Origin of the sequence: Microbacterium hatanonis (assembly GCF_008017415.1) — a bacterium.
GTDB lineage: Bacteria > Actinomycetota > Actinomycetes > Actinomycetales > Microbacteriaceae > Microbacterium > Microbacterium hatanonis.
Map to the genome: position 1 here is coordinate 395369 of NZ_VRSV01000002.1, position 454122 is coordinate 849490.

412 protein-coding genes, 1 tRNA gene and 1 riboswitch (2 of these 414 only partly in view) are annotated in these 454122 nt (G+C 69.6%); of the genes, 260 read left to right on the forward strand and 153 right to left on the reverse strand.

The window, feature by feature from the left end:
* Nucleotides 1-289, forward strand: the 3' portion of a protein-coding gene (locus FVP77_RS12055; RefSeq protein ID WP_147894841.1) for a hypothetical protein. 5 nt of this gene lie to the left of the window's left edge; 289 of the gene's 294 nt are visible here — the last part of the coding sequence; its start codon lies off the left edge, out of view; it ends in the stop codon at nt 287-289.
* On the forward strand, nt 286-1602 hold the full coding sequence (locus FVP77_RS12060) for a hypothetical protein (RefSeq protein WP_147894842.1): 1317 nt from the start codon (nt 286-288) through the stop codon (nt 1600-1602). The genes FVP77_RS12055 and FVP77_RS12060 overlap by 4 nt, the downstream gene beginning before the upstream one ends.
* On the opposite strand, the gene FVP77_RS12065 is transcribed toward FVP77_RS12060, so the two are convergent.
* The 3 genes from FVP77_RS12065 to FVP77_RS12075 are packed head-to-tail and all read right to left on the reverse strand — an operon-like array spanning nt 1565 to nt 2577.
* Nucleotides 1565-1966 carry a phage holin family protein gene (locus tag FVP77_RS12065; RefSeq protein ID WP_147894843.1) on the reverse strand — a complete coding sequence of 134 codons (402 nt, stop codon included), beginning with the start codon at nt 1964-1966 and terminating at the stop codon, nt 1565-1567. The genes FVP77_RS12060 and FVP77_RS12065 overlap by 38 nt on opposite strands.
* 39 nt (nt 1967-2005) lie before the next feature.
* A complete protein-coding gene (locus FVP77_RS12070; RefSeq protein WP_147894844.1) occupies nt 2006-2374 on the reverse strand; it encodes a type II toxin-antitoxin system death-on-curing family toxin in 369 nt (122 codons plus the stop codon).
* A complete protein-coding gene (locus tag FVP77_RS12075; RefSeq protein ID WP_147894845.1) occupies nt 2371-2577 on the reverse strand; it encodes a ribbon-helix-helix protein, CopG family in 207 nt (68 codons plus the stop codon). Before FVP77_RS12075 ends, FVP77_RS12070 begins: the two co-directional genes overlap by 4 nt.
* 51 nt (nt 2578-2628) lie before the next feature.
* On the opposite strand from FVP77_RS12075, the gene FVP77_RS12080 reads away from it, so the two are divergent.
* The 5 genes from FVP77_RS12080 (at nt 2629) to FVP77_RS12100 (ending at nt 7684) form a co-directional block, all read left to right on the forward strand.
* Nucleotides 2629-3744, forward strand: a complete 1116-nt coding sequence (locus FVP77_RS12080) for a histidinol-phosphate transaminase (protein WP_147894846.1) — start codon at nt 2629-2631, stop codon at nt 3742-3744.
* A gap of 41 nt (nt 3745-3785) precedes the next feature.
* Nucleotides 3786-4913, forward strand: a complete 1128-nt coding sequence (locus tag FVP77_RS12085; protein ID WP_425463147.1) for a thiamine pyrophosphate-dependent dehydrogenase E1 component subunit alpha — start codon at nt 3786-3788, stop codon at nt 4911-4913.
* Nucleotides 4914-4924: 11 nt separating this feature from the next.
* Complete coding sequence (locus tag FVP77_RS12090; protein ID WP_147895653.1) at nt 4925-5890, forward strand: alpha-ketoacid dehydrogenase subunit beta; 966 nt, start codon at nt 4925-4927, stop codon at nt 5888-5890.
* 19 nt (nt 5891-5909) lie between these two features.
* Complete coding sequence (locus tag FVP77_RS12095) at nt 5910-7280, forward strand: dihydrolipoamide acetyltransferase family protein (protein WP_147894847.1); 1371 nt, start codon at nt 5910-5912, stop codon at nt 7278-7280.
* A 131-nt stretch (nt 7281-7411) separates the two neighbouring features.
* On the forward strand, nt 7412-7684 hold the full coding sequence (locus tag FVP77_RS12100; RefSeq protein ID WP_147894848.1) for a hypothetical protein: 273 nt from the start codon (nt 7412-7414) through the stop codon (nt 7682-7684).
* A gap of 194 nt (nt 7685-7878) precedes the next feature.
* Here FVP77_RS12100 and FVP77_RS12105 read toward each other — a convergent pair whose 3' ends face one another.
* The 4 genes from FVP77_RS12105 to FVP77_RS12120 are packed head-to-tail and all read right to left on the reverse strand — an operon-like array spanning nt 7879 to nt 12990.
* Nucleotides 7879-9813: a glycoside hydrolase family 127 protein gene (locus tag FVP77_RS12105; protein WP_147894849.1), complete on the reverse strand. Its 1935-nt coding sequence runs from the start codon at nt 9811-9813 to the stop codon at nt 7879-7881.
* Nucleotides 9810-10703 carry a carbohydrate ABC transporter permease gene (locus FVP77_RS12110; protein WP_425463140.1) on the reverse strand — a complete coding sequence of 298 codons (894 nt, stop codon included), beginning with the start codon at nt 10701-10703 and terminating at the stop codon, nt 9810-9812. Before FVP77_RS12110 ends, FVP77_RS12105 begins: the two co-directional genes overlap by 4 nt.
* A 7-nt stretch (nt 10704-10710) precedes the next feature.
* Nucleotides 10711-11631 carry a carbohydrate ABC transporter permease gene (locus FVP77_RS12115; RefSeq protein ID WP_147894851.1) on the reverse strand — a complete coding sequence of 307 codons (921 nt, stop codon included), beginning with the start codon at nt 11629-11631 and terminating at the stop codon, nt 10711-10713.
* A gap of 60 nt (nt 11632-11691) precedes the next feature.
* On the reverse strand, nt 11692-12990 hold the full coding sequence (locus tag FVP77_RS12120; RefSeq protein WP_147894852.1) for an ABC transporter substrate-binding protein: 1299 nt from the start codon (nt 12988-12990) through the stop codon (nt 11692-11694).
* A gap of 177 nt (nt 12991-13167) precedes the next feature.
* Here FVP77_RS12120 and FVP77_RS12125 point away from each other — a divergent pair, with 177 nt between their 5' ends.
* The 4 genes from FVP77_RS12125 (at nt 13168) to FVP77_RS12140 (ending at nt 22813) form a co-directional block, all read left to right on the forward strand.
* Nucleotides 13168-14193, forward strand: coding sequence for a LacI family DNA-binding transcriptional regulator (locus tag FVP77_RS12125; protein ID WP_147894853.1), 1026 nt, complete (start codon nt 13168-13170; stop codon nt 14191-14193).
* Nucleotides 14194-14370: 177 nt separating this feature from the next.
* Nucleotides 14371-20499, forward strand: coding sequence for an OmpL47-type beta-barrel domain-containing protein (locus tag FVP77_RS12130; RefSeq protein WP_147894854.1), 6129 nt, complete (start codon nt 14371-14373; stop codon nt 20497-20499).
* A gap of 122 nt (nt 20500-20621) precedes the next feature.
* Nucleotides 20622-20963 (forward strand): glycoside hydrolase family protein, encoded by a 342-nt coding sequence (locus FVP77_RS12135; protein WP_147894855.1) that lies wholly within the window; start codon nt 20622-20624, stop codon nt 20961-20963.
* A 389-nt stretch (nt 20964-21352) separates the two neighbouring features.
* Nucleotides 21353-22813, forward strand: a complete 1461-nt coding sequence (locus FVP77_RS12140; protein WP_187266925.1) for an MFS transporter — start codon at nt 21353-21355, stop codon at nt 22811-22813.
* 342 nt (nt 22814-23155) lie between these two features.
* Here the strand turns inward: FVP77_RS12140 and FVP77_RS12145 are convergent, their stop codons facing one another.
* The gene (locus FVP77_RS12145; RefSeq protein ID WP_147894857.1) at nt 23156-24763 is read right to left on the reverse strand and encodes a GH35 family beta-galactosidase; all 1608 of its coding nucleotides are present in this window, start codon (nt 24761-24763) and stop codon (nt 23156-23158) included.
* A 141-nt stretch (nt 24764-24904) separates the two neighbouring features.
* Between FVP77_RS12145 and FVP77_RS12150 the strand changes: the two genes are divergently transcribed.
* A complete protein-coding gene (locus FVP77_RS12150; RefSeq protein ID WP_147894858.1) occupies nt 24905-26680 on the forward strand; it encodes a family 43 glycosylhydrolase in 1776 nt (591 codons plus the stop codon).
* Between the two features lie 5 nt (nt 26681-26685).
* On the opposite strand, the gene FVP77_RS12155 is transcribed toward FVP77_RS12150, so the two are convergent.
* Nucleotides 26686-27279 (reverse strand): TetR/AcrR family transcriptional regulator, encoded by a 594-nt coding sequence (locus tag FVP77_RS12155; RefSeq protein ID WP_147894859.1) that lies wholly within the window; start codon nt 27277-27279, stop codon nt 26686-26688.
* A 112-nt stretch (nt 27280-27391) separates the two neighbouring features.
* On the opposite strand from FVP77_RS12155, the gene FVP77_RS12160 reads away from it, so the two are divergent.
* Together FVP77_RS12160 and FVP77_RS12165 are read left to right on the forward strand one after the other, a co-directional pair.
* A complete protein-coding gene (locus tag FVP77_RS12160; protein WP_222707727.1) occupies nt 27392-28750 on the forward strand; it encodes an MFS transporter in 1359 nt (452 codons plus the stop codon).
* A 52-nt stretch (nt 28751-28802) separates the two neighbouring features.
* Entirely contained in the window at nt 28803-31448 is a 2646-nt protein-coding gene (locus FVP77_RS12165; protein WP_147894860.1) for a family 78 glycoside hydrolase catalytic domain, read from the forward strand.
* 21 nt (nt 31449-31469) lie between these two features.
* Here the strand turns inward: FVP77_RS12165 and FVP77_RS12170 are convergent, their stop codons facing one another.
* Nucleotides 31470-32036 (reverse strand): TetR family transcriptional regulator, encoded by a 567-nt coding sequence (locus tag FVP77_RS12170; RefSeq protein ID WP_147894861.1) that lies wholly within the window; start codon nt 32034-32036, stop codon nt 31470-31472.
* 103 nt (nt 32037-32139) lie between these two features.
* On the opposite strand from FVP77_RS12170, the gene FVP77_RS12175 reads away from it, so the two are divergent.
* Together FVP77_RS12175 and FVP77_RS12180 are read left to right on the forward strand one after the other, a co-directional pair.
* Nucleotides 32140-33576, forward strand: coding sequence for an MFS transporter (locus FVP77_RS12175; protein WP_222707728.1), 1437 nt, complete (start codon nt 32140-32142; stop codon nt 33574-33576).
* Nucleotides 33577-33737: 161 nt separating this feature from the next.
* Complete coding sequence (locus FVP77_RS12180; protein WP_147894862.1) at nt 33738-34943, forward strand: family 1 glycosylhydrolase; 1206 nt, start codon at nt 33738-33740, stop codon at nt 34941-34943.
* A gap of 15 nt (nt 34944-34958) precedes the next feature.
* Here the strand turns inward: FVP77_RS12180 and FVP77_RS12185 are convergent, their stop codons facing one another.
* Nucleotides 34959-35495, reverse strand: coding sequence for a TetR/AcrR family transcriptional regulator (locus FVP77_RS12185; protein ID WP_187266926.1), 537 nt, complete (start codon nt 35493-35495; stop codon nt 34959-34961).
* Nucleotides 35496-35720: 225 nt separating this feature from the next.
* Here FVP77_RS12185 and FVP77_RS12190 point away from each other — a divergent pair, with 225 nt between their 5' ends.
* From FVP77_RS12190 to FVP77_RS12205, 4 genes are all read left to right on the forward strand, one after another.
* A complete protein-coding gene (locus FVP77_RS12190; protein ID WP_147894864.1) occupies nt 35721-37808 on the forward strand; it encodes a hypothetical protein in 2088 nt (695 codons plus the stop codon).
* Nucleotides 37809-38064: 256 nt separating this feature from the next.
* On the forward strand, nt 38065-39216 hold the full coding sequence (locus tag FVP77_RS12195) for an ABC transporter substrate-binding protein (RefSeq protein WP_187266927.1): 1152 nt from the start codon (nt 38065-38067) through the stop codon (nt 39214-39216).
* Nucleotides 39213-40148, forward strand: a complete 936-nt coding sequence (locus tag FVP77_RS12200; RefSeq protein ID WP_147894866.1) for a carbohydrate ABC transporter permease — start codon at nt 39213-39215, stop codon at nt 40146-40148. The genes FVP77_RS12195 and FVP77_RS12200 overlap by 4 nt, the downstream gene beginning before the upstream one ends.
* Nucleotides 40145-41032 carry a carbohydrate ABC transporter permease gene (locus FVP77_RS12205; RefSeq protein ID WP_147894867.1) on the forward strand — a complete coding sequence of 296 codons (888 nt, stop codon included), beginning with the start codon at nt 40145-40147 and terminating at the stop codon, nt 41030-41032. Before FVP77_RS12200 ends, FVP77_RS12205 begins: the two co-directional genes overlap by 4 nt.
* Nucleotides 41033-41160: 128 nt before the next feature.
* Here FVP77_RS12205 and FVP77_RS12210 read toward each other — a convergent pair whose 3' ends face one another.
* Together FVP77_RS12210 and manD are read right to left on the reverse strand one after the other, a co-directional pair.
* Nucleotides 41161-42177 carry an SDR family NAD(P)-dependent oxidoreductase gene (locus FVP77_RS12210; RefSeq protein WP_147894868.1) on the reverse strand — a complete coding sequence of 339 codons (1017 nt, stop codon included), beginning with the start codon at nt 42175-42177 and terminating at the stop codon, nt 41161-41163.
* A gap of 36 nt (nt 42178-42213) precedes the next feature.
* The gene (manD, locus tag FVP77_RS12215; RefSeq protein WP_147894869.1) at nt 42214-43452 is read right to left on the reverse strand and encodes a D-mannonate dehydratase ManD; all 1239 of its coding nucleotides are present in this window, start codon (nt 43450-43452) and stop codon (nt 42214-42216) included.
* 195 nt (nt 43453-43647) lie between these two features.
* Between manD and uxaC the strand changes: the two genes are divergently transcribed.
* The 7 genes from uxaC to FVP77_RS12250 all read left to right on the forward strand — a co-directional run bounded on the left by uxaC (nt 43648) and on the right by FVP77_RS12250 (nt 53232).
* Nucleotides 43648-45042: a glucuronate isomerase gene (gene uxaC, locus FVP77_RS12220; protein WP_147894870.1), complete on the forward strand. Its 1395-nt coding sequence runs from the start codon at nt 43648-43650 to the stop codon at nt 45040-45042.
* The gene (locus FVP77_RS12225) at nt 45039-46406 is read left to right on the forward strand and encodes a mannitol dehydrogenase family protein (protein WP_147894871.1); all 1368 of its coding nucleotides are present in this window, start codon (nt 45039-45041) and stop codon (nt 46404-46406) included. The genes uxaC and FVP77_RS12225 overlap by 4 nt, the downstream gene beginning before the upstream one ends.
* A 139-nt stretch (nt 46407-46545) precedes the next feature.
* Nucleotides 46546-48078, forward strand: coding sequence for an ABC transporter substrate-binding protein (locus FVP77_RS12230; protein ID WP_187266928.1), 1533 nt, complete (start codon nt 46546-46548; stop codon nt 48076-48078).
* A 54-nt stretch (nt 48079-48132) separates the two neighbouring features.
* Nucleotides 48133-49074: an ABC transporter permease gene (locus FVP77_RS12235; RefSeq protein WP_147894873.1), complete on the forward strand. Its 942-nt coding sequence runs from the start codon at nt 48133-48135 to the stop codon at nt 49072-49074.
* Nucleotides 49071-50954, forward strand: coding sequence for a dipeptide/oligopeptide/nickel ABC transporter permease/ATP-binding protein (locus tag FVP77_RS12240; RefSeq protein ID WP_222707729.1), 1884 nt, complete (start codon nt 49071-49073; stop codon nt 50952-50954). The genes FVP77_RS12235 and FVP77_RS12240 overlap by 4 nt, the downstream gene beginning before the upstream one ends.
* On the forward strand, nt 50951-51781 hold the full coding sequence (locus FVP77_RS12245; RefSeq protein WP_147894874.1) for an ATP-binding cassette domain-containing protein: 831 nt from the start codon (nt 50951-50953) through the stop codon (nt 51779-51781). Before FVP77_RS12240 ends, FVP77_RS12245 begins: the two co-directional genes overlap by 4 nt.
* Complete coding sequence (locus FVP77_RS12250; RefSeq protein WP_147894875.1) at nt 51778-53232, forward strand: glycoside hydrolase family 43 protein; 1455 nt, start codon at nt 51778-51780, stop codon at nt 53230-53232. The genes FVP77_RS12245 and FVP77_RS12250 overlap by 4 nt, the downstream gene beginning before the upstream one ends.
* On the opposite strand, the gene FVP77_RS12255 is transcribed toward FVP77_RS12250, so the two are convergent.
* The gene (locus FVP77_RS12255; RefSeq protein ID WP_187266929.1) at nt 53217-53837 is read right to left on the reverse strand and encodes a TetR/AcrR family transcriptional regulator; all 621 of its coding nucleotides are present in this window, start codon (nt 53835-53837) and stop codon (nt 53217-53219) included. The two genes, FVP77_RS12250 and FVP77_RS12255, sit on opposite strands and share 16 nt — an antisense overlap.
* 98 nt (nt 53838-53935) lie before the next feature.
* Here FVP77_RS12255 and FVP77_RS12260 point away from each other — a divergent pair, with 98 nt between their 5' ends.
* The 7 genes from FVP77_RS12260 (at nt 53936) to FVP77_RS12290 (ending at nt 61869) form a co-directional block, all read left to right on the forward strand.
* The gene (locus FVP77_RS12260; protein ID WP_147894877.1) at nt 53936-55165 is read left to right on the forward strand and encodes a glycoside hydrolase family 1 protein; all 1230 of its coding nucleotides are present in this window, start codon (nt 53936-53938) and stop codon (nt 55163-55165) included.
* 28 nt (nt 55166-55193) lie between these two features.
* Entirely contained in the window at nt 55194-56552 is a 1359-nt protein-coding gene (locus tag FVP77_RS12265) for an MFS transporter (RefSeq protein WP_147894878.1), read from the forward strand.
* Between the two features lie 104 nt (nt 56553-56656).
* Nucleotides 56657-57415, forward strand: coding sequence for an SDR family NAD(P)-dependent oxidoreductase (locus FVP77_RS12270; protein ID WP_246134094.1), 759 nt, complete (start codon nt 56657-56659; stop codon nt 57413-57415).
* Nucleotides 57416-57509: 94 nt separating this feature from the next.
* Nucleotides 57510-59303 carry a beta-glucuronidase gene (uidA, locus tag FVP77_RS12275; RefSeq protein WP_147894879.1) on the forward strand — a complete coding sequence of 598 codons (1794 nt, stop codon included), beginning with the start codon at nt 57510-57512 and terminating at the stop codon, nt 59301-59303.
* A gap of 10 nt (nt 59304-59313) precedes the next feature.
* Nucleotides 59314-60306, forward strand: coding sequence for a Gfo/Idh/MocA family protein (locus tag FVP77_RS12280; RefSeq protein WP_187266930.1), 993 nt, complete (start codon nt 59314-59316; stop codon nt 60304-60306).
* Nucleotides 60303-60794: a gluconokinase gene (locus tag FVP77_RS12285; RefSeq protein ID WP_147894881.1), complete on the forward strand. Its 492-nt coding sequence runs from the start codon at nt 60303-60305 to the stop codon at nt 60792-60794. The genes FVP77_RS12280 and FVP77_RS12285 overlap by 4 nt, the downstream gene beginning before the upstream one ends.
* A complete protein-coding gene (locus FVP77_RS12290) occupies nt 60787-61869 on the forward strand; it encodes a LacI family DNA-binding transcriptional regulator (RefSeq protein WP_147894882.1) in 1083 nt (360 codons plus the stop codon). Before FVP77_RS12285 ends, FVP77_RS12290 begins: the two co-directional genes overlap by 8 nt.
* A 183-nt stretch (nt 61870-62052) precedes the next feature.
* Here the strand turns inward: FVP77_RS12290 and FVP77_RS12295 are convergent, their stop codons facing one another.
* Entirely contained in the window at nt 62053-62940 is an 888-nt protein-coding gene (locus FVP77_RS12295; protein ID WP_222707730.1) for an SMP-30/gluconolactonase/LRE family protein, read from the reverse strand.
* 125 nt (nt 62941-63065) lie between these two features.
* Nucleotides 63066-64898 carry a flavin-containing monooxygenase gene (locus FVP77_RS12300; protein ID WP_147894884.1) on the reverse strand — a complete coding sequence of 611 codons (1833 nt, stop codon included), beginning with the start codon at nt 64896-64898 and terminating at the stop codon, nt 63066-63068.
* A 189-nt stretch (nt 64899-65087) separates the two neighbouring features.
* On the opposite strand from FVP77_RS12300, the gene FVP77_RS12305 reads away from it, so the two are divergent.
* Nucleotides 65088-65546 carry a MarR family winged helix-turn-helix transcriptional regulator gene (locus FVP77_RS12305; RefSeq protein WP_147894885.1) on the forward strand — a complete coding sequence of 153 codons (459 nt, stop codon included), beginning with the start codon at nt 65088-65090 and terminating at the stop codon, nt 65544-65546.
* A 354-nt stretch (nt 65547-65900) separates the two neighbouring features.
* Here FVP77_RS12305 and FVP77_RS12310 read toward each other — a convergent pair whose 3' ends face one another.
* The 4 genes from FVP77_RS12310 to FVP77_RS12325 form a co-directional block, all read right to left on the reverse strand.
* A complete protein-coding gene (locus FVP77_RS12310) occupies nt 65901-66392 on the reverse strand; it encodes a hypothetical protein (protein ID WP_147894886.1) in 492 nt (163 codons plus the stop codon).
* A gap of 66 nt (nt 66393-66458) precedes the next feature.
* Nucleotides 66459-67244 (reverse strand): glucosamine-6-phosphate deaminase, encoded by a 786-nt coding sequence (locus FVP77_RS12315; RefSeq protein ID WP_147894887.1) that lies wholly within the window; start codon nt 67242-67244, stop codon nt 66459-66461.
* Nucleotides 67237-68394, reverse strand: coding sequence for an MFS transporter (locus tag FVP77_RS12320; protein WP_147894888.1), 1158 nt, complete (start codon nt 68392-68394; stop codon nt 67237-67239). Before FVP77_RS12320 ends, FVP77_RS12315 begins: the two co-directional genes overlap by 8 nt.
* Nucleotides 68391-69263 (reverse strand): MurR/RpiR family transcriptional regulator, encoded by an 873-nt coding sequence (locus FVP77_RS12325; RefSeq protein ID WP_246134095.1) that lies wholly within the window; start codon nt 69261-69263, stop codon nt 68391-68393. Before FVP77_RS12325 ends, FVP77_RS12320 begins: the two co-directional genes overlap by 4 nt.
* Nucleotides 69264-69459: 196 nt before the next feature.
* Here FVP77_RS12325 and FVP77_RS12330 point away from each other — a divergent pair, with 196 nt between their 5' ends.
* From FVP77_RS12330 to FVP77_RS12455, 26 genes are all read left to right on the forward strand, one after another.
* On the forward strand, nt 69460-71019 hold the full coding sequence (locus FVP77_RS12330) for an ABC transporter substrate-binding protein (protein WP_147894889.1): 1560 nt from the start codon (nt 69460-69462) through the stop codon (nt 71017-71019).
* A 62-nt stretch (nt 71020-71081) separates the two neighbouring features.
* Nucleotides 71082-72053: an ABC transporter permease gene (locus tag FVP77_RS12335; protein ID WP_147894890.1), complete on the forward strand. Its 972-nt coding sequence runs from the start codon at nt 71082-71084 to the stop codon at nt 72051-72053.
* Nucleotides 72050-72937, forward strand: a complete 888-nt coding sequence (locus FVP77_RS12340; protein WP_147894891.1) for an ABC transporter permease — start codon at nt 72050-72052, stop codon at nt 72935-72937. The genes FVP77_RS12335 and FVP77_RS12340 overlap by 4 nt, the downstream gene beginning before the upstream one ends.
* On the forward strand, nt 72938-73846 hold the full coding sequence (gene murQ, locus FVP77_RS12345) for an N-acetylmuramic acid 6-phosphate etherase (RefSeq protein WP_147894892.1): 909 nt from the start codon (nt 72938-72940) through the stop codon (nt 73844-73846). It begins immediately after the preceding gene.
* Nucleotides 73846-75015: an anhydro-N-acetylmuramic acid kinase gene (locus FVP77_RS12350; protein ID WP_147894893.1), complete on the forward strand. Its 1170-nt coding sequence runs from the start codon at nt 73846-73848 to the stop codon at nt 75013-75015. The genes murQ and FVP77_RS12350 overlap by 1 nt, the downstream gene beginning before the upstream one ends.
* Nucleotides 75016-75017: 2 nt before the next feature.
* Entirely contained in the window at nt 75018-76103 is a 1086-nt protein-coding gene (locus tag FVP77_RS12355; RefSeq protein WP_187266931.1) for an enolase C-terminal domain-like protein, read from the forward strand.
* Nucleotides 76100-77182, forward strand: a complete 1083-nt coding sequence (locus FVP77_RS12360; protein ID WP_147894895.1) for a serine hydrolase domain-containing protein — start codon at nt 76100-76102, stop codon at nt 77180-77182. Before FVP77_RS12355 ends, FVP77_RS12360 begins: the two co-directional genes overlap by 4 nt.
* On the forward strand, nt 77179-78822 hold the full coding sequence (locus FVP77_RS12365; protein ID WP_147894896.1) for an ABC transporter ATP-binding protein: 1644 nt from the start codon (nt 77179-77181) through the stop codon (nt 78820-78822). The genes FVP77_RS12360 and FVP77_RS12365 overlap by 4 nt, the downstream gene beginning before the upstream one ends.
* Before the next feature lie 5 nt (nt 78823-78827).
* Nucleotides 78828-81650, forward strand: a complete 2823-nt coding sequence (locus FVP77_RS12370; protein ID WP_246134096.1) for an FAD-binding and (Fe-S)-binding domain-containing protein — start codon at nt 78828-78830, stop codon at nt 81648-81650.
* The gene (locus FVP77_RS12375) at nt 81647-82786 is read left to right on the forward strand and encodes an N-acetylglucosamine-6-phosphate deacetylase (RefSeq protein ID WP_246134097.1); all 1140 of its coding nucleotides are present in this window, start codon (nt 81647-81649) and stop codon (nt 82784-82786) included. The genes FVP77_RS12370 and FVP77_RS12375 overlap by 4 nt, the downstream gene beginning before the upstream one ends.
* 214 nt (nt 82787-83000) lie before the next feature.
* Nucleotides 83001-83987, forward strand: coding sequence for an aldo/keto reductase (locus FVP77_RS12380; protein ID WP_147894897.1), 987 nt, complete (start codon nt 83001-83003; stop codon nt 83985-83987).
* Between the two features lie 144 nt (nt 83988-84131).
* A complete protein-coding gene (locus tag FVP77_RS12385) occupies nt 84132-85148 on the forward strand; it encodes a metal ABC transporter solute-binding protein, Zn/Mn family (protein ID WP_147894898.1) in 1017 nt (338 codons plus the stop codon).
* A complete protein-coding gene (locus FVP77_RS12390) occupies nt 85145-85960 on the forward strand; it encodes a metal ABC transporter ATP-binding protein (protein ID WP_147894899.1) in 816 nt (271 codons plus the stop codon). Before FVP77_RS12385 ends, FVP77_RS12390 begins: the two co-directional genes overlap by 4 nt.
* Nucleotides 85957-86817, forward strand: coding sequence for a metal ABC transporter permease (locus FVP77_RS12395; protein WP_147894900.1), 861 nt, complete (start codon nt 85957-85959; stop codon nt 86815-86817). The genes FVP77_RS12390 and FVP77_RS12395 overlap by 4 nt, the downstream gene beginning before the upstream one ends.
* A complete protein-coding gene (locus tag FVP77_RS12400; protein ID WP_147894901.1) occupies nt 86814-87434 on the forward strand; it encodes a DUF2087 domain-containing protein in 621 nt (206 codons plus the stop codon). The genes FVP77_RS12395 and FVP77_RS12400 overlap by 4 nt, the downstream gene beginning before the upstream one ends.
* Before the next feature lie 10 nt (nt 87435-87444).
* A complete protein-coding gene (locus FVP77_RS12405) occupies nt 87445-87858 on the forward strand; it encodes a Fur family transcriptional regulator (protein WP_147894902.1) in 414 nt (137 codons plus the stop codon).
* Nucleotides 87859-87892: 34 nt separating this feature from the next.
* Nucleotides 87893-88864 carry a permease gene (locus tag FVP77_RS12410; protein WP_246134098.1) on the forward strand — a complete coding sequence of 324 codons (972 nt, stop codon included), beginning with the start codon at nt 87893-87895 and terminating at the stop codon, nt 88862-88864.
* Nucleotides 88857-89642, forward strand: coding sequence for a TIGR03943 family putative permease subunit (locus tag FVP77_RS12415; RefSeq protein ID WP_147894904.1), 786 nt, complete (start codon nt 88857-88859; stop codon nt 89640-89642). Before FVP77_RS12410 ends, FVP77_RS12415 begins: the two co-directional genes overlap by 8 nt.
* Complete coding sequence (locus tag FVP77_RS12420; RefSeq protein WP_147894905.1) at nt 89632-91050, forward strand: hypothetical protein; 1419 nt, start codon at nt 89632-89634, stop codon at nt 91048-91050. Before FVP77_RS12415 ends, FVP77_RS12420 begins: the two co-directional genes overlap by 11 nt.
* Entirely contained in the window at nt 91047-91718 is a 672-nt protein-coding gene (locus FVP77_RS12425) for a DNA-3-methyladenine glycosylase (protein ID WP_147894906.1), read from the forward strand. Before FVP77_RS12420 ends, FVP77_RS12425 begins: the two co-directional genes overlap by 4 nt.
* A gap of 182 nt (nt 91719-91900) precedes the next feature.
* Nucleotides 91901-93157: a hypothetical protein gene (locus FVP77_RS12430; RefSeq protein ID WP_246134099.1), complete on the forward strand. Its 1257-nt coding sequence runs from the start codon at nt 91901-91903 to the stop codon at nt 93155-93157.
* A 138-nt stretch (nt 93158-93295) separates the two neighbouring features.
* Nucleotides 93296-93532 carry a 50S ribosomal protein L28 gene (rpmB, locus tag FVP77_RS12435; protein WP_116646896.1) on the forward strand — a complete coding sequence of 79 codons (237 nt, stop codon included), beginning with the start codon at nt 93296-93298 and terminating at the stop codon, nt 93530-93532.
* Nucleotides 93532-93702 carry a 50S ribosomal protein L33 gene (gene rpmG / locus FVP77_RS12440; RefSeq protein WP_013584775.1) on the forward strand — a complete coding sequence of 57 codons (171 nt, stop codon included), beginning with the start codon at nt 93532-93534 and terminating at the stop codon, nt 93700-93702. The genes rpmB and rpmG overlap by 1 nt, the downstream gene beginning before the upstream one ends.
* Before the next feature lie 2 nt (nt 93703-93704).
* On the forward strand, nt 93705-94010 hold the full coding sequence (gene rpsN, locus FVP77_RS12445) for a 30S ribosomal protein S14 (protein WP_147894907.1): 306 nt from the start codon (nt 93705-93707) through the stop codon (nt 94008-94010).
* A gap of 302 nt (nt 94011-94312) precedes the next feature.
* Nucleotides 94313-94600 carry an HU family DNA-binding protein gene (locus FVP77_RS12450; protein ID WP_116646894.1) on the forward strand — a complete coding sequence of 96 codons (288 nt, stop codon included), beginning with the start codon at nt 94313-94315 and terminating at the stop codon, nt 94598-94600.
* A 129-nt stretch (nt 94601-94729) separates the two neighbouring features.
* Nucleotides 94730-96763, forward strand: a complete 2034-nt coding sequence (locus FVP77_RS12455) for a bifunctional copper resistance protein CopD/cytochrome c oxidase assembly protein (RefSeq protein ID WP_147894908.1) — start codon at nt 94730-94732, stop codon at nt 96761-96763.
* A 13-nt stretch (nt 96764-96776) separates the two neighbouring features.
* Here FVP77_RS12455 and FVP77_RS12460 read toward each other — a convergent pair whose 3' ends face one another.
* Nucleotides 96777-97898 (reverse strand): hypothetical protein, encoded by a 1122-nt coding sequence (locus tag FVP77_RS12460; RefSeq protein ID WP_246134100.1) that lies wholly within the window; start codon nt 97896-97898, stop codon nt 96777-96779.
* 119 nt (nt 97899-98017) lie between these two features.
* Here FVP77_RS12460 and FVP77_RS12465 point away from each other — a divergent pair, with 119 nt between their 5' ends.
* A complete protein-coding gene (locus FVP77_RS12465) occupies nt 98018-99385 on the forward strand; it encodes an ATP-dependent DNA helicase (protein ID WP_147894909.1) in 1368 nt (455 codons plus the stop codon).
* Here FVP77_RS12465 and FVP77_RS12470 read toward each other — a convergent pair.
* Together FVP77_RS12470 and FVP77_RS12475 are read right to left on the reverse strand one after the other, a co-directional pair.
* Nucleotides 99373-100026: a biliverdin-producing heme oxygenase gene (locus FVP77_RS12470; RefSeq protein WP_147894910.1), complete on the reverse strand. Its 654-nt coding sequence runs from the start codon at nt 100024-100026 to the stop codon at nt 99373-99375. The genes FVP77_RS12465 and FVP77_RS12470 overlap by 13 nt on opposite strands.
* A gap of 71 nt (nt 100027-100097) precedes the next feature.
* Nucleotides 100098-100409 (reverse strand): DUF2470 domain-containing protein, encoded by a 312-nt coding sequence (locus FVP77_RS12475; protein ID WP_147894911.1) that lies wholly within the window; start codon nt 100407-100409, stop codon nt 100098-100100.
* A gap of 132 nt (nt 100410-100541) precedes the next feature.
* Here FVP77_RS12475 and FVP77_RS12480 point away from each other — a divergent pair, with 132 nt between their 5' ends.
* The 7 genes from FVP77_RS12480 (at nt 100542) to FVP77_RS12510 (ending at nt 108186) form a co-directional block, all read left to right on the forward strand.
* Nucleotides 100542-101822 carry a serine hydrolase domain-containing protein gene (locus FVP77_RS12480; protein ID WP_147894912.1) on the forward strand — a complete coding sequence of 427 codons (1281 nt, stop codon included), beginning with the start codon at nt 100542-100544 and terminating at the stop codon, nt 101820-101822.
* Nucleotides 101823-101841: 19 nt separating this feature from the next.
* Entirely contained in the window at nt 101842-102741 is a 900-nt protein-coding gene (locus tag FVP77_RS12485; RefSeq protein WP_147894913.1) for an EamA family transporter, read from the forward strand.
* Nucleotides 102742-102854: 113 nt separating this feature from the next.
* Nucleotides 102855-103709, forward strand: a complete 855-nt coding sequence (locus FVP77_RS12490) for a sulfurtransferase (RefSeq protein ID WP_147894914.1) — start codon at nt 102855-102857, stop codon at nt 103707-103709.
* 10 nt (nt 103710-103719) lie between these two features.
* Complete coding sequence (locus tag FVP77_RS12495; RefSeq protein ID WP_147894915.1) at nt 103720-104400, forward strand: nucleoside/nucleotide kinase family protein; 681 nt, start codon at nt 103720-103722, stop codon at nt 104398-104400.
* Nucleotides 104401-104451: 51 nt separating this feature from the next.
* Nucleotides 104452-106899, forward strand: coding sequence for a glycoside hydrolase family 3 C-terminal domain-containing protein (locus FVP77_RS12500; RefSeq protein WP_147894916.1), 2448 nt, complete (start codon nt 104452-104454; stop codon nt 106897-106899).
* A gap of 431 nt (nt 106900-107330) precedes the next feature.
* Nucleotides 107331-107657 (forward strand): TraR/DksA family transcriptional regulator, encoded by a 327-nt coding sequence (locus FVP77_RS12505; RefSeq protein ID WP_147894917.1) that lies wholly within the window; start codon nt 107331-107333, stop codon nt 107655-107657.
* A complete protein-coding gene (locus FVP77_RS12510) occupies nt 107641-108186 on the forward strand; it encodes a hypothetical protein (protein WP_147894918.1) in 546 nt (181 codons plus the stop codon). The genes FVP77_RS12505 and FVP77_RS12510 overlap by 17 nt, the downstream gene beginning before the upstream one ends.
* Nucleotides 108187-108225: 39 nt before the next feature.
* Here the strand turns inward: FVP77_RS12510 and FVP77_RS12515 are convergent, their stop codons facing one another.
* The 11 genes from FVP77_RS12515 to FVP77_RS12565 all read right to left on the reverse strand — a co-directional run bounded on the left by FVP77_RS12515 (nt 108226) and on the right by FVP77_RS12565 (nt 120854).
* Nucleotides 108226-109287 (reverse strand): sulfate/molybdate ABC transporter ATP-binding protein, encoded by a 1062-nt coding sequence (locus FVP77_RS12515; protein WP_147894919.1) that lies wholly within the window; start codon nt 109285-109287, stop codon nt 108226-108228.
* Nucleotides 109284-110108: an ABC transporter permease gene (locus FVP77_RS12520; RefSeq protein WP_147894920.1), complete on the reverse strand. Its 825-nt coding sequence runs from the start codon at nt 110106-110108 to the stop codon at nt 109284-109286. Before FVP77_RS12520 ends, FVP77_RS12515 begins: the two co-directional genes overlap by 4 nt.
* 9 nt (nt 110109-110117) lie before the next feature.
* Entirely contained in the window at nt 110118-110927 is an 810-nt protein-coding gene (gene modA / locus FVP77_RS12525) for a molybdate ABC transporter substrate-binding protein (protein ID WP_147894921.1), read from the reverse strand.
* Nucleotides 110927-111334: a TOBE domain-containing protein gene (locus FVP77_RS12530; protein WP_147894922.1), complete on the reverse strand. Its 408-nt coding sequence runs from the start codon at nt 111332-111334 to the stop codon at nt 110927-110929. Before FVP77_RS12530 ends, modA begins: the two co-directional genes overlap by 1 nt.
* 683 nt (nt 111335-112017) lie before the next feature.
* Nucleotides 112018-112773 carry an SDR family NAD(P)-dependent oxidoreductase gene (locus FVP77_RS12535; protein WP_147894923.1) on the reverse strand — a complete coding sequence of 252 codons (756 nt, stop codon included), beginning with the start codon at nt 112771-112773 and terminating at the stop codon, nt 112018-112020.
* A 31-nt stretch (nt 112774-112804) separates the two neighbouring features.
* Complete coding sequence (locus FVP77_RS12540) at nt 112805-113653, reverse strand: fumarylacetoacetate hydrolase family protein (RefSeq protein ID WP_147894924.1); 849 nt, start codon at nt 113651-113653, stop codon at nt 112805-112807.
* Nucleotides 113650-114606, reverse strand: a complete 957-nt coding sequence (locus tag FVP77_RS12545) for an amidohydrolase family protein (protein ID WP_222707732.1) — start codon at nt 114604-114606, stop codon at nt 113650-113652. The genes FVP77_RS12540 and FVP77_RS12545 overlap by 4 nt, the downstream gene beginning before the upstream one ends.
* Nucleotides 114603-115958 (reverse strand): L-fuconate dehydratase, encoded by a 1356-nt coding sequence (locus FVP77_RS12550; RefSeq protein WP_147894926.1) that lies wholly within the window; start codon nt 115956-115958, stop codon nt 114603-114605. Before FVP77_RS12550 ends, FVP77_RS12545 begins: the two co-directional genes overlap by 4 nt.
* On the reverse strand, nt 115958-116956 hold the full coding sequence (locus FVP77_RS12555) for an aldo/keto reductase (RefSeq protein WP_147894927.1): 999 nt from the start codon (nt 116954-116956) through the stop codon (nt 115958-115960). The genes FVP77_RS12550 and FVP77_RS12555 overlap by 1 nt, the downstream gene beginning before the upstream one ends.
* Nucleotides 116953-119754, reverse strand: a complete 2802-nt coding sequence (locus tag FVP77_RS12560; RefSeq protein WP_147894928.1) for a BNR-4 repeat-containing protein — start codon at nt 119752-119754, stop codon at nt 116953-116955. Before FVP77_RS12560 ends, FVP77_RS12555 begins: the two co-directional genes overlap by 4 nt.
* A 59-nt stretch (nt 119755-119813) precedes the next feature.
* Nucleotides 119814-120854 (reverse strand): zinc-dependent alcohol dehydrogenase family protein, encoded by a 1041-nt coding sequence (locus FVP77_RS12565; protein ID WP_246134101.1) that lies wholly within the window; start codon nt 120852-120854, stop codon nt 119814-119816.
* A 188-nt stretch (nt 120855-121042) separates the two neighbouring features.
* Between FVP77_RS12565 and FVP77_RS12570 the strand changes: the two genes are divergently transcribed.
* Together FVP77_RS12570 and FVP77_RS12575 are read left to right on the forward strand one after the other, a co-directional pair.
* Nucleotides 121043-122104, forward strand: coding sequence for an aldo/keto reductase (locus FVP77_RS12570; RefSeq protein WP_147894929.1), 1062 nt, complete (start codon nt 121043-121045; stop codon nt 122102-122104).
* A gap of 1 nt (nt 122105) precedes the next feature.
* Entirely contained in the window at nt 122106-122513 is a 408-nt protein-coding gene (locus tag FVP77_RS12575; protein ID WP_147894930.1) for an RbsD/FucU family protein, read from the forward strand.
* Between the two features lie 55 nt (nt 122514-122568).
* Here the strand turns inward: FVP77_RS12575 and FVP77_RS12580 are convergent, their stop codons facing one another.
* Entirely contained in the window at nt 122569-123600 is a 1032-nt protein-coding gene (locus FVP77_RS12580) for a LacI family DNA-binding transcriptional regulator (protein WP_147894931.1), read from the reverse strand.
* Between the two features lie 178 nt (nt 123601-123778).
* On the opposite strand from FVP77_RS12580, the gene FVP77_RS12585 reads away from it, so the two are divergent.
* The 5 genes from FVP77_RS12585 (at nt 123779) to FVP77_RS12605 (ending at nt 128772) form a co-directional block, all read left to right on the forward strand.
* Nucleotides 123779-124978, forward strand: a complete 1200-nt coding sequence (locus FVP77_RS12585) for an alpha-L-fucosidase (protein ID WP_187266932.1) — start codon at nt 123779-123781, stop codon at nt 124976-124978.
* 173 nt (nt 124979-125151) lie between these two features.
* Nucleotides 125152-126489: an ABC transporter substrate-binding protein gene (locus FVP77_RS12590; protein ID WP_147894933.1), complete on the forward strand. Its 1338-nt coding sequence runs from the start codon at nt 125152-125154 to the stop codon at nt 126487-126489.
* 178 nt (nt 126490-126667) lie between these two features.
* Nucleotides 126668-127507 (forward strand): carbohydrate ABC transporter permease, encoded by an 840-nt coding sequence (locus tag FVP77_RS12595; RefSeq protein WP_147894934.1) that lies wholly within the window; start codon nt 126668-126670, stop codon nt 127505-127507.
* Nucleotides 127504-128355, forward strand: a complete 852-nt coding sequence (locus tag FVP77_RS12600) for a carbohydrate ABC transporter permease (protein WP_147894935.1) — start codon at nt 127504-127506, stop codon at nt 128353-128355. The genes FVP77_RS12595 and FVP77_RS12600 overlap by 4 nt, the downstream gene beginning before the upstream one ends.
* A 45-nt stretch (nt 128356-128400) precedes the next feature.
* Nucleotides 128401-128772 carry an L-rhamnose mutarotase gene (locus FVP77_RS12605; RefSeq protein WP_147894936.1) on the forward strand — a complete coding sequence of 124 codons (372 nt, stop codon included), beginning with the start codon at nt 128401-128403 and terminating at the stop codon, nt 128770-128772.
* A gap of 21 nt (nt 128773-128793) precedes the next feature.
* Here FVP77_RS12605 and FVP77_RS12610 read toward each other — a convergent pair whose 3' ends face one another.
* Nucleotides 128794-129906: a substrate-binding domain-containing protein gene (locus tag FVP77_RS12610; RefSeq protein WP_147894937.1), complete on the reverse strand. Its 1113-nt coding sequence runs from the start codon at nt 129904-129906 to the stop codon at nt 128794-128796.
* The gene (locus FVP77_RS12615; RefSeq protein WP_246134102.1) at nt 129903-131696 is read right to left on the reverse strand and encodes a heparinase II/III domain-containing protein; all 1794 of its coding nucleotides are present in this window, start codon (nt 131694-131696) and stop codon (nt 129903-129905) included. Before FVP77_RS12615 ends, FVP77_RS12610 begins: the two co-directional genes overlap by 4 nt.
* A 344-nt stretch (nt 131697-132040) precedes the next feature.
* On the opposite strand from FVP77_RS12615, the gene FVP77_RS12620 reads away from it, so the two are divergent.
* The 13 genes from FVP77_RS12620 to FVP77_RS12680 all read left to right on the forward strand — a co-directional run bounded on the left by FVP77_RS12620 (nt 132041) and on the right by FVP77_RS12680 (nt 144840).
* The gene (locus FVP77_RS12620; protein WP_147894939.1) at nt 132041-134050 is read left to right on the forward strand and encodes a DUF2264 domain-containing protein; all 2010 of its coding nucleotides are present in this window, start codon (nt 132041-132043) and stop codon (nt 134048-134050) included.
* Nucleotides 134047-135339: an ABC transporter substrate-binding protein gene (locus tag FVP77_RS12625; RefSeq protein WP_147894940.1), complete on the forward strand. Its 1293-nt coding sequence runs from the start codon at nt 134047-134049 to the stop codon at nt 135337-135339. Before FVP77_RS12620 ends, FVP77_RS12625 begins: the two co-directional genes overlap by 4 nt.
* A gap of 94 nt (nt 135340-135433) precedes the next feature.
* Nucleotides 135434-136366, forward strand: a complete 933-nt coding sequence (locus FVP77_RS12630; protein WP_147894941.1) for a carbohydrate ABC transporter permease — start codon at nt 135434-135436, stop codon at nt 136364-136366.
* Entirely contained in the window at nt 136366-137286 is a 921-nt protein-coding gene (locus FVP77_RS12635) for a carbohydrate ABC transporter permease (protein ID WP_147894942.1), read from the forward strand. The genes FVP77_RS12630 and FVP77_RS12635 overlap by 1 nt, the downstream gene beginning before the upstream one ends.
* Before the next feature lie 2 nt (nt 137287-137288).
* Complete coding sequence (locus FVP77_RS12640; protein WP_246134103.1) at nt 137289-137957, forward strand: DUF624 domain-containing protein; 669 nt, start codon at nt 137289-137291, stop codon at nt 137955-137957.
* 26 nt (nt 137958-137983) lie between these two features.
* Entirely contained in the window at nt 137984-139198 is a 1215-nt protein-coding gene (locus FVP77_RS12645) for a glycoside hydrolase family 88 protein (protein WP_147894943.1), read from the forward strand.
* Nucleotides 139199-139239: 41 nt separating this feature from the next.
* Nucleotides 139240-140067, forward strand: a complete 828-nt coding sequence (locus FVP77_RS12650) for a fumarylacetoacetate hydrolase family protein (protein ID WP_246134104.1) — start codon at nt 139240-139242, stop codon at nt 140065-140067.
* Entirely contained in the window at nt 140064-140828 is a 765-nt protein-coding gene (gene kduD / locus FVP77_RS12655; RefSeq protein ID WP_147894944.1) for a 2-dehydro-3-deoxy-D-gluconate 5-dehydrogenase KduD, read from the forward strand. The genes FVP77_RS12650 and kduD overlap by 4 nt, the downstream gene beginning before the upstream one ends.
* A gap of 34 nt (nt 140829-140862) precedes the next feature.
* On the forward strand, nt 140863-141693 hold the full coding sequence (gene kduI, locus FVP77_RS12660) for a 5-dehydro-4-deoxy-D-glucuronate isomerase (protein WP_147894945.1): 831 nt from the start codon (nt 140863-140865) through the stop codon (nt 141691-141693).
* 2 nt (nt 141694-141695) lie between these two features.
* The gene (locus tag FVP77_RS12665; protein ID WP_246134105.1) at nt 141696-142607 is read left to right on the forward strand and encodes a sugar kinase; all 912 of its coding nucleotides are present in this window, start codon (nt 141696-141698) and stop codon (nt 142605-142607) included.
* The gene (locus tag FVP77_RS12670; RefSeq protein ID WP_147894946.1) at nt 142604-143245 is read left to right on the forward strand and encodes a bifunctional 4-hydroxy-2-oxoglutarate aldolase/2-dehydro-3-deoxy-phosphogluconate aldolase; all 642 of its coding nucleotides are present in this window, start codon (nt 142604-142606) and stop codon (nt 143243-143245) included. Before FVP77_RS12665 ends, FVP77_RS12670 begins: the two co-directional genes overlap by 4 nt.
* Nucleotides 143246-143342: 97 nt before the next feature.
* The gene (locus FVP77_RS12675; protein WP_147894947.1) at nt 143343-144269 is read left to right on the forward strand and encodes a LacI family DNA-binding transcriptional regulator; all 927 of its coding nucleotides are present in this window, start codon (nt 143343-143345) and stop codon (nt 144267-144269) included.
* Nucleotides 144270-144576: 307 nt separating this feature from the next.
* Nucleotides 144577-144840: an S-4TM family putative pore-forming effector gene (locus FVP77_RS12680; RefSeq protein WP_147894948.1), complete on the forward strand. Its 264-nt coding sequence runs from the start codon at nt 144577-144579 to the stop codon at nt 144838-144840.
* Between the two features lie 466 nt (nt 144841-145306).
* On the opposite strand, the gene FVP77_RS12685 is transcribed toward FVP77_RS12680, so the two are convergent.
* Nucleotides 145307-145380, reverse strand: a tRNA-Gly gene (locus FVP77_RS12685).
* A gap of 200 nt (nt 145381-145580) precedes the next feature.
* Between FVP77_RS12685 and dcd the strand changes: the two genes are divergently transcribed.
* Nucleotides 145581-146186 carry a dCTP deaminase gene (dcd, locus tag FVP77_RS12690; protein ID WP_147894949.1) on the forward strand — a complete coding sequence of 202 codons (606 nt, stop codon included), beginning with the start codon at nt 145581-145583 and terminating at the stop codon, nt 146184-146186.
* A 23-nt stretch (nt 146187-146209) separates the two neighbouring features.
* On the opposite strand, the gene FVP77_RS12695 is transcribed toward dcd, so the two are convergent.
* Entirely contained in the window at nt 146210-146914 is a 705-nt protein-coding gene (locus FVP77_RS12695) for a MarR family winged helix-turn-helix transcriptional regulator (RefSeq protein WP_147894950.1), read from the reverse strand.
* A gap of 117 nt (nt 146915-147031) precedes the next feature.
* Between FVP77_RS12695 and FVP77_RS12700 the strand changes: the two genes are divergently transcribed.
* Together FVP77_RS12700 and FVP77_RS12705 are read left to right on the forward strand one after the other, a co-directional pair.
* Complete coding sequence (locus FVP77_RS12700) at nt 147032-147547, forward strand: MarR family winged helix-turn-helix transcriptional regulator (RefSeq protein ID WP_246134106.1); 516 nt, start codon at nt 147032-147034, stop codon at nt 147545-147547.
* 51 nt (nt 147548-147598) lie between these two features.
* Nucleotides 147599-149359 carry a BCCT family transporter gene (locus tag FVP77_RS12705; protein WP_147894952.1) on the forward strand — a complete coding sequence of 587 codons (1761 nt, stop codon included), beginning with the start codon at nt 147599-147601 and terminating at the stop codon, nt 149357-149359.
* 25 nt (nt 149360-149384) lie between these two features.
* On the opposite strand, the gene FVP77_RS12710 is transcribed toward FVP77_RS12705, so the two are convergent.
* Nucleotides 149385-150764 carry an MFS transporter gene (locus FVP77_RS12710; RefSeq protein ID WP_187266933.1) on the reverse strand — a complete coding sequence of 460 codons (1380 nt, stop codon included), beginning with the start codon at nt 150762-150764 and terminating at the stop codon, nt 149385-149387.
* Between the two features lie 109 nt (nt 150765-150873).
* Here FVP77_RS12710 and FVP77_RS12715 point away from each other — a divergent pair, with 109 nt between their 5' ends.
* The 16 genes from FVP77_RS12715 (at nt 150874) to FVP77_RS12790 (ending at nt 167341) form a co-directional block, all read left to right on the forward strand.
* Nucleotides 150874-151392, forward strand: coding sequence for a hypothetical protein (locus FVP77_RS12715; protein WP_147894954.1), 519 nt, complete (start codon nt 150874-150876; stop codon nt 151390-151392).
* A gap of 174 nt (nt 151393-151566) precedes the next feature.
* Nucleotides 151567-153423 (forward strand): molecular chaperone DnaK, encoded by a 1857-nt coding sequence (dnaK, locus tag FVP77_RS12720; protein WP_147894955.1) that lies wholly within the window; start codon nt 151567-151569, stop codon nt 153421-153423.
* Nucleotides 153424-153425: 2 nt separating this feature from the next.
* On the forward strand, nt 153426-154040 hold the full coding sequence (locus FVP77_RS12725; RefSeq protein ID WP_147894956.1) for a nucleotide exchange factor GrpE: 615 nt from the start codon (nt 153426-153428) through the stop codon (nt 154038-154040).
* Nucleotides 154041-154049: 9 nt separating this feature from the next.
* Nucleotides 154050-155045 carry a DnaJ C-terminal domain-containing protein gene (locus FVP77_RS12730; RefSeq protein WP_147894957.1) on the forward strand — a complete coding sequence of 332 codons (996 nt, stop codon included), beginning with the start codon at nt 154050-154052 and terminating at the stop codon, nt 155043-155045.
* Nucleotides 155046-155153: 108 nt separating this feature from the next.
* The gene (locus FVP77_RS12735) at nt 155154-155594 is read left to right on the forward strand and encodes a heat shock protein transcriptional repressor HspR (protein WP_147894958.1); all 441 of its coding nucleotides are present in this window, start codon (nt 155154-155156) and stop codon (nt 155592-155594) included.
* A gap of 120 nt (nt 155595-155714) precedes the next feature.
* On the forward strand, nt 155715-156491 hold the full coding sequence (locus FVP77_RS12740; protein WP_147894959.1) for a potassium channel family protein: 777 nt from the start codon (nt 155715-155717) through the stop codon (nt 156489-156491).
* Nucleotides 156492-156583: 92 nt separating this feature from the next.
* Complete coding sequence (locus FVP77_RS12745) at nt 156584-157213, forward strand: GntR family transcriptional regulator (RefSeq protein WP_147894960.1); 630 nt, start codon at nt 156584-156586, stop codon at nt 157211-157213.
* A gap of 173 nt (nt 157214-157386) precedes the next feature.
* Entirely contained in the window at nt 157387-158379 is a 993-nt protein-coding gene (locus FVP77_RS12750) for a phosphoglycerate dehydrogenase (RefSeq protein WP_147894961.1), read from the forward strand.
* Between the two features lie 38 nt (nt 158380-158417).
* On the forward strand, nt 158418-159722 hold the full coding sequence (locus tag FVP77_RS12755; RefSeq protein ID WP_147894962.1) for an ABC transporter substrate-binding protein: 1305 nt from the start codon (nt 158418-158420) through the stop codon (nt 159720-159722).
* 58 nt (nt 159723-159780) lie between these two features.
* The gene (locus tag FVP77_RS12760) at nt 159781-160710 is read left to right on the forward strand and encodes a carbohydrate ABC transporter permease (protein WP_246134108.1); all 930 of its coding nucleotides are present in this window, start codon (nt 159781-159783) and stop codon (nt 160708-160710) included.
* Nucleotides 160707-161609, forward strand: a complete 903-nt coding sequence (locus FVP77_RS12765; RefSeq protein WP_147894963.1) for a carbohydrate ABC transporter permease — start codon at nt 160707-160709, stop codon at nt 161607-161609. Before FVP77_RS12760 ends, FVP77_RS12765 begins: the two co-directional genes overlap by 4 nt.
* 1 nt (nt 161610) lies before the next feature.
* Entirely contained in the window at nt 161611-162345 is a 735-nt protein-coding gene (locus tag FVP77_RS12770; RefSeq protein ID WP_147894964.1) for an SDR family oxidoreductase, read from the forward strand.
* A gap of 38 nt (nt 162346-162383) precedes the next feature.
* Nucleotides 162384-163253: a dihydrodipicolinate synthase family protein gene (locus FVP77_RS12775; protein ID WP_147894965.1), complete on the forward strand. Its 870-nt coding sequence runs from the start codon at nt 162384-162386 to the stop codon at nt 163251-163253.
* 28 nt (nt 163254-163281) lie between these two features.
* The gene (locus tag FVP77_RS12780; RefSeq protein ID WP_147894966.1) at nt 163282-164805 is read left to right on the forward strand and encodes an FGGY-family carbohydrate kinase; all 1524 of its coding nucleotides are present in this window, start codon (nt 163282-163284) and stop codon (nt 164803-164805) included.
* A complete protein-coding gene (locus FVP77_RS12785; protein ID WP_147894967.1) occupies nt 164802-166433 on the forward strand; it encodes a fucose isomerase in 1632 nt (543 codons plus the stop codon). Before FVP77_RS12780 ends, FVP77_RS12785 begins: the two co-directional genes overlap by 4 nt.
* A complete protein-coding gene (locus FVP77_RS12790) occupies nt 166430-167341 on the forward strand; it encodes a ribokinase (protein ID WP_222707733.1) in 912 nt (303 codons plus the stop codon). The genes FVP77_RS12785 and FVP77_RS12790 overlap by 4 nt, the downstream gene beginning before the upstream one ends.
* Before the next feature lie 6 nt (nt 167342-167347).
* Here the strand turns inward: FVP77_RS12790 and FVP77_RS12795 are convergent, their stop codons facing one another.
* On the reverse strand, nt 167348-167956 hold the full coding sequence (locus FVP77_RS12795; RefSeq protein WP_147894968.1) for a hypothetical protein: 609 nt from the start codon (nt 167954-167956) through the stop codon (nt 167348-167350).
* A 113-nt stretch (nt 167957-168069) separates the two neighbouring features.
* On the opposite strand from FVP77_RS12795, the gene FVP77_RS12800 reads away from it, so the two are divergent.
* The 4 genes from FVP77_RS12800 (at nt 168070) to FVP77_RS12815 (ending at nt 174436) form a co-directional block, all read left to right on the forward strand.
* Complete coding sequence (locus FVP77_RS12800; protein ID WP_147894969.1) at nt 168070-169797, forward strand: ABC transporter ATP-binding protein; 1728 nt, start codon at nt 168070-168072, stop codon at nt 169795-169797.
* Nucleotides 169794-171824, forward strand: a complete 2031-nt coding sequence (locus tag FVP77_RS12805) for an ABC transporter ATP-binding protein (RefSeq protein ID WP_147894970.1) — start codon at nt 169794-169796, stop codon at nt 171822-171824. The genes FVP77_RS12800 and FVP77_RS12805 overlap by 4 nt, the downstream gene beginning before the upstream one ends.
* A 103-nt stretch (nt 171825-171927) precedes the next feature.
* Nucleotides 171928-173139, forward strand: a complete 1212-nt coding sequence (locus FVP77_RS12810; protein WP_246134109.1) for a glycosyltransferase — start codon at nt 171928-171930, stop codon at nt 173137-173139.
* 4 nt (nt 173140-173143) lie between these two features.
* The gene (locus FVP77_RS12815) at nt 173144-174436 is read left to right on the forward strand and encodes a glycosyltransferase (RefSeq protein WP_147894972.1); all 1293 of its coding nucleotides are present in this window, start codon (nt 173144-173146) and stop codon (nt 174434-174436) included.
* Here FVP77_RS12815 and FVP77_RS12820 read toward each other — a convergent pair.
* Nucleotides 174402-174773 carry a hypothetical protein gene (locus FVP77_RS12820; protein ID WP_147894973.1) on the reverse strand — a complete coding sequence of 124 codons (372 nt, stop codon included), beginning with the start codon at nt 174771-174773 and terminating at the stop codon, nt 174402-174404. The two genes, FVP77_RS12815 and FVP77_RS12820, sit on opposite strands and share 35 nt — an antisense overlap.
* Nucleotides 174774-175029: 256 nt before the next feature.
* Here FVP77_RS12820 and FVP77_RS12825 point away from each other — a divergent pair, with 256 nt between their 5' ends.
* The gene (locus tag FVP77_RS12825; protein ID WP_147894974.1) at nt 175030-176043 is read left to right on the forward strand and encodes a helix-turn-helix domain-containing protein; all 1014 of its coding nucleotides are present in this window, start codon (nt 175030-175032) and stop codon (nt 176041-176043) included.
* Nucleotides 176044-176061: 18 nt separating this feature from the next.
* Here the strand turns inward: FVP77_RS12825 and FVP77_RS12830 are convergent, their stop codons facing one another.
* A complete protein-coding gene (locus FVP77_RS12830; protein WP_147894975.1) occupies nt 176062-177417 on the reverse strand; it encodes a DUF2252 domain-containing protein in 1356 nt (451 codons plus the stop codon).
* Nucleotides 177418-177530: 113 nt separating this feature from the next.
* Here FVP77_RS12830 and FVP77_RS12835 point away from each other — a divergent pair, with 113 nt between their 5' ends.
* Genes FVP77_RS12835 through FVP77_RS12845 form a run of 3 tightly spaced genes read left to right on the forward strand, consistent with a single transcriptional unit; the run spans nt 177531 to nt 181436 of the window.
* Nucleotides 177531-179699, forward strand: coding sequence for an ATP-dependent Clp protease ATP-binding subunit (locus FVP77_RS12835; protein WP_147894976.1), 2169 nt, complete (start codon nt 177531-177533; stop codon nt 179697-179699).
* Nucleotides 179700-179758: 59 nt separating this feature from the next.
* A complete protein-coding gene (gene ppk2, locus FVP77_RS12840; protein WP_222707734.1) occupies nt 179759-180574 on the forward strand; it encodes a polyphosphate kinase 2 in 816 nt (271 codons plus the stop codon).
* Nucleotides 180575-180593: 19 nt separating this feature from the next.
* Nucleotides 180594-181436, forward strand: a complete 843-nt coding sequence (locus FVP77_RS12845) for a UbiA family prenyltransferase (protein ID WP_147894978.1) — start codon at nt 180594-180596, stop codon at nt 181434-181436.
* 95 nt (nt 181437-181531) lie between these two features.
* On the opposite strand, the gene FVP77_RS12850 is transcribed toward FVP77_RS12845, so the two are convergent.
* Genes FVP77_RS12850 through FVP77_RS12860 form a run of 3 tightly spaced genes read right to left on the reverse strand, consistent with a single transcriptional unit; the run spans nt 181532 to nt 184491 of the window.
* Entirely contained in the window at nt 181532-182653 is a 1122-nt protein-coding gene (locus FVP77_RS12850; protein ID WP_147894979.1) for an FAD-dependent oxidoreductase, read from the reverse strand.
* Entirely contained in the window at nt 182646-183338 is a 693-nt protein-coding gene (locus FVP77_RS12855) for a methyltransferase domain-containing protein (RefSeq protein ID WP_147894980.1), read from the reverse strand. Before FVP77_RS12855 ends, FVP77_RS12850 begins: the two co-directional genes overlap by 8 nt.
* Nucleotides 183339-183345: 7 nt before the next feature.
* The gene (locus FVP77_RS12860) at nt 183346-184491 is read right to left on the reverse strand and encodes a type III polyketide synthase (protein WP_147894981.1); all 1146 of its coding nucleotides are present in this window, start codon (nt 184489-184491) and stop codon (nt 183346-183348) included.
* A 114-nt stretch (nt 184492-184605) separates the two neighbouring features.
* On the opposite strand from FVP77_RS12860, the gene FVP77_RS12865 reads away from it, so the two are divergent.
* On the forward strand, nt 184606-185343 hold the full coding sequence (locus FVP77_RS12865; protein WP_187266934.1) for a DUF1345 domain-containing protein: 738 nt from the start codon (nt 184606-184608) through the stop codon (nt 185341-185343).
* 16 nt (nt 185344-185359) lie between these two features.
* On the opposite strand, the gene FVP77_RS12870 is transcribed toward FVP77_RS12865, so the two are convergent.
* Complete coding sequence (locus tag FVP77_RS12870; protein ID WP_147894983.1) at nt 185360-186043, reverse strand: hypothetical protein; 684 nt, start codon at nt 186041-186043, stop codon at nt 185360-185362.
* Between the two features lie 99 nt (nt 186044-186142).
* Here FVP77_RS12870 and FVP77_RS12875 point away from each other — a divergent pair, with 99 nt between their 5' ends.
* Nucleotides 186143-186922 (forward strand): alpha/beta fold hydrolase, encoded by a 780-nt coding sequence (locus FVP77_RS12875; protein ID WP_147894984.1) that lies wholly within the window; start codon nt 186143-186145, stop codon nt 186920-186922.
* Between the two features lie 49 nt (nt 186923-186971).
* Nucleotides 186972-187349 (forward strand): VOC family protein, encoded by a 378-nt coding sequence (locus FVP77_RS12880; RefSeq protein WP_147894985.1) that lies wholly within the window; start codon nt 186972-186974, stop codon nt 187347-187349.
* A gap of 11 nt (nt 187350-187360) precedes the next feature.
* Here FVP77_RS12880 and FVP77_RS12885 read toward each other — a convergent pair whose 3' ends face one another.
* On the reverse strand, nt 187361-188725 hold the full coding sequence (locus FVP77_RS12885) for a glucose-6-phosphate dehydrogenase (protein WP_147894986.1): 1365 nt from the start codon (nt 188723-188725) through the stop codon (nt 187361-187363).
* 67 nt (nt 188726-188792) lie between these two features.
* On the opposite strand from FVP77_RS12885, the gene FVP77_RS12890 reads away from it, so the two are divergent.
* Nucleotides 188793-190556: a glycoside hydrolase family 15 protein gene (locus FVP77_RS12890; RefSeq protein ID WP_147894987.1), complete on the forward strand. Its 1764-nt coding sequence runs from the start codon at nt 188793-188795 to the stop codon at nt 190554-190556.
* Between the two features lies 1 nt (nt 190557).
* Here FVP77_RS12890 and FVP77_RS16945 read toward each other — a convergent pair whose 3' ends face one another.
* From FVP77_RS16945 to FVP77_RS12910, 5 genes are all read right to left on the reverse strand, one after another.
* The gene (locus FVP77_RS16945) at nt 190558-191682 is read right to left on the reverse strand and encodes an ABC transporter permease (protein WP_222707735.1); all 1125 of its coding nucleotides are present in this window, start codon (nt 191680-191682) and stop codon (nt 190558-190560) included.
* Nucleotides 191679-192560, reverse strand: a complete 882-nt coding sequence (locus tag FVP77_RS16950; RefSeq protein WP_222707736.1) for an ABC transporter ATP-binding protein — start codon at nt 192558-192560, stop codon at nt 191679-191681. The genes FVP77_RS16945 and FVP77_RS16950 overlap by 4 nt, the downstream gene beginning before the upstream one ends.
* Before the next feature lie 123 nt (nt 192561-192683).
* Entirely contained in the window at nt 192684-193154 is a 471-nt protein-coding gene (locus FVP77_RS12900; RefSeq protein WP_147894988.1) for a DUF3237 domain-containing protein, read from the reverse strand.
* A 20-nt stretch (nt 193155-193174) separates the two neighbouring features.
* Nucleotides 193175-193843 carry a response regulator gene (locus FVP77_RS12905; protein WP_147894989.1) on the reverse strand — a complete coding sequence of 223 codons (669 nt, stop codon included), beginning with the start codon at nt 193841-193843 and terminating at the stop codon, nt 193175-193177.
* Nucleotides 193836-195092 carry a sensor histidine kinase gene (locus FVP77_RS12910; RefSeq protein WP_147894990.1) on the reverse strand — a complete coding sequence of 419 codons (1257 nt, stop codon included), beginning with the start codon at nt 195090-195092 and terminating at the stop codon, nt 193836-193838. Before FVP77_RS12910 ends, FVP77_RS12905 begins: the two co-directional genes overlap by 8 nt.
* 143 nt (nt 195093-195235) lie before the next feature.
* Here FVP77_RS12910 and FVP77_RS12915 point away from each other — a divergent pair, with 143 nt between their 5' ends.
* The 3 genes from FVP77_RS12915 (at nt 195236) to FVP77_RS12925 (ending at nt 197021) form a co-directional block, all read left to right on the forward strand.
* Nucleotides 195236-195820, forward strand: a complete 585-nt coding sequence (locus FVP77_RS12915) for an NADPH-dependent FMN reductase (RefSeq protein ID WP_147894991.1) — start codon at nt 195236-195238, stop codon at nt 195818-195820.
* 143 nt (nt 195821-195963) lie between these two features.
* Complete coding sequence (locus FVP77_RS12920) at nt 195964-196389, forward strand: VOC family protein (RefSeq protein WP_147894992.1); 426 nt, start codon at nt 195964-195966, stop codon at nt 196387-196389.
* On the forward strand, nt 196389-197021 hold the full coding sequence (locus tag FVP77_RS12925) for a dihydrofolate reductase family protein (protein WP_147894993.1): 633 nt from the start codon (nt 196389-196391) through the stop codon (nt 197019-197021). The genes FVP77_RS12920 and FVP77_RS12925 overlap by 1 nt, the downstream gene beginning before the upstream one ends.
* Before the next feature lie 98 nt (nt 197022-197119).
* Here FVP77_RS12925 and FVP77_RS12930 read toward each other — a convergent pair whose 3' ends face one another.
* Nucleotides 197120-198454 carry an HNH endonuclease signature motif containing protein gene (locus FVP77_RS12930; protein ID WP_147894994.1) on the reverse strand — a complete coding sequence of 445 codons (1335 nt, stop codon included), beginning with the start codon at nt 198452-198454 and terminating at the stop codon, nt 197120-197122.
* Nucleotides 198455-198536: 82 nt separating this feature from the next.
* Nucleotides 198537-199382: an exodeoxyribonuclease III gene (locus tag FVP77_RS12935; RefSeq protein ID WP_147894995.1), complete on the reverse strand. Its 846-nt coding sequence runs from the start codon at nt 199380-199382 to the stop codon at nt 198537-198539.
* A 134-nt stretch (nt 199383-199516) separates the two neighbouring features.
* Here FVP77_RS12935 and pyrE point away from each other — a divergent pair, with 134 nt between their 5' ends.
* The gene (pyrE, locus tag FVP77_RS12940) at nt 199517-200110 is read left to right on the forward strand and encodes an orotate phosphoribosyltransferase (RefSeq protein WP_147894996.1); all 594 of its coding nucleotides are present in this window, start codon (nt 199517-199519) and stop codon (nt 200108-200110) included.
* A gap of 131 nt (nt 200111-200241) precedes the next feature.
* Here the strand turns inward: pyrE and FVP77_RS12945 are convergent, their stop codons facing one another.
* Nucleotides 200242-200814 (reverse strand): YdeI/OmpD-associated family protein, encoded by a 573-nt coding sequence (locus tag FVP77_RS12945; RefSeq protein ID WP_147894997.1) that lies wholly within the window; start codon nt 200812-200814, stop codon nt 200242-200244.
* A complete protein-coding gene (locus FVP77_RS12950; RefSeq protein WP_147894998.1) occupies nt 200814-201638 on the reverse strand; it encodes an HAD-IIA family hydrolase in 825 nt (274 codons plus the stop codon). Before FVP77_RS12950 ends, FVP77_RS12945 begins: the two co-directional genes overlap by 1 nt.
* A gap of 111 nt (nt 201639-201749) precedes the next feature.
* On the opposite strand from FVP77_RS12950, the gene FVP77_RS12955 reads away from it, so the two are divergent.
* The gene (locus FVP77_RS12955; protein ID WP_147894999.1) at nt 201750-202697 is read left to right on the forward strand and encodes an SDR family NAD(P)-dependent oxidoreductase; all 948 of its coding nucleotides are present in this window, start codon (nt 201750-201752) and stop codon (nt 202695-202697) included.
* Between the two features lie 3 nt (nt 202698-202700).
* Here the strand turns inward: FVP77_RS12955 and FVP77_RS12960 are convergent, their stop codons facing one another.
* Together FVP77_RS12960 and FVP77_RS12965 are read right to left on the reverse strand one after the other, a co-directional pair.
* Entirely contained in the window at nt 202701-203351 is a 651-nt protein-coding gene (locus tag FVP77_RS12960; protein ID WP_147895000.1) for a metal-dependent transcriptional regulator, read from the reverse strand.
* Nucleotides 203352-203360: 9 nt separating this feature from the next.
* Complete coding sequence (locus FVP77_RS12965) at nt 203361-204692, reverse strand: Nramp family divalent metal transporter (protein ID WP_246134110.1); 1332 nt, start codon at nt 204690-204692, stop codon at nt 203361-203363.
* 201 nt (nt 204693-204893) lie between these two features.
* Here FVP77_RS12965 and FVP77_RS12970 point away from each other — a divergent pair, with 201 nt between their 5' ends.
* Entirely contained in the window at nt 204894-205535 is a 642-nt protein-coding gene (locus tag FVP77_RS12970) for a TrmH family RNA methyltransferase (RefSeq protein ID WP_147895002.1), read from the forward strand.
* Here the strand turns inward: FVP77_RS12970 and FVP77_RS12975 are convergent.
* Nucleotides 205526-206854, reverse strand: coding sequence for an MATE family efflux transporter (locus FVP77_RS12975; RefSeq protein WP_147895003.1), 1329 nt, complete (start codon nt 206852-206854; stop codon nt 205526-205528). The genes FVP77_RS12970 and FVP77_RS12975 overlap by 10 nt on opposite strands.
* Nucleotides 206855-206919: 65 nt before the next feature.
* Between FVP77_RS12975 and FVP77_RS12980 the strand changes: the two genes are divergently transcribed.
* The 5 genes from FVP77_RS12980 to FVP77_RS13000 all read left to right on the forward strand — a co-directional run bounded on the left by FVP77_RS12980 (nt 206920) and on the right by FVP77_RS13000 (nt 214698).
* Nucleotides 206920-208914, forward strand: coding sequence for a M13 family metallopeptidase (locus tag FVP77_RS12980; protein WP_147895004.1), 1995 nt, complete (start codon nt 206920-206922; stop codon nt 208912-208914).
* A gap of 134 nt (nt 208915-209048) precedes the next feature.
* Nucleotides 209049-209909, forward strand: coding sequence for a serine hydrolase (locus tag FVP77_RS12985; RefSeq protein ID WP_147895671.1), 861 nt, complete (start codon nt 209049-209051; stop codon nt 209907-209909).
* 43 nt (nt 209910-209952) lie between these two features.
* A complete protein-coding gene (locus FVP77_RS12990; RefSeq protein WP_147895005.1) occupies nt 209953-210822 on the forward strand; it encodes a PaaX family transcriptional regulator in 870 nt (289 codons plus the stop codon).
* A 116-nt stretch (nt 210823-210938) separates the two neighbouring features.
* On the forward strand, nt 210939-213506 hold the full coding sequence (locus FVP77_RS16860) for a DUF6351 family protein (protein ID WP_187266935.1): 2568 nt from the start codon (nt 210939-210941) through the stop codon (nt 213504-213506).
* A gap of 82 nt (nt 213507-213588) precedes the next feature.
* On the forward strand, nt 213589-214698 hold the full coding sequence (locus FVP77_RS13000; protein ID WP_147895006.1) for a 5-methyltetrahydropteroyltriglutamate--homocysteine S-methyltransferase: 1110 nt from the start codon (nt 213589-213591) through the stop codon (nt 214696-214698).
* A 124-nt stretch (nt 214699-214822) separates the two neighbouring features.
* Here FVP77_RS13000 and FVP77_RS13005 read toward each other — a convergent pair whose 3' ends face one another.
* Genes FVP77_RS13005 through FVP77_RS13020 form a run of 4 tightly spaced genes read right to left on the reverse strand, consistent with a single transcriptional unit; the run spans nt 214823 to nt 218333 of the window.
* Nucleotides 214823-215770, reverse strand: a complete 948-nt coding sequence (locus FVP77_RS13005) for a VOC family protein (protein WP_147895007.1) — start codon at nt 215768-215770, stop codon at nt 214823-214825.
* A gap of 32 nt (nt 215771-215802) precedes the next feature.
* Nucleotides 215803-216873 (reverse strand): PrpF domain-containing protein, encoded by a 1071-nt coding sequence (locus tag FVP77_RS13010; RefSeq protein WP_246134111.1) that lies wholly within the window; start codon nt 216871-216873, stop codon nt 215803-215805.
* Complete coding sequence (locus tag FVP77_RS13015; RefSeq protein ID WP_121147635.1) at nt 216863-217564, reverse strand: 4-carboxy-4-hydroxy-2-oxoadipate aldolase/oxaloacetate decarboxylase; 702 nt, start codon at nt 217562-217564, stop codon at nt 216863-216865. Before FVP77_RS13015 ends, FVP77_RS13010 begins: the two co-directional genes overlap by 11 nt.
* A 13-nt stretch (nt 217565-217577) precedes the next feature.
* Nucleotides 217578-218333 (reverse strand): PIG-L deacetylase family protein, encoded by a 756-nt coding sequence (locus FVP77_RS13020; protein WP_147895008.1) that lies wholly within the window; start codon nt 218331-218333, stop codon nt 217578-217580.
* A gap of 244 nt (nt 218334-218577) precedes the next feature.
* On the opposite strand from FVP77_RS13020, the gene ligM (FVP77_RS13025) reads away from it, so the two are divergent.
* On the forward strand, nt 218578-219981 hold the full coding sequence (gene ligM / locus FVP77_RS13025) for a vanillate/3-O-methylgallate O-demethylase (RefSeq protein WP_147895009.1): 1404 nt from the start codon (nt 218578-218580) through the stop codon (nt 219979-219981).
* Between the two features lie 182 nt (nt 219982-220163).
* Here ligM (FVP77_RS13025) and FVP77_RS13030 read toward each other — a convergent pair whose 3' ends face one another.
* Entirely contained in the window at nt 220164-221087 is a 924-nt protein-coding gene (locus FVP77_RS13030) for a LysR family transcriptional regulator (protein ID WP_147895010.1), read from the reverse strand.
* Nucleotides 221088-221214: 127 nt separating this feature from the next.
* On the opposite strand from FVP77_RS13030, the gene FVP77_RS13035 reads away from it, so the two are divergent.
* Both FVP77_RS13035 and FVP77_RS13040 read left to right on the forward strand, forming a co-directional pair.
* Nucleotides 221215-222573 carry an aminomethyltransferase family protein gene (locus FVP77_RS13035; protein ID WP_147895011.1) on the forward strand — a complete coding sequence of 453 codons (1359 nt, stop codon included), beginning with the start codon at nt 221215-221217 and terminating at the stop codon, nt 222571-222573.
* Between the two features lie 52 nt (nt 222574-222625).
* On the forward strand, nt 222626-223894 hold the full coding sequence (locus FVP77_RS13040) for an FAD-dependent oxidoreductase (protein WP_246134112.1): 1269 nt from the start codon (nt 222626-222628) through the stop codon (nt 223892-223894).
* A 98-nt stretch (nt 223895-223992) separates the two neighbouring features.
* Here FVP77_RS13040 and FVP77_RS13045 read toward each other — a convergent pair whose 3' ends face one another.
* From FVP77_RS13045 to FVP77_RS13060, 4 genes are all read right to left on the reverse strand, one after another.
* Entirely contained in the window at nt 223993-224184 is a 192-nt protein-coding gene (locus FVP77_RS13045; RefSeq protein ID WP_147895012.1) for a hypothetical protein, read from the reverse strand.
* Nucleotides 224185-224294: 110 nt separating this feature from the next.
* On the reverse strand, nt 224295-225065 hold the full coding sequence (locus FVP77_RS13050; RefSeq protein WP_147895013.1) for a DUF1932 domain-containing protein: 771 nt from the start codon (nt 225063-225065) through the stop codon (nt 224295-224297).
* The gene (locus FVP77_RS13055; protein WP_147895014.1) at nt 225062-225964 is read right to left on the reverse strand and encodes an IclR family transcriptional regulator; all 903 of its coding nucleotides are present in this window, start codon (nt 225962-225964) and stop codon (nt 225062-225064) included. The genes FVP77_RS13050 and FVP77_RS13055 overlap by 4 nt, the downstream gene beginning before the upstream one ends.
* A 55-nt stretch (nt 225965-226019) precedes the next feature.
* Complete coding sequence (locus FVP77_RS13060; RefSeq protein WP_147895015.1) at nt 226020-227384, reverse strand: aminomethyltransferase family protein; 1365 nt, start codon at nt 227382-227384, stop codon at nt 226020-226022.
* Nucleotides 227385-227670: 286 nt separating this feature from the next.
* On the opposite strand from FVP77_RS13060, the gene FVP77_RS13065 reads away from it, so the two are divergent.
* The 5 genes from FVP77_RS13065 to FVP77_RS13085 are packed head-to-tail and all read left to right on the forward strand — an operon-like array spanning nt 227671 to nt 232397.
* A complete protein-coding gene (locus tag FVP77_RS13065; protein WP_147895016.1) occupies nt 227671-228450 on the forward strand; it encodes an ABC transporter ATP-binding protein in 780 nt (259 codons plus the stop codon).
* Nucleotides 228437-229147, forward strand: coding sequence for an ABC transporter ATP-binding protein (locus FVP77_RS13070; RefSeq protein WP_147895017.1), 711 nt, complete (start codon nt 228437-228439; stop codon nt 229145-229147). Before FVP77_RS13065 ends, FVP77_RS13070 begins: the two co-directional genes overlap by 14 nt.
* A gap of 3 nt (nt 229148-229150) precedes the next feature.
* Nucleotides 229151-230032, forward strand: coding sequence for a branched-chain amino acid ABC transporter permease (locus FVP77_RS13075; RefSeq protein ID WP_147895018.1), 882 nt, complete (start codon nt 229151-229153; stop codon nt 230030-230032).
* Nucleotides 230032-231135 (forward strand): branched-chain amino acid ABC transporter permease, encoded by a 1104-nt coding sequence (locus tag FVP77_RS13080; RefSeq protein ID WP_147895019.1) that lies wholly within the window; start codon nt 230032-230034, stop codon nt 231133-231135. Before FVP77_RS13075 ends, FVP77_RS13080 begins: the two co-directional genes overlap by 1 nt.
* On the forward strand, nt 231132-232397 hold the full coding sequence (locus FVP77_RS13085; protein ID WP_246134113.1) for an ABC transporter substrate-binding protein: 1266 nt from the start codon (nt 231132-231134) through the stop codon (nt 232395-232397). The genes FVP77_RS13080 and FVP77_RS13085 overlap by 4 nt, the downstream gene beginning before the upstream one ends.
* Before the next feature lie 154 nt (nt 232398-232551).
* Here the strand turns inward: FVP77_RS13085 and FVP77_RS13090 are convergent, their stop codons facing one another.
* Nucleotides 232552-233490, reverse strand: a complete 939-nt coding sequence (locus FVP77_RS13090) for an NADP-dependent oxidoreductase (RefSeq protein ID WP_147895675.1) — start codon at nt 233488-233490, stop codon at nt 232552-232554.
* 112 nt (nt 233491-233602) lie between these two features.
* Between FVP77_RS13090 and FVP77_RS13095 the strand changes: the two genes are divergently transcribed.
* Entirely contained in the window at nt 233603-234112 is a 510-nt protein-coding gene (locus FVP77_RS13095) for a MarR family winged helix-turn-helix transcriptional regulator (protein ID WP_187266936.1), read from the forward strand.
* 291 nt (nt 234113-234403) lie between these two features.
* On the opposite strand, the gene FVP77_RS13100 is transcribed toward FVP77_RS13095, so the two are convergent.
* The 6 genes from FVP77_RS13100 to FVP77_RS13125 form a co-directional block, all read right to left on the reverse strand.
* Nucleotides 234404-235063: a GntR family transcriptional regulator gene (locus tag FVP77_RS13100; protein ID WP_342779753.1), complete on the reverse strand. Its 660-nt coding sequence runs from the start codon at nt 235061-235063 to the stop codon at nt 234404-234406.
* Nucleotides 235064-235175: 112 nt separating this feature from the next.
* Complete coding sequence (folE, locus tag FVP77_RS13105; RefSeq protein ID WP_147895021.1) at nt 235176-235763, reverse strand: GTP cyclohydrolase I; 588 nt, start codon at nt 235761-235763, stop codon at nt 235176-235178.
* Nucleotides 235760-236356 (reverse strand): PadR family transcriptional regulator, encoded by a 597-nt coding sequence (locus tag FVP77_RS13110; RefSeq protein WP_147895022.1) that lies wholly within the window; start codon nt 236354-236356, stop codon nt 235760-235762. Before FVP77_RS13110 ends, folE begins: the two co-directional genes overlap by 4 nt.
* A 111-nt stretch (nt 236357-236467) precedes the next feature.
* Nucleotides 236468-237871, reverse strand: coding sequence for a vanillate/3-O-methylgallate O-demethylase (gene ligM, locus FVP77_RS13115; protein ID WP_147895023.1), 1404 nt, complete (start codon nt 237869-237871; stop codon nt 236468-236470).
* 54 nt (nt 237872-237925) lie between these two features.
* Nucleotides 237926-238801: a formyltetrahydrofolate deformylase gene (purU, locus tag FVP77_RS13120; protein WP_147895024.1), complete on the reverse strand. Its 876-nt coding sequence runs from the start codon at nt 238799-238801 to the stop codon at nt 237926-237928.
* A 36-nt stretch (nt 238802-238837) separates the two neighbouring features.
* Complete coding sequence (locus FVP77_RS13125; protein ID WP_425463141.1) at nt 238838-239713, reverse strand: methylenetetrahydrofolate reductase; 876 nt, start codon at nt 239711-239713, stop codon at nt 238838-238840.
* Between the two features lie 309 nt (nt 239714-240022).
* Here FVP77_RS13125 and FVP77_RS13130 point away from each other — a divergent pair, with 309 nt between their 5' ends.
* Genes FVP77_RS13130 through FVP77_RS13150 form a run of 5 tightly spaced genes read left to right on the forward strand, consistent with a single transcriptional unit; the run spans nt 240023 to nt 244374 of the window.
* Complete coding sequence (locus FVP77_RS13130; protein ID WP_147895025.1) at nt 240023-241015, forward strand: ABC transporter substrate-binding protein; 993 nt, start codon at nt 240023-240025, stop codon at nt 241013-241015.
* A gap of 58 nt (nt 241016-241073) precedes the next feature.
* The gene (locus FVP77_RS13135) at nt 241074-241916 is read left to right on the forward strand and encodes an ABC transporter permease (protein ID WP_147895026.1); all 843 of its coding nucleotides are present in this window, start codon (nt 241074-241076) and stop codon (nt 241914-241916) included.
* Nucleotides 241913-242737, forward strand: coding sequence for an ABC transporter permease (locus FVP77_RS13140; protein ID WP_147895027.1), 825 nt, complete (start codon nt 241913-241915; stop codon nt 242735-242737). The genes FVP77_RS13135 and FVP77_RS13140 overlap by 4 nt, the downstream gene beginning before the upstream one ends.
* Nucleotides 242730-243530, forward strand: coding sequence for an ABC transporter ATP-binding protein (locus FVP77_RS13145; protein WP_147895028.1), 801 nt, complete (start codon nt 242730-242732; stop codon nt 243528-243530). Before FVP77_RS13140 ends, FVP77_RS13145 begins: the two co-directional genes overlap by 8 nt.
* 1 nt (nt 243531) lies before the next feature.
* The gene (locus FVP77_RS13150) at nt 243532-244374 is read left to right on the forward strand and encodes a PaaX family transcriptional regulator (protein ID WP_147895029.1); all 843 of its coding nucleotides are present in this window, start codon (nt 243532-243534) and stop codon (nt 244372-244374) included.
* A gap of 90 nt (nt 244375-244464) precedes the next feature.
* On the opposite strand, the gene menE is transcribed toward FVP77_RS13150, so the two are convergent.
* The 4 genes from menE to FVP77_RS13170 are packed head-to-tail and all read right to left on the reverse strand — an operon-like array spanning nt 244465 to nt 248366.
* Nucleotides 244465-245997 (reverse strand): o-succinylbenzoate--CoA ligase, encoded by a 1533-nt coding sequence (menE, locus tag FVP77_RS13155; RefSeq protein ID WP_147895030.1) that lies wholly within the window; start codon nt 245995-245997, stop codon nt 244465-244467.
* A gap of 44 nt (nt 245998-246041) precedes the next feature.
* Nucleotides 246042-246494 (reverse strand): MaoC family dehydratase, encoded by a 453-nt coding sequence (locus FVP77_RS13160; RefSeq protein WP_147895031.1) that lies wholly within the window; start codon nt 246492-246494, stop codon nt 246042-246044.
* 24 nt (nt 246495-246518) lie between these two features.
* Entirely contained in the window at nt 246519-247403 is an 885-nt protein-coding gene (locus FVP77_RS13165) for an amidohydrolase family protein (RefSeq protein ID WP_147895032.1), read from the reverse strand.
* Between the two features lie 36 nt (nt 247404-247439).
* On the reverse strand, nt 247440-248366 hold the full coding sequence (locus tag FVP77_RS13170) for an SDR family oxidoreductase (RefSeq protein WP_147895033.1): 927 nt from the start codon (nt 248364-248366) through the stop codon (nt 247440-247442).
* An 89-nt stretch (nt 248367-248455) separates the two neighbouring features.
* Here FVP77_RS13170 and FVP77_RS13175 point away from each other — a divergent pair, with 89 nt between their 5' ends.
* Nucleotides 248456-248914, forward strand: coding sequence for a MarR family winged helix-turn-helix transcriptional regulator (locus FVP77_RS13175; protein ID WP_147895034.1), 459 nt, complete (start codon nt 248456-248458; stop codon nt 248912-248914).
* Nucleotides 248915-248935: 21 nt separating this feature from the next.
* On the opposite strand, the gene FVP77_RS13180 is transcribed toward FVP77_RS13175, so the two are convergent.
* Nucleotides 248936-249478, reverse strand: a complete 543-nt coding sequence (locus FVP77_RS13180; protein ID WP_187266937.1) for a MarR family winged helix-turn-helix transcriptional regulator — start codon at nt 249476-249478, stop codon at nt 248936-248938.
* 78 nt (nt 249479-249556) lie between these two features.
* On the reverse strand, nt 249557-251056 hold the full coding sequence (locus FVP77_RS13185) for an aldehyde dehydrogenase family protein (protein WP_147895036.1): 1500 nt from the start codon (nt 251054-251056) through the stop codon (nt 249557-249559).
* 252 nt (nt 251057-251308) lie between these two features.
* Here FVP77_RS13185 and FVP77_RS13190 point away from each other — a divergent pair, with 252 nt between their 5' ends.
* The 9 genes from FVP77_RS13190 (at nt 251309) to FVP77_RS13230 (ending at nt 261164) form a co-directional block, all read left to right on the forward strand.
* Nucleotides 251309-252184, forward strand: coding sequence for a transketolase (locus FVP77_RS13190; RefSeq protein WP_147895037.1), 876 nt, complete (start codon nt 251309-251311; stop codon nt 252182-252184).
* Complete coding sequence (locus FVP77_RS13195) at nt 252184-253149, forward strand: transketolase family protein (RefSeq protein WP_147895038.1); 966 nt, start codon at nt 252184-252186, stop codon at nt 253147-253149. The genes FVP77_RS13190 and FVP77_RS13195 overlap by 1 nt, the downstream gene beginning before the upstream one ends.
* 31 nt (nt 253150-253180) lie before the next feature.
* The gene (locus tag FVP77_RS13200) at nt 253181-254251 is read left to right on the forward strand and encodes a zinc-dependent alcohol dehydrogenase (protein WP_147895039.1); all 1071 of its coding nucleotides are present in this window, start codon (nt 253181-253183) and stop codon (nt 254249-254251) included.
* On the forward strand, nt 254248-255777 hold the full coding sequence (locus FVP77_RS13205; protein ID WP_147895040.1) for a sugar ABC transporter ATP-binding protein: 1530 nt from the start codon (nt 254248-254250) through the stop codon (nt 255775-255777). Before FVP77_RS13200 ends, FVP77_RS13205 begins: the two co-directional genes overlap by 4 nt.
* Nucleotides 255774-256769, forward strand: a complete 996-nt coding sequence (locus FVP77_RS13210; protein ID WP_147895041.1) for an ABC transporter permease — start codon at nt 255774-255776, stop codon at nt 256767-256769. Before FVP77_RS13205 ends, FVP77_RS13210 begins: the two co-directional genes overlap by 4 nt.
* 86 nt (nt 256770-256855) lie before the next feature.
* The gene (locus FVP77_RS13215; protein ID WP_187266938.1) at nt 256856-257836 is read left to right on the forward strand and encodes a sugar ABC transporter substrate-binding protein; all 981 of its coding nucleotides are present in this window, start codon (nt 256856-256858) and stop codon (nt 257834-257836) included.
* 100 nt (nt 257837-257936) lie between these two features.
* A complete protein-coding gene (locus FVP77_RS13220; RefSeq protein ID WP_147895043.1) occupies nt 257937-258719 on the forward strand; it encodes an SDR family NAD(P)-dependent oxidoreductase in 783 nt (260 codons plus the stop codon).
* A 2-nt stretch (nt 258720-258721) separates the two neighbouring features.
* Complete coding sequence (locus tag FVP77_RS13225; protein WP_147895044.1) at nt 258722-259642, forward strand: sugar phosphate isomerase/epimerase family protein; 921 nt, start codon at nt 258722-258724, stop codon at nt 259640-259642.
* Between the two features lie 34 nt (nt 259643-259676).
* On the forward strand, nt 259677-261164 hold the full coding sequence (locus FVP77_RS13230; protein ID WP_147895045.1) for a benzaldehyde dehydrogenase: 1488 nt from the start codon (nt 259677-259679) through the stop codon (nt 261162-261164).
* A gap of 109 nt (nt 261165-261273) precedes the next feature.
* On the opposite strand, the gene FVP77_RS13235 is transcribed toward FVP77_RS13230, so the two are convergent.
* On the reverse strand, nt 261274-262506 hold the full coding sequence (locus FVP77_RS13235; protein WP_246134114.1) for an MFS transporter: 1233 nt from the start codon (nt 262504-262506) through the stop codon (nt 261274-261276).
* A gap of 55 nt (nt 262507-262561) precedes the next feature.
* A complete protein-coding gene (locus FVP77_RS13240; protein ID WP_147895046.1) occupies nt 262562-263752 on the reverse strand; it encodes a 4-hydroxybenzoate 3-monooxygenase in 1191 nt (396 codons plus the stop codon).
* 226 nt (nt 263753-263978) lie between these two features.
* Here FVP77_RS13240 and FVP77_RS13245 point away from each other — a divergent pair, with 226 nt between their 5' ends.
* The 10 genes from FVP77_RS13245 to FVP77_RS13290 all read left to right on the forward strand — a co-directional run bounded on the left by FVP77_RS13245 (nt 263979) and on the right by FVP77_RS13290 (nt 272778).
* Nucleotides 263979-264743, forward strand: a complete 765-nt coding sequence (locus FVP77_RS13245) for an IclR family transcriptional regulator (protein WP_246134115.1) — start codon at nt 263979-263981, stop codon at nt 264741-264743.
* An 82-nt stretch (nt 264744-264825) separates the two neighbouring features.
* Entirely contained in the window at nt 264826-265704 is an 879-nt protein-coding gene (gene pcaH, locus FVP77_RS13250; RefSeq protein ID WP_147895047.1) for a protocatechuate 3,4-dioxygenase subunit beta, read from the forward strand.
* Between the two features lies 1 nt (nt 265705).
* Complete coding sequence (gene pcaG / locus FVP77_RS13255) at nt 265706-266302, forward strand: protocatechuate 3,4-dioxygenase subunit alpha (RefSeq protein ID WP_147895048.1); 597 nt, start codon at nt 265706-265708, stop codon at nt 266300-266302.
* Nucleotides 266292-267644 (forward strand): lyase family protein, encoded by a 1353-nt coding sequence (locus FVP77_RS13260; protein WP_147895049.1) that lies wholly within the window; start codon nt 266292-266294, stop codon nt 267642-267644. The genes pcaG and FVP77_RS13260 overlap by 11 nt, the downstream gene beginning before the upstream one ends.
* Nucleotides 267641-268429 carry an alpha/beta fold hydrolase gene (locus tag FVP77_RS13265; protein ID WP_147895050.1) on the forward strand — a complete coding sequence of 263 codons (789 nt, stop codon included), beginning with the start codon at nt 267641-267643 and terminating at the stop codon, nt 268427-268429. Before FVP77_RS13260 ends, FVP77_RS13265 begins: the two co-directional genes overlap by 4 nt.
* Nucleotides 268426-268827 carry a 4-carboxymuconolactone decarboxylase gene (gene pcaC / locus FVP77_RS13270; RefSeq protein ID WP_147895051.1) on the forward strand — a complete coding sequence of 134 codons (402 nt, stop codon included), beginning with the start codon at nt 268426-268428 and terminating at the stop codon, nt 268825-268827. The genes FVP77_RS13265 and pcaC overlap by 4 nt, the downstream gene beginning before the upstream one ends.
* Nucleotides 268824-269573, forward strand: coding sequence for a 3-oxoacid CoA-transferase subunit A (locus FVP77_RS13275; protein ID WP_147895052.1), 750 nt, complete (start codon nt 268824-268826; stop codon nt 269571-269573). The genes pcaC and FVP77_RS13275 overlap by 4 nt, the downstream gene beginning before the upstream one ends.
* Nucleotides 269570-270229 carry a 3-oxoacid CoA-transferase subunit B gene (locus tag FVP77_RS13280; RefSeq protein WP_147895053.1) on the forward strand — a complete coding sequence of 220 codons (660 nt, stop codon included), beginning with the start codon at nt 269570-269572 and terminating at the stop codon, nt 270227-270229. Before FVP77_RS13275 ends, FVP77_RS13280 begins: the two co-directional genes overlap by 4 nt.
* Before the next feature lies 1 nt (nt 270230).
* Entirely contained in the window at nt 270231-271400 is a 1170-nt protein-coding gene (locus FVP77_RS13285) for a thiolase family protein (protein ID WP_147895054.1), read from the forward strand.
* A gap of 55 nt (nt 271401-271455) precedes the next feature.
* On the forward strand, nt 271456-272778 hold the full coding sequence (locus FVP77_RS13290) for an MFS transporter (protein ID WP_425463142.1): 1323 nt from the start codon (nt 271456-271458) through the stop codon (nt 272776-272778).
* A gap of 21 nt (nt 272779-272799) precedes the next feature.
* Here the strand turns inward: FVP77_RS13290 and FVP77_RS13295 are convergent, their stop codons facing one another.
* The 5 genes from FVP77_RS13295 to mmuM all read right to left on the reverse strand — a co-directional run bounded on the left by FVP77_RS13295 (nt 272800) and on the right by mmuM (nt 276949).
* Nucleotides 272800-273078, reverse strand: a complete 279-nt coding sequence (locus FVP77_RS13295) for a hypothetical protein (protein ID WP_147895055.1) — start codon at nt 273076-273078, stop codon at nt 272800-272802.
* Between the two features lie 116 nt (nt 273079-273194).
* Nucleotides 273195-274268, reverse strand: a complete 1074-nt coding sequence (locus FVP77_RS13300) for an alkene reductase (RefSeq protein WP_147895056.1) — start codon at nt 274266-274268, stop codon at nt 273195-273197.
* A 90-nt stretch (nt 274269-274358) separates the two neighbouring features.
* Nucleotides 274359-274988 carry a manganese efflux pump MntP gene (locus FVP77_RS13305; protein WP_342779754.1) on the reverse strand — a complete coding sequence of 210 codons (630 nt, stop codon included), beginning with the start codon at nt 274986-274988 and terminating at the stop codon, nt 274359-274361.
* 422 nt (nt 274989-275410) lie between these two features.
* Nucleotides 275411-276040: a hypothetical protein gene (locus FVP77_RS13310; RefSeq protein ID WP_147895058.1), complete on the reverse strand. Its 630-nt coding sequence runs from the start codon at nt 276038-276040 to the stop codon at nt 275411-275413.
* Between the two features lie 9 nt (nt 276041-276049).
* Complete coding sequence (gene mmuM / locus FVP77_RS13315; protein ID WP_147895059.1) at nt 276050-276949, reverse strand: homocysteine S-methyltransferase; 900 nt, start codon at nt 276947-276949, stop codon at nt 276050-276052.
* 111 nt (nt 276950-277060) lie between these two features.
* On the opposite strand from mmuM, the gene FVP77_RS13320 reads away from it, so the two are divergent.
* The gene (locus tag FVP77_RS13320) at nt 277061-279067 is read left to right on the forward strand and encodes an ABC1 kinase family protein (RefSeq protein WP_147895060.1); all 2007 of its coding nucleotides are present in this window, start codon (nt 277061-277063) and stop codon (nt 279065-279067) included.
* Between the two features lie 7 nt (nt 279068-279074).
* Here the strand turns inward: FVP77_RS13320 and FVP77_RS13325 are convergent, their stop codons facing one another.
* Entirely contained in the window at nt 279075-279755 is a 681-nt protein-coding gene (locus tag FVP77_RS13325; protein WP_147895061.1) for a response regulator transcription factor, read from the reverse strand.
* Complete coding sequence (locus FVP77_RS13330; protein ID WP_147895062.1) at nt 279752-280939, reverse strand: sensor histidine kinase; 1188 nt, start codon at nt 280937-280939, stop codon at nt 279752-279754. The genes FVP77_RS13325 and FVP77_RS13330 overlap by 4 nt, the downstream gene beginning before the upstream one ends.
* Before the next feature lie 168 nt (nt 280940-281107).
* Here FVP77_RS13330 and FVP77_RS13335 point away from each other — a divergent pair, with 168 nt between their 5' ends.
* Together FVP77_RS13335 and FVP77_RS13340 are read left to right on the forward strand one after the other, a co-directional pair.
* Nucleotides 281108-281803 (forward strand): ABC transporter ATP-binding protein, encoded by a 696-nt coding sequence (locus FVP77_RS13335; RefSeq protein WP_147895063.1) that lies wholly within the window; start codon nt 281108-281110, stop codon nt 281801-281803.
* Nucleotides 281800-283110 (forward strand): ABC transporter permease, encoded by a 1311-nt coding sequence (locus tag FVP77_RS13340; RefSeq protein WP_147895064.1) that lies wholly within the window; start codon nt 281800-281802, stop codon nt 283108-283110. Before FVP77_RS13335 ends, FVP77_RS13340 begins: the two co-directional genes overlap by 4 nt.
* 89 nt (nt 283111-283199) lie before the next feature.
* Here FVP77_RS13340 and FVP77_RS13345 read toward each other — a convergent pair whose 3' ends face one another.
* Nucleotides 283200-284462, reverse strand: coding sequence for a condensation domain-containing protein (locus tag FVP77_RS13345; RefSeq protein ID WP_187266939.1), 1263 nt, complete (start codon nt 284460-284462; stop codon nt 283200-283202).
* Between the two features lie 75 nt (nt 284463-284537).
* On the opposite strand from FVP77_RS13345, the gene FVP77_RS13350 reads away from it, so the two are divergent.
* Nucleotides 284538-285329, forward strand: coding sequence for an alpha/beta fold hydrolase (locus FVP77_RS13350; RefSeq protein ID WP_246134116.1), 792 nt, complete (start codon nt 284538-284540; stop codon nt 285327-285329).
* A gap of 94 nt (nt 285330-285423) precedes the next feature.
* Here the strand turns inward: FVP77_RS13350 and FVP77_RS13355 are convergent, their stop codons facing one another.
* A complete protein-coding gene (locus FVP77_RS13355; RefSeq protein ID WP_281290331.1) occupies nt 285424-286857 on the reverse strand; it encodes an MFS transporter in 1434 nt (477 codons plus the stop codon).
* 64 nt (nt 286858-286921) lie between these two features.
* On the opposite strand from FVP77_RS13355, the gene FVP77_RS13360 reads away from it, so the two are divergent.
* Nucleotides 286922-287617, forward strand: coding sequence for a GNAT family N-acetyltransferase (locus FVP77_RS13360; protein WP_147895068.1), 696 nt, complete (start codon nt 286922-286924; stop codon nt 287615-287617).
* A gap of 87 nt (nt 287618-287704) precedes the next feature.
* Here FVP77_RS13360 and FVP77_RS13365 read toward each other — a convergent pair whose 3' ends face one another.
* Nucleotides 287705-287908 carry a multidrug transporter gene (locus FVP77_RS13365; protein WP_147895069.1) on the reverse strand — a complete coding sequence of 68 codons (204 nt, stop codon included), beginning with the start codon at nt 287906-287908 and terminating at the stop codon, nt 287705-287707.
* Nucleotides 287909-287918: 10 nt separating this feature from the next.
* Nucleotides 287919-288728: an SDR family oxidoreductase gene (locus FVP77_RS13370; RefSeq protein ID WP_147895070.1), complete on the reverse strand. Its 810-nt coding sequence runs from the start codon at nt 288726-288728 to the stop codon at nt 287919-287921.
* A gap of 134 nt (nt 288729-288862) precedes the next feature.
* Here FVP77_RS13370 and FVP77_RS13375 point away from each other — a divergent pair, with 134 nt between their 5' ends.
* From FVP77_RS13375 to FVP77_RS13390, 4 genes are all read left to right on the forward strand, one after another.
* Complete coding sequence (locus FVP77_RS13375) at nt 288863-289078, forward strand: hypothetical protein (RefSeq protein WP_147895071.1); 216 nt, start codon at nt 288863-288865, stop codon at nt 289076-289078.
* A 66-nt stretch (nt 289079-289144) separates the two neighbouring features.
* A complete protein-coding gene (menC, locus tag FVP77_RS13380; RefSeq protein ID WP_147895072.1) occupies nt 289145-290278 on the forward strand; it encodes an o-succinylbenzoate synthase in 1134 nt (377 codons plus the stop codon).
* Complete coding sequence (locus FVP77_RS13385; RefSeq protein ID WP_147895073.1) at nt 290275-291174, forward strand: hypothetical protein; 900 nt, start codon at nt 290275-290277, stop codon at nt 291172-291174. The genes menC and FVP77_RS13385 overlap by 4 nt, the downstream gene beginning before the upstream one ends.
* Nucleotides 291175-291259: 85 nt before the next feature.
* Complete coding sequence (locus FVP77_RS13390) at nt 291260-292645, forward strand: glycine--tRNA ligase (protein ID WP_147895074.1); 1386 nt, start codon at nt 291260-291262, stop codon at nt 292643-292645.
* Between the two features lie 85 nt (nt 292646-292730).
* Here the strand turns inward: FVP77_RS13390 and FVP77_RS13395 are convergent, their stop codons facing one another.
* From FVP77_RS13395 to FVP77_RS13405, 3 genes are all read right to left on the reverse strand, one after another.
* Nucleotides 292731-293306, reverse strand: coding sequence for an HhH-GPD-type base excision DNA repair protein (locus FVP77_RS13395; protein ID WP_147895075.1), 576 nt, complete (start codon nt 293304-293306; stop codon nt 292731-292733).
* 118 nt (nt 293307-293424) lie between these two features.
* Nucleotides 293425-294300: a MerR family transcriptional regulator gene (locus FVP77_RS13400; protein WP_147895076.1), complete on the reverse strand. Its 876-nt coding sequence runs from the start codon at nt 294298-294300 to the stop codon at nt 293425-293427.
* A 158-nt stretch (nt 294301-294458) separates the two neighbouring features.
* Nucleotides 294459-296258 carry a carboxylesterase/lipase family protein gene (locus tag FVP77_RS13405; RefSeq protein ID WP_147895077.1) on the reverse strand — a complete coding sequence of 600 codons (1800 nt, stop codon included), beginning with the start codon at nt 296256-296258 and terminating at the stop codon, nt 294459-294461.
* Between the two features lie 84 nt (nt 296259-296342).
* On the opposite strand from FVP77_RS13405, the gene FVP77_RS13410 reads away from it, so the two are divergent.
* The 3 genes from FVP77_RS13410 (at nt 296343) to FVP77_RS13420 (ending at nt 299027) form a co-directional block, all read left to right on the forward strand.
* A complete protein-coding gene (locus FVP77_RS13410; protein WP_147895078.1) occupies nt 296343-296978 on the forward strand; it encodes a TetR family transcriptional regulator in 636 nt (211 codons plus the stop codon).
* 214 nt (nt 296979-297192) lie between these two features.
* Complete coding sequence (locus tag FVP77_RS13415; RefSeq protein ID WP_147895079.1) at nt 297193-298209, forward strand: ATP-binding cassette domain-containing protein; 1017 nt, start codon at nt 297193-297195, stop codon at nt 298207-298209.
* The gene (locus tag FVP77_RS13420) at nt 298206-299027 is read left to right on the forward strand and encodes an ABC transporter permease (protein WP_222707737.1); all 822 of its coding nucleotides are present in this window, start codon (nt 298206-298208) and stop codon (nt 299025-299027) included. Before FVP77_RS13415 ends, FVP77_RS13420 begins: the two co-directional genes overlap by 4 nt.
* Here the strand turns inward: FVP77_RS13420 and FVP77_RS13425 are convergent.
* Entirely contained in the window at nt 299024-301888 is a 2865-nt protein-coding gene (locus FVP77_RS13425) for an ATP-binding protein (RefSeq protein ID WP_147895080.1), read from the reverse strand. The genes FVP77_RS13420 and FVP77_RS13425 overlap by 4 nt on opposite strands.
* A 169-nt stretch (nt 301889-302057) precedes the next feature.
* Nucleotides 302058-303395, reverse strand: a complete 1338-nt coding sequence (locus FVP77_RS13430; RefSeq protein ID WP_147895081.1) for a glutamyl-tRNA reductase — start codon at nt 303393-303395, stop codon at nt 302058-302060.
* A 123-nt stretch (nt 303396-303518) separates the two neighbouring features.
* On the opposite strand from FVP77_RS13430, the gene hemE reads away from it, so the two are divergent.
* From hemE to cofD, 11 genes are all read left to right on the forward strand, one after another.
* Entirely contained in the window at nt 303519-304553 is a 1035-nt protein-coding gene (gene hemE / locus FVP77_RS13435) for a uroporphyrinogen decarboxylase (protein WP_147895082.1), read from the forward strand.
* Nucleotides 304550-306022, forward strand: coding sequence for a protoporphyrinogen/coproporphyrinogen oxidase (locus tag FVP77_RS13440; RefSeq protein ID WP_147895083.1), 1473 nt, complete (start codon nt 304550-304552; stop codon nt 306020-306022). The genes hemE and FVP77_RS13440 overlap by 4 nt, the downstream gene beginning before the upstream one ends.
* 109 nt (nt 306023-306131) lie before the next feature.
* Nucleotides 306132-306536, forward strand: a complete 405-nt coding sequence (locus FVP77_RS13445) for a hypothetical protein (RefSeq protein ID WP_147895084.1) — start codon at nt 306132-306134, stop codon at nt 306534-306536.
* Between the two features lies 1 nt (nt 306537).
* The gene (locus FVP77_RS13450) at nt 306538-306948 is read left to right on the forward strand and encodes a phage holin family protein (protein WP_121147790.1); all 411 of its coding nucleotides are present in this window, start codon (nt 306538-306540) and stop codon (nt 306946-306948) included.
* Complete coding sequence (locus FVP77_RS13455) at nt 306938-307222, forward strand: hypothetical protein (RefSeq protein WP_147895085.1); 285 nt, start codon at nt 306938-306940, stop codon at nt 307220-307222. The genes FVP77_RS13450 and FVP77_RS13455 overlap by 11 nt, the downstream gene beginning before the upstream one ends.
* Before the next feature lie 116 nt (nt 307223-307338).
* Nucleotides 307339-308013 (forward strand): hydrogen peroxide-dependent heme synthase, encoded by a 675-nt coding sequence (gene hemQ, locus FVP77_RS13460; RefSeq protein WP_187266940.1) that lies wholly within the window; start codon nt 307339-307341, stop codon nt 308011-308013.
* 10 nt (nt 308014-308023) lie between these two features.
* Nucleotides 308024-309022, forward strand: a complete 999-nt coding sequence (gene hemC / locus FVP77_RS13465; protein WP_147895087.1) for a hydroxymethylbilane synthase — start codon at nt 308024-308026, stop codon at nt 309020-309022.
* Nucleotides 309019-309825 carry a uroporphyrinogen-III synthase gene (locus FVP77_RS13470; RefSeq protein WP_147895088.1) on the forward strand — a complete coding sequence of 269 codons (807 nt, stop codon included), beginning with the start codon at nt 309019-309021 and terminating at the stop codon, nt 309823-309825. Before hemC ends, FVP77_RS13470 begins: the two co-directional genes overlap by 4 nt.
* A complete protein-coding gene (hemB, locus tag FVP77_RS13475; RefSeq protein WP_147895089.1) occupies nt 309822-310805 on the forward strand; it encodes a porphobilinogen synthase in 984 nt (327 codons plus the stop codon). The genes FVP77_RS13470 and hemB overlap by 4 nt, the downstream gene beginning before the upstream one ends.
* Before the next feature lie 116 nt (nt 310806-310921).
* Nucleotides 310922-312262 (forward strand): glutamate-1-semialdehyde 2,1-aminomutase, encoded by a 1341-nt coding sequence (hemL, locus tag FVP77_RS13480; RefSeq protein WP_147895090.1) that lies wholly within the window; start codon nt 310922-310924, stop codon nt 312260-312262.
* Nucleotides 312263-312275: 13 nt separating this feature from the next.
* Nucleotides 312276-313238: a 2-phospho-L-lactate transferase gene (gene cofD, locus FVP77_RS13485; RefSeq protein ID WP_147895091.1), complete on the forward strand. Its 963-nt coding sequence runs from the start codon at nt 312276-312278 to the stop codon at nt 313236-313238.
* A gap of 97 nt (nt 313239-313335) precedes the next feature.
* Here cofD and cofC read toward each other — a convergent pair whose 3' ends face one another.
* Genes cofC through cofG form a run of 4 tightly spaced genes read right to left on the reverse strand, consistent with a single transcriptional unit; the run spans nt 313336 to nt 319109 of the window.
* Complete coding sequence (cofC, locus tag FVP77_RS13490; protein WP_147895092.1) at nt 313336-314013, reverse strand: 2-phospho-L-lactate guanylyltransferase; 678 nt, start codon at nt 314011-314013, stop codon at nt 313336-313338.
* Between the two features lie 55 nt (nt 314014-314068).
* Nucleotides 314069-315088, reverse strand: coding sequence for a glucose-6-phosphate dehydrogenase (coenzyme-F420) (gene fgd, locus FVP77_RS13495; protein WP_147895093.1), 1020 nt, complete (start codon nt 315086-315088; stop codon nt 314069-314071).
* Nucleotides 315085-316578, reverse strand: a complete 1494-nt coding sequence (locus FVP77_RS13500) for a flavin-containing monooxygenase (protein ID WP_147895094.1) — start codon at nt 316576-316578, stop codon at nt 315085-315087. The genes fgd and FVP77_RS13500 overlap by 4 nt, the downstream gene beginning before the upstream one ends.
* Complete coding sequence (cofG, locus tag FVP77_RS13505; protein ID WP_147895095.1) at nt 316575-319109, reverse strand: 7,8-didemethyl-8-hydroxy-5-deazariboflavin synthase CofG; 2535 nt, start codon at nt 319107-319109, stop codon at nt 316575-316577. Before cofG ends, FVP77_RS13500 begins: the two co-directional genes overlap by 4 nt.
* 115 nt (nt 319110-319224) lie before the next feature.
* Between cofG and FVP77_RS13510 the strand changes: the two genes are divergently transcribed.
* Nucleotides 319225-319635, forward strand: coding sequence for a hypothetical protein (locus tag FVP77_RS13510; protein WP_147895096.1), 411 nt, complete (start codon nt 319225-319227; stop codon nt 319633-319635).
* 6 nt (nt 319636-319641) lie between these two features.
* Here the strand turns inward: FVP77_RS13510 and FVP77_RS13515 are convergent, their stop codons facing one another.
* Both FVP77_RS13515 and FVP77_RS13520 read right to left on the reverse strand, forming a co-directional pair.
* On the reverse strand, nt 319642-320460 hold the full coding sequence (locus tag FVP77_RS13515; protein WP_147895097.1) for an ABC-2 transporter permease: 819 nt from the start codon (nt 320458-320460) through the stop codon (nt 319642-319644).
* The gene (locus tag FVP77_RS13520) at nt 320457-321686 is read right to left on the reverse strand and encodes an ABC transporter ATP-binding protein (RefSeq protein WP_147895098.1); all 1230 of its coding nucleotides are present in this window, start codon (nt 321684-321686) and stop codon (nt 320457-320459) included. Before FVP77_RS13520 ends, FVP77_RS13515 begins: the two co-directional genes overlap by 4 nt.
* A gap of 113 nt (nt 321687-321799) precedes the next feature.
* Here FVP77_RS13520 and FVP77_RS13525 point away from each other — a divergent pair, with 113 nt between their 5' ends.
* The 4 genes from FVP77_RS13525 (at nt 321800) to FVP77_RS13540 (ending at nt 325192) form a co-directional block, all read left to right on the forward strand.
* On the forward strand, nt 321800-322861 hold the full coding sequence (locus FVP77_RS13525; RefSeq protein WP_246134117.1) for an enoyl-CoA hydratase/isomerase family protein: 1062 nt from the start codon (nt 321800-321802) through the stop codon (nt 322859-322861).
* A 1-nt stretch (nt 322862) separates the two neighbouring features.
* Entirely contained in the window at nt 322863-323693 is an 831-nt protein-coding gene (locus tag FVP77_RS13530) for an LssY C-terminal domain-containing protein (protein ID WP_147895100.1), read from the forward strand.
* Nucleotides 323690-324208, forward strand: coding sequence for a hypothetical protein (locus FVP77_RS13535; RefSeq protein WP_147895101.1), 519 nt, complete (start codon nt 323690-323692; stop codon nt 324206-324208). Before FVP77_RS13530 ends, FVP77_RS13535 begins: the two co-directional genes overlap by 4 nt.
* Before the next feature lie 69 nt (nt 324209-324277).
* Nucleotides 324278-325192, forward strand: a complete 915-nt coding sequence (locus FVP77_RS13540) for a nuclease-related domain-containing protein (RefSeq protein WP_147895682.1) — start codon at nt 324278-324280, stop codon at nt 325190-325192.
* Between the two features lie 23 nt (nt 325193-325215).
* On the opposite strand, the gene FVP77_RS13545 is transcribed toward FVP77_RS13540, so the two are convergent.
* Complete coding sequence (locus FVP77_RS13545) at nt 325216-326736, reverse strand: D-alanyl-D-alanine carboxypeptidase family protein (RefSeq protein WP_187266941.1); 1521 nt, start codon at nt 326734-326736, stop codon at nt 325216-325218.
* 34 nt (nt 326737-326770) lie between these two features.
* Nucleotides 326771-326880: riboswitch (TPP riboswitch) on the forward strand.
* On the opposite strand from FVP77_RS13545, the gene FVP77_RS13550 reads away from it, so the two are divergent.
* The 3 genes from FVP77_RS13550 to FVP77_RS13560 all read left to right on the forward strand — a co-directional run bounded on the left by FVP77_RS13550 (nt 326873) and on the right by FVP77_RS13560 (nt 329756).
* Nucleotides 326873-327508 (forward strand): ECF transporter S component, encoded by a 636-nt coding sequence (locus FVP77_RS13550; protein ID WP_147895102.1) that lies wholly within the window; start codon nt 326873-326875, stop codon nt 327506-327508. It overlaps the preceding riboswitch by 8 nt.
* A gap of 68 nt (nt 327509-327576) precedes the next feature.
* A complete protein-coding gene (locus FVP77_RS13555) occupies nt 327577-328974 on the forward strand; it encodes an ABC transporter ATP-binding protein (RefSeq protein ID WP_147895103.1) in 1398 nt (465 codons plus the stop codon).
* Nucleotides 328971-329756 carry an energy-coupling factor transporter transmembrane component T family protein gene (locus tag FVP77_RS13560; RefSeq protein ID WP_147895104.1) on the forward strand — a complete coding sequence of 262 codons (786 nt, stop codon included), beginning with the start codon at nt 328971-328973 and terminating at the stop codon, nt 329754-329756. Before FVP77_RS13555 ends, FVP77_RS13560 begins: the two co-directional genes overlap by 4 nt.
* Before the next feature lie 77 nt (nt 329757-329833).
* Here the strand turns inward: FVP77_RS13560 and FVP77_RS13565 are convergent, their stop codons facing one another.
* On the reverse strand, nt 329834-330601 hold the full coding sequence (locus tag FVP77_RS13565; protein WP_147895105.1) for an aminoglycoside 3'-phosphotransferase: 768 nt from the start codon (nt 330599-330601) through the stop codon (nt 329834-329836).
* A gap of 103 nt (nt 330602-330704) precedes the next feature.
* On the opposite strand from FVP77_RS13565, the gene FVP77_RS13570 reads away from it, so the two are divergent.
* From FVP77_RS13570 to FVP77_RS13585, 4 genes are all read left to right on the forward strand, one after another.
* Entirely contained in the window at nt 330705-331466 is a 762-nt protein-coding gene (locus tag FVP77_RS13570; RefSeq protein WP_147895106.1) for an SDR family NAD(P)-dependent oxidoreductase, read from the forward strand.
* A 132-nt stretch (nt 331467-331598) separates the two neighbouring features.
* Nucleotides 331599-332375: an enoyl-CoA hydratase/isomerase family protein gene (locus tag FVP77_RS13575; RefSeq protein WP_147895107.1), complete on the forward strand. Its 777-nt coding sequence runs from the start codon at nt 331599-331601 to the stop codon at nt 332373-332375.
* Nucleotides 332376-332389: 14 nt separating this feature from the next.
* Nucleotides 332390-333223 carry an SDR family oxidoreductase gene (locus tag FVP77_RS13580; RefSeq protein WP_147895108.1) on the forward strand — a complete coding sequence of 278 codons (834 nt, stop codon included), beginning with the start codon at nt 332390-332392 and terminating at the stop codon, nt 333221-333223.
* 160 nt (nt 333224-333383) lie between these two features.
* Nucleotides 333384-334832: a DUF4407 domain-containing protein gene (locus FVP77_RS13585; protein WP_147895109.1), complete on the forward strand. Its 1449-nt coding sequence runs from the start codon at nt 333384-333386 to the stop codon at nt 334830-334832.
* Between the two features lie 59 nt (nt 334833-334891).
* Here the strand turns inward: FVP77_RS13585 and FVP77_RS13590 are convergent, their stop codons facing one another.
* From FVP77_RS13590 to FVP77_RS13605, 4 genes are all read right to left on the reverse strand, one after another.
* A complete protein-coding gene (locus tag FVP77_RS13590) occupies nt 334892-335800 on the reverse strand; it encodes an HAD-IIB family hydrolase (RefSeq protein WP_147895110.1) in 909 nt (302 codons plus the stop codon).
* Between the two features lie 13 nt (nt 335801-335813).
* Nucleotides 335814-337232 carry a glycoside hydrolase family 1 protein gene (locus FVP77_RS13595; RefSeq protein ID WP_147895111.1) on the reverse strand — a complete coding sequence of 473 codons (1419 nt, stop codon included), beginning with the start codon at nt 337230-337232 and terminating at the stop codon, nt 335814-335816.
* A gap of 68 nt (nt 337233-337300) precedes the next feature.
* Nucleotides 337301-339157 carry a beta-glucoside-specific PTS transporter subunit IIABC gene (locus tag FVP77_RS13600; protein WP_147895112.1) on the reverse strand — a complete coding sequence of 619 codons (1857 nt, stop codon included), beginning with the start codon at nt 339155-339157 and terminating at the stop codon, nt 337301-337303.
* Nucleotides 339158-339341: 184 nt separating this feature from the next.
* Nucleotides 339342-340241 carry a PRD domain-containing protein gene (locus FVP77_RS13605; RefSeq protein ID WP_147895113.1) on the reverse strand — a complete coding sequence of 300 codons (900 nt, stop codon included), beginning with the start codon at nt 340239-340241 and terminating at the stop codon, nt 339342-339344.
* Between the two features lie 61 nt (nt 340242-340302).
* Between FVP77_RS13605 and rlmN the strand changes: the two genes are divergently transcribed.
* The 4 genes from rlmN to FVP77_RS13625 all read left to right on the forward strand — a co-directional run bounded on the left by rlmN (nt 340303) and on the right by FVP77_RS13625 (nt 344185).
* Entirely contained in the window at nt 340303-341544 is a 1242-nt protein-coding gene (rlmN, locus tag FVP77_RS13610) for a dual-specificity RNA methyltransferase RlmN (protein ID WP_147895114.1), read from the forward strand.
* Nucleotides 341545-341555: 11 nt separating this feature from the next.
* Nucleotides 341556-342302 (forward strand): DUF429 domain-containing protein, encoded by a 747-nt coding sequence (locus FVP77_RS13615; protein ID WP_147895115.1) that lies wholly within the window; start codon nt 341556-341558, stop codon nt 342300-342302.
* Nucleotides 342303-342461: 159 nt separating this feature from the next.
* Nucleotides 342462-343334: an ABC transporter ATP-binding protein gene (locus FVP77_RS13620; RefSeq protein ID WP_147895116.1), complete on the forward strand. Its 873-nt coding sequence runs from the start codon at nt 342462-342464 to the stop codon at nt 343332-343334.
* 8 nt (nt 343335-343342) lie between these two features.
* Nucleotides 343343-344185, forward strand: a complete 843-nt coding sequence (locus FVP77_RS13625; protein ID WP_425463148.1) for an ABC transporter permease — start codon at nt 343343-343345, stop codon at nt 344183-344185.
* A 34-nt stretch (nt 344186-344219) separates the two neighbouring features.
* On the opposite strand, the gene FVP77_RS13630 is transcribed toward FVP77_RS13625, so the two are convergent.
* Complete coding sequence (locus tag FVP77_RS13630; protein WP_147895117.1) at nt 344220-345305, reverse strand: FUSC family protein; 1086 nt, start codon at nt 345303-345305, stop codon at nt 344220-344222.
* Between the two features lie 109 nt (nt 345306-345414).
* Here FVP77_RS13630 and FVP77_RS13635 point away from each other — a divergent pair, with 109 nt between their 5' ends.
* Both FVP77_RS13635 and FVP77_RS13640 read left to right on the forward strand, forming a co-directional pair.
* Nucleotides 345415-346428, forward strand: a complete 1014-nt coding sequence (locus FVP77_RS13635) for an aldo/keto reductase family protein (RefSeq protein WP_147895118.1) — start codon at nt 345415-345417, stop codon at nt 346426-346428.
* A 9-nt stretch (nt 346429-346437) separates the two neighbouring features.
* On the forward strand, nt 346438-346917 hold the full coding sequence (locus FVP77_RS13640) for an NUDIX hydrolase (protein WP_147895119.1): 480 nt from the start codon (nt 346438-346440) through the stop codon (nt 346915-346917).
* Between the two features lie 42 nt (nt 346918-346959).
* Here FVP77_RS13640 and FVP77_RS13645 read toward each other — a convergent pair whose 3' ends face one another.
* The gene (locus FVP77_RS13645) at nt 346960-347937 is read right to left on the reverse strand and encodes a zinc-binding dehydrogenase (RefSeq protein WP_147895120.1); all 978 of its coding nucleotides are present in this window, start codon (nt 347935-347937) and stop codon (nt 346960-346962) included.
* A gap of 63 nt (nt 347938-348000) precedes the next feature.
* On the opposite strand from FVP77_RS13645, the gene FVP77_RS13650 reads away from it, so the two are divergent.
* Together FVP77_RS13650 and FVP77_RS13655 are read left to right on the forward strand one after the other, a co-directional pair.
* Nucleotides 348001-348621, forward strand: coding sequence for a TetR/AcrR family transcriptional regulator (locus tag FVP77_RS13650; RefSeq protein ID WP_147895121.1), 621 nt, complete (start codon nt 348001-348003; stop codon nt 348619-348621).
* Between the two features lie 152 nt (nt 348622-348773).
* Nucleotides 348774-349235 (forward strand): SRPBCC family protein, encoded by a 462-nt coding sequence (locus FVP77_RS13655; RefSeq protein WP_147895122.1) that lies wholly within the window; start codon nt 348774-348776, stop codon nt 349233-349235.
* A gap of 17 nt (nt 349236-349252) precedes the next feature.
* On the opposite strand, the gene FVP77_RS13660 is transcribed toward FVP77_RS13655, so the two are convergent.
* Nucleotides 349253-350875, reverse strand: a complete 1623-nt coding sequence (locus FVP77_RS13660) for an ABC transporter permease (RefSeq protein WP_147895123.1) — start codon at nt 350873-350875, stop codon at nt 349253-349255.
* A complete protein-coding gene (locus FVP77_RS13665; RefSeq protein ID WP_147895124.1) occupies nt 350872-351789 on the reverse strand; it encodes an ABC transporter ATP-binding protein in 918 nt (305 codons plus the stop codon). The genes FVP77_RS13660 and FVP77_RS13665 overlap by 4 nt, the downstream gene beginning before the upstream one ends.
* 93 nt (nt 351790-351882) lie before the next feature.
* Between FVP77_RS13665 and FVP77_RS13670 the strand changes: the two genes are divergently transcribed.
* Genes FVP77_RS13670 through FVP77_RS13685 form a run of 4 tightly spaced genes read left to right on the forward strand, consistent with a single transcriptional unit; the run spans nt 351883 to nt 356703 of the window.
* Nucleotides 351883-353409: an MmgE/PrpD family protein gene (locus FVP77_RS13670; protein WP_147895125.1), complete on the forward strand. Its 1527-nt coding sequence runs from the start codon at nt 351883-351885 to the stop codon at nt 353407-353409.
* On the forward strand, nt 353409-354308 hold the full coding sequence (gene prpB / locus FVP77_RS13675; RefSeq protein WP_147895126.1) for a methylisocitrate lyase: 900 nt from the start codon (nt 353409-353411) through the stop codon (nt 354306-354308). Before FVP77_RS13670 ends, prpB begins: the two co-directional genes overlap by 1 nt.
* Before the next feature lie 32 nt (nt 354309-354340).
* Nucleotides 354341-355516: a bifunctional 2-methylcitrate synthase/citrate synthase gene (locus FVP77_RS13680; RefSeq protein WP_147895127.1), complete on the forward strand. Its 1176-nt coding sequence runs from the start codon at nt 354341-354343 to the stop codon at nt 355514-355516.
* Entirely contained in the window at nt 355516-356703 is a 1188-nt protein-coding gene (locus FVP77_RS13685) for a thiolase family protein (protein ID WP_147895128.1), read from the forward strand. The genes FVP77_RS13680 and FVP77_RS13685 overlap by 1 nt, the downstream gene beginning before the upstream one ends.
* A gap of 169 nt (nt 356704-356872) precedes the next feature.
* Here the strand turns inward: FVP77_RS13685 and FVP77_RS13690 are convergent, their stop codons facing one another.
* On the reverse strand, nt 356873-360655 hold the full coding sequence (locus FVP77_RS13690) for a choice-of-anchor I family protein (RefSeq protein WP_222707738.1): 3783 nt from the start codon (nt 360653-360655) through the stop codon (nt 356873-356875).
* A 194-nt stretch (nt 360656-360849) separates the two neighbouring features.
* On the opposite strand from FVP77_RS13690, the gene FVP77_RS13695 reads away from it, so the two are divergent.
* The 3 genes from FVP77_RS13695 (at nt 360850) to FVP77_RS13705 (ending at nt 364430) form a co-directional block, all read left to right on the forward strand.
* Nucleotides 360850-361623 (forward strand): enoyl-CoA hydratase, encoded by a 774-nt coding sequence (locus tag FVP77_RS13695; RefSeq protein ID WP_147895129.1) that lies wholly within the window; start codon nt 360850-360852, stop codon nt 361621-361623.
* A gap of 90 nt (nt 361624-361713) precedes the next feature.
* Entirely contained in the window at nt 361714-362664 is a 951-nt protein-coding gene (locus FVP77_RS13700) for a cytochrome b/b6 domain-containing protein (protein WP_246134119.1), read from the forward strand.
* Complete coding sequence (locus tag FVP77_RS13705) at nt 362661-364430, forward strand: gamma-glutamyltransferase family protein (RefSeq protein ID WP_147895131.1); 1770 nt, start codon at nt 362661-362663, stop codon at nt 364428-364430. Before FVP77_RS13700 ends, FVP77_RS13705 begins: the two co-directional genes overlap by 4 nt.
* Before the next feature lie 78 nt (nt 364431-364508).
* Here FVP77_RS13705 and cofE read toward each other — a convergent pair whose 3' ends face one another.
* Complete coding sequence (gene cofE, locus FVP77_RS13710; protein WP_147895132.1) at nt 364509-365273, reverse strand: coenzyme F420-0:L-glutamate ligase; 765 nt, start codon at nt 365271-365273, stop codon at nt 364509-364511.
* Between the two features lies 1 nt (nt 365274).
* A complete protein-coding gene (locus FVP77_RS13715) occupies nt 365275-365793 on the reverse strand; it encodes a GNAT family N-acetyltransferase (RefSeq protein ID WP_147895133.1) in 519 nt (172 codons plus the stop codon).
* 189 nt (nt 365794-365982) lie between these two features.
* Between FVP77_RS13715 and FVP77_RS13720 the strand changes: the two genes are divergently transcribed.
* Nucleotides 365983-366540, forward strand: a complete 558-nt coding sequence (locus tag FVP77_RS13720) for an acyl-CoA thioesterase (protein WP_147895134.1) — start codon at nt 365983-365985, stop codon at nt 366538-366540.
* Between the two features lie 27 nt (nt 366541-366567).
* Nucleotides 366568-367950, forward strand: a complete 1383-nt coding sequence (locus tag FVP77_RS13725; protein ID WP_187266942.1) for a prolyl 4-hydroxylase family protein — start codon at nt 366568-366570, stop codon at nt 367948-367950.
* 377 nt (nt 367951-368327) lie between these two features.
* Here FVP77_RS13725 and FVP77_RS13730 read toward each other — a convergent pair whose 3' ends face one another.
* Together FVP77_RS13730 and FVP77_RS13735 are read right to left on the reverse strand one after the other, a co-directional pair.
* Nucleotides 368328-368888, reverse strand: coding sequence for a hypothetical protein (locus FVP77_RS13730; protein ID WP_147895135.1), 561 nt, complete (start codon nt 368886-368888; stop codon nt 368328-368330).
* Nucleotides 368885-369586: a hypothetical protein gene (locus tag FVP77_RS13735; protein ID WP_246134120.1), complete on the reverse strand. Its 702-nt coding sequence runs from the start codon at nt 369584-369586 to the stop codon at nt 368885-368887. The genes FVP77_RS13730 and FVP77_RS13735 overlap by 4 nt, the downstream gene beginning before the upstream one ends.
* 105 nt (nt 369587-369691) lie before the next feature.
* On the opposite strand from FVP77_RS13735, the gene FVP77_RS13740 reads away from it, so the two are divergent.
* Complete coding sequence (locus FVP77_RS13740) at nt 369692-373387, forward strand: proline dehydrogenase family protein (protein WP_147895136.1); 3696 nt, start codon at nt 369692-369694, stop codon at nt 373385-373387.
* Nucleotides 373388-373500: 113 nt separating this feature from the next.
* Here the strand turns inward: FVP77_RS13740 and FVP77_RS13745 are convergent, their stop codons facing one another.
* Entirely contained in the window at nt 373501-374088 is a 588-nt protein-coding gene (locus tag FVP77_RS13745) for a 1,2-dihydroxy-3-keto-5-methylthiopentene dioxygenase (protein WP_147895137.1), read from the reverse strand.
* Between the two features lie 212 nt (nt 374089-374300).
* Here FVP77_RS13745 and FVP77_RS13750 point away from each other — a divergent pair, with 212 nt between their 5' ends.
* From FVP77_RS13750 to mtnK, 4 genes are read left to right on the forward strand one after another with little or no spacing between them, the layout of a single operon-like run.
* A complete protein-coding gene (locus FVP77_RS13750; protein ID WP_147895138.1) occupies nt 374301-375404 on the forward strand; it encodes a substrate-binding domain-containing protein in 1104 nt (367 codons plus the stop codon).
* Nucleotides 375401-376978, forward strand: a complete 1578-nt coding sequence (locus FVP77_RS13755) for a sugar ABC transporter ATP-binding protein (protein WP_147895139.1) — start codon at nt 375401-375403, stop codon at nt 376976-376978. The genes FVP77_RS13750 and FVP77_RS13755 overlap by 4 nt, the downstream gene beginning before the upstream one ends.
* The gene (locus tag FVP77_RS13760; protein WP_116648053.1) at nt 376975-378015 is read left to right on the forward strand and encodes an ABC transporter permease; all 1041 of its coding nucleotides are present in this window, start codon (nt 376975-376977) and stop codon (nt 378013-378015) included. The genes FVP77_RS13755 and FVP77_RS13760 overlap by 4 nt, the downstream gene beginning before the upstream one ends.
* Nucleotides 378012-379214, forward strand: coding sequence for an S-methyl-5-thioribose kinase (gene mtnK, locus FVP77_RS13765; protein WP_147895140.1), 1203 nt, complete (start codon nt 378012-378014; stop codon nt 379212-379214). The genes FVP77_RS13760 and mtnK overlap by 4 nt, the downstream gene beginning before the upstream one ends.
* A gap of 133 nt (nt 379215-379347) precedes the next feature.
* Here mtnK and mtnB read toward each other — a convergent pair whose 3' ends face one another.
* Genes mtnB through FVP77_RS13785 form a run of 4 tightly spaced genes read right to left on the reverse strand, consistent with a single transcriptional unit; the run spans nt 379348 to nt 383168 of the window.
* Nucleotides 379348-379980: a methylthioribulose 1-phosphate dehydratase gene (gene mtnB, locus FVP77_RS13770; RefSeq protein ID WP_147895141.1), complete on the reverse strand. Its 633-nt coding sequence runs from the start codon at nt 379978-379980 to the stop codon at nt 379348-379350.
* Nucleotides 379977-380675 carry an acireductone synthase gene (gene mtnC, locus FVP77_RS13775; RefSeq protein WP_147895142.1) on the reverse strand — a complete coding sequence of 233 codons (699 nt, stop codon included), beginning with the start codon at nt 380673-380675 and terminating at the stop codon, nt 379977-379979. Before mtnC ends, mtnB begins: the two co-directional genes overlap by 4 nt.
* On the reverse strand, nt 380672-381850 hold the full coding sequence (locus tag FVP77_RS13780) for a translation initiation factor eIF-2B alpha/beta/delta subunit family protein (RefSeq protein WP_222707739.1): 1179 nt from the start codon (nt 381848-381850) through the stop codon (nt 380672-380674). Before FVP77_RS13780 ends, mtnC begins: the two co-directional genes overlap by 4 nt.
* Nucleotides 381851-381884: 34 nt before the next feature.
* Entirely contained in the window at nt 381885-383168 is a 1284-nt protein-coding gene (locus FVP77_RS13785; RefSeq protein ID WP_187266943.1) for a glycosyltransferase, read from the reverse strand.
* Between the two features lie 88 nt (nt 383169-383256).
* Between FVP77_RS13785 and FVP77_RS13790 the strand changes: the two genes are divergently transcribed.
* Both FVP77_RS13790 and FVP77_RS13795 read left to right on the forward strand, forming a co-directional pair.
* Nucleotides 383257-383877 carry a TetR/AcrR family transcriptional regulator gene (locus FVP77_RS13790; protein ID WP_147895145.1) on the forward strand — a complete coding sequence of 207 codons (621 nt, stop codon included), beginning with the start codon at nt 383257-383259 and terminating at the stop codon, nt 383875-383877.
* Nucleotides 383878-383915: 38 nt separating this feature from the next.
* Nucleotides 383916-384380, forward strand: coding sequence for a BphX family protein (locus FVP77_RS13795; protein ID WP_147895146.1), 465 nt, complete (start codon nt 383916-383918; stop codon nt 384378-384380).
* A 134-nt stretch (nt 384381-384514) separates the two neighbouring features.
* Here FVP77_RS13795 and FVP77_RS13800 read toward each other — a convergent pair whose 3' ends face one another.
* Nucleotides 384515-387997, reverse strand: a complete 3483-nt coding sequence (locus FVP77_RS13800; RefSeq protein ID WP_147895147.1) for an Ig-like domain-containing protein — start codon at nt 387995-387997, stop codon at nt 384515-384517.
* Nucleotides 387998-388367: 370 nt separating this feature from the next.
* On the opposite strand from FVP77_RS13800, the gene ddaH reads away from it, so the two are divergent.
* The gene (gene ddaH / locus FVP77_RS13805; protein WP_147895148.1) at nt 388368-389264 is read left to right on the forward strand and encodes a dimethylargininase; all 897 of its coding nucleotides are present in this window, start codon (nt 388368-388370) and stop codon (nt 389262-389264) included.
* Nucleotides 389261-390478 carry an ornithine--oxo-acid transaminase gene (rocD, locus tag FVP77_RS13810; RefSeq protein ID WP_147895149.1) on the forward strand — a complete coding sequence of 406 codons (1218 nt, stop codon included), beginning with the start codon at nt 389261-389263 and terminating at the stop codon, nt 390476-390478. Before ddaH ends, rocD begins: the two co-directional genes overlap by 4 nt.
* A gap of 44 nt (nt 390479-390522) precedes the next feature.
* On the opposite strand, the gene FVP77_RS13815 is transcribed toward rocD, so the two are convergent.
* From FVP77_RS13815 to FVP77_RS13825, 3 genes are all read right to left on the reverse strand, one after another.
* Nucleotides 390523-392073, reverse strand: coding sequence for a molybdopterin-dependent oxidoreductase (locus tag FVP77_RS13815; protein ID WP_147895150.1), 1551 nt, complete (start codon nt 392071-392073; stop codon nt 390523-390525).
* 73 nt (nt 392074-392146) lie between these two features.
* Nucleotides 392147-392824, reverse strand: coding sequence for a response regulator (locus tag FVP77_RS13820; RefSeq protein ID WP_147895151.1), 678 nt, complete (start codon nt 392822-392824; stop codon nt 392147-392149).
* Nucleotides 392821-394401, reverse strand: a complete 1581-nt coding sequence (locus tag FVP77_RS13825; RefSeq protein WP_187266944.1) for a sensor histidine kinase — start codon at nt 394399-394401, stop codon at nt 392821-392823. Before FVP77_RS13825 ends, FVP77_RS13820 begins: the two co-directional genes overlap by 4 nt.
* A gap of 138 nt (nt 394402-394539) precedes the next feature.
* On the opposite strand from FVP77_RS13825, the gene FVP77_RS13830 reads away from it, so the two are divergent.
* From FVP77_RS13830 to FVP77_RS13850, 5 genes are all read left to right on the forward strand, one after another.
* Nucleotides 394540-395973 (forward strand): cation:dicarboxylate symporter family transporter, encoded by a 1434-nt coding sequence (locus tag FVP77_RS13830; RefSeq protein ID WP_147895153.1) that lies wholly within the window; start codon nt 394540-394542, stop codon nt 395971-395973.
* Nucleotides 395970-396827, forward strand: a complete 858-nt coding sequence (locus FVP77_RS13835) for an HpcH/HpaI aldolase/citrate lyase family protein (RefSeq protein WP_147895154.1) — start codon at nt 395970-395972, stop codon at nt 396825-396827. The genes FVP77_RS13830 and FVP77_RS13835 overlap by 4 nt, the downstream gene beginning before the upstream one ends.
* A gap of 171 nt (nt 396828-396998) precedes the next feature.
* Nucleotides 396999-398720 carry a circularly permuted type 2 ATP-grasp protein gene (locus FVP77_RS13840; protein ID WP_147895155.1) on the forward strand — a complete coding sequence of 574 codons (1722 nt, stop codon included), beginning with the start codon at nt 396999-397001 and terminating at the stop codon, nt 398718-398720.
* Entirely contained in the window at nt 398714-399646 is a 933-nt protein-coding gene (locus tag FVP77_RS13845; protein WP_147895156.1) for an alpha-E domain-containing protein, read from the forward strand. Before FVP77_RS13840 ends, FVP77_RS13845 begins: the two co-directional genes overlap by 7 nt.
* Nucleotides 399647-399698: 52 nt before the next feature.
* The gene (locus FVP77_RS13850) at nt 399699-400544 is read left to right on the forward strand and encodes a transglutaminase family protein (RefSeq protein WP_147895157.1); all 846 of its coding nucleotides are present in this window, start codon (nt 399699-399701) and stop codon (nt 400542-400544) included.
* Here FVP77_RS13850 and FVP77_RS13855 read toward each other — a convergent pair.
* Both FVP77_RS13855 and FVP77_RS13860 read right to left on the reverse strand, forming a co-directional pair.
* Nucleotides 400528-400887 (reverse strand): hypothetical protein, encoded by a 360-nt coding sequence (locus tag FVP77_RS13855; protein ID WP_147895158.1) that lies wholly within the window; start codon nt 400885-400887, stop codon nt 400528-400530. The two genes, FVP77_RS13850 and FVP77_RS13855, sit on opposite strands and share 17 nt — an antisense overlap.
* 3 nt (nt 400888-400890) lie before the next feature.
* Nucleotides 400891-401199 (reverse strand): hypothetical protein, encoded by a 309-nt coding sequence (locus FVP77_RS13860; RefSeq protein ID WP_147895159.1) that lies wholly within the window; start codon nt 401197-401199, stop codon nt 400891-400893.
* A 266-nt stretch (nt 401200-401465) separates the two neighbouring features.
* Here FVP77_RS13860 and FVP77_RS13865 point away from each other — a divergent pair, with 266 nt between their 5' ends.
* The 3 genes from FVP77_RS13865 (at nt 401466) to FVP77_RS13875 (ending at nt 404840) form a co-directional block, all read left to right on the forward strand.
* Entirely contained in the window at nt 401466-403064 is a 1599-nt protein-coding gene (locus tag FVP77_RS13865; RefSeq protein WP_147895160.1) for an AMP-binding protein, read from the forward strand.
* Between the two features lie 77 nt (nt 403065-403141).
* Complete coding sequence (locus FVP77_RS13870; RefSeq protein ID WP_147895161.1) at nt 403142-403819, forward strand: SDR family NAD(P)-dependent oxidoreductase; 678 nt, start codon at nt 403142-403144, stop codon at nt 403817-403819.
* 97 nt (nt 403820-403916) lie between these two features.
* Nucleotides 403917-404840, forward strand: a complete 924-nt coding sequence (locus FVP77_RS13875) for a spermidine synthase (RefSeq protein WP_342779757.1) — start codon at nt 403917-403919, stop codon at nt 404838-404840.
* Nucleotides 404841-404845: 5 nt separating this feature from the next.
* Here the strand turns inward: FVP77_RS13875 and FVP77_RS16865 are convergent, their stop codons facing one another.
* The 3 genes from FVP77_RS16865 to FVP77_RS13885 all read right to left on the reverse strand — a co-directional run bounded on the left by FVP77_RS16865 (nt 404846) and on the right by FVP77_RS13885 (nt 407751).
* Nucleotides 404846-405007 carry a hypothetical protein gene (locus tag FVP77_RS16865; RefSeq protein WP_183042298.1) on the reverse strand — a complete coding sequence of 54 codons (162 nt, stop codon included), beginning with the start codon at nt 405005-405007 and terminating at the stop codon, nt 404846-404848.
* Between the two features lie 121 nt (nt 405008-405128).
* Complete coding sequence (locus FVP77_RS13880) at nt 405129-406043, reverse strand: DUF368 domain-containing protein (RefSeq protein WP_147895162.1); 915 nt, start codon at nt 406041-406043, stop codon at nt 405129-405131.
* 94 nt (nt 406044-406137) lie between these two features.
* Nucleotides 406138-407751: a DHA2 family efflux MFS transporter permease subunit gene (locus FVP77_RS13885; RefSeq protein ID WP_147895163.1), complete on the reverse strand. Its 1614-nt coding sequence runs from the start codon at nt 407749-407751 to the stop codon at nt 406138-406140.
* Between the two features lie 106 nt (nt 407752-407857).
* Here FVP77_RS13885 and FVP77_RS13890 point away from each other — a divergent pair, with 106 nt between their 5' ends.
* Together FVP77_RS13890 and FVP77_RS13895 are read left to right on the forward strand one after the other, a co-directional pair.
* Nucleotides 407858-409138, forward strand: coding sequence for an FAD-binding protein (locus tag FVP77_RS13890; RefSeq protein ID WP_147895164.1), 1281 nt, complete (start codon nt 407858-407860; stop codon nt 409136-409138).
* Between the two features lie 111 nt (nt 409139-409249).
* A complete protein-coding gene (locus tag FVP77_RS13895) occupies nt 409250-410038 on the forward strand; it encodes an IclR family transcriptional regulator (protein ID WP_147895165.1) in 789 nt (262 codons plus the stop codon).
* Between the two features lie 79 nt (nt 410039-410117).
* On the opposite strand, the gene FVP77_RS13900 is transcribed toward FVP77_RS13895, so the two are convergent.
* Genes FVP77_RS13900 through FVP77_RS13920 form a run of 5 tightly spaced genes read right to left on the reverse strand, consistent with a single transcriptional unit; the run spans nt 410118 to nt 415155 of the window.
* Nucleotides 410118-411293, reverse strand: a complete 1176-nt coding sequence (locus FVP77_RS13900) for an acyl-CoA dehydrogenase family protein (RefSeq protein WP_147895166.1) — start codon at nt 411291-411293, stop codon at nt 410118-410120.
* A complete protein-coding gene (locus tag FVP77_RS13905; protein WP_147895167.1) occupies nt 411286-412176 on the reverse strand; it encodes an amidohydrolase family protein in 891 nt (296 codons plus the stop codon). Before FVP77_RS13905 ends, FVP77_RS13900 begins: the two co-directional genes overlap by 8 nt.
* Nucleotides 412173-413777: an AMP-binding protein gene (locus tag FVP77_RS13910; RefSeq protein WP_147895168.1), complete on the reverse strand. Its 1605-nt coding sequence runs from the start codon at nt 413775-413777 to the stop codon at nt 412173-412175. Before FVP77_RS13910 ends, FVP77_RS13905 begins: the two co-directional genes overlap by 4 nt.
* Entirely contained in the window at nt 413774-414691 is a 918-nt protein-coding gene (locus FVP77_RS13915) for an SDR family NAD(P)-dependent oxidoreductase (RefSeq protein ID WP_222707740.1), read from the reverse strand. Before FVP77_RS13915 ends, FVP77_RS13910 begins: the two co-directional genes overlap by 4 nt.
* Nucleotides 414688-415155 carry a MaoC family dehydratase gene (locus tag FVP77_RS13920; protein WP_147895169.1) on the reverse strand — a complete coding sequence of 156 codons (468 nt, stop codon included), beginning with the start codon at nt 415153-415155 and terminating at the stop codon, nt 414688-414690. The genes FVP77_RS13915 and FVP77_RS13920 overlap by 4 nt, the downstream gene beginning before the upstream one ends.
* Nucleotides 415156-415343: 188 nt before the next feature.
* On the opposite strand from FVP77_RS13920, the gene FVP77_RS13925 reads away from it, so the two are divergent.
* The 9 genes from FVP77_RS13925 (at nt 415344) to FVP77_RS13965 (ending at nt 422403) form a co-directional block, all read left to right on the forward strand.
* Entirely contained in the window at nt 415344-415874 is a 531-nt protein-coding gene (locus tag FVP77_RS13925) for a UGSC family (seleno)protein (protein WP_147895170.1), read from the forward strand.
* 1 nt (nt 415875) lies between these two features.
* Nucleotides 415876-416982, forward strand: a complete 1107-nt coding sequence (locus tag FVP77_RS13930; RefSeq protein WP_147895171.1) for a hypothetical protein — start codon at nt 415876-415878, stop codon at nt 416980-416982.
* 1 nt (nt 416983) lies between these two features.
* Nucleotides 416984-417238 carry a hypothetical protein gene (locus FVP77_RS13935; protein WP_121148065.1) on the forward strand — a complete coding sequence of 85 codons (255 nt, stop codon included), beginning with the start codon at nt 416984-416986 and terminating at the stop codon, nt 417236-417238.
* Nucleotides 417239-417421: 183 nt separating this feature from the next.
* Nucleotides 417422-418510, forward strand: coding sequence for an ABC transporter substrate-binding protein (locus tag FVP77_RS13940; protein ID WP_147895172.1), 1089 nt, complete (start codon nt 417422-417424; stop codon nt 418508-418510).
* A gap of 55 nt (nt 418511-418565) precedes the next feature.
* The gene (locus tag FVP77_RS13945; protein ID WP_147895173.1) at nt 418566-419399 is read left to right on the forward strand and encodes an ABC transporter ATP-binding protein; all 834 of its coding nucleotides are present in this window, start codon (nt 418566-418568) and stop codon (nt 419397-419399) included.
* A gap of 1 nt (nt 419400) precedes the next feature.
* Nucleotides 419401-420198 carry an ABC transporter permease gene (locus FVP77_RS13950; protein WP_147895174.1) on the forward strand — a complete coding sequence of 266 codons (798 nt, stop codon included), beginning with the start codon at nt 419401-419403 and terminating at the stop codon, nt 420196-420198.
* A gap of 5 nt (nt 420199-420203) precedes the next feature.
* Complete coding sequence (locus tag FVP77_RS13955; protein WP_147895175.1) at nt 420204-421487, forward strand: aconitase X; 1284 nt, start codon at nt 420204-420206, stop codon at nt 421485-421487.
* The gene (locus tag FVP77_RS13960; RefSeq protein ID WP_147895176.1) at nt 421484-421909 is read left to right on the forward strand and encodes an aconitase X swivel domain-containing protein; all 426 of its coding nucleotides are present in this window, start codon (nt 421484-421486) and stop codon (nt 421907-421909) included. The genes FVP77_RS13955 and FVP77_RS13960 overlap by 4 nt, the downstream gene beginning before the upstream one ends.
* A gap of 98 nt (nt 421910-422007) precedes the next feature.
* Entirely contained in the window at nt 422008-422403 is a 396-nt protein-coding gene (locus FVP77_RS13965; protein WP_147895177.1) for an SRPBCC family protein, read from the forward strand.
* A gap of 86 nt (nt 422404-422489) precedes the next feature.
* Here the strand turns inward: FVP77_RS13965 and FVP77_RS13970 are convergent, their stop codons facing one another.
* Both FVP77_RS13970 and FVP77_RS13975 read right to left on the reverse strand, forming a co-directional pair.
* Complete coding sequence (locus FVP77_RS13970; RefSeq protein WP_147895178.1) at nt 422490-423842, reverse strand: FAD-dependent oxidoreductase; 1353 nt, start codon at nt 423840-423842, stop codon at nt 422490-422492.
* Entirely contained in the window at nt 423839-425569 is a 1731-nt protein-coding gene (locus FVP77_RS13975) for a dihydroxy-acid dehydratase (protein WP_147895179.1), read from the reverse strand. Before FVP77_RS13975 ends, FVP77_RS13970 begins: the two co-directional genes overlap by 4 nt.
* A gap of 271 nt (nt 425570-425840) precedes the next feature.
* Here FVP77_RS13975 and FVP77_RS13980 point away from each other — a divergent pair, with 271 nt between their 5' ends.
* From FVP77_RS13980 to FVP77_RS14010, 7 genes are all read left to right on the forward strand, one after another.
* The gene (locus tag FVP77_RS13980) at nt 425841-426824 is read left to right on the forward strand and encodes an amidohydrolase family protein (protein WP_187266945.1); all 984 of its coding nucleotides are present in this window, start codon (nt 425841-425843) and stop codon (nt 426822-426824) included.
* Nucleotides 426825-426879: 55 nt separating this feature from the next.
* Nucleotides 426880-427707 (forward strand): IclR family transcriptional regulator, encoded by an 828-nt coding sequence (locus FVP77_RS13985; protein ID WP_147895181.1) that lies wholly within the window; start codon nt 426880-426882, stop codon nt 427705-427707.
* A gap of 184 nt (nt 427708-427891) precedes the next feature.
* Nucleotides 427892-428929 (forward strand): ABC transporter permease, encoded by a 1038-nt coding sequence (locus tag FVP77_RS13990; protein ID WP_147895182.1) that lies wholly within the window; start codon nt 427892-427894, stop codon nt 428927-428929.
* Nucleotides 428926-429843 (forward strand): ABC transporter permease, encoded by a 918-nt coding sequence (locus FVP77_RS13995; protein WP_147895183.1) that lies wholly within the window; start codon nt 428926-428928, stop codon nt 429841-429843. The genes FVP77_RS13990 and FVP77_RS13995 overlap by 4 nt, the downstream gene beginning before the upstream one ends.
* Nucleotides 429843-430766, forward strand: coding sequence for an ABC transporter ATP-binding protein (locus FVP77_RS14000; protein ID WP_147895184.1), 924 nt, complete (start codon nt 429843-429845; stop codon nt 430764-430766). The genes FVP77_RS13995 and FVP77_RS14000 overlap by 1 nt, the downstream gene beginning before the upstream one ends.
* A complete protein-coding gene (locus FVP77_RS14005) occupies nt 430756-431541 on the forward strand; it encodes an ATP-binding cassette domain-containing protein (protein ID WP_147895185.1) in 786 nt (261 codons plus the stop codon). Before FVP77_RS14000 ends, FVP77_RS14005 begins: the two co-directional genes overlap by 11 nt.
* A 56-nt stretch (nt 431542-431597) precedes the next feature.
* Nucleotides 431598-433196 (forward strand): ABC transporter substrate-binding protein, encoded by a 1599-nt coding sequence (locus FVP77_RS14010; protein ID WP_187266946.1) that lies wholly within the window; start codon nt 431598-431600, stop codon nt 433194-433196.
* Between the two features lie 63 nt (nt 433197-433259).
* Here FVP77_RS14010 and FVP77_RS14015 read toward each other — a convergent pair whose 3' ends face one another.
* The gene (locus FVP77_RS14015; RefSeq protein ID WP_147895187.1) at nt 433260-434336 is read right to left on the reverse strand and encodes a zinc-dependent alcohol dehydrogenase; all 1077 of its coding nucleotides are present in this window, start codon (nt 434334-434336) and stop codon (nt 433260-433262) included.
* Between the two features lie 148 nt (nt 434337-434484).
* On the opposite strand from FVP77_RS14015, the gene FVP77_RS14020 reads away from it, so the two are divergent.
* The 4 genes from FVP77_RS14020 to FVP77_RS14035 are packed head-to-tail and all read left to right on the forward strand — an operon-like array spanning nt 434485 to nt 438292.
* A complete protein-coding gene (locus tag FVP77_RS14020) occupies nt 434485-435039 on the forward strand; it encodes a UGSC family (seleno)protein (RefSeq protein WP_147895188.1) in 555 nt (184 codons plus the stop codon).
* Nucleotides 435036-436100 carry a hypothetical protein gene (locus tag FVP77_RS14025; RefSeq protein ID WP_147895189.1) on the forward strand — a complete coding sequence of 355 codons (1065 nt, stop codon included), beginning with the start codon at nt 435036-435038 and terminating at the stop codon, nt 436098-436100. The genes FVP77_RS14020 and FVP77_RS14025 overlap by 4 nt, the downstream gene beginning before the upstream one ends.
* 39 nt (nt 436101-436139) lie before the next feature.
* The gene (locus FVP77_RS14030) at nt 436140-436982 is read left to right on the forward strand and encodes an SDR family NAD(P)-dependent oxidoreductase (RefSeq protein ID WP_147895190.1); all 843 of its coding nucleotides are present in this window, start codon (nt 436140-436142) and stop codon (nt 436980-436982) included.
* Nucleotides 436979-438292: a phenylacetate--CoA ligase family protein gene (locus FVP77_RS14035; protein WP_147895191.1), complete on the forward strand. Its 1314-nt coding sequence runs from the start codon at nt 436979-436981 to the stop codon at nt 438290-438292. Before FVP77_RS14030 ends, FVP77_RS14035 begins: the two co-directional genes overlap by 4 nt.
* Nucleotides 438293-438373: 81 nt before the next feature.
* Here the strand turns inward: FVP77_RS14035 and FVP77_RS14040 are convergent, their stop codons facing one another.
* Nucleotides 438374-439729, reverse strand: a complete 1356-nt coding sequence (locus FVP77_RS14040) for an MFS transporter (protein WP_147895192.1) — start codon at nt 439727-439729, stop codon at nt 438374-438376.
* On the reverse strand, nt 439726-440178 hold the full coding sequence (locus tag FVP77_RS14045) for a MarR family winged helix-turn-helix transcriptional regulator (RefSeq protein WP_246134121.1): 453 nt from the start codon (nt 440176-440178) through the stop codon (nt 439726-439728). Before FVP77_RS14045 ends, FVP77_RS14040 begins: the two co-directional genes overlap by 4 nt.
* 82 nt (nt 440179-440260) lie before the next feature.
* Here FVP77_RS14045 and FVP77_RS14050 point away from each other — a divergent pair, with 82 nt between their 5' ends.
* Complete coding sequence (locus tag FVP77_RS14050) at nt 440261-441106, forward strand: alpha/beta fold hydrolase (protein WP_147895193.1); 846 nt, start codon at nt 440261-440263, stop codon at nt 441104-441106.
* Between the two features lie 85 nt (nt 441107-441191).
* On the opposite strand, the gene FVP77_RS14055 is transcribed toward FVP77_RS14050, so the two are convergent.
* The 3 genes from FVP77_RS14055 to FVP77_RS14065 all read right to left on the reverse strand — a co-directional run bounded on the left by FVP77_RS14055 (nt 441192) and on the right by FVP77_RS14065 (nt 444545).
* Nucleotides 441192-442196 carry a sugar phosphate isomerase/epimerase family protein gene (locus tag FVP77_RS14055; RefSeq protein WP_147895194.1) on the reverse strand — a complete coding sequence of 335 codons (1005 nt, stop codon included), beginning with the start codon at nt 442194-442196 and terminating at the stop codon, nt 441192-441194.
* Between the two features lie 59 nt (nt 442197-442255).
* Entirely contained in the window at nt 442256-443398 is a 1143-nt protein-coding gene (locus tag FVP77_RS14060) for a Gfo/Idh/MocA family protein (protein WP_147895689.1), read from the reverse strand.
* A gap of 97 nt (nt 443399-443495) precedes the next feature.
* Nucleotides 443496-444545 (reverse strand): substrate-binding domain-containing protein, encoded by a 1050-nt coding sequence (locus FVP77_RS14065; protein WP_147895195.1) that lies wholly within the window; start codon nt 444543-444545, stop codon nt 443496-443498.
* A 203-nt stretch (nt 444546-444748) separates the two neighbouring features.
* On the opposite strand from FVP77_RS14065, the gene FVP77_RS14070 reads away from it, so the two are divergent.
* From FVP77_RS14070 to FVP77_RS14080, 3 genes are all read left to right on the forward strand, one after another.
* Nucleotides 444749-446335 carry a sugar ABC transporter ATP-binding protein gene (locus FVP77_RS14070; RefSeq protein ID WP_147895196.1) on the forward strand — a complete coding sequence of 529 codons (1587 nt, stop codon included), beginning with the start codon at nt 444749-444751 and terminating at the stop codon, nt 446333-446335.
* The gene (locus FVP77_RS14075) at nt 446332-447384 is read left to right on the forward strand and encodes an ABC transporter permease (RefSeq protein ID WP_425463143.1); all 1053 of its coding nucleotides are present in this window, start codon (nt 446332-446334) and stop codon (nt 447382-447384) included. Before FVP77_RS14070 ends, FVP77_RS14075 begins: the two co-directional genes overlap by 4 nt.
* Before the next feature lie 98 nt (nt 447385-447482).
* Nucleotides 447483-448670: an ROK family transcriptional regulator gene (locus FVP77_RS14080; RefSeq protein ID WP_147895691.1), complete on the forward strand. Its 1188-nt coding sequence runs from the start codon at nt 447483-447485 to the stop codon at nt 448668-448670.
* A 219-nt stretch (nt 448671-448889) separates the two neighbouring features.
* Here the strand turns inward: FVP77_RS14080 and FVP77_RS14085 are convergent, their stop codons facing one another.
* The 5 genes from FVP77_RS14085 to FVP77_RS14105 form a co-directional block, all read right to left on the reverse strand.
* The gene (locus tag FVP77_RS14085) at nt 448890-450032 is read right to left on the reverse strand and encodes a COG1361 family protein (protein ID WP_147895197.1); all 1143 of its coding nucleotides are present in this window, start codon (nt 450030-450032) and stop codon (nt 448890-448892) included.
* 78 nt (nt 450033-450110) lie between these two features.
* Entirely contained in the window at nt 450111-451379 is a 1269-nt protein-coding gene (locus tag FVP77_RS14090) for an autotransporter outer membrane beta-barrel domain-containing protein (RefSeq protein ID WP_147895198.1), read from the reverse strand.
* A gap of 18 nt (nt 451380-451397) precedes the next feature.
* Nucleotides 451398-452405: a sugar phosphate isomerase/epimerase family protein gene (locus FVP77_RS14095; RefSeq protein WP_246134123.1), complete on the reverse strand. Its 1008-nt coding sequence runs from the start codon at nt 452403-452405 to the stop codon at nt 451398-451400.
* A gap of 86 nt (nt 452406-452491) precedes the next feature.
* Nucleotides 452492-453511 carry a sugar phosphate isomerase/epimerase family protein gene (locus FVP77_RS14100; protein WP_246134124.1) on the reverse strand — a complete coding sequence of 340 codons (1020 nt, stop codon included), beginning with the start codon at nt 453509-453511 and terminating at the stop codon, nt 452492-452494.
* 90 nt (nt 453512-453601) lie between these two features.
* Nucleotides 453602-454122: the end of a PQQ-dependent sugar dehydrogenase gene (locus FVP77_RS14105; protein WP_147895199.1), read on the reverse strand. The gene runs 2992 nt beyond the window's last position; only the last 521 of its 3513 coding nucleotides appear in the window; the start codon falls outside the window, past its right edge; the stop codon is at nt 453602-453604.

Sequence of the window (454122 nt, forward strand, 5' to 3'; positions counted from 1 at the left end):
CATCGATGTCACGCTCTCCGCCGGCACCGTTCGATCCCTCGAGGCGCTGGAGGAGGCGGCGGGTCTCCTGCGCGACCTGCACGGGCGGCTCGGCGATCTGAGAGTACGCGTGGCCCCGGTCGTCGCCGAGGCGGATTGGCGTGCTCCCTCGGCACGCGCGTGCCACGAACGCCTCGAGCGGTGGCGGGAGTCGTTGGCCACCGCCCAGGGGCGCGTCGACGACCTCGCCGACTCTGTCGCGCGTGCGCGTGCCGATCTCCAGGCCCGTGCGGCGGCTGCGCTCCCGTGACCGAGATCACGATACGAAGCGGCGCGCTCGTCGAGGTCGACTCCGAGTCGCTGCACCGGCTGGCGACGCGGCTGCGGGCGCTCGTCGGCGACCTGGATGAGACCATCGCCCAGATGGACGCGGCGGTGCGCCTCGTCGCGCAGGGCCAGCCGTCGACGTTCGCCGCCGTGCTCGATGCGACTGTCCTGCGCGCCGTGCTCGAGCGTGCGCGGCAGGAGGGTGACGAGATCCTCGACGCGGTCACGTCGGCGGCGGCCCTCTACGAGGCGGTGGAGTTGCACATCGAACGCGTCGCCGCCCTGGCGGCCGGCGACACCGCGCGCGTCGACCTGATCGATGCTCGGCGCAGCCGGCTGTGGCTCGACGAGCCCACCGCGATGGGCGCTGCCGACCTCGTGCTCGAGAACCGTCCACCCGTGCACGGCGAGCTCTCCGCCCAGGCGCTCAGGGCGATGCAGGGCCTCGGGCCGATGAACCCGTGGCTGGCCGTTCCCGCCGCCTACGGCGTGGTCGACGCCGTAGGTCTTGGCGCGATCCCGAGGAACTCGCGCCTGGCGCCGGGGTCGGCGGTGCCCGTGCACGTCATGCCGACCGTGCCGGCAGCGGCGACATCTCCGTCATCACTCGCCGACGCCGCATCCCGTATCCCCTCGGGAAGCGCGGCGCAGGTGAGGGTCGAGCGCTACACGATGGCCGACGGCACCCGGCAGTTCGCGGTGTACGTCGCGGGCACCCGCTCGGGAGGGGTGAGCGAGCCCTTCGACAACCGTTCGAATCTCGAGCTCTACACGGGTCGGCGGAGCGCCTCGTACGACTCCGTCACGGCTGCACTCGACGATGCGGGGGTGCGCGACGGCGACGTCGTGCACGCGTTCGGACACTCGCAGGGGGCGGTGGTGCTAGAACGGCTCGCGCTCGAGGGCGACTACGACACCCGCACGCTGGTGTCGTTCGGCTCGCCGGTGCAGGCCGACCTCGGCGCCGACATCCTCGGCGTCAGCGTGCGCCACACCGACGACCCGGTCTCGGCCCTGCAGTCCGGAGGTCACGTGACCGGGGTCGGTGCACCCGGGAGCTTCGTGGTCGAACGTCTCGCCGACCCCGCGGCGGGACTCCACGACCTGCGACTGCCCGCGCACGGTCTGACCGCGTACACCGAGACGGCGGCGCTGATCGACGCATCGGCCGATCCGCGCACGACGGCGATCCGCGACGTGTTCGCGTCGCTGGGCGAGGCCCGATGGGGCGAGGCGGCCGAATACGTCGCCGAGCGGGTCAGTCCCGGCGCTCCCGCGGGCGCGGGCGCAGGATGAGGCCGGCGATCCAGTTGATGATGCCGATGACGAGCGCTGCCAGCACGGTCAGCCAGAACCCGTCGACCCGCAGACCCCAGTTCCAGAAGCCGGTGATCCACGCGGTGAGCCACAGCAGGAACCCGTTGATGACGAAAGAGATGAGGCCGAGAGTCAGGATGTAGAGAGGGATCGCCAACACCTTGACGATGGTGCCGATCACCGAGTTGACGATCGCGAAGATCGCACCGACCACGAGCAGCGTGAGGGCCACCTGGAACCACTCGCCGGGGGCGAACGGCACGAGCACCACCCCCAGGGCGGGCAGCAATGTCACGATCCAGATCGCGAACGCGTTGACGAGGACGCGGACGAAGAATCCCATGGGATCGAGTGTGGCACGCGAACGCTCCGGCGCGAAGGATCAGAGATCGGTCGTGTGGAGTCGTATCCGTTCCGCGAGGTCGTCGAGATCGATCCGGCTCTGGGCGACATCGAGCACGAGGTCGAAGGCCTCATCGTTGGTGAACGTGACTCGGCGCCCGTTGATCCTCAGGAAGGCGAAAGTGAGGAATAACGACAGCCTCTTGTTGCCGTCGAACAGAGGATGGTTCTGCGCCAGCGAGCTGAAGAGAGCGGCGGCCTTCGCCTCGAGAGTGGGATACGCATCCACGCCGAGCATGCTCGCGCCGGGTCGCGCGATCGCCGAGAACAGCAGACCTCTGTCGCGAACGTGGAGGCCGAGGTGCTCGACGACGGCGATGGCCTGCTCCGGCTCGAGATAGTCGGTCACGCGTCTTCGAGGCGACGGATGGCCTCGGCGTAGTCGATTCCGATGTCGTCGACGGCCGCGAGAACCCGCTCGGTCTTGCGCGACTCTGCAACGAACCTGCTGGTCGCATCGATGAGCAGCGCGTGCTTGGAGGTGTGGCGTGCCGCGGCGAGCTTCTCCAGGGCGGCATCGAGCTCGGGAGGAAGGCGAACGGTCATGGCCATACCAGAATGGTACTACCGCCCTCGCGGAGGGCGCCGACCTAGACTCGGTGCGTGACAGACGACATCCCCGTCCGCATCCGCCCCGAGATCGCCGCTCTTCCGCCGTATCGCCAGGGCAAGCCCGCGGGCGACGACGGATTCAAGCTCTCGAGCAACGAGAACCCCTTCGATCCGCTCCCCGGCGTGATCGAGGCGATGAGCGACGCCGCCGACGTCAATCGGTATCCGGATGCGTCGGCCCGACGCCTGCGCGAGAGACTCGCCGCGCGCTTCGGCGTCGACGCCGACGAGGTGCACATCGGTGCGGGGAGCGTGTCGGTGCTCGCGCAGCTGATCCTCGCCGCCGCCGGCCCGGGCGACGAGGTCGTCTACGCGTGGCGGTCGTTCGAGGCCTACCCGACCCTCGTGCGGGTGGCGGGTGCCACCGCCGTGGAGGTGCCGCTCACGGCGGACTTCCGGCATGACCTTCCGGCGATGGCGGCGAGCGTGGGCGAGCGCACGCGGGTCGTCATCGTCTGCAGCCCCAACAACCCCACGGGCACGGTCGTCACGCACGACGAGTTCGCCGCCTTCCTCGACGCCGTTCCGAGCGACGTGCTCGTCATCCTCGACGAGGCCTATGCCGAGTTCGTCACGGCCCCCGACGCCGTCGACGGGATGCGGGTGCTCGGTCTTCTCGACCGGCCGAACGTCGTCGCGCTCCGCACCTTCTCGAAGGCCTTCGGACTCGCCGGCCTCCGCATCGGCTACGCCGTCGGTCATCGCCGCGTGCTCGATGCCGCGCGCTCGACGGCCATCCCGCTCGCTGTCACCGGCCAGGCGGAGTCCGCGGCTCTGGCGAGCCTGCGGGCGGAGTCGGAGCTCCTCGAGCGGGTGCGCGTGATCTCCGCGCGCCGCGACCGCCTCGTCGCCGGCCTGCGCGACGGCGGGTGGAACGTGCCCGACGCGCAGGGCAACTTCGTCTGGCTCCCCGCCGGCGAGCACACGGCGGCCTTCGCGGAGGCGTTCGAGGAGGAGGGTCTCATCGTCCGCCCGTTCGTCGGCGATGGCATCCGCATCTCCGTCGGCGAGGAGGAGTCTGTCGAGAAGGTCCTACGGATCGCAGCATCCGTTGTTCAGACCCTCCCAGAGGGCCATTCCGGCCGAGGGCTAGCGTGGAGAGCGTGACAGTGCCCGATCCGACCGTGCCCGACGCGCTCGACGCGTCCCTGCCCGTCGACGACACAGAGCTCGTCCGCATCCTCTCCGCCGACGGGTCGGTCGCGCCGACGCCCGCCGCGGAGCGGTACCTGCCGCTCATCGATGCGCTGCCCGACGCCGAGCTCGAGCAGTTCTACCGCGACATGGTGTCGATCCGCGCGTTCGACCGGCAGGCGACGCTGCTGCAGCGACAGGGGCAGCTCGCCCTGTGGCCGCCGAGCTGGGGCCAGGAGGCCGCGCAGGTCGGCTCGGCCCGCGCCGCTCGCGCGCAGGACCACGTCTTCCCCTCCTACCGCGAACATGTCGTCGCCCGCATCCGCGGGGTCGACCCGGTCGACATCATCCGCCTGATGCGCGGACTCACGCACGGCGGCTGGAATCCGTACGACCCCAAGAACGGGAACACCCACATCTACACGCTCGTCCTCGGGGCGCAGACCCTGCACGCGACGGGCCTCGCGATGGGCCTCGCGTTCGACGGCAAGAGCGGCAGCGGCGACCCCGACCGCGACGAAGCCGTCATCGTCTACTACGGCGACGGCGCCTCCAGCCAGGGCGACGTGCACGAGTCGATGGTCTACGCGGCGAGCTTCCAGGCGCCGGAGGTCTTCTTCCTCCAGAACAACCAGTGGGCGATCTCGGTGCCCGTCGCCACGCAATCGCGGTCGCCGCTGTTCCGCCGCAGCGCGGGCTACGGCATCCCGAGCGTGCAGGTCGACGGCAACGACGTGCTGGCGAGCTACGCGGTCACCCGCGCGGCCCTCGACGAGGCGCGGGCCGGCGGCGGGCCGCAGGCCGTCGAGGCGATGACCTACCGCATGGGCGCGCACACCACGAGTGACGACCCCACGAAGTACCGCACCACTGCCGAGGAGCAGGCCTGGGGTCGGCGCGACCCGATCGAACGCATGCGGGTCTACCTCGAAGGCCGTGGCGCGGGCGAGTCGTTCTTCGCCGACACCGAAGCCGAGGCCCAGGCGCTCGCCGACGACACCCGCGTGCGCACGAACGCCCTCGGCGGTCTCGAGGCCGACCAGATCTTCACGAACGTCTACTCGGAGCAGCATCCGCTCGTCGAAGAGGAGCGCCGGTGGTTCCACGCCTACGAGGCGTCTTTCGAGGGGGGCGCATCGTGAGCACGACCGAGATGTCGTTGGGCAAGGCGCTGAACGCGGGCCTGCGACGCGCGATGGAGCAGAGCGACCGCGTGCTGCTCATGGGCGAGGACATCGGGCCCCTAGGCGGCGTCTTCCGCGTCACCGAGGGGCTGCAGGCCGACTTCGGTCCTCGCCGGGTCATCGACACGCCGCTGGCGGAATCGGGCATCATCGGGACGGCGATCGGGCTCGCGATGGGCGGGTTCCGGCCGGTCTGCGAGATCCAGTTCGACGGCTTCGTCTATCCGGGGTTCGACCAGATCACCAGCCAGCTGGCGAAGCTCACCTACCGGCACGAGGGCGCCCTGCAGATGCCGGTCGTCATCCGCATCCCGTACGGCGGGCACATCGGCGCGATCGAGCACCACCAGGAGAGCCCCGAAGCCTACTTCGCGCACACGCCGGGGCTTCGCGTGGTGAGCCCGTCGACCCCGAACGACGCGTACTGGATGATCCAGGAGGCGATCGCCTCGCCCGACCCGGTCATCTTCTTCGAGCCGAAGAGCCGCTACTGGCCCAAGGGCGAGGTCGACCTCGACGCCTCGGCGGTGCCGCTGCACGCCAGCCGCATCGTTCGCCGCGGCACCGACGTCACCCTCGTCGGGCACGGCGCGATGGTGTCGACCCTCATCCAGGCCGCCGCGCTCGCCGAGAGCGAGGGCACGAGCTGCGAGGTCATCGACCTGCGTTCGCTGTCGCCGGTCGACTACGGTCCCATCCTCGAGTCGGTCGGCCGCACCGGCCGCATGGTCTACGCGCAGGAGGCCCCGGGCTTCGTCAGCGTCGGCAGCGAGATCGCCGCCACCGTCGCCGAGCGGGCGTTCTACTCGCTCGAGGCGCCGGTGCTGCGCGTGTCGGGCTTCGACACACCGTTCCCCGCGGCGAACCTGGAGGGCAAGTACCTCCCCGACGCCGACCGCATCCTCGAGGCCGTCGACCGCACGATGGCGTACTGAGCACCCCGAAGGACCGATCATGAGCACGCAGAAGTTCCTCCTCCCCGATGTCGGCGAGGGTCTGACCGAAGCCGAGATCGTCTCCTGGCGCGTGGCCCCCGGCGACACCGTCGAGGTCGACGACGTGCTCGTCGAGATCGAGACGGCCAAGTCGCTCGTCGAGCTGCCGTCGCCGTTCTCGGGCACGGTCGGCGAGTTGCTCGCCGGCGAGGGCGACACCGTCGAGGTCGGCAGCGCGATCATCACGATCGCCGACGGTGCCGCTTCGGCCCCGGCCGCGACGGCCGCACCCGCGACGGTGCCCGAGCCCGAGGCGCCGGGTGGGGCGGTGCTCGTCGGCTACGGCAGCGCCGGCCATGTCGCCTCGCGACGGCGCCCCGTCAAGGCCGAGGCGCGCCCTGCCGGCACGTCGGCGGGCGTCGTCGCGAAACCCCCGATCCGCAAGCTCGCCCGCGACCTCGGCGTCGATCTCGCCTCCGTCACGCCCAGTGGTGCATCGGGGGAGGTGACCCGCGACGACGTCGTGAAGCACGCGTCGCAGGCGAGTGTCTTCCGCAACATCGAGACCCCCGCCTGGGGAGAGGTGCGCGAGGAGACGATCCCCGTCGCCGCCGAGGAATCAGATGCGGCGCGCCCCGCAGCATCCGCCCCTCCCGTCGAGCGCGCCCAGCCCACCGAGAGCAGCGACGGCCGCGAGGAGTCGATCCCGGTGCGTGGCGTGCGCAAGGCCGTGGCCTCGGGCATGGTGCGCACCGCCTACTCGGCGCCCCACGTCACGGTGTGGACCGACGTCGACGCCTCGCGCACGATGGAGCTCGTCAAGCGGCTCAAGTCATCGCCCGACTTCGCCGACGTCAAGGTCTCGCCACTGCTGATCATGGCGCGCGCGGTCATCTGGGCCGCGCGCCGCACCCCGATGGTGAACGCCGCCTGGGTCGACGGCGACGACGGCGCGCAGATCCGTCTGCACCACTACGTGAACCTGGGTATCGCTGCCGCCACACCGCGCGGGCTCCTCGTGCCGAACATCAAGGACGCGCAGGACATGAGCATGCGCGAGCTCGCCCGGGCCCTGCAGAACCTCACGACCACCGCGCGCGAGGGCAAGTCGACGCCCGCCGACCAGAAGGGCGGCACGATCACCATCACGAACATCGGCGTCTTCGGCATGGATGCGGGCACCCCGATCCTCAACGGCGGCGAGGCCGGCATCATCGCGCTCGGCACGATCCGCCAGAAGCCGTGGGTCGTCGACGGCGAAGTGCGCCCCCGCTGGGTCACCACCGTCGCCGGTTCTTTCGATCACCGCGTCGTCGACGGCGACGGCATGAGCCGCTTCGTCGCCGACGTGGCGTCGATCCTCGAGGAGCCCGCGCTGCTGTTGGACTGATATGAGACAGCACTGAAAGTGAGCAACCCGCCAATCGAAGTTGATCCAGCGTCACGCACCTGATCCACAGCTACCGAAGTGATCCAATCATTTAGAGGGTTTGCCCGTGACGTTCGCTGAGAAGGCCTGAGATGGCACGCCAGAGCCGTCCCTCGCCCGCCGAGCTCGCCCCGGGGTGGCCGGATCATCCGTCCCCGGATCTTGCCGCCGAAGCCGCGCGCCAGTTCGTCGTCCGGCTCAAAAGCGCGATGGGTACTCAAAGCGTCCGCTCAGTGGCGGCGCTCGCTGAGCTCGATGAGAAAACCGTGCGCGAAGTTGTTGCCGGCGCCTCATTTCCGGATCTTCGTACCGTCGCGCGTCTGGAGAGCGCACTCGGCACCCCGCTGCATGTGTCAGATATCTGAGGCGATTGCACCGCCAAAGTCGGGGCCAGGACCGCTTCGAGCTCAGACCTCTCGACGCGATCGCGCTGACCCCCGAACCAACCGATGGCCCGCGATAGGCGCGAGCCTCGCGGGCCGATCCCGAGCGCCGGGCCGCGGGCGGGCGAGGCCGACGCGCTGATCCGGTGCCCCTCCAGGATCAGCGCGTCGGAGTCTCAGACGACGGGTAGCCAGACCCGCATGGTGGAGGGGCCGCGGTTCCCCCACTCGTGGTAGGGCACCAGCGCGACGTCGGTTGCGGATGTTGCGACGCACTCCGCGCGGCCGTATGGCCACGCGCGCGGCTCGTCGGAGCGCCCACCCGCTTTCACCCAGATGCGGCCGTCCTTCTCATACGGCGCGGTATCGAGGTCGATGACGATGTCGTCGACGTGACCGTGGTCGGGCAGGTCGCTGGATTCCAGGGCGAACACCTCTGGTCCGCGCTCCACGACGACACACCCCCGTACCGCGTCGAGCCTGCCGTCGGGGTGGCTGACCCGCGGGCGGAGCGGGAGGTCGAGCTCGACAACGTCTCCGGCACGGAACGAGCGGCGCTCGGTCACGTACCCGACAGGCACCGCGCGCGCCTCGGCGGGGCCATCGGTGGGCTGAACGCGCAGAACCGCGCCGTCGGCCCATTCGGGGATGCGCAGCGAGAGGGTCCACGGCTCGGGTTCGGTCTCGCGAACGACGACGCGGACGAGCCCTTCCATGGGGAAGGCGGTCTCCACGTCGACGGATACTCGGCGTCCGTCGGACAGCAGAGTGCGGATCTCGGCGGGCGCGTACTGGTGCACCTGCATGCCGTCGTCGTCTGCGGTGGCGATGTAGGCGTCGAGACTCGCCAGCGTGCGCGCGACGTTCGGGGGACAGCACGAGACCTCGAACCAGGGTGCGCGCAACGAAGACGACGCCCGCACGGAAGTCTTGTTGGGGTCGGCCGGCGTGCCTGGCACGCGCTGGTGCAGGGTGTTCGCGTAGAAGAACGCCCTGCCGTCGGCGCTGGGGGATGTGGCGAGCACGTTGAAGAGCGTGCGCTCGATCAAGTCGGCGTAGCGTGCGTCGCCGTCGGCGAGGAGGAGCCGCCACGAGAACATGACCGATCCGATGCCCGCGCAGGTCTCGGAGTATGCGCGGTCCGGCGGGAGCTCCCAGTCCTCGCCGAAGGCTTCGTCCTGGTGGTGCGACCCCTGTCCGCCCGTGACGTAGGTGCGCCGAGCGCGCGTTCGACTCCACTGCGAACGTAGGGCGTCGAGCAGCGCGCCGTCGGCGTTCTCGACGGCGACGTCAACTGCGCCCGCTGCCAGGTAGTTCGCGCGTACGGCGTGGCCGCGCAGCGACGCCGCTCCTCGCAACGGCTGGTCGTCCTGGTAGTACGACCGCCCCCACTCGATGTCGCTGAGGGTCCCGTGCCCGCGCCGGTCGACGAACAACGACGACTGCGCGATGTAGCGGGGCTCGTCGACGCTGCGCCCGAGTTCCGCGAGACCGACTTCGACCTCGGGGTGGCCGCACACCGCCTCGATGCCTCCGACGCCGAACACGTCGCAGACGAGGTCGGCAGCGCGTCGCGCGACGCCGATGAGTCCGTCGTCCGCTAGCGGCCGGGTCCGGTGGCGCGCCACGGCCGCTTGGAAGAGGTGGCCGAGGTTGTAGAGCTCGTGGCCCCACTCCAGGTCCGACCACCGTGCTCCCTGGCCGTCACGGCCGAAGTTGGTGTTGAGGTAGCCGTCGGCCTCCTGCGCCGCGGTGACCCGGGCGACGACCGATCGGAACGTCTCCTCCAACTCGACGTCGTCGGATCGCCCGATCTCCCACGCGAGAGCCTCGAGGTACTTATAGATCTCGGAGTCGGCGAACTCCCGTCCGCGCCGGCCGGCGGGCAGGGTGCCCGCGGCGGCGAGGTCGAAGTTGGGCAGCCATCCCTCCGACTCGAGTCGATCGCCGATGTGGCTGAGCGTGTGGGTGGCGTTGACGCGTTGCCGGTCGCCCCAGAATCCTCCCGTGATGCGCACCTCGCCGAGGCCGAGGGGGCGAAGAGTGCCCGCGGTTGGCGAGACGGGAGAGACCGGCGCGGTGCAGGGCGGTGTGGTGATGGTCATGGTCATCCTTTGAATGCGCCGGACATGAAGCCGCGGACATAGTGACGCTGAAGAATCAGGAAGAGCACGATGCAGGGCAGCGCCAGCACGACGACGCCCGCTTCGGTGGCTCCGTAGTCCACGACTCCCATCACCTGACCTCGGAGGTTGGCGACCGCGAGTGGCAGGGTCATGCGGTTGGTGTCGTTGATCAGAATGAGCGGGGCGATGAAGTCGTTCCACGCCGTGAGGAAGGCGAACAGCCCCACCGTGATGAGTCCCGGCTTCACCGCGGGCAGGAGCACCCGCCACAGCGCCGAGAAGCTATTGCATCCGTCGACGAGCGCGGCCTCGTCCATCTCGCGGGGGATCGACTCGAACGAGATCCTCATCATGAACATCGAGAACGGCAGCTGGAACATCGTGAGCACTAGGGCCACTCCCACGAGGGAGTTCTGCAGACCGATGGCGTTGAGAATCACGTAGAGCGGGATCAGCAGGGTCGCGTAGGGGACCATGAGGATCGCCAGTACGAGGAGGAACAGCAGGTTCTTCCCGACGAACTGGAACCGTGCGAACGCGTAGCCGCCGAGGAACGACGTGAGGAGGGTCAGGACCACGGTGAGGATCGAGACGAACAGGGAGTTCCCGAGGTACACCCAGATGCCCGCCTGGAAGTTCGCGAGGGATGCGTAGTTCCCGAACCCCCACCCGTCGGTCTGGCTCGTTCCGGGCTGTGGGCTGAAGGAGGCGATCCCGGTCCACACGAGCGGGTAGAGGAAGATGATCGCTAGGGCGCCGGAGAAGACGACCGACGGGATGCCGTAGAGAAGACGTCCGCGCTGACGACGAGTCTGCGGCCGTCTGGCGTGCAGCTTCGGGGCGACGATGGTGCGGGTCGAAGGGGAATCTGTCATGACCATCTCAGGCCTCCTCTGGGCGACGGAACGCGCGCAGTTGCACGGCGTTGATGACGACGAGTGCGGCGAGCACGATCACCGATAGGGCGGCGGCGACGCCGAGGCTGTTCTGTCCCTGGAAGGCGATGTTGTAAATGAGCTGGACGATGGTCATGGTGCTGTTGTCCGGGCCGCCCTTGGTGAGGATGTAGAACTGGTCGAACGCAAGGAGTGATCCGGTGACGCACATCACGGTGGTGAGGGCGAAGGTGGGGCGCAGCAGCGGCACGGTGATGTACCGGAACGTCTGCCAGCGCGAGGCCCCGTCGATCCGGGCCGCCTCGAAGACGTCGTCCGGGATGCCCTGCAGACCCACCAGCATCAGCAGCATGTAGAAGCCGGCGTAACGCCACACGACGAGGAACACCGTCGACCAGAGGGCACCCTCGGGGGTTCCGAGGAAGGTGATCCCCCACGAGGACATCAGGTCGGCGAACGGTCCCGCGAACGGCGAGTAAAGCACGTAGAACAGCAGCGATGCAGAGGCGAGGCCCAGCGCGCTCGGGAGAAGGAAGGCCGTGCGCAGGAACCCCTTCCATGCGCTGGACTCCTGCACCAGCAGTGCGAGGCCGAGGCCGAGGCCGAGGAGGAGAACGGTCGTGATCGCCGTGTAAAGGAGCGTGAAGCGAATCGACTCGCCGAACAGCCGGTTGTCGACGGCGTCGCCGAAGTTGGTGGGGAAGTTCAGCCCCATGTTCCCGCGCAGCAGCGGCCACTCCGATGCGGACATCTGCAGGACCAGGAGCAGCGGGATGAGGAAGAGGGCGACCACGAACAGAGCGGTGGGCGCCGCGTAGAGCCAGCCCTGAACAGGGCCGCCGAGAGCAGTGCGCCCGTGCGTCGCGCGAGGGCGAGCCGGGCGTCGGAGAAGTGGAGTAATGGCCACATCGATCCTTACGAGGAAGGACGGCGGGGTGCGCGATGTGTGCACCCCGCCGTCGTCGAACTACTGGTTGAGGATCGCGGTGATCTCGTCGTTGTCCGCTTCGATGGACGAACCGTCGCCCATCACGGCGTTACGGACCAACGTGAGCCAGGGGCTACCGGGCGCGTTAAAGGCCTGCTGGAAGTTGGCCGACACGGGGGTGTCGCCCTGCGAAGCGACCTCGTTGATCGTGACGAGGCGCGGGTCGGCGGCGGAGTACTCGTTGTCCGCCAGATCCGAGCGCGAAACGGCGTTGCCGTCCTTCGCGAGAACCTCGACCTGAGCGTCCTCCGACATCAGCCACGACAGGAAGTTCCACGCCTGCGCGGCCTGCTTGGAGTCCTTCGACAGGCCGATGCCGTCGCCGCCGACGAACGTCGAGACGCCGTCGTCGACACCCGGGATGCCTGCGACGCCCGCGTCGAAATCGAGGCTCGACAGCAGCGTGGCGGGGTACGGCATGATCCCGACGTTGCCCTCCTGGAACTCGGCGACCCACGTCGCACCCGTCTCCTCGGCCGAGCCGGGCGCGATGGCGCCGGAGTCGTAGAGGTCCTTCCAGGTGGCGTAGACCTCCTGTGCGGTGTCGCTCGCGAGCAGCGACTCGGTGCCCTCGGCGCCGAGGACGTCCTCGCCGGAAGCCCAGATGGTCGGGAACCAGGTAAACAGCAGGCAGCCGCCGCAGTTGAGGCCGGTCGAGGTGCCGGAGACGCCGTCCTTGCCGAGCGCCTGCACAGCCTTGGCCGCGTCGGCGAACTCGCCGAGGGTCGACGGCGCGACCTCCGGGTCGAGACCGGCTTCGGTGAAGAGATCTTTATTCCACATCAGCATCGAGAGGTCGAGGACGAAGGGCAGTACATACTCCGCGCCGTCGTATGTGCCCGCGGTGAGGTGGCCCTGGTTGATCGAGTCCTTGTAGTCGAGGCCGTCGATCTGCTCGGTGATGTCCTGGAACAGGCCCTGCTCGGTCCAGTTCGGAACGTAAACGATGTCGGCGGCGAACAGGTCGGGGAGCCCGTCCGATCCGGCTGCCGCGCCGACCTTCGCGACATAGTCGTCGTTCGGAACGACCGTGAGCTCGACCTGGTTCTCGTGCGAGTCGTTGTAGGCCTCGACGAGGAGCTTCGCCTGGCGCTCGAGCGGTGCTCGCGTCCAGAGGGTCAGCGTTGAGCCGTCGTCGACTCCCTCCGCCGGGATGTCCGTGACGGGGGCCGCGGTGTCGCCGCCTCCGGCACACGCGGTCAGGCCGCCGACGAGGGCGCCGGTGGCGAGGACTGCCGCCATCATTCGTAACGCGGAACGGCGTCGGATGTGAGTCATCTGCTTTTCTCCTCTTGCTCATCGTTGAGTGGATGCTTCGGCAAGGCCGCAGTAATAGCACCGCTGTTCGGGTCGGGCATTCTCGAAATTACCGAAATCCCTTTCGGGACGGTACCGTGTGACAAGGACGCGGTCAAGATGCCAGTTCGGTAACGTTTGAGTAACGCGGGAGATTGCATGCCATCCTCAGCTGGAGCAGGCCGGGCGGCGACGCTGAGCGATGTCGCGCGTCGCGCGAGCGTCTCGATCGCGACCGCATCGAAGGCGCTGAACGGTCGTGGAGACGTCGCCCCCTCCACGCGCCAACGCGTCCTGGACGCGGCTGAAGAACTCACCTTCACGCCCAACGCCATGGCTCGGGGGCTGCTCGCGGGGCGCACGGGCACGGTGGGTCTGCTCACCGGCGATCTCGAGGGCCGGTTCATGATCCCGATCCTCATGGGGGCGGAAGACGCCTTCGGCGCCGGCCAGATTGACGTCTTCCTGTGCGACGCACGCGGCGACGCGATCCGCGAGCAGCACCATCTGCGGGCGCTGCTGAGCCGCCGCGTCGACGGGATCATCGTGGTGGGTCGACAGACGGATCCCCGACCCTCGCTCGGGCAGGATCTACCCGTCCCGGTCGTCTACGCCTACTCGCCGTCGGAGGATCCCCGCGATCTCTCGCTGACACCGGACAACTACGCGGGTGGGCGGCTCGCGATCGAGCACCTGATCGCGTGCGGACGCACGCGCATCGCCCACATCTCGGGCGATCCTTCGTACGCGGCGGCGCAGGACCGCCTGGCCGGAGCGCGCTCGGCGATCGCCGCCGCCGGCCTCGAGTTCGCGGCCGAACCCATGTTCGCGGCTTGGTCGGAACACTGGGGGCGTGATGCGGCCGCGCTGCTGCTCGAGCGACACCCCGAGGTGGACGCGATCTTCTGCGGCTCCGACCAGATTGCGCGCGGTGTGCTCGACAGCGCGCGCGATGCCGGACGCCGCGTACCCGAGGATCTGGCCGTCATTGGGTACGACAACTGGGAGCTTCTCGCCGCGAACGCCCGCCCCCAGCTCACCAGCATCGACGCGAATCTGCAGCAGCTCGGACGCCAGGCGGCGCAACGCGTCTTCGACGCCATCGACGGGATCGACACCGGCGCCGGAAAGCACCATCTCCCGGTCAAGCTGGTCATCCGCGGCTCCACCATTGCTCACAGGTAACGGGGTTTCTGTGCGGTTTTCGTGATTTTACGAAAACACCGAAACCCATTGCGGCTAGATTTGCCCCTGATCTAACGTTCCACTCGTATGTCATCGCTCACCGCTGTGCGATGGCCGAGAGGAACAGACAAAGTGGACTGGAATCCGTCAAGGCACAAGCGCGCCGCGCGATGCACGATGACGACGCTCGCGGCAGCAGCCGTGCTGGGCTCGACCCTGATCGCGCCGGCCGCCTTCGCCGCGAACTCCGACATCGGCTACCCGACCTTCACTGGCAGCGACACGCCGATCCCCGTTCGCGCTGTCGGTTACACCCCCGGCAACCAGCTCGGAGCGATCTTCGCTGCCGACGTCGCCGCTGGTGCCGGCGCCAGCACGGCGAAGGATTTCTGGTTCGACGAGATGCTCGCGCGCACGGGTACTGAGGGCAGCTTCGGCGACGACAACCAGTGGTTGTTCACGCGTGGCCGCGCCGCGTTCATGAAGGAGCACACCCCTGGCACCCTTGGTTTTGCCGGCCAGCTCGCCTACTGGGAGGCCATCGACGGTCGTTCCGCGTACACCGTCACCGCTCGGATCGGCGGCGCCGATGTCGCTCTCACCGAAGACACCGCGCAGCGCAGGCAGACCCCGAGCTATTGGCGGAGCGTGCACCGCAACGCCGGCGCGGGCCTGGAGATCACCCAGACGAAGTTCATCACCGACGCCAACGTCCTCGTCACGCAGTTCGACTTGCGCTCGACTGCCGGAGCGCAGAACGTCGAGCTCCGCGCCGCCTCGCCTTACACCGGAACCGTCGAGGGCGACGAGCTGACCGGTCACGTTACCGCCCTGAACGACCTGACCGTGATCCACCCCCGACTCTCGGGCGACGGCTTCGCGCCCGCCGACGGCGGCGTGATCTCCGCCACGGTGGCGGTGCCCGCAGGCGGTACGACCACCACGAAGGTGCAGCTCGGCCTGGTCACCGACGAGATCGCCGAGTCGCGCCTGGAGTACGACACGATCAAGGCCGAGTCGGCAGGATCCGCGTACTCCACCCACGTCACCGCCTACAACCAATGGTGGGCAGACAACGTGCCCTTCCTCGACACCCCGGAAGACAGCATCGACAAGACGCTGTACTACCGCTGGTGGCTGATGCGCTACAACTTCCTCGACGCCGACATACCGGGCAACACCTATCAGTTCCCCACCGCGATGGAGGGCGTGCTCGGCTACAACAACTCGATCGTGCTCACCACGGGAATGTTCATCGACGACCTGAAGTACTTCCGCGACCCGATCTACTCGTACGGCCCGTGGGTGTCGGCGGGAGAGACGAGCAAGAGCTACAAGTTCGTTGACAACCCGGGTGACCCGGCGAACTGGTCGAACAGCTACACCCAGTACATCTCCGAGGCGGCGTGGCGCTCGTATCAGTTGCACGGCGGTCCCACCTCGATCGCGGAGAACCTGGCCGAGTACGCCGAGTACGACGTCGAGGGGCTCATCGATGCCTACGACTTCAACGACAACGGGCTCATCGAGTACAACTGGGGCGCCATGACGGGCAACGACGCCGACGCGGTGTCGTTCCACTGGAAGCCCGGCAACATGGACCGCACCGAGAACGCCTACCTCTACTCCAACTCCCTCGCGGCCGCCGAGGCCTACCGCCTCGCCGGCAACACCGTGAAGGCCGATGAGATGGACGCCTTCGCCCAGCGGATCAAGACGCAGGTCATGGACCTCCTGTGGAACCCGGAGACGAAGCTGCTCGAGCACCTCCACGAGAGCGGCGAGCACGTTCCGTGGAAGGAGACCAATAACTACTACCCCTTCTCGGTCGGACTCGTTCCGAAGCCCGGTGACGCCGACTACGACGACGATTACGTCGAGGCGCTGCGTCTGTTCGCCGACGACAAGGAGTACCCGATCTTCCCGTTCTACACCGCGAACCAGGCCGACCAGGCCGAGTACGGCGGGCCGGGGAGCAACAACTTCTCCGTCATCAATTCCACGGTGACCTTCAGGATGCTGTCGAAGGTGCTCCGTGACTACCCCACCGACGCGATCGACGAGGAGTGGTACAAGAAGCTCCTCTACTGGAATGCCTGGGCGCACTACCAGAACGACGGAGACAACCGCCTTCCCGACCAGAACGAGTTCTGGTCGAACGGTTCGGCGGATCCCGCATCCATCGACTACCGGTCGTGGATCCACCACACGATCCTCGGCGCGACCAACTTCACGATGATCGAGGACGCGATGGGCCTCCGCCCCCGCAGCGACGCCAAGGTCGAGCTCGACCCGATCGCGATCGGCTGGGACCACTTCACCGCGAACAACATCCGCTACCGCGACCGCGACCTCACCGTGACGTGGGACCAGCCCGGTGGCGAGCGTCACTACGGCTCCGACGTTCCCGAGGGGTACTCCGTCTTCCTCGACGGTGAGCTCGCCTTCACCGTCGATGACCTGGCGCACGTGCTCTACGACCCTGCCACCGGCGAGGTCGAGGTGCTCGAAGGCGACGCAGAGGTGACCGCCGCCACCGCGTCTTCCCTGCAGGCACCGGCCGACGTGCGCTTCACCGGCGGCGCTCGGGTCATCGACCTCTTCGCGAAGGCGGGCGCGGACGTGGCCACTTCCAGCGAGGGCACGCAGAACCTCGCTGCGACCGCGACCGCTTCGTACTCGGCGGCCGGACGCGCTCCCGCGGGGGCAGTCAACGGCACGACGATCAACGAGCCCTTCTGGGGCACGGCGGGATCCCCGAACTCCGAGGACACCCTCACCGTGGAGCTCGACGGTACGCAGACGTTCGACGACGTGCGCGTGTACTTCTACGACAGCTCGTCCACGGCGACGGTAAGCGGATACCAGGAGCCCTCGCTGTACACCGTCGAGGTGCGCCGAGACGGCCAGTGGATGACCATCCCGTCGCAGGCACGCACTCCCGCCTACCCGAGAGCGAACTACAACCACGTGCAGTTTCCCGAGGTCACCGGCGACGCCGTGCGCCTGACGGTGATGCACTCGGCTGAGGCCAAGACCGGCGTGAAAGAGGTGCAGGTCTTCAGCACCGGAGTCGACGCTCCCGCCTCCACCAACCAAGCTCCGTTCGTGTCCGCGTGGCGTGACTCCGATGCGGGAACGGCGGGCGAGGCGGTGCTGTTCGGCACGACGAAGGACGACGGGCTGCCTGCGGGCAACCTCACGTCGTCGTGGTCGGTCGTCAGCGCGCCGGAGGGTGCGACGGTGCTCTTTGAAGACCCGGCTGCCGCCTCCACGACGGCGCGGTTGTCCGGCGAGGGCGAGTACGTGCTGCGTCTGACCGCAACCGACGGCGAGGCTACCAGCACCGCCGACGTGACGGTGCAGGGCGAAGCGCCCTCCACCGGCATGAACGTCGCCCCGATAGCAACCCCCACCGCCGACTTCACGTCGGGGTGGACCAACATCAACGCCGTCAACGACGGGAAGATCGTGCACTCCGGCGGTGCCAACACTGATTTCTGGGGCACCTGGTCGGGTAGCCGGCCCGCGCAGCGCTGGCTGCAGTACGACTGGGATGAGCCCGTGCGCATCTCCGGTGCGGAGATCAGCTTTTGGCGCGACCAGAACGACGTCGCCGCGAACGACGGCGTCAACGTCCCCCAGTCGTGGAAGGCGCAGTACTGGGACGGCGCGGCCTGGGTCGACGTTCCCGGAGCGGATGCCTACGGCATAGCGCGCGACGAACCGAACGCCGTGAGCTTCGACGCGGTCACTACGACGCGTCTGCGCGTCGTGCTCAACGCGGCCGGCTCGGGATCGACGTACGCCGGTGTCGGGGTCAGCGAGCTCAAGGTGTTCGCCGACGCACCCGTCGCCATCGAGCCGATCGATGTGCGCACGAGCATCGGTGCGATGCCCGCGCTCCCCGGTACGGTCGACGCAACCTTCTCCGACGGCAGCCACGCCGACATGGCCGTCTCGTGGGCGCCGGTATCCGAGTCGCAGGTTGCCGGTGAAGGAAGTTTCGCCGTGCCGGGCATCGTCTCGGGATCGCCGGTCGCCGCCCGCGCCACCGTATGGGTCCGTGCCACGGCACCGGGGCAGATCAACGTCGTCGACCCGGTCGAGGTGCGCACCACGGCCGGAAACGCGCCGGACCTGCCCGCTCGGGTGGGGGTGCTCTACAACGACGGATCACGCGAAGACCTCCCGGTCGAGTGGGATGCAATCGACGAAGCAGCGTACGCGGAGGACGGCGAGTTCGTCGTCGCCGGTGAGGTGCAGAGCACTCTTTCGGGTACGAAGGCGGCGACCGCGACGGTCAGCGTCGGCGGCGGATCGGGGGCCGACACGCAGGCGCCGACGGTGACCTCGGCGATTTCTCCGGCCGTCCCCGCTTCGGGGTGGCACACGGGTGTCGTATCGGTGACGGTGACCGCGAGCGACAACTTCGACACCGAACCCGTTGTCGAGACGAGCGTCGACGGTGGCCCCTGGACCGCATACGCCGGGCCCGTCGCGGTGACGCAGGACGGCAGCCACGTGGTCCGTGCCCGGGCGACGGACGACGCCGACAACGTGTCGACGTTCGCTCAGTCGGAGTTCCGCATCGACTCGATGGCGCCCGAGGCTGTCGTCGTCGCCGACGCGGTGGCTCGGACGCTGAAGGCGACCGCGACGGATGCCGGCTCCGGTCTCGCATCCATCGAGTACCGCCTCGGCGGCACGGGCGAGTGGGCCGCACTGACCGGCGCCGTGCAGCTCAGCCTCGAGGAGACGATTGTCGAAGTTCGGGCGACCGACCGCGCCGGCAACGTCTCGGCGACGGTGCAGAGCACCGTTCCCGCCAGCGACGGCAACCACCGTCGCAACATCGCGCTGCTGGCGACGCCCTCGGCGTCGGCGACTGCCGGATGGAACCGCGTGACCGGCCTCAACGACGACGTGCAGCCCACGTCGTCGGGCGATGTGACCCCGAACGACAACGAGAACGTGTGGGCCGCGTGGCCGGAGATCGGTGACCAGTGGGTGCAGTACGACTGGGCGGAGCCGGTCACGATCGGCGAGCTCGGAGCGTACTTTATCTCCAACATCGACGAGCAGGGGGTGGGCATCGACACGCCCGCCGACTGGTCCGCCGAGTACTGGAACGAAGAGACCGGCGCCTGGGCCCCCGTCGTACCCGACGGAGAGTACGGCACCGAGGTCGACACATACAACGTGGTGACGTTCGCGAAGGTCACGACTACGAAGCTGCGCCTATTGCTGGATCCGGTCGGAACCGAGTCGGGCAGTGGCAGCATCGGTATCAAGGAGTGGCAGGTCCGCGAGGCACCAGCCGTCGAGATTCCCGACACCGAGGCACCGCTCGTCACCCCGACGGTGAGCCCCGCCGCCCCGAGCAGCGGCTGGCACACCTCGACTGTGAGCGTCTCGGGGACCGCGATCGACAATCGGGACGACGCCCCGCAGCTCGAGGCTCGCGTCGGTGACGGCGCATGGGCCGCCTTCACCGGGCCGGTGTCGGTGTCGAGCGACGGCACGACTGTCGTGGCCTTCCGTTCGACGGATGCTGCGGGCAATGTCTCCACCGTCGCCGAGGTCACGGTCAAGCGCGACGCAGCGGCTCCGAACGCCGCGGTCTCGTTCGACGCGGACCGCCGCGCGGTGTCGGCGACCGGGTCGGACGCGCACTCCGGTGTCGCCCTGATCGAGTTGCAGCTCGGCGACGGCGTGTGGACTTCGGTCACCGCGGACGTCGTGGTTGGAGACGCAGCCAGCGTCGCCCGAGTGCGGGTGACCGATGTCGCGGGTAACGTCTCGACAGTCGCCGAGACCGCCATCCCGGCGAAGTCGACCGGCACCAATCCGGGCACCGGCCCGGGCACCGCCCCGGAGCCTTCCGGTGGCCTCACCGGCAACGAGGTCGTGCGCATCGGTGTCAGCCAGGTCGCCCCCGGTGGCCAGCTGCCTGTGTCGGTCACGGGCGCCGCGCCCGGAACCGTCTTCGCGGTCGAGTTCCGGTCGGCACCCGCGCTCATCGGGTCGCTCGCCGTCGGCAGTGACGGCACGGCGAGCGGGGTGTTCACGGTCCCGTTGTTCGCGGAGGCCGGATCGCACATCGTGGCGCTGGTCTCGGCGGACGGCGAGGTCACGGCTCAGGTGACGGTCGTCACCCCCGGTGCCTCGGCACCGGCGGGCGCGCCGCTGGCCGCGACCGGTATGCCGGAGAGCGCGCAGTCGACTGCCTGGGTCGGCGCGAGCCTGCTCGCGGCAGGCTTGACGCTCGCACTGATCGTGTGGCGTCGACGCCGCACGGCCTGATCCCCCCTGGCCCGGGGCGCCGTCAGGCGCCCCGGCCCCCTCAGCTGAACCAGGTCGAAGGAGACCGCCATGCCGATATCCCGCGCTCTGCGCGCAGCGACCACCTCGGCGATCGTCGCGGCGTGATCGGTGTATCCCTGGTAGCGATAGGTTCGGCGACGCTGGCCACCGCCGTCGTCGTCGGCCCCCTCATCGGTGACGGGTCGGTGTACTCCGCCGCTCCCGTCACCCTCGTCGTTGCCCACACGGTGTACATCTTCGCCGGTCGCGATGAGGCGGGTCCGACGGTGAACGACTTCATCATGAACGAATGGCGGGCCTTCTCCGTCACCGACGTCGAGTCGGGTTCGTGGAGGCGCCACCGTTCGCTCATGAGGCCGGAAGATGTGTTCAGCTGGGCAACGCCCGGGCGCGCCTACGCCGGTCAGGTGGCCGAGCGCGGCGACGGCCGCTTCCACTGGTAGGTCCAGGCCCCGTCTCCACATGGGCCGTTTGGCTGTGCGAGGCTCCGGGAGCTGGGGGAGGTGGATCAACCTCTCGGCAATCTCGGCTCGCCGTGGCTGACAGCTTCGCCCTTTTGCGTTAAGCCCTCGCCGGCCCTCCCTTGGATGCTGGCGGGGAGGGTTCATGGGCAGCCAACACGAGCCTGGCAAACGCGTGACAACCGATTGCCAAAACTTGGCAACCCTGATTGAATTGCTCCCAAGTCCGTCAGTTGGTGCGGGCGAATGCTCTACAGCGACGTACTGGAGACGCCCCGGATTTCTCCGCGTTGTCGCACACTGGTCAGCGCGCCATGCCCGGGCGCGTAGCTGAGCGACCAGACCCGCACGGCATCCCAGAAAGGCCTGTGATGGCAGACGAACCGTCGATGACGAGGTTGTCCGAAGAACCGCAAAGGTGGACGACGTCCATCGCCGTGCACTACGAGGGCAAGAAACCCATGAGCCGGTACATCCGGTGGTACCTCATCGTGTCCATCGCGACGTCGATGGTCTGGGCAGCGGTAAACGGCATCCTCATGCCGAACCAGATTCAGCTGATTGAGTTTGGCCAGTTCTTTCTGGGCCCCGACGCCGGGGTCGATCTCCCAGCACTTACCGAGCTCGGGCGAGCTGTCGCTGCTGGTCAGGTGACCCCGACAGCAGAGCAGGCGAGGCAACTCGGATTGCTGTCGGACTTCGAGACGGCACGAGCAGCAAGCCTTGGCCTGGTGACCACGGTGAGCGCGATCCTCGTCATGCTCTTGCAGCCAGTCATCGGGGTGCTCTCCGACCGCACGCGTTCCAAGCTTGGTCGCCGCGCCCCTTGGATCCTGTACGCGGGACTCTTCGGTGCCGTCCTGCTGGCGGGTGTCCGATTCGCGCCGTCGATTGCCATCCTTGTCGTGTTGTGGAGCTTGACCGAACTCACTCTCAACGTCGCGGGGAACCCCCTCCAGGCCACAGTTGCCGACCGAGTCCCGCGAGAGCGACGAGGTCGGGTGACGTCCTGGACGAGCTTGGGCGCAATCATCGGCGGACTCCTCGGCGGAATCGGTGCTGGCGCCCTGTTCGGGATGATTGGCCTGGACTTCTACTTCATCCTCGCCCTCTTCGTCGCCCTCACCGTCGTCCTGTTCGTGATCCGCAACCGCGACGAATCGTCCGTCGACATGGTGCGTGAGCCGTTCAAGTGGGGCGCGTTCTTCCGCGGGTACGCAAGCGCCCTCAAGGCTCGTGACTACCGGTGGCTGTGGATCTCTCGGGTCCTGTTCTTCTTCGGCTACAGCACGTCAACCGTTCTTTCGCTGTACATGCTGCAGAGCTACATCACGCCCGCCATGAGCGCGGCGGAAGCGTCCGCTACAGCGCCGCTGATCTCTATCGCCAGCCTGCCCGCGACGCTCATCGCAGTATCCATCTCAGGGCGCCTCTCGGATCGCCTCGGAGTCCGCAAACCCTTCATCATCGTGGCCTCCGTCCTGATGGCGGCCTCCCTGGCGGTGCCTCTCATCTCCCCGACCCTTCCCGGTCTGTTCATCCAAAGCATCGTGACGGGCCTCGCGTTCGGGATCTACCTGCCCGTCGACAACGCAATGTTCATCGACGTGCTGCCCGACCCGGAGACCGCGGGGCGCGACCTCGGTCTCTCCATCGTCGCGACCAACCTCGGGCAGTCTCTGGCGCCGGCGCTAGCAGCGGTGATGGTGGCGGTCACCGGCGGATACGCGGGCGTTTGGGTTGCAGCAGTAGTCCTTGTGGCGGGTGCCACGTTCACGGTGGCGCCTATCCGTGAACGTCGAGCCCGGAACGCAGCCCAGGTCCAGGTGTGATGGCCTGGTGCGCCTACGAGCGTTGCCCAAGCCGACGGGCACTGCCTTCCAGCGACGCGGCGCCACAGCTTGTAAACCGCGGCCGCTGAACAAGCTCAGTTACCCGTGCGATGGCTCCCCGCTCAGGGGCGGGCCATGGGCGAGGACTAGGTCTGGTGAACGGGTGGACGTAGTCGGGTCACTCTGATCCGCAGCTACCGGTCGTCGAGGTGTGGGCGGGTCCTTGTCTCGTTGCCGCCAGCGGCGTGCCGAAGGACCCCGCGGAGGAGTGGGTGCCGGGGATAAACGGGAGCGGGCCCCCACCGTTTCACGACGTGAGAGGCCCCGCTCGGTGGTGCGGAATTATCGTGGTCGGCGCAGTAGGTCGACCCGTACAGTCCGCAAACCGTTCTTGGGGAACATGAAATAGCGCTCGTCCCCGTTGAGTGTGCGACGAGGCGCCCAACGACCCTGAGCGAAGGTTCCCTCGACAAGGGTGTCGAGCTCGACGACGGCGTCCTTCTGAGCGAACTTCAGCGAGATGCCTCGAGCAAGCACGACGAACTGGTCGTCTGACGTGCGAACGATGAGACCGTAGCCGGTGAGCATGGCGGCCTCCTCGCCCGTGCCGGCTCCGAACATGCCCCGTGTATCGAGCGGGCCGGAGATGGTCACGCTGTACCCGCCGAGCTCAACGGTTTCCATTTCCCCTGTGACGAGACGGAATCCGTGGATGTCGCCAGAGGCTTGTGCCGCGGTGATTACGTCACTCATGTCTTGCATCGCGGCGAAGGCGAGGAAGAGCTCGTCATTGTCGAGTACTTCCTCGATCCCGAAAGGGTGGAAACCCATTGCGTTGTGAGCGCCCACCGCGACGAACGCGAGACCGGGATCTGGACGTGCTTCCGGCACGAAGATCCCGTTGCCGTTCACGCCGTAGGCGCTGAGCGTTTCATCGAACGCGTCGATGTAGATGTCGGGGGACAGGAAGTCGAGGGTGGGGGCGCCGATCTGCCAGATGTCGAGCATTCGCGATACGGGACCGCCGCTGGGATACCGGCCGGGGATGTCCGCGTTCGGCTGGGGGCCGAGCCACGCATTCGTGTACACGGGCAGGGGATGCTCGGCGACGCCCGCGCTTGCGACGCGGTCGACGAAGGTGCTGAATCCCCAACTCATGAAGATCTCTTCGGCGTCGCGGTCTTCGCCGAACACCTCGGCCCACGTTCCGGAGGTCAGTGATCCACGCCGCTCCCATATTTCGCTCACCCAGGGTTCGAGGTCGTCCCCGCGACGTGCGAGACCCTGCAGGAGCTCGAGCGGCACTTGCCCTTCCCATGCCTGCTCGGCGAGAGCGCTTCTGTCCCGGCTGTCTCCGAGAAGCCCGACCTCGTTCTGCACCTGGACCGCGATAACCGTGTGATCCGGGTCGATTCGCTTCAGGTGGCGCATCAGCGCAGCGAACGCTCGCGCATCAGCCTCCACCAACTCCTCGCTGAAAACGCTGAGGATGGGCCCGTCGAGGCTGAACCGACCGGTGAGGAGCCGCTCCTCGTCGCGTTCCGCACGCGGGAACCGAGCCTCGTCTCGGCGCACCCAGCTCGGCGCGTACGAGGACTCAGCGTTCTTATAGGAGCCGAACCAGATGAGCACAAGTCGGATGCCCTGCGCCCTAGCCTGCGCAACCTGGTCGTCCACCGCGGTGAAATCGAATACCCCTTCTTGAGGCTCGACGAGCTGCCAACTCGCCGCGCCGATGACGGAGCTGACGCCCTTCTCGCCAAGGGCTTTCCAGATCGGGGCCATGTAGGCGGGACTTGACGGGCTCGAGTTGTGCAGTTCCCCGCCCAGCGAGAGGAATGGCCGGCCGTCGACGATGAGCTGTGCGCCGCTGGCAGTTTGCGCCACACGCGGCAGGCCGTCTTCGAAACCGTGACGAGGTAGCAGGGGAGTGTCGTGTGAGTGCGTCATTGCAAGCCATTCAGAATGGGGACAGGTGCTCTCAGCTTCAAGAGACGGCAATCGGTTGTCAATATCGATGATAACTGGTTGGATGGCCGAGCCTGGCTTGTAAACGTGCCTGGCCGCCGCCGCAACGAAGGGCCGACGAGAGTGACGCGCATCCTGTGCAACCCCATGGACCTCGAGTACCGGTACCAGGACATCCGCTTCAGCGGAGTAGTCGGTGGCGTCACGCTCGGTGAAGCCACGCGCAATGTCCACCGAGAAGCAGCCGACCCGTCTCTCGTGCTCTACCAGGACCGCTACTTCTTGTTCGCCTCAATGTCGCGAGGATTTTGGCACTCTGCCGACCTTCACGCCTGGACATACCAGGCCACCGAAAAGCTTCCCCCCTTCGATTACGCGCCCGACGTTCGAGTGGTGAACGGCGCGCTGCTCATCAGCGCCTCGCGCAAGCAGGGCAGCTCCCCGTTCTTCCGCAGCGTCGACCCGCTCACCGACGACTTCGAGGAAGTCTCGCCGGGGCCCTTCTCTTTCTGGGACCCCAGCCTCTTCCAGGATGATGACGGGCGCATCTATCTCTACTGGGGCTGCGACAACAAGCAGCCCATCACCGGGGTCGAGCTCGATGACAGGCTCGAGCCCATCGGCGAACCTGTGGAGCTTCTCTCGTCGGATGTCTCCTCGCACGGGTGGGAGCGGACGGGCGAGAACTACCTTCTCCCCGAACCGAAAACCCCTCGCGAGCGGCAGGTCGCCGCTTTCCAAAGCAGCGCCCCATACATGGAGGGCGCCTGGATGACCAGGCACGCCGGGCGCTACTACTTGCAGTACGCGGCTCCAGGCACCCAGTTCAATACCTACGCCGACGGTTACTACACGGCAGACCGCCCCCTCGGTCCGTTCACGTATTCGACGGCCAGCCCGTTCTCCTCGAAACCCGGCGGGTTCGCACCAGGTGCGGGACACGGCAGCACCATCCAGGACCGGCATGGCAACTGGTGGCATGCCGCAACGATGCGCATCAGCGTGAACGGCGTGTTCGAGCGCCGTCTTGGCCTGTTCCCGGCTGGATTCGATGCCGATGGAACCCTTACGTGCAACCAGAATTTCGGCGACTACCCTTTCGCGGTGCCAGATGAATCATTCGATCCATGGGAGAAGACCGCCCCCGAGTGGATGCTTCTGTCCTACCGTTCGGCTGCGACCGCATCGTCCTCGGCAGCGGGGCAAGACGCCTCGCTAGCGGTGAACGAAGATATCCAAACTTGGTGGGCAGCCGCCCACCCGGGGGCGGGGGAGTGGGTCGCGGTCGACCTGGGCGCCGTCTGCACCGTAGCCTCCGTCCAAGTGAACCTCGCAGACCACATCGTCGCCCCTCACGCCGCGAAGCTCGACGAGGGTTCCGACGGCGGGCACACCTGGCGCGGTATCTACCGGGAGCACACGCCTGCCGTCGTGATGGTGGAGGGGTCGCGCGATGGTGAGGTTTGGGAGACCGTGCATGATGGTCGCCTCGATGGGCGGGACAGACCGCACGCGCTCGTTACTCTCGACGAGCCTCGCGAGTTGAGGCATCTGCGCGTGACCGCGGCGAGCGTGCCTTTCGACGGGGTATTCGCGGTCAGCGGCTTGCGCGTGTTTGGCCGCTCCGCGCAGGCGCTACCTGCGCAGGCTGCCCCGACCGCGGTACGCGTCGACCCGTTGATGGCACGCGTCAGTTGGCCGGCGGTCCCCGGTGCGATGGGTTACAACGTCCGTTATGGAGGCTCCGCGGATCGGCTGTACCGCAGTTGGCTCGTCTACGACCAGTGCGACCTGGACATTCGGTCCCTGAATGCGGACGAGGACACATGGTTCGCAGTCGATGCGTTCAACGGGGCGGGCGTGACGACCGGCGCCCCCGTACCGGCCCTGGCGTCGTAGAGCGGTTATGCCGCGCTCGGTGCGTCGCCCGCTCCAATCAAGCCCATGAAGGCGTCGAGCAGTCCGATGGATGCTCGTTCAGGGTCAAGAAGTGTTTGGATCCGCAGGCCGTCAATCATCGCGAGGACGAGGGTCACTCGCTCATCAGCGGTGAGGGCAGTCCCGTCGCCGTCGCCCGCGAGGAGGGTCGTCGTGAATCGCGTTCGTAACCTCTCGCGGCGTCCCACGAAGTAGGTGTGAGCGGGGTGGTCCGGGTCCGTGGCCGCGACAGTCAACAGGAGGAGGCTCCGCTGATAGTCAGGACGCGCGAACTCCTCCTCGAGTACCGCACCCAAGATCTGGCGCGGAGGTAGATCTGACGCTGCGATACGCGCTGCCATCTGCTCATCGTCCGCGTCGCTCAGCGCCAGGGCAGCGAGGAGCAACTCGTCCTTTCCAGAAAAGTGACGGAGGAGCGCGGCATGAGTCATGTCCGCCCGACCCGCGATGTCGCGCAGTGACGCCCGCTCGAAACCGTGCTGAGCGAAGCTCGCCAGCGCGGCGCGGACGATCTGCTCACGTCGGGCGGGTGTCGTGGCGTGAGTGCCGGGGCGGGACATCTGGCCATTCTTGCATTTTGTAACCATCGTGGTTACTGTCTGGGAGGCGTCGCAACCGATTGCCATCACCCCGTCCCACCCTGAGGACGGCGCACTTCAATGGAGGAGTCCGGTGTCCAATAACCAATCAGAGCGCGACGCAACTATCGAGAACGTGGTGGCTTCGCAGCCAGTGGCGGGGGCAAGCCCCGACGCGCTGCCCCTGGAGAGTGAGCGGCCGGCGGCCCCGAGCGAGCCCCAGGTCCCGATGAGTCGCAGCTACATCTTCTGGTTGATGCTCGCCAGCTTCGGTGGCTCAATCGCCATGATGGTGCCTTTGTCTTACGGCATCGCGCTGCGACTGTCCGAGCTGGCACCCGGTCGCGAAGAGGTGCTGGGGTACATCACCGGGTCAGCGCAGCTCGTATTCCTCGTCCTCAGCCCCATGATTGGTATCTGGAGCGACCGGTTCCGTTCCCGGCTCGGACGGCGCGCGCCGTTCCTCTTCCTCGGAGCCGCCGTCGGTCTCGTAGGCCTGGTCATCATCGGCTTGGCGCCTTCGATTCCGCTCATCGCGGTGGGATGGATCATCGGCATGCTGGGGTGGTCGACCACCGGCGCCGCAGTACAGAACATTCAGGCCGACAAGCTCCCGGAGAACCAGCGCGGCAAGGTCTCAGCGCTCACGGGTCTTATGACGCAGATCGCACCGGTGCTCGGCATCGGCATCGCCTACGCGGTCTCCTCGAGCACCTTCCTCGTTTTCCTCGTTCCCGGTCTCATCGGCGCGGTTCTGCTCGTGCTCTTCCCGCTCATCAAGCCGGAAGGCAGTTCGAAGAACATCACCGTCGATTCGAGCGTCACCCTCCGCAAGGTCGTCGCCGGCTACGGGTTCAACCCCCGTAAGTACCCGGACTTCGCGTGGAACTGGCTCGGCCGTTTCTTCTTCTTCTTCGGCTTGTACTTCAACACCACCTTTGGCACCTTCTTCTACGCGCAGAGACTGGACCTGCCGGTGCGAGAGGTTGCCGGCGTTGTAGCGACCGTCGGAATGCTGGGCGTCGTCGCCGCAGCAGGCGGTGCACTTCTCGGCGGCTTCCTCTCGGACAAGCTGAAGAGGCGCCGCCTCTTCGTCATCATCGCAGCCATTCTGTTCGTCGCTGGAGCCATCTTCGAGGCCTTTGCGTACTCGCTCCCGCAGCTCATTGTCGGTGCCGTGCTCATGCAGCTCGCCATCGCGGTGTTCGCCACTGTGAATCAGGCCATGGTGTTCGCGATTCTGCCCAACCGCTCAGAAGCTGGTCGCTACATGGCGGTCGTGGCCTTCGCTCAGAAGATCCCGAGCGCGGTGGCGCCGCTTATCGCCCCGCTGATAATCACCATCGGCGCGGTCGGCGCGGATAAGAACTACACGGCGCTGTACCTCGGCGGCGCGGTCCTCGCCCTCGTCGGCGGTCTCATCATCCTCTTCAAGGTCAAATCCGTACGTTGAATCCACGGGCCGCTCACAAGGCGGCCCGCGTCGGCACGCGAAGGAGCTCTCTATGAACCGCACGCCTCACAACCTTGGTATCGACAGCGGGGGTGACCAGTTCCTGGTCTCCGGATCGCGACCGCGGCTCTCGTTCCAAGCCCCGGCTGCCATCGGAAATCAGACCTCGTACGAACTTGAGGCTGCAGTCGACGGGCGGCCCCTGGAGGCGGTGTCGATTGATGGGGCTCGCCACCTCTTCGTCGAGTGGCCCTGGTCGAGCCTTCACAGTCGAGAGCGAGTGAAGTGGCGCGTGCGTGTCACCGGGATCGAAGCTGTCTCGGACTGGTCGACGTGGCATGAGTTCGAGGTAGGGCTCCTTGATGAGGACTGGCGAGCCGACTGGATCTCGCCCGCAGAGGACGGCGAGCCGGGCCCGGGTAAGAGACCGGCTTACTCCCTCGCCGCCGAGTTCGATCTCGAGTCCGAGGTAGCAACGGCCCGCCTCTACGCCACAGCGCTCGGTGTCTACAACGCCCACGTGAACGGGCAGAGGGCTGGAACCGCGGAGCTGTCTCCCGGGTCGACCTCGTACGACTCCACTCTCTACGCGCAGGCCGCCGACGTCACGGGCGCGCTCCTCATCGGCCCCAACCGCATCGAACTGGAACTCTCGGACGGCTGGTTCCGCGGCGAAGTGGGAGCGTTCCGGATGCCAGCAGGATGGGGTGCGACAACTGCCGCGCGCGCAGAGCTCCACATCGAGCATGTCGACGGTCAGCGCAGCGTCATTCGTACAGACGCTTCGTGGTCGAGCGCGCGCACCGTCATCACGCGGGCTAGCCTCATGGACGGTGAGACAGTCGACCTCACGGCCGCCATGGACGAAGCCGAACCCGCGCGAGTCAGCCAAGTCGACGCCCCGCCAATCACCTGGTCTCCTGCGCCGCCAATCCGCGTCATCGAGAGTAGGACGCCCGTCTCGCTTACTCAGCTGCGCGAAGGAGTGTGGGTCGCTGATTTCGGACAGAACGCCTCTGGCTGGCTGAAGCTCACCGACCTCGGACCCGCCGGCACGCGCACAATCGTCGATTACGGCGAGTTCGTAGCGGCGAACGGTGACCTCTCTACCTCGCATCTCGACTCCACCCGGCCGGGAGAGCCGCCCGTCACGTTCGTACAGCGCGACGAGGTGACATCTGATGGGTCGCAGGCCGTGTTCGAGCCGCGTCACACAGTCCACGGGTTCCAGTACGCGCGCATCAGCCGCGAAGATGCGCCTCTCGACGCCGCATCCGTATCGATGCAGATTGTGCACACTGACCTGCGCCGAGTGGGTGAATTCGAGAGCAGCGCTGGAGACCTCAACCGGCTGCACGAGATCGCTGACTGGAGCTTCCGTGGAAACGCGGTCGACGTACCAACAGACTGCCCGACCCGCGAGCGGCTGGCATGGACCGGCGACTACCAAGTGTTCGCCCCCACGGCGACGCGGTTGTTCGACGTACTCGGATTCACGCGGAAGTGGCTGCAGTCAGTCCGGGACGACCAGCTTGCCGACGGCCGTATCGCGAACTTCTCGCCAGACGGTCGACGCATCAAGAACAAGTTGGACGACCAGTTCGCGCAGATGACCGGATCCGCCGGTTGGGGCGACGCCATCGTGGCTGTGCCCTGGGAGATGTACCAGTCGTACGGCGACACCGAGATACTCGCCGAGAACTGGGACGCGATGACGCGCTGGGTCGAATGGGCGCTGGGCTCGGCTCGAACAGCGCGCCACCACTCGCGCGAGCAACGCTCACCCGAACCCGCGGCTCACGAGCAGTTCCTCTGGGACGGCTCCTTCCACTGGGGCGAGTGGATTGAACCAAAAGAAAAGGATGCCGACGGCAACCCCATCAACCCTGTTCAGCAGAACCCGATGGCCTGGTTCATGGCTGACAAGGGAGAGGTGGGTACGGCGTACCTCCATCGCTCCACCCTCACCCTTGCGCGGATCGCTCAGCTCTTGGGAAACGACGACGCTTACGCTCGATACGCATCCCTGTCGGAGCGCATCCTGCAAGCTTGGCGCACCGAGTTCCTGCGAGCAGACGGCCGCACAACAACCGACACCCAAGCCGCCTACGTCCGCGCAATCGCGTTTGGCCTCATCCCCGATGAGCTACGGGCCGCAGCTGCCGCCCGCCTCGTCGAACTCATCAGATCCGCCGACACTCACCTCGGCACCGGCTTCCTGTCGACAGGAGATCTCCTCCCCGTACTTGCGGAGAATGGATACGGCGACGTCGCCTACGAGCTCCTTTTGCAGCGGACCGCGCCCTCCTGGCTCTACATGGTGGACCGCGGCGCCACGACGATCTGGGAGGAGTGGGAGGGGATCGATGACAAGGGCAACGCTCATGAATCCCTCAACCACTACAGCAAGGGCGCTGTCATCCGGTTCCTTCACACCCATGTGCTTGGCCTGCGCCAGGAGTCGTCATCTGTGGCCTGGGAATCGTTCCGCGTGGCCCCGGTGCCTGGGGGAGGCCTGACGTGGGCCCGCGGGCACCACGACGGCCCACAAGGCCGAATCGAGGCGTCTTGGAAGCTCGAAGGCGACGACCTTGAGGTGACGGTTGTCGTGCCTCCGGGGTCGTCCGCGCGAGTCGTCTTCCCCTCCGGACGCACCGAAGTTGCGGGGGCAGGGCGCTCAACGTTCAGGAGTCGCTAAGCGCGCATCCTTGCCGCGCCATCACGCCTTGCCGAGGTCACGAAAGGTGCGGTCGAGCACGGCGCGGAACGAGCCCTCCTCGGCTGACGCCCATTTCTCCCAAGCAAGGTCGACGGCGGCATACGCCGCAACCGTGAGCGTCCGGGCCACGTCCTCATCTCCGATGCGCTCCGCGAGTGCGTTGGAGACGTCGGCGACTTGGTGCAAGCGTTTTTCGGCAATACGGGCGCGCAAGCCGGGAAGCCCGGAGATCATCCGAAGCCGGGCACGGAGCCGGGCCGGGTCTCGTTCCGACTGGGTCACGGCTGGCTCGAACGCCGCACGCAGCAGTACCCAGGCCGAGGTGTCCCGGTCGTAAGGAGCCTCGCGAAGAGCGGCGGCATACGCCAAACCCGGGTTCTGGATGACGGCGACGACGACGTCGTCCTTTGACCCGAAGTATCGGAAGAACGTCGCTCGGGAGATCCCGAGATGTTGCGCGAGATCCTCAACGGTCACCTGCTCGAAACCGCGGGCGGCGAGCACGTTGACCGCCGCTTGAGCGAGCTCAAGGCGGAAGGCGTCTCGAGAGCGCTCGCGGACCGTCATATCCGCAGTCTACAAACTGCTACCGTGTCTACGAAGTGAGACGCCGTCTCAAAACGCGCGGGCGGCTACGGCGGGCCGCCTCTGCAGCAGGAGGATCCTCGTTATGCCCGGCAGCCCTTTGCCCTCCGCTTCGGCTCGCCCGGGGCTCATCGTCGGCGTTCTCGCCTTCGCAGGAATGGCAGCGTCATTCATGCAGACGATCCTCATCCCGATACAGGCGGAGTTGCCGCAGTTATTGGGTGCGAGCCGTGACGACACCGCGTGGGTGATCACCGTCACGCTCCTCGTCTCGGCCGTATGCACCCCCATCTCGGGGAAGCTCGGCGACATGTACGGGAAGCGCCGAGTGGCGTTGGTGCTGCTGATGATCCTGGTGGCGGGCTCGGTCATCTGTGCTTTGTCGCCGACCGTGGTGCCGCTCATCATTGGTCGCGGACTGCAGGGTGCAGGAATGGGTGTCGTTCCACTGGGAATCTCGATCCTTCGCGACGCCGTGCCTCCGCACAGGTTGGGTTCGGCGATTGCCCTGGTGAGCGCGACTCTCGGCGTCGGCGGCGCGCTGGGCCTCCCGCTGAGCGCCTATGTCACGGAGAACTTCGACTGGCACGCGCTGTTCTGGTTGGCTGCGGTCATCAGCCTGGTCGCGCTCATCCTGTTTGCCGTAGTGGTGCCAGCGGATACGGTACGAAACGGTGGCCGCCTCGACCTCATAGGCGCGCTGGGACTCGCACTCGGGCTGGTCGGTATCCTGCTCGCGGTGTCGAAGGGGAATCAGTGGGGGTGGACATCACCCGCCACGCTGAGCTGCCTCATCGGCGGCGTCGTGGTCTTGTTGGTGTGGGGTGTTTACGAACTGCGCGTGACCAATCCGCTCGTAGACATTCGAGTGAGTGCCCGCGGCCCGGTGCTCATGACAAACCTGGCGTCTATAGCGATGGGCTTTGCGCTCTTCTCCTCGAGCATCGTGTTCCCACAACTCCTCGGCCTGCCCACACAGACGGGCGGGCTCGGTCTGACCCTACTGAGCGCGAGCTTTGTTCTCATGCCGTCGGGGTTGGCGATGCTCGCGATGTCGCCGGTAGCCGGCCGCCTGGAACGGCGGCTCGGACCAAAGCCGTTGCTCGTCGCGGGAGCGCTGCTTATTGCTCTCAGCTACATCGGCGCACTCGCGTTTGATCTCGACGTGGCGCTCGTACTCGTCTTCAACATCCTCATCGGAGTTGGCATCGGGCTTGGGTATGCAGCTATGCCGACGCTCATCATGCAGGCTGTGCCTCGGAGCGAGACGGGCGCTGCCAACGGGCTCAACACGCTCATGAGGGCTCTGGGCACGAGCATCGCGGCCGCGGTCGTCGCAGTAATCCTCACCGAGTCGTCCGTCGCGTTTGGTGACGTGATGGTGCCGTCGTCTGCGGGCTTCCAGGCTGCGTTCGCCTGCGGACTTGCCGCGGCGGCTGTGTGCGCAGTCATCGCCTTCTTTATCCCGAAGCCGAAGCCGCACCCTGAGGAGCAGGCGTCGCTGCCCGAGGGTGTCTTGTAAGGGTGGCCTCCAGGCAGCTGCTCTCGCTTCGCAGGCACCTGCGGAGAAGTGCGCGCGCGCCTGATGCGTCGCGGACACGTGCCCGGTTGATGGGTCGTGGCCTCGTCGGTAAGCTAGAAAACTATAGTGAACTCAGAATTCAGCGACGAGTGTGGGGCACAATGACGTACAACTTTCCCGACGGATTCCTCTGGGGCGCGGCCAGCGCGCCACACCAAGTAGAGGGGGGCAACTCGAACAGCGACTTTTGGGCACAAGAGTCGCTCATGACTGGTGCTGACCGTAGCGGGGACGCGCTGGATAGCTACCACCGTTACCGCGAGGACATCCGCCTCGTGGCCGAATCAGGGCTCAACACGTACCGGTTCGGTGTGGAGTGGGCGCGCATTGAGCCCATCCCCGGTCAGGTGTCACTCGCTCAGCTCGCCCACTACCGTCGCATGGTCGAGGCTTGCCTGGAGATGGGTGTCAAGCCTTTCGTTACGCTCCACCACTTCACGTCGCCGCGGTGGTTTGCAGAAGAAGGTGGCTGGCGCGGCGAACGGTCTGTGGACCGTTTTCGCTCATACGTCGAGTTGGTGAGCCCGATACTCGCCGAGGTCGAGTGGGTGTGCACCATCAACGAGCCCAACATGTTGGCGATCCTTGTCGCCGAGCAGGAAGCGATGCGGACGGCTCCAGATGGCCGGGAGTGGCTTAGCCCCACGCTTGAGTCAGATGAGCCCCGCCCCGTGAAACCTGCTCCACCGACCGACATCGGCCGTCGGCTTATCCAGGCCCATTCGGCTGCTCGCGAGGTGCTTCGGGCAAACACCAACGCGAAGCTCGGTTGGTCAGTCGCCAATCGCGCGTTCGAGACGCGGCCGGGCGCTGATGACGTACGCCGGGAACTCGAATACGTATGGGAGGACCTTTACCTCAAGGCAGCTCAAGGGGACGACTATGTGGGGGTGCAGGCATACTCGGCGCAGTGGGTGGGTCTCGACGGAATTGAGCCGCATCCGGTTTCTTCGGACAACACCCTCGTCCGGACTGCCTACCGGCCCGATGCTCTCGGGATCGCGGTCCGTCACACCCGTGAAATTGTGCCCGACGTGCCGATCCTTGTAACTGAGAACGGCATCGCTACCGACGACGACGCGCGTCGGATTGCGTACACGGAGGCCGCGCTTCTCTCCCTCGGCGAGGCCATGGCTGACGGCGCCGACGTCCGCGGATACGTTCACTGGAGTTTGCTCGACAACTACGAGTGGGGGCACTGGGATCCCACCTTCGGGCTCGTAGCCGTCGACCGAAATACCTTCGAACGACAGCCCAAGCCGAGTCTCGCGTGGCTGGGCGGAGTCGCGAGAGCAAACCGCGTGTAATCCGCGGCTGCCGATTCAGTCCAGAGCCTCCGGCCCAAGGATCGCGCGGATGTTTGCTTCGATGAGCATTCTGATGTCGAACGGCGGCCCCTGCATCCACTGGAGTTGAAGCCCCTCCCAAGCGGCCAGGAGTAGGTGCGCTGCCACCTCCGGCTCAACATGGTCGGGCACATTGCCCAGGCCCTGAAGACGGCGTATGTCCGCGGCTACAACCTCTACCGACCGCGCCCACCTCTGCCGGAAGAATTCATTGGCAGGATGGTCCGGGTCAGCGGCCGCGCCGGCAAGCTCGTTGTACAGACGGGCGTAGTTCGTGCGCTGCACCCCCACTTCGGCACGATCTCCCATCTCGGCAATGGCGCCGGCCTCGGCACCGCGCGCGCGAATGTTCTCGTCGTCGTGCTGCTGCAGCGCGGCGATGAGGAGGTGCTCTTTCGCCGGGAAGTGGTAATAGACCGTGGGTTCGCTCGTCTCTGCAAGCGCGGCGATCTCCGACACGGCCACGTTGCGGTGCCCCTTATCCCGGACCAGCTGAAGAGCGGCGGCGCTCAACGACCGTCTACGCAGATCTGACTTCGCATACGGCCCACGTTTCTGCGGCATCCGTTGCCTCCCGGGGGTCTTGAGCTATTTCCTCACGCAATGTTATGCTCCTCGCACGAAACCTAGAACGAACTCAGGATTCGTTGAGAGGCGAGGATGCCGCAGGCAGGTATGGACCGACATGCATTGGTCCGGGGTCACAACCCGGTCATCACCGATGCGCACGCTACCGAGGTGCTCACGGTGGGCAACGGTGATATCGCGCTGAGCGTGGACATCTCGGGGTTGCAGTCGTTCCCGGCCTTTCACGAGATCAAGCCCGACCCTCGGCGCGTTGTTCGAGATGGGTTGAGCGGGTTGCCGCCTCAGCGGTCGCGTGTCTTTGACCGCGATGATTTCCAGATCCCGCTGCGTACGCAATCCACCTGGGGCTGGTATGAGACGCGACCTACCCGGGCCTTCGCTCTGGAGGAGACTGTCACGGTCTACTCAACGCCGCGAGGGCCGGTTCCCTACCTCGACCAAATGGGACTCCAGCGAGCTGGTGATCCCATCGCCGCGGAGTTCGAGGCGGGGGCGTGGTTCCACTTCAACCCGCGCCGCGCGCACCTTGGCCGGCTGGCGCTCGTGCGCCGCGGTGAGTCGGTTGAGTTGAGCCCCAGTTTGCTCTCCGACGCGCGCACGGAACTCGACCTGTGGACGGGGCGAATCGACGCCCATTACGTGCTCGAGGGCGACCCCGTGCACGTGACAACCGTCGCCGACCCCCACGCTGACCGCTTCGCGGTGAGAGTCGAATCCGCTGCGCTCTCTCGCGGGTGGGGTGTGGCGTGGGTCTTCGACAAGCAACCCGATGACCTGGCGTCGTTCGAGTCGCCGCTGGACGAGTCGGTGGAATGGTCGAAAGACTCGAGCCGACAGTGGACTGCACGTCGCGCTGTCGAGACCTTCGTATACGGCGTAAACATTGTCACGACCGGGAGCCTCTCCCTACATGACGGCGACGGCGCCGTGGCGACTAGCGCGACGGGCTCTCTCGAAGTCGTCGTCACGTTGCGGCCCGGCGTCGACGATGACCACGCGGCAGGGACAGCCACGTTCGTCGCTACCCGCGACGCGGCAGCGACGTGGTGGAACGAGCACTGGAGATCAGGGGCAGCCGTCAGCTTCGCCGGAAGTTCAGAACCGGGCGCCGCGGAACTTGAGCGACGCGTCGTGCTGTCGCAATACCTTCTTGCCGTGAATAGTGCCGGAGCCACGCCCCCGGCCGAGACCGGGCTGACCTACAACACCTGGACGGGCAAGTTTCACCTCGAAATGCACTGGTGGCATGCCGCTCACTTCGCCCTGTGGGGCCGTGGCCATCTGCTGGAGCGGAGCCTCGGTTTCTACCACAACGCCCTCCCGTCGGCGCGAGAGACTGCTCGGAGTCAGGGTTACCGCGGGGCTCGCTGGCCGAAGCAGACGGATCCCTCCGCACGTGAGTCGCCCAGCAACATAGGCGTATTCCTCATCTGGCAGCAGCCGCACATTATTTACCTGCTCGAACTGATGTGGCACGAGGGCCGCGAGGGGAGATTCCTCCGCGAAAACTTTGAGCTCGTGCAGGCAACAGCCGAGTTCATGGCGGACTTCGTCGAGGAGTCCAACGGTTCGTTTCGGCTCCCCCCTCCACTCATCCCCGCCCAGGAGAGCTACCTTGCATACCGCAATACGACCGCCGACCCGACGTTTGAGCTCGCGTATTGGTCATGGGGGCTGCGCGTCGCGAATGAATGGCGTGAGCGTCTAGGACTTGCGCCCGATGATCGTTGGCGACGCGTCGAACGGGGAATGAATCAGCCTGCCCGCCTCAGCGACGGAACGTATGCGGCCGTCGCGACGGCGCCTTATCTCATTCGGGAAGATCACCCCTCGATGCTGATGGCGTTGGGATGGGTGCCCGTCACCGCCCACGTGGACACAGAGGTTATGGCAGCGACGCTCGAGAGCGTCTGGGAAAACTGGGACCTCCAATCGAGTTGGGGGTGGGACTACCCGGTTCTGGCAATGACAGCAGCCACCCTCGGCGACCTAGGCCGAGCTCTCGATGCTCTGTTGCTCCCGTCGCCGAAGAACGTGTACCTACCGAACGGACACAACCCGCAGATCCCGGGATTTCTCAGCCTGTACCTTCCCGCAAACGGGGGCCTTCTCGCGTCCATCGCGCATATTGTCGCGGCCCACGAAGCCGGCGCAGAACTCCCTCTCGGCTGGAAGATCGCCTCCGAGGGACTTGGAACCCTGCCAAGATCTCGACGCGTCCACGCGCCGTCCCTTTAACCCCAGAGAACTGTGAGGAGAGGCACGCCCATCTGGCAATCGATTGACAAGTAAAACGCAATCCCCCGTGCACCAACACAACTCTTGATTTTCAAAGGTGAGGACCATGCAGAAAAATCGTTCCCCGTTCCGAGCCGGGCGCCGCAATGCCCTCGTGGCAGCGAGCTCGCTAGCCGTCGTAGTTTCACTAGCGCTATCCGGATGCGCCGGGTCGGCTGAGGAGCCCGCCGATGATGGCGAGGTCGAGTTGACCTTCATGAACCAGTCGCGCGGTCAGGAGGCTGCCCTCACGCAGCTCGCCGAGCAGTACACCCAGGAGACGGGGGTCACGGTCTCCATCGATTCCCCTGGCCACGCTGACTACCTGCCCAAGCTGCAGGCTCGAGCCCAGTCGAACTCGATGCCCGACGTCTACTCGTCCTTCGCCGCCACAGATATGGCGCCCTTCTATCGGGCCGGGTGGGCAATGGACCTCACAAGTGAACTCGACGGCGGCTGGAGCGACAACTTCAGCCCGACAATCCTCGAGCTGTCCAAATTCGAGGACGGCAACAACCTCGATGTGCCAGCTGGCACCTATACGGTGCACTGGGAAACCCAGACCTACGGTCTCCTCGTGAACCCGGCACTGACGGACATCAATCTCGACGACAGCCCCGCGACGGCCGAAGACTTCATCGAGGCACTCTCCGCAGCGGACGCGAAGTTCTCGGTCGCAGCATCGCTCTCGCCTCAGCTCATCTGGGGCCTCGCGTCCAACTGGCTCAGCGACGATGAGATCGAAGCGACCTTCAAGGGGGAGTCGAGCTGGGAGTCCGAAGGCTGGCGCAACGCCTTCCAGGTTCTGGTCGACATGAAAGATGCAGGGGTCATCGCGAATGACTCGCTGCCGGGCGGCCAAGACGACAACCCGAACGTCGAGTCGGCATTCTTCACGCAGGCCACCGGAGCGATCTTTGACGCCTCGCCGGGCGTCTCGGTAGGCCTCCGCACGAATCCCGAGTTCGAGGACTACTTCTCTATCGGTATCCCCGTCGTCGACGGTGCGCCCCTCGATCCGCGCTCTCCCGGCGTCCCCGGAAAGGGCGCCGTCATCAACCCGAAGGGTGACCACCCGGAGGAAGCGCTCGCGTTCGTGAAGTGGCTGACCGAGCCCGAGCAGCAGTCGGTCTTCGCTGAGGTCGGTCGCATCCTGCCCTCCAACCCTGAGCTACTCGCCAGCGGCACCGTGCCCACCCAGCTCGCAGGATTCGCCGACGGTGTGGAGACGATGCAGACCATGTCCACGACCTTCACGACCGACGTGAAGACAGCGATTGTGGCTGAGGCGCAGCGCCTCGTCTTGGGTGAGGCGGACATCGACGAGGTCCTGGCCAACATCCAGGCCGCTCAGGATCGGTCGGCATGACCTCTCAGCCCGTTTTGGTCCCCACCCCGCGCCTGAAGAGGGCGCGGAGTGGGGGCCGCCCCCTCCGTCAGAACCTGGTTGGGTGGCTCTTCCTGGCACCCGCAATCGCCCTCATCGGTGTCTTCACCATCACGCCGTTCGGCCAAGCCATCTTGCTGAGCTTCCAATCGTGGGATGGCGTCAGCCCCGAGACTCCTTGGGTCGGTTTCGCGAACTACGAATTCGTCGGAAGTGATCCCATCTTCTGGGCCTCGATGCGCAACGTGCTCTTCTTCGGAGTCGTTGGGTTCTTCCTCGGAAACGCCATCGCGCTGTCGATGGCATTGGCGGTCAACCGCATCACCAAAGGCAAGACCTTCTTCCGAACCGTCTTCTACCTTCCGGGCGTGCTGTCGGTCGTCGTCGTCGGTCTGCTGTTCTCATTCATCCTCGCCCCCGGATCAGGTGTGCTGAACCGGCTACTCGAGATCTTCGGACTGGGATCGCTCGCACAGAACTGGCTCGGCGAACCGGCTATTGCACTTCCGGCGGTGGCCGCGGTATTCATCTGGTTCCACTGGGGCTTCGGGTTCCTGCTGTTCCTAGCCGGTTTGCAGGACGTACCGCAGGAGCTTTACGAAGCGGCCGAACTCGACGGCGCGAACGCGTGGACGCGCTTTCGCTACATCACCTGGCCACAACTGGCGCCAGTGACCTCGATTGTGAGCTTGCTGACGCTTCTCGCGGCGCTACAGATTTTTGGAACAGTCCAGGTGCTCACAAACGGCGGCCCGGGCTACCACACCATGGTCCCCACCCTCGCGATCTTCAACGAAGCATTCGTGAACTACCGCTACGGAAGCGCGGCCGCCATGTCCGTCATCTTCGGCGGCGCCCTCGTGCTCCTGTCGGTCCTTCAGCTCGCAATCACAGGACGGAGGTCTCGAGCATGACCCTCACAGAAGACACCACGACGCTCGCAGACGAGTCTGCACCGGAGCGAAAGGTGCCGCGTCGCCGCCTCCGGCTGGACCAAATCGGCCTATACGGCCTGCTGACCGTCGCCGCTCTCAGCGCCTTGCTACCTCTGATCTGGATGATCTCGGGGTCGCTCCAGTCGCTACCCGAGCTTCTCGCGAACGACAGCTTCCTCCCAGCGGTGCCGCAATGGGGTAACTACATCACGGCGTGGGTAGACGGGGATCTCGGAACCTACCTGCGCAACAGCGTCGTGTACACGGGTTCAGCCGTCGTCGGCATCCTGCTGGTTTCGAGCCTCGCTGGCTACGCACTCGCCCGGCTCGACTTTGCCGGCAAAGGCGTGTTCACCTTCGTCATCCTTGCGGTCATGATCATCCCGGCGCCGGCGATGTTCCTGGCCCAGTACAAGCTGCTCATCTCGCTCGGCCTCACCAATAACCCCGTTGGATACATCCTGATCCTCATCACTTCGGGCATACCGATGTCGACGCTCATCATGCGGAGCTTCTTCGTCAGCCAGCCCCGTGACCTGGAGGAGGCTGCCGCGCTGGACGGTGCCGGTCCCTTAAGGATCTTCTGGTCCGTCATTCTCCCGCTGGCCAGACCGGGGCTCGCCGCGGTCGCCGTCATCCAGGGACTGGGGGCGTGGAACGAATATCTGATGGCGCTTGCGCTGTTCGACGACAACGCTTTGATGCCCATTCAGCGAGGGCTGACAGCGTTCACCTCGGCCGAGACTCCCCAGCAGCAGATCCTCCTGGCAGCGACGACGATCTCCATCGTCCCCGTTGTCATTTTCTACCTGATGGCGCAGCGACACATCGTGAAAGGAATCGGAGCCGGGGCCATCAAGTAGCGCGATGTGCGCGCTCTCGTGTCATGCCTCAGCGCCTGCCTACCCCGTGAGCTGGCGACGACCTTCGGTATCAGCACAACAACGGAGCCCCGTGACGGTAAACGTCACGGGGCTCCGTCGTTCCGGTACTACTGAACCGACCAGCCACCGTCGGAGGCGAGTACCGCACCGTTAACGTTCACGCCGTCGTCCGAGAGGAGGAAGGTGATGGAGGCGGCGAGCTGCTCCGCCGTGGCGATGGTAGGAATCATGGCCTGGAAAGGCTGGAGACGTGCCGAGCCTTCCGCGGACATGTGGGGAGGCATAGGAATCCCGGTCGCCACGCCGCCTGGAGCCACTGCATTCACGCGAAGACCATGCGGCCCGTACATGAACGCTGCGGACTTCGTGAGGCCGATGATGCCGTGCTTGGACACCGTGTAGGCGTTGCCAGAGCTGTTCCCGCGGAGCGCGGCCTCACTCGCAACGTTCACAACGGACCCCGTCCCGGCTGCGGTCATCACAGGGATCACGGCTCGCAGGACTTTGAACGCCCCGGTGAGGTTGATAGCGATGACCCGATCCCACACCGCGTCGCTGGTTTCGCCCGCGGGGGAGAAGTCATCGTTGATGCCCGCAACGTTTGCGAGAGCGTCGATGCGCTGGCCGGCGGCGGCGACAATAGCGTCGACGTCCTCCTGAGAGGTGATGTCGGCCCGGACCACGACGATGTCTGAGGAGGGGTGAGTTGCCTTGAAGTCGTCTAGACGCTCCTGGGATACATCGACGGCAATGACACGGCCCCCTTCCCGGGCGATGCGCGACGCCGTCGCGCGACCGATGCCGGATGCAGCCCCGGTCACTACGACCGTCTTGCCCGTGAAGCGGCCGGGTGTGGTCTGCTCAGTCCATCCGGACGTCGATTCGCTAGACGCGGGAACGACGCCGTCGTTGGCAGCGAGAACAAGGTCATCGACAACCGACTGCGGCATCTGGCCGCCACTCGCTGCGACAAGCTGCTGAAGGGGGAGGCCGCGCATGGGGGCGAGCATCTCCTCCCTCGCACCCGACTGAGCTAGCAGCTCACGAACGAGAGGTCCTCCCTTGGGGTGGTCGAGCCACTCGCCGATAGTCGAGGACGCGGTGAGGGATGTGTTATCTGTCATGGGTAGACACCATTTCTATCGAGGCTCGCCGGCCGCTCACCAGTCGTGGACGGTGCCATCGGCCAAACGGTTGTACGGGAGGTACGCGCGGATGTACGGGTAGTTGCCTGCCTCATCCACATCGAGCTCGACGCCAAGGCCAGGCTTGTCTCCCGGGTGAAGGAAGCCGTCGTTCCAGGTGTAGGACTGCTCGAACACCGCGTCGGTCTTCTCGCCGTGCTTCATGTACTCCTGGATGCCGAAGTTGTGAATGGACAGGCCCAGATGCATCGCCGCGGCCATTCCGACAGGGGAGATGTCAGTGGGTCCGTGCATGCCGGACTTGATCTGGTACTGCGAGGCGTAGTCGAGCACCTTCTTCAGGTGTGTGATGCCGCCGGTGTGCGTCACCGCCGACCGGACGTAGTCGATGAGCTGCTCGCGGACGATCTGCTGGTAGTCCCAGACGGTGTTGAAGATCTCGCCGATGGCGAGGGGCGTCGTAGTGTGCTGGCGCACGAGCCGCAGAGCCTCCTGATTCTCCGCGGGCGTGCAGTCTTCGAGCCAGAACAAGTCGTAAGGCTCGAGCGACTTGCCGAGTTGCGCGGCCTGAATGGGTGTCATCCGGTGATGCCCGTCGTGCAGCAGCGGCACCTCGGGGCCGAACTCGTTGCGCACGGCCTCGAAGACGGTCGGGATGTGGCGCAGGTAGCTGCGCGTGTCCCAGTCCTCTTCGTTGGGTAGTCCGCCGCGCTGCGCTGGTTCGTGGTCGTACCGAACGCCCGAGTTCTCTTCGTACGTTGCGTTGGAGGCGATCCCATAGATCGACTTGAGTCCCGGAACCGCCGACTGGATGCGGATCGCTCGATACCCCTGCGCCTGATGCTCACGGACGCTGTCGAACAGCTCTTCGTTGTCTCGGCCCGAGGCATGTCCGTACGCCAGAAGTCCGTTGCGCGAAGCACCTCCAAGCAGCTCGTATACCGGCATTCCTGCCGCCTTGCCCTTGATGTCCCAGAGCGCCATGTCGACTGCGGCAATGGCAGCCATCGTCACCGGCCCGCGACGCCAGTAGGCGCTGCGGTAGAGGAACTGCCAGGTGTCCTCGATGCGCCGTGCGTCGCGACCGAGCAATAGGGGTACGACGTGCTCGCTGAGGTAGGCAACAACGGCCATCTCGCGGCCGTTAAGCGTTGCGTCACCGAGGCCCGTGAGGCCGTCGGCGGTCGTGAGCTTGAGTGTCACGAAGTTGCGGTCGGGACTGGTGACGATGACTTCTGCTTTATCGATTCGCATTCGGCGGTCTTTCCGGTCGGGGCCCGCCGGACCGCCACTCTTTGCGCAGGCGACGTCGCGGGCTATCTAAGTGAAACAGAATGGCCCGGGTTCTGGCAAGCGGTTGCGCACCCTTCGGTCGGGAGTGTCGCGGCGCCAGCTACGCGAACGTGCAACCGATTGACAAGACGAACCTGATGCGCCCAGAATGGCGCAATGCCTTTGCCACGACGTCGTGACCCGGATCGACTGCTGCCCGCCGATCCCCGCACACGCGACATCGCGCGAGACCTCTATCGCTCCGTCTCCGACGCGCCCATCATCTCGCCCCACGGACATGTCCCGGTCGAATGGCTTCGGGATGACACCCCGTTTTCGGATCCTGCCGATCTGCTCGTCACTCACGACCACTACGTCACTCGGCTACTGCACGCGGCAGGTGTCGATTATGCGGACCTCGGTCTGGGCGGGCACGCTGCAGACCCTCGCGACGTGTGGCGGATTCTCGCCTCTCACTGGCATCTCTTCACGGGTACCGCGTCGGGCTACTGGCTGGAGGAGGAGTTCGCGGAGATCCTGGGCGTAGAAGGCGCGTTCGGCCCCGATACCGCCGACCATTTCTTCGACGTGATCTCGGAACGACTCGCCTCGCCGGAGTACCGACCGCGGGCGCTGTTTGAGAAATTCGGCATCGAGGTGCTGGCCACAACCGACGACCCGCTCGATGACCTGTCGGCTCACGCATCGCTGCGTGACGTGTTACCCGGTCGCGTGTTGCCAACCTTCCGGCCAGACAAGTACCTGGACCCCGATGCTGAATTGTTCGCCTCGAACATCGAGGCGCTTCTAGGGGCCACGGCTCAGCCCACGTCATTCGCTGGATATCTGCGTGCGCTCAAGGAGCGCAGGGCGCATTTCATCGCTAACGGGGCGGTATCCGCAGACCACGGCGTCCAACAACCTGAGACCGCCGACATCGACCCCCTCGAAGCGAGCAGGCTTTTTGATGCGGTGGTGGAGGGCTCGGCATCTGTTGCGGGGAAGGCTGCTTTCCGCGCCCACATGCTTCTTCAGATGGCCCGCATGAGCGTCGACGACGGGCTCGTCATGACAGTGCACGCGGGAGTCTTCCGCAATCACAACTCTCAAACGAAGCGGGCGTTTGGCTCCGACACCGGTCACGACCTCCCGGTGCCTACGGACTTCGTGCGCGGACTTCGCCCGCTGCTCGAGCGCTACGGGTTGGAGCGCAACTTTCATCTCGTGCTGTTCGCGGTCGACGAAACCGTCTACTCGCGGGAGATTGCACCGCTCGCAGGCTTTTACCCGTCGGTATTCATCGGGGCACCATGGTGGTTCCTCGACGCGCCCGACGCAATGGCGCGCTTCCGCTCTGCCGTCACCGAGACCGCCGGCTTCTCCCGCTCGTCAGGGTTCATCGATGACACCCGCGCCTTCCTCTCGATTCCCGCACGGCACGACACAGCACGGAGAGCAGACGCCGCATTCTTGGCTCGGTTTGTTGCCGAAGGTCGTATCCAGTCGCGGGACGCAGAACGTGTCATCGCAGACTCCGTCTCCGGTCAGCCGCGGCGGGTGTTCAAACTATGACCTCCCCATCACTTCGGCGGTCAGCTAAGGCGCCAACCGTCCGGATTGTTCACCTGGGCCTTGGAGCCTTCAGCCGCTCTCACACTGCCTGGTACACCCAGCGAAGTGTGGACGGGGCCGACTGGGGCATCGCTGCTTACACCGGCCGCAGTAGAAACCTGCCGGACCGTCTCAATGCCCAATTTGGCGTCTACACGCTGGTCGAACGTGACAGCGACGGCGACCGCCCCAGCGTCGTCTCAAGCGTCGTGCGAGCGCATCCGGGGGATGATCTCCCCGCGCTCATGCATGACCTCGCTGCACCGGACACGGCGGTTGTGACACTCACAATCACCGAGGTGGGTTATCGACTGACGCCGAGTGACGAGCCGGATCTCGACGACCCGTCTGTGCGGGCGGACATCGCCGGTCTGAGCGCCATAGCGACTGGCGACCTCGCGCTCGCGGACGCGCGCCCGACAACAGCAATGGGGCGTCTCCTTCTCGGCTTCGAGGCTCGACGGCGTGCTGGAGGTGGTCCACTTGCCGTGCTCTCGTGCGACAACCTGCCCGACAACGGAGGCCGCCTCCGACGTGGCATGAGCTCATGGGCCCGCAATACTGCGCCCGAACTCCATCGGTGGATCATGGCGAACGTAGCATTCGCTTCGAGCTCAGTTGACCGAATAACACCTCGCATCTCCGATGCCGAAGAAGATGCATTGCGGGTGCGGTTCGATGACCTTGCTCCAGTAGTCGCAGAGCCCTTCAGCGACTGGGTCATCAGCGGGGAGTTTCCGGCCGGCCGTCCCGATTGGGAGAGTGCCGGCGCCCGTTTTGTCGACGAACTTGAGCCGTGGGAAGCGCGAAAGCTCTGGCTGCTCAACGGTGCGCACACGCTACTTGCTTGCCAGGGACTTCGGCGCGGGCACGCGACCGTGGCCGACGCCATCGCCGATCCCGCATGCCGCGCAGCAGTCGACGCGCTCTGGGACGAGGCCGAGTCCGCTCTCCCAGACGGCCTCGATATACCGGCCTACCGTGACGCACTACTCAGCCGGTTCGAGAACCCTCGCATTGAACACCGCCTAGAACAGATTGCTCGTGACACGACCACGAAGGTCCGTCTGCGCATCGCGCCAGTGGCGGAGCGAGAACGATCCCTAGACCGGAGTGCGGCGGCCTGCGCGTTCGCCTTCGCTTGTTGGATATTCGCGACCGAAGCCGGAATGCTCCCTTCCGAGGAGCGTCCGACGGAGGCCCGGCCCACCAAGGACTGGGTGGGCGCCGTGAGTCCTGCGCTCGCAGACGATGCGGACTTCGTCCACGAGGTTGAGCGGGCGGTCCACACCCTGGCAAATAACGAAACGGCCACGGTGGTCTAGAAGTTTGGCAATCGGTTGTCATTCGACCGGTGTCCTGCTTTACTGCTCTCAGCGGCGGTTCCCGACCACAAATGCAAGCGGTTGCCCGCCACCTCATCATCCAAAGGAGTATGAATCGATGTCGATTTCCCGTACCCGCATGAAGGGTCTTGCCGCCCTCGGCGCCCTGAGCGCGACCGTCATGATCCTCGCGGGTTGCACGGGCGAAGCTGCGCCCACCTCTTCGTCCTCTGGCGCCGCAGGTCCCGCGCCCGATCTCAAGATCTCCGCGGTCTCCGCCCCGAACTCGCTCGACCCGGCACAGCTCGTCGACGGGACCCAGATGTACGTCTGGTCATCGATCTACGACACCCTTCTCGCCCGTGACAGTGCAACTGGCGAGCTCATCCCGAACGCGGCGGAGAGCTGGGAGTACAACGAGGACGGGACCGAACTGACCCTCAAGCTGGTCGAGGGTATGACTTTCAGTGACGGCGACCCCGTGACTGCGGAGTCCGTCGTCGCAACCATGAAGCGAAACATGGCCACGCCTGGCATCGTCCAGCCGCGGTTCAGTCTCGTCTCCGACGTCGCGGCCGAGGACGATCTCACAGTAAAGGTGTCGTTCACCACCTACGACCCCCAGTTTGTCTACCTGCTCGCGCTTGGGGCGGGGGCCATCGGCAACGAGGACAACCTCACCGATCCGTCGATTGCCACAGACCCCGTCGGCTCAGGCCCCTACACGCTCGATGTGGCGAGCACCGTCCCCGGCACCACGTACGTCCTGAAGAAGCGCGAGGACTATTGGAACGCTGACGCATACCCGTTCCCGAGCTTCACTGTGCGGGTGCTGCAGGACCCGACCGCGGCATTCAACGCACTGCAGGCCGGAGAAATCAACGCAGGAACAGTGCAGGCACAGGTCGCCCCGCAGCTGGATCCCAACAGTTTCACCGTCACCGATGTCGAGGCGCAGGCCGTCGCGTACCTCGATGTTCTCGACCGTGCAGGCGACAAGTGGCCGGCTTTGGGTGACGAGAAAGTTCGTCAGGCAATCAACTACGCCATCGACCGCGAAGGGATCCTCAACGGCATCTACTCCGGCGTGGGCAAGGTCACACAGCAGGTATTCAACCCCGCCGGCGAGGTCTACGACGAAGCGCTCAACGACACATACGACTACGACCCTGCCAAGGGCAAGGAACTCGTCGAGGAAGCCGGATATGCCGGCGAGACGTTCCAGATTCCGAGCACCTTCCTCACAACGTCTATTGAGCCGACGCTCTCGCAGGCGTTCTCCGATATCGGTCTCAACCTGGAGTGGGTTGCCGTACCGCCGCAGCAGGCCCAGTCTGCTCTCCAGTCGGGCGAGTACGGGCTGACCTTCCAGATCACCGGCTTCAACTCCGACCCGGCGGACGCGTTCACTCACTACAGCGTGAACGGAGACCGTAACCCTCAGCACTACACGGACGCGACGCTTGATGAACTGTTCGGCACCATCGACTCGACCGTCGAGTTCTCGGAGGCTCTGCCGACCTACAAAGAGCTGAACGAGTATGCAGTCGAGCAGGCATGGGAAGCGCCGATTGTGTTCGTAGGAGCCAAGTGGGCAACCGCTGACGGCGTCTCCATCGTCAACTACGGCGGCGCCCCGACAACGATTCGGACGTTTGCCTTCGCTGGCTAACGCAACCGCGGGGGCGGGTCGAAAGACCCGCCCCCGTACCTCGATAGGAATCTGATGCTCCTTTACATCGCGAAGCGACTCGGCGCCGGGGTCGTGCTTGCTCTCCTGGTTTCTTTCATCACCTTCATGCTGCTGAGCACGTCGTTCGAGGACGTTGCTCGAACGATCCTCGGTCCGTCGGCAACCCCAGAGACCGTGGCCGGCATCATGGCGGCGAGAGGGTGGGATCGCCCAGCCATCGTCCAGTACTTCGACTGGCTACTCCACGCGCTCCGCGGAGACTTCGGAGTGTCTGTCTATACCTCGCTGCCGGTGGCACCGTCAGTAATCCAGCGTCTCACCGTCACCTTGTCGATAATCGTGCCGGCGCTTTTGATTACCGCAGTCGTCGCTACGTTTCTCGGCGTATGGTCGGCGTCGCGCGGCGGCATCGTGGACCGGATCTCGCAGGGACTGTCGCTCGTCGGGTACCTCGTCCCCGGACTCCTCCTGGCAATCGGACTGGTCGTGATCTTCGCCGTGCAGCTCAAGTGGCTTCCGGCCACAGGCTTCACACCTTTCAGCGACAACCCGGCGGCCTGGCTTCGCAGCATCACCATTCCCGTGATTGTTCTCGTCATTGGGGGCGCAGCGAACATGACGGCACAGGTGCGAGGTCGCATGATTGACGAGCTGCGCAAGGACTACGTGCGCACACTGCGAACACGAGGCGTCTCCACGAACGCCATCATCGTCAAGCACGCATTGCGCAACGCTGGCAGCCCTGCACTTACAGTGATGTCGCTCGAGTTCATCCAGATGTTTGGTGCGGCTCTCATCATCGAGAACGTCTTCGCCCTGCCTGGCTACGGCAGTTTCGCGTTCAACGCCTCCCTGCAGGGTGACATCCCTGTCATCCTCGGCATCACCGCCTTCGGCACGCTGCTGGTGATTGTCGTCAACCTGGTCACAGACCTAGCCAACGGCTGGCTCAACCCGAAAGCGAGGGTCCGATGACCCTTCCCAACGATCCTTCGATTGACCCGGAACCTCCTCTCAGCGCACGGACGTCTACGTCCGCATTCGCTGAGCCGGTCACGCAGAACGTGACACAACCGAGCACCGAGCTCCTGCAGACCGTGGCGGCTGCCACACGCGCAAGCCGGGTCCCTGTCTGGCGCAAGCTGATGAAGGACCCACAGGCCGTCATCACCGTCATCATCCTCGCCGTCATCGTCTTCCTGGGCGTGCTTGCCTCGTTCATCGCACCGCACGGGCCTAACGAGTCCGACCTCAGCATGGTGAATGCGCCGGTGGGAACCGAGGGGTACCTCCTCGGTGGAGATGAATCTGGCCGCGACATATTCAGCAGGCTGCTCTACTCGACGCAGACCGCAATCATCGCGGGGCTCATTGGTACCGGCGTCGCCCTCATCGTCGGGGTGACCGCAGGTTTGGTGGGCGGATACTTCGGTCGATTCACCCAGTCAGCGACCGAGTGGATTTTCAGCCTCATCATGACCTTCCCCGGTCTGTTGCTGCTCATCATCCTCATGCCGGTTACCGGCGGCGACTACCGTGCGACGATGCTGATCTTCGGCGTGCTGCTTGCGCCGGGCATCTACAGGATCGTTCGTAACCTCGTTCTCGGCGTGAAGAACGAGCTCTATGTAGATGCCGCCCGGGTAGCCGGTCTCGGGAACCTTCGAATTCTCGGCCGGCACGTCCTCTTTGTGGTTCGCGGACCCATCATCATCGCCGCCGCGTTCCTCGTCGGCTCCGCCATCGCCGTCCAGTCCGGCCTTGCCTTCTTGGGCGTCGGATCACTCGAGGTGCCGAGCTTCGGAGCGATGATTGCTTCCGGCTTCCGCAATCTCTACATCGCTCCGACCCAATTTCTCTGGCCGTCCATCAGCCTCGGACTCATCACAGCCTCGCTGGTGCTGCTCGGAAACTCTCTCCGCGACGCTCTCGAAGGGTCCAAGCCCCAGCCCAGCAAAGTCGGGTCGGGACAGCGAGTGGCCGTCGACGAAGACGAGAACCGTGACCGCGCAGCGCGTTCCCTGCTCGACATCCGCGATCTGGCCATCGCGTACCCCCGGCCCGACGGCAAGCTAAACGAGGTCGTTCGCGGCGTCTCGCTTGCCGTCCAGAGGGGCAAGGTGATGGGCCTGGTGGGCGAGTCGGGGTCGGGTAAGTCGCAGACCGCGTTCGCAACCCTCGGCGTGCTCCCCAACGAGGCGGTCATCGTCAGGGGCTCGATTCTGTTCGACGGGGAAGAGCTCGTCGGTCTCACCGATGCGCAGATGCGACCGTTGCGAGGCAAGGCAATCGCCTATATCCCGCAGGAACCCATGTCGAACCTCGATCCGTCGTTCAAGGTCGGATCGCAGCTTGTAGAGGGCGTCCGCTCCGCCCTTGGCATTTCGAAGAAGGAAGCGAAAGAACGAGTCTTGGCGCTCCTGAAACGGGTCGGGATCAACGACCCGGAGCGAACATTCGATTCGTACCCCCACCAGATCTCAGGCGGTATGGCGCAGCGCGTGCTCATCGCCGGCGCGGTGGCCAGCCGGCCCAAGCTACTCATTGCGGACGAGCCCACCACCGCGCTCGACGTGACTGTGCAAGCCGAGATTCTCGACCTGCTGCGCGACCTTCAGTCGGAGCTCGATATGGCCGTTCTGCTCGTCACCCACAACTTCGGAGTCGTCGCCGACGTGTGTGACCAGATCGCTGTAATGCGGCAGGGAGAGATCGTCGAACAGGGCGACATCGAGCAGATCTTCGACCACCCGCAGCACGAGTACACAAAGATGCTCCTCAACGCGATCTTGGATGAAGACACCGTGAGGACCGACCCGCCGGCGCCGGCATCGAAGACAGAGGGTGTGGCATGAGCTTGCTCGAGATCCGAGACCTTCGCGTCTCTTACCCGGGGCGAGGCTTTCGTGCAAAGCCGGTAGAGGTCCTGCACGGGGTGAGCTTGGAGGTCGCCGCGGGAGAGACCGTCGGTCTTGTCGGCGAGTCTGGTTCGGGGAAGACGACTATCGGACGGGCCGTGCTCGGACTTGTCCGCCCTTCCGGCGGGTCCATCCGCTTCGAAGGACAGGAAATCAGCGGACTTCAGGGCCGCGCCCGTCGCGCCCTGTCTGACCACATCCAGGTGGTCTTTCAAGATCCGTACACGTCACTCAACCCCTCCATGACCATCGGCGAGATCCTCGCTGAACCCCTCGTGGTGCAGGGAGCCACAGGCAAAGATGCGCGGTCGCGTGTGCGGGCCCTCCTCGACCAAGTGGGCCTGCCGTCAGATGCGATAGACCGATTGCCACGAGAGTTCTCCGGCGGGCAGCGCCAGCGCGTTGCGATTGCACGCGCACTCGCCCCAAAGCCGAAGATCATCGTGTGCGACGAGCCGGTGTCGGCACTCGACTTGTCGACGCAGGCGACAGTGATGGAGCTATTCGTCGAGATCCAGCGCGCCACCGGCGTCTCCTACCTCTTCGTCTCCCACGACCTTTCCGTCATTCGACACATCAGCCACCGCGTTGCCGTGCTGTATCGCGGCGACCTTGTCGAGACAGGCGATGCTCCCACGGTCACCTCAGTCCCGACCCACCCCTATACCCAACGCCTACTGCTGGCAGCACCGGTCGCAGACCCTCGCGCGCAGCGCGAACGCCGTGAAGCGCGGCGGAAGATCCTGGAGGCAGAGAAACGATGACCATTCCGTTGTTGAGCGGGTTCCACCCCGACCCGTCTATTTGCCGCGTGGGCGATGACTACTACCTCGCAACCTCGACATTCGAGTACTTCCCGGGTGTGCCCATCTTCACTAGTCGCGACCTAGTGACCTGGCAACAACTGGGGCATGCCCTCAACCGACCCTCGCAACTCAAAGTGCGGACCGGACTCGACAACGCCAGCGGCGGCATTTACGCGCCCACCTTGAGACACCACGGCGGCCGTTTTTGGATGACGACGACCAACATCCACGATGTCCGCGACGGACACCTCATCGTTCACGCGGATGACCCCGCCGGACCGTGGAGCGACCCGGTATACACAGCGGGGCTCATCGGTATCGACCCCGACCTCGCCTGGGACGACGAGGGCCACTGTTATCTCACATGGTCCGACGTCGTTCGCGGGGGCATCACGACAGCGAGAGTGGACCCCGAAACCGGAGAGTTACTCTCGGAACCAACTGAGATCTGGCGCGGGACCGGAGGCGCCCACGCGGAGGGTCCGCACCTGTTCCGCCGCGGCGACTGGTGGTACCTCCTCGTCGCTGAGGGCGGAACCGCTACGGGACATATGGTCACGATTGCTCGCGCCCGCGACATCTCGGGTCCGTTCGAGTCGAACCCCGCTAACCCAATCCTGACTCACCGCAGCACATCGAATCCCGTGCAGTCCACTGGGCATGCAGACCTGGTGGAGCTCGTCGATGGATCTTGGGCCATGGTTCACCTCGGAACGCGACCCAGGGGCTCGTTCCCCAAGTGGCACACGAACGGTCGAGAGACGTTCCTTGTCGGTATCGACTGGGTCGACGACTGGCCTGTAGTCGTCCCGGACCGGTTCGTCGTACCCGAGGCATCCCAGGGCTTCACGGATGAGTTCACTGGCGCAGCACTCCATCACCGCTGGATCGCGCCGGGGGTCGACCCCTCGTCGTTCGCATTTCCCACGGCGTGGGGACTGGAGCTCCGAGCGGGACGCTCGGCTGAGTCGCCGGAAACTCTTCATCTGCTCGCGACGCGCGTTCTCGACTTGCAATGGACGGCGAGCGTCAAGGCGCGCGGGGATGTGGCGCTAACGGTGCGTATCGACGACGCACACCAGGCCTCAGTGGAGCGCGTCGGCGAGGTCGTGACCGCTCGCGTCGTTATCGGCCCGGCCGACCACGTCCTCGCGATGCGTACGGACCTGGACGCGGAGGCCGAGCTGTCAATCAAGGCCGTCCCGTACGGTGGCGCGCCGGGCCAGAGGAAAGGACCGGACCGGCTGGTTCTGGGTGCGGATGGCGATGGCGGCTTCGTCGAGCTTGCGTCCTTCGATGGTCGCTACATCTCGACCGAGGTAGCGGGTGGCTTCACGGGACGCGTCGTAGGCGTGGAGGCGCTCGGCGGCGATGCCGTTGTGACGAGGTTCGCTTACTCCCCGTCCTGAGGGTGAAGCTCGGGGACGAAGGCGGAGAGCATCTCGCGAAGGATGTCCTCGACATTCAGATCTCTTTCAGGGGAGTACAGCCACTGCAGATGCAGGCCTTCGGTCAGTGCGACTGTGGCAGCGGCAAGATCCTCCGGGGTGACTGTGCCTCTCAACCGGCCTTCATCAGCGAGCTGCCGGAACAAACGAGAGAGGAATCTCCTGATGTCGGCGTAGCGGCGAGCGAAATGCTCGTGCGCCGGGTGGGCGGTTGCTGCCGCCTCGCCGGCGAGTACCGCGCTGAGTTCCACAAGACCGGCATACCTGTCGCGCTCAACAAGAGTGCTCACCATCCCCTGCAGAATGGTCGCCGGATCCGAAGCTTCGCCAGCGGTGCGGTGGTCCGCCAGATACTTCGCACTTCTTTCGTCCTGCAGGTCAAGCACTGCCGTGAGCAGGTCCTCCTTGCGGGGAAAGTGGTGAAGCAACCCGGTGTGACTGATGCCCGCCCGGCGGGCTATCTCTGCCATCGAGGCTCCGTGGAACCCGGACACGGCAAAGGCCTCCGAACAGGCAGAGATGATGGCTTGACGTACCGCGGCTGACTTCGCGTACTGACGAATCACAGACACCTCCAAAAATAGTGAGCCCTTACTATTTTATGTTACGGTGTGGTGGCAATCGGTTGTCAGGGCCATGCCCGCTAAGAGACGAAGGAAACACGATGACGAATTTCCCCCACGGTTTCCTCTGGGGCGCGGCCACCGCTCCTCACCAGATCGAGGGCAACAACGTCAACAGCGACTGGTGGGCGCGTGAGCAGATGATGCCCGGAATGGAACTGTCTGGCGACGCCGTCGACAGCTACCACCGCTACCGCGAGGACATCTCGCTCCTCGCGGAGGCAGGCCTCAACACCTACCGTTTCGGCATCGAGTGGTCACGCATAGAGCCGATCCCCGGCCACTTCTCCCGGGCGGAGCTCGCTCACTACCGGCGAATGATTGAGACGTGCTTCGAGTTCGGAATCACGCCTGTCGTCACGCTGCAACACTTCACCACCCCGCAGTGGTTCGCCGAAGCTGGCGGATGGACCGCAGCGGACGCGTCGGAGAAGTTCCAGCGATTCGTCACCGAGGCCACGACCATCCTCGAGGGCGTTGAGTGGGTCGTGACGATGAACGAGCCGAACATGCAGGCCGCCATCATGACTGCTATGCGACGGATGTCGCAGTCTCAGGGAGGCCAGTGGCAGAGCCCCACCGTCGAAGCGGACGCTCCGGAGGGCAAGGAGGAGAAGCGCAGTCACAGCCAGTTCCTTACCTACGCCGACCCGGAGATCGGCAGGATGTTTGTCGGCATTCACCATGCAGCGCGCGACATCATCCGTCAGCGCACGGGCGCCAAAGTTGGCTGGACTATCGCCGCAGGTGCGCTGACTGCGGCGCCGGGCGGCGAAGAGAAGCTCCTCGAAATCCGCTACGGCAAGGAAGACGTGTACTGGGAAGGTGCTCGCGACGACGACTGGGTCGGCGTGCAGGCGTACTCCAGCCAGGAAGTGGACGCTGATGGCCTCGTACCCCATCCGCAACTGCCCGACAACACTCTCGTCGGGACCGCTTACCGCCCGGACGCGCTCGCGATGGCCGTTCGTCACGCGCATGAGATCACCGGTGGCGTTCCTATCCTTATCACTGAGAACGGGATTGCCACGGCGGACGACACGCAACGCATCCGCTACACCCGGGAAGCGTTGGAGGGGTTGCACGCGACCATCGGCGAAGGCATCGATGTCCGCGGATACCTCCACTGGAGCCTCCTCGACAACTTCGAATGGGGCCACTGGGCACCCACCTTCGGTCTCATCGCCGTGAACCGCGAAACTTTCGTTCGCGCGCCCAAGCCGAGCCTCGCCTGGTTGGGCGAAGCTGCACGCCGCAACGGGCTCGCCTGACGCACGCGTTGATCCCTCGGGGGCACAGATGACCACCCATGTCGGCGACGGCGGCGACCAACGCGGAGATGCTGACGAGCGCAATCTCGTTCCGGCAAACACCGCGATGGCGCAGCCGCCGCCGGCGGACTCGTCTTCGCGGCGGGCCCCGGTCTTGGAGCCCGCCCCGGTTTCTTTCGGCGCGATACTTCTTCTGGTCGCGGCCACGTTCGGGTCGGGCATGGCCATGATTGTCCCGATGTCGTACTCGCTCGCGGTGCGACTTGACCAGCTCGCTCCCGGGCGCGCCGATTTGCTCGGGTACATCCTCGGTATTGGGTCTGCGGCGACTCTGGTCGTCGCCCCGCTGTCCGGCATTCTCAGCGACCGCACGCGGTCTCGGTGGGGGAGGCGCCGGCCGTTCACAGTCGCCGGCGTGGCCATCGGGATCATCGCGATCCCGGTCATGGCCTTTGCCCCCAATTTCGCGGTCTTGGCTGCTGGTTGGGTGCTGTCCACCGTCGGGTGGAACACCGCGGGTGGATCAATCGGCAACTGGCAGGCAGATCGGCTCCCACCGCAACAACGAGGGAAAGTGTCCGGGCTGACAGGCCTGGCCATGCAGGTCGCACCCGTTGTCGGAATCATCCTCGTGGGGACGGTTCGCGCGGAAACGCTGCTGGTATTCGTAATCCCGGCCGCCGCGGGGCTTGTCCTGGTCGGCTTGTTCGTGGTGTTCGCCCGCGATCCGGACAGTCGAGCGGTGGTGCACTCTGAGCCATTGACTCTCGGGCGCATCGTGCGCAGTTACGCCTTCAGCCCGCGCGCATTCCCAGACTTCGCGTGGAACTGGGTAGGGCGGTTCATCTTCTTCTTCGGACTGACCTTCGCCACCAGCTTCTCGGTGTACTTCTTCTCGCAGCGACTTGGCATTTCGGTGCCAGAGGTCGCGGGGTTCCAGGCGTTGACGGCTGCGCTGAGTATTGGCACGGCACTCCTCGGGTCTCTTGGCGGCGGATGGGTAAGCGACCGTATCGGTCGCCGCAAACCCCTGATCGTCCTCGGCGCGCTGCTCTTCGCAATCGGGTGCACCACCTCGGCATTCGCGGGCAACGTTCCGAGCTTGATTGCGGGAACGTTGATCTCCTCGCTAGGCATTGCAACCTTCTCGGCCGTCGGCCAAGCGCTCACGCTCGACGTGCTTCCGAACCGCGACACCGAGGCCGGTCGCTATATGGCCATCACTCTTTTCGCCCAAAAGATCCCTGGTGTGCTGGCCCCTGCCGTTGCGCCGCTCGTGCTCGCACTCATGGGCGGCGGAAACTTCCTGGCGCTTTACCTCACAGCCGCCGTGCTTGCCGTGGCCGGCGGTTTGGTCATCGGCATCGGGGTGCGAAGCACTCGTTGACACCCGCCCACTCATCAACATCTGGAGGAACTATGCCCTACCCATTCACCGACGTCTCCGCCCACTCGCTGGCCGACCTCCTCTCGCTTGCCGGTCGGCGAGCGGTGGTTACCGGCGGCGCGCGTGGGCTCGGTAAGGCCATCGCGCTTCGGTTGGCGGAAGCGGGAGCCGACGTAGTTATCGCCGACCTCGACGCCGGCCTCGCAACCGAGGCAGCGGCGGACGTCTCCGCTCGATTCGCCGGACGCGCCAAGGGCGTGCACATGGACGTGACCAACTCGGCCTCCGTCGCGAGCGCGGCGCAGGAAGCCGTCGACGCGTTTGGCGGCGTCGACATTTGGGTCAACAACGCCGGGATCTTCCCTGCGGTGCCGGTTCTTCAGACGCCAGACGACACCTGGGAACAAGTGTTCGCCGTCAACACGCGTGGAGTTTTCAATGGCTCGCGGGAGGCCGCCCGTCGGATGGACGGGGCCGGTGGGGTCATCGTGAACATCGTCTCGACCGCCGGGTTCCAGGGGACTGCCCCCGGGCTTTCGGCTTACGTCAGCTCCAAGCACGCGGTGCGCGGGATGACGAAGCAGATGGCGCTCGAGCTGGCTCCGCAAGGCATCCGGGTCCTCGGGGTCGCTCCGACCTTCGTACCGACTGAGGGCAACATCGCCGCGGCGGCCGCTGGCGCCGCTGCGCTCGAGGCGCAGGGTATCGACCCGAGCTCCGCGATGCCGGTGATGGCGCAGAGCTTGATTGGTCGGATCGGAACCCCCGATGACATCGCACGAGTAGTGCTCTTCTGCGCCAGCGACCTCTCGGTCATCATGACCGGCAGCACCCTGCTCGCAGACGCTGGACAGACGATCTGACGAGGGATCATGAAGCAACTGGCAATCGATTGCCAGTCGCCTCGAATTCTGCTTTACTTCACTCACACCCGCAACGTCGCGCAGGAAGGCCGCAATGCTGAAGCCCCGCTCCACCCCGACCCGTGAACTCGTCAACCTCGATGGGGTCTGGCGCTTTGCCCTCGACTCTCGTGTGGATGACACGCCTTGGCTCGGTACTTTGCAGACACCGCTGGAGGCGGCAGTGCCGGCCTCGTACAACGACCAGTTCACCGACCCCGCAGTTCGCAAGCACGTCGGGTGGGTCTACTACCAGCGAACGGTGCGCGTGCCCCGCGGGTGGACGAACGACGATGTGCTGCTTCGATTCGACGCGGCTACGCACGCGGCGCGCGTGTACGTCGATGACGCTCTCGCGGGCGAGCACGTGGGCGGCTACACCCCGTTCGATGTCGACATCACCGACCTCGTCCCCGCGGGAGGCGAGTTCCGCCTCACCGTGGCCGTGAGCGGGGACCTCACCAACGAGACGATCCCTCCGGGAAAGATCGAGATTGGTGCGACGGGCCGACAGAAGCAGGTCTACTTCCACGACTTCTTCAATTACGCGGGGCTCGCGAGGTCCGTGTGGCTCTACAGCCGCCCGAAGGCCCGCATCGAAGACATCGTCGTCATCACCGGTTTCGAGGGTGACGAAGGCACCGTCGAATACACTGTGGCCACCTCCGGTGAGGCTCAGGTGCGGGTTCGTCTCGCCGATACGACGGGCGCCCTCGTGGCTGAAGCCGACGGAGCGCAAGGTGTTCTCACCGTTCCCAACGTCACGTTGTGGAAGCCTGGTGCCGCCTACCTCTACGAGCTGACTGCTGAGCTCATCTCCGAGGATGAGGTAGTTGACAGCTACCCACTCGCCGTCGGTGTCCGCACCGTGGAGACGCGCGGCTACGAGTTCCTCATCAACGGCGAGCCGTTCTACTTCACCGGGTTCGGCAAGCACGAGGACACCGCCATTCGAGGCAAGGGGCACGATGACGCCTTCCTCGTTCACGATTTCCAGCTGCTGGACTGGGTCGGGGCGAACTCGTTCCGTACCTCGCACTACCCGTACGCCGAGGAAGTCCTCGAGTTCGCCGACCGCCACGGAATCGTCGTTATCGATGAAACCGCGGCCGTTGGCCTCAACATGGGCGTTGTCGGGGGAATGACGGGCACACCGCCGTTCCCGACGTTCTCTGAGCAGTACGCGAATGACAAGACCCAGGCCGCGCACGCTCAGCACCTTCGCGAACTCATCACGCGCGACCGCAACCACCCGTCGGTGGTGATGTGGAGCATCGCGAACGAGCCGGCTTCGAACGAAGAGGGGGCTCGAGAATACTTCGAGCCGCTCGTCAAGCTCGCGCGCGAGCTCGACCCCACCCGCCCCTTGACGTACTCCGTCGTCATGTTCGCCACCTTCAAGAACGACCTGATTGTCGATCTCTTCGACGTCGTCAGCATCAACCGCTATTACGGCTGGTACATCGCCGGCGGTGAACTCGACGTAGCCGAGGCCTACCTTCGTGGGGACTTGCAGGGCTGGATCGACCGAGTCGAAAAGCCCATCATGATGAGCGAGTACGGCGCCGACACCGAGCCTGGGCTGCACTCGGTGTGGGAGGACCGCGTCTGGACTGAGGAGTACCAGATCGCGTACCTCGAAGCCAACCACCGGATCTTCGACCAGTTCCCCCAGTTCGTCGGCGAGCACGTGTGGAACTTCGCTGACTTCGCTACCGATAACGGACTGCACCGCGTCGACGGCAATAAGAAGGGCGTCTTCACGCGCGACCGCAAACCGAAGGCCGCAGCTCGAGCGCTGCGAGCCCGGTGGCGCGGTCTGGACGGGCGCAAACCCGGGTCTGCCTAAGCGGGTCATCGTGGGAATCGAAGCAACGGTGCTCCGGTGGGGGGTCATCGGCACGGGTCGTATCTGCGAAACGTTCGTGCCGGACATCCAGGCCGCGGGCGGGCGGGTCGTCGGGGTGTGGGGGAGAACCGCCGAGAAGACAGACACCTTCGCCCAGGAACACGACATCCCTTTCGCGACCTTGGATCTCGAGCAGTTGCTCGGGCGTGACGACATAGACGTGGTCTACGTCGCTACACCGCCCGCGACCCACCTGGACCTCTCAGTTCGGGCACTCCAGGCGGGAAAGCACGTCCTCGTGGAGAAGCCCATGGCTACTTCCGCCGCGGATGTCGAACAGCTCTTTGACGTTGCTCGGTCTCACGACCGGTTTGTCATGGAAGCAATGTGGATGAAGTTCAATCCATTGCACGTCGAGGTGGTCCGGCGCATCCAAGCGGGACTCATTGGCGAACCGCGATACGTACGTGGTGCGTTCGGGATGCCGTTTCCCGCCGGCGGCAGCCGTTGGGATGCTGCACTCGGGGGGAGCACCGTATTGGACCAGGGCATTTACCCGGTGACGTTAGCCATCTGGGTACTCGGACAAGCAACCGAGTTGCTGGCTACTGGCACAGTCCGTGACGGCGTTGACGTGACGGCGCAGATCTCGATGGTGCACGAGAACGGACGCACTTCTCAGTTGGCGTGTTCAGTCCTGGAATTTGTTGACCCCTCAGCTTCGATGAGTGGAACAGCCGGGTGGGTAGAGATCCCCGCAATGTTCTGGGCGACCGACGTGGCGCACCTACACGCGGGATCTACGGGGGCTCTTTTCGGAAAGCCCGAGCTACTGACGAGGCCTCGAGAGGGCAACGGGTATATCCCCATGATCCGATCCGTGACCAAGGCCATCAGCTCAGGCCACCGTCAACACCCAGAACATGACCTGTCGGCCACAAGGTCCGTGGCGCGAGTACTGGACGCCGTCCGCGCACAGATCCACGGAGAAGTTCGCGCATGACCGCAATCGTCGTCATGGGCGTCTCCGCAGCCGGCAAGACCTCGGTCGCGCGCGAGCTCTCCTCCCACTTCGGTGCCTCCTGGGCAGACGCTGACCACCTGCACCCCGCCTCCAACGTCGCGAAGATGGCTGCCGGGCATCCTCTCAACGACGAGGATCGCTGGCCGTGGCTAGACATCGTCGGGGAGCGACTGGCAGCTGACTCAGACATCGTCGTCGCCTGCTCGGCACTTCGGAGGGTCTACCGCGACCGGCTCCGCGCAGCACGCCCCGATACGCTGTTCTTGCTGCTGCATGCTGAGCGTTCTGTTTTGGCGTCTCGAGCTGCTTCGAGGAAGGATCACTTCATGCCGCCTTCCCTCCTGGACTCTCAGCTCGCGACTCTCGAGACGCTTGAGAGAGATGAGCGCGGAGTCATCATCGACGTCGAGCCGCCACTACACATCGTTGTGTCTGAGGCCACGGAATGGATTTCGCAGAATGCCTGACGAAGAGGGCGCGGCCAACCTCGCAGTAGCAAAGTCGGAAGAGCTCACCGCGAAGCTTCGCAGGCGCGGTGGCGCCGCCACGATCTACGACATTGCTGAGCTCGCCGGGGTGAATCCGTCGACGGTATCGCGAGCCCTGTCGAAGCCGGGACGCATCAGCGCCGCGACGGAAGCGAAGATCCGGGCGGCAGCCGACCAACTCAACTTCCGGTTCAACCCGATGGCTAGGGCGCTCCCGACTGGCCGAAGTCACACGCTCGCGTTGGTCGTGGCCGACATCACCAACCCGGTTGTATTCGGCATCGTGCGCGGCGCTGAACAGGCCGCCAGCGCCGCGGGCTACACACTCGTTATTGCTGAGTCTCAGGAATCTGGCGAAGCCGAGGCCGAGGCCATTGAGCGGCTCATGCCCAGCGTGGACGGCCTGGTGATGGCGACCACGCGACTCTCCGACGAGAGAATCGTCGACATCGCGGGCCGCAAGCCGGTGGTGCTCATCAACCGTGCCGTCGACAGCGTTCGTGGAGTTCTTCCCGACATCGAGAGTGGAGTAATCGAGCTGCTCGCTCACCTGACCGAGCTAGGGCATCGCTCCATCGTCTACCTGGCCGGGCCGGAAACGTCCTGGATCAGCGACCGACGATTCGAGCACATGCTTGAAGCGTCCGAACGCCTCGGGCTCGGACTGGTCGAGATCGGACCGAACGCTCCGACAATCGATGGCGGTCGCGCAGCACTTCGCCGTGTCATCGCGGCACGCGCCACTGCAGCGATTGCGTTCAACGATCTGATGGCCATCGGCCTCATGCAGGCCGCGGCGGACGCCGGCGTCGTCGTCCCAGGGCAGCTAAGCGTTTCCGGGTTCGATGACATTTTCGGCAGTGAGCTGATCTCACCTCCGCTGACAACGGTTCGAGCGCAGCTGGTTGAGGCCGGCGAGCGTGCAGTGACAGACCTTCTCGCAACCCTTGCGGGGGAGACTGACAAATCTTCCTCCCCTCTTCTCACTACCTCGCTCATCGTGCGGGGGTCTACCGGCATCGTTCCGCAGCCGGACAACGCGACCGCTAGATAGCGTCGCGGGAGCCCGGTGTGGTCGATGCCAGGGCGGGCGGTGTCATTGACGGCAGCGAGCGTCCCGCACTGAGCTTCGGGTTCGAGGAGTCGTCCTCAAACTCGGTCTGACCCGGCCGCGTTGGGGGGAGGCCGGGGGCGATGGAGAGCACCTCGCCTAGGGAAGAGGTGCTCTCCATCCGTCCTAGCCCCCGTTTGACTGCTGGATGCCCTCAGCCAGGGCCTCGAACGAGTAAAGATACCCGCCGGCGGTGCCACTCACCGTGGCGTAAGCGGTCGATGTGCCGGGCGCAATGGCGATGTTGGTCGCCGAGCTCAGGCCGCCAGCATCCTCATCCGGGATAGTCACCGTTGTCAGCAGCTGGCCTTCGTCGTCGTACACGAGGATTTCCGGTCTCCCATGCAGGCCCACGTAAAGGTTCCCGGCCGAGTCGACAGCAATGGAGTCCACCTGACCGATACCGGCAGAGGCGTAGATTGCCGGATACGCAGTCGCGACCTCGTCGCCCCCGGGGGTCAGCGTCAGGCGGTCAACGCGGTTGCCTGTGTTCAAGCTGACCCAGAGTGCGTCTTGCTCCGGTGAGAACGCGATCCCATTCGGCGACGGCAACTCGTCGGCGAGAACGGTTGCGGAACCGCTCTGCGAGTCGACTCGGATCACCCGCCCCGTCGGTTCCCAATAGGGGGCCTGAGCACCTGCGGCGTCCGTGATGTAGAGCGAACCGTCCGGGCCGAATGAAAGATCGTCGGGTTGCATCGGGACGCCGTTCACAGGCCCAGTGAAGACCTTCTCGACGTCCGAACCCTCCTCGGACATGCTGAGGACGGCTCCCCCGAGGTAGTCCGTCACGTACAGGCGTCCGTCTTCCGGGCCGATCTGTGCAGAAGTCAGAGCACTGACGTCGTCGGTGTAGACCGATTCCGAAGTCTTCGCCTCGACATCGACACGGATTACCTTCGCCCCGCCCGGGGGTGCGGTTACGTCTACAAGGTAAAGATCCCCATCGGCACCAAACGTCGGGCCCTCCAACAGGGTCATCCCCGTCGCCTCGTGAACCTCCGTGACCTGCATCACCCGCTCCGCGGTTTGCACGCCGGCCTGTGGTGGCGGAGGGGAAGGGACAGGCGCATCTTCCGGCGCCGCCGTGCACCCGGCTAGGAGCACAACGGCGGCCGCCACCGCGAACCCAGCACGCCTCATCGCGACACCCCCATTTCCGCTCCGACCAACACGTCGGTCATGCCGTCATCCCGCCAAGCACGAAGCAGGCGATGGAAAGCAACGGGTCCGGGACTGTAAGACGCCCCCGCAATAGTGCGGCTCCCCTCACCGTTGTAATACCCGGGCGTGCATTCCGCCTGAAACCGACGGTTGTCCGCCGCGCTCTCATGGACGGTGCGCACCCACTCGTCCTCAGCCTCTTCTGATGGCTCCAGATACCGGGCTCCGGCCTCGCGTCCGCGGGCAATCATCGATGCGATGTGCTCGGCCTGCTCGAGCAGAATGTGCGCGAAGTTCACGGAGTTTGCGTTCTGGATAGCGCTCAGATGGAAGAGGTTGGGGAACCCGTGGGATGAGAACCCGTGCAGCGTTCGCGGACCTTGCGCCCAGGCCTCCAGGAGCGTCCGCCCGTCACGACCGACCACGGGAAGTGTCCCCGACATCACGCCCGAGATGCCCACTTCGAAGCCGGTGGCGAAGATGACACAGTCGACCTCGTAGGCGGCGTCGCCGACGACGACTGAGGTCTCGGTCATCCTGGTGATGCCCCCCGCGTTGGCCGTGTCGACGAGGGTCACGTTGGGGCGGTTGAAGGTCGGCAGGTACGTGTCGCTGAAGCCGGGCCGTTTGCACATGTATCGATACCAGGGCTTCAAAGCCTCAGCTGTAGCGCTGTCTCTAACCTCCTCTTCAACCCTCGCTCGGAGACGGTTCATCGTTGCGAGGTCAGCCAGCTCGTCGCGAATCTCACGTTCCACCGGGTCGAGAGAACTGTCGACAGCGCCGGAAAGGATCTGCCGCTGGAGCGTGGTCGTGGCGGTCCAGCCGTCGTCGACGAGACTTGTCTCGACGGGCTCCCCAGCGAGAACGGCCAGAAAATTCTCCATGCGCTCGCGTTGCCAGCCAGGGCGGAGCGACTCGACCCACTTCGGGTCGGTTGGACGGTTGTCCCGGACGTCCACCGTGGAGGGTGTGCGTTGGAAGACGACGAGCTGGTCTGCGTCCTTGCCGAGGTGAGGAATGATCTGCAGCCCCGTGGCACCCGTTCCCACTACTGCGACCCGCTTGTTAGCCAATCCGGTGAGGTTGCCGTCTGCGGATCCTCCTGTATAGCCGTAGTCCCACCGGCTGGTGTGGAACGTGTGGCCTCGGAAGCTTTCGATGCCGGGAATCCCCGGGAGCTTTGGTTGCGTGAGCGTTCCGGATGAAGTGACCACGAAGCGAGCCCGGAATCTATCCCCGCGGTCCGTCTCTACCAACCACTCGTCCGACCGCTCGTCCCATTCGAGCCTCGTTGCGCGAGTATGAAACAGGGCGTCGGCGTACAACTCGTAGTGACGAGCTATCGCGACGGAATGAAGGCGAATCTCCTCGCCCGGAGCGTAACGCTCGCTAGGCATCGTCCCGACCTCCTCGAGCAGAGGCATGTAGACGTAGGACTCGATGTCGCATCGAACCCCCGGGTAGCGGTTCCAGTACCAGGTCCCACCAACGTCTCCGGCCTCGTCCATGAGCCTTACTGACTCGATACCAGCCTCTTTGAGCCGAGACGCCGTAAGGAGCCCCCCGAGCCCGGCGCCGACGACGAGAACCTCGACACGGTCGGTCATAGGGGCGCGGTCGGTCCACTCCGTATAAGGATCCTTTGCGTAATAACCGAACTCCCCGGCTGCTCGGCGGTACTGAGTCGCCCCATCCGGACGAATCCTGCGGTCCCGCTCGCGTCGGTACTTCTCTCGAGCGAATTCGAGGTCTAGGTCTGGGTGGGGGGAGCCCTGGGCATCGGTGGTGGCGCTGGCGGCGGTCATCGGTCTCACTCTCGTCGGTGCGCGCGGCGTCGGACCACGGCTGGCCCTCAACATCAACGAAAGTGCGCATGCGCTCTCGTTGATATCGGTACGCCGACACGACTGTGGATCGGATAACTTGCTGTTCAGAAAGGTTAGCCTTGGGCTAAGCATTACACCTGGGCATCGCCTGGCAACTACGGTTGGGTCATGACTGACGGCGAGCGTGAGAAAGCCTTGTCGGACATCGAGGCGCTGACCCTCGCCATCACGGTGCGGTCGATTCCGCGAGTCCTCGAGCCCCTCATGACGACCGATCTCACGATCCAGCAGCTCAAAGCGCTCACGGTCATCGTCACGACGGGGGCGGGCGCCACCGGCGCCGGTCTCGCCGACAAGTTCGGCGTCTCCATGCCCTCCATGTCGAAGCTCATTGACCGCCTTGTCACTGCCGGACTCGCCGTCCGGGAAGGTGATGGAGGGGATCGACGGGTGCGTCGAATCCACGCCACCGACCTTGGGCGAGCCGTCGTTCGCGAACTCATGGCCACCCGGCCTGAACTGAGTGAGGATGTCCTGTCTCGGCTCAGTCAGGATGAATTGGAAGCGCTCGTGACGGGGCTTCGGGCGGTGAGTCGGGAGCTGCGTCCCGCCCGTTCCGCAGGCTGAGCGGGCCTGTTCGCGCTTGCCTGGCCCAGGGAAGGGCGGTGTTCGTACCGATGACCGCTCATCACCGACCTGGAGATCCTCGGCGAAGTGCCCCCGCCCCGGGGCTGGGGCGTCTGGGATGACGACCTCGCTCGATGGCCCCCCCGCCGGCTCGGGTGACGCCACGCGGCCTACTCTCACGGCGGTGTGCGCATGAGGTGATCGAGCGACGTCGCGCGCCTGTCGAGAGTGGGCCCGCCGGCTGCGAAGGGGCCGCGGACCGGCGGGCCTATCCTCGATTCGGAGTATCCCCCCGATTGGATTGGTAGTCCAGAGCGATTCCGGCCGGTGGACGCCGGAGCTCGGCCCTCGCGGTCAGCCCGAGTACGTCAGGCTGACCCAGGCCAGCAGGCTGAGCGCCGCTATCGGGAAGACCAGTGCTGCGACGAACGCCCCCATCGTCACGCCCGCGGTGAAACGACGCTCGAACGACGTTCCCGCAGGTCGGGCCGACGCATAGATCCAGGCGGCGATGCTCACCACGGCGATGGTCGCGACACCCACCCAGGGGGCGAACGACCACCCCCATACTTGCGGGAACAACACGCCGAGAAGGAACAGCGGCGCCCCGAGCGCAGACCCGATGGCCGCGATCGTGCTGGCGACGAGGGTGAGCGCGTTGAGGAAGATCAGCGAGTTCAGCCACGCCCAGCGTTCGGTCACGACGTAGGCGGCGTCGCCGCCGTGGGCCTCGGCGACGTGGGTGGCACGGTCGGACACCGCGGGTTCGCGTCGTCCGTGCCGGCCGCGCGTGGCCTGAACGAACGGGCATCCCGGCGCCGTGCAGGCGAACACTGTCTGCGTCACGTGCTCACTGCATGTCTCGACGGCGCGCCGCGATTCACGCGCGTCGCTCGTGGGAGCGGCGCCCGGTCAGAGGGACTGCCAGGTGGGCTTGTTGGCGAATGTGTAGCGGTAGTAGTCGGCGAAGGAGAGCCGGGAGGCGGCGGCTTCGTCCACGATGACGGTGGCGTGGGGGTGCAGTTGGATCGCGGATCCCGGGCTGCTGGCCGAGACCGGCCCTTCCACCGCGGCTGCGACGGCGGACGCCTTCTCGTCACCGAAAGCCAACAGCAGCAGGTGGCCCGCCCGCAGGATGGTGCCGATCCCCTGCGTGATGCAGTGCACGGGAACGTCGTCGGGGCTGCTGAAGAAGCGCGCGTTGTCGGCACGCGTCTGTTCCGTCAACGTCTTCACCCGGGTGAGTCCTGCGAGCGACGATCCCGGTTCGTTGAACCCGATGTGACCGGTGCGACCGATCCCGAGGATCTGCAGATCGATACCACCGGCGTCCCGGATGGCGGCCTCGTAGGCGTCGCCCGCGTGCGGGATGCGGGAGGGGTCGCCGTCGGGAACCTGCACCCGCGCAGGATCGAGCCCGAGCGGCTCCACGACCTCCCGTGTGATGACCGCGCGGTAGCTCTGCGGGTGCGTCACCGGCAGCCCGACGTACTCGTCGAGGGCGAAGCCTCGCACCCGGCTCAGATCGACCCCGGCGGAACGGACCCGTGCAGCGAGGGCCGTGTAGGTCGTCAGGGGGGTGGAACCCGTCGCCAGGCCCAGGACCGCGTCGTCTTTGCGCGCCAGCAGCGTGAAGATGGTGTCGGCGGCCAGCTCGCCGGCGGCCTGCTGGTCGGGAACGATGATGACTTCAGCCATGACGCTGTCTCCTTGATCGAGGGATGCTGGTCGCTGATCCGACGAGCACGAGGGCGACGACCGCGACGCACGCACCGGCGAGCGTCGCGAAGGTGAGAGCGCTGCCGGGCTGTTGACCGACCGCGAGCAATCCGAGCGGCAGCAACGCGCCGCCACCCGCCCCGCACGCGATGATCGCGGCGGACACGCGCGGCGCCGCGCGGTCGTCCGTGCGATCCAGGGCGGTACCGAGGACGATCCCGTAGGTGGGCGCCATCGCGACGACGGCCACGGCGAGGCCGCCGAGGGCGACCGCGGGGGTCTGGTCGGCGGTGACGGCCGCCATCATCAGGGCGACTGCGGCGAGCGTCGAACCGGCGGTGAGGGTGAACCGCGGTGTCGACCCGGCGCGCAGCATCCCGGCGGCACACGCCCTGCCGCCTGCCATGAGTGCCCAGAAGATACTCGTGCCGAGCACCGCGAATGAAGAATCGATGTGCAGAAGCTCGAACGGAATCGCCGACGACCAGCCCGAGATGACCGACTCGACTCCGACGTAGACGGCGATGGCTGCGGCGAGGGCGACCAGCGGAGCGGTCAACGACAGTCCCGCCCGCCGTACGGGCGCGCCCGCGCGCACCGGCACGCGCAGACGCAGAAGCGCCACTGCGGCCAGCGCATTGATCGCGGCAGGAAGCAGCAGGGGAACGATCGAGCCGGGTGCGGCGAGCATCATCGCGCCCAGCGCCAGCGGGCACAGGCACGCCGCGAGGGCGACGGTGGTCGTCAACCCGGTCAGGGCGCGGGCCGCCGACTGCTCGGCAGTCATCTTGGCGACGACGCCGATCCCGCTCTCGGTGAGACCGAACCCCACACCGGCGAGCCCGGCGGCGGCGATGAAGAGGGTGGGCGACCACGAGAACGCCGCGAGGCCCAGCCCCGCGGTCTGAAGCGCCGTTCCCGCGAGGACGACACGCGTGACCTCGATGGACGGGGGCAGGAGCGCGGACACGCAGACGCCGGCCAGCAGGCCCAGGAACAGCAGCGGCGCGGCGGCGAGCACACCTTCGCCGAGCTGCGACTGAGCCGCGGGCAGCACCGCCGGCACGGATGAGGCGGTCGCCCCCATGCCGGCGTAGGCGAGATGGAGGCGACGCGAGGCGCTCGTCATGACCCTCGTACGCGGCGGGACTGCACGGCGGCGTACGTGCGCCGCAGATCGGCGATCGACTCGTCGTAGTTCTCCTTCGCCACGGCGATGAACAAGCAGTCCACGACCATGAGCTGGGCGATGCGACTGCCCAGCGCGCCGGATCGGAAGACGGTCTCTCGTGCGGCGGTGGTCAGCACCACGTCGGCGTGCTCGGTGAGTTCGGATGCGTCGTGGTTGGTGATGGCGATGGTGGCGGCGCCGGCTCCGCGCGCGATGGCGAGGAAGTCGATGGTGTCCGCCGTATTGCCCGAATGGGAGATCGCGACGGCGACGGACCCGTTCCGCAAGGTGGCCGCCGACGTCCAGGCGCTGTGGGAGTCCGACCAGCTCAGCGCCACCCGCCCGATGCGGGTGAGCTTCTGCTGCAGGTCGAGGCCGACGAAGGCGCTGGCCCCCACCCCGAAGATGTCCACCCTCGAGGCCTGGCCGACGAGTTCCGCTGCGCGCGCGAGCTCGTCGATGCGGAGCGCCTTCGCGGTGTCGGCGAGGGACAGCGTCTCAGCCATGGAGATCTTCGCGACGACGTTCTCGAGGGAGTCGTCCTGGTCGATGTCGCCCGAGACGTCCGACAGCGCAGCGGTCTCGAAGTTCTCGCGGGCGACCGCATTGAGGACGTCGATGCGCAGATCTTGCAGCCGCGGGTATCCCAGTCGCTTGCAGAGCCGGATCACCGTCGTCGTGGAGGTGCTCCCCTTCGCGGCCAGCGCCGCGACCGACAGTGCGGAGGTCTCGGTCGGATCGGTGAGGAACAGTTCCGCGATGCGGCGCTCGCTCGGCCTGAGATCCGGGAGGAGGGAACGGATGCGGATCAGGACGGGAGGATTCACGTCAGCCACACTGTTGCGGTCCGTCACCCTGGCTCCTCATGTTTCGGCGATGTGAGACAAATGTAACGGTTGAGGGTCAAGAAGTACATGTGTTAGCTTGCCCAGGTACTTTTAGTACCACCCACCCCATGCTTATCGAGCTCAGTGAGGCGTTCGATCCACCATCGTCGCCTCCCTCACCCACCAGGGAGTATCCATGAAGGCAGGAACTCGCGCACAGCGGGCCACCATCGCCACCATCGCCCTCGCCGCCGGCACGGCTCTGACGCTCGCGGGCTGCTCCGCACCGTCGAGCACGACGCCGTCCGACGATGCCGCCGCCGTCACGGGCGGCAACCTCGTCGTCGGGGTGACCGCGGAGCCGGACAACCTCTACCCGTGGACGGCCACCCAGTTCCAGGCCGTGAACGTCCTGCAGAACGTCTACGGCACGCTGACGGAGTACGACGAGGACCTCAACGTCGTCCCCGGTCTCGCCGAGTCGTGGGAGGTGTCGGAGGACGGGCTGACGCTCACCTTCGACCTGCGCGACGGTGTGACCTTCGAAGACGGCAGCGCCTTCGACTCGGCCGACGTGAAGTACTCGCTGGACGCGATCAAGGATGAGGCGACCGCGGCCGTATCGCGGGCTACCCTCACCAGCGTCGCGAGCATCGAGGCTCCCGACGCTGACACGGTGGTGCTCACCCTCACGGCACCCGACGCGGCGCTCCCGTCGAACCTGGCCACGATCAACATGGCGATCCTGTCGTCGGACGACACCGCCGAAGCGCTCGCCACCGCACCGAACGGCACCGGGCCGTTCTCGTTCGACTCGCGAATCCCGAACCAGTCCCTGACGCTGACGCGCAACGACGCCTACTGGGGCGAGGCCGCGTCGCTCGATTCGGTCGAGTTCCGCATCATCCCCGACGAGACGTCCATCGTCTCGGCCATGCAGTCCGGAAACGTGCAGCTCGCCGTCCTCAGCGACCCGCTCGTCGCGCAGACGGCCGAGACCGGCACGACGACGGTGGAGCGCACCCCGCAGCTCAGCTACCACGCCCTCCAGCTCAACGCGAGCAAGGGCGACCTCGCCGACGTGAACGTCCGTCTCGCGGTCCAGTGCGCGATCGACCGGCAGCAGGTGCTCGACACGGCCGCCCTGGGCGAGGGAGAGGTGACCGGCCCCATCACGTCACCGGCATTCCGCTCCGACCCCGCCGCGCGCCCCTGCCCCGAGCGCGACCTCGACAAGGCCGCGCAGTACCTCGATGACGCGGGCAAGTCCGGTGGTGTGACCATCGACGCGATCGTGAACCAGAGCGGCTATGCGACGTCGGTCGCCGAGGCCCAGAACCTGGCGGCGCAGCTCGCCGAAGCCAACATCACGCTCAACCTCGAGGTGCTCGAGTCGGGTGCGTACGTCGATCGCTGGGTGGCGGGAGACTTCGACGCAGCCGTCGCGCTGAACGGCGGCCGTCCCGACCCCGACGGCGCCTACTCGCGCTACTTCACCAGCACGGGCAACCTCAACAAGGTCGCCGCGTACAGCTCGCCCGAACTGGATGGGCTGTTCGCCGAAGGACGCGCCGCCAGCGACCAGGGCGAGCGCGAGGACATCTACGCCCAGATCTCGGAAGACCTCGAAGACAACGCCCCCTGGATCTGGCTGTTCACCGGCTTCAACTACACCGCCATGAACGGCGTCACCGGGTTCGTCCCCCTGGCCAACGGTTCGCTGCAGTTCCTGCGCACCGCGTCCCTGACCGCGTGACACGTCCGGCAGCGGCGCGGGAGCACCTTCCCGCGCCGCTGCCCTTCAACCGAACGAGACTCATGCTCCGCACAATCTCTCGAAGCCCCGTTCTCCGACGCATCCTCACGATCGTGGGGACCCTCTTCGGGGTGGCTGTCGTCGTCTTCGTGATGCTCCGCGCCATCCCCGGCGACCAGATCACCGCCGGTCTCGGCACCGAGGCCGCCGCGCTCACCCCCGAGCAGCGCACTCAGCTCGAGGCCTATTACGGGCTCGACCAGCCCCTCGTCGTGCAGTTCTTCTCGTGGCTCGGCAACATGTTCGTCGGGAACTTCGGGTTCTCGTCACGAGCACAGGAGAGCGTGCTCGCTCTGACCGCGATGTCGCTCCCGGTCACCCTCGAGCTGGCGGTGATCGCGATCATCCTCGCTCTCGTCATCGGCGTTCCCCTCGGCATGCTGTCGGCCTCCAAGCCCGACTCGGCCCGCGACGCCGTCGGGCAGACGGTGGCCCTGGCGGGTCTGTCGGTCCCGGCCTTCCTTCTCGGCACGACCCTCCTGTCGGTGTTGTCCGCGAACCTCGGATTCAACCCGAACGGCCAGGCTTTCGCCTACTTCTTCCAGAACCCGATCCTGAACCTGCAGCAGATGCTGCTGCCGGCGCTCGTGCTCGGCTTCGGGATCGCGGCGCCCATCATCCGCACCACGCGCGCCGCCGTCCTCGAGATCCGCTCGAACGACTTCATCCGCACCGCGCGGGCGAAGGGCGTGCCGCCGCGGCGACTCCAGTTCCGCCATGTGCTGCGCAATGCGCTCGTGCCGATCGTCACGATGACCGGTCTCCAGTTCGGCTACCTGCTCGGCGGCGCCGTCGTCGTGGAGCAGATCTTCTCCCTACCGGGTGTCGGGCGTCAGGTGCTGCTCGGCATCCAGCAGAAGGAGTACGCCCTCGTGCAGAGCACGGTCCTGTTCATCGCGTTGGCCTTCGTCATCGTCAACCTGCTCACCGACCTCATGTACCGAATCATCGACCCGAGGGTGCGTGCCGCATGACCGATATCGCACAGTCCGCCGCCATCGCCCCCGGCGGCGGGCGGGCCACGGAGCGCATCCGTCTGCTCCTCAGGAGCAAGACGGGTCTCGCCGGCCTCATCATCGTGACGCTGCTCGCGCTGGTGAGTCTCGCTGCCGCGTTCAACCTGCTGCCCTACGACCCCATCGCCCAGGATCCGCCGGCGCGGTTGCAGCCGCCGTCCGCGGCGCACTGGTTCGGGACCGACCAGTTCGGCCGTGATGTGTTCTCGCGGGTCGCGTCGGGTGTCGCCAACTCCGCGGTGGTCGCGCTGGTCGCCGTGGCGTTCGCCACCGTCGTCGGCACCCTCGGCGGTCTCGTCGCGGGCTTCTATCGCGGACCCGCCGACGCCGGCATCAGCGGCGTGACGAACGTCCTGTTCGCCTTCCCGCCCTTGCTGCTCGCCCTCGCGCTCGCATCCGTCTTCACGCGCAACTGGTTCACGGTCGCCGTGGCGATCGCCATCGTGTACGTACCCATCTTCATCAGAGTCACCCGCGCGCCGGTCCTCTCCCTGAGGGAGGTCGACTACATCAAGGCGGCCACCAGCACGGGGCAGCGGCGGTCGGCCATCATGTTCCGTCACGTGCTGCCCAACATCACCTCGATCGTCATCGTGCAGGTCACGTTGTCGCTGTCGTGGGCGGTGCTCACCGAAGCATCCCTCAGCTTCCTCGGTCTCGGGACGCCCCCGCCGGCCGCATCGCTCGGATCGATGATCTTCGACGCGCGCACGCTCGTGACTCTCGCCCCGTGGAACATGATCGCGCCCGGCCTCGTGATGGTTCTGCTCGTCGTCGGGCTGAATCTGCTCGGCGACGGTTTGCGCGACGCTCTCGACCCCAGAAACAGAGGCAAGAAGTAGATGACCTCCCACGACGTCCTCGCCGCCCTCACCACCGAGGACAGCGACCCCCGATACGCCGCCATCGACACGCAGTCCGTCGACGAGCTCGCACGGCTCATGAACGAGGCGGACGCCACCGTGCCCGCCGCCGTCAACGCGGCCCTCCCTCAGATCGTTCCGGCCATCGAAGCCCTCGTCGACCGGATGTCCAAGGGGGGACGACTCATCTACGTGGGGGCGGGAACCCCCGGTCGCATCGGTGTTCTCGATGCATCCGAGTGCCCGCCCACGTTCAACACTCCGCCCGAGCTCGTGTTCGGGATCATCGCGGGCGGACCGATCGCGGTCAGTAACCCCGTCGAGGGCGCCGAGGACGACAGCGGGGCCGGCGCCGCGGCGATCGACGAGGCAGGTGTCGGCGAGCTCGACACGGTCATCGGGATCGCCTCGAGCGGACGCACCCCCTACGTCGTGGCCGCCGTCGAACGCGCCCGACAGCGAGGCGCGTTGACCGTCGGGCTGTCGTGCAACCCCGACACGGAGCTCAGCGCCGCGGCCGAACACGGTATCGAGGTGAACGTCGGGCCGGAGTTCGTCAGCGGTTCGACCCGGCTGAAGGCCGGTACCGCTCAGAAGCTCGTGCTGAACATGTTCTCGACCATCGCCATGGTGCGTCTGGGGAAGACCTACGGCAACCTGATGGTCGACGTGCGGGCCACCAACCACAAGCTCCGTGAACGCGCCATCCGTATGGTCGCTCAGATCGCGCAGGTGAACCGCGATGTCGCCGAACGGGCCCTCGTCGCCGTCGATTTCGATGTCAAGAGCGCTTCCGTGATGCTCGTCAAAGGGATCGGGCGTACCGAGGCCGCTCACGCTCTGGACGAGGCGGGGCATCGGCTTCGTGTCGCCCTGGAGGCCTCCTGATGCGCGTCGCCGGACTCATCTCGGGCACGTCGCACGACGGCATCGACGTCGCTGTGGTCGAGTTCGCCGCGGAGGGCACGAGTCTCGTCGGGCGGGTGCTCTACGACGGCAGCGTTCCGTACGACCCTCAGCTGCGGGCGCGGCTGATCGCGGCACTCCCGCCCGCTCCGACGACGCTCGATGAGATCACCCAGCTCGACACGCTGATCGGACAGGCCTTCGCCGACGTGGCGCAGATGGCCGCCGATGCGGTCGGCGGTGTCGACGCGGTGTGCAGCCACGGGCAGACCGTCTTCCACTGGGTGGACGGTCAGCACGCTCTCGGCACGCTCCAGATCGGACAGCCGGCGTGGATCGCCGAGCGCCTCGGCGTGCCCACGGTCGCCGACGTCCGCATCCGCGACATCACCGCGGGCGGTCAGGGCGCGCCGCTGGTGTCGTTCCTCGACGAGCTCCTCCTCCGCGACCGCGGGCGAGCCGGGGCCCTCAACCTGGGCGGCATCTCGAACATCACCGTCGTCGATGGAGCGGATGTCTTCGCCTACGACATCGGGCCGGCGAACGCGCTCATCGACGCGGTCATCGTCGCGCGGGGACTCAACCCCTTCGGTTACGACGACGACGCCCGCATCGCCCGATCGGGCCACGTGCACGGGGCCCTCCTGGATTCGTTGCTCGCAGACCCGTATTACCTCCTGCCGGCGCCCAAGAGCACGGGCAAGGAGCACTTCCACCTGGATTACGTCAACGCCCATCTCGACCGGCAGCCCGGAGCGATCCCCTCGGAGGACGTGATCGCGACGCTCACCGAGCTCACGGTGCGGACGGTGGCCGATGCCATCCGGCGCACCGGGTTGACCACGTTGGTCGTCTCGGGAGGCGGATGCCGCAACCCCCTCATCCTCGACGGGCTCACGGCCAGCCTGCCGGAGGTCGATGTGCTCCTCACCGACGAACTGGGCGCACCGGCGGACAGCAAGGAGGCCATCCTCTTCGCGCTCATCGGCTGGTGCACCCTTCACGGAGTCGCCGGCGTCGTGCCCGGGGGCACCGGGGCGTCCGCACCGCGCATTCTCGGCACCATCACCCCCGGGGCGGGACCCCTCGTGCTGCCCACCGCCGCGGAGGGTGTCACGTCGCTCCGGCTCGAAGCGAACGCGCGGGGATGACGATGGCTGCGCCCGACCCCGCCGGCGACGACCGGACGATCACCGGCCTCCGCGTCGAGGTCACGACCGCCCTGCTGAAGGCGCCGTTCGTCACGTCGGTTCGGCGCGCGGATGCTGCGCAGATCGTCGTCGTCGAGGCTCGTGACGCCGCGGGTCGCGTGGGGATGGGCGAGGCCGCGGTCAGCTGGCGGGTCACCGGCGAGAGCCCTCAGAGCGTGACGGCCGCGGTCGCCGGTCCGCTGTCCGACGTCGTCGTCGGCCGAGTGCCGCACGATCGCACTCTGACACAGGACATCGCCGCCGCGGTCTGGGGCAACGCCTCGGCGCGCAACGCGGTGGAGTGCGCCGTCGCCGAACTTCGATCGGCACAGACCGGCAACGCCGTGTGGCAGCGGCTGGGCGCGCGGTCTCCTTCCGTCCGCACCGATCGGACCCTCTCCGCCGCAACTCCCCGCGAACTCGCAGCGGCCGCGGTGAGGCACTGCGAGGAGGGTTTCGGGGTGCTGAAGGTCAAGGTGCGAGCGGCGGACGACACCGTCGCGGGGGTCCGGGAGGTGCGCGCGGCCGTCGGAGACGGCGTGAGGTTGCGCATCGATGCCAACCAGGCCTGGACGGCGGACGAGGCGATCCGCGTCATCCGAGAGATGGAGCGGGCGGGTGTCGACCTCGAGTTCGTCGAGCAACCCGTGGCGGCAGACGATCTCCCCGCTCTGGCAGCGGTCGCCGCCGCCGTCGAGACGCCCGTGATGGCGGACGAATCGGTCCGCACTGCGGCCGACGTCCGCACGATGGCGGAGCGGACGTCCGTCGCGCTGGTGAACATCAAACTCGCCAAGACGGGCGGGTTGGCGGCGGCAGAGCGGGCAGCGGCGGTGGCGCGCGAACACGGGATCGGCGTGGTCGTCGGATGCATGCTGGAAGGACCGGTCGGCATCACGGCCGCCGCCGGGTTCGCGGCGGCCATCGCGCCGGAGGTCGTCCACGATCTCGACGGGGCGCATTGGCTGGCCGAACCGCCGCTCACCGATCGCACCGCCACGTTCCGCGGCGACACCATCCTGCTCCCGACCGCCCCGGAGGACCGATGACCGTCTCAGCGGTGGCCCGGGCGCTCCGCGACCAGCCCGACGCCCCTCTCGGAGCGGTCGTGGGCCATGCCCGTCGTGGTCTGGTGGAGATCGCCGCCGACGGCCTCCGCACCACGGGCGGCGAACCGGTGACCGCCGGGACGATCTTCGACCTCGCCTCGGTCAGCAAGGTCGCCGGCACCACCAGTGCCGTCCACCGGCTCGCCCACCTGGGAGAGCTGGATCTCGACAGTGCGGTCAGCCGCTTCCTCCCGGGCTCCCCGTGCGATCGGCGCACGACGATCCGCGACCTCCTCACGCACCGCGCGGGCCTCTGGGAGTGGCAGCCGTTCTACCTGGCGGACGACCCGAGCCGTGCGGTGGACGTCCTCCCGTTGCGCTACACCCCCGGCACCGCGCGGCACTACTCCGACGTGGGATTCATGCTGCTCGGCCGCGTCATCGAGGCGGTGACCGGCAGCGGTCTCGCCATCGCGGTCCAGCACCTCGTGCACGGGCCGCTGGGCATGCGCAGCACCGGTTTCGGACCGGTGACCGGTGTGGTCGCCGCATCCTCGGTCGGCGACCGCGCCGAGGAGAGGATGGTGGCGACGGGAGAGCCCTACCCGATCGTCCTCGAATCGCGCCGGCCGCACCGCTGGCGGGACGAGGAGATCATCGGCGAGGCGAACGACGGGAACTGCTTCCACGCCTTCGCGGGGGTGTCCGGCCACGCGGGTCTGTTCTCCGACGCCGCCGACCTGCTCGCCCTCGGGTCGTCGCTCGCGCGCGAGGATCCCCATGACCTCTGGGGCGAGGCCGTCTCCGCCGACGTCTTCCGCGACGGACCCGACGCCGGTCAGGCCCTCGGATGGAGGAGCATGCCCATCGCACTGGAGGGCCGCCGCACGCGGATGCTGTGGCACCCGGGCTTCACCGGATGCGCCCTGGGCTTCGTCCCCGGTGAGGACCTCGCCGTCGTCCTCCTCACCAATCGGCTGTTCGCCGAGACGCCGCGACCGGTCGCCGATCTCTGGGCGTCGGCACTCACCGCGGTCCCCGACCTTGATGTTTTACCCGAACGGGAGCAATTGCCATGACCCGAACCACTGTCACCGAACCGGTGCTGCGCATCGAGAACCTCACCGTGGCGTTCCGCAGCGGTCGCGAACTGGTGACCGCCGTGCGCGACGTCACCATCCGTGTCGATCCGGGCGAGACGGTCGCCATCGTCGGCGAGTCCGGGTCGGGGAAATCCACCACCGCCGCAGCGGTCAACCGTCTGCTGCCCGAGAACGCCGTCATCGTCCAGGGGTCCGTACGGTTCGACGGTCGCGACCTGACGAGCCTTCCCGAGACCGAGATGGTGCGGCTGCGCGGTGCGGGGATCGGGTTGGTTCCCCAGGATCCGATGTCGAACCTCGACCCGCTGATGCGCGTGGGGGATCAGATCGCCGAAGCGCTGGAGGTGCACGGCTACACGACCGGCGCCGGCACCCACGAGCGCGTCCTCTCGCTCCTGGAGGCCGTGGGGATCCCCAACGCCGACCAGCGAGCCCGGCAGTACCCGCACGAGTTCTCGGGAGGAATGCGTCAGCGCGTGCTGATCGCGATGGGACTGGCCTGCAAGCCCCGCCTCCTCATCGCTGACGAACCCACGTCGGCACTGGACGTGACCGTGCAGCGGCGGGTGCTCGACCAGCTCGACCAGCTCACCGAGGAGATGGGTGCGGCCGTCTTCCTCATCACCCACGACCTCGGACTGGCCGCCGAGCGAGCCGACCGGATCGTCGTCATGCTCAAGGGCGACGTCGTCGAGGAGGGGCCCGCCGCCGAGGTTCTGCGAAACCCGCAGCACGAGTACACGCGCAGGCTCATCGACGCGGCCCCGAGTCTTGCCGTCCGCACCGAACGACCGCAGCGACCCACCCCGGAGGGCGCCTCTGCGGCACCCCTGGTGGAGGTCACCGATCTGGGCAAGGTGTTCCCCCTCCGCTCGGTCAAGCGCGGCGAACCCGACACCTTCACCGCCGTGGACGGCGTCAGCTTCAGCATCCCTCGGGGCTCGACGGTGTCGATCGTCGGGGAATCGGGCTCCGGGAAGTCCACCACCGCGAACCTCATCCTGGGGCTCGAGGACGCCACCTCGGGGAGCATCTCCTTCGACGGCGTCGACCTCGCCACCCTCCGCCGCTCGCAGATGTTCGCCTTCCGTCGACGCGTCCAGCCGGTCTTCCAGAACCCCTTCGCCTCGCTGGATCCGAGGTACACCGTCGGCGAATCCATCGCCGAACCCATGAAGGTGCACCGCATCGGAGACGCCCCCGCGCGACGCGCTCGCGTCGAGGCCCTCCTCGATCAGGTCGCGCTTCCCCGCGCCATGGCCGAGCGGCTCCCGCACGAGCTGTCCGGCGGCCAGCGCCAGCGTGTCGCCATCGCCCGCGCGCTCGCTCTGAAGCCCGACCTCGTCGTGCTCGACGAGGCGGTCTCGGCGTTGGACGTGCTCGTCCAGGCGCAGATCCTCGACCTGCTCGCGGGTCTGCAGGCGGAGCTGGGCCTCAGCTACCTCTTCATCAGCCATGATCTCGCCGTCGTGCGCATGATCTCCGATCACGTGCACGTCATGCAGCGGGGTCGCATCGTGGAGAGCGGCAGCCCCGACCAGATCTTCGGCGACCCCCAGCAGGCGTACACGCGCGAGCTGCTCGCCGCGATCCCCGGCGCCGACCTGGACCGCTGACCCCGGTGGCCGGCCGACTCCTCGACGCGCCCGTTCCGCGGGCGATCAGCGACGCGGTCGCCGAAGCGTCGCGCATCAAGACGAGGGCGATCGACCTCGCCGCGTACGCGAGCGATGCCTCGCACTACCTGATGACGCCGGAGGCGGTCATCGTCGCGGCGGATGCCGAGGAGGTCGCCCGGCTCCTGGCCGGCGCCACCGCGACGCGTTCGCGGGTGACCCTCCGATCGGGAGGTACGAGCCTCTCCGGCCAGGCGGCCGGAGACGGTCTGCTCGTCGACGTGCGCCAGCGATTCCGGGCGATCGAGGTCATCGACGCCGGCCGTCGAGTGAAGGTCCAGCCCGGCGCGACCGTGCGGCAGGTCAACACCCGCCTGGCCCCCTACGGCTACCGGCTGGGCCCCGACCCCGCCAGCGAGATCGCGTGCACCATCGGCGGCGTCGTCGCGAACAACTCCAGCGGCATGGCGTGCGGCACGGTGGAGAACACCTACGCGACCCTCGAGTCGATGGTGTTCGTGCTGCCCTCCGGCACCATCATCGACACCTCGCGCGCCGACGCCGATGCTGCACTCGTCGCCGCGGAGCCTCGGCTCGTCGACCTCCTCGAGCGACTGCGCTGTCGGGTGCTCGACAACCCCGCCTCCGTCGATCTCATCCGCCGTCAGTTCGCGCTGAAGAACACGATGGGCTACGGGCTCAACTCCTTCCTCGACCACGAGACCCCCGCGCAGCTGCTCTCGCACCTCATCATCGGATCGGAGGGAACCCTGGCCTTCGTCGCCGAGGCCACGTTCCGCACCGTGCCCGTCTCGCCACTGATCTCCACCGCCCTCGCGGTCTTCCCGACCCTGAAGGACGCCACGTCCGCACTCCCCGAGCTGGTCGCGTCGGGTGCGGCCACGCTGGAGCTGCTGGATGCGGCTTCCCTGCGCGTCGGTCAGACCCTGCCCGGGGTTCCCGATGAGATCCTCGGCTTCGCGGTGACCGATCAGGCGGCACTGCTCGTCGAGTACCGCGGCTCCGATCCCGACGCTCTCGCGGCTCAGGCGGCCCGAGGCGGGAGCATCCTGGCCGGGGTCGATCTGCACGCCGAGGCGACGTTCACCCGCGACCCGACGGCGCGGGCGAAGGCGTGGGCGTTCCGCAAGGGGCTGTATGCGTCGGTGGCCGGCGCGCGCCCGAGCGGTACGACGGCGCTCCTGGAAGATGTCGTCGTCCCCGTCGCCGCGCTCGCCGACACCTGCGAGTCGCTGCAGTCGCTGTTCGACGAGTACCGGTACGCCGAGAGCGTCATCTTCGGCCACGCCAAGGACGGCAACATCCATTTCATGCTCACCGACAGGTTCGAGGGCGACGCCGCCATCGGGCGGTACCTGGGCTTCACGGAGGACATGGTCGACCTCGTGCTCGCCGCGGGCGGCAACCTCAAAGCGGAGCACGGGACCGGTCGCGCGATGGCGCCCTACGTGCGGCGGCAGTACGGCGACGAGCTGTACGACGTGATGCGCCGCCTCAAGGACGCCTGCGATCCCGCGGGCATCATGAACCCGGGCGTGATCATCGACGACGACCCGAACGCCCATATCCGCAACATCAAGCTGGCTCCGACGATCGATCCCGAAGCGGACCGGTGCGTGGAGTGCGGCTACTGCGAACCCGTCTGCCCGAGTCGCAACCTCACGCTCACTCCGCGCCAGCGCATCGTGGTGCGCCGTGCGGCCACGGCGGCGCGGCAGCGGGGGGATGCGGATCTCGCCGACGAGCTCGACGACGACTACGACTACGACGGTGTGCAGACCTGCGCGGTCGACGGGATGTGCCAGACGGCGTGCCCCGTGCTGATCAACACCGGTGCCCTGGTCAAGCGACTGCGCCGCGAGACCGCCAGCCCGGTGACGGCTCGCGCCTGGCAGGCTGCCTCTGCGGGCTGGGGCGCCACGACCCGGGTCGGTTCCCTGGCGCTGTCCGCGGCCAAGAAGATCCCGACCCCCGTCGTCGCGGCTGCGACCACCGTGGGCCGCGCCTTGCTGGGGGAGGATACGGTGCCGGCCTACTCCGGCGAGCTGCCGGGTGGTGGTCCGTCCCGAGGGCGACTTCGAGGGAGCGTCGGCGCGAGTGAGGGCGAGCCCGTGGGCGTCTACGTGCCGGCGTGCGTGAACAGCATGTTCGGCCCGGCGGGCGACGGTCTGGGAGTCACGACGGCGTTCGTCCGGCTCCTCGAGAGGGCGGGGGTGAGACTCGTCGTGCCCGATGAGATCGAGTCGCTGTGCTGCGGGACGCCCTGGTCGTCGAAGGGGTACTCGGCAGGCGGTGATCTCAACGCCGGTCGCACCACCGCCGCGATCAGGAGGGCCTCCGAGAACGGGAGGCTTCCGGTCGTCGTCGACGCATCCAGCTGCACGGAGGGGTTCATCAACACGCTGCGCGGCGAGGACGTCACGGTGATGGACGCGGTGACGTTCGCCGCACGCGAGATCCTGCCGCGCCTCGCGACGACGCCCGTCTTCGACTCGCTCGTGCTGCACCCGACGTGCTCGTCCGTGCAGCTGGGGCTGGACGGCGACGTCCGTGTGCTGGCGGAGGCGGCGGCGGGGGAAGTGACGGTGCCGGACGCGTGGGGATGCTGCGCCTTCGCCGGCGACCGCGGCATGCTCCACCCCGAGCTGACCGCGTCGGCGACCGAGGGTGAGGCCGACGAGGTCAGGGCGATGCGGGCCGACGCGCACGCGTCGTGCAACCGCACGTGCGAGTTGGGGATGACGCGCGCGACGGGCGAGGATTACGAGCACATCCTGGAGCTGCTCGAGAAGGCGTCGCGACCGTGACCGAAGACGAACACCGGCATCCGCTCACCGTGTACCTCGACGCGACCGCGCCCGGCGGAGAGCGGGGCTGGTTCGAGATTCGGGACGGCGTCGTCACGGCGCGCGGAACCGGCTCGCCGACGCCCGCGCCCGGGCAGCGCTGCGTGCAGCTGGGGAACGCGGTGGTCACGACGACGTTCACCGACCTGCACTGCCACGGCGCGAGTGGCGTCGCCTTCGACGACGGCCCCGAGGGCGCGATCCGCGAAGCGATCGATTTCCACGGCGACCACGGAACGGGGCGGATGCTGCTGAGCCTCGTCAGCGCGCCGGTGCCGCGGTTGGCGACGCGGCTCGCCGAGGTCTCCGCCGTCCTCCCGTCGTTCGCCGAGGCCGCTGGGATCCATGCGGAAGGGCCGTTCCTGGCCCCGGGGCGCCGAGGGGCGCACGATGCGGCCGCGCTCACCGACCCGACCCCTTGGGCCGTGGAGACCCTTCTCGAGGCTTCGGACGGCCGGCTCCGCTCGATCACGATCGCTCCGGAGCTGCCGGGTGCCATCGATGCCATCGATCGGCTGACGGCCGCGGGTGTCGTGGTCGCCGTGGGTCACACGGACGCGGACTACGACCAGGCGGCGGAGGCGTTCGACCACGGGGCGTCGCTGCTGACCCATGCCTTCAACGCGATGCGGCCGTTCCTGCATCGTGAGCCGGGGCCGATCGGCGCGGCGATCGACCGCGATCACGTGGTTCTGGAGGCGATCGCGGATGGCCACCACATCCACGACTCGGCCCTCCGGCTGCTGTTCGCGGCCGCGCCCGGCCGGATCGCCCTCGTCACCGACGCCATGTCGGCAACGGGCTGCGCCGACGGCGACTTCGCCATCGGGGAGCTCGACGTGACCGTGACCGGCGGCGTCCCCTACCTCGCGGGGACCACGACGCTGGCCGGTTCGACCCTCACCCTCGACGAGGCGGTGCGTCGGTCGGTTCGCGCCGGGATCCCCGTCGCGCAGGCGGTGGCCGCCGTGACGGCCGTCCCCGCGGCGCTGCTCGGCGAGCCGGAGCCTCGGGTCGACGTCGGCGCCGCGACCGCGGATCTCCTCGTCGTCCACCAGGACGGATCGGTCGTGGCGTTCGACGCGGCGACGGCGTGAGCCGCAGACACTCCCGAGGGTGCTCGTTTCCGCCATTCGAGCCCGAAAGAACCGGCACCATCGGCAGAACCGGGCACCCTCGACGTGCGCCGGGGTAATGACAGTGCCTCCCGTGAAGGCGGCGACCTCCGTAGCGTCGTCACCAGCGAGACGCGGATGCGGCGCCACCCGGCGCGCACGACCGCCGCGCGGGACGCGAGAGACGAGGATCACGATGCACGCACGCACACTGGGCCAGGGTCTGGAGGTCTCGGCGGTGGGTCTGGGCTGCATGGGCATGTCGCAGAGCTACGGTCCGAACCCCGGAGATCGCGGTGAGATGATCGCCGTGCTGCGCTCGGCGGTCGAGTTCGGGGTCACGTTCTTCGACACCGCCGAGGTGTACGGTCCCTACGTCAACGAAGAGCTCGTCGGCGAGGCGCTCGAGCCGCTCCGCGCCGACGTGGTGATCGCGACGAAGTTCGGCTGGAAGATCGAGGGCGGCGCGAGCGTGGGGCTCGACAGCCGGCCCGAGCAGATCCGCCGGGTCGCCGACGCCTCGCTGACGCGCTTGCGCACCGACGTGCTCGACCTCTTCTACCAGCACCGCGTCGACCCCGACGTGCCCATCGAAGACGTCGCCGGCACCGTCGGCGAACTCGTCGCCGAGGGCAAGGTGCGTCACTTCGGCCTGTCGGAGGCGTCTGCGTCGACCATCCGCGCGGCGCACGCCGTGTTCCCGGTCTCCGCCGTGCAGAGCGAGTACTCCCTCTGGACCCGCGACCCGGAGAAGGAGGTGCTGCCGACGCTGACCGAACTCGGCATCGGGTTCGTGCCCTTCAGCCCGCTGGGCAAAGGGTTCCTCACCGGAACGGTCGACACGTCCACGACGTTCGCCGACGACGACATCCGACGCCGGGTACCGCGTTTCGAGGAGAGCAACATCGCGGCGAACACGGCGCTGGTCGACCACGTCCGCGCCCTCGCCGCCCGGAAGGAGGCGACGCCCGGCCAGGTTGCTCTCGCGTGGCTTCTCGCGCAGCATCCGCATCTCGCGCCGATCCCCGGCACGCGTCGCACGTCGCGCATCGAGGAGAACGCCGCAGCGACCGCCCTCGCCCTCTCGGCCGATGAGATCGCCGACCTGAACGGGCTCGCCGACCGCATCGGCGTGCAGGGCGACCGCTACAACCCGCAGCACATGGCTATGGTCAACCGCTGACATCGCATCCCATGCGTGGGAGGGTGCCCGATTCCGCCAATCGTGCCCGGAAGAACGCGCACCTCCGGCGGGAACGGGCACCTCCGTGCGCGCATCCGCGTAGTTGAGTTTGAGAACGATTATCAGTAGTCCTATAGTGGGCGGGTGACCCGGAACCGACTCCTCCTCCCCGCAGCCCTCGTCGCCGCATCCGCTCTCGCCCTGGCCGGTTGCGCCGGAACATCGGACTCCGCGGGCTCGGCCGCGACCGACGACGACGGCCGCGTGCAGATCGTCGCCTCGACCAACGTGTACGGGCAGATCGCCGAGGCGATCGGCGGCGACCTCGTCGACGTCACCTCGATCATCGCGTCGGCCTCGCAGGACCCGCATTCCTACGAGCCGAGCGCGCAGGATCAGCTCATCGTCAGTCGCGCCGACCTGCTGATCGAGAACGGCGGCGGCTACGACGCCTTCGTCGACGCGCTGATCGAGTCGTCGGGCGTCGACGCCCCGGTGATCACGGCGGTGGAGTACTCGCATGACTGGCCCGAGAACGCTGGCCACGACGCCGAGAGCACCGAGACCCCCGACGCAGAGTCTGACGACCACGCCGACGACGACGGCCATGACCACGCCGATCACGACCACGTCGAGGGCTTCAACGAGCACGTTTGGTACGACCCGCACACCATCGAGCACGTCGCCGAGGCGATCGCCGACGAGCTGACGACCCTGCTCCCCGACGACGCCGACGCGATCTCGACCAACCTCACCGCCTTCACCGACGGCGTGGCCGGCATCGAAGACGCCCTGGCCGAGGTCGAAGCATCCGACGCGGGCGCCGGGGTGTTCGTGACCGAACCGGTCCCCGGCTACCTCGTCGCCGCCGCGGGCTTGACCGTCGTCACGCCCGAGGCCTTCAGCGAAGCCGTCGAGGAAGGCCAGGACGTTCCCCCGGCCACGCTCCTCGAGGCGCTCGACCTGGTCGCGTCGGGCGACGTGCGCGTCGTCATCACCAACGCTCAGACCGGCGGGGCCGAGACGACCCAGGTCGTCGACGACGCGGACAGCCGCGGCATCCCGGTGATCCAGTTCGCGGAGACGCTCCCCGAGGGACAGACTTACATCTCGTGGATGGACGAGAACGTCGCGGCTCTGGCCGACGCCCTGGCGAGGTGACGTCCGACTCGCCTCTGCAGATCAGCGGCGCAGCTCTGCGCCGCGGGGATCGTGAATTGTGGAGCGGCCTCGACCTCGACGTCGCCCCCGGTGAGTTCATCGCCGTCCTCGGCCCGAGCGGGTCGGGAAAGACGACGCTGCTCCGCGCGATCCTCGGTCTCGAGCGCCTCAGTTCGGGCAGCATCCGGGCCCTCGGCAGCGAGGTGCGCCGGGCGGGCAACCGCCGCATCGGCTACGTGCCCCAGCAGCGTCCGCTCCCGCCCGAGACCTCATTGCGCGGGCGCGATCTCGTCGGCCTCGGCGTCGACGGGCATCGCTTCGGTCTGCCGTTCCCTCGGCGCGGCGACCGGGAACGCGTGCGCGAGCTCGTCCGCGCGGTCGGAGCCGAGGGCTTCGCCGACCGCCCGGTGGGCGAGCTATCGGGCGGAGAGCAGCAGCGTCTGCGCGTCGGGCAGGCGCTCGCCGACGACCCGGGGCTCCTGCTCTGCGATGAGCCGCTGACGAGTCTCGACCTCGCCAACCAGCAGGCGGTCGTGCGTCTCATCGACCATCATCGGGCGCGCTCGGGCGCGGCCGTGGTCTTCGTCACGCACGACATCAACCCGGTTCTCGAGCACGTCGATCGCATCCTCTACATCGCCCACGGCCGGTTCATGCTCGGCGCCCCCGACGAGGTGCTGAACTCGGCGGTGCTCAGCGACCTCTACGACGCGCCGGTCTACGTGCTGCGGGCGGGCGGGCGGCTCGTCGTGGTCGGCGCGCCCGACGCCGACGACGCCCATCACCATCACCACGACGAGGAGCCCGAATGAACTGGGCCGACGTGGGAACAGCGCTCTTCGGCGGCGTCGCCGATTACGGCGAGATCCTCGCCCTGGTGTGGAACTCCGTCATCGCCGGTGCGGTGCTGGGGCTCGTCGGCGGGCTCATCGGCGTCTTCGTGATGCAGCGCGACATGGCCTTCGCCGTGCACGGCATCAGCGAATTGTCGTTCGCGGGCGCCGCGGCGGCGCTCCTCATCGGGGTCGACGTCGTGACGGGTTCGATCGTGGGCTCTCTGATCGCGGCCGGACTCATAGGGGTGCTCGGAGCGCGCGCGAGGGACCGCAATTCGATCATCGGCGTGCTCATGCCGTTCGGCCTCGGACTCGGCATCCTCTTCCTCTCGCTGTACAACGGGCGAAGCGCCAACCGGTTCAGCCTGCTCACCGGGCAGATCGTGTCGGTGCAGACGGGGCAGCTCGGGTGGCTCATCGCGCTCAGCGCCGTCGCTCTGCTCGCGCTGCTGCTCATCTGGCGGCCGCTGCGCTTCGACTCCCTCGACCCGCAGTCGGCGGCGGCGCGGGGCGTACCGACCACCGCCGTCTCGCTCGTCTTCATGCTGTTGCTCGGCCTCGTGGTCGCCGTCGCGGTGCACATCATCGGCGCCCTGCTCGTGATGGCGCTGCTGGTCACCCCCGCCGCCGCGGCGATGCGCGTCGCCTCCGGTCCGGTGGCCGTGCCGGTGCTCGCCGCCGCGTTCGGATTCATCTCGGCGGTCGGCGGCATCCTGCTCGCCGTGGCCGGCACTCTGCCGGTGAGCCCGTACATCACCACCATCTCGTTCGTCATCTACCTCGTGTGCCGCATCGTCGGCGCGCGCCGCGGTCGGGTGACCCGCACCGCATGACGACGGCAGACCAGAACGCCTGGCGGCCGGCGATCGCGGCGCTGGCCAACGACACGACCCGCGAGGTCTACGCCCGCATCGTGCTGGGCGCCTCGCGCGGCGACGCCGTCGCCGGCGTCCCCGTCCCGCGGGCCGATGCGGCGATCGCCGCGCTGGTCGGGTCGGGCCTCGTCGCCGAGCGAGACGGAGCGTTGGTCGCCGACGCGACCGGACCGAAGCGGATGCTGGCGACCGCCGCTGGGCGACCGACCGGCATCGATCGGTTCCTGCGGCCCGACGGGCGCGTCGACCGCTACCCGTCGAAGGCGAGCGAGCGGGCGGAGCTGCTCGCGCACGTGGCGGAGAGGGTCCTCCGTCCGGGCGAGGTCGTGACCGAGCGCGAGCTCACCGGGCGTCTCGAGCGTTTCGCCGACGACGTCGCCCTCCTCCGTCGCCATCTCGTCGACCACGGCGTGGTCGAGCGCACCCCCTCGGGCTCGGAGTACGCCCTGGCCCCCAGCATCCGTGAGACACCGGTTGCGGCCGAGACGCCCCGCCAGGCCGTGGGTCTCGGCTCGGAAGCGACGTCTGGGCCGGGGGACGCGGCGTCCGGGTCGACGTCCAGCGAGCGCCGGTAGAATCCCGGCCATGACCCAGCGCAACACCTGGCAGCGCGAACGCGTGCGTGAAGCGCTCGCCGACGCCCGCGGGTTCGTCAGCGCTCAGTCGCTGCACGCCACCCTCCGCGACGACAACACCGGCATCGGTCTCGCGACCGTCTATCGCGCCCTCGCCGGGCTCGCCGCCCAGGGCAACGCCGATTCGCTGCAGAGCCCCGAGGGGGAGAACCTCTTCCGCGCCTGCGCGACCCCCGGCCACCACCACCACCTGATCTGCCGCTCGTGCGGTCTGGCCGTCGAGATTGAGGCCGACGACGTCGAGGAGTGGGCGCAGCGCACCGCAGCGACGCACGGCTTCACCCAGGCGGAGCACATCGTCGACATCTTCGGCCTCTGCGCTTCGTGCGCCGAGGCCCGCGCGAGCGAGCGTGCGGGGCAGTAGCGCGACCGCGACACGGCCGGCCTCGCGATCCCGCGTGGCGGTGCCGCTCGCGCTCGGCGTGGCCGCGATCGCCGCCCTGTTCGCGATCGACGCCTTCGCCCCGCAGCTGTTCAGCGCCTCGTTGCCGACCAGGGCGCAGGACGCGGTCACGCTCTCGCTCAGCGTGCTCATCGAGTCGCTGCCGTTCGTCGTGCTCGGCGTGGTGCTCTCGATCGTCGTGCAGGTGTGGGTTCCGCCAGGTGCGATCGAGCGCTGGATGCCACGCCGGGCGTGGGCGCGTCGCGCGGTGCTCTCGCTCCTGGGCATGTTCATCCCGGTCTGCGAGTGCGGCAACGTGCCCTTCGCGCGCGGCCTGCTGATGCGCGGCTTCACCGTGTCCGAGACGCTGACCTTCCTGGTCGCCGCGCCGATCGTGAACCCGATCGTCATCATCACCACGCACGCCGCGTTCGGCTTCGACGACAACATCCTCATCGCCCGCCTGATCGGCGGCTACCTCGTCGCGAACCTCATCGGCTGGTTGTACAGCCGCCATCCGTCGCCGGATGCGCTGCTGACCGCCCGGTTCCGCGAGACGTGCGAGCTCGTCACGACCGAGTCGGGCGGGAAGGGCCGCCGCTCGCTCGCCCAGTTCGTGGTCGAGCTGCGCTCGGTGATGCCGGCGCTCGTGATCGGTTCGGCGCTCGCCGGAGCCGTGCAGATCCTGGTGCCGCGCGACACGCTCGTCGCGATCGGCTCCGACCCGGCACTGTCGATCGTCGCGATGATCGTGCTGGCGCTCGTCGTCTCGATCTGCTCGAACGTCGACGCGTTCTTCGCACTGTCGTTCGCCGCGGCCTTCACGCCCGGCTCGCTCGTGGCCTTCCTCGTGGTCGGTCCGATCGTCGACCTCAAGATGCTGGCGCTCCTGCGCACCACCTTCTCGACCCGCGTGCTCGTGGGGATGACGGTCACCGTGGTGCTCTTCGCCTTCGCCCTCGGAACGGTGGTGAACCTCGGTGCGTAACGCGGGATTCGTCGGCACGCGCTGGCTCGGAGTGGGCCTCGCCTCCTGCCTGGCCGTGGTGACCATCGCGCTCTGGCTCACCGGGCGCCTGGCGCTGTACATCAACCCCGACTCGGCCTGGTTCGCCGTCGGCATGGCGGTGCTCCTCCTTGTCGGGGCCGTCGCGAGCTTCGCGCTCCCGCTCGGCGCCGAGGAGGACCACGGTCACGACCACGGTGACGCCGACGGTCATGAGCACGCGGACGACGATGTCCCGCATCCGCACCCCTCCGCGCGCCCGGTCGGCGCCGTCGCACTCACCGGCGGCCTCGTCGCCTCGGGTGTCGTGGTGACGATGCTCGTCGCGCCGCCCGCCTCGCTGTCCGCCGAGCTCGCGATGTCACGAGACGTCGGGGCGCCCCCGCTGTTCGCCGGGGCCGACGTCATCACACTGGCCTCGTCGGGCGATACCGCCGAGTTCGGGGTCGGGGAGTGGGCCAGCGTGTTCGCGACCGCGACGAACCCCGACACGTTCGACGGCGACGCGATCGCGCTCACCGGCTTCGTCACGCCGAGCGACACCGGCTCCGGGTTCGACCTGACCCGCCTCGTCATCACGCACTGCGTGATCGACGCGCAGCCGGCGACGCTGCCCATTGCCTCGACCGCGGCGGTGCCCGAGACGGGTCAGTGGGTGACGGTCACCGGCACGGTGCGCTCCACTAGCAGCGGAGCGCTCGAGATCACTCCCGACGAGGTCGTGGCGATCGACGAGCCGCAGGACCCGTATGAGTACTGAAGCCCCGTCGCGCCGGGCACGAGGGCACCGGCGTCGCAGCCGCGCCTTCCTCTCGGCCTTCGCCGCCGTGCTGGGCGTTCTGGTGCTGGTCGGTGCCGCGGGCGCCGCCATCGGCATCGTGCAGGGCCCGCGGGTGACGAAGGTGCAGGTCGATCCGGGCGGCGCCGTCGCCGCCTCCGGTTCGCGGGTCATCCTCGAGACGACGCAGGCCCTGAGCGAGGTGGATGCTGCGCAGGTCACCGTGGATCCGGCGACGCCGTTCACGGTCGACACCTCCGGGCGCAGCGTCGGGGTGCGCTTCACGCTGCCGCTGCGCGACGACACCGACTACACGGTCACGATCGCCGATGCCTCCGGGCGCGGCGCCGGGCCCGCCTCCACCCTGACGACGACGTTCCGAACGCCCGCGCTGCAGCCCTACCTGCTGCAGCGCGGCGGCGACGAGGGCGACACCATCTTCCGCACGGGGTTGGGCGGTGACGCGGTGCCCGTGTTCACCCACTCCCACATCGAGGACTATCGCGCGACGGCTACCCACCTCGTGGTGTCGGTGCGCACCGACGACGACCGACCAGCGATCCTCGTCACCGGCCCCGACGGCGAGGACCCGCGAGATCTCGAGCTGCCCGGCGACGGCTTCGTGTCGAACCTGCAGAGCGCCGACCGCGGCGAGACCATCGGCTTCACCTTCTCCGACGCCGACCTCGGTGCCGGGGGCGGTCGCGAGGCGGCCCTGTTCACCACGTCGGTCGCGACCGGTGCGGCCGACACCCCTCCGCAGGAGGTCGACCTCGGCGGCGACGTCCGCGTGGCCGAGTGGCGGTTCGTGCCCGACACCGACAGCATCCTCGTGCTCACGTTCGACGGTCGGCTGCTGCTCTCGGGCGCCGACGGGGCGAACGCCGCGCCTCTGGGCACTGCCCTGTCGATCGACGGCATCGCGCGCGGGTCGTCGGAGGCGGTCGTCGAGCGCCTCGAAGGCATGCGGGTGGTCGACCTCACTGACGGCGGCGAGCAGCCCCTGGTCGAGCCGACGCCGCCGATCGGGTCGCTGGGTGCGGTCACTCCGATGCCGGGTGAGGGTGCCGGCACGATCCGCACCTACGCCGAGCTGTCCGACGACGGTGCGTTCGTCTCGACCGTCGTCGCGCGCGTGACCGACGACGGCACGGCCACCGTGCTGCTCGACGCATCGGCCTCCGACTCGGTGCTGCAGACCTGCGTGTCGGCGAGCGGACGGTACGCCGCCGTGCTCGTCGCGCCGAGCGCCGCGAGCAACCCCTACGACCGTTACCTCCTGCCGCTGCCGACGCGCCTGCAGACCCACGTGGTCGAGATCGACACCGGCACCGAGGTCTCGGTGCTCGACGGCTTCGGTCTGTCGTGGTGCCAGGTGCCGCCGGCGTGAGCGCCCTGCGCCCGGCGCGCCGCGCCGACCTCGACGGGCTCCCGGCCGACGTCGCCCCGCGCCTGTTGGGCGGGGTGCTCGAGACCGTGATCGCGGGGGAGCGGGTCGCCGTGCGACTCACCGAGGTCGAGGCCTATCACGGCCTCGGCACGGGCCCCGTCCCCGACCCCGGGTCGCACGCCCGCATGGGCCAGACCCCCCGCAACGCGACGATGTGGGGCGAGCCCGGACACCTGTACGTCTACCTCAGCCACGGCATCCACTCGTGCGTGAACGTCGTCTGCGGTGCGGAGGGCGTGGCCGGAGGAATCCTGCTGCGCGCCGGCGAGATCGTCGAGGGGGCGGATGCGGCGACCCGGCGCCGGCTCGCACGCCGCGGCGTCGTACGCTCGCCGAGGGAGCTCGCCAGCGGACCCGGGCGTCTGGGCGACGCGGTCGGGTTGAAGCATCCGATCCACGACGGCATCGACGCGATCGAGCCGACCGAGAGGGCGGGTGCCGTCGCATCCCTGCGGGTGCGGGAGCAGCCGCTCGCGACCGTCGTCTCGGGTCCAAGGGTGGGCGTGGCCGGGATCGCGGGCACCGAGGCGTTCCCGTGGCGGTTCTGGATCGCCGGCGACCCCACCGTCTCGGCGTTCCGCTGGGGCCGCGGCGCGCGCGACGCCTGACCCCGCCCTGCCCCCCCCCGCCCGGGCCCGACCCGGCCGACACGACCGCGAGACTTCATCCCCGCTTCGAGACTGCGCTCCTGGGCGGCAGTCTCGTAGCCCGGGTGGAGTCTCGCGGTCTGAGGTGCTGGGCGGGGCCGGGGGAGGTGGGCGTTCAGGTCGCTCGGATAGGTTGGCTTCTCGTGTCGCGAGAACTTCGGAATATCTGGTTGTGGTTCCTGGGCGCTCACGCGCTCGTCGTGGCGCTCGGGTTCCTGCTGTGGAGTCAGCCCATGGGCGACGTCTACAACGTCTACGAGCCGTGGTCGAACCAGGCCCTCGGCGGCGGCGGCATCGTGGGCATCACGGTGGCGTGGGTGTATCCGCAGGTCGCGCTCGTGCCGATGCTCGCCGCGCACCTGTTCTCGTGGATCGCCGGATACACGTTCGGGTGGGCCGTGCTCGTCTGCGTGCTCGACGCGGCGGCGTTCGCCTTCCTCGTGGGCCGGGGCCGCTCGCGGGCCCGCATGGCGGGAGCCCGCGTCTGGCTCGTGCTGTTCGTCCTCCTCGGTCCGATCGGCATGTACCGGATCGATGCGATCACCGTCCCCCTCGCGATCGTCGCGCTGCTGCTCGCGATCCGCCACCCCGCCGTCTCCTCGGCCATCCTCACCATCGGAGCCTGGATCAAGATCTGGCCGGCCGCCGTGGTCCTCGCCCTGACGATCGCCGCCCGCAAGCGCTGGTGGGTCGTGGTGGCATCGGCCGGAGCGACCGCCGCGGCCGTGGTGCTCGTGATCGTCGCGCTCGGCGGCGCGGGAAACCTCACCGGCTTCATCACCGCGCAGGTCGGTCGGGGCCTGCAGATGGAGAGCACCGCCGCGACCCCCTTCGTGTGGCTCGCCGTGTTCGGCGTCAACGGGGCCAAGGTGGCCTTCGACGACGAGATCATCACGTTCGCCGTCTACGGTCCGGGCGTCGACACGATGGCCGCGCTCCTCACGCCGCTGATGGCGCTGGCGGTCGCGGCGGTCTGTATCGTCGGCGTGCTCAAGGCCAAGGCCGGGGCGCGGATGCTGCGCCTCCTCCCGCCGCTGACGCTCACGCTCGTGCTCGTGCTCATCGTCTTCAACAAGGTCGGCTCGCCCCAGTTCGTCGCGTGGATCATCGCGCCCTTCGTCCTCTGGGTCATCGTGGACCGCAGCGGTATCCGGCGCGGCCTGCAGTACGCCGCGATCACGGCGTTGCTCACGCAGGGTGTGTACCCGCTCGTGTTCGACCTCGTCCGTGTCGCGAACCCGATCGGCGTTGTCGTGCTCACCGCGCGCAACGTCATGCTCGTCGTCCTGCTGGTGTGGGTCGTGCAGCAGCTGCTGCGGGTTCCGACCGAGCGATCGCGCGTCGCCCATATCGCAGCATCCGGCGCTCGCAGGGCCGACGCGCCGCCCGTGCTAGACTGACTCTTCGTCTGCGCGCACTCCAGCACGCAGTACGCACCCCTCCCTCATCGAACAGCCTCTTCGGCTGCGCGCGAGCGGGGTGCAGACAAGGGATCTTGGGTGGCACCGTCCGGTGTCACGGTACTAAGGAGAATCACTATGGCAGCAGTGTGCCAGGTGACCGGCGCTGTTCCCGGCTTCGGTCACAACATCTCGCACTCGCACCGCCGGACGAAGCGCCGCTTCGACCCGAACGTGCAGCGCAAGACCTATCTCGTTCCGTCGCTCGGTCGCAAGATCACGATCAACGTGTCCGCGAAGGGCATCAAGGTCATTGATGCTCGTGGCATCGAGGCAGTCGTCAAAGACATGCTCGCAAGGGGTGTGAAGCTCTGATGGCTAAGAAAGCACAGGACGTTCGTCCGATCATCAAGCTGCGTTCGACCGCGGGCACGGGGTACACCTACGTGACGCGCAAGAACCGCCGCAACAACCCCGACCGCATCGTGCTCAAGAAGTACGACCCCGTGGTCCGCAAGCACGTCGACTTCCGAGAGGAGCGCTAAACATGGCAAAGAAGAGCAAGATCGCGCGCAATGAGCAGCGCAAGGTCATCGTCGCCCGCTGGGCCACGAAGCGTGCCGAGCTGAAGAAGGCTCTGGTCGACCCCAACTCCACCGACGAGCAGCGCGAAGCCGCTCGCGTGGGCCTGCAGAAGCTGCCCCGCAATGCGTCGCCCGCCCGCGTGCGCAGCCGCGACGTCATCGACGGCCGCCCCCGCGGTGTGCTGACGAAGTTCGGCATCTCGCGTGTGCGCTTCCGCGACATGGCTCACCGGGGCGAGCTGCCCGGCGTGACCAAGTCGAGCTGGTAACAGGTCGACGGTCCCCGTGACCGACTGAACCGCTGGAAGGGCGGGATCTCCTCAGGAGATCCCGCCCTTTCTCGTTCCCGCCGCCGGAGACGTCGGCGGGAGGGCGGGACCGAGCCTCAACAGCCCCATTCGTCACACCAGCCCCGCGACACGGCGTCCGAATGCGTCACGAGCCCCGGAAATACGCGGTTCTCCCCGGGATCGTTGATACATTCGAGGCGGTCGATCCGACCACCCGGAGGCATTCCGCCTCCGTCCGAAGAAATAAGGGGCGGCGTCTGCCGCCTTGGAGGACAACCCCAATGGCTGACAAGTCCATCACCAAGACCGAACTCGTCGCGAGCATCGCGAGCGCCACCGGCCAGAGCCAGTCCGCCGTGTCGGGCGTGCTCGACTCCCTCTTCTCCACCGTCTCCGAGGCGGTCGCCAAGGGCAGCAAGGTCTCGATCCCCGGCTGGATCGCCTTCGAGCAGGTCGAGACGTCGGCTCGCACGGGCCGCAACCCGCAGACCGGCGAAGAGATCAAGATCCCCGCGGGCAAGCGCGTCAAGGTCACCGCCGGCTCGAAGCTGAAGGCAGCCGTCAAGTAAGACGACATGACGCTCGCCGCGCGACAGCGTGGCACCAGCGCTCCAGAGGGGGGATGCTTCGGCATCCCCCCTCTGCTGTGTCCACCGCTTCCCGGCTCTGTCGCGTTCGCGCGCGAATAAGCTTGCACAATGACCACGACCACTCCTCGCGGCACCACCGCGCCGCGCGGAACGTCGGGAACACCGACATCGTCGGCCCGCACGCTCCGCGTCGCGGGTCTCGCGATCCTCCTGGTCGTCTCGGCCATCGCTCTCGTCGGCGGCCTCGTCTACGGCGGCGGCGCGGCGCCGCTGCTCATCGGCGACGCCGGCCCGGTCGTACGCTGGGGCCTTCCCGCCGCGAAGCTCGTCGTCAACCTCGCCGCGGCGGGCATGCTCGGCTCGCTCGTCCTCGCCCTCTGGGCGTTGCCGGCGGGCCAGCGCGGTTTCGACACCGCTCTCGACACCGCCTCGATCAGCGCGGCGATCTTCACCCTCGCGTCCGCTGCGACCGGGTTCCTCACGTTCGTCAACACGATGAACGCCGTCCCCAGCGCGGACGCCGTGTTCGGCCAGCAGCTGGGCCGGTTCCTCGTCGAGGTCGAGCTCGGCCGCGCCTGGCTCATCACCACGATCGCCGGCGCGGTGCTGACGGTGCTCACCTTCGCCGTCCGGTCGTGGACCCCCACCCTGTTCGTCGCCCTTCTTGCGATCGTCGCGCTCGTGCCGATGGGAACGCAGGGGCACGCGGGTGAAGAGGCCAACCACACCCTCGCCGTCACGGCGCTCGTCCTGCACATCCTCGCGGCGGCGGTCTGGCTGGGCGGCCTCGTCCTCCTCGTGGTGGTGCGCCCCGTGCTCGAGAAGGGCGCGCTGAAGGACGTGCTGCTGCGGTACTCGAGTCTCGCGCTCATCGCGTTCGTGGTCGTCGCGATCTCGGGCACCGTGCGCGCCTCGATCGGCCTCGGCGGATGGGAGCAGCTCGGCTCGCCCTACGGGATCCTCGTGATCGTCAAGGTCGTCGCGCTCCTGGGGATGGGCGTCCTCGGTGCGTGGTACCGCGTGCGCCTGATCTCCCGTCTGCCCGACAGCGGAGCATCCCGTCGGTTCTGGGGCCTCATCGCCCTCGAGCTCGGCTTCATGGGCCTCGCCAGCGGCGCGGCGGCGGCGCTCGCGCGCACCCCCACCCCGGGCGACGCCATCCCGGTGGTCCAGACGCCCGCAGAGGTGCTCACCGGGGCGCCTCTCCCGCCCGAGCTCGACCTCAACGCGTGGCTCACGACCATCGACGTCGACCTGCTCTGGGCCTTCGCCGTCGGGTTCGGCCTCTTCTTCTACCTGGCGGGCGTCGTCCGCATGCGGCGTCGCGGCGACGCGTGGCCGATCCACCGCACCGTGTCCTGGGTCGCGGGGATGCTGCTGCTGCTCTGGGTCACCGCGGGGCCGATCAACGCCTACCAGGACTACCTGTTCAGCATGCACATGATCGGCCACATGCTGCTGAGCATGGCGATCCCGCTCCTGCTCGTGCTCGGGGCTCCCGTGACGTTGGCCGCGCGGGCGATCCGCAAGCGCGACGACGGCACGCGCGGCGGACGCGAGTGGATCCTGTGGGCCGTGCACAGCCCGGTCTCGAAGGTGCTCACCAACCCCTACGTCGCCGCGGGGCTCTTCATCGGATCGCTCTGGGCCTTCTACTACAGCGACCTGTTCCGGTGGTCGCTCTACGACCACATCGGCCACGAGTGGATGGTCGCGCACTTCCTCATCACGGGGTACCTCTTCGTGCTCTCGCTCATCGGGATCGATCCGGTGCCCTACCGGCTGCCCTACGCGATGCGCCTGCTGGTGCTCATCGCGGTCATGGCCATGCACGCCTTCTTCGGAATCGCGATCATGATGCAGACCGGCCTCTTCGTCGCGGAATGGTTCGGATCGATGGGCCGCACGTGGGGGGTGTCGCCCCTCGAGGACCAGTACCTCGGCGGCGGTGTCGCGTGGTCGGTGGGGGAGATTCCCACGCTGATCCTCGCGATCGCGGTCGCGATCCAGTGGAGCCGGTCGGACGAGCGGATGCAGCGCCGACGCGATCGGCAGGTCGACCGCGCCGGCGACCCCGAGCTCGACGAGTACAACGCACAGCTCGCCGCTCTCGCCGAGCGGGATTCCCGCGCCGCGCGCTGACCGGTCGGCCGGTCTACGAGGTGCGGTTGCCGCCGACCTTGATCGATGCGGTGCCGTCGGGGAGCACCTCGACCGACCCGTTGATGACGAACGGCACATCCTCGGTGACCGTGCGCACCGATCCGTCGTAGAGCGAGCGGATCTGCACCTCGACGCGGGCTACGGCATCGGCCTGGGCGATGCTCCAGCCGGCGCCGTCGGGGGTCACCGTGATGGCGGGGTGCTGCACGATCGACCATGCCGGAAGGCTGATGATGCGGTTCTGCACCGTGAGGCCGAACGGACAACCGGTCGGTTGAAGCACCTGCTGGGTCGCGCAGTCGGCGAGGAACCCCTCGACCCGCTGCTGCACGACGTCGACGAACTCGGTCGTCGCCTCCGCCTGGATGCGAACCGGGATGGCGGCGGAGGGCAGGTCTGCGAGCACCGCCACGCCGGGCGTGGCCGAGATCTGCGTGTCGACGTCGACGGAGTAGATACCGGGCGAGAAGACGAGCAGCGGCACGGCTGCGAGCGGGTCGGCGTCCACACCGTCGGCCGAGACCTGGCGCTTGTCGACCTCGAAGCCGTTGACGGCGAAGCGCATCGACCCGGTGACGACGAGATCCATGACGGCGAGCGGACTCTTCGCGAAGGTCCAGCTCGGCACCACCCCGATCCAGCCGTCCTGAGCGACCTCGAACGTCGATGTCCCGCGGTGCCCGCCCGCGACGTACTCCACGGTCACGCGGGTGGTGTCGCCGGATGCCTCCTCGGAGACGCCGACCACATCCGTGAGCGACGACAGCGCGGCGCTGCGCAGGAGTGCGTCCGATGCGGTGGACGCAAGCCCCGCCGCCTCCAGCTCGGCCGCGTCGAGGTCGACCCCGGGCACGGCCAGCGCGTCGGCTGCTCGGCCGTCCGAGAGGAGGTCGAGATAGCGCAGCACGAAGGCGGTCGGGCTGTACAGCTCGCGGTAGAGCGTCACGCCGCCGGCGGCCAGCGCGGCGAACAGCAGGACGGCCACGACGCCGATCGCGCCGAGCTCGAGCCCCAGGCGCCGCGGACGCCGGTCGGGCGTCGGCGGGGCGGGCGGTGCGGACAGCGTCCCGCTGGGGGCCGCCGGCGCCGCAGTCCCCCCGAGCTCGTGGTTCACCTCCTCAGTCTAGGAAACCTCCGCTGAGCGACCGCCGCTGCGTCTCCGTTCGTTACCCTTCCGTTCCGAGCGGGGGACGATCCGCTGCTCGCGGCGCGTAGGGCGAATAACATGAACCGGTGAGTACGCCCGCCCTCTCCGCCGAGCAGGAGGCCCTCTTCCGGCTGATCGAAGACACGCGAGAGCACGTCTTCGTGACGGGCCGTGCCGGCACGGGGAAGTCCACGCTCCTGCAGTACCTGGCCTGGAACACTTCCAAGCAGATCGCCGTCTGCGCTCCGACCGGCGTCGCGGCGCTGAACGTCGAGGGGCAGACGATCCACTCGCTGTTCAAGCTGCCGATCGGGCTCATCGCATCCGGCGACATCGATCAGACCGATGCGACGCGCAAGATCCTCAACGCGATAGACACGCTCGTGATCGACGAGATCTCCATGGTGAACGCCGACCTCATGGACGGCATCGACCGGTCGCTCCGTCAGGCCCGCAACCGCCGGGCTGAGCCGTTCGGCGGGGTTCAGATCGTGATGTTCGGCGACCCGTACCAGCTCGCACCCGTGCCCCCTCGCGGCGACGAGGCGCGGTACATCGCCGACCACTACCGGTCGTTCTGGTTCTTCGACGCGAAGGTGTGGGCGGGCGAGGCCGCGGGTGACGGTCTCATCGAGCTCGGCCGGCACGGCGCCGACCTCCACATCCGCGAGCTGACCGAGATCCACCGTCAGTCGGACCCCGCCTTCAAGGCCCTCCTCAACGGGGTGCGGTACGGGCACGTCACCGCCGACATGGCGGGGGTGCTCAACGGCGCCGGCGCGCGGAAGCCTCCGGATCCCGCCGATGGCGAGCACCCGATCATCACCCTCGCCACCCGCAACGACATCGTCAACACGATCAACCGTCGGCATCTCGACGCGCTGGTCGGGCGCATGCAGACCGCCAACGCCGAGATCAACGGCGACTTCGGCCGGGGCGATGCGAGCTACCCCGCCGACGCCGAGCTGAAGCTGAAGGTCGGCGCCCAGGTGATGTTCCTGCGCAATGACATCTCGAACTTCGGCGAGCCGCCGAGGTGGGTCAACGGCACGATCGGCACGGTGAAGCGCATCACGGGGTCGAGCGTGCGGGTAGAGGTCGACGGCAAGACCTACGACGTCGAGCCGGCCGTCTGGGAGAAGTTCCGCTACGCCTACAACCCCGGGTCGAAGACGCTCTCCCGAGAGATCGTGGCGGAGTTCCAGCAGTTCCCGTTGCGGTTGGCGTGGGCGGTGACGATCCACAAGTCGCAGGGCAAGACGTACGATCGCGCGATCATCGACCTCGGCTCGGGCGCGTTCGCCCCCGGGCAGACCTACGTCGCGCTCAGCCGGCTGACGTCGCTCGACGGTCTCTACCTCACGCGACCGCTGCGCCCGAGCGACATCCGCGTCGATCCGGACGTGCAGCGGTTCATGGCCGGCGTGCGCGCCGCGCGGGCTCAGGCGACCTGAGTCGCCTTGGCTCGGCCGAGGTCTTCGAACAGCTCGGTGTTGAAGCGGTAGGCCAGCAGCACCTCGTCGATCACGCGTTGCTGTTCCGCAGCGTCCCAGGGCGCGGCATCCAACTGCTCGCGGTAGACGTCCTTGAACGCCTTCGGGTCGGCGATGTCGTCGAACACGTAGAACCCGATGCCGTTGGTCTCGAAGCCGAAGCGGCGCTGCATGAGCCGGCCGATGAACTGGCCGCCCGACAGGTCGCCGAGGTAGCGGGTGTAGTGATGCGCGACGAACCCGCCGGGCCAGGTGGCCCCGACCTGTTCGATGCGGGCGACATACGCCCGCGTGGTGGGGAGGGGCTCGATCCGCTCGCGCCAGTCGGGTCCGATGAGGAACTCGAGGTCGGCTTCGAGGGCGGGGAGCCGCGTGAGCCGGTCGCTGATGAACACGGATGCGACGGGGTCGCGTCGCATCCGCTCCGCCGCCGCCTCGAGGGCGGCGTAGATGCACCAGTGCTGGGCGACCAGCGCGACGTAGTCGTCGCGGGTGCCCTCGCCCTTCATGAGGTCGGTCATGAAGCCGGAGCCTTCGCTCGACGAGTGCGCGCTGCTCGAGCGCTCGCGAAGTGCGGCGGAGAAGAGGATGACGTCGCTCATAACGGTCATCATAGGGGAAAGTAAGGGCGCCCTAACCTACAGATTTCCTCGGGGTCACCCGAGAGCACCTGTCAGCCGTGCGGGCGCGGCTCGATGCCGAGTCGCTCGCAGGCTCCGTCGTAGAGGGCGACGATCTCCCGTCGCACCTCCGGACGCTCGGTGATGGGTCCGCTCGGCCACGGCACCCGCAGCGGTTCGACCGCGCCGTCCGCCCCCGTGACCTCCCACTCGCCGCCGTCGCCGTCGAACGACGTCATGGTGGCCGAAACCGCTGCGGGGTCGAGACCGAACGCACGCGCGATGAGGATGTTGTCATCGGTGTGGTCGCTGTTCATGTGGCGGAGGACGCCCGCGATCGTGGCGTCGTCGAAGCTGTGCGGCATCGCCCCAGCCTAGGCAAACTCGTGATCCAGCTGTGACCTGCCCTCAGCCGATGATCGGGGTGGGGGCGGAGCGGTGTGATTCAATTCTTGGACGCGTAAAACCACGCGTGCAGGATCCCCCGGGGGGTGAGGATGCGAATCCTTCCCAAGCGCCGCGGCGCCGCGGTCGCCGCGGGCGTGGCATTGGCATTGATCGCGCTGAGCGGCTGCTCCGCTCAGCAGACGGTCGACATCGACGTACCCCCGCAGACCGAGGCCGCGCTCCCCGCTGAGACGGTGACGCAGCTCGAGGCCGCCGTCACCGCGGCGATGACGGCGACCGGGTCGTCGGGCGCGATCGTCGGGGTCTGGGCGCCGTGGAGCGGCACGTGGGTGACCGCGCTGGGAACGCAGTCGATCGGCGGGTCCGAGCCGGTGACGGCGGACATGGGCTTCCGCGCGGCCGACGTCACGCGGGCGATGACGTGCGACGTCCTGTACGCGGTGGCCGCGGAGGGCGCGCTCTCGGTCGACGACTCGGTGACGATGTACGTGTCCGCCGTGCCCGAACTCGCCGACGTGACACTGCGCCAGCTCTGCGACAGCACCTCCGGCATCGGCTCGTACGCGTCGCAGCTGCAGTCGCTGGTGCTGTCCAATCCCGCTCGGGTCTGGAACCCGCGGGAATTGGCGGCGTACGGTCTCGCCGAGCTCGACGACTCGCAGCCCGGCACGGTGTTCCGCGACTCCGACGCCGGGTACCTCATCCTCGGTCTCGCCCTCGAACGCGCGAAGAACGAGAGCCTCCCGTCGCTCATCGAGCGTTACATCACGGAGCCGCTGGAGCTGCCGTCGACGCGTCTGCCCGCGACCGCGGCACAGGCCCCCGGCGACGGCGCCGTCCTCGACGGCCACTGGTCGACGCCCGATGCGGCCGGAGCCTGGAACTGCACCGATCCCGCGGACTTCACCACGTTGTCGTCGAGCATCGGCGGCGCCGACTCGGGCGCCGTCACCACGATCGACGACCTCGGCCGGTACGCGCAGGCTCTTGCGACGAACGCGCTCGGGTCCGAGGATGACGGGCGCTTCTCGACCCCGCTGCCGGTGTCCGCCGACCAGCCGACGTGGCTCACGACGACGGGCGGCGCCTATCAGGCCGGCTCGCTCGTCGGGCAGTACGGATCGATCCCCGGCTACATCACCGCCGCCTTCGCCGACCCGACCACCGGCATGACCGTCGCGGTCGTCCTCAACAACTCGGGCGCGAACCAGGCGATCGGCGCATGGCTGGCGTGGGAGCTCGCGGCGATCGCTTCGAAGGCCCCGGCGGCAGCCGGCCAGACCGTGCCCGAGGCCGGTCTGCCGTGGACGGCCCAGCAGTGGCACGACCAGATCGCGGGCAACGCGATCTGCGCGCCGCCCGCGGCGTGACGATCGCCTCGGCCGTGTCGTGACGACGCGTCGGACGAACACCGCGCTCGCCTTCGTCCTCGTCGGACTCGTCTGTCAGGAGGTCGGAGCGTCGGTCGCCGTGCTCCTGTTCCCGCAGGTCGGGCCCCTGGGCATGGTCATGCTGCGGCTGGTGTTCTCTGCCGCGATCCTGCTCCTCATCGCGCGACCCCGCCTGCGCGGGCACACCGCGAGCGCCTGGCGCTCCGTGCTGGCCTTCGGTGCGGTGCTCGCCTTGATGAACGGATTGTTCTACCTCGCGCTGTCGAGGTTGCCCCTCGGCGTCACGGTGACGATCGAGGTGCTGGGGCCGCTCGCCCTCTCGATCATCGCGAGCCGCCGCGCGTCGGCGTGGGTCTGGGCGGGCCTCGCCCTCGTCGGGGTCGCCGCGCTCGGGGGCGGCGGCTGGGATCGGCTCGATCTGCTCGGCGTGCTCTTCGCCCTCGGTGCGGCGGCCGCGTGGGCGCTGTACATCCTCGCGTCCGCACGCGTGGGCGCCGAGTTCCCGCGACTCGACGGGCTCGCTCTGGCGATGACGGTCGGCGCCCTGATCGCACTGCCGTTCGGCGTCGTCGACGGCGGATCGGCGCTCCTGCGGCCCGAGCTCCTCGCGCTCGGGCTCGCGGTGGCCATCCTGTCATCGACCATCCCCTACGCGCTCGAACTGCTCGCACTGCGCCGACTGCCCGCCTCGACGTTCGCGATCCTCATGAGCCTGGGCCCGGTGACCGCCTCGCTCGCCGGGTTCTTCCTGCTCCAGCAGCACCTCGCATGGCTGGAGATCGTCGGGATCGCCCTCGTGATCGTCGCGTCGATCGGCGCCGTCCGCGCGAGCACCCGTGGGGGTGCAGCATCCTCCCCGCGCGACTCCGATCCGCCGCTCGCCGAACCCCTCCCCTGACACCCCTTCCGCCGTCGCCAATCGCGGCGCGCATCGACCGTTCGCGACGGGGAGGCGGCGCAATCGCAGGTAACGGATGTGCGCGAGCGACCGAGGAGTGCGACGCTCGTCACATGAGCAACCTGGTGAGCGTGTCGGAACTGAGCGAGCTCCTCGAAGCGGGCGCGCCCGTGCGTGTGCTCGACGTGCGGTGGCGTCTGGACAAGCCCGACGGTCGGGCCGAGTACCTCGACGGTCATCTGCCCGGCGCGGTCTACGTCGATCTCGGTGGCGAACTGGCCGACCACGCGGTGCCGGATCGGGGCCGCCATCCGTTGCCGACGACCGCCGATCTGGAGCGGTCCGCACGTCGCTGGGGGCTGCACGACGGCGACATCGTGGTCGCGTACGACCATGCCCGCGGCCTCGCTGCAGCGCGCGCGTGGTGGCTGCTGCGCCGCGCGGGGGTCGACATCCGCGTCCTCGACGGCGGTCTCCCGGCGTGGGTGGCCGCCGGGGGTGCGCTCGAGACCGGCGAGGTCACCGCGCCGAGGGGCGACGTGCACCTCACCGATTCCATCGTCGGGGTCATCGACATCGACGAGGCGGCGGCCTTCCCCCGCGTGGGTGTGCTCCTCGACGTGCGCGCGCCCGAGCGGTACCGCGGCGACGTCGAGCCGCTCGACCCGATCGGCGGGCACATCCCGGGTGCCGTGAACCTTCCGACGCCGGTGCACCTGGCGGACGACGGGACGCTGCGTCGCCCCGACGAGCTCCGGGCGACCTTCGCCGAGGCCGGCGTGACCGAAGGGACGCCGGTCGCCGTCTACTGCGGTTCGGGCATCACCGCCGCGCACACGGCCCTCGCGCTGGAGGAGGCGGGGATCGAAGCGCTCGTGTTCCCCGGTTCGTGGAGCGAATGGTCCACCGCCCCGGGCCGTCCGGTCGCCCGCGGCGACGCTCCATCCGGTGCCGGCCCCGCGGAGTGACGCGGTGTCGATGACCGGCCGACCGTCGGGCGCGGCCCTGGCAGGGCTGGCTTCGCGGATCGAGGCCGCGGCGACCCCCGGACGGAGGTTCGTCGTCGGCATCGCGGGCAGCCCGGGGAGCGGCAAGACGACTCTGGCGCTCTCGCTGGTGGGCCACCTCAACGCTCGGCGCACCGGCGTCGCCGCGCACCTGCCGATGGACGGATTCCACCTCGCCAACGACGCCCTCGAGCGGCGGGGGCTCCGAGAACGCAAGGGCGCCATCGAGACCTTCGACGGATGGGGGTTCCTGGCGATACTCGGCCGTCTGCGCGAGGAGACCGATCACACGATCTTCGCGCCGAGCTTCCGCCGCGAGGTCGACGAGGGGATCGCCGGCGAGATCGCGATCGAGCCCGACGTCGAGATCGTCGTCGTCGAAGGCAACTACCTGCTCGTCGACCGGCCGCCCTGGGCGGGAGTGCGCCCCCAGCTCGACGTGGCCTGGTTCTGCCGGACACCCCCGGCCGACCGCGAGGCCCGGCTCATCGACCGCCATATGCGGCACGGGCGCACGCGCGAGGCCGCGACGACGTTCGCGCGCGAGGTCGACGGTGCGAACGCGCTGCTGATCGAAGCATCCGCCGCCCGTGCCGATCTGGTCGTCTCGGGCGTCACGGGCGAGCCCGAGGCGGTCGCGTCGGAGCGATAAACTGCACACCGCTCGGACGCACGCCGCGCCCGCCCGGCGGGAGGGGGTTTCGTGGACGGTCCCGCCGATGTCCTGCGCCGACTCACGACCCTGCAGAAGGCGGCGCTGCTCAGCGGCGAGAACGTCTGGCAGACCCGCGCGGTCCCCACGGCCGGAGTGCCGGCGATCCGGCTCGCCGACGGTCCTCACGGATTGCGCCGCCAGCTCGGTGCCGCCGATCACCTCGGCCTCGCCGCGTCGGAGCCCGCGACGTGCTTCCCGACCGCGGCGACGGTGGCCGGGAGCTGGGATCCCGAGCTCGCCGAGCGGATCGGGGCGGCGCTGGGGCGCGAGGCTGCCGCGCAGGGTGTCGATGTGCTGCTCGGCCCGGGGCTGAACATCACACGGAGCCCGCTGGGCGGTCGCAATTTCGAGTACTTCTCCGAGGATCCCGAGCTCTCCGGCCTGCTTGCGGCCGCTTACGTGCGGGGTATCCAGTCGGAGGGGGTCGCGGCCACTCCGAAGCACTTCGCGGTGAACAGCCAGGAGCTGCGCCGGATGGTCAGTGATTCGGTGGTCGACGAGCGGACGCTGCGGGAGATCTATCTGACGGCGTTCGAGATCGTGGTGCGCGAGGCGCGGCCGTGGGCGTTGATGAGTGCCTACAACCTCGTCAACGGCACGTACGCGCACGAGAACCGGCACCTGCTGACGGAGATCCTCCGCGGGGAATGGGGTTTCGACGGCGCCGTGATCTCGGACTGGGGCGGGGGCGACGACCCGGTCGCCGCGGTCGCCGGGGGCGGCACGCTCGAGATGCCGTCGCCGGGGTTCGATTCCGCCCGCGCGATCGTCGCCGCGGTGGAGCGGGGTGATCTCGACGTCGCCGACCTCGATGCGCGGGTGATCGAGCTGTTGCGGCTCGTCGAGCGGGTGACGGCCCGCGGCGCTCCGGGCGAGGTGGATGCTGCCGCCCACGACGCGCTCGCCCGGCGCGCGGCGGCGGAGTCGGCCGTGCTGCTGCGCAACAGCGATGCGATCCTTCCTCTCGCGCCGGGTACCCGGGTGGCACTCATCGGCGACTTCGTCACGGAGCCGCGCTTCCAGGGCGCAGGCTCGTCGCTCGTGAATCCGACCCGCGTCGCCAATCTGCGCGACGCGATGGCGGCGACGGAGCTCGTGACGACCGCGGTGGCCCAGGGCTTCCGCCGTGACGAGGTGCCCGACGCGGCGTTGGTCGCCGAGGCGGTCGGTGCGGCACGCGACGCCGATCTCGCGGTGCTCATGCTCGGCCTCCCGGAGATCGCCGATGCGGAGGGGCTCGACCGATCCACACTCGCGATCCCCGCCGACCAGATCGCGCTTCTGCGCGCGGTGGCGGCGGCGAATCCGAGAACCGTGGTCGTGCTCAGCGCGGGCGGCGTGATCGAGACGGGTCCGTGGATCGACGACGCCGCCGCACTGCTGCACGCCTATCTCGGAGGGCAGGCCGGGGCGGATGCGATCGCCGACCTGCTGACGGGCGCGGCGGCGCCCTCGGGGCGACTGGCCGAGACGTTCCCCCGGGCACTGGCCGACGGAGCGACGGCCAGGACCTTCCCCAGCGCCGCTCGAACGGCGGAGTATCGCGAGGGACTGTACGTCGGCTACCGGTTCTTCGACTCCGCCGGTGTCGATGTCGCCTTCCCGTTCGGCTTCGGGCTGACGTACACGACCTTCGCGTATGCGAATCTGCGCGCGACGCCCGATGAGGTGCGGATCGAGGTCACCAACACCGGCTCTCGCGCGGGCGCCGAGGTGGTGCAGGTCTATGTCGGACGGCGGAGTCCGAGCGTCGTCCACCGGCCACGCCGTGAGCTGAAGGCCTTCGCGAAGGTGCGGCTCGAACCCGGCGAGACCCGCGACGTGGTGCTGACGCTCGGCTCCCGAGGCTTCCGCCACTTCGATGTGTCGGCGGGTGCGTGGGCGGTCGAGGCGGGGGAGTACGACATCCACGTGGGTCCGAACGTCCGCGACATCGAGCACGTCGCGACCGTCACGGTCGACGGCGGCGAGACGACAGCATCCGGCGCCGACGAGGTCGCGGCCTACCGCACAGCCGACGTGCGCGACGTCTCCGACGCCGACTTCGCGGCTCTGCTCGGGCGCCCGATCCCGTCATCGCACTGGCCGGTCGACCGGCTCGGTGTCAACGATCCGATCGACCGGCTGCACGTGGCGCGCAGCCGCGTGGTGCGCGCGATCTTCCGACTCGTCGAGCGTCGCCATCAGCGTGCGCTCCGGGCCGGGCGTCCCGACCTCAACGTGGTCTTCGTCTTCAACGCGCCGTTCCGCGCGATCTCGAAGATGAGCGGCAGCAGAACGACGCACGCCGTCACAGACGCCGTGCTGTTCCTCGTGAACGGCCACACCTTCCGCGGTGCCGCTCGCGTCGTCGCGGCCTACGTCCACGGGCGCCGTGATGAGAGGGCGACGCGTGAAGAGTTCCGTCGCGGACGCAGGTCGCCCGGCCCTTCGTGAGCTGAAAGTCCAAGACACCCGGAGTCGCGGGCTCGTGCGCCCGGGTGTCTTGGACTCTCGAGCAGCCGAAGCCGCGGGTGCATTCCTCTCGACAAAGCATTTCGGGTCGTTCGAAAATGCCGATCGACGACGGGCACGGCGAATGAGTCGGGTCGATTTGCCTTTTCCGGAAAGCGAGCTACGGTGATGGCATGTCCATGATCGTCCGCCCGGGAGACCGCTCCGCGTTCCGCGCCCCACCGCCCTGATCCTCACGATCTCGGTTGTCACGCGCGTCGCATGAGCGGCGTTTTTTTGTACCCGGCGGCGGTTATTCCCGCGCCCGCATTTCGCGCTTTGCGCAGCGTCGCGGAAAAGCTCCGCGACGCCCTGTTCCGTGAAGAGCGTCGCCGACGTCGCTTTCCATCCTCACTTTCTTTCTCAGGATTCCCATGTCTGCCGATACCTCAACACCGTCCGCCCCGCCGCTGGACGTCATTCGTCTTCGTCGCCTTCTCGAGCACGATCTCGCCCAGCGGCAGGAGATCGTGCGTCAGGCGGCGCCGAGCGCCGCGCCGAACCTCGACCCCGTGTCGTGGGCCACCAGCACCGCGACACGGCGGGTCGTGGACCAGATCACCGCGGCACTCGCGCGCCTCGACGACGGAACCTACGGTCGCTGCATCCGCTGCGGCGAGCGGATCGCCGGAGCTCGGCTGGACGTCCTCCCCCATGCCGAGAACTGTCTCGATTGCCAGCGCCGTGTCGACGGAGCCTGATGGCGCCCCCGAGCACTCCCCCCTGATCGCGATGATCGGAGCTCGGCTGGGGTTCCTGGCGGCGCTGCGCGCGGCGCCGGAAGTGCAGGAGTTCCCACGTGCCGGTGCGGTGTCGGGGCGTCACCGTGCCGTCGTCATCGGGGTGGACGTCGCCGCGTCGCGCACTCGCCACCAGCTTCGAGCGGTTCTGCGCGACGTCGAGGTTCAATGCTCGGTGCTCGTGAGCCGGCTGCACCGGCTGGAGCACATCCTCGTCGTCCTGAACGGCTCGATCCTTCCGGAGCGGATCGTGCTGCGGATCTGCGACGGCGCGGCGGGACGCATCCACGCCTACCTCGAGCAGGCTTGTGCGCGCTCGATCGTGCTCACCGTCCTCCTCGCCGGCGAGTGCGACGACCACGGGAGTCTCGCCGAGCGTCTCATGGCGCGGGCGCGACAACGCGCGTCCCTCGACGCGCGAATCGCGTTGCGCTGGCGCGACATCGTGAGCCAGCCGATCGGCGCGGTCGGAGCGAACACCTACGTGTGAGTCGACCCGCACGCCGACGGCCGCCCATGACTCCGCAGGTCAGAGCTCGTACGCCAGGGCGTCGCGCGCCTCGAAGGTGAACCATGCCGTCGCTCCCGGCGTGAGATCCAGCTCGGCGACGCGAGCGGGGAGCACATCGGCGGCGATACCGGTCGAGCGCACGCGGATGAGATCGCCGCGCGGTTCCAGGTCGGTGATCTCACCCGCGATCGTGACGGCGTCGGAATCGCGTGGAGGACGCGTGCTGGTCGTGACCACGACCGACGAGGGACGGATCGACACCCCGACGCGTGCGCCCACCGGTATCGCGTCGACGCCGAGTGCAGGGAGCGGGTGCCCGTCGTCGGTGCGGATCCCGTCGGCGGTACGCGTGCCGGTGAGGAGGTTCAGGGCGACGAGCCCCGCGGCGAACGGGGTCGCCGGTCGGTCCAGCACGTCGCGGGTCGGCCCCGTGTCGACGATGCGCCCCGCTTCGAGGACGACGACGCGATCGGCGAGGGTGAAGGCATCGAGAACGTCGTGGGTCACGATGACGGCCGTCCGGTCGGCGAGGACGTCGCGCAGCATCCGCCGCAGAGCCGGCGCGACCGACACGTCGAGGGCGGACATCGGCTCGTCGAGCAGGAGCAGCGCCGGGTCGGAGGCCAACGCGCGGGCGACGGCGATGCGCTGCGCCTGCCCGCCGGAGAGCTGGGCCGGCTTCCTGTCGTGCAGCCCCGCGGCGTCGACGCGCTCCAGCCACTCCATGGCCGTCCGGTTCGCCGCCTCGCGCGGGATCCGCTTGCTGCGGGGGCCGAAGGCGACGTTGTCGCGAGCCGTGAGATGGGGGAACAGCAGCGCATCCTGGGCGAGCATCGACACACCTCGTCGGTGCGGGGCGAGCCAGCGGCTCCGGGTGCCGTCGGGCGAGATGTCGAACAGCGTGCGGTCGTCCAGTCGCGCGCGGCCGGTGGTCGGGCGGAGGAGGCCGGCGGTGACGTTCAGGAACGTGGATTTGCCCGCCCCGTTGGGTCCGAGAACGGCGACGGTCTCGCCGGCGGCGACCTCGACGGCGACGTCGAAGCCGCGGTCGGCGACGGTGGCCGTGAAGGAGAAGCTCACGAGTGCGCCTTCCCGAGCCGGGGGAGGCGTGCTTCGCCCGCCTGATGAGCGATGGCCACCACGATGATGGCGACGACGACCAGCACGAGCGACAGCGCCACCGCCGCATCGGGGTCGGTCTCGCGCTGCAGGTAGATCTCCAGCGGCAGGGTGCGCGTGACCCCCTGCAGCGATCCGGCGAACGTCAGCGTCGCCCCGAACTCGCCCAGCGCTCGCGCGAACGACAGCACCGCGCCCGAGAGCATCGCGGGAAGCACGAGGGGCAGCGTGATGCGGCGCAGCACCGTCGTGGGGCGGGCGCCGAGGGTGGCGCCGACCGCCTCGTACCTCGTGCCGGCGGTGCGCAGCGCGCCCTCGAGGCTGAGCACGAGGAACGGAAGCGCGACGAAGGTCTGAGCCAGGACGACGGCGGTGGTCGAGAAGGCGATCGAGATCCCGAAGACCTCGAGACTCTGCCCGAGGAGTCCGCGGCGTCCGAAGGTGTACAACAGGGCGATCCCGCCGACGACCGGCGGGAGGACGAGGGGGAGGAGCACCAGCGACCGGAGGATCTTCTGCCCCCAGAACCGCGTCCGCGCGAGAACCAGCGACATGGGAACGCCGACGATGATGCACAGCGCCGTCGCCGTGAGCGACGTGCGGAGGCTCAGCCACAGCGCCGCCACCGAAGACTCCGAGGTGACGAGCGGGAGGAACTCCGCCCAGTTCACACGGGAGATCATCGCCGCCAACGGGACCACGACGAACGCGGCACCGATGACGGCGATGGCCACGACCCATCCGGGTACCCCCGCGTAGGGGGAGCTTCTCCGAGACGACATGAGGGTCGGCTACGGCTGCCCGAAGCCGGCGGCCGACAGCACGTGCTGGCCCACCGAACCGGTGACGAACGCCACGAATGCCGCGGCGACGTCGGGGGCGACGGAGTCCTTGACGACCGCGATGGGGTAGGTGTTGACCGCCTGGCTCGACTCCGCGAACTCGATGCCCTGCACGGCGTCGCCGGCCGAGATCACGTCGGTGACATACACGAGACCGGCATCGGCTTCGCCCGAGGTGACCTTGCCGAGCACGTCGGTGACGGAGGACTCCTCGCTCACCGGGATGATGTCGATCCCGGTGGCCGTCTCGACGGTCGCCGTCGCCGCGCCGCAGGGCACCTGTGCCGCGCAGATCACCGTCTTCACCGCAGGGTCGGCGAGATCGGCGAAGTCCTTCACCCCGGCGGGGTTTCCGGGCGGGACGGCGATCTCGAGCACGTTCGTCGCGAAATCGACGGGGGCGTCGGACTCGATGAGGCCCGCGTCGGTCAGCTTCGCCATGTTCTTCTCATCGGCCGAGGCGAAGACGTCGGCGGGCGCGCCCTCGGTGATCTGCGTCACGAGGTCGGAGGAGCCGGCGAAGGTCAGCTCGACGGTCGTGCCCGGATTCGCCGCCTCGAACTCCGCTGCGAGCTCCGTGAAGGTCGTCTTCAGGGATGCTGCGGCGAAGACGGTGATGGATCCCTCCAGGGTCGCGCCGCTGGTGGAGGAGGAGGGCGACGGGCCCGACGTCGCCGCGGTCCCCCCGGCGCAGGCGGTGAGAGCGAGCGCCACGGTGACGGCGAGGAGCGTCGATGCGAGCTTCGAGGTGCGGGTCATCACGGGGCCTTCGCTTCGGGGGTCTCGATGATGACCGTGGTGGCCTTCACGACGGCGATCGCGACGGAGCCGGGCTCGAGCGCGAGCTCGCGCACCGCGTCGCTGCTCATGAGCGAGACGATCCGGTGGGGACCGCACTGCAGTTCCACCTGCGCCATGACGGTGTCCATGCGGATATCGGTCACCACTCCGACGAGTCGGTTGCGGGCGGATCGTCCGATCTCCGACGGATCGACTGGCAGCACGGCGTTCTTGCGCGCGAGGAGCGCGACCGCGAGGGCGTCGACGACGGTGCGTCCGGACGCATCCCGGGTGCTCTCCAGAACACCGACGTCGATCCAGCGCCGGACCGTGTCGTCGCTGACGGCCAGAAACGCGGCGGCGTCCTTGATACGAATTTGCGACATGAGAGAGATGTTATTTCCGCAGCAGCGGAAAGAACAGCCCCTGGGCACAGGCGTCGTCAATTCGACCGCCGCGCGGCGACGGGGGCGCGCGCGAAGATGCGGGTGGTTGCCCGTGAGGGGGCGCCGAGGCCTCGCGCGGGTGGCCGCACCGCGCGGGGTGACGCATCGGATCGTGGATGTCATTTCTCGCGCAAGGTGGCACCGTCCGTCGTCGACTCTCACCAAGTGGCACGGATGATTCCGCGGCATTGCCACTCGTCTAACTCGGCCGCGTTCTCACTCGACATGACACTTCCATCAAAAGAAAGCACTGGTTGTAGGCTATTTTGATCACAGCGCCTTGGGAGCCGGGTGGCGTGACCGGTGGGGACGGCGGCCCAAGGCCTATGAGCCGTTTATGTCCGCGATCTAACCGACTCCCGACCGCTTGGCTCGTATGCGCGCGACCCGCGAACGCGGTCCGATCGACCCCCGTGGCTCCGTCATGCCACCGTTCACTGTCTTCTCTATCGCGCTGTTCCGCCGCTGGAATGCTCGCCTGGAGGTGGTCGGCGCAGCGGGCGATTGGCGACCCAGCCCGAGGAAGGTTCTTGCCGAGCCCCGCGTGCAGCGCTCAACGATCGATCCTCCGAACGAACAACCAGCGGACCAGGCTTCCCGGAACGCTCCCGCAGAGCGCAGTCTTATCGCGCGACGGGTCGGATACGCAGGTTCCTCACACCGCCGTCCACAGCGAGATCAGTGCCCGTGATGGAACCTGATGCGGGGTCCGCGAGGAACACGATGGCCGCGGCCACTTCATTGGGCTGCACCATGCGACCGGTTGCTTGACGGGCGTCCAGTGCGGCGCGTTCGGTGACCGGATCCGGGAAGCTGTTGAGCATCCGTTGGACAAATGGAGTGTCCACGGTGCCGGGGCTCACGCAATTGACTCGGATGCCTTCGCGCACGTGGTCGGTCGCCATCGCCATGGTCAGGGCGTAGACGGCGCCCTTCGACGCGCTGTAGAGGGCGCGCTGGGGGAGTCCTGACAGCGCAGCGATCGAGCAGACGTTGATGACGCTTGCAGCGGGCGAGCGCCGCAGCAGGGGGAGGGCGGCAGCCGTCACGCGGGCGACGCCGACGATGTTGATGTCGAGGACTCGTGCCCACTCGGCGTCGTCGTTGTCGGCAACGGTGCCGACGGCACTGATCCCCGCGTTGTTCACCAAGATGTCGAGGCCACCGAAGAGCCGGTCGATCTCCGCGACCGCGGTGTCCACGGAAGACCGGTCGGAGACGTCGCAGACGAGCCCGGTGATGTCATCGGGAAGGTCGTCGATCGCCAGATCGAGAACGACGACCCGCGCGCCTCTGCTCCGGAAGTGTCGTGCGGTCGCCAATCCGATTCCGGATGCTCCGCCCGTGACGGCCACCACCAGCTCAGAGAAATCGTCCATCGTGTTGCTCCGTGGGTTCAGGGGTGGAAATTCAGGCATCGACGAAGCGCTGTCGGGCGGTGCCGAGACCATCGATCGACAGCTCGACGACGTCGTCCGCGCGCAAGTACGGCGTGCCGGGCAAACCAAGAGCGACGCCCGCCGGGGTCCCCGTATTGATGAGGTCTCCTGGACGAAGCACCATGAACTGACTGAGGTACCACACGACGTGATCGACCGCGAAGAGCATGTCGGCTGTGGTGCCGCGCTGACGTCCGACACCGTTCACGGAGAGCGTCAGCGCAAGGTTCTGCACATCGGTGATCTCGTCGGGTGTGCTGAGCCAGGGACCGAGCGGATTGAACGTTTCGCAGCTCTTGCCCTTGTCCCATTGCCCCCCGCGCTCGAGCTGGAACTCGCGTTCGGAGACATCGTGGGAGAGCACGAAACCCGCGATGTATGCGCTCGCGGTGGCCGACGACTCCAGGTACCGGGCGGTCTTCCCGATGACGACACCGAGCTCGACCTCCCAGTCGGTCTTGGTGGATCCTCGCGGCACCAGGACGTCGTCGTACGGTCCGACGATCGTCGACGGATCCTTCATAAACACCACGGGCTCAGTCGGAAGGGTGGCGCCCGTCTCCGCCGCGTGGTCCCTGTAGTTCAGACCGATGCACACGATCTTGCCCGGCTGAGCGATCGGCGGTGCCACGCGGTGGCCGTCGACGTCGAGCGGCTTCAGCTCGCCCTGCTGCAGCGCCGTTCGCGTCGCCGCGACACCTTCGCCGGAGAGGAACGCGCCGTCGATGTCTGCCGTCAGCGGGGAGAGATCGAAGTGGGTGCCGTCGTGCTGCAGCACCGGTGTTTCGCGCCCTGGCTGGCCGATTCGGAGAAACTTCATGCGGTTCGCTTTCTTGATGGTGGGGACATGGTGTCGTGGGATGCTGCGTCCGGGAGGTTCCTCGCAGCTTTGGAGTGAGCGGCGGCCGTCGCAAGCAGATGCTGGTCTAACCGATAAAACGATCGAGCGGTCTCTCCGCGCACGAGTGTGCGGTCATCTGCCGCGCGCTCGCCGAGTAGCGCCTCCCATGCCGCCCAGACCCGGTGATATCCCCCCGCGCGGATGCTGACGGGCCAGTCGCCGCCGACCATCAGACGCTCTGCCCCGAAGACCGTGAACGCGTGGTCCACGAGGGGGCGGAGGTCGTCGATACTCCACTGTGAAGGGTCTCGCTCGAGAGGGTAGAGCCCGGACAGCTTTCCGTAGACGTTGGGAAATGCCGCGGCTCGGGCAAGGGACTCGCACCAGATTTGGCGGTCACCTCCGCCGATCGGCGGCTTGCCCAGGTGGTCGATGACGATGCGAAGCCCTGGGTAGCGCTCCGCCAGGACCGGAACGTGCTCGAGATGGCGGGGTAGTTCGGCGACATAGTCGAAGGTCAGGCCGCGCCGCTCGAGCTCGGCGAGTCCACGACCGACATCTGGTCGGAGGATCCAGTCGGGGTCCGGGATGTTGTGAATCATGTTTCGCACGCCGACGACGCGGGAGTCGGTCGCCAGCACATCGAGTCGGCCGCGAGCTCTCTCTACTTCATGCAGAGGCGCATAGGCGACGATGGCGACGACTTCGGGATGCTCGTCGGCGGTCGCGCGCATCAGCTCGGTGTCTTCGTCGTTGTCCGCCGCTTGCACGAGCACGACAGCATCCACCCCTGCTGCATCGAGGTCGTCCGCTACCTCCTCAAGATCGATCCGGCGGTTGAGGGGGGCGAGTTCATCGGTGAGCCAGTCGTAGCGTGCACGGTGGGGGTCCCAGAGGTGCAGGTGCGCGTCGACGACGACAGAACCGGTCAATCCTTTTCTCCACCCGAACATGCGCGCTCGGAGGGCGTCGAGGCCTGGGAGCCGCCGGCGTCCCGCCAGTAGCCGCCGTCGGGGTACCGGTAGCGCGCGAGAGACTCCTCGTGCATCTGCGCGCTGTATCCGGGAGCGGTCGGAAGGACATACCCTCCGCGGCGGACGATACACGGATCGACGAAGTGCTCGTGGAGATGATCGACGTACTCGGTGACACGATTCTCCAGAGTTCCCGAGACCGCCACATAGTCGAAGATCGAGAGGTGCTGTACCAGTTCGCACAATCCGACGCCTCCCGCATGCGGGCAGACCGGGACGCCGAACTTCTTGGCCATGAGGTAGACCGCGAGGATCTCGTTGATACTCGCTAGTCTCGCGGAGTCGAGCTGACAGAAATCGAGCGCCTCGGCTTGGAACATCTGCTTGAACAGCACGCGGTTCATTCCGTGCTCGCCTGTCGCCACCCCGATCGGGGCGACAGCGCGCCTGATTGTTGCGTGGCCGAGCACGTCGTCGGGGCTCGTGGGTTCTTCGATCCAAAGGGGGCGGAACTCTGCGAGCGCGGTGACCCACTCGATGGCTTCCGGCACATCCCACACCTGATTGGCGTCGATCATGAGCGCCACGTCGGGGCCGATGACCTCGCGCGCGATCCGAAGGCGGCGGATGTCGTCGTCGAGGTTGGCTCCGACCTTGAGCTTGATGTGACGGTAACCCGCGTCGAGAGCCTCCTGGCAGAGTCGGCGCAGCTTCTCATCGGAGTACCCGAGCCACCCCGCGCTGGTCGTGTAGCAGGGGTATCCCGAGCTCTCGAGCTCGGCGATGCGCTGGGCGCGGCCAGGCATCATCTCGCGAAGGAGGCCGATCGCCTCGTCTCGGGTGAGCACATCCGACAGATACTGCAAGTCGGCGACGTCGGCGAGCTGCTCGGGCGACATCTCGGAGAGCAGACGCCACAGGGGGCGACCCGCCACGCGCGCCGCCAGATCCCAGACCGCGTTCATCACGGCGGCCATCGCGAGATGCTCCACACCCTTCTCCGGACCGAGCCAGCGCATCTGTGAGTCCGACTTCAGCGTGCGATAGACAGCGCCCAGGTCACCGACGACGTCGGCGACATCGAGGCCGACCAGCGGCTGTGCCCGACGGTCGCAGGCGAGGGAGACGATGTCATTACCTCGGCCGATGGTGAAGGTGAAGCCGTACCCGGCGAGCTCGGGATCATCGGTCCGGAGGATGACGTATGCCGCCGAGTAGTCGCCGTCCTTGTTCATGGCGTCGGAGCCGTCCATGCTGAGCGAAGTGGGGAAGCGGACGTCCAGGACGTCGACGCCGGTGATGATGGTCATTACTCTCCTGGTGCGGTGGTGAGGGATCCCTCGCGCAGTAGTCCCTCGTCGAGGAGAGTGCGCCAGAGATCGTCGGGAACAGTTGCGGCAGCGCGATCCGCGGTGGCCTGAGCCTGGGCGCCGTTTCGAGCACCGACCACCACAGACACGACGGCGGAGTGCAGGCGTGGAAAGGCGACTGCCGCTTCAGGCAGTGAGACGCCGAACGTCTCGCAGATGTCGGCGATGCGGTGAGCTCGGGCGAGGAGGTCGGCGGGTGCGTCGGCGTAGTCGAACTTCGCATCGCGGGGCGGCCGGGGGGCAGACAGGACGCCGGAGTTGTAGACGCCTGCAGCCACAATGCCGACGTCTCTGTCGCGTGCGGCGGGGAGCAGGTCCTCCAGCGCACTCTGATCGAGCAGCGTGAAGCGTCCGGCGATCATCACGAGGTCGATATCGGTCTCGCGGACGAACCGCGAGGCGAGGGCGCTGTGGTTCACGCCTACGCCGATAGCACGCAGCACACCCTGTTCGCGCAGTTCTTCAAGAGCGGGTATCGCTTCGTGCAGAGCTTGGTCGGCGAAGTCGTCGGGGTCATGCACGTAGGCGATGTCGATTCGAGAGAGACCGAGGCGGGCGAGGCTCGCGTCGATTGAGCGTCGGATACCGTCACGGCTGAAGTCCCATTCGCGCCGAGTCGCGGCGGGCACGTCGAAGCCCTGGTCGTCGCGGCGCGTTGCGCCGTCGGGGTTGTCGATCAAGAGGCGGCCGACCTTCGTCGAGAGCGCGAACTGGTCTCGAGGGCGGCCGGCGAGGAAGCGGCCGGCCCGCTGTTCAGACAGTCCGAGACCGTAGTGAGGGGCGGTGTCGAAGTACCGGATGCCGGCGCCCCACGCTGTGTCGATCGCGCTGGACGCTTCCTCCTCCGTCGTTTCTCGGTAGAGGTTTCCCAGCTGAGCGAGCCCCAGTCCCAGCGGGGGGAGCCGATCGACGCAGTGTCGTGCACGCGGCTCGCTCATCCACGAGCCTTCCATGGCCCGTTCGGTTCGCCCGGCGCCTGCGCCCGGGTCCACCACTTCGCCTCGTAGGACACGCCATCGTGCACCACGACGTCGCCCGCCTGGAAGATCCTCGACGCCGTCCAGATGACCGTGCCGTCGGGGGAGGTGCGCAGCTCTTGCCACGCGCCCTGCGGACCACCGGGTGTTTGGCTCCGCGTCCACCAGGTCGCCGTCCACTCGGATCCATCGTGCAGCACTACGTCTCCGGCGGTGTAGACGGATGCTGGGTCCCAGACGACGAGCACGCGGAGGGGAAGTGAGGCCCGCACCGGTGCCGCACCCGTCGTGACAGCATCCGCGGAGGCCGTCATCGTGAGAGTTGTCGGTCCGGGACTCGTGGTGTCGACTGGGCTTGCCGTGAGGTCACTCGTGGCGACGGGCGCGGACCTGCCGTCTGCGTACGTGCCCGTTGCGCGCACCCTCGAGAGGTCGATCGAGCCACCGACGGCGACGGCGTCGCTGTCGATCGTGAGGGACAGGCGGGTGAGCGCAGAGACGAGCGCCGACTGGGCACTCGACAGGGCGGCCGTCGCGTCGTCGACGTCATCTTGGGTCGCATCCGGCTCTGCCAACGTTCTGGATGCGTGTGAGCGGGCGGCTTCGAAAGGGGCCCAGCTGCCGGCGGAGTAGGCCTCGGTAAGACGCCTCTCCGCCTCGGCCAGCGCTGCGGCGAGGTCGGTCGTGTCGGCAGGTGACGCCGCGACCCCCACGTGGACCAGCTCGAGCGCGCTGCCCTCGCGCGGCCACTCCGTCCGGGGGAGGTCTCTGTTGCTGGGCAGGGATTCCGCGCGCAGATACCAGGTGCCTTCTTCGGTGGGGCCGGCGAGGTCGGTTTGAAGATTGACCTGCAGTCCCGGGTAGGAGCCGCGGACCGTCGTGATCTGTGCAGGCAGTGCCGGTGTCGGGGCCTGGGCCACCGCCGTGAGGGTGTCGTCGATCACGATGCTCTGGGCGTTTGCGTCGCAGGCGAAGTCGACGCGCATGTTTCCATCGCTCATCACCTTCGATCCGCGCATGACCACCTGAAAGTCAAGGCTTCCGCCACCGCCGAAGCTCCAGCGTCCCGTCCAGTCGCTGATCTGACGGACGTCCCACTCTCCCGTCCCGTCGGCGCGAGCCGCATACACCTGCGACTGTCCCGACTTGTCGTACTTGTGGTAGCTCACGACAGGGGCACCGGCGGCGTCGAAGCCGAGCTTCGCGTTGCCGTTGAGGAGTCCGCCGCCGTCGGGGATCGGATCGACGATGTCCGCTTCGCCGTAGCGGAACGGTGACGTGAGCGGGTTACCTGCGCTGTCGAACCAGTCGACGAGGTTTTCGCTCTTCGCATACGTGAGCAGACTGTTCGTCGCTGCGTCCGGCGTATCCCGCCACACCCAGATCATGTGGAAACTCCCGTCGGGACCGAGGAGCGGATTCTCGAAGTAGGCGTTCCACGTTCCTGCGGGGTTGGCAGTCGAGCCCTCGCCGTTGAAGAGCGGCTGATCGACCAGGCGCGTCCACGTGCGCGATGACTCGTCGTAGACGTTGAAGTACGTCACCCCGTCGCCGGACCCGCCGTTGCGGTGACTGAAGACGAGGCTGCCGTCCTTGCGATTGACGAACTCCGGGTAGGTGACGGAATTCTCGGTCTGGGGACTCACCATGTTCGCGACAGGGGAGAGTGTGGTGATGTCGCCGGGAGTGGACGTGCGGAAATAGATGAGCGCTACGTTGTGCATGTTGCCCGATACGTGCAGGTTGCGATCGCGGTCGAGGCCCAGCGAGACGTAGTTGTGGCTGTCCCAACCGATCGAGGTGGGAAGAATCTGCTGTGTCCATTCCGTCGTGGCATCGATGTCGCGGTGAGCGATCGTCAGGCGGCGATCCTGGTCGTAGTAGGCGACGTACTGGTCGGCGCCGTCGGTGAGCACGCGCTGGGTGACCGGCATTCCTGCGAATGTCGTGCCGACCGGCACGGTCTCCAAGATCTGCTGGTCAGCCTCACTGAAGTCGTACTCGCCGGCGGGCTTGCAGTTCAGCGTCCCGGGCGGTGCGACCGCGGGGGTCGTCGTGGTCAGTCCGAAGTCGCGGGCGCGGAGGTTGCCCGAATTCAAGTAGAGGCCTGCCCACCCGCCGATGCGCGTGGGGTCGGTGACGGCGAGCTGGTGGGTCGCCTCGGCGAGGATCGAGCCTGTTGCAGCGTTCGTCACGGCGACCTGGAAGTCCCTGCCGTCTCGCGACAAGAGGAGCCGGAGGGGGGTGCCGTAGGGGGCAGCGACCGTCCCCTGTGCGAGGACCGTCGGCGTCGAGTTGTTCGCCATCTGCAGCAACTGCCACTGGGCGTCGCGTCCGCCCCCTGCGGTCGTGGCTCGCAGGACGTAGTAGCTGAGCGACGTCCTGCCCTGGACGTTGGCGACGACGCCGGACCATTCCCGCGCCGCGGGCGAGGGGGACACGATGTCGACGTCGGCGGCCACCGTATAGGCAGTCCCGAGTTGCAGACCACGGTGCGTCGCAACGTTGTTGCCGGGCCCCGCGGCCTTTTGCGCTTTCCCGGAGGCGATGCTCCAGGTGCCACGGTCGGCGACCCAGGCTGATCCCAGCGGACCGGTGACGCGTTCGAAGTCGTCCGAGGACGACGCCGATGGCTGCTGCATCGAGGCGGTGGTCGAAGCGTTCGCGACGCCACCAGGGAGTGCGGCGAGGGTGAGGGCGATCGCCACGATGGCGGCGGTGGTGAGGCGATTCTGCCTGCGGGTGAGAGGGGATGGCATCTACTTCTCTCTTCCTTGAGATCTGTATTCCGGTGATGACGCTTCGGGCCGTGGGGTCGTCACTCCTGCCAGACGATGCCGATCTTTCCCGAGGCGCCAGAGTCGGCCAGTTGGTACGCCTCGGCGGCGGCAGCGAGGGGGAAGGTGTGCGTGACGATGTCGGCCGGATGCAGGCCCCACCGGTCCAACCTCTCGAGCAGGTCGGCCATGTTCACCGTCGATGTCACCCACGAACCGTGAATGGTCAGCTGGCGGTGGATGATCGTCTCGCTCACGTCGACGCTGAGGCGTCCGCCCTCTCCCACGAGGACGACACGCCCCCATCGCCGGGTGTTCTGGAGAGCGCTCAATTGGCCTGCCCCGGCTCCCGAGCAATCGATCGCCGCATCGACTTCGGACCCTTGGGCGGCGGACACGGTGATGGTGGCCGCGCCCAGGCGCTCCGCGAGCTCGCGTCGTTCGGGGCTCGGGTCGGCTCCGATGATCTCGGTCACGCCCATTGCCTTCGCGAGGAGCCCTGCGGCCAGGCCCACGGGGCCCAATCCGACGACGAGGAGGCGGTCTCGCCCCGAAAGATCGAGTCGCAGCAACGCCTCGTAGGCGGTGCCGAAGCCGCACGCCACGCACGCGCCGTCGAGGTAGGAGAGGCTGTCGGGCAATACGAGGAGGTCCCGTCGATTGGCGATCATCAGATCCGAGTGCCCGCCGTCACGCTGCCAGCCGTACGCCCGACGTTCGGGAGAGCTGCAGCTGATCTGGTACCCCTGCCGGCAATCGGCGCACAGACCGCAACCACTGATGTGGTAAACGACGACGCGGTCACCGATCTGCAGATCTTCGACACCCGGGCCGAGCGCGACGACCTGCCCGGCCGGTTCGTGTCCGGCGATGACGCCCTGGTAGGCCTCGGGGCCCTCACCCAGGTGCTCCCGATAGATCGCTCGCAGGTCGCTCCCGCAGATCGTCGAGGCTTTGGTCGCGAGGAGCACTTCGCCGACCCCGGGCACAGGATCGGGAACCTCGCGCAGATCCACATTGCGGGCACCGGGTAGGTAGGCAGCGAGCACGTCGTCGTCCTTGAGCGTAGAGGGGCTAATCACGGAAACCCGCGTAGGGCAAAACGTTACGATACAGACCTCCTATCGTCAACGGCCCGGTCGACGCGCGTTCGGCTTCACGTGACGGCGAGGCGGCGGAGAGCCCTGTTTTTCCGCAGATTGACGGCGCCGAGCCTCACCCGTACTCTGAGTGAATCGTTTCGTGTACATCGATGTCCCGAGGGAGCACCATGACCATTGCCCAACCGCCGACTGTTCCCACAGATGCGCGGGGCGTCCCTTCCCGGGTCCTCAGAACGGGTCGCCCGATTCCCGCGATCGGAATGGGCACCTTCGGCTCGGACCGCTACAGCGCGTCTGACGTCGCCGCGGCCGTGGAAGGGGCCATCGCGGTCGGCTATCGGCTGATCGACTGCGCCTCGGTGTACGGCAACGAGAGGGAAGTGGGTGTGGCGCTGGCCGCGGCCCGCGGCAAGGGCGTGCCTCGAGAAGACCTGTTCGTCATGTCAAAAGTGTGGAACGACGCACACGAGCCCGACGCGGCGATCGCTTCGGTCCGCCAGTCGCTCGCCGACCTGCAGGTGGATTACCTCGACGCCGTGTTCGTGCACTGGCCGTTTCCCAATCACCACTCGCCCTTCGCCGACACCGATGCGCGGGATCCCGACGCCACTCCTTACGCTCACGACCGGTACATGCTCCTGTGGTCGGCGCTGGAGTCCCTCGTCGACGAGGGGGTCGTTCGCCACCTGGGTACCTCGAACGTCACCATTCCCAAGCTCGAGTTGATTCTTAGAGACGCGCGCATTGCACCCTCACTGAACGAGATGGAGTTGCACCCCTGCTTTCAGCAGCCGCAACTCTTCCAGTTCTGCGTCGACCACGACATCCAATCGGTGGGCTACTCCCCGCTGGGATCCCCGTCTCGCCCGGAACGTGACCGCACTGACGACGACGTCGTCGACACGGAGCATCCTGTCGTCAGGCGGATCGCCGCGGATCACGGCGTCCATCCCGCCGTGATCTGCCTCAAGTGGGCGGTCGAACGGGGGCAGATCCCGATCCCGTTCTCGGTGAAGGCCGCGCAGTACGAGGGGAACCTCGCGGCGGCGACGGGTGCGCCCCTCTCCCCGACCGAAATAGAGGACCTCAAGTCGGTCGAGCGGAACAGCCGGTTGATCAAGGGGCAGGTGTTCCTCTGGCCCGGCGCGCAATCCTGGCTCGATCTGTGGGACGTCGACGGGACGATTCCCGGGCCCTCGGGGTACGAGCGCGAAGCCCAGGGAGTCTGACGTGCTGACCACGCCCCTCCTGCATCCTCAGCTCCTCGAAGCCATCGCCTCGCTGGGTCACGGCTCGCGCATCCTGATCGCCGATGGGAATTACCCTTTCCGAACCGCGGTCGGACCGAACGCGCGCATCGTCTACCTCAATCTCGCGCCCGGCATGTTCTCGGTCGATCAGGTGCTCAGCGTTCTCACGCAGTCCGTCCCATTCGAGTCGGTGGTGATGATGGACGCGCCCATCGAGGCGCCTGTGCAAGATCAGGTGCTGGACATCTTGGACGACGGCATCATGGTCGAGCGCGTCGAGCGTTCGGATTTCTACGAGCTCGCTCGCGGCGCGGACACCGGTCTGCTCATCGCTACGGGGGAGCAGCGCGTCTACGCGAACGTTCTCCTGACCATCGGAGTCGTGTGAGCGCGCGCCCATGACGGCGACCGAAGCGACGGCACGGCCCGCCGCCGACGTTCGATCATTCGTGCCTCGCCAAGACCGATCCGCCGATCTGGAGTCGGCCCGGAAGCTCCCTCACCAGGCGTTCACCGGCCCCGGTCGGGTCGTCGAGGCGCCCGCTCATGATGCGAGCGGCCTCCGCGGCGATTGTCTCGACGGGCTGCACGAAGACCGTGAGCTTGGGGCGGGTCACCTGCGCCAGCTCGAGGGCGTCGAAGCCGACGAGAGAGATGTCGTGGCCGAGGCGCAGGCCCGAATCGTTGATGGCGATCACCGCACCGACGGTCAGCTCGCTGTTGGCCGTGAAGACGGCGGTCGGGCGCACGTCCGCCGACAGCAGTCGCATCATGGCCGCGTACCCGTCGTTTACGGACAGGGGAGCTCGTTGGATGTGGTCGGACTGGATCTCCAGCCCCGATCCGGTCGTGGCCGCCAAGAATCCCTGGAGCCTTCCTTCGAGGCTCCACATCGTCGGCTCCCCGACGATCGCTCCCAGGGTTCGGTGGCCGTGGTCGATCAAATGCTGACCGGAGACCCTTCCGGCTTGGACGTTATCGAGGGAGACGGAGTCGGCGTCGAGTCCTGGAAGCCGCCAGTCGACGGTGACGACGGGAACCCCGGCCGCTACCGCCGAGGCCAGCGCCGACGAGTCGGACATTGCGGGAACGCTGATGATCCCGTCTACCCGGCGGCTCCGCAACAGGTCGACAGCGTCCACATTGGAGGGGGTGCCGTCGAACTCGTTCGAGGTGACGAGGACGCCGATCCCCTGGCCGCGCAGGTATTTCTCGATGCCGACCACGATGGACAAGTGGAAGTTGACCTGCAGGGACGGCAGCAGCACGCCGATCGAGCGCGTCGAACCGCGACGCAGACTGCTCGCGAAGACATTGGGGCGGTAGTCGAGTTCGGCGGCGGCGGTCTCGATCGCGCGACGGTTCTCCGCGAGAACGTTTTGCCCGTTGTAGAACTTCGAAATGGTCGCCAACGAGAGTCCCGTCACGCGCTGGATATCTTTGTACGTCGCGGCAGATCGCGGTTTCGTGCTCATCCTCGCTCCTTCGCGTCCTACACCCGGTCGCTTCTCCTCGAGATCGGACCTTGCCGGGAAGCCTACTTGGCATCGCTGGCATGCAATCGTTTCGTCGTGCGGAGCCGGGCTGCACGTTCCACCACCCGGTCGGCGCACCGTCGTCGCGCCTGCACACCAACACCGTAAAGGAGAGAAAATGACTTCTCACTCCGATCTTCCCGCCTGGGTTCGGGCTTCCAGCCTCGGGATCTTCGTGCATTGGGGCCCGTACTCCGTGCCGGCGTGGGCCGAGCCCACCGGCGCGTGGGGTGCGGTGCCCGAGGAGAAATGGTTCGCGCATAACGCCTATGCGGAGTGGTACGCGAACACCATGCGAATCCCCGGCTCCCCCGCCGCAGCGCATCAGGCGGAGCAGTACGGTGACCAGCCGTACGAGAACTTCCTCGACATGTGGGAGGTCGCCGAGTTCGAGCCCGCCGAGTGGGCGCGCCTGTTCCGCCACGCCGGTGCGGACTACGTGATCCCGGTCACCAAGCACCATGACGGCGTCACGCTGTGGGACGCGCCCGGCGTCGGCGATCGGTCGACTGTCGCGCGCGGTCCGAAGCAGGATCTGCTCGCGCCGCTGGCCGACGCCGTTCGGGCCGAAGGCATGCGGTTCGGCGTCTACTACTCGGGTGGGCTCGACTGGGCCTTCAGCGATTTCCCGCCCATCGCGTCGATGGCGGACGTGGTGGAGTTCCGTCCGAATGGCGAGGACTACGCCGCCTACGCGACGGCGCAGGTGCGCGACCTCATCGATCGTTACCGCCCCGCCGTTATCTGGAACGACATCGAGTGGCCGGATGCGGGTAAGGCCGATGGGTCGTTGGACGCTCTTCTCGCCTACTTCCGGCAGGTCGTTCCCGACGGGGTGGTCAATGACCGGTGGGGCGCGCCCGTCTGGGACTACCGGACGAGCGAGTACTCGCACGACACGCAGAACGAGCGGGGAGTCGGGTGGGAGCACAACCGAGGGCTGGGTTTCTCGTTCGGGTACAACCGAATCGAAGACGAGTCTCTGACCCTGTCCAGCCGCGAGCTGGCTCGTCTCTATGCCGATGTGGTCTCGCGCGGCGGACGCCTCCTGCTGAACGTCGGACCGGAAGCCAGCGGCCGCATACCCGACGTGCAGCGACGGACACTCCAGGGGTTTGGCGAGTGGATTGCGCCACTCAAGCCCTTCACGCTCGATCGAACGCCCCTGGAGCGCGAGTCGCTCTCCGTGTCCGGTGCTGAATGGTGGGTGGCATGGCGTCACGACGACCACATCGTCGTTGTGGCGGACACCGAGTCTGCCCTCGCACGGACTGCCGACGGGAGCCCGGTGCGCGTCTTCGCGCTTCCCACAGCGTGACCCCGAGATGACGGTGGCATAACGTTTCTCGCTCAAAGCAATCTCCGGCACCGACCACAGAGCCAATCGGTGGAGAATCGCCGGATTTTGTGGTGTGATGTACCTCACCTACAGCGCGAAACGATTCACCCTGAAGAACCGTTCATGCGCTTTGGCACCACAAAGGAGTGAAAATGCAGCAGTCCAACATCCAGCGGGGTGTGCGGCCCCGATTCGTCGCGGTCGGTGCGCTCATCGGCGCCTCTTCCCTGATTCTCGCCGGTTGCGCCGGCGGTGGTGGCGACGGAGAGGCGTCGGGGTCGACGCTCACCGTTCAGGTCCAGTCCGTCCAGCAACCCGCCTTCGAGTACGCTGCGGGAATCTTCGAGGAGGAGAACCCCGGGGTCACGGTCGAATTCCAGACCGTCACCGAGCAGCAGAAGGCCACGACCAACTCGCAGATCATGGCGTCGTCGAACGCACCCGACATCGGCCTCGTGCCGGTCAACGCGCAGCCCTACTTCGACCTCGTCAAGGCGGATGCTCTCGAGCCGCTCGACGATCTGTGGGCGGACGCCGACCTGGAGGCCCGCTACGGCGACGTCATCGCCAACTCCCTGAAGTGGGACGGCACCCCGTACCTCGCGCTGTTTGACACGACCTTCTACAACGTCGTGTATTACAACAAGGATGCTTTCGCGGCAGCGGGCGTGACTGCACCCGAGAACCACCAGATCGCGTCGAACGAAGAGCTCTACGACATCGTCTCCAAGCTCGACGGGGCCGGTTATGACGGACTCGCCGCCGGTGGAGCCGCCGGATATCAGCTCGGCTGGCTGGTTGACGCGCAGTTGCAGGCCAACGCTCCGGAGGCGCTCGAGGATTACCTCGTTTCGTGGCAGCCGGGCGTAGAGCCGGAGGTCTCGTACGACGACCCCCAGTTCACCGACTCGCTCGCCCAGATCGGCGAGTGGAACGAGCGGGGGGTGTTCCAGGAGGGTATGGCCGGAGCCGCCGGTGACCAGGCGCAGGCCGCGTTCACCGCCGGAGACGCGGCGATGTTCCTCGGGGGCTCCTGGATTCCCTCGATCCTTGGCGACGTCGATTTCGAGTACGACTGGCTGCTGCTGCCGGGTGCGGGCGACGAGCCCACGCTTCCCTCACTGTTCGCCGGCGACACGCTCGCCATACCGAAGACGTCGCAGAACATCGACCTCGCCAAGAAGTTCCTCGCGGTCTATTCCTCGGACGATGTCCAGACCTACGCCGCGGAGAACGTCGGCTCCCTCCCGGCCGTGAACACGGTGGCCGCCTCCGACCTTCCCGGCTTGGGTCCGGTGGTTCAGAGCGTGGTCGAATTCACCAACACGGTCGGCTTCGGCCTCGGATGGACGAGCACGCTGCCCGGTTCGCTGGGCGGCTCCTTCATCGACCCCCAGGTTCAGCAGCTCGTGAGCGGCCAGACCACTGCGGAGCAGATCGGTCAGGCGGAGCAGAGCGCGTTTGAGACCTGGAAATCGCAGAACGACTGACATGTGAAGGGGTGCCGTTCGCTTCGGCGAGCGGCATCCCTTCATGTCTCCTGAAAGGCACATGGTGACCTCACTCGATACCGTGTCGGCAGTCCTCCCGAATAAGCCCGGGCGCCGTCGACGAAACGACCGCGCATCCACCACACTTCGGCGCGGTACCCCCGCCGAAGTGTGGTGGATGCTCGTCCCGGCGCTGATTATCCTCGCGCTCTTCTTCGGCCTTCCGATCGTCGATCTCATCCGGACGTCCTTCACGCGGTGGCCGGGCATCGGCGAGCCCACCTTTATCGGCACTGACAACTACATCACCGCGTTCACGAGCCCCGAGGTGCGAGAGGCGCTCCTGCGCTCCGTTCTTCTGGGTGTCGGCGCGGCACTCATCCTTTCGACGATCGCGACTGTCCTGGCCGCGCTCATCTCGGGCGGTCTCCGGGGTAAGAGCATCTATCGGGTGATCTGGTTCCTTCCCGCGATCGCGCCGCCGTCCGCCGTCGCCGTGTTCTGGGCCTTGTCCGTGCAGCCGAGATCGGGAGCGGTCAACGCGTTCCTCGGCGCCCTCGGACTCGGTGACACCCATGCGTGGCTCGCCGATCCTTCGACGGCTCTTTACGTCATCATCGCCGTCGCCGTCTGGGCCGGCGTCGGGTTCGCGTTCCTGGTCATCCTCGGCGCGATGGAGGAGGTGCCCGTCTCCGTCTATGAGGCGGCGTCGATCGACGGGGCCTCGAGAATCCGACAGTTCTTCTTCATCACGCTCCCTCTCGTGCGACCGGTGCTCTCGATGATCGTCCTCCTCGAAGTCATCTGGGCCTTCAACGGCTTCACGCTCGTATGGGGAATGACGCAGGGCGGTCCGGGTAACGCGACCAGCATCCTGCCGGTGCAGGTCTATAAGGATGCCTTCTTGTTCTCGAACTTCGGTCTCGCCGCTGCCGTCAGCGTCGTGGGCGGAATTCTGCTTCTCGTCGTCGGCCTCGTCGGCCAATGGCTGGGCTCCCGGAAAGGGGCGGACGAATGACCCGCAAGAAACGCGTGCGCGCCGGAACAGTCGTCGGCCACACCGGCGCGATCCTCTGGAGTGCCCTGGCGCTCATTCCCTTCGCGCTCATCGTCCTCTTGGCTTTCAAGTCGAACACCGATATCTACACCGATCCGCTCGGCCTCATCGGTGTCGATTGGCGTCCTGAGAATTTCTCCGAAGCGTGGAACGGGGCGCCGGGCGGCCAGGGTTTCGCGGTGTATCTGCTCAACTCGGCCGTCGTGACCTCGATCGCCATCGCGGGATGTCTGCTCGTGGGGGCACTTACCGCCTATTTCGCGACACTGGCTTCCACCCGTGTGCGGCTGCTGATCGTGCGGCTCTTCCTCGTCGCGACGACGTTGCCGTTGATCATGCTGCTCATCCCGTACTACACGGCCTTCAATGCTCTGGACCTGCTGGGCTCGCCGTGGGCGCTCGGCGTGCTCTACATCGCGCTGTGCCTTCCGACATGCGTGCTCATCCTGCATAGCTTCTACCTCGGATTCCCGTCCGAGCTCGCGGAGGCGGCCTCCATCGACGGACTCGGCCGGTTCCAGACCTTCGTGAGAATCGTCTTGCCACTCTCGAAGGGTCCGATCGTCGCGGTCGGGATGATCAACGCGTTCTTCGTGTGGGGAGAGACGCAGCTCGCGATCGTTCTTCTACAGTCGCCGTCCAGCCGCACCATTCCCGTGGGTCTGCTCGACTTTAAGGGGCAGTTCGCCAGCAACACCGGCGCCATCTTCGCGGGGTTGACGCTGGCGACGATCCCGCTCATCATCGTCTACCTGATCTTCAACCGGACGATCACGAAGGGCGTCGCCCTCGGCGGAGTCTTCCGTTAGCCACCGCCGGCGGATCTCATCCCCTTGACCAGAAAGGAAGCGTCCGTGGCGCAGACGAGTACCCCCAGCCGGATCTGTTTCACCCTGCAGGTGCGGCCGGAGATGCTGGCCGAGTACATCGAGAAACACTCGCCGGTGAGCAGCGAGATGCTCGCGGAGATCGCCGCCGCGGGGCGTCGCAACTACTCGCTGTTCGTCGATGACCAGGGTTGTCTCATCGGCTACTACGAGACGGACGACGATGCTGCGGCGCAGAGGTATCTCGCAGCGTCCCCCGTCGCCGCTCGGTGGGAGGCGGAAATGGCGCCCTACTTCATGGCGCTCACCGGCCGGCCCGACCAGGCTGCTCGCCAGCTTCGCGAGGTGTTCCACCTCGAGACGCAGTCGGCGTCCTCGGATCAGCCGCCTCGGAGATGACGCACAGAGGTACCGACGACCTCACGTGTTCCTTGGCGCGGCGGTGCTCTGGCGGACCATCAGTGTAGGGCTGATCACAACACGATGTGTGGGGCGGTCGGGCGAACTGATCCGTTTGGCCAGGAGGTCGACGGCCGCATGGCCCACGGTCGCGCGCGGGGGGCTGACGGCCGTGAGTGCAGGGCTGAAGAGTTGGGCGACCTCATCGTCGTACGCGATGACCGACAGATCGCCCGGCACCGAGATTCCCCGATTCAGAGCGAGATCGACGATAGCCATCGCTTCCGGATCGGAATGCACGAGCAGGCCCGTCGTCCTCGCCTTCAGAACCGCGTCGAGGGTGTGATCGACGACGCTCGAGAAATCGGCGCTCCCACGATCGGGAAGCACTTCCTCGATCCCGTGGCCCGGCATGAGACCCAGCTCCTCGCAGGCGGCGTGCCAGCCCGTGGCGATCCTGCGCGATGTCGGTGAATTGCGTGAGAGAACCAGACCCACCTTGGTATGCCCGAGCTCTGCGAGATGACGGGCCGCCAGCACGGCACCGAAGGCGTGGTCGCTCACCACGGACTCCACGGGCCGCCCCTCGGGGTAGACCACTGCGTCACGCTCGACGAGCACGCTCGGGATTCCCGAGTCGTACAGCCACTGGATCACATCTTGCGCGTGAGGGGTGTCGGTGTTCGGGGCCGCGATGATGCCGCGCACATCCTCCGTCGCCACCAACCGCTCGAGCACGGGCCGCTCGTCCTGCAGCTCGTACGAGGCGCCTCGCAGGAGGAGCCGAACCCCCAAGCGACGCGCCTCCTCCTCCATGCCCCGCACGACTCCCGGCCAGTAGTAGTTCAAGGAAGGCACGAGCACCGCGATCGCCCCCGCATCGACATCCGGGAGGGATGCGGGGACCACGTCGGACAGGTGGGGCGTGCCGCCGGTCGCCACGGCGCCGCCGTGCACTCGCTGAAGCAGACCCTCACCCTCCATCTGTGCGAGATCGCGGCGCAAGGTAACCGGCGCGACACCCAGGTCGGCGAGCAACTGCGAGACCCGGACGGCACCGTCGCGAGCGAGCGCCGCGAGAACGTGCGCTCTGCGCTCGGCGGCGAGGGGCGGATGCTGCAGCTGATCGGTCATCGCACTGCCCCCTTCTCTGTCGAGCCCGCCACGAGGCGGTCGTCCATTTCTACCGTGATTACGGCTCGAGCTCGATCGTCGACAGGGAGGATGACGCGAGTGAGCGTACGCCCCCACACATCGGAGAGGAACGGGTCGGTCAGCGAGCGGACCTCTGAGCGCGCGATGATCTCCCTCGGCCAGCGCACCACCACCGGCGGCGCCGAAGCCACGGGGACGACCCGCGCACCGCCCGGGTGCAGCGACACGGTTCCCGCGATGAGCAGGTGCAGAGACGTCGAAGCGGGCGAACCCACGGAGGGCTCGAGCTGCCACTCGTCGATGATCTCCACCCGCTGCGCGCGTCGATCCAATCGTGCCCGTCGGCGCCACCCGTGGAGCGCATCCACGTCGTAGGCGCCCGCGAGCTCCAGGTCCTGCGCGGACGCGTGGTCGCTGACGTCGACGACGACGTCACTCGCTGCCCAACGCCTCCCCGGCGGCTGGGCAGCGCCTCGAATCTCGGGCACGTTATGCCAGGTGCTCTGCATCGTCCAGATGTCGTAACGGTCGGGGCCGAAGGTCTGCTTGGTGTACGTCGGGCGCCCGGCATCCACGATGACGGGGACTCCGTCGGCGGCGACGATGAACGAGCCGACGTCGTTGTGATTGTGGTTCTCGCCGTTGTGGCCGCCTTTCACAACGAGGGTCAGGCCCTCCGTCCGGCCCGCGTCTTGCCGCGCGAGCAGCATCTGCGTAGAGGGCAGGACGACGTCGCGGGGGAGCGGAGTCGTCCCCGCGGCGCCCACCCACGCCGGATCCGTCATCCCTCGCAGGACTCGACCGAGACCCTCTGCTTCGGAGGCCACAGCCGCGCCCTCGTTCCGATGCGAGGCGGCGTGCGCAGCTGCGGCGTCGTCGCCGACGCGGAGCGCCGCGCGATGAAGCGCGTGCCAGGGCTGATCGGTCGAGGGTCGGGCCTGACCGTCGGCGAAGTTGACGTACCACGGCCCCCCCAAATGGCTGCGGTGGGGGAAGGCGATCGTCTCGCGCAACGCGGCGATGTGACGCGTCGGGTCGAGCGCATCTCCGGTGGCGACGGCCAGCAGATCGAGAGCCTCGAGGGCCCGGCATGCGCCGTTCCACCAGTAGCCGAAACCCTCGTCGATCGCCCCGTCGTCCGGGAGCGCCGCGACATAGCGGTCGATGCCGTCGAGGGCGAGGGCGATCGTCTCGACGCGCAGTCGTGAGTCGCGGGGGTCGTCGAGCAGTCGTAGTGCAGCGGTGAGGACGTTTCCATGGATCCAGGGATTCCAGTTGTGCACGTCACCGTCGAGACCGATCCAGTGCCAATCGCGCCGCTCAAGGAAAGGGTCGATGACGCGCTCGCGTACCTCGTCGCGGATCCGGGCGCGGAGCCCCGGGTAGCGGGCATCGAGCGCGTCCGCGAGGAGATGGTCGATCCAGGCGAGTTGTGCGGCGACTTCGCCAGCGCCGAGGTCGAGGAACGGCGCGGAGATCGTCGCCAAGACGGCGCCGTGGCGCTCGCGGGTGTCGTCATGAGCCGGCCAGCACCACGACGACTGCTCGCAGAGCAGCTGGACGCCGTCGGCCACCGCGTCGATCCACGCGTCGTCGAGAGTGTGCGCCGCGGCCACCACGGCTCGCGTGAGCCGGCGCTGTCGTTCGAATGCCGGGCGCTCCCATACCTCGCGGTCGCCGTCGCGGTGCACACGGGCGGCGTCGCTCGCGAGGGGTTGGGGCCAGGAGGTGTCACGCTCCGCCTCCGCGCGCCCGATGATGGCTCGCACCGTCGGCGAATCGACGGACCCCGCCGGACCCCACACGCCGCGATCGGTCGCCGAAGAGACAGGCAGCGACTGATCGGGCGGAGGGAGGAGCCGTGAAAGTGCGACCTCCCATTCGCCCGTGTCCGCGCCCGCCTGACTCGCAAGAATGTCGATGAGCGGCCGAACTCTCGACCCGGTGAGCGTCGTGGCGATGATTGGCCCCTTCCGATGGCGGGCTTCTCTGCCCGAAGCGATCATAAACGATCATATAGATAAATATTCGTTCTTGCAATGAACGAGATGGGTCGGTAATCTCCCAAACCGGACGAACTTTTCCTGTCGTCCCTACCATTCAAGGGAGAATCGTGGTCACCGTCGACTGGAGCAGGGAGCAGTGGGTGGCGCTCGCCGACCGAATGCTTGGTGCCGTCGAACCATGGGCCTCTCCCCGCTTCTCCCGCATCACCCTCCCCGGCGAGGCGGGCGGATACGGAACGGATGTCGACGGCCTCGAAGGATTCGCCCGGACCTTCCTTCTCGCGGGCTTCCGCATCGCAGGGGCGCGAGGGCAGGGCGTCGATCGGCTCATCGCGAACTACGCCAGCGGTATCCGCGCCGGTGTCGACCCCGCAGACCCCGACCGATGGGTGCGGTTGGACGAGCATCCGCAGGCGAAGGTGGAAGCAGCATCCATCGCCCTCATCCTCGATATGACGCGCCCGTGGATCTGGGACCAGCTCGACGAGCTGACCCGATCGCGCGTCATCGAGTACCTCGCACCCGTCGTCGGGGACGAGACGTACCCGCAGACCAATTGGGTGTGGTTCCGCCTCGTGGTGCAGACCTTTCTCCGCTCGGTCGGCGGGCCCTGGTCGGCGACGGATATCGCCGCCGACCTCGCCCGCCACGACTCGTTCGCTCGCGGGGGCGGGTGGTCGTCCGACGGGGATGAGCGGGCGTTCGACCACTACGTCGGATGGGCGCTTCACGTGTACCCCGTGCTCTGGGCACGGATGCAGGGAGCATCTGACCTCGCAGACGGGCGCACGGCGTCGGACGTCGCCGCGCTCGATCGTTATCTCCTCGATGCGGTCGCCCTCGTCGGCGCGGACGGTGCCCCGCTGTTCCAAGGTCGGAGCCTCGTCTACCGCTTCGCCGCCGCCGCCCCCTTCTGGGCAGGAGTGCTCGCCGGAGTCTCCTCCACCGATGCGGGCACCCTTCGCCGCGCGGCTTCCGCCGTCGTCGAGTATTTCGGCGCTCACGGGGTGCCGGATGCCGACGGACTGCTCACTCTCGGATGGCACGGCGCCTGGCCCGTCCTCGCACAGTCGTACTCCGGTCCGGCCTCCCCCTACTGGGCGGCGAAAGGGCTGCTGGGCATCGCCTTGCCGGCCGACCACCCCGTCTGGAAGGCGGCCGGTCAGCCTCTCCCCATCGAGAGGGGTGACGACATGCGCGTGATCGACGCGGCGGGGTGGGTCGTCTCGGGGACGCACGCTGACGGGGTGGTGCGCGTCGTCAACCACGGGACCGATCACGCGTTGGCCGACGCCGTCACCGCCGACTCGCCGCTGTATGCGCGCATGGGGTACTCGACCGCCACCACTCCCCTCCTCGATCCGCGAGCGTGGCGAGAGCCCGTGGAACAGTCCGTCGTGCTCGTCGACGAACAGGGGCGCAGCACCCATCGCACCGCGATGCGAATACTGGATGCGCGGATCGACGTCGAATCTTCGGGCGATCGGATCGGTGTCGCGGGGTCTGTCACGCGCGCGCACTGGATGCATTTCGACGACGGTCAGGTCGGTCACGGATCGGGCCTGGTCGGGGAGCCGACCTTCGCGGCCGACATCATCACCTGGTCCATCGTCCGCGGCGAGTGGGAGGTGCGCTGCGTCTACGTCAGCAACCCCTCGTCGGGCATCTGTACCGACTACTTGAAGGTTCGCCTCGGCGGATGGGCTCTTGCCGCAGACGCTGCCGACATCATCACCGGCGGCGGAGCCGCAGCTGTTTCCGCCGGCCCGCTCCACAGCGTCATCCAGGCACTCGGACGCCCCGCTGACACCGCAGTCATCGAACACCCCGACGCGAGTCCCCTCGGCGCGCGCTCGTTCGTCCCCACCGTGGCGAGCGCGCTCGCCGTGGGGGAGTGGACCCTCACCGCTCTGGCTCTGCGCGGGACGACCGGACCGGTGCCCGACGCGCAGCTCATCGACGAGCGTCCGTCGGTGAGTGTCACGTGGCCGGATGGAGCCCGCACCGTGACCGATCTTTCCCACCCCCATGACCGCGAGTGCGTCACCGAAGCATCGCCGGTCACCGGAAACCCACCGTCGGGTTCCGGCGCCATCGCAAAGGAGCAGCACACATGAAGTACAAGATCGCAGCCGCCGGAGCGCTCGCTGTCTCAGCAGCCCTCACCCTGACCGCGTGCGGGGGAGGGACGACGGAGGCTTCCGGCCCGGTGACGCTCACGCTGTCAGGCTGGAGTCTGACGACGACGCCGGAATTCCAGGTGCTCGCCGACGGCTTCCACGAGAAGTACCCCGACGTCACCGTCGAACTCAAGGAGTACGACCCCGCCGAGTACAACACGCTGGTCACGGCCGACCTCGCCGCAGGGGCAGGCCCCGACATCATCACGCAGAAGGAGGTCAGGTACGTCACGACCTTCCAGGAGGGCGGACAGCTCCTCGACGTCTCCGATGTGACCTTGCCCGACGGCATCAGCGGCACGGGTTCTTACGAGATCGACGGTGCGACCTATGCCGTGCCCTACCGCCAGGACTCGTGGGTGCTCTACTACAACAAAGACCTCTTCGACGCCGCGGGCATCACCTACCCCGACGGCTCGTGGACGTGGGACGACTACGCCGCGGCCGAGGAGGATCTCGCCGCCGCCCTGGCGGACACGGGCAGCCCGGCGTACGGCGCGTACCAGCACCGCTGGCAGTCGACGGTGCAGGGCTTCGCGAACGCGCAGTCGCCCGACGCCGACATTCTCAGCGGCGAGTTCGACTACCTCGAGCCCTACTACGACCGCTCGATCGCGCTGCAGGACGACAAGGCCCAGGTCGACTACAACACGAGTGCTGCGAATCAGCTCGGCTACGGGTCGGAATTCGGCACACAGAAGGCGGCCATGATGCTGATGGGCACGTGGTACGTAGGATCGCTCGCCGCACAGCAGGCCTCAGGAGACGCGCAGGACTTCGCGTGGGGTGTTGCGCCCGCCCCGCAGTACGACTCCTCCACCGCAGGCATCGACAACACGCCGGTCACGTTCGGCGACCCGACCGGGTTCGGCATCAATGCGGGCATCGACGGCTCGAAGACGCAGGCGGCGAAGGACTTCCTCACCTACGCGGCGAGTGCCGATGCCGCGAAGCGCCTCGCCGAGATCGCCATCTCGCCGGCGCTCCTGGATGACGACATCGCCGAGAGCTACTTCGCCTCGCCCGGTGTGCCGACCGACGAGCTCTCGCGCTTCGCGATCTCCACGCACGAGACGAAGCCCGAGAACCCCACGTCGAATAAGACGGCCGCCGTCCAGAGCATCCTGGGCGACCTGCACACCGGCGTGATGTCCGGATCGCAGTCGGTCGGCGACGCGATCGCCACCGCGCAGGACCGCGTGGCCAGCGAGGTCGGTTCGAACTGACCGGTGAGGGCCCCCTCGGGCCCTCACCGCGGTGGCCGGCCGGGGGGACCGGCCACCGCATCCCCCCCCTCTTTCCGCTCAACGAGGAGTCTCCATGACCACCACCGTCCCGGAGGTCGGTACGACCGCGCCGCCTCCCGTGCGCAAGCGCCGTTCGGCGTTGCGGCGCCGCAACGCGCTCATCGGGTGGAGCTTCATCCTGCCCAACTTCGTCGGCTTCGGGTTCCTGACCCTCTTGCCGGTGCTCATCCTCTTCTACATGGCGTTCACGAACTGGAACGTCTTCGGCAAGGCCGACTGGATCGGCTTCGCCAACTTCAGTCGTCTGCTGAGCGACGGCAGCTTCCACATCGCCTTCTGGAACACGATCTACTACTCGGCTCTGCACATCCCGCTGACGATCGTGGCCTCACTCGGTCTGGCACTGCTGCTCAACAACAAGCTGCGCGGGGTGGCCTTCTTCCGCACCGCCGCCTTCTTCCCGTACATCACCTCGATCGTCGCGATCGCGGTGGTGTGGAACCTGCTCTTCAGCCCCGAGTACGGGCCGATCAACGAGGCATTGCGCGCCGTGGGATTCGCGAACCCGCCGGGGTGGCTCACGTCGTCCGAGTGGGCGATGCCCGCCGTGGTGATCGTCAGCACCTGGCGCGACATGGGGTACTACATGATCCTGTTCCTCGCGGGGTTGCAGACGGTCCCGCGGGAGCTGCACGAGGCAGCGAGGGTCGACGGGGCGAACGTCATCCAGCGCTTCTTCAGCGTCACGTTGCCGTGCCTTCGCCCGACGATGTTCTTCGTCACGGTGATCCTCACCATCAACTCGTTCAAGATCTTCGACCTGATCCTCGTGATGACCGACGGCGGGCCGGGACAGTCGACGTCGGTGCTGTCGCAGTTCATCTACCGCAAGGGCTTCGAAGAGTCGCAGTTCGGTTATGCGTCGGCCGCGGCCGTCGCCCTGTTCTTCCTCTGCATCATCGTCACGATCCTGCAGTTCCTCTGGAACAAGAAGCGGAGTGTGTGATGTCCAAACTCCTCGTCCCCGCCGATGACCGCCGGGCCATCCGCCGGCTAGCCGAGAACCCGGGTCCGCTGCCGGCCCGCCGACGCGGTACCCGGCGTCTGCGACCGCTCGGGCGCGTGCTCGGATACCTGGCCCTCGCGGTGTTCGCCGTCGGTCTGCTCACGCCGTTCGTCTGGATGGTGCTGAGTTCGCTCAAGTCGCCGAACGAGGTCTTCTCGGTGCCGATCGTCTGGCTGCCCGAGACCTTCGTCTGGAGCAACTACATCGACATCCTGAGCCGTGCCGACATGTTGACGTGGATCCGCAACACCTTGTTCCTGGCGACGGCGGTCACGTTCCTCCAGGTGTTGACGGGCTCCTTCGCTGCCTACGGGTTCGCCCGCATCCGGTTCCCCGGCCGCGACGCGCTCTTCCTCGTGTACATCGGCACGATCGCCGTGCCGTGGCAGTCGTACATGATCCCGCAGTTCATCCTGCTGTCGAACCTCAAGGTATCCAACACGCTGTGGGCGATCATCCTGCTCCAGGCGTTCGGCGCCTTCGGCGTCTTCCTCATGAAGCAGTACTACGAGACGATCCCCGAGGAACTCAGCGAGGCTGCTCGACTCGACGGGCTCAGCGAGTACGGCATCTGGCGACGCATCATGCTGCCCCTGTCCGTCCCCGCGTTGGCGAGCCTGACATTGCTCACCTTCGTCAACACGTGGAACGACTACCTCGGACCGCTCATCTACCTGCGCAATCCCGACCTGTGGACCATCCAGCTGGGACTGAAGAGCTTCGCGTCGAACTTGTACGACACCAACTACGCGTTGCTGTTCGCGGGTCTGACCATCTCGGTCATCCCCATCGCGGTCATCTTCCTCCTCGGCCAGAAGTACTTCATCGAGGGCCTCGCGACGAGCGGGCTGAAGGGCTGATCGTGCGTCGCGTCTCGCATGACACCTGGGGTGCGATCCTCGGTGTGTTCTACCTCGGCCTCATGGGCAATCTGCTCACGTGCGCAGCATCCCTTCCGGTCGTCGTGTTGCTGATGACGACCGACCCGGCCGTGTCCTGGCCGTGGATCGCGCTGACAGCGCCCCTGGCGGCGCCCGCTCTCACCGCGATGTTCCGCGTCTTCCGCGACAGCGGCGACGGTTCATCAGCGGTCGTGCGCCCCTACCTACGGGCGTGGCTGCTCGTCTGGCGGCGTTCGATGATCACGGGACTGCTGATCACCGCGGTGCTGGTCGTTCTCGCGGTCGACGTGCGGATGCTGTCGGACACGCCGTTCTCTGTGATCACGGTGCCTGCGCTTCTCGTACTCGCTTTCGTCGCCCTGGCGGCGGGTCTGCTCGCTCTCGTGGCCGTCAGCGAGGAGCCGACCGCACGATTGCGAGACGTGCTGCGCGCCAGCCTGGTGCTGTCGGTGCGGCGGTGGCCGTTCAGCATCGTGTCGATCGTGGTCCTGGGTGTTCAGGTCGCGCTGTTCGCGAACTATCCGGCGCTCGCGCTCGGCTTGACCGCCGCCCCCGCGCTGTATGTGGCGTGGGCCAACTCCCGGTACTGCCTGCGGCCTGTTCTCGCCGTTGCCGAAGCCACTTCTTGATCGCCCTCGACGAAGGACGCCATCCCATGAGTCACCTGTCCCTCCCCTCCTCCACCTCGGCAGGTGCGACGGTCTCCGCAATCGACGCGCGGTCGGCGATCGAGGCCGCACTGCAGACGGTGCGCCGAAACATCGAGGCCTGGGGTCCGTCGTACCCGGACGACACCACTCGAAATGGTCGCTACCGGCCGCGCCCCGCCGGCGCCGGTGTCGGGGAGGGCGGCAATCGCGGGTGGACAACCAGCTTCTGGCCCGGCATGCAATGGCTCTCCTGGGAGATGTCCGGCGACGAGACGTTCCGGTCGGCAGCCCAGTCCCACGCGGCGGACTTCTCCCGGCGGGTCCGAGAAGGCGTCGACCTCGACACCCATGATCTCGGCTTCCTGTACAGCCTCGCGTCGGTGACCACGTCGCGGATGGGTTCGGACCCGGAGATCAGGGATGACGCGAAGAACGCGGCGCTCCTCGCCGCCGATCACCTGATGGCGCGCTTTCTCGAACCGGCCGGCATCATCCAGGCCTGGGGAGATCTTCGCGATCCGGCGCAGGCCGGCCGGACCATCATCGACAGCCTGATGAACATGCCGCTGCTGAGCTGGGCAGCCAGGCAGACGGGCGACCCGCGGTACTCCGACGCTGTCCGCCGCCACGCCGCACAGTTGCAGGCCCATATCCTCCGACCTGACGACACGACCTTCCACACCTTCTACTGGGATGTCGAGTCGGGGCGACCCCTCCGCGGGGCGACCGAGCAGGGTGCCTTCGACGATTCCTGCTGGGCCAGGGGTCAGGCGTGGGGCATCTATGGATTCGCCATCAACTCCCGCGCCACCGGAGACCCGGTTCTGCGCGAGGCGGCCTGGCGGTGCGCGCGATATTTCCTCGCCCATCTCCCCGGCGACGACGTTCCCTACTGGGACCTCGTGTACGAGGACGGCAATACCGCGCCCCGCGACAGCTCGGCCGCGGCGATCGCCGCCTGCGGTCTGTTCGAGCTCGCTCGGTGGGAGCCGGGCACGGAGCGCGCGCTCGCGGCGACAGAGGCGGGCCACCGTCTCGTTTCCGCCCTCATCGCTCGGTGCGCGCCCGAGAACCCGTCCGACTCCGACGCGCTCCTGCTGCACGGTGTGTACGACCTGCCGAAGAACGTCGGCGTGGACGAGGGGACGCTCTGGGGGGACTACTTCTACCTAGAAGCGCTCGTGCGCATCGCCGACCCGGAGTGGGTGACGTACTGGTGAGGCTCGTCAGCATCCGCACGGCCGAGGGAGAACGACCTGGCGTGGCGGTCGAGATCGACGGGATCGACCGCGTGGTCGTCGTGCCCGGCGACGACACCGTCGTCGACATACTCGGAGACCCTCGAGCCCGTGCCGCTGCCCGTCGCGCGGCCGAATCCGTCACCGCAGCGTCGCTCGCGCTGGCTGACCTCGACCTGGCGGCACCGGTGCGTCCGGGCAAGATCCTGTGCCTCGGGTACAACTACCGCGGCCACGTTCCCGACGGTCGCGACCTGCGAGCGGACGACCCCGACTTCCCCGACGTGTTCGTCAAGACGCCGAACACCCTGGGCGGCCCGAGCGACCCGGTCGTGCTGCCGACGGGGGCAGACGACGTCGACTACGAGGGTGAGATCGCCCTTGTCATCGGCAAGACGGCCCGGTCGGTGCCCCAGGAGCATGCGTTGTCGTACGTGGGAGGCTTCACCCTGCTCAACGACGTCTCCGACCGCGCCTGGCAGCGCCGGCAGAGCCAGTGGACGATGGGGAAATGCTCCGACGGGTTCGCCCCACTCGGGCCTTGGATCGTCACGAGCGACGACATCGCCGACCCGCAAGACCTGGTGGTCGAGGTGCTGCGCGATGGTCGTGTGACGGTGTCGCAATCCACCGCTACGACGATCTTCTCGGCGGCCTTCATCGTGCACTACCTCAGCACCGTCATGACACTCGAGCCCGGCGACGTGATCTCGACGGGTACCCCGCAGAAGCTTCCCGAGGCCCAGGCAGCCCACCATCCGCTCGCTTCCGGCGACGCGGTCACGGTGCGCGTGGCCGGCATCGGCGAACTCACCACCGTCTTCGTCGCTACCCCGGAGGTTCGCGCATGATTCTCGATTCGTTCCGCCTCGACGGCCAGGTCGCGCTGGTCACTGGCACCAGCCGCGGCCTCGGACATGGCGCGGCCATCGCACTCGCTGAGGCCGGCGCCGATGTCGCCCTGCTCGATCGAGGCGAAGCCACCGAGACCGCCGAACGCATCCGCGCCCTCGGACGCCGCGTACTCCCTCTGCGTTGCGACTTCGCGACCGCATCTCCCGAGGAGCTCGCATCGGCCGTCACCGAGGTCGTCGACGAGCTCGGACGAGTCGACGTCCTAGTGAACAACGCCGGCACGATCCGGCGCGCTCCCGCCATCGACTACACGCCGGACGACTGGAGCGACGTTCTGCGCGTTAACCTCGATGCCGTCTTCCACCTCTCGCAGGCCGCAGGCCGAAAGATGCTCGCGCAGGGGTCGGGCCGCATCATCAACGTCGCCTCGATGCTCTCGTTCCAGGGCGGCATCCTGGTGCCCGCGTACGCCGCATCCAAGCACGCGGTCGCCGGACTCACGAAGGCTCTCGCGAACGAATGGGCCGCGGCCGGGGTGACGGTCAACGCCGTAGCGCCGGGCTACATGGCCACCGACAACACCTCCGCTCTCCGGGCGGACGAAGACCGCGAGAAGTCGATCGTCGCGCGCATCCCCGCCGGCCGGTGGGGCGAGCCCGCCGACCTGGCGGGAGTGTTCGTCTTCCTGGCGTCGGCGGCTTCGGCCTACGTCACCGGCGCCGTCATCCCCGTCGACGGCGGCTGGCTCGTCCGATAACCCATTTCCGTCCCCTCGCCTCTCAGGAGCAACCATGCAGCAGCGCTATGCCACCAACCCCGCTCAGATACCCGCGATGAGCACCGACGACCTGCGCGGGCAGTACCTCGTGCCCGACGTCTTCGTCGACGGCGAGATCCGCGTCACCTACACCCATCACGATCGGATCGTGCTGGGGGGAGCCGTGCCCGCGGGGTCGGATCTGACGCTCACCGGCTACCCCGAGATCCGAAGCGAGTACTTCCTCGAGCACCGCGAACTCGGCATCGTGAACGTCGGTGGACCCGGTACGGTCACCGCCGACGGCGAGGTGTACACCCTGGTCACGGGGGCCTGCCTCTACCTCGGTCGCGGTGTCCGCGACGTCGTATTCGCCGATGCGCAGGCGGAGTCGGGGGCGCAGTTCTATCTCTTCTCGGCGCCCGCCCACACGTCGTACCCTACGGTGCTGGTCGGCCCCGGCGAAGGGACCGTCCGAGAACTTGGCGACCAGGTGACGTCGAACCGTCGCACGCTCAACCAGTACATCCACGAGAACGGCGTGGCCTCGTGCCAGATCGTGATGGGTGTCACACAGCTGCACCCCGGATCGATGTGGAACACGATGCCGGCGCACACGCACGACCGCCGCACCGAGTGCTACTTGTACTTCGACGTGCCGGAGGACGCACGCGTGATCCACCTGCTCGGTCAGCGTGAGGAGACACGCCACCTCGTCGTCGCCGACCGCCAGGCCGTCATCTCCCCCAGTTGGTCGTTGCATTCCGGCGTGGGGACGGCCGCGTACTCGTTCGTCTGGGCAATGGCCGGCGAGAACCAGGCGTTCGACGACATGGACGCGGCGCCCGTCACCGAGCTGCGTTGACCGTGGCTTCGCCCTCCCCCACCCCGAAGGGCGCGCTGCTGACGGTCGGGGAGACCATGGCGATGATCGCCCCCGCGCGAGCGGGGCGGGTGGAAGAGGCCGACGCATTCCTCATCGACGCCGGCGGCGCGGAATCGAATGTCGCCGCGCACGTCGCAGCCCTCGGGCATGAAACGCGGTGGTTCAGTCGGCTCGGCGACGATGCGCTGGGCCGTCGTGTCGCTCGGCAGTTGGCTTCCCGCGGTATCGACGTATCGGACGTCGTCTTCGATCGACGGCACCCCACAGGCCTCTACGTCAAAGACCCGGGGCGCGGGGTGATCTACCACCGGAGCGGATCGGCGGCGTCGCTTCTGAGCGCCGCCGACGCGGAGCGAGTGGACCTCGACGGTGTCGCCGTGATGCACGTGTCGGGCATCACGGCGGCGTTGTCGTCCTCTGCCGCGGATTTCCTCGACCGAATGATCCGCCGGGCTCGACGCGCGGACGTGACCGTGAGTATCGACGTCAACCATCGAGCCGTCCTGTGGGCGCCCGGGCGGGCAGCGGCGGCGCTCGACGCGCTCGCGCGACAAGCGGACATCCTGTTCGCCGGACGCGACGAAGCCGAGTTTCTCTGGGCCACGCCGACCGCACAAGACGTGCGGCGACGGTTTCCCGAGGTGCCAGAGCTGGTCGTCAAGGACGGCGACATCGGGGCCACGGCGTTCGTCGGCGATCGAGAGGTCTTCGAGCCTTCCGAGCGCGTCGATGTCGTTGACGTCGTCGGCGCGGGAGACGCCTTCGCGGGCGGCTACCTCGCCGCCCGACTGTCGGGCGCTGCGGTGGCCGACAGACTGCGGAGCGGGCATGCCCGTGCAGCCTTCACACTGACGACGATGGGGGACTCCATCGGAGAGAGGATCACCCGATGACGGGCACCGATTCATGGTTCGATGTCGCGTTCGCCGATGCGCCGCTCATGGCGATCCTGCGCGGCACCGGTGAGGAGCGCGCGGTGCGCCTGGCCGAGACGGCGTGGGATCTTGGTATCGATTCGGTCGAGGTCACCCTGCAGAGCAGTGATGACGAGCGAGCCCTCCGAGAAGTCGCGCGACGCGCGTCCGCCCGCGGCAAGAGCGTGGGGGCCGGCACCATCCTGACCCGGGATCAGGTCGAGGTCGCCGTTGACGCCGGGGCGGCCTTCGTCGTATCGCCGGGCTTCGACCCCGTGATCATCGACGCGGCTCGTACCCGCGGCATCCCGATCCTTCCGGGTGTGGCGACCCCGAGCGAGGTGCAGCAGGCCTACGCCAACGGACTGAGGTGGATGAAGGCGTTTCCGGCGGAATGGCTCGGCACCGGATGGTTCCGTCACCTGCGAGGCCCGTTCCCGGACGTGCGGTTCGTCGCCACCGGCGGACTGGACGCCGGCAACGTCTCGGCCTTCCTCGACGCGGGCGTGCGCGTGGCGGCCGTGGGCTCGGCGCTCGAAGACGCCACCCAACTCCACCTTCTTGCCGACATCTTGCGTCGACGCAGGGAATCCGCGCGAGACCCTGCAGGCAAGTAAGTCTCGGATACCTCCCCGCTGACCTGGCGACGCCCAGATGGAACAGGTGCCGATAAGGCCTCTCGATAGAGTCGACGCGACGGGACGGGAGGTCGCGGTGGCGGTCAGCATCAAGGATGTCGCGGCGCGAGCCGGCGTCTCAGTAGGAACCGTGTCGAACGTTCTGAACCAGCTTGCCACCGTTTCTGCGGACGTATCGAGACGAGTTGCCGATGCAATCTCGGCCCTTGGCTACATTCGCAACGACGCCGCCCGTCAGCTTCGTGCGGGCCAGAGTCGCAGCATTGGCCTGATTCTTCCGGACATCGGTAACCCGTTCTTTGCGGACGTCGTGCGCGGAGCGGACCGCAGAGCGGGGGAATTCGGCATCACGGTTCTCATCGTTACGAGCGACGGGCGCCCCGACCGCGAGAACGCGCTACTCGAACTGCTTTTGGAGCAGAGAGTTCGCGGGGTCATGATCCTTCCGGCGGCGGAGGACCTGACAGTGCTGCGCCGCGTTGCGGCGGCCGGCACACCTGTGGTGCTGGTTGACCGTGAGACTGATGACCCTGGCCTTCGGTCTGTCGCTGTCGATGACGTTGAAGGCGGGTACCTGGCCGCATCGCACCTACTCGGCCTGGGCAGGCGTCGGATTCTCGTCGTGGCAGGACCCGACGGGGTCCGCCAAGTCGTCGACCGCATTCAAGGCGCCCGTCGCGCCGTGTCTGAACACGATGGGGCTGAACTCGCCATCTCCCACCAGCCGGCGATGACCGTGGTCGAAGGGCACGCAGCGGGACTCAACCTGCTCGAAGGCGACCGAAACGCATGGCCCGACGCCGTCTTCGCCGCGAACGATCTCCTCGCTATCGGTCTCATCCAGGCTCTCGGCCAGGACCTTGAAGTGCGCATCCCGGGCGATATTGCCGTCATCGGCTACGATGACATCGACTTCGCGGCGGCTGCTGTCGTGCCACTGAGTTCTATCCGCCAGCCCGGAAAGCAGCGTTTCGGCATGCGCATTCAGGCCAACGCCGCGTGAGCCAAGCTGCACGATCAGTTCAGCTCGCGACAGATCACCAACCACCAGGCTCGTGGTCTCGCGTCGAACCCAATCTGGCAGTGACATGCTCCAAGGCTATCGACCTAGTCCTGCCCCTCCCAGAGCGCCGTCGGTAACGGTGCGATGAATGCGTCAATGATGAACCCACCTTCACCTTGCACATCTCCGATAGGGATCGCTCATCGCGCGCCCACCCAACGTTTGGTAGGACGGCGCAAGGGGTCCGGCTTATCTGATCACCGGCCCATCTGAGTCTCGTGTCGGGGTGGCGTGCCATCATCGGGTCATGTCTGACCCCAGTGGGTATTCGCCGCCTCCTTCGGCAAGCATGATTTCTCGCCAGCGAGACCCAACGGGGCTGCGCCTTCTCGTCGCTCAGCGGAAGTTGTACTCGAAGGCGAAGCGATGGCTGGGTATTCGGTGGATTGGGATGGCGGCCATGTCGAAACTCGGCACGGCGGTCGGCAGGGCAAAGAAGGCCCTCGACTATTCAAACGCTGGGTACGAGTCGCTCGCGATCGATCAACTGAAGCTGATGTTCAACCGCTGATCATAGAAGTCGTGTTGGTTTGGTCAGAGCCTTTCGCGCCTGATCTCTCACAGCCGACCGTGGATTCGCGTATACCCCGCCCGGTGAAGATGCCCGCGAGGGGTACCCCATTGGCAACAGCCTGAGTGCCCGGTAGAGGATCGTTATGCCTAACGATCCTGGAGACTGCGGACTCACCTGAGAGTCACATGAAGACGTAGCTGCGCAGTGTGCCGGATAGGCGTCCGCAACGCGTTCCGCAGAGGGTCGGCTGTTCGTGACACAGGTATCTCGCCGGACGCGCAGCTCATGCGCACGGCGGGTGCCGGTCGCCGTTGCCGGTTTGCGCCGTGAAGCGGGCGCGATGGCTAGCGAAGCTGGCGGGCCATCTTGCTGACGAGAGTCTGCGATGAGGCCTGACAGCTGAATGCGGCGTCCGGGGTGCCATCTAGCTTGAGAAAGTGCCGTCTTGCGTGAGAAGTGAGAGTGGAGGGGATGACGGGAATCGAACCCGCGCTATCAGCTTGGGAAGCTGAAGTTCTGCCATTGAACTACATCCCCGGGCAGCCTTTCGGCGTCGGGCCAGCATAACAGGGGCCTCCGCGCCGCAGCATCCTCTCGATCCGACATGGTCTCGGCGAGTGGACACGCTGTCGACGTGAAGCGGATGTCGGGTCGGCGAGCCGACATCGTCTCGGCGGGAAGGGGGCGAGGCGACGTCGCGGGGGCGGGGAGCATCGCGCCGGCTCTAGGCTGATGCCGTGCTGCTCTCCGACCGCGACATCACCCGTGAGCTCGATGCGAAGCGCATCGTGCTCGAACCCTCCGACGCGGCGATGGTGCAGCCGTCGAGCGTGGACGTGCGACTCGACCGGTACTTCCGGCTGTTCGACAACCACAAGTACCCGTTCATCGATCCGGCGGAGGATCAGCCCGAGCTGACGCGCCTGATCGAGGTGGCACCCGACGAGCCGTTCATCCTGCATCCGGGCGAGTTCGCCCTCGGCTCGACGTTCGAGCTCATCGGGCTGCCCGACGACATCGCCGCGCGGCTCGAGGGGAAGTCGTCGCTCGGCCGGCTCGGATTGCTGACCCACTCGACGGCGGGGTTCATCGACCCGGGCTTCACCGGTCACGTCACGCTCGAACTCTCCAACGTCGCGACGCTCCCCATCAAGCTCTGGCCGGGGATGAAGATCGGCCAGCTCTGCTTCTTCCAGCTGACCTCGCCGTCGGAGAACCCGTACGGCTCGGGCCCCTATGGCAACCGCTACCAGGGCCAGCGCGGGCCGACGGCGTCGCGCTCGTTCCTGAACTTCCACCGCACCGACGTCGGCGTCACCGACGCGGGGTCGGCCGGACGTTAGGCCCGACCGACCCGACCGCCGGGCTACGCGACCGGTTCGGATGCTGCGGCACGGCCGCGCTCGAACCCGGCGGTGAAGCCGCGCTCGTAGGCCTGCTCGCCGTGCGCGCCGCGCCCACCGCGCTCACCGCGCTCACCGTGCGAGCGGTGCTCGCCGCACCCGTGCTCGTGGCGCGGGCCGAATCCCCTGCGGGGGTCGAGCCCCCGCTCGCCGCCGCGCCCGAAGCCGCGGAGGCCCGGTCCGAACGCCGGGCGGAGGCCGGGACCGAAGCCCGGGCCGAACCCCCGACCGCGCCCGGCGTGGGCGTTCTCGTCCCAGCCGAGCTCGCGGGCGATCGCCTCGAGCGATGCCACGGTCGTGGCGTAGTCCTCGGGTGACACGGCGCCCGAGACCCGCTCGCGCATGCCGTCGACCAGACCGGCGAGGCGCTCCTTCTCGGCGCGCCCTTCGTCGGTGAGGCGCCAGATGCCGTCGGTCTCGACGATCCAGCCGCGGTCGGCGAGCCGTCCCACGCGCCCGCTCTTGCGGGCGAGACGTTCGGCCAGCCACGGCGCGTCGACGCTGCCGTCGACGGCGTTGAGCAGCATCCAGTCGCGACGCGAGACGTCGGCGTCGTCGAGCGACGAGGCGAACTCACGGGCGAGCAGGCCGTCGACGACGCGCAGCCAGAAGCCGAGCGGTCGAGGGGAGGGGGAGGTGTTCTCTGTGTTGATGTCTGGGTTCTCCATGAGGGAGTCCTTTCGTTGAGGCGGTCGAGAGGACCGCCTGATCCATGTCTTATGACAACTAGTTGTATCGTGACATGCATTCCCGATACATGTCAAGTCGCATGTAACTTGGATGCTGTGACCACCGATCCCGCCGAACAGATCGCCGCCGCGCTCGCCCGCCTGAGGGGTGCGCGCCCGCGTCCGCCCTGGGATCCCGAGTCGGGGCGGGGTCCGTGGGGCCATGGCGGTCCGCGTCAACGCGGCGCGATGGGCGGTGGGCCGCCCTGGGCCGATCGCGACCACGGCAGGTTCGGCGGACCCGCGCGGCTTCGTCTGCTCGAGGCGCTGCTGGCCGCATCCGACCCCCTCACGGTGAGCGAGGCGGCCGCCGCGATCGGCGTCGACCAGCCGCGCGCCTCGCGGCTCGTGCAGCAGCTCGCCGACCACGGGCTCGTGCGGCGGGAGGCCGATCCCGCCGACGCACGGCGCACGCGCATCGCTCTGACCGAGCCGGGGGAGGCGCTCGTGCGCGGGTTCCGCGGCGAGCGACGAGACGCGGTGCGCACCGCACTGGCCGACTTCAGCGACGCCGACGCGGTCGAACTGGCCCGCCTGCTGGCGAAGTTCGCCGAGGCCTGGCCCCGTCCATAGCACGGGAGGGCGTTCCTCGCGTGGGCGGAGAGGCTTGGGTACCGTGTTCCGGTGACTGACGGAACCCCTGCCGAAAAGCCATCGCCCGCATCGACCGCCACCGCCGACGCCCGGCGCTACCGGGCGGCCAAGTGGGTCGTCATACCCGCGGGTGCCGTCGCTCTGACGATCAGCCTGTTCGCGGTGATCTTCCCCGCGCAGGCCGAGGTGGCCTTCGCCGCCGTGCAGACCGGCATCGTGAACGGATTCAGCTGGTACTACGTGCTGATCGCGGCGTTCTTCGTGGCGTTCGCGCTCTTCGTCGGATTCAGCCGGTTCGGCGACATCAAGCTCGGCAAGGATGACGACGAGCCGGAGTTCTCGACCGGCTCGTGGTTCTCGCTGCTGTTCGCGGCGGGAATGGGCATCGGTCTCGTCTTCTACGGGGTGAGCGAACCCCTCAGTCACTACGTGAACCCCCGGCCCGGGGTCGTCGGCACCGACGCGCAGCTCGCGCAGTCGGCTCTGACTCAGACCTACCTGCACTGGGGCATCCAGGCGTGGGCGATCTACGTGGTGGTCGGGCTCGGTCTCGCCTATGCCATCCATCGCCGGGGCCGACCCCTGTCGATCCGCTGGGCGCTGGAGCCCCTCATCGGCAAGCGCGTGCGCGGCGGCTGGGGCAACGCGATCGACGCGATCGCCCTCGTCGGAACCCTCTTCGGCGTCGCCACCTCGCTCGGTCTCGGCGTGCTGCAGATCAGCGCCGGCCTCGATGCGGGCGGGATCGTCTCGGAGCCGGGTCTACCGGTTCAGATCATCATCATCGGGGTCATCACGATCGCGGTCCTGTTCTCGGTGCTCTCCGGTGTGACGAAGGGCATGAAGTGGCTCTCGTCGTTCAATCTCGTCCTCGCGGGCCTGTTGCTCCTGTTCGTCCTGTTCGCCGGTGACACCGCGTTCCTTCTGCGCGAGTGGGTGCAGTCGATCGGGGCGTATCTCCAGAACTACGTCGGGCTGAGCTTCACGGTCAGCGCTTTCCAGGGCGAGGCCGGCCAGGAGTGGCAGGCTGCGTGGACGTCGTTCTACTGGGGCTGGTGGATGTCGTGGGCGCCGTTCGTCGGCATCTTCATCGCCCGCGTCAGCCGAGGACGCACCGTGCGCCAGTTCGTCGTCGGCGTGCTGCTCGTTCCGACCCTCGTGGGCGTGCTCTGGTTCGCCGTGCTCGGCGGCTCCGCGATCGCGCTCGAGATGCGCAGCCCCGGCGCGCTCACCGAGGCCGACGGCTCGGTCAACGTCGAGGGGGCGCTCTTCCAGCTGCTCGACTCGCTGCCGGGCGGGGCGATCCTCACGATCGGCGCGATCATCCTCATCGCGATCTTCTTCGTCACCTCGGCCGACTCCGGAGCACTGGTGATGGGCATGCTCGCGACCGGCGGCAACCCCGAACCGGCTCGCTGGGTGCGCGTCTTCTTCACGCTCGTCACTGCGTTCCTGGCGATCGCCCTCCTCGTCGCGGGCGGTCTCGGTGCCCTGCAGGCGGCGGCGATCGCGACCGCGCTGCCGTTCAGCGTCGTGATGCTCGCGATGTGCTGGGCGACCGTGCTCGCCTTCCAGCGCGAGCGGCGGGCGTATGAGAGGGCGCGTCGCGCGCAGTTCGTCGACCAGATCGGCGAGCACTACGGGCTCGAGGTCGAGGCGCGAGACGAGACGGGACTGCGGGCGCCCGATTGGTGGCCGTGGAAGAAGCGCGCGGATGCTGCGCCCGCAGCATCCTCAGCATCCTCAGAATCCTCAGCATCCGACGCTCCCGCCGGCCCGACGAACGCCTGACCGCGAGACCTGTTCGCCGCGTCGGTCAGTCGATCGCGGCCTGCTTGGCCTTGACCGGGAGCATGAGGAAGAGCCCCGCGAGCAGCACCAGCACGATGCCCAGGATGCCCAGGCGGGTGTCTCCGGTCACGCCGACGAACAGCGCGAACAGGCCGGGGGCGAGGAACGACACGGCGCGTCCCGTCGTGGCGTAGAGGCCGAAGATCTCGCCCTCCCGACCCGCGGGGGTGATGCGCGCGAGGAACGATCGACTGGCCGCCTGCACCGGTCCCACGAACGCGCAGAGGATGAGCCCCGCGACCCAGAACCCGCCCTGGGCCGAGCCGATGAACAGCACGGCGGTGCCCGTGACGACCAGGCCGACGAGCGAGAACAGGATGAGGTTCTTCGGGCCGAAACGATCGTCGAGTCGGCCGGACGCGATCGTGCTGATACCGGCGATGAGGTTCGCCGCGACGGCGAAGTACAGCACCTCGGTGGAGGAGAACCCGAAGACCTGCTGCGCGATGATGGCGCCGAAGGTGAAGACGCCGGCGAGACCGTCGCGGAAGACGGCGCTGGCGAGGAGGAACAGCAGCACCTGACGATTGCCGTGCCACAGCGACGTGAGCGTCTTCCAGAGCACGGCGTACGAGCGGAAGAACCCCACCCGCACGCGCCGCGACTGCGCCTCGATCTCGGGCACCCGCACGAGGACGGGGATGGCGAACAACCCGAACCAGATCGCCGAGGCGACCACGGCGACGCGGATGTTGAGCCCGTTGTCGGTGGTGATGCCGAGCACGCCTCCGGTGCCCTCGGCTCCGAAGTTCTGGATGAACAGGACGAGCAGGAGGATGAGCAGCGCGATGCCGCCGACGTAGCCCATGCCCCAGCCGAAACCCGAGACGCGTCCCATGGTCTTTCGGGTGCTGACCTGCACCAGCATCGCGTTGTAGTTGACGCCGGCGAACTCGAAGAAGACGTTGCCGACCGCGAGCAGGGTCGCTCCGAGCACGAGGTACCCCGGGGCGGCTTCGACGAAGAACATCGCGGCCATCGACAGGACGACGACGAACGTGTTGATCCCGAGCCAGAGCTTCCGCCGCCCGCTGCCGTCGCTGCGCTGACCGAGCACCGGGGCCAGCACGGCGATGACGATGCCGGCGATCATCAGGGCCACCCCGACGAGGCTCGCGTTCGCGGCGAGGGCGGCGACCAGGTCCGGGTTCCGGTCGTCATCGCCGGCGGCGGCGACGATCGCCGGGTCGACGAACAACCCGCTGGCGAGGTACGTGCTGAACACGAACGTCGTGACGACGGCGTTGAAGGCCGCCGAGCCCCAGTCCCACAGCGCCCACGACCAGACTCTCGAGCGGGGGATGACGGCGGCGTCGGTCGGATCGGGGGAGCTCACGTCGGTCACGCTAGGCCGTCGCGGTGAACACGCGGTGATGCCCCGCCGCGCGCGCCGCGGCCGCGCCGCGCGGGTGCGCGCACGGGCGTTAGGCTCGCGACGACGAGAGGGGTCGGGGATGCCGGATGCTGCGCCGCAGGTCGATGTGGAGAAGGAGCGGGCAGCCGCGACCTACTTCAAGGAACGCGTCTACGCGACGTTCACCGGTCTCGCGATCGTGCTCGTGACCGCCACCGCTTTCCACCCCGAGGCCGACCACGCCTTCTTCGCGCTCGTGCTCGGCGTGCTGGGCATCACCGCGGCGGGGTTCGTGTCGGAGATCATTTCGCATCTTGCGGTGCACCGGGAGTTCCCCGGCCGACGCCGCGTCGAGGAGATGCTGAAGGTGGCGGGCGGAGCGATGGGCACGGTCCTCATACCCGGCGGCATCATCGTGCTCGCCTGGGTCGACGTGCTCGACATCGACACGGCGCTGACCGTGTGCGCGTTCGTCTTCATCGGCACGTTGGCCGTCATCGGCTGGCTCGGCGTGCGTCGCTCCCGTCTACCCCTCCGCCAGCAGCTGCTCGCCCTGCTCCTGCTGCTCGCCCTCGGTCTCCTCGTGATCGGCCTGCAGACGGTCGCCCATTCGGTCTGATCACCGAAGTTGAGCCGATTCATAGCAAGTTCGGTTGACCGCGACCGGCGGGTTCGATAGCGTTGAGTCATCACGGCTCAACCCTTCGCGACATCAGCGACCCGTTGAGCCCCCAGAACTCGACTCGAACCCAGGGACGCAGCATCCGCTCGTCTCATCTAGAAGGAGATCAACATGGCACGTGCTGTTGGAATCGACCTCGGAACGACCAACTCGGTCGTCGCCGTCCTCGAGGGCGGCGAGCCCAAGGTCATCGCGAACGCGGAGGGTTTCCGCACCACCCCCTCCGTCGTCGCGTTCACGAAGGACGGCGAGGTGCTCGTCGGCGAGACCGCGAAGCGCCAGGCCGTCACGAACGTCGACCGCACCGTCTCGAGCGTGAAGCGTCACATGGGCACCACCTGGACCTTCGACGTCGACGGCAAGAAGTGGACGCCGCAGGAGATCTCCGCGCGCATCCTCCAGAAGCTGAAGCGCGACGCCGAGGAGTACCTCGGCGACACCGTGACCGACGCGGTCATCACGGTTCCCGCCTACTTCAACGACGCCGAGCGCCAGGCCACCAAGGAGGCCGGTGAGATCGCGGGCCTCAACGTGCTCCGCATCATCAACGAGCCCACGGCCGCCGCTCTCGCGTACGGCCTCGACCGCGGCAAGGAGGACGAGCTCATCCTCGTCTTCGACCTCGGTGGCGGAACCTTCGACGTCTCCCTGCTCGAGGTGGGCAAGGACGACGACTTCTCGACCATCCAGGTGCGCTCGACCTCCGGCGACAACCGCCTCGGCGGCGACGACTGGGACCAGCGTCTCGTCGAGTACTTCATCAAGCAGTTCAAGGACACCACCGGCGTCGACGTCTCCGGCGACAAGATCGCCCTCCAGCGTCTGAAGGAGGCGGCAGAGCAGGCGAAGAAGGAGCTCTCGAGCTCCACCTCGACCTCGGTCAACCTGCCCTACCTCTCGCTGACCGACTCGGGCCCCGTGTCGCTGTCCGAGACGATCACGCGCGCGAAGTTCGAGGACCTCACCAAGGACCTCCTCGACCGCACGAAGAAGCCGTTCGAGGACGTCATCCGCGAAGCCGGCATCAAGGTCGCCGACATCGACCACGTCGTGCTCGTGGGTGGTTCGACCCGTATGCCCGCCGTCGCCGAACTCGTCAAGCGCGAGGCCGGCAAGGAGGCCAACAAGGGCGTCAACCCCGATGAGGTCGTCGCCGTCGGCGCTGCTCTCCAGGCGGGCGTGCTGAAGGGCGAGCGCAAGGACGTCCTCCTCATCGACGTGACCCCCCTGAGCCTCGGCATCGAGACCAAGGGCGGCATCATGACGAAGCTCATCGAGCGCAATACCGCCATCCCGACCAAGCGCAGCGAGACCTTCACCACGGCGGACGACAACCAGCCGTCGGTCGCGATCCAGGTCTTCCAGGGCGAGCGCGAGTTCACCCGCGACAACAAGCCGCTCGGCACCTTCGAGCTCACCGGTATCGCTCCGGCTCCCCGTGGCATCCCGCAGGTCGAGGTCACCTTCGACATCGACGCGAACGGCATCGTCCACGTCTCGGCGAAGGACAAGGGCACCGGCAAGGAGCAGTCGATGACCATCACCGGTGGCTCCTCGCTGCCGAAGGAGGACGTCGAGCGCATGGTGCGCGAGGCCGAGGAGAACGCGGCCGAGGACAAGAAGCGTCGCGAGTCGGCCGAGGTGCGCAACCAGGCCGAGACCCTCTCGTACTCGATCGAGAAGCTGCTCTCCGAGAACGCCGACAAGCTGCCCGAGGACGTCAAGACCGAGGTGCAGGGCGACGTGGACGCGCTCAAGAGCGCGCTTGCCGGTGACGACGATGACGCGGTCAAGACCGCCTTCGACAAGCTCAACCAGAGCCAGGGCAAGATCGGCGAGGCCATCTACAACGCCGGTCAGTCCCAGCAGACTCCGGATGCAGCGCCCGACGCTCCGACCGACGCCCCCTCCTCCGACGAGGACGTGGTGGACGCCGAGGTCGTCGACGAGGAAGACGAGAAGAAGTAACCATGGCGAAGAAGAACTTCGAAGAGCCCGGCGCCGACAACGGCCGGGGCGACGACGAGGTTCGGCCGAACGGGGAGGGGTCGGGCGCCGAGCCTGCCGGAGCATCCGACCCCTCGTCGCAGGACGAGCTGACCGTGGACGACATCCTCGGCGCAGAGCAGACCGCTCAGGCGCAGGCCGAGGACACGACCCTGGCAGATCTCGAGTCGCAGTTGCTCAACGACCTCAAGCGTCTCCAGGCCGAGTACGCCAACTATCGTCGGCGTACCGAGGACCAGCGCGAGCGAGAGATCGAGCGGGCGAAGGGCGAGGCCGTGAAGGGCCTGCTCCCGGTGCTCGACGATCTGGACCGCGCGGTCAAGCACGGCGACCTCGAGGCCGGCACGCCCTTCTCGGCGATCGCCGAGAAGGTGCGCTCCGTGGCCGAGCGCCTGGGCGTCGTCTCGTACGGCGTCGCCGGCGAAGAGTTCGACCCGCAGCAGCACGAGGCGATCTTCCAGGCGCCGACCCCGGGCGTGACGGTTCCGACCGTGCTCGAGGTCGTCGAGGTCGGCTACCGCCTCGGCTCGGTCGAACTGCGACCCGCGAAGGTCGTCGTCGCCGTCCCGGCGGAATAGGAGCACCGTATGGCGAGTCAGGACTGGTTCGACAAGGACTTCTACAAGGTGCTCGGCGTGGCGAAAGACGTCTCGGAGGCCGACCTCAAGAAGACCTACCGCAAGCTCGCCCGCAAGTACCACCCCGACTCCAACCCCGGCGACGCGAAGGCGGAGGCGACCTTCAAGGAGGTCAGCGAGGCCTACGCGGTGCTGAGCGATCCCGAGCAGCGCGCGGAGTACGACCAGATCCGCGCCATGGGTTCGGGGGCTCCGCGCTTCACGGCCCCGGGCGGCGGGAACGCCGGCTTCGAAGACGTCTTCAGCATGTTCGGCCAGGGGCGCGGGGGTACGCGCCCCCCGTCGTCGTCGTCGAGCAACTTCGACGACTTCTTCGCGAACTTCGAGCCCGGGGGCTTCGGCTCCGGACGCTTCGGGCAGACATCGGGCGGGTACCGCGGCTTCGGCGGCCCGACCCGGGGTTCCGACGTCACGGCGCGCACGACGGTCGACTTCGTCACCGCCACGAAGGGCGAGACGATCTCGCTCCAGGGCGACGACGGCAAGCCGTTCAAGGTGAAGATCCCCGCCGGAGTCTCGGATGGCCAGAAGATCCGTCTGCGCGGTCGCGGGCGCCCGTCGCCCGACGGCGGCGAGAACGGAGACGTCGTGGTGCAGGTGACGGTGCGCCCGCACCCCGTGTTCGTGCGGGACGGCCTGAACCTGAGGGTCACCGTTCCGGTCACCTTCACCGAGGCCACCCTCGGCGCGACGATCGAAGTGCCGACCCTCGGCGGCGACCCCGTGAAGCTCCGTGTCGCGCCCGGCACCCCGTCGGGTCGGGTGCTGCGTGTGAAGGGCCGGGGCGTCGAGACGTCGAAGGGCACCGGAGACCTCCTCGCCGAGGTGCAGGTCGCCGTTCCCGCGCACCTCGACGACGCGGCTCGCGAGGCGCTCGTGCGCTTCCAGGAGCTCGAACCGAAGGAGAACCCCCGCGCCGAGCTGATGTCGAAGGCGCGCGGCTGACATGAGCGAAGGAGATGTCACCGGGACAGGACGATTCGCGCCGAATCGTCCTGCATCCGTGACATCTCCTCCGCTCGACACGCGACGTGAGGAAGGACGGTGACCGGCATGGATGACGAACTCGACGCGGACGCGCCGATCTTCGCGATCGCGGTGGCCGCCGAACTCGCGAACATGCACCCGCAGACCCTGCGCCAGTACGACCGACTCGGGCTCGTGGTCCCCGGCCGCACGCAGGGGGGATCGCGCCGCTACTCCTCGCGGCACATCGGGCAGCTGCGCGAGGTCGCGCGCCTGTCGAGCGAGGGCATGAGTCTTCCGGCGATCGCGCGTCTGCTCGCGCTCGAGGAGCACGTGCACGCCCTCACCCGCCGCGTCACCGAACTCGAGCGTCAGCTCAGCGCCGAGCGGCAGTCCCGGCCGGGCGCGCGCGTCTTCGCCGCCGGTGCCACGGGCTCGGTGGTCACGCTCCGCCACGGTTCCCGCGTGCGCCGCGCGACCGACGTGGTGCTCTGGCGCCCGCGTCGCCCCGGCGACGACGCCGACTGATCCGCCTCCGCAGCATCCGCGAGACTCCACGCCGGCGACGAAACAGCAGCGCACGGTCGCTGTCTCGTTGCCGGTCTGAACTCTCGCGGACTCGGCTCGGCCCTGCTCTAGAGTGCGAGCATGGTGACGAACGCCCCGCGCGACGCGGGAGAGACCGCGGCCACGCGACGCTGGGAGGCGGCGAGCTACTGGCCGCTGACGGTCGCCGCGCTCGCGTTCCTCATCGCCTACACGTTCCAGGTCATCGGCGATCTGCGGGGCGCCTGGTCGACCGTCACCACGGTCGTCGTGGTGACCACCTGGGTGATGTTCATCGTCGACTACCTCGCGCGACTCCTCCTCAGCCGCCCCCGAGGGCTCTGGGTGCGGCGGCATCTCTTCGACATCGTCATCGTTCTGGTGCCGACGCTGCGACCCGTGCGGCTGCTCGGAGCGCTCACCCGCATCACCACGTTCACGCGCACGGCGGGCAGCTCGCTGCGCGCCCGTCTGCTGATCTACGGCACGGGCGCGGCGCTGCTCCTCATCTGGATGGCATCGCTGACCGTCCTGAACGCCGAACGCCACGCCCCGGGGGCGACGATCACCACCTTCGGCAACGCGGTGTGGTGGGCGTTCTGCACCGTCACGACCGTCGGCTACGGCGACTACACGCCGGTGACGATCCCCGGGCGGGTCATCGCCGTCTTCCTGATGGTCGGGGGTGTGGTGCTCGTCGGTCTCATCGTCGCGTCGTTCTCGTCGTGGGTCGTCGAGCGCGCCGCCCGCGGGCACGAGGACCAGCTGCCGGCCACCCGCGCCGACGTGCACGAGGTGATGCGCGAGATCGAGGTCGAGCGTGCGTCCGGCGAGCGGGTCGGCCCGGGAGCGGCGGACGGTCCCGACGCCCGTCCGTGAAGGATTGACCCGGATCGCCGAGCGTGGGTTAGCTTTGTCACCAGTAGACAATTCCCAGGGGGTAATCCGTGTCGGATCTTCGACCGTTGGCAATGGGTGATCAGATCGCGCATCGCCTGAGGGTGGAGATCATCCGCGGGATCATCCCGCCCGACACTCATCTCGCCGAGGATCACCTGGCCGCCCGCTTCGACGTCAGCCGGGGGCCGGTGCGCGACGCGCTGCGTCAGCTGGAGACCGAGGGGCTGGCCGAGGATCGGCGCAAGAGGCTGTACGCCCGTGCGATGGATCTCCGCGACGTCGAGGAGCTGTACACCGTGCGCGAGGCCCTCGAGTCGTTGGCCATCCGGCTCGCCATCGAGAACGCGAGCGCGAAGGACTGGGACAACGTCCAGCGCATCGTGGACTCCATGGCCGCCGCGGCGGAGGACGACGACGGGGAGCGGTTCGCCGACGCCGACATGGCCTTCCACACGAGCTTCTACGCGAACTCCGGGAACAGGCGCCTCCTCGACGCGTGGCGGCCGTACCAGCGCATCTTCGCGATCCTGTTCGAGCTGAGCGACACCTCCGACATCGCCTCCGCCACCGAGGACCACCAGGGATTCCTCGACGTGGTGCGCACGGGCGACGTGGAGGCGTCGGTGCGGCGGCTCCGGCTGCACCTCACCCTGGCGAAGGGTCACGTGCGCGACGTGCTGCGAGGGCTCGCGCACACCTGAGGTCGCGGTTTTCAGAGGGGGCATCCACGGCATCCGGGCCGTGGGTGCCCCCTCTTCGCATCGTCTTGACATCTTCGTGGGGCGCCATCTATGGTGACTGTTAACAGTAAACAAATCGTTCAACGGTGATCGATTCCTCGGAATCCTGACCCGCCCAGAAAGGCCTCCGAGAGATGACTGCAACCGCCCCCCTGTTACCTGTCGGCACGGGACGAACGGTCATCGTCGGGCCGGTCCGCTACCCCGAGCTCTGCTCGTCGGGGCGCCAGCTGCTGCTCGACCACGGCTTCACCCTCGTGGAGAACGACGCGACCGTGCCGTGGACCCAGGCCGAACTGCACGAGCTGATCGCCGACGCGGACGCCGCGGTCGGCGGCGTGGAGGTCTACGACGCGGAGGCGCTCTCGCACGCGGGCCGTCTGCAGATCATCGCCCGGCTCGGCGTCGGCCTCGACAACATCGACCTCGACGCCACCCGCGACCGCGACGTGAAGGTCGTGAACGTGCCCGGCGGGAACGCCGCGGCGGTCGCCGAGCTCGCCATCGGATTCATGCTCTCGGTGCTGCGCCGCATCCCCGAGATGGACTCCGCCACGAAGGCGGGCCGGTGGGACCGATTCGTCGGCCGCGAGCTGGCGGGCACGTCGATCGGCCTGATCGGTTTCGGCGCGATCGCGCAGCTGCTCACCCGTCGTCTCGCCGGCTTCGACGTGTCGGTCAAGGCGTACGACCCCTTCGCCGACGAGGCGGCCGCAGCGCGACTCGGGGTGTCGCTGGTCGACACGGCGGCTGCGGCGGTGGCCGACGTCGACATCGTCAGCGTGCATGCCCCGCACATCGCGGCGACGCACCACATCGTCGACGCCGAACTGATCTCGGGCATGCGTCAGGGCACCATCCTGATCAACACGTCGCGCGGCGGTCTCGTCGACCAGAACGCCCTCGTGGAAGGCCTCGCCACGGGCCGGATCGCCGGAGCCGGCCTCGACGTGTTCGAGGTCGAGCCCACCACCCAGGACAACCCGCTCTTCTCCCACCCCATGGTCGTCGTGGCACCGCACGCCGCGGCCGACAGCCGCGAGGCGTACGAGCGGATCGGCCTCGCCACCGCTCAGGCCATCGTCGACGTCTTCGCCGGTCGCGTGCCCACCGCGCTGGTGGCCTGACCTTCACATCTCCCGAACACCCCACGAAAGGAACACCGATGTTCACCACACAGCGATCGCGGCGCCTTCTCGCCGTCCTGGCCTCCGGGGCGGTTCTCGCCCTCGGCCTCACCGCCTGCGGCGGCGGAAGCGGCGGCCAGGCGGAGGGCGAGGTCACCGAGCTGACCGTCGTCGCCGCCAACAGCCCGTGGACCGAGGGCCTGAAGACCCTCGCCACGCAGTACGAGGACGAGACCGGCATCGCGGTCACGATCGAGGCCTACGGCAACGAGCAGCTGAACGACAACTACAAGGTCAAGCTGAACTCGTCGTCGTCCGACTTCGACGTCATGGCCTTCCAGGTGCAGGACGTCATGCGCGAGTTCTCGCGCAACGGGTGGCTGGCCGACATGACGGAGTACGTCTCCTCCGACGCCGAGTGGGACTGGGAGGACTTCCAGCCCGCCGCTCGTGACGCAGTGCAGCTCGACGGCGTCGTGTACGGCGTGCCCGTCATGACCGAGCGCCAGATCGTCTACTACCGCACCGATCTGCTCGAGGCGGCCGGTCTGGAGGTGCCGACGACGCTCGAGGAGCTCGAGACGGCGATCGCGACGCTCAACGACCCCGACAACGGCGTCTTCGGCATCGCGATGCGCGGCTCGCGCGTGCCGCTGGTGACGCAGCTCTCGTCGTTCCTCTACAGCTACGGCGCCGATTTCCAGGATGCTGACGGCAACGCATCGATCGACACCCCCGAGGCTGTCGAGGCCATCGAGCTCTACGGCAAGCTGCTGAAGGAGTACGGCCCTCCCGGAGTGACGAACATGGGCTGGGTCGAAGCATCCGCCCTGTTCGCCCAGGGACGCGCGGCGTTCTACATCGACGCCGACAGCCAGGCCTACACCTTCCTCGACGAGAACAACAGCAGCGTCGTCGACACCGTCGGCTTCGCGCAGTTCCCCGAGGGCCCCGACGGCTCGAAGTTCTACAACATCGTTCCGCAGACCGTCGGCATCAACGAGTTCTCCCAGAAGAAGGATGCTGCGTGGGAGTTCATCAAGTGGGTGACCAACGAGGAGAACACCAAGTGGCTGCTCGAGAACGAGACCGTCCCGGGTGCCCGTCAGTCGGCCTGGGACGATGACGCCGCTGTCGCTCAGTTCCCGGCCGGGCTCGTGGAGATCGTCCGCAACGTCGCCGACCACGGCGTCGGCCACGACCGCCCGCAGCTCGAGCAGGTCGCTGCGGCACGCGAGATCGTCGGCGGTCCGGTGATCGCCGCGATCGAGGGCGGAGACGTCTCCGAAGCGGCGACGTCCGCCAACACCCAGTTCCAGGACCTCCTGGACTCTGAGAACTGATCGGGCCGGGGTCCCGGCGGCCGCACCGCCGGGACCCCGCTCACCAGAGGAGGAAGAAGTGGCAACGATCACCGCCCCGCGCCGCCCGAGGGCCGCGACGCGCGCCGTCGACTGGGTCGACGCGCACCTGAAGTGGATCCTCATCGCGCCGTCGGTGGTGTTCATCGGTGCTCTCATCGCGTTCCCCATCGGGTACACGGTGTTCCTGTCGCTGACGGACTCGGCCGGATCGGTCAACCGGCCGTTCGAGTTCGTCGGCCTGGCGAACTACATCGGATGGCTCACCGACACCGAGCGGTTCTGGCCGGCAGTGGGCCGCACGGCCTACTTCACGGGCGTCGCGCTCGGGCTCGAGCTCCTCTTCGGACTCGCGATCGCGCTGCTACTGCGCAAGACCTTCCGCGGCCAGGGGATCGTGCGGGTGTTCATCCTGCTCCCGCTCGTGGCCACGCCGGTCGCGGTCGGCATGATGTGGCTGCTCATCTTCGAGCCCACCATCGGGTTCGCCAACGTCGTGATGCAGTTCTTCGGCCTCCCCGCGCAGGGGTGGCTGTCCGATCCGTCGACGGCGCTGAACACGCTGATCTTCATCGACGTCTGGCAGTGGACCCCGATGGTGATCCTCATCCTGCTCGCCGGGCTCTCGACCCTGCCCGAAGAACCCGACGAAGCAGCCCGGGTCGACGGCGCCAACGCGTGGCAGCGGTTCCGTCACATCACGCTGCCCCTGCTCGCACCGGTCATCGGCGCGGCGGCCATCCTGCGGGCCATCGACGCCATGAAGACGTTCGACATCATCTACGCGACCAAGGGCATCGGCGGCGGATCGAGCCACGAGGCCGAGACGCTCAACATCCTGGCCTACGGGCAGGCGTTCCAGTTCTCGCAGTACGGGAAGGCGTCCGCCCTTCTGATGCTGTTCTTCATGCTCATCGTCATCGTGCTCGTCGCCCTGGCCATTCTTCGCAAACGAGGAGATCGCTCATGAGCGTCACCGCCCCCACCCGCTCCCGTCAGGGGGCCGCTCCCTCGGCCCCCCGTCCGCTGCCGACGCCGCGTCGGCGCAGGCGGACACGCGCACAGCTCATCGGCGGCACCGCCCGGGTCGTCGGCATCGTCGCCGTGGTGCTGGCCTTCCTCGTGCCGCTGGCCTGGATGTTCCTGGCGAGCATCAAGCGCAACCGCGACGTCGTCGACCCGTCCCGCACGTTCGACTTCGAGCCGACGCTGGGGAACTACGACACGGTCTTCGGGGCGCAGAACTTCCTGCCGATCATCGGCAACAGCGTCATCGTGGGCATCGGCGCCACCCTCCTCGCCCTCCTCATCGGCGTTCCCGCCGCCTACGGCATCGCCCGCTACCGGGTGCGCAGCACGACGGCGTTCCTGCTGATGGCGCGCGTGATCCCGGGTGTGAGCCTGCTCATCCCCTGGTACTTCCTGTTCTCGCAGATCCAGCTCGTCGGCACCTACACCGTGCTGATCCTCACGCACCTCTTCGTGACCATGCCGCTCGTCGTCGCCATCATGTCGAGCTTCTTCGACGGCATCCCCCACGAGCTGGAGGAGGCGGCGCAGATCGACGGGACCAGCCGGATCGGTGCGTTCGTGCGGGTCGTGCTCCCCCTCTCGGTGCCGGGTATCGCGACCGCGTCGATCCTGTCGTTCATCTTCAGCTGGAACAACTTCCTGTTCGCCCTCGTGCTGTCCAGCCAAGGTACGAGGACGCTGCCCGTCGCGATCGTGAACTTCACCAGCTACGCGGCCGTCGACTGGGGAGGGCTCATGGCCGCCGCGGTCGTCATCACCGTCCCGGTCATGATCGTCGCCCTCATCGCCCAGCGGTACGTCGTCAGCGGTCTGACCGCCGGCGCGACGAAGGGCTGATATGACTGTCACCCCTGTGTCCTGGGTGATCGGCGGCGGCACCGGCATCGGCGAAGCATCGGCCCGGGCACTCGCTCGGCTCGGAGGCCACGTGGTGGTGTCGGGTCGCCGAGTGCAGGAGCTCGACCGCGTGGTCGCCGAGATCCGCTCCGAGGGCGGGGCGGCGACGCCCCTCTCCCTCGACGTGGCCGACGACGGCGCGGTGTCGCGGGCCGTCGCGACCATCGAGGCCGAGCACGGGCCCGTCGCCACCCTCGTGTTCAGCGCCGGCACCAACGTGCAGGAGCGCTTCTGGAACGAGGTGACGCCGTCGGCGATCGGCCACGTCATGGACGTGAACCTCCACGGCGCGGTGCGCGCCGTGCACGCCGTCCTGCCCGGCATGCGTGCCGCGCGCGGCGGTCGCATCGTGCTCGTCTCGTCGTGGGCGGCCTGGCGTCATTCCCCCGGCGCGGGGGCCGCCTACTCGATGAGCAAGACCGCCCTGGGGGTGCTGGCCGAATCGGTCAACGCGCAGGAGCACGCGAACGGGGTGCGCGCCACCCACCTGTGCCCGGGAGAGGTGGCGACCGACATCCTCGACACCCGCCCGAACCCGCCCTCGGCCGAGGCGCGGGAGTCGATGCTCCGCGCCGAGGACGTGGGGGAGGCGGTGGGGTGGATCGCCGCGCTGCCCGAACGGGTCTGCGTGAACGAGCTCGTCCTCACGCCCACGTCCAACACCTCCTACGCCTGATCCCCTCATCCGTTCCACCATCTGAAAGGCCGCATCACATGTCACGTCGCGACATCGTCACCGCTATCCCGACCAGCTTCCACGCCGACGGGAGCCTGGACATCGAGGGGAGTCGAGCGATCTTCCGCTACGTCGCGCAGTCGGGCAACGAGGGCGCCTTCGTGCTGGGCACGACGGGGGAGTTCCCCGCCATCGACGAGGACGAGTTCCGCGCTCTGGTGGCAGCCGCGCTCGAGGACCTCGGTGGTCGGATGCGCGTGATCGTGCACGTCGGGCGCTCGAGCGCGTTCGAGGCGGTGCGCCGAGTGGAGATCGCGCGCGAGCTCGGAGCCCGCGAGTTCGCGGCGCTGACCCCGTACTACCTCGCCTCGGCGGAGGGTGCCGTGGAGAGCTACTTCGAGGCCGTGTCCGAGGCCGTCGGCGATGGATCGCTGTTCGTCTACGTGTACCCGAAGCGCAGCGGCATCGAGGTCAGCCCCGCGCTCCTGGCCCGTCTCGCGAAGCTCCCGAACGTCATCGGCGCGAAGATCAGCGAGATGAGCCTCGACGACATCGCCGCTTACCGATCGGTCGTCGACGACGACTTCGTGCTCTACACGGGCGCCGACCGCGACCTCGTCGCCGCGGGCGAGGTCGGGGCGCAGGGCGTCGTCTCCGGGGTGTCGTCCGTGCTCCCGAAGCCCTTCCGCGCGCTCGCCGCGGCCGCCGACAGCGGCGACTCCGAGACGATCGCGTCCGCGCAGGCGGCCGTCGACGACGTGGTCCGGATCATCGGCGGCGACATGCCCCGCATGAAGGCCGCTCTCCGCTCGATGGGAGTCGCGGACGGCCGCAGCCGTATGGCGCTGGTGGAGCCCGACGACGAGGCGCTGGCCGAGATCGATCGCGTCATCGCCGCCTACCGCTGATCCGTACACGGGGAGAGGGGCGGATGCCATGACCGTCCGCTGCACGATGGGTGTCGACATCGGCACGTCCAGCAGCAAGGGCGTACTCGTCGATGCGGAGGGCCGGATCGTCGCATCGGCCGTCGTCGAACACGAGGTCTCGCGTCCGCGTGCCGGGTGGGTCGAGATGGACGGCTCCGTCTGGTGGGACGAGTTCGTGACGCTCTCGCGCGAGCTCCTGGCACGTGTCCCGGGTCGGGACGTCGAGGTGGCCGCCGTGGGCGTCAGCGGCATGGGCCCGTGCGTGCTGCTCGCCGACGCCGACGCGGTCGCGGTGCGTCCGGCGATCCTCTACGGGGTCGACACGCGCGCGACCGAGCAGATGCGTCGCCTGACCGACGAGCTCGGGGCGGACGAGATCGTGCGCATCGCGGGTTCGTCCCTGACGACGCAGGCAGGCGGGCCGAAGATCGCGTGGGTGCGCGACGAGGAGCCGGAGGCGTATGCGCGGGCACGGCGCCTGTTCATGCCGGCATCGTGGCTCGCGCATCGCCTGACCGGTGCGTACGTGCTCGACCATCAGTCGGCGAGCCAGATGACACCTCTCTACGACATCGAGCACGAGCAGTGGCACGAACCCTGGTGGCGGCTGATCGCGCCGGGGCTCGAGCCTCCGCTCCTGCGCTGGGCGGGAGATGTCGCCGGTCTCGTGACCCGCGAATCCGCCGACCTCACGGGGCTCGCGGAGGGGACGCCGGTGATCACCGGCACCATCGATGCGTGGACCGAGGCGGTGAGCGTCGGAGCCCACGGTGCCGGCGACCTCATGCTCATGTACGGCACGACGATGTTCCTCGTCGCCACCGGCGACGAGACGCTGCGCACGCCCTCGATGTGGAGCACCGTGGGGGTGTTCCCCGGGTCGCGGAACCTCGCGGGCGGTCTGGCGAGCTCCGGCGCGATCACGCGGTGGATCGCGGACCTCACCGGTGCCGACTATCCCCGCCTCCTCGCCGAGGCAGCGGAGTCGGGGCCGGGTGCGCGGGGCCTCGTGATGCTGCCGTACTTCGCCGGTGAGCGCACGCCCATCCTCGACCCCGATGCGCGCGGCGTCATCGCGGGTCTCACTCTCGAGCACGATCGCGGCGATCTCTACCGCGCCGCTCTGGAGGCGACCGCCTTCGGGGTACGGCACAACGTCGAGACGATGCGCGCCGCGGGCGCCGACATACGGCGCATCGTGGCGGTCGGCGGGGGCACCCAGGGCGCCCTCTGGCTGCAGATCGTCTCGGATGCGACCGGCCTCGTGCAGGAGGTCCCCGAGATCACGATCGGCGCGTCGTACGGCGCGGCGTTCCTCGCGGCGGCCTCCGACACCTCGCACGGCGCCGTCCCCCGCATCGAGGACTGGAACCCCGTCGCACGAACCGTCGCTCCCGACGCCGCCGTCGCCGCGCTCTACGACGAACTCTTCTCCCTCTACCTCTCCCTCTACGACGGCACGGCCGTCGTCACCCACGATCTCGCTGCGCGTCAGCGCAGCCTCACCGACATGGAAGGCGCTTCCCGATGACCTACACCCTCCCCTCCCCGGCACCGCAGCTCACCGCGCCCGCGCGCACCGCCTACCTCATCGCCAGCGGCGACCTGCGCGAATCGGCGAACATCGCGGGCTGGCCCACGCAGGCCCGGATGGAGGCGGATGTGTCCGCAGCGCTCGCCGAGCTCGGCTGGGAGGTCGTGCGCGCCAACGGCGTGGACCCCGAGACGGGCCACGGGTTCATCTCGAGCCAGCGGATGGGGCTCGAGGTGTTCCGCAGCATCCCCGCCGATGCGCCCCTGATCGTCGCGGAAGCCGTCTGGCAGTACTCGCACCACGTGCTCGCAGGCCTGCGCACCCACCGCGGTCCGATCCTCACGGTCGCGAACTTCGCCGGCGACTGGCCGGGGCTCGTCGGGCTGCTCGGTCTGAACGCCGGCCTGACCAAGATGGGCACCGAGTACTCGACGATCTGGTCGGTCGACTTCACCGACCCGTGGTTCCGTGACGGGCTGCGGGAGTGGACCGAGACCGGCCGGATCGTCCACGACGAGTCGCACGTCAGGCCGTTGCCCGAGCTGCGGCCCTCGCCGGAGCGCGACCTGGGGCGCGCGCTGGGAGATCAGCTGCTCGCGGAGAAGGCCATCATCGGGGTCTTCGACGAGGGCTGCATGGGCATGTACAACGCGATCTTCGACGACGAGCTCCTGAACCCGACGGGCATCTACAAGGAGCGCCTGTCGCAGTCCGCCCTGTACGCCGAGATGCTCGTCGTCCCCGACGAGGAGGCGGATGCGGCGCGCGACTGGTTGATCGACCGGGGGATGACCTTCCGCTTCGGCACCGACGAGGCGACGGAGCTCACCGAGGGCCAGGTGCGGTGGCAGATGAAGATGTACATCGCGGCGCTGCGCATCGCCGACGATTTCGGTCTCGACGCCGTCGGCATCCAGTACCAGCAGGGCCTGAAAGACCTGGTGCCGGCGTCGGATCTCGCCGAGGGGGTGCTCAACTCCACCGAGCGTCCGCCGGTGTTCTCGCGCGACGGCGGGCGCGAGCTGTTCGCCGGTCGGGCGATGCCGCACTTCAACGAGGCCGACGAGGGCGTCGCGGTGGACGCGCTGGTCACCGACCGGGTGTGGAGGGCGATGGGGCTCGTACCCGACAACACGCTGCACGACGTGCGGTGGGGCGAGGACTACGACGGCGAGTTCGTGTGGGTCTACGAGATCTCGGGGTCGGTTCCGGCCTCGCACCTCGGGGGATGGGACAAGGCGGAGGGGTGGCGGCAGGGACCGGTCTTCTTCCCCGCCGGGGGTGCCACGGTCAACGGCGTCTCGCGTCCGGGGGAGCTGGTGATCAGCCGCGTCTTCATCGCCGACGGCATCCTGCAGGTCGACATCTTCCGCGGCAGCGCGGTCGAGCTGCCCGAGGCGGAGACGCGACGGCGCAAGGAGGCGACGAACCCGGAGTGGCCCATCGCGCACGTGGTGCTGCACGACGTCTCGCGCGACCAGTTCATGGCCCGGCACAAGGCCAACCACGCCCAGGTCGTCTACGCACCCGACGCCGAGACGGCCGACAGAGCGCTGATCGCCAAGGCGGCTATGTTCGAACGCATGGGCATCGCGGTCAACCTGGTCGGCCGGGTGACGGCGTGACGGGAGTCGTCGTTCTCGGCAGCGCGAACATGGACCTCGTGGTGCGCCAGCCGCGCCGCGCGGAACCGGGCGAGACGCTCTTCGGCACGGACTTCTCGACCGGACCCGGCGGCAAGGGGCTCAACCAGGCGATAGCCGCGGCCCGCGCGGGCGCGTCGGTGCGCTTCATCGGAGCGGTGGGGACGGATGCTTTCGCCGAGCGCCTGCGCGACAGGCTCGTCGCCGACGGGGTCGATGTCGAGGGGCTGCGGACCGTGCCCGGTGCGACCGGTATCGCGCAGATCACGGTGACCGACGACGGGCAGAACACGATCGTGGTCGTGCCCGCGGCCAACGCCGATCGCGCTTTCAGCGTCGACGACCGTGCGACGGTGGCGGCGGCATCCCACCTGGTCGTGCAGCTCGAGAGGCCGATCGAACTGCTGGAGGTCGCCCTCCGTCATGCGCGCGATGCCGGGGTCACGACCGTGCTCACGCCGGCGCCCGCGAGGGCCGGCCTCGATGCGCTGCTCGATCTGGCGGACGTGCTCGTGCCGAACGAGGGCGAGGCGATGATGCTGAGCGGTCGCGACGACGCCGAGTCCGCGGCGATCGAGCTCAGTCGGCGCGCCGGAACGGTGATCGTGACCCTGGGCGAGCGCGGCGCGCTCGTTGCACGCGGGGGAGCGGTGGTGCGGCATGTCGGCGCGCGCCCCGCCCGCGCGGTCGACACGACCGCGGCGGGCGACACCTTCGTCGGCGTGCTCGTGGCCTGGCTCGCCGACGGCAGATCGCTCGACGATGCGCTCGAGGCCGCGGTCGCGGGGGCGGCCATCACGGTCACCCGTGCGGGTGCGGCCGAATCGATGCCGTCGCGCGACGAGATCGATCGCGCGCTCGCCTCGCCCGTCGCGACCGGCGACGTCTGATCAGGTTCAGCGCGGCGCCGGCCCCGGGTCGATGCGCAGCACGGTGGGCGACTCGCCGACCGAGAGGTCGTCGACCACCCTCAGCGTGAGGGCGATCTCATCGACGGCCGGCAGCACGGTGGCGACCCGCGCGCGGTCGGAGCAGACGGCGGTCAGGGTCACGAAGTGGCTGCCGGTGTCCCAGGTGTAGGTCGCGAAGGGCGGCGTGCGCTGGTCGGCCGGAAGGTCCATCACGAGCTTCTCGCCGACACCCAGGTGGGGATTGCGGAAGTCCTCGGTGTCGTCGTACTCCATCGGCATGCTCGCCCGCGCCGTGCGCAGCTGCGGGGTCGCCTCCTGCAGCTGCGCCATCACGACGACGAGCTCGGGATCGGACTTCCACACCCACACGCGAACGCGACCGGCCGCGCGCCGCATGAGCAGCGGCGCGGCCTGGCTCGCCGCCCACGCCAGGAACCCGCTGCCGGGGCGCTCGGTCGCTCCCACGGCGCGGTTGGCCTGGCCCAGCAGCATCCGGATCGCCGCCTTGCGGTGCCGGCGCCCGCGCAGGCCCAACGACTCCGTCACCGCCACCCAGCGGGCGGGATCGGCCTCTGCCTGCAATCGCGTCGACATGCCTTCCAGGTTAGGCGTCGACGGTGGTCTTGCGGTGTCGGAGGTAAGTGGCAGGCTGTTCACCACGCCCCCGGGTCGGTGGCGATCGTCGTGCTCACACCTCGGAGTATCCCGTGCTCGGCAAACTGCTCGTCCGCTACCTCAAGACGTACCGCTGGTTCCTCGCGGGCGTGCTGATATTCCAATTCATCTCGGCCATGGCCTCGCTCTACCTTCCGCGCCTCAACGCCGACATCATCGACAAGGGCGTGGCGCAGGGCGACACGGGCTACATCTGGTCGACCGGCACGATGATGCTCGGCATCTCGCTCTGCCAGATCGTCGCGTCGATCATCGCGACCTACTTCGCCGCGCGCGCCGCGATGAGCGCCGGGCGCGACATCCGCCGCGACGTCTACGACAAGGTCAGCGCGTTCTCCGAGCGCGAGGTCTCGCAGTTCGGCCCGGGGTCGCTCATCACCCGCAACACGAACGACGTGCAGCAGGTGCAGATGCTCGCGATGATGGGCGCGACCATGCTCGTCACCGCCCCGCTCCTGGCGATCGGCGGTGTCGTGATGGCACTGCAGCAAGACGTCGGACTGAGCTGGCTGATCGGTGTGGCGGTGCCGCTCCTCCTCGTCGTCGCGGGCCTCATCATCAGCCGCATGGTTCCGCTGTTCCGCAGCTTCCAGAAGAAGCTCGACGCGGTGAACCGGGTCATGCGCGAGCAGCTCACCGGCGTACGCGTCGTGCGTGCGTTCGTGCGCGAGCGCATCGAGGAGGAACGCTTCCGCGAGGCGAACACCGACATCCTCGTGGTCGGCCGCAAGGTCGGATCCCTCTTCGTGCTGCTCTTCCCGTTGGCGATGCTCGTGCTCAACGTGACCGTCGTCGGGGTCATCTGGTTCGGCGGCATCCAGGTCGATTCGGGCGCCGTGCAGATCGGCACCCTGTTCGCCTTCATGCAGTACGTCGGTCAGATCCTCATGGGGGTCCTGATGGCGAGTTTCATGACGATCATGATCCCGCGCGCGGCGGTCTCGGCCGAGCGCATCGGCGAGGTGCTCGCGAGCGAGTCGACCCTCACGCGGGCGGCCGACCCGGTCACCCGCTTCCCCGAGCCCGGGTCGCTGCAGCTGCGCGACGTCGAGTTCACCTACCCGGGCGCCGAGTCGCCCGTGCTGCAGGGCATTGGCTTCGAGGCGGCACGGGGTGAGACGGTCGCGATCGTCGGTTCGACCGGATCGGGCAAGACGACCCTGGTCTCGCTCATCCCGCGACTCTTCGACGCGACGGGGGGCGAGGTGCGCGTGGGCGGTGTCGATGTGCGCCAGGCCGATCTCGACGAACTGTGGAAGGGCATCGGGCTCGTGCCGCAGCGCCCGTTCCTCTTCACGGGCACCGTGGCGTCCAACCTGCGCTTCGGGCGCGAGGAGGCGACCGACGACGACCTGTGGAAGGCGCTCGAGATCGCCCAGGGCAGCGACTTCGTCGCCGAGATGGAGGGACAGCTCGAGGCCCGCATCTCGCAGGGCGGCACCAACGTCTCGGGCGGCCAGCGTCAGCGCCTGGCGATCGCCCGCGCCATCGTGCACCAGCCCGACATCCTCGTCTTCGACGACTCGTTCTCGGCCCTCGACCTGTCGACCGACGCGCGACTGAGACAAGCGCTGTGGCGCGAGCTGCCGGAGGTGACGAAGATCGTCGTCGCGCAGCGCGTCTCGACGATCACCGAGGCCGACCGCATCGTGGTGCTCGAAGACGGGCGCATGGTGGGACTCGGCACCCACGAAGAGCTCCTTGCGAACAATGCGACGTACCGCGAGATCGTCGAGTCGCAGCTGGGGGTGGAGGCATGAGCGCGCCCGATGCACTGACCGAAGACGAACGGCTCGAACTCGAGCTGGCCGAGCAGGCGCGTCAGAACTCCGGCGACTGGGACAGCGTCGCCCCCGGCAAGGCCACGAACTTCGGCAAGAGCTTCGGCCGCCTCATCGGCCTGCTCCGCCCGCACGCTGTGGCCTTCACGTTCGTGTCGATCCTCGGGGCGGTCGGTGTCGTACTCGCCGTGATCGCACCGCGCGTGCTGGGCGAGGCCACCAACCTCATCTTCGAGGGCATCACCTCCCGCGCGCTCGGCGACTCGTTCCCCGCCGGTACGTCGCAGGCCGACGTCGTCGAGTCGCTCCGCAACTCCGGTCAGGGCGACCTGGCGAACGTCGTCTCGGCCATGCAGAACTTCCAGGTCGGCGCCGGCGTCGACTTCGACCGGCTCCGCATGGTCGTCATCGCGGTGCTCGCGATCTACGTCGCGTCGTCGTTCCTCAGCTGGGTGCAGGGCTTCGTGATCAACATCATCATGGTGCGCACGATGTGGCGTCTGCGCGAGTCGGTCGAGGCGAAGATCAACCGACTGCCGCTGTCGTACTTCGACAAGGTGCAGCGCGGTGAGCTCATCTCCCGCGTCACGAACGACATCGACAACATCACCCAGACCATGCAGCAGTCGCTGTCGACCGTCGTGACCTCCGTGCTGACGGTCGTCGGCGTGCTCGTCATGATGTTCACGATCTCGTGGCAGCTCGCGATCGTCGCCCTGATCTCGCTGCCCCTGATGGCCGTCATCTTCGGCGTCGTGGGTCCGCGGTCGCAGAAGGCCTTCGGCATCCAGTGGCGCAAGGTCGGCCGACTGAACGCCCGGGTCGAGGAATCGTTCTCCGGTCACGCGCTGGTGAAGGTGTACGGCCGCGAGAAGGACTCCCGCGAGAAGTTCGAGGCCGAGAACCAGGAGCTCTACGAGGCGAGCTTCAAGGCCCAGTTCCTCTCCGGCATGATCATGCCGGGCATGATGTTCGTCGGAAACCTCACTTACGTCGGCATCGCCGTGCTCGGCGGTCTCATGGTCGCCAGCGGCAACCTGCGGCTCGGTGACGTGCAGGCGTTCATCCAGTACTCGCAGCAGTTCACGCAGCCGCTGTCCGAGCTCGGCGGCATGGCCGCGGTCATCCAGTCGGGCACCGCATCGGCCGAGCGCGTGTTCGAGCTGCTCGACTCCGAAGAGCAGGAGCCCGACGCCGACGACGCGCCCACGCCTGTCGACGGCGAGGGCGTCATCGAGTTCGAGCACGTGCGGTTCTCGTACTCGCCCGACCGTCCGCTCATCACCGACCTGTCGTTCCGGGTCGAGCCCGGCCAGACGGTCGCGATCGTCGGGCCGACCGGTGCGGGCAAGACGACGCTGGTGAACCTCATCATGCGGTTCTACGAACTCGACGGCGGGCGCATCCTGCTCGACGGGCAGGACATCGCCGAACTCACCCGCGACGCCGTGCGCTCGCGCACCGGCATGGTGCTGCAGGACCCGTGGCTGTTCGCAGGCACGATCCGCGAGAACATCCGATACGGACGAGAGTCGGCGACCGACCAGGAGATCGTGGATGCGGCGACCGCCACCCGCGTGGACCGCTTCGTCCATTCGCTTCCCGACGGGTACGACACCGTGCTCGACGAAGAGGCGTCGAACGTCTCCGCGGGCGAGAAGCAGCTCATCACGATCGCCCGAGCCTTCGTCGCCCAGCCGTCGGTGCTCATCCTCGACGAGGCCACGTCGTCGGTCGACACCCGCACCGAGCTCCTCCTGCAGCACGCGATGGCGGCGCTGCGTGAAGGACGCACGTCGTTCGTCATCGCCCACCGGCTCTCGACGATCCGCGACGCCGATCTCATCCTCGTGATGGAGCACGGCGACATCGTCGAGAAGGGGACGCACGCCGAACTCATCGCGGCGGAGGGCGCCTACTGGCGCCTCTACCAGTCGCAGTTCGAGCAGGCCGCGGGCTCGGAGACCGACGAGGCGATCTCCGAGGAGGAGTCCGCGGCCCGCTGACATGCCGCCGCCCGTCCGCGGCGTTCATCCACGCCTCGGGTACAGTGAACCGGCAAGCACCGCACCGTGCGACTCATCCCGCCGCACAGATTGGCCGCCACCCGTGACCTCCTCCGCGACGCCTGACCACGTTCGTCCCGACCTCGATCGGCCGCTCACGATCTTGATCGGCTGCGACACCTTCGCGCCCGACATCAACGGAGCCGCGCGCTTCGCCGAGCGCCTCGCGGCCGGCCTGGTCGCCCGCGGACACGACGTGCACGTCGCCGCTCCGAACACCGAGTACCGTCGCGCGGCGCCGCGTACCGAGGTGGTCGAGGACCAGCCGATGACACTGCACCGGTTGCCGTCCGTGCGCTGGCCTCCCCACGACTGGCTCCGTTTCGTCTGGCCGTGGCGGTCGAAGCACTACGCGCGTCAGGTGCTCGACGCGGTCAAGCCCGACGTCGTGCACATCCAGTCGCACATCGTGCTGGGTCGCGGTCTCGCCCGCGAGGCGCGGAAGCGCGGCATCCCGATCGTCGCGACCAACCACGTCATGGCCGAGAACCTGCTCGACTTCACGGCCCTCCCCGCGTTCCTCAACCGCTACATCCTGGCGCTCGCCTGGGCCGATGCGAAGCGTACGTTCGACATGACTCGCGCGGTCACGACGCCCACGCGGAACGCCGCCGACTTCCTCGAGTCGACGATCGACCTCCACGGCGTGATCCCGATCAGCTGCGGCATCGACAAAGCGAACTACACGGCCGACCTCACCCCGCGCGACGCGAACCGCATCCTCTTCGTCGGACGACTGACGACCGAGAAGGGGATCGACGTTCTGCTGAAGGCCGTCGCGAAGCTCGATCCGTCCCTCGACGTGTCGGTCGACCTCGTCGGCGGCGGCGATCAGCGCAAGAACCTGGAGACCCTGAGCGACCAGCTCGGCATCGGGTCGCGCGTCACGTTCCACGGCCACGCCTCGGAAGCCGACCTGCGCGCGCTGTACACGCGTGCCAGCGTGTTCGCGATCGCCTCGATCGCCGAGCTGCAGTCGATCGCGACGATGGAGGCCATGGCCTCCGGGCTGCCGGTCGTGGCCGCGAACGCGGTCGCGCTGCCGCATCTCGTGCACGACGGAGAGAACGGCTTCCTGTTCGAGCCGGGCAACGACGACGAGCTCGCCGCGCGCCTCACCGACGTGCTGACCGCTTCTCCCGACGAACGCCTGCGCATGCAGCAGGCATCGCTCGACGGTGTCATCGTGCACGACATCGGCCGCACCCTCGACACCTTCGAAGCCCTCTACCGGGGCGAGCCGACCCCCTCGTAGCGCCATGCACGTCGTGATGTTCGGCGACCAGCACGTCGAGTCCTCGGGCGGCGCGCAGGTGTCGATGCGGCTGCAGCGGCGCTTCCTCGAGCGCGCGGGGCACACCGTGACGATCGTCGCCCCGCGCCTGCATGCGCGACGCATCGACGATCCGGCCTACCTCGACCTCCCCTCGGTGCCCATCACCCCCGACCGCGAGTACGCCATGACCGTGCCCGGTCGCCGAACCGACCGACGGCTCGACATCGCGATGACCGGGCGGCCTCCCGTCGACGTGGTGCACGTGCAGGCCGACTTCTGGGGCGCGGTCATCGGGCACCGGTTCGCTCGCCGGCACGGCCTGCCCGTCGTCCACACGATGCACAACCGCGTCGACGTCGGCATCGAGGCCACAGCGCCGTTCCCGACGCTCGTCCTCCGGGTGCTCAACGTGTGGGCGGGGCGGATGCTGGGGCCCGTTCATCGTCGGAGGATCGCGCCGTCGTCGGAGGATCGCGCCGAAATGCTCCGTCCGCCCGACGATTCTCCGACGCAGATCGCACCGCGCGGCAGGGACGGGTGGGCGTATCTCCGGATGCTCGCCGAGGGCGCCGACGCCGTCACCGCGCCCTCGTCGCACTTCGCGCACAGGCTCGAGCAGCACGGCGTCTTCCCCCGGGTCGACGTGGTCTGGAACGGCATCGACGACGAGATCCTGGATGCCGCGCTCGACCGCGCACGGGTCGAGACGCAGCATCCGTCGCGCCCTCGTTTCGTGTGGGTCGGGCGCATGAGCCCCGAGAAGCGGCTGCTGCCGTTCCTGCGCGCGGTCATCGAGTCGAAGGTCGCGGCCGACATCGAGATCATCGGCGGAGGCGGGCAGCTGCGCGCCGCCCGCCGGATCGTCGAGGCGGTCACCGCTCCCACGGGGGTGGAGTTCGCCGGGCGCCTTCCGTACGCCGAAACGCTCCGCCGCATCGGAGCGGCCGATGCGGTCGTGCAGACCTCGATCGGCTTCGAGACGCAGGGCATGACCGTGTTCGAGGCGGCGTCGCTGGGCACCCCGGCCGTGGTGTGCGACCCCGACATCGCCGCGGAGCTGAGCTCGGGCTACTGGGCGGTCGCCGACGCCTCGACCGCCGCGCTCGCTCGCGCCCTGGTCGACGCCGCCGCCGACATCGTCGACGGCGCGTCGCCTCGGCCCGACGCGGCCGTCGCCGAGGCGTTCCGGCAGTCGTCGCGGACGGCGGCGATGCTCGCGGTGTACGACCGGGCGATCTCGCTCAGCCGCGGAAGGCGAACAGCAGGAGGGTCGTGAGCTGTCCGGCCAGCAGGCCGAACAGAACGACCGTCCCGCCGCCGAGGCCGATCCCGGCGAGAGCCTTCGGACGGTCGCGGGCGGCGAGCCCCATCGCGCCGAGCACGATCGCCGCGATGGCGACCAGACCCTGCAGCACCGCGAAGACGGTGGTGAACAGACCGTAGAGGTCGTAGCGCATCGCGGCGCTCCCGAGCACCGCCGCCGACACGACCGCCGACACCAGCTGGAGAGCGAGGGCGGCAGCGACGAGGATGACCGAGATCAGCCCACCGGGATTGCCTGGACGGCGACCGGTGTCGTGCGGGTGGTGCGCGGAGTGCGGGGGATTCGTCACGGTCGCCTCATCTCGTCGGCACGAGTCTAGGGAAGCCGTGAGCTCAGGGCAGGCGGCGGTGATCGGTGGGGATGCGGCGGTACCCGTCGGTGAAGAGGGTGCGGATGGATGCCGCGATCGCGACGGCGGCGATGAGGGCGGAGGCGAGGAGAACGATCATGGCAGTAACGCTACGTTTGCGCAGATCGCGCCACGAGTGGCAGGATGGACATGCATCGAAAGTTTCCTGCCAAACGCCTCGTTCTAAGGTCGTGCCATGAAAACGGTCGCCGTCATCGTCCAGCACGGGTTCGCGCCCTTCGAGTTCGGCCTCGCCTGCGAGGCCTTCGGGCTCGACCGCAGCGACGACGGGATCGAGCCCTTCGATTTCCGCATCCTCGCGGCCGAACCGGGCGCCATATCGAGCAACCTCGGGTTCTCGATCAACGTCGAGCATGACCTCGCCTTCGCCGACGAGGCCGACCTCGTGGTCGTCACGCCGATCCCGCGCGAGGACTGGGGGCGCGTCGACGAGCGCGTCGCCGACGTCGTGCGGCGAGCGGCCGCGCGAGGCGCCTGGCTCCTGAGCGTGTGCAGCGGCTCGTTCGTGCTCGCCGCCGCCGGGGTGCTCGACGGTCGTCGTGCGACGACGCACTGGCGGTACGCCGATGTCATGGCATCGATGTACCCCGCGATCGACGTCGACCCCGACGTGCTCTACGTGCAGGCCGACCGCATCATCACCAGTGCCGGCACCGCCGCGGGGCTCGACGCGTGCCTGCACCTGCTGCGGCAGGAGCTCGGCGCCGAGATGGCGAACATCATCGCTCGCCGCATGGTCGTGCCGCCGCAGCGCGATGGGGGGCAGGCGCAGTTCATCGTCGCGCCGCTTCCGATCGAGGCCTCGCTGTCGCTCGCCCCGGTGAGCGACTGGATGCTGCAGAACCTCGCACTCGACCTCACGGTCGATCAGCTCGCGGCGCGGGCGCACATGTCGCCGCGCACGTTCGCGCGGCGGTTCAAGGCCGACTTCGGCGCGACGCCGGCTGCCTGGCTGGGGCGCCAGCGCATCATCCACGCGCAACGGCTGCTCGAGCAGTCGGGGCTCGGGCTCGACCGCATCGCCGCCGAGAGCGGGTTCGGCTCGGCCGCCGTGCTGCGCCAGAACTTCGCGCGCACCCTCGGGATCACCCCGACCGCCTATCGCGCCCGGTTCGCCTGCACCGACGAGGCCCAGGAGGCGGTCGTCGGGGCCGGGTCCGTGACGCCCGAACTCGCGCCCGTCGCCTGATCGGGCGGACGGGCCGCCTCAGGCGGCCGCGAACGCGGCGTGGTCCGCGCGGGTGAGGTCGGCGTAGGCGTAAGCCCAGTCGACGATCGGATCGGCGAGGGCCCGCCCGCCCCCCGCGTAGCCGGCGACGGCGGCGGCGTTCGGCGACTGTGCGTGCGCGCGCGCGAGCGTGGCCGCGCACGCCTGCGCGTAGCGCTGGAAGGGCGCGTCGTCGAGTTCGACCATCTCGATCCCGCCCTTCATGTCGTGGAACTGCCGCACGTAATAGTCCTGGTCGGGGCTGCGGACGTGCCCGAGGAACGGATCGGACACCGCCTGCAGCACCCGCTGCAGGGAGACCACGCGGGCGCCCTCCCCGAATGCTGCGACCACGTCGGTCAGTGCGGCGGGCTGATGGACACCCCCGTACTGCTCGAGCACGCTCCGTCCCGCCTCCTTGCCCTGCAGCATGAGCGCGTGCCCGTCGCCGTCCTGCAGCAGCACGAGGAAGCAGCGGGTGCCGACGCTCCCGACGCCGACCACGCGGAGCACGACGTCGACGGCCTCGTAGTGGGAGAGCAGCATCCGCACGTCGACGTTCACCGAGGCGCGGTAGTCGCCGTCGACGGCGAGCATCAGGCGGCTGGTGTCGAGATCGACGTGGACGGTGGTCGGGGGCTGCTCCACGAAGGCGAGACGGCCTCCGTCTCCCTCGGTCGTGAGCCTGCGCACCGCCCGCTTGCCCGTGCGGCGCTTGGCGTCGCGGATGGCCTCGACGACGACGCTCCGCGACTGCGGGTCGTAGGAGTCGAGAAGCTCCTGCGGGCTGAAATGCTCGAAGTACCGCGCCAGTGGGTCGCGTTCGACCAGGCGGTCGAGCACTCGGGCGTAGGTGCGCACGGCCGCGGCCGCCGACTCCCGCACGACGCGGTCGTCGCGCGACGTCTCCTGGCCGGCGAGGACGACGCTGGTGACGAGCCGCTTGAGGTCCCACTCCCACGGCGCCCACGCGGCCTCGTCGAAGTCATTGAGGTCGAACACGAGCGATCGCTGCGGCGAGGCGTAGAACCCGAAGTTCGCCACGTGCGCGTCGCCGCAGGACGCCACGGAGATCCCCGTGCTCGCGTCGCGCGCGAGATCCGCCGCCATGACGGCGGCGGCCCCCCGATAGAACGCGAAGACGCTCGCCGACATGCGCTCCGCCCGCATCGGTACGAGCTCGGGCACCCGCGAGGTGTTCTGCGACGCCAGGACGCCGAGAGGGTCGCGGCCGGTGGTGGTGAGCAGAGCCAGATCGCGGCGCGGAAGCCGCTGCCGCGCGTCCCTCCCGAAGGCGCGGCGGTCGGCGGAGCTCGGCGGGGGGTTGCGCGGTTCTGCGGGTGCGGGCGTCGTCACGGCATCACCGTAGTCCTCCGCCGCGAGGGCTGGTGGGAAAGGTGGCGCGCTGATAAAGTTGAGTCAGACGCACTCAACTTTTCTCGAGTGCTCCCCGAATTTCAGGAGACCGCATGAACGCCACGCAACAGCCCGGACAGGAGGAGGCGCAGAGCGCCCTCGAGCAGTTCGGCATCAACCTCACCGACCGCGCCCGTCAAGGCAAGCTCGACCCCGTCATCGGACGCGACTCCGAGATCCGCCGGGTCAGCCAGGTGCTCACCCGGCGCACCAAGAACAACCCCGTCCTCATCGGCGAACCCGGCGTCGGCAAGACCGCCGTCGTGGAAGGACTCGCCCAGCGCATCGTCGCGGGCGACGTCGCGGAGAGCCTGAAGGGCAAGGAACTCATCACGCTCGACATCTCGGCACTCGTCGCGGGCGCGATGTATCGCGGCCAGTTCGAGGAGCGCCTCAAGAGCGTGCTCAAGGAGATCACCGAGTCGGATGGGAAGGTGATCACCTTCATCGACGAGCTCCACGTGCTCATGGGCGCCGGCGGCGGAGAGGGGTCGGTCGCCGCATCCAACATGCTCAAGCCGATGCTCGCTCGCGGCGAGCTGCGCCTCATCGGCGCGACCACGCTCAACGAGTATCGCGAGTTCATCGAGAAGGATGCCGCGCTCGAGCGCCGCTTCCAGCAGGTCTACGTCGGCGAGCCGACGGTCGAAGACACCATCGCGATCCTCCGCGGACTGAAGGAGCGCTACGAGGCCCACCACAAGGTCGCGATCGCGGATGCGGCGCTCGTCGCCGCGGCATCGCTGTCCCACCGCTACATCCCCGCCCGTCAGCTGCCCGACAAGGCGATCGACCTGATCGACGAGGCGGCGTCGCGCCTGCGCATGGAGATCGACTCGGCGCCGCTCGAGATCGACGAGCTGCGGCGTCACGTCGACCGGCTCAAGCTCGAGGAGCTGGCGCTGAAGAAGGAGAAGGATGCCGCGTCGAAGGAGCGGCTCGCGGCCCTGCGCGAGACCCTCGGCAAGGAGCAGGCGCACCTCGATGAGCTGCAGGCCCGGTGGGAGCGCGAGCGCGCCTCGCTCAACCGCGTCGGCGACCTGAAGACGAAGCTGGACGCGGCTCGCATGGAGGCCGAGCGGGCTCAGCGCGAGGGCAACCTCGAGAGGGCGTCGCGCCTGCTGTACGCCGACATCCCCGCGCTCGAGCGCGAGCTCATGACGGCCGAGGGCGAAGAGACCGCCGGCGAGGACCGGATGGTCAACGACCAGGTCACCGACGAAGACATCGCGGCGGTCATCGCTGCGTGGACGGGTATCCCCGTCGGGCGCCTGCTGCAGGGCGAGACCGAGAAGCTGCTGCACCTCGAGGCCGAACTCGGCAAGCGCCTGATCGGCCAGAAGGACGCGGTGAAGGCGGTCTCCGACGCGGTGCGCCGCTCCCGCGCGGGCATCAGCGACCCCAACCGACCGACCGGATCGTTCCTGTTCCTCGGGCCCACGGGAGTCGGGAAGACGGAGCTCGCCAAGTCGCTCGCCGACTTCCTCTTCGACGACGAGCACGCCATGGTGCGCATCGACATGTCGGAGTACGGAGAGAAGCACTCCGTCTCGCGCCTGGTCGGTGCCCCTCCGGGATACGTCGGCTACGAGCAGGGCGGTCAGCTCACCGAGGCCGTTCGTCGTCGCCCGTACAGCGTCGTGCTCCTCGACGAGGTCGAGAAGGCCCACCCCGAGGTGTTCGACGTGCTGCTGCAGGTCATGGACGATGGTCGGCTGACCGACGGCCAGGGCCGGACGGTCGACTTCACGAACGTCATCCTGATCCTCACGTCGAACCTTGGCTCGCCGATCCTCATCGATCCGCTGCTCTCCCTCGACGAGAAGAGGGCGCAGGTGCAGGCGCTCGTGCGCCAGGCGTTCAAGCCGGAGTTCATCAACCGTCTCGACGACATCGTGATCTTCCAGGCGCTGACGGAAGACGACCTCGCCCAGATCGTCGAGCTGTCGGTCTTCGCGCTGCAGAGGCGTCTGCGCGAGCGCCGGCTGACGCTCGCCGTCACCCCCGACGCTCGCTCCTGGCTGGCTGAGCGCGGATACGACCCGCTGTTCGGAGCCCGGCCGCTGCGCCGCCTCATCCAGTCCGAGATCCAGGACCGCCTGGCCATGGCGATCCTCGCGGGCGGTGTGCACGACGGCGACGTGGTCCGCGTCGACGTGGCCGCCGACGGGTCGACGCTGGTGCTCACGAGCGACGGCCCGGAGGAGCAAGCCCGGGTCTAGGCTGGCGCGTACCTCCTTCGGCCCTCGAACGAGATGCATCCCGGCGAAGGAGCGTGCGCGTGTCGAAGAAGGTCAAGCGGGTCCCGAAGAAGGCCTACGAGGCGGAGCTCGAGCGGTTGCAGATCGAGCTCGTCGAGATGCAGCAGTGGGTGACGTCGGTCGGCGCGCGGGTGCTGGTCATCTTCGAGGGACGGGATGCGGCGGGCAAGGGCGGCGCGATCAAACGCGTCATGCAATACCTGAACCCGCGCCACGCGCGCGTGGTGGCTCTGCCCCAGCCGTCGGATCGCGAGCGCGGGCAGTGGTACTTCCAGCGCTACATCGAACGGCTTCCGGCGGCGGGCGAGATCGTGCTCATGGATCGCTCCTGGTACAACCGCGCGGGCGTGGAGCGCGTGATGGGGTACTCGTCGGACGAGGAGTATCAGCGCTTCCTCCTGCAGACGCCCATCGTCGAGCGCCTGCTCGTCGCCGACGGCATCATCGTTCTCAAGTACTGGTTCTCGGTCTCCGACGGCGTGCAGCAGGATCGCTTCGCCTCCCGGCTGAACGACCCGATGCGCCGATGGAAGCTCTCGCCCACCGACCTCGAGTCGATCGTGCGGTGGGAGGACTATTCGCGGGCGAAGGACGCCATGTTCGACGCCACCGACATCGATGAAGCGCCCTGGTGGACGATCGAGAGCGACGACAAGCGCGCCTCGCGCCTCAACGCCATCGCGCATCTGCTGAGCAGCATCCCTTACCAGCGACTCGAACCCGACGAGATCCAGATCCCCGACCGCCCGCCGGTCGCCCACTACGAGCGGCCGCCGCGCGACCTGCACCGCTCGGTGCCCGACATCGCGAGCACTCTGGGCAAGAAGGGGAAGTGACCGCGGGTAACGTCGGAGCATGAAGACGGTGCGGGCGCTCTGGGGCTCGACTCATCCCGGTCCGGCGCTCGTCGTCACGGCGCTCTCGCTCGCCCTCGGTATCGCCACGGGGCTCGATGCCGCGCGCATCGCCCTCCTCGTCGCGTCTGTCCTGTGCAACCAGATCTCCGTCGGCCTCTCGAACGACGCCATCGACGCGAGTCGCGATCGCGCCGTCGGTCGCACCGACAAGCCGATCGCGGCGGGCGTCGTCTCGGTGCAGCTCGCGCTCGGCGTCGCGGTGGGGGCGGTCGTCGCATCGCTGGCGCTCTCGGCCGTGCTCGGGTTCGGGATGCTGGCGGGGCAGGCCCTCATGATTGCCGGGGCCTGGGCCTACAACGCGGGCCTGAAGTCCTCGGTCTTCTCACTCGCGCCCTTCCTCGTCAGCTTCGGCGTGTTCCCCTCGCTCGCCACGCTCTCGGCCCCCGCGCCGACCCTCGCGCCGTTCTGGGCGGCGATCGCCGGGGCCGCGCTCGGCGCGGCGGTGCACCTCACCAACGTGCTCCCCGACCTCGACGACGACCGGGCGACTGGGGTTCGCGGGTTCCCGCATCGCATCGGACCTCGCGCGTCCGCGCTCCTCGCCGTCGGGGGGCTCTTCCTCGGAGCGGCGGCGGTGCTCCTCGGGCCCGTCGACGGCGACCTCGGGCGGATCGCCTGGCCCGGGTGGCTGTTCGCGGCGGCCGTCGTCGTCGTGGCGGTGGCCACAGGCGTTCGCGCCCTCGTACGCCCGCCCGATCGCACGGTGTTCCGTCTCGTGATGCTGGCCGCCCTGCTGCTGGCCGCGCAGCTGGTCGCGACGGGGTCGGCGCTCAGCGGCTGAGCCCGAGTCCGCGAGACGTCATCCCCGCTACGAGACTGCGCGCGAGGGCTGCAGTCTCGTATCCAGGATGATGTCTCGCGGGCGAGGGGCGCCCGTCAGGCCGCGCGGTCGAGGCCCATCGCGTAGGCGTGGGCGACGACGCGGCCCGCAGGGGTGCCGAGCGCGACGCGCAGCGCCGCCCGGCGGAGTGCATCGCCGATCGGGCCGAGGGGCCGGCCGAGCGACGTGTTCATCGCGGCGAGCCGGGCCGCCGTGCGCGCCGAGGCGATGCGACCGCGCTCCCAGCGGGTCAGGTCGGAGTCGGGGCGGCGGCCGGTGCGCACCCACTCGGTCACGAGGGGCGCCAGCGTGGCCGCGTCGAGGAGGCCGAGATTCATGCCCTGACCGCCGATCGGGCTGACCTCGTGCGCGGTGTCGCCGATGACCACGAGCCCGCCGTGGACGAGCCCGGATGCGACGGCCCGGCGCACGCGGAAGGCCGACGCGGACGCGAGTTCGGCGGCGGCGTCGCTCTCGCCGCGCCTTTCCAGCGCGACCCGAAGGCGCTCGGTGCGTGCGGTGGGGTCGTCGTCATCGCCGGCATCCCACGCGACGAACCGTCGCCGCCCGCCCGGCAGGGGGAACGACTCGAGCACGCCGCCGTCGTCGAGGTGCACGACCGCCACCGGCCCGCCCGGGGCGGTGAGATCGGCCATGAGGTAGCGATCGGGGTACTCGCGCACTCCCACTCCGTGGTCGCGGAAGACGAGGCCGCGCGACCCGACGCCGGCGGCCACCACCGCTACGCGGGCGAGCAGAGGGTCGGTGCCGTTCGCGAACACGCGCGCCCGGCCGCCCTCCGGGCGCACGGCCGTCACGTCGACGCCCCGGCGGACGGCGGGTGCGTCGACGGCGAGCACCGCCTCCGTCGCGGACTGGGGCAGGGTGGCCACGAACGGGAACCGCGTGGGGAGTCGGTCGAAGCGCACCTCGCCGAGGAGTCGGCCCCGCGATCGCGCTTCGCCGCGCTCCACGCGCAGCGCGTCCGCCAGCAGCCGTTCGGTGACCCCGGATGCTTCGAGAGCCGCGAGCACCGGGGCGTGCAGGCCGATCGCCCGCGAACCGGGAGAGGCTTCGGGCCGTCTTTCGAGCACCACCACGTCGAGACCGGCGCGATGCAGGCGCCCGGCCAGCAGCATCCCCACCGGCCCGGCACCGACGATCACGACGTCATGCACGCCCCGCTCCCGTCGCGAGCAGACGGAACGGCGCGGGTCGGTCGACGCGCCACGGTTTTCCGAGGGCTTCGGCGAGTTCGGCGGCGCGGTAGCTCCGGCGGATCGACCGGAGCCCGTCGGTGTGCAGGAAGGTGCCGGGCGCGAGGGGCGCGACCCCGACCCCGTAGAGCGCGTAGGCGAGCCGGCCCCGCTCGATGTCGGCGTGCAGCACCGTGCCGCGCGACAGGGAGAGGGAATCGTCGGCGAAACGGGTCAGCGCCGCGGGGGAGAGGTGGTGCAGCACGTGGTTCGATACGACGACGTCGAAGGTCTCGCCCGCCGCGAGCAGTTCGGTCGAGTCGGCGCGCACGAAACGGATGCTGCTCGAGCTCCGCCCGCGCGCGGCATCGTATGCCCGCGGGTCAGGATCGGCTCCGGTCCACTCGACGGCGAGTCCGTCCTTCCGGGTGAGGGCGTCGAGCCGGGCGACGAGGTCGCCGCCGCCGGAGCCCAGATCGAGCACCCGCGCGGGTCGGCCCATGCTCCTCAGGTACGGCCGCAGGCGTGTCCGGTACACGCCGCCCCAGCCGGCGACGAGCCGGTTGACGGTGTCGAACCGACGGTAGGTGGCGGCGAGGCGCACCGGATCGCAGTCGGGGTCGTCCATGATCTCGGTGAGATCGACCGCACGTTCGCGCATGCTCATCGCGCGGTCAGCGACCGGTCGCGCCCGAGACCAGGTCGCGGACGGTGTCGGCGGGTGTCGCGACGCCGCGCACCGACATCCGCGCGGCCTCGATCGTGAGTCCGGGTCCGAAGGCGAGCACGGCGAGCCGTTCGCCCTCGTGCCGGTCGTGCTCGAGCATGCGTCGAAGGACGAAGAGGATCGTCGCGCTCGACATGTTGCCGTACTCGCGCAGCACGTCGCGGGAGTCGGCGAGAGCGGCCGGGCCGAGACCGAGGCCGTCTTCAACCCGGTCGAGGATGCTGCGGCCTCCCGGGTGCACCGCCCAGGCGTCGACGGCCGCGGTGCCGCCGAAGAGGTCGAGGGCGACCGCCTCGATCTCGCGCCCGATGATGCGCGGCACCTGGGCGGTGAGGGTCATCTCGAACCCCTCGTCGCCGACGGTCCACACCATGTCCTTCTCGCCGTCGTCGGTGAGCCGGGTGCCGAACCCGTCGAGGTCGAGGCGTCGGCCGACACGTCGGGCGGGATCGGCGCTGACGACTGCCGCGGCCGCACCGTCGGCGAAGACCGATGCCGCGACGATCTGCTCGGGATCATCCGAACTGCGGATGTGCAGAGAGCACAGTTCCGCGCACACCACGAGCACGACCGCCTCCGGCTGCGCCGCAGCCATCCGGGCAGCGGCACGGAGGCCCGGGATGGCCGCCGCGCAGCCGATGAATCCGAGGTGGTAGCGCTCCGTCGAGGGCGAGAGTCCGAGGTCGCGCACGAGCAGGAAGTCGGGGCCGGGCGCGAACATCCCCGTGCACGACACGGTGATGACGTGCGTGACCTCTTCCGGCGCGACGCCGGAGCGGGCCAGCGCGTCGCGGGCGGCCTCCGCGAACAGCGCCGGCACCGCACGGCGGTACTCGGCGTTGCGCTCGCCGGTCGACGGTACGCGCAGCACCGGGGTGCCGTCGCGAAGCGCCAGGCCCGACGCCGCGCCGCCGCCGAGTTCGCCGAGCACCGTGTAGCGCGTCTCGATCGCGGCAGCGTCGAAGGCCGCGCCGAGCAAGCGGCGCGCGCGTCGGTCGATGGCGGGCTGCTCCGCTAGGAGGTCGCGCACGTCATCCTGTCGCAGACGCGTGGCGGGCACCGCGGTGCCGATCCCCAGGATGCTGGCAGTCATGCTTCACCATAGGCACACCACGGTGCTCCGGGGCCGACCTGGCGGAGCGACTTCTCGGCGTCTATGGTGCGTGCGCCGTTGCCCCGCCTCCCGGCCCGGCCGTACCCTGCCAGCATGAGCACGCACGAGACGGCGTCGTCCCGGGGTTCGGAGACGACCGCGGCGGTGCCCCGCGCCGCTTTCGACGTCACCCGTCTCGCCCTGGCGTCGGGAGCGGGCGCGGTGTCGGCGGCGATCACGGCCGTCATCATCCTGGTCGCGCGTGACGGCGATGCCAGCTCCGACATGGCGGCGACGTGCCTGTTCGCCTTCTCGGCCGCGTGGTCGATCGCCTACCTCGTGCACACGCTCCGGCTGTTCGGCCGGCTTCCCGCAGACCGGCTCCGGCAGGTGCTGCGGGACTCCACCCCGCGGGGACGCTTCGGCAGCCTCGGGGCGATCATCTCCGGCACCGGGCCCACGATCGCCGTGCAGTGGTCCCTGATCGCGGTCGCCGCGGTGCTGGCCTTCACGGTGTGGCCGTCGCTGCTGAAGGAACCGGTGACCGTGGTCTTCAGCATCCTGGTCGTCGCGGCCTCCTGGGCGGTGACCATCGTCGCCTACGGGGTGCACTACGCGCGCTTCGATGCCGAGACCGAGGGGCTCGACTTCCCCGACGGCAAGGCCGCCCGCCTCTTCATCGACTACCTCTACCTCGCCGTCCAGGTGCAGACGACGTTCTCCACCTCCGACATATCGCTGAAGTCGTCGGCGGCGCGGAGCCTCGTCACGGGGCACACGCTCGTGTCGTTCGCCTTCAACACCGTCATCATCGCGATGCTCATCACCGTGCTGTTCCTCGGCAACAGCTGACGCGAGGCGGGCCGGTTCAGCGGCGGACGTCGAACGCCAGCTCGATGAGGGGGAGTTCGTCGCGGGGCACGACGGCGGTGAGCACTCCGCCGTCGGGGAGTGCCGCTCCGACCGCGTAGACGAAGGGATCGGTGTCGATCTCGATGCCGGGGAGGTCGCTCCCCTCGACGCGGACGGTGACGCCGTCACGCACGGCGGACGTTCCCGGGAAGGCCGGCGAGTCCCACTCGTGAAGGTCGATGCCCGCCGGCTCGCGGAAGTGGTTCATGAGGATGTGCCGCGCGTGGTCCATCAGCAACGCGCCGGGCGTCGTCCGCTCGGATGTCTCGGCGTGCCACGAGGTGCGCACGGCCTCCCACAGTCGTGGATAGCGCATGCGCTCGACCTGCGCGATCAACCACGCGGGCCGTGGCCACGGCGGAACGGTATCGAGGGAGCGCCGCGTGTGGTCGTCGAGGTCGGCGAGGTTCACCGGATCCGCCCGGTCGTCGGGATTGCGCCACAGCATGTAGCCCACGCTCACCGACATCGCGACCATCGTGTCGCCCTGCTGCTGAACCATCAGCGCGAGGCTGTCATCGTCTTCGAGGGACGGCTGCGGAATGAAGCCGCGCACGGGAACGGGCAATTCCTTCGCCCGCTCGGCCTGATCGAGCCGAGGGTCGGGGGCGTCTTCGGGAAGCACTCCGGCGAACTGCATGCTGTCGAGTGTGACGGCACGATCGAAGGGCGGCAAGAGTGGGCGGATGCTGCGCCGTCACCCCTTGACCGCGCGCGCGGCGGTTGATTCGATCAGGACATGCCCATCGTCGAGTCCGCGGATGGAACGCCGATCCATGTCGAGTCGACCGGCGACGGCCCGGCCGTCGTGGTCGTGAACGGCGCGTTCTCGACGGCGGCCGACGCCTCCGGGATCGCCGACGCGCTCGTCCGTGCGGGGTTCACCGCCGTCCTCTACGATCGCCGAGCGCGCGCCGGCAGCGGCGACACCCGCCCTTTCGCACCTGAGCGCGAGGCCGACGACCTCGCCGCGGTGATCGCCGGCGTGGGCGGGGCGGCGGCCGTCCTCGGCCACTCCTCGGGCGCCGTGCTCGCCCTGTTCGCGGCCTCGCTGGGCGTGCCGACCGGAACCCTCGTCCTCTCCGAACCGCCGTTCCACTTCGGTCAGGACGATCCGCCGTCCGACCTGCCCGAGCGTCTGCAGCTGGCGGTGGACGAGGGGCGCGAAGCCGACGCGGTGACGACGTTTCAGACCGAAGGCATAGGGCTGCCCCCGGCGATGGTCGAGCAGATCCGGTCGAGCCCGATGTTCGCCGGCCTCGTCGCGCTGGCGCAGTCGACCGTGTACGACGCGACTCTCACCCGACAGATCTCGACCCCCACGGCGGCGATGCGCGAGGTCGGCGTGCCCGTGGTCGTGCTCACCGGCACCGATACCTTCCCCTTCCTCCACGCGGCGTCGGAGCGCCTCGCCGAGGAGGTGTCCGGTGCGGTGTTCGTCGAGGTCCCCGAGTCGGTGCAGCACCGGCTCGATCCCGAGGCGACCTCGCGGGTCGTCGCCGCGCACCTGCGCCCGTGATGCCGCGGCCCCGCAGCATCCGCTCAACGAACTCAATGAAGGAGACGACATGTTCACCACAGACAGGGCTTTCAGCGGATTCTCCGTCGATGACATCGACGCTGCGCGATCGTTCTATCGCGACATCCTCGGACTCGAGACCGTCGATGACGAGATGGGCTTCTTCAGCCTGAGGCTCGCGTCGGGTGCCTCCGTGTTCGTCTATCCGAAGCCGAACCACGAGCCCGCGAGCTTCACGATCCTGAACTTCCCGACCGACGACGTCGAGGCGGCGGTCGACGAGCTGAACGCGCGCGGGGTGACGACAAAGATCTACCGCGACGACGAGATCGCGACCGACGAGAAGGGCATCCAGCGCGGCCGGGGTCCGACGATCGCGTGGTTCCGCGACCCGGCCGGCAACGTGCTCTCGGTTCTCGACGCCTGAGCCGCCTCCCGTCAGAGCGTCGGCCAGCCCTCCGGGGCGATGGAGCCCGCGGGGTACTCGTCGAGCGGTACCTTGCCCGCCCGCCACGCGTCGAGCACGGGCTGCACGATACGCCAGCACTGCTCGGCCGCGTCGCCTCGCACCGACAGCATGGCGTCGCCGTCGAGGATCCCGGAGAGCACCTCGGCGTACGCGACGCGGCCGCCTTCTCCGAGGTCGGCCTGGAGGGACACGCGTTCGAGCACGAGCGGGTCGGCGCCACCGTTGACGTTGAGGCCGAGTGACATCGTGTCGGGGCTGAGAGAGAATCGCAGTTCGGTGGGGGCCGTCTCGCCCGTGAAGCCCTGCGGCATGTGGCGCACGGGCTGGAAGGTCACGATCACCTCGGCATCCTTGTCAGCGAGCGCCTTGCCGGAGCGCAGCGTGATCGGGACGCCCTGCCAGCGCGCGGTGCGGATCTCCACCGTCATCTCGGCGAGGGTCTCGGTGTCGCGTGAGGGGTCGACGCCCTTCTCGTCCACGTACGAGGGGTACTCGCGACCATCGACGGTGCCGGCGGTGTAGCGAGCGCGGCGGGACGAGGCGACCGGGTCGTCGCCCAGCACGTGCGTCGCGCGGAGGATCGCCGCGGTCGCGTCCCGCAGGTCGATCTCGTCGAGGGACGACGGCGGCTCCATGGTCACGAACGCCATCACCTGCAGCAGGTGGCTCTGGATCATGTCGATGAGCGCGCCTGCGCGGTCGTAGTACCCGGCGCGACCCTCGAGGCCCAGCGATTCGTCGTACTGGATGACGATCGACGCGATGTCGTCGGCCGACCAGACCGGCTCGATGAGGCGGTTCGCGAACCGCACGCCGAGGAAGTTCAGCACGGTCGAGCGGCCGAGGAAGTGATCGACGCGGAACACCTGGCGCTCCGGCACCAGCTTCGCGAGCACCTCGTTCAGCTCGTGGGCGCTGGCCTCGTCGGTGCCGAAGGGCTTCTCGAGGGCGAGGATCGTGCCTTCGGGGATCTCGACCGATTCGAGCGCCTCGCAGGCCTGCTCCGCTACGGCCGGGGGAACCGCGAAGTACAGAGCGGGGCGCCCCTCGGCGGCGTTTAGCAGCGCCTGCAGGTCGTCGGGCTTCGTGATGTCGGCCTTCGAGTAGGTCGTGGCCGACACCGCGGCGAACGCACCCTTCGCATCGGTCGTCTCGAACGCCTTCTCGACCACCTCGCGCCAGTGCTCATCGGTCCAGTCGTCCATGCCCGCGCCGTGCAGGCGCACCGACCGCTCGGGCTCGCGCACGAGCAGCTGACCGAGCGCGGGGAGCAGAAGCCTCGAGGTGAGGTCGCCCGAGGCGCCGAGGATGATCAGGGTGGTGTCGGCGGTCATGAGCCCCACCCTAGGACTCGCCGGGCGCTCCGGTACGGTCGCGCTCCGGAGTTGACAGAATCATGCCGTGCCCGCAGCTATCGAGGACTACGCACTGCTGAGCGACTGCCGTACGGCGGCCCTGGTCTCGGCGACCGGCAGCATCGATTGGCTGTGCCTGCCCCGCTACGACTCGCCCTCGATCTTCGGCGGCCTGCTCGGCGACGACTCCCACGGGTCGTGGAGCCTGCGCCCGACCGACCCGGCGGCGATCGCCGAGCGTCGATACGACGACGACACCTTCATCCTCGTGACCCGCTGGACGGCGGCGGCGGGGATCGCCGAGGTCTACGAGTTCCTGGCCTACGACGATGCGCGGCACGACCTCGTGCGGCGGGTCATCGGTGTCAGCGGTGCGGTGGAGTTCGAGAGCGTGCTGCGGCTGCGCTTCGATTACGCGCGCGCGCTTCCCTGGGTGCGGCAGATCGGTTCGCCCGACGACCCGGCGCTGCTCGCGATCGCCGGACCTGCCGCCGTCGTCGTGCGCGGCCCGCTGCACACCGCTCACGACCAGGCGCACCGCGCGACGTTCTCCGTGGCTGCCGACGAGTCGGTCGACAGCACCCTCAGCTGGGCCCCGTCGTACGACGACGTTCCCGAGCCCGTCGACGTGGAGGGGGCGTGGGAGCGCACGCGCGAATGGTGGACCGACTGGGCCAGCACCCTGTCGCATGACGGCCCGCACCACGACCTGGTGATCCGCTCGCTCCTGGTGCTGCGAGCGCTGACCCATCGCGACACCGGCGGGATCGTGGCCGCGGCGACGACCTCGCTGCCCGAGCAGGCGGGCGGCCCGCGCAATTGGGACTACCGCTACGTCTGGCTGCGCGACGCCGCTCTCACCCTGCAGGCCTACATCGCCCACGGCTATCTCGCCGCTGCCGCGCGGTGGCGCGAATGGCTGCTGCGTGCGATCGCCGGAGACCCCGCCGACATCCAGATCATGTACGGCATCGCCGGGGAGCGCGACCTCCCCGAGCGCGAGCTGCCGAATTTCCCGGGCTACGAGGGCGCCGCCCCGGTGCGGATCGGCAACGGCGCCGTCGACCAGTGGCAGGCCGACGTGATCGGCGAGGTGATGGTGGCGTTGGATGCTGCGCGCCAGGCCGGACTGAGCGAGACCCCGTTCTCGTGGGCGCTGCAGCGGGCGCTCCTCGCGCAGGCGGCGGAGACGGTGGACGAGCCGGATCAGGGGATCTGGGAGATCCGCGGCGAACCGAGGATGTTCACGCACTCCCGCGTCATGATGTGGGCGGCCTTCGACCGGGGCGTTCGCGCCGTCGAGCAGCACGGCCTCGACGGTGAGGTGGAGGAGTGGCGCGCCCTGCGCGATCGCCTGCGCACAGCGATCGACGCCACCGGTGTCGGCGACGGCGGCTATTTCGTGCAGCACGACGCGACGACCGAGGTCGACGCGTCGCTCCTGCAGCTTCCGCTCGTCGACTTCTGCGCCGCCGACGACCCGCGCATGCTGCGGACGGTGGAGCGCATCGAGGAGACGCTGATGCCCGACGGGTTCGTGCGTCGGTACCGCACGTCATCGGGAGTCGATGGTCTGTCCGGCGACGAGAGCGCGTTCCTCGCGTGCTCGTTCTGGCTCGTGCAGCAGTACGCCGCCTCCGGACGGCGCGAGGACGGCGGGGAGCTGATGACGCGGGTGTGCGAGGCCGCGAACGATCTCGGGTTGCTGTCGGAGGAGTACGACCCTGCGGGGCGTCGCCAGCTCGGCAACACCCCGCAGGCCCTCTCGCATCTCGCACTCGTCGGTGCGGCCGACGCGCTCCACCGCTGAGTCAGCTGCGCAGCGCCTCGGTCAGCTTCACCCGGGCACCCATCCGCAGGAGGGTGTTCTGGTAGATGCGCGCGCCGACCCAGATCGCTGCGGCGCACGTGGCGAGCAGGATGACCAACGACAGCGGCGGCTCCCACCACTGCGCATCGCCGAGGTAGAGACGCAGCGGCATGCCCACCGGTGCGGAGAACGGCACGTACGACATGACGGCGAGCACCACGGGGTTGTCGTTGAAGAAGATGACGAGGAAGTAGGGCGCCATCACGAGCAGCATGAGCGGCGTGGTGGTCGAGCCGATGTCCTCCTGGCGCGACACCATGGCGCCGGCCGCCGCGAACAGGGCGGCCAGCAGCACGAACCCGAAGAGGAAGAAGACCGCGAACCACACCAGCGGTGCGCCGAGTCCGCTGAGCAGCTCGGATTGGCCGGTGACCGCGAGCCCGACGATCGAGATCACGGCCAAGCCGATGATCTGACCCATCGCGAGCACCGTATTGCCGATCACCTTCCCCGCCAGGAGCGATCGCACCGGGATCGCCGAGATGAGGATCTCCACGACGCGGGTCTGCTTCTCTTCGACGACGCTCTGAGAGATCGTCGCGCCGAACGTCGTGGCGGCGGCGAAGAACACGATGCCGAAGCCGATGGCCACGAGGTAGCGCAGGGCGCCGTTGACCGCCTCGGCCGGGTTCAGCAGCTCGACCGACGGGGTCTGGGCGAGCAGGCCCAGCACGTCGCTCGGGGAGCTGTCATCGGCGACGACCTTGTACGAGAAGGCGCCGCCGGAGGCATCGGGCACCAGGGCCGCCTCGACGGTGCCGTCCTGCACGAGGGCGGTCGCCGCATCCGCACTGTCGGCGACGGTCACGTCGAAGCCGTTGATGCCGCTGACGTCGGACTGCGTCTGGCTCGTCACGGCGATCGCGATGCGGTCGTCGCCGGCGTTGTTCGCGGCGATGCCTCCCCAGATGACCGCGGCGAGGGCGACGATCAGGAGGAACGCCGACGAGATGATGAACGACTTGCTGCGGAGCTTCGAGCCGATCTCGCGCTCGGCGACGAGCCAGACGCTCTGGAGCTCACCGGGCTTGGACCGGCGGGTGTTCGCGGGGGCGGAGGTGCTCACTGGATGACCTCCTTGAAGATCTGGGCGAGGGTCGGATGCTGCGGGGCGAAACTGGCGACGTCGCCGCGCTCGACCGCGCGACGCAGCACCCGCTGGGCGTCGGTCTCGGCGGCGTCGAAAAGGGCGTAGCCCCCGTCGAAGTCGACGACGGTGACCCCGGGCTCGTCGCGGATCCACCCGGCGTCTCCCGCGGAGACGAGCTCGAAACGGTGCCCGGCGTGCTCGGCGCGGAGCGCGTCGCGAGCCCCGGCGGCTCGCACGGTGCCGTCGGCGATGATCACGAGGTCGTCGCAGAGACGCTCGACGACGTCGAGCTGGTGCGAAGAGAAGAGCACGGCGGTGCCGGCGGCGGCACGCTCCTGCAGAACGCCCGCGACGACGTCGACGGCGAGCGGGTCGAGGCCCGAGAACGGCTCGTCGAGGATGAGCACCTCGGGGTCGTGCACGAGAGCTGCGGCGATCTGCGCGCGCTGCTGATTGCCGAGCGAGAGCGTCTCCACGTTGTCGCGCAGGCGCTCCGACAGGCCCAGACGATCGAGCAGCGACTCGGCGGCCGTGGTCGCCTCTGCCTTTCCGAAACCGTGGAGTCGGGCGAGGTAGGCGATGTGCTCGCCGACGCGCATCTTCGGATAGAGCCCGCGCTCCTCCGGCATGTAGCCGAAGCGGCGGCGGTCGGCGGCGGTGACGGGCGAACCGTCGAGGGCGACGCGACCGCCGTCCTTCGCGAGCACGCCCAGCGCGATGCGCATGGTCGTGGTCTTGCCGGCGCCGTTCCCGCCGACGAAGCCCGTCAGGCGTCCTTGGGTGACGGTGAACGTCACGTCGTCGAGCACGCGGCGACCGCCGTAGCTCTTGGTGATGCCGGTCAGTTCGAGCACGGCTCCTCCTCCTCCTCCTCCGGCACCCGTGGCGGGCACCCGAGAACGACGTTACGCACGCGGCTTCCGCGCGGCATCCGCCCCCGGGAGGGTTGGGCCTCTCCCCCTGACGGGGGAGGGCGGTCAGTCGATGACGAACACGTTCAGACGGACCGCGGCGGGGAGGCGCTCGCCGGTGCCGACGAGGAGCCGTGTGTTCATCCATTCCCACCGGCCGGCCGGTGCGGTGATCCGAGGGTGCGAGCGGAAGTAGATCAGCGACGGATCGACCATTTCGCCGCGCGCGAGGCGGTCGAGGTTCGCCGGGGTGCCCGACCGCAGGCCTCGGTTCTCGACGAAGAGCCGGTCGCCGTCGGTCGTCTCCAGCCCGTAGGTGGCGCGGAGCACCTGGCGTCCGTCGGCGTGGAGCACCTGCGAGTCGATCCCACCCGGCAGAACGTGGGCCTCGAGCTCGGGTCCGCGGGCAGTGCCGCCGAGGATGGGGACGATGCGGCGGTGTTCGCCGGCGACGACGCCGAGATCGACCGGGTCGCCCACCTCGACCTCGAGGCGTGCGAGGAAGGTGAGGGACGGAGCCTGCGGCGTTGCGGTCACGCGGCGATCGTACCGCCGGGTCAGGTGAGGCCGTGGCGGTGCGCGAGCACGACCGCCTGCACCCGGTCGCGGGCCCCGAGCTTCTGCAGCACGTTGGACACGTGCGTCTTGACCGTCGCGTCGCCGATGAAGAGGCGGGCGGCGATCTCGGCGTTGCTGAGCGCCTCGGCCATCAGACGCAGCACCTCGGCCTCCCGCTCGGTGAGGCTCGTGCTCGCCGGGTGCGGAGTCGGTGCGGCGGAGACCGCGGGCTCGGCGTCGGGTCCGGCGAAGCGGGCGATGACGCGCCGGGTGACCTCGGGTGCGAGCAGCGCGTCGCCGCCCGCGATCACGCGCACCGCCGAGACGAGCTCCTCCGGGCCCGCGTTCTTCAGGAGGAACCCGCTCGCTCCGGCCGAGAGCGCCTCGAAGAGGTAGTCGTCGCGATCGAAGGTGGTGACGATGAGCACGGCGGCCTCGACCGCGGGATCCGAGACGATCCGTCGCGTGGCCTCCAGGCCGTCCATACCGGGCATCTGCACATCCATGCAGATGACGTCGGGGTGGAGGGCGGATGCGGCGGACACGGCCTCCGCACCGTTGGCGGCTTCGCCGACGACCTCGATGTCGTCTTGGAGCGAGAGGATCGTGCGGAAGCCCGCGCGCATCATCGCGTGGTCGTCGACGAGAAGCACGCGGATGTCAGACATGGGCGGCCGCCTTCGTCGTCAGGGGTACGCGGACGCGCACGAGGTATCCGCCGCGGGAGCGGGGGCCGATCTCGATCGCCCCGCCCGACACCGCGGCGCGCTCGCGCATGCCCAGCTGTCCGAGGCCCGGTGCGCCGGATCCGACCCGTCCGGTGTTGGACACCTCGAGCTCGACGGACTCGTCGGTGTAGCGCAGGCGGACCTCGGCGGAGGCGTGCGGTCCGCCGTGCCGGCGGGCGTTCGTGAGGGCCTCCTGGGCGATCCGGTAGAGGTTGACCTGTACGAGACCGGGCACCTCGCGCTCCTCGCCCACGACGAGGAACGTGGTCGGCATGCCCGCCGCCCTCGTCGCCTCCACGAGATCGGTCACCGCGTCGAGGCCGCGGGTGGTCGGAGCGGTGTCGGGCTCGGGGTCGCTGCCGTCGGGCGTCCGCAGGGTGGCGAGCAGCTGTCGAAGCTCGGCGAGCGACTGGCGAGCCGACGACTCGACGCCCTCGAGGATCTCGCGGGCGTGGTCGGGGTCCTTCGGCATGACCGAGCGCGCGGCCCCCGCCTGCACGCCCATGAGCGAGACATGGTGGGCCACCACGTCGTGCAGCTCGCGGGCGATCCGAACCCGGTCGAGGGCCACGGCCTGGGCCGCGGTGACCTCCCGCTCCCGCTCGAGCTCGGCGGTGCGCTCCTCGAGGGCCGCACGTTCGCGCATCTGCTGGTGGGAGCGCTCGCCGAAGTAGTAGGCGCCGCCGAAGTAGAGGGCGTTGAGCAGGAACGTCAGCAGCGTGTAGGCGACGTAGGGGGAGAACGCACCCGCGCGTGAGAACGCCTCCTCGGTCGCGCCCGGCACCGGTCCTGTCGCGTCGATGAGCATGACGATCGTGAGCCACAGGAACATGCCCGCGATGATCGCGACCCGCACGATGGTCGCGCGACGCCTGCTCGTCGACCATGCCCCCACGGTGTACAGCGCGATGAACATCGCGACGTTGCCGGCGTAGATCTCGGGGATGCGGATCGTCACCGCGACGAAATAGGCGACGGAGACGACGACGGCGACGGTCGCCGGCCAGCGCCGCCGGAAGGCGAGCGGAACCGCCAGCACGACGACGTAAGCGACCGTGAGGGGCATCGCGGCCTGGCCGTCGCCGTACATCCCGGCGACGGCCGAGAGTGCGGCGCTGATCAGCGCGCCGACGAAGACGACGACGGCCAGGACGACGTCGGCGCGCCGCTGCGCGGGGGTGGGGATCATCCCCTCACGTTACGAGACGGGGCGGCTGCGCAGCATCCGCCGGAAGGGGGAGCGTCCACTCGATTCACAGGAATACACCTCGCGAGGGGCGCGTTCGCCCGAGAGTACGGGCCGCCCCCGGCCGCGCAATGGAAAGGATCCCCGTGACTGACTACACGATCGGCTACATCGTCGGCAGCATCTCGAGCACCTCGATCAACCGGCGCCTCTCGAAGGCACTGAAGACCGTCGCCCCCGACGGCGTGACGCTCGTCGAGATCCCGATCGCCGACCTGCCGTTCTACTCACCCGACCTCGACGGCGACTTCCCCCAGGTCGCCCGTGACTTCAAGCAGGCCATCGCCGACGTCGACGGCGTGATCATCCTCACCCCCGAGTACAGCCGCTCCATCCCCGGAGTGTTGAAGAACGCGCTCGACTGGTCGGCTCGCCCCTACGGACAGGCATCGTTCGACTCGAAGCCCACCGCGGTCATCGGCACCTCGCAGGGCCCCATCTCGACCGCGGCCGCGCAGCAGCACCTCAAGACGATCCTCAGCCACTACAACGCCCCCGTCCTCGGTCAGCCCGAGGGATTCATCCAGTCGACCCCCGGCCTGTTCGAAGACGACGGCGAGATCACGAACGAGGGAACCGCGGCGTTCCTCCGCTCGTACCTCGAGGCGTTCGTCGAGCTCATCGGGCGCTACGTTCCCGCAGACGCCTCGTCGTCGGCGAAGGCGGCCTGAGCAGCATCCCTTCCCCTGACGACGCCCCCGGCCCCCGTGGCCGGGGGCGTTGTGCGTCGGGGCCCGTTGACAGTCGATGAGGGGCGTCGAATCATGAGACGCAGACCGCGGCGTGTCCGGTCGACGACCCGTCAGGAGAACCCGTGAGCCAGATCTTCGTCAACATCCCGACCGCCGACCTCGACCGCGCGAAGACCTTCTACACGGCTCTCGGCGCCGAGATCAATCCGCTGTTCACCAACGACGACGCCGCCTGCCTCGTCTGGGACGAGAACATCTTCGTGATGGTGCTCACGCAGGACTACTTCCGCACGTTCACGACGAAACAGCTCGCCGATACGAAGACGACCGCAGCGGTGCTCGTCGCCCTGAGCCGTGACTCGCGCGAGCACGTCGATCAGACCCTCGATGCGGCGCTCGCCGCCGGTGGACACGAGCACCGCGATCCGACCGACTACGGCTTCATGTACAGCCGGAGCGTCGAAGACCCCGACGGTACGATCCTCGAGTTCGTCTGGATGGATCCGGCAGCTGCCGTGGGCGGACCGGAAGCGGGCGGAGCGAGCTGATGACCGGGCAGATCGCCATCGACCTCTTCACGACGCTCGACGGGGTCGGCCAGGCGCCGGGCGGGCCGGAGGAGGATCCCAGCGACGGCTTCGCCTTCGGCGGATGGCAGGCGCCTCTGTTCGACGAGACGGTCGACGAGCAGATCGACGAGGGCTTCGACGTCATGGACGCTCTCCTCCTCGGCCGCAGGACCTATGACATCTTCGCGGCGTACTGGCCGAAGCAGCTCGACGGGCCGGTGTCGGAGGTCGCTCGAGCCTTCGATGCCGTTCCCAAGTACGTCGCCTCCCGTGGCGAGCCCGACCTGCCCTGGGTGAACTCGCATCTGCTCGGTCCCGACCTCGGGGCCGAGATCGATGCCCTGCGGCAGCGGCATCGGAGCACGCACGTCATCGGCAGCATCGATCTTGCGCGCACCCTCGTTCGCGAGCGTCTTTTCGACGTGCTGAACCTCTGGGTCTATCCGATCGTGCTCGGTGCGGGCAAGCGGCTGTTCCCCGACGACGGGCCTCCGCTCGGGCTCGAGCTGCTGCAGCCGCCGGTCGCGTCGAAGAAGGGCGCCGTGCTGCTGCGCTACGGCCCCGGTGGCGAGGTGCGCACCGGCGACATGGACGACCTCGGCCGCGACTGAGTCGCAGGTCGGCAACCGATACGCGCGCGACGGAATGCCGGCCGGAGATGCGGACGCGGATCAGAACGGCGCGGTGTTCTCGCGTACGGATACGTGGGTCAGAAGGGTGCCGCGGCTTCGGGCGGGTGATCATCGTCGGGTGAGGGTCGGAAGACCGGGACCTTCCGTTCCGGTTGCACCACGAACCGTCTTCCGCCGGGGGATGTCCATTCGAGTGCGCCCCCGCTGTCGGGGATCTGCGTCACTCGCCATCCACCGTGGTGCTTGATGGTGTGGTGCCCGACGCACAGGGGCGCGAGGTTCGATAGTTCGGTGGTGCCGCCGTGTTCCCACGCGAGTTGATGGTCGATCTGGCACCTTCGGGCGGGGGTTCCGCATCCCGGGGCCATGCAGGTCGCCGCCCGCCAGGCCACCAGTTTCCGGAGCGGTGCGGGCGTGCGGTACTGGTCTCGACCGACGGAGAGCACCATCCCGGTCTCCGGGTGGGTGAGCACCCGCATCCACCCGTCCGCGCCGGCGCAGATTTCCCGGGCCTGGTCGATGGGGATCGGACCGACCCCCTCCACCACCGCCGGGGCCGTGTTCGCGTGCTCGTCATCGAGCAGCGACAACACCGGCACCGTCACGGCGACCGTCGCGCGGATCCCGCGTGCCGTGTCGGGGTGGGCTGGGACGTCGCCGTCGACGAGGAGGTCGACCATCACGTCCGCGCGGAGTTCGTCGAGGGAGCGTTCCTCGCCTTCTTGGTCGGCGAGGACGTTCGCGATCGCGGTCGCGCGGTGGTGGATCGCGTGGGCTTTGACCGCGGAGGTGTAGAGCATCACCCAGCTCATCCCGTCCTCCCCGGGTTGCACGATGACCCGCCGCTCCCGGATCGCCTCCGCGTGCCGCTCACTCAGCGTCGCCGCCCGCACCGTATCGACGAGCTTGCGCAGCAGGCGGCGGAATGACCCGAGCGCGTGTGTGGTGGCGAGGTCGACGGCGAGCGGCACGACCTGGTCGCGCAGCTCCGGTTCCACCTGATCGACGAGTTCGACGAACACGTCCGCGTGCCGCTCCGTCGTCCGCGCGTGGGAGAGCGCGTCGAGCATGGCCGGGTACCGGTTCACGAGGCCGTCGGCGGTGACCAGCATCCGCTCCGCGGTGTGCTCGGTGACCTGCAACACCGTCGCGAGCTCGAGCCGGAGGGACCGCATCAGGATCTCCGTCGTCCTCCCCCGGAACACCGCCGCCTCGGCCATCGCCTCCCGCCGGACGCTCTCGACGTGCTCGAACCGTTGCGCCGCGAACACCGACATCAACGTCGACACATCCGCCACCGCATCCAACCCGTCACGCCCCGCCGCCACAGGATCGGCGTCGAACCACTCATCACGCTCGGGAGACTCGTCGAACGCCCCGTCGTGAATCGAGGGATCGCCGCCTGTGAACATGTCTACATGTTAGAACACATGTACGACACTCTGAAGGAGGCAGCGCGATCTGTGGAGCACCCGAACCACGCCGATGTGGGGCTCAACCGAAGATCATCGGTCGGTCGTCGTCGTCCTCCGCCGAGGTCAGATCGAGGTCGACGACCACGGGTACGTGATCGCTCGGCACCTCGCCCTTGCGCTCGTTGCGGTGGATCTCGGCGCCGCGCACGGCGTCGGCGAACGCGTGCGAGCCGAGGATGAAGTCGATGCGCAGCCCCTCGTTGCGGGGGAACGCCAGCTGCTTGTAGTCCCAGTATGTGAAGCCGGTCGGAACGAGCGGGCGAACGACATCGGTGAGGCCGGCCGACTCGAGGGCGGCGAAGGCCGCCCGCTCGGGCGGCGACACGTGAGTGGTCTTTCCGACGACGACACCGGGCGCGCCGTTGTCGGCGTCGGTCGGGGCGATGTTGAAGTCGCCCGTGAGCGCGAGTGCCAGATCGGGCGTCTGTGCCAGCGTCGAGGCGGTGTACTCCTGCAGAGCGCTCAGCCAGTCGAGCTTGTAGACGTAGTGGGGGTCGTCCAGCGCGCGCCCGTTCGGCACGTAGAGGCTCCAGACCTTGACCCCGCCGATCGTCGCGCCGATCGCACGCGCTTCCTGCGGAGCATCCGGACCCTCGTGCCCCTTGGCGAAACCGGGCATCCCCGGGAACCCGATCTCGACGTCGGTGATCGGCTCACGGCTCGCGATCGCGACGCCGTTCCACTGGTTCAGGCCGTGGGCGACGACGTGGTAGCCCGCGTCTTCGAACGGCGCGTAGGGGAACTGCTCGTTCTTGCACTTGATCTCCTGCATGGCCAGCACGTCGATGTGCTCGCGCACGGCGAACTCGACGGTGCGGGTCACGCGGGCGCGGATCGAGTTGACGTTCCAGGTGGCCAGGCGCATGGTTTCCAGCCTACGACCGCGGCCCCGTCGGCCTCGCCGAGAGTGCCGCTTTCGGCCGTAGGTGCGCGAAGAAGCGGGCGCGGTCGGCGGTTTCGGGCACACTCGACGGATGCTGCGGGCTCTAGGCTCGGAGCATGACCGTCGCCTCCACGCCCGAGCTCGAAGCCGACCGCCAGGCCCTCATCGCCCTGATCGGGGAAGAGGCCGTCTTCCACGGCGACTTCACCCTCTCGAGCGGCAAGAAGGCGACGTACTACGTCGACATGCGCAAGCTCACCCTCGACCACCGCGCCGCGCCCGCGATCGGCCGCATCATGCTCGACCTCATGCGTCAGGGCCTCGGCGAGGGCTGGAGCGACATCTCGGCCGTCGGCGGGCTCACCCTCGGCGCCGACCCGATCGCGAACGCGGTGCTGCACGAATCCGCCCGCGCCGGCGATCCGGTCGACGCGTTCGTGGTGCGCAAGGAGCCGAAGGACCACGGTCGGGGCCGCCAGATCGAGGGCGCTGAGGTCGCCGGTGCGCGCGTCATCGTCGTCGAAGACACCTCGACCACGGGGCAGTCGGCGCTCAAGGCGGTCGAGGCGCTCCGCAAGGAGGGCGCCGAGGTCATGGCCGTCGCGGTGATCGTCGACCGCAAGACCGGCGCTCAGGCCGCGGTCGAGGCGGCCGGGCTGACCTGGCTCGCCGCGATCGACCTCGACGATCTCGGGCTCGCCCCGCAGTAGACCTCCCCGCAGGAGGGGTCAGTCCTCGTCGTCGCGGTCGCGACGCGAACGAACCCACTGCACGACGAACACCACGAGGGTCGTCGCGAGAATCACGAACGAGACGAGCAGGATCGCGGTGCGGTCGTCCATCAGGGCCTCTTTCCTTGCGCCGCGTCGGCGACGATCCGTGCGATGCGCGCGGCGCGCGTCTCGGGCCGCTTCGCGGTGGCGATCTGGGTGAGCCCGAGCTTCTTCGCCGAACGCGGGAAGGCATCCCATCGTTCGCGGGCCTCGGGGAGGGCGTCGAGCGCCGCGGCGAACTCCGACGGCTCGATGCCGGCCTCGGGGCCGTCGAGCACATCCCAGGCGCCGTTCGCGCGGGCGATCTCGATCACGCGCCTTCCGGCGTCGGTCATCTCGCCCGAGGCTTCGAGCTCGCGCACCCGCTGCTTGTTCGTCGCGGCCCACCCGCTCTGCGGGCGGCGCGGTGTGAAAAGGATGCCGCTCGTCTCCGCGTCGTGGGACTGCGCAGTGCCGTCGACCCATCCGAAGCAGAGGGCCTGCCGAACGGCGTCGTCGTACGACACGAGCACCCGGCTGCTGCCCGCACGCGCGCGCAGCACCACGACCCCCGCAGAGGTCGCGTGATTCGCCTCGAGCCAGGCGCGCCAGGCATCACGGTCGGCGAACGCCAACCGTTCGCGGTCGGATGCTGCGGCCATCAGAGACCGTCCGGAAGCTCCGACTCGCTCAACTCGATCTCGATCGGCTCCGACCGCACGAGCTCGGCGACCGAGCCGAGGATCTCGTCGGGTCGGAAGGGGTAGCGGTCGATCTCGGCCTGGTCGCTGATGCCGGTGAGCACGAGCACCGTGTGCAGTCCCGCCTCGATGCCCGCGACGACGTCGGTGTCCATGCGGTCGCCGATCATGCCCGTGTTCTCGGAGTGCGCGCCGATGCGGTTCAGCGCCGAGCGGAACATCATCGGGTTCGGCTTGCCGACGACGTAGGGCTCCTTGCCGATGGCCTTCGTGATGAGCGCCGAGATCGCGCCGGTGGCGGGGAGGACGCCCTCGGTCGACGGGCCGGTCGCGTCGGGGTTCGTCGCGATGAAGCGGGCGCCGGCGCCGATGAAACGGATCGCCTTCGTGATCGCCTCGAACGAGTAGTTGCGGGTCTCTCCGACGACGACGTAGTCGGGGTCGGTCTCGGTCATGATGAAGCCGGCCTCGTGCAGTGCCGTGGTCAGCCCGACCTCGCCGATCACGAAGGCGGTGCCGCCGGGCTTCTGCGACTTCAGGAAGTCGGCGGTCGCGAGGGCCGAGGTCCAGATGGATGCTTCGGGCACCTCGAGACCCGATGCCCGCAGCCGGGCGCTCAGGTCGCGCGGCGTGTAGATCGAGTTGTTCGTGAGTACGAGGAAGGGGGTTCCCTCTTCGCGCCACTGCGCGAGAAGGTCGGCCGCCCCGGGAATGGGGACGTTCTCGTGCACGAGCACGCCGTCCATATCGGTCAGCCAGCACTCGATGTCGCCCCGGGTCCGCATGGGCTCAGCCTAAACCCCGCGATCAGCCGCCGCAGGGTGCGTTCCCTACCAGTTCCATGCCGTCGGCGACATACCTCGATCGTCGCCCGTCGCGCCGATATCGTCGACGGTGTGACGCGAGCGGAGTGGAACCCTCGAGAACTTCCCGACCTGACGGGACGCACGTTCGCGGTGACCGGTGCGACCAAAGGGCTCGGGTTCTTCTCCTGCGAGCAGCTCGCGCGCGCGGGGGCCCACGTCGTACTCACTGGGCGCCACCCGAACCGGCTCGTCACCGCGCGAGCCGCGCTCGTGCGGCGGGTGCCGGACGCCTCGGTCGAGACGCTCCTGCTCGACACCAGCAAACTCGGGTCGGTGCGGGCCGCCGCAGCGACCCTGCGCGCCCGCGGAGCTCTCGACGGCCTGCTGCTGAACGCCGGCGTCGTGCATCCGCCGAAGACCCGGGAGACGGTCGACGGCAACGAACTGATCTTCGCCACGAACGTGCTCGGGCACTTCGCGCTCGCCGGTGAGCTGCTGCAGCCCCTGGCAGCGGCGCGGGGGCGCATGGTGTGGGTGGGCAGCATGTCGACATCGATGTGGAACTACGACCCCGTCGACCCGCAACTGACCACCGGATACACGCCGTGGCGGGCGTACGTGCAGTCGAAGGTGGCGACGACCGCGCTCGCGTTCGAGTCGGACCGGCGGTTGCGCGCGACGGGAGTGCCGGTGCGCAGTCTGGTCGCCCACCCCGGATACTCGCTGAGCGGCCGCACCGCCGGCGTCCGCGACGTCAACGAGCCCACCCGTGCCAAGCGGTTCCTCGCCAACCTGCAGGCGCCGCTCACGCAGTCGAAGGAGGAGGGCGCGTGGTCGCTCGTGCGCGCGCTCGTCGATCCCGACGCCGAGGGCGGATCGTACTGGGGCCCGGCTCAGATCACGCGGGGAGCCCCGCGGCCCGCCACGGCACCGGCCCTCACCCGCGACCCCGCCGTGGGCGAGCGTCTCTGGGCCGTGTGCGAAGAGGCGACCGGCGTGCGGTGGCCGTTCGCGAAGGCCGCGCGCGCGGCGCGGTGACCGTCAGTCTCCGTCGTCGGGTCGGCTGAGCCAGACCGCATCCGCCGCGCCGTCGGGCAGCGAGACCCGCGCAGCATCCACTCGCACCGACGTCGCCCCCTCGACCTCGAGCTCCACGTCGACGTCGATGCCCACGTCGACCAGCGCGCGCAGCAGCGCCGAGTCGCGATCGCTGACCCGCAGCACGCGCCCCCGGTGACCGGGTTCGGCGTCGCCGAGCAGGACGAACGGCTCGCGGCGCACGGTGCCGTCCGCGTCGGGGATGGCATCGCCGTGGGGGTCGAAGCGGGGGTGTCCGAGGCGTTCGTCGATCCGCTCGAGCAGTCGGTCGCTGAGGGAGTGCTCGAGAACGTCGGCCTCGTCGTGCACTTCGTCCCACGAGTATCCGAAGTCGCGCACGAGCCAGGTCTCGATGAGGCGGTGGCGCCGGATGACGGCGGCTGCGCGGCGCTCGCCGAGGTCGGTGAGTGAGACCGGGCCGTAGGGGCGGTGGGTGACCAGGTCGAGGGCGGCGAGCTTCTTGACCATCTCGGTGACGCTCGAGGGGGCGAGCCCCAGTACGGCTGCGAGTTGTGACGGTGTGATGCGACTGTCTTGCCACTCGGTGTGGTGGTAGATCGTCTTCAGGTAGTCGTCGACGGCAGGGGAGGCCACGCGAACAGGCTATCCGCCCGTCAGCACCAGCCAGAGCAGCAGGCCGTTGAGAGCGACGAGGAAGACGGATGCGGCGACGCCGGCGGCCGTCGTCGCGAAGCGGTTGCGGAACCGCCCGAGCACCTCGCGCTTCGCGGTGAGGGCGACGAGCGGGATCAGGGCGAACGGGATGCCGAACGACAGCACGACCTGGCTCAGGACGAGGGCGAGGGTGGGGTCGACCCCGAGGCCGAGGATGACCAGGGCCGGGGCGAGCGTGACGAGCCGCCGCGCGAGCAGGGGCACCCGGATCCGCAGCAGGCCGTGCATGATCTCGGCGCCCGCGTACGCCCCCACGGAGGTCGACGCGAGGCCGCTCGCGAGCAGGCCGACCGCGAAGAGGGTCGCCACGAGCGGTCCGATGCCGTCGCGGAGGGCCCCGTAGGCCCCCTCGAGCGTGTCGGTGCCCGGCACGTCGGCGAGGTTCGCGGCGGCAAGCAGCAGGATCGCGAGGTTGACGGTCCCCGCGATGGCGAGGGCGATCGTGACGTCCCATCGGGTGGCGCGCAGCAGCCGGGACGTGCCGATGCCCCGAGCCTTCTCGAGGCCGTCGCGCGCGGTCTTGCGCTCGAGCTCGGTCGAGGTGCCCGCCCGTCTCGCGTCGGCCGCACCCGCCGGGTCGAAGCGATCGCGGGCGAGGGCGGAGTGGGCGTAGATCGCGTGGGGCATGATCGTCGCACCGAGGATGGATGCGGCGAGCAGCACCGACTGCGAGTCTTCGAACCGGGGCACGAGACCCCCGATGACCCCGGCGGGGTCGGGCGGGCCGATGACGACGCCGAACGTGAAGCCGATCGCGATGATGGCCAGGAGTCCGACGATGACGAACTCGAACGGGCGCGCCCCCCGCCGCGATTGCACGACCAGCAGCGCCATCGAGACCGCTCCGGTGATCACCCCGCCCCACAGGAGGGGCACGCCGAAGAGGAGGTTCAGCGCGACCGCGCCGCCGATGACCTCCGCGATGTCGGTGGCCATCGCGACCAGTTCGGCCTGCAGCCAGTACGCACGCCGCGCCCACGGCCGACGGATGCGGTGCCCCAGGGCCTCGGGAAGGCTCTCGCCCGTGACGATGCCGAGCTTCGCGGAGAGGTACTGGATGAGCCAGGCCATCACGTTGCCGAGCACGACGACCCAGACCAGCAGGTAGCCGAAGACGGCGCCCGCGGTCATGTTGCTCGCGACGTTGCCCGGGTCGAGGTAGGCGACTCCCGCCACAAGGGCGGGGCCGATCAGCCAGGCGGCGCGCGGAGCCCGCGTGGCGCGGGGTGTGCGCGTCATCGCGACATCACTTTTCGGCATACCGAAACCTTAGCGATATTTCGGTCCACCGAAAACACCGCGTGCAGCGCCGCATCCGCTCTTCTGCGACTCCACCGGCCTCTCACCGTCGCCGGGCGAGGCGAATGCGCCAGTTTCCGGCGACCGACGCTACGAATCGATGGGGTCAGTCGCAGGAATGCGCCACATTCCGGCAGGGGCGAGCGCGGGTAGCCTGAGTCGGTGGATGCTGACGGCTCGACCGAACCTGAGGCCGAGGTCGCGCACGGGGTCAGGCCCTGGGACGGCGAATGGCCGGAGGACCCGCGCTACGATCCGGAGCTCCTCGCGAAGGGCGATCGACGCAACGTCGTCGATGAGTTCCGCTACTGGACGATGGAGGCGATCGTCGCCCATCTCGACGAGCGGCGCCACCCGTTCCACGTCGCGATCGAGAACTGGCAGCACGACCTGAACATCGGCTCGATCGTGCGCAGCGCGAACGCGTTCCTCGCCGCGGAGGTGCACATCATCGGCAAGCGCCGATGGAACCGGCGGGGCGCGATGGTGACCGACCGGTACCAGCACGTGCGCCACCACGAAGACGTCGCGACGTTCGTCGCGTGGGCCGAGGCCGCGTCGCTTCCGGTCATCGCCGTCGACAACGTCGAGGGCTCGGTTCCGGTCGACCGTGCCGAGCTGCCCGAGGCGTGCGTGCTGCTGTTCGGTCAGGAGGGCCCGGGGCTCTCTCCCGAGGCGGTGGCCGCCGCATCCGGCGTCGTCGAGATCACCCAGTACGGGTCGACGCGGTCGCTCAACGCCTCCGCCGCCGCGGCGGTCGTGATGTACGAGTGGAGCCGCCGCTGGGCGGCGGGTCAGGCCTGACGCGCGCCGACCGTCATCCACGCGGTGCCGCGCACCCGCCAGCCCAGGGTCGCGAGCCGCGCGAGCATGTAGACCCCGAAGAACGTCACCGCGAGCCAGGCGAGGCCGCCCGCGTCGGTCGGGCCCAGCACAGCGACCAGCGCCAGTGCGGGAGCGAAGATGACGAGATTGAGTCCACCGACAGCGGCGAGGTAGCGCGCGTCGCCGGCGCCGATCAGCACGCCGTCGAGCACGAACACCACGGCTGCGACCGGCTGCGCGACGGCGAGGATGAGCAGCGCCGGCCGGATGAGCTCGGCGATGGCGGGATCGCCCGTGAAGACGAGCCCGATCACGCCCGAGAGGGCCGCGATCGCCCCGCCGACGACGATCCCGAACCATACGCCCCACGCCGTGGTCCGCCGGAGCACCCGCTGCACGCCCCGGGGGTCTTCGGCTCCGAGCCCTTTCCCGACGAGGGCCTGCGCGGCGATCGCGAGGGCGTCGAGGGCGAATGCGGCGGTCGAGAAGATGGTGAAGACCACCTGCCAGCCCGCCAGCTCCGGTGCGCCGAGCCCGGTGGCGACGACGACCGTGGCGAGCAGGGCGGCCCGCAGGCTGACGGTGCGCAGCAGCATCCATCCCCCCGAGACGGCGGAGCCCCGCACTCCCTCGCTCTGCGGACGCACCGACGCGGCGTGCCTGCGTGCCAGGCGCCCGACAACGACCACGTAGGCGCCGACCATCGACCACTGCGCGATGACCGTTCCGACCGCCGAGCCGGCGATTCCCCACCCGAAGCCGTAGATGAACAGCCAGTTCAAAAGGGCGTTCGCCGCGAAGCCGATGCCGGCGATCCACAGCGGCGTGACCGTGTTCTGCATGCCGCGGAGGAGGCCGGTGGCGGCGAAGACGATGAGCATCGCCGGAAGGCCCCACATCGAGATGCCGAGGTAGATCTCGGCCTGCGTGGCGACGCTCTCGGGTGCGTGGAAGAGCCCGACGAGGAACGGGGTGGCGAGCGAGCCGGCGAGGGCCAGGAGGGCGCCGATGCACAGCGCGAGCCACATGCCGTCGATGCCGACGGAGACGGCGCGTGTCGGATCACCCGCGCCGAAGCGCCGTGCGACCGCGGGGGTCGTCGAGTAGGCGAGGAAGACCATCAGCCCGACGATCGTCTGCAGCACCGCACCGGCGATGCCGAGGCCGGCGAGCGGATCGACTCCGAGATGACCGATCAGCGCGGAGTCGACGATGAGGAACAGCGGCTCGGCGACGAGCGCCCCGAGTGCCGGCACGGCCAGACGCAGGATGTCGCGGTTGAGCGTGTCGGCTGTCACGGCTTCGAGCGTAGAGTCCTTCCCGTTCCCAGCCGACTCCGCAGCGGCGCGCCTATCCTTGTCGCATGACCGATTCCCCCCGCTCCGGTCTCGCGCTCGACGAGCTGAGCGACGAGATCCGCCCCCAGGACGACCTCTTCCGCCACGTCAACGGACAGTGGCTCGAGCGCACCGAGATCCCCGACGACAAAGCGCGGTGGGGCGCCTTCCACGTGCTGGCCGAGCAGGCCGAGAGCCACGTCCGCACGATCATCGAGGAGTCGCAGGACGCCGAGCCCGGCACCGAGACCCGCAAGATCGGCGACCTCTTCGCCAGCTTCACCGACACCGCGCGCATCGCCGAACTCGGGGCCGCCCCCATCGCCGATCAGCTCGCGCTCGTCGACGGCATCGACGACGTCGCGTCGTTCCTTCGCACCGTGGGCAGGCTCGAGCGCGACGGCGTCAACGGTCTGATCGAGCTCTACGTCGAGCCCGATCCCGGCAACCCGCAGCGCTACGTGCCCTTCCTCATCCAGGGCGGGCTGTCCCTCCCCGACGAGAGCTACTACCGCCTCGACAACTTCGCCGAGGTGCGGACGGCGTACCGCGCCCACATCGAGCGGATCCTGGCCCTCGCGGGCGTCGCCGAGCCCGCAGCATCCGCCGATCGTGTCTTCGCCCTCGAGACCGACATCGCCACGCACCACTGGGACAAGGTGCGCAGCCGCGACGCGGTCGCCACCTACAACCTGCGCACCTGGGAAGAGACCGTTGCGCTCGCCGGTGTCGACCTCGGCCCGTGGCTCGAGGCCATCGCGCCCGGGCACGCCGACGCCTTCGCCGAGGTCGTGCTCTACCAGCCGAGCTTCATCGAGGCGCTGCAGACGGTGCTCACCGCCGAGCGGATCGACGACTGGAAGGCGTGGCTGCGATTCAAGATCGTCCACGCCGCCGCGGCGTTCCTCAGCGACGAGTTCGTCGCCGAGAACTTCGCGTTCTACGGCACGCAGCTCACCGGCGTGCCCGTGAACCGCGAGCGGTGGAAGCGCGGGGTCAGCCTCGTCGAGGCGGCCCTCGGCGAGGCCGTCGGCCGTGTGTACGTCGAGCGGCACTTCCCGCCGTCGGCGAAGGAGGCCATGGACGAGCTGGTCGCGAACCTCATCGAGGCCTACCGGCAGTCGATCTCCGACCTCGAGTGGATGAGCCCCGAGACCCGCGAGCGCGCGCTGGCGAAGCTCGACGCGTTCACGCCGAAGATCGGCTATCCGGTGAAGTGGCGCGACTACTCCGGCCTCGAGGTCGACGCGACCGACCTGGTGGGCAACGTGCGCCGGGCGCACGTGTTCGAGCACGACCGCCAGCTCGGCAAGGTCGGTCAGCCGATCGACCGCGACGAATGGCTGATGACGCCGCAGACGGTGAACGCCTACTACAACCCGCTGATGAACGAGATCGTGTTCCCCGCGGCCATCCTGCAGTACCCGTTCTTCGACGCCGACCGCGACGCTGCGGCGAACTACGGCGGAATCGGCGCCGTCATCGGGCACGAGCTGGGTCACGGCTTCGATGACCAGGGCAGCCGCTTCGACGGCGACGGATCGCTGCGCGACTGGTGGACCGACGCCGACCGCACCGCTTTCGAGCAGCGCACGCGCGCGCTCATCGACCAGTACGACGAGCTGGTGCCGCGCGGTCTGTCGGAGGAGCACAAGGTCAACGGCGAGCTCACGATCGGCGAGAACATCGGCGACCTGGGTGGCCTCGGGATCGCCATCCGCGCCTACCGGCTCTCGTTGCAGCCGTCGGCCTCGGCGGGTTCGCAGGAGGCCCCGGTCGAGGCTCCGGTCATCGACGGCCTCACCGGCATCCAGCGACTGCTCATCAGCTGGGCGCAGGTCTGGCAGCAGAAGGGGCGCGACGCCGAGACGATCCGCCTCCTCACGATCGACCCGCACTCGCCGAACGAATTCCGCTGCAACCAGATCGTCCGCAACATCGACGCGTTCTACGACGCGTTCGACGTGACCGAGGCCGACGACCTGTGGCTCGACCCCGATCGTCGGGTCACCATCTGGTAACCCGCGTCTGGTGAGATCCGGATGCTGCATGCACCGTCGAACGACTGACCGGACCGGGGAGGGGGGTCGCCGTGGGAACGTCTGCCGATTCTCCGCGTGAGGCTGCCGGGCTGCGCGCGACCGATCGCACCGAGATGCGGGGTTCGCCGCGTCGCACGCGCTCCGCCGCGCGGTCGTTCACGTCGACGTTGCGGGCGCTCGACGCCGTTGCCGCCTCCGGTGCGCGTGTGTCCGTGCGCGTCGACGATCTCGATCGCGGCACCCCGGTGCTCGCCGGCGACGACTTCGATACGCACCCCGTCGGAGGTCTCGGCGTGGTCCCCCTTCTGATCGAGGTGGCGGCGGCGTTCGAGGAGGGCCGACTCGACCCGCTCGAGATCGTCGATCGAGCGGGCCTCGAGCAGGTGGGCGTCGCGGGGATCTGGCAGCATCTGAAGATCCCCGCCCTCCCGCTCGTCGACGCGGCCGTGCTGGCCGCCGCCGCCGGCGACGCGCTCGCGACCAACGCGCTCCTGGAGCGGGTCGGACTGCCGGCGGTGCGCACCCGCATCGAGTCGCTGGGACTCGATCGATCGGCGCTGCTCGATCGGTTCCGCGACGCTCGCGGGCCCGACGACGCGCCCCAGGTCGCCCTCGCCTCGGCCCGCGAGCTGGCGCAGCTGTTCTCAGCGCTCGTGAACTCGAAGGCCGTGAGCCCCGGGGTCAGCGCGCAGGTGTCGGAATGGCTGAGCCTCAACCACGATCTGAGTCTCGTGGCGTCGGCCACCGGGCTGGATCCGTTCGCTCACGAGCACGACGAGCACGAGCTGCTGTTCGTCAACAAGACCGGCCGCGGCGCCGGCGTGCGCGCCGAGGCCGGCGTGCTCGCCGGGCCCCGGGCGGGTGTCGCCTACGCGCTCATCGTCTGCTTCGACGACCTGTCGATCACGCACCGGCTGCGCGCTCACGACGCGTTCCGCACCCTGGGTGTCGAACTCATGGAGTACGTGTACTGACGAGCCGGCTCGTCGCCGCGAACGGCGGTGGGAGGATGGCGGGATGATGTCGACGGCCCTGGGCGGGGAGACGATCGCCGTGCGGCGCGTGTCTCCCGCCCGGCAGGTGCTCACCCTCTTCGGCGACTACTGGTGGCAGGTCCCGGAGGCGCTGCCGACGGGGGCCGCCCTGCGCGCCCTCGGCGATCAGGGCGTCAAGGAGCCCGCTGCCCGGGCCGCCCTCGCGCGGCTCGTCGAGATCGGTCTGCTCTCGACCGAGCGCGAGGGACGGCGCACCTCGCACCGGCTGACGGAACGCGGGGCCGCAGTCATCGACGACGAGGCGCGCTGGCTCGATGCGTTCGGTGTTCGCGAGCCGGAGTGGGACGGCACGTGGACGGTCGTGGCGTTCTCGATCCCCGAGTCGCATCGGGCGCTCCGGCACACGTCGCGTTCTCGCCTGCGGTGGCTCGGCTTCGCGCCGCTGTACGACGGGGTGTGGATCTCGGCGCGAGTGCCGGCCTCCGACGCGCTCGCTCAGCTGACGGAGCTCGGGGTCGCCGACGCGACCGCCATGCGCACCCACCTCGAGCGGTCGGGCGGGGCGAGCCCGCGGTCGGCGTGGAATCTCGACGAGATCCGAGGGCACTACGAGGCGTTCGGCGCCGTGCTCGACGCGAGCGAGACCCCCACGTCGGGGGCCGACGCGCTCGCCCTCCGCTCCCGGCTGATGCTGGGGTGGCAGTCGTTCCGGGAGAGCGATCCCGCGCTCCCGCTCGCGATCCTGGCGGACGACTGGCCGCGGGTGCCGCTTCGACGTCGTTTCGCCCAGTGGCACGGGTCGCTCGCCCCGGCGAGCGTCGAACGGTTCCGCGCGCTCGTGGCGGCGGTCGACCCCGCACTGGCCGAGCGGGTGACCGATCGGCGACTGTGACCTCGACACTCGATACTTTCTTGACGGTCGACACCTGAGCTTCTAACATCTGGGCAGAGGGCGGCAACGACGCCGCCCGGACGACGTCGTCCTTTCCCCCGCTCGGAGGCATCCGCATGAGAAGACCCCGAAATCTGTTCGCCGCCGTCGGAGCTGTCGCCGCAGCATCCGCCATCGCCCTCGCGATGCTCACCCCACCGGCCGCCGCCGCCGACGGGGTGGGCATCGAGATCCTCTCCGGCCGCGCCGACAGCGTGTCGGGCGGCGACGCGCTGATCGCCGTGACCGGCGCCGCCGGCGCGGTCCGCGTCACCGCGGCGGGCGCCGACGTCTCGTCGGCGTTCGTCACCGACGGCGATCGTCTGGTCGGCCTGGTCGAGGGCCTGCCCCTCGGGTCGAGCGACATCGTCGTCCAGACCGGCTCGGCCGGATCCGCCCAGCTCGAGGTCGTGAACCACCCGGCTTCCGGTCCGGTGTTCTCCGGCCCGCAGCATCCGATGTACTGCACGGCGTCGGGTGCACCGTGGAACTTCGGCGCCCTCGATGAGGACTGCCAGACCGACGAGACCTTCGTCACGTACCGCTATCGCACCAGCGCGGGTGCGTTCGCCGACTACCCGACCGACGGGACGACCCCGGCCGACCTCGTCAGCACGGTCGTCGACGGTGTGGAGGTGCCCTATGTCGTGCGCCTCGAGCGCGGAACCGTCAACCGCGCGGTGTACGAGACAGCTGTGCTGCACGAACCGGGCACGCCCGAACCGTCGCCCACACAGGACCTTCCCGGCTGGACCGGCAAGCTGGCCTACACCTTCGGCGGCGCGTGCGGCGTCGGATACTGGCAGGGCACGAGCACCGGCGGGGTCGAGAACGACCTGTTCCTGCGCAACGGGTATGCCGTCGCGTCCGCCACGCTCAACGTCTACGCCCAGAACTGCAACGACGTCACGAGCGCCGAGACCGCGATGATGGTCAAGGAGAAGTTCATCGAGACGCACGGCGAGGTGCGCTTCACCATGGGTTCGGGCGGCTCGGCGGGCACGATGCAGCAACTGCTGCTGTCCAACAACTACCCCGGCATCCTCGACGGCGTGCTCGGCGAGATCGGCTACCCCGACGAGCGCACCACGACCGTGGGCGGGCACGACTGCCGCGGCCTGCAGAACTACTGGGCGAGCCCGGCCGGCGCCGGATGGACCGACGCCGAGAAGCTCGCGGTGACCGGCCACGCGGTGACCGGCACGTGCGTCGGGTTCACCTTCTTCGACGGCGTCGACGACCCGAACCGCGGCTGCGCGGCGGCGGTGCCGGTCGCCGACCGGTGGTCGCCGACGAACCCCGAGGGTCTGCGCTGCACGATCGCCGACATGGTCAAGAACGTGTACGGCGTGGACGACCAGGGTCGCGGACTGAGGGTGGAGCCCGACAACGTCGGCGTGCAGTACGGACTCGACGCTCTGCAGAACGGCGAGATCACGGTGGAGCAGTTCCTCAGCCTCAACGAGAACATCGGCGGAATGGACGTCGACGGCGTCCGCACCGCGGAGCGCTCGGTGGCGAGCGTCGAGGCGATCGAGCGGGCGTTCGAGACCGGCCGCATCAACATGATGACGGGCGGCCTCGAGACGATCCCCGTGCTCGAGATCCGCGGCTACTCCGATCTGCGCGGCGACTTCCACGAGCGGTACCGCTCCGCGATCATCCGAGAGCGGATGCTGGCGGCTCACGGCGATGCCGACACCCACGTGAACTGGACGAGCCCCGAGGGGGCGGTCAACACCACCATGCGCGAGCAGGCCTTCGCCTACCTCGACGAGTGGCTCGAGGAGATCGAAGCGCGAGGCGGTCCGGCCGATCGCGAGCGAACGGTCGACGCGCGCCCGGCCGGGTTGGAGGACGGATGCTTCGACGGCGCCGGTGCCTTCATCGCGGAGGAGCTCGATTACTCCGACCCGACGACCGCCTGCAACACGCTGTACCCGTACCACTCCGAGCCGCGCTACGAGGCGGGCGAAGGCCTGCTGCGCGACGTGCCGAAGTGCCAGCTGGCGGCTCCCGTGCGCGCCGACTACCCGGTGCTGACCGACGAGCAGTGGTCGGCGCTCACGGCTGTCTTCTCCGAGGGCGTCTGCGACTGGACGAAGCCCAGCCAGGGCTACGCGGAGCTCGAGGGCACGTGGCTCGACTTCGGCGACACGGAGCAGGTGGGCCTCGACGCGCCGATCGTGGCAGGGGAGGCGCGCGTCGGATCGGCGCTGCGGGTGACCGCCGACGTCGACCCCGCGGACGCCGCGCTGTCGTACGCCTGGTTCGCGGACGGTGTCGCGATCGCCGGTGCTTCGTCGGCGGAGTTCGCACCCACCGCGGCCGAGGAGGGCGCGCGCCTCACGGTGCGGGTGACCGCCGAGGCCGAGGGCCGGGTGGCGCGATCGGCGGTCTCCGTCGCCACCGAGCCGGTGACGGCCGCGGTCGGACCGTCGCCGAGCCCGAGCGGTACGCCGACGGCCGCGCCGTCGCCGACGGCGACCCCCGCGCCGAGCGCGAGCCCGACGCCGACGGCGGCCGGAGGGTCGCCGCTCGCGGCGACCGGCGCGACGCTGCCGTGGGGGCTCGCCCTGCTCGCCGGCGCGCTGGCCACCGGAGGCGGACTCGCCTTCGCCCTGCGGCGCCGCCGGTCCGCGTGATCGACCGGCCGGCGTGCGGCGTCGATGACGTCGCGCGTCGGCCGGTGCGACGCGGACGTGCGCCGCTCAGTAGCATCGCTGCATGACCGTCAACCCTCCGTTCCGCGCCGACATCGTCGGTAGTTTCCTCCGTCCCGCGGCGCTCGCCGAGGCTCGTGCCCGGTTCGCGGCGGGCGATCTCTCGGACGACGCGCTGCGCGCGGCGGAGGACGCCGCGGTCGTCGACCTGGTCGCCAAGCAGGCCGAGAACGGGCTGCGGGTAGCCTCCGACGGCGAGTTCCGCCGGTCGTGGTGGCACTTCGACTTCTTCGGTCTGCTCGACGGTGTGGAGATCGTCGAACTCGACCACGGCATCCAGTTCCAGGGCGTGCAGACGCGTCCGCGTGGCATCGAGATCTCCGGGCCCATCGGATTCCCCGCCGACCACCCGTTCCTCGCGCACTACCGCGCGCTGCAGGACGACGTCGCCGGCACGGGCCTGACCCCGAAGTTCACGATCCCCGCCCCCACCGTGCTCGACTTCCGGCTCGAGCCCGGGCACATCGACGCCACCTACGACGGGCGCGACGCGATCACCGACGACCTCGTGGCCGCCTATCGCGACGCGCTGGCGGCCTTCTACGACGCCGGCGCGCGCTACCTGCAGTTCGACGACACGGCGTGGGCGTACCTCTGCTCCGACGTCGAGCTCGCGAAGGCCCGCGACCGCGGCATCGACACCGACGGTATCGCCGAGCGCTATGCGACCCTGCTCAACCGCATCCTCGACGGCAAGCCTTCCGATCTGGTCGTCACCACCCACGTCTGTCGCGGCAACTTCCGCTCCACCTGGATCTCGTCGGGCGGCTACGAGCCCGTCGCCGAACAGCTCCTGGGCAACACCGCGTACGACGGGTACTTCCTCGAGTACGACTCCGAGCGCGCCGGCGGGTTCGAGCCGCTGCGCTTCCTCCCCGCCGGCGACAAGGTCGTCGAGCTCGGGCTGATCACGACCAAGACGGGCGACCTCGAAGACGCCGACGCCATCCGCCGGCGCATCGACGAAGCATCCGCCTTCGCCCCCCTCGACCAGCTCGCCCTCAGCCCCCAGTGCGGCTTCGCCTCGACCGAGGAGGGCAACGCGCTCACCGAGGACCAGCAGTGGGCGAAGATCCGCTCGGTGGTCGAGATCGCCGGCTCCGTCTGGGGCTGAGCGCCCGCCGCACCCTCTCTTCTCGCTGAAAGCCCAAGACACCCGGAGCGCGTGACGTGCGCGTCCGGGTGTCTTGGGCTTTCGAGAGGCTGGCGGGGCGGATGCTGCGCGCGACCCGCCCGCGTCAGACCAGCGGCGTGCCGTGGGTGTGGAACGACTCGATTGTCTTCATGCCCCAGGCCTGGCCCTTCTTGCGCTCCTCCTGGCTCCACTCCACGACCGGCTGGTCGGGGTCGAGCAGTAGGCGCGCACCCGCGTTGGCGAACTCGATGCGGTTGCCGCCCGGCTCCCACACGTAGAGGAAGAACGTCTGGTTGATGGCGTGCTTGTGCGGGCCCGACTCGATGTGGATGCCGTTCTCGAGGAAGATGTCGGCGGCCTTGAGGATGTCCTCGCGCGTGTCGGGGGCGAACGCGATGTGGTGCAGGCGGTTGCCGTGCTTGGTCCAGTCGTCGGAGTAGACCACGTCGTAGGACTTCAGCGAGAAGTGGAACCACCAGGCGGCGAACTTGCCGTCGTCGTTGCGGATGCGCTCGCTCTCGCGCATCGCGAGCGCGTCGGCCAGGAACTCGCCGTTGGCCTCGACGTCCTTCGCGAGGTAGTTGATGTGGTCGAGGCGTCGTGCGTTGACCCCCCGGCCGGGGAAGGCCGACGCCTGGTTCTTGAGCGCGGGCTTGTCGTCGGTCGCGACGTAGCGCTCGGTCTCGTAGTAGATGCCCATCGAGTGGCCGTCGGGATCGCGGAACATGAACGTGGGGCCCGTCCCCACCTCGCCGTCGACCCAGCCCTCGCCGAGGCCGGTGGCCTCGATCGCGGCGACCCGGCGCTCGAGGGCCTCCGGCGAGGAGGCGCGGAAGGTCGTGCGCCCGACGCCCGCGGCATCCGAGGGGGTGAGCTTGATCGTGTACAGCTCGTACTCGTCCCAGGTGCGCAGGAACGTCGAGCCTCCCTGCTCGGCGACGACGCGCATGGCGAGCAGATCGCGGAAGAACCAGAGGCTCTTGTCGAACTCGGGGGTGAACAGCTCGACGCTGCCGATGTGGGCGACGTCGAATGCGGTGGAGTCGGTCATGGTGCGGGTCCTCTCTGACGGGCGAATGGGGTTCAGCGGCGCGGTCGGGCGAAGACCGTGCCGTCGAAGATCTTGCGGGCGGTGCGCACCGACGCCGACGACGCGTGCCAGGTGTCGTCGGTGCGGGTGACGGTCACTGCGGCGGGGAACACGCCGGTGGGGTGCTCGATGCCGGTGACCGAGTCGTCGGCGATGCGGGCGAGGTCGCTGCCGACCGCGCCGGGGATGCGGATGCCCGCCGCGACGGATGCCGCCATCAGCACGCCGATCGACGTGTGCACGCGCGAAGGGATGAACGCGCGCGTCGAGATCGCGCCCTCGCCGCGCGGGGCCGAGAGCAGGAACATCTTGGGGACGGTCTGCCGCGAGACGTCGCCGAGACCCATGAGGGGGCCCGCTGCCAGGCGCACGCGCTCGACCTCCTCGCGCAGATCCGCGTGCTCCTCGAGGTCTGTCGGCGACTCGTCGCCGTGGATGCCGAACTCGTCGGCCCGGAGAAGCACCACGGGCATGCCGTTGTCGATGAGCGTCGCGCGGTGCCCGGCGATCTCGTCCGAGACCGAGCCCGTGGGCAGCAGCGGTTTCTCGCCGCCGGTGAGGTCGATGTCGATGCCGGCGGCTGTGCCCGGCACGCCGTCGATCGCGACGTCGCCGTCGTAGTCGACACGGCCGTCGGGGGTCGGGAACGAGACGGTGGCGACGTCCCCGGTGTTGAGCAGACGGATGCGGAGGATGGTGCGATCGCCGGCCGCTCGGGTCAGGCCCCGTTCCACGGCGAAAGGTCCGACGGCGGCGAGCAGGTTGCCGCAGGTCTGCGCGGTGCCGACGACCGGTTCATCGACGGAGACCTGGAAGAAGGAGTAGTCGAGGTCGATCCCCGGGGCGTCCGAGAGGGAGACGACGGCGACCTTCGAGGTGAGCGGGTGCGCGCCGCCGATCCCGTCGATCTGGGTCGGGTCGGGGCTGCCCATGATGCGCAGCAGCAGGTCGTCGCGTTCCGCCGCGTCGGCGGGCAGGTCGTCGGCGAGGAAGAACGCGCCCTTCGACGTGCCGCCGCGCAGCACCATGCAGCGGATGCCGTCGTGCACGGGATCAGCGACCACCGTCGTGGTCCTCCTGTGTCACGTACCGCACGCCGAGGTCGTCGAGCACGGGCCGCAGGCCGTTGAGGTCCATGGAGATCTCGCCCGAGAGATAGCGCGCGCGGTTGGCGGTCTCCTTCGCCGCGCGGGCGCGCGATGCGCTGAGCGCTTCCTCGGCCCGTCGTCTCGGCACGATCGTGACGCCGTCGTCGTCGGCGACCACGATGTCGCCCGGGCGCACCTCGACGTCGTCGAGGATGACGGGCACGTTCACCGAACCGGCGGTGTCTTTGACCGTGCCCTGCGCGCTGACGTGCCGGGTCCAGACCGGGAAGCCCATCTCGCGCAGCTCCTGGGTGTCGCGCACGCCGCCGGTGGTCACGTAACCGCGCACACCGCGCGCCTTCATCTGGGTGGCCATGAGGTCGCCGATGAATCCGAACGCCGAGTCGCTGATGGGCACGACGACGATCACGTCTCCCTCTCGGGCCTGCTCGATCGCCGCGTGCACCATGAGGTTGTCGCCCGGCGCGACGCTGACCGTGATCGCCGTTCCCGCGATGCGGGCGCCCTGCTGGATCGGACGAAGGCGGGGTCCGGCGTAGCCGATCCGTCCCATGGCCTCGTGCACGGTGGCGGAGCCGAACTCGGCCAGCGCTGCGGCCACCGCAGCATCCGCTCTCTGGATGTCGGTGACGACGACGCCGGTCATTCGAGCGCTCCGCTCATTCGAGGAGCCCGGTGACCTGCGGGAAGTAGCGCATGTACGCCTCTCCCATCGTGTCGTGCGCGAGTCCGAGGTTCGGGCCGGCGTTGCGCTTGACCTGCACCCCCCGGCGGATCGCGAGGTCGGTGTAGTACGACCACATGTGCTTCTGGGCGGGGAGGCATTCCATGGCCGCGCGCTTCAGCGGGAACGCGTCGGTGATGTCGAGCAGCACGTTCGGCTTGAAGTCGCTCTGCTCCGGCTGGTGCGGCTCGAAGAAGAAGACGGGGGGTGCGCCGATGATCTCGTCCTTCGTCGGGAAGGTCCCGTCGGAGTTCGCCACGCCGATCGCCTGCGCCAGCACCCGGGCTTCGAGGGCCATGCGGGCGGCGGCCGGGTGGTCGCCGTTGTAGGGGTCGGCGAGCGGGTGGGTGAGCACGACCGTCGGCTGCACGCGACGGTAGACGTCGACGAGCGCCGCCACGGCCTCGGGGGATTCGCGCAACGGGTAGTCGCCGAGGTCGAGGAAAACGATGTCGGCGCCGAGCGCGGATGCTGCGGCTTCGGCCTCGCCGCGACGAGTGGCCTTGATCTCGTCGAGGTCTTTGCCGGCCAGCCACTGGCTCGCCGATTCGCCGCGCTCGCCGTAGCTGAGGCAGACGACGGTGGCGCGCTCGCCGCGCATCGTGGCGGCGGCGATGGCTCCGCCGGCGCGCCACACGAAGTCTCCGGCGTGTGCGCTGACCACGAGAAGTGCGGGTGCGGTCTCTGCCATGTCGACTCCTGTCCGTCGTGGGTCGGTCCGTCCACCGATCGGTGGGCACGCTGCTGCCGCGGACGGGGCGACGCTGGCCGACTCGGACTCAGCGAACCACACCGCCGGACGAATGGTCAAGATTTTGTTTACAATCTGGCGAACCTGAACCACTATGGACAGAGGCAAATCGTCGCCGTACGGTGGCGGCTGACACACAGGACTGAACGTGCTGCTCAACGAAGAGAAAGTCGAGGGAGCCCCCATGGCGCGCAATCTGCAGGAGTTGCTGGACGAGAAGGGCGGCATCGTCCAGATGCTCCGCGACTCGCAGCTCGGTACGTACATCTACCCGGTGGTGCCGGCCGAGTTCACGAACTGGCGTCGTGAGCAGAAGGCCTGGCGGGAGACCGCCGTGCTCTACGACCAGACGCACCACATGGTCAACTTCTTCGTCTCGGGTCCCGATGCGCTGAAGCTGCTGAGCGACACCGGCATCAACTCGTTCGCGAACTTCCCCGTGAACACGGCGAAGCAGTTCGTGCCGACCGCCTCCAACGGCGGCGTCATCGGCGACGGCATCCTCTTCCACGAGGCCGAGGGCGAGTACGTCTACGTCGGCCGCGCGCCGGGTGCGAACTGGCTGCAGTTCCACGCCGAGACCGGCGGGTACGACGTGCAGTTCCGTTACGACGACCGTTCGCCCTCGCGCCCCTACGGTCAGGCCGTCACCCGCGAGTACTACCGCTTCCAGATCCAGGGCCCCAACGCCTGGTCGATCATCGAGAAGCTCAACGGCGGCACGCTCGAGAAGGTCAAGTTCTTCCACATGGGCGAGATGACCATCGCCGGTGAGAAGGTTCGCACCCTCCGCCACGGCATGGCCGGTGCGCCGGGCCTGGAGATCTGGGGCCCCTACGAGCAGCACGGCAAGATCCGCGAGGCCGTGCTCGACGCCGGACGCGAGTTCGGACTCGAGCCCTGCGGCTCGCGCGCCTACTCCTCGAACACGCTCGAGTCGGGCTGGATCCCGTCGCCGCTTCCCGCCATCTACACCGGCGAGGCCGAGCGCGCCTACCGTGAGTGGCTGCCCGCGAACAGCTACGAGGCGATCAACGCGCTCGCCGGCTCGTTCGTGTCGGACAACATCGAGGACTACTACCTGAACCCGTGGGAGCTCGGCTACGGCTCCTTCGTAAAGTTCGACCACGACTTCATCGGCCGCGAAGCGCTGGAGAAGATCGACCCGGCCAACCAGCGCAAGAAGGTCACGCTCGCGTGGAACGACGAGGATCTCGCCAAGATCCTCACGAGCGTCATCGATCGCGAGGGCGTCGGCTACCAGTTCTTCGACCTGCCGAACGCGAACTACGGCTCGTCGAACTACGACGCGGTCATCGACGCCGACGGCAACACCGTCGGACTGTCGCTGTTCACCGGCATCACGGCGAACGAGAAGCGCGGGCTGTCGCTCGCGACCGTCGACCACGACGTGCCGATCGGCGCCGAGGTGCGCGTCGTCTGGGGCGAGCCCGACGGCGGCTCCGGCAAGACCACGGTCGAGCCGCACGACCAGATCTCGGTGCGCGCGATCGTGAGCCCGGTGCCCTACGCCGAGACGGCGCGCCAGGAGTACCAGGGCGGCTGGCGCACCAGCGGCGGTCAGTAGCATCCGATCCCCGCCCCCTGTCCCGTCGTCGCGGGGCAGGGGGCGGTGTCGTTTCACGGCGGGGTGTCTCCGATCAGCCGCGCGCTCCGCGACTGCGCCAGATTCCTGCGATTGACGCTAGAAACCTGTGCAGTCAATCGCAGGATTGCGCCACATTCCGGACGATAGGGAGGGGTGGGGGCTCAGAGTGCATCGCCGTGGATGACCTGGAAGCGGCCCGATGAGCCGCGGATCGCATGGGCGACCGTCGCGAACAGCCAGTCGAGGGCTGCGGTGTGCTGAGTCGTCGACCGTCGGTAGAGGCTGACGTCGATCGCGGGCATGTCGAAGGGGAGGGCTCGAACGACGAGCGGCCACGTCTGCGCCCATCCCTCGGCGATCGTGTCGGGCATCGTAGCGACGAGGTCGGCGCTCGCGGCGATCAGCGGCGGCAGCGCCGCGAAGTGGTTCGAGGCGATCCGCGGCTCGATGACGATCCCCGCGCGGTGCAGCGCCTGGTCGATCGCCGAGGCCCCCGAGTCGCTCGCGACGACGACGTGGTTCGCGTTCGCGTAGGCCTCGAGGTCGAGCTCGCCGGTGGCGAGCGGATGCTTCGTCGACATGACGACCCCGTACCCCTGCGTCTTGAGCACCACCTTCTCGAACCGCCCGGGGACGGGAGACGGAGTCACGGCGAGGTCGACGGTTCCCCGCCCGAGCCACTCGGGGAGCTCCCGGACGTTCATGGGGACGACGTCGATCCGCATCATCGGGGCCTTCGCGCGGACCGCCCGCACGATGGCGGGCAGCCAGCCGATCTCGCCGAGTTCGGAGAGCGCGATGCGGAAGGTGCGATCGGATGCGGCGGGGTCGAACCCGTGCACGCCGTCGAGCGTGCGGTCGATCGCGGCGATCGCGTCGTGGAATCCCGGAGCGATGCTCTCGGCGAGCGGCGTCGGAACCATCAGGCGCCCCTCGCGGACGAACAGCGGGTCGTCGAGTTCGCGGCGGAGCCGGGCGAGGGCCTGGCTCACCGCCGGCTGCGTGACGTAGAGGCGGGCGGCGGCGGCGGTGAGGCTACGCGTCTCGCTCACCGCGAGGAACACCCGCACCAGGTTCAGGTCCATGAGGTGCTCTCGGCGCGGCTAACGGCTGCTTGCGATCCCATAAGCATTCATTATGCGCCCGGCCACCCATCATGCGCAGGGCTGCCTAGCATTGCTCTCGCATGACCCGCCGAACGAAGGAGTTCCCATGATCGAATCCGCCGCCGAGGCGATCGCCCGGGCCGGAAGCCCTGTCGAGCTGCTGCGCAACGCGCAGTCCCGACCGACGATCTTCCCCGTCACCCCCGAGTTCAGCAACTGGCGCTCCGAACAACTGGCGTGGCGCACGAGCGTCGCCCTGCTCGACCAGTCGCACCACATGACCGACCTCTTCATCTCTGGCCCCGACGCGCTGCGCCTGCTGAGCGAGACAGGCGTGAACAGCTTCGCGAACTTCCCCGTCGACGCGGCGAAGCAGTTCATCGCGGTGAACCATGAGGGCTACCTCATCGGCGACGCCATCCTGTTCCGCCTCGAGGAGGAGGTCTACGACCTCGTCGGGTGGCACATGGTGCTCGATTGGGTGCAGTTCATCGGAGAGACCGGCGACTACGACGTCGCCTTCGAGCGCGACGCGAACTCTCTCATGCGCACACCGGGCGCCGACCCGAAGCTGTATCGCTACGAGCTGCAGGGCCCGCACGCCCTGGCGCTCATGGAGAAGCTCACCGGAGCGCCGGTGCCGCCGACGAAGTTCTTCGGCATGGCGACCTTCGAGATCGCGGGGGTCACAGTGCGGTCCCTGCGCCACGGCATGGCCGGGCAGCCCGGGTTCGAACTGTTCGGGCCGTGGGCCGATGGCGCGACCGTGCGCGAGGCGATCATCGCGGCGGGTGGGGAGTTCGACCTCGTCCTCGTCGGGTCGCGGGCGTACTCGTCGGCGAACCTCGAGTCGGCGTGGGTGCCGTCGCCGCTCCCGGCGATCTTCACGGGGGAGCGCAGCGCCGAGTACCTCGCCTGGCTGCCCGCCGCCCGCACCGGGTCGCTGGCGGGCAGTGTCGTCTCGGACGACATCGAGGACTACTACCTCACGCCCTACGAGCTCGGCTACGGCCGCAGCGTCGCGTTCGACCACGATTTCATCGGTCGGGCCGCACTCGAGCGGTTCGCCTCCGCCGACAAGCGGGTCAAGGTCACCCTCGTGTGGGACCCCGAGGACGTCGCGGCGACGCAGCGCTCGCTCTACGAGGAGGGCGTGCCGGCGAAGTATCTCGAGTTCCCGAAGGCGCGCTACGGGGTCTACCAGGTCGACCGGGTGAGCATCGACGGCACCGACGTGGGCATCTCGCACGACTGCGGCTACATCACCAACGAGCAGGCATTCGTCTCGCTCGCGAGCGTCGATGCGGCCGCGGCCGAACCCGGAACGCGGGTCGTCGTGACGTGGGGCGAGGAGCCGAACTCCCGCAAGCCCGCCGTCGAGCCGCACCGGCAGGTGGAGATCCGCGCCACCGTGGCTCCGGCACCGTTCTCGCGCTTCGCGCGCGAGAACTACCGCAAGAGCTGAGGCGCAGCATCCGGATGCCTTCCCCGTCACCGCGACGAGGTCTATCGTCGCGGTGACGGGAGGCATCGTGGAGGAGATCGCGGGGGACGCACCGGCACGAACGACGTGCGCGATCGTCGGGGGCGGACCCGCGGGCCTCGTCCTCGGGCTGCTGCTCGCCCGCGCCGGTGTGCGGGTCACCGTGCTCGAGAAGCACGCGGACTTCCTGCGGGATTTCCGCGGCGACACCGTCCACCCGACGACGTTGGGCCTGCTCGATGACCTGGGACTGTTCGAGCGCTTCGACGCGATCCGGCAGTCGCACATCCTGCGGGTCGACCTGCCGGTGGCGGGCGGGGGAGACGCGCGGATGGCGGACTTCTCCCGGCTCCCCGTCCGCCACCCTTACATCGCCATGGTGCCGCAGTGGGATCTGCTCGATCTCCTCGCCGAGGCCGCGGCGGCGGAATCGTCGTTCACGCTGCTGAGGGAGCACGCCGTGACCGGCGTCGTCCGCGCGGGCGGTCGTGTGGTCGGAGTGGAGTACAGCGGTCCCTCGGGCCCGGGCCGGCTGATGGCCGATCTGACCGTCGGATGCGACGGTCGGTGGTCGGTCGTGCGGCGCTCGATCGGGTTGGCAGCACGGGCGTATCCCGTCGGATTCGACGTCTGGTGGTATCGGATACCGACGCGGCGGCACCTCGGCGATTCGCTCCTCCCGCGCATGACCGGAGGGCATGTCGCGATCGGCATCCCCCGCGACGGGTACGTGCAGGTCGCGCGGCTCGGGAGGAAGGGCACGGACCCGGCGGTCCGTGCCCGGGGGATCGAGGGGTTCCGAGCGGATGCTGCGGCGACCTTCCCCGCGCTCGCCGACGACGTCGCCGGGGTAGCGTCGATGGATGACGTAAAGCTGCTCGATGTTCGGGTCGACCGATTGCGACGGTGGTACGCGCCCGGGGCCCTGTGCATCGGCGATGCCGCCCATGCCATGTCGCCGGTCGGGGGCGTGGGCATCAACCTCGCGGTACAGGACGCCGTGGCCGCCGCGCGCATCCTCGCCGTACCCCTGCGTCGCGGGCTGATGGTCGGGCCCGGGGCGCGCCGCCACCTCGCCCGCGTGCAGCGGCGCCGGGCGTTCCCGGCCGCCGTGATCCAGGCCGTGCAGCGCGTGCTGCACGCGCGCGTGATCATGCCGGCCCTCGACGGCCGGGCCATCGCTCCGCCGCGCCCTCTTGCGTGGCTGCTGCGGCGTGTGCCGGGCGTGGCGGTCGTTCCCGCGCTCCTGCTCGGGATCGGGCCTCGCCCCGAGCGGGCCCCGGCGTTCGCGCGGCGTCCCTGACGCGTCGAGACTTCACCCCGGCTACGAGACTTCCACCTACGCGCGCAGTCTCGTCGCCCGGGTGAAGTCTCACCGGCCTGGATGCTGCGCGCCGGCCGTCAAGACGGACGCTCGGCGAGGTCGCGCAGCAGCTCGGCCTGATCGTCGAGGCGCCGGGCGATGCGCTCCGAGGTCCGCCGGGAGCAGACCGTGGCCTTCACCTCCCGGCTGATGCCGTCGGCCGTCCAGGTCACGAGCACGTAGATGTTCCCACCCAGCCACCCTTCGGCCTCACTGTAGATCGCGCGCATACCGTCGTAGCGGGCGTTCGGGGCGCGACTCGCTCTTCGGGGCGGGGAATCTCACGCCCCGAGGCGAGAATGGCGCCCCGAACCCGGGGGAATCGGCAACCCGAGCGAGGTCAGGCCGGACGCTCGGCCAGGATGCGCTGGAACCAGGCCAGGGTTCCACGGGTCATGTCGGAGGGCTGCTCGGTCTCCTCGAGCGCGGCCAGCACGTCGCGCACCTCGTGCTCGCGGCGTTCGGCGTGCTGGTAGGTGCCCGCGACGAAGCGGTCGAGCAGCGCAGGCCCCTGGTCGCCCAGCTCCGAGGCGATCTGGCCGCGCACCCAGTCCTCCGCCCCGGCGGCGCGAGCCGCCCCGAGGGTCTCGATCATGAGCGTCGCGAGCCCCTTCGTGAAGACGCTCCGGAGCAGCTTCATGCGGGCCGCGGCACCCGCCGGCTGGTCGAGCACGACGACGGGCGCTCCGAGCGGACGCAGAAGCTCGGCCAGCCGCTCGGCCCCGTGACCGCTGGCGAGGAGGGGCGTGCGCTCGACCTCGCGGGGCACGGGCGCGAGCACGGCGACATCGACCACGTCGACGTCGCGTGCCGCTCCGATCGCGGCGATGCGGTGCTTCAGATCGGGCGAAGACGTGTTGAAGTCGGCGAAGATCGCCGACGGCTCAAGCAGCGGCAGGGCCTCGTCGGCGACCTCCAGCGACGCGGCAGCACCGACCAGGCTCACGACGATCTCGGCGCCCTCGATCGCATCGGCGAGGCGGTCGACCTGCCCGCCGTCGGCGAGGCGGGGGCGGAGGTCGTATCCTCGCACCCGCGCACCCGCCTCACGGAACCCCCCGGCGTAGAGGCTGCCGGCCTCGCCGAGCCCGATCACCGCGATCCGCGTCATCGCGCACCTCCCGCCGCCGTCGCCCCGCCGGATCCCGCCCGCGGTGCGCGGGCGTCGAGCGCGGCGATGTACTCCCACGAACGGGCCGATACTCCCGCATCCGGCCGTGGTCCGTGCAGGGCGGCGTTCTCGTCGACGTCGGCGGCATAGACGTCGCGCAGCGACCGGGTGACCCCCGCCGCGGCCACGCGCAGCACCTCGACGACCGGTGCGGCCGACGAATCGTCGTTGCGCACGACGGCGCCCATCGCCGCGTACACCGAGCCGTCGGGTCCGCGCACGGGCACGGCGATTCCGCGCGATTCGAGATGGATGTGTCCGGGAGCGATCGCGACGTCGTCGGCGCGGATGCGGCGGAGGGTGGAGCGGAGCCCGGCTCCCGTTGCGATCGTGCGGGAGGTGTAGGCGCGCAGCCCCTGCGCGATGGTGTCTTCGATCACGGCGTCGGGGGCGTGGGCGAGGAGCACCAGGCCGATCGACGAGGCGTGCAGCGGGATGCGTCCGCCGATGAGCGTCGCGTTGACCACGGCGTCCTTCGTCGACATGCGCTCGATGAAGAGCACGTCGGTGCCCGATCTCACCCCCAGCTGCAGGTGCTGGCGGATCCTCGCGTGCGCCGCGGCCAGCCACGGGCGGGCCACTTCGCGCAGTCCGAGCGCCCCCGGCGTGCGCGAAGCGTACTCCCACAGGCGCACGCCGAGGCGGTAGGTGCGATCGGGCATGCGCTCCAGCATCCCTTCCTGCAGCAGTTCGCCGACGAGCCGGTGCGTCGTCGACAGGGGGAGGCCCGCCGCGCGGGCGAGTTCGCCGAGCGTCAGGAACGGGCGGAGGGCGTCGAAGGCGTCGAGCACGCGCAAGTGACGGTGCAGCGCCGACTCTCCGGCAGATCTCCGCGCCATCGCGACCTCCTGCACGAGACCCTACACACCGTTCGCCCTCCCCCCGATCGGGGTCTCAGGCCCGATAGACCGTGCGCGCCCACTCGTGGTACGGCGCGGGGGCGACGGTCGCGCGGATCGTGACCTGGCGGTGGTCCTGGTCGACCGAGTCCTTCGACGAGATCGGATCCTCGCCCCACACCACCTCGACCTCGGTGCCGTCCGCCACGTCGACGTCGATCGTCGCGAGCGACATGTAGAGCTGGTCGAACGCGATGTACCCCGCGTCGGTGGAGATGCCGACGCTCTCGCCGTCGTGCCGCACGTCGTCCATCTGGTAGAGCCCGTAGCGCGCCTTGGGGAAGTCGAGGAACTTCGCGGGGGTGCCGGGTTCGAGTTGGGAACGGACGACGGATGCGACGTCCTCGGCGTTCCAGAGCAGCGTGGCCTTGCGCCGACGGGGAGCTTCGGCGTGGCGCTCCAGGGCGGCGCGCCCGTGGAAGTCGTGGTCGAAGCGCACCGAGCGCCCGAGCCCCAGGTCGTAGGGGGTCATGTAGAAATCGCGGATGTCGGTCGAGTAGTGCGAGCCGGCCACCGATCCGATGCGCGCGGCCGGGAGCCACTCGCGGTACTCGGCCAGGTCGTCGTCGAAGACCGCGGGGAACGGGGTGGGCACCCAGCCCGACTCGAGCGGCGTCGCCGAGTAGGCCTTCGCGCCCACGCGCCGGATGTCGAACTCGGCGCCGGCGTCGAGGATCGCCTCGAGCACGGCCTCGTTGTCGGCCCAGGGCCCGAAGAACTCGAAGCCCGGCTGTCCCGCCATGCCGTGGCGGAGCCCCTTGACCGCGCGGCCGGCGATCTCGAAGTCGCCGATGTGGAAGAACTTGACCTCGGGGGGCGGGCCGCCGAAGAGCTTCTCCATGACCTCGTCGGCACGGGGGCCCTGCAGCTCGTAGCGGTAGAAGGTCGGGGGCCCCTGACGCATGTGCGAGTTGGGCTCGAGGCGGTGGTGCACGTCCTTGCCCGCGGCCGCACCCTTCTCGACGTTGTAGCGGATCCAGTCGATGAGGATGTGGTGGCCGATCAGCACCAGGCCCTCGGGGGCGTCCTCGTTGTAGAAGAGGATGCCGTCGCCGATGAGATAGCCGCCCTCGTTCACCGAGATGAGCTGCTTGGCCACGCCGGGCCGGAAGGTGGCGAACGTGTTCGGCGAGACCGATTCGAGGAGAGGGAGCAGGTCGCTGCCGCCGAGGAACAGCTGCGTCATGTGGTGGGACTGGTCCATGAGCGCCACGGTCGTGCTCCACGAGCGCTGCTCGTCGCGCCAGTTCGTGAACTCGGGCGCGACCGGGAATGTGAACGCCGGCCAGTTCTGATTGCGGAGCAGCTCCACGGCGGAGCCGGCACGGGTGATCGCCTGAGCGAGGGATTCGGATGTCATCGTCGACTTACCTTTCGTCAGGTCCGATCGTGCGCCCGCCGTGCCGCTTCGACACCGTGGCTTCCGATGAAAGGAAATTCCGCGACGACCAGGCGGTCTCGATGTCACGGTGAACCGGGTCGACGGGCCCGACGACGCACGCGGGCGACAGGGTTCCGAGATCACGTCCGCATAACTGCACACCAAAATCGTTGACAATCGGGGAGCGGATCCGTAGCTTCCCAGACAGGGCGGGATTCGTCCTTTATGTCGTGGGCGAGGATGCTGCGACACGGAGAGGTGAGCAATGGCAGCTCGACTGACCCTGCAGGAGGTGAACCTGCGATTCGGTGGCATCACGGTGCTCGAGAACGTGGGATTCGCGGTCGAACCGGGCCAGATCTTCGGCCTCGTCGGGCCGAACGGCGCGGGGAAGACCTCGCTGTTCAACTGCATCAGCGGGCATTACCGCCCGAGTTCCGGGTCGATCCGCATCGACGACGACGAGATGCTCGGCTCGACGCCGGCACGCCTCGCCCGACGCGGACTCGCGCGGACGTTCCAGCACCCGGCGCTGCAGCTGCACTCGTCCGTGCTCGAGAACGTGCTCCTGGGCGCCCACACCCGTCTGCCCGGCGGGCCGGCGGAGTGGTCGATCCGGTCGCCGCGCACCCTGCGCTCCGAGCGGGAGCTGCGCACGGAGGCGCGTGCACTCCTGGAGCGGACGGGCCTCGGATGGGCGGCCGACCTTCCGGCCGACGAGCTCTCCCACGGTCTTCACAAGGGCATCGAGCTGTGCCGGGCACTCCTCTCGCGACCCCGCCTCCTCCTCCTCGACGAGCCCGCGGCCGGTCTGCCGCACTCCGAGGTGGAGCAGCTCATCGCGACGGTGCGCAGCATCCGCGACGACGACATCACCGTCATCGTCGTCGAGCACCACATGGGCCTGATCGCCGCGCTGACCGACCGGGTCGTCGTGCTCGACCACGGACGCACGCTCATGGAGGGCACGGCCGCTCAGGCCCAGAACGACCCTCGCGTGATCGAGGCCTACATCGGAAAGGATGCGGTCGATGGCGCTGCTTGAACTCGAGAACGTCACCGCGTTCTACGGTCCCGTGCAGGTGCTCGACGGCGTCTCGCTGTCGGTGCCCGAGGGCGGCGCCGTCGGCATCCTCGGAGCCAACGGCGCCGGGAAGACCACCACGCTCCGCGCGATCACCGGCGTCGTGCGGGCGGGCGGCAGCATCCGCTTCGACGGCCAGGACATCCGGGGCATGCGCACCGACCGCGTCGCGCGGATCGGCATCGCCCACGTACCCGAGGGGCGGGGGACGCTCGGCTCCCTCACCGTGCGCGAGAACCTCCGCGTCGGGGCGTACCTCCGCAAGGACCGCAAGGCGATCCAGACCGACATCGACTACCTCCTCGAGCTGTTCCCCAACCTGAAGGAGCGGTACCGCTCCAGCGCCTCCGCGCTCTCCGGCGGAGAGCAGCAGATGCTGGCCGTCGCCCGCGCCTTCATGGCCCGGCCCCGGCTGCTGCTCCTCGACGAGGCGTCCCTCGGGCTCGCGCCCAGCACGGCGAAGAACGTGTACGACGCGATCGCCCGACTGCGCGTCGAGTCGGGCATCGCCATGCTCGTCGTCGAGCAGAACGCCAACCTCGCTTTCCGCCTCGTCGACACCGCGACGGTCCTCGAGACCGGCCGCAACGTCCTCACCGGCACCTCGGCCGAGCTCAAGGGCATGGACGAGATCCGACGCGCCTACCTGGGAGGCTGACCGATGGGTACCTTCGTCCAACTCGTCGTCGACGGGCTCTCGATCGGGTCGGTGTACGCCGCCCTCGCTCTCGCGATCGTGCTCGTGAACCAGACGACCGGGCTGATCAACTTCGCGCAGGGCGGCATGGCCGTGCTGTCGGCGTACATCGCGTGGTGGTTCACGGGCTTCGGCGTGCCGCTGATCGTCGCGATCCTCCTGTCGGTGCTGGTCTCGTTCTTCATGGGCGCCGGCATCGAACGCTGGGTGATGCGCCGCTTCGAACGGGGAGACCCCGACACCGCGGTCGTCGTGACGATCGGCGTCCTCACCCTCATCACGGGCATCTGCGGGTGGCTGTTCACCTACAACAACCAGCAGTTCGCCTCGCTCTTCTCGCTCGACACCATATCGATCCTCGGTGCCTCGGTGAGCGTCCGTTCGCTCGGTACGACGCTCGTGATCGTGGCGATCATGATCGCTCTGCAGGGGCTGTTCCTCGGCACGAAGCTCGGACTCGCTCTCAGGGCGGTCGCGGTGAACCCGCAGTCGGCGTCGTTCTCGGGCCTGCCCGTCGGCCGGCTGCTCATGGTCGGTTGGGGCCTCGCGGCGGTGCTCGGCGCCGTCGCCGGCGCCCTCATCGCTCCGCAACTGACGCTGACGCCGGGAATGATGGACAACGCCCTGGTCTACGCGCTCGCCGCCGTCATCCTCGGCGGCCTGTCGAGTCCCCTCGGGGTGGTGCTCGCGGCCTGGATCATCGGGGTGCTCGAGAATCTCGCCGCCGTGTACGTGCCGTTCATCGGCTACGACCTCAAGGTCGCCGTGCCGTTCGTGCTCATCTTCGTCGTGCTCATCGTTCGACCGCAGGGCCTGTTCGGCCGGAAAGCCGTGGTGCGCGTCTGATGTCCGCTGCAACGTCGTTCCTCTCGCGCCGCTGGGTGCGCCTCGCGATCGCGATCGTGGTGGTCGCGGTCATCCTCGTGCTGCCGCTCATGCTCCCCGAGTTCGCCAACCAGACCGTCGCCCGCATCGGGGTCTTCGCCGTCGCGGTCCTCGGCCTCAACGTCGTGATGGGCTACACGGGCCAGGTCTCGCTCGGCCAGATCTTCTTCGTGGGGTTCGGGGCGTACATCACCGCCTACGGAGTCGAGAACGACTGGAACATCGTCGTCACCTTCATCGCGAGCATCGTGCTGCCGGGTGTGGTCGGTCTTCTGATCGCGCTCGCCGCCGCCCGCCTCGGCGGGCTCGCCATCGCGATGGTCACCATCGCGCTGCCGATCGTCGGCGTGCCCCTGGCCAAGCGCCTGTCGGACTTCACGGGCGGCTCGCAGGGCATCTCCGCCCGCTTCACCGACGCGCCGGAATGGTCGGGTCTGTACGACGATCAGTTCCAGCTCTACATCGTGATCCTCGTCGGCGGCATCGTCTTCCTCCTCACCCGCAACCTGGTGCGCGGGAAGTACGGTCGTGCCTTCGCGATCGTGAAGGAGAACGAGGCCGTCGCCTCGTCCATGGGCATCTCGCCCTACCGCTACAAGGTGCTCGCCTTCACGGTGGCCTCCCTCATCGGCGGAGTCAGCGGTTTCCTCTACATGGTGGTGGTGCAGTACACCTCGCCGGAGACCATGAGCTTCGGCCACAGCATCCAATTGCTCGCCGCCATGGTCATCGGCGGCGCGGGGAGCATCGTCGGATCGCTCCTCGGCGGCGCGTACTACGTGCTGGCTCCCCAGCTGACGAACCTCGTCGACCCGAACCTGACCGCCGTGCTGCAGGGTGCGCTCCTGCTGCTCGTGCTTTTCCTCCTCCCCGGCGGGCTCGCGTCGCTCCCCGCCCGGCTGCGGAAGGTGTTCCGGAGACCCCAGCACGCCGGGCCGTCCGGCACACGACCGACTCCGCAGCAGGGCGAGCAGCAGCGCCCCGCGGCGGAGGAAACCGTCCTTCGAGACGCCGCCGGGGGCGGCACCTCGGGCACCGATAACAAGAAAGAGGATCAGGCATGAACATGAGCAAGAGGAGCAGGAGCGTCCTGGGCATCGTCGCCCTGAGTTCGGCTCTCGCGTTGACGATCTCGGGCTGTTCGCGCGGGGGAGACGGAGGCGGTGACGCCTCGGGCGGCGCGGTCGCGGCCAGCCCCGGCATCACCGACACCACGCTCACCCTGGGCATCACGACGCCGCTCAGCGGTGCGACCGCCGGTCCCGGCACGTGCACCGTCGCGGGCGTCACGGCGTACTTCGGCATGAAGAACGCCGAGGGCGGCATCGAGTTCGGCGACGGCAAGACGCGCACGGTCGAGATCAACGCGCTCGACGACGCGTACGACCCGCAGAAGGCCAAGGCCAACTACGACCAGCTCAAGGACAGCGTCTTCGCGATGACGGCGGGCCTCGGAACGCCCACGAACCGCGCGTACCTCCAGGCGGCCGTGGCCGACGAGGTGCCCCAGGTGCTCGTCATGACGGGCGACCCGATCTTCAGCGACCAGGCCGAGAGCCCGGAGCAGCTCGGTTTCGTGCCGATCTACCAGAACGAGGGCGAAGCCTTCGGTGATCTGCTGGCCTCCTCGAGCGAGAGCCACAAGGTCGCCGTGCTGTACCAGAACGACGACTACGGCGAGGGGTACCTCGAGGGCTTCAAGACGGCCGTCGAAGGCGCCTCGAACATCGAGATCGTCAAGGAGCTCACCTACGAGGCGACCGACACGGCCGTCGACGGTCAGATGACGGAACTCGCCGCATCCGGCGCCGACGTCTTCGTCAACGCCATGTCGATCACCCCGCTGGTGATCTCGGCGCTGCAGAAGGCGCAGCAGCTGAACTGGACGCCGAGCTGGTTCCTGCCGTCGAACACGTCGAGCCCGACCGCGATCCTCCAGCCCGGTGGTGCCGACGCGTTCCCCGGCATCTACTCGGTGTCGTTCGCCAAGGCCCCGCAGAGCCCCGCGTTCGCCGAAGACCCGGATGTCGTGGAGTACCTCTCCGCGCTGAAGGAGTACGGCAACTACCCCGACATGCCGGCGTTCCCCCACTGCCAGTGGAGCTGGATGGTCGGCGCGACGCTCGAGCAGGCCTTCGAGAACATGACCGAGCCGACCCGTGAGAACTTCATGGAGGCGCTGCGGTCGATCTCCGACTTCCAGGCACCGCTCATGCTCGACGGCACCGCCGTCGACACGACGGTCGACGGCCAGCCCGCGGTCTCGTCGGTCGTCGTGCAGAAGTACAACGGCACCGGCTACGCCACCGTCGAGGACTTCGGCTAGACCCCGCGACACGAACGGCGGTCCGTCCCTCTCGGGGCGGGCCGCCGTTCGTCGTCCCCCACGCACGACTTCGGATGCTTCGGCCGACACGCCGGTTCATGCCGCGGTCGCCGCGGCGTGTCGCCGGCTTCGTCCGAAGTTGTGCGGGGTGCGGTCACTCCGGGGTGGGGATCGCGACCACCTTGCCGCGGAGACCCCCCTCGGCCGCCCGACGGTGCACCTCCGGCAGCGCGCTCAGCGGCACGCGTTCGGCGACCTCGACGCGCAGCTCACCGCTGTCGACCAGCGCCACCAGTTGCGACAGTTCATCGACGTCGGAGCGGACGTAGATCACCGCCCCGCGCACCCCGCGGGCCTGGTCGCCCGGTGCGGGCATCCATGCCGTCGTGGCGACGACGGTGCCGCCGTCGCGGACGAGGGGAACCAGCGCGGCGAACTCCTCCGGCTCGATGGGGGCGAGGTTCAGGAGCACGTCGACGGGTTCGCGCACCGCCTCGACCACCGCGGTCGCGGTGTGATCGATCGCCTCGTCCGCGCCGGCCGACAGGACACTCCGGATGCTGCGCGGGCTCGCTGTGGCGATGACGTACGCGCCGCTGCGCTTCGCGAGCTGCACGGCGTAGTCGCCCACGGCCCCGCCTGCGCCGACGATGAGCACGCGCTGCCCTCGCTCCAGGCCCGCCTCGTCGAACAGCGCCTGCCACGCGGTGAGAGCTACCGAGGGGAGGGCGGCGGCGTCGGCGAGCGGGATGCGCGTCGGAGCGGCCACGAGGGCCCCCGCCGGTGCGACGACGTACTCGGCCGCCGAGCCGTTCGCGGTCATCGGGAGGAAGCCGACCACGGCGTCTCCCGCCCGAATCGACGTCACGCCGTCGCCGAGGCTCTCGACCGTTCCTGCGACGTCGTAGCCGGGGGTGTGGGGCAGCGACACCGGGAAGGGCAGCGTGCCCGATCGAATGCCCGCGTCGGCCGGGTTGAACGCCGAGCCGGCCACCCTGATCAGCACCTCGCCGGCGCCGGGGGTCGGCCGTTCGGCGTCTTCGTAGCGGAGCACGTCTGCGCCGCCGGTCTCGTGGAACCGTACTGCTTTCATCATGCTGTCTCCTCCACTCGTTTTGCTTCGAATGTGAAGCATGCAAGAACCGTAGCACTGCTTCAAACTCGAAGCAACTACTTCCAATTCGTAGCACTGATAGGGTCTGGTCATGGCATCTCCGTCTCTCGAACCGGCGCAGCTCGGCGCATACTTCGCCCTCATCGAGGTGAGCAGCCTGCTGCGGCACGCCGTGGAGCAGCAGCTGCGCGACGCCGGCGACCTCAGCTACGTGCAGTTCCAGCTGCTCGCCCGCCTCGGAGACTCGCCGACGGGCAGCCACCGCATGACGGATCTCGCAGACGGGGTCGTCTACAGCCGGAGCGGGCTGACCTACCAGGCGCAGATGCTCGAGCAGCGGGGATTGGTGACGCGCGCACCGTCACCCGACGACGAACGCAGCATCACCGTCGCGATCACCGATGACGGCCGGGCCGTTCTGGCCGACGTCTTCCCGGGCCACATCGCACTCCTGCACGAGTCCTTCTTCGACACCCTCACGCCCGACGACGTCGAGCACCTGGCGGGGGTCTTGACGCGCGTGCGCGACCGCATGCGGGCCAGCCCTCCGCGCTCGGCGGCGCCGCGGCGCCGCAAAGACGCCGCGCCGCGTTCAGCCTGACCCCGCCGGGTTCGTCCGACCCTCATCGAGCACAACTTCGGATGCTTCGGCCGACACGCCGGGCGACGCGGCCGCCTCTGCGGCGTGTCGCCGGGTTCGTCCGAAGTTGTGCGGGAGCGATCATGGCGCCGGGCAGGAATGGCCCTGCGGCCGGACCCCGCCGGACTGGGCGAGACCTCACCGGGACACAACTTCGGATGCTGCGGCCGACACGCCGGGTCACGCAACCGCGTCTGCGGCGTGTCGCCGAAGACGTCCGAAGTTGTGCGGGCGGTGGCGGGCGGTGGCGGGTCAGTCGAGGGTGCGGAGCACCTCGACGATGCCGGCGAGGTGTGTGCGGGTCGCCGCCTCGGCAGCATCCGCGTCGCCGGCGATCACCGCGTCGATGATCGCGATGTGCTCGGGGGCCGACCGTGCAGCCCGGCCCGGGGCGAAGGCGAGGCGGAACTGGTGGCGGGCCGACTGGGCGCGCAGGCGCTCGAGCAGCTGCGTGGCGGTGGAGTGGCCGCTCAACTCGCGCAGACGCCGGTCCATCTCCTGGTTCAACCGGGAGTACTCGACGAGATCGCCGGAGGAGACGGCCGCCCCGATGCGGTCGCGCAGGTCGCGCAACCATTCGATCGCGTCGGCGTCGACTCGCTCGGCGGCCTTGCGGGCGCAGAGCGACTCGAGTCCGACGCGCACCTCGACGATCTCGATGGCCTCCTCGACGCTGATGGCGCGCACGCGGGCGCCGCGGTTCGGCAGTCGCTCGACGAGCCCTTCGCTGGCGAGGGTGAGCAGGGCGGTGCGCACCGCAGCGCGGGTGGCGGCGAAGCGGTCGCTGAGGTCGGCCTCGATGAGACGCTGATGGGGCGCGAACTCGCCGCCGAGGATCGCCTCGCGGATCTGCTGATCGACGGCGGCTCGTTCCACGGTGTCGGCGTCATCGGCGACAGGCATGAGGGTCATGGTTCCACGCTCTCCGTGAGAGGCCCGCAGCGACCTCCGCGGGCAGTGGCACCATTGTCGCCGATCCGGGCACCATTCTCGACGCCATTTCCGCTCTGCGGCAGGTGCGGAGTCAGGACGCGGGGTGCGTGCTCGCCGCGAGACGCCAGGTCGCGTCGGGGATCGTGCCGACGGTCGCGACCGTGATCGCCCGCGCCGACGCGGCGCTCGGCTCGAGATGCGCGACGCATCCGTGGGCGGCCTCGATCCGGACGGCGACGCCGTGCGGTCGCAGAACGGCCATGAGCGCGTCCGCGATCTGCTGTCCGAGTCGCTCCTGCAGCTGAGGGCGGCGGGCGGCGAGCTCGACGAGCGTCGCGATACGGCTGAGGCCCGCGATGTGGCGCACGGGCGCGTAGTAGATGTCGACGGTGCCCTCGAAGGGGAGCAGGTGGTGCTCGCAGACCGACCGGAACGGGATGCCGGTGAGACCGACGAGCTCGCCGGGCTGCTCGTTCTCGGTCAGGGCGACGGGGGCGCCGAGCGCGGAGGCCGGGTCGACGCCGAGCCCCGAGAACAGATCGAGGAAGAGATCGGCGACGCGTTCGGGCGTGCGGAGCAGGCCCAGGCGGTCGGCGTCCTCGCCGACGGCCAGCAGGAGTTCGCGCACGGCCGAGACCGCGCGGTCGCGGTCGACGCGGACGGGAGTGGTGATCGTCATGGGGCCTCCTCGGCACCTTCGAGGCGGTCGATCAGATCGAGTCCGCTGCGGGCCCACTGGATCTCGCCGAGGGCACGCTCGACGAGGCCTTCGTAGGCGAATCTCTTGTACGCGATCGTTCGTTCGCGGTCTTCGTCGGCGGTGACGGCGAGGCGTCGGACGAGCATCGGGTTGTCGGCGGCATCGATGCGCACCAGCTCGCCGCGCCACTGCTCCAGCTCGCCCTCCCACTGGGCGATGTGCGCGCGCAGGAACGCACGTCCTTGCGCCGGGGTGGCGGCTTCAAGATAGGCCGCTCGCAGATGCGCGGGGTCGCGCACCCGCTGGTAGTCGGGCGGCGAGGCCATCCAGTCGAGGAACGCCTGCTCGCCCGCCGGAGTGATGTGGTACAGCCGCCGGGTGCCGCGCTCACCGCGGGTCTGCTCCTCGCCGGCCAGCAGCCCCTCGCCCTCCATACGCCGCAGCTCGGGGTAGATCTGCGAGTCTGGCGCGTGCCAGACGTGGCCGACGGAGACGGCGAACTGCTTCTGCAGTTCGTATCCCGACTGCGGACCCACGCGGACGAGCGCGAGAAGCGCATATCGCAGACTCATCGGACTCCTTCTGTGGTCACCCCGTCGGAGTGCCGACGCTACCCGTCGACGGACCGTGGGGTGCGGCGAGGGGCCCGGGCGTGTTCGCCCAGGCCCCTCGGACGGATGTGCTCAGTCGTTGTAGCCGGTGCGCCAGCCGCCCTGGTAGGTCGACCGGGCCACGGTCGAGTAGGGGACCGGGCTGACGACGACGCGGACCTCGGTCTGCTCGTGCTTCTCGACCGACGCCTTCGAGGTGCCGCCGTCGGGCTCGCCCCAGACGACCTTGAGCTCCGTGCCCTCGGGCACGTCGGGGTCGACGACGCCGAGGGAGAGGCCGCGCTTCTCGTTCGCGCTGTAGCCGGTGAACATCGAGAAGCCGACGTTCGTGCCGTCGGCGTCGACGATCGAGTCGTAGTTCGCCGAGCCGTAGTTCGCCAGCGGGAGGTCGAAGAACTTGTAGTTCGGTCCGTCGACGTTCAGGAGCGATCCCCAGACCCCGGCGAGGTCCTCGGCGTTCCAGGCGAGCGTGACCTTCTTGCGCTGGCTGGCCGGGTCGATCTTCTCGAGGGCGTCGCGGCCGATGAAGTCGTGGTCGAACTTCACGAACGAGCCGTACCCGAGCTCCCAGGGGGTCAGGTAGTAGTCCTCGATGTTGTCCGAGACGAACGAGCCGGCGAGCGTTCCGGTCGCCTCGTAGCTGTCGGTGCCGAGCCACTCGCGGTAGGCGCGCTCGGCCTCACCGGTGTAGATGGCGGGGAGCGGGGAGGGGATCCAGCCCGACTCGAGCGTGTTCGAGGGGTAGGCGCGCGACCCGACCGGGACGAGGCCGAACTCGGCCCCCGCCTCGACGATGGCGTCGCGGATGGCGTCGTGGTCGGCGTACGGGCCCCAGATCTCGAGGCCGGGGGCGCCGGCCATGCCGTGACGGAGGGTGCGCACCTGCTTGCCGGCGATGCTCATCGTCGACATGTTGAAGAAGCCGAGCTTCTCGAGCGGACCGCCGTTGAGCTTCTCGATGACCGCCCAGGCGTTGGGGCCCTGGATCTGGAAGCGGTAGTACTGGCGCGTGACCGCGTGGCCGTAGGGGCGCGAGTTCGAACGACGGTCGACCGTGAGGTCGAGGTTCGAGTAGCCGCCGGTCTCGGCGTGGAACATGAGCCAGTTCGACGCGGGTGCGCGGCCGACGTAGGTGTACTCGTCCTCCGCCTCACGGAAGAGGATGCCGTCGCCGATGACGTGACCCGACGAGGTCGTGGGCACGTACTGCTTCGCCTTGTTCACGGCGAAGTTCGCGACCGAGTTGATCGCGGTGTCGCTGATGAGCTTGATCGCGTCGGAGCCCTTGAGGAACACGTTGTCCATGTGGTGCGACTGGTCGTACAGCACGGCGGTGTTGCGCCAGGCCTGCTGCTCCTTGATCCAGTTCTGGAAGTCGGCGGGCACGACCGGATAGATGTACGAACCGATCTGCGAGTTGCGCAGCATCTCGACCGGGTTGGTCTGGTCGAGCAGCTCCTGCAGGTTGTCAGCCATGGAAGGTGAACCTCTCTGTTCTCTCTCGAAGAGTGCCTCGGATGAGGCGTGGGGTCAGGTGAAGACGATGGTCTGGTTTCCGTGCCGGATGACACGGTCTTCGGCGTGCCACTGCACGGCTCGCGACAGCACGGCGCGTTCGACGTAGGCGCCGCGGGCCTGGAGGGCGGCGGCCGAGTGCGAGTGGTCGACGCGCGCGACGTCCTGCTCGATGATCGGACCCTCGTCGAGGTCTTTGGTCACGTAGTGCGAGGTGGCGCCGATGAGCTTCACGCCGCGTTCCTTGGCCTTCTTGTAGGGGCCGGCGCCGATGAAGGCGGGGAGGAACGAGTGGTGGATGTTGATGACGGGAACCCCGACGCCGGTGATGAAGTCGTCGGAGAGGATCTGCATGTACCGCGCGAGCACGACGAAATCGACGTTGCCCGCGAGGAGCTTGAGGATCTCCGCCTCGGCCGCCGACTTGTCGGGTCCCTGCGAGGGCACGTGGAAGAACGGGATGCCGAAGGAGCGCACGTCCTCGGCGGTGTTCGTGTGGTTGGAGATCACCATCGGGATCGTCACGTTGAGCTCGCCGCGGCGGTGGCGCCACAGCAGCTCGAGCAGGCAGTGATCGCTCGTGGACGCGAGGATCGCCATGCGCTTGGGCACCGACTGATCGGTGAGCTTCCAGGTCATGCCGTAGGGCTCGAGGGTCTGTGCGAGGTCGGCCTTCAGGTCGGGGAACGCGGCGGCGAGGTCGTTCATGTGGAACACGACGCGCTGGAAGAAGTTGCCGCCCTCGGGGTCGTCGGTGTACTGGTCCAGCGAGACGATGTTCGCCTTGTGCCGCGTGATCAGCGCGGTCACGGCGGCGACGAGCCCGGGCTGGTCGGGGCCGTGGACGATCAGGCAGGCGCGATCGCGAAGGGCGGCGGTGTGCATGGACATGCGTTTTCTCCTCAGGCCTCGGTCGTCGGGCGCGGGTCAGACGCGGGCCGCGATGTAGTCGCGCGCCCACTCCGACGTCGCCTTGAGACCGCCGAACGTGTAGAAATGCAGTTTGACATCCCCCGACGCGGGGTTCTGGGCGAGCTCGGCGGCGAGGTCGGTGACGAATTTGTCGGGGCCGGCGGTTCCCATGAGGTTCGTGAGCGAGAATCCGTACTTCTTCACGATCATCGCGTTCGCTCCCACGCCGAAGCGGCGGGCGAATCCGATGAGGCGTTTGATGCCCGCGGGACCGGGCGTACCGATGCGGATCTCCGACGTGATGCCGCGCTCGCGGACGCCGTTGACCCAGGTCGTGACGGGGTCGGTGTCGAAGGCGAACTGCGTGAGGATGACAGCATCCAGGCCCTGTTCCTTCAGCGCCGCGGACTTGTCTTCGAGGTGCTTCCAGAGCACGTCGTTCGGGATGTCGGGGTGCCCCTCGGGGTAGCCGGCGATCGAGACCTCGGTGGCGCCGTACTTCTGGAGGAGCCCGGTACGGATGACCGACAGCGAATCGGGGTAGGGGCCCTCGGGCTCAGCCGGGTCGCCGCCGACGGAGAACACGCTCGAGCTGGCACCGACCTGCTGGAGCCGGTCGAGGTACTCCTCGAGCTGGGCCTGCGACGACAGGCGCCGGGCGGAGATGTGCGGGACCGGGACGAAGCCCATGTCGACGACGGCCTTCGAGGCCGCCACGCGCATCTCGAGGTCTTCGTTGCCGAGGAAGGTGACGTTGATCTTGGTGCCGGCCGGGATCGTGCTCTGGGCTTCCTGGAGGCCGGGGATGTCCTTGCCGGTCATCTCCAGCGAGAAGCCTTCGACGAGACGAACGGATGCGGCGTTGTCGCCCGCGGGGGATGTGTGTGCCACTGATCGTGGTCCTTTCCGCTCTCAGGGGGAGTGCGTCACTGCAGCTCCGAGAGGGACATTACCTACGTTGATAGGTAATGACAAGAGGTATTTCGGACGAGCCTCTCGGCCCACGGATCCGTGACGTCCGTTCGCCAATAAACGATCACGCGACGATCGTCACGAAAAGCTTGACATTGGGTCGGCCGTGGCGGAGCATGGCGGTGTCAGCACGACGCGGTGCGGATGACAGCGCGACTCCGGTGACGGACGACCGCCGATGGCCCCGTCGCGTCGACACCCGACTCACCCGCACTGAGAGGCCATTCGATGAAGAAGACCCTGACCGCGCTCGGACTCGTCGCCGTCGCAGCCCTGGCGCTCGCCGGCTGCAGCGACTCCGCCGCCACCCCCGCGAACACGTCGTCGGGCTCCGCCGACGCCGGGGGCGGCGAACTGCGCGACGTCCGCGTCGCCGCCCTCCCCATCGCCGAGACCGGTGCCCTCTGGGCCGCGATCGACGCCGGCATCTTCGAGGAGCACGGGCTCGCCGTCGAGGTCGTCCCCGCGCAGGGCGGCGCCCAGGCGATCCCCGCCCTCCTCAGCGGAGACATCGACTTCGCCATCGGGCAGCCGATGGGCCCGATCCGCGCCGACCTGCAGGACCTCGGTGTCGTGATCTTCGGCAACTACGCCTCGAGCCTGGCCAGCGGCGACGACGTCAACTCGGTCGTCGCGCTCGCCGACTCGGGCATCGCGAGCCCCGCCGACCTCGCCGGCAAGCGCGTCTCGGTCAACAGCATCGGCGCGGCCGGCGACCTCACGATCCGCAAGGCCGTCGACGACGCCGGGGGAGACTCGTCGACGATCGAGTTCATCGAGGTCGCCTTCCCCGACGTGCAGGCGCAGCTCGAGGCCGGCAACATCGACGCAGGCTGGGTGCCCGACCCGTTCCGCGGACTCATCGTCAGCGGCGGCGGGGTCGACGTGGTCTCGCCCTACCAGGCGACAATTCCGGGCCTCACCGTGCTCACCAACTTCACCACGCAGGAGAAGATGGACTCCGATCCCGAGCTCGTCGCCGACTACGCGGCTGCCATGAAGGACGCCCTCGCGTACGCCACGGAGAACGAAGACGCGGTGCGCGCGGCGATCGCGTCGAACCTGGAGATCCCGGATGCTGCGGCCGCCGGAATCACGCTGCCGAACTTCACCTTCGACCTCGGCGACGCCGGCATCGAAGACCTCGGCGCCCTGGCCGTCGAGTACGGCTACATCGACGCGGAGCCCGACTTCGCGACGCTGATCCAGCCGCAGCAGTGACCCGACCGGGGGCGTCGCTCGGCGACGCCCCCGGCATCTCCCTCCCGGAAGGCGTCTCATGACCCTTGCTCCCCCCGCTCCGCTGCACACCTCCACGGTGGTGGTGCCGCGTCGCCGGAAGCCCCGACGATCGCCGCGCAAGCCGCTGCTGGGCGCACTGGGCATCGTCGGCTTCCTCGCCGTGTGGCAGCTCGTCGCAGCGGCCGGAATCGTGAACCCTTCGCAGCTGCCCTCGGCCGTCGACACGTTCGCCCGGCTCGGCGTGATGGCCGGCGACCTCGAGTTCTGGCGCAACGTCGGCCGCACGATGACCGCCTGGGCGATCGGGCTGGCCATCGCCTCGGTGCTCGGCATCGCACTCGGCGGGCTCGTCGGGCTGATCCCGTTCCTGCGGAGGGCGACCCACAGCACGGTCGAGTTCCTCCGCCCGATCCCGTCGGTCGCCCTCATCCCGCTCGCGATCCTCGCCTACGGCATCCAGATCCAGGCGGCGCTCGTCATCATCGTCTACGCCTGCTTCTGGCAGGTGTTCGTGCAGGTGCTCTACGGGGTCGCCGACATCGACACGGTCGCCCGCGACACCGCGCGCAGCTACGGGCTCACCCGGGTCGCGCAGCTGCGGAGCCTCGTGCTCCCGACGGCCTTGCCGTACATCTTCACGGGGCTTCGGCTCGCCGCATCCGTCGCCCTCATCCTCGCCATCACCGCCGAGATGACGATCCAGAACCCGGGTCTCGGGCAGACGCTCGTCGTCGCGTACAACATCGGGAACATCTCGACGGTGTACGCGGTGGTCGTCGTCACGGGCGTGCTCGGCCTCCTGATCAACCTCGTCTTCCGCTTCGTCGAACGCCGCGCGTTGGCGTGGCACCAGTCGATCCGAGGGGAGGAAGTGCTGTGACCCTCTACACGAGCACCGTGCGCACCGCGCCGCCCGCTCCCCGGCTGTGGACCAAGGCCGGCAAGAGCATCGGCTTCGCCGTCGGCCTCCCGATCGCGCTGCTGATCGTCTGGGGGATCTGGGGAACCCTCGCGCCGGCGAAGTTCTTCCCGGGCCCGCTGCGGATCGCCGAGGCGTTCGTCGACACCTGGGTCGGGCCGATCTTCGTCACCGACGTGCTGCCGAGCCTGGCGAGGCTGGCCGTCGCCATCGTCCTCGCGATCGCCATCGGAATCGCCGCCGGCACGCTGATCGGTCTCACCCGGTGGCTGCGCGAGCTGCTCGAACCCCTGCTGGAGTTCTTCCGCGCGATCCCGCCCCCGGTGCTCATCCCGGTCTTCGTCGCGCTGCTGGGTGTGACGGACAACATGAAGATCATCGTCATCGTCTTCGGATCGCTCTGGCCCGTGCTGCTGAACACCGTCGAGGGGGTGCGCGGCACCGACTCGGTCATGACCGAGACCGCACGCTCGTTCTCGTTGACGCGAAGCCAGCGGCTGTTCCGTCTCGTGCTCCCGGCGGCGAGCCCCCGCATCATGGCGGGGGTGCGCCAGACCCTGTCGGTCGCCCTGATCATGATGGTCATCTCCGAGATGTTCTATTCGTCGTCGGGGCTCGGCTTCCGCATCACGTTCTTCCAGCGCAACTACCTGATCGCCGAGATGTGGAGCGGCATCGTGCTGCTCGGTCTCGTCGGTGTGCTGCTGGCCGTCGTCTTCACCATCGTCGAGCGCAGAGTCCTGCGCTGGTACCACGGAATCAAGGAGGTGGAGCGTGCCTGAGACGCTCCTGCACGTCGAGCACCTGAACAAGGTGTACGAATCGACCACCGGATCGGTGGAGGCCATCGGCGACATCGACTTCACCATGCGCCGCGGCGAGCTGGTCTGCATCGTCGGCCCGTCGGGCTGCGGTAAGACCACGCTGCTCAAGTGCATCGCCGGGCTGCTCAAGCCCACCGCCGGCAGCGTCGTGCTCGACGGCAAGAAGGTCACGGGGCCGCCGCCGAACATGGCGCTGGTCTTCCAGGAGTACGGGCGCAGCCTCTACCCCTGGCTGACCGTGCGCGGCAACGTCGAGCTGCCCCTGAAGCACAAGAAGCTCTCGAAGAGCGAACGCGATCGCCTCATCGACGACGCCCTCGTCGCCGTCGGCCTCGACCACGCGGCCAAGAGCTACCCGTGGCAGCTCTCGGGCGGCATGCAGCAGCGCGTGGCGATCGCCCGCGCCGTCGCGTACCAGCCCGAGGTGCTCATCATGGACGAGCCCTTCGCCGCCGTCGACGCGCAGACCCGTGCCGATCTCGAAGACCTCGTGCGCCGTCTCCACCTCGAGCGCGGCATGTCGATCCTGTTCGTCACCCACGACATCGACGAGTCGGTGTACCTGGGCGAGCGGGTCGTGGTGCTCTCGAAGTCGCCGACGTGGGTGCAGGAAGACCTCGTCATCGACCTCGCGCCCGACCGCGACCAGATCACGACGCGGGCGCTGCCGCGCTTCACCGAGCTCCGCACGCACGTCTACGAGCAGATCCAGCGCGCCAAGCGGGGCGAGGCCGTGCGGCCGGTCGCCTGACGTGTCGTCCACGGTCTCCCCGGCCCGCGCGCGCGATGAGGACGCGGGGCTCGCCCGCAACCCGCGGCAGCTGCTTCTCGCCCTGCTCGGCGAGCAGCTCGACCTGCGCATCGAGCGACCGCTGCGCGCGGGCGTCTACCTCGACGTGCTCGACGGGGCGGGCGTGGCGGGACCGACCGCCCGCGCCACGCTCGACCGCATGGTGGTGCGCGGGTTCCTCACCCGAGGCCGGGTCGGGCGCGAGGTCGAGTACGGTCTCACCGACCACGGGCGCGTGGTGCTGCGGGAAGGGTCGGAGCGCGTGCACGCACCGGATCCGTTCTCGCCGCACGGCGGCGGGTGGACGCTCGTGACCTTCTCGGTTCCCGAGGGGCAGCGCACCCTCCGCCACCGCCTGCGCGCCGCCCTCACCTGGGGCGGGTTCGCGCCGGTGCGCGACGGCCTGTGGGTCGCCCCGGGCGAGGTCGATCTCGCCGGGGCGCTGGAGCCGCTCCGCGACGAGCTGGCCGACTCGAGCGTGGTCGCCTTCCGGGCGCGCGATCTTCCCGAGTTCCCCCTGACGGCGTCGGTGCGCGAGGCGTGGGACCTCGCCGCGCTCCGCGACATGCACGAGCGGTTCCTGGCCGTGTGGGAAGACCCCGCGCCCTCCGCGGCATCCGTCCCGCCCCTGTCGTCGCTGACGATGCTGGTCTCGGACTGGCTCACCCTGCTGCGGGCAGACCCGCGCCTGCCCGACGAGTTCCTCGGGGAGGACTGGCCCGCGCAGCGCTCGTTCGCCGCCTACCGCGCTCGCCGCGACGAGCTGCGCGACGACGCTGCGGCCGCCTTCGCCGCCCTCGACTGACCCTCGCGTCACTGAGACGCGCGAATCGGGCGAGACACCACGCCTGGCGCGATGTCTCAGCCGATACGCATGTCTCGGCGGCCCGGCGCGTCAGCCGCGGCGACCGAATCGAGCCCGGAGGTCGGGCTTTCGCACCTTGCCCGACGCCGTGCGGGGGAGCTCCTCGACGACGACGACGTTCTTGGGCAGCTTGTAGCGGGCGAGGACGCCGTCGAGGTGGGCGCGCACCGACGCGGTGGTCACCTCGGCGTCGTCGCGCAGGGTCACCACCGCCCAGGGCACCTCTCCCCAGCGCTCGTCGGGCACGCCGATCACCGCCACTCCCGAGATGCCGCCGATCTCGGCGATCAGGCTCTCCACTTCTGCGGGGTAGATGTTCTCACCGCCCGAGATGATCATGTCCTTCAGCCGATCGGCGATGAAGAGGTACCCGTCGTCGTCGAGGTATCCGAGATCGCCCGAGCGGAACCAGCCGTCGGCGGTGAAGGCCGCGGCCGTCGCCTCGGGGAGGCCGTGGTACCCGAGGAACACGTTCGGGCCGGAGATCTCGATCTCGCCCACCGTGCCCGCCGGCACCCGCTCGCCGTTCTCTCCGGCGATGCGGACGTCGGTGAAGAAGTGGGGGAGGCCGACGCTGCCCTGCTTCTCACGGGACATCGCCGGCGACAGCGCGGTCGCGCCGGGGGAGGTCTCGGTCATCCCGTAGCCCTGCGAGAACGAGAGCCCTCGCTCCTCGAAGGCGTTGAGGATGCGCAGCGGCACGGCGGAGCCGCCGCACGTGAGCTTCTGGAGGCTCGACACGTCGGTGCTCGCCCAGTCGGGATGGTCGGCCATGAGCTGGTAGGTCGTGGGGACACCGCTGAGCATCGTCACGCGGTGCCGCTCGACGAGGGCGAGCGCGCGCCCGGCTTCGAACCCCTTCTCGAGCACGAGCGTCGCGCCCTTCAGGATCACCGGCAGGGCGCCCATGCCGAGCGACGCGACGTGGAACAGCGGCGAGATCATCAGCGCGACGTCGGACGAGACGACGTCGTAGTCGACGATGCAGTTCATCGCGCACCAGGTCAGATTGCCGTGGCTGAGCACGGCCCCCTTCGCCTTCCCCGTGGTTCCGGACGTGTAGATGATCGCCGCCGGATCATCGAGGCCGACCCCCGCATCGGCGGGGTGGGGCGAGACGTCGCGCATGTGGTGCGCGAGCCCCGGAACGCCGGGTGCGCCCCCGCCGGTCAAGAACACGTGCGCGACGCGGGCCGCCTCGACGCCGTCGGCGACGCGCTCGGCGAACTCGGCGTCGTACACGAGGGCCTTCGCGCCCGAGTCGGCGAGCACGTGCGCGATCTCCGGCGGAGCGAGCCGGGTGTTGACCGGAACGAACACGGCGCCACGCTGCGCGCACCCGAACAGCACCTGGAGGAACTCGGGGCTGTTCTCGCCGAGGTAGGCGACCGCATCGCCCGCGCCGATACCCCGGTCGGCGAGCACGGCCGCGACCCGGTCGGCAGCGTCGGCGAAGGCGCGATAGGTCATCGTCCGGTCGTCGTCGAAGACGATGGCAGGCTTGTCCGGCGTCTTGCGGCGCCGCTTATCGAGCCAGAAACCGAGTCCGTGATCCTGCGTCATTGCGTGTCCTCATCGTCGAGGGGTCGGAAGCCGTCGCGGGGAGGTCAGGCGTAGAAGCGATAGAGCCCGCGCGCCACGACGGCGGGCTTGGTGCCGCCCTCGATCTCGATGGTCTGATCGACGGCGAACTGGTAGCCGCCGGGAACCTCGGTCACCTCGGCGATCACGGCGCCGCCGCGGATCTTCGCCCCCACCTTCACGGGTGAGACGAAGCGCACCTTGTCGAGTCCGTAGTTCACCTTCGTCGTGACGCCTTCGAGATCGAACAGCTCCGACCAGAACTTCACCGTCAGCGACAGCGACAAGAAGCCGTGCGCGATCGCGCCGCCGAACGGGCCGTCCGTGGCCCGCGCGGGATCGACGTGGATCCACTGGTGGTCGTCGGTGGCATCGGCGAAGAGGTTCACGCGGTCCTGGGTGACCTCGACCCAGTCGGTCCAGCCGAGGTCGGTGCCGGCAAGTCCCGCGGCGTCGGTGTAGGCGGCGGTGGTCGTCATGAGTGCTCCTTGGAGGGGTGGTGGTCAGGTGAGCGCGAGCAGGCGTGCGGCGTTGTCGAGGAGGATGCCGGGCATGACCTCGGGCTTCAGGTCGGTCTGCTCGACGTCGCGCAACCACCGGTCGGGCGTGAGCAGTGGGAAGTCGGAGCCGAAGAGGATGCGGGACTTCAGGAACGAGTTCGCGGCTCGCACGAGCTGCGGCGGGAAGTACTTCGGGCTCCAGCCCGACAGGTCGATCCACGTGTTGTGCTTGTGCGTCGCGACCGAGATCGCCTCGTCCTGCCAGGGGACGGAGGGGTGCGCCATGATGATCTGCAGCTCGGGGAACTCGGCGGCCACGGTGTCGAGCAGCATGGGATTCGACAGCGCCAGGCGGAAGCCGCGCCCCCCGGGCATCCCCGCGCCGATCCCGGTCTGGCCGGTGTGGAACAGAGCGACCACGCCGGCATCCTGCAGCGCCGCATAGAGGGGGAACCAGGCGGGCTCGCTCGGGTCGAACCCCTGCACGGTCGGATGGAACTTGAACCCGCGCACCCCGTGGTCCTCGATCAGCCGTCGAGCACGGTCGACGGCCGCGGCGCCCTGACGGGGGTCGACCGACCCGAAGGGGATGAGGACGTCGTTGTTGCGGGCCGCTCCCTCTGCGATCTCCTCGCTCGAGAGCGGCGGATGCTGCAGGGCGGTCGTGGCATCGACGGTGAACACGACGGCGGCCATGTCGCGCTCACGGTAGTAGGCCGCGATCGCGTCGAGGTCAGGACGCTCCAGATCGGCGCTGAAGTATGCCGACGCCGCGTCGGCGAGATCCGGGGGCAGCGAGCTGTGCCCGTGATCGTCGACCTCCACGTGCACGTGCACGTCGATCGCGCGGATCGACGAGAGGTCGATCGCCGGTTCGTAGCGGGTCATCTCGGCTCCGTTGCGCGGGGAAGGGGATGCGGCGGCTCAGGAACGGGGGCGCTGCAGGTCGTCGGGAAGGGCGGGGAATCGCTCGCCGACCGACTGCTGGTGCTCGCCGATGAGTGCGGGGAACTCGTCCTGGAGGGCTTGGACGCCCCATCCGCCGTCGTGGTAGGCGGTGACGACCGGCTCGGGGTGAGACCACAGCTGCAGCCGGTCGCCGCCGACACCGATCGCCTGACCGGTGACGTCGCCCGCCTCGTCGGAGGCGAGGTAGGCGATCAGCCCCGACACGTCGTCGGCGGTACCGAAACCGAGGTCGTGACGGTAGAACGCGGGCATCGGCTCCCCGGCCGTATCGGCCTCGACGGCGGCGGCGAAGTACGGGACCGTCGCGGTCATCGCCGTCGCCGCGACGGGCACGACGACGTTGGCCGTGATGCCGGCCTTCTTCAGCTCGAGTGCCCAGGTGCGCACCATGCCGACGATCCCGGCCTTGGCGGCGGCGTAGTTGGTCTGACCGAAGTTGCCGCGCTGCCCGGTGGGCGACCCGATGCAGATGATGCGACCGGCGATCTCGTTGGCGCGCATGTAGGTCGCCGCTTCGCGAACGCAGGTGAACGTGCCGCGGAGGTGCACGCCGATGACGGTGTCGAAGTCGTCGTCGCTCATCTTCCAGAGCACGGTGTCGCGCAGGACGCCGGCGTTGGTGACGAGGATGTCGAGGCGGCCGTAGGTGTCGACGGCTGTCGAGACGAGCAGCTGCGCCGTCTCGGTCGGCCCGACCGGCGCGACGACCGCGACGGCCGTGCCTCCGGCGGCCTCGATGCCGGCGACGGCTTCGGCGGCGGTGGCCGCATCGACATCGTTGATGACGACGGACGCGCCCTGACGGGCGAGTTCCTGCGCGTAGGCGAGGCCGAGGCCGCGGCCGGATCCGGTGACGATGGCGACTTTGCCGTCCAGGGACATGAGGGCTCCTTCGTTGGTGTCTTCATTGAACAGTCACATCGTTGAGATTGTCAATTATTGATTCCACCATGATTTGCTACGCTTCCGCCATGGCAACGGACGGCACCGCTCCCTCGGACGGCTTGGCATCGGTGTCGCTCGCGGCCGACCTCAGCTTTCTGATGGCACGCGCGAACGCTCTCTCGCTGGCCGCGGGGAACGCGGCGCTGCGACCGTTCGGTCTCAGCGTGCGATCGTTCTCGGTCCTCGCCCTGACGGTCGATGGCCATCGACCCACCCAGCGCGACCTCGCCACGTTCCTCCGGCTCGATCCGAGCCAGGTCGTGGCGCTGGTCGACGGGCTCCAGCAGCGCGGATTCGTCGAGCGACGACCCGATCCGAACGATCGCCGCGCGAACGTCGTCGTCGCGACCGGCGAAGGGCGAGGGGTCTACTCCTCGGCGGTCGTCGCGGCGCGTGCCGCCGAACGGGAGCTGCACTCCGCCCTCGATCCTGCGGAGCGCGAGCAGCTGGCCGCCCTCCTGCGACGCGTCGCCTTCGTCGACTGACCGGTCGAGCGCTCCGGCCGGTCAGGAGCGGCTGACCGCGGTCTCCAGATCCGCAGCATCCGTCGTCGGCGCCTCGCGCACCTTGTCGATCATGTCTCGGAGCAGGGCGTTCAGAGCCTGCACGTGCGCGGGGTCCATGCCCTCGAGGATGATGTCCTGCCCGATGTTCGAGACCGGCAACATGTCGGCGTGCATCTGCGCGCCCGCCGGTGTGAGGTAGAGCGGACGGGAGCCGCGAGGGCCGTCGACCAGCGCGATCAATTCGCGTTCGGCCAGCGTGGTGACGCTCTTGGAGACCACCGCTTTGTTCACTCCGATGAACTCCGTCACTTCGGTCGCCGAAGCGCCGGGACGGATGGCGAGCACCGAGAGCACACGCCAATCGTTGGTGCCGAGACCGAACCGCCGCCGCAGTTCGTGAGACTCGCGCCACACGAGCGCATTGGACAGCAGCGCGATCAAGCGCGGTGTGAAGTTCTCCGGATCGATGATGTCGGTCAGCGGTTCGGTGACCAGGTCATCCGATCCTGCGGGGAATCTCGTCGATGCAGTGCCGCGTGGCATGCAGATCCTTCCGTCGTCGGTGGGGGAACGCAGATGGGGCCCGGCCGAGAGGCCGAGCCCCATCTGGACGTCACGGGGTCAGTGCGCCATGCCCGCGAGCGCTTCGGGGTCGATCGTCGCGATCGAGCGGGTGTCTTGGAACGCCCGGATGCCCTCGATGCCCTGCTCGCGCCCGAAGCCCGACTGCTTGACGCCGCCGAAGGGTGCGCGGAGGTCGAGGCGGGTGGCGCCGTGGTCGTTGACCCAGACGTAGCCGCACTCGAGCTGGCTGCCCACCCGCTGTGCGGCGGCGGGGTCGGCGGTCCAGACCGATCCGCAGAGCCCGCCCCAGGTGTCGTTGGCCAGGCGGACGGCCTCGTCCTCGTCGTCGAACGGGATGACGGGGATCACGGGACCGAACTGCTCCTGCGTCACGACCCGCAGGTCGAGAGCGGGGTCGACGACGATCGCCGGCCGCAGGAAGTTGCCGCCCGCCAGGTCGCCGCCGGGCAGTTCGCCGAACTCGCGCACGTCGGCACCGGCGTCTTTGGCCTCCTGGATGATCTCTTCCACGAACGCCTTCTGCGCGGCCTGGTGGAGGGGGCCCATCGTGGTGCCCTCGTCGAGGCCGTAGCCGATCACAGCCTTCTCGAGGCGGGCGGAGAGTCCCGCGACGACCTCGTCGAGCCGGGAGCGGTGCACGAAGACGCGCTTGGCGTTCATGCAGATCTGCCCGGTGGTGTCGTAGATCGCCGCGTAGAGGCGGTCGAGGTGCGTGTCGTCGATCTCGGCGTCGGCGAGGAACACCGCCGCGTCGTTGCCGCCGAGCTCGAGCGTCACCCGCGTGAGCGAGCTCGACGCCATCTCCATGATGCGCTTTCCACCGTTGACCGAACCCGTGAAGCAGACCTTCGCGATGTCGGTGTTCTTGATGAGGCCGGCCATGTTCTCGTCCTTGCCGGTGACGACGTTCAGCACGCCCGGGGGCAGCTTCTCGGCGATGCGCTGCACGACGCGGGTCGTGGCCAGCGGCGCCGAGGGCGGCGGCTTCACGATCGCGGTGTTGCCGGCCAGCAGCGCGTGGGGGAGGGCGGCTCCCAGGATCGCGATCGGCCAGTTGAACGGAACGATGACCGTGACCACGCCGATCGACTGGTACGCGACCTCCGTGGAGACGGGGATGGCGCCGGGGATCACCGGCAGCGTCTTGGTCGTGTCGACCTCGTCGGCCAGCATGAGTGCGAGGTTCCAGCGGATCTCGAACACGAGGGCGTCGACCCAGGATTCGAAGCGGACCTTCCCGTTCTCCTGCGACAGGATCGCCGCATCCTCGTCGCGGTCGTCGGCGATGCCCTTGATCGCCTCGCCCATGATGCGGGCGCGCTCCTTCGCGCCCAGCGCCGACCATGCCGGGTAGGCGGCCTTCGCGGCGGCCACGGCATCGGCGACGTCGTCGACGGATGCTGCGGCAGCCTCCCCGACGATCGCTCCGGGCTTGGCGGGGTCGGCGATCGAGAGCGTGTTCTCGGTGAACCGCTCCTCCCCGCCGATGTACAGACCTGTGCGCGTTCCCGCGCTGGTCAGAACGTCTCCAGTCATATCGACATCCACCTCTCTGTGAGTCGTTTCCGGGAGAGAACGACGCCGTTTCCCCCGATTCTGTGGGCTGAGCGCGTGCGCCACAACCTCTGTCCGGAGTTTACGTGCATTCCTGTTTACATGTAAAGAGCTTCGTGCTAGCGTCACTTCCGTCGCGGGGTGAAACGCCCTCGACAGCCCGAGAGTGTCGAAGAAGATGCCTGGTCAGGCGCCGTAAATCGGCATGCGTATCAATCAACGAGGAGAGATGCGATGAGTACGAAGACCCTGGATGCGGGGGCGCTGCACAGCGTCGCGGAGCTCGAGGAACTGTCTTTCGAGCTGCGCACCAAATTGCTGGAGCTCTGCGGAACCTACGAGGGGGCCGTGCACATCGGCGGCGATCTGTCGGCCGCCGACATCTTCACCGTGCTGTTCCACTACGGGATGCACGTCGACCCCAGCGACATCAGCAACCCGGAGCGCGACCGCTTCGTGCTGAGCAAGGGCCATGCGGCCGTGTGCATGTACATCACGATGGCCATGCGCGGCTTCTTCTCCTACCAGGGCATCGTCGACACCTACGGTCAGCTCGACAGCGCGTACGGCATGCACCCCTGCAAGGTGCAGCTGCCCGGCGTCGAGGCGTCGACCGGTTCGCTCGGTCACGGTCTTCCGCTCGCCGTCGGCATGGCGCTCAGCGCCCGGCACCGCGGTGACGACCACCGCGTGTTCACGCTCCTCGGCGACGGCGAGACCGGCGAGGGCTCGGTGTGGGAGGCGGCGATGGCCGGCCGCAGCAACAAGCTCGGCAACCTCGTGGCCTTCATCGACCGCAACCGTCAGCTCATGACGAGCCACGCCGAGGAGCGGGTCATGTTCGAGCCCTACCCCGACAAATGGCGGGCCTTCGGCTGGAACGTCGTCGAGATCGACGGCCACGACATGGGCCAGCTGGTGGGCGCCATCGACGCCCTCCCCGCGCCCGACAGCGACGTCCCCACCGTGATCATCGCCGAGACCATCAAGGGCAAGGGCGTCGACTTCATGGAGCGCAACCTCGCCTGGCACGCCGGATCGCTCGGCGCCGCCGACCTCGAGAAGGCTCTCGCCGCCCTGCAGTCCTCACGCACGAAGGAGAACGTCTGATGCCCACCACCTTCACCTTCGGCGAGTTCCTCGGAGCCCGTTCGGTCATCGGGTCGACCCTGGCCGAACTGGGCGCCGAGCACCCGAACCTCTGGGTGCTCACCCCCGACATCGGCGCCACCCTCGTGGAGTTCCGCGACAAGTTCCCCGACCGCTTCATCGACGTCGGTCTCGCCGAGCAGGCCTGCGTCGGCATCGCCGCCGGTCTCGCGTACGACGGCAACATCCCTGTCGTGTCGGGGATGCTGCCCTTCCTCTCGATGCGCGCGCTCGAGCAGGTGCGCAGCGACGTCTGCTACCCGAACCTCCCCGTCAAGATCATCGGCACCCACGGCGGTCTCGTCGGCAACGGCGGATCGACGCACTACGCGGTGGAGGACCTCGCGCTGATGTGCGCGTTGACCAACATGACGGTCACCTCCATCGGAGACCCGCTGATGGTCGGCGAGATCATCCGCCAATCGATGACCATGACCGGGCCGATCTACATCCGTCTGGCCGTCGGCAAGAAGGACAAGGTGCTGTACGAGCCGGGCGAGCACGACGTGCGCATCGGCAAGGGCATCGTCGCCCGCGAGGGCACCGACGCCACCATCTTCACCCACGGCACGACCGTCGCGCAGGCGCTGGACGCCGCCGACGAGCTCGCGAAGGACGGCCGGTCGATCCGCGTCGTCGACATGTTCACGCTCAAGCCGATCGACGAGGAGCTCATCGTTCGGTGCGCCGACGAGACCGACGGACGATTCGTCGTGCTCGAGGACCACCTCGCCTACGGGGGACTCGCCTCGCGCATCGCCGACGTGGTCGCCGACCGCGGCGTGCGGCTCACGACCTTCGAGCGACTGGGGATCCCGCAGGTGTACGCCGGCTTCGGCGACGACGAGGAGCTGCGCAACAAGCACGGGTACGGACCGGCGGCCACGGTGGCCGCGCTCCGGCGCGCGGTCTCCGCGCAGCACTGATCGACCCCACCTCGGTTCAACGGAGAAGCGAATGAGAACGGTAGCGGTGACACGGATCGGCAGTCTGCGCGATCCCGACGAGAACACCCGAGGACGCATCGGCGTCGTCGACTTCCCCGAGCAGCCGCTCGGGCCCGAAGACGTCCGCATCCGGGTCGCCTACTCGGCGATCTGCGGATCGGACCCCCACCTCGCCGAGGGGTTCTTCGGCACCGACGTGCCCATCGGGCTCGGCCACGAGCTGTCGGGGGTCATCGAGGCGCTCGGCGAGCGCGCGACCCGGAACGGTCTGAAGGTCGGCGACCGGGTGGCGGGCAACTTCCTGCGGTTCTGCGGAACCTGTCGCCCCTGCCAGGAGGGCAGGCAGCAGTTCTGCGAGAACATCCAGGACTACAACCGCCCCGGCATGGCGGAGACGGTGACCTGGCACGAGTCGCAGGTGTACCGGCTCCCCGACGACGTCACCCTTCTGCAGGGCAGCATCCTCGAACCGACCTCCGTGGCGGTCCGCATCGCGGACAAGGCGCGGGCCCGGGTGGGAGATCGGGTGGCGATCTGCGGCGGCGGGCCGATCGGGCAGCTCACCCTGCAGGTGATGAAGATGAACGGTGCGACCTCGCTCACGATGATCGAGCCCATCGCCGAGAGGCGCGAGATGGCGCTCCGCCACGGCGCGGATTTCGTGATCGACCCCGTGACCGACGACCAGGCCGCACTGGCGGCCGAGATCACCGACGGCCGCGGGTACGACGTCGTGATCGACGCCTCCGGATCACCCCGCGCCGTGCGGGGCCTGCTCGACATCGCCGCCAAGGGCGCGACCGTCGTCTACGGGGCGATGTATCCCGAGAACTACGAGCTGCCGCTCAACCTCTCGGACTACCTCTACCTGAAAGAGCTGACGCTGACGGGCATCTTCGTCTCGCCCTACGCGTTCCCCCGGGCGCTGCAGATCCTGCCCTATCTGCAGCTCGACGAGCTGACCGAGGCGGTCTACGACCTCGAGGACGCGGTCGAGGCGTTCGCGGTGCACGTCAGCGGTCGCTTCCCGAAGGTCGTGCTGCGGTGCAACGACATCGACGACGAAGGAGGCATCTCATGACCACCGCCGAACAGGCGCCGAGGGTCGCTTCGACCTCGATCGCGCTCGAGGCCCGGGACATCGTCAAGCGCTTCGACGGTGTGCACGCCCTGAACGGCGCCCGACTCTCGGTGCGGCCCGGCGAGATCCACGCCCTTCTGGGCGAGAACGGGGCCGGGAAGTCCACCCTCATCAAGGTGCTCACGGGTGTCTACGCGCCCGACGGCGGCACCCTGTTGCGCAACGGAGAGGAGATCGAACTCGCCAACGTGCGCGTCGCGAACCGTGCCGGCATCGTCGCGCTCTACCAGGAGCTGTCGATCATCCCCACGATCAGCGTCGCTGAGAACATCCTGCTCGGAGAGCAGACGCCCTCCCGCGGCGGCATCGTGAGCTGGCGCGCGATGCGCCGTCAGGCGCGCGAACAACTCGACCGCATCCACCAGAAGATCCCGCTCGGGAAGCTGGCGGGCGAGCTGTCGCCGGTGCAGCAGACGATGGTCGCGTTCGCGCGGGCGCTCGCCACCGACGCTCGGGTGCTGATCCTCGACGAGCCGACCGCCTCTCTCACCGACACCGAGATCTCGGAGCTGTTCACGGTGCTGCGCGGGCTCCGCGACGAGGGAGTGGCGATCGTCTACGTGTCGCACCGCCTGGAGGAGGTCTTCGAGCTCTGCGACCGCCTGACGATCATGCGCAACGGCGAGACCATCGTGACGAAGGATGTCGCCGACTCGCACATCGACGAGGTGATCTCCAACATGGTCGGGCGCCCGGGCGGAGACCTCTACCCGGAGCGCACCCCGGTCGGCACCGACGTCGCCCTGAGCGTGGAGAACCTCCAGGGGCGGCGGGTGAAGGACGTCTCGTTCGTGGCGCACCGCGGAGAAGTGCTCGGGATCGGCGGACTCGCCGGGGCCGGCCGCAGCGAGCTGCTGCGCATCCTCGCCGGGGCGCAGAAGCGCGCGGGCGGAACGATCACGGTGGGCGAACACGAGCTCGGACACTCCGCGAGCGTCGGACGCGCGCTGGATGCCGGGATCGCGCTCGTCCCGGAGGAGCGACGCACCCAGGGCGTGATCCTCGGGAGCACCATCCGCGACAACATCGCAGTGGCGAACATCCCCGGGGTCAGCTCCTTCGGCATGGTGTCGGGGGCGAAGATCTCCGACATCGTCACGCGGGGGATGTCCGACCTGCAGATCAAGGCGCGCAGCTCCCGGCAGCCCGTGGGGGAGCTGTCGGGCGGAAACCAGCAGAAGGTCGTTCTCGCCAAGATGCTGGCGCGCAACCCGCAGGTCCTCCTGCTCGACGAGCCCACGCGCGGCATCGACGTGGGGACGAAGGCGGAGATCTACCGCCTCATCCGGCAGCTGGTCGCCGGGGGCACCACCGTGATCGCCGTGAGCTCCGAGCTTCCCGAGCTCATCGGGATGTGCGATCGCATCATCATCATGCACGAGGGCCGGATCTCCGGCGACGTGCCCGCCGACGGGGCGGACGAGGAAGTCCTCCTGTCGTACTGCTACGGAAAGGCCCAGTCATGACCACCACGCAGAACCCCGGGATCGAGGACGCCTCCCGCACCCGGGCCGTACCCCGCCGCTCGGTGGGGCAGGCCCTCTTGTCGAGCGGCACGGTGCTGGCGCTCGTGGTGCTGGTCGTCTTCTTCTTCGCGATGCGACCCGACGTCTTCCTCACCTTCACGAACGTGAGGAACATCCTCTACCAGGTGGCGATCCTCGCCATCATCGCCGGGGCGCAGTCGCTCGTGATGGTCGTCGGCGACTTCGACCTCTCGGTGGCGGCGACCTCCGCGCTGGCGGGGGCGGTGGCCGCATCCCTCATGCTCGGCGGGATGCCGGTGGTGCTGGCGATCCTCATCGCCCTCGCCGTCGGACTCCTGATCGGCATCGCGAACGGCCTGCTCGTGGCGTACCTCAACCTCTCGGCGTTCGTCGCGACCCTGGCGACGCTCACGTCGGTCACGGGCCTCGCCTACCTCGTCACCGAGGGCACCACGCTGTTCAACCTTCCGCCGGAGTTCAACGCACTCGGGCAGGGGCGGTTCCTCGAGATCCCGCTGCCGGTCTTCTTCGCGATCGCGATCCTGCTCATCCTCTGGTTCGTCCTCAAGTACACGACGCTCGGGCGGCGGTGGTACGCGACCGGCGGCAACGTGGAGGTCTCACGCCTCTCCGGCGTCAACGTGCGCCGTGCGCGTCTGCTCGCCTTCGCCTTCGCCGGGCTGGTCTCGGCCATCGGCGGCATCCTGCTCGCGGCGCGCCTCGGCAGTGCGAGCGCCGTGCAGGGCGAGGACAACCTCCTCTTCTCGGTGGCCGCGGTCTTCCTCGGCATGACCGTGATCCGCTCCGGCGCGGCGAACATCGTCGGCACCGTCGTCGGTGTCGCGATCATCGGCGTGATGAGCAACGGCCTCAACATCCTCGGCGTCAACGCCTACGTGCAGCAGGTCGTCACCGGCCTCATCATCATCGCCGCCGTCACGCTGTCCTCGTTCAAGAGCCGAGAGAGATAGACGCAGAAACTCACCCGAAAAGAACCGGGCGCCACCCCTGCCCGGGCACCACACAGCACAAGCGCAACGACACAAAGGAGTATGAAGTGCGTATACGAATCAAGGCCATCGCGGCCGCAGCCGCCGTCGCGGCCCTCGCCCTCACGGGTTGCTCCACCGGCGGTGCCGGTGGCGGAGGCGACGACGACACCTTCAAGGTCATCGCCTTCACGTCGGGCAACCAGACACCCGTCGGTGCCTGGTGGGTCAAGGCCGTGCAGGAGAAGGCCGACGAGCTCGGCTGGGATCTCACGATGATCCAGGGAGACTTCGACTTCCAGAAGATGAACCCCGCCGTCGAGAGCGCCATCGGGCAGGGCGCCGACGCCATCTTCAACGGCTACACCGACTACGCCTCGATCAGCTCGATCATCACCGCGGCGAAGGACGCGAACATCCCGATGTTCGCGATGGACGCCGGCACCGAGGCCACAGACGGCTTCGCGTTGAACATCACCGCCGACCAGCAGGGGATCGTCGACCAGACCGTCGACGAGATCGACACGACCCTCGGCGGTCTCGAGGGCAAGAACATCATGGTGATCGGCCACGACCCGCACCCCGGCATCCGGCTGCGCGCCGGGCTCGCCGCCGAGGCGTTCGAGGCAGCCGGCGCGAACATCGCCGGCGGCTCCATCCAGAAGGTCACCTCCCCTGCGACCGGACGCACCGAGGCACTCGCCCTGGTGACCGACTACCTGCAGGCCAACCCCGGCGGGCTCGACGCGGTCTGGGTCGGATGGGACGACGCCGCTCTCGGTGCCGCGCAGGCGCTGAACGAGGCCGGGTCGGATGCCGTGGTCACCGGCGTCGACGCGACCAGCGAGGCGATCGCCGCCATCGAATCCGGCGGAACGTTCCTCGCGACGGTCGAGCAGCCCTGGCCGAGCATCCTCGACACGGTGGTCGAGGCGATGGTCGCCTACCAGGAGAGCGGAACGATGCCGTCGAGCAACTTCGACGCCGTCGCGACGACGCTCGTCGACAAGGCCAACGCGTCGACGATCACCCCATCCGACAAGCTCTGATCCATCCTCCGCGGGGGCGGGCGTCGCCGCCCGCCCCCGCACCCCTCTCTCCTGCATCTCCCCGGGCGCGTGCTCGCGCGCCCCGTCGAAAGGAATCCCCATGCGCTTGGAAGGCAAAGTCGCCATCATCACCGGCGGTGCCAGCGGCATCGGCCGGGCGACCGTCGAGAAGTTCGTCCGAGAGGGCGCGAAGGTGCTCATCGCCGACATCTCGCTCGAGAGGGCGCAGCAGGCGGTGGATGAGATCACGGCCGCGGGCTTCGACGGCGCCACCGCGGCGTGCCGGGTCGACGTCTCGGTGTTCGCCGAGGTCGAGGCCATGGTGGCGAAGGCGGTCGAGATCTTCGGCACGCTCGACGTCATCTTCAACAACGCCGGGATCGCCGGCGGCAAGCCCCTGCTCGACCACGACCCCGCCGTCGACTACGAGCCGATGATCCGCATCGACCAGGACGGCGTCTACTACGGCATCCTCGCCGCGGGTCGGCAGTTCCGCGATCAGGGCACGCCCGGGGTCATCATCAGCACGTCGTCGATCTACGGCGAGCAGGCCGCCGAGCTGTCGTTCACGTACAGCGCCGCGAAGGCCGCGGTGATCTCGTTCACGCGGTCGGCCGCGTACGAGCTCGCGCAGTACGGCATCCGCGCCGTGGCGATCACCCCGGGACGCGTGGGCACCGCGATCATCAACCAGTTCAGCGACGAGCTCAAAGAGACGTTCGCGAGCGAGCAGTTGCGCAACAAGATGACCCAGCCGTCCGAGATCGCCGACGTGGTGGCCTTCCTCGCCTCCGACGAGGCCAACGTCATCAACGGCACGGTCGTGCATGTCGACGACGGCTACTCCGTCTTCAAGCAGCGGCTCGACCTGCCCACCTTCTAGCGATGAATCCCGACCTCGAGCTGGACCTCGACCTCGCCTGCCACATCAACGTCCTCGTGCCCGACGTCGAGCCGCGTGCACTCGGTGCCGCGCTCGGCACCCTGGCCGAGCTCGGCTACCGCCGCGCGGTGCTCCCACCCCTCGACCCGGAGACGACGGATGCTGCGGAGCTGAGAGCACTCTTCTCGGAGAGCGGCCTCGCACCGATCACCATCGCGGGTCAGGCGCCGGGAGCCGACGTCTCCTCCGACGATCCCGATGAGGCGGCGGCCGGTGTTGCGATGCTGCGCGCGGCCGTCGATCTCACCGTCGCCCTGGGGGGCGATCAGATGAACGGCGTGCCCTACGGCCTGTTCTCCCATCCCACGGCGCCGGTGCCGGAACGTCGTCGGGACCGCTCGGCTGCCGCCGTGGGGCGGGTCGCCGACTACGCCCACGATCGCGGTGTGTCGATGACCTTCGAGGTGCTCAACCGGTACGAGACGTCGATGGTCAACACCGCCGAGCAGGCGATGGACTTCGTCGAGCGCAGCGCGTCCGATCACCTCCGGATCCACCTCGACACCTTCCACATGGCGGTCGAGGAGGCCGACCTCGGAGCCGCCATCCGGCTCGCGCTGCCCAAGCTCGCCTACCTCGAACTGGGGCAGTCCGGCCGGGGTCTCCTCGGCGGCGGCGCGGTTGACCTCCCCGGGGTCGTCGGCCGCGCCATCGACGACGGGTACGCCGGTCGCTGGGGCGTCGAGGCGTTCTCGCGGCGCGGGCTCATCGAACCCGTGGCCGACGCACTGGCGATCTGGCGGTCGCCGTTCGATGATGGCAGGGTGCTCGCCGAAGACGCTCTGCGAGTGATCCGCCGCGGCTGGTCGACGAGCGTCGCCGGCCGACGTGCTCAGCGCCTCTCCCGCGGCGCGACCGTCTGAGCGCACCACCCGATCGAAGACGAAGGGAATGACGATGTCCACCATCACGGAGGCCGACAACCGCCTCATCGACGAGACGGCGACCGAGGGGAAGATCTACCTTGACGGCGCCTGGGTGCCGGGCGGCGGCGGCACCGCAGCATCCATCGCCCCTGCCACGGGCGAGACGATCGCCACCGTCGGGCTGGCCTCGCCCGACGACGTCGCGCGGGCCGCCGAGTCGGCCGCCCGCGCGCAGAAGGAGTGGGCCGCGACCCCGCATCCCGTGCGCGCTGCGGTGCTGCGCCGCGCCGGGCAGCTGTGGGAGCAGCACGCCGACGAGATCATGGGGTGGAACATCCGCGAGGTGGGGGCGATCCCGCCGCTCGCCGGCTTCGCCCTGCACGTGACCGCGGAGGAGTGCTACGAGGCGTCGGCGCTCCCGTCGGCCCCGCTCGGGTCGATCCTCTCCAGCGCCGAGCCCCGCCTGTCGCTCGCCCAGCGCGTGCCGGTCGGCGTCGTCGCGGTGATCTCGCCGTTCAATGTGCCGCTCATCCTCGGCATCCGCGCCGTCGCGCCGGCCCTGGCCCTCGGCAATGCGGTGCTGCTCAAGCCCGACCCGCGCACGATCATGACCGGCGGCGTCGCGATGGTGCGCATCTTCGAGGAGGCGGGCCTGCCCGCAGGACTCCTCCAGCTCGTGCCGGGCGGCGCCGACGTCGGTGAGGCGCTGGTCACCGATCCCCGCGTGCGCGTCATCGCGTTCACCGGCTCGACCCGTGCGGGCCGCATCGTCGGCGAGCTCGCCGGTCGTCACCTCAAGCGCGCGCACCTCGAGCTGGGCGGCAACTCCGCCTTCCTCGTGCGCGCCGATGCCGACGTCGACCAGGCGGTGAACCTCGCCACGTGGGGCGCGTTCCTGCACCAGGGCCAGATCTGCATGACCGTCGGGCGCCACATCGTGCACGAGTCCCTCTTCGACGAGTACGTGGCCAAGCTCGCGGCGAAGGCCGACTCGATGGTCGTCGGAGACCCGGCCGCCGGACAGGTGCACCTCGGCCCCCTCATCGACGAGGTTCAGCGCGACCGCGTGCACACGCTGGTGCAGGACGCCGTGGCGCAGGGCGCGACCCTCGCCGCCGGCGGAACCTACGAGGGCCTCTTCTACCGCCCGACCGTGCTCGCGAACACCCCGCGCGACGCCGCCGCGTACTGCGACGAGGTCTTCGGGCCCGTGGCGTCGGTCGTGTCGTTCTCGACCGATGACGAGGCGGTGGCCCTGGCCTCCGAGACCGATTACGGGCTCTCGCTCGGCATCGTCAGTCGCGACACCGCGGCGGCCCTCGAGCTCGCGCAGCGCATCCCGACCGGGATCGTGCACATCAACGACCAGACCGTCAACGACGAGGCCAACGCCCCGTTCGGCGGGGTCGGGGCATCGGGCACCGGCTCGCGCCACGGCGGGGCCGAGGCGAACATCGACGCGTTCACCGAGACCCGGTGGATCACGATGCGGCGCGAGCCCGGTCAGTACCCGCTCTGACGCCGAAGCCGTCGCGCTGCTCGAGCGTGCCCGTTTCCGCCGAACCGCCCTGCTTCTCCGGGGCATCTCGGCGGAAACGGGCACCCTCGCCGCGGAGCGAGCCGTCGCGTCAGGCGCGGTCGAGCACGAACCGGTCGCGGCCGACCGCTGCGCCCACGGCGACCTGGGCGACGGGCACGGCCAGCAGCACGAGGAGCGACAGCATCCACTGTCCGTCGATCCCGTGGAGGGCGCCGAAGACCGGCGGACCGAGGGCGGCGAACAGGTAGCCGACCGACTGCGACATGCCCGACAGGGCCGAAGAGGCGACCGAGTCGCGGGCGCGCTCCGCCATGAGCGTCAGCGACATGTTCAGCGAGGCCCCCGCGCCGAGGCCCGCGCAGAGCGCCCAGACGGTGAGGGCGCCGGGGGCCACGAGCAGCCCGAAGACGCCGATGATGCTCGCCACGGGGAGCACCGCGGGAATCCAGCGGCGAGCCCGACCCCGCAGCAGCAGGGGGACGGTGAGCGAGCCGACGATGGTCATGATCTGGAAGATCATCGTGTCGAAGCCGGCGGTCACCGCCGATCGTCCTTGCGAGACGGCGAACGGGGCGAGCCAGGTCACCAGCATGTAGAAGTACGCGGACTGCAGCGCCATGTAGCCCGCCACGAGCCAGGCGACCGGGTCTCGCCAGATCCCCGTGCCGCGGAGCTTCGTGCCGACACTCGCCCGCGGAGCGCGGGCCGGGGCCACGTACCCGTCGCGTCGACGGGCCTGGGCCATCGCCCACATCCACAGGGCGATCGCGATCGGGAGCAGCGCCGCGGTGCTCGCGAGCGCCACCCGCCACCCGTCCGCTCCACCCCCTGCGGCGATCGAGATCGGTACGACGACCCCCGAGGCGATCGCGCCGAAGCCGCCGAGCAAGGCCGTGTACAGCCCCATCATGAGCGGCACGCGGGTGCCGAAATCGCGCTTGATCACCGCGGGCATGAGCACGTTCGCCACCGCGAGGGCCGCACCGATGAAGATCGTGCCGAGCCAGAGGTTCGCACCGGCCCCCGGCCACGACCGCCACGCGGTTCCCGCGCCGAGTGCGATGAGCGAGATCAGCACGACCCGCGACATGCCGAACCGCGACGACAGGGCGTGGGCCGCCGGCGAGACGAGGCCCCAGGTCACCAACGGCACCGAGGCCAGCGCGCCGAGCGCCGCCGTGCTCGTGCCCTGGTCGGCGGCGATCTGGTCGAGGAGCGGCCCCACTCCGGTGATCGTGGTGCGCATGTTCGCCGCGATCACGCAGACCGCGCAGACGAGGAGAGCGACGCCCGGGCCGCGACGGGGGGAGGGTGAGGTCACGATCGTCGGACTCTACTCCGGGGCGGAGCGGATGCTGCGCGCGACTGTGCCGTCGTCACACGAGCCGCGTCTCGAGCGGCCAGCCCGTGTACGCCTCGGCGAGGTAGGTGCGCCCGGCCTCCGACTCGACAACCGAGCGCAGCTCGCCGAGCTGCCGGCGGTGGTCGAACTCGCTGGCCTCGGGGGTGGAGTGCAGCATCGTCGTCATCCACCACGAGAAGTGCTGCGCCTTCCAGATGCGGCGCAGCGCCACCTCCTGGTAGGCGTCGAGGGGACGTTCGTCGTCGTCGTCCAGAAGAGCGACGAGAGCCGTGTGCAGCAGCACGACGTCGGCGACGGCGAGGTTCATGCCCTTCGCTCCCGTGGGAGGCACGGTGTGCGCGGCGTCCCCGACCAGGGCGACCCGGCCGTGCCGGAGCTCGGGCGCGACGAAGCTGCGGAAACGCAGCACGTCGCGTTGGAAGATGTGTCCCTCCTGCAGCTCGGTGCCGGGCACCCGCAGGCGAAGGGCCTCCCAGATCTGCTCCTCGGTGAGGGCATCGGGGTCGGCGTCGGGGTCGCACTGGAAGTACATGCGCTGCACGGTGGCGCTGCGCTGGCTGATGAGGGCGAAGCCGTCGGGGGAGTTGCTGTAGATCAACTCGTCCGAGCTGGGCGGCGCCTCGCAGAGGATGCCGAACCACGCGAAGGGGTACTCGCGGAAGAGGTCCCCTCGCGTCCCGCCGGTCACCGCCGACCGCACGACCGATCGCGAGCCGTCGGACCCGACGACGAAATCGGCTTCGATCTCGAACGGCCGGCCCGCAGCATCCGTGCCGATCACGCGCGGGCGCGTCGTTGCCGCGTCGTCCACGCGCTCGACGGTCGCTTCGAGCCGGAGGTCCTGCCCTGCTGCGAGGCGGGCGGCGACGAGGTCGCGCAGCACCTCGTGCTGAGGGTAGAGCCAGACGCTGCGTCCGACGAGTGCGGGGAAGTCGATGCGGTGCCCCTCGCCGGCGAAGCGCAGCTCGATGCCGTCGTGACGGTTGCCGTCGGTCAGCACCCGCGTCGAGGCCCCCGTCTCGACGAGAAGGTCGACCGTGCCCTGTTCGAGGATGCCCGCGCGGATCGTGTTCTCGATCTCCTCGCGCGAGCGTCGGTCGAGCACGATCGACTCGATGCCGGAGGCGGCGAGCAGGTGCGACAGCAGCAGGCCGGCGGGGCCTGCCCCCACGATCGCGACACGCGTGCGCTCGACTGTGGTCATGGCGTCTCCTTCGACGTGCGTGCGGGGGCTGCACGGATGCTGCCGACCACTCTGCCGCGCGGGCTCGGCTCTCGTTGCCCACCATTCCCACTCGTTGGGAATCACCCCGCCGCGGCTGGCGGAGGAGATCTCATGAGTGGAGGACGCTGGAGGTGTCGATCATCCTCCGCCCGTGTCATCTCCTCCCCCCGCTACCCGACGAGTAGCGTCGTGGGGGGAGGCGAGAGTGAGCGACGGAGTGCTGCAGCGGGCGATGGGGCTGCTGCGCGCCTTCACCGAGGACGACCCGCAGCTCACCGCGAGCGAGCTCGCCGCGCGGTCGGGGCTCGCCCTGTCGACGGTGCACCGCCTCATCGCGATGATGCTCGCCGAGGGGATGCTGGCGCGCACCACGGGGCACCGGTACGCCGTCGGCGCGCGGCTGTGGGAGATCGGCGAGCTGTCGCCTCTCGCGGCCCAGCTGCGCGAGACGGCGCTTCCCCACATGGTGCGGCTGTACGAGGCGACCGGTGAGAACGTCCACCTCGCGGTGCTCGACGATCCCACCCCTGCCGCAGCATCCGCGATCTTCGTCGGGCGCATCACCGGGCGCTCCTCGGTGCCGACCATCAGCCGCAGCGGGGGGAGGCACCCGCTGCACGCGACCGGGGTCGGCAAGGCGCTGCTCGCCACGCGCGACGACGTCTGGCTCGACGACTACCTCTCCGCCCCGCTCGAACTCGAGACCCGGCTCTCGATCACCGACCCCGAGCGCCTCCGGGCCGACATCGAGCGCGCGCGGAGCCGGGGCTACGCGACGACCCGTGAGGAGATGACGCTCGGCAACTTCTCGGTCGCCGCCGCCCTGGGCGCACTTCCGGGGCTTCCTCCGGCGGCCATCGGCATCGTGGCGCACCTGGGGGAAGCACTCGACGAACGCAGGCTCGCGCCGCTGGTGATGCAGACCGCGAAAGACCTCACCCGCGCCGTGCGCCATCCGGATTCCCACTGAGTGGGAACGAGGATGCTGCGCCCGCCATCCCCGGTGCGACTCTGTAGACACCCCACTCGAATGGACCGTCGAAGGAGACCCCATGACCGCTTTGGAGAACGCGGCGGACGCCGACCCGCGCGGCGAGGAGGCGTTCGGATCGAGCGTCGTGCTCGAGCAGACGGCGGCCGCACCCGAGTCGCTCCTGGCGTCGCCCGACATGCCGACGCAGCGTGAGATCACCGCCGAGATCGGCGACCTCCACCGTGCCGCCGCCGAGCGCGAGCAGGCCGGCGAGACCCTGCCCCGCACGCTGATCGACTTCTCGCCCTACCGCTCCAGCGTGCTGCGGCACCCGACGAAGAACCCGCGCCTGGTCGACCCCGAGACGATCGAGCTCTTCTCGCCCGCCTACGGTCAGCGCGACGTCGCCGCGATCGAGTCCGACCTCACCCTGCAGCACACCGGCGAGCCGCAGGGCGAGCGCATCACGGTGACCGGCCGAGTCGTCGACAGCTGGGGCCGCCCCGTCGCGAACCAGCTCATCGAGGTGTGGCAGGCAAACGCCGCGGGACGCTACATCCACCAGCGCGATCAGCACCCCGCCCCCCTCGACCCGAACTTCACGGGCGCGGGACGCATGATCACCGACGACAACGGCGAGTACTTCTTCACCACCATCAAGCCGGGGCCCTACCCCTGGAAGAACCACGTGAACGCCTGGCGCCCCGCCCACATCCACTTCTCGCTGTTCGGCACGGGGTTCACCCAGCGCATCATCACGCAGATGTACTTCCCGGGCGACCCGCTGTTCGCCCTCGATCCCATCTACAACACGATCGCCCGGCAGAGCGATCGCGACCGACTGATCTCGACCTACGACCACGACCTGACGGTGCCCGAGTTCTCGATGGGCTACCGCTGGGACATCGTCGTCGACGGTCCGGATGCGACGTGGTTCGAGCCCGAGGGAGAGCACTGACATGAGCGAGACCACCGAGACCCGTCGTCAGCGCGTGGCGGCACGCGGCGACGCGCCGCTCCAGCCGACCGCCGGGCAGACGATCGGCCCCTTCTTCGCGTTCGGGCTGCAGTACCCGAAGATGCACGAGGTCGTCTTCCCGCACTCCCCGGGCGCGATCGTCGTCGGCGGCATCCTCCGCGACGGCGCGGGGGCGCCCATCCCCGACGCCTGCATCGAGATCTGGGGCGCCGACAGCGACGGCACAGTCTCGCGCGGGCGCGGATCGCGCCGCCGCGACGACCACACCTTCACCGGATTCGGCCGCGCGTTCACGACCGACGAGGGCCGATTCGAGTTCTGGACCCGCAACCCCGGTTCGGTCGACGGCAAGGCGCCGTTCTTCGCCGTCGTGGTCTTCGCTCGCGGACTCCCCGACAAGCTCCACACGCGCATCTACCTCCCGGAGGACGCCGACGCGCTCGCCGCGGACGCCCTGCTGGCCTCCCTCGACGCCGACGAGCGCGCTACGCTCATCGCGACCCGCACGCCCGAGGGTCACCTCCAGCACGACATCCGGCTGCAGGGCGAGAAGGAGACCGTCTTCCTTGCCTTCTGACCCGCATCCTCTCGACGTCGGACTGCTCTCTCCCGTCAGCGCGGGGCACGATGCGGCGGTCTCGGATGCTGCGGTGCTCGACGCCCTCGTCGCGGCCGAGGTCGCGCTCGTCCGCGCGCTCGCGTCGGTGGGAGCCGCTCCCGCCGAGGTCGCCGACGACGTCTCCTCGGCGCTCGGCTGGACGGGGGCGGGCGAGGGCTGCCGGGGGCACGGCCTCGACGCGGCCGACCTCGCCGGCGCAGCCGTCGCCGCGGGCAACCCCGTCGTCGCTCTGGCGGGGATGCTGAGGCAGCGTGTTCCGGAGGCCGCACGGCCGTGGGTGCACCGGGGGGCGACGAGCCAGGACATCCTCGACAACGCCCTGATGCTGGTCGCCCGCTCGGCGGCCGATCGGGTGCGCGACGACCTCGACCGCGTCGAGGCGGCGCTCACCGCTCTCGCCGCCGCGAATCGCGACGTCGTCGCGGCCGCCCGCACCCTCACCCAGCACGCCGTGCCGACGACCGTCGGGGCGCGCGCCGCGGGGTGGGTGCGCGGCATCCGTCGTGCCATCGTGCGGCTCGACGCGGCGCGCGCAGAACTGCCCGTGCAGCTCGGGGGTGCCGCGGGCACCCTGGCGGCGTTCGTCGCCGACCTCGGGGCCGAACGCGCCGCAGAGCTCCCCGGGGCCTACGCGGCCGAACTGGGCCTCAGGCCCACCGACGCCCCCTGGCACACCGAACGCTGGCCCGTCACCGAGCTCGGCGATGCCCTCGTACAGGCGATCGACGCGGTGGGCGTCTTCGCCACCGACGTCGCCACCCTCACCCGCACGGAGATCGGCGAGGTCTCGGAGGCCGCCGGCGGCGGGTCGTCGGCGATGCCCCAGAAGGCGAACCCCGTCTCCTCGGTGCTCATCCGCTCGGCCGCCCTCCGCGCCCCGCAGCTGGGTGCCACCCTGCATCTTGCCGCCGCGCTCGCCGTGGACGAGCGTCCCGACGGCGCCTGGCACGCCGAATGGCCGACCCTGCGCGAACTCCTCCGCCTCGCGCTCGGGGCCTCCGCGCACACGGCATCGCTCGCCGCCGGGCTGACGGTCGACCGCGAGGCCGTCGCGCGCAACCTCGCTCTCACCGACGGGCTGGTCGTCAGCGAGCGCCTCGGCATCGTCCTCGTTCCGCTGATCGGGCGAGAGCGCTTCACCGCGCTGATCCGGCAGGCCGCCGACACGGATCTCGCCGACCTCGTGCGCGCGCTCCCCGAGGCGTCGGGGCTCGACGTCGACGACCTGCTCGACCCCGCCCGGTACACGGGCTTCGCCACGACGTTCGTCGACCGCCTCGGCGAAGGAGAGAACCGATGACCGTTCCCGCGCTGGCCCACACCACCCCGGTCGGCCCCGCCGATGCTCCCCTGCTGCTGCTCGGACCGTCGCTCGGCACCTCGACGATCCTGTGGGAGCGCGTCATCCCGACCCTTGCCCGCTCCCACCGCGTCGTGGCGTGGGACCTCCCCGGCCACGGGGCGTCACCCGCGTCGACGTCGCCCTTCACCGTCGCCGACCTCGCCGACGCGGTCGCCGACCTCGCGCGCGGCCTGTCGGACGCCCCCGTCCGCTACGCCGGTGTCTCGCTCGGCGGCGCCACCGGTCTGGAGCTGACCCTCCGTCACCCCGACCTCGTCGAGGCGACCGCCGCCGTCGCCTCGGGTGCGCTCCTCGGCGACCCCGACTCCTGGCACGCCCGCGCAGCCCAGGTGAGGGCGCAGTCGACCTCGGCGCTGATCACCGCCTCGGCCGGTCGGTGGTTCGCGCCCGACTCCCTCGCCCGCGAGCCCGAGCTCACGGGGCGCCTGCTCCACGCCCTGCAGGACGCCGACGACGACAGCTACGCCGCCTGCTGCGAGGCTCTCGCCGCGTACGACGTGCGAGGCCGCCTGGGCGAGATCGCCTCGCCCGTGCTGGCGCTGTGGGGCGAGTTCGACCAGGTCGCTCCCGAGGCGAAGGCCGACGAGATCGCACGAGGCGTCCGCCGCGGGCGCAGCATCCGCATCCCGGATGCCGCGCACCTGCCGCCTGCCGAGCAGCCCGCCGCGGTCGCGACCGCGCTCGACGACTTCTTCCGCCGCATCGATGAGGAGGCCGCATGACGACCCCGGATCACGGATCGACCGACGCCGAACGGCACGCGCAGGGCATGCGCGTGCGGCGGGAGGTGCTCTCCGACGCGCACGTCGACCGTGCCGTCGAGCGCACGACCGCGTTCACCGCCGATTTCCAGGACCTCATCACCCGGTACGCCTGGGGCGACATCTGGTCGCGCCCCGCGCTCGATCGCCGGTCGCGGTCGATCGCGGTGCTGACGGCGCTCATCGCGCTGGGCCACCACGAGGAGCTCGCGATGCACCTGCGCGCGGCCCTGCGCAACGGACTCACGACCGCGGAGATCTCCGAGGTCATCCTGCAATCGGCGATCTACTGCGGCGTGCCCGCCGCCAACACCGCCTTCCGCATCGCCTCCGAGGTCTTCGCCGAGGGGGACGCATGATCGACAAGCAGGTTCCGGATGCTGCGGCCGCGGTCGCGGGGATCCCCGACGGCGCGACGGTCATGATCGGCGGCTTCGGCCGTGCCGGGCAGCCCGTCGAGCTCATCGACGCGCTCATCGCGTCGGGGGCGCGGGAGCTCACGATCGTCAACAACAACGCCGGCAACGGCGACACCGGGCTCGCGGCTCTCCTGGCCGCCGGGCAGGTGCGCAGGATCGTGTGCTCGTTCCCGCGCCAGTCGGATTCGTGGGTCTTCGACAGGCTCTACCGCGCCGGCGAGATCGAGCTCGAACTCGTCCCGCAGGGCAACCTCGCCGAGCGCATCCGCGCGGCAGGCGCCGGCATCGGCGCGTTCTTCTCGCCCACCGGTGTCGGCACGCTCCTGGCCGAGGGCAAGGAGGAGCGCGAGATCGACGGGCGCCGGTACGTGCTCGAGTACCCGATCCGCGCCGACTACGCCCTGATCTCGGCCTACCGGGCCGATCGCTGGGGCAACCTCGTCTACCGCGAGACGGCGCGCAACTTCGGCCCGATCATGGCGACGGCCGCCACCACGACCATCGTGCAGGTCGACGAGGTCGTCGACCTCGGCGGCCTCGATCCCGAGACGGTCGTCACGCCCGGCATCTTCGTCGACCGCGTCGTCGCGGTGGGCGAGCGCCCGTGGCTGCGCGACGGCGCCTTCGTCGGAGGCGTCGACCTCGAGGGCTCGCCCCTCGCCGCATCCGCCGAGGAGGCGTCATGACCACCCGCATCTCGCGCAACGACCTCGCGGCGCGCATCGCCGCCGACATCCCGGAGGGCGCCGTGGTGAACCTCGGCATCGGGGCGCCGACCCTCGTGGCGAACTTCCTCCCCGAGGGCGAGGAGATCCTCCTCCACACCGAGAACGGGCTGCTCGGCATGGGCCCCGCGCCGCAGGCGGGCGCGGTGGATCCCGACCTCATCAACGCCGGCAAGCAGGCGGTCACCGCGCTGCCCGGCGCCGCCTACTTCCACCACGCCGACTCGTTCGCGATGATGCGCGGCGGCCACCTCGACGTGTGCGTGCTCGGCGCCTTCCAGGTCTCGCAGAACGGGGACCTCGCGAACTGGTCGACCGGCGAGCCCGGGGCGATCCCCGCCGTCGGCGGGGCGATGGACCTCGCCATCGGCGCGAAGGACGTCTACGTGATGACCGACCTGTTCACGAAGTCGGGCGAGCCGAAGCTCGTGGAGCGATGCGCGTACCCGCTCACCGGCGTCGGATGCGTCTCGCGCGTCTACACCGACCACGCCGTCTTCGACGTCACCCCCGACGGGTTCGTCGTGCGCGAGCTCTTCGGCGACAACACCGTCGCCTCGCTCGAGGCCGCCCTCGGGCTCTCCCTCACCGCGCCTCTGTCTCGAGATAAGGACTGACATGCCGAGCACCTGGATCTACGACGCCGTCCGCACTCCGTTCGGCCGGGCCGGCGGAGCACTCTCGGGCGTCCGCCCCGACGATCTCGCAGCGACCGTGATGGCAGCATCCGTCGCCCGCACCGGTCTCGACCCGGCCCGGATCGACGACGTGATCTTCGGCGACGCCAATCAGGCGGGCGAGGACAACCGCGACGTGGCGCGGTTCGGTGCGCTGCTGGCGGGTTTCCCGTCGAGCGTGCCGGGGGTGACGGTCAACCGTCTCTGCGGGTCGTCGCTCGAGGCGGTGATCCAGGGTTCGCGCGCGATCGAAGCGGGTGACGCCGACATCGTGCTGACCGGCGGCGTCGAGTCGATGAGCCGGGCCCCCTATGTCGTGGAGAAATCGCCCAAGCCGTTCCCGGCCGTCGGCAACCCGACGATGTGGAACACCTCGATCGGGTGGCGCATGACGAACCCGCGTCTGCGCAAAGACTGGACGATCTCGAACGGCGAGTCGGCCGAGAAGCTCGCCGGTCTCTACGAGATCAGCCGTGAGGAGCAGGACGCCTTCGCCCTGCGCAGCCACCGGGCCGCGGCCGACGCCTGGGCGACGGGGGTCTTCGACGGCGAGATCGTGCAGGTCTCGGGCAACGAGCTCGCCCGGGACGAGAGCATCCGCGAGGACACCACCCTCGACAAGCTCGCCGGGCTCAAGACGCTCTTCGCCGCGGACGGCTCGGTCACGGCGGGCAACTCCTCTCCCATCAACGACGGCGCCTCCGCTGTGCTGATCGGTGCCGAGGGCGCGCTGGATTCCGAGCCCCTCGCCCGCATCGCCGGGCGCGGGGTGTTCGGCAACGATCCCGACGTGTTCGGGATCGCCCCGGTGGAGGCGGCGAACCGGGCCCTCGCCCGAGCGGGGCGCACCTGGGCCGACGTCGATTTCGTGGAGCTCAACGAGGCCTTCGCCTCGCAGTCGCTCGCCTGCGCGAAGCTGTGGACCGAGCTCGACCCCGCGAAGCTCAACGTGCACGGCGGGGCCCTCGCCATCGGGCATCCGCTGGGCGCCTCGGGCGGCCGCGTCGTCGGCCGCGCCGCGCACGAGCTGGCTCGCCGTGGCGGAGGGGTCGCGGTGGTCGCGATCTGCATCGGCGTCGGACAGGGCCTCGCGGTCGTGCTCGAACGCTGACCCGCTCCGACCCCGCCTACGCTGGGAGGGTCCCTTCCGTCGATAGAGAAGACCCGTGACTGCTCCCGTGCTCGCCCCCGCGCCGGGTTGGCGCATGTGGCTGGTGTGGGCCGTGGGCCTCGCGGGCTACGTGCTGTCGATCACCAACCGCACGTCGCTGTCGGCGGTCGGTGTGGATGCGGCGACCCGCTTCAACGCGGATGCGTCGGCGCTGTCGATGTTCGCCGTGATCCAGCTCGCGGTCTACGGCGGCATGCAGATCCCCGTCGGGCTCCTCCTCGACCGATTCGGTGCGCGGCCCGTCATGACGATCGGCATGGTGCTGATGGCGGTCGGTCAGCTGGTGATGGCGTTCGCCTCCGACGTCGGCATCGGCATCCTCGCGCGCGTACTGCTGGGCGCCGGCGACGCCGCCATCTTCCCCAGCGTGCTGCGGGTGATCGCGACGTGGTTCCCCGCTCAGCGGGCGCCGTTCCTCGTGCAGATGACGGGCGTCATCGGCCAGCTCGGTCAGATCGTGTCGATCATCCCGCTGGCGGCGCTGCTGCACGCCACGTCGTGGAGCGTGGCCTTCGGCAGCCTTGCCGGGCTCGGGTTGCTGTTCGCGGTGCTGATCTTCGCGATCATCCGCAACCGACCGCCCAGTCGCGCGGTCGACGTCGCCGTCGACACCGACACCGGAACGATCACCGTGGTGCGCTCGGCCGCCGACCTGCGGCAGGGCTTCCGCGAGGCCTGGGCGCACCCGGCCACCCGGCTCGGGTTCTGGTCGCACTTCACGACACCGCTCGCCGGCTACGTCTTCGTGATCCTGTGGGGCTTCCCCTTCTTGACGGCGGGCGAGGGGCTGCAACCCGCCGCGGCCTCACTCGTCCTGACCGCGTTCGTGGTCTTCGGCATCGTCGTCGGGCCGGTGATGGGCGCGCTGTCGAGCCGCCACCCGATGCGGCGCTCCCTGTGGCTCGTGATTCCCTCGGTGGCGCTCCAGGCGGCGGCGTGGATCACCGTCATCGTCTGGCCCGGCCAGGCTCCGCTGTGGCTGCTGTTGGTTCTCGCATTCGCGATGGGCACCGGGGGCCCCGCATCGATGATCGCGTTCGACCATGCGCGTGCCCACAATCCGAGCCACCGCCTCAGTACCGCGACGGGCATCGTCAACGGAGGCGGTTTTCTCGCGGGGCTCCTGGCGATCCTCGCCATCGGCATCGCGATGGACCTGCAGGGGGCTGGAACGCCCGACACCTATTCGCTCGACGCGTTCCGCATCGCCTTCCTCACGCAGGTGCCGCTGTGGCTTCTCGGCACGACGTTCATCATCGTGGAGCGCAAGCGCACCCGCATCCTTCTGGGTCTCGACCCTCCGCGCCGCGCTCGGTGACCGCCGTCGCCCGGGGAACCGTCATTCCGACGCACCGGGATGCGGCGCCGCTCGTCGCCGATCGAGGGCCGCCAACCCCGCACGGACGGCGATCGTGGCGAGCGCGGCGCAGCAGAGCAGGGCGGCGATGACGACGAATCCCCCGCCCGGCCTCTCTTCGTAGAAGTAGGTCGGTCGGGATGCATCCCAGACCGGGGATTCGATGCCGTATGCGGCGCCCGCGACGAACACGACCGGCACGGCCACAGCCGACAGGACCGCGATGAGGATGAGGGCGCCCGTGCTCAACCGTCGTCTCATCGCCCCACTATGCGGCACGCGGGTGAATACGAAACCACGTCCGCGCGACGAGACCCTGACACCGGGCCGGGGTCTCGTCGCGCGGAAGGGGTCTCGCGGTCATCGGTCGCGCGGGATCAGCCCGCCAGGCGCGGGTAGTCGGTGTAGCCCTCCGGGCCGGAGCCGTAGAACGTCGCCGGGTTCGGCTCGTTCTCGGGGTGGCCGCCACGCCACCGCTCGACGAGGTCGGGGTTGGCGATCGCGAGACGCCCGACGGCGACAGCATCCGCTGCTCCGCGCGCGACGAACTCGGCCGCCTCGTCCTTCGTCGTCAGCTGACCGAAGCCGCTGTTGGCGATGAACACGCCGCCGAACCGCGAACGGAGGTCTTGCACCAGGTCGCCGGCCGGTTCGGCGTGCAGCACGCTGAGGTAGGCGAGGCCGAGGCGTGCGAGGCCGTCGACGAGCGCCTCGTAGGTGGCGCGCACGTCGGCGGGGTCGGTCTCGACGACGTCCTGGATGTTGTGCGCGGGGGAGAGGCGGATGCCGACGCGACCGGCGCCGACCTCGGCCGCGACGGCCGCGGTCACCTCGACGACGAACCGCGCGCGGGCCTGCGGAGACCCCCCGTAGAGATCGGTGCGCTGGTTCGAGACGGGGGAGAGGAACTGGTGCAGCAGGTACCCGTTCGCGCTGTGCACTTCGACCCCGTCCATCCCGGCGTCGATCGCCCGGCGGGCGGCCGCGACGAATTCGGCGCGCACGTCGTCGAGCTCTGCCGTCGTCAAGGCGTGCGGCACGGGGAAGGCCTTCTTGCCCTCGGGGGTGTGCACCTCGCCGTCGATCGCGACGGCGCTGGGGGCGACGATGCGGTCGGTGCCCGTGATGTCGGTGTGCGAGACGCGTCCGCCGTTCATGAGCTGCATCACGATGCGTCCGCCTTCGGCGTGCACCGCCTCTGCGACGGCTCGCCATCCCTCGGCCTGCTCGTCGGTGACGATCCCCGGCTGGCCGGGGTAGGCCCGCGACTCGGCGCTCGGGTACACGCCCTCGGTGATGATGAGCCCGAGGCCGGCGCGCTGGGCGTAGTGCTCGACGACGATGTCGCCGGGCACGCCGTCGGCGCCGGAGCGCATGCGCGTCAGGGGCGCCATCACGACGCGGTTGGGGAGGTCGAGGTCGCCGACGGCGAGGGGGGAGAACAGATCCACGGGGGTCCTTTCGGGGGAGGGGGCCGGCGCGTCGCGGACGGCCGACCCCCGGCCCAACGGGGAGGGCAGCGCCGCTATTCCTCGCCGGTGCTAGCCGAGGAGGTGCTCCAGCAGGATCTTCGTGCCGATGCCGATCAGCACGAGGCCTCCGGCGATCTCAGCGGGCTTCTGGAAGCGGGTTCCGACGCGGTGACCGAGCGCGACGCCGACGAACGAGACGGCGAACGTGATGACGCCGATGAGCACGACCGCCGGCACGATGTCGACGTCGAGGAACGCGAAGCTGATCCCGACGGCGAGGGCGTCGATGCTCGTCGCGATGCCGAGCAGCAGCAGCTCGCGCGGGCGGATGCGGCCGGAAGGCGCAGCATCCGGGTGTGAGCGGAAGGCTTCCCAGAGCATCTTGCCGCCGATGAGCGCGAGCAGACCGAACGCGATCCAGTGGTCGACCGGGGCGATGAGTGCGCTGAACTGCGCGCCCAGCAGGTAACCCAGCAACGGCATGACCGCCTGGAAGAGGCCGAAGGTCAGCGCCACGAGGAGGGCGTCGCGATAGACCTGGGCCTTCACGCGCACCCCCTGCGCCAGGGAGACGGCGAACGCGTCGGCCGAGACGCCGACCGAGACGACGAGCAGGTTGAAGAAGGACACGGGGCGCCTTTCTCGGCGCGCGGGCAGGCGAACGCCCGACACGTCGATGGTGTCGAGAGTCTCGTTCACCCGGAATCCGGGCGGCGCACCGGGTGAGGTCGATCTCACCAGCATGTCGACGCGCTCTGCGGGAACTACTCCCTCTCAGGCCTTCATCATGGCAACTTTCCGACGGGTTTTTCGTTCGGTGCGCCGAAAGTCCGACCGCGAGACGTCATCCGGGCGACGAGACGTCGTCCGTCGCGCGAAGTCTCGTCGCTGGGGTGAAGTCTCGTCGGCTAGGGGCCGGCCCGGGGCCTGTCAAGGCCCGTCTCCGAGGGAGAGGCGGGTGGCAGAGTCACTGGTGCAACGCGTGCGGTACAAGGGTCGGTCGCGGTTCGATCGAGATGGATCCTGCTGGTGCGCGGCGACCCCTGCGGTGAGAGTTCCTGCGGGGGTCGTTCTGCATTCGCCGAGCGGATGCTGCGCGGCCGGCCCCGCACCGCCGGCGATCAGTGCGCGCCGGGCGCGTACACCTCCACCGACTCGGGCCTCGTTCGTGCGGCGAGCACGAGCGCCAGGATGCCGAGGCCGAGCGTCGCAGCCAGCACCGAGAGCGTGCCGAGCGCTGCCAGCGGCTCCGCGAGCAGCTGCACCTCGTCGCCGGGCACCACGAGATACGCCACCTGCATCATCACCCACAGCGCCGCCTGCCCCGCGAGCACCCAGAGCGGAGCCCAACGCCACGGGTGAGGTGCGACGCCGATGCGGCCGATCTGCACGGTGGCGATGAGGCCGGCCGCGATCGGGACCACGATGCCGACGTAGCCGAGCACGCTCCAGACGGCGGGGTCGGTCGTGCGTTGCGATTCGAGCACCGCCCCGATCGCCGACGACGTCACGGGCCACAGCGCGACGATGACCAGCGCGACCGTTCCGAGGGGCTTGCGGGCGACGAGGCTCTGCTCGCGAGTGAGTCCGATCGCGAAGGTCAACACACCGACCGCCCAGGCGACGTCGCCGGCGATCGCGACCGCCCGGACCGCGGGGGTGCCGAGGAAGGACGACGACAACATCGACAGGACCCCGCAGGCGATGAGAGCCGTACCGCCGATCACCCAGGAACGTCTGCGCCGCTGCATACCTCCACGCTACCGAAGGCGACGGATCGGTCCACCGGCGCGCAACCCCGCCCTCACCCGCGCGATGTCAGCGGGCCCCACCCGGCAGCATCCGCCCACCAGGCTCGCTCCGGCCGCCCAGTCGTCGCCGGGGAGACCGGGGGCGCCGCGCCATACCCGAGCGTCGGCGTCCCACCGCTCGCCCGAGTTCGGGTAGATCACGACGGGGCGGTCGGTCACCGACCGGGCGGCGGCGATCGCACCGGGCACCTCGTCGGGGTGGGAGCAGTTGATCCCGACCGCGATGACCTCGTCCGCGGTGTTCGCCAGGGCGAAGCCGTCTGCCATCGGCTGCCCCGATCGCAGTCGCCCGCCCTCGATCGTGAAGGACAACCAGGCGGGCCGCCCGCAGCCGCGCGCGAGATCGACGAGAGCCGCGGCTTCGTCGAGCGTGGGGATGGTCTCGAACGCGAGCAGATCGGCCCCCGCGTCGGCGAGCACCGCGAACCGTGGTTCGTGCCATCGGCGCAGCTCGTCGCGGGTCAGTCCCGACGTGCCGCGGTACTCCGAGCCGTCGCCGAGGGTCGCGCCGTAGGGGCCGATCGATGCGGCGATCCAGCGCGGGACCCCGTCGGCGACGACGGCGGAGAGAGCGGATGCGGCGAGTCTCACGCTGGCGCGAAGCATGCCCTCGGTGTCGGCGGCCGAGAACCCGCGTCGGGCGAGCGAGGAGAAGCCCACCTGGTATGACGCAGTGATCGCGACCTGCGCGCCGGCGGCGAAGTACTCCGCGTGCGCGGCGCGGATGGCGTCGGGGTCGTCGACGAGGAGCCTCGCGCTCCACAGCGGGTCGGACAGGTCGTGGCCGTGCGACTCGAGGAGCGTGCCCAGTCCGCCGTCGAGGACGATCGGCCCGGCGGAGAGATCCATCCCTGCATTGTCTCCGACCGCGGGGGTCGCATCCCACCGTGGGATGATCGCCGCGGCGTTGTTAGTGTGTGCACCAGCCGGCATCACGGCCGGCGAGAGGGAGGTGCCCCCGTGCTCGCCGATATTCTGACGGCGCTCTTCGCGATCGCTTCGGCGTTCCTCGTCGGCTTCGTCGCACGACGCATCCTCGAGACGCCGGTCGGCTGGCCCCGCAGCATCCTCGTCGGGCTCCTCGTCTTCAGTGTGGGGCTGCCCTTCTCGAACTGGATGCTGGATCAGTCGGGCCTGCTCGTGGACGGGCGCACCGACGACGTTCAGTCGGCCCTCCTGGCTCTCGCGGTGGTGGTGCTCTCCCTCGCGTGGATCTTCGCCCTCGGGCTCGCGGTGCTCGTCGCGCTGGAGGCCATCTTCCCGACGAGACCGCTTCCGAATCCGATCGACGTCGCACGCGCGGGCATCCGTCAGCGCAAGCGCACCCGCCGCTACCTCCAGATCCTCGCGATCGCGTCGCAGCACGGTGCGGGCTGGCTCGTGCACGGCACGTCGCGCGTGGAGCGGGAGCTCACGACCAGCCAGCAGCGAGCGCAGGCGCTGGTGTCGACCATCAACGACTCCGGCGTCACTTTCGTGAAGCTCGGACAGGTGCTCTCCACCCGCCGCGATCTGATCCCCGAGCCCTACATCTCGGCGCTGTCGACCCTGCAGTCCAGCGCGAACACCCTCGCATGGGACGTCGTGGAGACCGTGATCCAGGGCGAGCTGGACCGCCCGATCGACGAGGTCTTCGCGTCGATCGACCCCGCGCCGCTCGCCGCCGCGTCGGTCGCGCAGGTGCACACCGGCACCCTCCTCGACGGGACGCCCGTCGTGGTCAAGGTGCAGCGGCCGGCCGCACGGGCGCAGGTGGAGGCCGACGTCGACATCATCCTGCGCCTGGCGCAGCGCGCCGAGCGGCAGACCCGCGCGGGCAAGGACCTGCGGCTGGAGTCGGTCGCGCGCGGGTTCACCTCCACGCTCCTCGATGAGCTCGATTACCGCATCGAGGCGCGGAACATGGAGATGATCCGCACCGCGCTGGCCCTCATCGCCGAGGACGACGGGGAGGAGCGTCCGCTGCTGTCGATCCCGGCCGTGCACGCGCACGCATCGACGAAGCGTCTGCTCACCATGGACCTCGTCGCCGGGGAGCCGCTCAGCCGGGCGCGCGACCGGCTCGATGCGATGTCGGCCGACGACCGCGACGCGCTCGCGATCGGGCTCATGACCTCGGTCATCCAGCAGATCCTGCTCTACGGCGTCTTCCACGCCGACCTCCACCCCGGCAACGTGATCCTCCGCGACGACGGGACGCTCGGGCTCATCGACTTCGGAGCGATCGGGGTGATCGAGAGGAGCCAGCGCGAGCACATGACCGCGCTCCTGCTCGGGGCGCTCACGGAGGACGACGTGATCGCCAGCGACGCGCTGCTGCTCATCGTCGACGTGCCGGCCGATGCCGACATCGACGCGTTCCGCCACGACATCGGCATCGTGCTCACCTCCGAGCGCTACCGGCCCCCGGGCGACGGGTCGATCTTCTCCCGGATGGTCGACGTCATCCGCGACCACCGCATCGCCCTGCCGGGCGACCTCGCATCGGCGTTCCGCAGTTTCGCGACCCTCGAAGGGTGCCTGCGGGTGCTCGTGCCCGACTTTGACATGATCGCCCGCGCGCTCCCGGTCGTGCCCGGCCTCGCGCGCCGCATGGTCTCGCCGAAGCGCCTCGCCCTCGACACGCAGGCGAGTGCGGCGCTGGCCGCGGTGCGGGTGAAGGCGCTGCCGCAACGGCTCGAGAACCTGATGACCGGCATCGAGAACGGCACCGCGGGCCTGCGCGTGCGCGCGATCCCCGGTGAGGCGCAGGAGGGATTCGTCCGCTCGATCGCCGCGCAGGTCGTGGGCGCCCTGGTGTCGATCACGGCCGTCGTGGTCGCGATCGTGCTGACGGTGACCGATACCGGCCCCCAATACCCGGGCGGATGGGGGCTGTTCGACCTGCTCGGCGCCGCGATCGGCCTGTTCGGCTTCCTGGGGCTCCTCCGCGTCGTGCGGCAGCTCTTCGTGCGCGCGCCGCGCTAGACCCCGCTCACGCCTCGCCGGGCGAGAGCATCCCGCTCTCATACGCGGTGATGACGAGCTGGGCGCGATCGTGGGCGTAGAGCTTCGTCATGATCCGGTTCACGTGCGTCTTCGCGGTGTGAGGCGAGATGACGAGTTCGTCGGCGATCTCCTGGTTCGAGCGCCCGCGACCGACCAGCAGCAGCACCTCGCGCTCGCGCTCCGTCAGATGGGCGAGGGCGGGCGGCACGGGGGCCTGGTCGCCGCGGGGCGCGGGCGCCGGCGGTAGGACGTACCGCGTGATGAGGCTGCGGGTCGCGGTGGGTGAGAGCAGCGCGTCGCCGGCGTGCACCGCCCGCACGGCTCGGACGATCTCGTCCGGTTCGGCGCCCTTTCCGATGAAGCCGCTCGCCCCGGCGCGGAGAGCCGCGACGAGGTACTCGTCCTCCTCGAACGTGGTGAGGATGAGCACGCGGGTCTCGGTGAGGTCGGGATCGGCGCAGATGGCCGAGGTGGCGCCGATGCCGTCGAGCCGCGGCATCCGGATGTCCATGAGCACCACGTCGGGGCGCAGCTCGCGCGCCTTCTCGACCGCCTCGATCCCGTCGACCGCCTCGCCGAGGACGGCGAGGCCGGCCTCCGACGACAGGATGTCGGTCACCGCCTGGCGAATCAGCGATTGGTCGTCGACGACGAGCACCGTGGTCATGGGGCGTCCTTCCGGGTGAGCGGCAGCGTAGCGGCCAGGCGCCACCCGCCGACGGTCGTACCTGCCTCGACGTCGCCCTTCACCGACGCGACCCGCTCGCGGATGCCCAGGAGACCGTGCCCCCGAGGATCGCCGTGGTCGCCGTGCGGAACGGGCAGCGGGTTGGTGACGACGACCGTCACACGGTCGGGGCCGACGTCGATCAGCACGTGAGCGCGGTACCCCGCGCCGTGCTTCTGGGCGTTGGTGAGACCCTCCTGGATCACCCGGTACGCGACCAGGCCCGTCGCACCGGTGACCTGCGCCAGGTCACCCTCGACACGCGTCTGCACGGTCAGGCCGACGCGCGAGAAATCGGCGACGAGGTCGTCGAAACGATCGAGGCCGGGCTGCGGTCTGCTCTCGCGTTCCTCGGGGTCGTCGGCGCGCAGCACCGCGAGCAGATCGCCGATCTCGCCGAGGACGGCGCGCGAGGCCACGCGGATCGTGCCCAGAGCCTCCTTCGCCTTCTCGGGCCTGCTCTCGAGGGCCGATGATGCGACACCGGCGTTGAGGCTGATGACCGAGATCTGGTGGGCGACCGCGTCGTGGAGGTCGCGCGCGATGCGCAGGCGCTCTTCGGCGACCCGCCGGCTGGCCTCGGCCTCACGGGTCTGCTCGGCCCGCTCGGCGCGTTCGGTGACGGCGATGATGTACTCCCGGCGAGAGCGGGTCGCATCGCCCGCCGCCGAGGCGAACGCGACCGTGATCGCGAACTGGAGCGCCCGCGGGTCCCAGACGCTTCCGACGGTCGCGAGCAGGCTCAGCAGTACGATGTCGACCACCGCCACGGCCGCGACGATGATGGTGACCCGGCGCGTGGACCGGTTCGCCACGGCGAACATCGCCACGGCGGCGGCGATGGCGTTGCCGGCCGAGAGCGTGCCGAGGAGGGCCGCAGCCCCGTAGAGCACGATGATCACGGCCAGCACCGGGATCGGCCAGCGCCGACGGAACGGGAGGACGAAGGCCGGAGCGATCACGAGCGCGAGCGCCAGGAGGCTGCCGGGGCGGAACTCCTCCTGCGGGAAGGGCGCGAACGCGGCGCCGACGATCAGCGCGGCGGCCAGCAGGTCGCCGACCCACGAGGGCGGACGCCAGTGCAGCTGCCCCGGTATCCGAGCGCGCCCCGCAGCATCCACCATCTCCCCAGTGTGGCGGGCATCCGTGCGCGGCGACTCATCCGTCCGCGGGATATCGCGTACCGCCGTCGCGGTACGGAGGGTGTCCGCGGTCGGGGGACGCCCCGGGCGCCGCCGGTCGCGAGGCTGGAGGAGCTTCGGGAGGACCGGAGCGGAACAGGGGAGCTCACCATGACGCCGATCATCTCGGTCAAGGACGTACGCCGGTCGTACGGTCGAGGCCAGAACCGTTTCGAAGCGCTCAAGGGGGTGAGCTTCGACATCTTCGAGGGCGAGAGCGTCGCGATCGTCGGCAAGAGCGGCTCGGGGAAGTCGACGCTCATGCACGTGCTCGCCCTGCTCGATGCCCCGACGTCGGGCACGGTGGAGCTCGAGGGCGTCGACACGCGCGAACTGCGCGGGCGCCGCCTCAACAAGACGCGCAACAAGACCTTCGGGTTCGTGTTCCAGCAGTTCTTCCTCACCGCGAACGCGTCGGTGCTCGAGAACGTGCTGCTGCCGATGAAGATCGCCGGGGTCGGCCGCATCGAACGTCGTCGCCGCGCCCTGGCCGCACTCGAGCAGCTCGAGCTCGCCGACAAGGCGAAGAACAAGGCAGTGAACCTCTCGGGAGGTCAGAAGCAGCGCACCGTCATCGCCCGCGCCCTGGTGAACGACCCCCGCATCATCTTCGCCGACGAGCCGACCGGAAACCTCGACTCGCACACCGGCGCGGTGGTCGAAGACATCCTGTTCTCCCTCAACCGCGAGACCGGGATCACCCTCATCGTGGTCACCCACGACGAGGAGCTCGCGGCCCGCTGCGACCGTCGCATCCTGATCCGAGACGGCCTGCTGGTCGACGAGTCGGCGGCGGTGGCCGCATGAGAACCCTCGACCTCATCGGGACGGCCGTCTCGAACACCTTCCGCTCCAAGACCCGCACCATCCTGACGATCCTCGCGATCTTCGTCGGTGCGTTCACCCTGACGCTCACGAACGGCCTCGGCACCGGCATCAACGCCTACATCGACGACACCGTCTCAGGGGTGGGCGCCTCCGACACCATGACGGTCACCAAGACCGCCGAGTCCACGGCCGGGTTCGCCTCGACCGACTCGGGTCCGACCGAGTACAACCCCGACTCGGTCACCAGCGCGCAGCCCGGCCCTCCGGGAGCGACCGTCGTAGCCCTCGGACCCGACGACCTCTCCGCACTCGGTGACGTCGACGGGGTGCTCGATGTGCAGGCGACGAAGTCGATCACCGCCGACTACATCGAGGGCGGCGACGGCTCGAAGTACGTCGTGAGCGTGGGGAGTCTCGTGGCCGGGCAGGCCGTGAACGTGCTCGCCGGCAGTGAGCCCGACGACTCTTCCGCCGATCTGCAGCTCGCGCTGCCGGCCTCGTACGTCGAACCGCTCGGCTTCTCGAGCGACGACGACGCCGTGGGGCAGACGGTCACCATCCAGGTGACGGATGCGACGCGCACCCCGCACCTGATCGAGGCGACGATCAGCGGGGTCGCCGAGGAGAGCATCGCGTCTCCGACCGGCTCGGCGATCGTGCCGAACGATGCTCTGACCGACCAGCTGTTCGAGACGCAGAACATCGGCGTCCCCGCCGATCAGGTCGAGCGCTACGCCCAGGCGACCGTGTGGTTCAGCCCCGACGCCACCGACGAGCAGATTAGCGATCTCAAGACGAACCTGGCCGACGCCGGCTACACCGGCACGACGGTCGCCGATCAGCTCGGCACGATCAAGACCGTGATCGACGGCATCGTGCTCGTGCTGAACGCGTTCGCGGTGATCGCCCTGCTCGCGGCGAGCTTCGGCATCGTCAACACGCTGCTGATGTCGGTGCAGGAGCGCACCCGCGAGATCGGCCTGATGAAGGCGATGGGCATGGGGAGCGGGCGCGTCTTCGGCCTGTTCAGTCTCGAGGCGGCCTTCATCGGGTTCCTCGGCAGCGCGATCGGGGCCGTCGGAGCCATCCTCGCGGGAACCGCGATCAGCACGGCCCTCTCCGGGTCGCTGCTCGCCGACCTGCCGGGGCTCGATCTCATCGCCTTCGACCCCCTCTCGATCGGCGCGGTGATCCTGATCGTCATGCTGATCGCGTTCCTCGCCGGCACGCTTCCCGCCGCCCGGGCAGCGAAGGCCGACCCGGTGGAGTCGCTGCGGTACGAGTGACCTGGTGCTCCCCTGTCGCGAACGGCTGGTCCCACCCACCATCCGCGTCAGGGGAGCATCGCTCCTCCCGGGAACATGCGCAGGACCGGTCAGCGGGCCGCAGCATCCTCCAGCCCCGCCTCGAGGGCGTCGAGCCACGCGCCCACGTTCGCCCGCGCCTCGGGGGTGTCGGGGTAGCGCGAGCGCAGCTGCAGGCCATTGCGAGTGGCGGTGAACCAGATCATGACGCCGTCGACGTCGATCGCCGCCGACACGTGCTGGATCTCGAGCTCGGGGTCGGTCGGCATGGTCATCCGCCGCACGTCGAGCCACGACAGGGCGAACATCCCCGGCCGCACGGGCATGCCGCCGTACGGCGCCAGGATCGGCGCGAGCGGGTACGACCCCAGCGCCATGGCCTCCTTGACGGATGCGGCGCAGGCCGCCGGATCGTCGTCGTCGCTCTCGATCACCGCGTTCGTGATGAACCAGCCCACCGCGTCGTGCCAGCGGTGGTCGTGACGGCTGTGAACGGGGAACACCGCGCGCAGCGGCGCATCGGCGAGGGTGCGCGTGACGCGGGTGAGCACGCTCATCGCCAGCGCGATCGCGCGCACCGACAGCGCGGATGCGGCGGCGTCGAACCGGCGGAGCTCGGCCGAGTCGAGCACGTCGCGCACCTCGACCACGGCCCGTCGCGGGCTCGACACGTCGCCGAGCGGCAGGGGGAACAGGGGCATCGCGCCGGCCTCGGCCGCCAGGATCGCCTCCCACCTCTCGGAGACGTGTGAGGGCGCCGGGGGCATCCGCTCGAGCAGGTCGGTGTGCTCCGCGAAGGGTGCTGCCGGCTCGCCGCAGACGTCGGGCTCGTCGATCGCGGCGAGCAGATCGCGGATCACGACGTGCCACGACCACATGTCGACGTGCGAGTGGTCGGCGCCGATCACGACCACCCCGCCCTCGGTCTCGTCGTGCGGTTCGAGCAGGCAGAGCCGGTACGACGGCGCCTGGTACGGGGCGCAGGCCTCGTCGAAGACGTCGCGGACGACCTCGCGCGCGGTGCGCCCGGGGGCGACCGGATGCTGCGTCCACGCGCCCGATTCGACGTCGACCTCGTGCAGGGCGGGGCCGTCGTCGCCGGGTCGGAAGGCGGTGCGGAAGGTGCCGTGCCGCGCGATCACCCGCATCCAGGCCGACGCGAGCTGCTCGCGCTCGACGCCGACCGGCAGGCGGAACGACACCGCCATCCACGAGCCGGGGCGCTGCCCCTCGCCGACGTGACGCCTCTGGTCGAACGAGACCGGCAGGCGCCTCCCGGGCGTCTCGCCCGTGCGGACGACGAAGCTGGACAACCGTCCCGGGGGGAGAGTCATCCGTGTGACTGTGGTCAACCGCATGGCGCCGTAGTCTAGGCGGACGATATCTCGCGCTGGTGACGGAGGATGACGGTGGGGTTGCTCGACCTGGGTGGAGCAGCGATCTCTTATGACGTCACCGGCGACGCGGGACCGCTGGCCGTGCAGCTGCACGGGCTGACGTCGAGCCGTTCGCGCGATGCGCAGCTCGGGCTCGATCTCGGCCGCGCGCTGCACAGCGCTCGGGTGCTCCGCTACGACGCGCGCGGTCACGGTCGCTCCACCGGCGACACCGATCCCGCCTCCTACGGGTGGGACCGCCTCGCCGACGATCTCCTCCGCCTCCTCGACGAGGTCGCCCCCGGCGAGCGCGTGCACGGTGTCGGCCCGTCGATGGGCACCGGCACGCTGCTGCACGCCGCCGTCCGCGACCCCGAGCGCTTCGCGAGCCTGACGCTGGTCGTGCCTCCGACGGCGTGGACCACCCGTACCGCCCAGGCCGAGACCTACCGGCGCAACGCCCGCTTCGTCGAGCGGGAGGGCGTCGACGCGCTGGTCGAGCTCGGGAGCTCCGCCCCCGTTCCGCCGGCGCTCGCCGACGCGCCGGAGAGCTACCCGGCCGTCGACGCGGGTCTGCTGCCGACGGTGCTGCGCGGGGCGGCCGAGACCGACTTCCCGCCGGTGGGCACGCTGCGTGCGATCTCGACCCCGACGCTGGTGCTCGCCTGGGCGGGCGACCCGGCGCACCCGCTCTCGACGGCCGAGAAGCTGCGCGAGATCATTCCCGGCAGCGTCCTGTCGGTCGCCCGCTCGCCGCACGAGGTGCTCGGCTGGGCCGGCCGCTTCGCCGAGCACGTCGGCGCGGCGGCTCGTCGCGCGGGCTGACGCGCAGCATCCGTCGGTGCCTCGAGCCGCGACGTGCCGCGATTCGGGGTGTGCCGGCCTCGGGATGCCCCGTCTCGTGGCGCCTCACGCCGCGCTAGGGGAGCGACGGATGCTTCTCGACCGAGCGCGTCGGGATGAACAGGGCCAGCACCAGCGCCACGACCGCGGCCCCGCCGCCCAGGAGGAACGACACCTGGAAGGCCTCGGGGGTGGGCACCTGCGAGCCGTTCTGCACCGTCGACATCGACGCCAGCACGACGCCGACGATGGCGGCGGCCGTGCTCGTGCCGAGCGACCGCGCGAGCGCGTTCAGCCCGTTCGAGGCGCCGGTCTCGCTCGGCGGCACCGAGCGCATGATGAGCATCGGCATCGCGGCGTAGCCGAACCCGATGCCGAAGCCGATGAGGATGTTCGCGATGACGAGGTGCCAGACCTCGCTGGCGAACAGCAGCGTGAAGCCGTAGGCGGCGATGAGCGAGATCGCGCCGGCGACCAGCAGGACGCGAGGACCGATCGTGCGGGCAAGGCGCCCCGAGATCGGCGAGAGCACCATCATCACCAGGCCCGACGGCATGACGACGAGGCTGGCAGCGAGGAGCGACAGGCCGAAGCCCGAGCCGGTCTCGACCGGCAGCTCGAGGATCTGCGGGTAGACGACGTTCGAGGCGAACAGTGCGAAGCCCATGGCGACCGAGGCGAGGTTCGTCAGCAGCACGGGGCGACGCGCGGCCACCCGCAGATCGAGCAGCGGATCGTCGATGCGCAGTTCGTACCAGCCCCAGACGAGCAGCACGAGGACGCCGCCGATGCCGAGCGAGAGCGTCAGAGGCGACAGCCAGCCCCAGGTGTTGCCGCGCGAGACGGCGAGGAGCACCCCGATCAGGCCGATCGCGAGCCCGGCGGCGCCGACGAAGTCGAACCGGCCGGGGGTGCGCAGCACGCTCACCGGCACGACCAGCAGCACGAGCACGAACACGACCGCGCCGAGGCCCCCGGCGATCCAGAAGAGCACGTGCCAGTCGCTGTACTGCGACACCAGAGCGCTGACGGGGAGGCCCAGCGCGCCCCCGACGCCGAGGGTCGCGCTGATGAGGGCGATCGCGCTGTCTACCCGCTTCTCGTGCAGCACGTCGCGGAGGATCGACACGCCCAGCGGCACCACCCCGACCACGGCGCCCTGCAGGGTGCGGCCCACGATCATGCTGCCGATGCCCGTCGACAGGGCGGCGATCACCGAGCCGAGCACGAGCACGGCGAGCAGGACGAGCACGATGCGCCGCTTGCCGTACATGTCGCCGAGGCGCCCCGCGATCGGGGTGGTGACGGCGGCGGCGAGCAGCGTCGAGGTGACGACCCAGGCGGTGTCGTCGCGCGAGGCGTTCAGCAGTTCGGGCAGCTGCGTCTGGATCGGCACGACCAGCGTGAACATGAACGACGAGCAGAGTCCGGCGACGGCCAGGACGGCGATCACGGCCCACTGCGGCGAGCTTCGCGTCAATCGCTTCCGTGCGTTCTCGTCTCGGCCCACTGACCCCAGGTTAGCCGCGCGGCGGCGGGGCAGGGGTCGCCGCCGGCGATGAGAAACTGGGCGCATGCCCGATCCGGCCGGTCTCGACATCCGCGCTCTCGACTCCGTCGACGGGGTGCACGCCGCATCCCGCCTCTTCGACGAGGTGTGGACGGGCGAGCGCTCGACGATGCCGGCGAACATCCTGCGCGCGCTCGAGCACGTCGGAAACTACGTCGTCGGGGTCTTCGATGGCGAGCGGATGCTGGCCGCATCGGCCGCGTTCTTCGGCCCTCCCGCCGAGCGCACGCTGCACTCCCACATCACCGGAGTCCTGCCGTCGGCGCAGGGGCGCGGGATCGGCCGCGCGGTGAAGCAGCACCAGCGCGCCTGGGCGCGCGAGCGCGGGGTGGAGCGGATCACGTGGACCTTCGACCCGCTCATCGCCCGCAACGCGCACTTCAACCTCAGCGTCCTCGGCGCAGACGTCGCCGAGTACCTCGTCGACCAGTACGGGCCGATGGACGACGACGTGAACCGCGGCGATGCGTCCGACCGCATCCTCGTGTCGTGGGCGGTCGCTCCGGCGGAGGCTCCGGCGACGGAGGTCGTCGAGGCGGTCGCGATCCCGCGCGACATCGAGACGCTCCGCCGGGCAACGCCTGCGGATGCTGCGCGGTGGCGCGCCGGCGTCCGCGAGCGCTTCCTCGCGCTGACCGCCGAGGGACTCCGCGTCAGCGGGTTCGACCCCGCGCGGGGCTACCTCTTCGCGCGGCGCTGAGCGCGCCGCATCCGTCGTCGACACACCGGAATCGGCCGAGGCGCCCCGCCAGGCGGAGCGTCTCGGCCGATGCGCGTGTATCGAGCGCTATTCGCCGTCGGCCTCGGGGGTGCCGGGGCCGGGGCGCACCGCCGCGTCGTCGCGCACGTCGATCCGCTTCACGCCGTCGTGCTCGGTGACGTCGATGCGGGGCGCCGCGTCGGCCTCGGTCGATTCGGGGGCGCTGGTGAGCTGGTCGTGGCGCTTCTCGGCGTCGCTCATTCCGTCGTCCGTCGGTTCCGTGTCGGTCATGGTGTTCCGCTTACTTCCCGGCGTCGCGCCAGGCGTCGCTCTCGAGGTGGGATCCCGCCTGCGGGCCCATCTGCAGCATCCCGCCGTCGACGACCCAGCTCGCCCCCGAGACGTACGCGGCCGCGGGCGAGGCCAGGAACGCCACGACCGCGGCGATCTCGTCGGGCGTGCCGGGGCGTCCGAGCGGGATGCCGCCGCGGTGCGTCGACTCCGCGTCGGAGGCGTCCATGTCGTTGATCGGTGTGGCGATCTCGCCCGGCGCCACCGAGTTGGCGGTGATGCCGTAGCGCCCGAGCTCGAGCGCCATGGTCTTGATGAGTCCGCCGAGGCCGTGCTTGGCGGCGACGTAGGCGCCACTGCCGACGCGCGGCTGGTGCTCGTGCACGCTCGATATGGCGATGAGGCGCCCACCACGACCCGCGGCGACCATGCGGCGGGCGGCGACCTGCAGGCCGATGAACGCGCCGTCGAGGTTGAGGGCGATGTCCTGGCGCCAGGCGTCGAGATCCATGTCGAGGAAGGGTCCGCCCGAGCCGCCGCCGGCGTTGTTGACGAAGACGTCGACCCCGCCGAGCTCGTCGGCGAGACCGTCGATCACGCGCCCGGCCGCGTCGAAGTCGGTGGCGTCGAACCGCGCGACCACAGCGCGTCCTCCGCGGGCGCGCACCTCGTCGGCGGTGCCCTGTGCGCCCTCCTCGTCGGAGTGCCACGTGATGCCCACGTCGAGTCCGGCCTCGGCGAGGGCGACGGCGGTGGCGGCCCCGATGCCGGAGTCCGAGGCGGTGACGATCGCGTGGCGGGGGGAGAAGTCGGTAGCCATGTCACGAGGCTAAGCCGCGACCCGCGCGCCGGTCCGGGCCTTGCCAGTCCGGGGCCGGGTCACTACCGTGCCGTCGGCGTCATTCCCAGCATCCGTTAACCCTCCGATAGCCCAGAAGATGCCACGCTCGTCTCATGTCGACCTCCGATGCCTTCCTGCCCGTCCAGGGTGAAGAAACTCTCCGCGATGATGCGCCCCTCGAGCGGGAGGACGACGATGTCGAAGACGAGAGCGAACCCGACGTGCTGACCGGTGAGCCGTCGGCGGATGCTGCGGACGAGCCGCCCGTCTCGGAGCGCACGGTCTTCCGCACGCCGACCGGCGAGAGCGCCGACCCGGCGAACGACTGACGCCGCCGCCTCGGCGACGCCGCCGGCCGGAGCGGTTGCCCAGGCTGCCGCCGCTACCCTGAACGCATGTCTCTCGCGCGTTCCACGGCCCCGGTGCGCCTGTCCGCGGTCGAGCTGCGCGTGCTGCACCTGCCGCTCGTCTCGCCGTTCACCACGTCGTTCGGCACGGAGGACGTACGCGAGGTCATCGTCGTGCGTGCGCTCACTGACGGCGGCGACGGCTGGGGCGAGGTCGTCACCCAGCACGCGCCCCTCTACTCGAGCGAGTACACCCACGGCGCGTGGGACGTGCTGCGCCGCTGGTTGATCCCCGCGCTCCTCGAGCGCCCCGCGGTCTCGGCCGAGGAGGTCGCGGTCGTGCTGTCGCCCTTCGTCGGCCACCGGATGGCGAAGGCGGGCCTGGAGACGGCCGTGCTCGACGCGGCGCTCCGGGCGGAGGGGCGTTCGTTCGCCGCTCATCTCGGCGCCGTGCGCGATCGCGTGCCGTCGGGGGTCTCGGTCGGGATCCAGCGCGACCCGGCCGCGCTCGTCGACGCGGTCGGCGGCTACCTCGACGAGGGCTACGCGCGGATCAAGATCAAGATCAAACCGGGCCGCGACGTCGGCGACACCGCGGCCGTGCGCGACGCCTTCGGGACGATCCCGCTGCAGGTCGACGCCAACTCGGCCTACACGCTCGCCGACGCGGAGCTGCTCGCCGATCTCGACCGCTTCGATCTCCTCCTCATCGAGCAGCCCCTGCAGGAGGACGACCTCGTCGACCACGCGACCCTCGCCCGCCGCCTTCGCACGCCGGTCTGCCTCGACGAGTCGATCGTGTCGGCGAAGGCCGCGGCCGACGCGATCGCGCTGCGCGCCGCATCCGTCGTCAACATCAAGGCCGGTCGCGTCGGGGGCTATCTCGAGGCCGTCGCCATCCACGACCTCTGCCGGGCGGCAGGGCTCCCGGTGTGGTGCGGCGGCATGCTCGAGACGGGCATCGGGCGGGCCGCGAACGCGGCGCTCGCCGCCCTGCCCGGCTTCACTCTCCCCGGCGATGTCTCGGCCTCGTCGCGGTTCTACGCGCGCGACATCGTCACCGAGCCGATCGCGCTCAAAGACGGCCACGTGCGGGTTCCCACAGGCCCGGGCCTCGGCATCGAGATCGACCACGAGGCGCTGGAGCAGTTCACGGTGCAGCGGGAGACGATCGCCCGGTGAGACGACGGACCGCCCGGCAGCGCGGCGCTGCCCTCCTCGCGGGAGCCCTCGCGCTGCTGGCGCTCGCGGGCTGCGCCGAAGCCCCGCACCCTTCGCCGTCGGCGACGGCGCTGCCGAACGGCATCACCGCCGCGGTCGTGCAGCTGCGCGGAGACGTCGCGGCACGCCAGGCCGAGGTGCAGATCCACAACGGCGCCGACGACACCCTGATCATCGGCAAGGTCGAGCTCGAGGACGACCGGCTCGACGGCCTCGCCGAGCGGGTCGTCGCCGGCGAGACCGATATCGCCCCCGGACGCACCGTCAACGTCCGCGTGCAGCTGCCTCCGGTGAACTGCGACGCGGCCGACGAGGGCACGACGATGCTCGAGGTGAAGTTCGCCCTGGGCGCCGCCGACTCCATCGCGCGCATGCCGGTGACCGACACCCTCGGGTTCCTCTCCGACCTCCACCGCCGCGAGTGCCTCGCCGACGCGCTCGCCGAGGTGGCCGACGTGACGCTCACGGGGTTCACCCCGGCCGACGCCGGTCAGCTCGGCGCTCTCCAGGTGGCGGTCGCGCCCACCGGCACGGGCACGGCCGAGCTCGTCGCGGTGCACCCGACGCCGCTGCTCATGTACGGCATCGAGGGTGCCGCCGCGAACCACCCGATCGACCTCGCCGTCGAGCCGGGCTCCGCCGCGACCGTGCTGCAGATCCCGCTGGCGCCGCAGCGCTGCGATCCGCACGTCGTGCAGGAGGACAAGCGCGGCACCGTCTTCACGTTCGACGTCGTCGTCGACGGGGTGGAGGGGCGGGCCGACATCGCGGCCGACCCCGACCTGAAGGCCGAGCTGCTGACCTGGGTCGCCGACTGGTGCGATTTCGATGCCCAGGGCACCGACATCCCCGGCTGAGCGCGATCCCGCCCCGGAACTAAGATGGGGGAAGCGGCCACTCGGCTGCTGAACCCCCGCGTCGCATTCGACCCCTGGAGCCACCGTGGCCGAACAGTCCCGCCTTGATAAGGTCATCGCCCTCGCCCGCCACCGCGGGTTCGTCTTCCAGGCGGGCGAGATCTACGGCGGTTCGCGCTCGGCGTGGGACTACGGTCCGCTCGGCACCGAGCTCAAGGAGAACATCCGCCGCCAGTGGTGGCAGACGTTCGTGCGCGGGCGCGGCGACATGGTGGGTCTGGACTCGTCGATCATCCTGCCCAAGCGCGTGTGGGAGGCGTCGGGTCACGTCGCGACCTTCACCGACCCGCTCGTGGAGTGCCTGCACTGCCACAAGCGCTTCCGCGCCGACACGCTCATCGAGGACTTCGAGGCGCGCAAGGGCCGTGCCGCCGAGAACGGCCTGCTCGACGTGCCGTGCCCGAACTGCGGCACGAAGGGGCAGTACACCGAGCCGCGCTCCTTCTCGGGCCTGGTGAAGACCTACCTCGGCGTCGTCGATGACGAGAGCGGCCTGTTCTACCTGCGTCCCGAGACCGCCCAGGGCATCTTCGTCAACTTCTCGAACGTGCTCACCGCGTCGCGCAAGAAGCCGCCGTTCGGCATCGGCCAGGTCGGCAAGGCGTTCCGCAACGAGATCACGCCCGGCAACTTCATCTTCCGCACCCGCGAGTTCGAGCAGATGGAGATCGAGTACTTCACCGCTCCCGACGAGGCGCAGGAATGGTTCGACCACTGGGTCGAGGCCTGCTGGAACTGGTTCATCGACCTCGGCGTCGACGCCGACAACATGCGCCGCTTCGACGTCCCCGAAGACGACCGCGCGCACTACTCGGCCGGAACCATCGACGTCGAGTACCGCTTCGGCTTCCCGGGCAAGGAGTGGGGCGAGCTCATGGGCGTCGCCAACCGCACCGACTACGACCTCACGAGCCACTCCGAAGCATCCGGTGCCAAGCTCACCTTCTTCGACCAGACGAGCGGAACCACGTACACCCCGTACGTGATCGAGCCCTCGTTCGGACTCACCCGCGCGATGATGGCCTTCCTCGTCGACGCCTATCGCGAGGAAGAGGTGCCGAACGCCAAGGGCGGCACCGACACCCGCACGGTGCTCAAGCTCGACCCGCGCCTCGCGCCGGTCAAGGTCGGTGTGCTGCCGCTGTCGCGCAACGAACGTCTGTCGCCGCTGGCCCGCGAGGTCGCCGACGATCTGCGCTCGGAGTGGAACGTCGACTTCGACGACGCCGGCGCGATCGGGCGTCGTTACCGCCGTCAGGACGAGATCGGCACCCCGTTCTGCGTCACGATCGACTTCGACTCGCTCGACGACCGCGCGGTCACGGTGCGCGATCGCGACACCATGTCGCAGGAGCGCGTGCCGCTCGACGCGCTGCACGGCTACCTCGCCGAGCGCCTTCGCGGCGCGTAAGCGCCTGCCGCGCCGGTTCCGAGCGTAGGAGATGCCCTCGGCGCAGGCCGATCCGGCGCGGATCGTCCTACGCCGGCTCCTTCTCCTACGCCGACTTCTCCTTCGCGGCGGCCTTCATGGCGCGCTTGTGCTCACGCACCTTCGTGAGCGAGTCGGGGCTGGTGATGTCGGCGACGGAGCGGAACGACCCCTCCTCGCCGTAGGGGGCGGATGCTTCGCGCCATCCCTCGCCCGTGAAACCTCGCTGCTTGCCGAGTAGCGCGAGGAAGATCTTCGCCTTCTGCTCGCCGAAGCCCGGGAGGGACTTCAGCCGCTTCAGCACCTCGGCGCCGGTCGGCTCGCCCCGGGTCCAGATCGCCGCGGCGTCGCCGCCCCAGTGCTCCTCCACGGCGGCCGACAGCGCCTGCACGCGACCCGCCATCGACCCGGGGTAGCGGTGCACCGCCGGTGGCGTCTTGAAGGCCTCGGCGAAGGCGTCGGCGTCGTAGTGCGCCAGAGTCGCCGGGTCGAGCGATCCGATGCGCTCGCGCACCTTCAGCGGCCCCGCGAACGCGGTCTCCATCGCGACCTGCTGGTCGAGCAGCATCCCGATCAGCAGCGCCAGCGGATCGTTCGAGAGCAGGTCGTCGGCGTCGGGGTCGTCGGTGATGTGCAGGCTCATCCCCCCAGTGTGCCGCAGGGCCCCCGGCGGTGCCCGTCAGACTTCACCCGGGGCACGAGACTGCAGGCGTCGCACGCAGTCTCGTGCCCGGGATGACGTCTCGCCGGGTGCCGGGGGCTCAGGTCGTGAGGGGAGCGTCGAGTTCCAGGGCAAGCTCCATGCTCCGTACAAGTGCGGGGGAGAACTCGTAGGGCATCATCCGGACGGTCTCGGCAAGGCTCGTCGACCGGCATGCCGGTGCAGTCGCGGTCCCGTCCTCGGCGGGAGCGGGGTGAGACTCGGCCCCCTCGTCGAACAGGGCGCGTTCGGCCTGCGCCAGGCCGGAGCTCTCGATGACCGCGTGGAGAGCGGCCTCGAAAGCGCGTCGCTGGGCCGCCACCTCCGCCACGCGGGGGTCGTCGACGGCAACCGTGTCGTCGAGTGACTGTTCGGCGGCGTCGACCCGGTCTGCATGTTCGCGCAGATCGGGGTGCGTGGCGAGAGCAATGAACCGCGACGCCTGCACGGCCGCGCCGAGCGCGCCGAAGATCCGCTCGGTCACGAGCAGGGTGTCGAGGTCGTTCTGCCGCAGGGTTCCGTCGGGCAGGTCTGCGAGGCGGTCGCTCACGACGTCGGAGAGCAGGCCCAACCTGCTGCCCTGAGCCCGCATGCGCTGCACCGTGGCGCGCTGCTGTTCGAGTTCGGCCTGTCGGGCGACGAGGGCCCGCTCGAGGAAGTTCAGGATTCCGGCGACATCGCTATCGCCGTCGGAGGTGTCGTCCGCGAACGCGTCGCGGATGTCGTCGAGGGCGATGCCGGCGTCGGCCATCCGGCGGATCCACAGCAGCTGGATCATCTCCTCGTAGCCGTAGCGGCGGCGGTCGTCGCTGCCCCGCTCGGGCTCGGGGAGCAGGCCAATCTGGTGGTAGTGACGGATCGCCCGCGGCGTGGTGCCGACGAAGGCGGCGGCGCCGCCGATCGTGACCTGACGCGGCGGAATGAAGGATGAGAACATGGGGCGGGCCTTCCTGGGTGGGCGCAATACTGTCACTGCACCACATGACGTCGCGGCAGGTGCAAGTCCGGTGCGGGGCGGAGGAGGTGACCGGGATGCCGCGGCGGGCGCCGGTCGACGTGAGAGACCGAAGCGCGCGATGAGCAGGATCGCAGCCGTCATGACCCCTCCCGGCCCAGCCAGAAGTCGACGGCATCCGGGGAGGGGCGCGACGTCACCGAGGTGGTGTCCCCGAACTCGAGGACGAGGTCGGGAGCGTCCTGGACGGATGGCCAGCGCTCACGGGTGAGCGTGTTCGGGTCGTGCCGGGAGGTGAACGCGATCCACCGCTCGGTCATCTCGCTCTCGAGCTCTCTGTCGACGTCGGTGTAGTCCGCGTCGCCGTCTGCGCCGAGGTTGCCGTAGGCGTACATGACCTCGGCACCGTGATACGCGCCGAAGCGTTCCAGCTTCGGATCGGGCGGGGTCCGCGAGAAGAAGTAGGTGTAGACGGGCGATCGCCCCGACCCGGCTGCCGCGAGAGCCCACGTGCGCATGGGGGCGGTCATCGACTGATGCGTCGTGGCGCTGATGCGAGACGCCACGACCTGCTGCGCATCGCCGCCGGGGTACAGCTCGAGGAAGCGGCCGGCGTCGTCCCCGTACTGTTCGCGGACCTCTCGCGCGTACGTGTCCGGGTCGGAGTCGAGCCCGCTCACCAGATCGAGCGACGTTTCGTCGGCGTTGCTCCCGAGGAGCAGGGGAACATCGTTCTGGCGTCCGGCGCCGTAGATCGCGGACGGCGTGTCGGGAAGTACCCGCCCGTCGATGGACGGCCACCAGTGCGCCGAGATGCTTTTCGCGGCCGAGGCGATACGCGATGCCGGCATGGCCCTCATCTCGTCCAGGCTCGCGCCGTCGAGTGCGGCGCTGAGTTCGCGAGCAGCCTCTCGCGCTGCCGTGGCGTTGTCGTAGAGGTCGCCCTCTTCGCGGTTTCCGGCCGTTCCCAAGCATCCGCCGCTCTCACCGATGATGCCGTGGAGCAGACCGGCTGCCAGCGGGGAAGCGCCCAGGATGCAGGCGCTGCCCGAGCCCGCCGACTCGCCGGCCACCGTCACTCGACCGGGGTCGCCGCCGAAGCCGGCGATGTTGTCGCGCACCCACTGGAGGGCGGCGACCTGGTCGAGGAGGCCCTGGTTGCCGGTGGCGGTGCCGCCGAGCGCGTCGTCGGCGAGGAATCCGAAGACCCCGAGGCGGTAGTTGATGGTGACGACGACGATGTCGCCGCGCGATGCCAGCGCCGCGCCGTCGTAGGCGGGGAGAGAGCCTGAGCCTCCGACGAAGCCTCCACCGTGCAGGTAGACGAGCACCGGGCGAGGGGTGTCGGTCGCGCCCATCGGCTTCCAGATGTTCAGACGCAGACTGTCTTCGTCCGTGGCGTAGCCCCCGAGCAGTGTCTGCTCGAGCGGCAGAGCGAGCACGCGGGTCGCGGCGCGGGTGAGGAAGCTCGGCTCCGGCTGAACAGCGGAGGGCCCGAAGTCGTCGGCGACGAGGGGCGATGGCCGCTCCAGGGCGGGTGCCGGCGCTGCCCACCGCAGGGGGCCGACGGGGGGAGCCGCGTAGGGGATACCCGCGAAGGCGTCGACCCCGGCGGTGTCGTCGCGCACGCCGATGACATCTCCTTGCGCAGTCGTCACCGGATCGGTGTGCGGGCCGTTGAGAGTGCGTGTGGCTGGAAGGGGCCCCGCAGCGACGGCCGTGCCCGCGACGACGACGGCGGAAGCGATCCATGCCGCCCCTCGGAGGAACCAGCGGCGACGACGCCACGTCCTCGCAGCGAACCCGACGAGCACCACGAGGCCGCCGACGAGCACCCACCCCCACCATGGCGCTGCGTTGAGCCACGCGAGCGCCGCCCCGACCGATCCCACGGCTGCCAGCGGCATCCAGGGCCATCCACGTCGTCGTTGTTCTGTCATGCCGACCTTTCAATACGTTTCGTATTCAATACAAAACGTACTGAAAGACGGTCGATCGTGCAATGCGGCGCGTAGGCTGACGGGGTGAACGAAGGCGAGCCGACCTCGGTGCGGCGTCGGAGCGAGACCCGCCGGCGTCTTCTCGCGGCCGCTGCTGCCTTGTTCGAGAGCACGGGCACGATAAGCCAGCGCGTCGAAGACATCTGCGGGCGGGCCGGCTTCACCCGCGGGGCGTTCTACTCGAACTTCACCGGTGTCGACCAGCTCTACCTCGCCCTGCACGAGGAGCAGGCGGCGAGGGTGTGGGAGCGCCTCCGGCACGCGCTCGACGCGCAGTTGGCGGAGGAGAGCCGGGCCGACACCCTCGAGGATGCCGTGGGCTTCCTTCTCGACTCGCTGCCGGACAGCCGCGAGTGGTTCTCGTTGAGGTCAGTGCTGCTGGCGCGAGCTGCAGCAGACCCCGCGTTCGCCGCGAGGATGACGCTCGACGACGGTCACGTCGGACGCGAGCTCGGCGACCGCTTCGTCGCCCTCGCTGCCGTTCATCATCGGGTCCCGGTTGTCGCCGCCGCGGTCCTGGCCAAGGCCGTCGTCGCGGCCCACGTCGGAGCCGTGAGTCAGTCGCCGGTCGACGTCAGCGGTGCGCTCACGCAGAGACTCACCGTCGCGGCGGTGATCCGGGGGCTCACCGTCGAGGCCGCCGCCCCCACTCGCACGTAAGGCCGCAGCCCCCAGGACCGCGAGACTTCACCGGGGGCACGAGACTGCACGCGTCGCACGCAGTCTCGTGCCCGGGATGACGTCTCGCCGACACGCACGCGCGCGCCCCCGTCCGCCGCTGACAGCGCGGTGACAGCGGCGGTGAGACGGCGACGGCGCCGTGACAGCGCCCCCGGCGCACTCTGGTGTCAGCCCACAGAAAGGCAGATAACCCATGAGCTCATCCGCTCGCTCGGGGCGCGTCCCCGCCATCCGCGCCGAAGGCCTGGTGAAGACCTTCGGCACCAACCGCGCCGTCGATGGCGTCGACCTGATCGTCGACGCCGGCACGGTCTACGGTGTGCTCGGCCCCAACGGCGCCGGCAAGACCACCACCATCGGCATGCTGGCGACACTGCTGCGTCCTGACGCGGGCCGCACCGAGATCTTCGGCCGCGACGTCGTGCGCGAGGCCCAGGTCGTGCGCCAGCTCATCGGCCTCACGGGGCAGTTCGCCTCCGTCGACGAAACACTGTCGGCCACCGAGAACCTCGTCATCTTCGGGCGCCTGCTCGGGTTGTCCCGGGCCGACTCCCGTCGGAAGGCAGGCGAGCTGCTGGAGGAGTTCGGTCTCGCCGAGGCCGCTCGCCGTCCGCTGGCGAAGTTCTCGGGAGGGATGCGGCGCCGCCTCGACCTCGCGGCGTCGCTCATCGCCCAGCCGCCGCTGATCTTCCTCGACGAGCCCACGACGGGCCTCGACCCCCGGACACGCGGGCAGATGTGGGACACGATCCGGCGGCTGGTCGCCAACGGCTCGACCGTCCTCCTCACCACGCAATACCTCGACGAGGCCGACCAGCTCGCCGACCGGATCGCCGTCATCGACCGCGGTCGGGTCGTCGCCGAGGGGACGGCGCCCGAGCTGAAGGCATCCGTCGGGCAGGCCTCCCTCGTGCTCCGCCTGCGCGACGGCGCCGAGCTGGGTCTCGCTCGAGAGACCGTGGACCGGGTGCTGGGCGTGTCGGCCATCGTGTCTCCCGAAGCGGCCCGACTCACGGTGCCGATGAGCGATCCCGACCGGGTGACCGACCTGCTCCTGGCCTTCCGCGAGGGCGGGGTGCGCCTGAGCGAGTTCAGCGTTCAGCAGCCGACCCTCGACGAGGTCTTCCTCACGCTGACCGGGACGGGTGCGTCCTCCGACGCCGATGCCGACGCAGCGGACGTCCCCGATCTCGAAGGAGCACGCGCATGAGCACCATGACCGCATCCCTGACCCCGGTCGCCGAGCGCGACCTCCGCAACCACGCGGGTGTCGCGCAGACCGTGCGGAACACGCTGACGATGGCCTGGCGAGGACTGCTCAAGATCCGTCGGACCCCTGAGCAGCTCATCGACGTGACGGTGCAGCCGATCCTGTTCACGCTGATGTTCACATACATCTTCGGCGGCGCCATCGCCGGAGACGTGCAGAGCTACCTGCCGATCATCATCCCCGGCATCCTCGTGCAGACGGTCATCACCACGTCGGTCGTCACGGGTGTGCAGTTGCGCGAGGACATGGACAAGGGGGTGTTCGACAGGTTCAGATCGCTGCCGATCGCCCGCATCGCGCCGCTGTCGGGAGCCCTCCTCGCCGACACCGTCCGCTACGCGATCGCGACCACGCTCACCTTCACGATGGGGTTCATCATGGGCTTCCGTCCGGCCGGCGGCATCGGTGCGGTGGTCGCCGCGGGCGTCCTGGTCGTGGTCTGCTCGTGGGCGGTCAGCTGGATCTTCGCCTTCTTCGGGGTGGTCGCGCGCACCGCCTCGAGCGTGCAGGGGGTGTCGCTGGTGATCCTGTTCCCGCTGACCTTCCTCTCCAACGCCTTCGTGCCCGCCGACACGATGCCCGGGTGGCTGCAGTGGTTCGTCGACATCAACCCCGTCTCGCACCTCGTCACGGCGGTGCGCGAACTCGTCAACAACGGCACGGTCGGCTCCGACGTCGTGATCACGCTGATCGGCGCGGCCGTGATCGTCGCGGTGTTCGCGCCGCTGACCGTGCGCACCTATATGCGCAAGGCCTAGCCGGCGCCCTCGTCGAGCAGGGCGGCGAGCACGGCGAATTCGGCCGCGGCGTCGGGGACTGGTTCCTCCGGCGCCGCGGTCATCCGTGCGACCAGGCGTGTGCGGAACGGGTCGTGCTCGTCCGGGCTCCCGCGCAGCACCGTGGCGGTCGCGAGCGCCCGGCGGGCCGCCGCATCCTGACCCGTCTCGACCAACCAGCCGGCCAACGACAGCGCGACGTCGGCCATGATGGGCTGGTCGCCGCTGCGGATCGCGACGGGCACGGCGTCGCGCAGTGCCGCACGCGCCTCATCGGTGCGGTGCAGCAGTGTGAGAGCCTGCGCGCGCTTCGATCCCCACCACGCGGTCAGTTGCGAGGGGAATCCCGCCGGAAGGCCCCGGTCGAGCACGGCGAGCTCCCGCAGGGCCGCCTCGGCGTCGCCCGCCGCGATCTCGACGAGCGCCCGGCTCATCCGCACCTGTACCAGGGCGCGCTCCGAGCCGTCCTGCCGGGCGAACTCGTCGAGCTCATCGACCCGCGACCGGGCGTCGTCGACGCGCCCCAGGCGCACGAGCAGCCCGACGGTCTGCGAACGCTGCTGCACCGCGTCGCTGGCGGAGGTCAGGCCCGAGAAGACGTCGGTCGACCGATCGGCGATCTCGAGCGCCTCCTCGAGGCGCCCCTCCAGCATGAGCCACTCCGACCGCAGCTGCCCGGCGAACGCGATGCCCCACGGGTCGCCGATCTCGCGGAATATGCCGAGAGCCAGCGTGCTCTGCTCGCCGAGCGTCTCGACGTCGCCGGAGTTCGCCGCGGCTCCCGCGCCGAGGACGCCGAGGAACGCCCGCGTCCACAGCGGGAGGCCGTCGGTCGGTTCTGCGGCGAACGTGACTCCGTGAGACCAGCTCAGGTCGCGGCCGAGGTTGGCCATCGCGTCGGCGATGCCGCGGAGAAGAGCGGGGAGCGCGGCGGCGATCTCGGACGGATGCTGCGCCGCGGCCGCGGCGATCTCGGCCGCTCGTTCGGCGAAGCGCGGCACTCCATCACGCCCGCCCGTGGTCGGTGTGAGCACGGCGCTGTCCATCACGAGGGAGAACGCGTCGGCAAGCAGTGCGATCCCTGCCACGACGACCTCGGGTTCGGAGTCGAGGGCCTCGTCGGTCGCGGCGAAGACCGTGGCGTTCCCGGCCAGCTCGTGGGTGCGCTCGCGCAGGATCCACGGCCAGAGCATCGCCCGCACGAGGCGGACTCCCGTCCGGCGCCTCGAGGTCTCCGCGGCGAAGCGCAGCGCGCTCGAGAGGTTCTCCTCGTTGGCGTCGAACCACGCGAGGCCGGCTCGCACCTCCGGGCCGCGGAGCGTCGCGTCGCGCAGGGCGGCCAGCTCGGCCATCGCCTCTGCCTGCGACGCGCGGAACCCGTCGTCGCGGCCTTCGGCACGGAGCCGGTCGAGACCGTACTCGCGCACCGTCTCGAGCATCCGGAAGCGTCCGTGCCGTCGGCTCAGGAGAGATCGGTCCACCAGCTCGTCGAAGGCCGACGCGGGAAGGTCGAAGTGCGCGCCGATCGTCGCCGCATCCGTCGCCGCGATGCCGTCGGGGAAGACGGCGGCTGCGAGGAGCGCCGTGCGTTCAGCGGGCGTCAGCGTGTCCCAACTCCAGTCGATGAGCGCCCGGAGCGTCTGATGCCGGGGCGCCGTCGCGCGAGGACCCGTCGCGAGCAGGTCGAACCGGTCGTCGAGACCCGCCGCGATCTCGGTCAGCGACAGGGTGCGGGTCTTCGCCGCCGCCAGCTCCACCGCCAACGGCAGCCCGTCGAGGCGACGGACGATCCCCTCGACCGTGGCCGCATCGGAGGGGTTGGGAACGGCTCCGGAAGCCGCGCGCACCCGGAGGCCGAACAACTCGACCGCGTCGGAGAGGGGGAGCGGCCCGAGGTCGACGAACGCCTCGCCCGGCACGCCCAGGGGCTCGCGGCTGGTGGCGAGCACGCGCGATCCGGGCAGGGTCTGCAGCACGTCGACGGCGACGTCGGCCGCCTCGCGGGAGACGTGCTCGCAGTTGTCGAGCACGATCAGGGCGCGGCGCCCGGTGAGCGCCTCGACGACCCGGTCGCGCACGCCGATGGGCGCATTCGTCGCATCGGGCAGGCGCACGCTGCGCCCCACCGCGCCGGCGAGCGCGCCCCACACGTCGCCGGCGGCGACGGGGGCGAGCTCGACGATGATCGCGCCGGCCTGGAGGCGGGCCGTCTCGAAGGCGAGCGTGGTCTTCCCCGCTCCGCCGGGGCCGACGACCGTGACGAGCCGCTCGGAGGCCAGCTGCTCCTCGATGAGGGCGAGCTCGGACTCCCGCCCCACCAGGCTCGTGATGGCCGCCGGCACGGTGTTCGCGCGCGGGCCGTCGGCCGCCACGGTTCGGGCTCCGGCCAGCCGCTCGGCGTGGGCCCGGTCTTCCAGCAGGTCGCGCACGAGCCAGTCGAAGCCGTCGCCGGGGGTCCACGGGTCCCCGCTCCACAGCGACAGCGCCTCGCGCGCGAGCGAGAAGGCCTCGCGCGGATCGACGGCGGCCCGGGCGCGAGCCACCAGATCGGCGAAGCGCGTGAGGTCGACGTCGTCGCGCGAGAAGGCGAGACGGTAGCCGCCCGGTGCGGCGATCAGGGCGTCGGGCGGCAGCACGCGACGCAGGCGGGAGGCCAGCGAGTGCAGCGAAGCACGGGGGTCGGACGGGGGTTCCTGGCCCCAGATGTCCTCCGTCAGGGCGCGATAGCCCACGGTCGTCGCGGTGTCGACGGCGAGGCGCAGAAGCAGCGCCTGCTGCCCGCGACCGGTCACGACCGCCGATCCGTCCTCCGCGGCGAGCCCCCCGAAGAACCGCAGCTTCACGCTCTCACCCTAGGCCCGCCGCGCGTGGTGCCGAGATGGCGAGACTTCATCCCGCGCACGAGACTTCACGCGTCGCACGCAGTTTCGCGCCTGGGATGAAGTCTCGCGGTCCCGGGCGGGCGGCCCCGGGCGGCTGGCCACGGTCGGGCGGGCGGCCGGGCGGGGCGCGTCAGGCGACGCCGGGCTCGGCGTCGGCGACGGTCGCCTCGGGCTCGGCGACCTCCAGGCCGTAGAGCGTCGAGAGGGCCGTGATGTAGTCGTCGGTGCGTCCGTCCTCGGCGAGCTGGTGCGCACGCGAGGTGGGGGTGTGCAGCAGCACGCCGACGAGGTGGCGGAGGGCCTGCTCGGTGCGGCCGTCGTCGTCGCCACGGGCGCGGGCACGGGAGATCTCCGACTCCATGAGCCCGAAGATGTGCGTGCGCAGGGCGACGACGGCCGGCGTGATGCTCTTGCGCTCGCCGACGGTCGCGAACCGGCGGGCGGCGTCGCGTACGACCTGTCGCGCGGCATCCGTCGCCTGCAGCTCGTCGAGCGGGGCGTGGATGCGGATCGTCTCCAGGTCGAGCAGATCGACGCCGCTCACGCCGGCGACGTCGGGGTCGACGTTGCGCGGCAGGCCCAGGTCGATGACGAGGCGCCGGTCGGGGGTCGCGATGGGGCAGGCGGATGCTGCGGGCTGACCCTCGATCGCGGTGTCGTACGCGCCGCGGCCGGCGGCGAACGTGGCGGCGCTGAGCACGTGGTGCTCGGCGCTCGTGCACGTGATGATGAGGTCGGCGTGGGTGACGGCCGAGGGGAAGCGCTCGGGGGCGACCGCGCGGATGCCGTGCTTCGCGGCGAACGGGGTCGCGCGGCCCGAGGGGGAGTGCACCGAGATGTCTTCGGCGCCGTGGTCGCGCAGGGCCGCGAGTGTGACCGCCGCGTAGGAGCCCGTGCCGATCAGCAGCACCCGCAGCTTCGACCAGTCGGCGATGCGGCTGTCGGCCAGGTCGAGCGCGAGGCGCACGAGCGAGCGGCCGGCGCGGCCGATGGCGGTGGCGTTCTTCACCCCGCGCTGGGCTTCGGACGCCCTCTGGAACAGCCGCTCGAGCTCGGCGGAGGTCGTGCCGAGGCGGCGCGACTCGGTGAGCGCACGACGCACCTGGCCGGCGATCTCGCCCTCGCCGACGACGACCGACTCGAGGCCCGACGCGACGGCGAACAGGTGCTCGGCGACCTCGTCGCCGCCCATCAGACGGTACGAGCCGTCGAGCTCGGAAGCGGGCACACCGGTGGCTGCCTCGATGGCCGAGAGCGTGGCCTCGAGTCCGACGGCACCCGATGCGGTCAGCGGCTCGTCCATGTCGACGTACGCCTCGAAGCGGTTGCAGGTGGCCACGACCACCGCTCCCTGCACGCATTCCGCGTGCGCCGCGATCAGCGGGGCGACGGGCGTGGAGGGGACGCTGAGGCGCTCGAGGAGATCGAAGGACGCGGTCTTGTGACTCGCGCTGACGCACAGCAGCACGTCCACGATTCTACCCATCGCGTCGGCGAGGGCGGCGGCGAGCGCCGAGGTGTCTCGACGACGAGAGATCCACGGGCGACCGTGGACGGTCGGCGCCCAGGCGCCGGTGGGAGAATGGCTGCCATGGCAACACCTGACGCACCCCTGTTGCGCGCGCTGCGCGGCGACCGTCCCGACCGGCCGCCGGTGTGGTTCATGCGGCAGGCGGGGCGCTCGCTCCCCGAGTATCGCGAGCTGCGGGTGGGAACGCGGATGCTGGACGCTTGCCTCACCCCGGATCTGGCTGCGGAGATCACGCTGCAGCCCGTGCGCCGGCACGACGTCGACGCCGGCATCTTCTTCAGCGATATCGTCGTGCCGCTTCGCCTGGCCGGGATCGCCGTCGAGATCGAACCCGGGCGCGGGCCGGTGTTCGCCGACCCGGTGCGCTCGGCCGACGACGTCGCGCGCATCACCGCCATCGATCCCGCCGAGGTCGCAGCGGCGGCCGAACCGGTGCGCCAGGCCGTCGGCATCGTCACCGCGGAGCTCGGCGACAAGCCGCTCATCGGCTTCGCCGGGGCGCCCTTCACTCTCGCGGCCTACCTCGTCGAAGGCGGCCCCTCGAAGGAGCACCTTCGCGCCCGCGGCATGATGCACGCCGACCCCGACGCCTGGCACCGGCTCGCCGGGTGGCTCTCGGGCGTCTCGCGCGCGTTCCTCGACGCCCAGATCGACGGCGGCGCCTCGGCGGTGCAGCTGTTCGACTCGTGGGCGGGCTCGCTGTCGCGCTCCGACTACCTCGAATTCGTCGCGCCCCATTCCGCCGCCGCGCTCGAGGGCATCACGGTGCCGCGCATCCACTTCGGCGTGGGAACTGGCGGCATCCTCGACGACATGCGCCTCGGCGGGCTCGCCGATGCCGTCGGCGTCGACTGGCGCACGCCTCTCGACACGGCCGCCGCCGTGCTCGGACCCGACACCACCGTGCAGGGGAACATCGACCCCGCGCTGCTCGGGGCGCCGTGGCCCGTCCTCGCCGCACACGTCGACGACGTGATCGCCCGCGGCCGCGCCGCCCGCGCTCACGTGCTGAACCTCGGCCACGGTGTGCCGCCCGATGCCGACCCCGGTGTCCTGACGAGGATCGTCGAGCGCGCCCACGGGCTCGACTCGTGACCGAGCCGCTCGACCGGCTCGCCGCCCACGCGGCCGAGTCGCACGCGGTGGTCGTCGGCGGCGGGATGGCGGGACTCGCCGCGGCGCTCGAGTTCGCCAAGGTCGGTCTCCGGGTCACCGTGCTCGAGGCGGGTGACCGTCTCGGCGGCGTGCTGCGCTCGGCCGAGGTCGGCGGGTTCACCCTCGACGTCGGCGCGGAGAGCTACGCGACCCGGGGCGGCACGGTGCGCGCGCTCGTCGACGAACTCGGCCTCGGCGATGCGGTCACCACCCCGAATCCGGCGGGCGCGTGGGTCGCCGGGCTCCCCGGCGGACTCGCCGCGCCCCTGCCGCGCGGCGGCGTGCTCGGCATCCCCGCGAACCCCTGGTCGCCCGAGGTGCGCCGCATCATCGGCCGCCGCGGGGTGTGGCGCGCGTTCGTCGACCGCATCCGCCCTCCGCTGACGATCGGGCACGAGCGGAGCCTGGGCACGCTCGTGCGATCGCGCATGGGCGAGCGCGTGCTCGATCGGCTCGTGGCGCCGGTCACCGGTGGCGTCTACTCCGCGCGACCCGATGACATCGACGTCGACATCGCGGCCCCCGGGCTCAACGCCGCCCTCACCCGCACGGGCTCGCTCTCGGGCGCGGTCGCCGACCTCACCGCCGGCCGCACCGCGGCCCCGGGCAGCGCCGTCGAGGGGATCGTCGGCGGCATGGGGCGCCTCGTCGATGCCCTCGTCTCACGACTGGCCGACCTCGACGTGGAGCTGCGCACCGGCGCCGATGTGGCGGAGCTGCGCCGCGGCGCCGCCGAGCCCGGAGACGGGGCGGAGGGATGGAGCGTGGTCCTGAGCGACGGAACCGTCCTCGCCGCCGGGGCGGTGCTCGTCGCCCTGCCCGAGGCGGCGGCGCGACGGGTGCTCGCACCGCACGTTCCCGACCTCGATCCGGAGGCGGGGGAGTCGCCGGTCGTCGAGGTCGTGACCCTCGTCGTCGACGCCCCCGACCTCGACCGTCACCCCCGGGGTTCGGGCGTGCTGGTCGTGCCCGGCGCGCGGGCCGCGAAGGCCCTGACGCACTCCACCGCGAAATGGTCGTGGCTGGCCGAACAGGCCGATCCCGGTGTCCACGTCGTGCGCGTCTCGTTCGGCGCGCAGGGCGAGGAGCCCGCGACGGCGGGTCTGGACGACACGGATGCGGCGCGCCTGGCCCTGGCGGAAGCATCCGCTCTTCTCGGCGTTCCGCTTCAGCCGGCGCACCTGCGGGCGGCGCGGCGGGAGCGGTACACGCAGTCGCAGCCGGGCGCCTTCATCGGGCGTGCGGAGCGCACCGGCGAGGCGCGCGACGCGATCCGCGCGGTCGCCGGGATCGGCGCGGCAGGGGCCTGGTTGTCGGGCACGGGCCTCGCCCAGGTGGTGCCGGATGCGCAGCACGAGGCCGACCGTCTGCGCAGCGCGCTGCTCTGGAGCGGCGGGACCCCGCTGTAGTCGCGGAGTGCCCCGTGCGCCGTGGGATGTCAAGGGTGGATGCCTCTGACGGAATATCTGGCTAGCCTGGGACCAGACAGCAGGCTCCACCGAGCGTGAGGAGGCCCTTATGAAGGGCAAAGCAGGACTCGTTATCGGCCTCGCGGCCGGATATGTGCTCGGCACGCGTGCCGGGCGCGAGCGTTACGAGCAGATCAAGACCCAGGCGATCAAGGTCTGGGAGCTCGAACCCGTCCAGACGCAGGTGACCCGGGTTCAGGCGTTCGGCGCCAGTGCTCTCAAGGCCGTGCCCAGCGCGCTGTGGAAAGGCGCCAAGAAGGTCACGCATGCGGCGTCCGAGTCGGGCACCGCTCAGGAGCGCGCCCAGCGCGCCGGATCCGCAGCGAAGTCGTCGGCCAAGAAGGTCGCCGACGCCGTCGAGGACTCGGTCGACGACGCCAAGAAGGCGGCGCCCGCGAGCTCCACTTCGAGTTCGCGGTCGACGTCGAAGCCCGCCGCATCCTCCGGGAGCTGAGGTGACCACGCCCCGCGGATTCCGCGATCGCGCGGACGACAGCCTCTTCACCCTCCTCGGCGACATCCCCGAGCTCGTTCGCAACCTCGTCGTCGCCGAGATCAACGCGGCCAAGGCGTGGCTGTCGAAGACGGCGAAAGACGCCGGTATCGGCGCCGGATGGTTCGTCGGCGCCCTGTTCGTGCTCTTCTGGTCGCTGCCGGTCTTCTTCGCGTTCGTCATCGCCGGGCTGTCGTCGTGGTGGCCGGTCTGGCTCTCGGCGCTCGTCGTGTTCGGCGGGATGCTGGTCATCGTCGCCGTCCTGGCGCTGCTCGGCATCCTGCGCTTCCGCAAGCTGAGCAAGCGCACCAACCCCGGCTCGGCCGTGGCCGAAGACATCCGGATCGTCAAGGAGGCCGGCGATGAGCGTTGATCGTCCCGTTCCCGTTCCCGTACCCCGCACCGGCGTCGCCCTGGGTCTGACCGACCCGGTGGAGAGCGCGCGCGCCGAGCTCAAAGCGGCCCTCGCCGCGATCGAGATCAAGGCGAACGTGCCGCGCCGGCTCGAGCACGGTGTGACGCGCGTGACGGCCAAGGCACGCGACTTCCGGCGGAAGAACCCCGCCGGCGCCGCCGCGGCCGTCGTCGGTGTCGCGGTCGCCGTCGGCGGCATCGTCTGGTTCGCGGTCCGCACCTACGCCCGCTGACGCCGTTCCGCGAGGAGATGACGGCGCCGGCGCACGATCGGAGACGGTAGCTCGTCGTCGACAGGTTCGCGCCCGAGGCGTTTGGCGCGCTCGGCGCGCAGAGAGAGACTGGAATCATGCCCGATGACTCCGCAGCATCCGCCTTCACCCTGTGGGCGGTCTTCCGCCGCGACCCCCACAATCCCGTCGGCGAGGCCGACAGCACCGAGCTGGCCGACATCGTCGCACTGATCGAGCAGGGCGGGGCCGTCACCGTCCGCGGCTTCTACGACGTCAGCGGTCTGCGCGCCGACGCCGACATGATGGTGTGGCTGCACGGCCCCGACGCCGAGTCGCTGCAGCGGGCGCTGCGTCGACTGCGCCGCACCGAGCTGCTGCGCACCCTGCTGCCGACGTGGAACGCCATGGGCGTGCACCGCGATGCCGAGTTCAACCGTTCGCACGTGCCCGGTTTCCTCCGGGGCGAGCACGCCCGCGAGTGGCTGTGCCTCTACCCGTTCGTGCGCAGCTACGAGTGGTACCTCCTCCCCGAGGAGGAGCGCCGCGCGATGCTCATGGATCACGGACGCAAGGGCGCCGCTTTCACGGGCGTCGTCGCGAACACCGTCGCCTCCTTCGCGCTCGGCGACTACGAATGGCTGCTCCCCATGGAGGCCGACGAGCTCACCGACCTCGTCGACATGATGCGGGAGCTCCGGTACACCGAAGCACGCCGCCACGTACGCGAAGAGGTTCCCTTCTACACCGGCCGCCTGCTCGACCTCGCCGAGATCCCCGAGGTCCTGCAGTGAGCCGGGCGCGATGAGCGCGCCCCTTCGCCTCGGCACCCGACGCAGCGCTCTGGCACTCGCCCAATCGCAGCAGCTCGCCGACGCGCTGACCCGCACGTCCGGCCGCGAGGTGCTCCTCGTGCCGATCGTCTCCGAGGGCGACGTCAACCGCGCCTCTCTGTCGCAGCTCGGTGGCCGCGGCGTCTTCGCGAACGGCCTGCGGGAGGCGCTCGCCGCGGGCGAGTGCGACCTGCTCGTCCACTCGCTCAAAGACCTCCCGACGGCGCAGCCCGACGGCCTCGTGATCGCCGCCACCCCGGCCCGCGAGGACGCCAGGGACGTCGTCATCACCCGGGACGGAACACCGCTGTCCGAACTGCCCCAGGGGTCGGTCGTCGGCACCGGGTCACCCCGCCGCATCGCGCAGGTGCTGCGGCGCAACCACCGCGTGCAGGTGCGCGATCTGCGCGGCAACGTCGACTCGCGGCTGTCGCGCGTGCGCGACGGCGATCTCGACGCGGTGGTGCTCGCCGCCGCCGGTCTGTCGAGACTCGGCGGAGACCTGGGCGGACTCGTCGCCGAGCCCCTGGGCCTCGACGAGTGGCCGACCGCGCCGGGACAGGGTTCGCTCGCCGTCGAGACGCGGACCGACGCCGCATCCGACCTGCTCGAAGCGCTCGGACGGCTGGACGATCTGCCGACCCGGATCGAGATCACGGCGGAGCGCGCCGTGCTCGCCACCCTCGACGCGGGGTGCCACGCACCGGTGGGGGCGCACGCCTCCCTGTCGGACGGCGATCTGCGGATCCGTGCGCTGGTCTACGCCCTCGACGGGGCGCACCGCATCGGAATGGACCGAACCGTGCGCCTCGAGCCGGGGTATGCTCGGACAGCAGGCAGCGGCGATGGTGCGATTGCTGCCGATGGTGCGGACCCGATCGCGCGAGCTGCGCGCACCGGGGAAGATGTCGCACATCGGTTGCTCGAACGTGGGGCGGCCGATCTTGTCCCACGAGAGTCGACCCCATGAATTCCAGCCCACGGCACACCCCGACGCCCGACCGGCCCCTGGCCGGCTGGCGCGTCCTCGTGCCGCGGGGCGGCCCCTGGGGTGACGGTGTCGCCGCGACCCTGCGCAACCAGGGAGCGACCCCCGTCATCGCGCCGTTGATCAACTTCGCGCCGACGAACGACCAGGCCTCGCTCGAGGCCGCCCTCAGCGATCTCGCCGCGGGGGCGTTCGACTGGCTCACCGTGACCAGCGCGACGACGGTCGACGTGCTCTACGCCTACCGCGCCGTGCTGCCCGCGTCGACGAAGGTCGCCGCGGTCGGCGAGACGACCGCCGCCGCCCTCCAGGCCGCCGGCTATCGGGTCGACCTCGTTCCCGAGCGCGACAACTCCGCCGCGGGCATGGCCGAGCAGATGATCTCCCTCGAGCCCGACTCCCGCCGGGTGCTGGCGCTGCGCAGCGAGATCGCGAAGCCCGTGCTCACGCGGATGCTAATCGAGGCCGGGCACGACGTGCGCAGCGTCGTGGCCTACCGCACGGTCGGAGTGCCCGTCACCGACAAGATCGCCCGGGATGTGACCTCCGGCCGCATCAACGCGATCCTCGTGACCAGCGGATCGGTCGCCGAGCAGGTGCAGGCGCAGTTCCCCCGCATCCCCGACTCCACCGTCATCGCCGCGATCGGCCCGCGCACCGCGAAGGACGCCCGTCGCGCCGGGCTCGCCGTCGACGTGATCGCCGAGCAGCAGACCGTCGACTCGCTCATCGCCTCGGTCGCGCGCTTCCCCCTCCCGCACTCGGCCGACGAGTTCACGCCGTGAGCTTCCCGCAGCACCGTCCGCGGCGGCTGCGGCAGTCGCCCGCCGTCCGCCGTCTCGTGCGCGAGACCCATCTCGCCCCGTCGCAGCTCGTGCTGCCGATGTTCGTGCGCGAGGGCATCTCCGAGCCGTCGCCCATCTCGTCGATGCCGGGGGTCGTGCAGCACTCGCTCGACTCGCTCCGGCGTGCGGCGGCGGATGCTGCGGACGCCGGTGTCGGCGGACTCATGCTCTTCGGCGTGCCCGCGGTGCGCGACTCGCGGGGTTCCGGAGCCGACGATCCTCGCGGCATCCTGAACGTCGCGACCGAGGCGCTCGTCGCCGAGGTAGGCGACGCGCTGGTGGTGCAGACCGATCTCTGCCTCGACGAGTTCACCGATCACGGCCACTGCGGCGTCCTCGACGCGCAGGGGCGGGTCGACAACGACGCCACCCTCGAGCGGTACGCGTCGATGGCCCTCGCGCAGGCGCGGGCGGGCTCCGCCCTTCTGGGCCTGTCGGGGATGATGGACGGCCAGACCGCTCACGTGCGCGCTGCTCTCGACGCCGAGGGCTTCACCGACACGATGATCCTCGCCTACTCGGCGAAGTACGCGGGGGCGTTCTACGGCCCGTTCCGCGAAGCGGTCGACTCGCAGCTCGTCGGCGATCGCCGCACATACCAGCTCGACCCCGCCAACGGTCGCGAGGGCGTGCGCGAGGCGCTGCTCGACGCCGAGGAGGGCGCCGACATCGTCATGGTCAAGCCCGCGATGCCCTACCTCGACGTGCTCGCCGAGGTGCGGGCCTCGGTCGACATCCCCGTCTGGGCCTACCAGGTGTCCGGCGAGTACGCGATGATCGAGGCGGCCGCGGCGCACGGGTGGATCGACCGGCGCCGCGCGATCGAAGAGAGCCTGCTCGGCATCCGGCGAGCCGGTGCCGACGCGATCCTGACGTACTGGGCCGTCGAAGCCGCCCGCTGGCTGCGCGACACCCCCTGATCAGCCTCTGCCTGCGTCGCCCGCGCTCCAGCAACAAGTCAGGCTGAATCGGGATCGGGAGCGGCCCGGGGGCGAGACAACCACCATTCATCCTGAGTTAGGGACGGAACCCGACCATGACCGATCGCAATGACGAGCTGTTCGACCGCGCGCGCGAGGTGATCCCGGGCGGGGTGAACTCGCCCGTGCGCGCCTACGGGTCGGTCGGCGGCACGCCGCGATTCCTCGCGTCGGCGCGCGGCGCGACGGTGACGGATGCTGCCGGACGCGAGTTCGTCGACCTCGTGGCCTCCTGGGGGCCGGCCCTCCTCGGACACGCGCACCCCGAGATCGTGGAGGTCGTGCAGGCGGCGGCCGCCCGCGGCCTCTCGTTCGGCGCGCCGACCGGCGCAGAGGTCGAGCTCGCTTCGCTCATCGCCGAGCGGGTGGCGGTCGGCGACGCGAAGCCCATCGAGAAGGTGCGGCTCGTCTCGACGGGCACCGAGGCGACGATGACCGCGATCCGTCTCGCGCGCGGCGTCACGGGCCGCGACCTCCTCATCAAGTTCGCCGGGCACTACCACGGCCACTCCGACGGGCTGCTGGCCGCCGCGGGATCGGGCGTGGCGACGCTCGCCCTGCCCGGATCGGCCGGTGTTCCCGCCCCGATCGCCGCGCAGACCCTCGTGCTGCCCTACAACGACCTCGACGCGGTGCGCGAGGCCTTCGCGCTGCACGGCGACCGCATCGCCGCCGTGATCGTCGAGGCGGCCGCGGCGAACATGGGCGTCGTCGCGCCGCTTCCCGGCTACAACGCCGCACTCGCCGACATCGCCCACGACAACGGCGCGCTCCTCATCATCGACGAAGTGCTCACCGGGTTCCGCGTGCACCCCGCGGGGTACTGGGGTCTGCAGGCCGAGGCCGGCGAGGCCTTCACTCCCGACCTCTTCACGTTCGGGAAGGTCGTCGGGGGAGGGATGCCGCTGGCCGCCCTCGGTGGTCGCGCCGACGTCATGGACGCCCTCGCCCCGCTCGGCCCCGTCTACCAGGCGGGCACCCTCTCGGGGAACCCGCTGTCGGTCGCGGCCGGTATCGCCACCCTGCGTCTGGCCACCCCCGAGGTCTACGCCCGGGTCGACGCCGCGGCGGCCGTCGTCGCCGACGCGCTGTCGTCGGCCCTCACCGCCGAGGGCGTCGTGCACGCCGTGCCGCGCGCGGGCTCGCTGTTCGGGGTCGCGTTCCTCCCCGACGCGCCCCACGACTACGCCACCGCGCTGACGCAGGACGCCTGGCGCTACCCGCCGTTCTTCCACGCGATGCTCGACGCGGGCGTCTCCCTCCCGCCGAGCGTCTACGAGGCGTGGTTCCTCACCGCCGCGCACGACGAGGCCGCCCTCGACCGCATCGTGTCGGCGCTCCCGGCCGCGGCCCGCGCCGCAGCGTCCGCCCTCGACCCCACGCTCCTCGCGCAGTGAGCGCGTTGCGCGCATGACCCGCGTCGTCGTGCTCGCCGGCGGGGTCGGCGGGGCGAAGTTCACGCTCGGCGTCCGCGAGGCCCTCGCGCGCCGCGGCGCCCCCGAGGCGACGGTCGTCGTCAACACCGGCGACGACCTGTGGCTCTCGGGTGTGCGGCTGCAGCCCGACATCGACTCGATCCTCTACGCGCTCGCCGGGGTCAACGACACCCAGCGCGGGTGGGGGCGTCAGGGCGACACCGAGCGCGTCAACGAGGAACTTCAGGCGTGGGGTGCGGGCTGGCCGTGGTTCACCCTCGGTGACCTCGATCTCGGCACGCACCTCGCCCGCACCGGATGGCTGCGCGACGGAGCGACCCCGACGCAGGTCGTCGAGCGGCTGTCGGCCCGTTGGCCGCTGGGGGTGCGGATGCTGCCGATGACCGATGCGGAGGTCGACACGCGCGTGCTGCTCGAGGACGGCCGGGACCTGCACTTCCAGGAGTGGTGGACGCGGTACCGCGCCACCCTCGCGCCGTCCCGCTTCGACAACCCCGGGGTCGCGTCGGCCGTGCCCGCGCCCGGTGTGGCCGAGGCGATCGCCGCCGCCGACGTGGTGCTGATCGCGCCGTCCAACCCCGTCGTCTCCATCGGTCCGATCCTGCGGGTGCCGGGGGTGCGTGAGGCGCTGGCCGCAGCATCCGCGCCCGTCGTGGGCGTCTCACCGATCATCGGCGGCAGGGTGGTGCGTGGGATGGCCGACGTCTGCCTCGCCGCGATCGGCGTCGAGACCTCGGCCGCCGCCGTCGCGGCGCACTACGGTGCGCGGGCGACGGGCGGCCTGCTCGACGCGTGGCTCGTCGCGACCGAAGACGCCGACGCTGCCGCTGCGGTCGAGGCGGCAGGCATCCGGCCCGTCGTCTCCCCGCTGTGGATGAGCGACGTCGCGGCATCCGCCGCGATCGTCGCGTCGGCGCTCGAGGCGGCCGGCGTCTGATCCGCCCGCGACGTCACGGCTTGCGCACGAGCGCACGACCTCTGGCCGACCCCGACCCGTGTGCTCGTGCAGAACCCGTGCGCTCAGTCCACCGGGGCTAGGCCGCAGACGACGCCAGCACCGCGGCGGTGCGCTCGCCCAGACCCAGGGCGGATGCTGCGGCCAGCTGCTCGGCGGTGTCGACGTCGCGACGCAGGGTCGAGTCGACGGGGACGTCGAGGGGCGTGCAGCCGAGCAGTTTGTGGCGCGAGAAGGAGTCTTCGCCGAAGGCCGAGAGCCAGGTCGCGCCGGCCCGGGCGGTCACGAGCGTCGAGCCCTCGCCCTCGGCGTCGGCGACGACCCCGCGCTCCACGGCCTCGGCGGCCTCGAGAGCGGTGTCGAGGTCGAACGGACGCAGCGCCGGAAGGTCGCCGAGCAGGGCCGCGCGCGGGACGTCGGATCCGGCGGCGGCCGCCCCGGTCGCGATCGCGGCGTCGAGTCCGCGGGTGTCGCCCTCACGGACGACGTCGACCGTCCGCATCCGGCGCACGGCGGCGGCGATGTCGGAGTCCTCGGTCACGACGATCACCCGTTCGACCGCCGTGGCCGCGGCCGCGGCCGCGATCGTGTCGAGCGCCAGCGCGCGGGCCAGCGCCGCACGGTCGGGCGCGGCATCCGACAACCGCGACTTGCCGACGTCCGACGACTTCACCGGCACGATGACGACCCACCCGGGGCTTCCGTGTTCGGCCGGCGCGGGCGAGGAGCGCGGCGAGAAGCGGTCAGACAGAGACATCACGACAATTCTGCCCGAGGGCGGGGCGAACGGGGGCGGGCTTGCCGAGGAGGGCTCAGTCGGCGAAGCGCGCGCGCAGGCGCGGCAGGATCTCGGCCCCGTACATCCGCAGGAACTCCGCCTGGTCGTGCCCGGGGTCGTGGAACACGAGGTGGCGGAAGCCCAGCTCGACGTATCGTGCGATCTTCTCGACGTGCTCGTCGGGGTCGGTCGAGACGATGAATCGCGATGCCGCGCGCTCCAGCGGCAGCTCGGAGGCGAGCCGCTGCATCTCGAGCGGATCGTGCACGTCGCGCTTCTCCTCGGGGGAGAGCGCGAGCGGCGCCCAGAAACGGGTCTTCTCCATCGCGGTGTCGTGGTCGGGGTGGTACGAGACCTTGACCTCGATCATCGTGTCGATCGCGTCGGCCTCGCGTCCGGCCTTCTCCAGCCCCTCGGCGAGAGCGGGCAGCAGCGTGTCGGTGTAGAGCGCCGGGTCCTTCCCGCTCGTGGTGATGTAGCCGTCGGCGATGCGTCCGGCCAGGCGCGTGGCAGCCGGCCCCGACGCGCCGATGTAGATCGGGACGGTCTGGTCGGCCGGCGGACGGTCGTAGATCGTGGCGTCCTTGACCGAGTAGTACTTCCCCTCGTAGGTGACGCGCTCGTCGGCCCAGAGCTTCTCGATGAGGATGATCGCCTCCTTGAGGCGCTGGAACCGCTCGGGCGGCTCGGGCCACTCGAGACCGAGCGTGACCTCGTTGAGCGCTTCGCCCGTGCCGACTCCGAGGATGATCCGTCCCGGGTACATCACGCCGAGGGTCGCGAAGGCCTGCGCGACGACGCCCGGGTGGTAGCGGAACGTCGGGGTGAGCACCGATGTGCCCATCACGATGGTCGAGGTACGGGCTCCGAGAGCTCCGAGCCACGGAAGTGCGGCGGGGGCGTGGCCCCCCTCGTGCATCCACGGCTGGAGGTGGTCGGAGAGGAAGACGGAGTCGAAGCCCATCTCCTCGGCGAGCACGGCGAACTCGAGCAGCTCGGACGGACCGAACTGCTCGCTGGACGCCTTGTATCCGAAACGCAACGGGACGGTCATGTCGTCTCTCCTCTGGTCTGGCCGTGACGCGAGGGCGCGTGCGCGGGTTCGAACTCGCTTCCGTCCGCGGCGGCGAGCCGCTCGCGGAAAGCCTGCACGGTCCCGGGCCACAACAGCGTGAGCCGCCCCGAACGATCGTCGACGTACCAGTTGCCGCAGCCACCGGTGAGCCAGGGGGTGGATGCGGCGGCGGTCGCGATCTCGTCGGTGTACGCCGCCTCGGCCTCGGGCCGTGTGCGCAGCACGCCGTCGGCGCGACGGTCGCGCTCGACGAGCGCGCGGACGACGTACGCCGCCTGCTCCTCGCTCATCAGCACCGACGAGTTGTGGCCGAGGCTGGCGTTCGGCCCATTGAGCACGAAGAGATTCGGGAAGCCCGGCACGACCGTCGACGCGAACGACGTCATGCCGCCGGCCCAGTGCTCCGCGAGCGTCGTTCCGCCCTCGCCGCGCACCAGCTCGGCGTACGGCTGCTGCGAGGCGGCGAATCCGGTGGCGAGCACGATGACGTCGGCCTCGTGCCGCGCACCGCTTCCGGCGACGAGGGTGGTGCCGTCCACCGATGCGAGGGCGGATGCTTCGAGGGTGACCGCGTCGGAGGCGACCGCCGGGTAGAACTCGTCCGAGAGCAGCACCCGCTTGCAGCCGAAGGCGTAGTCGGGCGTGAGCGCCTGTCGGAGCGCGGGATCGGCGACCTGACGCGCGAGGTGCGCGAGAGCGACCGCGAGGGCGGCGGCCGAGGCGGCGGCATCGCCCGAGCGCGAGGCGAAGCGCGCCTCGCCCTCGACGAAGAGCTCGGCGCGCAGCCGCGCGAGCTCGTCGGGATGGCTGGCGAATCGCTGCTGCTCGTCGGCGCTGTAGTCGCGCCCGCCGCGGGGGACGATCCAGGCGGGAGTGCGCTGGAAGAGCGTGACGTCGGCGGTGCGGGCGAGCTCGGGCACGAGCTGGACGGCACTCGCGCCGGTGCCGACGACCGCGACCCGCGCGCCCGAGAGCTCCACGGAGTGGTCCCATCGCGCCGAGTGGAAGATCGCGCCGGGGAACGACTCGAGCCCCGGGATCGACGGCACGTGGGGTTCGGTCAGGCGCCCGCACGCCAGGACGAGCGACGAGGCCTCGATCGTCTCCCCGCCCGCGTCGATCCGCCAGAGCGCGGCCGCAGCATCCCACTCCGCTCCCAGCACGGGGGTGCGCAGGCGCAGGCGGTCGCCGAGCTCCTCGTGTTCGGCTACGGCTTCGAGGTACGCGTGGATCTCGGGCCCCGGCGCGAAGGTGGCCGACCACGTCGGGTGCGGGTGGGCGGCGAAACCGTAGAGGTGCGACGGCACGTCGCAGGCGACCCCGGGGTAGGTGTTGTCGCGCCAGGTGCCGCCGACCGTCTCACCGCGCTCGAGCACGACGAAGTCGTCGCGGCCCGCGCGGCGCAGCGCCATCGCCATGCCGAGGCCGGCGAACCCCGCCCCGACGATCGCGACGTCGACCCGGGTCACGCGACGCCCGGCCCTCTGGTCGGGGTGCCGTAGTCGGTGGTGCGGAGGCGGAACGGGCGGAACAGGCGTGCGGCGATGCGGGAGGCGTCGGCGACCGGCAGCTCGAGCCCCTGCTCGACCCCGGCGTCGGGGAGGACGCGTCCGTCGAGGAGCGCGCCCCCGAGGTCGTCGCCGCCCGATCGCAGCAGCTCGGCCGCAGCATCCGTCCCGACCCGGGTCCACGGGATCTGCACGTGAGGGATGCTGCCGGAGAGCAGAAGGCGAGAGACCGCCACCATCGCGCGGTGCTCGTCGAGCGCAGCGCGCCCGGCGACGAGGGGGACGCCGCCGCCGCTGGCGAGCGGTGTCGGGGGGAGAGGGCCGGCGCCGCTGGCGAGCGGTGCCGGGGGGAGAGGGCCGGCGCCGCTGGCGAGCGGTGCCGGGGGGAGAGGAATGGGCACGAACTCGGTGAACCCGTTCGTCTCGCCCTGGATGCGGCGAAGTTCGCGCAGGTGCGCGACGCGCTCGGCGGCCGTCTCGACGTGGCCGTAGAACAGCACCGATGTCGAGCGGAAGCCCGCGCGATGGGCCGCGGTGATCGCCTCGATCCAGTGGTCGATCTCGGTGTCGCCGGGGGAGACGAGGGCGCGCACGCGCTCGCTGAGCACCTTCACGCCGGTGCCGGGGACGGTGTCGACGCCCGCCTCGCGGAGAGCGGCGAGGGCGCCGTCGAGACCGAGCCCGCCGCGGTCGGCGAGGTCCCACACGTCCTGCGGCCGATAGGCGTGCAGGTGGATGCCGGGGGCTCCGTCCTTCACCGCTCGCGCGATGCCGAGGTAGGCGCGGGGATCTTCCGCCGCATCGAGCCGCCCCTGCACGCACACCTCGGTGGCACCGAGGTCGGCCGCGTCGGCGGCGATCTGCGCGACGTCGTCGAGGCCGAACGTGCCCGGGCCGCCGCGACCGGCGGCGCGGAAGCCGGACGACGACAGATTGCGGTTGACGACGAGGCTGACGGTCTCACCGACGGTGTACCGGCGCACGTCGTCGGCGGTGGCCGCGAGGGCGTCGAGGTCGGGCCCCGTCGCCTCCAGCAGCGTCACCCACTCGGCGTCGTCGAGCGCCAGAGGATCGGCCGCGGCGGCTTCCGCGAGGCGCCGTGCGTCGCTGGTCGGTCGCCGGTCGGGTGAGGCGTTCCCGGTCGCGCGCGCGCGGCTTCCGCCCGTACCCGGGCTGGATGCCTCGTCGTCGGCGCGCTGCGCCGCGATTGCGGGGGTGCCCGAAGACGACGGCGCTGATGAGCCTGAGTACGGTTCGCGGGGTGCCGCCGTCACGTCGGCGGCCAACCCCGTCGCGGGATCGGCGAGGGCGGCGACGGCGGCGTGGAGGGCCGGGTCGATCCACCGGGCGGCGTCGCGGACGAACGGGGGCTGGGCGGTCAGGCGCTCGCGCAGGGTGAAGCCGAGCTCGGCCGTCATGCGCGCGAGGTCGTCGAGGTGCGGCCACGGGCGCTCGGGATTGACGTGGTCGGCCGTCAGCGGCGAGATGCCGCCCCAGTCGTCGGCGCCCGCGCGCACGAGGAGGGCGAACTCGGCAGCGTCGGAGAGGTTCGGCGGCACCTGGATGCGCATGTGGGGCCCGAAGACGAGTCGGGCCACGGCGACCGCGGCGACGTACTCGACAAGGTCGGCGTCGGGGGCGTCCTGCATGGCCGTGCGCGGCTTCGCCCGGAAGTTCTGCACGATGATCTCCTGCACGTGCCCGTGACGCTCGTGCAGCTCGCGCATCGCGATGAGCGACTCGGCTCGATCGCGGAGGGTCTCGCCGATCCCGACGAGGATGCCCGTGGTGAACGGGATGCCCGCCGCGCCGGCCTCGTCGATCACCTTGAGCCGCAGGTCGGGGTCTTTGTCGGGCGACCCGAAGTGCACCTGCCCGGGCTCCTCGAAGAGTCGGCGCGAGGTGGTCTCGAGCATCATGCCCATCGACGGGGCGGTGGGGCGCAGCATCCGCAATTCTTCGGCGTGCATGACACCCGGGTTCGCATGGGCGAGGAGCCCCGTCTCGGCGGTGACCAGTCGCGCGATCGCGGCGACGTAGTCGAGGGTCGATGCATAGCCGTGCTCGTCGAGCCAGGCTCGGGCCTCGGGCCAGCGGTCCTCGGGCCGGTCGCCCAGCGTGAGCAGCACCTCTTTGCAGCCCATCGCCTGGCCCTGCCGCACGACCGCGAGCACCTGCTCGGGAGACATGAAGGCCGGCTTGCGCTTCTTCAGCAGCTGCCCCGGGGTGTCGACGAAGACGCAGTAGTGGCAGCGGTCGCGGCAGAGCGTCGTCAACGGCACGAACACCTTGCGCGAGTAGGTGATGACCGAGGGCTGGCCGGCGGCCGCGAGTCCCTCGTCACGGGTCGTCGTCGCGAGGTCGAGCAGCGCCTCGAGGTCGGCACCGGTCGCCGCGAGCAGCACCTCGGCTGCGTCGGCGTCGAGAGCCGCGCCCCCGCGGAGTGCGTCGAGCAGGTCGGCGACGGGAGATACGGTGCTGCCGACGCTCATGGATTCAGGCTATCCCGCCTCCCGCGCGCCGGGGCCGACGGTCGTGCGGTGGATCGTTGTCGTCCTGTGAGCATCCGGCCCGGAATGAGACGTCGACCGCTGGCAGGATGGAGACATGGTCTCCCTCCTGCTCGATTCGACACAGCTCGAGGTCGTGCTGTCGCCGACCGAGAAGGCCATGTCGTTCCGGCGCGGCAACCTGAGGGTGCCGCGGGAGACGATCGTGCGCGCCCAGCTCACCGACGACGCCTGGACGTGGCTGCGCGGCGTTCCGAACCCGGGCATCTACCTGCCCGTCGCGGTTGCGATGGGCACGTGGAAGTCCGCCGGAGGCAACGATCTGGTGCTCATCCGTCGGCGCCGGTCGAGCGTGGTCATCGACCTCGAGGGCCACGACGAGTTCGAACGGCTGATCCTCACGACGCAGCACGGCGCCTCGCTGCTCCAAGCTCTGCGCCTGGAGGTCGACGGCGAACCCGAGGACGTCGCCGCGATCGCGAAGAAGAAGCCCCGCCGACGGGGCTGACCCGAGTCAGTCGACGTCGCGACGCCAGGTCGTGAACTGTCCGATGACGAGGAACACGACCGCGTAGCCGAGCAGCACGAGTCCGCCGACCCACCATTCGAGCGGTTCGGTGGCGCTGGCCGCCGCGACCGACAGGGCGCTGCTGCCGACGAGCGCGTCGCCGGCGGCACCGGGGAGCAGGCGGGCGATCGGCTCGATGCCCTCGACGAACGCGCCCGCGACACGCGCGATCGGTTCGATGAACTGGGTGAACGCCAGCACGAGCACGATGGCCACGACCTGGTTGCGCACGATCGTTCCGACGCCGAGGCCCACGAGAGCCCAGAGCGCGAACGACAGCACCATGCGGGCGAGCATGGCCCAGGTGTCGCTCTCGCCGAGCAGGGTCGGAACATCGGATGCGGCGAGCACGAGCGCACCCGGACCCACGGCGGCGATCGTTCCGATCACGCCGTAGAGGGCGCCGATCGCGAGCGCGACCACGACCTTGCCGGCGAGCACCGTGCCGCGGCGCGGGGTGGCGAGGAACGAGGGGGTGAGCGTCTTGTGCCGGAACTCCGACGTGACCATCAGCGTGCCGATGAGCAGCGGGAAGACGTAGCCGAAGGAGGTGGCGACGCTGTAGATCACCGGCGGGAGGGTGTCGACCGGGAGGGCGGGGCCGGTGCTCCCGGGCAGGGATCCGGTGGCGACGGCGGCGAGGGCCCAGCCGAAACCGGCCGCCACGAAGGCGACGTAGACGGCGAGCACCAGGGCGAGGATCCACCAGATCGAGGTGGTGAACTGCTTGGTCAGCTCGGAGCGGGTGGCGGTTGCGAGACTCATCGCTGCTCCTCCTCGGCGGGGTCGCTCTCGGCGGGCGGCACCACGTCGATCACGCCGGTGGCGGCGACGGCGAAGGCCGCGGTCGACGGCGCCGGCTCGGGCTCGGGGGAGTCGGTCGCTGAGCTCGTCGAAGCGTCGGACGGCGTGGCCCCTTCGGCAGGCGCAGGGGCCTGCGGGGGCTCAGGGGCCGACTCGGGCTGGGCCTCGGGGGCCTGTTCGGGCTGGGGCTCGAGAGCCGGCTCGGGCTCAGGGGTCGGCTCAGGCGAAGGAACCGGCTCGGACTCGACCGCGGGAAGCGGAGGGCTCGGCGCAGCATCCGCCGGGGGCGCGACGACCACGCCGTTGACGAGGTCGAGGAAGATCTCCTCGAGCCCGGCCCCGCGGCGTTGCAGGCTCGACAGCACGACGCCTGCCGCGCCGGCGATCGCGCCCACCTCCGCCGGTTCGACCCGGTGAACGGTCAGGCCGTTGCGCAGCACCGCGTACTCGAGTCCGGCGGCCTCGATCGCGGCGATGAGGGCCGCGCGGTCGGGGGCGTCGACGATCGTCGCGTGTTCGCTGCGTTCGGCGAGGTCTTCGATACCGCCCTGGAAGACGAGCTTGCCCGAGGCGATGATGAGCAGGGCGTCGACGGTCTGCTGCACTTCGGCCAGCAGGTGAGACGAGATGAGCACGGTGCGGCCTTCGCCGGCGAGGGTGCGCAGCAGGCCCCGCATCCAGCGGATCCCCTCGGGGTCAAGGCCGTTCGTGGGCTCGTCCAGCACGAGCACGCCGGGGTCGCCGAGCAGCGCCGAGGCGAGACCGAGCCGCTGACGCATGCCGAGCGAGTAGCCGCCGACCTTGCGCCCGCCGACGTCGGAGAGCCCGACGAGCCCGAGCACCTCGTCGACGCGGGCGCGGGGGACGCCCCCCGCATCGGCGTAGACCTTGAGGTGGTTCGCGGCGGTGCGCCCGGGATGGAAGCTCGATGCTTCGAGCGCGGCGCCCACGCTCTGCAGGGGTCGGTCGAGCTTGTCGTAGGTGCGCCCGCCGATCGTGGCGGTGCCCTCCGTCGGGCGGACGAGTCCGAGCAGCATCCGCAGCGACGTCGTCTTCCCGGCGCCGTTCGGCCCCAGGAAGCCGGTCACCAGGCCCGGCTCGACGCGAGCCGTGAGGCCGTCGACCGCGGTCACCGGGCCGAAGCGCTTGACGAGCCCGGAGAATTCCAGCACCTGTCCGTCTGGCATGCCGAAACCTCCCGTTCATGCGTGCGTTCCTTCCATCTTGGCGGAAACACCCCCCGATCCCGCATTTCCTTCCGTCTCTGACCGTGCCGCGCCCGGCGCGCTACCGTGACGGAGTGGATGCTGCGACCGAACCCCGTGTGATCGCCCGAGCCGCGAGCGGGCTCGGACGCCTCACGCTGGATCGCCCGAAAGCCCTGAACGCGCTCGACCTCGGCATGGTGAGGAGTCTCCGCACGGCGCTCGACGAATGGGAGCACGAGCCCGACGTCGGGATCGTGCTGCTCGACGGAGCCGGTGACCGCGGGTTCTGCGCCGGCGGTGACGTGCGCGGGCTCGCCGACCAGATCCGTTCCGGCGACCCGGACGCGGCGGGTGTCTTCTTTCGCGACGAGTACGCCCTGAACGCCCGCATCGCCGAGTACCCGACGCCGATCGTCGTCTTCGCCGACGGCATCACGATGGGCGGGGGCATCGGCCTGGCCGGGCACGCGACCGTACGCGTCGTCACCGAGCGGTCGATGCTCGCGATGCCCGAGACCCGAATCGGCTTCACGCCCGACGTCGGCGGCAGCTGGCTGCTCGGCCGGGCGCCCGGCCGTCTCGGCGAGTACCTCGCTCTGACGGGCGCGTCGATGAACGGCGCGGACGCCGTCTACGCCGGCTTCGCCGACCACGTCGTCCCGAGTGAGAACCTCGACGCGCTGCGCGACGCCCTCGAGACGCGGGCCGATCCGTCCACGCCGGCCGAGATGGTGCTGCTCTTCGACGAGACCCCGCCGCCGTCCCCGCTCGAGGCGGCCCGGGTATGGATCGACGACGCGTTCGCCGCCGAGACCGTGGGCGAGATCGTCGAACGTCTGCGCGCACGGCCGGAGCCCGAAGCCGCCGCCACCGCCGACACGCTCGGCGAGCTCTCGCCCACGGCGCTGGTCGTGACGCTCGAGGCCGTCCGCCGCGCCCGCTCGCTGCCGCACCTCCGTGCGGCGCTCGAGCAGGAGTACGGGCTCGTGCTGTGGTTCGCCGCGACCCAGCCCGACCTGCTCGAGGGCATCCGCGCGCAGCTCGTCGACAAGGACCGCTCGCCCCGGTGGGCTCCGGCGTCGCTCGACGAGATCGCCCCCGCCACGCTCGCCGAGGCGTTCGCCCATCGACCCGCCACCCCGCTCTGGAGTTGAGATGGCCACGACGAAGAAGCGACGCCCGCGCACCTTCTCTGCCGCGCTCGACTGGTTCTTCTTCGTCTTCGCGGGTCTCGCGTCGGTCTGGCTCGCGTACCTGGGCTTCACCGAGACCTTCGCCGTCGGCTGGTGGGGCATCCCCATGGCGATCGCGTTCTGGGTGCTGCTGGCCTACCTCGTGCTGCCGCGCCTGCACCGCATCCTCACGGCCGTCTACGTGCCCGACTACTTCATCGGGCGCGCCCGCACGAGCGACGGCCTGCTCGGCGACCCGGTGAACCTCGCGTTCATGGGAACGCGCGAGCAGATCGAGGCGGCCCTCGTGGCGGCGTCGTGGCGGCCGGCCGATCCGGTGACCCTGCGGTCGTCGTGGCGCATCATCACGTCCACCGTGACGCGCCGCAGCTACGACGAGGCGCCGGTGAGTCCGCTCTTCCTGTTCGGTCGGCAGCAGGACTTCGCCTACCAGCAGGAGTTCGCCGGCAATCCCTCTCAGCGTCATCACGTGCGCTTCTGGCGATGCCCCGACGGGTGGCTCCTGCCGGGCGGCTATCGCGTCGAATGGGTCGCGGCGGGCACGTTCGACACGGCGGTGGGCCTGTCGCTGTTCACGCTCCAGGTCACCCACCGCATCGACGCCGACACCGACATCGAACGCGACCACATCGTCGGTTCCCTCACGGCGGCCGAACCGCGCGTGAAGGTCGACGTCATCCGCGACTTCTCCACCGGGTACCACTCGCGCAACGGCGGGGGCGACAGCATCCGCACCGACGGCGACCTGCCCATCCTCGATGTGAGCGCGATCGAGACGGGGGTGGCCGTATGAGCCGTCGCGAAGAGCGCCCTCCCGAGAAGCGGGCGGCGTTCGAACTGCCCGCAGCCCTCGAGAGGCCGCGCGCCGACCCGTCGATGAAACGGCCGATCTCGACGACATCGGGAGCCGCGCTCGTGCTCCTGCGCGTCGCCGCGGGCCTCTACTGGCTCGTCACCGTCGCGCTGGACTGGTCGTCGTGGGTGAGCGTCTACGACGACGACCCGGCCGACCTCACCCCCGAGCTCCTGGGCGTGACGCTCGTGGTCTTCCTCGTCGTCGTCGGCGGGTTCCTGCTCGGCGAGGCCGTCTTCGGGCTGCTGATCCTGCGCGGACGCAACTTCCCGCGCGTGGTCGTGATGGTCTTCGCGGTGCTGTCGATCTCGACGGCGTTCACCGGGTGGTGGGCGCAGGGGCAGGACATCCGGGTGGGCACCACGCTGGTGACGCTGGCGCTCGACATCCTCATCCTGCTGGCGCTGTCCAGCCGCAGCGCCGCCGCGTACGCCCACCGCCGTCGGCGCGACTGACAGCCCTCGCACACCCGCGTCGGGTTAGCCTGTCGGATGCTGCGTGTGCGCGCGGCAGGGGAGGGTGAGGTGTTCGACAGCCCGGTGTCCGCGTCGGCCTACGAGGTGCTCGGCGTGACCGCCGACGTCGACGACGAGGAACTTCGTCGCGCGTACCGTCTGCGACTGCGGCAGACCCACCCCGACACCGGTGGCGATGCCGCGGTCTTCGTCCAGGTGCAGCGCGCGTGGGAGCTCATCGGAACCCCCGACGCGCGCGCGTCGTACGACCGCGGTCGCGGCGCGCAGGCCCCGGAGTGGTCGGCGCCGCGGGCGAGCGCTCCCCGCGCCGACACGCGGCCGCGCGCCCGGACGCACGGCCAGCCCGGCGGGTGGCGGCGCGAGCGCTATCTGACGCTCGTGCGCGAGTGGGTCGGGCGCGGGGTCGATCTGCCCGATCCCTACGATCCCCAGCTCGTCCGCTCGGCGCCCCACGAACTGCGCCGCATGCTCGCCGACGCGCTCGCCGAGGAGGCGACCGCCCGCATCGTCGCCGACCTCGGCATGGGGTACACGGTGTGGCACGACGTCGACGCCTCGCGCGACGGAGACCCCGAAGACAAGCTCGACCACATCGTGCTCGGCCCGAGCGGACTCTATGCGGTGCTCTCGGAGGACTTCGGCGGTCCGATCGGTTTCCGCCGCGGCGAGATCGTCGGCGCCCACGTCGCCGGGGCTCCCGTGACCGAGCTCGTCTCACGACAGCGTGTGATCGCCCGCGCCGCCGGGGTGCGCTTCAGCGGCGCGATCGTGGTGCTGCCCGACGGCGACGTGCTCGGCGCGGTCACCGACCTCGGCAAGGTGCGGGGCGTGCCCGTCGCCGTGGTGTCGCAATCGGGCCTGTCGACCCTGCTGCGGCAGGGCGTCACCGGCGCCCGCGACATCGGCGGCACCGAGCTGTTCGACATCCGCACCCGACTGCAGCAGCGCGTCCGGCACGTCTGAGCCGCGGCGGGCGTCACCCGGCGTCAGCCGGTGAGGCCCAGCAGTTCGAGCGGGTGGGTGAGGCGCCACCAGGCCGTCGGAGGTTCGATGTCTCCGGAGAGGCGCACCTCGACGGAGTCCGCGTCGAGCGGGCCGGTCACGACGAGCGTGCCCACGGCGGCGCCCTCGTCGACCGCGTCGCCCAGCGAGAAGTCGGCGGCCGGGGTGGCCGCGCCGCCGTTCCAGAGCACGACGACGGCGTCGTCGGCGGTCACGACGTCGACCGACTCGCCCCACGCCGTCTCGATCTTGCCGACGCGGGTGCCCGCGGGCACCGAGGGCTCGGGCTGCAGCTCGGTCTCGATCTGCGCGAAGAGGCTGCGCATCGCCGCATCCCGCGTCGCGCGGTCGGGCTGACCGAGCACCGAGCCGAAGACGCGCACGGTGGTGTCGCCGACCGTGATGTCCTTCGCGGCGAGCAGGTTGTACGCGTCGAGGGTGCCGGTCTTGAGACCGACCACTCCCGGGTCGTTCAGCAGGTCGTTCGTGTTGCCGACACGGCCGGCGCCGGGCAGGTCGACCTCGGGTTTGGCGACGATCTCGGCGATGACGGGGTTCTCGAGGGCTTTCATCGCGAGAGGGATGAGCGCCTCGGGGGTGGCGGCGTTGCCTGCGACGATGCCCGAGGGGTCTTCGATCGTGATGCCCGAGATGCCGTGGGCCGTGAGCCAGGATCGCGCCGCGCTCGCGAAGACCGCATCGGAGGGGTACAGGTTGCCCGCGAGGCGGTCGGCGTAGTTGTTCGCCGAACCCACCAGCAGCCCCTCGAGCATCTGGTACTCGCTGAGCGTTCCGCCCACCGGCACGTCGAGCGCCGATTCGCCGGCGGCGCGGTCGGCCCAGTACTGCCGGCGGTCGGCTGCGGTGAAGGCGAAATCAGGACCGGCCTCGCCGGCGGCGAGCGGCATCGCGTCGAGAACGACGAGCGCGGTGACGACCTTGGTGATGCTCGCGATCGACTCGGCCTCCGACGATGACGAGAGGATCCCCCCGGCTCCCGCGACGGTGAGGGCGGCGCCGCCGTCGGCCGGCCACGCGGGTGTCGCGGCGGCCGCGGCGACCGGCTGTACGGCGACCGCCTCGATCTGCGGCGCGACCGCGTAGAGAGGCCAGAGCAGGGTCGTCGCGACGTAGGCGCCGGTCACGGCGAGGATCACGAAGACGGGCGCGAGAACCCCGGGTCGGAAGATCGAGCGACGGGGCGCACCGGCGAGCAGGTCGGTGCCCGTCGCCACGGGGGCCGCGTCGACGGCGAGAGAAGCCGGGGCGGCGGTGGACGAGACCCGGTTCTCGTCGACCCAGGTCAGCGCGGGGAAGCCGGAGGACTGCGCCGCGACGACTTCGGCGGGCGCATCATCGAGGACGGGCCCGGAGGGCTCGGCCTGCGGGGCGTCGCCCGCAGCCTCGGCGGGCGTCGGGGTGGCATCGTCGACGATCGGATGCGGCGCGGTCGCACTCTCGCGCAACGCACGCCGCGACGGCGGCGCGGTGGCGTCGGGTCCCATGCGCCTAACGTACCTCGCGGGCGGGTCTATACTCGCCTGGAACCACGGGAGTCCGGTGAGCCGGGCTGAGAGGAAGCGATCCACGCTTCGACCGTCGAACCTGATCTGGGTCATGCCAGCGCAGGGAGGAGAGAAAATGCACACTTCCGCGTCCCCGTCCACCGGGACTCACCGCTATTCGTGGCGCGTCGTCGACATCGTCGTGGCCAGCGTCATCGGTGTCGCCGCCGGGCTGGTCTTCTGGCTGTGGGGCCAGGCCTGGCCGGTCCTCGACACCGCGCTGGCGTTCACCCCGGGCCTGTCGGGCCTCCTCGCCGGAGGCTGGCTCTTCGCCGGCGTGCTCGGCGGTCTGATCATCCGCAAGCCGGGTGCCGCGCTCTACACCGAGATCGTGGCCGCGGTCGTCTCCATGGCGATCGGCACCCAGTGGGGCTTCACGACCCTGATCTGGGGCGTGGTCCAGGGCCTCGGCGCCGAGCTCGCCTTCGCGATGTTCGCCTACGCCAACTGGCGCCTCGGCGTCGCTCTGCTCTCGGGCGCCCTCGCCGGTCTCGCTGTCGCACTGCTCGACACGACCTTCTCCTCGGTCGCCGCGCTCGCCTTCGAGGCACGGGCGGTCTACTTCGTCTCGGCGGTCGTCTCCGGCGTCGTGATCGCCGGTCTCGTCTCGTGGGTGCTCGCCCGAGCGCTCGCTGCCACCGGCGCGCTCGACCGCTTCGCCTCGGGTCGTGCGTACCGCTCCCGGGAGACCACCGCAGCCGACGCCGCGTGAGGTCGGCGCCTGCCGCCGTCCGCGCCCGCTCCTGGGGGTGGCGCCACGCCGGCCGTCGACGCTGGGCCGTGCGCGAACTCGATCTCGACATCGCCCCGGGGGAGCGGGTGCTGCTCCTCGGGGCGAGCGGCTCGGGCAAGAGCACGCTGCTGCGGGGCCTCGCCGGGGTGCTCGGCGACCTCGACGACGGGGAGAGCGTCGGCGAACTGACGCTCGACGGTGCTGCTCCCTCCGCCGCCCGCGGACGCGCGGGGCTGGTGCTCCAAGACCCCGACGCTCAGGTTGTGCTCGCCCGGGCGGGCGACGACGTCGCCTTCGCGTGCGAGAACCTCGGCGTTGCGCGCGAGGAGATCTGGTCGAGAGTGGATGCTGCGCTCGAGGCGGTCGGTCTCGGGATCGGCCGCGACCACCCGACGTCCCGGCTGTCCGGCGGGCAGAAGCAGCGCCTCGCGGTGGCGGGCATCCTCGCGATGCGACCCGGTCTCATGCTCTTCGACGAGCCGACGGCGAACATCGACCCCGAAGGTGCCGAGCTCGTGCGCGACGCCGTCATCGCGGCGGCACGGGTGACCGGTGCGACCCTCATCGTGGTCGAGCACCGGGTGGCGCTCTGGGCCGACGCGGTCGACCGGGTGATCGTGCTCGACGGCGGCGACGGCGGCGGGGTGGTCGCAGACGGGTCGCCCGGTGCCGTCTTCGCCGCGCACGGCCGATCGCTCACCGAGGCGGGCGTGTGGGTACCGGGCATCCCGGTCGAGATCGATCGCCGGCCGAGGTCCGCCGCATCCGAGACCCTGTTGAGCGGGTCGCACCTGGCGGTGGGCCGTCGGGCGTTCGCCGCGCGTTCGGCGACGGTCGTCGCATCCGGGATCTCGGTCGACCTCGCCGCCGGTCGTGCGCTCGCCGTCACCGGCCCCAACGGAGCGGGCAAGTCCACCCTGGCGCTGACCGTCGCGGGTCTTCTCGCGCCGGCAGCCGGCGACCTGACCGCGACGGCGTCCCTCGCCGGCGGGCGGGGCGCGACCCCTTCCCGCTGGCGGTCGAGCGAGCTGCTCACACGGATCGGCATGGTGTTCCAGGAGCCCGAACATCAGCTGCTCGCCACCCGGGTGCGCGACGAGCTCGCCGTCGGCCTCCGCGCGCTCCGCCGCGACCCCGACGAGATCGCGCGCACGGTCGACGAGCTTCTGGAGCGGCTGCGGCTGACCCGGCTCGCCGACGTCAACCCGTTCACGCTCTCCGGCGGTGAGAAGCGGCGCCTCACGGTGGCGGCGGCGATCGCCACCGCCCCGCGGGTGCTCGTGCTCGACGAGCCCACGTTCGGGCAGGACGCCCGCACCTGGCGCGAGATCGCGGGCCTGCTCGACGGGCTCCGTGCAGACGGGACCGCCGTGGCCTTCGTCACTCACGATCGTGAGCTCGTCGCGGCCCTCGCCGACGCCGAGCTCGAGGTGGGGCGCTCATGAGCCTCACCACGCTGGGCCCTGCCGACGGACCGCTCGCCCGCCTCAATCCCGTGGCCAAGCTCGCCGCGACACTCGTGCTGACCGGTGCGCTGCTCGCCTCGATCGACCCCGTCTCGGCGGGTGTCACACTCGTCGCGACCCTGCTGCTCCTGCCTTTCGCGCGCCTCCCGATCCGCGACCTGTGGCTGCGGCTCTGGCCGATCGCAGCGGGCGCCGTCGTCGCCTCGACCGCCACGGTGCTCTACGGCAGGCCCGCCGGCGACGTGTACGTCGAGTGGGGTGTGCTGCGCGTGAGCGACGGCTCGATCGCGCTGGCGCTCGCGATCCTGCTGCGCGTCCTCGCCATCGCCGTTCCCAGCGTCGTGCTGTTCGCGACGACCGACCCGACCGATCTCGCCGACGGCCTCGGCCAGATCCTGCGCCTGCCGGCGCGGTTCGTGCTCGGCGGGCTCGCGGGCCTGCGTCTCGTGGGGCTGCTGATCGAGGACTGGCGCGAGCTCGCGCTGGCCCGCCGCGCGCGGGGGGTCGCCGACGCCGGCCGCGTGCGCCGGTTCCTCGGGCAGACCTTCGCTCTCCTGGTGCTCGCGATCCGGCGCGGGTCGAAGCTCGCGACCGCGATGGAGTCTCGCGGCTTCGGCGCCCCCGGGCCCCGCACCTGGGCGCGCCCGTCGCGGCTGAGGGGGAGCGACGCCGCGCTCCTGGCGATCGCGGTCGTCATCGCCGCAGCATCCGTCGTCATCTCGGTGGGTTCCGGGGCCTGGCGCCCCATCTTCGGCCTCTGACGCGCGGGGTGCCGTGACGTGCCGCGATCCGGGGCCTCCGGCTACCGGGTGACCCCCGATCGCGGCACCTCACCGGGTCAGGTCGCGTTCCAGAGGTCGCGGTAGTAGTCGAGGCGGGCGCGATCGGGCTCGACGCCGTAGGCGGCGATGAGTGCGTCGGACCAGCCGGGGCCGTAGTTCCACTCCGTGCTCATGGCCGCCACCGCGATGTCGGCCCACCGGTCGGCGACGCCGAGCGCGCCGAGGTCCACGTGCCCCGACCATGAGCCGTCGTCGCCGACGAGGGTGTTGGGGGCGCACGCGTCGCCGTGGCAGACCACGAGGCGGTCGGTCGCCGGCGCGGTCCGCAGAGACGACGGCACCTCGATGCCCCGCGCCGCGGCGTTCGCGACGCGACCCTCCACTCCCCAGTCGAACGGGCACCCCTCGACGGGCAGGGCGTCGTGCAGCGCCCGAAGGCCCGCCCCGATCGACCGGACGGCGTCGCCCGGTCTCTCGACCCAGCGCGGATCGACCGCCGACCGCCCCGGCAGGGCCGCCGTCACGAGCCACTCGTACTCGTCATCGAAGCCGTGGGTGAGCACCCGGGGCACCGGTGTGAACAGGGCGGCCCACCGCATCCGTTCCGCCTCGGCCTCCATCGACGACTCGAGGGTGCGTGGTGCGTACTTGATGTAGCGGATGCTGCCCGCCTCCGTCGCGCGGAACGTCAGCCCGCCGATGCCGTTGCGCCACACCGGCTCGAGCGCGGCTCCGCCCGCGAGGCGGGCGACGCGCTCGGGCACGGCGGTCTCGGGGCCGGGCGTGAACGTCTGCACCCACGCCGCGTACTCCTCGTCGACCATTCCCCCATCCTGCCTCCGGGCCCGTCGAGGTGCCGCCATTCGGGGTTTCCGGCCGCGGGTGAGCCCCGATTGCGGCACCTCACGCCGTGGCTAGGGTGGGCGCATGAACATCGACGGTTCGGCCGCCCTCGTCACGGGCGGCGCCAGCGGGCTCGGACTCGCCACCGCGCGCAGGCTCGCCGCATCCGGAGCCCGCGTCACCCTCGTCGACCTGCCGGCCTCGCCCGGCGCCTCGGTCGCCGCCGAGTTCGGCGCGCAATTCGTGCCGGCCGACGTCACCGACCCCGAGCAGATCGGGGCGGCCGTCGCCCGCGCCACCGAGGCGGGGCCGCTCCGGGTGGTCGTCAACTGCGCGGGCATCGCGCCGCCGGCGAAGGTGCTCGACCGCGACGGTGCACCGACACCGCTCGATCTCTTCGAGCGCGTGCTGCGGGTGAACCTCGTCGGCACGTACAACGTCATCGCCCAGGCGTCGGCCGTGATGAGCCGGAACGACCCGGATGCTGCGGGCGACCGGGGCGTCATCGTCAACACGGCGAGCGTCGCCGCCTTCGACGGCCAGATCGGCCAGCCCGCGTATTCGGCGAGCAAGGGCGGTGTCGCGGCGATGACGCTGCCGATCGCGCGTGAGCTCGCCCGCCACGCGATCCGCGTGGTCACGATCGCCCCCGGCATCATGGAGACGCCGATGCTGAAGGGGCTGCCGCAGGCGGCGCAGGACTCGCTCGGCGAGCAGGTGCCCTACCCCGCCCGGCTCGGCGCGCCCGACGAGTACGCCCGCCTCGTGCTGGCGATCGTCGACAACGGCTACCTCAACGGCGAGACGATCCGCCTCGACGGCGCGATCCGGATGGCGCCGAAGTAGGCCGGCGGCCGGCCGCGGGAGGACGCGGCACGCCCCGTTAGGCTGGTGCCGAACTCCGCAGCGCCGCGAGCCCACACGGTTCGGCGACGCGGTGGGGATCTGCCCCGCGCGTACCCCGACAAAGGAGCGACCGTGTCCGACAGCATCCTCTTCTCCGTCGATGCGGGTCTCGCCCGCGTCACCTTCAACCGGCCCGCGTCGCTCAACGCGATGGACTTCGAGATGGGCGAGCGCTGGCGTGACATCGCTCGTGCCGTCGCGGTCGACCCCGGTATCGGGGCGGTGATCCTGGATGCTGCGGGGCCGGCCTTCTGCGCCGGAGGAGACGTCGTCGCGATGTCGACCTCGGGTGCCGACGGCGCCGCAGTGACCGAGGCCGCCGGTGTGATCCACGAGGGCATCCGCATCTTCTCGGAGATCCCGGTGCCGATCGTCGCCGCCGTTCAGGGGGCGGTCGCCGGTGGCGGACTGGGACTCATGCTGGCGGCCGACTACATCGTCGCGGCCGACGGCGCGAAGTTCGTCAGCAAGTACGCCAACATCGGCCTCACCCCCGATCTCGGGGTCTCGACACTCCTGCCCGCCGCGATCGGTCAGCGCCGCGCCCTCCAGCTGCTGCTGCAGGACCGCACGCTCGACGCGCATGAGGCCCAGGCATGGGGTCTCGTGGCGGAGGTCGTCCCCGCCGCCGACCTCGCCGCCCGGGCCGAGGCGGTCGCGCGGTCCTGGCTCGGCGGTGCCACGGCGGCGTTCGGCCAGGCCAAGCGTCTCGTCCGCACCGGCGCCGGTCGCTCGTTCCCCGAGAACCTCGACGACGAGGCGGCCACGATCGGTGCCGCCTTCGACACCCCCGACGCGCGCGCCCGCGTCGGCGCGTTCGCCGCAGCATCCGCCAAGACCCAGCGCTGACCCCGGAGAGACCCATGACATCCCTCGCAGGAAAGACCATTCTCATGTCGGGCGGGAGCCGTGGCATCGGACTCGCCATCGCACTGCGCGCCGCTCGCGACGGCGCGAACATCGCGATGCTCGCGAAGACCGACACCCCCCACCCGAAGCTCGAGGGCACGGTGCACACCGCCGCCGCGGCGATCCGCGAGGCCGGCGGCCAGGCGCTGCCGATCGTCGGCGACGTGCGCAACGACGACGACGTCACCGAGGCGGTGCTGAAGACCCAGGGCGAGTTCGGCGGCATCGACATCGTCGTCAACAACGCGAGCGTCATCGACCTGTCGGGGTCGCTCGACCTGGCGACGAAGAAGTACGACCTCATGCAGGGGGTCAACGTGCGCGGCACGTTCCTGCTGTCGCGGTCAGCGATCCCGGTGCTGAGGGATGCCGAGAACCCGCACATCCTGTCACTGTCGCCGCCGCTGAACGTCACGGCGAAGTGGCTCGGCGCGCACACCGGCTACAGCATGGCGAAGTTCGGCATGACGATGGCCACCCTCGGGATCGCGGCGGAGTTCGCCGACGACGGGATCGCCGCGAACACCCTCTGGCCGCGCACGACGATCGCGACCGCCGCGGTGCAGAACATCCTCGGCGGCGATCGGATCATGGCCGCCAGCCGCACGCCCGAGATCTACGCCGACGCCGCGTACGAGGTGCTGACGACCCCGTCGCGCGAGCGCACCGGGCAGACGCTCATCGTCGAGGATGTGCTCGAAGCCGCCGGCGTCTCCGACTTCGCCCGGTACGCGGCGGTGCCGGGAACGCCCGACTCGGCGCTGTTCCCCGACATCTTCCTCGACTGACGCTGCACAGCCCCGACGCCGCCGGCGCCCCGCTGCCACCGCGAGACGTCAACCGGGCTGCGAGACTTCCGCCGAGCGGAGCAGTCTCGTCGCCGGGATGACGTCTCGCGTTCTCTCGGCGCCGATCTGACGTTCAGGATCAAGCTCCTACTCTGTACGGATGTCTTTCTCCGCCCATCGACCGGGCAGCTACGGCTCCGACGGTCGAATCGAGTTCGCCGCGCACGACGACAGCGAGCCGCAGTATCTCGGTGATGTGCGCGAGACCCCCGGGCGCTACGACGAGCAGACCGGTCGATCCGAGCCGGTCGCCGACGGCGAGGAGCCGGAACCCGAGGCGCTCCCGGTCGAGGGTCAGCCCGCCCCCCAAGCGCGTCGCCGCTTGACGCTTCGACGGCGGCGTATGCCGTGGGGCCGTCGGCTGGCGGTGCTCGGCGGTGCCGACGGTGCGGTGCTCGACGACGTGCCGGAGGAGACGCCGCGATTCGTGCAGATGTTCTTCGTGCTGGCCGGCACCGCTCTGGTGTCGGCGCTGTCGATGCTGTTCGCGCTCATCACCGGGGTGCGCATCTCGGTGTGGCTTGCCGCGCCGCTCGCCATCGTCTGGGCGCTGATCATCTTCAATCTCGACCGGTTCCTCACCTCGAGCATGCGCTCGACCCGCAATTTCTGGCGGTTGCTGGCGATTGCCGTGCCGCGCGTGGTGATGGCCGCTCTCATCGGGATCGTCGTCGCCGAGCCGCTCGTGCTGCAGGTGTTCCAGAACGACATCGCGCGGGAGGTCACCTCGACCAACGTCTCGCAGGCGCTGTCGGACCAGGATGCCGTGGCCGGCGGTCCCGAGAAGCAGGCGCTCGACGCGGCGTCCGCGCGCGTGAGCGCGTTGGAGGACCAGGCTGCCACGGGCATCGTCGCCGGAACCTCGTCTACTTCGGCCGAAGCGGCCGCCGCCCAGCAGAGCGTCGACCAGCTGAATGCCCAGCTCGCCGCGCAGCAGGCCGTCATCGACCAGGCCCGGGCTCTGTACCAGTGCGAGTTGACCGGCGTGGGTGCAGGCACCGTCCCCGGGTGCACCGGTGTGAGCGGAGACGGCGCGAGCTCCGCCGCTGCTGAGGCGCAGCTGGCGGGCGCGCAGGCGTCGTACGACGGTCTCGCCGCCGAACTGCAGCAGGCCACTGCCACCCTGAGCGCGGCGAACGCGGCCGGGACGAGCGCCGCGGCCGAATCGGCCGAGACGAACAAGCAGCGGGCCCGAGACGAATTGACCTCCGCGCGAACGCAATACGAGGCCGCTCTGGCCGCCTACGACGAGCGCGCGGCGGCCGTGGCGGGAGGCAATGCCCAGGCGCAGGGGATCCTCAGCCAGATCGGGGCGCTCGAGCGACTCTCGCAGCGCGAGCCGGTGCTGGCCTGGGCTCACTGGCTGATCGCCGGGCTGTTCTTCATGATCGAACTGCTGCCCGTGCTCGTGAAGGTGCTCACCAGCTTCGGCGATCCGTCGGTGTACGAGAAGGCCGACGCATTGCGGCGGCAGGTCGCGCTGGACCGCGTGACCGCCCGCACCTGGCGGGCTCGTGCGGCGATCGCCACCGCGCGCGACGCGCCCTGAGCGCATCCGACCGGGTACGAGCCCGCTCACCGACCTCGTCGAAATGCCCCGAGGTCGGGTCAGATCAGGCCGTGGCGCGCGAAGGCGGTGTGCACGCCGTCGTCGTGGACGCTCGTGGTCACCTCGTCGGCATAGCTCTTGACGGTGTCGTCGGCGTTGCCCATCGCGATTCCGACGCCGCACACCTGCAGCATCTCGAGGTCGTTGTAGCTGTCGCCGATGCCGATGGCGTCGTCGAGGGTCATGCCGAGCTGCGCGACGAGCTCGGCGATGGCCGCGCCCTTGTTGACGCCGTGCAGGCTGACCTCGCCGCCGGACCCTCCGAGGTAGGGGATCGTGCCGGTGATCACGTGGAAGCGGTCTCCGAGTCCGTCGCGCACGACGGTGAAGGTGTCGGGGTGCGAGCCCGCGAAGGTCGCCTTCGCGATCGCGCCGGCGGGAGCGGGGCCCCGGTACGCCATGCGCGTCTCGACCCGGGCGAGAGCGGCGGCCGCGGCCGGATCGTCGGCGCCGGCCTCTGCGCCGTCGAAGATCGGGCGCACGCGGGCGAGGATGCCCGGACTCGGGTAGATGTCGTCGTAGGCCTGCAGGATGTACTCGACGTCGTGGGCCTCGAAGAACGAGATGAGCTGCTCCTGGTCGGCCGGGGGCATCAGGTGCTGCGCGACGTGATCGTCCCCGCGGTCGGTGAAGCCGCCGCCGGCAGAGATCACGCCGTCGAAGCCGATCGCGGTCACGTGATCGGGGATCTCGGCCCGGGCGCGGCCGGTGCACAGGTACACGAGGTGGCCGCGGGCGCGGGCGCCGCGCACCGCCTCGATCGCCGAGGGGGCGAGGCGCTGCTGGTGGTCGATGAGGGTTCCGTCCACGTCGAGGAACGCGATGCGGCGAGACGTCATGGTGTGGTGCTTTCCGGAAGGGGCGCCGTCGGGGGGATGCTGCAGCATCCCCCCGACGATCGTCGGCACGGGTCTGGCGAGGTTATCGCGAGAGGGTCGCGCCGTTGCTGCGGATGACGTCGCCGTACCAGTCGAACGACTTCTTGCGGAAGCGCTCGAGCGTGCCGGATCCGTCGTCGTTGCGGTCGACGTATACGAAGCCGTAGCGCTTGCTCAGCTGTGCGGTGCTGGCGCTGACGATGTCGATGCAGCCCCACGAGGTGTAGCCGAGCACGTCGACGCCGTCGGAGAGCGCCTCGCCGACCTGCACGAGGTGGTCGTTCAGGTAGGCGATGCGGTAGTCGTCGATGACGGTCTTGCGGCCGTCGACCTCGACGAGCTGGTCCTTCGCGCCCAGTCCGTTCTCGACGATGAACAGCGGCTTCTGCCAGCGGTCCCAGAACTGGTTCAGCACGATGCGCAGGCCCACCGGGTCGATCGCCCAGCCCCACTCGCTCACCTCGAGCGTGGGGTTCGGCACGCCGCCCATGATGTTGCCCTCGCCGGCGACGCGCTTCGCGGGGTCGGCGGTCTCGGCGATGCTCATGTAGTAGCTGAACGAGACGAAGTCGACCGTGTTCGTGAGCAGCTCGCGGTCTTCATCGGTGATGTCGAGGTCGATGCCGCGCTCGCGGAGCGTGCGCAGGAAGTAGCCGGGGTACTCGCCGCGCGTGTGCACGTCGCCGAAGACGAAGTTGCCGTGGTCGGCGTCCATGACGGCAAGCATGTCGGCCGGGTCGGGCGTCAACGGGTAGGTCGGCATCGCGAGCACCATGCACCCGATCTGCGCCTGCGGGGCGACCTCGCGGGCGACCTTCGTCGCCAGGGCGCTCGCGACGAGCTCGTGGTGCATCGCCTGGAACAGCTGCTGATCGGTGAGCTGCTCCTTCGGGGTGTTGATGCCGCCGCTCATGAACGGCGCGTGGGGGAGCGAGTTGATCTCGTTGAACGTGAGCCAGTACTTCACGCGCGAGCCGTAACGCTCGAACAGAGTGCGGGCGTAGCGCTCGTAGAAGCCGATGAGTTCGCGGCTGACCCAGCCGTCGTAGGTCTCAGCGAGATGCAGGGGGGTCTCATAGTGCGAGATCGTCACGAGCGGCTCGATGCCGTGCTTCTCGAGCTCGTCGAGCACGCGGTCGTAGAAGGCGAGGCCCTCTTCGTTGGGCTCGGTCTCGTCGCCCTTCGGGAAGATCCGGCTCCACGCGATCGAGAAGCGGTAGACCGAGAAGCCCATCTCGGCGAACAGGGCGATGTCCTCCGCGTACCGGTGGTAGAAATCGATCGCCTCGTGCTTGAGGTTGTCGGGGGTCGGGACGGCGGTGCGCGGGCCGACGATGCCCTGCGGCATGACGTCCTGCACGGACAGACCCTTGCCGCCCTGGTCGTAGGCGCCCTCGACCTGGTTGGCGGCGGTCGCGCCGCCCCAGAGGAAGCCGTCGGGGAACACGGTCGAATCAGTCATGGTGCGTGTATCTCTTCTCATTCGGGAGTGCCGGGCGGGCGGACCGGGGGATCCGCCCGCCCGGACGGTTACTTGGCGGCGAGGGCCGCTTCGACGGCGCGCGCGAAGAACAGCGGCTCGCCGTGCGAGATCGGACCGGATGCGGCGTCGCCGACCTCGGGGTACAGGTCGGAGTTGGTGATCACGATCGGCGTGGTCACGTCGTAGCCGGCGGCCTCGATCGCGTCGATGTCGAACTCGACGAGGAGGTCACCGGCCGCGACCTGCTGGCCGGCGGTCACCTTCAGCGAGAAGTGGGAGCCGGCGAGCTTGACGGTGTCGATGCCGATGTGGATGAGCAGCTCCGCGCCGTCGGCGTGGCGCAGGCCCACCGCGTGACCGGTCGGGAACGCGGCGACCACGGTTGCGTCGAACGGCGCGTAGACGGCACCGGAACGCGGCTTGATCGCGACGCCCTGGCCGAGACCGCCCTCGGCGAAGGCGGCGTCGGGCGTCTCCGACAGCGGGACGACCGTTCCGTCGAGCGGGCTCAGCACCGCGACGTCGTTGCTCTCCGCCGCGACCGTCGCCTCGTCCTCGGGGTCGGCGAAGCCGATGATCACCGTGAGGAGGAAGGGGATCAGGATGGCGGCGGCCAGGCCGATCACGAGGAGGATCATGTTGCCGTTGCCGAAGAGGGCGGGAAGGGCCAGCGTCGACGGGACGACGAACGCCTTCGCGAAGACTCCGCCGGCTGCGATGATCGCGCCGCCGATGACGCCGCCGACGATTCCGAAGGCGAAGGGGCGCTTGAGCGGAAGGTTGATTCCGTAGATCGCGGGCTCGGTGATGCCGGCGAGGAACCCCGACAGGGTCGCGGGGGCCGCGAGGGATTTCAGGTTCTTGTTGCGCGTACGCACCCAGACGCCGGCGACGGCGGCTGCCTGTGCGAGGACGGCGGCGAAGATCGGGGCGACCAGCAGGATCTGACCGGTGGTCTGGTATTCCAGCGTGAACAGGGGGACGAGACCCCAGTGCAGACCGAAGATGACGAAGACCTGCCAGAAGCCGCCCATGATGGCGCCGCCGAGCCACGGCACGGTCTCGAAGACCCAGCCGATGCCGCTGCCGATCCAGCCGCTCAGGATGCCCGAGATCGGGCCGATGACGACGAAGACGAGCGGCACGGCGATCAGCACCACGATCATCGGCGTGACGAAGCGGCGGATCGCGCCGGGCAGCTTCGCGTAGAGGAACTTCTCGGCGTGGCTCTGCAGCCACACGATGATGATGACGGGGATGACGCTGGAGACGTACGTGACCATCGTGAACGGGATGCCGAAGAAGGTGAGGTCGGGTGCGCCCGTGGCCGCGGTGACCGTCGGGTACAGGAGCGCGCCCGCGATGGCGAGCGAGGTGAACTCGCTGGCCTTGAAGTACCGCGCCGCAGTGATGGCCAGAGCCAGCGGCAGGAAGTTGATGAAGGCGTCCGACAGTGCGTTGAGCACGAGATAGGTGCTCGTGGTCGGATCGATCCACCCGAAGGTGACGGCAGCGGCGAGGAACGCCTTGAGCAGACCGGTTCCGGCGAGCGCCCAGAGGAGCGGGGTGAAGATCGCGGCGATCATCTTGATGAAGCGGTTGAAGAGGTTGCCCTTCGGACCATCCTCGGCCGGCGCGGAGTCGCCCGACCCGCCGAACTTCGAGATCTTGCCGATCTCGGCGTAGACCTCGGGGACGTCGTTGCCGATGACGACCTGGTACTGGCCGCCGGCCTGCGCCGTCGTGATGACTCCGGGCGTCGCCTTGATGCCCGCAGCATCCGCCTTCGACTCGTCCTTCAGGACGAAGCGCAACCGGGTCGCGCAGTGCACGAGCGACCGCACGTTCTCTTCGCCGCCGACGCCCTTGAGCACCCCTGCAGCTGTCTTCGCGTAATCCGCCATGGGGATCCGCCGTCCTCTCGCCGCATCTGCGCGGCACGTCGTGGTCGGGAAGCGGCCGGGCTGTTTCCGGGCAACAAAAAAACCTGGCCTCAGCCACCGTCAGAAAGACGATGCGAGTCCAGGTTTTGCCCGCTGACGCGGTAACAATCCTTTGCTTCCGCGAGGCACCTACGCCTCGCGGAGATCACGGTACCACAGCCTCCGGCCCGTCGTCGCCCGACAATTGGGTGGCCAGACGCTCGACGTGGACGATGAGGTACAGCAGTTCCTCGTCGGTCAGTTCGGACTCCGTCGCGGCCAGGACATAGCCCTTCACGCCCACCGCGATCGCGTAGGAGCGGGGGTAGCGCTGCTTGGCGAACTCGAAGAACGAGGTGTCGCTGCCGCGGAGCATCGAGCGCGAGACGAGCCGCTGCAGGAGGAACTGCACGTGCAGCACGAAGCGGGCGTAGTCGGGGCTCTCGACGTCGAGTTCGACCCCGAGACCGCTCTCGACCGTGGCGACGACGTGCTGCACGCGGCGGAAGAGCAGCGCCGCCGTGCCGTTGGGCTCGTCTCGCGTGGCGTTGAGCAGGTGCATCGTGAGGAACACCGATTCCTCGGCGGGCAGCTCACGCTCGAGCGAGGCGCTGATGGCGACCGCCATCCGCTCGGCCGCGGCGAACTCCTGGGGGTGGAGCACCCGCAGTTCCGGCATCGAGGTGGTGGGGATGCGGATGCCCTGATCGAGCCGCTCGATCACGTACTGGATGTGATCGATCACGGCCAGCGGCAGGCGTCGGCCGAGGTCTCGTTGCAGCATCCGCTCCGCCTCGTCGACCGCGGACGTGACGGCTTCGACGATCGCATAGGGGACGTCGGTGAGCAGTCGTCGCGCGCGATCGCCGTCGGCGCCGTCGTCGAGCACGAAGGTCTTCTCGACCTTCGCCGGGTCGACGGTGTCGGTGGGCTTCAGCTGGAAGCCGAGACCCCGGCCCATGAGGATGCGCTCGCGGCCCGACTCGTCGATCGAGACGACCACGTTGTTGTTGAGCACTTTGTGCACAACCGTCCCCGCACGCGATGCGCCGCGCTCCGCCGCCATGGGGGGAAGTCTAGGGCTCCGCTCTCGCCGTTCCCTCAGAGCGGTCCCGTACCCTGGGACGATGACCACTCAGCCTCCCGTGCGCACCACGAAACCCCGCCAGGTGCGCCCGGCGACGGAGGGCTGGTCGCAGAAGAAGGACGAGACCGGTCGTCCGCTCCTGCAGTTCGCGAGCCCGAAGCGCGGCAAACCCCCCGTGCACCTCGCCGACCTGACCGCCGACGAGCGCGTCGCGAAGGTGAAGGAGCTCGGCATGCCCGGGTTCCGTGCGAAGCAGCTCGAGAAGCACTACTTCCAGCACTACACGAGCGATCCCGCGCTCATGACCGACCTGCCCGCAGCCGGTCGCGATGAGCTCGTCGCCGGCATGCTGCCGCCGTTGCTGACCGAGGTGAAGCGCCTCGAGACCGACCGCGGGGACACGATCAAGTTCCTGTGGAAGCTGCACGACGGCGCTCTCGTCGAGTCGGTGCTCATGCGCTACCCGGGCCGCATCACGCTCTGCGTCTCGTCGCAGGCCGGGTGCGGCATGAACTGCCCGTTCTGCGCGACCGGTCAGGCCGGTCTCACCCGCAACATGTCGGCGGCCGAGATCGTCGAGCAGATCGTGCGCGCCAACCGGCTCATCGCCGATGGCGGCCTCGGCGGCAAGAAGAAGGACGACCATTCCGCCGATCGGGTGTCGAACATCGTCTTCATGGGTATGGGCGAGCCGCTCGCCAACTACGCACGGGTCATGCAGGCCGTACGCGTCATGGTCGACAAGGATCACGGCCTCGGCATGAGCGCCCGTGGCATCACGGTGTCGACCGTCGGCCTGGTGCCCGCGATCACGAAGCTCTCGAACGAAGACATCCCCGTCACGTTCGCGCTCTCGCTGCACGCGCCCGACGACGTGCTGCGCGACGAGCTCATCCCGGTGAATTCGCGCTGGAAGGTCGACGAGGCGCTCGACGCGGCGCGCGACTACTTCGACAAGACCGGCCGGCGCGTCTCCATCGAGTACGCGCTCATCAAGGACATGAACGACCACGCCTGGCGTGCCGACCTCCTCGCTGAGAAGCTCAACGCCCGCGGTCGCGGCTGGGTGCACGTGAACCCGATTCCGTTGAACCCCACGCCCGGTTCGATCTGGACGGCGTCGGAGGTGCCCGTGCAGAACGAGTTCGTGCGCCGCCTCAACGACGCCGGCATCCCGACGACACTCCGCGACACCCGTGGCAAGGAGATCGACGGCGCCTGCGGGCAGCTCGTCGCCACCGAAGACGACCAGGTCGCCGCCGACGCGACTCCCGTCGCCTGACCTCTTCCCCGATGCGCACCGCGGGGGTCGACCTCGCCGCCGAGAGCACCAGGACGGCGCTGGCGGTCGTGGAATGGGGCGGGACGGATGCGGCACTGACGCAGCTGTCGGTCGGTGTCTCCGACGACGCCGTCGTCGACGCATCCGCCGGCGTCGACAAGATCGGGATCGACTGCGCATTCGGGTGGCCCGACGACTTCGTGGCATTCCTCGTCGCGCACTCCGTCCCGGCCACGGCTCCGGCCGTCGACGGGGGCATGGACTGGCGGCGCACGCTCGCGTACCGCGAGACCGACCGCGTCGCGCGGCGGGTCACGGGGCGGTGGCCGTTGAGCGTGTCCACCGACCGGCTCGGGCTCACCGCGATGCGGTGCGCGGGGCTGCTCGGACGGCTGCGCGACGCCGGGCGCGATGTCGACCGGTCGGGCGGCGGAGACGTCGCCGAGGTCTACCCCGGGGCGAGTCTGCGGCTCTGGGGGTTCGACACGACGGGGTATCGCACCGATCCCGACGTGCGGGAGCGGCTTCTCGCGCGGGTGGTCGAGACGGCCCCGTGGCTCGACCTCCGAGGCCACGCCGACGCCCTCGTGCGCTCGGGCGACGCGTTCGATGCCGTCGTCGCGGCGCTCGCCGCGCGGGGCGCCGCCCTCGGCCGGTACGCGCCTCCCGAACCCGCGCAGCTCGAGCGCGCTCGGCGCGAGGGGTGGATCGCGCTGCCGACCGGCGCGCTCGCCGACCTCGTGGCGTCGCGGGGGTAGGAGATGGTGCGAGGGGAGGCCGATCGGCGGCGGATCGGCCTACGCCGACGCCTTCTCCTACGTGGGACGCACGCCGGCGACGGCTCGGCAGGGCAACGGATGCTGCGGACCTGCCCGTGAGAGTGGTGCGCAGCATCCGTTCACGGCATCCTCGAAGACATGACCGAATCCGTCGTCGAGGTGTCCGACCTCACCAAGACCTATCGCGGGGGATTCGAGGCGCTCAAGGGCATCAGCTTCGAGATCCATCGCGGTGAGACCTTCGCGCTGCTCGGCCCGAACGGGGCGGGCAAGAGCACCGCGATCGAGATCCTCGAGGGCTACCGCAACCGCAGCGGCGGAACGGTGTCGGTGCTCGGCGTCGACCCCCACCACGCCACGCTGGAGTGGAAGTCGCGCCTGGGGATCGTGCTGCAGAACACCGGCGAGGCCCCGACCGCCTCGGTGAAGGAGCTGCTCACGCACTTCGCGGGCTTCTATCCGCGTGCCCGTCGTGTCGACGAGGTGATCGCCGCGGTCGGTCTGACCGAGAAGGCCAAGACGCCCGTCCGCAAGCTCTCGGGCGGCCAACGTCGACGCGTCGATGTCGCGCTCGGCATCATCGGGCAGCCCGACCTGCTGTTCCTCGACGAGCCCACGACCGGGTTCGACCCCGAGGCGCGGCGGCAGTTCTGGGATCTCATCCGGGGGCTGCAGGGGGAGGGCACCACGATCCTGCTCACCACGCACTACCTCGACGAGGCGGCCGAGCTGTCGCAGCGCGCGGCCATCCTCGTCGGTGGCGAACTCGCCTCGATCGGGCCGATCGACGAGCTCGGCGGGCCCGCGTCGCGTGTGCCGGTGGTGCGCTGGCGCCAGGACGGCGTCGCCCATCAGGAACGGACGTCGAGCCCCGGGGAGTACGTCGCGCGTCTCGTGGCAGAGTCCGGCCGCGAACCCGAGGGTCTCGAGGTGGTGCGTCCGAGCCTGGAGGACATCTACCTCTCGTTCGTCGATCCGGCGGCCGCATCGACCGAGGAGGTCCCGGCGTGAGCGCCTCGCTGTCGACGCCGAACCGCACCGGCGTGGGGTCGTTCGGGATCGGGCGCACGCTGCGCCTCGGCCTCTCGCGCGTCGCCTACGAGGTGAGGTCGTATTTCCGGCAGGGCGACTCGGTCTTCTTCACGTTCCTGTTCCCGGTGCTGTTCCTGCTCATCTTCGCGGTGGCCTTCAGCTCCGCGACGTTCGGGCCGCCCGGCGGCGAGATCTCGTCGGCCGCCTACTACCTGCCGGGCATGCTCGCCGCGGGACTGCTGCTCTCGGGCCTGCAGAACCTCGCGATCGACATCGCGATGGAGCGCAGCGACGGATCGCTCAAGCGCCTGGGCGGAACGCCGCTGTCGCCGGTGTCGTACTTCATGGGCAAGCTCGGTCAGGTGCTGGTCACGGGGTTCCTGCAGGCCGCCCTCCTCATCGCGATCGCCGGGATCTTCTTCGGCGTGGCGCTGCCGACCGACCCGCAGCGGTGGCTGACCTTCGCGTGGGTGTTCCTGCTCGGCGTCACCACGTGCGCGATCCTCGGCATCGGCCTCAGCGCCCTCCCGCGCACCGGGCGCAGCGCCTCGGCGGTGGTCATCCCGATCGTGCTGGTGCTGCAGTTCATCTCGGGCATCTTCATCCAGTTCTCGGTGCTGCCCGAGTGGCTGCAGAACGTGGCCAGCATCTTCCCGTTGAAGTGGCTGGCGCAGGGCATGCGTTCGGTCTTCCTGCCCGAGGCGTTCGCCGCCGATGAGCCGGGCGGCACCTGGCAGCACGGACTCACCCTGGGGGTGACGCTCATCTGGCTCGTCGTGGGCCTGATCCTCGTGCGCGTCACCTTCCGCTGGATCCGCAAGGACAGCTGAGGAGCGCCCCGGCACGGGTATCCGCGCGCGGCGGTCAGGCGAACGGGCGGCAGGCGTCGATCATGCGGCGGAGACTGACCCCCGCGGTCACGGTCTCCGCCAGCTCGGCGATGCCGGTGTCGACGGGCTCCAGCGACGCGAGGTAGCCCTCGACCGCCGCGCCGGCGGTCTCGATGAGCGCCGTGGTGTCGCGGTCGCCCGGTGCGGTGGCGACGACGTCGCGGCACGCGCGCACCGCCTCGGCCAGGAGCGTGCGCGCCTCACCGCGAAGCGGAGCCCCCGTCGGTGGGATGCGGCCGAGGATATCGGCGAGATCGCGCGCGAAGAACGTGACGTGCTCGAGGGCCCGCAAGCGACGCGCATTCTCCTCCTGGGCGGCCGCCTGCCGGCGGCCCCTCGGGTTGCCGCGGAGGCTGCGGTCGGCCTCGCGCACCTCGTCGGCGACCGTCAGGAGCATCGTCGACAGTTCGCTCATCGACGCGGCCAGTGCGTCGTGGTCGACGCCTCCCGCACCGACGGCGTCGGCCATCTCGTCGAGGCGGGCGGCGACGGTGTCGCGGAGTTCGCTGAGCCGCCGGGAGGCGTAGGGCAGGAACACCGGGGGTGCGATGAGGACGTTCACCGCGACGCCGACCACGATGCCGAACGCCATCGTGACGAGGTATGACACCGAGAACTGGTCGGGATCGCCCCTCCCCCCGATCAGCAGCACGAACAGCGCGGCCATGACGATCCACTCGCGCCCGGGGCCGAGCACGCGCGCACCCCCCAGCAGCACCCCGATCGCCACGATGGCGGCGAGGGCGACCGCAGCCGGCACCCCCGCGGCATCGAGCCCGACCGCGACGAGTCCGAAACCGATGCCGATCGCCAGGCCCAGCACCGTCTGCACGCTCGAGCGCGCCGAATCGGCCAGCGTCGGGTACATGCTCACCACGACCCCCAGCGGTGCGTAGTACGAGTACTCGTCGGCGGCGAAGGGGATGAGCGGCGCGAGGTACCAGGCGAGCACGGCGGCACCCGCGGTCTTCGTCGCCAGCAGCACGCGCGACGGCGCGACGAGGGTGCGCGCGGCGCGCATCGACCCGGTCATCCGGGCGCGCGTGGGAGAGGTGCTCACCAGGGAACGCTACCGGCGTGCGCCCTTCGGCCAGGGGTGGTTGACGCATCCTCGATCCTCGTCGGCGCAACCCGGAGCCGAGGTCGGCGCGCGCCAGTAGCGTGGACGCATGGTCAACTATCGCTATCTGGGCAGCAGTGGTCTCAAGGTCTCGGAGATCACGTACGGCAACTGGGTGACGCACGCGTCGCAGGTCGGAGACGACGCCGCCGTCAAGACCGTGCACGCCGCCCTTGACGCCGGCATCACGACGTTCGACACCGCCGACACCTACGCCAACACCGCCGCCGAGGTCATCCTCGGGAAGGCACTCGAGGGGCAGCGGCGCGAGTCGCTCGAGATCTTCACGAAGGTCTACTTCCCGACCGGACCGGGCGGCCCCAACGACACCGGCTTGAGCCGCAAGCACATCACCGAGTCGATCAACGGGTCGCTCAAGCGCCTCGGCACCGACTACGTCGATCTCTACCAGGCGCACCGCTTCGACTACGAGACGCCGCTCGAGGAGACGTTCCAGACGTTCGCCGACCTGGTGCGCCAGGGCAAGGTGCTCTACATCGGCGTCTCGGAGTGGACCGCCGAGCAGCTGCGCGAGGGTCACGCTCTCGCGAAGGAGCTCAACATCCAGCTCATCTCGAACCAGCCGCAGTACTCGATGCTGTGGCGCGTCATCGAAGACAAGGTCGTTCCCGCCAGCGAGGAGCTCGGCATCTCGCAGATCGTCTGGTCGCCCATGGCGCAGGGCGTACTGAGCGGCAAGTACCTGCCCGGTCAGCCGGTGCCCGAGGGGTCGCGCGCGACCGACGAGAAGAGCGGCGCGAACTTCATCAAGCGCTTCCTCGCCGAAGACACGCTCACCGCGGTGCAGCGCCTGAAGCCCATCGCCGAGCAGGCGGGCCTGTCGATGCCGCAGATGGCGATCGCCTGGGTGCTGCAGAACCCGAACGTCGCCGCCGCGCTCGTCGGCGCGTCGCGTCCGGAGCAGCTCGCCGACACCGTCAAGGCGTCCGGTGTCACGCTCGACGCCGACACGCTCTCCGCGATCGACGACGCACTGGGCGGCACGGTCGAGCGCGACGGGCAGAAGACGTACGAGACATCGCCCAAGGCGCGGCTGGCCTGAGGTCCGACCATGGTGGTGATGAGCGCCGGCATCCTGCTGTACCGTCTCGACGGCGGCGGGGTGCAGGTGCTCATCGCCCACATGGGAGGCCCGTACTGGGCCTCGAAAGACGCCGCCGCCTGGTCGATCCCGAAGGGCGAGTTCGATCCCGACCACGAGTCCGCTCTGGATGCTGCGCACCGCGAGTTCCGCGAGGAGCTCGGCGTCGATGCGCCGGCGGGCGACTACGCCGAGCTGGGCACCTTCGCGTACTCGTCGGGCAAGCGCGTCGTGGTGTTCGTCGCGGACGGCGCAGGTTTCGACGCATCCGGATTCTCGTTCGGCGAGTTCGAGATGGAGTGGCCGCCGCGGTCGGGCGAGACCGCGCGATTCCCCGAGGTCGACCGCGCCGAGTGGACAGCGATCGACGACGCGCGCGAACGCCTCGTGAAGGGCCAGCGCCCCGCTCTCGAGGCGCTCGGGAAGATGATCGAGCTCGCCGCGGGGTAGGCCGACCGCCGCGAGGAGACGAGGCGATCGGCCCGCGACCGGTCAGGGACGCAGGAGCACCTTGCCGACGCGGCCCGCTTCGCCCGAGGCGGTCACGGCCGCGGCGACATCGTCGAACCCGTGGATCGATGCGACCGGCAGCGTGAGCACTCCCGACGAGAGGTGGCGCGCGAGCTCGCCGAACAGCTCGGTGCGGGTCGCCGCATCCATGCTCCCCGCGACCTTGCTGCCCCAGAATCCCTTCACCGTGGCCTGCCTGAAGATGACATCGCCCGAGGCGAGCTCCATCGTCGGGCTGTCCATCGCGCCGAAGGCGACGAGGGTTCCGTTCTCGGCGAGGAGCGACAGCACATCACCGCTCGACCGGCCGCCGACGGAGTCGACGCCCGCGACGATGTCGGCGCCTCCGGTGAGCTCGGCCACGCGACCTTGCCAGCCCTCGGTGTCGACCGCGACGATGCGCGAGATGCCCTGGTCCTCGAGCTCGCGCACGCCCGACGCGCGGCGGACGAGGCCCACCACATTGATGCCGCGCGCAGCGCCGATCTGGGCGACCATGCGACCGACCGCGCCGTTCGCGGCGTTCTGCACGATCCAGTCGCCGGTCTTCAGGTCGAGGAACTCCAGCAGGCTGATCGCACTGAACGGCATCGACACGAGCTGGGCGGCCGCTTCGTCGGGGAGGCCTTCGGAGACGGGGACGAGCCCTGCCGCGCGCGCGATGAACTGTTCGGCCCAGACCCCGAACGTGCCGCCCGTCGCGACGCGCTGGCCCACCCGCAGCGAATCGACTCCGGCGCCCACCTCTTCCACGACACCGACGGCCTCGGTTCCGGCGCGAGCGGGAAGAGCGGGCTTGTAGCCGTAGGTGCCGCGGATCGTCCAGAGATCGTGGTTGTGGATGGGGGAGAGAAGGGTGCGGATGCGCACCTCTCCCTCGCCGGGCGTGGGGGTCTCGGCGTCTTCGACGGTGAGCACTGCTGCCGGGTCGCCGAACTCGTGGTGGGTGATCGCGCGCATGGGGGCGTCCTTCCGAAATTTTGTAACGATTGGTCTAATATAGACCCCGACGGAGGGAATCCGATGGGACGACTGCGAACGTTCGACCACGACGAGGTGGTGCGCTCGGCGCGCGACCTGTTCTGGTCGCGGGGCTACGCCGAAGCGGGCATCGGAGAGCTGGAAGAGGCGACCTCTCTGAAGCGGTCGAGCCTCTACCACGCGTTCGGGAGCAAACGGGGGCTGTTCGAAGCGGTCGTCGTCGACTACCTCGCTCACGTCGCCCGCCCTCGCCTCGCGGGGCTGCGGGAGAGCAACCCCGCCCCCGAGGCGCTCGAGCGCTACCTCGCGGCCCTGCGCGCTGAGGTCCTCTCGCCGGCGTCAGCGTCGAGATCGGGCTGTCTCCTTCTGAACGCGGCGTGCACCCCGCTGGCGAGCGACGACGACGGCGTCCGGGCGATCATCGCCGACTACACCGAAGAGATCCGTGTCGCCGTCCGCGCGGGCGTCGCCGCGGGTCGACCCGACCTCGACGCCGCATCGCAACGCACGCTGGCGGTCACCTGCTCGTCGCTCGTGCTGGCCGCTCTGGCTCAGGCGCGCACCGACGAGGCGGGCGCGGCGGAGAGCCTGGATGCTGCCACGTCCGTTCTCGCGACCTGGCAGCCGCGGGCCGCTCAGGCCAGCGTGACCGCCGTGCCGTAGGCGACGACCTCCTCAACGCGCGCGCGATCCGCCGCCCGGAACGACTCGCCGCCGGCGATCCCCCCTCGCGCAAGCGCCTCGACGGAACGCGAACGGCGACGTACCGTGCTCGAACCGCGACGACGCGCGCCGCGGCAGGCAAGGAGCAACCCATGATCGATTCCTCCCGCGGATTCACTCTCGAGCGACTGCTCGACGCGACCCCCGAACAGATCTGGAACGCATGGACGGATGCCGACGACGCCGCGCAGTGGTGGCATCCGAACGGCATGACCACGCCGCGCGAAACGGTGACCATCGACGCGAAGGAGGGCGGACGCTACGCCTACACGATGGTCGATGACGCGTCGGGCGAGACGCACCCGACAGGCGGGCTCTACCGAGAGGTGGTGCCGCAGCGGCGACTCGTCTTCACCTGGGGCGAGCCCGACGCCGATCCCGACGAGACCCCGGTGGTGACGGTCGAGATCGCACCGGCCGGAGATCTGACGCGGCTGACCTTCGACCTGCGCGGCGTCGACGGCATGGCCGGTGATGACAGCTTCTACGACGGATGGGCGAGTGCGCTCGACGAGCTCGTCACGCACCTCGGCCAGTCGGCCGTCCACGGCTGACCCGTCGCGTCGTCGGGTCAGCCCGCCGAGGCCAGCTCGCGGCGACGCATGAGGACGGCGGATGCCGCGACCGAGGCGACGATCGCGATCGTCAGCCAGATGAGACCGCGCTGGTCGACGCCGGCGTCCGTGGGCACCGGCGTGACGGAGAACGGGGCCAGGTCCACCGCCCAGTCGGGGAGGCCCAGCACCGGTCCGAACAGCCCGAGGACGGCGGCGAGGAGGACGAGCGTCCACCCGACGGCGATCGTGGCGCGCGGGAGCACCGTGAACACCAGCGCGGTCAGTCCGACGAAGACCCCCGCGGCCACAGCCTGACCGGCTCCCACCACGACGGCGTCGACGATGAGGGCGCCGTCCCCACCCTGCATCCCTACGCCGACCGTCGCGCCGACCACCGCCGCGAACACGGTCAGCACGATGGCCGCGAACCCCACGACGACGAAGTCGGCCAGCCATCGCACGCGGCCGGTGGGGAGCGCCCTCACCAGCTCCGCCGTGCCGTGGGACTCCTCCTGCCGGGCGCGGGCGACGGTCTGCACACCGGCGCACGCGGCGAGGATGCCGATCATCGTGAAGAAGACGACGACCAGGCCGCGCGCGAGATCCTCCCCGCCGGCGGAGATCTGCGCGAGCACCTGGGCGATGGCAGGGTTCTGCGCGGTGATCGAACTCACCGCCGGGGCGAGTGCCGTCGCCAGAGCGCCGCTGGCGAATCCGCCGATCATCCACGCCACGGTCGCCGGCCACGACAACCGCGCGACGAGAGCGGTCGTCGATGCGAGGGCGGCTCGCGCCGCGGGGCGTCCGGGGCGCTCCGCGACGAGGCTCGAGCCCGTGTCGCGCTGGGCGAGGAGGGCGAACGAGACGGCGATCAGTACGGCGGCGAGGAGCATGCACCACAGCAGCGGAAGCGCCAGGTTCTCATCGAACGCCCGGGTGTTCTCGGCCCAGCCGAACGGCGAGAACCACGTCAGCGGCGAGCTCTGCATCCGCTGCAGATCGTCGCTCGGGGTGCCGAGCGCATTGCCGAGGCCCGCGGCGAAGAACGTCACCAGCAGCGCGGTCACCGAGACGGAGTTGGCCGCGCGCGAGGTGCGCAGGAACTGGGCGGCGGCGAGCCCCACCCCGAGGAAGACGAGGGCGATCGACGCGCACGATGCCCCGACCAGCAGCGAGCCGCCCGGTTCCAGACCGCATCCGACGAGGGCGAGCGTCGTTGCGGCGCCCAGGAGCAGGCTCGCGATCACGCCGTGAACGACCGTCGCGACCGTCGGCAGCACCCGGCCGGCGGGCGTCGCCTCGGTGAGCTCGGCGAGCCCCGACTCCTCGGCGGCGCGAGTGTGCCTCACCGCGAGGAAGCTCGTCGTGAACGCCGACAGCATCGCGAGGAACGGGAGGATCAGGAACGTGATGAATGCGCCCTGTCCGGTGCCCGACGGAAGCCCCCGGAAGAGCAGGATCACGGGGTTCGCCAGCGCGGTGGCCACCAGGGAGGTGCGTTCCTCCGCGGTGTCGAAGTTGGCCGCGACTCCCGCGACCGCCGCCCCCGCGAGCGCCGCCGTGCCGACGACCCACAGCGTCAGTTGAAGGGCATCGCGTCTCATCCTCTCGACGAGGAGCACCCCGATCCTGCTCACGGCGGACTCGAGCCCGAGGCGTCGTCGCCGTAGTGGCGGAGGAACAGCTCCTCGAGCGACGCCGGCTCGATCCGGAGCCCCTCCGCGCCGTGCTGCGCCAGCAGGGGGAGCAGCGCCGTCACCGCATCGCTGTCGACGGTGCAGCGCACCCGCCCGCCCTCGACCCTCGCGTCGTGCACCGACGGCAGCGAGGCGAGGAACGCCGCATCGGCTCCCACGAACGACACCTCCGTGCGGGTGAGGTGGCGCAGCTCCGGGAGCGTGCCCGACTCGACGACCCTGCCGGCGCGGATGATGCTGACCCGATCGCACAGATGCTCGACCTCGGTGAGCATGTGGCTGGACAGCAGCACCGATGACCCTGCCGAGCGCACCCGCCGCAGCTCGCGCTGGAACGCCACCTCCATGAGCGGATCGAGCCCGCTCGTCGGTTCGTCGAGGATGTACAGCGCCGCCGGCACGGCGAAGGCCGCGATCAGCGCCACTTTCTGCCGGTTCCCCTTCGAGTAGGCTCGCCCCTTCTTGCGCGGATCGAACTGGAACTCCTCGATCAGGCGCGCTCTCTCGCGGCGGTAGACCGACTCGTGCCGGCTCGCTCCGCGCAGCCGCGTGAGCAGGTCGATGGCTTCGCCGCCGGAGATGTTCGGCCAGATGCTCACGTCGCCGGGCACGTACGCCATCCGTCGGTGCAGCCGCACCGCGTCGTTCCAGGGGTGACCTCCCAGCACGGATGCTTCGCCGTCGCTCGCGCGCGCGAGCCCGAGCAGGATGCGGATCGTGGTGGACTTCCCCGCCCCATTCGGGCCGAGGAAGCCGTGGATCTCACCGGCGGAGACCTCCAGGTCGAGTCCGTCGAGGGCGCGCGTGCGGCCGTACCGCTTCTGCAGGCCCCGGGTTCGGACGACCGTCGTCATGAGCACAACGTACGCCCGGCGAAAGCGGAAGGGGAGGCCCTCTCGCCGTAGGGCGGGCAGTATGGGTAGGGAATGCCCCACGAAAGGCCCCCCATGACGATCTCGCATCATCTCCGTGTCCACCGCAGCGACGAGAACCTGCCCCGCGAAGGCGAGCTGGCGTGGCACCTGGCGGAGGTTGCGACCGACGAGGTGGGCGTCGACGGCGATGTCGTCGACATGATCGTCAACCGGGTCATCGACAACGCCGCGGTGGCGGCAGCATCCCTCACCCGGCGCCCGGTGAGCGCTGCGCGACAGCAGGCTCTCGACCACCCGGTCTCGATCAGCGGCCCCGGCGCCACGATCTTCGGCTGCGCGCTCGAACGACGCACGAGCCCGGAGTGGGCCGCGTGGGCGAACGGGGTCGCCGTGCGGGAGCTCGACTACCACGACACGTTCCTCGCGGCCGACTACTCCCACCCGGGCGACAACATCCCGCCGATCCTGGCCGTCGCCCAGCACACCGGTCGCGACGGGGCGGCGCTCGTGCGCGGGCTCGCCACGGCCTACGAGATCCAGATCGACCTCGTACGGGCGATCTCGCTGCACAGGCACAAGATCGACCACGTCGCCCACCTCGGCCCCGCGGCTGCGGCGGGGATCGGCACGCTGCTCGGCCTCGACACCGAGACCATCCGGCAGGCGATCGGTCAGGCGCTGCACACCACCACCGCCACGCGTCAGTCGCGCAAGGGAGAGATCTCGACCTGGAAGGCGTTCGCGCCGGCGTTCGCGGGGAAGCTCGCCGTCGAGGCGGTCGACCGCGCGATGCGCGGCGAGACGTCGCCCGCCCCGATCTACGAGGGAGAGGACGGCGTGGTCGCCTGGTTGCTCGACGGCAAGGATGCGTCGTACGACGTTCCGCTGCCGGCCTCCGGCGAGTCCAAGCGCGCGATCCTCGACTCGTATACGAAGGAGCACTCCGCCGAGTACCAGGCGCAGGCGTGGATCGACCTCGCCCGCCGTCTCGGCACCGAGCGGCCCGACCTCCGCGACCCGGCGAACGTCGCCTCGATCGTGCTGCACACGAGCCACCACACGCACTACGTCATCGGCTCGGGCGCGAACGACCCGCAGAAGTACGATCCGACCGCCTCGCGCGAGACGCTCGACCACTCGATCCCGTACATCTTCGCCGTCGCGCTGCAGGACGGCGCCTGGCATCACGTCGACTCGTACACGCCCGAGCGCGCCGGCCGTCCCGACACCGTCGAGCTGTGGCGCAAGGTCACCACCGCGGAGGACGCCGAGTGGACGCGTCGCTACCACTCGGAGGATCCGAACGAGAAGGCCTTCGGAGGCCGCGTGGTGATCACCCTCGCCGACGGCTCGACCGTCGAAGAGGAGATCTCCGTCGCCGACGCGCACCCGCTGGGTGCGCGCCCGTTCGCCCGCGAGGACTACGTGCGCAAGTTCCGCCTGCTGGCCGAGCCCGTGCTGCTGCCGGAGGAGATCGAGCGCTTCCTCGATCTCGCCGAGCGTCTGCCCGAGCTCACGGCGGCGGAGGTGCTGCAGCTGAACATCGTCGCCAAGCACGGTGTGCTCGCCCTCGCGCCCGCCCCCAAGGGGCTGTTCTGATGCTGTACGCCCAGACCCCGGCGCACGAGAAGCGGCGGATGCTGCGCGAACGCCTCGCGTCCGGCGAGCTGCTGCGCTTCCCGGGCGCCTTCAACCCGCTGTCGGCGCGGCTGATCGAGCGGAAGGGCTTCGACGGGGTCTACGTCTCCGGCGCGGTGCTCGCCGCTGATCTGGGCCTCCCCGACATCGGGCTGACGACCCTCACCGAGGTCGCCGGGCGCGGTCAGCAGATCGCGCGGATGACCGAGCTCCCCGCGATCATCGACGCCGACACCGGGTTCGGCGAGCCGATGAACGTCGCGCGCACGATCCAGACCCTCGAAGACGCGGGGCTCGCGGGCGCCCACATCGAGGACCAGGTGAACCCGAAGCGCTGCGGGCACCTCGACGGCAAGAGCGTCGTCGACGGCGACACGGCCGTCAAGCGGATCCGCGCCGCCGTCGATGCGCGACGCGACCCCGATTTCCTCGTGATGGCCCGCACCGACATCCGTGCGATCGACGGCCTCGACGCGGCGATCGACCGGGCCAAGGCGCTCGTCGACGCCGGCGCCGACGCGATCTTCCCCGAGGCGATGCGCGACCTCGGCGAGTTCGAGGCCATGCGCGCGTCGCTCGACGTGCCGATCCTGGCCAACATGACCGAGTTCGGCAAGAGCGAGCTGTTCTCGACCGAGCAGCTGCGCAGCGCCGGCGTCAACATCGTGATCTGGCCCGTCTCGCTTCTGCGCCTCGCGATGGGGGCCGCCGACCGGGCGCTCGACACACTCGAGGACGAGGGGCACCTGACCTCGAGACTCGGCGAGATGCAGCATCGCGCCGACCTGTACGACCTCATCGACTACGAGGGCTACACCCGCTTCGACACGAACGTGTTCGACTTCCGCGTGGAGCGCTGAACCGCAGCATCCGCCGATCTCGAGGGAGAGAGATGACCGACATCAAGAAGGGCCTCGCCGGCGTGGTGGTGGATTACACCGCGATCAGCAAGGTGAACCCCGACACCAACAGCCTCCTCTACCGGGGCTACCCCGTGCAGGAGCTCGCCGCGTCCCAGCCCTTCGAGGCTGTCGCCTACCTCCTCTGGCACGGCGAGCTGCCCACCTCCGAGCAGCTGGCCGAGCTGCGCGCCTCCGAGCGGGAGAACCGGATGCTGCAGCCGGCGGTGAGAGCGGCGATCGACCTGCTGCCGACCACCGCGCACCCGATGGACGTCGTGCGAACGGCGGTGAGCGTGATCGGCGCGACCGATCCCCACGCCGACGATGCGAGCCCCGAGGCGGAGCTGGCCGGCAGCATCCGTCTCTTCTCCGCGCTTCCGGCCGTGATCGCCTACGACCAGCGCCGTCGTCGCGACGACGACCCGATCGAACCGGTCGAGCCGCGCGACGACCTGGACTACGCCGCGAACTTCCTCTGGATGACGTTCGAGGAGGAGTCCGAGCCGCTCGTCGTTGACGCGTTCAACGTCTCGCTGATCCTCTACGCCGAGCACTCCTTCAACGCCTCGACGTTCACCGCTCGCGTCATCACCTCGACCCTCAGCGACCTGTACTCCGCCGTCGTGGGAGCGATAGGGGCGCTGAAGGGACCGCTGCACGGGGGCGCGAACGAGGCCGTCATGCACGTCTTCGACGAGATCGGCGACGCGTCGAACGTCGTGCCCTGGCTCGACACCGCGCTCGCCGAGAAGCGGAAGGTCATGGGGTTCGGGCACCGCGTCTACAAGCGCGGCGACTCCCGGGTCCCGACGATGCGCGCGGCCCTCGTCGAACTCGTCGAGCACTACGACCGGCCGGACGTGCTCGACCTCTACGACGCGCTCGAGACGGAGTTCGTCGACCGCAAGGGCATCTACCCGAACCTCGACTACCCCTCGGGGCCGGCGTACCACCTGATGGGCTTCGACACCGCGACCTTCACACCGCTGTTCGTCGCCGCGCGGGTCACGGGGTGGACCGCGCACATCCGCGAGCAGCGGGCGTCGAACGCGCTCATCCGCCCCCTGTCGGAGTACAACGGGCCCGACGAGCGCCATATCGACGGCTACGAGGACTTCGTCGTCGCCGACGACACGGCCGAGCGCCCGGAGGAGGCGGCGGGCTGATGGCCGACCGCGAGCGGGTCGTGCTCGTCGCCGGTGCGCGCACGCCGATCGGGAGCTTCGCCGGGTCGCTGTCGACGGTTGCCGCCCACGAGCTCGGCGCCGTGGCGGTGACCGCCGCGCTCGAGCGCGCGGGTCTGGCCCCCGCCGACGTCGACGAGGTCGTGATGGGCTGCATCGCCCAGAACGGACCCGACGCCTACAACGCGCGGCGGGTGGCGCTCGCCGCGGGGCTTCCGACGCGCGTGCCCGCATTCACCGTCAATCGTCTCTGCGGCTCGGGGCTGCAGGCGATCTGGTCGGGCGCCCAGGAGCTGCTCTGGGGCGGCGTCGACGTCGTCGTCGCGGGCGGCGACGAGAGCATGTCGCGCACGCCCTTCCTCGATTTCGGCGCCCGCGACGGCGCGCGGCTCGGCGACCGCAGGCTGCTCGACGGCACCCTCGCGATCCTGACCGATCCGTTCAGCGGCAAGCACATGGGCACCACCGCCGAGAACGTCGCCGAGCGCTACGGCGTCTCGCGTCGGGAGCAGGACGAATTCGCCGCGGAGAGCCAACGGCGCGCGGCGACGGACGCGGCGCGTTCGGCCTTCGCGGACGAGATCGTGCCCGTGACGACCCCCGGCCGCACCGGCGTCGAGGTGGCGGTCGACCAGCATCCGCGCCCCGACACCACCGTGGAGGTGCTCGCGGGCCTGCGCGCCGCGTTCCGCGAGGGCGGATCGGTCACGGCGGGCAACTCCTCGGGCATCAACGACGGGGCGGCCGCGACCGTGTTGATGCGGGAGTCCGATGCGCGCGAGCGGGGTCTCGACGGGCTCGTCACGCTCGAAGCGGTGACCACCGCCGGGGTCGACCCCGAGATCATGGGCTACGCCCCGGTGATCGCACTGGAGCGGCTGTGGGCGCAGACCGGGCTCACGCCGGCCGACGTCGACGTGATCGAGCTCAACGAGGCGTTCGCCGCCCAGGCGGTCGCCGTGATCCGCGATGCGGGCCTCGACCCCGAGAAGACGAACCCCTACGGCGGGGCGATCGCGCTGGGCCACCCGGTCGGTGCCACCGGCGCGATCCTGTCGGTGCGGGCGGCGATGGACCTTCGCCGTCGCGACCTCGAGTACGCCGTCGTGACGATGTGCATCGGCGGCGGCCAGGCGCTCGCCGCCCTCTTCCGCCGCTGGGACGGCTGAGTCCAGGCGCCGCCCCACCTCGCCGAATCCACACGATCGAGTCCCGATCAACACTCCTGTGCAGTATCAGGATGTGGAATCGAGCCGGATGGGGTGGATTCGACAAACGGATGCTGCGCGAGAGGCCCCCACCCCGAAGGGTGAGGGCCTCTGCAGTGCCGGGCGGGTGTCAGCCGACGACGGTACGGCGCTTGCGGAGGGCGAAGGCCAGGCCCCCGGCGACGAGCAGGAAGCCCGCCCCGAGCGCGATGCCCCACGGCAGCTCCGCGCCGGTCGCCGCGAGGGCGCCGGATGCGACGACCGTCACGCCGACCGAGATCGCTTCCTCGCCGGCGGTCGTGATCACCAGGCGGTGAGCGCCGACGGCGAAGTCCGCGGGGATCGCGACCGCGAAGGTCGTGATGCCCTGGGCGTTCGCCGCCGGGATGCCGGTGACCACGAGGGGCTCGCTGAAGAGGGTCGCGGCGATCTGCTGGCCGGGCTCGAGGCCCGACACCGTCACCGTGAGGGAGCGGCCCTGCTCGACGCGTCCTCCGTTGCTCAGCGAGACGTCTGCCCAGTCGCCGCCGACCTGCGTTCCGGCCGCGGGCGGAGTGCCGCCCGGGTTGTTCGGCGCCGGCGGGGTGGTGCCGGGGCCCGTTCCCGGGAGCTCCGGGTCGGTGCCGGGGTCGGTCGGCTCGATCGGGTCGATGCTGGTCACCAGCACCGCTCGATCGGCCGGGGACGGGGCGACAGGGCCCTCGGACGCCTCGAAGAAGTTCACCGTGGCGGCGAGGTCGATCTGCCCGGAGTCGGCCGCACCCGTGCCCTGCGCGAACGTGCCGAAGTTGTCGCCACCGGCCGCGAGGAACGAGTTGGTCACGACCTTGTAGGTGGTCACCGTGTCCGTCACGTCGAGCTCTTCGTCGTTCAGCGTGATGGCCCCGATGTGCGACCCGCGCTCCGCGGTCTCGAGGTACTCGAACGAGAAGCCCTCCGAAACCCCCAGCGCGAGCTTCGGGCGACTGGAGTCCGCAGGCTGCCACTGCTCCTCGAGCACGGCCTTCAGCTGCGCGGCGGTGAGCTCCAGGGTCACCAGCGTGTTGCCGAAGGGCTGCACGTTGGCCACGGCGCGGTAGGTGACCGCGCCGTTCTCGCCGGGCACCAGGTCGGCGCGGAGCCCACCCGGGTTCATGAAGGCGATCTGCGCGTCAGTGCCGCCGTACTCGGGGTTCTCGCTCGTGGCCCACAGGTACACGTCGGCGACGGTGTTGCCGAGCGTCGAGTACGCGCCGCGGTCTTCGGCCCCGGCCGCGGTCTTGGCGCGGTTGATGCTCTCGGTGATCGTTCCGACCTGCTCCTTGCCGAGCACGTCGGCCTCCGCCTTCGCCTCGACGACCAGGTCGTTGACCTCGAGGTTCGGGTAGGCGGCACTCATCGACACCGGAGCGTCGAAGAGCGTCACGAGACCGGGAGTGATCGAGACGAGCGCGTTGTCTTCGGCGAGGTCGATGTCGAGCGTTCCGAGGCGGGTGCCGTACTGGTTCGCCTGCACGACGGGAACGCCGTTCACCTCGCCCGCGTACGTCTGGTGCGTGTGGCCCGAGACGACCGCGTCGACGCCCTCGGGCAGGTTGTGCACCAGGCGGCCGAAGTCGGATGTGGTGTCGGCCTGCAGCGCCTCGATGCTCGAGCTCGCCCCACCGTCGTGCGCCAGGACGACGACGACGTCCGCCGCGTCGGCTGCGACGATCTCGGCGGTGACGCGGTCGACGGCCTCTCCCATGTCGCCGAACTCGATGTCGGCGATCCCGGCCGGGTTGACCAGCGTCTGCGTCTGCGGGGTGACGACGCCGATGAACGCGATGCGCGCGCCGCTCTCGGTGGTCTCGACCGTGTACTCCTCGAGCGCCGGGGTGTCGGTGCCCTTCTCGTACACGTTCGCGCCGAGCGCGTACTGCGGGCCGCCGAGCGAGTCGATCACGCGCTGGACGTCGTCGAAGCCCCGGTCGAACTCGTGGTTGCCCACGGCGCTCACGTCGAGGTTCGCGGCCTTCAACGCGTCGAGCGTCGGCTGGTCGTCCTGGATGAACGACTCGAAGGCCGAGGCGCCGATGTTGTCTCCCGCGGAGACGAACAGCGTGTTGGGGTTCTGCGCGCGGTATGCGTCCACGGCACCGGCGAGAGCCGCCGCCCCGGCGTAGCCGTTGGCGGGCTCCTGAACGAGGCGGCCGTGGAAGTCGTTGATCGTCAGCACCTGCACGTCGGGCTTGTCTGCGACGAGCCCCGTCACATCGAAGTTCGTCGTCGTTCCGGAGACCTCGTTGCCGACGGTGAGCAGCGGCGTTCCCGTGGGGGACCGCAGTGCCGACGTGAAGGCAAGGCCCTCGGGGCCGAGGTCGCCGGCTTCAGGCGTGCCGGGTGTCTTCGAGAAGTCGCGGTTGTTGACGTAGGTGACGAAGGTCGGGGCGCTCGCGGTCGTGATGTCGTAGACCATCACGCCGCCGACGCGCTCGAGACCGATGAACGCGTAGGTCTTGCCGTCCACGACGCCGATCACGAGGTTCTCGGGCTCGGGACCTTTGTCGTCGCTGCGGCCCTCGAGGTTGTTCTCCGTGTGGTTCGAGTTGAAGAAGGCGGGGTTCGCGTCGTGCGTGATCTTCTCGAACTGGCTGCCCGAGTCGAAGACCAGCGCACCGTCCGTCGACCAGACCGAGAACGAGCGTCCGCCGAACGTGTACAGCTCGGAGTAGCACGTGCCGTCGGCGTTCAGGCCCATCGAGGTCGTCACATTGAGGCGGCCGAGATCTGCGTCGCCGAGCTGGGAGGCGAGCGGCGAGGTCGTGCAGACCGGCGCGACGCCGTTCTTGCCCAGATCCTTCACCCGGACGGTCTCGTTGTAGTCGCCCCACTCGCGCCCGTCGCCCTCATTGGCCGTGACCAGGTAGGTCTTGCCGTCCGCGGCGACGTAAGAGCTGATGCCGTCGGGCATGTACACGCCGAAGAGACCGGCGTAGCTCTTCTGGTTGTAGGTCGGGGCACCGTTGGGGTCGCGGTCGCTCGCGTCGAGGGTGTTCGTCGCGTAGTCCTTGAATCCCAGCGGCAGGATCTTCGTGACCTCCGGCTTGGTGAGGTCGACCACGGCGATGGCGTTGGCCTCCTGCAGGGCGACGTAGGCGGTCGTGCCGGAGACGGTGACGTACTCGGGCTCGAGGTTGCGGCTGACACGGTTGGTGGCGAGCGTGGTCGGGTCCTGCCCGGGCGCCGCCACGTCGGGGCCGAAGACGCGCACCTTCGCGTCGAGCGTCTTGGTGCCGCCGGGCTCGAAGGCGCGGAAGTTCGCGGTCTTCGCGTCGGCCGTCGCCGGGAGCGAGACGGTCGTGGGCAGCTTGATGACTCCGACGGACCCCTCGGGGTCGGTCGAGAAGTCGTCGGCCGGTTCGCCCTCGTTGGCGACGACGGCGTACGCGCCGTCCTTCGAGATCGTCACCATGTCGGGGAGAGCCCCGACGGTGATCTCGCCGAGAACAGCGGATGCCGCGTCCGCAGCGTTCGCGTCGAAGAAGACGACGTGGCCCGGATCCGTCTTGACGGGCGCCTCGAAGGCGATGACGCCGAGACCGTCGTCGCGGATCGCGAGCGAGTTGGCCACGCCCTTCGACGTGAGGGCGAACTCCTCGACCGGCTTCGTCGGGTCGGCGTTGTCGAGCACGCTGACCGAGCCCGCCTGGGCGTTCACGACGAAGATGCGGTCGCGGTAGGTCTGCACGATCTCGGCGGCCGACTCGTCGAAGGCCCCCGATTCGTAGGTGCCGATCGGGCTCAGCGCGAGCGCGGCACCGGTGGCGCTGTTCGTGACGGGGGCAGGGACGATCGCGGCGGAAGCCGCGGTGGCGCTCGACAGGGCGAGCGCGCACACCGCTGCGGCGGTCGCGGTGAACGCGACGGCGCGGCGGAGGGAATGCGTGGGCATGCGTGTCCTCGGGTTGGGGATGAGACGGGGGTACGCACCGGTTCCGTGGAGATCCAGACCGGTCCCTTCGACCATCCCCGGTCGCGGTGGCCGCGAGGTGAACGAGAGGCGACCATCCGTCGACGGTCGACTCCGAGGGCGCGCCGGGAGAGGATCGGAGGGCTGGCGCAGCATCCGCTTCGGAAGGGACCCCCATGACGTACGAGACGATCCTCACCGAGACCCGCGGACGCGTGGGCTGGATCACGCTGAACCGGCCGAACGCCCTCAACGCGCTGAACACGACGCTGATGAGCGAGGTCGTCGAGGCGGCCGAGGCCTTCGACGTCGACCCCGGGATCGGCGCGATCGTCGTCACCGGATCGGCGAAGGCCTTCGCCGCCGGCGCCGACATCAAGGAGATGGAGGCGAAGACGTCGGTCGAGATGATCGTCGACGACCACTTCGGGGCGTGGAGTCGGTTCGCAGCCGTGCGCACGCCCACGATCGCGGCGGTGGCCGGGTACGCCCTCGGCGGCGGCTGCGAGCTCGCGCTCATGTGCGACCTCGTGATCGCCGCCGACTCGGCGCGCTTCGGCCAGCCCGAGATCACGCTCGGGGTGATCCCCGGCATGGGAGGGTCGCAGCGACTGGCGCGGGCGATCGGGTCGTACAAGACCGCCGACCTGATCCTCACCGGGCGGACGATGGATGCTGCCGAGGCCGAGCGCGCGGGGATCGTCTCGCGCGTGCTGCCGGCCGACCGGCTGCTCGACGAGGTCGCCGACATCGCCGAGGGGATCGCTGCCAAGCCCCTCCCCGCCCTCTACGCGGCGACGGCGGCACTCGATACGGCCCTGGAGACACCGCTGGCCGAGGGGCTCCGCTTCGAGAAGCAGGCGTTCGCGGCGCTGTTCGCGACGGAGGATCAGAAGGAGGGGATGGCGGCGTTCCGCGAGAAGCGGGAGCCGCGGTTCCGCCATCGCTGACGCGGTGACACGTCGACGTCGAACGGTGCGAGGCGGGGCAGCATCCGCGGTTCATAGAATCGGTCTGTGGCAGCGGCTGATCGTCCGGGGGTGAATGCTCCCCCCGGCGCGCGCCGCGTCGCCCTGACCCGGGGTCAGTGGGTCGGCGTGATCGTCGTCGGCGTCGTGGTGCTGACGTCCGTCGCCGGGCTCGTGGTGCTCGGTGCGCGCGCCCTGGTCGCCGTCGACCCGGTGCGCGGCTTCCTCGTCGACCACCCCGGCGAGTACGCACTGCCCGCCGGTGCGCCCGTAGGGATCCCGGCGTGGCTGGGCTGGCAGCACTTCTTCAACACGTTCCTGATCGTGCTCATCATCCGTTCGGGCTGGCAGGTGCGCAGGCAGAAGCGGCCCATCGCCTTCTGGTCGCCGCGCGGCGAGAAGCGGCGCAAGATGAGCCTGACGGTCTGGTTCCATCTCGCGCTCGACGTGCTCTGGATCGCCAACGGAGTGGTGTACGTCGCTCTCCTGTTCGTCAGCGGCCAATGGATGAAGATCGTGCCGACCTCGTGGGAGGTCTTCCCGAACGCGCTCGCCGCGGGCCTGCAGTACGCCACCCTCGACTGGCCGACCCACAACGGATGGGTGAACTACAACAGCCTGCAGCAGCTCTTCTACTTCACGACCGTGTTCATCGCCGCCCCGGCGGCCATCGTCACGGGGGCGCGCCTGAGCATGTTCTGGCCCCGCACGGCCGATCGGCTGAACCGGCTGCTGCCGTTCGATGCGGCGCGGCGGGTGCACGTATGGACGATGATCTACTTCCTCGTCTTCATCGCGGTGCACGTCGCTCTGGTCTTCGCCACCGGCGCGCTGCGTAACCTGAACCACATGTATGCCTCGCAGGACACGGTGAATTGGGCGGGCTTCGGCATCTTCGTCGCATCGCTGGTGGTGCTCGCGGCGGGGTGGATCGCTGCCCGCCCGGCGGTGCTCATCCCGATCGCGCGGCTCTTCGGCGACGTGCGGGTCGTGCCGGGGTCGTCGCAGGGGCGTACCCGATGACGCTCACGACGAGGCCGGAACTCGTCGGCACGTTCGGAATGGTGGCGTCGACCCACTGGCTGGCCTCGGCGGCGGGCATGGCCGTGCTCGAGGAGGGCGGCAACGCCTTCGACGCCGCCGCGGCCGCCGGACTCGTGCTGCACGTGGTCGAGCCGCACCTGAACGGACTCGGCGGCGACGCGCCCATCATCGGCTTCGACGTCGCCTCCGCACGACCCTGGGTGCTGTGCGGGCAGGGGACGGCGCCGGCGGCGGCCGATCACTCGGCCTTCACCGCGCTCGGACTCGACGTGATCCCCGGCACCGGCCATCTCGCGGCGGTCGTGCCCGGCGCGTTCGGTGCGTGGATGTCGATGCTCGAGCGTCACGGGACGCTGCCCCTCGAGCGCATCACGCGGTTCGCGATCGGCTATGCGCGCGACGGGTACCCGCTCATCCCGCAGGCGGTCGCGACGATCGGCACCGTGGCGGAGCTGTTCGCCGCGCACTGGCCGACGTCGGCCGAGATCTACCTTCCCGGCGGGGCGCCCCCGTCGCCGCGCGCCCGTTTCCGCAATCCCGCCCTGGCCGACACGCTCGAACGCATCGTCGCCGAGGCGAACGCCGGCGGCGGGTCGCGCGAGCGCGTGATCGCCCGCGCGCGCGAGACGTACTACCGGGGGTTCGTCGCCGAGGCGATCGACGCCTGGGTGCGGCACCCGGTGCGCGATTCGAGCGGCCGCGACCACGCGGGTCTGCTCTCCGGCGACGACCTCGCATCGTGGGAACCGACCTGGGAGGCCCCCGCCACGATCGAGTTCGCCGGCGTCACGGTCGCCAAGACCGGGCCCTGGGGCCAGGGCCCCGTGCTGCTGCAGCAGCTCGCGATGCTCGCCCACCAGGACCTCGGCGCGCCCGGCTCTGCGCAGACCGTGCACGCCGTCATCGAGACGGCGAAGCTCGCTTTCGCCGATCGTGAGGCGTACTACGGCGACCCCGGTTTCGTGGACGTGCCGCTGGCCACCCTCCTCTCCGACGACTACGCCCGCGAGCGCGCCGGGCTCGTCGACGCGCGGGCGGCGGACGGACAGCATCCGGGTCGCCCCGGCGGCCGCGTGCCGACGCTGCCCCGCGAGATCGTCGCTCCGAGTGGCGGCGGGGCGGGCATCGGCGAACCGACGGTGTCGCGGACGGGTGACACCCGCGGCGACACCTGCCATCTCGACGTCGTCGACCGGTGGGGCAACGTGGTCGCCGCGACCCCGAGCGGCGGGTGGCTGCAGAGCTCTCCGGTCATCCCCGGTCTCGGCTTCTCGCTCCCGACCCGCGCGCAGATGTTCTGGATCGAGCAGGGGCTCGCGAACTCGATCGCGCCGCGCAAACGCCCGCGGACGACGCTGAGCCCCGGGCTGCTGCTGCGAGACGGCCGACCGTACCTCGCGTTCGGCACCCCCGGCGGCGACCAGCAGGACCAGTGGCCGGTCGCGTTCCTCCTCAACCACCTCGTGCACGGCATGAACCTGCAGGAGTCGATCGACGCGGCGAACTGGCACTCGACCCACATGCCGTCCTCGTTCTACCCGCGCGACTCGCAGCCGCGCGGCGTCGTCGTGGAAGACCGCGTCGGTGACGGCGTGATCGCCGAGCTGCGCGAGCGCGGCCACGACGTGACCGTGTCGGGGCCGTGGTCTCTCGGCCGTCTCAGCGCCGCCGGGATTCGCGAGGACGGGATGCTCATCGCCGCCGCCAACCCGCGCGGCATGCAGGGCTACGCCGCCGGACGCTGAGCCGACCGCGAGACCCGACCCGTGCGGCGAGACCCCGACATCCTGCCGGGGTCTGGGCGCGCAGAAGCGGTCTCGCGGTCAGGGTGACGGGGCGGATGCGGCGCCCGCGGCGAATCCGTCGGCGTAGGCCTCGTCGGCGCCGCGGCGGAACATGTCGCGGTCGCCCGGCCGCACGATCGATCGCGCGCCCGGGAGGTCGAGCGCACCCACGAGATCGGCGCGCCCCCGCACCACGGCGACGGGGCGGCGCGATGCCTTGCCTTTGACGAGATCGGCGGCGGCGGCGATCTCGTCGGCGACACAGGGCATCGTGACCACGAGCGGCCGGCCCTCGGCATCCGTCTGCCCGCGGAGGTCTTCGAAGACGTGCACGCCGCCGGCGCCGATCGCGGAGTCGGTCTGGCCCTCCCGCCACGCGCGCCCGAGGGTGTCGGAGACCAGCACGCCGACGATCGCGCCGGTGCGTTCGCGCAGTCCTTCGGCCAGGCGTCGCGCCGACGCATCCGGATCTTCGGGCAGGAGCAGCACCGTACCCGCCGGTGTGTTGCTCGCATCGACGCCGGCCGCGGCCGAGACCATGCCGAGGCGGTTCTCGACGATGCGCGTGGTGTGCCCGGTGGCAGAGGTGCGCGTCGCGACGACCCGCACGGTCTCGGCGGTGATCGCGTCCTCGCGATCGTCGGCGTCGATGATCCGGCCCTCGGCCTTCGAGACGATCTTGCTCGTCACGACGAGGATGTCGCCGTCACGCAGCTCGTCGCGCGCGGCGGTGGCGATCACGTCGACGAGGTCGACTCCCGGCGTGATCTCGCCGATGCCGTCGAGGGCCCAGAGCTGCAGCACGTCAGCGGACGAAGCGCACCTCGGTGAGCGTCTCGCCGAGGAAGGGCTCGGTGTGCGAGGCGCCGTCGAGGGTGAATCCGTTGCGGACCCAGAAGCGGTGGGCGCGGGGATTGTCTTCTGCGACCCAGAGGTAGAGCTCTTCGCCGGGCTCGACGGCCGCGTCGAACAGCTGCTGTCCGATGCCGGTTCCGTGCCACGCGTCGAGGAGGTAGATGAAGAACAGTTCGCGGGCGCGGGGAGCGTCCTCGTCACGGGAGGGGCCGGAGCCGACGAATCCGACGATGTCGCCGTCGACGAGGGCGGCGCGCATGCGGTAGTCCTCGCCCTGCGACGCCCAGTGCGTCCAGAGCTCGGCCATGCGGCGAGCCGACACGCGCTCGAGCGCGGCCTTGCTGATCAGGTGGTCGTAGGTCTCGTGCCAGCACGTAGCGTGGACGCGCCCGAGGGCCTCGGCGTCCACGTCGCGAACCGGGCGGACGACGATGTCGCCCTGGATCTCGATAGGTGTTTCGGGTGCCATGACCAGACTCTACGCGTGAGGTCGAGGGGTCGGAAATCGGCCGAGCAGCCGGCGCACAACTTCGGACAAGCTGGCTGACGTGCCGTGACACTGGCCCCAGGCGCGGCGTATCGGCAGCTTCGTCCGAAGTTGTGCGCGAGCGGTCGGTGGGGAAGCGGGATGCCGCTCGTGCGGGTACCATCGCGCCTCGTGAATGTCATCTGGCGCACCCTCCTCGTCATCCTCCGCGCGCGGCTGCACCGACTGCGCCGTCCCCTCGCCCCCACGGCGATCAGCCGCATCCGGGTGCGTACGCTGCCGACCGACATCGACCTGCTCCGGCACATGAACAACGGCAGGTACCTGTCGCTGTTCGACCTCGGGCGCTGGGACCTCCTCATCCGCACGGGGCTCGCCGACGCGACCCGCGCGCAGGGCTGGTACCCGGTCGTGTCGAACGAGACGATCACCTTCCGGAAGTCGCTGAACCTCTGGCAGAGCTTCGTCATCGAGACCCGTTTCATCGGGCACGACGACCGCGCCTTCTTCCTCGAGCACCGCGCCGTCGTCGACGGCGAGATCTACGCGCAGGCGATCATTCGGGCGCGGATGCTGCGTCGCTCGGGCGGCACCGTGCCCCACGAGGAGCTGTTCGCCGCCATCGGCCGCCCCGAGGGGCTCCCCGAGGTCGCGCCCTGGCTGCACGACTGGGCCGCAGCATCCGGTCTTCCGTCGACCAAGCGCCCCGCCCCCAGCATCTGGGACTGAACCCCCGTCGACGGCTACGGTGAGACCGTGCGCCAGGTCGTGGTCCTCACCGGGAGGCTCCTTATCGCCCACTGGCCGGCGCTGGTGGCCTGGTTCCTCGCCGGCACGCTCGGGCGCTACATCGGACTCGAGGTCGCCGGTTTCGTCGGCGGATACAGCGCGCTGGGCGGCTTGCTGCTCCTGCCGGTGGCGATCCTCGCGAAGCTCGTCAGCGTGGTCGCCATGTTCCTCGTGCTCAGGGACGGGCTGCCCCGGCTGGGGGCGATCGCCCCGGCACCCGTCGAGCGCGCGGCGCGGCTGAGGTCGTTCCGGGACGCGCTGCTGGCGTCGATCCTGCCGTTCTTCGCGGTGTACGCGGTGCTGGGCTTCCTCCGCGACGACGTCGCGACCTATCTGCAGTCGGCGATCGCCGTGAAGGACTCACGGGAGATGGTCGGCCTCGCCGAATCGTTGCTCGGTACGGGGCCGGCGGTCGCCGTCGACACCTCGGGCACGGTCGACCAGCTCACGTGGGAACCGTGGACGATCGCGGTGGTCGTGATCGCCTTCGCCGGCCGCTGGGCGTGGAAGCGCTGGCAGGACAGACTGCCGCGGTGGACATCGGTCGCGGCGGCGTACCTCGAGGCGCTGTGGGTCTTCCTCGCCGTCTACTTCATCGGCGAAGCGCTGGCGCAGTTCTCCGGCTGGCTCGACTCGCGACAGGCGATCGCCTGGCTCGGCGATCTGCGCGGATGGCTCGGCGATCTCTTCGCCCCGCTCGGCTGGGCCTGGGATGCCGTCGAGTGGCTGATCGGAGAGGCGGGGGCCGTGCTGCTCGTGCCGCTCGCCTGGCTCACGATCGCCGGCGTGATCTACGGTCAGGCCGTGTCCCCGCAGGGGATCGCCTGGCGGGGACGACTGATCGAACGGGCTCGCACACGGTACGTCACGGTGCCGCAGCGCCTGCGCCGGCGACTCACCGACATCGGGGCGGGGGTCGGCGACCGCTTCCGGCCGCTCTGGCGCGCCGTCGTGGTGATGTGGCGCAGCGGCCCGATTCTCATCGGCGGATACGTGCTCGCGTACGCGGTGCTCATCCTGGGTGAGCGTTGGCTGCGGTTCGGGATCACCCGAGCAGTCGGCCCGCAAGACTTCGATGCCTTCTGGCTGGTCGCCGCGTCGACCGTGTTCACCGTCGTCGTGCTCGTCGTGGAGACCGTGCGCGCCGCTCTCGTGGCTTCGGCCTACGACGCCACGATCGGCGCCCTCATCGGGGCGCCCGTCGTCGCGTCAGGGCGAGACGACGAGTCGGAGGAAGCCCGGGAGCTCGTCCGTGAGCAGGAAGTCGACGCCGAACGGGCCGACGGCATCGTCGGGCACGAGGAACGGGACGGCGATGGTGAACGGCCCGACCGCCTCGGAATCGCATAGCGTCGGCCGTTCGTAGTCCCAGTCGACGAAGGAGACGGCGTCGTCCCACTGCCGCTGGTCGCCCTCGAGTTCGCGCAGCGTCGGCGGTGAGCATCGCACCGGCCCGGAGTCGGGGTCGAGGGGAACCTCCACGACGTACACCGTGGTCCCGTCCGGGAGGTCGGAGTCGGGGTCGTCCGGACGCACGTGGACGGTCGCCGGCCCCCACGTCGCTCCCGCGTAGGAGATCTCGTCTCCCGGTGCGACGGTCGTGGGGAAGACGGGCGCGGCTTGATAGGTGCCCCACCACTCGTTGCCGATGATCATGAGACCCGTCACGGGGGCCAGCACGGCGACCGCGGTGAGGGCGAGCGCGTTGCGGCGCCACCAGCGGCGCGTCATCGGGCGGCCCATCCGTCGCGCAGCAGCTCGACCTCCGGCTGGGCGTCGAGCGCTGCGAGATCGATCGGAACCTCGGCGACCTGAGCGAGGCGGGTGTCGAGATCACCGAAGATCCGCAGCGTGCCGGTCTGCCCCACCATCTCGGGGGGCAGCTCGAACGCGAGGCTGCCCACGCGGGGGATGTCGACGAGCGGTTCGGCGTTGATCAGCGACGACGGACGCTCGCTGGCACGATACGTCAGCCCGTCGACGACGAATGTCGCCTTCAGAGAGGCCGCGGAGCGCAGCAGCGCGTCGCGTTCCTGCCCGCGCCCCGTGACCTCGAGGTCGACGACGAGCCACGTGCCCTCGGCCTCCCACCCGCGGGCGACGGCCGCCTCCCCGAGCCGGGCGTCCGTCGCGGTCACGGTGAAGGTGCTCAACACGGCCTCCTCGCCGATCGCGGCGGGAACGACGAACGGCGTCGTCGCGATGTCTTCGTCGGGGGTGAGCTGCACGACCCCCCAGGCCGCGACGACGAGTGCGAGTCCGACCGTCCAGACGAGCCAGGGCTTCATCGCTCGCCTTCCGTCTCGTCGGTCGCGCCCGACCCGACATCGCGCACCTCGACCGTGAGGTGCGCCACGGTCGTCGGAGAGTCCCAGTACTCGCCGTCGATCACGAGGGCCCCCTCCCGCAGGGTCAGATCGCGCAGGTCGAGGGTGATCTCGTCGCCGCCGACGAGAGCGTCATCGGCGACCGCCCAGGTCAGGACGATCTCGGCCGGAACCCGCGGCTGCAGCCAGGGCGAGCCGACCGCGTCGTCCAGGCGCGCGGCCGATGCGGCGGCCCCGTCTTCGCCGAGCGCAGGGGCGCGCACGGCCGCCTGGACGCCCGAGGTGCCCATCGACGGCAGAGCCTGCGTCCAGACGTTCTCGGCCGTCAGGATCACGGCGAGCACGCGCTCGCCGGGTTCGACGGTGATCCCCGCCTCCGTCAGATCGTCGATCAGCACCGCGCGTTCGATCGTGAGGGCGAACTGGTCGTTCTCGTGGGTGTCTCCGGCACGCAACTCCGCGACGGGAGGGGCGGCGACGGCCGAGAGGCCCCCGAAGGCGGCGGTCGCGCCCAGGAAAGCGGCGGTGAGGATGCCGGCGATCCAGCTCGTGGGCACCCGATCCGTCACGGCGTGGACCCACCGGGAGCGACGGCGGCCCGCAGCATCCGGCTCGATCGCCCCCTCAGGCGGTGTCGTTGCGGACGACGGCTCGGTCACGAGCACAGCCTAGGGCGGGGGCGCTCGCACGTCGCCTCGCGAACGGTGCGGGTTGCCCCGGCGGGCCGCCGGAATGCGCGCAACCGGCGAGCCTAGGCTGTGCGCATGACCACTCCGACCGATTCCGTGACCGGCAGCGAGCTCGCCGACCGGGCGGTGGACCTCGCGGGGCGGTGGGTCTCGGCAGCGGCCGACGAGCCGACGGATGCGGCGGCGCAGCGTCTCGCCGGAGTGCTCCGCGACCCGCAGGGCCTGCCCTTCACCATCGGCTTCGTGGACGGCGTGATGCGCCCCGAGAGCCTCGCGGCCGCAGCGGCCCAGCTGCACCGCATCGCGCCCCTCGTTCCCGACTTCCTCCCCTGGTACCTGCGCGGAGCCGTGCAGGTCGGGGGAGCGGTCGCCCAGGTGCTGCCGGCGCCGGTCGTTCCGATCGCGCGTCGCGCCCTGCGGGAGATGGTCGGTCACCTCGTCGTCGATGCGCGCCCCGACAAGCTCGGACCCGCCATCGCCGCTCTCCGCGAGAGCGGCGCGCGGCTCAATCTCAACCTGCTGGGTGAGGCGGTGCTCGGCGAGGCGGAGGCGGAGCGCCGGTTGAAGGGCATCCACGAACTCGTCCGCCGGCCCGACGTCGACTACGTGTCGGTCAAGGTCTCGGCCATCGCCTCGCACATCTCGATGTGGGCCTTCGACGACGTCGTCGACCGTGTCGTCGAGCGTCTGCTCCCGCTGTACCTCGATGCGGCGTCGTCGACCCTCCCCACGTTCCTCAACCTCGACATGGAGGAGTACCGCGACCTCGACCTGACGATCGCGGTGTTCACCCGCATCCTCGAAGACCCGCGCCTGGCCGATCTCGAGGCCGGGATCGTTCTCCAGGCCTACCTCCCCGACGCCCTTCCCGCCCTCCGGCAGCTCACGGCGTGGGCTCGGCAGCGAGTGGCCGCCGGTGGCGCGCGCATCAAGGTGCGCCTCGTGAAGGGCGCGAACCTCGCGATGGAACGCGTCGATGCGATCATGCACGACTGGTCGCTCGCCACGTACGGCAGCAAGCTCGACACCGACGCCAACTACCTGCGCTGCCTCGACGAGGCGCTCACGACCAAGGCGACCGAGGGCGTGCGCATCGGGGTGGCCGGGCACAACCTCTTCGACATCGCGCACGCGTGGGAGCTCGCCGGCGACCGGGGCGTGCGCGACTCCGTGGAGATCGAGATGCTGCTGGGCATGGCTCAGGGCCAGGTCGCCGCTGTCGCCCGCGACGTGGGTCACGTGCTGCTCTACGTACCGGTGGTGCGGCCCGACGAGTTCGACGTCGCCATCAGCTACCTCGTGCGCCGCCTGGAAGAGAACGCCTCGGGCGAGAACTTCCTCTCGGCCGCCTTCGACCTCGCCGCCGACCCCGAGCTGTACGCCCGCGAGCGCGACCGGTTCCTCGCCGCTCTCGAGCGCGCGACCGACCCCGCGCTCCCGACCGGTCCGAACCGACGCCAGGACCGCGGCGCTGCAGCGGAGGCTCCCGAGCCGGCGATCCTGCGCGAGCCGCACACCGATGACCCGGGGCTCACCCAGGCGGTGCTCGGCATCGCCCGCGAGGCCGCCGCATCGGACGCCCCTCCCGCGCACGTGCTCTTCGGCGGGCAGGCCTTCGTCGAGACGGCCGTCTACGCCCCGCGCGAGGTCGGCGACGCGGTCGGCGCGCCCGGCTTCCGCAACGTCGCCGACACCGACCCGGCGCTGCCCGCGAACCGGGAGTGGGCACGTCAGGTGCTCGCCCGCGTCGACGAGTCGTCGGTCGGCACCGAGACCATCGCCGCCGCTCGCGTCGACGACGGCGATGCTCTCGACGCGCTCATCGCGCGAACGGCGGATGCTGCGGCCTCCTGGGGTACGACCTCCGCGGCCGATCGGGCAGCCGTTCTGCAGCGCGCCGCGCGCTCGCTGGCCGAGCGGCGGGGCACGCTGATCGAGGCCGCGGCCTCCGAGACCGGCAAGGTGTTCGCCGAGGCCGACGTCGAGGTCAGCGAGGCCGTCGACTTCGCGAACTACTACGCCGCCACGGCGCGAGAACTCGACCGCGTCGGCGGTGCCGTATTCGTGCCCGCCCGGGTGACGGTGGTCGCCCCGCCCTGGAACTTCCCGATCGCGATCCCGGCCGGGGGAGTGCTCGCCGCGCTCGCCGCAGGATCGGGCGTCGTGTTCAAGCCGGCGCCGCAGGCCCGCCGGACCGCCGCCGTCGTCGCCGAGGCGCTGTGGGACGCCGGGGTGCCCCGAGACGTGCTCGCCCTCGTCGATCTCGACGAGGAGGCGCTCGGACGCCGGCTCGTCGAGCACGCGTCGGTCGATCAGGTGCTCCTGACGGGATCGTGGGAGACCGCGCAGCTGTTCCGTTCGTGGCGCCCGGAGCTGTCCCTCCACGCCGAGACGAGCGGCAAGAACGCGATGATCGTGACGGGATCGGCGGATCTCGACGTCGCCGCGTCCGACCTCGTCCGCAGCGCGTTCGGTCACGGTGGGCAGAAGTGCTCGGCGGCCTCGCTCGTCATCCTCGTCGGATCGGTCGCGCGCTCACGGCGCTTCGCCCGGCAGCTGATCGACGCGACGACCTCGCTGCGCGTCGGCCCCGCCTCCGACCCGCTCTCGGAGGTCGGCCCGCTCATCGAGGAGCCCCGCGGCAAGCTGAAGTGGGCCCTGACCACTCTCGGCGAGGGCGAGCGGTGGTTGGTCGAGCCGCGCGAGCTCGACTTCGACGGACCCGCTGCCGGCCGCTACTGGACGCCGGGGATCCGCACGGGCGTGCAGCCGGGTTCGCGGTTCCACCGCGAGGAGTTCTTCGGGCCGGTGCTCGGCATCATGCACGCGAGCTCCCTCGCCCACGCCATCGAGCTGCAGAACGCGGTCGACTACGGGCTGACCGCGGGTCTGCACACGCAGGACCCCGACGAGCTCGCCCTCTGGCTCGACCGTGTCGAGGCGGGCAACCTCTACGTCAACCGCGGGACGACGGGCGCGATCGTGCAGCGCCAGCCGTTCGGCGGCTGGAAGCGCTCGTCGGTCGGCGCCGGTGCGAAGGCGGGCGGACCGAACCACCTCATCGGCCTCGGCATGTGGCGGCCGTCGACGGGGGCGACCGCGTCGTCGACGTTGCACCTGCGCGGTCTCGACTCGCGGCTGACGACGATCATCGAAGCCGCTCAGCCAACGCTGTCATACGAGGCGTTCGAGTGGCTGCGCCGCGGCGCGCTCGCCGACGCGATCGCGTGGGACCGCGAGTTCGGCCGCGTCAAAGACGTCTCGCAGCTCGGCGTCGAGCGGAACCTCTTCCGATACCGCCCGACGTCCGTCGCGGTGCGCGCGACCGGCGACGCGGCGTGGCAGGCGGTGCTGAGGGTCGTGCTCGCCGGCGTGCGATCGGGCTCGGGCTTCGCGCTGAGCGTGCCGGTCGGGCTCCCGGGGGAGGTGCGCCGCGTGCTCGGCGACCTCGACGTGCCGGTGTGGGTGGAGAGCGACGACGAGTGGATCGAGCGCATGGCCGGGGTCGGCGACGCCGTCGCGGCCGCGGCCGACGAAGACCCGCGCCCCCGCCCGTCGCGCGCGCGTCTCGTCGGGTCGCCCGAGTCGGTGGCGGGCCTGCGCCGTGCGCTGGCCGAGGCGACGTCGGGCGATCCCGATCTGGCGGTCTACGCCGACGAGGTCACGACGGCCGGGCGCATCGAGCTGCTGCCGTTCCTCCGCGAACAGGCCATCTCCATCACCGCCCATCGCTTCGGCAACCCCGACGCCTGGAGCGAGCCCGCGATCTGACGCCCGCCCCGCAGCATCCGCCCCCGCAGCATCCGCCCGCTGAAAGGCCAAGACACCCGGGCGCGGTGCTCCGCGTCTCCGGGTGTCTTGGACTCTCGGGCTGCTGCTGCGCGTCAGGCCGCGGCGAGCTCCGCGCGGCGGGCCTGCAGCTGGTCGAACGTCGGGAAGGTGTCGGCGATCGGGTTGCCGGTGAAGTGGCCGACCCAGCCGTCGTCGTCGTGGAAGAAGCGGATGCTGGTGAACTCGGGCGACGTGCCCATGTCGAACCAGTGCGTGGTGTTGGCCGGCACCGAGACGAGGTCGCCCGGCTCGCAGTAGAGGGCGTGGACCTTGCCGTCGACGTGGAGGTAGAACACTCCGGCGCCCTTGGCGAAGTAGCGGTCCTCGTCGTCGTCGTGCTTGTGCTCGGAGAGGAACTTCTCGCGCGAGACGACCTTGACCTCGTCGTAGTTCTCCTGCGACGGCGAGAGGCCGACGATGTCGACGAGGGTGTAGCCCTCGCTCTGCTTCACGCCCTCGACCTCGGACGAGTAGAGCGCGAGCACCTCGTCGAGCGGTGCGTCGTCGGCGAAGTCCTTGACCTCCCAGCGCGAGAAGCGGGCGCCGAGAGTCGCGAGCGCCTCGCGGATCTCGTTCTCGTCGGTGGACTCGAGCACGGGCACGCTCGGGTCGGTGTCCTTCCAGACGGTCAGAAGTGTCACGGGATCTCCTCCGATGGGGTGTGTGAGGTCGATTCTCGCGCGTCTACCGCCCGCGCGGCCAGTTCGGGAAGACTTCCGCGCGCTGCGGCGTAACAATGCGCAACGACGGATTGGGTCGGCGCCGACCCGAACTGGTTTACTGCTCCCGCGCCGGACAGCACCGGTCGCCGTCCCCCAGCGCCCACAGCACCCCTCACCCGAAGGTGACTCCCATGTCGTTCCTCTCGCACAACCGCCGTCTGCTCGGCCTCGCCGCCGCCGCCGGTGCGACCGCGCTCGTCCTCGCCGGGTGCGCCCAGCAGAACGCGGGCGGCACCGCCGCTCCCGCCGCGTCGCAGCAGGCGGCCACCGCCGACGCGCCCGCGCCCTTCGACGGCGAGCCCGTCACCGTCGCCCTCGTGCAGCAGTCGGGCGCGGGCGACTACTTCACCGCCTGGACCGCCGGCGCGAAGGCCCAGGCGGCCGCTGCCAACATCGAGCTGACCGTCAGCGACGCCCGCAACGACAACGCCAAGCACGCCTCCGACCTCGAGCAGGCCATCGCGTCGAAGCCCGACGCGATCATCGTCGACCACGGTCAGACCGACACGATCGAGCCGCGTATCCGCGAGGCCGTCGACGCGGGCATCCCCGTGATCGTCTACGACCTGGCTCTCGACGACACCGACGGCGTGCTCGTCACGTCGCAGTCCGACACGTCGATGGCCGAGGGTGTGCTCGACGAGCTCGTCGCCGCGGCCGGAGACGGCGCGAAGGTCGGTCTCGTCAGCGCCGAGGGCTTCGCGCCGCTCGACCGTCGGAAGGCCGTCTGGGACGACTACCTCACCGAGTACGACCTCGACCAGCTGTTCTTCACCGGCGAGGTCACCGAGTCGACCGCGACCGACAACATCCCCCTGACGGATGCGGCGCTCAAGGCCAACCCCGACGTGCAGGCGATCTTCGCCCCCTACGACGAGATCACCAAGGGCGTCGTGCAGGCCGTCACGCAGAACAACCTGCAGGACAAGGTCAAGGTCTACGGCATCGACATCTCCAACGCCGACATCGAGGTCATGATCGCCGACGGCAGCCCGTGGGTCGCCACCTCGGCGACCGACCCCGCCTCGATCGGCGCCGCGGTCGTGCGCACCCTCGCGCTCTCGCTGGCGGGCGAGCTCGACGAGACCGAGGTGCAGTTCCCCGCGATCACCGTCACCCGCGACTTCCTGCTCGACAACGAGATCACGAACGTCGCGCAGCTGCGCGAGGCCGAGCCCTCGCTGCTCCTCGAAGACGTCGTCGTGGCCGATTGGCTCCCCGCCGTCTCCGGATGACCTCTTCCGCGCCTCTCCCCGCTCAGGCGGACGACCGACCGGTCGTCCGCCTGAGCGGCGTCGGCGTGCGCTTCGGCGCGAACCAGGTGCTGCGCGACGTCTCGCTCGACCTCGCCGCGGGCACGATCACCGCCCTCCTCGGCACGAACGGCGCGGGGAAGTCGACGCTCATCGGCGCCGTGTCGGGAGCGAACCCCGGCTACACCGGGTCGATCGAGGTGTCCGGCGCATCGACGCGGGTGACGTCGCCCGCCCGGGCGCGCCGGGCCGGCATCGAGACGGTGCACCAGAGGATCGCCGACGGCATCGTGCCGTCGCTGTCGGTCGCCGACAACATCGCGCTCACCGACCTCTCGTCGGGCGGGCACCGGGTGGTGCGCCGAGCCGAGACCGAACGCATCGCCCGGGCCGCGCTCGCGCGCCTCGGACTCGAGTGGTCGGACGAGGTGCTGCGCGCCGACGCCGGGCGGCTGGGCACCTCCGACGCGCAGCTGCTGATCCTCGCCCGCGCCCTGCGCTCGACCCCGAAGCTGCTCATCCTCGACGAGCCGACGTCGGCGCTCACCGCGTCCGAGGCCGATCGCCTCTTCGAGGTGCTCCGGGCGCTGCGCGACGGCGAGCCCGGCCGACCGGGTCTGGCCATCCTGTTCGTGAGCCACCGGTTCGGCGAGATCGAGCGGCTCGCCGACCGCATCCTCGTGCTCCGCGACGGGGGGCTCACCCTGGCAGCCTCGCGGCCGTTCGACTGGCACGCCGCCCTCGAAGCCATGCTCGGGGTCCCCACCGAGCTGCAGCAGCACGTGACCGACCCGCAGCCGGCCGGCGACGTGGTCTTCTCGATCGACGGGGCGCGTCTCGTCCCGGGCTCGGGGGCGCTCGCGCTCGACGTGCACGCGGGGCAGGTCACCGGCATCCTGGGCCTCCTCGGCGCGGGCAAGACCGAGCTCGCCGAGACGGTCGCGGGCGTGCGGCCCGCCGGCGAGGCGCGCATGACGCTCTCCGGCGGCGCCTATCGACCGACCACCCCGGCGGCGGCGAAGGAGGCCGGGGTCGTGCTCGTCCCCGAAGATCGCCAGCGCGGCGGCATCCAGCCCGGCTGGTCGATCGCGCGCACCGTGGGCCTGCCGGTGCTGCGCGAGATCTCCGACCGGCTCGGTGTGGTCGGCGTGCGCCGCGAGCGCGCGGTGGCGGACGAGGTGATCGACGCCTACGACGTCGTCGCGCCGTCGGCCGACACCGCGGTCGACGATCTGTCGGGCGGCAACCAGCAGAAGGTGATCGTCGGCCGCTGGCTGCGCACCGCGCCCGCCCTCGCCGTGCTCGACGAGCCGTTCCGCGGGGTCGACATCGGCGCGCGTCGACGCATCGGCGACGCCGCGCGGGCCCGGGCGGGAGAGGGCGCGGCCGTCGTCGTGCTCTCGAGCGACGTCGACGAGATCCTCGATGTCGCCGACCGCATCGTCGTGCTCGTCTCGGGCAGGATCGCCCTCGACACCCCCGCCGGAGTCCACGATCGTGCGCGCATCGTCAATGCGCTGCTCGACGACCCCGGTCACCCGAAGGAGACCGCATGAGCCTCACGACAGCATCCGCCCCCGGCATCGGAACGCGCGTCATCGACGGCGTTGCGAAGTGGGGCTTCGTCGCCGTCACCGCGCTGCTCATCGTGTTCTTCTTCGCCACGCAGCCGGCGTTCGGCACGGTCGAGAACGTCTTCGGGATGCTGAAGTTCATCGCCCCCGTCGGGATCGCGGGCCTGGGGGTCACCCTCGCCATGACCGTCGGCGGACTCGACCTCTCGGTGGGAGCCAACGCCGGTTTCGCCGTCTCGATCGCGGCGTGGACGCTCGTGATCGCCGGTCAGGTCGGCGGGATCGCGGTCGGCGTCGTGCTGCTGTCCGGAGCGCTCATCGGCGCATTGAACGCGGCGCTGATCGTCTTCGCCCGCATCCCGGATCTGCTCGCCACCCTCGCGACGATGTTCACCGTGGTGGGGCTGAAGCTGATCATCGTCGACGGCAAGTCGATCTCGTCGCAGATGACCCTCGCCGACGGCTCCACCGCGCCCGGCCGCTTCACCGCCGACTTCCTCTGGTTCGACCGCGGGTCTTTCGGACCCGTCTCGGTGCCGGTCGTGCTCTTCCTCGTTCTGACGGCCCTCCTCTGGTTCGTGCTCGACCGCACCCGCTGGGGGCGTGCGCTGGCCGCCGTCGGATCGAACCCCGAGGCCGCTCGTCTCGCCGGCGTGCGGGTGCGCGCCTACCGCGCCGCGGCGTACATCGGCTGCGGCGTGCTCGCCTCGATCGCGGGGCTCGTGCTCGCCGCCCGCATCGGCCAGGGCGACGTCTCGGCGGGCAACTCGCTGCTGCTCGACGCGGTGGCCGTCGCGCTCGTCGGTGTGTCGGTGCTGGGCATCGGCCGACCGAACGCCTGGGGCACGGCGCTGGGGGCCGTGCTGATCGCGGTCATGGTGACGGGCTTCTCCATGATGGGATTGCCCTACTACATCCAGGACTTCGGCAAGGGCGTCGTGCTGCTCGTGGCACTGCTGTTCAGCTTCACGTTCCGCCGCCGGAAGACCACGATCATCGCCGGGAGCACCACCGCATGAGCGACCTCGAAGCCGACCTCCTCACCGTCGACACGGTCGGCGCGTACCTGCTGGCGCGTCCGCAGCTGGCCGGACCCGTCGATCCCGCGACGATCGTCTCCGTGGTCGAGGTCGGCGACGGCAACCTCAATCTCGTCTTCATCGTGACCGACGCCGCCGGCAATGGCGTCGTCGTGAAGCAGTCGCTGCCGCACGTGCGCGTCGACCCCACCTGGCCGCTCACCCGCGAGCGCGCCAAGCGCGAGGCGGTCGTGCTCGCCGCCCACGAGGCGGTGGATGCGGCGCACGTCCCCGCGTTCTACGGCTTCGACGAAGCATCCCTCGCCCTCTCGATCGAAGATCTCAGCGACCATGCCGTCTGGCGCAACGAGCTGAACGCGGGGCGTCTGCACACCTACGCCGCCGTGGAGCTCGGAACCTACGTCGGCGCGATCGGCTTCGCCACGAGCGTCTTCGGCACCCCCGGGCCCGAGCGGCGCCGGCGGATCGCCGAGGCGACGAACCCTGAGCTGTCGGAGATCACCGAAGACCTCGTCTTCACGGAGCCCTACGTCGACCACGAGCACAACGGGTGGCTGCCCGCGAACGAGGACGACGTACGCGATCTCCGCACCGACCGCGTGTTCGTGCGCGAGATCGGCCTGGCGAAGCAGCGGTTCCAGGAGGACCACCAGAGCCTGGTGCACGGCGATCTGCACACCGGGTCGGTGTTCGTGCGTTCGGAAGGAAGCTCGGTCCGCGCGTTCGATTCGGAGTTCGGCACCTATGCGCCCACGGGCTTCGACCTCGGCGCCGTGTGGGCGAACCTCATCATCGCTGCGGCGCGGGCATCGGCGCTCGGACGCGAGGCCGACGCCGAGGCGCTGCTCGCGCTGCCGGTCGAGCTGATCGCCGCCTTCGAGGAAGAGTTCACCCGGCGGTGGCCCGACCGCGTCGACCCCCGGGTCTACGGCGACGACGTGCTCGCGGTGACGCTCCGCCGCATCCGCTCCGATGCCGCGATCTACGCCGCGGCGAAGGCCGTGCGCCGGATCGTCGGGTTCTCGAAGGTCGCCGACATCCAGACCCTCCCCGAGCACGAGCGTGCGATCGCCGCCCGCCGGGTGCTGCTCACCGCCCGCACGCTGGGCGTCGCGCGCCTGATCGACCCCGATCCCCGCCGCCTGACGCAGCTGACGCGCGAGCCCCTGCTCACGTAGCGCGGGGAGGCTCCGAGCCCGAGCGCACGGGTTTCGCTCGAGCGCACGGGGTGGATGCGTGCATAGCCCGTGCGCGGGGACCGAGGCCGTGTGCTCGGGGAACCGCGGCCGGCGGCCGGCGGATGCTGCGCGGTCAGCGGGTCGCGACGGTGAAGCGCAGGAGCCACTCGGCGATCTCGAGGTGGCGGCGGGCCGCGGCAGCATCCTCGCCCCAGGCGTACATGCCGTGGGTCGCCACGATCATGACCGGCACCTCGGGGACGTCGGCGGTGGCGGGCACGTAGACCTCGTCGAAGCGGGCGGCCTCCACCGCCATGTCCTGGTCGTTCGCGATCACGGGGATGACGACGGTCTCGTCGTGCGCGCGGTGTCCGATGCCCTTGAGCATCTCCATGTCGCGGATCTCGACGCCGGAGGGCCAGCGGTGCGCGGCGACGACCGCGTCGAGAGCATGAACGTGGAACACCGCGCCGGCACCGGTGCGCGCGGCGATGTGGGCGTGGAGGCCGGCTTCGGCGGACGGCGGGCGGGGGTCGTCCGCGTCGAGGCCTCGGCCGTCGGGGCCGACGAGCACGACGTCGGCTTCGGTGAGCTGCGACTTGTCGAGACCCGACGCGGTGACCGCCAGCACGAGAGGATCGCGGTCGATCACGAGGGAGAGGTTCCCCGAGGTGCCGCGCATCCAGCCGTATCCCGAGAAGCGGGCGGCCTCAGCGGCGAGGGTCGCACCGGCTTCGAGCGTGCGCGCGGTCGACAGGGCGCTCATCGGGCGAGCTCGATCTCGTCGAAGGTGTGCACCACGGGTCCGTCGAACGCGGCGCCGGCCCAGGGCTCCCCGGCGCGGTCGAGGGCCACGGTCTGCCAGCCGGCGGCGCGGGCGGCGGCGACTTCTTCGGGGTGGTCGGTGAGGAAGAGGGCGCGCGCGGGTGCGACGCTCAGCGCATCGGCGATCGTCGCGTACGACGACGCATCCTTCTTGCCGCCCGCGTTGACGGTGTCGAACCAGGCCTCGACGAGGGTCGACAGATCGCCCTGCGGAGCGTGGCGGAACCACGGCTGCTGGGAGGCGACCGAGCCCGACGAGTACACGGCGATCCGCACGCCCTGATCGGCCCACGCGCGCAGGCGCGGCGGCACGTCGTCGAAGAACTGCGAGGTGATCTCCCCTGCGGCGAAGCCCTCGGCCCAGATGACGCCCTGGATCGTCTTCAGCGGCGTGGACTTCACGTCGGTCGCCATCAGTGCGCGCAGCGCATCGGCGACCTCGCCGTCGCTCGCTCCGGCCGGCAGCCCCGTCTCCGCGATCGCATCGGCTCGCGCGGCCCGCAGGGAGTCGCGACCGAGAGCCTCTTCCAGACGGGGGCGCGCATAGTCGTACAGGTCGCCGAGGATGAAGCCGGCCTCGCTCGTGGTGCCCTCGATATCGAGCACGACGACGTCGGCGGAGGGGGTGACGGTCATTCGGGTCCTCCGGTGGAGTCGTTCGAGAAAGGGTGGAAGGCGACGGTGTCGGGCTGCGTCGAGGCGTTGACGGGCACGGGCACGGCCGGCGTCCGCCGTCGCCGCAGCGGGGGAGTGCCGGGGATCTCGGCGAGTGCCTCGGGGTCGGCGGTGAAGTGGTCGGCGACGCGCGCGGGCTCGAACGTACCCCGGCTCGTGGCGATGCGGGTCACCAGCCGCGGTGGTGTCACGTCGAACGCCGGATACCAGGCGTCGGTCACGAGCGGGCTGGCCGACCGGTGTCCGAGCACTTCGAGCACCTCGGCGGGATCGCGGTCTTCGATCACCACGTCGGCGCCGGTGGGGGCGGCGCGGTCGGGTGCCTCCACCATCGCGTAGTACGGCACGTCGAAGGCGGATGCTGCGGCCGCGAGGGCGAGCGTACCCACCTTGTTCACGACCGAGCCGTCGAGCGAGACCCGATCGGCGGCGGTCACGACGGCATCGATCGGGCCGGTGCCCACGCCGCGGGGCGACGACAGGGCGGCGGCGCCCATCCCGTCGGTGATGAGCGTGACCTGCTGGCCGAGTTCGCGCAGCGAGTGCGCGGTCAGTCGGGCCCCCTGCAGGTAGGGGCGGGTCTCGGTCGCGATCCATTCGATCTCCCGGCCGGCCTCGGCGGCCGCGGCGACCAGGCCGAACAGGTAGGCATCGGCCCAGCAGTGCGTGAGGATGCGCGGCGTCGCGGGGAGCAGCGACAGCGTCGCGCGGCCGAGGCGGAGGGCAGCCTCCCGATAGTCGCGGTCGACCGTGCGGGCGGAGTCGAGGGTCGCGGTCACGAGTTCGGCCGTGGTGTCGGCGTCGCGTCCCGCGGCGAGGATCGTCGCGACCGCGTCGCGCGGGTGCGCGTTGGTGGGGCGCGCCGTAGCCAGGGCGCGTCCGGCGAGCCCGAGCGCGGTGCGCGCATCGCGCAACGGCAGATCGCGCGCCTGCAGCGCGGCGAGGGCCATGCCCGCGGTGGCGGCGTACAGCGGCCCCGAGCTCTGCGTCACCATCTCGCGGATCGCTGCGGCGACGGCATCCGGCGTCTCGGCCGTCACCCATTCGACGCGAGCCGGGAAGATCCGGCGGTCGAGGATGCGGACGACGCGCGCCGCCTCATCGAGGGTGACGGAGTTCTCCAGGGTCGCGGTCACCCGCCCATCCTTCCACGGGGCGGCGGCGCGGACGTCAGGCGGAAGAGGCGACGCGGGTCTCGGCGAGATGTCGCGCGATCTCGCCGAGGGCGTCGTGCGTGGCCGCATCGGCGGCGATGCGCTGCGCCGCGGAACGATAGGAGCGGTCGTTGAGGATCGATGAGACCGCAGCCCCGACGGCCGCCGCATCCGGTGTGCCGGTCCGCAGGTCGATTCCGGCTCCCGTCCAGGCGACGCGGGCCGCGACCTCGGGCTTGTCCTCGGTGCCGCCGGCCACGACGAGGGGGACGCCGGCGGCGAGGGTCGCCTGCACGCCGCCGTATCCTCCGTTCGTGACGACCACGTCGACACGGGGGAGGAGCGCGTCGTAGTCGAGGTAGCTCGCCGCGTAGGCGTTGCCCGGTAGGGGGCCGATGGCGTCGACCTCGCGTCCGCCCGCGGTCACCACCACGGCGACGTGGCGATCGGCGAGGGCCTCGAGGGCGGGACGCACCAGCCGGCCGAAGTCGTGGTTGTCGATCGTCCCCTGGGTCACGTGCACGACCGGGCGTTCGCGGTCGAGCTCCCCCCACCACGCGGGGCGCCGCGAGATCGTGGCGCTCTGCGGCAGGACCCCGACGAAGCGAATGCCGGGGGCGAGGTCGGTGCGCGGGTACTCGAGGGCGGCCGGGCCCGTCTGCAGGAACCTGTCGTAGTGACGCGAGGCGTCCATGATGAACCCGCGCAGTTCGGCGCCGGCGCCGGCGAAGGCGCGGGCGGCGGCCCGCTGGGTCGGCGCGAAGACGACGTGCTGTGCCGCAGCACCCATGGCGGCGTACCGCAGCCGGTCGAACGGGCCGCGGGGAGGGTGGAGTGCGAGACCGTAGGGAGCGGCATCGCGCGAGGCCTGGCTCAGAGGTGTCACCCCCAGCGCCAGGATGGGCGGGCGGTCGTCGGTCTGGGCGATGAGGGGGAGCACACCGCCGAAGGCCCCGTCGACGAGCACCGCATCGGGACGGAGCTCGTCGATCAGCGAACGGATCGATCGGTACTGGTCGGGGATCGTCTCGACGAAGATGGTGCGGATGTCGTACTCGGTGCGTCGGACGCCCCGGTAGAGCGCACCGTCGGGGAGGTACGTGTCGGGCCGTCGGTCGTCGTAGTCGGCCGTCCCGGTCAGCACCCGGTGCTCGGCCCCGGCGCCCGCGACCTGCGCGGAGAATCGGCGACCCGTCAGGACCACGACGCGGTGCCCGTGTTCGACGAGGTGTCGGGCGACGCTCAGGATCGGACCGACGTGCCCGTGGATCGGGTTCGCCGCGAGAAGATAGGTGGCCACCGCGCACTCCCACGATAAAGTTTCGTTAGATGCAGACTCTAGCCATAAATGGAAGGACGTTGTGACGCCGAGAACGTATTCCTCGCCGATGCGGCAGGCGGAGGCCGCCCGGACTCGAGCGGCCATCGTCGATGCGGCGGCCTCGCTGTTCTCCCGAGACGGGTATCCCGCGACGACGATGACCTCGATCGCGCGCGAGGCCGGCGTCTCCGTGCAGTCCGTGCGCCTGGCCGGAACCAAGGCCGCTCTCCTCGTCGCCGCGTTCGAGCGCACCTTCGCCGGCGACGAGGGCCGGCACAGCCTGTCGGAGCGGCCGGCGATGGCCGAGATCATGGCGCGTTCCGACAGTGCCGACGCGCTGCGCGGCTGGCTCGACTACGTGGCGGAGGCGAATCGGCGCACCGCGGGGCTCACGCAGGCCATGGCCGTGGCCGCCGAGACCGACCCTGTCGCTCGCGCTGCCGTCGCCGACCTCGACGCACGCCGTCGCGCCGACATCGGGCTCGCCGCGCGTTGGGCCGAGGAGCGCGGGATGCTGCCGGCGGATGCGGTGGAGGAGGCCACCGACGAGCTCAATCACCTCGTCGGCCCCGAGACGTACGACTTCTTCGTAAGACGGTCGGGGTGGGGCGACGTGCGCTATCGCGCATGGATGGAGCGGGCGCTGATGAGCCTCATCGAACGATGGCGCACCGCATCCATAATTTGACTAGACGGTGCATCTAACGAACTGCTAGCGTGCGGTCCATGAGACTTCTCGCTTGGTGGCTCCGCGTCGTCGGACTCGTTTACGTGGCGCTCGGCGTCACCTTCGTCCCGGTTCTGAATACGGGAAGGGTCGATGTCCTCGTACCCGGATTCGACGCATCGCGGGGTGGCCCGGCGTGGAACGGGTTCGTCGACTTCACCTTCATGTTCGGGCTGGAGGAGATCGTGCTCGGGGCGTTCCTGATCTTCGCCTCGTTCCGACCGCGCTGGTGGGAGCCGCTGGTGTGGCTTCTCGTCGCGTTCTCCCTGGTCCGCGGCATCGGGCACGACGTCTACATGATCGCGAGCGGCTATTCGCTCGCGAGCAACCTCGCGTTCGTGGCGTTCCACCTGTCGCTGATCGTCACGGGGGTGCTGTTCCTGCGTCGGTGGCAGCGTCGCTCCCGTCGCACGCCCGCGACGCCCGCAGCATCCGTCCGATCGACGGCGGCCGCGGGCTGGTGAGGCGTCCGGGCGGTGCACCGTGGGGATGCGTCGCCCGGGCCCTCGGCGCAGAACGGCGTCCGCCCCGGCGGCCGATGCGCGGGAACGCACGCGAAGGGGCGCCGCCTCCGAAGAGACGGCGCCCCGCGGAGCGATCAGGACTCGGAGTCGACCGCCCGCCTGCGACGGATCGCCAGCACCAGGCCCAGGCCCAGCGCGCCGGCCGCGAGGAGCACGAGCGACCCGATGCCCGCGACGCCGGTCGCTGCCAGAGCGCCGCCGGGCTGGCCGCCCGACGTGCCCGTGCCGGCCGGGAGCGGCGACGTGCTCGAGCTCGGTGACGGCGTCGGAGTCGTCTCGCCGCCGCCTTCGGCCGGTGCGGCGACGACCGTCACCACGAGGGCCGTCGAACTCGACGCCGATGCGACGTCGGTGCGGGCGAAGCTCGCGACGAGGGCGTGATCGCCCTCGGGCAGCCCGCCTTCGAGGGTCAGCGTCGCGACCCCGTCCACGACCTCGGCGGTGCCGAGCACGGCGGCGTCGGCACGCGCCGCGGGAGCTGCCTCTTCGGCGAAGGTGACGACGCCATCGGTCTCGGCCCCCGTCACGGTCGCCACCAGAGTGAGCGGAGCGCCGGCGACGAGCTCGCTGTCGGGTTCGACGGCCAGCGTCGTCGTGGTCGGTGCGAGCACCGCCACCGAGGTCTCCTGAATGCGACCGGATCCTGCACCGACCGCGAAGGCGGCCTGTGCCCCGAGTGCGGACTCCTCATCGACCTCGACCGTCGCGACCGCGATCCCGTCGGCGTCCGCGGTGATCGGGTCGAGGACCAGGTCGCCGAAGCCGAACGCCACCGACTCGCCCGAACGGTACCCGGTCGCGGTGAGCGTGAGGCTGTCGCCCGGAGCCACCTCGGTGCTCGACGCGGTGAGCTCGCCCGGGCTTCCGGCTGCGGCGAGCTCGGCGCACGCGTCGCCCTGCACCCCGACGGTCGGCAGCTCCGCGCCGATGCTGATCGCCCCGACGGGAAGCGTCTCCCGGTCGGCGAGCGGGCGCAGTCCGTCGTCCTCGCGTACGACGAGCTGTCCGAAGGCGCCCGCGCCCATCACGGCGTTCGTCGTGTTCGTGACGCTCACCGTGATGCCCATGGCGCCGGCGGGGTAGGGGGATGCGTCGCCGTTGACCGGAACGGTGATCGCCTGGCAGATCTCGCCCGGCGCGAACGACACCCACTGCACGGCCGATGCGACCGTGCTCGCACCCACGACGCTGACCCAGCCCGACACGGCGGTGTCGGCAGGGGCGTCGAGGTACACCGCGACGTCGGCCGTGCTCGGGCCGTCGCCCTCCTCGACGATGGTCGGTGCGACGTTCACCGTGGTCCTCTGCTGGGCGACGGCGTTGCCCAGGGTGGGGGTGTCGAACGCGAGATCCGAGAGGTAGATCCCTCCCGCGCCCGTTCCGTCTGCTCCGACACCCGCCGAGAAGCGGACTTCACGGACATCGGTCAGATCGAGGCCGGTCATCTCGGCCGTCGGGATGGTCAGCTGCTGCAGCACGAACTTGTTGAGCGTCGTGTTGGTGCCGCCGGGCAGGCGATTGATCGCGAGCGGGTCGATGGCGGATGCTGCGCGGGAGAAGCTGTTGCCGGCGCCGTCGATCACGGTGATCGTGAAGTCGGTTCCTGTGGGGACCGTGCGATCGGGGGCCGTCTTGACCGTCAGCTGCGATCGGGTGGAGACGTCGCGCTTGCCGGCCGGAACCGACACGCGCAACTCGCCCGTGCTGGCAGCTGCGGGGTCGGTCGCAGATCCGGTCCAGGTGACGCGGGTGACCGGGGTCGCCGGCACGTTCAGCCCGAAGCGCACGGGCGTCCAGTGCGGAACGCGAGCCGTACCGATCTCACGCGTGGTGCAGTATGGCACGGTCGGGGCGATCGATGTCGCCGTCTCCGCGTTCGCGCACACCTGCGCGGAGGCGTTCCCGGCCGTGCGCACCAGCGTGCTGCTCTTGGCGAAGTCGGTCACGAGGGTCGTCGCGTTCGTGGGCTGGCTGGCCATCACGCGCACGTCGGCGAACGAGGTCGCCGTGGTGGTGGGCTTCGTCGATCCGTCGAAGAGCGGCTGGAACTGCGTCTCACCGCCCATCGTGAGGCGGAAGAAACCCGTCATGTACGACACGCCGACCTGGTACTGCTGCGCGGCGGTGAGGCGCGACGCATCACGGGTGGAGCAGCTCGAGGTGGTGTCGTTGCGGTTCCAGTCGTCGCTCGTCGAGTAGGGGTAGAGCCCCGGCGTCCACACCGTGTTGAAGAAGTTGTGGTTGGCCCCCATGACCCACACGGCCGACCGCATCACGTCATCGCCGAAGGCGTGGCGGGAGTCGTCGATCATGTGCTGCCCCTGCTGGTTCGACACGTCGCCGTCGCAGTAGGGGAGGAAGACGCCCAGGGAGGCGTCGGGGACGGTCATCCGGCCGAAGTCGACGGGCGCCAGCGGCAGCACGGAGATGATGCCGAACGGGTTCTCGAGCCCCTGGTTGAGCGTCGCGGCCGACGTCGCGCCTTCGCCGCCCCGGGAGTGGCCCATGACCCCGACCCGGTCGAGGTCGAAGCGGCCGGTGAGGGCTGCCGCGGTGACGCCCGCGGCCGTCGCGGGCGCGTCGGTCCGGGTGGTCGCGTAGGTCAGCGCCTGATCGAGAGTGCGAGTGGTGGTGGTAGCCGTGCCGTCGGCGTCGGGCCAGGTGATGTCGTCGAAGGCGACCGACTCCCCGGCGTTCGCCTTCTCCAGCATCCCGAGGGTGTCGAGGATGAGCTGGCCGCGGGCCTGTGCCCCGTAGTCGAGAGCGAGCTGGTTGTCGTTCGAGTTGACCGCGTTCGCCGCGATCGACAGCACGTTGTAGCCGTGCGTCGCCAGGGCGCGGCCGGTGCCCTCATATCCCTGGTACGAACGCACGTTGACCTGGTCGGGTCCGCACGGCCAGCGCAGGGGGTTGGCCGTGCCGGTCGCGCACGAACCGTGCCGGCCGTGCAGGAGGATCACGGTCGGCCGTTCGCCCGGCGCGTCCGTGAGGTACATCTTGCCGGTCATCTCACCGCGGATCCCGCTGATGCCGGCGAGCGCGACGGCGCGGTCGCCGAAGTCGTACTCCGCCTCCGTGACGCCGAAAACACCCGGATCGCTCGGCTCCTCGGTCGCCGTCGGGGCGGCCAACCGGCGCAGCTGACTCTCCAGCTCGTCGTTGACCTCCTCGTCGGTCACCTCGGTGGTGCCGCCCTCGGCCGCCTTGTCGCCGTCGCTCGACGCCCAGCCCTTCTCCACCTCTCGTGCGGAGCGCACGGCCGGGTCGCTGGTCAGCGCCGAGAGCGACAGCCCGTCGGCGGATTCGACCGCCAGACCGACGCTCTTGCCGTCGACGACGAGAGTGGGCGCGTCGCTCACGATCGGCAGTGCTTCGTCGAGTTCGTAGGTGACGAGGTAGCCGCCCGGGGCGGTCGTGATCGACCAGTCGTCGCCGGAGGCGACGATCCCGTTCTGGGGCGCGGCGAACGCGGGGGTGGGGCTCAGGATGAGTGCGGGCAGCACGATGGCCGTTGCGACGGCGATCGGACGTGCGCGCGAGGACAGGCGAGTTCTCACGGTTCTCCGGGTGCGACAGGGCACGACGAACAACGGCCGAGCGCTCGTCCTCGAGGAACGAAGACGGCGCCGTCCGTGCGCGGGTGCGGGTGGGTGGGTGCCGGGAGTCGGCACCGATGAGAGGCTATGGATTCGCTACGTGCGACCCGGGGCGATTAACAGGTTGGTAACACGCTTTTAACTGCGCGAGAACACGACCCGCGCGGTGCGGGTGCGGTGCTCGCGCGCGACGAGCGCCGGGGTGCAGAATGGATGCGGCGTGCCCGGGTCTGTCTGTCCCCTTCGCTCTCGTCGAGAGCAGAGGCGGAGAGCCGCCGGGCCCCAGGACAGCGTCCGCCGCCCCTTGCTATACGTGCAGTCGAGGAGCCCCATGTCCACGAACGAAACCGCCGCCCCCGCCGCTCAGTCCGAGCGCATCGCGCAGCACCGCCGGTACCTCATGTGCCGGCCCCAGCACTTCACGGTCAGTTACAGCATCAACCCGTGGATGGAGCCGAGCCGGCCCACCGACACCGACGTGGCGCTGCGCCAGTGGCAGACGCTCTACGACACCTACCTCGCGCTCGGTCACGAGGTCGAGCTCATAGACCCGCTCGAGGGCCTGCCCGACATGGTCTACACCGCCAACGGGGGCTTCCTCATCGACGGCATCGCGTACGGCGCGAAGTTCCGCTTCGCCGAGCGTGCGGCGGAGGGACCCGCCTTCATGGAGTGGTTCCGCGACAACGGCTACACGGTCGCCGAGCCTGCCGAGGTGAACGAGGGCGAGGGCGACTTCCTGCTCGTCGGCGACACGATCCTCGCCGGCACCGGTTTCCGCTCGACCGGGGACAGCCACCGCGAGGTGGGAGAGGTCTTCGGCAAGGAGGTCGTGTCGCTCACGCTCACCGACCCGCGCTTCTACCACCTCGACACGGCGATCTCGGTGCTCGACCCCGTTCAGGGCCCTTCGACAGGCTCAGGGGCCGGCGGAGTGGAGCGGGCGAACATCGCCTACCTGCCGAGCGCGTTCGACGAGGAGGGCCGCGGCATCCTCGCCGAGCGCTACCCCGACGCGATCCAGGTCGACGACGCCGACGGCGCGGTCTTCGGGCTCAACTCCGCGAGCGACGGCCGGAACGTGCTGATCTCGCCCCGGGCGAAGGGCTTCGAGGCCCAGCTCCGCGAGCGCGGCTACAACCCGGTGCTGATCGATCTGTCGGAGCTGCTCCTCGGCGGCGGCGGCATCAAGTGCTGCACGCTCGAGCTGCGCGGAGGCACGCGATGAGCACCTCGACCGACACCGGAACCCTGCGGATCATCACCGCGGAGGACGAGCACCTCGCCCACAACTACCACCCCCTGCCCGTGGTGATCGCGCGGGGCGAGGGCGCCTGGGTCACCGACGTCGAGGGCAAGCGCTACCTCGACCTCCTCTCCGCCTACTCCGCGCTCAATTTCGGGCACGGTCACCCCGCCATCCTCGCGGCGGCGCAGGAGCAGCTCGGCCGCCTCACTCTCACGAGCCGGGCGTACCACAACGACCGACTCGGCCCCTTCGCCGCCGCGCTCGCCGAGCTGTGCGGCAAAGACCTCGTGCTGCCGATGAACACCGGCGCCGAGGCGGTCGAGACGGGCATCAAGGTCGCCCGTGCGTGGGCGTACCGGATCAAGGGCGTCGCCGCAGACGCCGCGAAGATCGTCGTGGCGAACGGCAACTTCCACGGCCGCACGACGACCATCGTCGGCTTCAGCGACGACCCCGTCGCGTACGAGGGCTTCGGCCCCTACGCTCCGGGGTTCGTGCACGTGCCGTTCGGCGATGCCGCGGCGATCGAGGCCGCGATCGACGAGAACACCGCTGCTGTGCTGATCGAGCCGATCCAGGGCGAGGCGGGCGTGATCATCCCGCCCGAGGGGTACCTCCGGGCCGTGCGCGAGCTCTGCACCGCGCGAGGCGTGCTGTTCATCGCCGATGAGATCCAGTCGGGGCTCGGCCGGGTCGGCACGACCTTCGCCTGCGACCGCGAGGGCGTCGTGCCCGACGTCTACCTCCTGGGCAAGGCGCTGGGCGGCGGCATCCTGCCGCTGTCGGCTGTCGTCGCCGACCGCGACGTGCTGGGGGTCATCCGCCCGGGTGAGCACGGCTCGACCTTCGGCGGCAACCCGCTCGCCGCAGCCGTCGGCCTGCAGGTCGTCGAGATGCTGGCGTCGGGGGAGTTCCAGACCCGCGCCGCCGCCCTCGGCGAGCACCTCGCCGAGCGTCTCGACGCACTCGTCGGTCACGGCGTGACGGCGGTGCGCGTCGCCGGCCTGTGGGCGGGCGTCGACATCGATCCGGCCGTCGGCACCGGGCGCGAGGTGGCCGAACGGATGCTGGCGCGCGGCGTGCTCGTCAAGGACACCCACGGCCAGACGATCCGCCTCGCCCCGCCGCTGGTCGTCCGGGGCACGGAGCTCGACTGGGCGGTCGAGCAGCTGCGTCACGTCCTGGCGGCCTGAGGCGCAGCATCCGCTCCTCGCCCGGGCGAGGTCTCGCCGAGGGGTCAACGCACGCTGACCTCGACCGAGTGCCAGCCCGTCGCGCCGTCGGGCACGACGTCGGCACGGTCGGGGGTCTGGGTCTCGCCGTCGGAGTTCGTCGCGCGCACGGTCAGGCGGTGGGTTCCGGATGCGGCCTGCCACGGCAGGCTCCACTGCACCCAGGTGTCATCGCTGATCGCCGACGCCAGGGTGGCCTGCTGCCACTCGCCGTCGTCGATCTGCACCTCGACGCCCGAGACACCCACGTGCTGCTGCCACGCGACCCCGGCGATGACCGTGTCGCCGGCACTGAGCGACGCGCTGCGCCGAGGGACGTCGATGCGAGACTCGAGCTTGATCGGTCCGCGCTCCGACCAGCCGCGATCGGTCCAGTACGAGGTCGCCGCGTCGAAGCGGGTCACCTCCAACTCGGTCACCCACTTGGTGGCCGAGACGTAGCCGTAGAGGCCGGGCACGACCATCCGCACGGGGAAGCCGTGCTCGGTCGGCAGGGGCTCGCCGTTCATGCCGACGGCGAGGATCGCATCGCGCTCGTCGGTGAGGGCCTCGATCGGCGACGACGCCGTGAACCCGTCGATGGAGCGGGACAGCACCATGTCGGCGTCGGCGCTGGGCCGCGCGAGGGCGAGCAGCTCGCGGATCGGGTAGCCCAGCCACACGGCGTTGCCGATGAGGTCGCCGCCGACCTCGTTCGACACGCAGGTGAGCGTGGTGATGCTCTCCTCGAGCGGGAGGGCGAGGAGTTCGTCCCAGGTGATCGTCACTTCCTGCTCGACCATGCCGTGGATGCGCAGCGACCAGTCGGACGTCGACACCTGGGGGACGACCAGGGCGGTGTCGATGCGGTAGAAGTCCGCGTTCGGGGTGATGACCGGCGTGAGCCCGTCGATCCCGAGCTCGGCCCCCGCGGCCACCGCCGGCGCGCGCGAGGCGGGCGTCGGCAGACGGATCGCGTCGCGCGCGGCGGTGACGGCCTGCGCGCCGGCCCGCACGGCGCTGCCGGCGATGGCGAGCACGACACCGGTCGCCGTGACCGCTCCCGCCCAGACGAAGAATCCGCGGCGGCCGGGATCGGCGGGGCCCTCGTCGGTCCGTGCCGCGGCCTCCCGAGACCGCACCGCCGAGCGGGCCAGGTACCGGATCGCGATCGCGCCGATCGCACCGGCCAGGGCGGCGGGGAACCAGGAGGCGACCGAGGCGTCGGGGCGGGTCGCGGCGACGATCGCGCCGCCGATGCCGACGGCGAGCACGAGGAATCGGCCCCAGGGCGGGCGGCGCGCCTCCAGCACCCCGGCGCCGGCCGCCAGGATCGCGGCCACGATACCGATGCCGACGAGGAGCGCGATCTTGTCGCTCGTGCCGAAGAGCGCGATGGCGGTGTCCTTCGCCCACGACGGCGCGAGGTCGATCAGCGCGCCGCCGACCGCGGCGAACGGGCTCGATGCCGGGGCGACGAGTCCCGCGACGAGTTCGCCCGCACCCGCGGCGAGCGCGACCGAAGCCACGCCGGCGAGGGCGGGCAGCAGCGGAGAAGGCCGGGTCACGACGGGCATGCGCTCAGCGTACGTCCGTTGGAGGGACGAGCGGATGCTGCGGTGCGAGCGCCCGGCGGCTTCTCAGGCGGGCTCAGCGCGTCCAGGCGTAGGTGATCTCCGGGCGGCCCGGGCCGCCGTAGCGCGACTCGCGCCGTGCGCGTCCGGTGTCGGCGAGGTGCTCGAGATAGCGGCGGGCGGTGACGCGCGACATGCCCTCGGCCTCTGCCACGTCGGTCGACGACAGGGGGCGCGCGGATCCCCGCACGCGCTCGGCGACGACGGCGAGCGTCTCGTCCGAGAGGCCCTTCGGCAGCGGGGTGGGCGCGGCGCGGAGCGACCCGAGGAGGGCGTCGACCTCCGACTGCGTCGTGCTCCCGGCGGCACGTTCGAGTCCTTCCACGTAGGCGCGGTAGGCCTCGAGGCGCTCCCGGAAGGCGGCGAACGTGAAGGGCTTGATGAGGTAGTGCACGATCCCGGCCGACACCGCCGCGCGCACGTTGTCGGAGTCGCGCACCGCGGTGACGGCGATGACATCGACCCGCGATCCGGCGGCACGCAGGTGGCGGACGACGTCGAGGCCCCCGCCGTCGGGCATCGTCATATCCAGCAGCACGAGGTCGATCGCGCGGGCCCGGTCGGTCAGCGCGGTCAATGCCGCCCGCGCCCCCGCTGCGTGACCGACGACGACGAAGCCCTCGACGCGCTCGACGTAGGCCGTGTGCAGTTCGACGGCGAGGGCGTCGTCGTCGACGACGAGCACCCGGATCACGGTGAGATCCGCCCGACGGTCACGGTCACCGTGGTCGGCGCGGTCGTGATCGAGATGGTCCCGCCCCGCGCCGTGACCACATCGCGCACCAGAGCGAGCCCGACCCCGCGCGACCCGTCGGCGTCGGGATGCTTCGTCGAGGCCCCGAACGCGAACGGGTCGGCGAGGGCGGGGTCGAAACCGCTGCCGCTGTCGGCGACGACCAGCTCGATCAGGTCGGCGCGGGCGTGGAGGCCCAGCCGCGCCCAGGCCGGCTGAGGGCCCGTGTTCGCCGCATCCAGGGCGTTGTCGATCAGGTTGCCGATGACCGTCACCGTCTCGGCGGCGGAGAAGGGCAGGCGCGGTGTCGGCTCGTCGACGTCGAGCTCGAGGTGCACGCCGTGTTCGGCGGCATCGTCGAGCTTGCCGAGCAGCAGTGCCAGCACGACCGCGTCGTCGCTCCCCGCGATCAGACGGTCGGCGAGTCCTTGACGGCCCTCGGTCGACTCGATGATGAGGCGTTGCGCGTCGTCGATGCGGCCCAGTTCGAGCAGGGCGAGCACGGTGTGGAGGCGGTTGCCGTGCTCGTGGGTCTGGGAGCGCAGGGTCTCGGTGAGCTGGCGCACGCCGTCGAGCTCGCCGACGAGCGCCTGCAGCTCGGAGCGGTCGCGGAGGGTCATGACCCGCCCGCGCTGGCCGGCGCGCTGCCCGGTGAGATCGCGCGCCTCCTCCTGGTTCACCAGCAGCACGCGATCGCCGTTGGCGATGGTCTCCTCGACCACGCGTCGCCCGCTCATCAGGGCTTCGCGCAGCGCGGCATCGACCACGAGGTCGGCCGGATCGACGTCGATGAGACCGGACCGTGCGGGCGGCAGATCGAGCAGATCGGCGGCCTCGTCGTTGTACATGCGGATGCGGCCGGACGCGTCGGTGACGATGAGCCCCTCGCGGATCGAGTGCAGCACGGTCTCGTAGTTCTCGACCATGCGGCCGAGCGCGTCGGGGGTCAGCGTGCCGGTCACGCGCCGCGCCGACCGGCGCACGAACAGGGCGCCCAGCACTCCCAGCGCGACGATCGCCGCCGATGCCGCCACGATCACGGGCACGCGGGGCGCGAGCTCGGCCTCGACCGACCCGAGGGTCTCTCCGACCGAGAGCAGCCCCACGATCTCGCCGTCGTCGCGGACGGGCACGATCGTGCGCATCGACGGTCCGAGCGTGCCCTCGTAGATCTCGGTGAGGCTCTCGCCGGCGAGCGCCTCCTCCCGCGAGCCGAGGTACGGGCGGCCGATCTCGGCCGGATCGCGATGGGTCAGGCGCACACCCTCGGGCGTCATGAACGTGATGAACGACACATGGGCCTCGTCCATGACGGCCTCGGCGAAGGGCTGCAAGGCCGCCGAGTCGCGAGCGCGCACGAGCCCCGGGACGCTGGGATCGCGCGAGAGCGTCTCGGCGAGCGCGCTCGTGACCGCGGCCGTCTCGCGCCGACCGGAGTCGGACAGCTGGAACGCGAGGATCGCCGCGAGGGCGCCGGCGAGAACGATTACGGCGGCGAGGGCGGCGAGGGAGAGGCGAGCGCTGAAGCTCAGCTGCATCCATTCACCTCCTCGCCCGGATCTGCCGAGAACAATACGACCACAACTCTGACGGTGCGCCTCGTCGGAGCACAGTCGTTGCATCGCCGGCCCTTCCCGTCGGCGCGACAACGACGTCAGAAAGAGGGATGGACGCTCATGGCCTTCTCACTCCGCACCACTCGCGACGGTCGCATCCCCCGTCGGATCGACCGCAACCACTGGCTGTACATCGCCGTCATCGTGGCCGTGGCACTCGGCATCATCGTCGGCCTCGCCGCCCCCGGCATCGCGGTGCAGCTCGAACCCGTCGGCAAGGCGTTCGTCAACCTCATCAAGATGATGATCGCCCCGGTCATCTTCTGCACGATCGTCGTGGGTATCGGCTCGATCGCGAAGGCGGCCACCGTCGGCAAGATCGGCGGCCTCGCGATGATCTACTTCCTGATCATGTCGTCGTTCGCCCTCGTGATCGGGCTCGTCGTCGGCAACATCATCCACCCGGGCGAAGGTCTCGACATCGGGTCGTCGAGCTACCAGGTGGAGGGTGAGGCGAAGAGCACGACCGACTTCGTGCTCGGCATCATCCCGACCACGTTCTTCTCGGCCTTCACCGGCGGCAGCATCCTGCAGGTGCTCTTCGTGGCCCTCCTCGTCGGCTTCGCGCTGCAGGCCATGGGCGAGCGCGGCGCGCGCATCGTCGAGTCGGTGCGCAGCTTCCAGGTGCTGGTGTTCCGCATCCTCGGCATGATCCTCTGGCTCGCCCCGCTCGGTGCGTTCGGCGCGATCGCCGCCGTGGTCGGCAAGACGGGCGTGCAGGCCATCTTCAGCCTCGGCATCCTGATGTTCGCGTTCTACCTCACCTGCTTCCTCTTCATCTCGATCGTGCTCGGCACGCTGCTGCTCGTCGTGGCGCGGATCAACATCTTCCAGTTGATGAAGTACCTCGCCCGCGAGTACCTGCTCATCGTCGGAACCTCGTCGTCGGAGGCCGCCCTCCCGCGCCTCATCGCGAAGATGGAGCACCTCGGTGTCACGAAGCCCGTCGTCGGCATCACGGTGCCCACCGGTTACTCCTTCAACCTCGACGGCACGGCGATCTACCTGACGATGGCGTCGCTGTTCATCGCCAGCGCCATGGGCCAGCCGATGGCGCTCGGCGAGCAGATCGGCCTCATGGTCTTCATGATCATCGCCTCGAAGGGCGCCGCGGGCGTCACCGGAGCAGGACTCGCGACCCTCGCCGGCGGTCTCCAGGCCTACCGCCCCGACCTCGTCGACGGCGTCGGCGTGATCGTCGGCATCGACCGCTTCATGTCGGAGGCCCGCGCCGTCACCAACTTCACCGGAAACGCCGTCGCCACCGTGCTCATCGGCACCTGGACGAAGCAGTACGACGCCAGCCGCGGCCGTGAGGTGCTCGCCGGGCGCCTGCCGTTCGACGAGGCCATGCTCACCGGCGACGGGCACGGCCCCGCCGTCTCGGCGGCCAAGGACGTGGCCGCCGGCGATGAGGTCACCGTCGACACGCAGGCGCTCGACGCCTTCCGCGCCCGGGCTGCAGCGGGCGCCGCGCCGAAGGGCGACGCGTGAGCTCGACGATCACGAGCGCTGCGGTGGGGGCGGAGTCATCCGCTCCCACCGCGGCGCGGACCGGCGCCGTGGCGTTCACCCACGCGCGCACCTGGCTCCTGCGCTCGCCGCTGATCGCCGCGGCCGAATATCCGGCGGACGTGCTCGTCCTCGATCTCGAGGACGGTCTCCCCGCCGCCCGGAAGGCCGAGGGGCGCGAGAGGGCGCTGTGGATGCTTCTCGGCTCTGCCGCCGGCGCCTGGTTACGCATCAGCCCGCCCGGCACGGCCGACGGCCTCGCCGATCTCGACCTCTGCCGGCGCGCCGGCGACGCCCTCGGCGGTGTCGTACTCGCGATGTGCGGCGGCCCCGACGACGTCGAGCGCGTCTCGGCCGTCCTCGGCGACGAGGTGCCCATCGTGCCGATGATCGAATCGGCGGCGGCGCTCCTGGCCGCTCCCGGGATCGCCGCGCACCCCCGCACCGCGCGTCTCGCGTTCGGCACGGGCGACTTCCGCCGCGACACCGGGATGGCGGCCGATCGGATGGCGCTGGCGTGGCCGCGGGCGCAGCTGACCGTCGCGAGCGCCGCCGCGGGCCTCCCCGGTCCGATCGACGGTCCGTGCGGAGACGTCGCCGCGGCCCGCGACGCCGCCGACCACGCACTGGCGATGGGCTTCACGGGTACGCTCGCCCTCGACCCGGCCGCCGTCGCCGGCGCGCACGCGGGCTTCACCCCTTCTCCGGCGGCCATCGCGCAGGCCCGCGAACTCGCCGAGGCGACTCCCGCGGGCGACGTCGACGGCTCGTACGCCCCGGCCCTCGCCCGGGCGCGCGCCCTGCTGGCCCGCGCCGCCGCGCTGGGCGCTCTCTAGCGCGCAGCATCCAATCATCGTCGAGACGCCGTCGTGTCGCCGAACCGACAGCTGCTTGACGCAGGGTGCAAGTCATCTCGGCGAGACGACACGGTCTCGACGCAAGAGAGGGGCCCCCGGATGCTGCGGGGCGAAACAATGCCGCAACACGGGCGGGGATAGGCTCAGGGGATGGGCGACCTGTTCGACGGATACGGCTCCACGCTGGCGCCGCGCAAGACGGCGTCGGGGGTACCCGCCTTCGACGAGATGTTCGGCCACCCCGCTCATCCCGGTGAGGCGGCCGAGTCGCGCACCGCGTACCGCGAGCTCTATCAGGCGCTCGCGAAGATGACGCAGGAAGAGCTGCGCGGTCGCACCGACTCGCTCGCGAGCTCGTACCTCGCGCAGGGCGTCACGTTCGACTTCGCCGGCGAGGAGCGCCCCTTCCCCCTCGACGCGGTGCCGCGCGTGATCACCTACGACGAATGGTCGAAGGTCGAAGCCGGCGTCAAGCAGCGGGTCAAGGCGCTCGAGGCGTTCCTCGACGACGCCTACGGCCACCAGCACGCCGTGCGCGACGGCGTCATCCCCGCGCGTCTCATCTCGTCATCGCAGTACTTCTACCGCCAGGCCGCGGGTATCCGCAGCGCGAACGGCGTGCGCATCCAGGTCTCGGGCATCGACCTCATCCGTGACGAGAACGGCGAGATGCGGGTGCTCGAAGACAACGTGCGCGTGCCCTCGGGCGTGAGCTATGTGATCTCGAATCGCCGCGTGATGGCGCAGACCCTTCCCGAGCTCTTCGTCTCGATGCGCGTGCGCCCCGTCGGCGACTACCCGAACAAGCTCCTCGCCGCCCTGCGTGCCTCGGCCCCGCCCGGGATCGAAGACCCGAACGTCGTCGTGCTCACCCCGGGTGTGTACAACTCGGCGTACTTCGAGCACACACTGCTCGCGCGTCTCATGGGGGTCGAGCTCGTGGAGGGGCGCGACCTGCTCACCGCCGGCGGCAAGGTCTTCATGCGAACCACCCGCGGTCCGCAGCGCGTCGACGTCATCTACCGTCGTGTCGACGACGAGTTCCTCGACCCGCTGCAGTTCCGCGCAGACTCGATGCTCGGCGCCCCGGGTCTCATGCTGGCCGCACGCCTGGGCAACGTCACGATCGCGAACGCGGTCGGCAACGGCGTCGCCGACGACAAGCTCGTCTACACCTACGTGCCCGACCTCATCCGGTACTACCTGGCCGAGGAGCCCATCCTCAAGAACGTCGACACGTGGCGCCTCGAAGACCCCAACGCGCTCGAGGAGGTGCTCGACAGGCTCGACCAGCTCGTGGTCAAGCCCGTCGACGGGTCGGGCGGCAAGGGGCTGGTCGTCGGGCCCGATGCGTCGCCCTCCGAACTCGAGAAGCTGCGCAAGCGCCTCCTCGCCGATCCGCGCGGCTGGATCGCGCAGCCGGTGGTCATGCTGTCGACGATCCCCACTCTCGTCGAGGACGGCATGCGTCCGCGCCACGCCGACCTGCGGCCCTTCGCGGTCAACGACGGCGAAGACGTCTGGGTGCTGCCGGGCGGACTCACCCGCGTCGCGCTCCCCGAGGGGCAGCTCGTGGTGAACTCGAGCCAGGGCGGCGGATCGAAGGACACCTGGATCGTCGGCGGATCGGCCCCGGGCCACGTCGAGTACGGGCAGGGCGTCGGACTCGCCGGGCTCGTCGCCGATCAGGCGGCGACGGTGACCGAGGCGATCCCGATCATCTACGACGGACAGCCCGCGCCGGTCGTATCGCCGCACGACCGCCCTCTCTCGCGCAGCGAGCAGCAGGAGCAGCAGCAGCAGTCCGACCCCGAGCACGGTCCGCAGGCCGAACAGCAGCAGCAGCAGGCGCAGGACGGTGTCGGATGCTGAGTCGCATCGCAGAATCTCTGTTCTGGATCGGGCGCTACATCGAGCGCAGCGACGGCACCGCGCGCATCCTCGACGTGCACCTGCAGCTGCTTCTCGAAGACCCCTGGATCGACGAGGACACCGCCTGCCGCTCGCTGCTGAGCGTGATGGGCTCCGCCCAGCCCGAGGGTCTCGAGCACGTGCGGCGCGAAGACGTGCTGCAGCGCCTGGCGATCGACCGCATGAACCCGGCGAGCATCTCGTACGCCCTCACGGCCGCGCGCGAGAACGCCCGACGCGCGCGCGAGATCGTCTCCACCGAGCTGTGGGAGACCCTGAACACCTCGAACTCGCGCATGCCGCGGCGCCTCCAGACCGAGAAGGTGTCGGAGTTCTTCGGCTGGGTGCGCGAACGCGCCGCCCTCGCCGTCGGCATCGTCGACTCCTCCACCAGCCGTGACGAGGCGTGGCAGTTCTTCACCCTCGGGCGCAGCATCGAACGGGCCGATATGACGGCGCGGCTTCTCGCGACGCGGTCGCTCACCGAAGCATCCGGGCCGTCGTGGACCACCATCCTGCGCTCGTGCGGGGCGTACGAGCCGTACCTGCGCACCTACCGCGGCATGCCCAGCGCGCACAACGCCGCCGAGTTCCTGCTGCTCGACCGTCTCTTCCCCCGCTCGATCATCTACTCGATCCAGCGCGCGGAGGAGTGCATGAGCCTCATCGACCCGCGCGCCGATCGCGTCGGGCACTCGAACACGGTGCTGCGGGCGCTCGGGCAGATCCGCAACGACCTCGAGTACAGCCCCATCAGCGACGTGCTCACCGAGCTGCCGCACCACATGAAGCGAGTGCAGAAGGTGACGCGCGAAGCATCAGAGGCGATCCGCCAGCGGTTCTTCCCGACGCAGGCGGAGCCCAGCTGGATCGGAGAGATCTCGTGATGGTTCGACAGGCTCACCAACCGGGGCGGCCCCCCCACGGGCGGGGGCAGGCATGAAGAGACTGCGCATCGAGCACTCGACCGGCTTCTCGTACCAGGGCGACGTGTCGGCCTCGTACAACGAGGCGCGGATGCTGCCGGTCTCGACCGACAGTCAGTTCGTGCTGAGTTCGTCGCTCGACATCGACCCCTCGACGTCGGTGAATCAGTACATCGACTACTTCGGCACCCGAGTAAGCGCTTTCGACGTGCTCTCGCCCCACGACGACCTGAGCATCACCGCTCGTTCGCTCGTCGAGGTGCGACCGCGGCCGATCCAGCACGTCGACCTGACGTGGGAGTCGCTGGCGACCGAGGCCGAACGCTCGATCGCGACGGTGGAGCAGCTCACGCAGACGGCACGCACGCGGCCCCATCCCGAGGTCGCGGAGATCGCCCGATCCATCGCCGGTCAGCACGATCACCCGGGCACCGCGGCGCACGCGATCGCCGAGGCCCTCGGCGACGCGGTCGAGTACATGCACGGCGTGACCAGCGTGCTCTCCACGGCTCACGAGGCGTGGGTCGCGCGCAAGGGCGTGTGCCAGGACATCGCGCACATCACCCTCGGCGCACTCCGCGAGGTGGGGATCCCCGCCCGGTACGTCTCGGGTTACCTGCACCCGCGCCCGAACGCCGAGGTAGGCGTGGCCGTGACGGGCGAGTCGCACGCGTGGGTGGAGTGGTTCGCCGGAGACTGGCAGGGCTTCGACCCCACGAACAACATCGAGATCGGCGATCGTCACGTGCTGGTGGGTCGCGGGCGCGACTACAACGACGTTCCGCCGCTGCGCGGCGTGTACGCCGGTCCGTTCAAGTCGGCGCTGAACGTGAAGGTGACGATCACCCGCGAGATGTGAGCGGGCGGAGCGTGTCGTCGCTCGCGGGGAAGCCGACCGCGTAGAAGACCTGGGGCGCGGTCATGTCGCCCCCGTCGTCCTTCTTCACGCGGATGCCGGCGGGTGAGACCTCTGCGATCCTCACGCGCAGCCACGAGCCGTCGTCCAGTCGCATCTCGTGGGGGTCGGCGAGGTAGCCGATCCCGAGCTCGTCGAGGGTCTCCTCCGCCAGCATCCAGTCGACGATTCCGGTGCGTGGGCGCCCGAGCAGGTCGATAGCGACGAACCCGTCGTCGGCGGGCCTGATCCACCCCACGCGCTCGCCGTCGTCGGAACGGCGGCGCTCGATCCCCTCGGCGTCCACGGGTCAGGCCTGCATGTGTGCGGGAGGTGCCGAGCGGATGCTGCCACGGAGGAACGGCAGCCACGGAGCCCGGTACACGAGCGAGCGGTCATCCGTGGAGAGCGTGAGCTCCGCCTGCCCGAACCGCCAGACGCGGTTGAAGAGGAAGATCGCGACGGTCGCGCCGTCGCTCGGCACCTGCCACGTGCCGAGGCCCCACTGGGTCGGCTGGCCGCGCCCGTCGAGCACGAGGGTCGGGCGCACGCCCGCGTAGAGCGCGAACCAGGGCTTGCGCAGGGTCAGCTCGATGCGACGGGTCGTCGGGGCGGTCATCCCGCCGACGTTACGGGTCTCGTCGCGCGAGTGCCAGTGCGAGCCTCCACCCCGAGAACACGACCTCCGCCCGAGAGCACGGCGTGCGTGCGTCCTCAACCCGTGCGCTCGGGCGCTCGCCGTGCGCTCGGGGGAACGCTCGGCGTAGGGATCGGCACGCCGTGGGCGCAAGGGGTTTCCTCGGACGGCGAATCGGGTGAGAGTGGAGCATCCAGCCGCCGCCCGTGGGCGGTGACGAGTTCGCGACGAAGCGAGAGGTGCTCCGCATGTTCACCAGCCCCTACGACGCCCTCGACATCCCCGATGTCGGAGTCTACGAGTACCTGTTCGCATCGCTCGACGACTCCGACCTCGACCGTGTGGCGCTCATCGACCCGCAGACCGGCTCCGAGACGACCTACGGCGAACTGCGCGGCCAGGTCGAGGCGTTCGCGGGCGCTCTCGCCCACCGCGGTGTCGAGGTCGGCACCGTCGTCGCCATGCTGTGCCCGAACGTGCCCGCGTTCGCGACGGTGTTCCACGGGGTGCTCCGTCTCGGAGCCGTCGCGACGACCATCAACTCGCTCTACACGGCGCACGAGATCGAGGAGCAGCTGCGTGATTCGGCGGCCACGTGGATCGTCACGATCTCGCCGCTCCTCGAGCACGCCGCCGAGGCGGCGCGGGCCGTGGGCATCCCCGACGAGCGGATCATCGTGCTCGACGGCGCCGATGGGTACTCCGATCTGCGGTCGCTTCTCGCCGAAGGGCGGACGGCGCCCGCCGTGTCGTTCGACCCGGCCACCCACGTCGCGGTCCTCCCCTACTCCTCGGGCACGACCGGAATGGCCAAGGGCGTCATGCTCTCGCACCGCAATCTCGTCGCCAACGTCGAGCAGTGCCGCATCGCGATCGACCTCGGGCGCGACGATCGCGTGCTCGCGGTGCTGCCCTTCTTCCACATCTACGGCATGACGGTGCTGCTGAACCTCGCGCTGCGCCAGCGGGCGAGCCTGGTGACGATGCCCCGGTTCGATCTCGTCGAGTTCCTGCGCAACATCCAGGACCACCGCTGCACGTTCCTCTTCATCGCCCCGCCCGTGGCGGTGGCGCTCGCCAAGCACCCGGTCGTCGACGACTTCGACACCTCGAGCGTGCACACCGTCTTCTCGGGCGCCGCCCCGCTCGACGGCGAGACCGCGCGCGCCACCGCGCGCCGCTTGAGGGCGCGCGTGCTGCAGGGGTACGGCATGAGCGAACTGAGCCCCGTCTCGCACGCCACGCCGTTCGACCGTGACGACGTGCCCGAGAGTGCGGTCGGGGTGCTGCTGCCGAACGTCGAGGCGAAGCTCGTCGACGTCGACTCCGGCGACGAGATCGACGACCACGGCGCCGACGGGCTCACCGCTCCCGGCGAGATCTGGGTGAAGGGGCCGAACGTCATGCTCGGCTACCTCAACCGGCCCGATGCGACCGCCGAGACGATCGACGCCGACGGCTTCCTCCACACCGGCGACATCGGCGTGCATCACGTCGACGGCTACTTCGCGATCGTCGATCGGCTGAAGGAGCTGATCAAGTACAAGGGCTACCAGATCGCACCCGCCGAGCTGGAGGCGCTGCTGCTGTCGCATCCGAAGGTCGCGGATGCCGCGGTCATCGGTGTCTCCGACGACGACGGCCAGGAGGTGCCGAAGGCATTCGTCGTCGCTGTCGCGGGCGCCGACCTCACCGAGGACGACGTCGCCGGCTTCGTCGCCGAGCAGGTCGCACCGCACAAGAAGGTGCGTCGCGTGGAATTCATCGACGCGATCCCGAAGTCGGCCTCGGGCAAGATCCTCCGGAAGGATCTGCGGGCCCGCGAGAAGGCGGCCGCCGCCCGCTGACCACGCGCTCGATCGATCGAGGACCGGGTCGGGCGGAAGGCGTAGCCTCGACAGGTCGATCGAATCTCGGAGGAACCATGGATCTGGCCCTGAACGGACATGTCGCCCTCGTCGTGGGTGGCGCCGGCTACATCGGCAGCGCGGTGGTCGACCGTCTCCGCGCCGAGGGCGCCACCGCGCTGAGCGCGGGACGCAACGGCGGAGACGTGGTGATGGATGCTGCGGACGACGGCTCGGTCGCCTCCGCCGTCGCCGGCGTCGTCGCCGAGCACGGCCGCCTCGATGCGCTGATCATCACGGCGGCACCGGCCGCGCAGACTCTCGACCCCGCGCTCTCCAACGACCCCGCCGACGTGCTCGCCGCCGTCGACGGCAAGGCGATGACGTTCCTGCGCGCAGCGAACGCCGTGCTGCCGATCATGCGCGAGGCCGGATACGGCCGTGTCGTCGGCATCGCCGGACAGAGCGCCCTCGTCACGGGCGACGTCCGCGGATCGATCCGCAACGCGGCGCTCATCATCGCCGCAGAGAACCTCGCCGACGCCTGCGCCGGCACGGGGGTCACGGTGAACGTGGTGAACCCGGGCCGGGTGACCGACGAGCCCTCCGCAGACGTGCAGCCCGGTCGCGGCGGCGAGTCGTCGCCCGCCCAGATCGCCGATCTCATCGCCTTCCTCGTCTCGCCGCTGGCCGCCGCCGTCTCGGGCGAGTCGATCGCGGTCGGGCATCGGGTGCGAGGGGTCACCCACCTGTGACCGCGCGCGGCCTCGGCCGCAGCATCCGACCCCGACGAGGCCGGGTAGCCTCGTGCGAAGGCGCGCCCTCCTGCGCGCGCCGGAGATCGAGGCACCCGTGAGCGCACGATTCGAGGAACTCGACTGGCAGGACACCCGGATGGGCGAGCTGACCCTCAGGCGGCGAGCCGACCCCGCGACGGGCGAGCAGATCTACGAGGTCAAGCTCAAGGACGAGTACCTCATGTCGAGCCTGTTCACGGTCGCCGAAGAGGAGCTCGCCACCCTCGGTCTCGCCGCCGCGGCAGGGAGCGACCTGCGCGTGCTCGTCGGCGGGCTCGGACTCGGATACACGGCCGCGACCGCCCTGATCGATGCGAGGGTCGGGAGGCTCACCGTCATCGACGCCCTTCCCGCGGTGATCGGCTGGCATGAGCGGGAGCTGCTCCCCGTGTCGGCGCAGCTGGTGCGCGACGAGCGGGTCTCGCTGGTGCACGACGACTTCTTCGCGGTCGTGCGGCGTGCGCCGGGTTCCGAAGATGTGCGATACGACGTCATCCTGCTCGACGTCGATCACTCTCCGCGACACACGCTCGATCCGTCGCACGCCGATCTCTACACGGCAGCCGGACTCGAATCGCTCGCTCGCCATCTCGCCGACGGCGGGGTCTTCGCTCTCTGGTCGGACGACCCGCCCGACACCGATTTCCTGTCGACCCTCTCGTCGGTCTTCGATGACACGAAGGCGCACGTCGTCGAATTCGCCAACCGGCTCACCGGCGGCACGTCGTCGAACACCGTCTACGTCGCCGCACGGCGGCCTTCTGCGGCCCGACGTACGCTGAACGGATCGTCGAACGAAGGGGCCACCGTGTCAACACCCGCGGATCACGTCGAACCGCACCACATCCCCGAGCCGGGCGAGCCGAGCGTGCCCGAGATCGAGGTCGACGAGACGATCGCGCCTCGCCCGGAGGAAGAGGTCGCCGACGTGGCTCGCGCAGAACCCGACGTCGGCGACCACGCTCCGTCGGCAGGCTGAGACCGCTAGTCGGCCTGCTCGTCCTCTTCCGGTTCGAACGTGGAGGCGGTGCCGGTGTGTCCGGCGGCCACGCCCCCGAGCTCGTTCGGAATGGTGCCGTCCTTGCCCAGGCCGTCGGGCTTGACGTCGCCGTCGGGGTCGTTCTTCGAATGGTCGTTGTCGCTCATGTCGAACTCCTTCGTAGGACTGCCCAGCGTGCGCCATTCCCCGTGGCGCGTCGACCCTTCTGTCGAATCGGGCGGAGCCTCGTAGAATGACGGCCGCCGTGACGTACGGGCCTCGCGCCGGTCAGCGGGGAGATCGCCCGTCGGCGAGCCGGTACTGCATGGCGACCAGGGCGAGCACGACCGCGGCGCCGATCGCGGTCAGGGCGATCACGCCCCAGAGATCGTCGCCGGGGGGAAGGGCCGAACCGGTCGAGTCCTGCCACGGCCAGAGCGCGCGCAGCGAACCGGCCATCAGCCCGGTCGCCACGGCGAGCGTGACCGCGGGATGCTTGTCGAGCAGCATCCTGAGCAGTCCGACGAACGAGCCCAGCCCGACGACCGCTCCGATCGCGAAGGCGAGAAGGTAGGGGAGGTTGCGGTCGTTCACGGCGGCGAGGGTGGTCTCGTAGAGGCCGAACACGAGAAGCAGGAACGACCCCGACACCCCGGGGAACACCAGCGCGCAGATCGCGACCGCCGCGGCCAGCGCGACGAGCACGAGCGGGGGATCGGCGACCTGCCCGGCGGGGAGGCCGCTGAGGACGAACGACGCGGCCGCGGCGAGGGCGGCCACGAGCACGAGCCGCCACGACCAGGCCCGGCCCACCATGCCGATCGGCACGAGGAGGGACGCGGCGATCAGCCCGGCGAAGAACGCGCGCGTCTCCACGGGGTTCTCCGCGACGAGCGGTGCGAGGATGCGTGCGCCCGCGATGACGGCGACCACCATCCCGATCAGGACCGGCACGACGATGCGCCACGTCACGGCGCGGAAGTGCTCCATCGCGCGGGCGGGGCCCCGGCCGCGGAGCACGTCGGTGAGCGCGAGTGCGCCGCGCACGACGTGGCTCGCCGAGGCGATCAGGGTCGAATACACCCCGACGATGAGGGCGACCGTGCCCCCGCTCACTCCGGGGATCACCTCCACGACGCCGATGAGGGAGCCCCGCAGCACGTCGACGGCGGGTCGGAAGGAGGCGGCACGCGGAGCAGGCATAGCCTCCCACCCTACGTGGGGGGGGCGAATGCGTCCGGAGTCGGGCGAGCGGCGGAGCGGTGTGAGGGGCCGCGGGGCCGGTAGCCAGGCCGCGCTACGGGCGGTCGGAGGGCTCGGCCTCGTCGCGGCGACGGGTGGGGGCGGATGCTGCGGACCCGAGCGAGATCGTCGCGAGGAGCCCCAGAGTGAGGAAGCCCGCGGCGGTGAAGGCCGCGGCCCGGGTGCCGTCCGAGAACGCCTCCTTCGCCGCATCCGCGACCGCGCTGCTCTGCCCGGAGGCCTCCAGCCCAGCGATCGCCGCGCCGGCGCTGTCGACCACCGACGAGACGATCTGGTCGCTCTGCGTCTCGGGGATCCCCTGGTCGGCGAGAGAAGCGCCGAGGATCCCCGCGGTGCTGGAGTACAGCACCGTTCCGAGCACCGCGACGCCGAGTGCCGCGCCGAGCTGTCGCGCGGTCGACTGCGTGCCGGAGGCCTGGCCGCCTTCCGACGGCGGAACGTCGGCGAGCACCACGCCGGTCAGCTGCGCGGTGGCGAGTCCGACGCCGAGGCCGTACACGAAGAGGAAGGGAAGCAGCGGCACCCACGACGCATCCGGGCCGATCACGACGGCGATCCCGGCGACGCCCACGATCTCGGCGGCGAGGCCCGCTCGCACCACCCAGACGGGGGCGACGCGACCCGAGAGCGCCCCGGCGACGCCGCTCGCCACGAAAGAGCCGATCGCGAGAGCGAGCAGGATGAGGCCGGTCTGGAGCGCATCGAACCCGATCACGAACTGCAGCCACAGGGGGAGGGCGAGGATGATGCCGAACTCGCCGAGCGAGACGACCATGGCGGCGATGTTGCCGTTGCGGAACGAGGTGATGCCGAACAACCCGAAGGCGAGAAGCGTCGAACGGCCGCGGCGTCGGCGGTGCAGGCCCCAGGCGATGAACGACACGAGCCCGAGCAGCGCGACCGCGAACGCGATCGGCACCGGCGAGAGCTGCCACGGCCAGGTGAACCCGCCGAGGGTCGGCACGGTGTCGACGAGCCACCAGCCGTAGGTGCGACCCTCGATGAGACCGAAGACGAGGGTGCTCATGGTGACGACCGAGAGCACCGCGCCGATGCCGTCGATGCGCTCCGCGCGGTCGCTGCGCGACTCGGCGACCGTGAGCAGCACGCCGACGACGATGATGATGCCGAGGGGGATGTTGATGCCGAACGCCCACCTCCACGAGAACGCGGTCGTCAGCCATCCGCCCAGCAGCGGCCCCACGGCGGCCATGCCGCCGATGGTCGAACCCCAGACGGCGAACGCGATGCCCCGCTCGCGGCCGCGGAAGGTCGCGTTGATCAGCGACAGCGTCGTCGGGAGGATCATCGACCCGCCCACGCCCTGCACGAGACGGGAGAGGATGAGCAGTCCGCCGGTGGGGGCCAACGCGGCGGCCACGGACGCCACGACGAAGATGACGACGCCGACCAGCAGCATCCGTCGTCGCCCGAAGCGGTCGGCCAGGCTGCCGAAGACGAGGAGCAGCGAGGCGAAGACGAGGGTGTAGGCCTCCTGCACCCACTGCACCTCGGTGGAGGAGATGCCGAGGTCGTCGACGATCGACGGGATGGCGACGTTGACGATCGTGGAGTCCACGATGATCAGCGAGACGGCGATGCTGATGAAGACGAGCCCGACCCAGCGGAGCTTCGACGAATTCGACATATCGCTAGATTATCTAGCAATATCACCGGAGGCGAGTGCGTCTTGCTGTGAGGTTGTTCTGTCCGGGACGACCTCGACTCCCGCGCCGCGCGGATAGGTTGTTCGCATGGACAAAGGCACGCTCGCTCAGGCCGAACCCGAGAAGAACTGGGCCGGCACCTACGCGTACCGCGCCGCGAACCGGGCGCGCCCCCGCGACCTGGACGAGCTCGTGCGGCTCGTGCGTGAGGGCAGTGGCAGGCTCCACGCCCTCGGCACGAGGCACTCGTTCACCGATCTGCCCGACACCGACGGCACGCTCATCGATCTGACGTCGCTCGACGGCGGCATCGAGATCGACGGCGCCGCGCGCGCCGTGCGAGTACCCGGCGGCACGCGCTACGGCGTGCTGGCGCAGGCGCTTGAGGCCGAAGGATGGGCGCTGCGCAACATGGGATCGCTGCCGCACATCAGCGTCGCCGGCGCCACCGCGACCGGCACCCACGGATCGGGCAACGGCAACGCCGTGCTCTCGACCGGCGTGCGCGCGCTCCGCTACGTCGGTGCCGACGGCGAGGTCCGCGACGTCCGCCGCGGAGACCCCGACTTCGACGCGCTGGTCGTCGGCCTCGGCGCGTACGGCATCGTGACCGAGGTCGAGCTCGACATCGTGCCGACCTATCGCGTGCGGCAGGACATCTACGACCACGTCTCGTGGGACGCCGCGCTCGCCGACCTCGACGCGGTCACCGGCGCGGGATACAGCGTGTCGGTCTTCACGCACTGGGACGACGACGAGGTCGGCTACGTCTGGGTGAAGACGCGCCTGGCCTCCGACGACGACGATGTTCCCGCCACGCTCCTCGACGGGGCGATCGTCCATGACGACTCGCCGCTCGGCAGCCACGACAACGTGACGGAGCTCGGCGGCATCCCGGGGCCGTGGATGCTGCGGCTCCCGCACTTCCGTCTCGACCGCGAGCCGTCGTTCGGCGCCGAGATCCAGACCGAGTACTTCGTCGACCGGTCTGTCGCACCTGAGGCCCTCCGCGCGGTGCGGGCCCTCGCACCGATGATCCGCCCGCACCTCGTCGTGAGCGAGCTGCGCACCGCGGCCCGCGACGGTCTCTGGCTGAGTCCGGCGTACGAGCGCGACGTGCTCGCCATCCACTTCACGTGGCACGACCGCGCCGCCGATGTGGCCGGGGTCATCCCGCACATCGAGGCGGCGCTCGCCCCCTTCGCCGCGCGCCCGCACTGGGGCAAGCAGCACGCCTTCGACGCCGAGCGGATCGCGGCGGTGCACCCGCGCATCGCCGACGCGCGGGCCGTCTTCGAGCGCCTCGACCCCGCGGGCCGTTTCGTCAACGCGCATCTCGAACGGGTCGGCGCCCGCCTGCCCCGCTGACTCCTGCCCGCGGTGCCCTTTTTCCGCCGACAGTGGCCGCATTTTCGGGCACGGACGGCGAGAACGGGCACTTTCGCTGTGCGGAAAGGCGTGCGCCGCCATACTGGGAGGGTGACGACGGAGCACGCGGGGCCTCAGGACGCATCGGCGCGTTCGGTGATCGACCGGGCCTTCACGATCCTCGGAACCTTCCAGGGCGGGCGGGTGCGTCAGACGCTCTCCGAGATCAGTCGTCGCACGGAGTTGCCGATCGCGACCTGCCACCGCATCGTGCAGCGCCTCACCGAGTGGGGCGCGCTCGAGCGTGAGACCGAGGGGCGGTACCGCATCGGTCTGCGGCTGTGGGAGGTCGCCTCGCTCGCGCCGCGCGCCGTCGGCCTGCAGCGCCTGGCGCGGCCGTACATGCAGGACCTGTACGAGACGACCGGCTACGCCACCCATCTCGCCATCCGCGAGGGCAGCGAGCTGATCTCGATCGAACGGTTCCAGAGCCCGCGCCGCCCGGCCCGCCGCCCCCTGGTCGGCAACCGCTACCCGATGCACGCGACGGCGATCGGGCAGGTGCTGCTCGCCCACGCGCCCGAGGAGGTCAGGACCGAGGTCGTCGAGGGAGACCTCGAACAGTTCACCCCGCGCACCTACACCGATCGCGAGACGCTCAACCGCGTGCTCGACGACATCCGCCGCAGCGGTTACGCCGTGAGCGACCGGCAGGTAGACAACATCCACGTGAGCGTCGCCGCACCGGTCTTCGGCGCCGACGCGACGGTGATCGCCGCGGTCTCGCTCGCGCTCACGGAGCAGGACGTCGACGGCAAGAACATGATCCACCTGGTGCGCCTGACGGCCACGTCGATCTCGCGCGCGCTCGGTGCGGCGGGCTTCGGCGAGACCCCCTGACCCCGCCCCGCCCCAGCCCCCCGCTGAGAGTCCAGAACACCCGGACACTTCGCCCCCGGCGCCCGGGTGTCCTGGACTCTCAGCGGGTGAAGGCGCTGAGGCCCGTGACCGCCCGGCCCACGATGAGGGCGTTGATCTCGCGGGTGCCCTCGAACGTGTAAAGCGCCTCGGCGTCGGCGAACATCCGCGCCACGTCGGTATCGACCCGGATGCCCTCGGCCCCGCACACCTCCCGCGCGAGCGCGACGGTCTCGCGCGCGCGATCGGCCGTCCACATCTTCACCAGCGCGGCGTGCTCCTCACCCAGACGCCCCGCCTGCCGGAGGTCGGTGAGGCCCACCGCCATCGCCAGCGATGCGGTGGCGTTCCCCAGCATCCGCGCCAGCTTCTCCTGCACGAGCTGGAAGCCGGCGATCGGACGGCCGAACTGCTCGCGCCGGAGGGCGTAGGCGAGCGCGGCCTCGTAGGCGCCCACCTGGAGGCCGGCCGCGTTCCACGCGACGACGTGCCGGAGCTTCGCGAGGATCGCCGACAGGTCGCCGAAGTCGTCGATGCGCTGCAGGCGGTCCGTCTCCGGGACCACGACGTCGGTGAGCTCGATGTCGGCGTTCCGCACCATCCGGAGGCTGATCTTCCCCGAGATGTCGGTGAGCGAGACCCCGGGGGCCTCGCGGGGCACGAGGAAGACCTTCGCGCGCCCGTCGGAGGCATCGCGGGCGACCACGAGGAAGACGTCCGAAATGGCCGCGTTCCCGATCCATCGCTTGCGGCCGCTGATCCGCCACACGTCGCCGTCACGGGTGGCCGTGGTCTGCATGCCGCCGGCGACATCCGAGCCGTGCTCCGGCTCGGTCAGGGCGAAGCATCCGGTCAACGAGAACGAGGCGATCCTCGGGTCCCACCGCGCGACCTGCTCGGCCGACCCGCCCTCGCGCACCACGGTGCGGAACATGCCGACCTGGCCGCCGTAGACCGTGCCGATGGACATGTCGCACCGGGCGAACTCGAAGTGCTTGAAGCCGACGTAGAGGGGGTCGGGAGTCCCGTCCGGTCCGGCGACGGCCGGGTCGTCCTCCAGGTCGAGGGCCGCGAGCTCGAGACGCAGGTGCGCGGGGCAGTGGGCGTCCTCCCACCACTGCGCCAGGTGGGGCCGCGCCCTCTCGTCGAGGAGCGCGCGCAGCGCCGCGATCTTGGCTCGCGCGGCGGGGGAGAGCCGGTCGGCGAAGCCGAACAGGTCGGTCGCCGCGTCACTCACCCGCGAGCCCCAGGAGCCTCACCGCGTTGTCCTTCAGGATCATCGCGCGCACGTCGTCGGGGTACTCCAGCAGCGCGAAGTCGGTCAGCCAGCGCTCGGCGGTGAGCGCGGGCATATCCGACCCGAAGAGCACCTTCTTCTTCAGGTACGTCCGCGCCGCGCGCACGAGTGCGGGCGGGAAGTACTTCGGCGACCATCCCGACAGGTCGATCCACGCGTTCGCCTTGTGGGTCGCGATCGAGATCGCCTCGTCCTGCCACGGGACGCTCGGGTGCGCCATGATGACCGGGAGGTGAGGATGCCGCGCTGCGACGTCGTCGAGGAGCATCGGGTTCGACAGGCTGAGCCGGAAGCCCCATCCGCCCGGAAGCCCCGCGCCCGCGCCGGTCTGCCCGGTGTGCACGAGGATCGGCAGACCGAGCTCCTCGATCGCGGCGAAGAGGGGGATGTAGGCGGGGTCCGAGGGGTCGAACGCCTGCACCGACGGGTGGAACTTGAACCCTCGCACCCCCAGCTCGATGGCCTGCCGCCGCGCCTCCTCGACGGCGGCCTCGCCCTGCAGCGGATCGACGCTCCCGAAGGGGATCAGCACGTCGGCGTTCCTGCGCGCACCCGCGACGAGGTCGTCGACGCTGTTCGGTCGGTGGTCGAGGTTGGTGGTCGCATCGACCGTGAAGACCACGGCGCCGGTGTTGCGGGCGCGGTAGTACTCCGCCGTCTGATCGACGGTGCGCGGCTTCTCGCTGCTCTTGAAGTAGGCCGCCATCGCCTCGGTCAGAGCGGGCGGCGAGGCCGTCCGTCCCGACTCGTCGATCGACACGTGCACGTGCACGTCGATCATCGACACCTTCGCGGGGTCGAACCCCGGCCATCCCGCGCTCATCGCACCGCCTCCGCCAGCTCGCGCTCCGCGTCCTGCTTGACGCGGGCGAGCTCGACCTTCCCGGTCATCGACCGTTCCAGGCTCGGCCGCACGAAGACGTGCCGGGGCTTCTTGTAGCCGGCGAGACGCTCGTCGAGGTAGGTCCGCAGCTCCTCGACGTCGATCTCCCGCCCCGGCACCGGGGAGACCATGGCGCTCACGACCTCGCCGAAGCGGCGATCGGGCAGACCGAAGACGACGGCGTCGTCGACGGTCGGGTGCGACAGGAGGGCCTCCTCGACCTCGGCGGGGAACACCTTCTCGCCGCCGGTGTTCACCACGGCGCTGAGGCGTCCGAGCAGCTCGACCGAGCCGTCGCCCCTGGCGCGGGCCCAGTCGCCGGGCATGATGTAGCGGTTGCCGCGGATGGTGGGGAACGTCTCGGCCGTCTTCGCCGGATCGCGGTAGTACCCCTTCGGAAGGATGCCGCGGAAGGCCAGGATTCCGAGAGCGCCGGCGTCGGCCTGGATCTCGGCGAGGTCGTCGTCGAGCAGGACCGCGCCGGGGGTGAGCACGAGTCGGGCGGGCAACTCGTCGACACCGTGCGTCACGCCGAACGCGAACGGGCCGCCCTCGCTCGAGGCGAGCATGTCGACGATGGCCAGGTCGCCCAGGGCGTGCAGGCGCCGCTTGACGTCGTCGCTGAAGCGCATGCCCGAGCTGAGGATCCACCGCACTCCGGGCAGGCCGGTGCCGCGACGCTCGACGGTCTCGGCCAGGGGCAGGGCGAGGGCGTCGCCGGCCACGATGAGGCGCGAGACGTCGTACTCCGCGATGAGGTCGGCGGCCTCCTCCATGTCCATGCGCGCGGCGGCATGCAGCACGACGGTGCCGCCGAGCGCCATCGTCCCCATCGTCGTCGATTGCGCCGTGCCGTGCAGGAGGGGCGTCAGGGGCAGGGTCACGATCCGGGGGGTGGCGGGGTCCACCGCGATGCGGACCGCCTCGGCGAGATCCTCCGGAGGGGTGATGCCGAGCAGGCCCCACGTCGACTGCCGTCGCGCGACGAGCAGCGTGTCGAGATCCCACACGACGGCCTTCGGCGATCCCGTCGTGCCGCCCGTGTAGAGCCGCAGCTCGGCTCCCCGAGGAGCGCTCGCGGGGAGCGCTCCACCCGTGGCGACGACATCGGCGTAGTCGAGCGCGCCGGGGGTCGCGGGCGAGCCGTCGTCGACCTCGATGATCTCGACGTCGAGGCCGGTGACGGCTTCGCGAGCGAGTTCGCCCAGACTGCGGGTGGTGAGGAGGCTTCGCGCCTCCGAGTCGAGCACGAGCTCGCGCACCTCGCCGGCGCGGTAGCGGTAGTTGATCGCCACGGGTGAGACGCCGACGGCGAGGCACGCCCACGTGAAGGCGAGGTACTCGGCACGGTTGTACAGCAGGAGCGCCGCCGCGTCTCCGACCTTCAGGCCACGATCGACCAGGTGCGTCGCGAGTGCTCCGGCCTCGGCCGCCAGCTGCGACCACGTCACCGTGCCGTCGCGGCTGATCACGGCGGGGCGGTCGGGGGCGGCGAGGGCGATGCCCTGCCAGAGATCGCTGTAGTGGGGAGCGGACGTCATGCGTCGACCGCCTTCCGCACGGGCGGACCGGAGTGCTGAGCCTGCGGCGCGAAGGTCGACCGCCACGTCTCGGCGATCCCCGCCGCATCCCACCCGCCGTCGGAGTATGCGGCGTCGAGTTCGGCGGGGTGCGAGTACAGCGTGAGCTTGTCGCCGCCGATGCCGATCGCCTGACCGGTGACGTCGCCGGCGTCGGCCGAGGCCAGCCAGACGATCAGCGGGGCGACGTCCTCCGGAGTCCCGAGCGCGTTGTCGTGGCGGAACGAGGCGGGGATGGGCTCGCCGGCGAGATAGCGCTCGTAGAGCTCGGCGTATGCCGGGATGGTCGCCGTCATGGGCGAGAGCGCCGTCGGCACTACCGCGTTGGCCGTGATCCCGGCGCGGGCGAGCTCCAGCGACCAGGTGCGGGCCATCGCGACCAGTCCGGCTTTCACCGCTGCGTAGTTCGTCTGGCCGAAGCTGCCGAATTGGCCGGCGGGCGACCCGATGAGCACGAGGCGTCCGCCCTCGCCCTGCTCGCGCAGGTACGTCGCGGCGGCCCTCCCGCAGGTGAAGGTTCCGCGCAAGTGGCTCGAGACCACCGCGTCGAACTCCGCATCCGACATCTTCCACAGCACACGGTCGCGCAGGACTCCCGCGTTGGCGACGAGCGCATCGAGCCGGCCGTAGGTGTCGACGGCCGCGGCGACGAGGGCGTCCGCGGTCTCGGCGGGTCCGACCGCTCCGATCGAACTGACGGCGCGACCGCCCCGCTCGACGATCTCCGCGACGGTGGAGTCCGCGCTCTCGGCGTCGACGTCGTTCACGACCACGGCCGACCCCGCGTCGGCGAGGGCGATCGCGTAGGCGCGCCCGAGGCTGCGCCCCGCGCCGGTGACGATGGTGACGCGCCCGTCCAGGCGCACGGCGCTCATCGGTAGTGCCTCAGGACGAGCTCGGCGACGCAGACGGGTTTCGTCTCGCCCTCCGTCTCGAAGACCAGCTCGAGGGTCACCTGGTATCCGCCGGTGATCTCCTCGACCTTCGACACCGTGCCGCGGACGCGGATGCGGGCGCCCGAGCGCACCGCGTTCGGGAAGCGGATGCGGTTGAACCCGTACACGATGCCCATTCCGGCGTCGGTCACGCGGTAGATCTCGCGGAGGTGGAGGACCACCATGCTCAGCGTCAGCATCCCGTGCGCGATCCGGCCGCCATAGGGGGAGGATGCGGCGCGCACCTCGTCGACGTGGATCGGGTTGTCGTCTCCGGTCAGCTCCGCGTAGGTGTCGATGTCGGCCTGCGGCACCTCCCGCCACGATGACGGGCCGAGTTCGGCTCCGGCCAGCGCGGGCAACTCCGCCATCGTCGTGGGGGTCGCCGTGCGTGTGTCTGTCATGCCAGCTCCTTCGCTGCGTGTCGCGCGCCGTCGCGGCGGCTCGTCCCTGGTGATCCTCTCGGTAGTCCGCGTGCGGACGACAGCGGTTTTTCACCTGGTGGAAGTGCCGCGGGGGGCCGATCGGGCGCCATGTCATAGTCGGGTCGCCGACGACCGATGACGACGAAGGGCGAGCCGCGATGGCGAACATGGAACTTCTGCTGGACCCTACGGGAACGGCTGAGAACACGCAGGACGACACCCTGTCGCCCAGGCCGGTGAGCCTCAGAGGCCTGACGATCGGCCTGCTCGACAACACCAAGCCCAACTCCACCATGCTGCTGGAGAACATCGTGGCCGAGCTCCGCGAGCACTACGGCGCCGGCGAATCCCGGCTCTACACGAAGGACTACTTCGGCACGCCCGTGAAGAAGGAGCTCCTCGACCAGATCGTGGCCGAGTGCGACGTGGTGATCACGGCCGTGGGCGACTGCGGCTCGTGCAGCGCGGCGACCGTCGCCGACGGCATCCTCTTCGAGCGGGCCGGCATCCCCACCGTGGCCATCACCTCCGATTCGTTCCTGATGTCGGGGCGGGCGATGGCCTCCGTCCAGGGGTTCCCCGGATTCGACTTCCACGCGGTGCAGCATCCGATGGCCAGCCTGTCGGCCCCGGAGGTGCGCGAGCGCGCACTCGTGGCCGTGCCCGAGGTCGTCCGCATCCTCGGTCTGGAGGGTTGAGATGACCGCGCAGATCATCGGGAACGTCCCCGACGTCGACATCGACCGCATCCACGAGATCCTCGACTACTACTGGGACCAGGAGTGGACCGACGGACTGCCGGTCGTGCCGGTGACCGAATCGTCGCTGGCTCCCTTCCTCGCCTCGGTCGACCGCGATCCCGCCGAGGTGATCTTCACGATCACCCACCTGAACCGGCACCTCACGATCAAGCTGGCCGCCATCAACGCGGCGCTCGCCGGGTGCAAGCCCGAGTACTTCCCCGTCGTCGTCGCCGCGTGGGAGGCGATCGCGAAGGAGCCGCACCCGGCCCGCGGCATCTGGCAGTCGACGACGGGCACGGCCCCCTTCCTGGTGGTCAACGGACCGATCCGTCACGAGATCGGGTTGAACAGCGAGGGGAACATCTTCGGATCGGGAACCCGCTCGAACGCCACGATCGGTCGCGCGATCCGGCTCGGCTGCATCAACGTCTTCGGGCTGCACCCGCACAAGCTCGACCAGGCGACGCAGGGCAATCCGTCGAAGTACTCCTCGTGCATCGGCGAGAACGAGGAGCAGAGCCCCTGGCCGCCGCTGCACACCGAGTACGGCTTCGACGCGTCCGACAGCGTGGTGACCGCCTACGTGATCCGTTCGGTCGTGCACATCGAGGCGCGGCACACGATGGTTCCCGAGCAGCTCGCCCTGGACTACGTCGACACCATCCGGCGCACGGGTGCGCTCATCCACGAGTACACCAGCGCCCTCCTCGTGCTCACCCCGGAGCACGCCGAGGTGTTCGCATCAGCCGGGTGGAGCAAGGACGACCTGCGCGACTTCATCTTCGACAACGCGCACCGCACCCGCGAAGAGCTCGTCGCGGTGGGCAAGGACGCCCTGTCGCACAAGACCCGGTGGCGCCTGGCATCCGATCATCCCGACTCGATGCCCGACTCCGCCAGCTCCACCGAGGAGCCCGACGTCGTGCCCTCGCTCAGCCATCGCACCTCGGTGCAGATCATGGTCGCCGGTGCGAACAACGCGGGTGTCTCGGCGATCGTCGAGGTGTTCACGCTGAACCCGCCCCGGGAGTTCCCCTACTCGTACAGCAAGATCGGAGAATGACATGACAGACCTGACCGAAGCGGCATCGGTGGATGCTGCGCTGAAGCAGTTCACCGACATGATGGCGACCGACGGCTACGTGCTCTCATGGACGCCGGCGGACGACGAGAAGATCGTCGTCCGCATCGACGCCACCGAGGGGGCCTGCGCCGACTGCCTCGTGCCGCAGCCCGTGATGGAGGCGATCATGGCGGCGGCGCTCGAGCCGACGCCCTACAGCCTCGACCACGTCGTGCTCCCCGCCGACGCCCACTGAGACCGCGCGAACGGTGACCCTCGGCCCGCCGGCCGGGGGTCATCTCTCATGGAGGGCTTTCACAGCGAGCAACTATCCTTTCGCTGAGTGAAAATTCGGGTTGGAGTCGGCGAGAGCGGTCGGCAGACTCGGGCAGGCCGACCGCAACGCTGCGGGCGGATCGTTCCGACACAGGAGTCAGACATGATCACCGCACAGACCTCGACGGCCCCCTCCCGCGCACGGCGCGGCATCCGTGCCACGGCGGCCCTGATCGCGGCCGGAGCCCTCGCCCTCGCCGGTTGCTCGGGCGGAGGGGGATCGAGCCCCTCCGGTTCCGGCGGCGAGCTGAAGGAGATGACGGTCGTCACCTTCCTGCCGCTGGAATCGTTCAGCTTCACGCCGGAGATGTTCGCCTACTCGGGCGGCTACTTCGAGAAGAACGGACTCGACGTCGACCTGCAGCCCGTGCAGGGCACGGCCGCCGCGATCCAGTCGCTCGTGGGCGGGGCGACCACCATCACCCGCGCCAGCACGGTGGACGTCTTCCCCGCCATGGAGAGCGGTCAGCCGATCACCGCGGTGGGCACCATGGCCTACCGGTCGAACCTGCGGGTCGTCTCGACGACCGACGACCCGATCGTCGATCCCGAGGACATGTCGGGGAAGACCATCGGCATGGGCTCGATCGGCGGCACGAGCGAGAAGATGCTGAACCTCGCGCTCGACGAGGCGGGCGTTGACCAGGACTCGGTCACCCGCCAGGCCGTCCCCGTCACCGCCGCCACCCTCGAGGTCGTGCGCCAGAAGCAGCTCGCGGGCTACATCGTCAGCCTCGACACGTCGCTCGCGATCGAGCAGCAGAACGACGACGCGGTCATCGAGCAGGTCGGCCTCGTCGACCAGCCCGACATCCAGACATGGATCACCACGCAGTCGAACCTCGACAACCCGGAGCGGGTCGAGGAGATCGAGCTGTTCCTCACCGCGATCAAGGAAGCCACCCAGTTCGTCATCGACGACGCGGAGAACGACTTCGACAACGTGCTGCAGATCATGCGCGACAGCGGCGACTGGAACTTCCCCGCGCTGCAGGACGACGACGTCGCGCGGGCGGCGCTCGCCGAGTACGTGACCGGCACCTGGGTCGACCCCGACGGAAGCGTCTCGCTCCTCGAGAACGACATGGACGCGTGGGCGGACACCTACGAGGTGTACACGAAGGCCGGCTTCGTCGAGGGCGGGCAGGACCCGCTCCAGTGGATCACGAACGACTACCTCCCCGCCGGCTGATCCGCCCGCAGTCCCCGCCGACCCCCGCGGCACCCGACGAACGAGAGGCATGCCGATGAGAAACGACACGCTCGACAACACCACGGCCGCCACCGGCGGAGCCACCGCCGTCCCCAGCCTGCACATCCAGGGCGTCGGACGCGACTTCCACACCAAGAACGGCACGACCCACGCCGTGTCGGGGGTCGACCTGTCGATCCAACGAGGGGAGTTCGTCGCCCTCATTGGGCGCTCCGGATGCGGCAAGACCACGCTCCTGCGCATGATCGGCGGTCTGCTGCCACCGACGGCGGGCACGATCGCCGTCGACGGGAAGGAGCTGTGGCGCGACGGTCGCGTCGACAGCTCCGCGGTGACGAAGCTCGGCTTCGTCTTCCAGGAGAGCAATCTCTTCCCGTGGTTCTCGGTGCTCGACAACATCGCCCTGCCGCTCAAGATCCGCGGCGTCGGCAAGACGGAGCGACGGCGCCGGGCGAGCGAGCTGGCCGAGCTGGTCGGTCTCGCCGGATTCGAGAAGTCCTACCCGCGCGAGCTCTCCGGAGGCATGCGCCAGCGCGCGGCCATCGCGCGTGCGCTGAGCACGAAGCCCGACCTGCTGCTGATGGACGAGCCGTTCGGAGCGCTCGACGCCCTGACGCGTGAGCGTATGAACCTCGAGCTGCAGCGCATCGTGCTGGAGACGAACTCGACGGTGGTGTTCGTCACCCACGACATCCCCGAGGCGGTCTTCCTCGCCGACCGCGTCGTCCACATGACGCCGCGTCCCGGACGCATCCGTCAGATCCTCCCCGCGGACTTCCCCAAGCCCCGCTCGGTGGATCTGCAGACCATGCCCGAGTTCAACGACATCGTGCGGGCCCTCCGCCACGACCTCGACGAGGAGCACTGACATGCCCAAGCCCCGGATCATGAAGCTGCTGCCGTGGATCGTCACGCCGGCCCTCATCATCGTCATCATCGCCGTCTGGCAGATCCTCGTGACCTCCCTCGAGGTGAATCCGCTGGTCTTCCCGCCGCCGCTCGCCGTCGGCGAGGCCCTCGTCATCCTCCTGGGCGACGGCGGCACGTGGGAAGAGGTCGGCGTGACCGTCCTCGAGATCATCGTCGGGTTCGCGATCGCCGTCGTCAGCGGGATCATCGTCGGCGTGGTGCTCGGCAAGCTCCCGTGGCTCGAGGTCAGCATCCGTCCCCTCATCGTCGCGGCCCAGGTCGCTCCGAAGGTCGCCTTCATCCCGCTCTTCGTGATCTGGTTCGGCTTCGGCATCACCTCGAAGGTGCTGCTCGCAGCGCTCCTCGCCTTCTTCCCCGTCATGCTGAACGTGCTGCTGGGCGTCCGCTCGGTCGAGCAGGGGCAGCGCGAGGTGATGCGCAGCATCAGCGCGAGCCGCGCGCAGACCTTCCTCCAGCTGGAGATGCGCAGCCTTCAGCCGTACCTCTTCGCCGGGATGGAGGTCGCGATCGTGCTCGCGACGATCGGTGCGATCGTGGGAGAGTACCTCGGCGGCAGCGTGGGGCTCGGGGCGATGGTGGTGAGGGCGATGAGCTCTCTGGATGCGGCGAGGACGTTCGCACTCATCATCCTGCTCTCGCTCATCGGGCTCGTGCTCTATCTGATCGTCAACGAGGCCAAGCGCTTCGTGATCCCCTGGCACGAGTCGGTCTACGGCCTGCGCGAAGCGACGGCCTGACGCCCGTGTTCCTCACCGACGAGGAGAAGGGCATGCGCGACGGGGCCGAGGGCGGAGCGGTCGCCGCGGCGATGGATCTGCTGATCCGCTACGGCGAAGCCCTCGGCGCGGAGCGGCTGTGCGAGACGCGCAACGTCGCGGGCACGATGACCCAGCCCTCGCCGGCCAAGGCGAAGCTCGTGGAGGAGGGCGGCTGGGCGAAGTCGTTCGCGGTCATCAACCTCGACTGCGACGACGACATCGAGATCCCCCGCATGAAGGTGCCGACGTGCCAACTGCAGCACGGCTTCGGCAAGGACGCGTCGGGACTCACGTCGTATCCCGAGCAGTCGATCGTGCTGCAGGGCGACGCCGAGTCGTACTTCAGCGAGCGCGGTGTCAACATCCTCGCCACCTGCACTCCGTATCAGGTGGGCAACATCCCGGTGCGGGGCGAGCACTGCGCCTGGATGGAGTCGTCGGCGGTGGTCTACTGCAACTCCGTGCTCGGGGCCCGGACGAACTGCGAAGGGGGCGCCTCCACGGGCGCCGCCGGGCTGACCGGCCGCATCCCCTACTGGGGGAACCACCTCCCCGAGAACCGCTTCGGCACGCACCATCTCGTCGCGGGCGTGCCCGTCGACGACTTCCAGGAGTGGGGGATGCTGGGGTACTTCGTCGGCGATGCGGTGCAGGAGGGGCGACCCGTGATCACGGGCGAGCTCGTGAACCCCGACCTGGCCGACCTGAAGCACTTCGGGGCGGCGACGGCCACCGCCGGCGGCGTCGAGATCTACCACATCCCCGGCGTCACGCCCGAGGCGACGTCGCTCGAGGCCGCCTTCGGCGGTGCGGCCGTCCCGGAACCCCTCGTCTACGGCGAGGCCGAACGCCGCCTGGTCTACGAGACCCTCAACGACCAGGGGGAGTCGACCGACGTCGACTTCATCCTCCTCGGGTGCCCGCATGCCTCGCTCGACCAGCTCGAGCGCGTCGCCCGACGCCTCGAGGGCCGCCGCATCCACTCCGACACCGAGCTGTGGGTGATGACGCCGGCGGCGATCCGCACCATGGCCGATCGCAGCGGCTACACCCGGGCGATCGAGCGGGCCGGCGGTCGCGTCCTCACCGACTCGTGCCCGGCCATGTCGAAGGCCGCCCCCGACGGAACCCGCGTGATGGCGACCGACTCGGCCAAGCAGGTGCACTACCTGCCGGCCATCCTGGGCATCGAGGGCTGGTTCGGCACCCTGGAGGAGTGCGTGGATGCGGCGATCACCGGCACCTGGCGAGGCGAGCTCTCGCGATGACCGCTCCCGACGAGACCTTCACCGGTCGAGCGATCGTCGCCGGCATCACCGAGGGCGAGGCCCTCGTCTCGACCGAGACGATCTCGGGGTTCGGCGGGATCGACCCCTCGAAGGGCACTGTCATCGAGCCGCGACACGAGCTGTTCGGCGTCTGCTTCACCGACAAGGTGCTCGTCTTCCCCGGCGCGAAGGGCTCGTCGGGCTGGTCGGGGTTCTTCCAGAGCACCCGCCTCATGGGCACGGCGCCGCGCGCGATGGTCTTCAACGTCATGACCACGAAGGCCGTGCTGGGCGCGATCGTCACCCGTGTTCCGAGCGTGGTCGAGTGCACCCCCGACCCCGTGGCCGCGATCCGCACCGGCGACTGGGTGCGCGTGGACGGCGACCGCGGCGTCGTGACGATCCTGCGTCGAGCCGCTTAGGCCCGCGCTGCCGTCCTGCGCGCAGCACGTGAGACCTCCTCCCGTCGTGGCGGCGAGGGGCGGATGCTGCGGTCGCGGTGGTGTGGCACGATGCGGTCATGAGGAGCCACCACGTCAGCCGCGTCATCGCCGCATCTCCCGTTTCGGTGTACGAGTTCGCCCGCGACGTCGAGAACCTCCCGCGATGGGCGGCCGGTCTCGCGCAATCCGAGGTCGTGCGAGACGGCGACGCGTTGATCGTCGAATCTCCCATGGGTCGGGTGAGGGTCCGTTTCGTCGAGAGGAACACCCTCGGCGTCCTGGATCACGACGTGACGCTGCCGTCCGGAACCGTGGTGACGAACCCCGTCCGGGTGCTCGCGCACCCGGAGGGGGCCGAGGTGATCTTCACCGTCCGCCAGATCGAGCTCGACGACGCGGAGTTCGCTCGCGATATCGAGATGGTCGTCGCCGACCTGGCACGTCTCGAGCGCGAGGTCGTCGCGCAGGCGTGACCCCTCCTCGCGCCGAGAATCGGTGCGGCGAGCGGGACTCGGCGCGCCGCGGTGGTTCTGGTGAGCGCGAGCGAGTGTGCTCCGGCCTAGACGGCGACGGTGAGGTCGGTGCCGAGATAGGCGCCGTCGGTCGCGAGCTGCGCCTGGAGCGCCGCGACATCGATGCCCGCAGCATCCGTCCCACCCGACAGGGCGAGCGCGGCGGCCGTGCCGGCCGCCTGGCCCATCGCGAAACACGGCCCGGTGACCCGGCCCGACGACTGACCGCCCTGCGTCATCGACGCCGACCGACCCACCACGAGCAGGTTGCCCACCTGCTGCGGCACGATCATGCGGTACGGCAGCTGGTGGAATCCGCGGCTTCCTTCGGGGGCGAAGCGGAACTCGACGTCTCCGGCGACGTGCGCCTCGACGGGCCAGCCGTTGACGCCGATCGTGTCGTCGAAGTCGGCGTTGCCGAGCACGTCGTCCTGGGTCAGCTGGTAGCCGCCGACGATGCGACGCGTCTCGCGGATGCCGATCTGGGGCGCGATGTCGACGACGTACGAGTCCTGGAAACCGGGGGTGCGCTCGCGGATGAAGGCGAACGTCTCCTTCACCTGCTGGCGCCCCTGGATCTCGCCATGGGTGAGCTGGCGCACATCGGTGCCGTCGACGGCGCTGCCGTCATCGTTGTGGAGCTGGGTGAGGTTCGACCTCCACTCCAGGGGGTTGCGCTGCGGACGCACGATCGGCTTCTTGCGCGGGAACGAATGGGTCCCCGCCGCCTCGGCCTCCTCCATGAGCCGGCGGATGGTCTTCCACGCCTCGCCCGCCTCTTCGGGATGCACACCGTTGATGCGGAACATCAGCGACGGGAAGAGCAGCTCGGGGGAGCGCTCGTAGGGAGCCCCCGACCAGGCGGCGATATCGGCGTCGCCCGATCCGTCGATGAAGAAGCGGGCGCGGACGGCGCTCCGGCCAGATTTTGACTCCAGCACGACGGCGTCGATCGTGGTCTCGTCGGCCATGACGACGTCGACCGCGGTCGCGTGGAACAGCAGCTCGGCCCCCGCCGCCAGCACGAGTTCGTCGGCGGCGATCTTGTACGCCGAGATGTCGAACGACACCGCCATGATGCGGTTCTCGATCGTCAGGTGAGGGGTGTTCAACCCGTCGAGAGCGGTGAGGCGGTCGAGCAGCTCGTCGACGAATCCGTGGACGACGAGGCGGTCCTCCCCGAAGACGCGGGCGTGCAGACCGCAGAACGTACTGAGCCCGCCCATCGTGCCCGCACCTCCGAGGAAGCCGTAGCGCTCGACGAGCAACGTCGACATGCCGGCTCGAGCGGCGGCGGTCGCCGCGAGAAGACCCGCGGGCCCGCCCCCGATCACGACCACGTCGTACTCGCCGATCACGGGGACCGCGCGCGCGGGAAGGTGGATGGTGGAGGAGGTCATACCGTTTCCTTCGTTCGCTGTTCGGAGGTCTTCTCGCAGGTGCTGCGCCCGGGGCGGGCGCACAGGACGGCGCCGCAGGAGAGGGGCTGCACGAGCTGTTCGTACTGGTCGAGCATTCCGCCGCCGGTGTCGCGGTCGACCGGCGCCGAATAGGGCGGACGGGCCGCCAGCTCGGCGGGATCGACGAGCAGGTCGACCCGGCCCTCCGCGAGATCGATGTCGATCATGTCGTCGTCTCGGACCAGCCCCAGCGGGGCGCCGGGAGCGGCCGCCTCGGGGGAGACCTCGCCGACGGAGACGCCCTGGTTGACCAGGCCGCTGAACTGGCCGTCGGTCACGAGCGCGACGCTGTCGGCGAGCCCCCGCGCGTGCAGGGCGAAGATGAACGCCGAGGTGAGTCCCATACCGGGGGCTCCCGAGACCCCGATGCCGCGGATGACGGCGACGTCGCCCTCCCGCAGACGGCCGCTGGATATGCCGGCGATCGCCTCCTCGCGGTTGGCGAACACCCGTGCGGGCCCGGTGAAGCGGTGCGGGCCGGGGTCGGGGACCGGACGCTTGGCGACCGCGCCGCCGGGCGCGAGCGTGCCGCGCAGCACCGAGATCGCCGGGTCGGTGCCGAAGGGGTGGTCGAGGGAGCGGATGACGGTGCCCTCCGCGGGGGCGGCCGACTCCAGCGCCTCGCCCATCGTCTGTCCGGTCACGGTGAGTCGATCGAGGTCGAGCAGCGGGCGGAGCTCGCGGAGCATCGTGGCCGCGCCCCCGGCGTCCTCGTAGTCCTCGACGAGCCACGGGCCGTTGGGCCGGACCGATGCGAGGAGGGGGGTCTGGCGTCCGAGGACCCGGAATGCCTCCCACACGTCGACGTCGATCCCCGACTCCACCGCGATCGCCTGGAGGTGCTTGATCGTGTTCATCGAGCCTCCGACGGCGAGCATCGCCCGCACGGCGTTCAGGATCGACCCGGCCGTGATGATGTCGCGCGGGCGCACGTCGCGCTCGACCATGTCGGCCAGGGCCGCGGCCGACCGGCGCACGGCATCCCACATGCGTTCGCTGTTCGCGCGCACGGGCGTCGACCCCGGCACGGCCATGCCGAGGGCCTCGGCGACGACGTGCATCGAGTTGGCGGTGGCCATCCCCGCGCACACGCCCGGCCCGAGGATCGCGTCGTCGGCGAGTTCTTCGAGGTCGTCGACGGGCTCGCCCGTCACGGCAGACTTCGCCGCGAGCAGGAAGACCTCCTCGACGTCGGCCTCGCGCCCCTCGGCGCGGCCCGAATGCTGGTAGCCGCACGCGACGACCACGGTCGGGATGTTCAGACGCCCGGCGGCCATCAGGTGCGCGGGAGTGGTCTTGTCGCACGAGCTGAGGCAGATCATCGCGTCGAGCTTCGCGCCCTCGACGGCCGCCTCGATGTCGTCGACGATGAGGTCGCGGCTGGGCAGGATGTAGCGTCCCGCCCGACCGGCGCTGGTGACGAAGTCGCTCGGGGCGGTCGTGCGGATCTCGAACGGCAGCATCCCCTGCGCGCGGAGCTCCGCTTTGAGGACCGGCACGATCTCGTCGAGGTGGGCGTAGCAGGCGGCGAGCTCGGACGAGGTGTTGACGATCGCGACCTTCGGCTTGCGCAGGTCGGAGGCGGGGATCCCGAGCGAGACCCAGTGGGCGCGCCGGGCGATTCCCAGAGCGGAGGTGGGGGGCAGGTTGCTGCGCAGTTCGGGCATCGTCGTCCTCGATCTCAGCCGTGCCGACCGCACCGCGTCGGCGCGGTCGTTGTCAGCGATCGCGGGGAGTGCCGATCGCCGCACCCAACGTACGTCGGCCGGGCCGCAGCATCCGCCCCTCTTTTCCACTCAGCGGAAGCCGTTCGGCGAAGTCGGGATCGGGCGCGCGGGCGTGCCCGGCTTCCATCAGGCGGAAGGATCGATGCCCCGACGCGGGTGTAGTCGGAGAGTGGTGGCGCCGGCCGACGGCAGACCTCGACGAGGAGGACGCATGATCATCGATGCCCATGCCCATGTCATCCCGGGGGTCTTCCCTCCGGATGAGGGGTTGCCTGCGATGGAGCCGATCGAGGCCGACACGGCGAGGACGCTCGTGTTCGGTGCGACCCGGTTCCGCGCGCGCGCCGCGTTCTTCGAGGCCGAGAGCCGGATCGACGCGATGGATGCCTCGGGGGTCGATCAGGAGATCGTCTCGCCGATGCCCCCGCTGCTGAACACCGCCATCGACGCGCCCCTCGCCCGGGAGATCTCGCGCTACGTCAACGAGTCGGTGGCGGAACTCGTCGCCGGCAGCGGTGGCCGCATCCACGGACTGGGGATGGTCTCGCTGCAGGATCCCGATTCGGCCGCCGAGGAGCTCGGCACGGTCCGCGATCTCGGGCTCCGCGGCGTCGAGGTCCCCTCGAACGTGCGAGGGGTGGCGATCGGCGACGCCCGGTTCACCGACTTCTTCCGGGAGATAGACCGTCGTGGGCTGTCGGTGTTCGTCCACACCCTTCCGCGGGCCGACGAACCGGAGCTGCCCGCGGCGCTGCGCGGATCGATCGGCGTCGGCATCGAGGGGGCGCGCGCCGCATCCTCCCTGCTCTTCGGGGGCATGGCCGACAGCTGCCGGCTCGAACGCGTGCTCTTCAGTCATGCCGCCGGCGGCCTGCCGCTCATGCTGGCGCGCGCCGACTACTTCTGGTCGCAGCAGGACCCCGACACGCGATCGGCTGTGGCGCCGAGCGCCGTGGCGAGACGCTTTTACTACGACTCCATGCTCTTCGACCCGCGCGGGCTCCGCTTCGCGGTCGACTACCTCGGTGCCGACCGCCTGGTGCTCGGCACCGACTTCCCTGCCATGCCCCGACCGGGCGTGCTCGGTACCACGCTGTCGGGCCTGCAGCTGTCGGACGAGGACGCCGAGCGCATCGGATCCGCCAACGCGCTCGCGTTCCTCGACCTGGCCGAGGCTCTGATCGACGTGCCGTGATGACGACGATGAGAGCCCTGCCGGGCCGGGGCAGGTGCGGAGAAGGAGGATCGGGATGGTTCTGGAGACCGTGACGGAGGAGCAGAACGCGAAACGGACGGCCGCCGCACGCGTGCTCGCGGTGCTGGGCGCGTTCTCGCAGGGCGGTGGTGCGCTCACGCTGACGGAGATCAGCAGGTACGCCGATCTCTCCCTGACGACGGCTCATCGGCTCGCCCACGAGGTGCTGGAATGGGGCGGCCTCGAGCTGGACGACGAGGGCCGGTACCGCCTGAGCCGGAAGATCCTGGATCTCGCGTCGTCGTCGACCCGCGCGCTGCGCCTGCGCGAGAGCGCCCTGCCGCACATCTCGGACCTGCACCGGCTGACCGGCCTCACCGTGCATCTCGGAGTGCGTGACGGCGGCGACGTGATGTACCTCGAGGCGCTGCGACCCCACTCGAACTATTCAGGCGAGAACCGCATGGGCGGTCGGATGCCGTTGCACGTGACCGCGACGGGGCTCGCGCTGCTCGCCTACGCCGAACCGGCGTTCGTGGACGACTATCTCTCCCGCCCACTGAAGCGGTTCACCTCGCACACCCTGGCCGATCCGGCCGCCGTCCGTGCGGCGCTCGAGGTCGCGAGGCGCAATCGGTTCGTCGTCGTGAGCCAGACCATCTCGCTCGGTGCGGGGGCTGTCGCCGCCCCGGTCTTCAGCGAGGACGGGAGCGTGGAGACCGTGGTCGGCACGGTGTACCTCATCGGACGAGACGATCCCGCGAAGCTCGTCGATCCGGTGCGCGCCGCGGCGACCCGCGTCGGGCACGCGCTCGCCGAGCGCCGAACCCGTCCCCACCCGCGCACCGTCGACTTCAATCGGCGCAGCGCCGGCTTCTTCTGACGCCCTCCGGCCCGGCCTGCCGGCGACCGACCTTCCGCCCGGCGGAACCGGGCGTTGGGACACCGAGAGGCCCGGGGCGAAGGTGAACCCACACTTCACGAGCGTGAATCGAAGGAGATCCGATGCTCGCATTCCCCACCGCCCGTTCCGACGGTCCCGCGGAGCCCGACCGTCCGTGCCGCGGATGCTGCCGACCCTCCGCCCGTCGACGGGGAGCCCGATCGTGAGGGCGATCGTGAGCCGCTACGGGCGGCTGCTCGTCTCCTCGCTGCTGCTGTTCGTCGCCGTGATCACGGTGCTGTTCGTGCTGCTCGAGCTCGCGCCGGGCAACCCCATCCAGAGTCTCGTCGGCGACGTCCCGATCTCGCCCGCGTTCGAAGCGCAGATCACCGCCGCCTACGGCTTGGACAAGCCGCTCTGGGAGCGGTACTTCATCTACCTCGGCAATGTCTTCACCGGCAACCTGGGCTTCTCGTTCGGCACGAACGAACCGGTGCTCGAACTGATCCTGGGCCGGGCCGGCAACACCCTCGCACTCGCGGTCCCGTCGTTCGTCATCTCGACCACGCTCGGGATCGTGCTCGGATCGATCGCCGCCCGCACGCGTCGCCGGTGGCTCGACAGCACCATCTCGGGCGTCGCGGTCGGCCTCTTCTCGGTGCCGAACTTCTGGCTCGGGATGATGCTGATCATGGTGTTCTCGCTCACCCTCGGGTGGCTGCCCACCCAGGGCAAGGCGCCGTACGGGCAGGAGGGCATCGCCCTGCAGTACATGGTGCTGCCGATCATCACGATGGCCACGAGCGAGCTCGCCTACAAGACCCGCATCATGCGCGCGTCGATGATCGAATCGCTCAGCCAGGACTTCATCGACACCGCCCGATCCAAGGGCGTCTCGTCGCAGCGCGTCCTGTGGCGTCACGCCATGCCGAACGCGCTGCTGCCGATGGTCACGATCTCGGGCTACAGCCTCGGGTTCATCCTGGCCGGCTCGGTGCTCGTCGAGCGCGTCTTCGGATGGCCGGGCATGGGTCTGCTCTTCATCGATGCGATCGGACGCCAGGACAACCAGGTCGTCCTGGGCGTCGTGATCGTGCTGACGGTCACGATCATCATCGTCAACATCCTCACCGACGTCGTCTACGGCATCGTCGACCCCCGGCTGCGGTCGCAGCTCGTCCGCAGAAGCACCACCACACGAAAGATCGAGGTGCCGGCATGACCACGACCGACGAGGCCATCGTCATCGGCGCCTCCCAGCCCACCGGAACGGATCCCGGCGCTCCCACCGAGGGACGGGTCGCATCGCGGCGGCCGACATGGAAGGTCTTCCTCGGCAAGCCCTCCACCCTGATCTTCCTGCCGCTGCTGCTGCTGTTCGTGCTCGTATCGGTGATCGGGCCGTTCTTCGTCGGGAGCCCCAGCGCGACGGGCAATCCGCCCCTCCTCCCGCCGAGCGGACAGTTCCCGCTCGGGACCGACGACCTCGGGCGCGACTATCTCGCCCGCGTCGTCTACGGCGGTCAGATCTCGCTCCTCGTCGGCTTCACCGTCGCGCTCCTGTGCATGACGATCGGCGTCGTGGTGGGCGGCCTCGCCGGGTACTACGGCGGGTTCATGGACACCGCCCTGGTGAAGGTGGCCGAGTTCTTCCAAGTGCTGCCCGGTCTGATCCTCGCGCTCGTGGCGGCCGCCCTGCTGGGGTCGAACGTGCTCATCATCGTCGTCATCCTCGCCATCACCATGTGGCCGAGCTGCGCCAGGATCGTCAGAGCAGAGGCGATGCGCATCTCCAAGCTCGGATACGTCGAGTCGGCGAAGGCCGCCGGGTTCGGGGGCATCCGCATCCTCTGGTCCGACGTCATCCCCAACGCCATGCCCCCGGTGCTCGTGGCCACCAGCATGACGGTGGGCCGCGCGATCCTCGTGGAATCGGGGCTCGCCTACCTCGGCATCGGCGACACGAACCGGCCGAGCTGGGGGGCGCTGCTCAACTCGGCGCAGGCCTACATGCAGCAGGCCTGGTGGCTGGCACTCTTCCCCGGCATGTGCATCTTCCTGGTCGTGCTGGCCGTCAACATCCTCGGCGACGGTCTGAACGACGCGCTGAATCCGACGATCGGGCGGGTCAAGTGATGGCCGTCGCGAACGGGCGTGCGGCCGAGCGGGAGTCGCGCGCGGCGGGGCGGGAGCCGATCCTGCGTGTGGAGAACCTCAGGGTGCACCTGCCGACCGGTGACCGCACCGAGGTCGAGGCGGTGAGCGATGTCAGCATCACCGTGCACGACGGCGAGCGGGTCGGCATCGTCGGGGAGTCCGGGTCGGGCAAGTCCATCACCGGTCGCGCGATCTCGGGCCTCCTGCCCACCTCGCCGCGGGTACGCGTCGAAGGGGCGATCCACTTCTCCGGCCGGGAGATGAACGGAGCGTCCGCCGACGCATGGGCCGAGGTGCGCGCTCGCCGGATCGGCATGATCTTCCAGGACCCGCTGACCTTCCTCAACCCGACGATGAAGGTGGGCGCGCAGGTGGCGGAGTCGCTCGAGCCGCAGTCGCGACGAGGACGCGCCGCCCGCGTGAGCGAGGTCGCCCGCTTCCTGCGGCTCGCGGGACTCGACGACGCGGAGCAGGTCGCGATGCGCTTTCCCCACGAACTGAGCGGGGGGATGCGCCAACGCGTGCTGATCGCGATCGCCATCGCCAAGCTCCCCGACCTGATCATCGCGGACGAGCCGACGACGGCGCTCGACGCGACCGTGCAGGCCCGGGTGCTGCGCACGCTCGATGAGACGGTGTCGCAGCTCGGGAACTCGCTCATCCTCATCTCGCACGACATCGCCGTCGTCGCCGGCATGACCGATCGCATCTACGTCATGTACAACGGCCGCGTCGTCGAGGAGGGCCTCACCGTCGAGGTGCTCGCCCGACCCCGGCACCGGTACACGCAGGCACTCCTGCGCAGCGTCCGCAGCCTCTCCGACGAACACCTCGAGCTGTACTCGATCCCCTGGGAGCTGCGTCGCGAGCTCTCGAAGGAGGAGGCAAGCCATGCTCCTTGAAGCACTGTCCGTGACCAAGTCCTTCCGCGGGCGCCGCGGGGGCGCACCCGTCGTCGCCGTGAGCAACGCGTCGCTGCGCGCCGAGCCCGGCCGGTTCGTCGCCATCGTCGGCGAGAGCGGGAGCGGGAAGAGCACTCTCGCCCGCATGCTGCTCGACCTCATCCCGGTGACCGACGGCACGGTCGAACTCGACGGACACGACATCGCGCAGCTGCGCGGAGGCGAGCGGAGGGCCTACCGGCGCCGCGTGCAGGCGGTGCTGCAAGACCCGGCCGGTTCGCTCAACCCGCGCAAGCGCGTCGAGCAGGCCATCGGCGAGGTCGTTCGGCTGCACCGCATCGCGAGCGGTCGATCGGCCGTGCGCGCGAAGGTGATCGAGGCCCTCGAGCTCGTGGGGATGGAGCCCGCCGGCCGCTTCCTCGACCGATTCCCCCACGAGCTCAGCGGCGGCCAGCGCCAGCGCGTTCTCATTGCCCGGGCCATCGCGCTCGGTCCGGACATCATCGTCGCCGACGAGGCGGTCTCGGCGCTCGACGCGTCGGTGAAGGCGGGGGTGCTGAAGGTCATGGCCGACCTGACCGAGACGATCGGCGTCGGCTACGTCTTCATCACCCACGACCTCCCGGTCGTCCGCAAGGTCGCCGACTACGTCTACGTGATGAAGTCCGGCGAGATCGTCGAAGAAGGGCCGAAGGACCGGCTGTTCGCCGACCCGCAGCATCCGTACACCCGGACGCTCCTGGCCGCGGCGCCCGAGCTGGCACCGGCCGACTGATCGTCCCATCCAGAGAACACACCGTGTCCCAGACACCTGCAGAGAGGCAGAGAAACGTGCTCAACAAACGCAACCGCACCTGGGGGGTGCTCGCCGCGATCGCCACGGTCGGCCTGGCGCTGACCGCCTGCTCCGGCTCCACCGACGGGGGAGGTGCATCGGGCTCCGACGAACGCATCTACGTGCAGGCGCTCGCCGCCGACCCGCAGAGCTTCAACGCGCAGCTGACCAACGGCGCCTCGCCGTCGGCCTTCAGCGCGCAGATCCTCGACACCCTCATCCGCATCTCCGACACGTACGAGCTGTCTCCGGGCCTCGCCGAGGAGTGGGAGCTGAGCGACGACGGAAAGCTCCTCACCCTGACGCTCCGCGAGGGTGTGACCTGGCACGACGGCGAGCCGTTCACCGCCGAGGACGTGAAGTTCAACCTCGACGAGATCGTCGAGCTGCAGACGTTCGGCGCGGCCCTCGCCGCGCGGTTCGAGTCGGTCGACATCGTCGACGAGCGCACGGTCGAGGTGCGCCTGACCGAGACGTACGGGCCGATCCTCGAGACCCTGGCCGTGCAGTACATGCTGCCGGCGCACATCTACGAGGGCACCGATTATGTGACGAACCCCGCGAACATGGCGCCGATCGGAACCGGACCCATGATGTTCGGGTCGTTCCAGTCGGGCTCCGAGGTCATCCTCGAGAAGAACCCCGACTACTGGGACGGCGAGGTGCTCGTCGACCGAGCCATCTACCCGATCATGAGCGATCCGAACAGCCGCGCACTCGCGCTCTTCGCCGGAGAGGTCGACCAGGCCGGCCTCGACCCCGCGCAGCTGTCGCAGGCCGACGGTCGGAACGACATCAGCCAGATGAGCGGCGGGTCGTTCCCTCAGGTCATCACCATGATGTTCAACGGCGTGGGGGGCAAGCTCGATGACCCCGAGCTTCGCAAGCTCGTCTACGCGGCCCTCGACCGCACCGAGATCGCCGATGTCGCTCTCGGCGGACGAGGGACCCCCGCCGAGACCTTCTTCCCGCCCGAGCTCGACTGGGCCGTCAACGACGACATCGACTTCGCAACGGACTACCCGCACGACGTCGACGCCATCAACGACGCGCTCGACGACGCCGGGTACCCCGTCGGCCCCGACGGTTCGCGCTTCACGCTCAACACCCGCTACATCACCGAGCTCAGCGAGGTCGGATCGACGGCCGAGATGGCGGCGGCGCAGCTCGAGCGGGTCGGCATCACGCTGAACCTCGTCGGGTCGGCCTCGGCGGTCTTCACCGAGAAGGTGTACACCGAGAGTGACTTCGACATCGCCTTCCTGCGCTCGACGCTGGGGTCGGACCCGAGCAACGGCATCGTGCGCTGGTACGCCTGCAACCCCGACAAGCTGGCGGCGTCCAACCCGTCGGGAATCTGCGACGACGAGATCATGGCGGCGGCGTCGGCCGCCCTCGCGTCGACCGATCGGGAGGTGCGCGGAGAGGCGTTCCGCGATCTGCAGGAACGCGCGGGAGAGCTCATGATCTACGCGCCCGTCGCGTGGTACACCGGCTGGCTGCCGCTGCTGAACGATTCGCGCTGGCAGGGCGTGGACGAGCGGATGCCGGCGACGAACCTCACCCCGTGGACGTCCATGACACTGAAGGGCTGACCCGCCGCACGCAGAAGCGCCCGTCCCGATCGCGGGGCGGGCGCTTCTGCGTGTGCGGGCGGGTCAGGGGATCATGCTGACGTGCACGCTCGGCTCGTCATCGACGCGCCCCGCGAGCACCTCGATGGCGCGCGCGGCGTCGTCGAGACCGAAGGTGTGGGTGCTGAGCGAGCCGAGGGGGTAGGCGCCCGACTCGATGAGCGCGATCGCCTCGCCGATCGCGCGACCTTCGACCCCTCGCGCACCGATCACGCGCAGGCCCTTCTGCACGATGCGGTCGGTGACGATCTCGATCGACGCACCGTGCTTCAGGCCCGCGAGCACGACGGTCCCGCCCATGCGGGCGACGTCGAGGCTGTCGCGCACCGGCTGGGCCGCGTTGGGCGTCAGGTCGAGCACCACATCGGCGCCCCGCCCGCCCGTCACCTCGGCGATGCGCTCGACCGCGTCTTCGCGCTCCACGTCGATCGTGGTCTCCACTCCGAACCGGCGGGCGAGCTCCAGCTTGTGCGCATCGCGGGTGAGGCCCGTGGCGATGACGTGCGCGGCGCCCACCGACAGGGCAGCGATGGCGGCCGCGATGCCCCGCTGTCCCGCGCCGAAGACGACGACCGTGTCGCCCTCCTTCACGCCGCCGAGGTGGTTCGCCCAGCGGAACCCGGCGGCCAACGGGTTGTACATGGCGGCCTCGACGAAGGGCACGTCGTTCGAGATGCGGTGCATGACGGAGTTCGGGTGGAGGTACATGTACTCCCCGAAGCCGCCCGTCAGCGCACTCCCCGGTACGGGACGGTAGCCGTACGCACCGACGGAGTCCTCGCACGAACTGAAGACGCCGGCGACGCACTGCCGGCACCGGTGGCACGGGACCACTACCTCCACCGCCACGCGGTCGCCCTCCGCGACCCCCCACCGCCGCGCGGCGTCGGCGCCGATGCGGTCGATGACCCCGACGGGTTCGTGTCCGGGAACGAGTCGGCCGAACCTCCCTCCCGTCGTGACCTGTTCGATGTCGCTTCCGCAGAGGCCGTTGACCTCGACTCTCAGGAGGGCGTCGTCCGCCGAGATCTCGGGGAGCGTCACCTCTTCGATCTCGAATCGACTCGGTCCGCTCAAGAACGCGGCGCGTGCTGTCGTCATGGGTGTTCCCTCCATCGGTCGTCGTTGACATCTCGACGCTAAGAGGCAGGATGCGGCGGAAGATCCGCCATTCCGCGGTGTGGAAGCGCCGCCCGGCCGCTGAGGAGCCCGCGTCATAGTGGTGCCAGTTCTACGAGGAGGTACTCCCATGGTTGCGATCATCGATCCCACGGCGCGGCACCAGGTCGGTGCATCCGCGGCCGCGGCCGCGGCCCCCCGGCCGAACAGCCTCGCGGGGCTGCGCATCGGTCTGCTCGAGAACACCAAGCGCAATGCCGACGGCATCCTCGCGGCGCTCGGGGCCGAGCTCGCCGCCCGGAACGATGTCGATTCGCTGGTGCATCTCACCAAGACCGTGTTCGCGATGCCGCTGCCCGTCGACCTCGTCGAGGAGCTCATCAACGAATGCGATGTGGTCGTAGTCGGAGTCGGCGACTGCGGGTCGTGCAGCGCCTCGGCCGTCGCCGACGGGATCGCACTGGAGCGCATGGGGATTCCGACCGCCGTCATCTGCACCGATTCGTTCGTCGCGCCGTCGCAGGCGATGGCGGGGCTGAAGGGGGCGCCGGAGTTCCCGTTCCTCCAGACGGCTCACCCGATCGCGAACCTCAGTGACACGGGCGTGGAGGAGCGGGGGCGCTCTCTGGCGGCCGCGGTCGAAGCCCGCCTGCTGGGCGACCGCGTACCGGCACTCGCGTCGTGACCGGCTTCGTCGGGACCGAGTCGCCCGTCGACGCTCCGACCGCGCAGCTCGACCCGGAGGGCGCTCGAGACGTGACCGAGCACCTGCACAGCCAGGGGTGGACCGATGGTCTGCCCGCGGTGGCCGCGACCGACGACATCGTCGCCCGGTTCCTCGCCGAGACCGATCGCGACCCCGACGACATCGTCGGCAGGCACCCGCAGCTCGAGCGCGAGGTCACGGTGCGCGACGTCGCCGTCAACGCCGTCATGGCCGGCTGCCTGCCCGAACATCTGCCGCTCGTGCTCGCCGCGTGGGACGCTCTGTCGTCCGAGCGCGCCGCCCTCGGGGGAGGGTGGCAGAGCACGAGCGGTCCCGGTCCGCTGCTGATCGTGAACGGTTCGATCCGGCAGCGTCTCGGCATCGCCTCGGCCGGGGGCGCGCTGGGCCCGGGCTTCCGGGCCAACCTCAGCGTGCCCCGCGCGATCGGCCTGACCGTGCGCAACGGATTCGGCATACGGCCGCGCGAGCTCGAACAGGCGACCCTCGGCGTGCCCGGTCGGTGGAATCTCTGCATCGGGGAGAACGAGGAAGAGAGTCCGTGGGAGCCCCTGTCGGTCGAGCTGGGTCACGCGCCCGGTGACGACGTGGTCTCCGCGACGCTGGTCCGCGGGTTCGAGCTCGTGGACAATCGCAGCTTCACCTCCCCGGAGGACGTGCTGGGCGACCTCGTCGACACCGTGCAGCGCTCCGGCGCGCTCATCGGCCCCCACAGCCCGACCGGACTGCTCCTCAACCCCGAGCACGCGCGTCTGTTCGCCTCCGCCGGCATGAGCAAGCAGGACGTGCGCGAGTGGATCACCACCCGAGCGGGCAAGACCGAGCGCGAGCTCGCGGCCGTCGGCAAGGGGCTGAACGGGCGCGGCGACCGCACGTTCGAGCCCGACCACTTCCATCGCACGATCGCGGGATCGTCGGTGGGGCAGTTCCCGATCGTGGTGGCAGGCTCGTCGAACGCGGCGATGTCGCTGGTCTTCCGGGTGCTCGGTGCCTGGTCGGGCCTCGCCTTCCCCGTGCGCTGAGCACGGCGCCGACATCCATCCCTGCAGAGAGGCAGCGACATGAGCGAAGAGAACTGGCCTGTTCCGGTCGGCGACCCGTTGGCGACGGCCTCGGCCCCGTGGCTCGAGGGCAAGGTGGCTCTGGTCGCCGGCGGCGGACTGAGCGGGCCGGAGGGCGGGGTGGGCTTCGCCCTCGCCTGGCTGTGCGCGCGCAGCGGCGCCCGCATCGCCGTGCTCGACCGCGACGCCGCTGCGGGAGAGCGCACGGTCGCAGCGATCCGCGAGACCGGCGGCACGGCGGAGTTCTTCGAGGTGGACGTCACCGATGACGCGTCGGTGAAGACGGCCGTGGATGCTGCGGCCGCGCACTTCGGACGCATCGACGTCGTCGCGGACTCGATCGGCGGGGGCGGCACGCAGCCGATGTTCGACGCGACGCCGGAGGAGTTCGAGCGGGGGATGATGCTCAACTTCACCGCGGTGTGGTTCGTGCTGCGGCACGCTCAGCGCCATATGGACCGCGGGGGCGCGATGGTGACCATCTCGTCCGGGGCCGCAGAGGGGCGCGGGCCCGGGATGTCGTACTCGTTCGCGAAGTCGGCGCTCGAGAAGATGTCGACCGGGGCCGCGGCGAGTCTGGCTCCTCGCGGTATCCGGGTCAACTGCGTGCGCGTGGGCATGATCTGGGGTGCGTTCGCCGCCCGCGGCCTGTCGGCCGAACAGCGACAGGTGCGCGCCGACAACGTGGCTCTCAAGACCGAGGGCAACAACTGGGACATCGCGTCGGCGGCGTTCTTCCTCGTCACCGAGCAGGCGCGCTGGATCACCGGCCAGGTGGTCACGGTCGACGGCGGCGGCTTCGCGCCTCGCAACATGGGCCAGGCCGGAAGCGCGAAGAAGTGACGGCCGGCGCTGCGGGCGCGAGCTGGGAGTCGACGCAGGCGGCGCAGCTGGAGGAGTTCGGCCCCCTGCTCGCCCGGCTGGGCAGCCACGACGCGTGGGCGGCCCGCATCGGCGGCGCCGCCGCTCCCTCCCGCCTCGACGACCTGCTCGCGCTGCCCTTCACGACGAAGGAAGACCTGCGTGCGGCGCAGGCCGAGCGCACCCCCGAGCACCCGCTGGGCGCGTTCCAGCTCGTCGACACGCGTCGGCTGGCGCAGGTGACGAGCTCGTCGGGCACCACCGGCGCCCCGACGTACTTCGGATTGACGGACACCGACGTTCGCCGCTGGAGCGCCCGGATCGGCGATGCCTATCGCACCGCCGGGGTCACGCCCGGATCGGTCGTCGCGCTGACGACGGGGATGGCGATCGTCGCCGGCGGCCTGCCCTACGCCGACGGCATCCGCGACGCGGGCGGCGCTCTCGCGTGGATCGGCGGCCAGACCACCGGGCGCATGGCGCTGGGGATGCAGCGGCTCGGCGTCGACGTCCTGGTGGCCACCGCCTCGTTCGCGGCGCACTTCGCCGAGCGGTGCGAGCAGGAGCTCGGGGTATCGGCTCGCGAACTCTCGGTGCGCACCGTGATCGCGGGTGGCGAACCCGGAGCCGGTGTACCGCACATCCGCCGCGCCATCCTCGATGCCTGGGGCGCCACCCGCGTCAGCGAGTTCATGGGTCTCGGCGACATCCTCCCCGCGATGTGGGCCGAATGCGAGGTCGGCCGCGGCATGCACTTCACCGCCGCCCCCGACGTGTTCGTCGAGCTCATCGACCCCGTCACCCTCGCGCACGTGCCGTGGGAGACCGGCGCCACGGGCGAGGCGATCTACACGACCCTCCGGCGCGAGGCGTCACCGGTGCTGCGGTTCCGGTCTCGCGACCAGCTGCAGATCACCGCGGTCGACTGCGCCTGCGGGCGTGCGACGCCCACGATGCGCTGCGTCGGACGCACCGACGACATGCTGATCTACAAGGCGATGAACGTCTACCCGTCGGCGATCCGCGAGGTGGTGCTGGAAGCAGCATCCGGTGTGCTGTCGGGCACCATGCGCATCCGCAAGGTCGACGAGGCGCAGGTGCGCTTCGACGAGGACATCCCGCTCGAGGTCGAGCTGCGGGAGGGCGTGGACGCCGCCGACGCTGCCGAGGCGCTGAGTGCGGCGTCCGCGCTGGTGCGCGACCGCCTGCGCGTCCGCGTGGCGATCGAGCCGCTGCCCGTGGGTGTCATCCCCGTCAGCGACTACAAGAACGCGCTGGTCTACACGCGCTGACCCGGCGAGAGCGCCCGTTACCGCCGAGCGTGCGCGTTCTCTCGGCCTCTCTCGGCGGAAGCGGGCACTTTCGACGTCGCGTCAGCGGTGGGGAGCGGACTCGCCGGATCGCGGCAGCGGGATGGCCGTGGTGCCGGCGACCTCGTCGCTGAACTCCTCGGGGACGGGCTCGGGCACGACCTCGATCGGGCGCGTCTCGTCGAGCGTGAGCGCGAAACGCCGGCTCTCGTGGCGATGCACACGGCCCGAGAGGAGGGTCCACGTGACGCCGATCCCGCAGGCGACGAGCGCGGCGATCGCGGCGACGAGGATGGCCGCGCGCGGCCCCCACTCCGAGGCGATCCATCCGACCACGGGAGCACCGACCGGGGTGCCGCCGAGGAGGATCGCCATGTAGAGCGCCAGCACACGGCCGCGGAGGGCGGGGTCGGTCGTGGTCTGCACGTACCCGTTCGCCGTGGTGAGCATCGTGACGACCGAGAAACCGACGAAGACGAGGGTCACGGCGTACAGCAGGTAGCTCGGAGCGATCGACGAAGCGAGCATCGCGACCCCGAACCCGCCGGCGGCGACGACCACCAGCCGCAGTCGCGCGCGTTCCCGACGTGCGGCGAGGAGCGCGCCGGTGAGCGAGCCGATCGCGAGGACCGAGCTGAGAAGGCCGAAGCCGTCGGCGCCCTGGCCGAACTCGAGAGCCATGGTGGACGCGAAGATCGGGAAGTTCATGCCGAAGGCCCCGAGAAGGAACACCATCACGAAGATGACCACCAGGTCGCCGCGCTTGCCGACGTAGCGGATCCCGTCGGCCAGGCGCGAGCTGCCGCGCATCTTCGGACGCGGCACGAGCTCGTGCGGGCGCATGATCGCGAGGGCTGCGAGCATCCCGACGAAGGTGAAGGCGTTGACGAGGAACACCCATCCGCTGCCGATCAGCACGATGAGCACACCGGCGACGGCCGGCCCGATGAGACGCGCGGTGTTGAACGACGCCGCATTCAGGGCGACGGCGTTCGATGCGTTCTCGCGCGCGACGAGGTCGGAGACGAACGCCTGGCGCGCCGGGTTGTCGAACGCGGTGACCACGCCGAGGGCGAGGGCGAAGCCGTACATGAGCGGCAGGGTCATGACGCCCGTGAGCACGAGGATGCCGAGAGCGACCGCCAGCAGCAGCATGACCGTCTGCGTCACCATGATCAGGCGGCGGCGGTCGAAGCGGTCGGCCACCCAGCCGGTCACCCCCACCAGCAGCAGGGGCGGCGCGAACTGGAGCGCCATCGTCACGCCCATCGCGCCGGCGTCGCCGTCGGTGAGCTGGGTGAGCACGACCCAGCTCTGGGCCGTCGACTGCATCCACGCCCCGATGTTCGACACGACGGCGCCGATGAACCACACGCGGTAGTTGAACACCGCGAACGATCGGAACATCGAGGAGCTCATCGGTCCGCCAGCCTCTGCATGATCTTCGCGGCGCGGGCGAGGGTCGCGCGCTCGTCGGCGGGGATCTCCGCCAGCGCCCCCTCGAGCCACGCGTCGCGGCGGCGGGCCGTCTCGACCACGACGGCGCGACCTTCGTCGGTCAGATCGAGGGTGATCTTGCGTCGATCGTCGAGCGAGGGGGTGCGGCTGAGCAGCCCCGACTCCTCGAGGCTGTTGACGGTGCGGTTCATCGACGGCGCGGTCACCCGCTCTCGCGTGGCGAGCTCGGCGAGCGTGTGCGGACCGAAGACCTTCAGGGCGGCGAGCACGGCGAACTGGCCGTCGCTCATCGTGTCGACCGCGCGCTGGGCGCGGAGGCGACGAGCGAGCCGGAAGGTCGCCATCCGGAAGTCGGATGCTGCGGCGCCGAGATCGCTCGGGGGTTCAGGGGGAGTGGTCGAGTCGTTCATGCAGTGCTTAGCATAACTTATTAGTCGAGCTAAGGGTAGGTCCGACGCCGGCGCAGATCCCCTCCCCGCTAGGCTCGGCGACATGCCCGAGTTCGCCGATGCACACGGCGTCGCGATCGTCTACGACGTCCATCCCGCCGATCGGCCCCGTGCCGTCGTGCAGCTGCTGCACGGCGTCGGTGAACACGCCGGGCGCTACGCGGCACTCGTCGACTCCCTCGTCGCCGAGGGCTACACCGTGTACGCGGACGACCACCGCGGCCACGGCCGCACCGGCATGCGCCAGCACGGCGGCGATGCCGCGAAGCTCGGCCGGCTGGGGCGCGGCGGGCACCGCGCGGCGGTGGACGCGGTGCGGATGCTCTCGGAGCGCATCCGCGACGAGAACCCCGATCTGCCGCTCGTGCTGGTGGGTCATTCGTGGGGATCGTTCCTCGCGCAGATCCTGGTGAACCAGCATCCCGACCTCTACGACGCCCTCGTCCTCAGCGGATCGGCCTTGCGCTGGCCCGGATCGCTCAACGCCGGCAACCTGAACGCGGCGTGGAAGGCCGAGGGGGCGACGGGCACGGAGTGGCTCTCGTCCGACCCCGACGTCGGACAGGCGTTCCTCGACGACCCGCTGACGACCTCGGTGCCGTTGCTGAAGCTCTTCGGCCCACTCGATGCCGCACGGCTGTTCGGGCGCCCCGCCCGCGACCTCCGCGACATCCCGGCCCTGCTGATGGTCGGGCGCGAGGACTCGGTCGGCGGGCCCCGCAGCGTGCACAAGCTCGCCGATGCGTACCGCACGCGTTCCGGTCTCACCGACGTGACGACGCTCGTGTACCCCGACGCCCGGCACGAGATCTTCAACGAGCTGAACCAGGCCGAGGTGCGCGCCGACCTCCTCGCCTGGCTCGCGCCGCGCTTCCCCGCCCGCGCCTGAGGCCCGCCGCGGGCGCCCGCCGAGGCGGCTGCACGCAACACGGGCCCGACCCCCGGGCTGGGGAGTCGGGCCCGTGGCGTCGGGGCTACTTCGTGCTGAAGGCCGAGTCGAAGGCCGCGGCCGACGGCTCGTAGCTCGAGAGGCGGCGGACGAAGCCGAGGGCCTCGGGTGCGCCGACGAGGCGGTCCATGCCGGCGTCCTCCCACTCCACCGACAGCGGTCCCTGGTAGCCGATGGCGTTCAGCATGCGGAAGGCGTCCTCCCACGGCACGTCGCCGTGGCCGGTGGAGATGAAGTCCCAGCCGCGGCGCGGGTCGGCCCACGGCAGGTGCGAACCGAGGCGTCCGTTGCGGCCGTCGACGAGGCGCTTCTTCGTGTCCTTGCAGTGCACGTGGTAGATGCGGTCCTGGAAGTCCCAGAGGAAGCCCACCGGGTCGATGTCCTGCCACACCATGTGCGACGGGTCCCAGTTCAGCCCGAACGCCTCGCGGTGGCCGATTGCCTCGAGGGCGGCCTTCGTGGTCCAGTAGTCATAGGCGATTTCCGACGGGTGCACTTCGTGGGCGAACCGCACGCCGACCTCGTCGAAGACGTCGAGGATCGGGTTCCAGCGGTCGGCGAAGTCCTGGTAGCCGGCGGCGACCATCTCGGCGCTGGCGGGCGGGAACATCGCGACGTACTTCCAGATCGACGAGCCGGTGAAGCCGGTGACCGTCTTCACGCCGAGCTTCGCGGCCAGGCGTGCGGTGTTCTTGAGCTCCTCGGCGGCGCGCTGCCGCACGCCCTCCGGGTCGCCGTCGCCCCAGACGCGGTCCGACACGATGTCGCGGTGGCGCTGGTCGATCGGATCGTCGCAGACGACCTGGCCTTTGAGGTGGTTCGAGATCGTCCACACCTTCAGGCCGTTGCGCTCGAGGACGTCGAGCTTGCCCTGCACGTAGGCGTCGTCGTCCCAGCGCCACGGGTCGAGGTGGTCGCCCCAGCAGGCGATCTCCAGGCCGTCGTAGCCCCATTCGCCCGCGAGGCGGGCGACTTCCTCGAAGGGCAGGTCTGCCCACTGGCCGGTGAAAAGGGTGATCGGTCGCGCCATCGCGGTGTCCTTTCGTCGGTACTCGGAATCGCCTGAGGAGGCGGAGGAGGAGAAGTCGGTCAGTCGACGGCCGTCCAGGCGCTGTCGGCGTTCGAGCTGCGCTCCACCGCGTCGAGGACGCGCTGCACGTGCAGGCCGTCGGCGAACGACGGCGTAGGGGCGGAGCCCTCGGCGATCGCCTCGACGAAGTCCTTCGCCTGGTGGGAGAAGCCGTGCTCGTAACCGAGCATGTGACCGGCGGGCCACCAGTTGCCGACGTACGGGTGGCCGGGCTCGGTGACGAGGATGCGGCGGAAGCCCTGCTCCTCGGCCGGTGCCGTGGCGTCGTAGTACTCGAGCTCGTTGAGGCGTTCGAGGTCGAACGAGAGCGCGCCGGTGGAGCCCGCGATCTCGATGCGCAGGGCGTTCTTGCGCCCGGTGCGGAAGCGGGTGGCCTCGAAGGAGGCGAGGGCGCCGGAGGAGAGCCGGCCGGTGAAGAGGGCGAGGTCGTCGACGGTGACCGCGCCGCGCTCGGCGGTCGCGGTGCCCGAGAGCCCCGACGACTCTCCGAGGAGCGGCCGCTCGGAGACGATCGTCTCGAGGATGCCCGAGACGCGCGAGACGCTCTGCCCGGTGATGAACTCGGTGAGGTCGACGGCGTGGGCGCCGATGTCGCCCAGGGCGCCGGAGCCCGCACGGTCCTTCTGCAGGCGCCAGGTGAGCGGCGCCTCGGCGTCGCTGAGCCAGTCCTGCAGGTACTCGGCGCGCACCTGGCGGATCTCGCCGATGCGTCCGGCGGCGACGAGGTCGCGGGCGAAGGTGGCCGCGGGGACGCGGCGGTAGGTGAAGCCGACCATCGAGCGGACTCCGCGCGCGGCGGCGCGCTCGGCAGCATCCGTCATGGCCTCCGCTTCGGCGACGGTGTTGGCCAGCGGCTTCTCGCACAGCACGTGCTTGCCGGCGTCGAGCGCGGCGATCGCGATCTCCGCGTGGGTGTCGCCGGGGGTGACGATGTCGACCACGTCGATGTCGGGGCGCTCGATGACCTCGCGCCAGTCGGTGGCAGCCTCCGACCAGCCCCAGCATTCGGCGGACGTCCGCGTGCGCTCGAGATCGCGGCCGACGAGCACCGACATCTCGGGTTGCAGGGGGAGTTCGAAGAAGCGAGGAGCGACGCGCCATCCCTGGGAATGAGCGACACCCATGAAACCGGCGCCGATCATTGCGACGCGGAGGGGCTTGGTCAAGGCAAAAGTCTTTCTCTAGACAGCGGGTGAAAGGTGGGGGCACCCGGATGACGGGTGCCCCCACACGATCAGATCAGGACTCGAAGGAGAGGTCGATGAACTGCGCGACGTTCTCCTTGGTCACGACGGGCGCGTCCAGAACGATGCGGTTCGGAACGCTCGGCGTGATGAGGTCGCCCGCGGTCTTGCCCTGTGCGATGAGGCGAGCGAGGGCGATGCCGTCCGCGGCCTGGGTCGACGGGTAGATGACGGTGGCCTTCAGCACGCTGTCATCAGCCTCGATGGCCTCCATCGCGTTGCGGCTGCCGGCGCCGCCGACCATGAAGAACTCGTCGCGACCCGCGGCGGAGATCGCCGCGAGGACGCCGATGCCCTGGTCGTCGTCGTGGTTCCAGATGGCGTCGATCTGCGGGTTGGCCGACAGCATCTGCGAGGTGGCCGATTCGCCGCCCTGCACGGTGAAGTCCGCGGCGACGCGGGGTCCGACCTCGAGGCCGCAGTCCGACAGCGCGTCGGCGAAGCCCGCGGAACGGTCCTGCGTCAGCGGCAGCGAGTCGATGCCGGCGATCTCACCGATGACGGCGTCGGAGTTTCCGCCGAGCTCGGCACAGATGTAGGTACCGGCGCTGACGCCCATGCCGTAGTTGTCACCGAGCACGGTGGAACGCGCGGCGAACGGGCTCGAGAACTCGCGGTCGACGTTGATGACCGGGATGCCGGCCTCCATCGCCTTGATCGCGACCTCGGTCAGAGCAGCGCCGTCGCTGGGGAGGAGCACGATGGCGTCGACGCCGTCGTTGATGAACGTCTCGACGGCCGCGATCTGCGCGGTGACGTCGTTGGTGCCCTCGGCCTGGCGGAGCTCGACGTCGGGGAAGCTCGCCGCTGCGGCGAGTGCGCCCGAGTTGATGGCGCCGAGCCATCCGTGGTCGGCCGCGGGTCCGGAGAAGCCGATGACGACCGTGTCGCCGGCTTCGGCGTTCTCTTCGGTCGTGGTGCCCTGGTCGACGACGTTCTCACCCTCGGTGGCACCGCCGGTGCAGCCCGCGAGAAGTCCGACGCTGGCGAGAAGCGCGACGCCGGTGAGAACCAGGCGAGAGCGCGACTTCAGGATTGTGCGCATGTTCTTTCCTCCTTGAATGTGATGCAGCTTGGGCCAGCGTGCTCTCGGGAGTTCCATACGAAGGAGAGGTCCACGCTGACGAGCATCACCGTAACAGAAGTGACGGTCGGTTGGGCAACTTTTGTTATCCGACGGTTATAAGTTCTGTTGCCCTGTCAACTGGCGCGCAAACCCGCCCTCGCGTGCGCGCGGGTGGTCTCTGCATGCTCCGCGCATCGGCATGCGGGAAAGGGTCGCGCGCTGGTGCGGTGTCGTGTTATGTTCGCCCGGTGATCAAAGTTGACCATCAGTCGTCATTACTCCAGGTACGGGATGTAACGAAGTCCTTCGCCGGCGTTCGGGCGTTGCGCGGAGTCGATCTCGACATCGCACCGGGTGAGGTGCACTGCGTGCTGGGGCAGAACGGTGCGGGTAAATCCACCCTCATCAAGACCCTCGCCGGAGTCCATCGCCCCGACGGCGGAGAGATCCGCTGGCGCGGCGAGGTCGTCGAGATCCCGACGCCCGAGGCAGCCATCGAGCTGGGCATCGCCACGATGTACCAAGAGCTCGACGTCGTCGACGGCCTGACCATCGCGGAGAACATCTTCCTGGGCCACGAGCTGGCGCGCGGGGGCTTCACGAAGCGTTCGGAAGCGGCCAAGCAGACGCGGGCGCTTCTGAAGCGTCTCGGGCACTCCAACCTCTCGCCGCATGCGGAGGTCGGGTCCCTCAGCGCCGCCAACAAGCAGATCGTCAGCATGGCGCGTGCGCTCTCGCACGACATCAAGCTCATCATCATGGACGAGCCCTCCGCCGTGCTCGACACCGAAGAGGTGAAGAACCTCTTCCACGTCGTGCACGAGCTCACGTCCGAGGGCATCGCGGTGGTCTACATCACGCACCGCCTCGAGGAGATCCGCCAGATCGGCGATCGCATCACCGTCTTGAAGGACGGCCGCACGACCGCGGTCGGCCTGTCGGCGGCCGACACACCGACTCCCGAGCTCATCCGACTCATGACGGGCCGCGAGGTCGCGAACATCTTCCCGCCGCGCATCCCGGTGCCGGCGGATGCGGCGACCGTGCTCGACGTGCGGGACCTGGCTCTCGACGGCGTCTTCGAAGACGTGTCCTTCACCGTGCGAGCGGGCGAGGTCGTCGGACTGGCCGGCCTCGTGGGTTCGGGGCGCTCCGAGATCCTGGAGACGGTGTACGGCGCGCGGAAGGCGACCAACGGATCGGTGAAGGTCGGCGACAAGGCCCTGAAGAAGGGGTCGGTCGTCGACGCGGTCAAGGCCGGCATCGGCCTGTCGCCCGAGGAGCGCAAGAGCCAGGGGCTCGTGCTCGACGAGCCGATCTTCGTGAACATCACGCTGGCATCGATGAAGAAGTTCACCAAGGGCGGCTTCACCGACGACCGCTCCGCTCGGAAGACCGCGCTCGAGCAGATCGAGGCGTTCGAGTTGCGGCCGGCCGACCCCGACCGCGCCGCGCGCACCCTCTCGGGCGGCAACCAGCAGAAGATCCTCCTCGCCCGGTGGCTGGTGCACGGAACCCGTGTGCTGCTGCTGGACGAACCCACCCGTGGCGTCGACGTCGGCGCCCGGGCCGAGATCTACACCCTCATCCGTGATCTCGCCGCCGCCGGCAACGCCGTCGTCGTCGTCTCCAGTGAGATCGAGGAGGTGCTCGGTCTCGCCGACGTCGTCCTCGTCGTCGCCGACGGCCGCATCCTCCGTACCCTCCCGTCCGACCAGATCGACGAGCACGGAGTGCTCGACCTCGTCATGAAAGGATCCGCCGCGTGAGCGAGCAGATGTCCCCCACCGGGTTGCGAAGCGCCCCTCCCGAGACCGCGGCGACGCCCGTGGACTCTCCTCAGCCCGCATGGCGTCGCGCCCTCTCCGGACCCGTCGGCCGCAACCTCGGTCTCGTCGTCGCGCTCCTGGTGATCGTGATCGTCGGAGCCATCACCGCGCCGACGAGCTTCATGTCCGTCGACAACATCCTGGTCATCCTCCGGCAGGCGTCGATCTTCGGCGTCGTGAGCATCGGTATGACGCTGGTCATCATCGCCGGCGGCATCGACCTCTCGGTCGGATCGGTTCTCGGACTGGCCTCGGTCGTGGCCACCCTCGCCGCGGTGCAGGACCTCGCCGACAACCTCCACTGGGTCTTCATCGTGATCATCGCCCTCGCGGTCGGTCTCGGCGCGGGCCTGATCAACGGCATCGTCATCGCCTACGGCAACGTCGTGGCGTTCATGGCGACCCTCGCCATGCTGGTCGGCGCCCGCGGTCTGGCAGAGATCCTCGCCGACCGTCGCACCCTCATCGTCAGCGATCGCGGATTCATCAGCTTCATGAACGCCGACTTCCTCGGCGTCGACGTGCTCATCTGGATCTTCGTGCTGGTCGCGGCGCTCGGGTGGATCCTCCTCAACCGCACCACGTTCGGTCGCCGTACGGTCGCCATCGGCGGCAACCGCGAGGCCGCGCGCCTGGCTGGTATCAATGTGCGCCGTCACACGATGTGGCTCTACGCCCTGTCGGGCCTGTGCGCCGGCATCGGTGCCGTGATGATCCTCGGCCGCACGACCGCCGGAAGCTCGACCAACGGCACGCTCCTCGAACTCGACGCGATCGCGGCGGTCGTCGTCGGCGGCACGCTGCTCGTCGGTGGACGCGGAACGATCACGGGCACGGTCTTCGGCGTCCTCATCTTCTCGACGCTGACGAACGTGTTCGTGCAGAACAACCTGTCGTCGTCGGTGCAGGCGGTGGCGAAGGGCGTCATCATCGTGGTCGCGGTGCTCCTGCAGCAGCGCTTCGCGCGGCCGTCCGGAAAATCGAGCTGAGGCGAACATGTATCGACGGCGGCCATGCTTCTGCGTGGCCGCCGTCGACTTAACGGCTCACCGATAGCATCTAGTGATCTACTGAGGGCGTGGCAAGAATGACAACGGACTCGACACAGTCTGTGACAGGCGTGAGCCAGCTCTTCCAGCTGCTCCGCGACGGGGTTCCCCGCACGCGCGCCGAGCTCGCGAAATCGACCGGGCTCGCGCGCTCCACGGTCGCGGTGCGCGTGGACGAACTCATGCGCATGGGCCTGATCACCCCCGTCGCCGACGGTGTCTCCACCGGCGGACGCCCGCCCTCGCAGTTCGCCATCAACCCCGCGGCCAAGGTCGTCGTGGCCGCCGACATCGGCGCGTCCCACGCGACCGTCGCCATCACCGATCTCACGGGTCAGGTGCTCGACGAGCACTCCGAGGAGCTCGACGTCGCGCTCGGCCCCGAGCCCGTGCTCACCTGGCTCATCCAGAGCGCCACCGCTCTGCTCACCGCATCCGGCCGTACCGTCGGCGACGTCGCCGCGATCGGCATCGGCGTGCCCGGCCCCGTCGAGCACTCCACCGGCCAGCCGGTGAACCCCCCGATCATGCCCGGCTGGGACCGCTTCGACATCCCCGGCTGGATCCAGCAGCACCTGCCGATGCCCGTGCCCGTGCTCGTCGACAACGACGTGAACATCATGGCTCTCGGCGAACGCGCCGTCGCCTGGCCCGGCGTCGACCACATCATGTTCGTGAAGGTCTCCACCGGAATCGGCACCGGCATCATCTCGGGCGGCGAGTTGCAGCGCGGCGCGCAGGGCATCGCCGGCGACATCGGACACGTCCAGGTCGCCCGCGGCGCGAACGTGCCCTGCCAGTGCGGAAACCGCGGGTGCCTCGAGGCGCTGGCCTCCGGTCCCGCGATCGCCCGGGCGCTCCGCGAGCAGGGCATCGATGCGCACACCGGCAGCGACGTCGTCGACCTCGTCAAGCGCGGCAACATCGACGCCATCCAGGCGGTGCGCCAGGCCGGACGCGACATCGGCGAGGTGCTCACGACCTGCGTCAGCCTGATGAACCCCTCGATCATCGCGATCGGCGGATCCATGGCGCGGGTGGGGGAGCATCTCATCGCCGGCGTCCGGGAAGTCGTCTACACGCGTTCCACCCCGCTGGCCACCGAGTACCTCTCGATCGTGCAGTCGATCGCCGCCGATCGAGCCGCCGTCCTCGGCGCCAGCATGCTCGCGGTCGAGCACGCGCTCTCGCCGGAAGCCCTCAGCAGCGGCTTCATCGCGTCCTGAGGCCCCGGCGCCGCATCCCGCGGATCTTCCTCTTGGGAGGAGATCGCGGTGTCTGAGCAGCGCCTCGGCGAATCCGATCCTCGGAAGCGGGATGTCCCCTCCGAGGCGCACGGGCCCGGGGAACGGCTGTGCTCGCGCGTGGGGACGGCGGGCCGTACATGGTGCACCTGCGGCGCGGAGTGTCCCTCCCCGCGCCGCAGGTGTGTCTGGTGGGCCCGCTCAGGGCGAGCCGGGCGTCGCGCCGCTGCCGGCGGGCACGGGGGCCGTGGCGTCGGTCGGCTCGGACGTGGCGAGGTCGGCCTTCGCCGCCGCGACGGCGTCGTCGATCGCACGCTGGTGCTGGGCCTTGGCGCGCTTGTGCGCCCGGATCCGCCAGAAGACCAGAGCGGCGATGACCAGGACGATCGCGAGCACCGTCCACGGGACGGCCGCGGTGGCCGCCGATCCGTTCGAGACGAGCGGCTCGGGCAGCACGGCGTCGGTGGTGATGCCGGGGGAGACGACCGTCGACGTCGCGGTGACGTCCGCGGTGAGCAGCGCGAGCGGAGGCACCGAGGCCAGTTCGACGGTGCGCTCGATGGAGCTGCGGGGGAGGAGGTCGGGGACCTCCTCGACGGCCGTGACCGGGGCCCACCCGAAGGGGCCGGCGACCGACACGTCCACGTCGGGTGAGAGGCGCGTGTTGCCGTCGTTGACGAGCGTGTAGGTGACCGTTGCCGCCCCGCCCTCGATGGGGTTCGCGGTGCCGTGGTAGTCGACGGAGACGTTCGTCACGGAGAGGGCGGGCGCGAGGTCGCCGAGGACGCGGAGATGGATGCGGGAGCCGAGGCGCCGCTCGGTGATCGTGCCGTCGTCGCCCGTGACGAGCATGGAGGCGACGACGCCTGCGGCGTAGTCGCCCGGAGAGGCTTCGGCGGGAACCGCCACGGTGAAGGGGATCTCGACCGTCTGTCCGCTGGCCAGGGTCAGCTCGGGGACGTCGATGTCGACCCAGCTGCCGAGTTCCGTGGAGGGCTCGCCGCCGGCGAGGATGTCGAGGGTTCCGTCGGCGGTGAGGAATCCGTCGGCCGCGTAGATGCCGAGGTCGATCGGATCGACGCTGCGGTTCGTCACGATGAGGGCGTCGCCGACGGTGCCGCCCGGGGCGAGCTCGTAGGCGAAGTTGGGGCGGCCGGTGCCCTGAGCGGTGTCGGCCGGGCGGACGCTCCACGACACGGTCGTCTCGTACGAGGGGTCGGCGGTGGTCTGTGCGAAGGAGGCGGCGCCGGGGGCGGTCAGGGCCAGGAGGAGGCCGAAGACGACCGCGAGGAAGCCGCGGTGCCGACGAGGAAGAGGGGAGGGGGACAGGATCGCCTGGGACATGGCGGGGGCTCGCTTTCGGGAAAAGGGATCCCGCCCCGGCCGGCGACTCGACGTCGCCGACCGGAGCGGGAGGGGTGATCAGCCGAGGACAGTCAGCGTGACCGTTGCGGTGTAGGTGCCGCGGGGGGTGTCGAGCGGAAGCTTCAGCTCGAGGTCGGCGCCGACGAGCGACGAGCCACGGGTGTGGCCTGCGTCCGCCTGTGCCAGCGTGCGTGCCACGGAGAGTCCGTCGCCGCTGTCGAAGCCCGAGGGGACGGCGGGGCCGGCGACGGCTCCACCCTCGGATTCGAGCACCTCGGGCGTCCAGCCGAGGTACTTGCTCGAGACCGCCGCGCCGCCCGCGGTGAAGTCCGAGACCTGCGCGGTGATCGACCACGCCGGGTTGTCACGACGCGTGTCCTGGATGCGGATCGGAACGATCTCGCCATCGGCGAAGTAGTGGTCCAGACGCTCCTCGGCCACACCGAGGTCGACCAGGTTGGACGTGCCCTCGAGCGACCAGGTCAGCTCTCCGTCGCCCTGCTCGGGGACGGTGACCGCGATCGACTGGTCGCCGTCGGCCTGCCCGGGCGCCTCGCCCGTGTAGTCGCCGGTGACCGAGCCGGTGAGGACGCCGGTGCCGAAGGCCGCTGCGGGGGTGTTGCCGTCGAGGGCGATCCCGCCGTACACCGTCGTCGACGCGACCCGGAGGTTCGCGGTGTTGCCGGTGAGCGAGAGGCCGCCTCCGATGGTGTTGCCGAACGAGTCGGCCACGCCGTCGGCGTCGGCGCCGATGAGCACGTCGCGCGAGCTGCCGCTCACCGAGACACCGCCCTTGACGATGGCGCCGTAGACCGAGACGCCGTAGTCGGAGCCGTCGATCGAGACGTCGCCGTCCACCGAGGTGCGCAGGAGGTCGACGTACGTGGCCGCCAGGGTGTTCAGCGAACCGGCGACGGTGCTGTCGGTGACCTCGACATCGATGCCGCCGGCTTCGACCGACCCGCCGACCGCGAGGTCGTTGAGGTAGAGGAAGCCGCCGCGGGTGTCGGCCGAGTAGGCGACGATGTCGCCGGCGACGCTGGTGCCGTCGATCGACACGCCGTAGGCGTCGGTGGCGATGACGTCGCCGGTCACGGTGACCGATGTGGCGTCGAGCCAGCCGTCGGCCTCGACGATGATGTCGCCCTCGACGGTGCCGCCGCCGATGATGCAGTCGACGCCGGCCGGGACGGTCAGGGTGCCCGTGACGGTCTGGCTGCCCAGGTCGCCGGAGCAGGTCAGGTCGGCCGCGTAGGCGGGGACCGCGACGACGCTGCCTCCGACGACCAGGAGCGCGACAGCAGTCGCCTTTGCAATGTTCTTCATGAAGGTTTCCTTGATCTTTCAGCCGCGCAGCGCGGCGATGGCGTCGTAACTGCGGTCGGCATTCGCAAGCGAGTTGCCGCCCGGATTCACTGGAACGGTGGAGGCGTTGTCCTGCTCGAAGAGCCCGTAACGCTGCCCGCGGTCGCTCAACTGCGAGAGGAACGCGGTGTAGTCGATGTTTCCCGCACCGAACTCGACGATGTCGTAGCCGTTGGAGCTCGCCGGGTTGAGCTTTCCGTCCTTGAGGTGCACGAGGGGGAATCGGCGGGGGGCGCGCTTGATGTAGTCGATCGGCTCGAAGCCGGGGAACAGGTGCTTTCCCACGTGGGCCCAGTAGATGTCCATCTCGAAGAAGACCGTCTCGGGGTTGAACTCGTCCCACAGCAGGTCGTAGATGCGCTCCTGGGTATCGGAGGTGATCGCGAACTCGCCCTGATGGTTGTGGATGTAGAGCTTGATCCCCTGCGCCTTGGCCTTCTCGCCCATGGCGTTCCAGGTCTGGGCGGCCGCGCGCCAGTCGGTCGAGAGCACGCCACGGGCGATCCCGCCGCCCTGGCCGAGGTGCGGCATCCCGAGGATGTTCGCGATCTCCAGCTGCTGGTCGATGTTGCCCGGGTTCAGCGTGGCGTGCGATCCGACGGCGCGGAGCCCGTTGTCATCGAGCAGCTGGCGGATCTCCGCCGGCGTGATGGCGCCGATCTGCCCCTGCGTGTAGCCGGCGAACTCGACTTCCGAATAGCCGATGTTGGCGAGCTCTTCGAAGACCGCGCGGAAGCCCAGCGAGCTGACCTTGTCGCGGATCGTGAAGAGCTGGATGCCGATGCGGTTGACGGGGACGAGGCGCTTGCCGCCGCTGACGGTGGGAAGCGCGGCCTTGGTTCCGAAGGCGGATGCTGCGGAGGCAGCCGGGGCTGCCGCAGCGCCGACGCCGACGGCGACGGATGACGCCGCCAGCGCCTTCAGTAGCGTCCGACGGCTCATCGGCTGGGCCGATACCGTCGGATGCGCGTGGTCGTGGTGACTCATGACTCTCCTTTGAGGTGGGCGCCCCGCCGACGGGTTCGGCCGGGCCTGGTGAAGGGGGAACGTCTCCGGTGCTGCGAGGCGCGGTCTCAACCGCGCAGCGCGGCGATCTTGTCGTAGCTGCGGTCGGCGTTCGCGAGCGAGTTGCCCGGGTTGACCGGGACGGTCGAGGCGTTGTCCTGCTCGAAGACGCCGTAGCGCTGGCCGCGGTCGCGGAGCACCGAGAGGAACGCCGTGTAGTCGATGTTGCCGGCGCCGAACTCGACGATGTCGTAGCCGTTGGTGTTGGCGGTGTTCGTCTTGCCGTCCTTGAGGTGGAGGATCGGGAAACGACGCGGATCGCGCTTGATGTAGTCGATCGGCTCGACGCCCGGGTAGAGGTACTTGCCGACGTGCGCCCAGTAGACGTCCATCTCGAAGAACACGAGGTCGGGGTCGAAGCCGTCCCAGAGCAGGTCGTAGACGCGCTCGTTCGTGTCGGTCGTGAAGTTCCACTCCTGGGAGTGGTTGTGCGCGTAGAGCTTGATGCCGGCGGCCTTCGCCTTGGCGCCCATCGCGTTCCACGCTGCGATCGCGGTGGTCCACTGCTCCTTCGGGAGCGGTCCGCCGTAGCCTCCGGCGATGGGTCCGCCCTGGCCGAGGTGCGGCATCCCGAGCACATTCGCGATCTCGAGCTGCGCGTCGATGTTGCCCGCGTTCAGGTTGACGTGAGCACCGACGGCGCGCAGACCGTTGTCGTCGAGCAGCTGACGGATCTGAGCCGGGGTGATGGCGCCGATCTGCCCCTGCGTGTAGCCGGCGAACTCGACCTCGGAGTAGCCGATGTTGGCGAGCTCTTCGAAGACCGCGCGGAAGCCCAGCGAGCTGACCTTGTCGCGGATCGTGTAGAGCTGGATGCCGATGCGGTTGACGGGGACGAGGCGCTTGCCGGCCGTGACGGTCGGGAGGGCGGCCTTGGTGCCGAAGGCGGATGCTGCGGAGGCGGCCGGGGCTGCCGCGGCGCCGATGCCGACGGCGACCGACGATGCCGCCAGCGCCTTCAGCAGGGTCCGACGGCTCATCGGCTGCGCCGACACCGTCGGGTGCGCGTGATCGTGGTGGTGACTCATGACTCTCCTTCGAGGTGGGTCCGCCCGGGGGGCCCGGGGGCGGCCGGGGTGGTGAGGGGCCGCACCGGAGTGCGACCCCTCACCGAGCTGCTACTTCTGGACGGTCAGGCTGGCCGTCGCCGTGCTCTTGGCGACGCCGGTCGAACCGTCGTACGCCGCCTGCACCTGGTAGGTGCCGACCGTGCTGAGCTTCGGCAGCGTCACGGCGACGTCGCCTTCCGCGTTCAGCGTGCCGCTGACCGTTGCGACGACCGCACCGTTGCGACGGACCGTGACCGTGGCGGTTCCCGACGGGGCGATGCCCGTCGAAGACTCCACGGAGATGGTCGCGGTCGCAGCCACTGCCGGCTTCACCGGGTTCGGTGCGACGACGACCTCGGTCGTCGAGCGTGCCTGCGACACGATGAGGCGGCCCGTTCCCGCGGAGGTCTTGAAGACCTCGTCGGCCCCGTAGGTGGCACGCAGGGTGTGCGTACCGACCGGGAGGTCCTGCGGGAGCGTGATGGTCGCCTTGCCCTCGGCATCGAGCGTTCCGCGCCCGACCTCGGTCGTGCCCACGGAGAGCACGACCTCGCCGGTCGGCACGCCGCCCTCGCCCGTGACCGCCACGA

What these genes read in the sequence shown, in the direction of transcription:
- FVP77_RS12065 (WP_147894843.1), bottom strand. Translation starts at nt 1,966, where the DNA reads ATGGGATTCTTCGTCCGCGTCCTCGTCAACGCGTTCGCGATCTGGATC.
- FVP77_RS12075 (WP_147894845.1), bottom strand. Translation starts at nt 2,577, where the DNA reads ATGGCCATGACCGTTCGCCTTCCTCCCGAGCTCGATGCCGCCCTGGAG.
- FVP77_RS12090 (WP_147895653.1), top strand. Translation starts at nt 4,925, where the DNA reads ATGTCGTTGGGCAAGGCGCTGAACGCGGGCCTGCGACGCGCGATGGAG.
- FVP77_RS12095 (WP_147894847.1), top strand. Translation starts at nt 5,910, where the DNA reads ATGAGCACGCAGAAGTTCCTCCTCCCCGATGTCGGCGAGGGTCTGACC.
- FVP77_RS12100 (WP_147894848.1), top strand. Translation starts at nt 7,412, where the DNA reads ATGGCACGCCAGAGCCGTCCCTCGCCCGCCGAGCTCGCCCCGGGGTGG.
- FVP77_RS12105 (WP_147894849.1), bottom strand. Translation starts at nt 9,813, where the DNA reads ATGACCATGACCATCACCACACCGCCCTGCACCGCGCCGGTCTCTCCC.
- FVP77_RS12110 (WP_425463140.1), bottom strand. Translation starts at nt 10,703, where the DNA reads ATGACAGATTCCCCTTCGACCCGCACCATCGTCGCCCCGAAGCTGCAC.
- FVP77_RS12120 (WP_147894852.1), bottom strand. Translation starts at nt 12,990, where the DNA reads ATGACTCACATCCGACGCCGTTCCGCGTTACGAATGATGGCGGCAGTC.
- FVP77_RS12125 (WP_147894853.1), top strand. Translation starts at nt 13,168, where the DNA reads ATGCCATCCTCAGCTGGAGCAGGCCGGGCGGCGACGCTGAGCGATGTC.
- FVP77_RS12130 (WP_147894854.1), top strand. Translation starts at nt 14,371, where the DNA reads ATGACGACGCTCGCGGCAGCAGCCGTGCTGGGCTCGACCCTGATCGCG.
- FVP77_RS12140 (WP_187266925.1), top strand. Translation starts at nt 21,353, where the DNA reads ATGGCAGACGAACCGTCGATGACGAGGTTGTCCGAAGAACCGCAAAGG.
- FVP77_RS12145 (WP_147894857.1), bottom strand. Translation starts at nt 24,763, where the DNA reads ATGACGCACTCACACGACACTCCCCTGCTACCTCGTCACGGTTTCGAA.
- FVP77_RS12155 (WP_147894859.1), bottom strand. Translation starts at nt 27,279, where the DNA reads ATGTCCCGCCCCGGCACTCACGCCACGACACCCGCCCGACGTGAGCAG.
- FVP77_RS12165 (WP_147894860.1), top strand. Translation starts at nt 28,803, where the DNA reads ATGAACCGCACGCCTCACAACCTTGGTATCGACAGCGGGGGTGACCAG.
- FVP77_RS12170 (WP_147894861.1), bottom strand. Translation starts at nt 32,036, where the DNA reads ATGACGGTCCGCGAGCGCTCTCGAGACGCCTTCCGCCTTGAGCTCGCT.
- FVP77_RS12175 (WP_222707728.1), top strand. Translation starts at nt 32,140, where the DNA reads ATGCCCGGCAGCCCTTTGCCCTCCGCTTCGGCTCGCCCGGGGCTCATC.
- FVP77_RS12180 (WP_147894862.1), top strand. Translation starts at nt 33,738, where the DNA reads ATGACGTACAACTTTCCCGACGGATTCCTCTGGGGCGCGGCCAGCGCG.
- FVP77_RS12195 (WP_187266927.1), top strand. Translation starts at nt 38,065, where the DNA reads ATGAACCAGTCGCGCGGTCAGGAGGCTGCCCTCACGCAGCTCGCCGAG.
- FVP77_RS12200 (WP_147894866.1), top strand. Translation starts at nt 39,213, where the DNA reads ATGACCTCTCAGCCCGTTTTGGTCCCCACCCCGCGCCTGAAGAGGGCG.
- FVP77_RS12205 (WP_147894867.1), top strand. Translation starts at nt 40,145, where the DNA reads ATGACCCTCACAGAAGACACCACGACGCTCGCAGACGAGTCTGCACCG.
- FVP77_RS12210 (WP_147894868.1), bottom strand. Translation starts at nt 42,177, where the DNA reads ATGACAGATAACACATCCCTCACCGCGTCCTCGACTATCGGCGAGTGG.
- manD (WP_147894869.1), bottom strand. Translation starts at nt 43,452, where the DNA reads ATGCGAATCGATAAAGCAGAAGTCATCGTCACCAGTCCCGACCGCAAC.
- uxaC (WP_147894870.1), top strand. Translation starts at nt 43,648, where the DNA reads ATGCCTTTGCCACGACGTCGTGACCCGGATCGACTGCTGCCCGCCGAT.
- FVP77_RS12225 (WP_147894871.1), top strand. Translation starts at nt 45,039, where the DNA reads ATGACCTCCCCATCACTTCGGCGGTCAGCTAAGGCGCCAACCGTCCGG.
- FVP77_RS12230 (WP_187266928.1), top strand. Translation starts at nt 46,546, where the DNA reads ATGAAGGGTCTTGCCGCCCTCGGCGCCCTGAGCGCGACCGTCATGATC.
- FVP77_RS12235 (WP_147894873.1), top strand. Translation starts at nt 48,133, where the DNA reads ATGCTCCTTTACATCGCGAAGCGACTCGGCGCCGGGGTCGTGCTTGCT.
- FVP77_RS12240 (WP_222707729.1), top strand. Translation starts at nt 49,071, where the DNA reads ATGACCCTTCCCAACGATCCTTCGATTGACCCGGAACCTCCTCTCAGC.
- FVP77_RS12245 (WP_147894874.1), top strand. Translation starts at nt 50,951, where the DNA reads ATGAGCTTGCTCGAGATCCGAGACCTTCGCGTCTCTTACCCGGGGCGA.
- FVP77_RS12250 (WP_147894875.1), top strand. Translation starts at nt 51,778, where the DNA reads ATGACCATTCCGTTGTTGAGCGGGTTCCACCCCGACCCGTCTATTTGC.
- FVP77_RS12260 (WP_147894877.1), top strand. Translation starts at nt 53,936, where the DNA reads ATGACGAATTTCCCCCACGGTTTCCTCTGGGGCGCGGCCACCGCTCCT.
- FVP77_RS12265 (WP_147894878.1), top strand. Translation starts at nt 55,194, where the DNA reads ATGACCACCCATGTCGGCGACGGCGGCGACCAACGCGGAGATGCTGAC.
- uidA (WP_147894879.1), top strand. Translation starts at nt 57,510, where the DNA reads ATGCTGAAGCCCCGCTCCACCCCGACCCGTGAACTCGTCAACCTCGAT.
- FVP77_RS12285 (WP_147894881.1), top strand. Translation starts at nt 60,303, where the DNA reads ATGACCGCAATCGTCGTCATGGGCGTCTCCGCAGCCGGCAAGACCTCG.
- FVP77_RS12290 (WP_147894882.1), top strand. Translation starts at nt 60,787, where the DNA reads ATGCCTGACGAAGAGGGCGCGGCCAACCTCGCAGTAGCAAAGTCGGAA.
- FVP77_RS12295 (WP_222707730.1), bottom strand. Translation starts at nt 62,940, where the DNA reads ATGCAGGTCACGGAGGTTCACGAGGCGACGGGGATGACCCTGTTGGAG.
- FVP77_RS12300 (WP_147894884.1), bottom strand. Translation starts at nt 64,898, where the DNA reads ATGACCGCCGCCAGCGCCACCACCGATGCCCAGGGCTCCCCCCACCCA.
- FVP77_RS12305 (WP_147894885.1), top strand. Translation starts at nt 65,088, where the DNA reads ATGACTGACGGCGAGCGTGAGAAAGCCTTGTCGGACATCGAGGCGCTG.
- FVP77_RS12315 (WP_147894887.1), bottom strand. Translation starts at nt 67,244, where the DNA reads ATGGCTGAAGTCATCATCGTTCCCGACCAGCAGGCCGCCGGCGAGCTG.
- FVP77_RS12320 (WP_147894888.1), bottom strand. Translation starts at nt 68,394, where the DNA reads ATGACGAGCGCCTCGCGTCGCCTCCATCTCGCCTACGCCGGCATGGGG.
- FVP77_RS12330 (WP_147894889.1), top strand. Translation starts at nt 69,460, where the DNA reads ATGAAGGCAGGAACTCGCGCACAGCGGGCCACCATCGCCACCATCGCC.
- FVP77_RS12335 (WP_147894890.1), top strand. Translation starts at nt 71,082, where the DNA reads ATGCTCCGCACAATCTCTCGAAGCCCCGTTCTCCGACGCATCCTCACG.
- FVP77_RS12340 (WP_147894891.1), top strand. Translation starts at nt 72,050, where the DNA reads ATGACCGATATCGCACAGTCCGCCGCCATCGCCCCCGGCGGCGGGCGG.
- murQ (WP_147894892.1), top strand. Translation starts at nt 72,938, where the DNA reads ATGACCTCCCACGACGTCCTCGCCGCCCTCACCACCGAGGACAGCGAC.
- FVP77_RS12350 (WP_147894893.1), top strand. Translation starts at nt 73,846, where the DNA reads ATGCGCGTCGCCGGACTCATCTCGGGCACGTCGCACGACGGCATCGAC.
- FVP77_RS12355 (WP_187266931.1), top strand. Translation starts at nt 75,018, where the DNA reads ATGGCTGCGCCCGACCCCGCCGGCGACGACCGGACGATCACCGGCCTC.
- FVP77_RS12360 (WP_147894895.1), top strand. Translation starts at nt 76,100, where the DNA reads ATGACCGTCTCAGCGGTGGCCCGGGCGCTCCGCGACCAGCCCGACGCC.
- FVP77_RS12365 (WP_147894896.1), top strand. Translation starts at nt 77,179, where the DNA reads ATGACCCGAACCACTGTCACCGAACCGGTGCTGCGCATCGAGAACCTC.
- FVP77_RS12380 (WP_147894897.1), top strand. Translation starts at nt 83,001, where the DNA reads ATGCACGCACGCACACTGGGCCAGGGTCTGGAGGTCTCGGCGGTGGGT.
- FVP77_RS12395 (WP_147894900.1), top strand. Translation starts at nt 85,957, where the DNA reads ATGAACTGGGCCGACGTGGGAACAGCGCTCTTCGGCGGCGTCGCCGAT.
- FVP77_RS12400 (WP_147894901.1), top strand. Translation starts at nt 86,814, where the DNA reads ATGACGACGGCAGACCAGAACGCCTGGCGGCCGGCGATCGCGGCGCTG.
- FVP77_RS12405 (WP_147894902.1), top strand. Translation starts at nt 87,445, where the DNA reads ATGACCCAGCGCAACACCTGGCAGCGCGAACGCGTGCGTGAAGCGCTC.
- FVP77_RS12420 (WP_147894905.1), top strand. Translation starts at nt 89,632, where the DNA reads ATGAGTACTGAAGCCCCGTCGCGCCGGGCACGAGGGCACCGGCGTCGC.
- rpmB (WP_116646896.1), top strand. Translation starts at nt 93,296, where the DNA reads ATGGCAGCAGTGTGCCAGGTGACCGGCGCTGTTCCCGGCTTCGGTCAC.
- rpmG (WP_013584775.1), top strand. Translation starts at nt 93,532, where the DNA reads ATGGCTAAGAAAGCACAGGACGTTCGTCCGATCATCAAGCTGCGTTCG.
- rpsN (WP_147894907.1), top strand. Translation starts at nt 93,705, where the DNA reads ATGGCAAAGAAGAGCAAGATCGCGCGCAATGAGCAGCGCAAGGTCATC.
- FVP77_RS12450 (WP_116646894.1), top strand. Translation starts at nt 94,313, where the DNA reads ATGGCTGACAAGTCCATCACCAAGACCGAACTCGTCGCGAGCATCGCG.
- FVP77_RS12455 (WP_147894908.1), top strand. Translation starts at nt 94,730, where the DNA reads ATGACCACGACCACTCCTCGCGGCACCACCGCGCCGCGCGGAACGTCG.
- FVP77_RS12470 (WP_147894910.1), bottom strand. Translation starts at nt 100,026, where the DNA reads ATGAGCGACGTCATCCTCTTCTCCGCCGCACTTCGCGAGCGCTCGAGC.
- FVP77_RS12475 (WP_147894911.1), bottom strand. Translation starts at nt 100,409, where the DNA reads ATGCCGCACAGCTTCGACGACGCCACGATCGCGGGCGTCCTCCGCCAC.
- FVP77_RS12480 (WP_147894912.1), top strand. Translation starts at nt 100,542, where the DNA reads ATGCGAATCCTTCCCAAGCGCCGCGGCGCCGCGGTCGCCGCGGGCGTG.
- FVP77_RS12490 (WP_147894914.1), top strand. Translation starts at nt 102,855, where the DNA reads ATGAGCAACCTGGTGAGCGTGTCGGAACTGAGCGAGCTCCTCGAAGCG.
- FVP77_RS12495 (WP_147894915.1), top strand. Translation starts at nt 103,720, where the DNA reads ATGACCGGCCGACCGTCGGGCGCGGCCCTGGCAGGGCTGGCTTCGCGG.
- FVP77_RS12505 (WP_147894917.1), top strand. Translation starts at nt 107,331, where the DNA reads ATGTCTGCCGATACCTCAACACCGTCCGCCCCGCCGCTGGACGTCATT.
- FVP77_RS12520 (WP_147894920.1), bottom strand. Translation starts at nt 110,108, where the DNA reads ATGTCGTCTCGGAGAAGCTCCCCCTACGCGGGGGTACCCGGATGGGTC.
- modA (WP_147894921.1), bottom strand. Translation starts at nt 110,927, where the DNA reads ATGACCCGCACCTCGAAGCTCGCATCGACGCTCCTCGCCGTCACCGTG.
- FVP77_RS12530 (WP_147894922.1), bottom strand. Translation starts at nt 111,334, where the DNA reads ATGTCGCAAATTCGTATCAAGGACGCCGCCGCGTTTCTGGCCGTCAGC.
- FVP77_RS12535 (WP_147894923.1), bottom strand. Translation starts at nt 112,773, where the DNA reads ATGGACGATTTCTCTGAGCTGGTGGTGGCCGTCACGGGCGGAGCATCC.
- FVP77_RS12540 (WP_147894924.1), bottom strand. Translation starts at nt 113,653, where the DNA reads ATGAAGTTTCTCCGAATCGGCCAGCCAGGGCGCGAAACACCGGTGCTG.
- FVP77_RS12550 (WP_147894926.1), bottom strand. Translation starts at nt 115,958, where the DNA reads ATGACCATCATCACCGGCGTCGACGTCCTGGACGTCCGCTTCCCCACT.
- FVP77_RS12555 (WP_147894927.1), bottom strand. Translation starts at nt 116,956, where the DNA reads ATGAGCGAGCCGCGTGCACGACACTGCGTCGATCGGCTCCCCCCGCTG.
- FVP77_RS12560 (WP_147894928.1), bottom strand. Translation starts at nt 119,754, where the DNA reads ATGCCATCCCCTCTCACCCGCAGGCAGAATCGCCTCACCACCGCCGCC.
- FVP77_RS12570 (WP_147894929.1), top strand. Translation starts at nt 121,043, where the DNA reads ATGACCATTGCCCAACCGCCGACTGTTCCCACAGATGCGCGGGGCGTC.
- FVP77_RS12580 (WP_147894931.1), bottom strand. Translation starts at nt 123,600, where the DNA reads ATGAGCACGAAACCGCGATCTGCCGCGACGTACAAAGATATCCAGCGC.
- FVP77_RS12585 (WP_187266932.1), top strand. Translation starts at nt 123,779, where the DNA reads ATGACTTCTCACTCCGATCTTCCCGCCTGGGTTCGGGCTTCCAGCCTC.
- FVP77_RS12590 (WP_147894933.1), top strand. Translation starts at nt 125,152, where the DNA reads ATGCAGCAGTCCAACATCCAGCGGGGTGTGCGGCCCCGATTCGTCGCG.
- FVP77_RS12595 (WP_147894934.1), top strand. Translation starts at nt 126,668, where the DNA reads ATGCTCGTCCCGGCGCTGATTATCCTCGCGCTCTTCTTCGGCCTTCCG.
- FVP77_RS12600 (WP_147894935.1), top strand. Translation starts at nt 127,504, where the DNA reads ATGACCCGCAAGAAACGCGTGCGCGCCGGAACAGTCGTCGGCCACACC.
- FVP77_RS12610 (WP_147894937.1), bottom strand. Translation starts at nt 129,906, where the DNA reads ATGACCGATCAGCTGCAGCATCCGCCCCTCGCCGCCGAGCGCAGAGCG.
- FVP77_RS12625 (WP_147894940.1), top strand. Translation starts at nt 134,047, where the DNA reads ATGAAGTACAAGATCGCAGCCGCCGGAGCGCTCGCTGTCTCAGCAGCC.
- FVP77_RS12630 (WP_147894941.1), top strand. Translation starts at nt 135,434, where the DNA reads ATGACCACCACCGTCCCGGAGGTCGGTACGACCGCGCCGCCTCCCGTG.
- FVP77_RS12635 (WP_147894942.1), top strand. Translation starts at nt 136,366, where the DNA reads ATGTCCAAACTCCTCGTCCCCGCCGATGACCGCCGGGCCATCCGCCGG.
- FVP77_RS12645 (WP_147894943.1), top strand. Translation starts at nt 137,984, where the DNA reads ATGAGTCACCTGTCCCTCCCCTCCTCCACCTCGGCAGGTGCGACGGTC.
- kduD (WP_147894944.1), top strand. Translation starts at nt 140,064, where the DNA reads ATGATTCTCGATTCGTTCCGCCTCGACGGCCAGGTCGCGCTGGTCACT.
- kduI (WP_147894945.1), top strand. Translation starts at nt 140,863, where the DNA reads ATGCAGCAGCGCTATGCCACCAACCCCGCTCAGATACCCGCGATGAGC.
- FVP77_RS12670 (WP_147894946.1), top strand. Translation starts at nt 142,604, where the DNA reads ATGACGGGCACCGATTCATGGTTCGATGTCGCGTTCGCCGATGCGCCG.
- FVP77_RS12680 (WP_147894948.1), top strand. Translation starts at nt 144,577, where the DNA reads ATGTCTGACCCCAGTGGGTATTCGCCGCCTCCTTCGGCAAGCATGATT.
- FVP77_RS12695 (WP_147894950.1), bottom strand. Translation starts at nt 146,914, where the DNA reads ATGGAGAACCCAGACATCAACACAGAGAACACCTCCCCCTCCCCTCGA.
- FVP77_RS12715 (WP_147894954.1), top strand. Translation starts at nt 150,874, where the DNA reads ATGCCGGATGCTGCGCCGCAGGTCGATGTGGAGAAGGAGCGGGCAGCC.
- dnaK (WP_147894955.1), top strand. Translation starts at nt 151,567, where the DNA reads ATGGCACGTGCTGTTGGAATCGACCTCGGAACGACCAACTCGGTCGTC.
- FVP77_RS12725 (WP_147894956.1), top strand. Translation starts at nt 153,426, where the DNA reads ATGGCGAAGAAGAACTTCGAAGAGCCCGGCGCCGACAACGGCCGGGGC.
- FVP77_RS12730 (WP_147894957.1), top strand. Translation starts at nt 154,050, where the DNA reads ATGGCGAGTCAGGACTGGTTCGACAAGGACTTCTACAAGGTGCTCGGC.
- FVP77_RS12735 (WP_147894958.1), top strand. Translation starts at nt 155,154, where the DNA reads ATGGATGACGAACTCGACGCGGACGCGCCGATCTTCGCGATCGCGGTG.
- FVP77_RS12740 (WP_147894959.1), top strand. Translation starts at nt 155,715, where the DNA reads ATGGTGACGAACGCCCCGCGCGACGCGGGAGAGACCGCGGCCACGCGA.
- FVP77_RS12745 (WP_147894960.1), top strand. Translation starts at nt 156,584, where the DNA reads ATGGGTGATCAGATCGCGCATCGCCTGAGGGTGGAGATCATCCGCGGG.
- FVP77_RS12750 (WP_147894961.1), top strand. Translation starts at nt 157,387, where the DNA reads ATGACTGCAACCGCCCCCCTGTTACCTGTCGGCACGGGACGAACGGTC.
- FVP77_RS12755 (WP_147894962.1), top strand. Translation starts at nt 158,418, where the DNA reads ATGTTCACCACACAGCGATCGCGGCGCCTTCTCGCCGTCCTGGCCTCC.
- FVP77_RS12765 (WP_147894963.1), top strand. Translation starts at nt 160,707, where the DNA reads ATGAGCGTCACCGCCCCCACCCGCTCCCGTCAGGGGGCCGCTCCCTCG.
- FVP77_RS12770 (WP_147894964.1), top strand. Translation starts at nt 161,611, where the DNA reads ATGACTGTCACCCCTGTGTCCTGGGTGATCGGCGGCGGCACCGGCATC.
- FVP77_RS12775 (WP_147894965.1), top strand. Translation starts at nt 162,384, where the DNA reads ATGTCACGTCGCGACATCGTCACCGCTATCCCGACCAGCTTCCACGCC.
- FVP77_RS12780 (WP_147894966.1), top strand. Translation starts at nt 163,282, where the DNA reads ATGACCGTCCGCTGCACGATGGGTGTCGACATCGGCACGTCCAGCAGC.
- FVP77_RS12785 (WP_147894967.1), top strand. Translation starts at nt 164,802, where the DNA reads ATGACCTACACCCTCCCCTCCCCGGCACCGCAGCTCACCGCGCCCGCG.
- FVP77_RS12795 (WP_147894968.1), bottom strand. Translation starts at nt 167,956, where the DNA reads ATGTCGACGCGATTGCAGGCAGAGGCCGATCCCGCCCGCTGGGTGGCG.
- FVP77_RS12805 (WP_147894970.1), top strand. Translation starts at nt 169,794, where the DNA reads ATGAGCGCGCCCGATGCACTGACCGAAGACGAACGGCTCGAACTCGAG.
- FVP77_RS12815 (WP_147894972.1), top strand. Translation starts at nt 173,144, where the DNA reads ATGCACGTCGTGATGTTCGGCGACCAGCACGTCGAGTCCTCGGGCGGC.
- FVP77_RS12825 (WP_147894974.1), top strand. Translation starts at nt 175,030, where the DNA reads ATGAAAACGGTCGCCGTCATCGTCCAGCACGGGTTCGCGCCCTTCGAG.
- FVP77_RS12835 (WP_147894976.1), top strand. Translation starts at nt 177,531, where the DNA reads ATGAACGCCACGCAACAGCCCGGACAGGAGGAGGCGCAGAGCGCCCTC.
- FVP77_RS12845 (WP_147894978.1), top strand. Translation starts at nt 180,594, where the DNA reads ATGAAGACGGTGCGGGCGCTCTGGGGCTCGACTCATCCCGGTCCGGCG.
- FVP77_RS12855 (WP_147894980.1), bottom strand. Translation starts at nt 183,338, where the DNA reads ATGAGCATGCGCGAACGTGCGGTCGATCTCACCGAGATCATGGACGAC.
- FVP77_RS12860 (WP_147894981.1), bottom strand. Translation starts at nt 184,491, where the DNA reads ATGACTGCCAGCATCCTGGGGATCGGCACCGCGGTGCCCGCCACGCGT.
- FVP77_RS12865 (WP_187266934.1), top strand. Translation starts at nt 184,606, where the DNA reads ATGAGCACGCACGAGACGGCGTCGTCCCGGGGTTCGGAGACGACCGCG.
- FVP77_RS12870 (WP_147894983.1), bottom strand. Translation starts at nt 186,043, where the DNA reads ATGCAGTTCGCCGGAGTGCTTCCCGAAGACGCCCCCGACCCTCGGCTC.
- FVP77_RS12875 (WP_147894984.1), top strand. Translation starts at nt 186,143, where the DNA reads ATGCCCATCGTCGAGTCCGCGGATGGAACGCCGATCCATGTCGAGTCG.
- FVP77_RS12880 (WP_147894985.1), top strand. Translation starts at nt 186,972, where the DNA reads ATGTTCACCACAGACAGGGCTTTCAGCGGATTCTCCGTCGATGACATC.
- FVP77_RS12885 (WP_147894986.1), bottom strand. Translation starts at nt 188,725, where the DNA reads ATGACCGCCGACACCACCCTGATCATCCTCGGCGCCTCGGGCGACCTC.
- FVP77_RS12905 (WP_147894989.1), bottom strand. Translation starts at nt 193,843, where the DNA reads ATGTCTGACATCCGCGTGCTTCTCGTCGACGACCACGCGATGATGCGC.
- FVP77_RS12910 (WP_147894990.1), bottom strand. Translation starts at nt 195,092, where the DNA reads ATGATCCCCACCCCCGCGCAGCGGCGCGCCGACGTCGTCCTGGCCGTC.
- FVP77_RS12925 (WP_147894993.1), top strand. Translation starts at nt 196,389, where the DNA reads ATGACCGGGCAGATCGCCATCGACCTCTTCACGACGCTCGACGGGGTC.
- FVP77_RS12930 (WP_147894994.1), bottom strand. Translation starts at nt 198,454, where the DNA reads ATGTTCACAGGCGGCGATCCCTCGATTCACGACGGGGCGTTCGACGAG.
- FVP77_RS12935 (WP_147894995.1), bottom strand. Translation starts at nt 199,382, where the DNA reads ATGCGCCTGGCCACCTGGAACGTCAACTCGATCCGCGCCCGCGTGACC.
- pyrE (WP_147894996.1), top strand. Translation starts at nt 199,517, where the DNA reads ATGACCGTCGCCTCCACGCCCGAGCTCGAAGCCGACCGCCAGGCCCTC.
- FVP77_RS12945 (WP_147894997.1), bottom strand. Translation starts at nt 200,814, where the DNA reads ATGGCCGCAGCATCCGACCGCGAACGGTTGGCGTTCGCCGACCGTGAT.
- FVP77_RS12950 (WP_147894998.1), bottom strand. Translation starts at nt 201,638, where the DNA reads ATGCGGACCCGGGGCGACATCGAGTGCTGGCTGACCGATATGGACGGC.
- FVP77_RS12965 (WP_246134110.1), bottom strand. Translation starts at nt 204,692, where the DNA reads ATGCCGAAAAGTGATGTCGCGATGACGCGCACACCCCGCGCCACGCGG.
- FVP77_RS12980 (WP_147895004.1), top strand. Translation starts at nt 206,920, where the DNA reads ATGACCGATTCCCCCCGCTCCGGTCTCGCGCTCGACGAGCTGAGCGAC.
- FVP77_RS12985 (WP_147895671.1), top strand. Translation starts at nt 209,049, where the DNA reads ATGCGGGGTTCGCCGCGTCGCACGCGCTCCGCCGCGCGGTCGTTCACG.
- FVP77_RS12990 (WP_147895005.1), top strand. Translation starts at nt 209,953, where the DNA reads ATGATGTCGACGGCCCTGGGCGGGGAGACGATCGCCGTGCGGCGCGTG.
- FVP77_RS16860 (WP_187266935.1), top strand. Translation starts at nt 210,939, where the DNA reads ATGAGAAGACCCCGAAATCTGTTCGCCGCCGTCGGAGCTGTCGCCGCA.
- FVP77_RS13000 (WP_147895006.1), top strand. Translation starts at nt 213,589, where the DNA reads ATGACCGTCAACCCTCCGTTCCGCGCCGACATCGTCGGTAGTTTCCTC.
- FVP77_RS13005 (WP_147895007.1), bottom strand. Translation starts at nt 215,770, where the DNA reads ATGACCGACTCCACCGCATTCGACGTCGCCCACATCGGCAGCGTCGAG.
- FVP77_RS13015 (WP_121147635.1), bottom strand. Translation starts at nt 217,564, where the DNA reads ATGACCGGCGTCGTCGTCACCGACATCCAGAGAGCGGATGCTGCGGTG.
- FVP77_RS13020 (WP_147895008.1), bottom strand. Translation starts at nt 218,333, where the DNA reads ATGGCAGAGACCGCACCCGCACTTCTCGTGGTCAGCGCACACGCCGGA.
- ligM (WP_147895009.1), top strand. Translation starts at nt 218,578, where the DNA reads ATGGCGCGCAATCTGCAGGAGTTGCTGGACGAGAAGGGCGGCATCGTC.
- FVP77_RS13030 (WP_147895010.1), bottom strand. Translation starts at nt 221,087, where the DNA reads ATGGACCTGAACCTGGTGCGGGTGTTCCTCGCGGTGAGCGAGACGCGT.
- FVP77_RS13035 (WP_147895011.1), top strand. Translation starts at nt 221,215, where the DNA reads ATGATCGAATCCGCCGCCGAGGCGATCGCCCGGGCCGGAAGCCCTGTC.
- FVP77_RS13045 (WP_147895012.1), bottom strand. Translation starts at nt 224,184, where the DNA reads ATGCGCGCGATCTACAGTGAGGCCGAAGGGTGGCTGGGTGGGAACATC.
- FVP77_RS13050 (WP_147895013.1), bottom strand. Translation starts at nt 225,065, where the DNA reads ATGACGCGGATCGCGGTGATCGGGCTCGGCGAGGCCGGCAGCCTCTAC.
- FVP77_RS13055 (WP_147895014.1), bottom strand. Translation starts at nt 225,964, where the DNA reads ATGGCGCGGAGATCTGCCGGAGAGTCGGCGCTGCACCGTCACTTGCGC.
- FVP77_RS13060 (WP_147895015.1), bottom strand. Translation starts at nt 227,384, where the DNA reads ATGACATCCGAATCCCTCGCTCAGGCGATCACCCGTGCCGGCTCCGCC.
- FVP77_RS13065 (WP_147895016.1), top strand. Translation starts at nt 227,671, where the DNA reads ATGGCAGCTCGACTGACCCTGCAGGAGGTGAACCTGCGATTCGGTGGC.
- FVP77_RS13070 (WP_147895017.1), top strand. Translation starts at nt 228,437, where the DNA reads ATGGCGCTGCTTGAACTCGAGAACGTCACCGCGTTCTACGGTCCCGTG.
- FVP77_RS13075 (WP_147895018.1), top strand. Translation starts at nt 229,151, where the DNA reads ATGGGTACCTTCGTCCAACTCGTCGTCGACGGGCTCTCGATCGGGTCG.
- FVP77_RS13080 (WP_147895019.1), top strand. Translation starts at nt 230,032, where the DNA reads ATGTCCGCTGCAACGTCGTTCCTCTCGCGCCGCTGGGTGCGCCTCGCG.
- FVP77_RS13085 (WP_246134113.1), top strand. Translation starts at nt 231,132, where the DNA reads ATGAACATGAGCAAGAGGAGCAGGAGCGTCCTGGGCATCGTCGCCCTG.
- FVP77_RS13090 (WP_147895675.1), bottom strand. Translation starts at nt 233,490, where the DNA reads ATGAAAGCAGTACGGTTCCACGAGACCGGCGGCGCAGACGTGCTCCGC.
- FVP77_RS13095 (WP_187266936.1), top strand. Translation starts at nt 233,603, where the DNA reads ATGGCATCTCCGTCTCTCGAACCGGCGCAGCTCGGCGCATACTTCGCC.
- FVP77_RS13100 (WP_342779753.1), bottom strand. Translation starts at nt 235,063, where the DNA reads ATGACCCTCATGCCTGTCGCCGATGACGCCGACACCGTGGAACGAGCC.
- folE (WP_147895021.1), bottom strand. Translation starts at nt 235,763, where the DNA reads ATGACGATCACCACTCCCGTCCGCGTCGACCGCGACCGCGCGGTCTCG.
- FVP77_RS13110 (WP_147895022.1), bottom strand. Translation starts at nt 236,356, where the DNA reads ATGAGTCTGCGATATGCGCTTCTCGCGCTCGTCCGCGTGGGTCCGCAG.
- ligM (WP_147895023.1), bottom strand. Translation starts at nt 237,871, where the DNA reads ATGGCTGACAACCTGCAGGAGCTGCTCGACCAGACCAACCCGGTCGAG.
- purU (WP_147895024.1), bottom strand. Translation starts at nt 238,801, where the DNA reads ATGTCCATGCACACCGCCGCCCTTCGCGATCGCGCCTGCCTGATCGTC.
- FVP77_RS13130 (WP_147895025.1), top strand. Translation starts at nt 240,023, where the DNA reads ATGAAGAAGACCCTGACCGCGCTCGGACTCGTCGCCGTCGCAGCCCTG.
- FVP77_RS13135 (WP_147895026.1), top strand. Translation starts at nt 241,074, where the DNA reads ATGACCCTTGCTCCCCCCGCTCCGCTGCACACCTCCACGGTGGTGGTG.
- menE (WP_147895030.1), bottom strand. Translation starts at nt 245,997, where the DNA reads ATGACGCAGGATCACGGACTCGGTTTCTGGCTCGATAAGCGGCGCCGC.
- FVP77_RS13160 (WP_147895031.1), bottom strand. Translation starts at nt 246,494, where the DNA reads ATGACGACCACCGCCGCCTACACCGACGCCGCGGGACTTGCCGGCACC.
- FVP77_RS13165 (WP_147895032.1), bottom strand. Translation starts at nt 247,403, where the DNA reads ATGACCCGCTACGAACCGGCGATCGACCTCTCGTCGATCCGCGCGATC.
- FVP77_RS13170 (WP_147895033.1), bottom strand. Translation starts at nt 248,366, where the DNA reads ATGTCCCTGGACGGCAAAGTCGCCATCGTCACCGGATCCGGCCGCGGC.
- FVP77_RS13175 (WP_147895034.1), top strand. Translation starts at nt 248,456, where the DNA reads ATGGCAACGGACGGCACCGCTCCCTCGGACGGCTTGGCATCGGTGTCG.
- FVP77_RS13180 (WP_187266937.1), bottom strand. Translation starts at nt 249,478, where the DNA reads ATGCCACGCGGCACTGCATCGACGAGATTCCCCGCAGGATCGGATGAC.
- FVP77_RS13185 (WP_147895036.1), bottom strand. Translation starts at nt 251,056, where the DNA reads ATGACTGGAGACGTTCTGACCAGCGCGGGAACGCGCACAGGTCTGTAC.
- FVP77_RS13190 (WP_147895037.1), top strand. Translation starts at nt 251,309, where the DNA reads ATGAGTACGAAGACCCTGGATGCGGGGGCGCTGCACAGCGTCGCGGAG.
- FVP77_RS13195 (WP_147895038.1), top strand. Translation starts at nt 252,184, where the DNA reads ATGCCCACCACCTTCACCTTCGGCGAGTTCCTCGGAGCCCGTTCGGTC.
- FVP77_RS13200 (WP_147895039.1), top strand. Translation starts at nt 253,181, where the DNA reads ATGAGAACGGTAGCGGTGACACGGATCGGCAGTCTGCGCGATCCCGAC.
- FVP77_RS13205 (WP_147895040.1), top strand. Translation starts at nt 254,248, where the DNA reads ATGACCACCGCCGAACAGGCGCCGAGGGTCGCTTCGACCTCGATCGCG.
- FVP77_RS13210 (WP_147895041.1), top strand. Translation starts at nt 255,774, where the DNA reads ATGACCACCACGCAGAACCCCGGGATCGAGGACGCCTCCCGCACCCGG.
- FVP77_RS13220 (WP_147895043.1), top strand. Translation starts at nt 257,937, where the DNA reads ATGCGCTTGGAAGGCAAAGTCGCCATCATCACCGGCGGTGCCAGCGGC.
- FVP77_RS13225 (WP_147895044.1), top strand. Translation starts at nt 258,722, where the DNA reads ATGAATCCCGACCTCGAGCTGGACCTCGACCTCGCCTGCCACATCAAC.
- FVP77_RS13230 (WP_147895045.1), top strand. Translation starts at nt 259,677, where the DNA reads ATGTCCACCATCACGGAGGCCGACAACCGCCTCATCGACGAGACGGCG.
- FVP77_RS13240 (WP_147895046.1), bottom strand. Translation starts at nt 263,752, where the DNA reads ATGACCACAGTCGAGCGCACGCGTGTCGCGATCGTGGGGGCAGGCCCC.
- pcaH (WP_147895047.1), top strand. Translation starts at nt 264,826, where the DNA reads ATGACCGCTTTGGAGAACGCGGCGGACGCCGACCCGCGCGGCGAGGAG.
- pcaG (WP_147895048.1), top strand. Translation starts at nt 265,706, where the DNA reads ATGAGCGAGACCACCGAGACCCGTCGTCAGCGCGTGGCGGCACGCGGC.
- FVP77_RS13265 (WP_147895050.1), top strand. Translation starts at nt 267,641, where the DNA reads ATGACCGTTCCCGCGCTGGCCCACACCACCCCGGTCGGCCCCGCCGAT.
- pcaC (WP_147895051.1), top strand. Translation starts at nt 268,426, where the DNA reads ATGACGACCCCGGATCACGGATCGACCGACGCCGAACGGCACGCGCAG.
- FVP77_RS13275 (WP_147895052.1), top strand. Translation starts at nt 268,824, where the DNA reads ATGATCGACAAGCAGGTTCCGGATGCTGCGGCCGCGGTCGCGGGGATC.
- FVP77_RS13280 (WP_147895053.1), top strand. Translation starts at nt 269,570, where the DNA reads ATGACCACCCGCATCTCGCGCAACGACCTCGCGGCGCGCATCGCCGCC.
- FVP77_RS13285 (WP_147895054.1), top strand. Translation starts at nt 270,231, where the DNA reads ATGCCGAGCACCTGGATCTACGACGCCGTCCGCACTCCGTTCGGCCGG.
- FVP77_RS13295 (WP_147895055.1), bottom strand. Translation starts at nt 273,078, where the DNA reads ATGAGACGACGGTTGAGCACGGGCGCCCTCATCCTCATCGCGGTCCTG.
- FVP77_RS13310 (WP_147895058.1), bottom strand. Translation starts at nt 276,040, where the DNA reads ATGCAGCGGCGCAGACGTTCCTGGGTGATCGGCGGTACGGCTCTCATC.
- mmuM (WP_147895059.1), bottom strand. Translation starts at nt 276,949, where the DNA reads ATGGATCTCTCCGCCGGGCCGATCGTCCTCGACGGCGGACTGGGCACG.
- FVP77_RS13325 (WP_147895061.1), bottom strand. Translation starts at nt 279,755, where the DNA reads ATGACCACGGTGCTCGTCGTCGACGACCAATCGCTGATTCGCCAGGCG.
- FVP77_RS13330 (WP_147895062.1), bottom strand. Translation starts at nt 280,939, where the DNA reads ATGGTGGATGCTGCGGGGCGCGCTCGGATACCGGGGCAGCTGCACTGG.
- FVP77_RS13335 (WP_147895063.1), top strand. Translation starts at nt 281,108, where the DNA reads ATGACGCCGATCATCTCGGTCAAGGACGTACGCCGGTCGTACGGTCGA.
- FVP77_RS13340 (WP_147895064.1), top strand. Translation starts at nt 281,800, where the DNA reads ATGAGAACCCTCGACCTCATCGGGACGGCCGTCTCGAACACCTTCCGC.
- FVP77_RS13345 (WP_187266939.1), bottom strand. Translation starts at nt 284,462, where the DNA reads ATGACTCTCCCCCCGGGACGGTTGTCCAGCTTCGTCGTCCGCACGGGC.
- FVP77_RS13360 (WP_147895068.1), top strand. Translation starts at nt 286,922, where the DNA reads ATGCCCGATCCGGCCGGTCTCGACATCCGCGCTCTCGACTCCGTCGAC.
- FVP77_RS13365 (WP_147895069.1), bottom strand. Translation starts at nt 287,908, where the DNA reads ATGACCGACACGGAACCGACGGACGACGGAATGAGCGACGCCGAGAAG.
- FVP77_RS13370 (WP_147895070.1), bottom strand. Translation starts at nt 288,728, where the DNA reads ATGGCTACCGACTTCTCCCCCCGCCACGCGATCGTCACCGCCTCGGAC.
- FVP77_RS13375 (WP_147895071.1), top strand. Translation starts at nt 288,863, where the DNA reads ATGTCGACCTCCGATGCCTTCCTGCCCGTCCAGGGTGAAGAAACTCTC.
- menC (WP_147895072.1), top strand. Translation starts at nt 289,145, where the DNA reads ATGTCTCTCGCGCGTTCCACGGCCCCGGTGCGCCTGTCCGCGGTCGAG.
- FVP77_RS13395 (WP_147895075.1), bottom strand. Translation starts at nt 293,306, where the DNA reads ATGAGCCTGCACATCACCGACGACCCCGACGCCGACGACCTGCTCTCG.
- FVP77_RS13400 (WP_147895076.1), bottom strand. Translation starts at nt 294,300, where the DNA reads ATGTTCTCATCCTTCATTCCGCCGCGTCAGGTCACGATCGGCGGCGCC.
- FVP77_RS13405 (WP_147895077.1), bottom strand. Translation starts at nt 296,258, where the DNA reads ATGACAGAACAACGACGACGTGGATGGCCCTGGATGCCGCTGGCAGCC.
- FVP77_RS13415 (WP_147895079.1), top strand. Translation starts at nt 297,193, where the DNA reads ATGAGCTCATCCGCTCGCTCGGGGCGCGTCCCCGCCATCCGCGCCGAA.
- FVP77_RS13420 (WP_222707737.1), top strand. Translation starts at nt 298,206, where the DNA reads ATGAGCACCATGACCGCATCCCTGACCCCGGTCGCCGAGCGCGACCTC.
- hemE (WP_147895082.1), top strand. Translation starts at nt 303,519, where the DNA reads ATGGCAACACCTGACGCACCCCTGTTGCGCGCGCTGCGCGGCGACCGT.
- FVP77_RS13445 (WP_147895084.1), top strand. Translation starts at nt 306,132, where the DNA reads ATGAAGGGCAAAGCAGGACTCGTTATCGGCCTCGCGGCCGGATATGTG.
- FVP77_RS13455 (WP_147895085.1), top strand. Translation starts at nt 306,938, where the DNA reads ATGAGCGTTGATCGTCCCGTTCCCGTTCCCGTACCCCGCACCGGCGTC.
- hemQ (WP_187266940.1), top strand. Translation starts at nt 307,339, where the DNA reads ATGCCCGATGACTCCGCAGCATCCGCCTTCACCCTGTGGGCGGTCTTC.
- hemC (WP_147895087.1), top strand. Translation starts at nt 308,024, where the DNA reads ATGAGCGCGCCCCTTCGCCTCGGCACCCGACGCAGCGCTCTGGCACTC.
- FVP77_RS13470 (WP_147895088.1), top strand. Translation starts at nt 309,019, where the DNA reads ATGAATTCCAGCCCACGGCACACCCCGACGCCCGACCGGCCCCTGGCC.
- hemL (WP_147895090.1), top strand. Translation starts at nt 310,922, where the DNA reads ATGACCGATCGCAATGACGAGCTGTTCGACCGCGCGCGCGAGGTGATC.
- cofD (WP_147895091.1), top strand. Translation starts at nt 312,276, where the DNA reads ATGACCCGCGTCGTCGTGCTCGCCGGCGGGGTCGGCGGGGCGAAGTTC.
- cofC (WP_147895092.1), bottom strand. Translation starts at nt 314,013, where the DNA reads ATGTCTCTGTCTGACCGCTTCTCGCCGCGCTCCTCGCCCGCGCCGGCC.
- fgd (WP_147895093.1), bottom strand. Translation starts at nt 315,088, where the DNA reads ATGACCGTCCCGTTGCGTTTCGGATACAAGGCGTCCAGCGAGCAGTTC.
- cofG (WP_147895095.1), bottom strand. Translation starts at nt 319,109, where the DNA reads ATGAGCGTCGGCAGCACCGTATCTCCCGTCGCCGACCTGCTCGACGCA.
- FVP77_RS13510 (WP_147895096.1), top strand. Translation starts at nt 319,225, where the DNA reads ATGGTCTCCCTCCTGCTCGATTCGACACAGCTCGAGGTCGTGCTGTCG.
- FVP77_RS13515 (WP_147895097.1), bottom strand. Translation starts at nt 320,460, where the DNA reads ATGAGTCTCGCAACCGCCACCCGCTCCGAGCTGACCAAGCAGTTCACC.
- FVP77_RS13520 (WP_147895098.1), bottom strand. Translation starts at nt 321,686, where the DNA reads ATGCCAGACGGACAGGTGCTGGAATTCTCCGGGCTCGTCAAGCGCTTC.
- FVP77_RS13530 (WP_147895100.1), top strand. Translation starts at nt 322,863, where the DNA reads ATGGCCACGACGAAGAAGCGACGCCCGCGCACCTTCTCTGCCGCGCTC.
- FVP77_RS13535 (WP_147895101.1), top strand. Translation starts at nt 323,690, where the DNA reads ATGAGCCGTCGCGAAGAGCGCCCTCCCGAGAAGCGGGCGGCGTTCGAA.
- FVP77_RS13545 (WP_187266941.1), bottom strand. Translation starts at nt 326,736, where the DNA reads ATGGGACCCGACGCCACCGCGCCGCCGTCGCGGCGTGCGTTGCGCGAG.
- FVP77_RS13550 (WP_147895102.1), top strand. Translation starts at nt 326,873, where the DNA reads ATGCACACTTCCGCGTCCCCGTCCACCGGGACTCACCGCTATTCGTGG.
- FVP77_RS13560 (WP_147895104.1), top strand. Translation starts at nt 328,971, where the DNA reads ATGAGCCTCACCACGCTGGGCCCTGCCGACGGACCGCTCGCCCGCCTC.
- FVP77_RS13565 (WP_147895105.1), bottom strand. Translation starts at nt 330,601, where the DNA reads ATGGTCGACGAGGAGTACGCGGCGTGGGTGCAGACGTTCACGCCCGGC.
- FVP77_RS13570 (WP_147895106.1), top strand. Translation starts at nt 330,705, where the DNA reads ATGAACATCGACGGTTCGGCCGCCCTCGTCACGGGCGGCGCCAGCGGG.
- FVP77_RS13580 (WP_147895108.1), top strand. Translation starts at nt 332,390, where the DNA reads ATGACATCCCTCGCAGGAAAGACCATTCTCATGTCGGGCGGGAGCCGT.
- FVP77_RS13585 (WP_147895109.1), top strand. Translation starts at nt 333,384, where the DNA reads ATGTCTTTCTCCGCCCATCGACCGGGCAGCTACGGCTCCGACGGTCGA.
- FVP77_RS13595 (WP_147895111.1), bottom strand. Translation starts at nt 337,232, where the DNA reads ATGACTGATTCGACCGTGTTCCCCGACGGCTTCCTCTGGGGCGGCGCG.
- FVP77_RS13600 (WP_147895112.1), bottom strand. Translation starts at nt 339,157, where the DNA reads ATGGCGGATTACGCGAAGACAGCTGCAGGGGTGCTCAAGGGCGTCGGC.
- FVP77_RS13605 (WP_147895113.1), bottom strand. Translation starts at nt 340,241, where the DNA reads ATGGCGGCGGAGCGCGGCGCATCGCGTGCGGGGACGGTTGTGCACAAA.
- rlmN (WP_147895114.1), top strand. Translation starts at nt 340,303, where the DNA reads ATGACCACTCAGCCTCCCGTGCGCACCACGAAACCCCGCCAGGTGCGC.
- FVP77_RS13615 (WP_147895115.1), top strand. Translation starts at nt 341,556, where the DNA reads ATGCGCACCGCGGGGGTCGACCTCGCCGCCGAGAGCACCAGGACGGCG.
- FVP77_RS13620 (WP_147895116.1), top strand. Translation starts at nt 342,462, where the DNA reads ATGACCGAATCCGTCGTCGAGGTGTCCGACCTCACCAAGACCTATCGC.
- FVP77_RS13635 (WP_147895118.1), top strand. Translation starts at nt 345,415, where the DNA reads ATGGTCAACTATCGCTATCTGGGCAGCAGTGGTCTCAAGGTCTCGGAG.
- FVP77_RS13640 (WP_147895119.1), top strand. Translation starts at nt 346,438, where the DNA reads ATGGTGGTGATGAGCGCCGGCATCCTGCTGTACCGTCTCGACGGCGGC.
- FVP77_RS13645 (WP_147895120.1), bottom strand. Translation starts at nt 347,937, where the DNA reads ATGCGCGCGATCACCCACCACGAGTTCGGCGACCCGGCAGCAGTGCTC.
- FVP77_RS13650 (WP_147895121.1), top strand. Translation starts at nt 348,001, where the DNA reads ATGGGACGACTGCGAACGTTCGACCACGACGAGGTGGTGCGCTCGGCG.
- FVP77_RS13655 (WP_147895122.1), top strand. Translation starts at nt 348,774, where the DNA reads ATGATCGATTCCTCCCGCGGATTCACTCTCGAGCGACTGCTCGACGCG.
- FVP77_RS13665 (WP_147895124.1), bottom strand. Translation starts at nt 351,789, where the DNA reads ATGACGACGGTCGTCCGAACCCGGGGCCTGCAGAAGCGGTACGGCCGC.
- FVP77_RS13670 (WP_147895125.1), top strand. Translation starts at nt 351,883, where the DNA reads ATGACGATCTCGCATCATCTCCGTGTCCACCGCAGCGACGAGAACCTG.
- prpB (WP_147895126.1), top strand. Translation starts at nt 353,409, where the DNA reads ATGCTGTACGCCCAGACCCCGGCGCACGAGAAGCGGCGGATGCTGCGC.
- FVP77_RS13680 (WP_147895127.1), top strand. Translation starts at nt 354,341, where the DNA reads ATGACCGACATCAAGAAGGGCCTCGCCGGCGTGGTGGTGGATTACACC.
- FVP77_RS13685 (WP_147895128.1), top strand. Translation starts at nt 355,516, where the DNA reads ATGGCCGACCGCGAGCGGGTCGTGCTCGTCGCCGGTGCGCGCACGCCG.
- FVP77_RS13690 (WP_222707738.1), bottom strand. Translation starts at nt 360,655, where the DNA reads ATGCCCACGCATTCCCTCCGCCGCGCCGTCGCGTTCACCGCGACCGCC.
- FVP77_RS13695 (WP_147895129.1), top strand. Translation starts at nt 360,850, where the DNA reads ATGACGTACGAGACGATCCTCACCGAGACCCGCGGACGCGTGGGCTGG.
- FVP77_RS13705 (WP_147895131.1), top strand. Translation starts at nt 362,661, where the DNA reads ATGACGCTCACGACGAGGCCGGAACTCGTCGGCACGTTCGGAATGGTG.
- FVP77_RS13715 (WP_147895133.1), bottom strand. Translation starts at nt 365,793, where the DNA reads ATGGCACCCGAAACACCTATCGAGATCCAGGGCGACATCGTCGTCCGC.
- FVP77_RS13730 (WP_147895135.1), bottom strand. Translation starts at nt 368,888, where the DNA reads ATGAAGCCCTGGCTCGTCTGGACGGTCGGACTCGCACTCGTCGTCGCG.
- FVP77_RS13740 (WP_147895136.1), top strand. Translation starts at nt 369,692, where the DNA reads ATGACCACTCCGACCGATTCCGTGACCGGCAGCGAGCTCGCCGACCGG.
- FVP77_RS13750 (WP_147895138.1), top strand. Translation starts at nt 374,301, where the DNA reads ATGTCGTTCCTCTCGCACAACCGCCGTCTGCTCGGCCTCGCCGCCGCC.
- FVP77_RS13755 (WP_147895139.1), top strand. Translation starts at nt 375,401, where the DNA reads ATGACCTCTTCCGCGCCTCTCCCCGCTCAGGCGGACGACCGACCGGTC.
- FVP77_RS13760 (WP_116648053.1), top strand. Translation starts at nt 376,975, where the DNA reads ATGAGCCTCACGACAGCATCCGCCCCCGGCATCGGAACGCGCGTCATC.
- mtnK (WP_147895140.1), top strand. Translation starts at nt 378,012, where the DNA reads ATGAGCGACCTCGAAGCCGACCTCCTCACCGTCGACACGGTCGGCGCG.
- mtnB (WP_147895141.1), bottom strand. Translation starts at nt 379,980, where the DNA reads ATGAGCGCCCTGTCGACCGCGCGCACGCTCGAAGCCGGTGCGACCCTC.
- mtnC (WP_147895142.1), bottom strand. Translation starts at nt 380,675, where the DNA reads ATGACCGTCACCCCCTCCGCCGACGTCGTCGTGCTCGATATCGAGGGC.
- FVP77_RS13790 (WP_147895145.1), top strand. Translation starts at nt 383,257, where the DNA reads ATGCGGCAGGCGGAGGCCGCCCGGACTCGAGCGGCCATCGTCGATGCG.
- FVP77_RS13795 (WP_147895146.1), top strand. Translation starts at nt 383,916, where the DNA reads ATGAGACTTCTCGCTTGGTGGCTCCGCGTCGTCGGACTCGTTTACGTG.
- ddaH (WP_147895148.1), top strand. Translation starts at nt 388,368, where the DNA reads ATGTCCACGAACGAAACCGCCGCCCCCGCCGCTCAGTCCGAGCGCATC.
- rocD (WP_147895149.1), top strand. Translation starts at nt 389,261, where the DNA reads ATGAGCACCTCGACCGACACCGGAACCCTGCGGATCATCACCGCGGAG.
- FVP77_RS13815 (WP_147895150.1), bottom strand. Translation starts at nt 392,073, where the DNA reads ATGCCCGTCGTGACCCGGCCTTCTCCGCTGCTGCCCGCCCTCGCCGGC.
- FVP77_RS13825 (WP_187266944.1), bottom strand. Translation starts at nt 394,401, where the DNA reads ATGCAGCTGAGCTTCAGCGCTCGCCTCTCCCTCGCCGCCCTCGCCGCC.
- FVP77_RS13830 (WP_147895153.1), top strand. Translation starts at nt 394,540, where the DNA reads ATGGCCTTCTCACTCCGCACCACTCGCGACGGTCGCATCCCCCGTCGG.
- FVP77_RS13840 (WP_147895155.1), top strand. Translation starts at nt 396,999, where the DNA reads ATGGGCGACCTGTTCGACGGATACGGCTCCACGCTGGCGCCGCGCAAG.
- FVP77_RS13845 (WP_147895156.1), top strand. Translation starts at nt 398,714, where the DNA reads ATGCTGAGTCGCATCGCAGAATCTCTGTTCTGGATCGGGCGCTACATC.
- FVP77_RS13850 (WP_147895157.1), top strand. Translation starts at nt 399,699, where the DNA reads ATGAAGAGACTGCGCATCGAGCACTCGACCGGCTTCTCGTACCAGGGC.
- FVP77_RS13860 (WP_147895159.1), bottom strand. Translation starts at nt 401,199, where the DNA reads ATGACCGCCCCGACGACCCGTCGCATCGAGCTGACCCTGCGCAAGCCC.
- FVP77_RS13865 (WP_147895160.1), top strand. Translation starts at nt 401,466, where the DNA reads ATGTTCACCAGCCCCTACGACGCCCTCGACATCCCCGATGTCGGAGTC.
- FVP77_RS13870 (WP_147895161.1), top strand. Translation starts at nt 403,142, where the DNA reads ATGGATCTGGCCCTGAACGGACATGTCGCCCTCGTCGTGGGTGGCGCC.
- FVP77_RS16865 (WP_183042298.1), bottom strand. Translation starts at nt 405,007, where the DNA reads ATGAGCGACAACGACCATTCGAAGAACGACCCCGACGGCGACGTCAAG.
- FVP77_RS13880 (WP_147895162.1), bottom strand. Translation starts at nt 406,043, where the DNA reads ATGCCTGCTCCGCGTGCCGCCTCCTTCCGACCCGCCGTCGACGTGCTG.
- FVP77_RS13885 (WP_147895163.1), bottom strand. Translation starts at nt 407,751, where the DNA reads ATGTCGAATTCGTCGAAGCTCCGCTGGGTCGGGCTCGTCTTCATCAGC.
- FVP77_RS13890 (WP_147895164.1), top strand. Translation starts at nt 407,858, where the DNA reads ATGGACAAAGGCACGCTCGCTCAGGCCGAACCCGAGAAGAACTGGGCC.
- FVP77_RS13905 (WP_147895167.1), bottom strand. Translation starts at nt 412,176, where the DNA reads ATGAGCGCGGGATGGCCGGGGTTCGACCCCGCGAAGGTGTCGATGATC.
- FVP77_RS13910 (WP_147895168.1), bottom strand. Translation starts at nt 413,777, where the DNA reads ATGACGTCCGCTCCCCACTACAGCGATCTCTGGCAGGGCATCGCCCTC.
- FVP77_RS13915 (WP_222707740.1), bottom strand. Translation starts at nt 414,691, where the DNA reads ATGAGCGCCGTGCGCCTGGACGGGCGCGTCACCATCGTCACCGGCGCG.
- FVP77_RS13920 (WP_147895169.1), bottom strand. Translation starts at nt 415,155, where the DNA reads ATGACAGACACACGCACGGCGACCCCCACGACGATGGCGGAGTTGCCC.
- FVP77_RS13925 (WP_147895170.1), top strand. Translation starts at nt 415,344, where the DNA reads ATGGAACTTCTGCTGGACCCTACGGGAACGGCTGAGAACACGCAGGAC.
- FVP77_RS13930 (WP_147895171.1), top strand. Translation starts at nt 415,876, where the DNA reads ATGACCGCGCAGATCATCGGGAACGTCCCCGACGTCGACATCGACCGC.
- FVP77_RS13935 (WP_121148065.1), top strand. Translation starts at nt 416,984, where the DNA reads ATGACAGACCTGACCGAAGCGGCATCGGTGGATGCTGCGCTGAAGCAG.
- FVP77_RS13940 (WP_147895172.1), top strand. Translation starts at nt 417,422, where the DNA reads ATGATCACCGCACAGACCTCGACGGCCCCCTCCCGCGCACGGCGCGGC.
- FVP77_RS13945 (WP_147895173.1), top strand. Translation starts at nt 418,566, where the DNA reads ATGAGAAACGACACGCTCGACAACACCACGGCCGCCACCGGCGGAGCC.
- FVP77_RS13950 (WP_147895174.1), top strand. Translation starts at nt 419,401, where the DNA reads ATGCCCAAGCCCCGGATCATGAAGCTGCTGCCGTGGATCGTCACGCCG.
- FVP77_RS13960 (WP_147895176.1), top strand. Translation starts at nt 421,484, where the DNA reads ATGACCGCTCCCGACGAGACCTTCACCGGTCGAGCGATCGTCGCCGGC.
- FVP77_RS13965 (WP_147895177.1), top strand. Translation starts at nt 422,008, where the DNA reads ATGAGGAGCCACCACGTCAGCCGCGTCATCGCCGCATCTCCCGTTTCG.
- FVP77_RS13970 (WP_147895178.1), bottom strand. Translation starts at nt 423,842, where the DNA reads ATGACCTCCTCCACCATCCACCTTCCCGCGCGCGCGGTCCCCGTGATC.
- FVP77_RS13975 (WP_147895179.1), bottom strand. Translation starts at nt 425,569, where the DNA reads ATGCCCGAACTGCGCAGCAACCTGCCCCCCACCTCCGCTCTGGGAATC.
- FVP77_RS13980 (WP_187266945.1), top strand. Translation starts at nt 425,841, where the DNA reads ATGATCATCGATGCCCATGCCCATGTCATCCCGGGGGTCTTCCCTCCG.
- FVP77_RS13985 (WP_147895181.1), top strand. Translation starts at nt 426,880, where the DNA reads ATGGTTCTGGAGACCGTGACGGAGGAGCAGAACGCGAAACGGACGGCC.
- FVP77_RS13990 (WP_147895182.1), top strand. Translation starts at nt 427,892, where the DNA reads ATGCTGCCGACCCTCCGCCCGTCGACGGGGAGCCCGATCGTGAGGGCG.
- FVP77_RS13995 (WP_147895183.1), top strand. Translation starts at nt 428,926, where the DNA reads ATGACCACGACCGACGAGGCCATCGTCATCGGCGCCTCCCAGCCCACC.
- FVP77_RS14000 (WP_147895184.1), top strand. Translation starts at nt 429,843, where the DNA reads ATGGCCGTCGCGAACGGGCGTGCGGCCGAGCGGGAGTCGCGCGCGGCG.
- FVP77_RS14005 (WP_147895185.1), top strand. Translation starts at nt 430,756, where the DNA reads ATGCTCCTTGAAGCACTGTCCGTGACCAAGTCCTTCCGCGGGCGCCGC.
- FVP77_RS14015 (WP_147895187.1), bottom strand. Translation starts at nt 434,336, where the DNA reads ATGACGACAGCACGCGCCGCGTTCTTGAGCGGACCGAGTCGATTCGAG.
- FVP77_RS14020 (WP_147895188.1), top strand. Translation starts at nt 434,485, where the DNA reads ATGGTTGCGATCATCGATCCCACGGCGCGGCACCAGGTCGGTGCATCC.
- FVP77_RS14030 (WP_147895190.1), top strand. Translation starts at nt 436,140, where the DNA reads ATGAGCGAAGAGAACTGGCCTGTTCCGGTCGGCGACCCGTTGGCGACG.
- FVP77_RS14040 (WP_147895192.1), bottom strand. Translation starts at nt 439,729, where the DNA reads ATGAGCTCCTCGATGTTCCGATCGTTCGCGGTGTTCAACTACCGCGTG.
- FVP77_RS14045 (WP_246134121.1), bottom strand. Translation starts at nt 440,178, where the DNA reads ATGAACGACTCGACCACTCCCCCTGAACCCCCGAGCGATCTCGGCGCC.
- FVP77_RS14050 (WP_147895193.1), top strand. Translation starts at nt 440,261, where the DNA reads ATGCCCGAGTTCGCCGATGCACACGGCGTCGCGATCGTCTACGACGTC.
- FVP77_RS14055 (WP_147895194.1), bottom strand. Translation starts at nt 442,196, where the DNA reads ATGGCGCGACCGATCACCCTTTTCACCGGCCAGTGGGCAGACCTGCCC.
- FVP77_RS14060 (WP_147895689.1), bottom strand. Translation starts at nt 443,398, where the DNA reads ATGATCGGCGCCGGTTTCATGGGTGTCGCTCATTCCCAGGGATGGCGC.
- FVP77_RS14065 (WP_147895195.1), bottom strand. Translation starts at nt 444,545, where the DNA reads ATGCGCACAATCCTGAAGTCGCGCTCTCGCCTGGTTCTCACCGGCGTC.
- FVP77_RS14070 (WP_147895196.1), top strand. Translation starts at nt 444,749, where the DNA reads ATGCTCCGCGCATCGGCATGCGGGAAAGGGTCGCGCGCTGGTGCGGTG.
- FVP77_RS14080 (WP_147895691.1), top strand. Translation starts at nt 447,483, where the DNA reads ATGACAACGGACTCGACACAGTCTGTGACAGGCGTGAGCCAGCTCTTC.
- FVP77_RS14085 (WP_147895197.1), bottom strand. Translation starts at nt 450,032, where the DNA reads ATGTCCCAGGCGATCCTGTCCCCCTCCCCTCTTCCTCGTCGGCACCGC.
- FVP77_RS14090 (WP_147895198.1), bottom strand. Translation starts at nt 451,379, where the DNA reads ATGAAGAACATTGCAAAGGCGACTGCTGTCGCGCTCCTGGTCGTCGGA.
- FVP77_RS14095 (WP_246134123.1), bottom strand. Translation starts at nt 452,405, where the DNA reads ATGAGTCACCACGACCACGCGCATCCGACGGTATCGGCCCAGCCGATG.
- FVP77_RS14100 (WP_246134124.1), bottom strand. Translation starts at nt 453,511, where the DNA reads ATGAGTCACCACCACGATCACGCGCACCCGACGGTGTCGGCGCAGCCG.